Below are 461,373 nucleotides of genomic sequence, written 5' to 3' on the forward strand. Positions count from 1 at the left end.
CGCGTATCGGTGCAGCAGGAATTATACCAACTAGACTTCCCCTCCAGAATGCCCATAGCCGCCACTTTGCCATCGGTAATTTCGGCAGCGTTGAATCTCCAACCCCAAGAAATTTACAAAGCCAGAGACTACGTATTGGTGTACGAAAATGAAGCCCAAATCAGAAGCATCACCATCGACAGGCAGTTCTTTGACCAAATCAACCTCGACCCAGGTGGCGTCATCGTCACTGCCGTAGGCGATACTTACGACTTTGTTTCCCGTTTTTTTACCCCCCAAGCCTCCATTTTAGAAGACCCCGTGACGGGTTCTGCGCACTGTTCACTGATTCCTTTTTGGGCAAAACGGCTATCAAAAACGTCGCTCTACGCCCAACAAGTGTCAGAGCGTTTGGGAAAATTATACTGCGAAGACCAAGGAGAACGCGTACTCATTAGCGGCCAAGCCAAAACCTATTCGGTCGGAAGTTTCTGGGTGGAATAGTGAATGTAACGACCCTAATTTACACAAGCCGCTCAAAATCAATATGCCTGTAAAAAACACTTTCTTGTGCCACCTTACAATCACTTTTATCAAAAGACTTAGTAGCTAGTCCATCTTTTATAATTTCTTCAATTGCAACTTTAAGTCGTGGTATTTGCTGATTTACAATTTCGAATACCATTTCGTAATCAATACCAGTATAATCGTGAGCAATGCGATTTCTCAAACCACGCACTTGTTTCCATGGAAAAGCGGGGTATGTAGAACGAGTTATTTCTGAAATTTTGCCTGAATTTTCTCCAATATTCGACAATAATAATAAACTGGCATTAAACCTTAACTGGTCATCGGCCCAAAGAAAATCTTTAGCCGTTTGGAAACCTTTAGCATACAATAAAATCTTTTCAACAGATTCTAACATAACCAGTAAAGGCAATAAGTCACGACTCCTATTTATAGACATACTTAAGTTCTTTTTGGGCTCGGTACAAAATGATTGGATCAGCAAACTTAGCAGGCACAATATCAATTTTAGATTTTAAAAGTCTAGCTAAACGCGTTTTTAAACGTTTACGGGTCTCATAATCGAGTTCTTCCTCCAATAAAAAATCTATATCACCATATTCCTCTCCTCTGGCAAACGACCCAAATACCCCTAACTGAGTGATTCCAAAGGTTTCAAATATCCTGTGATGCCGCAGGATGTTCTCCAGTTCCAATAATGTCAGTTGGTATTTCGCGACCTTTTTCATTTCTCCAATTTTATTTTGATGGATTATTGCAGTTAACAAAGCTACACAAAATCCCACGACCTAAAAATAATAGTCATGTTAGCGTAGCTCCAAAAAGTTGTGCCCAAAGCTTTAATAACCTACAATCCCCTAACAAAGTGGGGCCAAAATCCGTTGTCTGTCGAAGAAAATTGCTGTTCGTCTATTGAGGCTTGAAAGGGAAAAGAGCGTGTCGTTGTTTTGAACAAAAAACAACAAAACTCCCATGAACACGCCCCTCAAATCCATCGCTTTTGGCATTCTATTCATTGCTTCCTTGATTTCGTGCACCAAAGAACCCAGTTTACCACCCAAAGAGCGTTTTTTGAGTGACAAACCGTGGTACGTCACAGGTTACACCGTCCAACTAGGTAGTCGCTATGAAGATAGGCTTTCGGCCATGCCCAATTGCCTCAAAGACGACATTTACGTTTTTACGGCTAAAAAACAGTACGAGTACAACGCAGGTACGACCAAGTGCGACCCCAACGACCCACAAGTCATTCATACGGGTATCTGGTCGCTGAGCGAGGACGGTAACACCCTCAAAATCAACATCAAAACGGGCGATACTGGCCTAGGTTTATACGAATACAAAGTCACCGAGTTGTCCGAACACATGCTTCAACTCCAATTCAGCGACGGCGGTTTTGTTTATCGGCTGTTGTTTGAGCATCCGTAAATCGTTCCTTTTCTTCATCAATTGCCTTCCACAGCCCTGTTTGCGATTAGAAAAGTATTAGAAGTACTATGGTAGTTCAAACATTCTAATGAGTTGAGCTGTTTTAGATTAAATTCTTTCAAGCAGAATCCTAATTCGGAAAACTACCAAACGCTGCTTATGTCACAAGAGTCTATCGAAACATTTTACCCAAGGAACCGTCAAGAATGGCGCGAATGGTTACAAGAAAACCATGACAAAAAGCAGTCTATTTGGGTTGTGTATTATAAAAGAAAAACGAATATACCTACCGTAATTTACAGTGAAGCCGTCGATGAAGCGCTTTGCTTTGGCTGGATTGACAGTAAAATAAAACCACTGGACGAAGAAAAGTTTGTGCAGTTCTTTTGCAAACGAAAAGTAAATAGTGTTTGGTCAAAAGTGAATAAAGAAAAAATTGAACGGCTCATACACGAAGGTCTTATGACCAAAGCAGGTTTTGAGATCATTGAAAAAGCAAAACAAAACGGTGCTTGGACTCTTTTGGACGAAGCAGAGGCATTAATAATACCAAAAGACTTGGAGGATGAATTCAAAAAAAGACCAAAGGCAAAAGATTATTTTGTGGGTTTAAATAAATCAGACAAACGAAATATTTTACAATGGTTAACTCTTGCCAAACGCCAAGAAACACGAGAAAAAAGAATCATCGAAATTGTTGAGCTTGCTGAACAATCTCTAAAACCTAAACAATTTCGTGGAAGAAAAAACGACTAATAAGGCAAGTTTAAAATATTCTTTGTTTGACGATTTGAACAAAATAAAACTCGATAGCCATGAAAAATATCCTTCTCATGACTTTAATAGTTTTAACCATCGGGATTAAGGCTTTCAGCCAAAACCCATTCCCAAATCTCGACAAAACCTCTTTGATATCAAGCAATTACGAAATAGAAAAATTAAATAAGCCTTACACCCTCATTATCTACGGAGGTGTTGGTTGCGGGTACTCAGAGTACCTTATTAAAAACTTAGATGTTTTGTCTGACTGTAAAAACAACTGTGATATTGTTCTGATAATGGATAAAGACAGAGAAACTATTTACAAATACATGGGAGAGGTGGTTGAGAAGTATCCTACGTTTACCAACACACTCCTTCAGTATAAACTCAAAAAGAAATCTGACATATTCCCTCAAGCACTATTATTTAAGAATAAAGTACAAATCAGCCATATTGTTGGCGTTAAAAATGGAATGTTAACCAAAACAAAAAAAATTATCATGGAGGACAATTAAGATTCATATTTTAGTAAACAGCCAAATCGTGTAAATTGGCAAACAGCCTAAATACATTTCCACCCATCAATCAACATAGCCCATGAAAAAAAAGAATCTAACCACAACACTCTGTGCACTACTCTTTCTGGCTAATTCCTATGCACAGACGTTAAGTTCCAACGGCAAAACTGTTAAAGTACAAGAGCTTGCTGTACGTCTTAAAGTTAAGTATTTATAGCGGCAAGAAGTTAAGTACTTTTGTTTTTTGATATACGCTCATACAAGCAACAACCGATGGGACAAGCGACCAATACAGCGATACGGCAGTCATTACTGGAGTTAAAAGCCTCAGGTAAAACACTAAAATATATTAGTGAACACTTAGGTGTTCCCTATGCTACCCTGCGAAACTTATGGCATAAACACCAAAAAACTCCCCAATCAAATTTACGAACAGCATATGAGAACTGTGGCAAAAAGCCGCCCAGTAGATCCGATGTGATTTATCGAGGAGCTCTTTGGCTAAAACGTTTACATCCAAATTGGGGAAGCCCCTTGATTCATATGCACCTGGTCAATCGCTATGGTTGCTCTCAGGTGGTTCATGTACGCACGATTCAACGTTGGTTTTTGTCAGCTCATATGAGCAAACCACGTTCCCAAAAATTAGAACCCAAAATTGGGCAATCAACACAGGTTCATAACATCTGGCAGGTAGATGCCAAAGAACGATTAAGCTTAGAAAATGGTCAATCAGCTTGTTATTTGACCATTGTGGATGAAAAAAGTGGAGCTTGTCTGGAAGCACCCGTTTTCCCCCTATGCCCGAATCAATCAAGTGCCCATTGACCAAATACGGCAAAAACTTATTGAGGTTTTCAACAAATGGGGAAAAGCAGGTTGTTTTAGAGTAGATAATGGCGAGCCATTCGGAAGTCCTGCTGGGGCACCTACTCCGCCTTTAGCGCTGTGGCTTATCGCTCACGATATTGATTTGACTTGGAATAAACCTTATTGTCCACAGATGAATAATCGCGTTGAGAAAATGCAAGATACCACTCAACGCTGGGCAGAAGTGCAAGCTTGCCGTTGTTTACAAGAATTACAAGCCAAGCTAGATGCCCAAATTCATATTCAACGACAGCTGTATCCAGTAACTCGGCTGGAGGGAAAAACCAGGGCGATGGCTTTCCCTGAGTTAATTACTAAACAACGCGTATTTTCAAGTAAAGACTTTGATTCAAAGAGAGTTCATGAATTTATTGCAAAAAAAATCTACACTCGAAAAGTATCATCAGTAGGACAAATTACGCATTTCGGACAAACGATTAGGGTAGGAAAAGAATTTGCTCACCAATTTGTCCAACTTAAATTCAAGCCAGATACCTTGAAGTGGCAAATCTCGAACTCCACTCAAATTATCAAAAATATTGCCGATAACTGTCTTACTGATGATAGAATCAAAAATATGACCGTATTTTCAAAACAAAAAAACCAATCAAACTAAATGTCTGTTTGAGCGTACCTAACTTTAAAGCGTACAACAAGCTTCCAGAATATATTATCGTCAATTGCGACAATGTCACTTCCATTTTAAATAGCAGCATCCGAATCGCCATTCAGGCGAAAAACTCAAAGTTTGGGACATCTCTGCAAACATTAGAAGACCTGTTAGAGAGCAAAAATCACTTAAAAATCAGCAACCAAACCGATTTGTTGAATACAATGGCTAGCCTTGGCTTTGAGTACGTCAATGCGTTCCCACAAAATACCGTCCCAGAGAGCACCTTTAGCCGAGCGGGATTTGTGTTTCGCAAAAAAGAGAAATACAGAAACTAACTTTCTGCACGCAAGTAGTACTGTTGTTTGAGTATCCGTAATGCGTTCACTTTGCCAACCAATCCCACTTTTCACCCCAAAAACGAGTAAAGGAAGCCCTTTTTTGACTTAGTACACTGTTTTCCACCAAAGGGCTTTCCTCCTAATGACCCGCCAACCTGACCAATTACTCCAAGTACGCAACCTCTCTAAGTCGTTTGTGGGCGTGAAAGCCCTCGACCAAGTCCAGCTCGACCTCAAAAAAGGGGAAGTCCATGCCGTCATGGGCGAAAATGGAGCGGGGAAGTCCACCTTCATGAAACTATTGATGGGATTGCTTTCTCCCGATTCGGGCGAAATTTGGTTGGAAGGTGAAATGCTCAAAAACGCCGACGTCAACGAAACGCTCAAACGCGGTATTTCGATGATTCACCAAGAAATGCTCGTCGTTCCCGAATTGACCGTTGCCCAAAACATTTTTTTGGGACGTGAAAAAACCAATTGGCTTCCCTTTTGGCTCGACGACACCCACACCAACGCCCAAGCCGAAGCCATTTTACAACAAATGGGCGTGGATATTGCCCCCACTACTCTGCTCAAGCACCTGAGCGTGGCCGAAATGCAAATGGTCGAAATTGCCAAGGCCATTTCCAACAACGCCAAGGTCATCATCATGGACGAGCCGACTTCGGCCATTTCGGACAAAGAAGTGGCAACCCTGTTCAAAATCATCAAAGACTTAAAACAGCAAGGCGTCGGAATCCTGTACATCTCACACAAAATGGACGAGATTTTTCAGATTTCGGACACCATTACTGTCTTGCGCGATGGGCAATACATCGGAACAAAACCCGCTTCCGAACTCGACCAACCTACCTTGATTTCAATGATGGTGGGGCGCGAAATCACCAACCTTTTTCCCGAAATCGTTCCTTCCAAGGGCGAAGTAGTGCTGTCGGTCAAACAACTCACACGTCAAGGGGTATTTGCTGACATCACGTTTGAGGTACGCAAAGGCGAAGTTTTGGGCTTGGCAGGCTTGATGGGTGCGGGGCGGACGGAGGTGGCACGGGCCATTTTTGGATTAGACCGTTACGATAGTGGTGAAATTTACCTCAACGGACGCGCCGTTCATATCCACTCACCCGCCAAGGCCATTGCCTTGGGCATTGGCTACGTCAGCGAAGACCGCAAAGGATTAGGCTTTATTCCTGCCATGACCATCCAAGACAATATTACGCTTTCGAGTCTCCCGCAACATGCCAAAGCAGGCTGGGTGATGACCGACAGCGAAGCAACAGTTGCTTCGCGCATGATGCAAAACTTGCGTATCAAAGCCACGGGTGCTGCCCAAAAAGTAAGCCACCTCAGCGGCGGAAACCAACAAAAAGTCGTCATCGCCAAGGTACTTCAGGCTGCTCCCAACGTAGTCATTCTTGACGAACCAACGCGCGGCATCGACATTGGGGCGAAGTTTGAAATTTATAAACTCATCAACGACCTAACGGCGCAAGGTATTGCCGTCGTGATGATTTCGTCGGAATTACCCGAAATTCTTGGACTTAGCCACCGAATACTGGTGCTCTCGAAAGGTAAACAAACCGCCCTGCTCTCCAATACCGAAGCCACACAGGACATGATTATGAAATTTGCAATGCAATAGGCGAAGGGGAAAAGGCAAGGGGCAAGAAGCAAGGGGCAAGGGGCATTGATACCTTCTACGTCGGCATAAAAAACATAAAACCCCAAACCCCAAACAGGAAACAGAAAACCCGAAACAAAAAAATGAATACAATTTTAACTCGTTCAAAAAACTTAGGCCAATACGGCATATTTGGGGCTTTTGTGGTGATTTGCTTGGGATTAGCAGTCATCAATCCGCAGTTTATGACTGTCTCCAACTGGACTATCATCATAACCCAAGTATCCATCAACGCGCTTTTGGCCTTTGGGGTCACCTTTGTTATCATTACGGGTGGTATCGACCTTTCGTTGGGTTCGATCGTCGCCGTAACGGGCGTCGTGGCAGCTTCACTGGCGCATCCTGATACCTACCCCGTCATTGTACCGATTGGCGTTGGGGTGCTTTCGGGCGTAGCCATGGGCGCACTCAATGGGTTAGTGATTACCAAAAGCAAAGTTCCCCCCTTCATCGTGACGCTAGGAATGATGACCATTGGGCGCGGTTTGGCCTTGATTTTGAGCAAAGGCCGTCCTATTTCTAACCTTTCCGATTCGTTCAATTTCATTGGGGGTGGTAGCGTTTTAGGTATTCCCTTTCCCATTCTCATTTTGGTCGTCTTTTTTATCCTTTGTACACTTCTTCTCAAAAAAACGGTGTTGGGACGATACATTTATGCTGTTGGAGGAAACGAACAAGCCGCAACGGCCTCAGGAATTCGGGTCAACAAAGTCAAAATGGCGGTTTATACTTTGTGTGGCGGCTTGGCAGGTTTGGCAGGGATTCTTCTTACGGCCCGAATCACCACAGGACAGCCCAACGCAGGGGCAGGTTTTGAACTCGATGCCATCGCAGCGGCAATCATCGGCGGCACTAGTACCTCGGGCGGAACGGGTACAATGACTGGCACGCTCATCGGCGCACTCTTGATTGGTGTCATCAGCAACGGCCTCGATCTCCTCAACGTCACGTCGTATTACCAACAAGTGGTCATGGGAGCAATCATTATTGGCGCAGTAGTGCTTGATAGTTGGAATCAGAAAAAATAGTTTTGGGTTTATGGTTTAGTGTTTCGAGTTTGGGAACCTCCGATAGCGCGAACGTCCCGTTCGTGATATTTATTATTAGGCTTCTAGCCCACAATGCACACGAAGAACCTTTGTGAACTTTGTGCCATTCTTTGAGTACTTTGTGGTTATTATTATTCACTGACATTATTTATAAACATTACAGAACACAATGAAACGTACATTAATCGGTTCGGCGCTCTGCGCTTTATTATTGGCAGGTTGCGGACAAGGTAGCAGCGACAACAAAGAAGCCAGCGGTGGCAAAAAAATGAAGATTGGGGTGACGATGCTCAGTATGCAAAATGAGTTTATCGTGAAAGTAAGCGATGAAATTGAGAAAAAAGCCCAAGAAATGGGCGTTGAACTCATCGTCGTTGATGCTGAGCGCTCGGCTTTAAAGCAAGTCGAACAAGTCGAAAGCTTCATTGCGCAGAAAGTCGATGCCATCATCATGAATCCCTGCGAAGTAGAAGCCAGTTCGCCCGCAGTGACCAAGGCATTGGCCGCTAAAATCCCCATTGTTAATGTCAATTCGGAAACCAGTGCCGCCCCTACTGCTTTTGTGGGTTCAGATGATGTGGAATCGGCGCGGATTGCGATGAATTATATTGCGGAAAAACTCGGCGGAAAAGGCAACATTTTGATGATGCACGGCTACATGGGACAAGCCGCCCAAATTAAACGGGAACAAGGCGCGCGAGAAATCCTTCAAAAGAACCCTAATCTAAAACTACTTGCCCACCAAACCGCCGAGTGGGACCGCGCCAAGGCCATGTCGCTCATGGAAAACTGGATTCAATCTTACGGCGCAAATGTCAATGCCGTTTTTGCCCAAAACGACGAAATGGGCATGGGTGCTGTGAATGCCCTGACGGCAGCTGGCATGAAAGACAAAGTCATTGTGGTCAGTATTGATGCCATTCCAGACGCGCTACAAGCCGTCAAAAAAGGGACACTTAACGCAACTGTATTCCAAAACGCCCAGCAGCAAGGTGCCAATGCCCTCGAAACGGCCGTTAAAATTGTAAAAGGGGAAAAATTTGAAAAACAAACCTTAATTCCCTTTCAGCTCGTGACCAAGGAAAACGTAGAAACGTTCCTAAAATAGTACAGAAAAAGAAATATTTTTTAAAAACAAAATCACATTTTTTCAATCAACACCAATGGCCAAAATTCAGTAACTAGCTGAAAAATACAGATTTAATAAAATTAAAAAAGGGGGAAACCATGCAAAAACGGTTTATCCCCTTTTTTTATACCAATGATACAGGATTGCATAGGATAGTTCTCTCAGCCACATAAACCATATTTGTATAATGTCAGGGATTTATAGAATTATTTAAAGCCTTGGTACCATTCTATTTATTTATAAACACTTAATTTTTTACACCATGCAAAAAAAGTTTATCCTACTTCAGGGTAGAGGCAACTTGTGTGTAGGCATCATTGCCTTACTCTTACTTGTAGCTACCAGCTCATTTGCCCAAAACGCCATTAAGGGAAAAATCTCTGCCAAAGACGGAGAAAGTCTTGTTGGAGTAAACGTCGCCATCAAGGGCACCACCCGTGGTACCAATTCAGATGCCGACGGAAACTACAAACTTGACGTACCCAACGGCTCAACCCTTGTATTTAGCTACATCGGGTATCTTACCAAAGAAGTTTCAGTAGGTTCACAAACAACCATTAACGTGACACTCGAAACGAATGACAAAATTTTGAATGAAGTTGTGGTCGTAGGTTATGGTAGCCAAACAAAGAAAGAAGTAACAGGTGCGGTGCAAACCATTTCTTCAAAAGAAATCAAAGATTTGCCTGTATCACAAATTGGGCAAAAGCTCCAAGGACAAGTTGCGGGGGTTCAAATCAACCAAACAACGGGTAAGCCTGGTGTTGGGATGAACATTCGTATTCGTGGGCAGCTTTCGGTTTCTGGTGGAAGTGACCCACTTTATGTCGTTGATGGCTTTCCTATCACGGGTAATATTGGCGCACTTAACCCTGACGAAATTGAAGACATTTCGATTTTGAAAGATGCGGCTTCTACTTCATTGTACGGTTCTCGTGCAGCCAACGGGGTAGTGCTTATCACCACAAAAAGAGGCAAAAACGGACAAACAAACGTAAGTTTTAACGTGTTTACAGGAACGCAGGTAGTGCCTAAAAAAGGACGTTTTGCAATGATGGATGCCGTTGAGTTTGCTCAGTTTAAGAAAGAACATTACGAAGACTCTAAACTTCCAGTGCCAGTTGAATTCCAAAACCCTTCTCAATACGAAGGCAAAAACAATGACTGGTATGATGCCCTCCTCCGCCGTGCGCCGGTTCAAAGCTATAACCTGACTGTTACTTCAAATAAAGATAAAGTAAATACATCGCTTGTAGCTGGGGTATTTAACCAAGAAGGGGTGGTATTAAACACTAAATATCAGCGTTACTCTCTCCGTTTGAACAGCGAGTACAAGGTTTCGGATAAAGTAACGATTGGAATGAACGTTGCGCCTCAGTACGTTTTTGACAACACGCCTCGTACGGATGGTGACCGTGGTACTGGTATTTTGTTCAATGCCATTCACACGTGGCCAATCATGCCTATTTATGACGAAAAAGGTGACTTGACCCTTTTCAACCGTTTCCCATCTAGCACAGGTAACATCTTTGCGTATCCAAACTGGGTGCGTGCTGCGTATGAATTGAAGAACGAAACAAGACAAACCAACTTGCTTTCTAACGCTTACATTTCGTATAGCCCCATCAAAGGCTTGACGTTTAAGTCGTCGATGAACGTAGAATTGCTTAACCAGAAGTTCTTCTTCTTTAATCCATCTACTGCAACGAGTGCCATCAACACTGCCGTGCCTGTAACGGCCGTTTCGATTCGTCAATCCACGGATAACTTTGGTTGGCTGAACGAAAACTTGGCTACTTATTCTAAGTCATTCAACGACCACAACTTTGAACTTTTGGCAGGTTATACCAACCAAAGCTTCCGCAGTGAGTCGAGCCGTATTCAAGCAGATACTTACTCGGACGACCGCCTTCCAACGATTCAAGGAGCCATCAACATCGCTCGTGGTGGTACCAACAGCAACGTACAAGAATGGAGATTGACTTCATTACTTTCACGTTTGACCTATAACTACAAAGGAAAATACCTCTTCACGGCCTCTATTCGTCGCGATGGTTCTTCTCGTTTTGGTTCAAACAACCGCTGGGGTACTTTCCCATCGTTATCAGCAGGATGGGTTGTTTCGGACGAAGATTTCATGAAAACTTTCGACAAAATCTCGTTTGCTAAAGTAAGAGCAAGTATCGGTGTTACAGGTAACAACAACATTGGTAACTATACACAGTACGCCCTTATCAACAACACCGTAAACGCAGTTTTTGGAAGCAACGTAGCCCCAGGTGCAGCAGTAACATCACTTGCTAACGCCAATCTTGGATGGGAAACAACTCGCCAAATCGACTTAGGATTTGACATTGGTTTCCTCAATGACCGTTTCCAATTAACTTACGACTACTATACCAAAAATACAACCAACTTGTTGTATGCCGTTCAGATTCCACAGGAATCAGGCTTTGGTAACTTCAATGACAACATTGGTGAGATTAAGTTTTGGGGACATGAAATCTCGCTTAACACGCGTATTCTTAGCACAAGCAAGCTCAAGTGGAACGTAAATGGTAACATTTCTTTCAACCGTAACAAAGTACTTGCCTTGGCTGATGGTATTGACCGTGTGTATGGTTTGCACCACATCACTCGCGTTGGTTATCCTTTTGGACAATTCTACGGACACCAAGCAAATGGGGTATATCAGAATGCAGAAGACCTCAAAAACTCACCTATTGTTCCTGGACGTTCTTTTGTAGGAACAATCAAACTTGTTGACATCAACGGTGACGGTGTAATTACCAACGGTGGCGACAAAGACGACCGTACCATTTTGGGTAATCCATTCCCAACATTTACTTACGGCCTTACCACTAATTTAACGTATGGCAACTTTGATTTCAGTGTGGTGGGTTCAGGTTCACAAGGCAACCAACTATGGGTTCGTCACTTGTACAGTACTGCTAACCTTGACGGGGTATTCAACCTACACGAAGAAGTAAAATATCGTTGGCGTTCAGAAGCAAATCCTGGGAAAGGATTCTACGGAACTACCGTAGGTGGTGGTACTGTAACAGGTATTGAGCGTGACTGGCAAAATAGCCGTTTTGTAGCTGATGCGTCTTTCTTTACCATCAAAAACATCACGGTTGGTTATACCATCAACAAGCCAAACAAAGTGTTCCGTTCGGCACGTATCTATGCTTCTATCCAACAAGCAGTAGTGTTTACGAAGTACTGGGGTGGATCTAACCCTGAAACCAGTGCTCAGCAAGATGGTGGCGGCGACGGTGGTAACCTAAGCCCAGGTGTTGACTTGTTCAACTACCCTGTTCCACGTACATCAACCATTGGTATCAACTTTAACTTCTAAACCAACGGTTTAACCAAAATCACTGAATGACATGAAAAAATCCATCATATTTTCTATTGCGTTAAGCTTGGGTGCTTTTAGTTGCAACACCGACGAATTTCTTACCGTAACGCCCGAAACAGCCCTTAGTTCGGCCACTTTTTTCAAGACAGAGTCTGACTTTATTCAGGCTGTCAATGCCGCTTATGTTCCTTTGCGTACGATACACAATATCACATCTCACCTGCTATCAGAACAACATTCTGACAATGCGCGGTATGTGCGTAACGTACTCTTCGGAGCTACCGAAAACCAGTCGAACTTGGCAGACTTTAACGTACCGACGGCCAATGGTATTACTACCAATGGTAACGTGTTAACAGTCTATCGTCAAAACTTCTTGATGATTGCGCGGGCGAATCAGGTATTGGCCTTGATTGATGCCTCTACCATCCCAGATGCCACCAAAAAGAACGTAAAAGGACAGGCCCTGTTTCTAAGAGCATTGGGGTATTTGGATTTGGCGCGTTATTTCAACCGTGCACCTTTACAACTTACTCCAGTAGGCAACCGTTCGGAAGCAGCTGCCGCACTTGCTACTGGTGATCAGTTGTATGCTCAAATCATCAAAGATGCCACAGACGCCATTGGTTTACTTCCCGCTAAATCGGCCCAGGAAGCAGGCCGCGCTACATCGGGTTCGGCTCGTGCGTTGTTAGCAAACGTCTATATGATTCAGAAAAAGTGGACAGATGCTGAAACCCAACTTCGTGCCATTGTTTCGAGCAATGAATACAGTTTGATGCCTAACTATGGTGATGCTTTCTCAACCAGTACGGGTAACAAAAACACCAAAGAATCAGTTTTTGAAGTACAGTATTTGGAAGGTTCGGCTGGGCTTAATGGTAACTTTTTGTACAACATGGTTCCTTACCCAATCGCCGCCAACGAACTCGTTACCATTACAGGTACAAGTAATGCGCAACCATTATCAGGAGAAGGCAATAATATTCCAACCCCCGATTTGATTGAAGCTTACGAAGCGGGTGATAAGCGTAAAGAGGCTACCATCGGGATGATTACGTTGAGTGGAGCATTACATGCGGATAAGACTTTCCCGTACATTAAAAAATACGCGAAACCTCACGCATTGCACAACAATCACGGCATGAACTGGCCAATTTACCGCTATTCTGAAGTGTTATTGTTCTTGGCGGAAGCGTTGATTGAGCAAAATAAACTTGCCGATGCAACTCCTTTCCTCAATCAAGTTCGTACACGTGCAGGTTTGGCCAATACCACAGCTACTACCCAAGCAGCCCTCCGCGATGCCGTTTATCAAGAGCGCCGTGTGGAGTTGGCATTTGAGTCGAAGCGTTTGCACGATTTGGTTCGCACAGGTCGTTTGGAAACTGTCATTAAAGCATACGGCGACCGAGTGAAGGCAAATAAAGCACGTTACTATTTCCCTGCGGAAGGTTTCGTACCAGCCGATGCTTTCACCAACATAACCCCTTACTATGGGCTTCCTGCTGCGGAAGCTGACTTGAGTCCTAATTTCTAGTTATTTTCCTTCGAGCCGATTGCCGCAGTCGGCTCGAAGTTTTTTTGATTCATGGAGGGCTACGTAGCCTATTTTTCAAAGATTAAGGTAAAATAAGGTATTAAAGTATCTTTTACAGTACAGTTACGATTCCACCCATTAGAACGTTGAACTTAAATTTGTATCCATATTTCTATTCCTATGTTCACTAAACACCGCTCTATCCGCGCATTTCTAGTGGCTTCCGCCCTGTTTACACTAGCGGCGTCTTTTACAATCCTCAACAAAACGGAGCCCGCTGTCAACGGCCGCGACAACCCGAAGGTAGAGAAGCTTCGTCTTCAGCCTGGTTTTAAAGCAGAGCATTTGTACAGCCCTTCGGACAATAAAGAGGGTTCTTGGGTATCCATGACTTTTGATGACAAAGGTCGAATGATTGTTTCTGACCAGTATGGCGGCTTATTTCGCTTGAAAATCCCTGCCATTGGCTCAGGAAGCACCGCCCCAACGGTGGAGAAACTCACTATCCCTAAAGCGATGACGACTGATACCGTCGGGATGGGATATGCTCAAGGACTGTTGTATGCTTTCAATAGCTTGTACGTCATGATTAACAACCGTAGCAATGCCAAATTCTCCAGAGGTAGTGGCTTGTATCGTTTGTTTGACACCGATGGTGATGAGCAGTTTGATAAGGTAACGACGATAAAAGAATTTAAAGGTGAAGGTGAACACGGGCCTCACAGTATCATTTTATCACCCGACAAACAATCTATTTATATCGTTGCAGGTAACTTTACCCAACCTCCTGCCATGGATAAATACCGTTTACCCGCCGTATGGCAGGATGACAACTTGTTGCCGATGATTAAAGATCCCCGTGGCCACGATGCCGAACCTAAAGTGCCCGCAGGATGGATAGCCAACATTGACCCAGATGGAAAAAAATGGGAAATGATTGCATCAGGCTTCCGTAACCCCTATGATATTGCCTTTAATGAAGTGGGTGATTTGTTTACATACGATTCGGATATGGAATGGGATTTTGGGCTCCCTTGGTACCGCCCTACACGTATTGCACACGTTACAAGTGGATTGGAATTTGGATGGAGAACTGGAACCGCAAAATGGTCAGCGACTTGGCCCGACAACCTTCCCGCCATTGTAAACATCGGTCAAGGTTCTCCAACCAACCTTATTCACTTGAAAGATGCTAAGTTTCCTGCCAAATACAAAAAAACATTGTTGGCTTTTGACTGGAGCTTTGGGATTATGCACGCTATTCACCTTAAGCCATCAGGCTCAACGTATGCAGGTGAACGCGAAGAGTTTTTGTCGGGGATTCCGCTTCCTTTGACCGACGGTGCGATTGGTCCAGATGGTGCCTTGTACTTCCTTACTGGTGGTCGCCGTCTTGAGTCAGATTTATACCGTGTATATTATGAGGGCAGCGAAAGTACAGCCCCTGTAGCCGCTACACCGATTAATAAAGACAATGAATTGAGAAGAAGTTTGGAACGCTTCCATGCAACTGTCAACCCTAGCGCTGTTGCAACTGCTTGGCCTTACTTGAAACACCCTGATCGTCATATTCGCTATGCGGCCCGCGTTGCGATTGAAAATCAGCCCGTAGCCGAGTGGCAAGACCGCGCTCTTAGCGAGAAAGATCCGATTTCGCTTATCAATGCTTCTATTGCCTTGGCAAGACTTGGTAAAGCCGACCAAAAAAATGCAATTCTCAAAGGTCTTACGGGAATCAACTTCAAAGGCTTGACCGAGTCTCAACAAGTTGATATTTTACGGGCTGTAGAACTTGTTTTACTTCGTATGGGCAATCCTGATGCCGCTACCACAGCATTGGTTAACAAGTATTTTAATCCGTTCTACCCTTCAACCAACGCTGATATTAACCGTGGACTTAGCAAAGTGCTCGTCACGCTAGATGCGCCTGGTGTAGTGGCAAAAACACTCGCATTACTTGAAGCAAAAGAACAACCAACCAACCTTACCGCTGGTGGTGAAACGGCGACAGCATCGGCTGAGTTGATCATGCGTAACCCCCAATACGGCTTAGACATTGCCGACATGTTGAAGAGCATGCCCCCTGCACAACAGACTTTCTATGCAACGATGTTGAGCGTAGCTAAAAACGGTTGGACGCCTGAGCTTCACGAGAAGTATTTCAAGTGGTTCAACAAGGCGTTTAGCTATAAAGGTGGTCGTAGCTACGTTGGTTTTATTGACCGTGCGCGTAAACTAGCCTTGAAAAACGTACCAGAAGGTAAAACGGCCTACTACGACAAGCTTTCGGGTGCTGAGTTATTGAGTAAAAATGGAAATGATATTGCAAAAGTAACTTATCCGAAAGGCCCAGGTCGCCAGTGGAAACTTGATAATGCCACAGCCGCCGTAGATGGTAAATTGACAGGCCGTAACTTTGAAAACGGTAAAAACATGTACGAAGCCATCACTTGTAACCGTTGCCACAGTATGCGTGGAGAAGGTGGAAGTATCGGACCAGACTTGACACAATTGGGTACGCGTTTCTCTACCAAAGACATGTTAGAGGCAATTATTGAACCTAATAAGAGCGTGTCAGACCAATACGCAGCAACGCACTTTACGCTCAAAAATGGCGAGTCTATCGTGGGTCGTTTGACCAACGAAGATGCTAATGCGTTCTACGTGTCACAAAACCCGTATGAGCCCGAAAAAACGGTAAAGTTGCTCAAGAAAAACGTTGCTTCACACAAGTACTCTCCTGTTTCTATCATGTATGGCAATTTGATTAATAGCCTAAATGAAGAAGAATTGAAGGACTTGATGGCCTACTTGATGGCAGGTGGAAACGAGAAAAATGCCGTTTTTGCGACTAAATCTGGTGACGCTCAGAAAGGCGACAAGTAACACTGACAACTGTCCATATCAAAAAGGGAGGCCGCATGGCCTCCCTTTTCTTTTAAGTGTTAGCGAAGTTTGTTTAAAGTTTTACCCGCAGATTGGCGCAGATTTAAAGTCGCAGATTTCCGCAGATGAAATTATTTACTGAAAATTTCAGCGAGTTTTTTATTCAAGTTCTCACCTTGTAAGTTTTTTGCAATGATTTTGCCCTCAGGATTAATCAAGAAATTTTGAGGAACAACCTGAATATTGTATTGTTTGACTATGTCTGATTGCCATACTTTTAACTCCGAAACATGCGTCCATTCAAGACGATCTTTGTGTATTGCATTCAACCAAGCTTCTCTCCCATTGGGTCTATCCAACGATACTCCTAAAATGGTAAAGTTTTTGTCTTTGTATTGATGATAATTTTTAACAAGGTTTGGATTTTCCGCTCGACAAGGGCCACACCAACTTGCCCAAAAATCAACCAATACATATTTTCCTCGAAAACTGCTTAAAGTCACCGATTTCCCTGAAGTATCTGGCTGAGTAAAATCAGGAGCAACTGCTCCTACCGAAACCGTTTTAATGAGGGTTAATAATTTTGCGTAATCCTTTCCTAGTTTACTGCTTTTTATTTCCTCTGACAAGGCGGTGTACATCGGCTCTAATTCAGAAATATCGCTATAGGTGAAATTTGAATATTCTTCCAAAAGACTCAGGCTAAGCATCGAAGTGGTATTTTCCTTTATAAACTTGGCTTTAATTTGCCAAATTTTGTCGTTGAGCAAATCCTGCTGTTTCACAAACGCATTAGTAAACGCTTGCTGAGCTTTTTGTTCGGAGGAAGCTGATTGATATTCTTTTACTATTTGTTTCCACTGGTCTTCGGTGGATTTAAGTGCTATTTTAAGTCTTTGATGGTCAATGTTCATGGGTGAAATCACAACTGCGTTTTCAATGGAGTCAGCACTAACCACCGTAGTAGTGCCTGGTTCAATGTAAAGCCTAATAGAAGCTTTCCCAGTCGAAATCCATCCATAGTAGGGTCGATTTATGGTTCCAGTAACAACAAATTTCCCATTATGAATCTGCGCGGAATCCGTATGCCCAACAGCCCCGACTCCGTAAACTACATAAATTTTGGCTTTGGCATCCACATTCTTTAATTCTCCTTCGATTCGATAATTACTTTGAGCCCAAAGGAAAATGGGAACTAAGAGAAGTACGGCAAATAGAAAAGATTTCATCGTAGTAAGTATTTTTAATAATCATTAAAGCCCTGATTATCAACAAAGATAAATATATTATATATACAATTTTAATATATATAATTAATAAAAAAGCCCTTCCAAGTTTCAAAAACTTGGAAGGGCTAGCTATAAACCAAACCCTATTTCCCCAACTCCTGTTCCCAATGGGTGGGAAGGCCGTCGAGGCTAATCAGGTTCTTTTCTCCAACGTAGTCACGTAATCCTTCTTCGCCTTTTTTCTCAGCCCAATCAAAGTGAATCGAACGCTCGCCCACGTAGTCAAACAACGGGATACCAAACCCGCAAGAGGTCTGAACAAGGTTGATTTCGGCAATGATGAGCTGGCGCGTACTTGGATAGGTCGTAAACTGAGGGGCGTACTTTTCCCACTCTGGCGTATTGGGTAAAACGACTTTTCCGCGACCGTAGAAGCGCAAAATATTGGGAGTTTTATCAAACGAACAAAACATGAACGTAATTCGCCCATTTTCAAGGGTATGCGCCGAGGTTTCGTTTCCACTTCCTATCAAGTCCATGTATCCCACTTCCGTATCGGAGAGGATTCGAAAACTGTCCACTCCCTTTGGTGAAAGGTTGACATGACCTTCTGTACTACTCGGCGCCGTAGCGACAAAAAATAGGTGCTGCTTATCGACAAACGCCCGATGCGCTTCTTCGATTTTTGGATAAAACTTTCCCACGTTGTTATTTTTTTACGATTGGCAAACGGATTTGTGACGGGTAAAGCGTAGAATGGTGAATTTGGTTATGTGCCACCACGCCTTGTTTCTCATCATAGTTATTACCACCTGTGTTCAAATTTCGTTCAAAACGAGGAAAATTACTGCTCGAAACCTCAATCCGAATGCTGTGGCCTGGGGCGAAATAGTTGGAAGTGGACATCGGGCTGAGGGTAAGTTTGTAAACTTTACCTTTTTCCATCATCACTTCTTTGTCAAAACCTTCACGGTAACGAGCGCGCAAAATGGTTTCGTCCAAATTATACGCCTTGCCATCAGGATATACATCCAAGATTTTCACCGTAAAATCGGTATCCTTGGCATCCGAAGATACGTACAACGTCGTTTCGATGGAACCTGTCACCTCTACCCCATCTTTGAACGGTTCGGTGGTATAAACCAAAATATCATTGCGTGATTCCATTTGGTGTTGGTCAAACGAACCACCCTGAACGGCATTGCCCGTACAACACACATTGCCCCCGTACGAAGGCACTGGATACGCTGGGTCGTAGGTGAATGAGTCCATTTTATCGTCTTTCGTCAAAGGCTGCGTTGTCAATTTTCCGTCTCCGTGCAAGCTATTGGCGCGGCCACCGCTGTTCAAATAATAGGTCGTCATTTCGGCACTAGCAGGCGGCCAAGTATCCGACGATTGCCATTTATTTGAACCCATGGTGTAGTACTTAACGCGGGGCGTTTTTTCGGCAAAACCATTGGCTTCTCCTTTCAAATGAAGGTCAAACCAACCGTAGGTCATGCTGTCGTAGTCCAAGCGGGCATCGCCTACGCTGCGTTCGCCCACGATGGTGTTTTCAGATGCTCGTTTGTAGGCACAGTGGAGCGTAGGCGCAATGACTAAAAACTGATTATCCGCAATTTCTTTGGTTTTGGCATTTTTACGAACGTGGTTAAACAACGCCAGATTTGGACTCGACGACACATCGTACCACGAAACAAACCAGTAACTTGGCTTAGTGAACGGCATATTATCGTGATACAACCCACCCTTAAACCACTCAGGGTCATTCGGTTTACGGCGAATCATGTTTTCATATACCCCTTGTTGTCCATTCACGTTTTTGATAATGTCCGAAACGGGCAAGTGACGCAGGGCTTTCGACCAATCGACGGGAGGCATTTCGGTCGCTAAATCAAAATAGCGTGATACGCGCACCAACTGCTCTTGGGTGGCATTCTTAGGAAACTCGGGGCGAATAGCGTCGTTTTGAGTGCCGTACAACCAAGCTGTAAACAACATTTGTTGTGCTCCCCCACGGTACCAGTTGCCTTGCTCCCAAAATTCTCCTACTTTGCCCACTCCCGCGCCAAATCCTTGGGGAATCATGGCAGCATGAGCAGGGTGGTTGAGCGAGGCCACCGCCATTTGCCATTCTGCCGTAGACGAACAACCCAACGTCCCGATTTTACCATTACTCCACGGTTGTTTCGACATCCATTCAAAGGCATCGTAGCCATCCGTTAGCGGTGTGCCTAAAATGTCCCACGTACCTTCTGAGAAGAAACGACCGCGCTCATTTTGAACCACATACGCATATCCTCTCCGAACGGCTTCGTAGGCCGCTTGGTAGGTTCCTGTACGCATTTCACCGTTCCCCCACGAGTTAAAATTGTACGGTGTTCGTGAAAAAATAATGGGAACGGGCTTATCGCCTTTAGGTCGATAAATGTCGGTTGCCAAGCGCACGCCATCGCGCATGGGCATCATCACTTTTTGGTCGATGACCGCAATGGCTTCGAGTTTTTTTAGGATTTCATCCTGCGCTCTGGTGCCAAGCGAAACAAGAAGTGTGACAAGGAGAAGATAATTGAGTTTTCTCATGTGATTAGTTTGGTGATAAAACAAAAATGGTACTTCACTCATTTAAAGATGAAGTACCAGCGATTTTAATGTGTATTTACTATCAGAATATGAAGACCGTAGAAGAATACTGTCAAGTTGAGAAGGAGTCCAATTACTTATCGGCTGAGAGTTTTTTTTCTCACTCTCGTTACAAACTCAATTGATGTGCTAGACAAATCTGCTATCTTTTCATCATCAAAATCAGTTTGTTCAATTAAACTTACAACGAATGACTCTTTAACTGCATCAATTTTCTTATTCTCATTTTTCACCGCCAACGCATTAGCTGAAAGTGTCATTTCATAAGCTAATTTTTGCTCTGGAGTCATATTTCGTAAATCAACCTCTAAAATAGCTCTTTTTAGCCATTCCTCGTTCCAAAACTTAGGAAACTGTGATGCTTCGGTAATTGTATGTAAGTTTTTCATCGTGTAAATCAGTTTATCTAAATCACTTTCAACTTCCTTCACTCGTTTCAAAAATTTATCCAATTCTACCGTAACAAACGTTAACTGGTCGTCAATAGTTTCATTTTGGGCGTTGCGAAGTATTGCAATATTATGGTAATCAGCTATTTCCAAAAATATGGTCTTTGCTAAAATTCCGATACAATAAATTTTAGGCAAATTTTCAAAGCGATATTCTCCTTTTTTTACCAAGGTGTTGAAACGATGCAAAGCATAAAATTTCATGCGTTGAATAAATTCAGGATATTCACTCAGCTGCATTTCAACAATGAAATGATTATCATTTTCATCAATACAAGCGATGTCATAAATACCACTTCGGCTATCAACTGTAATAGCAGTAAGTTCATTTTTGATAAAAGTAACTTCTCTTATTGGAAAAGGGGAGTCAATCAAGGCTTGAAGCGCTTTCTTAAGAAAAGTAGTATCACTTTCATTGCCAAAAGTAGCCTTAAAACCGTAATCTGAGAGTATTGAGATGAATCTGCCGTTGTCATTTGCTATTTCCATACAGCAAAGCTATACAAAATCAATAATATGCCTGCACTATACAAAGATTTAACTGTTCTTCCCTAATTATAAGATTATCCGTATTGAGCAAATTGAACAATTCGTTTATGTTCAGGCTGATAAAAAAGATGAATATTAGCACCAAATATATCAGCACTAACTATATGTACAATTTTTGAATCATTATTGGTGAAATAAGTAGCATCATGTTGTTTTCTGTACCAGTCATCATATTTCCCTCCGATTCTTAAAGTTAATGATATATTAGATTCCCAAAAATGTTTATAATCATGTTTTAGAAATTCAAGATCGGTATCAGCTTCGTCTCTTACCAAATACTCATTTCCCTGCTCAATTATGTATTTACAACTCTCTTCAAGTAAACAAATAAAATCATAATGACTATCCCAACCTTCAAACTTCTTGGCTACAGTTTCATCATAATTGATTGACCAGTAGCTTGAAGGAATCACCAAATGTGCCCACTCTTTCCATTGAGGGTTTATTTTACTAAGATGGACAGAAAGTATAGGAAAACAAAACTTATCATGTATATCATTGGGCATGGAAAAAATCTCATTAAGAGAAGGGAACAATTTAATAAACGAAGGCAATTTTTCACCTCTATTAACTTCGTAGATTTGAGCATTTTTTTCTAACAACTCTTGTATTTCCGAAATATCAGTAACTTTTATAGATTTTTTAGTTATATCGAATAAAACAGTATCTGAATTAAAGAAAATAATTAATTCGTCCTCGTATAATTTTCCTTCATATTTAAACGGAATAGTTAAAAATGCCAGGTTGTCTAAATAATCGTCATAACCAGATATGGCCTTCATTATTTCATCAATGCTATAAGGCCCTGCCAAATTATCAGTAAATTCTCCACCAGGTATACTAAAGTAATATAATTCCATTTTTATCAAATCTTATTTAAACTTACTTGACAGTGCTTTCCCTTTGCCGCTGGCAATCCGAAAATATAACCTCAATGTATATTATCTGGAGATGCAATCCTGATAGTGCTCGTTTGCAACGAGCACTATCAGGAAAGGCGTTAGTAACGCCCCCTATTTCAACTTCTCCTGAAACAACTTCAAGATACGTTTGTACTCGTCCATCCAGCTGGTGGGTTCTACAAAACCGTGGTCTTCCATCGGGTACGAGGCCATTTCCCAGTTTTCTTTTTTCAACTCAATGAGGCGCTGCGCCAAACGGTACGAATCCTGAATGTGCACGTTGACATCGACCATTCCGTGGCAAATCAACAAATGCCCTTGCAAGCCTGCGGCATGGTAAATAGGCGAACTACGACGGTACGCCAACGAATCGGTTTGGGGTTCATTTAGGATGTTGGCCGTATAACCATGATTATAGGCTGCCCAATCGGTCACGGGACGGAGCGCTGCACCTGCCGCAAAAACACCTGGCTTAGTAAACATCGCCATCAACGTGATAAAACCGCCGTACGACCCACCATAAATACCAATGCGTTTGGCATTGATACCGTGTTTTTCAACCAAATACTTGGCGCCGTCCACGTTATCGTCGAGGTCTTTTCCGCCCATAAAACGGTAAATGCCCGTGCGCACGTCGCGGCCATAACCTGCCGAAGCGCGGTAGTCCATGTCAAGCACCGTATAGCCCATGTCCACCAATAAGTTATGGAACATGTACTCTCTGAAATATTGACTCCACCATTTGTGGGCGTTTTGCAAATAACCCGCACCGTGGACAAAAATCACCGCCGCACCGTTTTTCTTTTTTGGAACGTACAAACGTGCATATACGTCAGTCCCGTCGGTGGCTTTTACCGTCACAATCTGAGGCTCGCGCCAAGCATAACTACGAAACTCTTCCGAAGTGGAGTTAGTAATTTTGGCAGCGGTCGCATTGGGCTGATTATCTTGCAAATACAACTCCCAAGGCTGTGTACTCGACGAATAACGAATCAAAAGTTTAGACTCATCGGGTGAAAGCGTTGCGTCATTGTTTCCTGTCATTTTAGTCAATGCCGTGCGTTCACCTCCTGCTACTGACATTTTGTAGAAATGCTGTTCACCAGGGTGAACTTCGTTGGAAGTAAAATAAATTGACTTTTTATCGCGCGAGAGTTGCGCTTGCTGCACTTCAAATTTCCCCGACGTCAACGTTTTACGCGTACCGTTGGCTACGTTGACGCTGTACAAATGCGAGTAACCCGTTGCTTCCGAGTGAAACACAATCGTCTCATTATCAATCCAATTTAACCAAAAGCTTCCTGGGCCACCTACCCACGCTTCGTCGCGAACGCGGTCAAGGGTTTTTAATTTAGCCGTTGCAGGGTCTAACAGCGCAATCCAGCGGTCTTTGTTGTCTTGCGAACGCACCATCACGACCGCATACTTGCCATCTTCCGACCACGACAAGCTCATAAAATTCACTTTGCGCGCCGCTGGCTTTTTCGCTTTGGTGGTGTCTTGTTTGTAATCCTTCAAATAGTCGGGTTTATCGTTGATACCTGTCAAATCTTTGGTCGAAACCTCCAGAACCGTATCGCGCGCGATGTTATAGACAAACAATTGCGACGTTGGTTGGGCCACCCCTACTTTCGTCCGTGCAGGGATATCTTCGGTAAAACCTGATTCAGTAACGTAGTTAGGCACAATCGTCGGCTTCGTTCCTGCCGCTGCTTTTACGGTACGATACGTAATAAAGTTACTCTTAGGGGCAAGCGTTACATTATCAACTTGAGCATCTCCCGTGTAAATTTCTTTCGGGCGTTTTGGCAGGTCGGCTTTAGCAATTTTATCGCCTTCTTTCTTCTTGTCTGAACGTTCTTTTAAAATCTCAAACATCGCCAATTGGTCAGCTTTTAGCCATTTTTCTTGCTCACCAGTTACGGCTTCTGGACGTTTGTTGCCTGCTTGAAAATTAGTCAATTGTACCAACTCTCCTGTAGCCAACGTCAGCGCAAACAAGTTTAATCCACGGCGAAAAACGGCTTTCGTTTCGTCACCGCTAAAAGTTACCCCCGACTCATTTTCGACGGTATTGGTCAACTGACGGGTTTGATTTGTTTTAATATCCAACCAAAACAAATCGCCATTTTTGGCATATAATTTTTGGGTAAACGCCCGATTGTACGCTCCTCCAAATTGGCCTGGCAAGGCACGACGCTCTTGGGGCGTTACTTTGCGGGTTTGTTTTGAAGCGACATCATAGACGTACAACGAATCGCTAGTCGTCTTGTCGGGATTCCAACTAAAATAAACTTTGCTACCGTCTTCGCTCCAAAAAGGATTGGAAGGCGCTACACCCATCCATTTGGGGTCACGCATGATTTTTTCAACGGAAAGGGGGGCGAGTTTTTGGGCAAACAACGAAGATGAACTCACCACAACAGCGCAACAAAGTGACAATGCGCGGAAAATTTGGCTCATAAAGTTATAAGATGAAGAGTTAGTGTTTGAATAGGGACGTTAAATTACCAAAACAAACAAAAATTACCCATTCTTTTACAAAATGATGACCTACTTGGTCTTTGCGTAGATAAAAAGTAGAAAAACGGCTTTGGAAAGAGTAGTTCTGACCAACATCATTTTTTTACCAACGATAGGTAATTAGCATTGTTCCAAGAACCAACTCACTCACACCTTGCGACCTAAAATCAGTTACGTCTCGCCCCAAGAAGCCCTTTCTTGCATTCAGTCTGGCAACCGTGTATTTGTGCACGGAAGTGCCCAAACGCCAACGTTTTTACTCCGTCATCTTGCCCAAGAAGCACATCGTCTGCACGACGTAGAAATTGTGTCGATTACCGTTTATGGTGATGTTTACGTGGATAAACCCGAATTTGAAGGGCATTTTCACATCAATTCGTTGTTTGTTTCGGAAAGTATTCGCAAAGCCGTCAACGAAGGCCGTGCCGACTATGTACCCGTTTTTTTGAGCGAAATTCCTGAGTTATTCAACCAAAAAATTCTGCCCGTCGATGTGGCTATCGTTCACGTTTCGGTACCCGACCAGCACGGGTATTGCTCGTTGGGTGTATCGGTTGACATCGCCCGTTCGGCCGTCAACAACGCCCGCTACGTCATTGCACAAGTCAACCCCAACGTGCCCCGCACCCACGGCGACGGCATGATTCACGCTAGTCGTTTTCACGCCATGGTATATTGCGAAGACGCACTGCACGAAGGGAAATTTGGAGGAGCAGTGACGGAAGTGGACCAAAAAATTGGCCAATACGTCGCCGAATTGATTGACGACGGCAGCACCTTGCAAATGGGCATTGGATCCATTCCCAATGCCGTCTTGCAATGCCTCTACCACCACAAAAACTTAGGCGTTCATACTGAAATGTTCAGCGATGGGTTGATTGATTTGTTCGATAAAGACATCATCAACAACAAATTCAAGGTCATCAATCCCAACAAAACCGTCACGGGTTTTGCCTTGGGTACCAAGCGGTTGTACGATTACGTCAACGACAATCCTGCCTTTTCTTTTTTAGACATTGACTTTGTCAACGACCCGCACATCATCAAACAAAACCCCAAAGTAGTAGCCATCAACAGCGCCGTAGAAGTGGATGTAACGGGGCAAATTTGCTCCGATTCCATCGGAACTTATCAGTATTCGGGCGTGGGTGGACAAATGGATTTTATGCGGGGAGCGGCGTTGAGTCAGGGTGGAAAACCCATTATTGCCCTGCCATCGCGGACTCAAAAAGGCGTATCGCGCATTGTTCCTTTCCTCAAACAAGGAGCAGGGGTGGTCACGACCCGCGCCCATGCACACTACATCATTACGGAATACGGTTCGGCCTATTTGTTTGGCAAAAACCTTCGTCAACGTGCCAAAGCGCTCATCGACATTGCCCATCCTGACGACCGCGAAGGACTTGAGAAAGCCTGTTTTGAACGGTTTAAAGCATTGTAAATAAGTGAGTCGGGTTGCTAGTAACAAGTGAATCGGGTTGCTCACAACCCGACTCTTCCTCACTACAAAATCACCAACTAATCGAAAGAACCTTGGCTGATTTTTTATAACTTTGTCAAAAACGTCCAATGGTATGGTCTTAATCACGGGAATTTTACGAAAGCCACGCTCCAACAAACTCTACACGCACGACGAATACTTGCGCATTGAAGAAAAAGCGAAGAGCAAAAATGAGTTTTACTTAGGCTTAATAATCCCTAAGGCTGGTTCAAAAGCAATCCACAATGAAATAAGTGCCAATATTACTACAGCCTTAAAAATAGCTATTCGTGGATTAAAGCAGAAATATCTTGTTTTGAATAGTGACCAAAAAATTCGCATCGATTCAGAAGACACGACAGTTTACCCTGATGCTTTGGTGATTTGTGAAAAGCCTGAGTTTTGGAAGGGTCGCGAGGACATCATTGTTAACCCGTACGTGATTGTAGAGATGTTGTCAAAAAGTACCCAAAACTACGACCGAGGCGAAAAATTTATGTTATACCAACGACTCCCTTCGCTGAAGGAATACATTGTCGTAGAACAACACACTCCCCTCGTTGAGTCTTGGTATCAATTGGAAGAAAACACGTGGCAAAAAACAGCCGCGCAGGGAACAGATGGGCTCTTGTCGATTCGTTCGTTAGGCATCACGTTGTGTTTGGATGAGGTTTACGAACATATTGATTTTTAATAAATCAATACAGCACCCAAAGGCGACCCGCTTGTTTCACCCCCTTTTCCAAGTTTTGAATGACATAACTATAGATGCCTGCTTGAACACGTTTCTCACGGTAGGTACCATCCCACGAATTTTGGTAGGCATCTTTTTCATGAAACAATAACTCTCCCCATCGATTGTAAATAAACAGTTCAAGGCTGGGAAAATCGCCATTCTTTTTAATCTCCAAGCGGTCATTTACCCCGTCGCCATTGGGAGAAAACGCATCGGGGATTAGGATTAGGTTGGAGGAAACAAGCCTAATCCCTGCCTGATTGACACATCCGTTTTTATCAGTCACTCGAAGGGTATAAGTTGTATTTTGTTGAACCGAAACAGTAGGAGTTGGAGAGAATGGATTGTCAAGCCCTTCCGCAGGAGACCACTGAAATTGTTCATTCATCGGGTCTTTCGTTTGGGGTTTTAGCGTAACTGTTTCGCCCTGAGCAACGCTTTGAGCGGTCGCAAGGCTGATTTCGGGAAGGGGCAGCACAACCAACGAACGGGTTTGCTTACCAATACAACCCGTAGCTGGGTCTTTGAGCTCGTAGCTTACCGTATGTGTCCCTACTCCAACTTCTTTGACCTTCACACTGTTGGCTTCTACTCCTTTTCCAACAAAAACGCCTCCCGCAGGAGATACCCGCAACGGCACCACTCCCGAATCGCTAAAACACACTGTACCCAAGGAATCAAAAGTAACGACGGCCCCTATGACCACTTGCACAGTATCCCAAGCAGAAACAGGGCAATTGGGTCGAAGTTGGGTAGTAACCTGAACACTGTACGTCCCTGCTGATTGGACATTCAAGGTTGACTTTTCTTGTCCTACAATCACTTCTCCATTCCTGTACCATTTGTATTGATAATTAGCAGACTCCGTTACGCGCAATTCACCATTTTCAGCCGCACAAAGACGCAGCGTATCCGTCGGGTTGAGTTGAATGGTGGGAGAAGGCGCTTTTTTTACCTTTACAATCAGTGAATTGGTATCTCCTGCACAAACAAGCGCCGAGCTGACAATAACGCGATAATCTCCAGGCTGGGTGACAAGCAACGAAGTCGAATTGGCTCCCATCAAATTGGCATTGTCTCTCTGCCATTGGTACGCATAATCGCTTTTTTCCGCAGTAGCTAACGTGACCGAAGCCCCTTCGCACAACTCCAACTCTTGAACCGCTTGATTGGGGGAAGTAGATGTATAAATAGGAGGCTCAGGAAGGGTACTACGCTGACAGTCAACCACTGGCAGTTGAAAATCGCGCCGAACAAAACCGATACGTTTTCCAGCTCGGTATTCCTCTACCAATATAGTAAAAACATACAGACCTGGCCGATTGGCCGTCAGGGACATCAGACCCGTTCGAGGATTAACTACGGGAGGCCGTGGCCCAGGAATCACGTTGGATAAACCCAATCCCGCCGCCCACCGTACCTCTTGAAAACTATTGTTTATGTCTAATTTTCCGTAGGGTGTGACCATCGAATACCGCAACTCGTCGCCATCGGCATCGGTCGCCATCGAATTAAAATCAAAAGGCTTATTGATACAAATATAATCACCGTTTGGAAGGCCAAAATCGGGAGAAGAGTTACGAAATTCCGCCCCATTTTGCGTAATGGCAGGAAATTGCAACGTGATTACGCCTTCAGAAATAACGGGATTTTGAATATTAGAAATCGCTTGATTACGACAGCAATTGGTAAAAACAAGCAAATACCCCTGTGGCTGGTTGTAAATGGCAGGGTCTAAAAAAAGTTCTTGGGAGAAATAGCCCGTAGCGGTTCGTAATTTACCTTGTTGCACGCAGATAGCATTTTTATACGCTAGGGGTTCAAACCGTTGACGGGTCATGGTAAAACTTCGGACAATACGCCCATCGGCAATCGAACGAATACTGCAACTGGCGGTTGTCTCAGCATTTGAAATCGCTGCACTGCCTTCCACATCAAAAAAAAGCGTCAAATTGATTTGGTAAGAACCTCTTTGAGGCAACGATTTCATTCCAAAATTTCCCCCAACGATATGGATAGCAAAAGCCCAATAAGGTGTAGAAAACAGTAGGCTACACAACAACAACTCACGTAATTGTTTTTTCATATTCAACGTTTCAAAAGAAGTGATACCTTCATTTTAAAACGTTTGAGAGAAAGTTTTAGTGTAACGAATTAGTTTTTTTGAATACAGGTGTGAGTCGGGTTGTGAGCAACCCGACTCACACCTATCACAACCCGACTTACAGCTATCCACTAAATATCCGAATAATCGGTTGGGTACAAAAGGCGTTGGTCGTTTTTAGACACATTCTTTTGATACTCAGGCATGGCCGAAAGTTTTTTCCAGTATTCGTCCGCACTAAACGACTTCCAATGTGCATCGCGATCGGGGCGATTTTCGAACGTGGTGAGGTACATCAGGTTCGGCATTCTGCTTCCTGCTACTACTTCACCGTAAAAGACCGCGTTGAAATTCAAGCGTTTAAAAAGTCCCACTTCGTCGCCGTCGTTGAACATCTTAATCTTATTTTTTGAAATCTTTTCTGTATGCCCTTCGTAGCTACGTAATTCGTACACACGCTCTTTCATTGGCGATTTAAACTGAGGCACATTGTAGCGCGGATTCTTTTCAAACGCCGTTAACAAAATGGTCTCGATGCGGTCGTAGGGCGGTTCGGTATAAACCGCATCCAAATACACTTTTCCGTCGGCCCAGTAAGCCTTATCAGCCGCCAACTTTTGTTCTAATTTGAAAAAATCATCTTGCGACTTAAACGGAATAAACACATAAATCAGCTTTTCGTCGGCAGGTTTTTCGGGATTGGGAATCGGTTTAAAAACACCCACGTGCGCAATCCCAAGGCGGTGAAGCGCAGGCAAATAGGCTTGTTTCAGAAAGTCATCTACTTTTCTTTCCTGCTCTTCGGTTTTTAAATGATACACTTTAATTTGGTAAAAATCGCGCTTGGCATTGGCCGTAAATCCAATGAGTAACAGCGCCAAAAATGCAATAACTGATTTAAACATCTTACATGAACGATTAGGTGATTTTGAAAGCTCAAAATAACGTCTCTTCTCCCCCTCAATCAATAGCGCTTTCACTTTTTGGGTACTCACAATTTTCTAAGCAAACGCACATTAATTCGAAAAATCCATCTCATTTTCGGCGAAATTGCACAGCACATCCAACCATTCACTGAGCGTTGTTCCTTTCGATGTCAAGGTATATTCTACCCGCACGGGCACTTCTTTTTCGTTCTCCATTCGGATAATCAGTTTGTATTTTTCCAAAAGCTTTAAACGGTCGGCCAACACATTGTCGCTGATGTATTTAAGGTCTTCTTTGATGCTCGAAAAACGAACATTTCCCTCTTCGATACTGAACATTACTTCCGTCAACCAGCGTTTGCTTAACAAGTGAATCAGTTCGTTGAGCGCACATTTTTCCTCCAGAAAAACTTGGTTTTGGTAATTGGTCGAATTTAGTTTACGTTCTGCCATTACTCACTTTTTTATTAGCAAAAGTCATCAGTTATTGGATTCCTACCTTATATTTTTCGTAAAAAAGACTTCAATTGCGCCATTTCTTCGTCCTCAATGGCAGGAAAATTAGCGATTCGGAAGGTATTATTTTTCCATTCGCCGTAGCCATTGCCCAAGGTAATTCCCGCCAAAGTCGCTTCTTTTTTAAGCGCAGCAATCGCTTCTGACTCCCCTTTGATCGCAATAACTGTATCCGAACGGGTCGCTTTGTTTGTTACCAAAGGTTCCCAAACAGTTTCATTTTCAATAAATTGATACAAAATTTCAGCACGTTTAACCGTTTGTTGGTCAATTGCGGCAATCGGTTCAATTTTCTCCATGACCCGCATCAACAAATACACCCCAAGCGTGTTGGGCGTGTAATGGGTTTGGTACTTTTCAAAGTTTTCGTGCACAAACAATAAACTGTTGTAGCGCAAAATATCGTTTACTTGACGTGCTTTTTCAAGGGCTTTGGGCGAACATACCATCACCCCCATGCCTGCGGGCAAACCAAAGCACTTTTGCACGGACGCAAACCACACATCGCCGAGCGTCCAATCAAAGGCAACTCCTCCCATCGACGAAGTAGCGTCCACTGCAATCAGCGCATCGGTCAACGAACGGATTTCGGCCAGTTCTTGCATCCGAATTTGGGTGCCGTTGGAGGTTTCGCTGTGGGTCAAACAAAGGACTTCATAATCGCTCAGACGCTGACGGTTAAAAGCCGCACGCTCCTCCCCTTCCTGAAACAAATGATACGGCAAGGTTTGATTGATGGGGAACAAAGAGCCTGACGTTTGGGGAACGATGTGGGTGGCGTAGCTAAACCATTTCTTCCCAAAAGCGCCATTGTAGTGATGGGCGCTGTGTTGCTGTGTCAACGACTGCGCCACTATCTCCCACGCCTCCGTGGCCGACGATACCAAATAAATGGAATAATCGGCAGGAATCGCCAATTTGTCGTGCATCAACCGCAAAGTTTCTTTCAGCACGTCCATGAAGCCTTGGCTGCGGTGGTTCATGCTCAGAATTCCCGAACGGTAGGCATCCTGCAAGTACTGTTCGACTTGAGGGTAAATTTTGGAGGGACCAGGATAAAAGGTTATCATATAAAGTACCGAATCGCTAATTCGTATCCTTTGAGTCCTAATCCTACAATGACACCTTTTACGCGGCTGCTGAGGTAGCTGTGGTGACGGAAAGCTTCGCGAGCGTGAACGTTGGAAATATGGACTTCAACCGCAGGTGTTGTGACGGCCGAAAGGGCATCGGCAATGGCAACCGACGTGTGCGTATAGGCACCAGCGTTAAGAACGATTCCGTCGAACGCAAAACCAATTTCGTGGATTTTATCGATGAGGGCGCCTTCGTGGTTTGATTGAAAGTAATGCAACTCTACTTCAGGAAAAAGTTGCTGAAGGGTTTGGAAGTAATCTTCAAAGGTTTGGCTTCCGTAAATGGTGGGTTCGCGCTTGCCCAATAGGTTCAAATTGGGGCCATTGATGATAAGTATTTTTTTCACTGGATGGTCGTTTTGATTTAACTGCAATATTACGACCTTCCAGTGTTACATTCAAAACTTGTTTTGGTCTCTCAAATTTTTCGCCGCCTCGCTACGGCCACGCCAAAACCATCCATCATTTCGAGCCAATCTTTAGCTAAAAATTTAATGTACAAACGATTCACCAAAACGCTCTTATTGGCTCGAAAAAACACATTGGACAATTCCTTTTCGAAAGAACCAAGCGTGCGTGCCATCAACAACGTTCGACCGTCGGTCAGCACAAAACGGGTATAGTTTCGGTCAGCTTCGAGTCGAACGATGTCGGCTATACGCAATCGTAAACGCCCACGTAGAAGTACCAAATAATTTCCTGAGTTTGGTAAATGAGATAAAGCGTTCATGATTGGGAAGGGGTTAAAATCTAGGTTTACTTCTCTTTATTCCAAAAATACAAAGCTCCAACGGCCATAATAGCCCAAATACCCATGTCCATCACAAGCGTTTTATGAGGCGTCATGTGTCTCACGTTCAGGTTGTAGAAATAAACTACTTCCGCAAAAACAGTCAGAAAAACGATGGCCAACAACCAACCTCTACGGGTTGCTTTTTCGGTTGAGCGATACGCTACGTAGCCTAAATAGCCCATGGCTAGTTGATAGCCTCCTAAAAAATTGAACAAAGAAAGCTCGTTGACATTAGGTGAAACTTTGCCAAAGTATTCGGAAGCCATTATTGGAGCAATAATCGCAGGCAAGCCCAATAAAAGGCTATAAACCGCTACAATCAGGATAAAGGTGTTCGTTTTCATAAAATAAAGGTCTGAAAGGTTTAAACAATAGGGTTTTACTTCGGCACAAACTTCCCTTTATTTTACCACACTCTTTCTCATGGTTTCCCATGATATTGACTCATGGGAAACCATGATTTTGGGGGTAAATTCCGCTCAAAATGGTAATTTCTTCTAATATACAAACGGCAAAAACCGCTTAGAAACTTTCTGATAATCAGCATACTCATCCCCAAACTCACGCACTAAGGCGGTTTCTTCCACGGTAATGCGGTAATAGTAGGCAACACCCAGCAAAAAGGCGGTTGTAACTGCTGAGAAATAAGCATGTACCAACAAGGTGCTTCCAACAATCGCCAAATAAGCCCCCAAATAGCTTGGATGACGAACGTGTTTGTAGGGTCCTTCGGTGATGATTCGCTGACCTTGCTGCACTTGTACCTCCGTTGTGAAAAAACGCCCAAGGGTTTTAATACACCAAACACGAAACACCAAGCCACCAGCCATCAGTACAACTCCAACCCAAAAAAAGACGTCAAACACCACATGTCCTCCCCGAAAAAACACCCACTCCAGCATTGCGGCTATCTGTCCCCCAATATATACAACCACTATTCCCAAAGTAGAAAAACGATCATGGTCAGCTTGCGCATTAGCCCCTTCAATGGTAATAGGTGGCTGTGTAGTGACAAGGGTAATTGTTTTTAAAATCATAAAAACAATTGGGAGTGTTTTTAATAATTCCCACCGCCCCCAAAGTGGTAGGAAATAGCTTATTAGTACAAAAAGGAGAATATTTCCAATTTTTGATTTCATAGCGTCATAACAATTTGTTGAGTTTGGCGATATTGATTATTCAGTTCAAGCAAATACTCACGGTAAGGTTCGGAAATAGCGGCTGGAGACATACTAATCGCCAGCGTAATTTTTTCGACTCCATTGGTGGTATAGCTTCTATTATCATCAATATTTTTAATACCGTAGCGGGTATAAAATCGCTCATGTGTTGGGCAACAATTTATGACTACATACGAACAATCTTCGTGCTGAATATGCGTACTTAACGAACTCTCTATCAACAATCTAGCAGCTCCGCTACTTTGGTAACGTGGATGAATGATGAAACGACTTGCTTCGCAAATAACATCTCCATTATCTTCCAAGGTTCTTTTAAATTCAAAATGACTAGCAGGAACATTTTCATAACTCAAAAAGGGATAATCTTCCTTCATAGTTTGTGGTATCAGGGTTCCGTACTCTGCCTTCATTGCCTCAGCAAGCGGATTCGTATAAATTTTAGCAGGAAAAATGGCCCTAACGTAGCCTACCATTTCATGTTCTCGAAAAAATCCAAAATGCTTGGAATGTAAATCGAAACCATCAATGTCTATTTGTTGCTCATTTTCACGGATAAAAGCCTTGTTTTCAGAATGTTGGCAAGCCTGATACCGCATCCGAAAAGCATGTTTCAACTCTGCTTTTTCTGTAATTTCTCGAAAAACGAAAGTAAAGGGCGTTTTCATTGCATAATGAATAAATTATTGAACAAAGGTCGAAAAGACACTACGATGGTGCCCTCATGGTTTTCCATGAAATCGACTCATGGAAAACCATGAATTTGATCTAAGCTGAAATGCGACGGCTACTGTTCTACCGCTAAATTGTAGGGAATTTTAATAATGACTTCCATTCCTTGCCCCACTGCCGAATGTATCTCCATCGTACCATGGAGCAGTTGGGTTCGTGCCTGCAAATTAGAAAGGCCATTCCCATTTTTGCGTTTGGCTTGGGCTACATCAAAGCCTACGCCATTGTCATTGTAACTCAAAGTTAAACACTTAACACTGAAATCAAGGTAAAAGGCCGCCTCGGTAGCGCTTGCGTGCTTGAGGGTATTTTGAAGCAATTCCTGAGCAATTCGGTACAAATTCACTTCATACTCCTCAGCCAAGTGTTTCGGAAATCTACGACTCACGTTGACAATGACATATACCTTCTGCGTTTGATTGATAAGCATAGCCCGCTCGCGCAAAACCCCTACTAATCCTTTGATTTTCAAACCTCTAGGACTCATGTCATTGATAAGTCCTCGCAAATCATCGAAGGTAGTTTCCAGTACATTTTCCAATTTCGATTTGAGGGTTGTGATTTCTATGTTTCCAAGTAAACCCACCATGATTCGGAGTGCGGTAAGGTTGGCGCCAATGCCGTCGTGCACCTCCTTGGCAAAGCGATTTCGTTCGATTTCTTGGGTCTGTACCATTAGCTTTATTTCCTTGCGTTGCTGTGCCAAAAGTCGCCGAACACGGTATTTATCAAAGAAATACAAGCCAATTATCATCCCCAAAAATAGTAAGGCTTTGAACCACTTCGTTTGCCAAAAATAGGGCCGAATCTCTATGTTGAGTTGGGTAGGAATCGGATTCCAAACACCATCACTATTGGCCGCTTTCACCTCAAATACATATTTACCAGCTGGTACTTGGATAAAGCGTGCGATGGTTTGTTTGTTGGCGTTAACCCACGTACTATCCGACCCCAAAAGCCGAAATTGGTAACTATTAACCCCTTCCGACACGTAATCAATAACGCTGTACTGAATAGCAAACGAATTGCTATCGGGCGGCAGCGTAATGGACGTTGCTTCACTGATAACCACGGGCAATTTATAGGGTGCTTCCTTGACCGTCAATTGCGTCAAATAGGGTTGACTCAAATACGTATTCTTTTTAATATCTTCTGGGTAAAAGCGGTTAAAACCCTGACTTCCACCAAAAAACATTTCTCCATCGGGTGCAAGGGAGGCCGTTCGCGAATTAAAATCATTGCTTTGCAGTCCATCGGTAAGCTTAAAGTTTTCGACTTTTGACTTCACGGGATCTATCCTCGACATACCCCGTGAAGTACTTACCCAAAAATGCCCCTTTTTATCGACAAGCGCATCATACACATACTCACTGGCAAGCCCTTGCTTGGGCGTCCATTTGGTGACTTTCCAAGTAGTTTTAGAAATAACCAACAAACCCGTGGCACTTGCCCCTAACACCTGATTATGAGCTACATCGTTGTAGCCATTGCGAAAAATAGCGCCTGTAATCGGGGCAGTAGTGGCCCTCCAGACTGTGTCTTGGAGGTAGCCTATGTGTAGTTTTCCATTAAAACCCACGTAAAACCGCCCTTCTTTGTCCATTAAACACACACGCCCATTGGTTCCAAAAAAAGGAATTCGTTGGAAAGTAAAACGTTTTCGATGAAATACAAACATCCCCGATTCGGTATTCAGAACCAGCGTCATAGGAGTTGCTTCAAAGACATCTCGAACGGTATTGGCAAATTTAGACTCGTTTTGAAGCGTATCGGGGTTCACAAATGTTCGTATTTTTTGACTCGACGGGTCATACACACAAAGCCTATTTTTTGCCATAATCCAAACGTTTCCATCCTTACTTCGGAAGGTGCGTCCGCCTGTGTTATTGAGCTTATCATTAAGACTAGGCGAAAACAACTCATTCGTTTTTTTATTGTACAACAGCACTTGATAGTCGTCCAAATTTACCCTCAGCAAGTTATCATTGAGCGCCAAAAAACCTCGATTTGAAAGCTTTATGGGTACTTCATGCGTACTGGCGGTGATTTTTTGAAATTTGGGAATCAACGGGTTAAGTTTATAGCCATAGTTAAAATTCCAAAGCCACTGCACCCCATCGCCAAAGGTTTTGTAATGAGGATAGACCGCTTTCGGTAAAGTCACCACCGAATGATGGGGTGCAAAAAACTCCTGCGTTTTCGTAGTCGGTTTGACGGTTCGTAAATCATTACTTATGAGCATACCTGAAAAATCTTTTGTTGCCGCATAAATCCCTTTATCGGTCAGTTTAAAGTGGCTAAAAAAGGTGGGTTGCCCCAGTTTGTTCAGTGGATGATTACTAAATACATAACGACACTCAAATGTCTGTGTATCAAACCTCAAAAGTCCTTCCAAAAGATGAATCCAGAGATAACGTTTCCCATCAAACATAGATTGATGATCGTAGAAGTTATTATCCTCAAAAAAAGGCACTTGGGTTAACACAACAGTTTTCCGTCGAGTCACTAAATCAAAATAAAACAACTGCTGGTTTGAAGGCGATATACACCAGAGTCTCGCTCCTATCAGTCCCAGCGGTTGTCCTTTCATCGGTCTCCACCCGTCCTTTGTTTTCTCTTTAAGGTGAACAAAGCGTTCGGTTTTTCGTAAAAAATACGCAACGGTCGAGTACCGCTCAAAAAAACTTGGAATTCTATTCACCCCCAACCAAAAATTGCTATTGGGGTCTTCCACAATGGTCCTGACCAAATCCACTGCACGAATGGCCGAATCGCGCACGAAGCGCATTTGAGTACCGTCGTAGCGACAAAGCCCCCCAGGTGTTCCCATCCAAACAAAGCCTTTTTTATCTTTATGAAGGCAAAAAATGGAGCCAGAAATATACTCTTTGTCCGCGTCAAGAATAGAAACGAGGTACTTTTTTTGCGCCCAACCAAAACTTATCCCTAAGCCGATGAGTACAAAAAAGCTTCTCCAAAGATGTACAAACAGTGACCTCAATTGATGTAAGGAAGTGATAGCGAATGAATTCCAAAATTAGGGTTTCTTTGGAATCTTGCAAACTACGCACGATAGCATTTCCTTGTAGTAGTGGCCATAACCGCAATTGGTGCAAAGGCACGACTCAAATTCTGCAACAACTCTTTGATATCAATCATCCGACTTTAATCACTAATTTACCACGTACGTGCCCTGCTTCTACGTTGGTAGTGGCTTCATAGATACTTTCTAGGCCACCATATATTTTATCCAAATGCAGTCGAAGTTTTCCCTCTTTTACTTGGTTAGTAACCCAAGCTAAATCGCTGGTAGTGAGCTTTAGCATCAGCAATGCCATTTTTTTAGAACGAAACGGATTTAAGGCTACCTGCAAAAACTTGGCTGGTCCAGGTACCGTATTGATAAAAATCCCGCCCTTTTTTAGTGCTTGTTGTGCCTGTTTGAACGTGTATTTATCAACAATATCAATGATTAGATCGTATGCTTCTTCTCTTTCAAAAGGGTCTTGAACGGTGTAGTCTATGACTTCGTCGGCACCTAGTCCTTTCACAAACTCAAAGTTAGAAGCTCGACAAACGCCCGTTACGCTCGCACCCATCTGTTTGGCTATTTGTACAGCCAAATGCCCCAAAGCGCCCGCTGCGCCTAAAATCATCACTCGTTGTCCCGATTTGAGTTTTCCTAAGTCGCGCAAGCAACTCAGCGCCGACGCGCCCGCAATGGGTAAAGCTGCTGCAATTTCAAAACTCAGCTCGGCAGGTTTGGGTATCAGTTGGTCTGTTTTGGCAACGACGTATTCTGCATACGGCCCCGATTGCTTAAAAGGGTCAATGGCTCCCATCACTTCGTCACCCACGTTAAATGCCTGTACGGCACTGCCCACTGCCACTATCTCTCCCGAAAAATCGACGCCCATGAGCATGGGGAGTTTGCGTCTAACAAACATTTTTGCTTCTCCTTTTCTGATTTTGAGCTCCAAAGGCGAAATCGTAAAGGCTTTTACTTTGACGAGCACTTCTTCTACGGAAAGGACGGGCGTAGGTACTTCATCAATTTTTAGGGCGGAAAGGTCACCGTAGTGTTGTAGTAAAATTGCTTTCATAAGAGGTTTATTTCATAAAAATTTTGCCCCAAATATCACGGAAACTGAGAACTTTTCTTCTCATGGTTTTCCATGATATTTGGGGCAAATAAGTACGTTATAGAATCCCAATCACTCCCCTCGCTCTTTTTTCGAGTGCTTCACGCTCCGCCTTATCATCGTCTTCATTACGCGACTTGGGTTCATCTGTACTGCCGAAAACATATACTTTGAGTGCCATTTAAGTGAAAGGGGTTGAATGAATGTTTTTGATTTCTAATGCTTTCCGTCTGAGTCCCTGTAGGTTTTAGACAATTCAACCACCAAGAACAAGATCTTCAATATGCAGCAAGTTGTCTTTCAAGAGAAAAATAATTCCATCATTATCATTCAAGGTATTGTTTACGGCAAAGGCTGTCCAACCACTTGTCCAATTATATGTCTTTATTCTTTTACCAAGAGAAGTTCATCTTTTGGATAATGTCGTTTTACTTCAATTGCCACTTCTTTACCCGATTTTCCTGGCAAGTCAATGTCCAAAAGCAAGACATCAATGGGCTGTTTTTTAAGAAAAGGCATCACTTCATGGCCATTATGCACTACACCCGCGAGTTTGTAGTCTGTCGCATAATCAATGATGAAACGGAGCCCATCCACAAACAATCGGTGATCATCAGCAATAAAAAGCATATACATCAATGGTTAGAGAAACCTTATAGGTTTGAGTATAATCGAGTGGACAAAATTAAAACCGCATCTTCTAACATCAACCCCCAATACGGGTGGGGGCTAACAACGAATCCTATTTCTCTTTGTTTCATAAATACAAGGCACTCAAACCCATAATGGTCCAAATGCTGCAATCTATGTAGAGTGTTTTGTGCGGCGGCATCTCCCGTACATTGAGATTGTAGGCATATACAATAAGGGCAAAAAAGGTCAAAAACGCGACGGACAACAACCAAGATCGTCGGATAGCCTTGTCAGTAGAACAGAAAGCAACATAACCCAAATAACCGATGGCAAGTTGGTAGCCACCAATAAAGTTCATGGATGACCGTACCACATTGGCGTTCTTCTATGCTAAAAACTTTTCTTGCTTTAACCAATCATAGCCATCTTTGACACAAACATTCAATGGTACTAATCTCAAACCTAACTCTTGTTGGGCTTTTTCGCTTGAAAACTGGTAATCTTTTCTGCTTAGCAAGTCTGCCAATTCGGGAGAAATAAGCGGTGGTTTATTGGTAAAAATAGCTACAAAATCTAAGACTTTCCCCAGAAGCTTGTATAAAAAAACGCTGGCAACGGGTGGTGTTTTCTTTCCCAATAATCGGCAAATTTCATCCATAAATACTTTGAAAGATGCATTTTCACCGCCTAAGATGTATTTTTCGCCACTTCGGCCTTTATCTACAGCTGCAATATGCGCCTTTATTACTTCGTCAACATGCACAAAGCAACTTGTGCCCGGGGGGATAAAAGGGGCTTTATCATTTTGAAGCGCAACAAACGCACTTCCCCAAGTGGTAATATCATAAGGGCCTAACACAATGGAAGGGTTCATTACTACTACTTTCATTCCCAAATTTACCCCTTTGAGTGCTTCTTGCTCACCTGCCCATTTGTTTTTTTCATAGTTACCCCATGCAACATCCCCGCGTTGGGGTGTATCTTCGGTGGTAAGCCCCCGCACATCTCCCCAAGCAGAGATACTCGACGTATGAACAAAGCATTTGGCCTTTTTTGCCACTGCTACTTCCACCATATTACGTGTACCTGTCACGTTGGTTTCAGTTTGAGCCGCGTACTGTTTTTTCCAAGAATTAACGTCGCCCGCTACATGAAAAACGGCATCTAAACCACTAGGCATTCCTTTTTCGAGCGAGAATCGGTCTTCCAGCGAGCCTACTACCCAGTTTATGTCTAGGCCTTTAAGATATGTAAGGTCGGATGTGGAACGACGTAGGGCGGTCACTTCCCAACCTTCAGCCACTAATTTATGAAGAAGATTGATACCGATAAAGCCAGTACCACCCGTTACAAATGCTTTTTTTTTCATGTCATAGAAAGGTTATACAGATGATGATTTAGTATTTTAACGCGAACTTTTCAAGATAAGTACTTGGTTTTGTGCCTCATAGAGGCTTAACATTTGTAGAACAATGAGGGTTTGTCCGATTTGGTGTGCCATAGGTACACCACTTATAAGCGATGTTGTGTACCTACGGCACACTAAAATAAGAAAATAGGCCCCTATAACTACAAAGAGGTAGTGCCTAAAGGCACATTTCTTGAAAAGTTCGCGTTATTTTTTAAGTTTATTAAAAAACGATTGCTATGGTATGAAGAAACTCCTAAAAGCCCGTTAGACTCAACATTACAATCTTCCATTGGCCGTTGATTTTCTCCAGAATGCGCAACGAACGTTGTTTTTGTCCCACACTTCCATCGGCTTTTTTATCTTCTTGGGTATAAGTAGCCCAAGCCAAATTACCTGAAATGTGCGATTCATAATCACTGATGGTAGAGGTAAGTCCCGTAGGTTTGTGAGTTTTGCCAAACTCTTGATGGCCTTTTTGGAGGGCTTGACCTTTCAAATAGGGCGTATTAGCCAGTTTTCTGAGTTTTTCGTCTTGCCGTTCTATGTAAGGTGTGGTCGCCCAGTTTGATCCCCACACGGCCAGATTGGCTTCGTGGTAGGCTTTGGTTTCGGCATCAATCACTTGCCTAACGGCAGCCTCTTCATCGGCTGTTGGCGAGGCTATATCGGTTTGTTGTGAGCTTACAAACATCCACTTGTTATTGCGCCGCTGAAAAACATAGGTAGCCGCTACTTGCTTACTGCGCTCGATACCGTCTTTGTCTAAACGCACGGTTTTGTGGATACCAGTAGAAACGGCCAAGTCACCCGATTGAAAAATCATAGGTTGGAGCATCTCGGTCGAAACAATGTTTTGTTTTTCGCCTTTCAAAGCCATTTCTTTGGTCACATAGCTGCCCTGCACGGTTGAATATCTGAAATCATCAGAAAGGCGATTGGTATAAAAAGCTTTGGAATCAGTCTTGTATTCGTTCTCTATTTTTTGCTGCATTTGGGTCGTGAACGTGTTGTCTTCGCCGCCCGTTTGATAATCTATTTTGGTGTGGTGTAAGTCGGTCAGCGTCCAGTTGTTGTTTTTCCATTCAAAGGTATAGGTGAAGGCATCTTTCCATGTCATTTTTTGGCCATTGGGAAGTACCAAAGCATGGTTTCTAATGCCCGATACCACGCCCAAACTGCCTGATTGTTTTACGCGCAGGTCGCTCATTTGGGTCTCGCTTTTGGCAGTGGGGCGAGATTTGAGCAAAGCAAGCGTTGCGGCCTTGTCATAAAACTGCCCACTATGCCCCGCCACAAAGCGCAGCTTATCGTCCATTTGTTGAATGGCCTCCATCGAATTTTTGTCATAATCAGCTAACCCTTTTTCAAAGGCAGCTTTTAGGTCGGTTTGGGCGTAGATGCTTCCTGTCGTCAGCATGACAAAAGTAAAAATTAGCTTTTTCATTGTAGGGATCATTGGTTTATGGTTTAAAAATTCAATTATCTCTTAGGGATTCTCAATCAAACCTTGGCGAATCGCTTCTTTTATCAAACCAACTACCGATTTTACTCTCAACTTTTGAAACAGGTTTCGGCGGTGGGTTTCAATAGTGGGGACGCTCACTTGCAATTGGCTAGCAATCTGCTCAGTGGTCAGTTCTTGGCTGATGAGTTCCAATACTTCTATTTCGCGTTTGGTGAGCATACGTTTTTGATTGATGCTACAAAGTTGGTCGCTTATTATTTCTCAATTTATCAGGGCATACCACGATTTTATATCATGGTAAACCATGATTTTGAAGCCATTACGTAGCTAATAATTTGAAAAATGATGGATTAAATAGATATTGACCTCATTAACCTCTTCTCTATGAAAAGAATACTCCCTCTTGTTGTACTTGTGATTTTTAGCACAATTGCTTGGGCTCAGTCGGTTCAGGATGATTTGCGGAAAATCGCTGAATTTCGCCGAATGTCGCCTTCTTTTCAAAAGGATACACTATTGATAGGTACCCAAATTAACCTTGCCACCACCTATAATCGTCTCCAGAAATTAGACTCTGTCCGCTATTGGCTCTGGGAAAGTGAAAAAATGCTATCTAAAACCAAATGGCAGCGAGGATGGGGCTTTTTTTATCGGGCACGTGGTCAATATTATGTGTTTAACCTCAAAAAAGACTCATCGGTAGCCGATTTCATCAAGTCCATAGCGATTTGGGAAAAAGAAAAGAACTGGCGACAAGCAGGGATTGCCAGTGCACGACTTGGCAACGCACTATTGATGGATTTACAATTTGACAAAAGTCTTTTTTACCTCAACCAAGCCCTCAAAACGTTTGAAGAACACAACGACTATTTTAGCCAAGCCAATACACTCAACTACATGAGTAATGTGTATCGAAGTATGAACAATTATACCAAAGCATTGGAAATACATCGTAGGGTTATGTATCTGGTTGGAAAGTACAAACTAAGTCCTGATCTTATTCAGTACAAGCACGTAGCCACGTCTTATTTATTCAACAATATGCTGGATAGCGGACGTTATTATTTTGCCAAAGAAGGCATTGATATTGACAAAAATCCTGAAAAAATCAATGATAATTTCACCTATAATCGTCTCACTGAATTTTTCGATGGGGCTGGTATGCCCGAAAAAGTCGTTAAAATGGCCAACTTATCACTACAACTTGCCGAAAAAAATAAGTCGGTGGCTTATGCTCGTACTGCCCATGAAATGCTCCACAAAAGCTATCAAAATCTCAAAAACTATGAACAAGCATTGTACCATTACACCAAAGCGCAGCAAATCAATGACTCTCTCGAAAAGGCTGAAGTGAGTCTCAAGCTCAGTCAGTTGGAAATGCAATACCAAACTCAGAAGAAAGAAACTCAAATAGAACGTCAACGAGCTGAATTGGCCATCAGTAAACAAACCCTTTTGCTCAATGAATCTAAAATGAGTTTTCTAAACAAAGACCTTTTACTTCAACAAGCACTCGTAGCCCAGCAAAACGCAGACAAAAAACGAAAAGAAGCCGAGTTTAAAATCGCCAATCAACAACAAAAAGTAGCGATGGAACAATTGACTCAGCAAAATGAGCTGACTTCCCAGCGGCAAACTCGTAATTTGCTATTGGCCAGTATTGCATTTTTGATGACTCTCGCAGGCGTACTTTTTTATCATAATCAGAGCCTTAAAAGAAAAAACAAAGAAATATCAGCCTCAGTTTTAAAGGGCCAAACCATTGAACGAAAACGCGTAGCGGCTGACCTCCACGATAGCCTCGGCAGCACCATGTCTTCGCTGATTTATACCGTCAATGCCATTGATATTCAAAAGCTTGATGACGACGAGAAAAACGTCTATCAAAACCTCAAACAAATGCTTGATACGGCTTACAACGAAATCAGGCTCCTCTCCCACAACCTCTTGCCAGAAGAGTTTGAAAAGCAAGGTTTGGCCGAAGCACTCAAGCACTTTGTACGTAAAATAAACCAAACCAAAGCCATTCAATTCGACCTCTCAATCGACCCAAAATTAGAACGGCTACCACCTAAAATTGAATTTGAACTCTACAGCATCTGCCTCGAACTCATCAATAACATCTTAAAACACTCAAAAGCCACTCAAGCTCAAATTAATTTATCAGCCCGCGCGGCGGACCGTTCCAATGGGGAGGTAAAATTGATTGTTTCCGACAACGGTATCGGCTTTTTTGAAAATGATTCTGACGGAAAAGGCATAAAAAACGTAAAAGCCCGCGTAGAAAGCCTCAATGGAACTTGGAAAATTGATTCAAAACAGGATGAAGGAACATCCTCCATCATCTCTATCCCTTTATAAATCAATGAAAAAGCTGCTAACTTTTATTCTCCTCACGAGCATTTCTTTGTGCAGTTGGGCGCAAAAGGAGGTTTTTCGTATTGATAGTATTCCTTCAAAAGGTATATTGCTTGACAAAGGGTGGAAATGGCACGCGGGAGACAATCCTGATTTTGCCAAACCTGATTTTGATGATTCAAAATGGGAGAACATTGACCCAAACACCGACATTTATAATATTCCCCAAAAAGTATATAATCAATCAGTAAGTTGGCTTAGAATCCATTTAGAATTTGATAGTTCCTTAGTTAATAAGCTTATTGTATTTCAAATAAATCAAAACATTGCATCTGAAATTTATTACAATGGAAATTTGATTAAAACCTATGGAAAAATTAGCAATAATTTTGATAAAATTATTGCTTTTAGAGCATTTTGTGAGGCTATTGAATATCAATGCAATACTAATAAATTGGTCATATCTATACGTTTTTCTATTGAAAAAAAACTTCCCTACGTAAATAATCCGCCGATTTTAAAATGTTTTTCGCTTGTGGTAAACACACCTATTCATGCTCCTAAATTTGCTGTGTTTAGTAAAAGATATGAGAAGATTACAGCCTTAGAAGCAGGCATTTTTTTTATATTGGCTTTATTACATTTTAGGTTTTATATGATTTATAAAAAACAAAAAGCAAATATTTATATTTCAGTTGCAGTTGTAGCTATTTGTTTGGGTCAAATTATTTCTACAAATTTTTTATATGAAAGTGGCTTCTTAAAACCAATTGCTTATTTGACGTTTATGACTTTTATTTTACGAAACTCAATTTACATAACTTTTGCTTATGTAGCTGTTTACACAATCCATACAAATAAATTTAAGCCATCTTTTTGGTTTATTACTATTTATACTTCATTGAGTAGTATTTTTATATTGTTTTTTCACAAAATCGGGGTTATTTTTACCTTAATTTTTCCTCTTTTATTTATAACTGTTGAGATATTAAAACTTACAAATCGAATTAAAGGCAAAATCATATTGTCTGTGGGGTTAATTACATCTTCCATACTTTATCTTATTTACCTTATAATGGTTTTTAATCAGTTTAAAGGGATTCAAATAACCGAAAATTTCTACTTATTGGATTTATTGTTTCATTTAAGTGTACTTATTTTTCCGATAGCTATTTCAATATATCTTTCAAATGAATATGCAGGAACAAGTCTTAAGTTAGAAAATAGACTGGTAGAATTAAGAAAACTCTCCCAAGAAAAACAGGAAGCCTTACAAAAACAAAACGCCGAACTCCAAGCCGCCCTGCTCCAAGGCCAAACCATTGAACGAAAACGCGTAGCCGCCGACCTACACGATAGCCTCGGCAGTACCATGTCCTCGCTGATTTATACCGTCAATGCCATTGATATTCAAAAACTTGATGACGACGAGAAAAACGTCTATCAAAACCTCAAACAAATGCTCGATACGGCTTACAACGAAATCAGGCTCCTCTCCCACAACCTCTTGCCAGAAGAGTTTGAAAAACAAGGTTTGGCCGAAGCACTCAAGCACTTTGTACGTAAAATAAACCAAAGCCATTCAATTCGACCTCTCAATCGACCCAAAATTGGAACGGCTACCACCCAAAATTGAGTTTGAACTCTACAGCATCTGCCTCGAACTCGTCAATAACATCTTAAAACACTCAAAAGCCACTCAAGCGCAAATCAACTTATCAGCCCCCGCCCTGCGAGGGTCCGACCGCGCGGCGGATCGTCCCAATAGGGAGTTAAAATTGATGGTTTCCGACAACGGTATCGGCTTTTTTGAAAATGATTCTGACGGAAAAGGCATAAAAAACGTACGTGCACGCGTCGAAAGCCTTAATGGAACTTGGAAAATCAAAAACTCTGAAAATCAAGGAATTACAAACACCATTTCGATTCCTTTGTAAATCAATGAAAACTCTACTGGCAACGTTCCCTCAAAAAAGTTTGTAGTTCAACATGGAGAATAAAACAATCTACTCCACTAACCCGTGCCTCAGGGCGTATTTAGTGAGGCCAATCGCACTTTTGACGTTGAGTTTATGAAACAAATTTCGACGATGGGTTTCGACGGTCGAAAGGCTGATATACAGTTTTTCGGCGATTTCAGGGCTTGAAAACTCCAAGGCAATCAGCTTTAACACTTCTATTTCGCGCTCAGTAAGATTTTGAATAGTAGCAGGTTGGGCATTGTTCAAATCTTCGCCAGGATGTGCCGAAAGTTCATCAACAATCGCAGGGCTAAAGTACCTTTTTCCTCCCATCACCTGTTGAACAGCCCGCTCTAATTCTTCTTTGTCCGCTTTTTTAAGAATATATCCATGTACCCCCGCCTTGATGGCCTCGCGAATGTGAATGGCCTCTTCCACCATCGTCAGCATCAAAATCCGAATCGTTGGATGGTGCTGCCTGATTTGGAGGGTCAAATCAACGCCACTCAAGTGAGGCATATTAAAGTCCAAGACCACCAAATCTACGGGGTCATTGGCCAAAAAAGTCAATACATTTTTACTGTTATCAATCGTCGCCACAATCTTCACCTCTGGGATTCGTCTGAAAAGTAGTTTTAGACTTTCCAAAATCATTTGGTGGTCGTCCACAAGGAGTACTCTGATCATGTTTTTACGGTAGGGTTAAGGAAGCGCACAATATAGTATTTTCCTTCGATAAATATTTCGTTAAAAAATCAAGGACAAAATATACCTCATGGTTTTCCATGATTTTGTACCAAAAATTCACCTTTCCCTAGGAATATCACCAACTTTTTTAGTATCTATGGACTTGATAGCTTTATCTGCCTTTGGTACACGACTTTGCCCTATGAAACCTTTCATTTTCCTAGTCTTTTTGGTGAGCCTCTGGGGAGCATTTGTTACTGTTGCATTGAGCCAGTCGTCCGAAAACCTCTCCCCCCAAGAATCAGCTACGGTGAAAGACCATTTTCAAAAAGTGGATGATTTTATGAACGATGACAACTACGATTCGGCTCAATACTGGCTCAATCGCGTCGATTTGTTGCTCACCATCAAAAAACCAACCTACTTTACGTACCTTTTTCACAGTCGGCAGTGCGAAATTTATTACTTCAATAACTTGGTCGAAATTGGCATCAAAGAAGCAAACAAAGGCTTGGCCGTGGCAAAATTATTAAACGACCGCAGTCTATTGGCCGACTCTTTCAATTTTTTGGGTCTATTTTATATCAATTCCGAACAACTCAAAAATGCCGAAGCTAGCCTATTAAAAGCCCTGAGCTATACCTTAGAAGATAACGACCAAGGCAAAGCCGATTACTACAACCTAACGCAGAAATACCACATTTACGGCAACTTAGCGGAGGTTTATATCAACCAACGGCAGTACGGAAAAGCCATTACGGCCATCGACAGTTCCATGAAATTAGCCCTTCAAAAAGGGAAAGTACGGCCGTATGCTCTAGGCCAATTTACCAAAGCGGAGTTGTTGCTCAAACAAGGAAACGCCAAAGAAGCCATGCAGTATTACGAACAAGCCCAACGCACCTGCAAACAGGCCAAAGATTTTACCAACTTGCGGGATGTGTATTTGGTTACGTTTTCGGGAATTGCTAAATGTCAGCTTCGGCTCAATCAGTTGCAGAAAGAGCTTATTTCGCAAGGGTTGGAATTTTACCACAATCAAAAAGACATCAATCGCTATTATTCTCTGTTGTTTATCAACGATGCGATTCAGATTTTCAAACAAACCAAAGACTACAAACTTTTGGCCGAATGCCTAGAAATCAAATCAGACATTGAAAATCAAAACGTAAAAGGAAGCCTTAAAAAGCTGGAAACGACCGTCAATGTAAGCCTTCGTAACGAAAAGAAAGTGCTTGAAATGGAGCTTCAAAAAGTAAAAGCTTACCAAGAAAACGAGCGTAATCGAGAGCAAAATCTTACCATCATCTTGGGGCTTGTTGCCGTTATTGTTGGGATTTTGATATGGACCAACCAAAAATTGGTGGCTAAAAACCGTGAGTTGGTGCAGAAGAACCAAGCGATTTCGGCAGCCCTCCTCCAAGGCCAAACCACCGAACGCAAACGCATCGCCGCCGATTTGCACGATAATCTGGGTGGGACTATGTCGGCACTCAACTGGAGCCTTGAAGCTATCGACATCAAAAAACTTAGTCCACAAGAGCAAGATGTATATGAGCACGTCAAAAGAACAATTGCCAATGCGCACGAACAAGTACGACTCCTTTCGCACAATCTTCTCCCCGATGAATTTGAAAAGCAAGGACTTATCGAAGCACTCCGCTATTTAATCCGTAAAATTAACCAAAACAAAACGACTCATTTCAACCTTGACATTGACCCACAAATCGGGCGGCTTGACAAGCGTGTCGAATTTGAGTTGTACAGCATTTGTTTGGAATTGGTCAACAATATCCTTAAACATAGTCAAGCCACCGAAGCGCACCTCCAGCTAAGGCTTGAAAATGAGCGTCTTTTGTTGACCGTCACCGACAACGGCAAAGGGATTTTTGACAACGCCTCCGATGGTAAAGGAATGAAAAATATCAAAGCACGCGTGGAGAGCCTCGGAGGAAAATGGAATTTTGAAAACCTTACCGAAGGGGGAGTATTGTCTCAAATTACCCTGCCTAGTTGAAACCTCATTTCACTAATCCGTGGCGCATGGCGTACTTGACTACGCCCGCTACACTCTTTACACCAAGCTTTTGCATCAAATTTCGGCGGTGCGTTTCTACCGTTGGCACGCTTATACACAGAATGTCCGAAATTTCGTTGGTTGAAAACTCGCTGGCAATCAGTTTGATAATTTCAATTTCGCGGCTTGTCAGGTGTAAAATCGTGTCGGGACGGGCATCGTTTAGGTCTTCGGGCGCTGAGGAAGATAGTTCTTCAATCACGGCTTCGCTGTAGTATTTTCGACCCGACATTAGGGTATAAATCGCCTTTTCTAACTCCTCACGTCCTGATTTTTTTAAAATATAGCCATTTACTCCTGCTTTTATCGCTTCTCGGATGTGCGTGGCATCTTCGGCCATGGTCAAGAGAAGAACCTTCACCGTCGGAAACCGCTCTCGCAAGACAAGCGTCAAATCAATCCCACTCAAATGGGGCATGTGTAAGTCCGACACAACGATATCGACTTCGTGTTCTTCGAGAAAACTCATCACATTTCGGCTATCGGTAAACGTAACCGCAACCGTAATATTTTCAATCGTTCCGAAGAGCATTTTTAGGCTGTCTAACACGATTTGGTGGTCATCAACAATAACAAGCCGAATGGATGATTGCATTTGTTCTCAATTTTCTACAAAATAGTGGCCTTCTAACTTTAAAACTACTCATGGTTTTCCATGATTTTTCACCAAAAAACCATTAAAAAAGCCCCTGCTGATAAAGGCAGAGGCTAAAATTAAGAAAGGGTATGGAAAACTTAAATTCTTATGCAGTGGGTTCGGTCTCGGCAGTTGGCGCCTGAGCTTTCTTTTCCACAGGTTTGATGTTGCTCGATAAATACGAATAAATAGCGGGAATAATGTAGAGCGTCAGAATGGTAGAAAACAACAATCCTCCCACCACTGAAATCCCCATCGAGACGCGACTTTCAGAACCTGCCCCTAGGGCCAACGCAATTGGCAAAATACCTAGAATGGCACACAAACTCGTCATCACAATCGGACGGAAACGGGCTACTGCGGCTTCTCTTACCGCTTGCAATTTGTTTATGCCTGACTCTTTCCGCTGGTTGGCAAATTCCACAATCAAAATCCCGTTTTTGGTCACAAGTCCCACCAGCGTAATGATTCCGATTTGGCTAAAAATATTGAGGGTTTGGCCAAAATCCCAGAGCGACAACAACGCGCCACAAACCGCCAAAGGTACCGTCAAAAGGATGATAATTGGGTCAACAAAACTTTCAAACTGCGCGGCCAAAATGAGGTAAATCAACACCAAGGCCAAGCCAAAGGCAAACAAAAGGCTGGAAGAACTATCCTTAAACTCCCGCGACTGCCCGTCGAGGGCTGTGGTATATGATTCGTCAAATACCCCTTTCGCAATTCGATCCATTTCGTCCAAAGCTTTTCCTAACGTTACTCCCTTGGCCAAACCTGCGGTAATGGTAGCTGCCGAAGAGCGGTTGAAACGGAACAACTGAGGTGGCGAACTTTGCTCGGTAAGTTTTACAAAATTATCAAGCTGAATCAACTCTCCTCGGTTACTTTTTACAAACAATGATTTCAAATCCATCAAATCATCACGGTCTGTACGGTCAATTTGTCCAATGACTTGGTATTGCTTTCCGTTCATCAAGAAATAACCAAATCGGCGACCAGAAAGACCCAATTGCAAGGTTTGGGCAATGTCTTGGATAGATACTCCCAGGTTTTGGGCTTTATCACGGTCAATTTCGAGGCGAATTTCAGGCTTGGTAAACTTCAAATTGATGTCGGTTCCTACAAACATCGGACTTTCGTTCACGCGCTTCATCAATTCAGGAATCACCGCCCGCAATTTCTCATAACTCGTCGCTTGTACAACGTACGACACGGGAAAACTACTACCTCCTCGTTGTCCCGTTTGAATGGTTGGGTCTTGCAAAACAAACGATTTCGCCCCCGACAGTTTCGCCACTTTTGATTGTACGGCATCGGCGATTTCCATTTGCGAGCGTTGGCGCATCATAGGCTCACTTAATACCACCCGAACGAAGCCCGTATTGGTCGCATTGGTTGAGAACCCTGGCGCCGTAATCGTGATTAAGGCATCCCGCTCGTTGGCTTTTACTTCATCTTCCACTACTTTCCCAAACATTTTAAGGTAGCGATCCGTAAAGTCAAAGGTTGCGCCTTCTTGCATGGTCAGTGAAACCCGAAAACCACGACGGTCCTCCATGGGAGCCAATTCGGAAGGAATGGCTTCATATTTGAACAAGGCATAAATGACGCCCACAAACGCTATCATCAGCACCCATGCCATCCAACGGATTGTCATAAAAGACGCCAATGACGACTCGTATGCGTTGTTCAACCACAAAAAGAATGGTTCCGTAACACGGTACAACCAAGGTTGTGAGTGGCTCGATTTTAGCAATTTGGAGCTCAACATCGGCGTCAATGTCAGCGACACAAAAGCCGAAATAATGACGGAGCCAGCTACCACAATCCCAAATTCGCGGAACAATCGCCCCGTTACCCCTTGTAAGAAAATGATGGGTAAGAACACCGCCGCCAAGGTGACAGTTGTTGAAATAATGGCAAAATAAATTTCTTTAGAACCCTCAATCGCTGCCTCTCGTGGCGACAGTCCTTCTTCGATTTTGGTATAAATGTTTTCCAGTACCACGATGGCATCGTCCACCACCAGACCAATCGAAAGTACGATTCCGAGCAGGGTCAACACATTGATAGAAAAGCCCATGATGTACATCAAAAAGAACGTTCCGACCAAGGATACGGGAATCGCCGTCAGCGGAATAATCGTACTCCGCCAATCGCGCAAGAAGATAAAGATAATCAAGGCCACCAGAATGAAGGCGGTGATGATGGTTTCTTCTACTTCCAAAATCGAAAGTCGCACCGAACGGGTATAGTCAAACCCAATCGCCGCCACAATATCTGGTGGAAGGTCTTTTTTGATTTGGTCAATACGCTTGTAAACCTCATCTACAATCGCAATTTGGTTCGCCCCAGGCTGAGGCACAACGGCCACACCCACCATCGGAACACCATCGCGACGCATCAGGGTACGTTCGTTTTCGGGAGCTAGTTCTGCCCTACCTACGTCCATAAACTTCACCACCCGATCAGATTCCTCTTTGACGATGAGGTTATTAAATTCGTCAACGGTGGTCAAACGTCCAAGCGTACGCACCGTAAGCTCAGTAGTTGCCCCTTCAATCGACCCCGATGGAAGTTCAATATTTTGGCGCGTCAAGGCGTTCAACACGTCGATGGCCGTAAGGCGATACGAAGCCAATTTGAGCGGATCAATCCACAAACGCATGGCGTAGCGTTTTTCTCCCCAAATTTGAATCGAACTGACCCCCGAAATGGTTTGTAAACGTTCCTTTACTTGGCGTTCAACAATGTCGTTCAAATCCAGCATCGAGCGCTTATCGCTCTTCACGTTCATGAAGAAAATGGGGTTTGAATCGGCATCGGCTTTGGACACAATCGGTGGGTCAATATCGCGCGGCAATAAGCCCAACGAACGAGATACGCGGTCGCGCACGTCGTTGGCTGCCGTTTCCAAATCCACGCCCAAATCAAACTCCACAGTAATGTTACTTCGTCCATCTCGGCTGGCCGACGTCAAGGTCTTAATCCCCGAAATCCCGTTGATAGATTCCTCCAAGGGTTCGGTGATTTGAGATTCAATAATCTCGGCATTGGCCCCCGTATAATTGGTCATTACGTTGATCACGGGCGGATCCACGCTCGGGTACTCCCGTACCCCAAGGTACGAAAAGCCAATCAACCCGAAAATAATGATGATGAGCGACATCACCACTGCCAATACGGGTCGTTGAATGCTGGTTGTTGATAATGATGCCATGATAGTTTTGTTTTACTTCTTAATATCCACTTCTCCGCCTGCTTTCACTTGCAAGATACCCGAAGTAATGAGGGTATCACCTGGCATCAAGCCCTTGATAATTTCGATTGTTTTATCGTTCCGAATCCCAATTTCTACCGCAATTGTTTCGGCTTTGTTATTCTTCACGATAAAGACACGGTGCCCACGAAGGTCAGGAATAACGGCTTCGGTAGGAACGATGATGGCGTTGGGTTTGGCATTTAGGATGATTTCTACACGCGCAAACGCGCCAGGCACTAACTTACGCCCTGGATTCGGGCTGGTGGCGCGCAGGGTAAGGGTACGGGTACTTGGGTCAATCTTTGGCTCAACGGCATATACTGTCCCACGGAATTTCTCATCTCCACCTTCGGTCGAGAACGTAATACTTGTTCCTTTGCGAACACTTGTGGCGTATTTGGCGGGCACCGAGAAGTCGAGTTTGGCAGGGTTTACGTTGGTGAGGGTAGCAATGCGGGTGGCATTGTTTACGTAACTTCCCGAACTGATGTAGCGCAATCCGACAGTTCCATCAAAAGGCGCTTTAATGACCGTTTTCGCAATTTGAGCTTTTAGGTTTTCAATGTCGGCATTCATACTGTTCAAGTTGGTCAAACTGATGTCATAATCACGCTGGCTAATGGCCTCTTTTTCCAACAATCGTTTCTGCCGCTCTTCGTTTACTTCGGCCAATTTTTTCTGGTATTCTAATTTTTGAAGTTGAGCCTGTAAATCGGCATCATTGATACGAATCAGGACTGTCCCTTTTTGGATATAGTCTCCTTCTTTAAAATTGATAGAAGTGATTCGCCCTGCAATTTCACTTCGAATTTCCACTTCTTCGTTGGCGATGATGGTACCTGTCGAGAGAATTTTCTCCTCAATTCGTTGATTTTGTACCACCAAAATCTCAATGGGAGCTGGCCCACCTGCTTTACCTGGGGCTCCACCTTTGGCACCCGCGCCCGCATTTTTTCCTGCTCCCGCTCCTTTTTCCTCTTTTTTGGAGGCGTATTCTTTTAAACGAGGGTAAAAGGCTAAACCGGTAATAAGTAGAATAACTAAAATTGTGACAACGGTTTTTACGGGCTTGCTCATTGGTTAGTAAATAGTAATATATATCTGCTTAGTAGAGGTTCAGATAAGGTAACACCATAATTAGGCAAAAAAGGTCGCTTTCGCGGCTGGCATCGACGAATTTGTTTTTTGTGTCGCTTAAAAGAAACAAAAAAGCGACGCTCTTGGAGCGCCGCTTTTACGTATATAGTACACAAAATCTAACTTATCGACGAATATTCAACGTAAACGTCTTGTAGTTTTCGCTTGGTTTGATGTCGAATGAACATTACGTTTATCCTTAACTAAATATCCTAACGCCGCGAATTACTACAAGATACCCCAATAAAACCGTCAGTGGTACTAGGATTAGGAGTAGCAACAAACTCGCTTTCTTAGCAACTGGAGGGGAGATTTCCCATTGTTTATACTCAAGAAAAAGCCCTATCAACAAATTAGAAACACCAGTCGATAGTATCAAATACCTTAGCAACAGATTTTCAGTTAATAGTGCAGGATAAACTATTGCCCCTCCTAAGACTACTAAAACTGTCGGGTAAGTTTTACAAAATTTATGTTCAAAAAAAAGACCTAGACCTAATACAGAGATACCCGCCAATACTATTATATACTTTAGCACCAAGTATTCAGAAAACACAGCAAAATAAACTGTCGCAGTTCCCAAGCAAATCAGGGTTAACTTGTATATTTTTTTCATCTTATGTTGTTTTTGGGAAAGTTAATAACTGAAAAATAAACTTTAAAACAAACTAATTAAAATTTCATTCCTTAATAAAACCATTTGAAACAAAAAAGCGACGCCTTGAGGGCGCCGCTTTTACGTATATAGTACACAATATCTAACTTATCGACGAATATTCAACGTAAACGTCTTGTAGTTTTCGCTTGGTTTGATTTGGTCGTTACCCGTCAATGTCAACACCAATGGAAAGTTTTGAGTGGCGGCAACTGTCGTTGGAATACCTTCCAAAATTTCAAACTTGATGTAAGCAGAGCTACTGTTGGCAGGAATCGTCACCGAACCTTTGCTTTCCAAAATACGATAGTTGATATTTTCAACTGCTGTGCTTTTTGCCGCATCAATGACGTAGCCAAATGTGGTAGCTTCTGTACGTTGTGCACCTACCAATTGTACCAAAATACTATCTCTTTTGATTGCCTGACGCACAGTACGCTGCGCCGCACCATTTGATACGTTGTTGGTGGGCTGCGTTGCAAAACCCGTACGTGGGTTTTTAAACTCTACCACTGGAGCCATATCGTACGTCCAAGAAGGATTTTCAAAGCATGACGTAAGCGACAACGCCATTGCTCCTACTACTAAAAATTGAATGAATTTATTTTTCATGTTTTGTTCAATGTTTAAGTAACTGACTTGAGCCATCTTCTGCTTTAGCTCTTAGTAACCACGGTTCTGCTTCAAGTTTGAATTAAGTTGAACTTGAGCTGTAGGAAGTGGTGCTAAAATGCGGAAGTCATCGTAAGGAACCACAGCCGAAAGGCTCGCCTTAGTGATGGTTTGTCCACGGCGTTTCAAATCAAAGAAACGGTGTCCTTCCAAGTACAATTCCAAACGACGCTCTACCATAATGGCTTCAATTAAATCAGCTCCTTTCACTGTAGCGGCGACTGGCGTAGCGCCCGAGCGTGTACGAATACGGTTCAAATCTGCCAAGGCCAAATCATCTTTTCCAGTAGCGGCATACGCTTCAGCACGGATAAGCAATACTTCTGAAAAACGAATTACAGGAATATTATCCGTAAATGGCCCTCTTGAACCTGGATATTTGCGGCTAAACACCACCGATTCTCCACCTTTTACCCCAGCAAACATCGCTTGTGTACGACGAACATCTGTTGCTTCGTACAAGGCAAGTAGCTCGCTGGTAGGAACAACGTCCGCCCAGTTACCTGTTGTTAGGTTGGTCGTCAATGAGTGCATTGATTCGTTAGCTCCCAAACCTTCGGTTGCCTGAACATAATTAATTTCAAAAAGTGACTCTGGGTTTGGAGCTGCCGTAAATGCTGATGTGTAATTGGCACCACTTACAAGTACAGCACCGTTAGGCGCATCAAGTGCCGCGGTAGCATAAGTAATAGCATCTGCATATTTTTCCCAATAGAGGTAAACGCGGGCCAAGAGGGCATTTGCGGCCGCTTTATTGGCACGAAGACGGTTACCAGTGGCAGGGAACAACGCAATCGCTTCTTTCAAATCTTTTTCGATCAATTGATACGTTTCCTCAATCGTTGAACGAGATTTAAAATCCGCTTTGGTCACGTCATCTGTAGGTTCGGTGCGCAAAATCATACCCAAGTTTGCTCCACCCACAACTTTGGTAGGCTCGTAGCAAAATACCCGCGCCATATCAAAGTACAACAAAGCACGCAAAAACAAGGCTTCTGCTTTGATTTGCGCTTTCTCAGCTTCAGTAGTGTTAGCGCCACTAATTCCTTTAATGATGAAGTTCGCTTCGTTAATACCCGCATAATTGTCCCAAAATTGCTGCATGTGAGCACTCGGTGCATTTACACGCTCGTTGAAATAACGGTTTGAGTTAGTATTGGTCAAACGAACGTTATCAGCCATGATTTCGGGAGCAATCATCATACGAGCTCCATAGTAAGTGTTTGGTTGTAAACGGTCATACACTGAAATCAAAAGGGCACGCACCCCCGTAATATCAGTCAAAGCTACTTCTGTACTTATCGACTGTTTTGGCTCTGTATTGAGCAAGTCGCTACACGATGTAGCCACCATTGCCAATACCACCAACGATATATTTTTAAGTTGTTTTGTCAACATGTCTTTTACGATGGTTTGAAATTAAAACTCGATTTGGATCCCCCCTGTCACTTGCTTACTTTGCGGATAACGTCCGATTTCAGTAAGCAAAATTTCTGGGTCTAAACCTGTGTACGCAGTCCAAGTCAACAAGTTGATGGCTTGAGCAAAGAAACGTACTTGGGTCAGTTTAAGCCGTTTTGTAATACTCGATGGCAAATCATACCCAACGGTTACTTGTTTCAAACGAACGTAACCCGCATTTTCGAGTTGCTTGGTAGAGAACGTCTGAACAGTACTGCTTCCTGGCTCAGTACCACCTTCGTAGGCACGTGGTACGCGTGTGATTTGCCCTGGCGTTGTCCAGCGCGCAAGTTGAGTCTGCATGTTGTTCCAACCTGCAGACGCTGAGCTTTCCATAAAGAAGCCGTTGTTGTTCAACACTTGGTTACCCCACTGACCTTGGAAGAAGAATTCCAACGAAATGCCTTTGTATGAAAGACGGTTAGTTACGCCACCAAACCCTTTTGGAAGCGGTGTTCCTTGGATTCTTGAATCACGAGCTTGAACTGTATAAGTGATGTTCCCGAGTGAATCTAACCACATCGAACGACCATCGGCTGGGTTAACTCCTGCATAAGTTGGATACCAGTTGATAAACACTGGTTGTCCTACCCACAGACCCGTACCGATATTGTTTTGACCAGGCAACAATTGAAGGATTTTGTTACGCTGGAAAGAAACGTTCCAGTTTGTTTCCCAACGGAAACCACCTTTGTTAATGTTTACGTGATTAAATTCAACTTCTAAACCTTTGTTTTCAACTTTTCCAAGGTTTTCGTTGATAGAACCAAAACCGCTATCGTTAGGCAAAGGACGAGACAACAACAACTTATCGTTGATTTTACGATACACTTGTACCTCCCCAAAAATACGTCCGCTGAAGAGTGAATAGTTTACCCCTGCGTTGAGCGTAGATGCTACTTCCCACGATAAGTTAGCATTTCCTAATTGCGAAGGACGGATACCTGGTAGGTCGATGTACTGACCACCCAAACCGAACAATGCGCGTGAAGCGAAGTCACTGATGTTGTTGTTACCTGCTTTACCATAACCAGCAAATACTTTCAACTCAGACAACCATGAGTATTTTTTCAAGAAGCTTTCTTCTGACAAACGGTAACCTACTGAAAGCGCAGGGAACAAACCGTAACGGCTGTTTGAACCAAAACGTGAAGACCCATCGTAACGCAACGTTGCAGTACCAATCAATCTGTCTTTGTATCCATAATTAAATGAACCAAATACACTGGCAATACGCCATGTTGTATAAGTACCAGTCGTTGTGATTGGACGAGCAGCTGCTGCCAACGTACGGAACAAACCGTTAGGGAAGCCTTGTCCTGTAGCAGATACTACTTCGGAGATTTGTTCACGGTACTCTCCACCTACCAAGGCGCCAATTTCGTGGTCACCGATGGTTTTGTTGTAATTCAACGTTTGAGCAGTGTTCCAGTTTAGACTGTAACGGTTAGAGACGGTTGCACTACCACCTGTTGACGCAAATTGCGGAACGATTGGGTCACGATACGCATCATCACGGTTGTTGGCATAGTCAAGACCGTAGAAAGAACGGAACTTCAACCCTGGAATGATTTCGTAGTTCACTGCCAAGTTACTAACCGTTTGAATCGTGGTATTTAAACGGGTTTCGTACTCTACACTTTGTACTGGATTGTAGCTAAATGCCCCTGTAAGTGGTGCATTATATGAACCATCCGCTTTGTAAACGGGCTGGTTTGGCAAAATCAACGCTGCGGCAAAGAATGGGCTATTGATAAAAGCTCCGTCCGCGATGGCACCGTTTTGAGTAGTAGCAGCAAGACCAATTGAAGTCTCAATTTTTAGTTTTTTATTGGCTTGGTGATCCACGTTTAAGCGAACTGTTCCACGACCAAAGTCAGACTTAATTACTTGTCCTTCTTGGAAGTTGTACGAGGTTGCCAAGTAAAAGTTTGTTTTTCCATCACCACCCGTAGCAGAGGCATCAATCATACGAAGGCGACCACGCTGATACACATAGTCTTGCCAATCGGTGTTTTGAACCGTAGCAGGATCACCATATTGTGCAATGGCATTGGCACGCGCAGTTTCTACCGAAGCGTTTGTTGCTCTAGCGCGGTTTTCAAAACCTTCAATTTTAAGGGTCGCAAACTCTGCCGCAGTTAGCACATCCAATTTCTTCAACACATCCGTAAAACCATCTTGGATAGATACTTTGAATTTGGTTTTACCAGCTTTACCACGCTTTGTAGTAATCAATACCACCCCGTTTGACCCTTGCGCACCATAGATAGCTGACGCCGCCGCATCTTTCAACACTTGGATGGACTCGATGTCGTTAGGGTTCAATGATGCAAGTACGTTTGAGCTTGCAACACCTGACAAACCACCGCTCGCTACTTGTACCCCATCAATGATGTAAAGTGGGTCGTTACCAGCGTTGATTGAACCAACCCCGCGAACGCGAACGTTGATACCACCCCCAGGCTGACCACTCGTAGCGGTTACCTGTACCCCTGCCGCGCGACCTTGGAGGGCACGGTCAACAGTTTGCATCGGCAAACCTTCAATGGTTTTTCCACTTACTTGAGATACCGCCGCAGTGATATTCTTTTTCGCAGAAGAACCACCATAAGCCGTTACCACTACCTCATTGAGGTTGTTGGCTTCTGGAGTAAGCGTTACGTTAATGATTGTTTTGGAACCTACTTCAGCGGTTGTTTTTTCAAAACCTACGAAGCTAAATACAAGTTGGCCACCGTTTGAAACCGCGATTTTGTACTTTCCATCAGCATCGGTATTCACACCGCGCGTTGTCCCTTTGACAACGACCGTCACCCCTGGTAGGGCTGTTCCATCTTCACTGCTTGTTACCGTTCCTGAAACGGTTCGCTCTTGTGCTCGAAGCTGCACACAAAAACTCATCAACAAGCAAAAGCTTGCGAGTAAAATTTTACGCATACGATTTAGTTGGTTTTTAGGTTGATTCTAATGTGTTTTGCAACACACAATTGTAAACCTGTTACGGTTTATAATTGTTCCGTAAAATTAAGCAAGAACGCAATAAGTTGCAAGCACATCATTTAGTTTACCAACTATTTATTATCCCAAATGGATTATTTTGTGGTTATTTTAAACGCAAAAAGGAAAGCAAATGCTTTCCTTTTTGAAATAAGTACCAATAAAATATACCTAAGCGATTAGTAGCCTGGGTTTTGTTCAATGATTGGGTTCTGCGTCTTTTCAGTATCTGGGATTGGCCAGATAAAACGAAAATCCGCATAAGGAATCGCTGCTTGAGTTGGATTGATTGCTCCCCCCACACGGTACAAAGCAGCACCTTGTGAAGCGTTTGCATACTTAGCAGGGATACCACCTGTGGTAAAATCAGGGTCAACGGCATTGCGGTGAATATCCGCCCAACGCTTTCCTTCTGCTAAAAACTCAATTCTTCTTTCCAACAAAATAGCCGCAATAAGCGCTTTTTTATCAGCAAAGCTGGCAGCAGTATAAGCTTCTGTTGCAGGCGCGGCAAGTGCACGGTTACGTACTGCGTTCAATAGAGCAATAGCTCTGTCAGAAACGCCTGTAGCTTGACGAGCTTCGGCTTCAGCTGAGTTCAACAGTACTTCTGCGTAGCGAATCTGCGGTGCAAAGTCAGCTCTTTCGGTGTAAGACGTATATTTTCTAGTGAACACGTTTACCGTTGAAGCTCCGTTGGCATTGGCACCAGTAAGGTACAATTGCGTACGACGCTTATCAGTTTCCAACCATTTCGCATTGTTCCAAATGATTGGCGAAATAGCCAACAAACCACGCGCACCTAAGTTAGCAGCACCGTACATACTTGGCAAGGCACCGTTGGTACCAGTGTTATCCAAAGCATCGTTACGAATTGAGAAGATGCTCTCCGTAGAACTATTATTTGTAAATGGCCCATTAGGCTCGTCTGTCAATTTCCAAGCACCAATTGGGCTTACAAATGGCGCTGCTGCAGGTACCAATTTAGCCCCTTCAGCAATCACACCTGCCCAGTCACCTTTGTGCAATTTCACGCGTTGTTTCAAGGCAATGGCCGCCGCTTTTGTCGCACGAACAGTTCCTGGTGAAAGTGTCGCTGGCAAGTTTGTTTCAGCAAAATCCAAATCTGCTAAGATTTTTTCGTAGTTCTCAGCCACCGTTGGGCGAGGAATAGCTCTTACTTGATCTACTGCCGAACCTGAGTTTATGGCAAAATCGCGGTAAGGAACCCCTAATTTATTTCCATTTCCATCCAAGTATGGTCTTGCATAAAGCGTCACGGCTTCGTGGTGCGCCAATGCTCTCAAGAAACGACACTCAGCTTCGTATTGAGACGCAAGTGCAGCAGAAATGATGTTGGTTTGAGCCGCATTTTTAAAGCCATCAATCGAAATGTTTGCCTTATTAATAAGTGCGTACAACGCTCCCCAGTGCCCTACGTTATTGGCCGTGGTGGTGTTGTAAGTAGCTTGGTAAGTAATTTGGAAGAAAGCTGCCACGTTGATAACGTCTTCGCCGCGTGCATCACCTTGTTCGATGTTGGCCGCTCCAAAAGGATACCCACGTACAGAACCATCGGTGTATGGGCTACTTTGTGCTGCATCATATACACCATACAACGACAAGAGGCAACGGTCGGCCGTACTGAATGCACTTGCATCGGTAATGGCGTTAAAAGGGCTTTTGTCCAGGGCGGTTTCGCAACTGCTCATCATCGCCAGTGGAATCGCACCTATTAATATTCTTTTTACTAATGTTTTCATAAATCAATCGTTTGTCGTAGTGTGAATTAAAAACCAACATTTAAACCAAAAGAAACGGTTCTAATTTGTGGACTAACAGCGTTGTCTAAGCCCAACGTACTGATGTTGTCAGGGTCAGCTCCGCTGTATTTTGTCCATACAGCCAAGTTTTGTCCTTGCGCAAACAAACGCAAACTCTGCACAAAACCCTTCGTTGCTTTTGTCAACGCTTTGCTTGGTACACTGTAAGTCAATACGATGTTTTGTAAACGGAGGTAATCGCCGCTCTCTAGGAAACGAGAGTTTGCCAATTGAGATTGGTTGATGTTGTTACCTTGACCATAGTACAATCTAGGTACGTTGGTGATATCACCAGGCTTCTGCCATCTTTGAAGAATCTCACGACCATTGTTTTGGAAACTTTGGTTCATCAACGCATCTTGACGAGTGATGTTGAAGATTTTGTTTCCACCTGAATAACGCAACATTATTTCTAAGCCCAACCCTTTGTAGTTAAAGTTGTTGGTAAATGCACCAAACCATACGGGTGTAGGATTTCCTAAACGCGCACGGTCATTGAAAGTCAGCGACGTTTGAGCGCCCAATGTGCCTTCGTTTTGACCAGAAGCAACGTAGTAACCACCAATTGAGAAAGGAGCACCGTTTGAAATATTCAACTGTGCAAGTGTACCATCCGCTTTCACATAAACTGGGTTACCATTTGCTGAGTTTACACCTGAGAACCGGTATCCGTGAATCACGTTGATGGGTTGACCTACTTCAATCAAGTTATAGCCACCGTTTTGGATGTATGGAACCGCCGTACCACCAATCGAGTAAAGGGCAGTGATTTCGTTTTTGATATTTGAGTAATTGAAGTTGGCATTCCAAGTGAAATCTTTGCTTCTAATGATGTCACCACCAATCGCCAACTCGATACCCTTGTTGCGAAGCGAACCAATGTTTTGAGAAATTGAGTTGCCAGGAACCCCTGCGCTCAAAGGTGTTGGAACACCAAGTACCAAGTTATCAACGTCGTTGATGAAGTAATCCGCTGTTACGTTAAAACGGTTGTTAAGAATACCAATATCAATCCCTACGTCGTACTTGTTACTTGTTTCCCACTGCAAGTCTGAGTTACCAATGGCTGATACTGCAATACCACTGATGTTTCCGTACGGACGAGCACCATACGTACTCAAGTAAGGGAAGCCGCTCAAAGTATTACCAACTCTTGCGTACGAAGCTTTCACTTTCACTTCGTTGATGTATTGGCTCAAGCCGCTGTTTGTCCAGAAGCCTTCTTGCGATACGCGCCAGCCTGCTGAGAAACCTGGGAATACCCCGTAACGTTTTTCAGGTGCCAAAGAGCTTTGTCCATCGCGACGAATCGACGCTTGTACGAAGTATTTGTTGTTGAAATCGTAGTTAAAACGACCAAACAATGACTCAAAACCAGACTGCGTCATCGACCCACCCGTTGTCTGAATGGCTGCACTACCCGTGATAAAGTTTTCTTTGATGAAGAACATATCCGAGATGTTTGAGCCTGACGTAGAGTGCCACTTGTAGTTATCGCGTTGCACTTCGTGACCTGCTGTTAGGTAAATGTTGTGGTTTTTACCCAACGTCAAGTTGTAGTTTAAGTAGTTTTGCCACGTATAACGCAAACGATTTTGGTTTTCGTTGTACACATAACCGTTTGTTCCACCCGTTGATGTTCCGTAACCGTCACCGTGAAGATTTGTCCAGCTTTGGAAGCTGTAATCGCTAAACATATCTGCCGAGAATACCGAGCGCAATTTCAAGCCTTGAATCGGAGAAATTTCGATAAAGCTGTTGTTGATGATACGGTATTTGTCCGAACGGTACTGGTTGTTACGCAACGTAAAGGCCGCATTCGTGAAGTTGTCATCCACCGAAGTCGTGTTAGCGCCTGGGTTCATTGAGTTACCGTTTGGCCAGTTGATGTTAAAACCAGTTGGGTGGTTGGCATTGTAAGGCGACACGTTTGGCAACAAACGAAGCGTTGACGAAATCGCACCACTCAAAGCGTTGGTACCGTTGTTTTGGTCTCCGTCGTCTTGGCGGCTAATGGTGATGTTGTTACCCACTTTGATATACTTGTTTGCTTCGTGTTCTACGTTCAAACGAGCACGGTATGCTTTGTTAAAGTTGGTAATGATAATCCCTTGTTGCTGCGAGTAGTTGAGCGACATATAATAGCTAGTCTTTTCAGTACCACCTTGCGCACTTAGGGTGTGGTTATGCACCGCCGCATTGTTTACCATCACTTGGTCTTGCCAGTTGGTGTTAGTTTGAGCTGCGTCCATGTTGGCACGCAAAGCTTGACCTGCATTGGCCAATTTTTCGTTGGCAATCATCACAAATTCTTGGGCATTCAAGACGTCAAAACGCTTGAGGGCGTTGTTGAAACCGATAGAAGCATCGTAGCTAACTTTACCTCTTCCTTTTGTACCTTTTTTGGTAGTAATCAAAATAACCCCCGCAGCCGCTCTCGAACCATAAATCGCCGTAGCCGATCCATCTTTCAACACTTCCATGTTTTCGATGTCGGCAGGGTTAATATCTCCCAAAGCGTTTGAGTTGGTTGTACTTGCCAAGTTTCCAGAAAGGATAGGCACACCGTCCACCACGATCAATGGATCATTGGCTTGGTTTACTGAGTTTGTACCACGAATACGGATACGTGCTGGCGTGTTAACACCACCACCCACGTTTGTTACCTGTACCCCTGTTGCACGACCAGCCAACTGCTTGTCAATCGAAGGAGTCATCAAGTTGGCGAATTGTTTTGCATCTACCTTTGAAGCAGACCCCGTAAAAGCTTTGCGCTGCTGCACACCGTATCCAACTACTACGACCTCGCTCAGCTCGCTGGCCTGGGATTTAAGCGAAGGATTAATTACTGATTGGCTACCTACCAACACTTCTTGTTCTTCCATTCCTACGAATGAAAACACCAAGGTACTATTGCCATTCGGAACTCGGATAGAGTACTTGCCGTTACCATCCGTAACAGTTCCTGTTAACGTACCTTTCACAACTACACTTACCCCAGGTAATGGAGAACTGTCATCACTACTGGTGACTGCACCAGTAACGGTACGCTCTTGCGCTCTGAGTTGAGTGCAAAAGCCCAATAACAAGCAAAAGCTTGCCAGTAAAAAATTACGCATACGATTTAGTTTGGTTTTTAGTTTAACAAAATGGTGTTAACTCTTTTACTTCGCACAAAAGTTAGGCGCTTTAGTGCTAATGTAAGCGCGAAATTAAAACATGATTAAAAGAATATCTCTAAAAATCAGTAAGTATTCTTAGTAACATCGGCCAACACCCCGAAATTTAGCGACGAAAAATACTTATTTTACTGACAAAACCTTAAACCTTCAACCGAAACAATAAATACAAATTTTGTCCATGATTGAATCCTTTTTAGAAAAAACAGCTCGGTATATTTTTTCAAAACATCCTGACATTCGGCAACTTGAGCAATTATCTATCATTGTTCCTACCCGACGGTCTGGGTATTTTTTAAAACGTGCTTTGGCGCAGTGTTCTGCTCAGCCATTTTTGGCACCTGAAGTCGTCGCAATCGACGATTTTGTAGCTGACCGTTGCAAGATAGAAATTGCCGATAATGTGAGCCTACTCTTTGAATTATACGATATTTTCAAGCAAGTTGATAAAAACATCACCTTCGACCGCTACTTGCAATGGGGTAGTATGCTACTGCGTGACTTTGACCAAATTGACCAGTATCTGATTGATGCCGATTACCTTTTTGACTATATCACCGAGGCCAAAGCCCTCGAACGGTGGCAAGTTGATTGGCCAAACAGCAACGTTTCTACGCAATCAGACCGCCTAAAAGCGTATTTTGAATTGTTCTCAAACCTTAAAAAGGTATATTTTTCATTCAAAAAAGACCTAAAAGAGAGAAACAGGGCGTTTCGTGGAATGGCCTACCGAGATTTAGCTGAAAATGCAGTTGATGTCCTACTCACCGCCGACCATTCCATCAAACCGCATTACTATTTTGTTGGCTTCAACGCCCTAACTGCGGCCGAAGAGAAAATCATCAAAACCCTCGTTAATGCCAAACAAGCCGAAACGATTTGGGATTGTGATTACTACTATATGCGCGATAATCCGCTCGCCGAAGGGGGGAAATTTTTGCGTAAATACCGCGACGCGGCCTGGTCAGGTGAATGGAAATGGAGTGAAAGCCATTTATTGGGCACCCAAAAAGACATACACGTCTATGCCGTTCCCAATGCTTCGATGCAGGCCAAAGTGGCGGGCGAGCTCTACCAACAATGGTGCGCAGAAGGACAAGGTGGTTCGGAACAACGCCCTGTAGGGATTGTTTTAGCCGACGAAAACCTGCTCGTTCCGATGCTCAATGGGCTTGATGAATCCATTACCGACTTGAACGTAACGATGGGTCTTACGCTTCGTAACTCGCTGCTATTTACGCTCATAGACTCCCTTTTTGAGTTACAATTTACCATTGCTGAATTTAGGTCCAAAGACGGACGGGCCGTAAAAATCCCCAAATTCAACCATCGAACGGTTCAAAAAGTACTGAACCACCCCTTCATTCGTCGGTATGAATTTCTGGCTCTACAACAACGTGATGTCTCGACCGAAACCATCATTCAAGTGACTATTAGGGAAATTCAGCAGCGCAATTTGGTCTATCTCGACCCTGCCCTACTCCTCGAATGGGGACAACAACACCCGCTTTTTAAAACACTTTTTAGCCGCTGGGACGACAACCCACACACTGTCATCAAGGTATTTTATGACCTGATTGATATTTTGCGTGAGGTGTATAAAGACACCCAAAATGCGATTGAAACGGAATACCTATACTTGTTTTATACACTCCTAAAACAACTCGAAACGACGCTCAGTACCGAGCACGTTGAAAAGCTCAATTTGCGCACGTTTAAAGCCTTTTTGTACGAACTTATCCGCCAAACACGCATACCGTTTAGTGGCGAACCCGTCAGTCCGCTTCAAATTATAGGGATGCTCGAAACCAGGGCGTTAGACTTTGAACGAATCGTTATTTTGTCGATGAACGAAGGGGTTTTCCCCATGACCAAACGCCAAAATTCGCTCATCCCGTTTGACATTGCCAAAGAAGCAGGCTTACCCGTTTTTAGCGACCAAGATGCAGTGATGTCGTACCATTTTTATCGGCTTTTACAACGTGCCAACGATGTTCATCTCGTCTATGTAACCGATTCAAACACCTACAATGGCGGCGAAAAAAGTCGGTTTATTCTCCAAATTGAGCATGAACTTGTGCCCAAAGCCAACGGAAATATCAAGTTTACGGAACACGTGGTTAGGTTTCAAGAGATGGATACCTCCGATATTGGTATGACAGACTCCGACGTCGATACAACCCCAAACAGTAAACCCCAAACAGTAAACTCCAAACATACCATCAACAACGATTGGACTGTACCCAAAACCCCCGAAACACTAGCATTTTTACGCCAAAACTTAGCTAACGGTGGTCTATACGCAACCCACCTCAACCAGTACTTAAAATGCTCACTTCAATATTATTTTAGTCGCGTGGCGGGGGTTTCGGAAGACGAGGAAGTGGAAGAAAGAATGGGAGCTGCCGATTTTGGTTCGTGGATACACGCCGTGTTGGAACGCATTGACATCGAATTTTTGATGGACGGAAAGCCCATTAGCGATGCCGAAATCAAGGCCGTACTGCGCGAAGAATTTGCCAAATTGTTCCGAGGTTACGACCCAGAATCGGGCATCAATCGTCTTTTGTACCAAGTAGCCGAACAAACCGTGTTGGATTTTCTGAAAGAACAACGCCAACGCGATGAAAACCTTGTTGTGCTCGCTACCGAGCAAAAATTGACTGCAACCTTTAACGTACCCCTATCAGACGGCCCGCTCGCTTTGAAAATTGCGGGAAAAATTGACCGCGTAGAACTCCTCAACAACGTCATTCGCGTGGCCGATTACAAAACGGGCAAAATCGAACAGCTCCCCAAAGTTACCCCCGATAAACTTGATCACATTATGAACTCGGGCGACAATTCAAACCATGAAAAAATCAGGCAGTTATGGATTTATCAATACCTGATTTATAAACAAATGCTGCGTGAAAAAGGCTTGCGTTTGCGCGGACGCGAGTTTCACTTAGATGCCTACGAAGTGACTTCGGGCTTTTACTCCCTGCGCAATATCAAACGTGGTTTTATCTTTAATCCTTTAAAATTTGGCGATACCCAAGATGCCGAATCGTACGTAGAACAGTCGGAAAACTACCTCCGCACCTTTGTCATTGATAAACTTCTTAATCCTGACGAGCCTTTCCGAAAAACCGACTACCTAACGGCTTGTCAGTTTTGTGATTTTAGGGAAATTTGTGGTCGATAAATCGCCTCTCAAGCAGCCTGTATGAGCAATGCAGGTTGCTTGGCCCTTCGTCGGGCGACGGGTGCGGCAAAACCATCTTTTTGACGCACCAACCCATCGTGCCCCACGGAAGTATGAAGTAGGTTGATAATACACCCCCGCCGAATGCGCACAAATGAGTTAGATAATTCTGTTTCAAAAAGCCCCAAAGTTTTGGCTACCAGCATCGGTGGATGGGCATTTATTACGATAAGCGTATAATTTCGACGCCCCTCTAAACGAACAATTTCATTCAAAGGCACAAATACTTTTCCTCCAATACATGGAAGACGCAAGCCAGCAACGCCTTTTTTGGTAAATGCAAGTTCATATACTTTCATGAGTAGCAGGGAGTTAGTGAATAGTTGTACAAAGGTGCATGATTTGCCTTTGGCCATTCAAGGGGAAAACTACCCTTCACTTCCCGCAATTTTCCCGTATTTTTACAGCTTAGTTTATAGCCATATATATGTTTGCCATTGTTGACATTGAAACCACGGGCGGCGCCTATGCCACAAGCCGCATCACTGAAATTGCAATTATTCGCCACGATGGCACCCAAATCATAGATTCTTACCAAAGTTTGGTCAATCCTCAATGTTGGATTCCTGGTTTTATTACCCAACTGACGGGCATCGACAACGAGATGGTCAAAGATGCCCCTACTTTTGAAGAAATCGCCGATGAAGTACGTCGAATGACCCTCAATGCCGCCTTTGTAGCGCACAATGCTTCATTTGATTATGGGTTTGTGCAAAGGGAATTCAACCGTTTGGATGAGTATTTCAAACGCGATACGTTGTGCACGGTGAAACTAAGTCGGAAAATTTTTCCTGGCTATAAGTCGTACAGTTTGGGCAACATTTGCCGCGACCTCCAAATCCGCCACGTCAACCATCACCGCGCCATGGGCGATGCCTCCGCCACTACCCTATTGTTTGAGCAGCTTCTTCAAAATGACCACGCTGGCATCCTAAAAGACTGGCGCCCGTAAGCTAGTCCCGAACTCCGATTTGGGACATCTTCGGCCTAGCGTCTCCGACGCAACCAAGAAAAAATGCGCCCACTTGAACCATTTTACGCATCGGTCAGTTTTGTAAGTGATTACTCACTTTTATTAAACAATGACTGAAAAACAAGAACTTATTTTGGCAACTGCCCTTCGGCTTTTTGCCGAAAAAGGCTTTGATACGACCCCCACGAGCCTCATTGCCAAAGAAGCAGGCGTGTCGGAAGGACTGATTTTTCGCCATTTTACCAACAAAGACGGCCTCATGGACGCCATCGTCGCCATGAGCGAAGAGCGGCTTAGCGCCAATGCCGAGCGTATTTTACAATTATCCAACCCCGTTGACCAAATCCACGCGACGCTCGAACTACCCGTTCAGCTTTTTCAGGAAGAACGTGAGTTTTGGATGCTTCAGTTTTCGCTCAAATGGCAGAAAAAATACAAGAACCAAAACTACACCCCAAGCCCTGCACACCTAAAAGTAATACAAGCACTTACCGATGGTTTTCGGGCACTCGGATACGCACAACCTGAACAAGAAGTAAAAATTTTGATGATGCTTTTAGACGGTTTTAGTCACCAACTTGCCCTTTCTCCGTCTCCAGAGTACATCGAAACTACCCTCGCTTTTCTTAAAAGTAAATACCCCAACTAACACCGACAAATGTCTCGCAAATTCAAAAAAACCATGATGACAACCCTTATCATTTTAGCTGCCCTCGCTTTGGGTGGTTATTTTTACCTGCAACAGCCGCAATTTGGGCAAAACCCTGAGGGAGCGCACCTTGAAAAAATCAAAAAATCATCTCATTACAAAGAAAAAGGTTTCCAAAATCAACACCTTACCCCCGACCTAGCCGAAGGCACTACTTACTGGGATATTCTCAAAGCCTATTTTGTCAAAGTCGAAAATAAAGAACCTAGCCAACCTCTCCCGTCAGTTAAGACCGATTTAAAAAACCTGCCCAACGATGCCCCTTCGGTGGTTTGGTTTGGGCATTCATCGTATTTTTTGAAGGTTGGAGGAAAAACTATTTTGGTGGACCCCGTTTTTAGCGGCCATGCTTCTCCTGTTTCATTTTTTGGGGGCAATTACGGCGGAAGCAACGTCTATTCCTTGGATGATTTCCCCCCCATCGACCTTCTCATTATTTCACATGACCACTACGACCACCTCGACTACCCGACTGTTAAGGCCCTTCAGCCCAAAGTAAAACAAGTGGTGACCTCGCTGGGTGTAGGTTCACATTTGCAACATTGGGGTTATTCTCCTTCCCAAATCAATGAGTTAGACTGGTGGGAAAACACAACCATTGCCGATTCGTTAGAAATCACCGCCGCGCCCGCCCGTCATTTTTCGGGCAGAGGTATTAAGCGCGCCCAAACGTTTTGGTCGTCCTTTATTTTAAAAACACCCCAACACAACCTGTACCTTGGGGGAGATTCGGGCTATGACACTCATTTTAAAGAAATTGGCGAGAAATACGGGCCGTTTGACTTAGCGATTTTGGAATGTGGCCAGTACAATCAGATGTGGAAATACATTCACATGATGCCCGAAGAAGTAGCCCAAGCGGCCGTTGAACTAAAAGCAAAAACGCTTTTACCCGTTCACTGGGCCAAGTTTACTTTAGGTCTCCATCCGTGGATGGAACCCATCGAACGTGTCACCAAAAAAGCGCAAGAGCTAAACGTTCCAGTCACAACCCCCATGATTGGCGAAGTGGTAGAAATCAATCGCCATTATCCTAACAAGGCTTGGTGGAAATAACCAACGGCGATCATATTTCAACAAAAAAGTGCTTCTAAGTTTAAACCTAGAAGCACTTTTTATTTTTGCAAAGGGTTTTCAACTATCAAAACGAAGTCTTTTTCCTTAAAACGCAGGTGTTAAATTGAGGGCTTCTACTTTTTTGATTTCGGGTACCGATTTCAAAATAGCTTCTTCCAAACCTGCCTTAAATGTCATTGAAGACATAGGACAAGCACTACAAGCACCCGTGAGCTCCAACATTACGGTCATGTCATCCGTAATTTCTTTCACTTTGACGTTGCCCCCATCCGCCTCCAAATACGGACGAATGCTATTGAGGGCATTTTCCACGCGTGATTTTAATTCTTCCATGAATGTTTGTATTAACCTGTGATTAAAACGCTAATATGTACATTTTTTCATTGCCAATCAAGGTTCGGAGCTTTCTACACCCGAATCTCCACCTGTTTGGTTTTGGCCTGGGTCGCATTCCGAATCGCCACCTGCTGCGCCAAGTTTTCGGCGGCTTCTTGGAATGCTGCTTTCGTAATTTCATCTTCACTCAAAAACGCTGGACGGCCTTCATCTCCTCCTTCGCGAATCCCTTGTACCAACGGAATTTGTCCAATGACTGGAACATCAAACTTTGACGCAAGTTCTTTTCCTCCATCTTTTCCAAACAAGAAATATTTGTTGTTTGGAAGTTCGGCAGGGGTAAAATAGGCCATATTTTCGACGACCCCAAGCACAGGAACATTGATTTGCGGCTGACGGAACATTGCCAAACCTTTGATGGCATCGGCCAAGGCAACTTTCTGAGGCGTTGTGACAATCACCGCTCCCGTGACGGGCAATGCTTGCACCAACGTCAAGTGAATGTCACTTGTACCAGGTGGCAGGTCAATCAACAGATAATCTAATTCACCCCATTCTACATCACCAATCAACTGTCGCAACGCCGTACTTGCCATTGGGCCGCGCCAAACAGTGGCACTTTCGGCTGGCACTAGGAAGCCCATCGAAATGATTTTGATTCCCCATTGCTGAATCGGCATCATCAGGTTGCGCCCATCGCGCGTCACAATACGAGGCTGCATGTCTTCGGCGCCAAACATCACAGGCATCGAAGGCCCGTAAATATCCGCATCCAAAATACCCACTTTTGCCCCTGCACGTGACAACGCCATGGCCAAGTTGGCCGTCACCGTCGATTTTCCGACACCTCCTTTGCCTGATGCAATGGCAATGATATTTTTTACTTGTGGCATCACAGGCCCGCCCGAACGAGTGGTTGTAATATCGGCGGTCATGTTTATATTAACCCGAATATGATTGCCAAAAAACTTATGAATGGCATCCGTACAATCCTTGCGGATGAGTTCTTTCAACGGGCAAGCGGGGGTCGTTAGCACCACCGTAAAACTTACCAAGTCAATCCCTGTTTCTACGTCTCGAATCATGCCGAGCGTTACAAGGTCTTTTTTAAGATCTGGCTCTTGTACAGTACTGAGCGCTTGAAGTATTTTCTCTTTATTGATCGTTAGGTCACCCATTTATAATGACAATTTTTTAACTAACCCCAAAAGTACAAGGAAAGTTTGCTAAACCCCTAACACGGTCCCTGAAAAGTAGATTTGGCTCAGGTAACGAATAACCTGAGCCACGATTATTTTTTCACGGGTACTAAACGAAATACAAAACCTGGGTCTTCCACTCCTACGTATATATAACCGTCGCGACCCATTTGGACATTGCGCAAACGACCGAGGTTTTCGAGCAATATTTCTTCTTTTACCACTTTTCCGTTTTCCATTTTACAACGGTTGAGGTATTTAAAACGCAGCGAACCTACCAACAAATCGCCTTTCCAAGCAGGGTATTTATCGCCCGTCACAAACACCATCCCACTCGGCCCAATCGACGGAATCCAGTATAAATTAGGCTGTTCCATGCCTTCTTTGGCCGTTAGTGGAGTCAACACCGTTCCGTCGTAATTGATACCGTACGAAATCGCAGGCCAGCCGTAATTGACGTTTTTACGAATAAGGTTCAACTCATCGCCGCCGCGAGGGCCGTGTTCGTGTTCCCACATTTCGCCCGTCGTAGGGTGCATGGCCAAACCTTGCGGATTGCGGTGTCCAAATGAGTAAATCGACGCAATCGCTTTGTCTTGTTTGACGTACGGATTATCGGCAGGGATGCTTCCATCGTCGTTGATTCGGTGAATTTTTCCACAGGCATTTTCAACCGACTGCGGAAAGAGCGGCTGGTGCTGCCCACGATCACCCACGGATACAAACAAAAAACCATTGCGGTCAAACTCCAACCGTGAACCATAATGATGGCGCGTTTTTAAGTAAGGCAATGCCTCAAAAATGACTTTTTGGTCAGTCAGCAAGTTTCCCATAAGTCGGGCACGCATGACGGCCGTGGTAGAAAGCTTAGTTCCATCGACCGTTTTAAACGCTGAATAAGAGAAATAAATCAGTTGGTTTTGGGCAAATTTAGGGTGAAGTTCCACGTCAAGTAGCCCCCCCTGCCCTTCGGCTAACACCTCAGGCCCGCCCGTTACTTTTTCCTTCTGTTTGTTTCTATCCACCCGATAAATACTGCCGTTACGGTCGGTAATGAGCATATCACCATCGGGCAAAAACGTCATTCCCCACGCACTACTCAACCCACTGGCAATGGTGTCGAGTTTCACAGTCATATCTTCCGATGTAAAAATGTTTGATTTAGGTTTTGACGCAAAGCTGTATTTACTTGCTTTATCGAGTCCTTCCAAAATATAGTCGGACAAGGCGTCGATATCCTCTTTTTTGAGTGATTTACCCCACGCAGGCATCCCGTTATCTGGGTAGCCATTGGTGATACTTTTGATTAAATCGTCCTTCGTTTTGCCATGTTTCCACTGGCGATCCACAAACATTTCTACTTTTTCGCCGTGGCAACCTGAGCAAAAGTTTTTGTAGTTGTTGGCAGCCGTTTCAAAAGCGGCAGGTGTAGCCACATACTCGGTGGTGGGCTGGGGTTGGTGCGTCAGTTGGCTGGCCAAAATCACGGTTGCCGCCACTGAGCTAATCGCTGCGTATTTAAACATGTTTGAAATAAATAGGGGTTGGTTTTTTGATGTAAATTAAGTAGAAATAACGCAAAAGCAATATAGTGTTAGAAAAGGTAAACAAAGTCGTAGCGTCAATTGCGAAAGAGGCATTACTTTTGTAGCTTCAAAACAATCCAGCGGAGCTTTTTCTTGAAAAGCTTCCTTTTACGAAATGACAGACATTGCAGTAATCTTTGACATGGACGGCGTTATTGCCGATACCAACCCCACTCACAACATCGCTTGGCGTAAATTTTTAGACCAATACGCCATCGTTCCCACCGAAGAAGAGCTCCAAAACCACATGTATGGCAAGCACAACAGCTACATTTTGAGCTATTTTTTCAAAAAAAACGTGGAAGGAGCCGAACTCACCCAACTTCAATTTGAAAAAGAAGCCCTTTTCAGAGAATTATATGCTTCTATCGCCGAGCCGATTTCGGGGCTTTTGCCTTTTTTGAAAGACCTCAAGCAAAACAACGTCAAAACGGGAATCGCTACCTCAGCGCCTTTTGAAAACTTAGACATGATGGTCGAGCGCATACCTTTGTTGGGCGAAGTGATGGAATCAATGCTTTCAGAACGCGACGTTACCCAACACAAACCCAACCCTGAAGTCTATCTCAAAAGCGCCGAACGTTTGGGAATTTCTCCTGACCGCTGCGTGGTTTTTGAAGACTCCGTCTCAGGGGTAAAAGCAGGACTCGCCGCAGGCATGAAAGTGGTGGGTGTTACTACCTCACATGGCCCGAATGAGCTTCCGCCCTGTAGTGCTTATATTGCCAATTACGATTCGTTGAACTTCGATTTCGTAAAACAATTGCTTTCTTAATTTGGTATGACAACTCACTTAAAAACGTATTTTACCAACCACCGCAGCCTAGCTATTGGAGCTATCTTTGCTTCGGTAGGGTTTCTGTTTGGAAATTGGGTGACGTGGATTCCATTTGTCAAACAAAAATATGGTTTGGACGATGCACAGCTTGGCCTGCTCTTGTTGAGTTTGCCATTGGCTTCGACGCTCACCAACCCTCTTTCTACGCTCGTTATCAATCGTTTTGGCATGAGAACCACTACCCTTGGTGGACTCACGGGTATGGCCTTGGTTTATCTACTGCCAGTCAACGTTCCTGCGCTTTGGATGACTTCCATTGCACTCGGGCTTTTAGGTATAGGTATTGCCTTTACCAACGTTGCGATGAATACCTGCGTTACGGCGATTGAAAAACAAGACGGGACGTTTATTATGTCCACGTCACACGGCATGTTCAGTGGCGGCGGAATGATTGGGTCGGCTTTGGCCAGTGTTTTGATGGGCTTCAAAGTACCTCCTGCGGTACACGTTTCCATCATCACTCTCACGATTTTAACCATCATCGTTTTGGCTCGGCCCATCATCATGGGCATTCACGAAGAAAAGCTCAAAAGTGAAGGAGGCGCCAAGTTTGCCTGGCCCAACCGCGTCTTGGTGGGGATGATTGCCATTTCACTTTGTACCAACATCACCGAGGGTACCATGTCGGATTGGACAGCCGTTTACATGCGTGAAGTGGTAGAAGCCAACGACTTTTTCATTGGTTGGGGATTTGCTTGTTATGCTTTTTTTATGGCTTCTGGGCGGTTTATTGGTGATGCCTTAATTCCGCAATACGGTAGCCGAAAAGTACTTGTTACGGGGGGAATCATCGCCGCATCAGGCATTCTAATTGCCGTATTTTTCCCCTATACCCTCACGGCTATTTTAGGCTTTGGGTTAGTGGGGGCAGGTGTATCGTGTGGGGCGCCCATTCTATACGGAAGTGCAGCCCGCGTTCCAGGCATGGCCAAAGGCGCAGGACTAGCCACCATGAATACGTTTAGCTTGGCAGGATTTCTAGCGGGCCCTGCCCTCATCGGCCTTATTTCCAATGCGGTTAGTCTTTCGTTTGCCATCGGCATTGTGGCCGTTTTAGCCCTCGTCTGGTCATTACTTTCCAACAAAGCACAGTTATATTAAGGCATACCCAATGCTATCCACCCACACATTTACCCTTTCGCTACCCGTTTGGCGACTAATTTATGACACAATTCCTGCGGAGACAACGGCCTCTTTGTTGGCAGTTGAGCTTCGGAGCAAGTCGGGGGTGGAATGGGCGGTGATTGATGTAGAAAATGATACTGTTCGTTGGCAAAAACCAATCGCTGATACCGATTGGTGGACCAGCTTGATTGGGTTTTATTCGGGGGTTTTGTTGTTTCATACGTATGCAGGTAGCGAACAACCCGCTCCCAAATCGCTACTAGCCATCGACGCCGAAACGGGTGCATTTCTTTGGAAGCTAGACGGATATTCCTTCGTGGCTACCGATGGGCAGCTGCTTCAAACTGCACAAACCCAAAGTGATTTGCAGCTAAACATCACGCACAGGTATTTACGAGACGGAAGCCTTTCGGCAGCTTCTGTCCTAGAGCAACCAGCTACGAATGTTTCTTGGCGCTTTCCTACCGAACACCCAGAAAGCAGCCCGTACTATTCGGTTATCGGTCAGTTTGTCCAAAAAATAATTGGCAAAACACCCCAAAAAGCCCTAAATTATGGGGAAATTGGTGGACATATTTTGTTTTTTCAGTATCTTTACCACGCTAACGCAACTGCTCTATCCCGCTCAATCTTGGTCGTAAATACATCAAAAACGGTGCTTCACCACGAAACCCTTGAAACCGACGTGACGAGTACTGCTTTTGGTGAGTCTTTTTACAATGAGCACCATTTAGTGTATTTGAAAAATTTACAAGAATTAGTAGTTATAAAATTGCCGAAACCATGATTACGCGAGTTGGATGTTGCCTTGTAGTTGTAGCGCTGTTGATGGGAGCAAAGGCCATGGCTTCTCCCTTTACCTTCGACTCTACGGGCATCGAGAATAAAAACGGGAAAACATACGTCATTCACAAAGTAGAACCTGGCCAAACCCTCTACGCAGTGATGCGTAAGTACCAAACTACCATTAAGGCATTGAAAGATGCAAACCCAGGAATGAAGGACAACCTTTCCGTTGGGCAAGTAGTGCGTGTCCCTGCCCGCTCGGGTGGTTCATCTGCAAAAACTGCGGCCAAAGAACCCGAAAAGACGGATAAAAAACCCGAAGGAAATAAGCTCGTTCTTGACTACGAAATTCAATCGAAAACCTCTCCCGTTGTTAAAGTAGAAGATGACAAAGGCAAAGAGGCTGATACAAAACCTACCGCTACCCCTACGGAAGAGCCCGAAAAGGAAGACGTAAAACCTGCCCCCATTTCGGCCCCCAAAACAGGCTTGCACAAAGTAGAAGGTGGTCAATCTCTCTATGGAATTGCAATTAAGTACGGCGTATTGATGGCTGATATTCGCCGTTGGAACGGACTTACCTCTGACCAGCTTCGTTCGGGGCAAGAGTTGATTGTTTCGGAAAATACGTACCAAGATTATCTCAAGAAGAATAAATTGGATTCGGTGAAACTAACTGAAGCCAAAAAGCCAAGCGAAGAAAAATTGCCGCCTCCGCCCGTTCGTCCCGAAGACCCTACAAATGCCAATTTGCCCGAACCTAAAATTGCCAACACAGGCAAACGTATCATGGAAACGGGAGTAGCAGAGGTATTGGACGGTACCGACAACAACAGCAAATATTTAGCCCTCCACCGTACCGCACCCGTGGGGTCGTTGATTCAGGTCAAAAATATGAACAATAGCCAAAGTGTTTGGGTCAAAGTGATTGGCAAACTTCCTGATATTAGTGCCAACAACCGCATTATCATCAAATTGTCGGCCCGTGCACAAGAAAAACTTTCGCCTGGTGGCAAGCAATTTATCGCCGAAATCAGCTACTTAGCGCAGTAACAACACGGCTACTTTTTAGCCTCACAAATGCGTTGATTGATGAAAAGCTTACTTTATCCGTTGTTAGTTTTCGCCAGTTTTGTGATTGCTACGTTTTTGATGTTCCAAAACCTCGAAACCGTATTTGCGGATAAATTAAATACGCTCGTGCTTTATGCTTACGCTTGGATGTTCTGTTTTGTTAGGAATTTGTTTTTGGGTTTTTGGCAAAAAACTCTCAAACGCCTACCCCACTCGACACTCTGCACTCCCCCACTCGACATTCACTTACAATTGTCTTAAATAGCTAATCTTCGCGATAAGATGGTCTTCCTGACTGCGCGTATCTAAGCGAGTGGTTGATTGAAATTCTCGTTTGTTGAATACAATGTAAATAAACGACAACGGCTGATATTCCCACGAAAGGCGGATGTTGTAATTATTTGCCTGAGTATCGGTGTTTCGTTGGTAAAACCCAATTAATTGCAAACGCGGATTTGCTGCAAAACGGCCTTCTATCGACCACAAATCAATGTTTTTAGAAGTATTATTGACACCGACATTCTTGAAAGTATTCCGATTGTACCTTCCCGTGATTGAAACGTGCGGAATCGGCGCCACTAGCATACTAAAGTTGGTCGTGTTTAGTTTACCGTTGTAATACGTTCCGTATTCACCGTTCCAATTGAAGCTTACTTTTTTGGAACCATCGCTTCCCCAATAGACAGCGTGGCGCGTATAATTATAACTTCCTGCGTTGATTTTTACCCCCAACGGACTAAACGGCTCGGTCAAATACTGGTAGGTTGGTGTCATGATATGCCCCATAAAACCACCCGATTGCAGCATGAGCCAAAAAGGGCTCAACCCGTACGAACGTTCAATCAAACGGCCTGTACTCGCTTGATGGTAAAACTCAACCAACAAACTCGGTTCTACCGAACGGATGATTTTTTTGAAAGGGACGTGCTTGCCTCGATAAAACCAAAATATACCTGGGGTAGTCCCGATGACGTCAGAACGCGAAGTAAATCCAACGGCAGGGTTATATGACTTTGAAATGAGCGATTGCGTCCACCATATTTTCCATTGGTTGGTGGCATAAAAATACTGCGCCGCACCCGCAGCCCCCGTCACATTGCCCTTGGTATCATGGCTGACGTTGAGCATCCAATTGAGAGAATGCGCCTCATCAAAGCGGATAAAACCGTCCACGTTGCCCACAATATTGGTATTTCCCGAATCATTCTTGACCGTCACCAACGCCCCCAAACGACTTTGTTTACCCAAGTTTTCGGAATAACGTCCGACAAAATAATTGGTCAGCGGCGAAGATGCCGACCCTCGTTGACGGATATACATAGCCCCGTAATTTGTTTTGGCCGAACGGCTCACAAAGCGCGCCCCCGCATCAATCGGGATGGGGTTTCCTGCTCCATCTAAGCCAATTTGACGGCTAAAAAACGGTTGAATCCGCATTGTTCCTCCCGACATATCCGACGCAGGTCCGATTCCAATCCCAAACAATGAGGCATTTTCTAAGAAAAACTGACGACGCTCGGGAAACAACACCGAAAAACGTGTAACGTTGTTGACTTGACGGTCAGCGTCGGCTTGCGCAAAATCAGTATTAAACGTCAAATCCAAGACCGCCCGCGAATTCACCGCCCATTTTATCTCCCCCCCTACTTTTACCGCTGCATCTTCGGGTTTACGGCCGTCGATTTGTCGATAACGGTCGTAGGAAGTCAAAAAGTAAGGTTGTATGCGGACGTTGGCCGTGGGCGGAGGTGGTTGAAGCCCTTTGATGATACCCGCATAGTCCATACGCAAGACATTAAACGAACGTGGAAAAGGAGAAAATGCGTAGTTTTCATTGGTCATACGACGCCCACGATTGACATTGAAACCCCAACTTTGGGTTGCTTCATCTGATTTTGCGTAACGTAATGTTTTCCAAGGAATGGCAAATTCAGCCACCCAACCTGAGTCCGAGCGCGTGGTCCGAACCCGCCAAAGTCCGTCCCAATCCAAATCAATATACGTAGCATCAAACGACAGAAAATCGCGCTGCACACCGTGGGGATTGGTGGTAAAGACCATTGCATTTCGGCGGTCGTTGAAACCGTCGATGCTCATTCCCACAAAATCAGAGGTTCGGGTGTTAAAATCGCGCTTAAAATCAATAACGCGTACAGATTTTTTGCCCAACGTATCTCGGTTAAAAACGCCCAAATACAGATAGTTTTGGTTGAATAAAGCCCGAATTTCGGTGTAGTGACGGGGTTTTTCTCCTTGGCGAGGGTCAACTTCAATAAAATCGCTTTTGGGCTTGGCCAACTGCCATTCTTTGTCGTTCAAGTGGCCATCTACTTTGAGGTTATTTAAAATCTTAACCGCCTCAAATTCTTTGCGAACCGAATCAGGTTTAAACAGTTGAACGTCTTGCGAAAAACAACAGAACGACAGCAGGCACAGTACCAGCGTAAAAGAATAATTCATGGATGAAGCGGAATTGGACACGAAAGAAGTCGCAAGTTAGCACTTCTATTTCAAAAACCTTTCACCCAAACGAGGGGGTATACGTCAGCGTGCTGTTGGATGCTCACATCCGACGCCTAACAGACATTTCGGTTCTGAGGAACCGAAAACACGAAACAAAAAAGCCCTCGCACATGGAAGTGGGAGGGCTTTTTGCAAAGAAGTTCTTAGAATTACTCTTCGTCGCCTTCGTCGTTACGAAACGAATAAAGCGTTGGGTCGAGCTTGAGGGTACCTTTATTGAAGTTATTTACAAAATCAGTAATGACTTCTTCCGTTACTGCTTCTACGTTCAGGCAAGCATCTAGTCCTACACCGTACTCAAATTCTGTGTCGATTTCCAAATGTTCTTTTACCTTCACTTCTTCTTCTTCCTCAATCGCCTCAATCAGCTCAGTGATAAGCTCTTCCGCTTCTTCTTCCTCTTCGGGCTTGATTTTGTAGCCTGGGCCACGTTCATCCAACGGCAAGTATTTTGGGAATACCTTTTGAGCTTGCGCTACGGCTTTCTCGTACACCAAACTGCTGTGGTGGAGGCGTAACGTATAAATAATGGCATCATAAATGACCTCTTGGCCTTTGTATTCGCCAACAAACTGAACGTGAGCCAGTTCGTCATTTTCTGCCATGCTTTCGTCTTCGTCGTCGCAATGAACAAAGTTCATGCCTTCTTCTTCGCATTCCTCCCGTAGTAATTTTATTTCTTCGGGATTGTAACCTTCGTTTGTCATTGATAAGTAATTTTAGCCGCGGCAAAATTAGCCGTTTTTAGGCAGCTATTTGTGTATGACCTCATCATTTTTTACTAACCAGCTAAAAATCGTAGAGTTAGCCAGTGTTTTGGCAGGGCCTGCGGTGGGTATGTTTTTCGCCGAACTAGGCGCAAACGTCATCAAAATCGAAAATAAAAAAACGGGTGGCGACATGACTCGCTCGTGGAAACTCCCTTCCGAAAACCCCACTTTGGCCACTTCGGCCTACTATGCCAGCGTCAATTGGAACAAGCAGGTACATTTTCTGGATTTGGAAGATACTACTGACCGCCAGCAAGCGTACGAACTCATCAAAGATGCCGACATTGTCATTAGCAATTACCGTACTCCTGTTGCCCAAAAACTTGGTGTCGATTACGAAACACTTGTTCAACTTGTACCTAACTTAATTTTTGCCCAACTCAACGCCTTCGACGACACCAGCGAGCGACCAGCCTTCGACGTAGTGCTGCAAGCGGAAGCGGGTTTTATGTTTATGAATGGTGAAAAAGAAGGCCCTCCCGTCAAAATGCCCGTAGCTTTGATTGACGTTTTGGCCGCTCACCAGTTGAAAGAAGGAATCTTGTTAGCCCTCTTGCGGCGTTATCAAACTGGGCAAGGCTCGTACGTTTCTACGTCGTTGTTTGAATCGGCGGTGGCTTCCTTGGTCAACCAAGCGACCAACTGGCTCATGGCTGGGCACATTCCGCAACGCATGGGCACCCAACATCCCAACATCGCCCCCTACGGCGACTCCTACGTTTGCCAAGATGGGAAAATTATCTTGTTGGCAGTGGGTACTGAAAAGCAGTTTAAGAACCTATGTCAAGTGATACAGCACGACGAGTTAGTGGCGCTTTATCCGACAAATGCTTCTCGGGTTCAAAACCGCACCGCCCTGAACGAGGTGTTGGCACAAGCCATCGGTCAACTACATTCACAAGAACTTTTAACTCAATTGGAAAAAACAGGCGTTCCTGCGGCCTCAATCAGAAACATGCAAGAAGTGTTTGAACTCCCAGCGGCGCAAGCGATGATTTTGGAGGAAGAACAGGCCGATGGAAGCGTCAGCAAATGCGTCAAAACCGTCGCTTTTGAGCTAAAATAGTAGATTTTACCATAGGGCATCCTTATACACCAAATCAACTAACCAAATGAAAAATACCATCGCAATTTTAGCCCTTGCCTTTTTACCGTTGGTAAGTCGTGCGCAAGAGGAAGTGAATCAACTGATAGCACCAGGCGCAACCCTTCAGCAAATTTCTAAGCAATTTAAGTTTACCGAAGGCCCTGCCGTTGATAAAAAAGGAAATATTTTCTTTACCGATCAGCCCAACGACAAAATTTGGAAGTACGATACCGAAGGGAATTTGGGGGTATATATGGAAAAAACGGGGCGTTCTAATGGCTTGTTTTTTGACAAAAAAGGAAACATCATTTCTTGCGCCGACGAAAAAAACGAGATGTGGCAAATCTCTCCCAAAGGCGAAGTAACGGTTCTTTTTTCGGGTTATCAGGGCAAAAAACTCAACGGCCCCAACGACCTCTGGATTACGCCCAAAGGAGGAATTTACTTCACCGACCCCTTTTATCCACGTGACTACTGGGAACATAAAAAGCCTGAACAAGAGAAACAAAGTGTGTATTTTTTGCCTAAAGGCGCAAAAACGCCCGTTTTGGTGGACGATAACCTGAAACAACCCAACGGAATTGTGGGCACACCCGACGGAAAACACCTTTTTGTGGCCGACATCCGCGACCAAAAAACTTACAAATACGACATCAATAAAGACGGAACGCTCACCAATCGCCAACTTTTTGTAGCACAAGGCTCGGACGGAATTACGCTCGACAACCTGGGAAATTTGTACATCACAGGGCGCGGCGTAACCGTTTATGATCCTACGGGCAAAAAACTAGGCAATATTCCGATTCCGTCGGGCTGGGTGGGCAACGTTTGTTTTGGGGGCAAAAACCGTAATGTGTTGTTTGTCACTGCATCGGAATCTATTTATACGCTCAAAATGCAAGTAAAAGGAGTTGAATAAGATGAAAAAGCTCATTTTGTCGGTCTTATTGCTAGGAATGGGTATCGTTTGGGGACAAAAAACACCCTCACGGCCCAACTTTGTCATCATTATGGCCGACGACCTTGGTTTTAGTGACATTGGCTGCTACGGGGCCGAAATCAAGACCCCTAACCTCGACAAACTTGCTTCAAAAGGCGTAAAATTCACCCAGTTTTACAACGCCGCCCGCTGCTGCCCAAGCCGTGCGTCGTTGCTGACGGGTATGTATCCGCACCAAGCAGGCATGGGAACGATGGTTGTGACCAAAGTCAAAGATCGCTCCAAAGAAACTTCAACCCAAGGTTGGTTGAGCAAACAAACCGTAACGATAGCCGAAGTACTCAAATCGGCAGGTTATCAGACCTACATGTCGGGCAAATGGCACGTGGGCGAAGAACGTCCCGATTGGCCTTTGCAGCGCGGTTTTGACCGCTATTTTGGACTTATTAGTGGAGCAACCAGTTACTACGAACTACTCCCAGGGCGAATTTTGCTCGAAGACAACGAACCATACAAAATCCCCGAAAAATTTTATTTGACCGACGCCATTTCAGACAAAGCCATTGGCTACATCGACCAAAACCACGGCTCCAACCAACCTTTTTTTCTGTACGTTGCCTACACTGCTCCCCACTGGCCCCTTCATGCACCAGAGGAAGATATTACGCAATACCGTGGCAGTTACCTCAAAGGCTGGGATTATCTCCGTGCCGAACGTCTAAAAAAGCAAAATCGATTGGGCTTGTTTCCTAAACAATACGCCCTTTCGCCCAAAGAAACAAGTCTTCCCGATTGGTCTTCGGTGACTAACAAAAATGAATGGGACTTAAAAATGGCGGCTTATGCTGCCATGGTCAGTCGCATGGATGCGGGTATTGGCAAAATCATGGACAAACTCAAAGCCACGGGGCAATGGGAAAATACGGTCATTGTTTTTCTGTCCGACAACGGCGCATGTGCTGAAATACTCAACGACCGCGCCCAGCGCGACCTTGGCGAAAAAGCTTACGCCGAGTCGTTGACAAAAAAAGCGGGTGAAAAAGGTTCTTACACTACGTACAGCAAAGAATGGGCAGCTTTAGGCAACACGCCGTTTCGAATGTACAAACAATTTACGCACGAGGGCGGCATTGCGACTCCCATGATTGTACATTATCCTGCACTCGTCAAAAAACCATTTCAGACGCAGCAAGTTGGTCATATTATGGACATTATGCCCACCTGTTTGGAATTAGCAAAAGCAACCTACCCAAGCCAATACCAGCAAAATTCGGTCAAGCCTTTGGAAGGGAAAAGTTTAGTGCCTATTTTAGAAGGAAAAACCCGCACTCCTCACCCCTATTTGGCGTGGGAGCACTTTGACTGTCGAGCCGTTCGGCAGGGAAAATGGAAGTTGGTTTGGTCCAAAGGCGCAAAAAAATGGGAACTATACGATATGGAAAATGACCGTTCGGAGCTGTATGACCTTGCCACCTCTCACCCCGCCAAAGTACACGAATTAAAAACATTGTACAACGACTGGACGGCTAAAGTAGGTGCCACCAAAGGAGAATAATCTCCCGTTAGCCTTCCGACCTTTATGCAACAATTAGAACAATTTTTACGCGAAATAGGCCCCGTTTATGCCGCATTGATTGCCACAACCTTCACCTGGGGCGTTACTGCGTTAGGAGCATCCTTGGTTTTTTTCTTCAAAACAGTCCCTCGTAGTATCCTTGACGCCATGTTGGGATTTACAGGTGGCGTCATGGTGGCTGCTAGTTTTTGGTCCTTACTCGCTCCCAGTATCGAGCAATCGGAAAAACTTTTTCCCAATTTTCCATGGATGCCTGCCGCCGTAGGTTTTTTATTAGGCTCGCTGTTTATCTATTTTTTAGACAAATTTACCCCTCACTTACACATCAATTTTGGAGAAAACGAGAGTGAAGGAATGAAAACACAATGGCACAAAACCACGCTGTTGTTGTTGGCCATTACCCTTCATAACATTCCCGAAGGACTAGCGGTTGGGGTGTTGTTTGGCGCAGCCACCATTAGCGGCGGCGACCATTTGCTATCGGCAGCCATCACACTTGCCATCGGTATCGGCATTCAGAATTTCCCTGAGGGCTTTGCGGTGGCCATGCCACTTCGGCGGCACGGCGTAAGTCGCTGGAAAAGCTTCTGGTATGGTCAGCTATCTGCCATTGTTGAGCCCGTAGCGGGCGTTTTTGGGGCTGTAGCCGTCATTTACCTCCAACCTGTCCTCCCGTTTGCTCTTGCATTTGCGGCTGGTGCAATGATGTACGTTGTTGTAGAAGAAGTAATTCCCGAAACCCAACGAGACAAATATACCGATATATCTGTCTTAGGATTTATCGTAGGATTTGTTGTGATGATGATTCTGGATGTTGCACTAGGCTAACCTCTGCAAAAATAAATGCCAAAAGAAGGCCGTCACTTTGGATAGTGACGGCCTTCTTACTCAATGATTTATATGATTAAAATTAGATAACTTTTACGTTAACCGCATTCAAACCTTTTTTACCATTTTCCACATCAAAAGACACATTGTCGTTTTCACGAATATCATCAGCAAGGCCTGATACGTGTACAAAAATGTCTGCGCCACCATTGGATGGAGTAATAAAACCAAATCCTTTGGTGTCATTAAAAAACTTAACTGTTCCTTCTTGCATTGTATTATCTTTAAAGTATTGATTCTCAAAGGTAAATATATATATTGAATATACCTAATTTATTCCTTTTAGTTTTGAAAAGTATTTTCGAGCAAAGCAAAAAACTATTTTATTTATCTTTAAAAAAATTAAAACCACCCGTTATAAATGAAAGCTTTTTTTTACTTTTTTATTATTCCTTTCTGCTTTACTTTTCTTAACACCCTACAAGCACAAACCACCTACTCATTCACCGAAGGCTTGGTCGTTGGTCCCTGCCACCAGTACGGTCGCGAAGCCCTTTACACCGATCAGCTTACTTATCAGCTCATTCAAAAAACCTTTGTAAAACCTACCGAAGGAAGCGTATTGTTGACCAACGAAAAAGGGCAGGAACTGAAATGGCAAAAAATAACGGCTGATACGGCCAAGCGTTTTCGCCATGCTGCGTTGTCTAATGGTTACGTGTATTTAACGTATCAATCGCCCAAAGAAACGGTAGCGCTTCTCAACGTGGCTGGTCATGCAGGACTGTATTTCAACGGCATTCCGCGCGGAGGTGATGCCAACCGCTATGAATATATGTATAGCCCCGTAAAGATTAAAAAAGGGCTAAACGAGTTGATAGTGCGCGTTGGTATGGGCGGACGTTTTCAGGGAGTTTCCGCCCGACTGGTTTTTCCCGAAAAACTAATCTCCCTAAGCCTTCCCGATATCACTCTTCCGCATGTTGTTTTGGGAGAAAATAGCGAGCCGATTTGGGGAGGAATTCTTCTTTTTAATGCTACCGAAAAACCACTTACAGGGCTAAAAATCAAGGCATTGGTACAAGGGAAAGAAATAATTACTGACCTTCCAACCATTACTTCCCTCAATTCTCGCAAAGTTGGTTTTAAAATCGACGCCAGCGCCGTTACGCAACGCGGTGACGTAACTTGTGAGGTTTCTGTACTCCAAAATGGCAAAGTAGTTGACACTAAAACCCTTACTTTACAAGCAGTTAATAACAAAGAGCATTACAGTCAGACGTTTATTAGTGGCATTGATGGGAGTGTTCAATACTACGGAGTTGCGCCGCAAAAAGGCGAAAAAACGGATACGTCGGCCTTGTTTCTTTCGGTACACGGGGCGGGCGTAGAAGCCATTGGGCAAGCACGTGCTTACAAGCCAAAAGATTGGGGAACGCTCGTAGCGCCCACCAACCGCCGTCCGCGCGGGTTCAACTGGGAAGACTGGGGACGCTTAGATGCGTTGGAGGTATTGGCCATTGCGGAGAAAAAATTCCAGCCTCACCCCCAGAAAATTTACCTGACGGGCCACTCAATGGGCGGCCACGGCACGTGGTATTTGGGAGCGACTTTCCCAGGAAAATGGGCGGGCATTGCCCCTTGTGCAGGCTACCCGACTTTGATGGGCTACGGTTCAGCCGACGGAAAAATTCCCGAAAACAGCACCAATCCCGTGGAGCAATTGCTGCTTCGTGCCAGTAATCCAAGCAACGTTATGGCCTTGGCCCAAAACTACAAAGCCAGCGGTATTTATATCCTCCACGGCGACGCCGACCGTACCGTTTCAGTAGAATACGCCCGCACGATGCGGAACACCTTGGGCGCTTTTCACAACGATTTTTCATATTATGAATACCCCAACGGTTCTCACTGGTACGGCGATCATAGCGTCGATTGGGCACCACTTTTTGATTATTTCAAATGGCACCGTTCTAAAAAAGCCGAAGACGTTGATGTCCTAGATTTTACCACGGCAAACCCTGCCATTTCTTCGCATTACCATTGGATTGGGGTTGAACAACAAATTCAGCCGTTAGCGTACAGCCAAATTCAAGCTAAACGGAATTCAAACGATAAGACCATCAGCCTGACCACCAAAAATATCCAAACGTTGATGATTCTTCCCGCTGCTTTCCCAGCTGGCCAATCGTTTAAGATTAAAATTGATAACCAAGATATTTCGGGGAATTTTCAGCTCAACAATCAGCCCTTGTATTTTGCGAAGAAAGACAAATGGGAAGCCACTGAAAAACCGTCGATTCAGCAAAAAGGAGCGCACCGCAACGGAACTTTCAAAACGGCTTTCAACCATCGGATGGTTTTCGTCTATGGAACAACGGGCACCAAAGAAGAAAACGAATGGGCATACAACAAAGCACGTTACGACGCCGAAACTTGGTATTACCGTGGCAATGGCGCTGTTGATGTGATTTCGGACAAAGAATTTTCGTTGGCTGCTTATGCCGACCGTGGAGTAGTTGTTTTTGGGAACGCAGTTACCAACAGCGCGTGGAATTTAGTACTGGGCCAATGTCCGATTCAGGTTCAAAAAGGCAGCATGAAAATTGGTAACGAAACCCTTTCGGGCGACGATTTAGGTGGATACTTTATTCACCCTCGCCCCGACAGCCCCCTAGCCTCGGTGGCAGCCGTTACAGGCACAGGTTTGGCAGGGATGATGGCAACCGAGTCAAATCAGTATTTTACGGGAGGTAGCGGCTTCCCCGACTACTTTATTTTCAGCGCTGCCATGCTCAAAGAAGGCACCAAGGGCGTCAAAATGGCGGGATTTTTTGACAACCAATGGCAATTTTCGCCAACCGATGTGGTAAAAGTGCCGTAAAGAAATCATAAAAAATGGCCACAAACAGGCGATTACTGGACAGTATCTCTTGTTTGTGGCCATTTATATTTACGTCAGTTATTTTCCTAACGCAATCTTGATATGCGCTAAATGGTGCTTGGCGTGCCACGCGCCCATGTCTAAGGCATCAATCAATTTGATATTTATTTGGCGCAGCGGATGGTAGTATCCCTTTTGAAAATCTTCCGCCGACATTTGTTCCATCAAATTCGTCCAGCGGGCGTGGGTGCCTTCAATCATTTGCAAAGAGAAAACGATAGGAGCCGTTTTGGCTTCTTCCATCGTTGCCCACGCGTCAATTTTTGCTACTACGCCGTTGGGGTTATCTTCGGTCAAAGCTTGCTTGAAACGGATATAATGCAGCAAGTGCATGTCTGCCACGTGGTGAATCAATTGCTGAATGGTCCAGCTTCCTTCGCGGTATTGTTTTTGTAACTCTTCGTGCGAAAGTTGTTCAGTCAACGCCCGATACTCCGCAGGGATGGTCTTCAGGGTTGTCAAGCGTTCTTGTATTTCATCAGCGGTGTAGTCTCCTTTTGGCGACCATTTTCCAATCGGGAATTGGAGTGATTGAATGTCCATGAGTGTGTATTATTTTAAATTTTCTTCAAACGGTAGTGCGTCGGGTTGTGAGCAACCCTCATCACAGGCAATATTTTTATTGCAAAACACTTCTGCATTTTTTTTATTGCAAGCCATGAACGTCGGGTTGTGAGCAACCCTCATCACAGGCAACAAAAAAAGGGAGCAAAAATGCTCCCTTTTTTTGTTGCTTCCTGAAATTAATGATGCCCATGGGCTTCGTTTCCCTTTTGGCAGCACTCTGGTAGTTTGTCGTGAGCCGTTTTATTACACACTTGGCTATCGGCATCGTAGCCCGTATCGGTAATCACTTTACGAAGCGCCGCTTCGTCCGTTTTTTTAGGGTTATACTTGATTGTCACCACTTTGTCATCCAGATTTAAGACTGCTTCGCTTACTCCTTTGCTCAACGTCAAGTTTTTCTCGATGCGTTCTTTGCACATGTCACACACGGCCGACGTTTTGATTTTCACTTCTTTTTCTTTGCCAGGCTTACTAGCTACTGTGCTGAATACTACTCCCAGTACGAGCACAAAAAGGAATGTTAGTTGTTTCATTGGTTTAAAAGCCCCCAACCCCAACGGGGAGTTTTTTGGATGATTTACGTACAGTGGGGTTCAATCATGTACGCTCACTTATGATTAATCTTTAACTTTAATTCGGATTCCTGCATAGACCATTCGACCTACAATTGGCCCCCATACTTGGCCCGCATCAAAATACTTCCCAAATGGGTCTTGGGCGTTGATGATAGGATTGGGTTGTTTAAAATTCAACAAATTTTCGCCTCCCAAATACACTTCAAACTTCCGAAACGCCCGCGATACTTGGGCGTTGACGTTGGTGTAAGGTTGTGAATAAAGAATCGGCATTGATTGGTTATCCAAAGTTGCTTCCAACGATTGTAACGGGTCATTAATGCGAGCTTTTCCGTTCCACTGCACCGTCAAATCGGCCTTCCATTTATCGTAAGGCAGGGTATAACCGATGTTAAACAATACCCTATCACGCGGAATCATCATCCGAGCCATGAGACGAACATCGTTGACGGGCTGTCCCATCGTTTGCCAAACGTCAAACAAACGATATGCCAATTTTATCTCAGTACGTTTTGATAATAAACCGTTTAGCTCTGCTTGAAAGCTATTCGAGAACGATTTTCCTTGCAAATTATAGAAATATAAATGGGCGGCTGTACTGCTTGCATGATCTGTATCAACAATCAATTGGCTTTCGAAGTCTGTTCGGTAATAGTCCACAACCACATCCCAGTGTTTTTCAAAAAGATGGAACGTTTGGGTCAAACTTGCCCCGTAATTCCACGAAACTTCTGGACGTAAATCGTCCACAAAACGAACTGCCCTTTGGCTAACCAAGAAGCCATAATTTTCGGCCAGTGCGTTTGGCGTACGCTGCCCCCTTCCTGCCGATAAACGAAGCGTTGTTTGTTCAAACGGCTGCCAGCGAAGGTGCAAACGCGGGGTAACAAAGGCGCCAAAGAGGTTATGGGCATCTGCCCGTATGCCTGCCACAAGCGTAAGTTTGTCGAGGTAATTATAGGTATATTCAAAAAACGCCCCTGGTACCGACTCCGTACGCATTCGGTGAAGGTCTTTGTAGGTTTCGTTGTAATCGTCCAACAAATAACTCAAGCCCGTCGTAAATTTATGATTGGTGTTATCAATAATCGACTGGTATATCAAGTTGGCATACAGGGTTTGCTGACGCGCGTCGTAGTTAGCAAACCCAAAGTACGAGTCACTTGAATGCGTCAACCCGTTTACGATAAAGCCTAACCCTTTGTAGGGCTTGTCTTGGTACATTTTGGCCGTTTTGGAGAAAAACTCCACGCGGCGAGTTGTATTGCCAAAACCGTAGGCCTGCGACGTTCCGCGCATGTTTTCTTTGAATCCAATTTGGCCTCCCAAACGGTTTTCATAAAGTGCTTTTACCCCAAACTGCGCCATCATTTTGTCGCTTTTGTACTGCCAACGATTAATGGCATTGAGTTGGGTGTAAAGGGGCATGTCCAAAAAATCATCTCCGTTGTTATCCACCCGCGTTTGTAGTGTACTTGCGTGCGAAAGAATGCCCGTTGACCAGCGTTCATTGAGTTTTTTATTGACGTTGAAATTTATTTCTCCGCGACCAAAATTGTTGACGTACGCATTAAAATACAATTTCTCGCGAGCATCGGGCTTCACCAATTCGACATTAATCGCTCCCGTCAAGCTTTCATAGCCATTGACGACGGAGCCTGCTCCCTTGCCAATGTCGATACTTTGTATCCACGTTCCTGGAATATAGTTTAGCCCAAAAGTTGTACCCAAACCACGGATATTGGGAATATTTTCGACGTTGGTTTGAACGTATTGCCCACCCAATCCCAAAAACTGAATTTGTTTGGCCCCCGTCACGCCGTCGCTCAAACTCACCGACACCGAGGCATTGGTTTCGAAACTTTCCGACAAATTACAACAAGCGGCTTTAGCAAGGGCTTTGGTCGTTATAATTTCTGTCTGAATGGGGTTTAGGCGGTCGATTTGCGAGGAAGTTCCTCGTACAACTACTTCTCCCAACTGGCCATCGGGCTTCATCACAATCTCAAAATTGCTTTCAGAAGTCACCTTTACTGAATCCGTTTTGAATCCAATATAGCTGAATACCAACAAATTAGATTTAGCAGCACGGGCAATGTTAAATTTCCCGACAGAATCTGTAGCTGTAGCTATTGATGTACCTGCCCAAAACACATTTACGCCTACCAATGGTAGTTTTTTACCTGTTTCATTGCGTTCAAATACGGTGCCCATTACGCGTTGGGCGTTTAAAGAATACCAATGAAGGATGAGTAGGAAAGGAATTAATATTTTTGTTTTCATTTCAAAAGTTGTCAAAATTCAAAAATTGGTTAGTAGTTGAGCGTAAAACCTACTCCAAAGCCCATGTCACTGTCATAATGAGTGGAGAAACCTGCGTTTTTATTTATAATATACCGAAATCCTGCCATGTACTCTTTATCGGTGTTCCACATTAAGTTCATTCGCAGACGTTTGCTGATGGGGATGTCTTTTCGTTCTAATTGAAATCGGATATTTCCATCGGTAAATACTTCGGCTTGCGCCATAACGAGCATGGGTAATGTATAATTCACCCCAAGACTAAGCACCGCTCGTTTATCTTTGGTATTGCTTTGTCCAAAAAGGTTCGTTTCTTTTTCATCTATTCCCATTCTCCTATATCTCCAATCAAAACCAATAAACGGCATTAGCCACTGCATTTTACCGATGTATCGCCCAATGTGGGTTTCGGTTTCGTAGCCATGTTTATCATGGTATCCCAAGCGCCACTCTGTGCCAATGCTCCAACGGGTATTTGAGACCATCACCTCTCCATCGTTTCCGTTGGTTTCAAAGGCATTTTCAGCCATTAGATGAAACTTCCTGTCGTCTGCAAACAGTTTTCGTTGTGCCAGCTTAGGGTTGGGTATTTCGGGGTTCTTTGGACTATTTTCGTAGCTAAAAACTCTCCCCATTCCAGCCATCATGTGGTAAAGAATGTGGCAATGAAAAAACCAGTCTCCGCTTTCGGTGGCAGCAAACTCCAGGGTGTCGGTTTCCATGGGCATAATATCAATCACATTTTTTAGGGGAGCATAATTACCTTGGCCATTGATTACCCTAAAATCGTGCCCATGTAGGTGCATTGGGTGGCGCATCATCGAACCATTGTAAAGTACTATCCGAACGATTTCGCCTTTTTTTATTAAAATCTTGTCGCTTTCCGAAACCACTTTATTATTTAAACTCCACACATAACGATTCATGTTACCCGACAACTCAAAACGTAGCTCCCTAACCCCCAATGGGGGAACTGGAAGCGCTGTTTTGAATGGTGATTTAAGCATAGCATAGTTCAATGTAATAATTCCCTCATTGGGGGGTAGGAGGCTGGGACTCGTAATTTCGGGGTACATGACGGTATTCATATCCATCTGATTGAGACTCATGCTCATTCCCATATCGTCCAAATCCCCGTTCATTTTCATCATCCCGTTCATCATTTTCATGCCTTCAAAGTAGGCAAGTTTGGGCAGGGAGGAGGCTTTTATTTTGTTTCCCGAACCCAAAAACAAGGATGCGGATTTGGTACGGTCCTCTGAAGTTACCAAAAACTCGTAAGAAGCAGTAGCGTCAGGAATGGTAACAATGACATCGTAGGTTTCGGAAACAGCAATAATTAACCTATCTACTTCAACAGGTTCTACATCATTGCCATCGTTGGCCACAACGGTTATTTTGCCACCCGCATAAGTAAGCCAAAAATAAGTGGATGCCCCCCCGTTTGAAATCCTTAATCGAACTTTATCTCCCGCCTTAAATTGGGTAAGTTGCCTTTCGTTTTCTCCATTGATGAGAAACTTGTTGTAGTAGACATCGCTCACGTCCATGGCGTTCATTCGCTTCCACTCGTTGGTTACTTTTGTTTTAAAATAGCCTTGTTTTATGGCTTCTGTGTAACTTTGAGTTGTCCCTTTTTGAATCGCAAACCAATCCGTAGCATTATGCAACATTCGGTGGATGTTATTAGGCTTCCTATCAGTCCATTCGCTCAGAATAATTGGAATGGTCGGCAAATCGTCAATGGTGTTCCGAAATGTGGAATCATTGTCGCGCTTTTCTAAAATTATTGACCCATACATACCAATTTGTTCCTGTAGTCCTGTATGGCTATGGTACCAATGCGTCCCATTCTGAATAATGGCAAACTTGTACAAATGCGTAGTATGCGGTTTGATGGGCATCTGGGTTAAGTTAGGTACGCCATCGTATTGATTGGGCAAAAACAAACCGTGCCAATGCAGGGAGGTCTCTTCATTTAGTTCATTGTGCACGTAAATTTCAGCCGTATCGCCTTCGGTAAAAGTGAGCGTAGGCATAGGGATTTGCCCGTTTACAGCAATCGCTCTTTTGGGTTTATGACCAAACGTTACAATGGTATCTCTAACAAACAAATCGTAACGAACTGCCTTGGGTTTACTGCTGATACGTTGGTTTGTTCGTTTTTTTAGTGTGTTATCCTGACGAAGTACACGCTGTCTTTGGGGCAGAGTGTGTTCTTCGTGCTGAGCAAAAACAGCAGTTGAGATAATAAAAAAAACAACAATTTTTATAGACTTCATAGCCAACTATTTATCTATTTTCAAACCCAAATGAAACACTTAAGTGTGCCCAACTCATTTTGATTTCTCCTTTAGTAGGTTGGGTTGAAAGCACTTGGTAGGTTAGTGCTTCCACAAATTCTTTGTTTGTTTCTGGCTTTACAGCCAGTCGAATTATATCTTCTTCCTGTTTATAGTCATCAGCTAAGTGCATATCCCAAGTTTTACTCAAAATCAATGTCCATTCTTTTTCATTTGGAATTGTAAAAAAGCCATATTTACCCTTTGGTACATGTTTCCCTTGAATCATTACATCTTTTGAAAATTCAATCCAAGTGGCTTTATGTGCACCTGTTGCCCACACTTGATTGTAGGCCACTAAGCCATTCCAAATGGTTCGCCCTCGGACACTTGGAGAGCCGTAGTCGATATGTACATGATTATCGCCTATCATCGCCATTGCAGACAAACGTGGACTTTTAGGCTTCGTTGCATTTTTAGTAGTATCAGCTTTGGAATGTTCGTGTTGAGCAAATAAGACATTTACGAACAAGAGAAAAATGCCGAAAATGAGGAGCTGTTTCATGAATAAAGAATGTTTTATGTTAAAATTTCAATACAATCCCGTTGGGTTTTGACCCTACTTTGATGTCTTTAATTTTTTTGTGTTGTACTAAATCAATGACTGATACAGAGGCTGCTTCTTGATTGGTTACATAGGCTGCTGTACCCTTAAATGCAATCGCATGGGCACCCGCAGCAGTTACAAGTGCGTTTTCGTGTTCAAACTTTCCATTGGTATTTTGCTTCCACCAATGTATTTTTCCTGCATTTGGGTCAGTTACCCAAAGTTCTTTTGTCTCAGCGTGGAAAGCCGCATACGCTGGCATAAAACCCAATTCGACGGTTTCGACAACTTTCAACGTTTTTACGTCAATAACCGAAACACTTTGCCCGTCTTCATTGTCCACGTACATCCGATTGTCGCCTCCCGTCCATGCCCCTACTGGGTTTTTTCCCACGGCAATCGTTGCTGTCACCATTTTGGTAGCAGGATGAATCACCGAAATGGTATTGTCCTTGCCGTTGGCCACAAAAGCCATTGAACCATCCGCTGAAAATGTTACTTCGGCGGGTTCTTTGCCTACTTTTATGGTATTTTTGAGGTTGTAGGTAGTGGCATCATACACCAAAACTTTACCATCATCGTCCATTTGTGAAGTCCAAATTTCTTTACCATCAGGGGTATAAATGGCGTTGTGATTCATCATCGGAAGTTCAATTAGCTTGATATTTTGACCCTTTGTTGCATCCAAAATAAGCACTTTTGCGGTGCTTGTATGAGCAGCGCCATGTCCACCAGATAGATTGATACCTGGGTCGGCAATCGCGATTTGGTTTTGAGTAGGATTTAGGTAAATGTGATGAGGGTAGGCCAAAAACATGCCTGAGCCATTCGCCTTGTTATCGGTGAGTTGTACTAAGCCTGTTGCTTCGTTGGTATTGAGATTGATGATTGACATCGTACTGCTTTCGCCATTTACTACATAAGCTGCTGGATAATTGATATTCAGTGTGGGTTGGGCTGAACTCATCTCCATGCAAGCCGACGCGACCCAGCTACTAAAACCAAGTACCAAAATTTGAATGAAACGTTTCATTGGATGATTAGTTTAAAGTTTCTGTTACTTTTCCACACGTCAGCATCATTTTTCCATAATAGGGGTTTTTGATGGCTGAATTATTACTCAACCAGTACGCTTTTTTCATAGGGCAATACTGTTGATACACAGGGCTATCATTGACTTTGAAAGTCTTTAAAACCGTATAAAGATGGTTGGATAAATCATTGAAATGGGTACGCTGCTGTTCTGCATCTTGAGTGTTGGCGATAGCTTTCGTTTCAGATTTAATCTTGGATACCAATTGCATGTACAAATCATGTTGTTCTTGAGTCATTTGTGCCATGTCCACTTTAGCTAAAGTCAGTAAAAAGTCGTTGGCTTTTTGTTGTACAGTTTTACCATCTGTCGCCACCAAAGCGTCTTTCATTCCATAATAATCGGTTAACAAGGCGTTGAGCTGAGTTTTTATGTCAGCTTTTGCCTCATTGTAGTTAGCTAAAACGTTCATCCGAGCGTAACTGGTAATGAATAGAGAATGAAAAATAAGGAGGATAAAAACGGATGTCTTTTTCATTTTTTTATTTGTTTAGTTTGGAATCAATAGGAAAGTTTTAAGCAGGTTATTTATTGCTGAAGGCGGAAATTGTCTTTCTGGGTAAGACAAAGGTACAGGGCTCTGTGTAAGCAGTTGCTACACAATTTTCGCAACGTTTTACATCATTTTAGCGTCTCAAACCTGATCTAACGGCAGGCGGTTTTTGGCTGCCAATTGTTTAAATTGACTTGGTGTCACCCCCGTAATCTTTTTAAATTGATTAGACAAATGCGCTACGCTGCTGTAGTGAAGTTCGTCGGCGATTTGGCTAAGACTTAGTTCATCATATGCTAAGAGTTCTTTGGCACGTTCAATTTTCTGACGAATGGTGTATTGCTCAATCGTCATACCTTCGAGCGAAGAAAAGAGCGTACTCAAGCCATTATAGTCACGGTTGAGTTGTTCGGCTAAATAGTCAGAATAATTCACCTTCAATCCCAATGACGAAGAACGAATCAACGCTAAAACAAGCGTTTTGATTTTTTCAACCGTACGAACTCGTTTATCTTCCAGCAATTCAAAACCGTATTCTTGAAGTCGAGCAGTCACTTCCGCTATCTGAGTAGCAGTAACAGGCGCTGCCACCTCCACTTCCCCGAGTTGAATCTGTTGAACTTGAAAATGAGCGTTAGAAAATACTTGGCCAACCACCAATTTACAGCGGTCGCATACCATGTTTTTGACGTAAAATACCATTATTGTTTGATTTAAAATTCCCCAAAAAGTGTGCTACATTGAGAAAATCTCATGCACAGGAAATTCTAAATCAAAAAAGACTGCACAAACGAAAGCAGGTTTCGCCCGTGAAAAAAAGAAGTGAAAGAATAAACAGAAGAAGAACCCGCCGAAGTGGGCAAGAAAAACTCAAATACAACTTTGAAGACCGCTACAAACGTCTCGACAGCCCAGTCAGCCGTTGTTTTTAATAACTTAGCTACCCATTGTGTCACCGACGACGCTACCTCTACGTTTTCGTAGCGCTGTTGGTCTTCGCAGCAAGTTCTTTTTTTGATAGTAGTTTGTCCAGCAGGGGTTGCTGATTCTTTTGTAGTAGCGCAACTGCCACATTTTTCCTTGTTAAGGGCAGCCAAATGCAGCGATTTTCCTCTCAGAATACAATGATGTTCGACTACGCCAAAGCCAGTACTTGCCGTCAGAACGACAAGTGCCATAAAAAAGGCAAGAAAACGGCGGAACATCAATTTCATAAAAGCAAATAGAAATACAGTTAGAAGCGAAACACTTCTTTAGGCTAAAAAGTTCGGTGTTATGGACAAAATAAAAGGTGACGAAATAATTTCCGTCACCTTTCATAAAAAAACAGGGCACTTGGCTCCGTTTTTCCCAATTATTTTACTTTTTCTACTACCGCCTTGAACGCCTCTGGGTGGTTCATTGCAAGGTCAGCAAGTACTTTACGGTTCAGCTCAACACCTGCCGCGTGAACTTTACCCATCAATGCAGAATAAGACAATCCTTCTTGACGAGCCGCAGCGTTGATACGCTGAATCCACAAGGCACGGAAATTTCTTTTCTTTTGTTTACGACCGACATAAGCGTAGTTAAGACCGCGCTCAACGGCGTTTTTGGCTACTGTCCATACGTTTTTACGACGACCGTAGTAACCTTTGGCTAATTTTAATACTTTCTTGCGACGAGCCCGCGACGCAACATGGTTTACCGAACGTGGCATAATTTTGTTAGTTTTTTGACGGTTGGTGGCTTACTCAGAAGCACTTTTTGAACCAACAATCGGGTGAAACAATGAACCTGTGCTTGAAGCACTGTTATTAGCTATCTGTTGTTAGTTATCTGTGATAAAATCTTGGATAATGGTTAACAATTAACTGATAACGTTTTAACTAGAACTTGAGCATCAAACGGATGCGATCCATATTTGTGTCATCAACAACCGTGAACCCAACAAGGCCACGCTTACGTTTTGTTGATTTCTTAGTCAAAATATGGCTGTGGAAAGCGTGTTTACGCTTAACTTTACCAGTGCCAGTCATTTTAAAACGCTTCTTGGCACCTGAATTGGTTTTAACTTTTGGCATGATACCGACCTTTTAAAGTATTTGAAAAAGTAAAAAATTTGGGGTGCAAAGGTACGAACCTTTGTCGAATATTACAATCCAAGGGGCAGAACTTTATCCTCATTTTTAAAGATATACGACTTCTTCTGGCCTTGGTAGTTGAAGTTAACGAGATTCACTTGGTCGTCAAAGAAATCAAGCATGATGCTATTTTGCAATGAAAAACCTGTAATAGCCTCCGAACAAGGGATTTCTACATAGATCCAAGTAGCGTCGGCCTCTTGTTCTTTTCCAATGTACGAATACGGCTTTTTTTGCTTGGCAGTAGTGACTAGCGCAAAATGTTTTCGGACATATTTTTCGACGTACGGGTCATTTTTATCTTCATTGACTACTGTAAATTTTTGTCCTCCGTTGTCTTTAGAAAGCACTTTTTCCAAGTCGTCCGTAAACACCCGAATACTCACCTCAAACGACTTTTCTTTTGCATTATAGTCCATTCGAGTAATGCTGGTATGGAAATCGTGCTTTGAAAAACTGAAAGCACTCAGGCACAAGAGGAGAATTACATAAAGACGCAAAGGTGCAAAAACGAAAGCGTTCTTTGCACCTTTGCGTGAGTTAGTTACTAAACTCATACTAACGGAAGAGTTTAAAAATATCGTTTCCAAAGGCGAACACCATCAATCCAAGTAGAATCACCATTCCCACTTTTTGGGCGGCTTCCAAAAACTTATCTGACGGCTTGTGACCCGTTACCATTTCATAAATCAACAAAACAGAGTGTCCACCATCAAGGGCTGGAATCGGCAGGATGTTCATAAATGCCAATACCATTGATAACAAGCCCGTGAGGAACCAAAAACGGCTCCAATCCCAAATTCCACCAAACATTTGAGCAATACCGATTGGCCCACTCAACGCTTTAGAAGCTGACACCTCACCACGGAATATTTTACCAAACCCGCGAATATTGTCAGTCACTACGCTGAAGGCTTTTTGAGTACCAATCGCAATTGATTCACCAAAAGAGTAATCAATATGCGTGGTTGTGAGACCTAATTCTGGATAAAAACCTATTTTACCGTCTTCGGGTACATCTACGTTCAGTGTTACGATTTTTCCTTTACGGTCGATTTCCAACACTGCTTTTTTATTTTTCAGATTGGAAAGTGCATCTCTGATTTCGTGGTAAAACTGAATTGGCTGGTTATTTACCTTTACAATTTTATCCCCTGCCAATAATCCCGATTTAGACGCAGGCATTCCAGGTGTCACTTCTCTAATCGAAAAAGGATAAATGGGGTCAATAAACTCACCTGCATTTTTCTTATCCGAAATCTTCTCGATGAAATTATTTGGTACATAAATATCCACTTTTTCACCGTTACGCTCTACCGTATAATAGCTGTTTGACTCCAAAAATACTTTACGAACTTCGGCAAAGTCATCAAATGGTTTACCGTTGATTGCCACAATTTTATCGCCCGTGCGAAGTCCAATTTCTTGACCAAGTTTGTGAGCCACAATTCCGTATTTCACATCTTTTGTAGCGATGTAGTCGTATCCTTCCGAATACGTAATGGCCACAAAAATGATAATACCTGTAATGACGTTCACAATAATTCCGCCCAACATCACAATCAAACGCTGCCAAGCAGGTTTGGCACGAAATTCCCACGGTTCAGGTTCTGCCGTTAAGTTTTTGGTATCCAACGACTCATCCACCATTCCCGAAATTTTCACAAAACCGCCTAGTGGCACGGCTCCAAAACCATATTCTGTTTCACCACGTTGAATCGACCATATTTTGGGAGGAAACCCAATGAAATACTTTTCTACTCGCATTCCGAACATCTTGGCTGTGATAAGATGCCCCCATTCGTGTAATCCTACTAAAATCGACAGTCCCAGAATCAACTGTCCCACCATTACTAAAATTTCCATTCTTTGAGTTTATGTGTGCTTACACACGTTTAGTTAGTCATTAATCAATATCTTCAAAAACCGTTGTTAGGTCAATTTCTAATCCTTTTAAGACCTCTCCCCCGCTGATAACACCAAACGGCTGTTTTTCAGGATTGGTATTTTGAGGACTAAAAATCATGTATGTTTTTTCGTTGGGATCAATCAACCAACCCAATTCGCAACCGTTGGCTACCCATTCTTTCATTTTGTCAACATGCTCCGACCAAGTGTCTGATTCTGAAATTACTTCTACCACAAAATCAGGGCATATAGGGGCAAATTTTTTCCGTAAAGCCGAAGGAACTTGCTCCCATCGCTCGCGATGTATCCAAGCTACATCAGGCGACTTGATGGATTTATCAGGCAGGGTAAAACCTGTTGATGAAGGAAATACAAAACCTTGGTTAGTACCTCTATTCCAAAGTTTTACTTCAACAAAAATTTCGCCATCGTTGTGGCCTCCAACACTTCCAGTAGGTGATATAAAAATGATTCTTCCGTATTTGTCCCGCTCAAAGTGCATTCCATTGCGACGATTTGCCTCGCAAAAAGCAAAGAACTCATCGTCGTTCATGGTATCCATGGAAGGTATGTTCAGTACTTGGGACATTGGATTCAATTTGAAAATTGATTAATTCATTCATTTGAAAATCAAAGAAGCGAGCAATGCCCGTTTTCAAATTTTCAAATTTTCAAATTTACTCATTAAACTTTCAGCTACACGGCGTGTTTCGGTGTCGGTTTCGATATAATCGTCGAGGGTTGGTTGTTGAATAAACGCTACGGTGTTCATACAAGTTTCGATAAGGTCCGACATTTGCAGAAAACCTACTTTATCTTGTAAAAACGCCGCTACCGCCACTTCATTGGCTGCATTCACAATGCAGGCCATGTTTCCGCCCCGTTCGAGTGCATCGAAAGCGAATTGCAAATTACGAAAAGTTTTTAAGTCGGGTTGCTCAAATGTGAGAGATGGATACTGAGCAAAGTTGAAGCGAGGGAAATCGGCCTTTAAGCGGTGTGGATAGGTCAGCGCAAACTGAATCGGGAGGCGCATATCAGGTAATCCCATCTGGGCTTTGATACTTCCATCTTCAAATTGTACCATCGAGTGAATAATGCTTTGGGGATGCACCACTACTTCAATTTGCGATGCTTCTAGTCCAAACAACCATTTTGCTTCAATGACTTCCAAGCCTTTGTTCATCAACGAAGCTGAATCTATGGTAATCTTAGCCCCCATGCTCCAGTTGGGATGTTTTAGGGCTTGGGCTTTGGTCACCTGCAAAAGTTCATCGCGGGTTTTTCCCCGAAAAGGTCCACCCGAAGCAGTCAGCAATATTTTTTCGATGGGGTTATGAAATTCTCCCACGATACACTGAAATATGGCCGAATGTTCGGAGTCAACAGGGTAAATATTCACCCCTTTTTCGCGTGCTAAAGCCGTCACCAATTCTCCCGCCACCACCAAAGTTTCTTTATTGGCCAAGGCGATTTGCTTACCTGCTTCAATGGCTTTTACGGTTGGAATCAGCCCCGAATAGCCTACCATTGAGGTCAATACAGTATCAATGGAGTCCATTTGTACCACGTCTGCAATGGCCTTTGCCCCTGCATAGACCTGAATCCCGAGGGGGTCGAGGGCGTCAAATACTTTGTCGTACAACGACTCATTGGCTATGACCACCACATTGGGACGAAACGCTGCGGCTTGCTCAATCAGCAGTTCAGCGTTGTTTTGAGCGGTAAGGATTTCGACCGTAAACGACTCTGGATGAGCCGCTACTACGTCGAGTGCTTGGGTTCCAATCGAACCCGTAGAGCCAAGAATGGCTATGTGTTTTTGGGGAAACTTCATGCAATGGACAACTATTCACGGGCAAAATTACACATTCTTTTGGCTTTTAGGGCAAGAGACGAATATCGAATTTATTTACTGCCTTTATCCTATGAGTAGAATCGAAACGACAAATTGTTTAATACAGAAATACCAGTGATTCAACCTGTTATCCTACCACGTCCTTTACCTACATGAAACGCAGACACTTTCTTCACCACAGCGCCATGATGGCCTTGAGTGCTCCGCTTATTTCTAACGCCACAGCAGGTGGGTATTTTGATCCTCAAATTGCGGATTTGTCATCGCACAAAATTGCGGAGATTGCCTTTACCCAAGTACAACTCAAATGGCCGCGTTTTGTGGGAAAAAATGCGCGTCGTGACATTCATGGTTACGGCCCCAAAGTGAACGTTTGTGTGCTGACTACCGACCAAGGTGCGAAGGGCTGGGGAATGCACGGCCGCCGAAACGACGAAGTGATTGCATATTTGAAGGGGAAACGAGTATCCGACCTGTTTCAACCCGCACTTGGCGTTACTGACCCTCAAGCGTTGCCTTTTGATGTGCCGCTGCACGATTTGGCTGGCGTAATCCTCAACAAACCTGTGTATGAGTTGATGGGGCGCAAAAAGCCCATTACGACGAAGTGCTACAGCGGCATGATTTATTTTGATGAACTTGAACCCAAAGAAGGCCATGTTACCACCTTACCCAACGGCCTCGATAACATTATTGCCAACTGTAGCGCAGATTATAAATTGGGTTATCGGCAGTTCAAACTTAAAATTGGGAGGGGTAATATTTGGATGCCCAAACAGGAAGGTTTGCAACGCGACATTGAAGTGACGAAGCTTGTTCATAAGACATTTCCCGATTGTGATATTTTGGTCGATGCCAACGATGGCTACACTGCCGACATGGCCATCGCTTATCTAAAAGGCATTGATGGCATTCCACTGTTTTGGTTTGAAGAACCCTTTGCCGAAACCGTGGCAGATTACCGAAAGCTAAAAGACTGGTTGAAAGCCAACAACGTCAAAACGTTGCTGGCCGATGGTGAAGCCAATCCAAATCAACAACTGTTGCGCGAACTTGAGGAACAAAAACTGATTGATGTTCACATCACCGACATCATGGGTTACGGCTTTACGCCTTGGCGCAAAATCATGCCTGAACTTCAAAAAATGGGTATTTTGGCTTCACCGCACGCGTTTGGAGAACAGCTAAAATCGTTCTACACCGCCCATTTGACAGGGGCTTTGGGGAATACCGTCACCATCGAAGGAGTACCCTGTACTTGTGAGGACGTTGATTTTAGCCTTTATAAAATTGTCAACAGCGAATTTATCCCTCCCAAAGCACCAGGTTTTGGCATGAAACTACTCAAGGCATAGCCCCCATTATGGACATACAATCAGTTTGTGTGTCCTTTTTACTTTAAATTTCAAACCAACTCCTCTTCTCCTCTTATCACTTTTTCTCGGTGCATCTCGCCCCATAAAACCAAAGCCGAAAGCACATCTTGCAGGGTATCGGCATAAGACAGTAGTTCGTATTCCACTACCACTGGTATGCCAGTGTCCACTTTTCTTTTGACAAAACCATTTTGTTCCAAGTCTTTTAATACCCCCGAAAGTACTTTGGCTGAGATGCCATCAATAGTTCTTTGTAGGTCATTGAAGCGTGTATGCCCATCTTTCAGGGCAATTATTACGCGTAATGTCCATTTTCCACCAATGACATACATGGCGTCTTCCAAAGCTTTGATGGAGTTTCTACACTTTTCGGCACTGACTGTTTTTTCCATACTATTTCGATTTACTAACTTAAAGGTTACTACTTACCTTATGTATAGTAGTAACTTTTGAAAAGCAAATGTACATAGCTTTGCGACATCATTAAAATAAATCATTTAGAAATGTCAACAAAGAACGTCCTTCACATTAAAACAAGCATCAACGGCGATGCTTCTAAAAGCAATCAGCTCTCGAACTCAATCATTGATAAGCTAAAAAACACTTATTCGGAGTGCGCAGTTGAAACACTGGATTTATCGAAAAACCCGCTTCCATTTCTTACTGCCGAAATGTACCAAGCTTTTTCTACCCCAAAAGATGCACGTAGTCTAACACAGTTGGAGGTGATTCAACCCTCTGATATGGCCATTAAACAGCTCAAAAATGCCGATATTCTTGTTTTGGCAGTGCCGTTGTATAACTTTAGCATTCCAGCCAATCTAAAAGCATGGCTTGACCAAATTGCCCGTGCCAATGAAACCTTTAGCTATGCGACGGGTTCGCCCCAAGGTTTATTAACGGGCAAAAAAGTCTATTTGGCCATAGCGTCGGGCGGTGTCTATTCAGAAGGCATGATGAAAGCGTATGATTTTACGGAGAATTATTTACGAACTGTTCTTGGGTTTATGGGCCTAACAGATGTTAGCACTTTTCGTTTAGAGGGTATTTTTGTACCAAACATAGGCGAACAAGCCGTTTCGAAAGCCTTAGAAACGGTGGAAGAATTTAGTTTTTAAATCTTTCTGTGTCAGTTTTTTTATGTCTTTATCGCTTACTTGGTAAGATTTTTACCAAAAATACGGAAACCTCTCCGACCTCATTTCGTAAACAATTCTGATTTTTTAAAGCAATTATTTGATAAGCATGGCCTAAAAACCATGCTTTTTTTATTGCTACACTTTCATTTTTAACGATTAGGGAAAAAAGTGCAATTCAAAGCGAAAAGCGTCCATTGAAGCCCCCGACCAATTGCCCCAATTTTGCATCATCAATTTAATCTTAAACAATTCAAAAACATGAACAAGTTAACAGTTAAAGACGGAACAGAAATTTACTACAAAGATTTAGGCCAAGGTCAACCCATTTTCTTCCACCACGGATGGCCGCTATCATCTGACGATTGGGATGCCCAAATGATGTTTTTCCTCGAAAAAGGATTTAGAGTAATTGCACACGACCGCCGTGGACATGGTCGCTCTACCCAAACTTACCAAGGAAACGACATGGATACGTATGCAGCCGACGTAGCCGAACTTACCGCCCACCTCGACCTCAAAAATGCCATACACGTTGGACACTCAACAGGCGGTGGTGAAGCCATCAGATACGCCGCAAAATATGGCAAAGACAGGGTAGCCAAAGTGGTTTTGATCAGTGCCATCACGCCATATATGATTGCTGATGAAAGAAATCCGGATGGAGTGCCATTGGCAGTATTTGACGACATTCGTCACAATACGCAACACAACAGAGCTCAGTTTTACCAAGACATTACTATTCCGTTTTTTGGATATAACCGAGAAGGTGCCGATGTAAAAAAAGGAATCCAAGATAATTGGTGGAGACAAGGCATGATGGGAGGTATTAAGGCTCAGTATGATTGTGTAAAAGTATTTTCTGAAACCGATTTTACCGAAGATTTAAAAAGCGTAAGCATTCCAGTATTGGTATTGCACGGTGAAGACGACCAGATTGTGCCTTATGCGACCACGGCGGTAAAAGCACATGAATTGCTACAAAACGGTACGCTTATTTTATACCCAGGTTTCTCTCACGGTATGCCAACAACCGAAGCCGCAACCATCAACAACGATATTTTAACATTCATCAACCAATAATTTTTAACATCTTCATCATAAAATGAAAAAGTCAGTTGCATTAATCGCCATTTTAGTTTCTCTATTTACTCACGTCGTTTCGGCACAAAACAATAGAAAACCCGCTTCGGCAGGCAGATTAGAATACATTGAAGTAGAAAAAAACGTAAGACTTCATGTAACCGACCTTGGCGAAGGTCAACCAATTGTGTTAATTCATGGATGGCCACTGAGCGATGAAATGTATGAGTACCAATACCAATATTTGAGTCGTAAAGGCTTCCGAGTCATTGGTATTACACTTCGTGGTTTCGGAAAGTCAGACAAACCGTATGGACGTTATGATTTCGATGTTTTTTCGGACGATATTAAGGTAGTTTTAGAAAAGCTAAAAATAGAAAATGCGGTTTTGGGCGGTTTTTCGATGGGTGGTGCGGTCGTTATTCACTATGTAACCAAGTATAATGCGGCTCATATTAGCAAATTGGCGCTATTTGGTGCAGCTGCTCCTTCTTGGAGAAAAAGAGACGGTGCCCCGTTTGGAATCTCGGAAGCTGATGGCAACGGGTTGGTTTTACAAACGATGACCGCCAGACAAGATTTAATTGCAGGCTTTGGAGCTGCATTTCCTGCCAAAGAAGGGAATATTTCTAAAAATGTAGAAAAATGGTTAGAAAACATCAATTTAGAAGCTTCACCTTATGCCATTACGGAGTCTATAAAAGCCCTTTTAAACCTTGATTTACGTCCACAACTATCTAAAATCAACATTCCAGTGGCGATTTTTCATGGCACACAAGACAAATTATGTTCATTTGAACTTGCCAATGAGTTGAATAAAGGCATTAAAAACTCCCGTATCATTCGCTTCGAAAACAGTGGCCACGCCTTATTCGTAGAAGAGTCAGAAAAATTCAATACCGAACTTGAAAAGTTTGCCAAACAGTAAATAGTTCAACTCAAAGCAAAAGCGATGTAAGCGAAGGTTTACATCGCTTTTTGGTTTCTATTTAATTATCGTCTCAAAGATTTTACAAAATCATTCCCAGCTCGTCAAATAGCTTAAAAACTGACTAATTGCCGAAATTTCAAAAGTTGTCAAGAATTATTTTCCAAAAAAACAGACAAGTCTGTATGATTTTTAAAAAATACTATTACCTTTGTTGTGTTAATGAACGATAGCAATGGACACCAAAAAAAATATTGAAAATACCGCCGCACGATTGTTTTACGAACAAGGCTACAATTCGACGGGAATCAACCAAATTATTGCCGAAGCAGGTGTTGCCAAAGCCAGTCTATACGCTCATTTTCCGTCGAAAATAGACATTCTGAAAAAGTATTTACAAAACACCTCAGAAACCTCAATGGAGGTTTTCCGTAGTATAGTTGAGCAAAAACAGACGCCAAAAGACAAAGTGCTTAGTGTTTTTGATTCTTTGCTCACCTTTTCTAATGAAACGAGCTTCAACGGTTGCCAATTTTTAAACATTGCCGCCGAAATTCCCCAATCCAACGAAGACGTACTTGCCTTGATTCAAGGTCATAAAAACAAGGTTCGTCAGTTATTCGTCGAAATTCTTGAACCAATTAATAAAGAAAATGTAGCAGATCAATTATACATTCTTTTTGAAGGAGCTTTGGCAAGTAGCAAGGTTTTCAAAGACAAATGGACGCTTGAGACAACCCGCAAAATCGTCGAGCAATTAATTTGATTTTTTTTACCATCAATAGACAGACTGGTCTGTAATTAAAAACAAAACCTTTAAAAACTAAAACAATGGAAACGAAAGAAACAACCTTCAAAAAATTGGACTTAGCAACTTTATTAGCCACTCAGCCCAAACAAGTCCAGCTTAATGACGAAAACGAAGTAGTGATGCAGGATGAATGTGGCGATACGCTATGGGATCGGGTTTTGTCCCAATACGAAACCGAACAAACCGATAAATAATAGAAATCATGGCAAAGAATTTCGCAGAAATTGGTTTTAGCTCGGCAGCCAAAAAGCTACAAGAAAAAGTGGGTAGCCGTACCGCTTATGCCAGTATGGAAGCCCAAACTACTTACAACGGCATGAGCAAATTTGAGCAAAGTTTCATTGCTCAGCGTGACAGTTTCTACATGGCTACTTCTGGCGGAAATGGGTTTCCCTATATCCAACACCGAGGAGGACCAAAAGGCTTTTTAAAAGTATTGGATGCCAATCGGCTAGGTTTCATTGACTTCAAAGGCAATATGCAATACATTACGGTGGGGAATCTGGCTACCAACAACAAAGTATCGCTTTTTCTGGTCGATTATCCCAACAAAAAACGTTTGAAAATCTATGCAACGGCCGAAGTGGTGGAGTTGAAAGATAACCCCGAATTACACCATTTGCTTGATTTGGAGGGGTATAAATTTCGTCCCGAGCGTATGATGGTTTTCCATGTGGAAGCCTACGATTGGAATTGTCCACAGCATATTACGCCACGATTTACGGTTGAAGAAATAGAGGAAGTGTTAAAACCTCAATACGAACACATTAAAAATTTAGAAACCGAAATTGCTGAGCTAAAAGAGAAGCTGGCTAAACGTATTGCAAACTAATTGGGGACAAGCCAATGCCCCCAATTAATTGTTTTACTCCACCGTCACCGATTTAGCCAAGTTACGGGGTTGATCCACGTTGCGGCCGCGCATGACAGCGATGTAATACGACAGCAACTGCAACGGAATCGAAGACAAAAGTGGCATCAAGATTTCGTGCGTTTTGGGGATTTCAATCACAAAATCCACCATGCTATGAATCAACGAGTCACCTTCGGTCACAATCGCAATGACGCGCCCTTTCCGTGCTTTTACTTCCTGAATATTCGATACCACTTTTTCGTACGAACTGTCTTTGGTCGCAATAAATACCACAGGCATGTCTTCGTCGATGAGCGCAATCGGGCCGTGTTTCATTTCAGCCGCTGGGTAGCCCTCTGCGTGGATGTAGGAGATTTCTTTGAGTTTCAACGCTCCTTCCAGCGCCACAGGAAAGTTTAGGCCGCGTCCTAAATAAATAAAATTGCGGGCATAGGTAAAGATAAAAGCAATCTCCTTGATTTTGTCGGCGGCCTTCAGCACTTGCTCTACCTTACGCGGAATGTTTTCTAATTCAATCAACAATTGGCGGTACAAGCCCTCCGAAATCGTTCCCCGTTTTTTGGCCACGGCAATCGCCATCTGTGTCAATACCGTTACTTGGGCTGTAAATGCTTTCGTACTTGCCACCCCAATTTCAGGTCCTGCGTGGGTATAGGCGCCTGCGTGGGTTTCGCGCGCAATCGATGAACCGACGACGTTACAAACGCCAAAAATGGTGGCTCCTTTGGATTTGGCCAATTGAATCGCCGCCAACGTATCAGCCGTTTCGCCCGACTGTGAAATTGCAATCACAAAGTCTTTCTCACGAATAATCGGGTTTCGGTACCGAAACTCTGAGGCGTATTCAACTTCTACGGGAATGCGGGCGAGTTCTTCAAAAATATATTCGGCCACCAGCCCCGCGTGCCATGATGTACCACATCCTACGATAATGATGCGCTTGGCGTCGGCTAATTTTCCCATGTACTCGCTCAAGCCTCCCAACTGTAAGCTACCCTCTTCACTGTTGACGCGTCCGCGCATACTGTCTGCAATTGAGCGCGGTTGTTCGAAGATTTCCTTCAACATAAAATGGTCATATCCGCCCTTTTCGATGGCTTCTAGTTCCATCTCAAGTTTCTGGACGTAAGGCAGTTGTCGTTCGTTTTCGAGATTGACAATTTTTAGCTCATTATTGCGCACCAACGCAATTTGGTTATCGTCCAAATACACCACGTCTTTGGTATATTCAATAATGGGCGTCGCGTCTGAGGCAAAGAAAAACTCGTCCTCTCCTACCCCAATCACCAAGGGGCTACTTTTGCGCGCCGCAATCAGCTGCGTAGGTTCATCTTCCGTCATCACCACAATGGCATAAGCCCCTACCACTTCTTGCAGGGCCAAGCGTACGGCTTCTACGAGCGTACAATTCAACTCTGACTGAATATCTTCAATAAAGTGAATCAGCACCTCCGAATCGGTTTCTGAGCGAAATTCATGCCCTTTTTGGAGCAACTTTTGTTTAATGGTGGCGTAGTTTTCAATAATTCCGTTGTGAATAATCGCCAATTTTTTGTGGTTCGAATAATGCGGGTGCGCATTTCGGTCGTTGGGTTCGCCGTGCGTGGCCCAGCGCGTGTGACCAATGCCAATGCAAGCCGAAGTATTTTTTGTTTTTAACTCTTCTTCTAGCGCAACAACTTTGCCTTTCTTTTTGAAAATGTTCAAACCGTCTTCATTCAAAAGCGCGATTCCTGCACTGTCGTACCCACGGTATTCCAGTCGTTTTAAGCCTTTAATAATGATGGGACAGGCTTCTTGATGTCCGACGTATGCTACGATTCCACACATACAGATAGATGTTTAAGGTGAGTTGAACTTTGGGAAAGTTTTTAAAAAAAATTATCAAACGTTTTATGGCTAAAAACTTTTTTAAAAAACTTGGTTTTATCCTATCAAAGTTAACAAAAAACCTTAAAAGTCAAGAAATATTACAAAAACAAAACGCGCAAAAGAGAATTTCCTTTGCGCGTTTTGGGTATGCGGTATTTCGCTTTATTCTTACTGAGCCGTTGTGTAAAACAACATCAATTTGATATTTTCTTTATTTGGCGTAATCGTCAAGCGATCCAGTTTATTGTTCATCAACGGATAGTAGCTGCTCAAAGGCTGTAAGCTGTTTGCATACGACTGCACTTCTTGTGCACCACTTATTGGCATCAATAATAACCCTGGATTTTTCTTAAAGCCCACCGCCAATGCTTGCAAATAGGTCGTCAAGATAAAGTTATAATTACGCGTTTTGGTAGAATAAAATACCACTTGTGGCAAAATATAACTTTGAAAAGTAGTAGCATCAACAGGCACTAAAAGCTCCGTATCACCTTTGGTTCTGAGTAAGCGGTTAGAAGCATCCGTCTCTGCCAATGCCAACCCAATTGGCAAGGTGTAAATGGAGTTCGTTCCCTCGGGCCAAGTGGGGGTGATCAATAGTTCGGCGCGGTTAATGGCAACTCCTTTTTGTTTGAACAATTCTTGCAAATAAGGAATCTCAAGCTTTGTCACAATCCCAAGGGCGTCTTGAATGTAGTTCAACCCACCTGTTTCGCTGGCAGCAAGAGGTTTGAGCGGTTGAATTTTGCTCAATGCAGTACCTTGACGATCAGCTTCTACGTGATTAAAGCGCTTATTGATAAAAAACGTTTTCACCAACGCGATGGTATCGGCACTATTGTGATAAAACAAGTTCAGCGTAATTCCAGTCGATTGGGGGGAAATTCCAATCACAGAAGCATTGGTAGCGGCAGGAACAAACGTCAACCCTTTGATTGTCTGGGTAAACTTTGCGATGGTACTAGCCTCTGGCTTACCGTTCAAAGCAAAGATTTCTTGTCCAAACGCATCTGGTAGTCGCATTGTTACCAACGACGACGTTCTGGGGGTTGGATAAAACGTATGATTTACCAACGGTGTTGACGAATAGGGCATTGTACTGTTGTTGTAGTACATCTTACCCGTCAGGAGCGTGTCTGTTAAACGGTGAACTGCCATCTGAAACGGCTTGAGCGTATCCCCGTAATAATAATTGTAAGACAAGCTAATAGACACCGAGTCAAAGGCATACACGTTGGTATTGGTAGTTCCATCCGCGTTCAAGTTCAAATTAAGTGTACTTGTAAACTCCACAAATGATTGTGCTTTTACCTTGCCAAAGATGGGGTCATTGTAAGCACCCACCAATATTCGTTGGGCATTTGAGGTGCGCACCGAGTCTAGTAGCACAGTACTGCTACGTACTGTCAGGGTATCGACAAACTTAACATCGGCAATTACTTCGGGCGGAAGTCCAATTTCTTTAGGAGCTTCGCACGACATCAAGGCCAAAACCAATAAGGTGAGGGTGCTTAGGCTAAGTTTAGCCAGCCAATTCGTTGTAAAGGTTGTAATACGTCTCGGTAAAGTTTTCGTCTTCTTCGACCAGTTCCAACTTGCGTTCGGGCAATTCATCAAAAATTTGGTTTAAACTTTCACTAAAATCATCGTCAGCTTTTACTACGGCATCTGCATACGCACATCCAATTTTGACAAATCCCTCAAAATCAGCCGAACGTAGATGCGCCAGTGCCTCGTCGCTAACGTCCATGGCTTTGGCTTTTTCTAAAATGGCGTCTTCAAACTTATAGTTGAAGGCATTGTTATACACCGTAAAAACGCACTTGGTATCCTTAAACATCGGATCATTTTTATAGGTCGTCTTTAGGTACAATGGGATGAGAGAAGTCATCCAATCGTTGCAGTGTACAACGTCAGGCGCCCAGCCTAACTTTTTGACGGTTTCGAGTACGCCTTTACAGAAAAAGATAGCACGCTCATCGTTGTCGTCAAAAAAATTGTTGTCTTTATCTAAGAAAACGGACTTACGATGAAAATAGTCTTCGTTGTCTATAAAATAAACTTGTAGTTTAGCGCTCGGTATCGATGCGACCTTGATTACTAGGGGTTTCTCATCGTCACCGACCGAAATATTAATACCAGAAAGACGAACTACTTCGTGAAGACGGTTTTTACGTTCGTTGATAAGTCCAAAGCGGGGCACTAAAATGCGAATTTCCATGCCGCGCTCCTGCATTGCTTGGGGCAGTTTTCGTACGTATTCTGCTACCTCGGTAATTTGGAGAAAAGGATTTATCTCACTGGCTACATACAAAATCCGTAGTTTACTCATAGGCTTTGGTGAAGCTTGATTGGATTGGTTTTGAAGAAAAATTTTGCAAAATTATACAAAATTTTCGCGAATTTCAACCACCATGGGCGATATTTATTTCACTCCGTATGCCTCACAAGTCTCTTCTTCCATCGGTTTTGAGTATGTTTTGCCAATGATATACTTTTAGGATAAATTATACTTTCAACTGCCCAAATCGCTAATACACTCTCATCCAATGAGTTCAAACAAAATCGCCTACTTTTTGCGCGCCGCAGTAGTCATTTTTGGGCTAGGGACGGTAGAGTTTAGTTGTTCAACCTCCCCTCAAGACACCATGTCCTCACGTTTCCACACTTTTGGTACTGATTTAGCTTTTTTAAAGAAACACCAATCACCTCTCGTTCTCTCTTCTCCTGACGATGACTCGGCGCAGGTTGCCGTTGTGGCAGCGCTACAAGGTCGGGTGATGACATCGACAGCAGGTGGCTTTACGGGCAACAGCTACGGTTGGATCAATTATAAATTACTCGAATCGGGCAAATTTACGCCCCACATGAGTGCATTTGGTGGCGAAGAACGCTTCTGGCTGGGGCCTGAAGGCGGGCAATTTTCCGTTTATTTTGAAAAAGACAAAGAGTTTGTTTTCGATAATTGGCAAGTGCCTGCCTTGATAGACTCTGAGCCGTTCGATTTGGTTTCTTCCGAAAAAGCCAAAGCATCGTTCCGTAAAAAAGCCCAACTTACCAACTACTCAGGAACGCCCTTCGACATTGAGATTCTGCGCAGTGTGGAAGTAATGAGCAAGCTTTCGGTCGAAACCATCTTACAACTTCCCCTCAAAGACATCAAAGTAGTCGCCTACGAGACCATGAACCAGGTGATTAACCAAGGTGCCGATTGGAAAAAAGAAACAGGGCTGCTTTCTATTTGGATTTTGGGCATGTTTAATCCAACGCCAAAGACCACGGTCATTGTTCCGTTTAAAAACACGCCTAATGCCAAAAGCTTAATCAACGATAGTTATTTTGGCAAAGTCCCTGCCGAACGACTCATCATCAAGGACAGCGTCTTGTTTTTTACTGCCGACGGCAAACACCGCAGCAAAATCGGACTCCCTCCGAGCATTGCCGAACCCGTCATGGGTAGTTACGATTCCGAAAAAGGCGTGCTCACCATCGTTACTTACGACCTTGACCCCAGCGGCGATTATGTAAACTCGCTTTGGGAACTTCAAAAAGAACCTTACAAAGGTGATGCGGCCAATTCGTACAACGATGGCCCCGTGGCCGATGGCACCCAAATGGGGCCTTTTTATGAACTGGAATCGTCGTCACCCGCTCGTGAGCTCAAAAAAGGTCAAATTCTCGGTCACCGCAGTCGTACCTTCCATTTTGAGGGATTAGAATCACAACTCGCCCCCATCGCCAAACGCTTTTTGGGCGTGTCGTTGAAAGAAGTAGCGGCGTTGGAGAAGTAGGGCAAAGGGCAAAGGGTAAAGGGTAAAATTTATTGTGCAATGTTGATAACGGTTAAAGAAAGTATTTGGAATCAATTGGGCGCGAGCATCGACATGCTCGAAAATGCCATTCGTTCTTGCCCCGATGAAGTGTGGGATACAGAGCGCAAGTTTTGGTACCATGCTTTTCATACGCTCTTTTTTCTTGATTATTACTTGAGCACTTCACCCAAAACGTTTGCGCCACCTCCTCCCTTTACCTTCTCCGAATTTGAAGATACCCTCCCCGAACGGGTTTACTCTCCCGACGAATTGCTTGGATATCTCCAGTATTGTAGGGAAAAAGGCCAAACGTTTATCAGCCAATTAACCTCCGAAACCGTAGAAGCCCGTTGGGTTAATCAATCAGAAACCATGAATTATTCGATGGTAGAAATACTGTTGTACAACATGAGGCACGTCCAGCACCATGCAGCACAACTTAACCAACTCCTACGCCAAGAGATTGACCAAGCCCCTGATTGGGTATTTCAGGCTAGTTAGGAAAACCAACGTATCCATGCTTTCCATTCTAGATAAGCCAACGACCCGACAATAGCAGCATCAAAAAGTAAATATAAAACTCCCAGAGCTGTTGCTTCTCCACAAAAGTACCCCGCCAACCCAAGACAAAATAACGCATAAATGCTATTGCCAACTACCAATAGTGCAACCCATTGTCGAGACTGTGCTTTGCGGATGACCAAATGAAACGAATAGCAAGCAAATAATAAAGCTATCAAGGCCATCGCAGTCAGCAAATTAGGGGGGAGCAACAAATACGGCTGCGCAAATTTTTTGAAAAGCACCACGCCTAAACAGGCTGCTACAGCTGCGCAGGCATCTAACCAAAGTAGTTTTTTGAGTTGTTGAAATGACTTCATTGTGATTATTCACGGCTTGTGTCTTCAAAAATAGTATATGTCTTTTACATTCTAGGTATCCACAATCCCCACCAACATTGTTCCTGTCAGCAAAAAGCATGACCTATTGACGATGTTTTACAAAGTCGTACTGACGGGTATAATGTAATTTAGGTCGATTTCTGTGGGTGCAAATGCCTCCTTTTTCCTAAAAATTAGGTTTCTTTGTAGAACACCCTTCGTGGGGAGTAGTCTAACCAATCAACAACCTAATTTACCCAATTATTTATGAAAAAACTCCTATTACTGGCGTTGTTTTCGACCTCCCTCTACGCCCAAAATCCCATTGAAACCTTCACCAAAGACATGGAGAAGAAAGACGGTTTTTTGCCGTACTACTGGGATGCAAAAAAAGGCAAAGTCTATCTTGAAATTAAGCAGTTCGACACCGAACTCCTCTACTACCCTACCCTTTCGCAAGGCATCGGCTCCAACGACATTGGCCTCGACCGTGGTCGCTTGGGGCAAGAGCACGTGGTTAAATTTCAGCGTACGGGCAACAAGATTTTAATGTTGGAACCCAACTACGCCTACCGTGCCGTTAGCAAAGACCCACTTGAACGCCGCGCCGTCGAAGAATCATTTGCACAATCGGTGCATTGGGGATTTGAGGTTTTGGCTGAAAACGCAGGTACTGCCCTCGTGGATCTGACGCCTTTTTTGATGCAAGACGCCGTGGGAGCCATTCAGGGCATTTCGCGTACGCGTCAAGGTTCGTTTCGATTGGATGCTTCGCGCTCGGCCATGTATTTGCCCAACACCAAAAACTTTCCCCAAAACACGGAGTTTGAAGTAACCATTACCCTCACGGGCGATTCGCCTGGTGCTTACTTGCGTCAAGTAGTTCCTACCGCCTCTGTCGTAACAATGCGCCAACATCATTCGTTTGTACAACTTCCTGACAATGACTACCAACCGCGCGCTTTCGACCCGCGTATTGGGTACATTTCTACATCCTATTACGATTATGCCACGCCCATCAGTGAGCCTATTGAAAAGCGCTACATCGTTCGTCATCGTTTAAAGAAAAAAGACCCTAGCGCAGCCCTGAGCGAGCCCGTGAAACCAATCGTGTATTACATAGACCCGGGTGCTCCCGAGCCCATCCGTTCGGCCTTGGTAGAAGGTGCCAAATGGTGGAATCAGGCATTTGAAGCGGCGGGTTACAAAGATGCTTTTCAGGTAAAATTGCTCCCCGCCGATGCCGACCCGATGGACGTTCGCTACAACCTTGTGCAGTGGGTGCACCGTTCTACGCGCGGATGGTCGTACGGGGCGAGTATTGTAGATCCTCGCACGGGCGAGATTTTGAAAGGAAAAGTGACACTAGGTTCGCTACGGGTACGTCAAGACTATTTAATAGCGCAGGGTTTGGTGGGTAATTTCCAAACTGATACCAGCAACGTTGAAGATATGTTAGGAATGTCGATTGACCGCTTAAAACAGCTTTCGGCGCACGAAATTGGGCATACCCTGGGGCTTCCGCACAACTACGTAGCAAGCATTCACAACCGCGCATCGGTGATGGACTATCCACACATGTTGGTCGAATTGAAAAACGGAAAAGTGGATTTGTCCAATGCGTACGATAAGAAAATTGGTGACTACGATAAGTGGTCAATCATCTGGGGCTACCAAGATTTCCCGAAAGGAACAGATGAGAAAAAAGCACTTAATAGCATTGTGGACCAGATGTACGGCAAAGGCTTGTATTTCTTGACCGACCAAGACGCCCGCCCCGAAGGAAGTGCCCATCCTCAAACGCACTTGTGGGACAACGGCGTAAGTGCCACGGCCGAATTGAAGCGTATTTCTGAAGTTCGGAAAGTAACATTGAGCAATTTTGACGAACGCAAATTGCGCACGGGTACACCAATGAGTTCGTTGGAAGAGGTGTTTGTCCCAATGTATATGTTCCACCGTTTTCAGGTGGAAGCTACGGCCAAAGTAGTGGGTGGCGTCAATTATAAATTTACCGTCAAAGGTGACAAAGACCTCACCACCACGCCTGTCAACGGACTCGAACAACGCGAAGCCTTGGAAGCCCTCCTCCAAACGCTTCAACCTGATTTCTTAAAAGTACCCGAAACGGTATTGAAACTTACTCCTCCGCGTGCTTTCGGCTACGACGCCAATCCCCGCGAAACTTTTAAACGCCGTACGGGGCTGGTTTTTGACCCACTCGGTCCACCTGAAGCCTCCGCTGGATTGACCTTGCGAATGTTGCTTAATCCAGAGCGTTTAAGCCGTTTGGTGATTCAGTCGTCGTTCCATCCATCGTTGTTGAGTTTGGAAGAAACCCTTGATAAACTCATCGGCGCCACTTGGAAATCAAACGCATCGCGGGCAGGTTACGAAGGAGAAATTGCGCGTTTGGTGGACAAAATGATGTTGGAGAAACTAATAGAATTATCGAACAACAAAGAAGTTACGCCACAAGTACGGGCCGTTATTATGCTCAAATTGAGAGACTTGAACTTCTGGCTACAAAATCGTGGTATTTCGGACGCCAAGCAGAAAGCCCACAATTTGTTTGCGATGCACCAAATCGAAATGGCAAAAAATCGTCCTTCTGATGTCACTACCACCCCGACAATGACCCCTCCCGATGGCCAGCCGATCGAATCAGGCTACGACTGGTTAGCTCCTGCGTGCGACTGGGAATTGCCTACATTTTCAAAAGGACATTAACCGTGCTACGGGGTGCTCACACCCCGCCCGATAAAACACCTTCCAAGTTTCGACTATTAACCAAACAAACTCGGAAGATTGCAAAAAAAGACTTTCCACAGGATGCAACGTGGAAAGTCTTTTTTGTTTCTATGGATAAAGTAACAAACAATTCAACTTTCCAAGACCATGCAATTTTTCCTCAAAAGTACTCTATTGGTCTGTGTGTGGCTTTCATCGCTTCTACCAAGTTTTTCTCAGAATCCTAGTGTTTCCGAGCGATTTGTGGCAAGTACCCCATGTGGAAGTATCTTTCAGTCCCTGCTTTCGATGCCTCATTCTGCTGCTTGTGATTTTATCAAATGGGAAATTACCTTCCAACGGGATGCTCAAACGCAAGCTCCCACCGATTTTCAGTTGCACGCTACGTACGGGGTATATCAGCCCAACACAAATCTTTTTGCAGGTGGCGGCACTTCCGTAACGATTTCTGGAAAATGGGAGATAACCAAAGGCATCAAAACCAACCCCAACGCCCTTGTTTATCGCCTGCTCGCCGACGAGTCCGACAAAATACTTTCGTTTGTAAAAATGGACGAGAACCTCTTACACCTCCTTTACGGAGATAAAAGTTTGATGATTGGAACACCTAGCCACAGTTATACTTTTAACAAAACAGCGCGATGAAAAAGCTGCTTAATTTTACCTTTATCTTTCTATTTTCGGCTGCACTTTTGGCCCAAAATACACCTCCCCTCGTCCCCACCTCACGTCCTATACCTTCTGGCCCAGAGGTACTTGGCATTTTTGCAGGACGCTGCCCTTGCCAAGAATTAGCCACTTTACTGAAAGTGACAGTATCCAGTGAATGTTTTAAAAGTAAGTGGGAAATAACACTTTTCCATGACCCAAAGACGCATCAACCAACCACCTTTCAGTTAATTGGCACAGCATTTCGCAAAAATGACCAAAACGGATCATGGAAAATTAGTAAGGGGATAAAAAACGACCCTGAGGCCACTGTGTATGAATTGCAAATGGAGAACGCCACCTTGAAACTTCTCAAAGCGGACGACAACCTCCTTTTTATGTTAGACCATGACCGAAACCTTTTGGTGGGCAATGAGCTATTCAGTTACACCCTGAACCGTATCGAAAAAAAGCCAATGAGTGCTTCAAAATAAATACATCCTTATCACACGTTTAGCCAAAACTTCCCCAGAAAGATTCAAAAGGCACACCCCTAACCCCATGTTCGAGAAAAAAAGAGAATATTGATTACCTTGTTTGAAAAGTAGTATGATATTTTTATCCCGCAGATAAACGCAGATTAAAATTCAACGCGGATTGGCGCAGATAAGCTCATTAGCCGAATTAATCACCCAAAATCTGCGGTTATCTGCGGTTTTAGAATCAGCGTAAATCTGCGGGTAAATTATAAAGAAACTTAATAAACAACGTATTGATGCAGCTATTTGAAAAAACTCTAGTCTTTGCTGTAACCATTTTAAAATAGACCAGTATCCACACTAAAATCCATTCACCAACTACCACACAAACAATACAATACAGCCAACACCCATTTAACAGCCACCTCTGGTAAATTTTATGAAACAGTTATTCTTAGTAGCCCTCTTGTTAGGGGGGATCGGGACTTCGTTTGCCCAAAAATCAAAAATTTCAGGCTTTTTGCTTGATTCTACTTCCAAACAAGCCGTTGAGTTTGCCACCGTTGCGTTGTTGAAAGACAGCAAAATTTTGGAAGGAACTACCACCGAAGTCACTGGTAAATTTACCTTTAGCAAGGTGAGCGGTGGCACCTACCAACTCAAAATCACCTTTGTGGGCTACCGCGACAAATTCATCAATAACGTAGTAGTAACCGAAGGAAACGACCTCGACCTAGGGGTTATTTCGTTTGCACAAGCTGCCCAGCAGCTCCAAGAAGTACAGGTTGTTGAGCAAAAAGCCTTGTTTGAAGACAAACCCGACCGTTTGGTTTATAATGCCGAAAAAGACATTACCATCAAAGGAGGAAACGCAGGCGATGTACTTCGCAAAATTCCAGCAGTGGCGGTGGATTTGGATGGCAACGTAGAGCTGCGCGGTAGCTCCAACATCAAAGTGTTGATTAATAACAGACCTTCCAACTTAATGGCCAAAAGTATTGCGGAGGTTTTAAAATTAATTCCTGCCGATGACATCAAACAAATTGAAGTCATAACCTCTCCTTCGGCCAAATACGATGCTGAAGGTACGGCAGGAATTATCAACATTATCACCAAACGGAACACGCTTCAAGGCGTCAATGGCAAAGCCAATACTTCAATTGGGCGTTGGAATGACAACTACAATGGCAACCTCAATTACCGCAAAAAAAGTGTTGGCTTGTCGGCCCGTGGAGGTTTTAACAAATGGCGCAATTTGGGCGAAAACTCCGTGAACCGAATCACGACCCTCGAAAATTACCAGACCCAACTGCTCCAAACAACCTCATTTAGAGGTGGAGGTGAAAATATGTACGGCAACCTGTCGGCTGAATGGGACATTGATTCGCTCAATCGCCTAAGTGCGGGACTGAATTTTTATGATGGTAAAAACGCCATGAATTTTGATTACGTCAATGACTTTACCACTCCTAGCGCCCCTCGTTCGTTGTTCACTAGAAAGCTGTATCGAATTTACGACTGGGACGGCGGCACCCTAAACATCGACTACAACAAGTCGTTCAAGAAGCCCAAAAAAGAATTCAACGTCTTGACCATGTTTTCGAAAGAAGCAGAAGATAGTTATTACAACCTCGACCAATTGAATGCCGAAAACGCCATTTATTACCGAGAAAAAAGCCCTAACACAAGTCGCAATTACGAAGGAACGATTCAAATTGATTTTACCAATCCGTTGGATAGCGTAAGCACCCTAGAAATCGGAGCAAAAACCATCTTGAGAAATGTAAAAAGCGATTACCGCGTCGCTACTGCCTTAGACGGTTCTAGCGATTTTCAAGATGTTCCAGCTTTGGCCAACATCTTTGATTATAACCAACAAGTGGCCTCGGGCTACGTCGCTTACTCGCGTGTTTCTAAAAGCAAATGGGGTATCAACGCAGGTGCTCGTTACGAACACACGTTTATCCAAGCGGCATTTTTGGCAGGAACGGTTCCTTTCTCGAATAACTATGGTAATATCATCCCTAACCTTAGTTTGTCGCGTAATCTTCCTAAAAATCAGAAACTTAAATTGAGTTATTCGCAACGGATTCAGCGGCCAATGCTTTGGTTCTTAAACCCGTACGTCAACGCCAGCGAGCCCAAAGCTACCTACTCGGGCAATCCCTATTTGAAACCTGAATTGACCCACAGCGCCGAAGCGAGCTACAATGTCTATATCAAAGAATCATCGGTCAATGCGGTATTATTTATGCGCCAAACCAATAATGCCATCGAGCGCATTCGGACGGTCAACGAAGACGGTTCAACCCATTTGACGTTCCAGAATATCTCTCAAAACATTTCATACGGCCTGACCTTGAGCGGAAGTACAAAAATTAAGAAATTTTCGGCCAACACTTCCCTCAATCTGTATTATAACATCCTGAATAGCCCTGCATTGCAAGCCAAAAATGAAAACTGGATGTACCGCATCAATTTAAACGGTACTTACGATTTTGGCAAAGGTTTGAAAGCGCAGTTTTTTGGCTTCTTCAACTCACCACGGGTTATGTTGCAAGGCAAAGTCAGTGGCTATGCGTACTATAACTTAGCCCTTCAAAAAGAGGTTTTGAAGAAAAAAGGGACAATTGGGCTGGGTGTTGACAACATTTTTGCGCCGTACCTAGAACAGAGAATCACGTTTGCTTCGCCCACTTTCACCCAAGAAGGAAGCAGCAAGTACTTCAATCGTGGTTGGCGTGTGAGTTTCTCGTATGAATTTGGGAAAATGAGTAGCCAGCCTCAACGCAAAAAGAAAAGTATCAGTAACGACGATAAAAAAGGCGGAGAAAATTAAGCACTCCCGTGCTGAGGGTTTCTCAAAACCCGACTCTACGTGAAAAGGGTTTCTCAAAACCCGTCGAGTTCGGGTTTTGAGAAACCCTCAGCACAAACTAGAAACCCGCAGCGCAAACTAGAAACCCGCAGAACAAACGAGCAACCCTCAACACAGCCCCCCTCTTTTAATCAAAAAATAAATTTGAAATAATAACCAACAGGAAGAAGACCACAATCACGATGAGGTAGTAAAACAAGTCGATAAAAGGATAGTCGTGGCGATTTAATTTATCCAACCATTTATTTAGCATAGCATTAATGAGTTAATTTTGGGGCGAGCAACCAGCAGGTTGTCGAGAAAGAGGATACTTAGCTCACAAATCTAATGCAAATTTTTGTAAATACGCCCTTCAACGAAGCGCTCCGCCACACCTTACGCCAAGCGCTTCCTGCGGGACACCAGTTGCTATTTAAAGTAGAACTTCCTGAGGATGAACACCGTGGCGCGTTTCGTCGGGCCGATGCGATTTTGGGAAACCCACCTGCGGCATGGTTTACGGAAGCCCCTGCTCAATTAAAATTTTGGCAACTCGAATCGGCGGGATTTGATGGGTACAAGCACCTACACCTTCCCAACGTGACAGTCTGTAACCTAGCCGACTACTTCTCGGTGCCTTGTGCCGAAACCATCGTCGCGGGTATTCTTGCTTTTTATCGAGGGTTGGAAGAACTTACTTTGTTAAAAGCCGAAAAACACTGGATTGGCTCGCCCATTCGCTACCGTTTGGGGCTTCTTACAGGCAAACGAGTAGTAATTTTAGGCGCAGGAAGCATTGGCCAAACCGTCAAAAAAATGCTCTCAGGATTTGATTGTTCTCTTCAAATGGTTGCTCGTTCGCACCCCGATGCCACAATTCACACCCCCGAAGCGCTCTTGGCCATTCTACCCCAAATCGACCTCGTAATCAATTGCTTGCCTGGGGCCGCCAAAGGCTTTTTTACGGCAGATATGATTAATGCCATGCCTCCCAATGCTGTGTTTGCCAACATTGGCCGTGGTTCTACCGTCGATGAACCAGCCCTGATAAAAGCCTTACAAGAACAGCGTCTTGCGGGAGCGGTACTCGACGTGACAGAAGTGGAGCCTTTGCCAAGCAATCACCCGTTTTGGAGCATGTCAAACGTGATTTTAACCCAACACACGGGCGGCGGACAGGCCAACGAACAGGAGGGAAAAGTGGCTATTTTTGCCGATAATTTCCGACGCTTTACCGAAGGACAACCTCCGCACAATCAAATAAATTTACAAAAAGGATACTAGGGAGTGTCGAATGCAAAGTGCAGAGTGGCAATATTCGACACTTTGCACTCTCCCCTCGACATTCTGCCATCGATATTTTATAACAACGACAAGACATGGTTCTTTCCCCCGAACAAGCGCTTAAAGAGATACGCCAGAAGAAAATTCAACCGCTCTATTTTATTCACGGCGACGAACCTTATTACATTGATTTACTGGCCGATGCCCTCGAAAAAGCCGTTGTTCCTGAATCCGAAAAAGGATTTAATCAGTTTGTACTTTTTGGAAAAGATGCCGATGTTGGTACGATTCTCAACTACGCGCGTCGCTTTCCGTTTATGTCGGAGCGGCAACTGGTATTGGTCAAAGAAGCCCAACAATCCAACGGTCTTGATACCAAAGACAAATCGGCCCTTTTGGACGACTACGCCACTCGTCCGTTGTCATCCACGGTATTGGCTTTGTGTTTTCAGGGGAATTTTGACATGCGAAAAGCTTTGCCCAAGACCTTTGAAAAACACGGGGTTTTAGTCCAGTGCAAAAAAATGTACGACAACAAACTTCCCGATTGGGTAGGCGAGCACGTGCGAAGCTTGGGCGCAAAAATCAGCATCAAAGCGATTCAGATGTTGGTGGAAAACATCGGGAATGACCTCAAACGCATCACCAGCGAAATCGACAAAATCTTGCTCAACCTCACCGCCAGTGAAGAAATTACGGCCGCAGTGGTAGAGAAATACGTAGGAATTAGCAAAGAATACAACGTATTTGAATTGCAAAAGGCGCTTATCCAACGAGATGTGGTGAAGTCCAATAAAATCGCTAATTACCTCGCTGCCAACACGAAAGAAAATCCTTTGCCGCAGGTGCTTATCATTTTGTACAACTTTTTCAGCAAAGTGCTCGTCGTTCACGGAACGCAAGACAAATCGGAAGGACACCTTGCTTCGGTGTTGGGTGTGAGTCCGTTTTTTGTCAAAGATTATTTATCGGCGGCGCGGCAGTATTCGTTGGGGCACGTGGCCAAAGCCATCAAAGCCTTGCGCCAAGCCGACAATGCTTCTAAAGGAATCGAATCAGGTTCAAAAGACGAACAAGCCATTATGCAAGAGCTTGTTTTTACGATTTTGCACTAAATCAATTGTGTGGTGTGTTCGCGATGGCGTGCTCGCGGTGTAGTGGTTGCTCGCGATAGCGTGCTTGAGGGAGTGCTCGCGGTTGCTCACAACCGCGAAAAGGGTTGCTCACAACCCAATGAATGACAGTGGGTTGTAAGCACGATTACGGCGGGTTTTGAGAAACCCGCTGCACAAAAAAAGCAGGTTGTGAGCAACCCGCTACACGAACAAGCAGGTTTTTAGAAACCTGCGGCACGTCAATCTTCGTCTTTTGGCAAAAGCTTGGGTTCGGCGTTTACTTCGTCATAATTGCTAAACTCCTCTAGCCGTTTTTGATTGGCTTCGGGGAGTTGCATATTTATCTTCCAATTCATCGAAGCGGCTAATTGGTACATCATAAACTGAATTTGATTGTTGGCAATGCGGGGCAAATCTCCCTCCAATGCCTTTTCGTTCATGGCTTGTTTGGCATCCACCAGCAAGTTGGTATAATCTTCGTGGCTAAAGCGGTTCCAGATGCCATTTTCGATGTCATAAAACTTATAATCGGTATCAATCGAAAGCACTTCAGGTTCAGGGAAATACTCAATGACCATTTGATTGGTGGTTTCATCCAGGCGAAAACGCATTTTGGCAAAATCGAAACCAACCAGCACCTTTGCTTTGGCAATCACCAAGGCTTTTTTGGAGTTTTTGAACAAATACAAAAACTTTTTATCGTCCTTATAATCAAATATTTCCGTAAAGTATCCTTCGGCCATGACGACTTTAAATACCTTTTCAATCCGCTCCAGCAAAATGGTGGACGATTGGGTGGACTGACCCAATTGGGCATTTTTTCGATTGGCCACGTAAAACAAGCCATATCCCACCGCCCCGCCTAAAAGTAGGGTAATCACAAAAAACAAAAGTGTAGAAAGTCCCATAAAAAGTTAAATTTTGCGAACATTTTTAAACCATACTCTCAACAAAATTACACTGATTTAGGACTTTTGGTACTCCGCATTTTTGTATTTATTATGCTCATTCCCCAAGGGTACGACAAACTACTTAGTTTCCTCGACGGCGACTTTTAACTTCCTCACTTTCTAGCTTAAAATCAGCTTTAACAAGTCCGAAACGGTAATTGAAATTTATAGCAATATAACGCCCCTCCCAAGCCCCTTTGTTGAAGGTAACAAAATTCCCAACTTTAGAATTTGAATTCCAAGAAGAACCTTTGAGTAAATCATTAAAGGTAAATTTTAGAGAACCTTTATCTTTGAGAATCTTTTTAGAAATACCTGCATCAAAAACTCCCATTGGATTTGAAATAGATACGCCCCAAGTTGAATTTAAAGCATACCAACCAGAAATATCAAAGTCCCATCCCTTACCAAGGCTTATTTGTTGTTGAATCCAAAGCCCTCCACCCAATACCTTGCGGTCGATGACTTTGTTAGATTCAAAATTTGCTTTAAACATCGTATAATTTGCGTAAATATTAGCAAATCCATGCCACCAGTTTGTTATCGTAATCGGAAAACTTAGATCAACTCCATACTGCTGCATTTTGTCTAAATTTCGAGTAATGTCGTAAAAAACCTCCTGTTGAGTAGTAGCACTAATAGCACGGTCAGTTACGAATGCAGCAAAGTTTTTGGTGTGTGAATAGTTCAACGTAACGTTCATTGACTGTAAAAATGTGTAGCCTAATTCGATGGTATTGGTAAACTGTGGTTTTAAAAAAGGATTCCCTCTCGAACTATTATATTCGTCTATTTTTCTATCAAAAGGGTTTAAATCAGTGTAAATTGGTCGGTCGATTGAATAGCGATACGCCAACGAAAATTCGTTGTTTTCATTAAGATGATACGTTAAGGCAAGTGATGGAAAAACATTCACATAGTTGGTATCGACCCTTCGGTTTTGATTCTGACGAAGGGATGTAAGCGTACTTGTAGTATGGGTTCTTTCCACTCGTAAGCCTAGACTGTATTCCCATTTTCCCTTTTGGCCTGTTAGGCTTCCATAACCTGCAACAATGCGTTCGAGATAGTTAAAGTGATTTGACTGACTCGAATCAATAAATTTTTCAGAATTATTTACATTATAAAAATCAAAGCCATTATTACTCCCAACATCTGAGTATTTAGCGCCAAAGCTAAATTTTCCAATCGCTTTTAAAGGAATTTCAAAATCTGTTTTTACCATTTTAATTACAATACCAACAGGGGCTTCCATCGCATAATTTCTACTGAATAAAGCGGTATCACTGACAGGATTGAGGTAAATATTAGGTTGTAAGGTATTCGATATAGTTTTATTACTATTCCAATCTGCATCAATTCCCCACTTCATTTTATTATTATTCTCAAATCTGTAATTAACGCCCCAATTTAATACCTCTACATCTCTTTTTCTTTGATTAAAAGCGTTTAACTTAGTTTGAGGCAAGTTATCAGAGCTATTTCCGAAAATCTGTGTATTACTAACCCCTTCTCGATCTTCGTCATTGTTGCTACTCATAAAACTAACCCCTAATGTGCTTTTTCTAGAAATCTTATAATCGCTTCTTAATCTGAGGTTTAATCCATTTCTGTTTTCATCATAATAGGAGTTAAGGCGGACAATTTTATTATCAGAAGTCATATTTACAATTTCTTCTGTATCACGCCAAATACCCCTTGTTGTACTGACAGAAGTGGTAATATTCCATTTTGCATCGTTGAAACTAACGGCTAAATTAGCTTCTCCTTTGGGCGTTTTTCCTTGCATTGCAGTTGTAGAAACGATACCATTTAGTCCTGCTTTTAGGTTGCTTTTCAATTGAATATTAATTACACCACCACCACCAGCCGCATCGTATGAGGCTCCAGGAGTAGTTGACATTTCAATGGATGCAATATCGCTTGCTCTCAAACTTTTTAGGAAAGATGCCAATTCACTGCCTTGAATCATGGACGGCTTACCATTTATATAAACCTGTACGTTCGGACGCCCTTTTAACATGAGATTATTTTGTTGGTCAACGGTTATGCCTGGAGATTTTCGAAGAACCTCCAGGCCATTCAAACCCACAGTATTACTTGCAGCTTCAACATTAAAAACCAACTTTTCGCCTCGGGTTTCGATAACTGGTTTTTTCCCAGTAACCACAACTTCAGTTAATTGAGTAGCATTGGCCTGTAGAATAATATCAATGGTTTGATTTTGAGTAATAGTAAAGGTGGAATAATAGGGCAAGAACCCAATTGAGGAAACTTTAAGTAAATATTGCCCTGATTTGAGGTTAGAAAATTTAAACCCTCCAACTTCGTCAGATACTGCACCTGTTACCAAAGTAGAGTCGGGAATAGTCAGTAAAATAAGGTTGACAAATGGCTGTATAGTTCCTTTTTCATCTTTTACGGTACCTTGAATATCTTGGGACTTTGCGGCGCTAACTCCTACGATGAAAAGAATTGAAATCATGAAATACTTCATAAAATGTGATTTTAAATTAAATATCTTGCGTTTTTACGCAGCAAATCACCTACTTTTTGAAAGTAATACTGAGGTTTTCATACCAAGCCCATGATTTATTATAGTAAACTGGCGCTATTGCATGGCTAACTTGAATGCTTGATTTCTACTATTGGCAGTCTCAATTGAGTAAATCGGGTGAGACCATCCTCAAAAAGCGTATTTTTGGCATAGAACTGACTATTTGTGGTTACTTTGAAGGGTAGAAGGTCAAAAGCAAAGCACCAGAATCTATCAAAACTGCTTTTCACAAAACCTCTATTTTACCCAATTTGGTATAATAGTTAGACTACTTGGTAGAAAGTGCCAAAAGCACTTTTAGGAAAGAATTAAATTTGAGGTAATGAATAAATCAATCAACCATATTTTCGAGCTCGTCATCAATCCTCGGCTTAGAGTCTGGCAGTATATCCTATTTTGTACGGTGATATTTTCGATGGGGTTGTTTTATTCACTTGATTCAATGAGTTATCGAAATCTCAGTGAATCAGAATTTTTCTTTGTTCTATTGGTGGAGGCTTCGGTACACTTATTTACCATAGTGACCTTAGTGTTTCACCTGCTTTATTGGTCGCATTTCTTATTAATAAAAGGTCAAATACAGCTTTATGCCGTCGGTTTTTTTGTGTTGGTTTGGCTTGAGGTGGTTTTAGAGTCATGGATTAATTCTTACTTTGGATGTGATAACCACGATTCCAGATATTATACTTTATATCTCATTGGTAACTTTATTAACTATGGTGTCTTTCACATTGCGGCAATTGGATTAAAAGCGTTTAAAATGTGGATTTTGGAAACAAAAAAACGTTTAAGTGCGGAATCAGATGCGCACATTGCTCAGTTAGAAATGTTAAAAAGTCAGTTAAATCCGCACTTTTTGTTTAATACACTGAATAATTTATATGTATTGAATAAGACTCGCCCAGAAGAAGCTGGTGAAGTAATTCTTAGACTTTCGGATTTGTTGAGATACCAACTTTATGAAGGTAGTGGCGAGAATGTTTTGATGTCGAAAGAGTTAGAATTTATCAAAACATGGCTAATTTTGGAAGAAATTAGAAGAACAAAATCTCATTTTAACTTAACAATAATTGGTGATTATAACCATCTTCGTTTGCCCCCTTTTTTATTTATGACATTTATTGAAAATGCCTTAAAACATGGAAAAATAGACAGTGAAACATTGATAAAATTCACTTTTAAAAATGATGATTTTAAGCACATCATTGAATTTGAGGTTACTAATCAAAAACAAGTTAAAATTATAAATAGTAAAACAAAAGTTGGAGGATTAGGCTTAAAAAATGTAAAACAACGGCTGGAGTTGTTGTTTAAGAACAATTATCATTTAAAAATTGAAGATTCTCAAAATACATTTTCTGTATTTTTAACCTTAGAAATTGCCAAGTAGATGAGATGTATTATTGTTGACGACGAACCTCTTGCTGTCGAAGGAATGCTATTGAATATAAATCAAATAGATTCTTTGGAACTGGTTGGTTCATTTTCTAATGCGTTAGATGCTCATAAGTTTTTGAAAGACAATGAAATTGATTTAATGTTTTTGGATATAAATATGCCTAATTTGACAGGGTTAGAATTAGTTAAAATTATTTCTAACCCTCCTATGATTATTTTTACGACGGCCTACTCGGAGTACGCCGTGGAAAGCTATGAAGTTGCCGCGATTGATTATTTAACCAAACCTATTCGTTTTCAACGTTTTTTCCAAGCAGTAAATAAAGCAGAAGAGCAATATAGACTTCGCAAAAAAACAGAAACATCGACTTCAAACCAAAATTTATCGGAGTATATTCTCATCAAAGCAGACCGACGAACACATCGAGTCTATGTCAATGATATTTATTATATTGAAGGTTTAAAAGATTATGTTTTAGTACATACGCAAGCCGAGAAATTAGCAGTAGCAATGAATATCAAGACGATTGGCAAACAATTACCTGAAAGCTATTTTGTTCGTATTAATAAATCTTTTATTGTTAATTTAAACCACATCAATAGTTTCGATAATGATTTTCTTAAAATTGACTCCAAAGAACTACCAATTGGTCTAGTTTTTAGAGAAAACTTCTTAAAAAAAATCGCACAAGATAGGGTATTAAAAAGATAAGAACCGTATCATTTATACCGCGCACCTAGTTTTAAATAATTTAACTCACTACCAATATTTTTCACTCACCCAAAGTCAATCTAGTTAATTTTATGTTTTCATTTTTTAAGCCTTCTTCCTCTCAATCATTTACAGATTTAGGACTGCTTGTACTCCGTATTTTTGTATTTATTATGCTCATTCCCCACGGGTACGACAAACTACTTAGCTTCCTCGACGGCGCTAACGACTTCCCTGACCCGTTACACGTGGGAGTTCGGTTTTCTCATTTTATGACGGTTTTGGGCGAAATATTCATTCCGTTGCTGCTCATTTTTGGGTTGTTTACGCGAATAGCAGCCGTGGTAGAAGTCGGGCTTTTCTTGGTCATTGCTTTTGTCATTCATGGCAGCGACCCATTTGGCGACAAAGAACACGCCCTTTTGTACTTAGTGCCTTCATTGGCGTTGTTACTCACAGGTGCTGGAAAGTATTCATTGGACGCAGCTTTGTTTCAAAAGAAATAAGATGCTTGGTCGGGCTACTCATAGCCCGACTAAGTATGCCAACGTTGTTTTAGTGTTCTATCAATCATTAACGACCTTCAAATCCCTAAAATACCCTTCAGTACCTACATCCACAAACAAGCCGATACCACCTGTATTGTTCTCTCCGAGCTTTAAATCATTCACAATCAGAGACGGGTGCCTGTTATCATTCAAAAACAGTTTTGCCTGTTTCCCTTTTACCTCAATTTTGATTTTTATCCATTCATTCAGGCCCATATCTGCGTACGATTCATACTTTTCAGGTGACTCCTTTCGTAGGCGGTCAAATTTAAAATCAGGATAAGCGAAATATTGGATAGAGTGATTTCTACGAACTTGGTCGTCGGCTCGGCCATTGGTTGGACGGATGTACATACACTCAAATTGCGAATTATCCTTTTTGATTCGATACGCTACCCCAATAAAACCACGAGCTGTTGGCGATGCTTTTTTTTCTAATCGACTCAACACCATTACCTCGATGATTCCATCTTTGAAATCAACGTCTTTGAGACGGACAAAGGTAGGTTCGTCCACCTCTTTTACCGTAGAGTCTTTGTTTACTTTCAAAACCGTCTTGCCGTCCAACTTTTCCAACGATACATACACTTTATTTGGCAAAAGGCTCTTAGTTTCTAACGGAATGGTTTGAGCCAAAACTCCTTCAAAAACAGCCAACAGGCCAATTAACAACTGTAACTTTTTCATCTGATAGCTAGGTTAAATTTCGCTCACTTTTTCGCTTTCTTTCCTCCCCTTCAACGCTCTTTTGGTCACTTTCAAATCCTTGAAATAGCCAATTGTACCAATATCTACATACAACCCCACAAAGCCTTTCTTGGTTTTACCCAACATTTTATTGACTATAAATGAGGAGTATTTCATGTTATTGATAAACATTTCGGCCGTTTCTCCATTAATTTCCAATCGCATTGTAATCCACTCATTCAAAGCCACAGGAGCTGAACCCTCATACGAACCTGCTGAAAATTTATCTCTCAAGGTTTGAAACTTGAAGTCGGGATACGAAAAATACTGTACCGCATGGTTTCTTGCCATTTGGTTATTGATTCTACCTACTTTTGGACGCAAATAAATAGACTCCCAAGCCGAATCATCAGCCGTAACTCTGTAATACAAGCCAATGAAACCCGCTGCTGGTGCATAAGGTGATGGATTTTGAATTTGACTATACATTTTCACTTCGATAGTGCCATTTTCAAAGTCATCTATATCTAAAAGTCGAGCGTAATGACGGTCGTCAACGGTGGTTTCTAAATTCTTTTCATCGAAAGATAATGCTTTTAAATCACGTTCAATTTTCAATACTTTTTTCCCCTGAAAATTTATTACTGACCCCGTAACATTGTGAAGTTCAAACGTTTGCTTTCCGAATTTTACAGTTTGACCAATAGAGGTAACAAGCACACACAAGTGGAGTACCAAAAGAATTATTTTTGACATAAAAGGGGGCGATAAAATTTTGCTTGATATACAATGCAAAAGTAGCGTGGTTGTTACCTCCACACCCTTAATCTATCGTAGGAAATACCCTTAACCTAGATTAAGTCAAAAACGTTGACAAAGTTCTATAACGTTGTCAACGTTTTCGGCTTACATCTTTTCGGATTTTACTCAAAAACTCGGGCGTAATGCCCAAATAAGAAGCAATTTGGGTGTTGGGAAGTCTTGAAGCTAACTTAGGATATTGCTCCAGAAAACTCAAGTACCTTGTTTCGGCAGTAGAACTGAAGGTTTGCAAAACCCGATTTTGCAGTTCTACAAATTTGTTTTCAACAATTACTTTAAAAATACGGTCGAGCTTAGGAACATTGAGGTACAAAAAATACAAATCTTGTTGTTCGATTTGCAGCACGACCGACGGTTCGACGGCTTCAATGAACAATTGGCTTGGCTTTTTGGAGTGAAAACTTCCAATGTCCATAATCCAGTCGTTTTCGGCAGCAAACTGAATGTTGTGTTCATTGCCTCTATCATCTACTCCGTACATTTTAAAACAACCTTCTACCACAAACGAATAGTGTTTGCAAGGAAACCCCTCTTGCAAAATCATCTGACGACGTTTGATAATTCTTTTCTTTGCTTTACCCTTTATAATGGTAATTTCGTCTTCTGTGAGTGGAACAAAAGTGTTGAAATAAGCAATTAAACAATCTTCTTCCATGGTTATTTTTGGCTAAAATCCTCAGGCGACTCCCCTATCCTTGAAGCAATCGAATCAACTTAACTACTTCAATTGCTTCTTTCACGTCATGAACGCGGAGAATATTTGCGCCATTTAATAAGGCTACCATATTGAGCGCGGTAGTTGCATTGAGCGATTGTTCGGGAGTAATTTCTAATTTTCGCCAAATCATTGATTTCCTAGACACACCCACCAACAAAGGCACTTCCAACGCCTCAAACGCCCGCAGTTCCCGCAGCAAGACGTAGTTTTGATCCGCATTTTTGGCAAACCCAAACCCCATATCCGCCACGATGTCTTTCACCCCCAACTGCCGAAGTTGGTAAATTTTAGCTTGCAATTCCCGCAGTACGTCCGTCACCAAATCATCGTATTGGTTGAGTTCTTTCATCGTTTGGGGTGTGCCACGGCTGTGCATAAGAACATACGGTACGTTCAGCTCGGCGACGGTTTCAAACATCAATGGGTCGAGGTTTCCACCCGCAATGTCGTTGATAATATGCGCGCCTGCTTCAATGGACTTTCGCGCCACCGACGCCCGAAAGGTATCTATGGATATAATGGCCTCAGGGAAACGCTTACGTAACATCTCGACCACGGGCAGCACGCGGTTAAGCTCCTCTTCTTCACTAACGGCATCGGCTCCTGGACGGGTCGAATGACCACCAATGTCGAGCATAGAAGCCCCTTCCGAAAGCATTTTATCGGCTTTTTTATAAGCATCTTCTATTTGCAACACCCGACTCCCTGAGAAAAAGGAATCTGGGGTAACGTTGAGAATCCCCATCACCTGCGGAGTTGACAAGTCGAGCAACTTTCCAGCGATATTCAGCGTTTTTTTCATAATTTCGCGGCGCACACTGTGCCTTATTAACTGTTAATTGTTTTATGCAACAAACTGAGCGCGAATATCGGAGTGTTATCACTCGCTGCAAAGACATTTTTACCAAAAAGAACCAAGATTACGGCCCCTCGTGGCGAATTCTGCGTCTTCCTTCTATTACGGATCAAATTTTCATCAAAGCCCAACGCATCCGCACCCTTCAAGAAAACGGTTTTTCTAAAGTAGATGAAGGCGAAGTGCCTGAGTTTATCGGTATCATCAATTACTGTGTGATGGCCTTGATTCAGATACAGTTAGGTGACAACAAAGGGATGGATTTCACGGCCGCGCAGCTCACTGAATTGTACGACACCCAAATGAACGAAGTATATGAATTGTTGTTCAACAAGAACCATGACTACGGCGAAGCATGGCGTGACATGCGAGTGAGCAGCATGACCGATATTATTTTGATGAAGCTATTTCGCATCAAACAAATAGAAGACAACGAAGGAAAAACGATTATTTCGGAAGGCGTAAAGTCTGGTTATCAAGACATTATCAACTATTCAGTTTTTTGTCTTATTAAACTTGGACAAGCACATTAACCTTTCATTAACAGTTACTTTTGGCTTAATTTTTGAAATTTGTAGTCAAGAATGAATAGTACAGTTCCATTTTTTAGTACAAAGCAACCCAAACGAATCTAACGATAACGAATGAAAATTTTAGCCCACATTGTCCGCTTTTTAGTTGGAGGAATCTTTATTTTTTCGGGTCTAGTTAAACTCAACGACCCCGTTGGTACTCAAATCAAGCTGGAAGAATACTTCGAGGTATTTGCCACTGATATGCCATTCATGCACGATTTTTGGATGGCTTTGGTTCCGCTTGCGCTTTATTTGTCGGTGCTAATGTGCGCTGCCGAAGTTGTCCTTGGCGTAGCCCTTCTTGCCTCTTGGCGTTTGAAGCAAGTCAATTGGATACTGCTTGCCCTCATCGTTTTCTTTACTTTCTTAACGTTCTATTCGGCTTATTTCAACAAAGTGACCGACTGCGGTTGCTTCGGTGATTTCTTAAAACTCAAACCCTGGACTTCCTTTACCAAAGACATTGTCTTGTTGGTTTTGATTATATTCCTTATCTGGCAAAGCAAGGTCTTCCGCAGCCTTCCTACGGGTTCGTTGGTGGCGTTTTCGGCTATTTTTTCCATTGCTTTGGCCATTTATGCCATTCGCTACCTCCCTCCTGTTGACTTTTTGCCTTACAAAATTGGCAACAACATTCCCCAATTAATGCAACCTTCGGAGTCACTTCGCTATAAATACATCATGGAGAAAGATGGCAAAACCGAAGAGTTTGAAAAATTCCCGACTGATACCACTTATAAGTACAAAGAAATGGTACTTATCAACGAAAGCGCCAAACCAAAAATTACCGACTACAAGGTTTGGAACAACGAAGGTGATTTTACACAAGAAACGTTTACGGGTAAAAAGCTCATTATCATCATCAAAAACGGCCCTGACTTGAACGTAGCAAGTTTGGCAGAAATCCGTTCGTTGATTAATTCTTTGAAAGGTACGGGGGTTGAGTCCTTGATTTTAACTTCAAATAGCGACGCCGAAATTCAAGAGATTCGGAAAGCTTACGCCCTCGATATTCCTTATTATTCAGCCGATGGTACCGTTTTAAAAACCATTTCGCGTTCAAATCCAGGCATTTGGCTTATGAACAATGGTACAGTAAAAGGTAAATGGCACTACAATACCACGCCTGATAAAGAAGAAGTGTTGGGTAAATTATAATGGTAGTCTCTAACTTCCGCCAACTTCCCGAAAGTTTAAAACGAACTTCCCGAAAGTTCAAAACTTTCGGGAAGTTGGCAGAAGTTCCGAAATTCGATAAATGAAAAATATTTTTTTAATAGGTCTCCCCTCTTCGGGCAAAACGACACTCGGCAAGCAACTTGCCCGCCACGTGCGTTATCGTTTTGTTGATACTGATGCACTCATTGTCAAGGAAGAAGGAATGCCTATTCCCGATATTTTTGCCCAAAAAGGCGAAGCCTATTTTCGAGAAGCCGAAGCCCGTATTTTGCGCGCGATTCGGCCCGATTCCAAATTAGTAATTGCAACAGGCGGTGGAATGCCCTGTTTTCATGACAATATGGAGTACATCAAAGCCAACGGCCTCAGTGTATTTTTGGACGTAAGCCCCGAACAAATCGTCGAACGGATATTACGCCACTCGACTGACGACCGTCCGTTATATCAAAAAAACGATGGTCAATTGCTCAACAACCTACGTGAAAAACACGAATCACGCCTTGGTTTTTATTCACAGGCTGATTTTACCCTCCATGGTGATAACATCCACATTCGACAACTCCTTGACACGATTCAGCAGTATATATGATGTCAACTCTCACGGTATTTTATGTCAAATTAGTACTCGTCGTAGTATCCTCAGTCGCTATTTGGTTAGGAGCTAAAAACGACACTTTTTGGCAAAAAATCCAACAAAAACGCCAAGATAATCGGGCCATTCTGATTGGTCTTTTGGCTTTTCGTCTTCTTCCATTTGTCATCATTTACCTATTTTTTGACCAATCTCCCCGTGGCGATGTCCCTTTTTTTTGGGGAAAAGCCACCCAAGCTTATCAGTGGAAATTGGTTTATCGCGATTTTATTTCGTTTCACGCCCCTGTTTTTGCCTACATCATCACCTTGCCTCTTTTCCTTTGGTATAGTTCCAAAGCCATCGTGCTATTAATGGTACTTATCGAGGCGCTCATCATTTGGCTAACTTACCTCGCTTACCAACGCCGTTCGCAGCCCGATGCCCTGAAGTCCACCTTGCTTTATATATTGCTTTCGGGACCGATGATTATGGTGCTGCTGGGCGGCCAAGAAGATATTTGGATGTGGGGAGTTGCCGCGTGGATGATGTTGTCTTACTTGCGGAGTCGCAACGACGGCTTCGGGCTAGGCGTGCGCTTTTCGACGGGGCTGATTGTCATCAAAGCTACTTTTGTTTTTTGGTTTTTTCCGTTGTGGTTTTTGCTCAAAAAACGCTGGGGTTTTCTACTCGGCATGATTGCCATAGGCGTCCCGTCGCTGGCGGTGCTTTATGCCGTTATGCAGCTTGATTTTTTGATGCCCGTACAAATGGGCACCACCAACTTACTCACACCCAACCTATTCACCATCTCGCGACCGTGGATGACGTATCTATTTGGAAGCCTCCCCACCCTCACCGTTTTTAGCTGGGCGGGCATGGTCATTACGCTATCAGTATCGGTATTGGCGGTATATCGTTTTAGAAACCTTGCCCTCGAATTTACCCTACCACTCGCCTATTTGGCGACTTATTTGGCCATGAGTATTTTTCAACCAACATCGGTGGGATACTACGCTTTTGCGTACCTACTTCCGTTGATGATGGAACTGGTGGACTGGAAGAAACAACGCGATGTTGTCGTTTTGCTATTTTTAAACTTGTTGCTTGTGGTACAACCCTTTATTTTTACCCACATCAATAGTCCAACTTACGACGACTTAACGGTCTTTTCTCAACCACTTTTTGTCCTCGAATACACCCTTCAAGTACTCAATGTTGCTTGTTTTGGTTGGTATTTGTGGCAAGTGTATCGTAAAAACGTATCGTCCCCCCAATTCGCCTAGCATGTTTGTCATTGTCGGAAAAACCATCATTTCATTGTTGTGCGCAGGACTTGCGGGCGGGCTTATTGCGTTTCGTGCAAAAATTGAAAAGTACCTACAAAACTACGACGACCGACTTGTACTACTGCTCGCTTGGGTGTTGACACGTCTGGTTCCTTTTGTTCTTATTTTTGTGGTGTTCAATCAAACCCCCTTCTCTGACCTCGATGGTTTTTTTGGACAAGCCCGCGAAGCCGTTCAGCTAAAGCTCGTTTATCGCGACTTTTATTGCATGTATTCGCCCTTCTTTCCCTACGTCAATGCCCTTGGTTTATGGTTTTGGCTAGACAAAAAAGCCATTATTTTGGTAATGATTCTCATGGAAGGCGGCGCACTTTGGACAACAAATCGTTTTTACGCCAATACAATTTTACCTTCCGAACGGCTTTTCCGAAGCCTTTTGTACCTTTTATTGCCTGGCTCGTTGGTTTTATGCGTTTTGGGAGGACAAGAAGACGTCTGGATGTGGTTAATGTTTATCGGTGCATACCTAGTTTGGCAACGCACCCAGCGCGTCGAATGGTTGGGCGTTGGGCTCGTCGTTGGGTTTTTATTTACCAAAGCTGTTTTTATTTTGGTAGGGCCTGCGTTGTTATTTCTCGTTCCCAAGCCCGTTCGTTGGATTTCGGCAGCGGCAGTTGCAGGCGTAGCTTCGTTAGCCGTCTTGTACCATACTACCGAGTGGCTTTGGCTCGAACAACCCCTGAATGAGGCCGCTACCCTACGCGCCCCCAACTGGCTATCGGTGGTAAATCCCCTGACATTTGATGTATTAGGAGCAGGAGCCAAACGCTGGAATTGGGTAGGACTTTTGCTCACTACGGGGCTTGGCACAATCTTGGCCTATCGACTCCGTCACCAGCCATTTCCCCGTGCTTTCTCGGCAGTTTATATTGTGATTTACGGCACCATGATGATTGCCCAGCAGAGTGCCTACAGCAATTATATCTTTCTGTTCCTTTTACCATACGTTTTTCAGTGGCTCAACTTCGCTGACCGAAAGGAAGTAGGTTTATTCCTACTTTTTAACTGCCTGTGTGTCATTCACCCATCGCTGTGGTGGCGACTAAAAAGCCCTTATTATCACACTATTTCGGAGGTTTTCGCTCAGCCTATCTATATACTCGACTACACCCTCCAACTAGGAATTGTACTACTTACTTTCTATTTTCTTCGCCAAGTTTGGCAGAAAGCAACAGATTTTTAAGTACCTTTGCGGCTGGAAACACAAGCAAGTTCTTTTCCTTGCTGCTTATTTGCACAAACTCTCAGGACTGAATGTTAAGTCGAAGACATCTACGCATTAAGGTTTTGCAAAGCCTCTATGCTCTTCAGGCTGCCCGCGAGGCAGACTACCAATTGGCCATAGATTTCATCACGGAGTCGTTTAAGCCTGATCTCAACTCCATGACCCCTCAAGACCCCGTCAAACTAGAGGGAATGCGAAAAATAACCACGCTCTTACTCGAAGAAAATTACCGCAAAGGCACCATCCCTGACGACGACGACACGCCCGCAACGGCTGTTGTGACGGCGCGGAATGCCCTCAAGTACTACGAGGATTTGTACAAAAAAGACAAACAACGCCTTTCTCGCCAACTTACGCCCGAAGTTGAGGCCATTTATTCGGCCTACTTGCTTCTTTTACAGCTATTTATTGAGTTAAGTTTTCTTTCACAAAGCGAGCGCGAACGTCAGTACGATGACCCAGATAGCAACCCGATTGCAAAATTGTCAGGGTTTGATACCAACCAAGTGGTAATTGCTTTGTCGGAAAGCAAAAAGCTCGAAAGCGAATTTATTCGTCATGGTATTTCGTGGGGAGAAGAGGTAACGGGTCTGATTCGTAAGATGTTCCGTGAAGTTTTTCGTCAAGACGAAACCTACCGTGCTTATTGCGCCCAAAAAACCCATACGCCCGAAGAAGACCAACAATTGGTGCTGTATGCGTTGAAAGAGGTGATTCTCAAAAACGAAGATGTCATCAACTTTTTTGAATTAAGAGACCTTTATTGGGGAGAAAACGGTGATTTGGCTCGTAAAATGACCAATAAAACCCTCAAGTCGGCCACAGAAGGTAGTGTGCAGATTGTCCCACTGACCGACGACTGGGAAGAAGACCGCTCTTTTATGCAAGAATTGTTTGACGAAACCGTTAACCGTAATGATGAGTTTGAAGCGATTATCGCCGAACCACTCAAAAACTGGGACTTAGAACGTCTTTCGGCCATGGATTACTTGATTTTGAAAATGAGCGTTTCCGAAATGATTACCTTCCCTGGCATTCCAGTGAAAGTATCCATCAACGAAGCCATTGAAATTGCAAAAGATTATAGTACGCCAAAAAGTGGTAAATTTGTCAATGGAATTTTAGATACCCTCTCAAAAAACCTAATCAAAGAAGGTAAAATCCGTAAGAGCGGAAGAGGACTTTTAGACAACAAGTAAGTACAACTACCATGAATAATTCAACAAAAACATTAATTGCTTTCTTAGCGGGAGTAGCTACTGGAGCAACCATCGGAATCTTATACGCACCTGCCGAAGGACAAGTAACCCGTGACAAACTTTCGTTCCGTCTTTCAAAATACCGTGAGCAGCTTCAAGGTCTTATTACTGACTTGCTCGAAGGTAAAGACTTACCCGAAAGTTTGGCCAAAGCAGAAGGTCAAAAAGTAGTGGCAGACACGCGCGAAAAAGCAGAACGCCTACTCGAAGATGTCGATCGTTTGATGGCGCAAATCAAAGGACAAGCGTCTTAATTTTTTTCCATTATTCACAAATCCATGAAACGTTCCCTTTTTATTGTTTTAACGCTTTGGGGTTTATGGAGCTGCGGCAGTACCCAAGACAAATCAGCCTCAAGCAGCCTCGACGATAAACTCCCGAAAATTGAATTTGCCGACGATATTAAAAACGTTGATTTTGGTACCATTGCCGAAGGACAACAAGTAGAGCGCAAATTCAAGTTTAAAAACACAGGCGACTTTCCTTTGATTATCAACAACGTGAGCGCTTCTTGTGGTTGTACCATTCCCGAATGGCCCCGCGACCCCATCGGCCCCGACGAAGAAGGAACAATCTTGGTACGTTTTAATAGCAAAGGTAAGCAAGGTCCTCAGTTTAAAACAGTGACTATTTTTGCTAATACCAACCCTGCTACCAACGATATTCAGTTTAAAGCAGACGTAACTCCCGCTCCAACGGCGGACTCAACGGCCGCAAAGTAAGACGAAAAACTTCTTAGACTTAACTTCTAACATATCACCTACGAGAATGAACAGTATTTTTTTACAAGCCGCATCTGGCCAAACTAGCATGATTTATCAGCTTTTGATGTGGGCAGGTATCATTGGAGTGTTTTATTTCTTCATGATTCGTCCGCAACAAAAAAAGCAAAAAGATCAAAAGAAGTTTTTGGAAGAACTTAAAAAAGGCGACGAGGTAATTACCATTGGCGGTTTGCACGCAACGGTCATTTCAGTATATGAAACAACCGTTACCCTTGACGTGGACGGCAAAGGCACTAAAATGAAATTCGAGAAATCTTCTATTTCGCGCAAAGCTGGAACAACTGCTTAATCGTGGCACAATTACCTGTCTCTTCAAAGCCTGCTCGTAGCCGCACCCTGATACTCAGTCTGGTTGCAGCTACGATTATTTGGCTTTTCAACGAACTCAACAAAGACGGCTATACGCTGCGGGTTCCGTATCCTGTTAAAATTTCTTACAACGACTCGTTGTACATTTCCATTCATCCACTTCCCCGAAGCGCCAATGCCATCATTAAAGGCAGCGGCTGGACACTCCTTCGCAAATCAATCGCCTTTACTGTTCCGCCCGTTACTTACGTCATCGAAAACCCCTTGGCCACCAACTCTATCAATACCAGCGCATTAGCGGCTGCTATGAATGAGCAAGTAAAAGATGTGGACATTACGCACGTAGAACTTGACAAAAATCGAGTTGATTTTGAAGAACGCGTCGTTAAAACATCTATTCTAAAAGTGGACAGCTTGGGGCTCAATCTGTTTCCCAAATTTGTCGTGTCGAGCCTCATCAACCTTCGCCCAAATAAGGTGACGTTCGAGGGGCCTGCGTCGTTGGTGAACGATATTGCAGATACGTTGATTGTGAAAGTCCCCGCCAAAAAAATCAGGGGGAATTACGACGAAGAGCTTCCCATTCGCTATCCACAATCGCCCTTGCTAAAAACCAGCGCCGAGCGCGTTTTTGTCAGCTTTGAAGTAGCCGAATTTTTGGGAACGCCTCCTCCCCCACCCCAACCCAAAGAGCAAGAACCCGTCAAAAAGGCCACAACAAAAAAAGCCAGTAAAGGGAAGAAAAAGAAGTAATTGACGTATTCATCATGGCTTTACAAATCGGAATAACAGGAGGAATCGGTTCGGGAAAAAGTGTGGTATGCCGTATTTTTGAAGCACTTGGTGCACCTTTTTATTCGGCCGATGAACGTGCCAAATGGCTCCTCAACAACGACGAAAAACTCAAAAAAACGGTAGAAGCGCTGTTGGGGAAAGACGCCTACCTAGCCGACGGAAGTTACAACCGCAGGTGGGTAGCACAGGAAGTTTTTTCAAAACCTGCCTTGCTTCAGCAACTCAATGCCATCGTACATCCAAGGGTAGGAGAAGATACCGAGGCTTGGGTAAAAAAGCATAAAAAAGCGCCCTATTTGGTCAAAGAAGCAGCTATTATGGCCCGAGCAGGCCAACGCAATTCACTCGACAAAATTATCGTTGTGACAGCCCCCACTGATCTTCGCATCGCTCGGGTTTTACAACGAGACCCTCAGCGTACCGAAGCCGAAATCAGGGATATTATTTCGAGGCAAATATCTGATGATGAGCGACTTCAACTAGCTGATTTTGTAATCAAAAACGACGAAAGTCAACTTCTAATTCCGCAAGTGTGGGAACTCCACCAGTTATTTCGTAAAAAACGATAAAAGGCATATTTTTTTCAACAACTTTTATCACGAATAAGGCTTCTTAAAAACAGGATTTCTTCTTGCATTGCCTGAATCTTCCGTTCGTACAATTCCCGCTCTCGTTCCGAAAGTCCCACCTGAAACAGTACGTTGCTCCCTTCTTTGGTTGTTGTTGATACAATGGCCGACTTGGCAGGAGCAAACGTATTTCCATCAAAAGCCAACAACTGCATTACTTCCACGTTGAGCACGTCGGCAATCTTATTGAGGTTTGAAAACGAAATATCAACCTCTCCGCGCTCAATCTTACTGTAAGACGTCTGCGAACGCCCCAGTTGAGAAGCCATAAATTCTTGGGTAAAATCACGCAATTCGCGGATTTTACGGATTTTCGTACCTACCCATTTCATGTGGGGTACGTTTGGGTGATTATTTAACGATGTCATTTTTGGATTAGGATAGAGTTTTCCTTGGTTATATACGGTTGTGTGAATTAAAAAGATTTACATGTTTAAAAAATTTTTTTTGGTAGGTAAAAAAGCTTCCATTGGTATATAATTCGCCTAATTGAACATTATTTAACATTTTTTATTTTCTTGGTATAATACAACAAATACCTCCAACTATTTCATATATTTTTCTATAAATAACCCAAAAGAATGGTATGTGCTTATTAGATGTATTCGTAAAATAGTCGCCAAACGGTTAAAGTAAAACCTACAAAATTTGAATTGGCTTTAGACGGTAGCCATATTTGCCTTACCAATCTTCCTCTGAATATCGGCCGAATTCGCAAGAGCATTGGTGTTTAAATCAAATAACAACCCATAAATTCAATTCAAAATGAAAACGTTAGACTTAAACTCGTACGGCGTATCTGAAATGAACAATTTCGAAATGGTAAACACCGACGGACAAACTTGCATCCCTGTTCCTACATGTGTAAATCCTGGCGCAACAGTTGGTGTAGCACTTGGCGTAACAGTAGGTGTGACAACCAAAGTAACTGGCATCGTTGGTGGTGTAAAAGGCTCTTTGCTTGGCAAAGTTGGAAACCTCCTCGGTGGTTGCGGCTGCTAATATTTAACTTCTGAGCGAATTCCTCTTTGACTTACCCTTGGTTTGCTGAAGAGGAATTCCTCTTTTATACCCATGGCCCAACTCCTACCCGATAGCTTTATCGACAACACAACGCACTTGTATTTACCAAAAGTAAAAGCAAGGTCGATGGTACTGTATGCCCTTGTACTTGGTGCAGTTATAGTCTTCGGTGTTGCCGCATTTTTTATTAAAATCGACGTTTCATTTACATCAAGCGGCACCATTCGGTCGGTAGCCGAAAAAACGGAAGTGCGCTCGCTCGTCAGTGGTCGCGTATTAACAGCCCATGTTCGCGAAAATCAATTGGTGAAAGTCGGTGATATTCTGCTGACCCTTGCCCCCGACGCCCTTGAAGAAAAACTACGACTCAGCCATTTTCAACAATCTGAGCAACAACAACTTATCAATGACTTAATCTTCCTCACCAGTCCGAAGTACGACCTAACAGATGCCTTGGGCAATCGGATGTTTAAAACATCGCTGTATGCCCAGCAGTACAATCAGCTCCAAGCCCAGTTAAAGGAAAACGAAGTGCGGCGCAACAAAGTAGAAAAAGAACTCAAAGCAGATAAATATTTACACAGCGAAAAAGTGCTTGCCACCCGCGATTTAGATGCCAAGCAGGCTGAATATGACCAACTTTACGAGGAATACCGTCTCTTGATTGAGCGCCAAGTAAGCCAATGGGAAGCCGAGCTGAATACGGCCAAACTACTATCGGCCCAACTTAAATCCGAAGAAGGTCAACTGGCCAAAGAGCGTCAATTATATACCATTAAAGCGGCAGTGGCAGGCACTGTTCAACAATGGGCGGGCAAGTACGAAGGTAGCGTCGTTCAGTCGGGCGAAACGTTGGGCATCATTTCTCCTGACTCAAGTTTGCTGGTCGAATGTTACATCAAAGCATCTGACATGGGTCTTTTAAAACTCAAACAAACTGTACTTTTTCAGTTGGACGCCCTCAACTACCGCGAATGGGGTCTTGCCCGTGGTAGTGTAATTGACATTGCACGTGATTTTACTTTGATCAACAACCAACCCGTTTTCAAAGTAAAATGCCGTCTCGATACTCCCTCCTTAAAATTACAAAATGGCTACGAAGCTCGCCTCCAAAAGGGAATGACGCTCCAAGCCCGCTTTGTGATTGTACAACGTACGCTTGCGCAATTGGTCTTTGATAAAATGGAAGATTGGCTAAATCCGAATGCGAAAAGGGATTGAAATAAAACAGCACGATACCACCGACTGCGGCGCGGCTTGCCTTGCCTCAGCGGCCGCGTATTATAAATTACAGATGCCGATTGCGCGCATCCGTCAGTTTGCCCATACCGATACCCGTGGCACCAACGTAGTAGGTATGATTGAAGCCGCTAACCGCCTTGGTTTTCAGGCCAAAGGGGTTAAAGGTACGCCCGAAAGCCTCTCCAAAATCCCCAAACCATCGATTGCCCACGTGAGCGTTCCGTTGGTTTCTGACAGCGACGCTGGTCGTGAGGAAGCACGGGGATTACACTACGTAGTCATCTACGAAGTGACCGACAAAAAAGTCACCTACATGGACCCTGCGGTGGGGAAAATGGTCAAAAAATCGCTGAACGAATTTGTGTCGATGTGGACGGGCGTATTGGTACTTTTGTTGCCCAACGAACAGTTTCAACAAGGCAACGAATCAGTAACCATCACGACTCGCTTTTGGCAACTGATTCGTCCGCACCAAACCGTGATGATTGAAGCGCTTTTTGGCGCCATTATTTATACCATTTTAGGGTTAGGCACATCGATTTACGTCCAAAAAATCGTGGATAACGTGCTCGTTGAAGGCAATCGCAACTTGCTCAACTTGATGAGCATCGGAATGCTTTTACTCATGGTACTCCAACTTTTTATTGGTTCTACCAAAACAATTTTTGCCCTAAAAACAGGCCAACAGATTGATGCCCAGTTGATTTTGGGCTATTACAAACACCTGCTAAAACTTCCTCAAACGTTTTTTGATACAATGCGGGTGGGCGAAATCATTTCGCGCGTTAATGATGCCGTCAAAATCAGGGCCTTTATCAATGATGTTGCCCTCAATCTGATTGTCGATATTTTCATCGTCTTTTTTTCCTTTGGGTTAATGTTTAGCTACGATGCCAAATTGGCGTTGATGATGGCAGCTATTATTCCACTGTACGCCCTTACATACTGGATTGCCAACCGGATCAACCGAACTACCCAGCGAAAACTCATGGAAAACAGTGCCGATTTGGAAGCGCAGCTTGTCGAATCGCTCAACAACGTGGCTACCATCAAGCGTTTTGGGTTGGAAGAATACGCCAATCTAAAGACCGAAAACCGTTTTGTGACGTTGCTTCGCTCGGTATATCATACTTCTACCCGCACACTCTATTTGGGCAATGCGGCGGCGTTGATTACCAACATTTTCACCATTTTGCTCTTGTGGGTCGGGTCGGGGCTTGTACTCGACCGTCAACTTACGCCTGGAGAATTGCTCTCATTTTATGCCCTTGTTGGCTATTTTACGGGCCCCGCCGCAGGGCTCATCGAAATGAACAAAACGCTCCAAGAAGCCCTCATCGCCGCCGACCGACTGTTTGAAATCATGGATTTGGAACGAGAAACCACTGAAAATAAAGTCCCGTTGACGATTGACATGCTCGGCGACATTCGTTTTAAGGAAGTGACTTTTCGGTATGGTTCGAGAACAACGATTTTTGAGAAATTAAACCTGCTTATTCCCAAAGGAAAAATTACGGCCGTAGTGGGTGAAAGTGGCAGTGGTAAATCGACTTTGTTGTCACTTTTGCAAAACTTGTACCCACTGCAAGCTGGAAATATTTACATTGGAAATTACGACATCAAGCACCTCGACAACAACAGTTTACGCCAAATGGTAAGCGTCGTACCCCAACAGATTGATTTGTTTGCTGGTACTGTTGTCGAAAATATTGCCGTTGGCGAATTTGAGCCAGACATGAAAAAGCTCATTTTTTACTGTAATCTCCTAGGAATCACCGATTTTATTGAGCGGCTTCCCAATGGTTTTCAGACGACATTGGGCGAACGCGGGGCCAATTTGTCGGGTGGACAGCGGCAACGGTTGGCCATCGCCCGTGCGCTATACCGAAACCCACACATCCTGATTTTGGACGAAGCTACCTCTGCCTTAGATTCGGTTTCAGAGCAGTATGTTCAGCGTACTATTCAGCTCTTGCGTCAAGAAGGAATCACGGTTATTTTGATTGCCCACCGCATGAGTACCATCAAAAATGCCGATAAAATTGTGGTATTACACGAAGGAAAATTAGTAGAAGAAGGCACCCATCAAACGCTATTGCAGAGTCCAGTCGGCACTTATCGTCGTTTGTGGGAACAGCAAAACGGTGCTGTAATGGCCACTCACCTCAACGGCGTTGGCCATTACAGCTAACCAAAAAGACCTACCAGAAAATCCAGTAAATCAAGCTAAAAGTTACAATAACGGCAATGGCACCCATGCGGAACGATGGCGTTACGCGGAACCATTCCGAACGTACCTCAAACGCATTTTCTTGGTTTTGACCCTTCGATTGGGCAAGGCTAATCGCTACGTGAACCGCCGAGCAAATCCAGAACACAACTCCCATACGATTGAGGAACGGGAAGGCTGGGTAAAGATTTTCGATAACGGCCGACAACGCAATACTCAACACCGCTGCGGCCAAAGCGCCATTGGCAGTGGCTTTTTTCCAGAAAAATCCGAGCAAGAAAATACTCAAAATACCTGGTGAAATATAGCCCGTATAAACCTGAATGTATTCAAAAGCTTGGCCAAAATTAGCCAACAACGGACTGACTATCAAGGCAATAATAAAGGCAATTACAATTACTACTCGCCCTGTCCACACGGTTTGTTTTTCAGTTAAGTTTTTGTTGAAAAACTTCTGGTGAATGTCTAATACATAAATGGTTGAAATACTGTTTGCTTTCCCTGCCAAACTTGCCACAATCGCCGCCGTTAAGGCTGCAAAAGCGAGCCCTTTCAAGCCTACAGGTAATAAATTGAGCAACACTGGATACGCATTATCGGGTTTGACGATACCGTTTTGCGTAATTCCGTTTACAATCGACGTATCAGCATTTTCTTGGAATAATACATAAGCTGCAAGTCCTGGCAATACCACGATGAAAGGCATCATCATTTTCAAAAAAGCTGCAAACAACACACCGCTACGTGCCGTATTGAGGTCGGCCCCGAGGGCGCGCTGCGTCATGTATTGGTTGCAACCAAAATAATTAAGGTTGTTTACCCATTGACCACCAATGATAAACATCATAATACCTGGAAGCTGGTTGTAGGCATCAATAAACCCGCCACGCCCGTCGTGAACTTGGTATTGGCCTGGGGTAAAAATCATGTGCAAGTGGCTATCTGCTTTTTCACGAATGAGGCCAAGCCCTTCCATAATGCCTGCACCCGTTCCCACCTTGGCAGAAAGCAAATCTAGAGCCAAGTAGGTGGTAGCCAATCCACCAAAAATCAAACAAACGACCTGAATCACGTCGGTGTAACCAATCACTTTCATTCCTCCCAAAGTGATAATCACCGCGAAAGTAGTCAAGAAAATTGCACAAGGCATGAATGAAAAGCCCGTCATTTTTTCCAAACTCAATGCCCCCAAATAAATAATGGACGTCAGGTTCACAAAAATGTAAAGGAACAACCAAAATACCGCCATAATGGTCGCCAAACGCTCATTGTAGCGCTTCGACAAAAACTGCGGCATGGTATAAATTTTGTTGTTGAGATACATGGGCAAGAAATAAACCGCCACAATAATGAGCGCCACTCCTCCCAACAACTCATAGACAGAAATGGCAATCCCAAGCTGGAAAGCCTGTCCGCTCATTCCGATAAACTGCTCCGCCGAAATGTTGGAAGCAATGATTGAAGCCCCAATCGCCCACCACGTAAGTGAACCTTCTGCCAAGAAAAAGTCCTTGGAATCAGCGGTTTGCTTGCCTTTGTGTTTATATACCCAATAGCCGTAGCTGGATACAATAACGAAATAAATGAGGAAAATTACGTAATCAAGGGTTTCTAGTCCTAGCGTCATAAAAAGTCAGATTGTAAGAACGGGTTCTTGATAAATGATAGGTTTATTTTGGGTTTATGTCAAAAAGACACAATTCGCCTTTTCGTACTCATTTTTCTTAAAATCATTTCGCTCACCTTTTATACTATTGTGCTTTCACACAATTCTCGGCAAACTTCGGCAGTATATTTGCACAACAAAAATCTATAAACCGACCTTCGTCTTATTATTCCCAAAAATAAAAACATTAACTTTGACCATTCTTAACTTTTTTGGCTATGAAACTTGTTCGTTTGTGGATATTTTTAGCGATGACCGTGTTCGGTTTAAGTCAATGTAACCTATCCAAAAATGGAGGTGAAGAACCCGCCCCTGACCCTAATGTCTCTAAAACGGAGCTTTTGGCAGGAAAATCCTCAAAAGCGTGGGTACTAACTGCTTCAAAAATCAACGGTAGTGATGTTTTAGGACAAAGCATTCCTTGTGTGCGCGACAACAACATGGTCTTTAAAACCGACAAAAACTACGAGTGGAACGAAGGTGCAACCAAATGCCGTACGCAAGACGACCAAGTCTTTGAAAAAGGAACGTGGGCTTTTAACACCGCTGAAACCGAGCTGGTGCTAAATAACGAGACGAACTATAAAATCCTCAAACTCACCGAAAATACCCTCCAAGTTTCATATACAAACGTATTTGGAGAAACCTTGGAAATGACCTTTAAGCCTAATTAATTCTTGCAAAAACTTCTTATCGTCATTGCTGGCCCCACGGCAGTGGGAAAGACAGACTTATGCGTTCGACTTGCCCAAACGCTCGAAACGGAAGTCATTTCGGCCGATTCTCGGCAATTTTACCGTGAGCTTTCCATCGGCACGGCTAAACCTTCACTGGAAGAATTGAAGGGGAAGGGTGTTCCGCATCATTTTATTGACTCTCATTCCATTGAAACCTTGTACAGCGCGGGTTCGTTTGAACGCGATGCGCTGGCACTTTTGGAACAGCTGTTTCAGACCAAAGACATTGTGATTCTCACAGGCGGCTCGGGTTTGTACATCAAAGCAGTGTGTGAAGGGCTGGATAATTTGCCAGAAACGCCTCCCGAACTACGCACCCAACTCATGTCCCGCCTCGAAACCGAAGGCTTGGCCGTGTTACAAGCGGAACTCCAACAACTTGACCCCGTTTACTGCGCTACCAACGACCTCCAAAATACCCAACGGGTGGTTCGAGCGCTGGAAGTGTGTTTGCTCACGGGCAAACCTTATTCGTCGTTTCGGGAAAAACAGGTCGCTCAACGCCCTTTCCGAATCATCCAGATTGCGCTAGAACGCGACCGCGACGAATTATATCACCGCATCGACGCCCGTATGGACCAAATGCTGGCTGCTGGGCTGGTCGAAGAGGCACGCTCGGTCATCGCCTTTCGCGAACACAATGCGCTGCAAACCGTTGGTTATAAAGAGATTTACGATTATTTTGACGGAGCCTACGACTACGCCGAAATGGTACGATTGCTCAAACGCAATACCCGACGCTACGCCAAACGCCAACTGACGTGGTTTAAGCACCAAGGCGATTTTCGGTGGTTTCATGCCTCTGATTTTGAAGGTATTTTATCGTATATTAGCGAGCAGCGAAATGCAGATAACGGTTAACAGATAACAATTACACGGATAACAAATCAAAGAACAAACCCTGCCATGTCAAACGAAGAAATTGTTGAAGTACTCGAACTTACCGTCAAATTAATGGAGCTTCACAATGCCGATGCGTTCAAAACGCGGGCATTTGGCTCTGCCGCCTTTAACCTCGACCGCTTCAAAGACGCCGAACTTGCCAGTCTTTCGGCCGATGAACTCACAAAAATTCAGGGAGTTAGTAAAAACATGGCGGGGAAACTCGTGCAGCTTGTTGCCACGGGGCACTTGGCCGAACTCGACGAATTGTTGGCACAAACTCCCGTTGGCGTCTTGGAAATGTTTAAAATCAAAGGCATTGGCCCCAAGAAAATTGGCACCATTTGGCGGGACTTGGGCATCGAAACCCTCGAAGGCTTGCAGGCGGCTTGCGAAAGTGGCCAAATTGCCAAATTGAAAGGCTTCGGAGAAGGGACGCAGCAAAAGATTTTGGACTCGATGGCTTTCTTACGAAGTCAGGCGGGGAAACTTCGCATGGACAAAGGAGAAGCCCTTGCTACCCTTATTTTGGAAGAATTGCAGCCTCATTTTGCCCAAATCGCCATCACTGGTGAGGTAGCTCGTAAGTGCGAAATTGTGGAAACGATTCAGTTGGTTGTGGGTACCGAATCGCCCGTAGCGGCGGCCCGAATCATCGGTTCGGTGGGTTGGTTGGTACAAAATCCTAAAGAATCGTCGCCGTTTGTATGGCGTGGCAAAATCCAAGACCGCAGCCAAGCCACTGACCTTCCGCCCCAAGGCGAAGAAATTGAGGTAAAAAAGACGCTAGAAGTAAACGTTGAAATTCAATTTGTTCAGCCCGAACGCTTTGAAAACGAGCGCTTTATTTCGGACAGTGCCCACGCTCACTTGTTTGCTAAAACCCCATCGGGACATACATTATTATCCTTGGCAAACACCGCCCAAGCGTTTGTGTCAGCCGAAGAAATCTACCAAAGTGCAGGGCTTCCGTACATCGTTCCCGAAATGCGCGAAGGATTGGGAGAATTTGACTGGCGCAGCACCCACGCCAACGAAGACTTGGTAGAATGGCAACACCTACGCGGAATTTTGCACAACCACAGTACCTATTCCGACGGAAAGCACAGCCTCGAACAAATGGCGCGTTTTTGTCAAGAACTTGGTTTTGAATACCTTGGCATCGCCGACCACTCCCAAACTGCGACCTATGCCCAAGGACTCAACGAAGAACGCGTAGAACAACAACACGCCGAAATCGACCGCCTCAACCAAACTTTTGCCCAAGAGTTTTCGACTCCTTTTAAAATCTTGAAAGGCATCGAATCCGATATTTTGGGCGATGGCTCGCTCGACTACCCCGAAAGTATTTTAAAAACCTTCGATTTTGTGGTGGCGTCGGTACACAGCAACCTCAACATGAACCTCGAAAAAGCCACAACGCGCTTACTTCGGGCCATCGAAAACCCTTATACAACCATTTTAGGACACCCAACGGGGCGTTTATTGTTGGCACGGGCAGGCTACCCCATTGATTACAAATTAATTATCGATGCCTGCGCCCAAAACGGCGTCGTCATCGAAATCAATGCCAGTCCGTGGCGGTTGGATTTGGATTGGCGCTGGATTCGGTACTGCATGGAAAAAGGCGTGATGCTTTCCATCAACCCCGATGCCCACGAAAAAAATGGGTATTACGACATGCACTACGGCGTAGCCGTGGGACGAAAGGGTGGTTTGACCAAAGACATGACCTTCAATGCCTTGTCATTGACCGACCTTGAAGCCCATTTAGCCAAACGTAAGAGCCGCTAAGTACTTTACTTTGATACTTTTAAAACACATAGAGCACAATTAGAATAAACACATAGTAAACAAAGAAAGCCACAACATCGACCTTTAGATTTGTTTTCTATGTGAAAATTCTATGTGGCCTATGTGTTTTAAAATGGATGCGTAACACCTTCCCAACAACAATTTTATTTTTCTCGCATCATTTTCGCCCGATAACGCGTTACTACTAAAAGAAAACTATCTTTACGTAAATGTAAACTCCTAGCACAATGAAAAAGCTATTCTTCGGGCTTTTGATTTTCGCAACTGCGCTGCAATCTTGCAAAACTGACCCAGATCCCAATGAAAAAAATACGCTTACCTTGTCTTTTGCCAATAAAGTAGGCACGCAAGACGTGGTGTTGGGCAAAGAGTCGTACCAAAATGCCGTGGGCGAAACGTTCGGCGTAACTACCTACAATTATTTCATCAGCAACATTTCCCTCAAAAAATCAGACGGAACGCTTTATACCATTCCGCAAGATTCAAGTTATTTTCTTATCAAAGAGTCCAATCCTGCCTCCAAAAAAATCACCCTGCGGGGCGTTCCAGCAGGCGACTATACCGAACTCCGTTTTATGATTGGGGTCGATAGCCTTCGCAACACCATGGACATCAGCCGCCGCACGGGCGTGCTTGACCCTGGCGACGCTACCCACGACGGCGACGGGATGTATTGGTCGTGGAACTCAGGTTATATTTTCCTTAAAATTGAAGGAACTTCACCTCAAGTGGCTGCCGATGCCGCAGGAAACCGCAAATACCGCTACCACATTGGGGGATTTGGAGGTTATAATGCCAAGACTTTTAACAACCTACGTACCGTAACGCTGCCGTTGGGAAGCGTAGCTGCAACCGTTGGGCCAAACCAACAGCCAGTGATTGAAGTGGTAAGTGATATTTCTAAGATTTTTAACGGTACGCAAAAAGTAAGCCTCGCCCAGTACCCCACGGTGATGTTTGCCGATTATTCCACTACAGTTGCCAACAACTACGTCAACATGTTTAGCATTGGCGGCGTAAAAGATTAACCACGTATGAACAAGTCGTTTCTCGTCATCGGTGCTATGGCTTTGTTTGGATGGGCGGCGTGTCGGCAGTCGTCGTCATCCCCCCCCGAACCCACTACGCCCACGACCGAAACGCTAGAACTGCCTCAGCCTAGCTACTTCCCGCCGCTAGTCTATGACCTGAAGTCTAACCCGCTTACTTATGACGGGTTTCAACTAGGGCGCTCATTATTTTACGATGGACTTTTATCAAGAAATGGCACCATTGCCTGCGGAACCTGTCACCAACAAGCCGTGGCTTTTACACACCATGGGCACGATTTGAGCCACGGGATTGACGACAAAATTGGCATGAGAAACGCCCCGCCCATTCAAAACATGGCGTGGGCTAAAGAGTTTTTCTGGGACGGGGGCGTGCATCAACTGGATTTGTTTCCGATTGCCCCCATTGAAAACCCCGTTGAAATGGACGAAAAACTACCAAACGTTCTTCAAAAACTCCGCGATAGCAAAAACCCCAACTACCCCGAATTATTCAAAAAAGCATTTGGCAGCACCGAAATTACGACCGAGCGGTTTACCAAAGCTTTGTCGCAGTTTATGGTCTTTTTGGTGTCTAACAACTCCCGTTACGACCTTTACCTGCGCGGTACGACCAACGCCCTCACGGCGACCGAAAAAGAAGGATTGGCCTTGTTTAAACAAAAATGCGCGACCTGCCACACGGGCGAGTTATTTACCGACCAATCGTTTCGTAACAATGGCCTCGACAACAGCCGCAGCAGCGACCAAGGGCGTTTTCGCATCACTCAAAACCCCGACGACCTCTACAAATTTAAAGTTCCTAGCCTACGCAACGTCGGTTATACGTCTCCTTACATGCACGACGGGCGGTTTAGTACCCTCGAACAAGTGCTAAACCACTACGCCTCCAACGTCCAAAAAACCAATACCTTAGACCCTGCTTTACAAGCTAACGGCCAACTCGGCATTGCAATGACCGACGACGAAAAGGCCAAAATCATCGCCTTCTTAAAAACCCTCTCCGACGAGCAGTTTGTGAAAGACTACCGCTTTGCCGACCCAGGTTTTGGGAAGGCGTTTTAAAGCGTGTACTGACCTTTCAAGCGAATGGTGACCACGATGTCTTTGGCACTCTTATTTTTAAAATACCAACCATGTCGGCCTTCGTAGGGCGCACAAAAAGTACCAATAATATTGTTGGAATATGCTTCGGTGTAGCTCTCAAAAAACTCGTCCTTGTTCGGGTCGGGGTGTTCCTCTTTTACTTCCCCGTGAAAATCCGAAAACAATACGCCATGGTCGGTCACCCATTCGTATTTTACCTTTCCATATTTTAACACATTCATCTTAAACTCAATGCCTTTTCCTGCCAATACCCGTACGGTCACGCTATCTTCCCGTTCGTCGTATTGCTTTTCGGGGGCAGGGTTGTTGGCTTCTTTCGGCATTGGAATAGATGGGTCAGAGCCCGCATCGGCCATTGTCAATATTGGGTACGTAGGCGCACTTTCTACCGTATGAACGTGGTGATGATGATGCCCCTCAGGTTGATAAAGACTACTGAGTCCTAGCAACTTCCCCGCTCCCAACGGGTCTTTGCCGTATTCGGCGGGCAGTACCGCTCCAGTAAATATAATTACCCCTAACACAAGGGCGGCCACAACTGCTTTGCCAATTTGTGATGCTTCTAAACGAGGTGGATTCATAGCGATGATGTTTGAAAATCGTTTATTGTAAAAAATAACCAGTGAGTTGATAAGCCAGCAACACAAAACCTGCGGCCATTAAAAGGGTGTTTGTTAGCGTAGAAAAACGCTGAAAGCTCTCATAGTTTCGCCAAATACGCAAGAGAAGGAGAACAAAAATGAGCGCCAAAAACTGACCAATTTCTACCCCTAAGTTGAAGCCAATTAAGTTGGTAAATAGCCCTTCTTTGCCCATTTCAAACTCTTGAAGTTTGGTTGCCAACCCAAATCCGTGAAACAGTCCAAAAATCAGCACTGCAACTTTGGTATCGGGCTGAATGCCAAATAGGACTTTAAATCCTCCTAAGTTGTCAAACCCTTTATAGACAATAGAAAAAGCAATGATGGCATCAATCAAATAGGCATTGATTGAAATGTTGGCCAAAACCCCCAGCAAAAGGGTAAGGCTGTGCCCAACGGTAAAAAGGCTGACGTAAATCAAGATGTCTTTGGGACGATAAAGGAAAAAAATGACCCCGAGTAAGAAAAGAATATGATCATAGCCTGTCAGCATGTGTTTGGCTCCGATGTAGAGAAAAGGGACAAAAGCGACCCCTTCGTTGGCCAACAAAAAAGACTTGGTTTTATCGTCCACCCCGTGGGCACAAACGACCAAACTTGTCATGCACAGCAGCAACATCAGCCCTATGTTGGCTCGTATTTTATACTTCATAGAATAGTGGGATTTATTAGGCTACCAAATTACGACTTTGGTTGGGATATTTCTTCTTTTTTCTTGGGGATTTAGCTCGGCATAACAGCTGAATCCCCACCTACTCCTTGACTTGATTATAATAAAACTCAGCTACGATTGAGGTTTTAGTTTAAAAATTGTAATTTACGAACAAGTTAGGAAAAGCTTGTTTGGACTACTCATGGACTTAACCCGTACCTACGCCGAGGGCGACACCCTCAAAGACCTCAACGGCCACGATTTTAAACTCTTTGGCCTCGACTACACAGAGTTGGTGTATGTAGCCGCCCGTGGCAAAACCTTTACCATGGGCGATAATAACTCAGGCAATGAAGACGAAGACGAAACCCAAATCACCTTTGACCACGATTATTTGATCGGGCGGTTTGCCGTTACGCAAGAGCTATACCATTACGTAATGGGTCAAAATCCTTCTGAATTTATTGGTAAGCACCGACCCGTTGATGCAGTATTGTGGGGTGCCATCACCCATGAATTTTTGCCAAATCTCAATAAAAAATTGCGAAAAACTTACCCCAATTTGCAAGGACGTTTTGCCCTCCCCTCTGAGGACCAATGGGAATACGCTGCCGCAGGCGGGCAAGTTTGGAACTCCCCCAAACTCGAATACGCAGGTTCCAATAATTTGCATGACGTAGGCTGGTTTAGAGATAATTCAGATAAAAAATCCACTTTCCCTGTTGGTTTGAAAGAACCCAATGCCTTGGGGTTGTACGACATGAGCGGCAACGTATGGGAATGGTGCCAAGACGATTACAAAGCCAATTTGGCAGAATTGCCCAAAAGTGGCCTGCCCGCCCCCAACCAAAAAGGTAATAGTAAAGTGCTTCGGGGCGGTAGCTATTTCAACGACCGCATCAACTGCCGTGTTCGTTACCGCATCAGCCGCTCCCCCGTCAACCGCATCATTAACTATGGTTTTCGGCTGGCTTTTTCCTCCCTTCAAACCGAAACGAATCTATGAAGCGTGAGGAGAGACGAGGAAATAAATGAGTTTCCAATTGTCATGCCGACGAAGGAGGCATCTAAATATTACAGAATTATAGGCACTTAAATGAGTAAAAAGACAAATTTGCAAGTGAGGTAGCAAAAGCAAAACTACCTGAATGTCAAACTATAATATACAAATAAGTCTCAAGTAGTTTTGCACAATTACTTGTCCTAAAATTAGTCATTTTTTTAGATTAGCATGAACGAATTAACCTCCTTTTTAGACACTCAAGGATTTACAAAAGCAGCGAAAATCGACACGCTGAAAGTAACCCTTTCTCCCGTCAAACATGAAGATGATAATGTTGACATTCCAAGCCCCGATAAACGGTATTATTGGGATGGGAAGGTGTTTGGGTTGCATGTTAGTAATGTAGAGTGGGAGGCTAGCGTATGGGATACTCTGATAGCGTTGCTCACTAAAAATAAAGCCAAGATAGAAGTTTTATACTTGGGTAATACCGATAGAGAGGGACTAAGTGTAGCGTCTTTCCCAGCACTTCACTACTTAAACCTTTTTGCCAACCATAGGATTAAGACATTAACCCTCAAGGATTGCCCCCAATTAGCAAGCCTCAGAACCTATGGTTGTGACGTTTTACAAAAAATAGAATTAAGAGGTACTTTTCTAAAATTAGAAAAGTTGGATGTGTCGTACTGCCCAAGCCTTGATGAACTGATTTTCCCTACTCACTTTCCAAAACTCCGTTTTCTTCATGCTATCGAAACCAAACTGGAAAACGATTACATAACTTTGGGGGGGTATTTCGATGGGGAGTTGCGGGAAAAAATTTCAGTAGTTAGAAGACAAAACAGTATTACAACATTATTAAAACCCTTAGAGCAGGAAATTGACGTATTACTTTCTGAGAATATTAATTACGATGAATTTGGCAATATCATTTTCCTTGATTTAGGGCATTTGGGGTTATCTAAATTACCCGAATCTTTGTTCAAAATTCAAACCTTAGAACACTTATGTTTAGGCTCTTATTATCCACAGGAGTTAAACGAATTCACCAATGTAACCTATGTAGCATCAAAATATTCTAAAGAATATCCAAACAGAAACAATAAATTTATCTCCGAGTCTTTAAAAAACTTAGCTCAATTTGAAAATATAAAAAGTTTATTCTTAAACTCAATTGGGCTAAACAATTTAGATTTTTTAAAAGGAATATCCGCCTTAGTAAGTTTAGATATTTCGGGCAACACTTCACTAATTAATTTTTCCTCTTTATTGAATCTCAAAGAATTAAAGTTATTTCACGCCTCTTCAATTCCATCACTAACTAATGAGAATTTAAAATTACCAAAGCATACTATTAATTTATCATTAAGTAATTGTCATTTAGAATCTATGGTTTTTTTAAATGATTTGGAAAACCCTCAAATAGTTTTTTTAGATGGAAATAAAATAGAAACCAAAGAATTGATTGATTTTATTTGGTCAGAGGGTAAGCTTCTAGAAAAAAATTTTAATTTTATTACGAATACTATCCCTATATATAAAGGCATATATATCCAAAACAATCCTATCGATGAAGGATTTTTGAGGTTATTTGACGAAACAGATAACATTAAGAAGACAGAGTTAATAATAAATTATATCAAAAATTATTTTAAAGAAGACGAGGAAATAAAAGTAAAATTTATCAAGCTCATTCTAATTGGAAACACTCGTGCAGGAAAAACTACACTTTACGATATTATCACTCAAAACACCCCTGCTAAATCGGACGAGCCTTCTACTCATGGTGTAAATATTTTCCAAATAGATGAAGAGAAAGAGGAAGAACGTTTTATAATTAAGGGGTACGACTTTGGTGGGCAAGACTACTATCATAGTACGCATTGGGCTTATTTTAGCACTAATAACACGGTTTACAGCTTAGTTTTTCGCAGTGATTGGGAGGATAAATTTTATATTCATGACAATGAGTTAACCTATCCACTTGATTATTGGTTAGATTCCATTCGAAAAATTTCAAGAATTGAAAATAATGCTTCTACCATCGATGATATTCATGTTCAACTCATTCAAAACAAATACGGAGAAGCAATTCAAGACCTAAATGTAAAATCTACTAAAGAGAGTTTCAAAGAGTTAAATATCGTTTATTACAAAGATAACGAGCATAATCTTAAAGATATTTTGAAAGGTTCCGATTCAGGGTACCGTGAAAAATTTCTTCAAAACCTTAGAGGTAAAGCTCAAATTAGAGGTATTCAGAAAAAACAATTAGAGTTTATAAAGTTTTTGAAGGAGAAAACCGATTTAGGTATTTTACCTCGAAAGATAGTATTTGAATATAATGAAAAACTTGAATGGATTGAGGCAGCCTTAAAAAATGCTCATAATACCTATGATATTATTGATTTGAAAGGTAATAAAAACGCAAGTGAATATCAATTTCTGAAGGATTATATTATCACAGATATTTCTAAATTTAACAACTATATTTTCCTTATTTTAGAACGCGGAGGAGACGCTTATTTCACTGAAGATGATGCAAGAGACAAAATAGAAAACCAACCAACAATTGAATTTCAGAAAAAGGGATTAGTTTCATTTCTTGCAGATGTAAACTACCTTAAATTTGTAATAGAATTTATCCAACTATATAAAATTGCCTTTAAACTGCCAAATGAAAATGGCAAATACTTAGCCCCTGCATTTTTATCAGAAAAACTAAGTAAGCCAGAAGAGTTATTTATCAAAACCTTCCAAAAACCAATTTTCGAGTATAGATTTCGTGCTTTTTACCATGGAAATATCTTTACTGAGATAGTTTTGGAGTTTATTAAAGAGTTGCTCAAAGAAAATAAATGGATGTATTTATTGAAGAAAAACCATGTATTTCTGCATGACAAAAACGAAACAAGATTCCTGTACGTAAACTTCGGTTTAGACAAAAAAGAAAATTTTCCTATTTTGAAAATATATAATCATAGTTTATATGGTGTGAGTGACACCTTTATCGAAAAAACGCATAAAAATTTAGATAAGATAATGAATTTTCCTATTTTCCCCGATAATATAGAATCAGAGTCAGAGGAAGAAAAGAGGAGGATAGAAGAGGAATTTGAAATAAAATTAAAAGATTTTACGATTGAGAAAATCGTATATAACAAGTACAAAGAAGCTTTAGGGTTTAAGGAACTTATATGTCAGAAAAACATGAGTGAAAATAACAAAGACAGTCAATCTATTTATTATCAAAGCAAATTTTTTAGAAAGGGAGATTATAAGCTTTTTTTACCAAAACACAAACAGATAAAATACCCTATGAAAAAGATTTTCATTTCATACTCAAAATTCGATGAAAAATACAAAGAGGAGCTAAAGAGTCACCTGATAACATTAAAAAGAAGGGATTTAATTGAGACATTCGATGATAGAGACATTGAATCAGGCGATAAGTTTGACCATGTTATCAAACAGAAAATCAAAGATTGTGATGTTTTTATCTGTTTGATAAGTGTCAATTTTTTGAATGTAGATTACATCATCGAACAGGAAATACCCCTAGCCATTTCAGAAGGAAAAACTGTTCTCCCCATTGTTATCAAGCCATGTGATTGGTACGAAATGCCTTTATTTAAAGGGATTGAAGATAAAAGCCTAAATTTAGGTGCTTTCAATGCCCATGACAAAGCCACGATTTTAACATTAAGACCCGAATATAAAGGGAAACGAGATGAGCAAGGGAATAAACAAATCAAAGAATTTACCGAAACTGAGCGTGATTTCATGTGGTTTCAAGTAGTTGAGGAAATAAAAAAAATTATAGCAAGAACAACTTAGACTATATTTTAATACCTCTTTGGCTGAATTGAGGTAAGCTATGTATTTCACCACCTATCCCACCCCTCCCTCAAGTCAAATTAAAAATTGTGTGACATTTATCATACAATTTTGGGGGATGTGAGCGTATCTTTGTGGCGATTTCAACATCAATCCATGAACGGCAAGAGGATAATCGCCTACTTTTTATTCGCTCTCCTCAGCATCAAAATGCTGTTGGTGCCGTTTGTGTATCTGGATTTTGAGCTGCGTAAAGAGTTCATTATCAAAAATCTCTGCGAAAATCGTTTCAAGCCTCAGCTTCATTGCGACGGGAAATGTTACCTCGCCAAACAGCTCACCAAAGTAGCCGAAGGCCACGCCCGCGAAGAAGCCCAAAAGCAGCAAGATACCTTCAAAAAAATCACCCAAGAGGTGTTTGATGAGCTTACGTTTGTGTTTTTACCCGTTCAGATGACAAATGCTGAACGAGTGTTTAACATTCACTACCTACCCCCTACCACTTCCGAATTCGTCGCCTTACTGCTGCGCCCCCCTGCATTTGTTTTTTAATGCCTTTGTTTAGTTACTTAAGTAATTAAGCTGGATATAATTGATGTTTTAACCCCAGGCCTTTAGGCTGGAGTTATAATATCGCGAACTTTTCAAGAAATGTGCCTTTAGGCACTACCTATTTGTAGTTATAGGAATCTATTTTCTTGTTTTAGTGTGCCGTAGGCACACAACATCGCTTACAAGTGGTGTACCTACGGAATACAAAATCGGATGAACCCTCATTGTTCTACAAATATTAAGCCTCTATGAGGCACAAAATCAAGCACTTATCTTGAAAAGTTCGCATTAAAATATCTCTTTTGATTGTACGCATATTCACTCAAAGCAAAAAATTTCCAATGAAAAAGTCTTTCTTATTTTCAGCGCTTATAGCGTTGGCAGTGTCATTTACTATCGTTTCATGTACCAAAGAAGAAGAAATCGGGCCTAATGACAAAAACTCCCTCAGCATTGAGTTTGACAACTACGTAGGGGGCGAAAAATTGGTTTTAGGCAGCAAGTCTTATAAAAATTCGCTGGGCGAGGAGTTTACCGTATCAACCCTCAACTATTTTGTGAGCAACTTTTCACTCAAAAAAGCCGACGGAAGTGAAGTTAAATTCCCCAATCAATACTTTTTGATTCGCCAAGCCGATACCAAAACCTTGACAGTGACTTTGCCCGACGTTCCTGCGGGAGACTATACGTCGATGAGCTACATGATTGGGGTTGACAGCTTAAAAAGCATCTCGGACGTATCGCAACGCACGGGCGTGCTTGACCCTGCTTCGTACGGCACCGACAACATGTACTGGTCGTGGAACTCAGGCTATATTTTCTTCAAAATGGAAGGGATTTCTTCGGCAGCTACCACAGCTACAAAATTGTTTCAATTCCACATTGGAGGCTTTGGTGGCCGTACGTCAGTGACTGCTAATAACCTCCGCACCGTGTCGGCTTCATTTGGTAGCAGCGTAGCGCAGGTTCGCAAAAACATTGCCCCCACAATTCACGTGGTGACGGACGTGCTGCAAACGTTCAGCCAAGGAACAAGTATTGCCAAAACAAGCGTGATGATGAACCCTGCGGCGGCTAAACCTTTTGCCGACGGTTACGCTAAAATGTTCAAGGTAGAACACATTCACAACGACAAAATGTAATCGAATGAACAGCAGACGCTGGCGGCTCGTGGCCGTATCATTGAGTTTTATGGGTTGGCTTGCTTCTTGTTCCTTTTTGGGAGGGGAGGCAAGCCCCGAAACCCTTTTTTCGGTGCCCGCCACTTTTCCGCAGCCGACTTACGACCTGAATAAAAATCCCATCACTAACGACGGAGTTGCGCTGGGAAAACAGTTGTTTTTTGACGGTATCCTGTCGCGCGACGGCAGCATTTCTTGCGGTGAATGTCACAACCAAAGTCATGCCTTCACCCACCACGGACACGGGTTTAGCCACGGTATCGACAACCAAGAAGGCACCCGCAACGCCCAGCCGCTGATTAATTTGGCTTGGCAAGATTCGTTCTTTTGGGATGGCGGGGTATTCGATTTGGATTTATTTTCGATTGCCCCCATTGAAAATCCGCTCGAAATGGACGAAAAAATCGGCAACGTTCTCCAAAAATTACGGGCATCAAAAGACTATCCCAAGCTCTTTAAAAAAGCCTACGGCACCGAAGAAATTACGACCGAGCGCTTTTTGAAGGCATTGTCTCAGTTTATGTTGACGTTGGTTTCGGCCAATTCAAAATACGACCAGTTTTTGGCAGGGAAAGCCCAACTTACCGCCGACGAAACGGCTGGTTTGCAACTGTTTAAAGACAAAGGCTGCGCCAAATGCCACAGCGGTGCACTTTTTACCGACCATAGTTTTCGTAGCAATGGCTTGTTGCCCGAGTACACGGGCGATTTGGGTCGTTACCGCATTACCGAAAACGAGGCCGACAAAAACAAATTCAAAGTACCTACCCTCCGCAACATCGAAGTGACCTACCCGTACATGCACGATGCACGCTTTTTGAACCTTGAAGCCGTTCTCAAGTTTTATGCCGAAGGGGTCAAAGAAACTGGTAGCCTCGACCCGCTATTGAAACAAAATGGCCGTTTGGGCATCCCGATGACCGCCGATGAGCAACAAAAAATCATTGCTTTTCTCAAAACACTCACCGACCAAGAGTTTTTGACCAACCCCCGATTTGCTGCACCATGAAAAAATCATTTTATGCATTGATACTTACCTTAATGACCATCTCCGCAAGTCACGCTTGTGATATTTGTGGCTGTGGCAATGGAGGCTCATTTTTTGGAATTTTACCACAATCACATTTACGTTTTGCGGGGGTTCGCTACCGAGTAAAACAATACGAATCACACCTTAGCAGTTCGTTTTTTCGCAGTCGAGAGCAGTTTCAAACGGCCGAACTTTGGGCGCGTTTTTATCCCTTGAAACGCACGCAACTCATGGTATTAGTCCCGTACAACTGGAATACCCAAACGCTTTACCGTACCGAAACTCCTCAGAAAATCAGCGGATTGGGCGACGTATCGGCTCTTTTTCACTACAATATTGTGAACACATTTTGGGATTCTACCACGCACAAAATCGACCAAACCCTCCTCATTGGCGGCGGTATTAAAGCCCCAACGGGCAAGTTTCGGTACGTGGAAGATGGTACCGAAGTAGCTAATGCCAATTTCCAACTCGGCACGGGAAGTGTTGACTTTGTCGTGAACGCGATTTATAACCTACGTTACCAAACATGGGGTTCCAACGTGGACGTTTCCTACAAAATTAACACCACCAACCCCAATCATTATCGGTTTGCCAACCGCCTCAGTGGTTCGGTTTCGGTTTTTCGTACCTTGTCGCTTTCGTCGCTTACTGTTATGCCCAACGCGGGCGTGTATGTAGAGCATTTTGGGTACGATACCAAAAACGGCCAGAAGAACACGTTCACGGGTGGAACGCTAAGTACGGCAAATGCAGGATTAGAAGTTTATTTCAAACGAATTTCGGCAGGAATTACGTACCAATCGCCTCTTTATCAGCAGCTTTCGGGCGGAGATTTAAAGCTAAAAAATACCCTTTCAACGCATTTAACTTTTTTATTTTAACATGAAACTTTACCTATTTTTAGTCCTTTTGTGCGCGTCGGTAGTGGCAAACGCCCAAAACCGCACCGCCGAACTTCGTCAAGAACTTATCGACGCGTTTGACATGTCGGAAAAGTATAGCCTTAAAATTTGCGACCAAATGCCTGCCGAATTTTATCAATTTAAGGCCACGGATTCCGTGATGACCTTTGCCGAACAATGGCGCCACTGTGTCATTTTTTCAATCAACCAAATTGCGGGACGCACGGGTGTGGTAAACCCGCTCAAAGAGCGAAAACTACCCAAAGTCATGAACAAAGACCAGGTGGTCAGCGAAGTAAAAGCCATGTATGCGTTTATCCGAAAAACCGTTCAGGAGTTGCCCGAAGCCAAATTGTACGAAAAAACGGGCTTTACAAACGGCGAAATCCCCATGTGGCGCCTGATTTATGCCGTTGAAAACCACATCATACACCACCGTGGACAAGTAATTGTGTATTTACGCTTAAAAAATATCGTTCCCGAAGGATATGTTGGCTGGTAGTTTGTATTTTTGTTACGGCATTCCCGCAATCTATCATGCTACTTGGTTTGCAAATAGATATTACTCAACTATCCAAACGCCAGATTCTTCGTCTGCGCCGATGGCTTCTTGTTGCCATTGTTGGAGTAATGTTTATGCAGAGTATATTGACTGCCCTACTGCTATTTTCGATTGACCATCCTACGTCTTTTCAGGAATCGTATTCAAAATCGGAGCAGGTAGTAAGCAATAAACAGCAAAAAATTAAGCAGCAGCTATTGTCCTTACTGGATTTTGGGCAAGAACCCACCAAGAAAAAACAGGCTTCGCTAAACCTCTACGTCTTTAATCTTTTTGTAGAAGAAGTTGCCATCGAAGTGCCCGCCTGCCTTCCAACGGCTTTTGCTTCCAACGCTGATTTTGCCTATTTGGCGGGAAAAGGTTTGTTGTTTCACCAGAAAATTCCGCATCCTCCACGTACCGTTTAATGTCCATTTGATACGCTACTCCGTCGTTCGGTGTAGCGCTTCTTGGTTTCTCTCTGCCGTATTTCAGCAGGGCAGAAGCACCGTATCTCTATGGTTTCATTAAACACTTTATTCTCGTGGATTTTCCAATCTTTCACCTCGATTTTATTGGCAATCGGGCTTTGATTGCCATTATCGCCGTCCTGCATGCCGTCATCAATCACGCCTTGGCAGTAGGACTTATGCCCGTAGTCACCATGCTCGAAATCAAAGGGTTCAGACTCCTAAAAATCAACCCCGAGCTGGCCGAAAAGTGGGACTCGCTGGCGTACCGAATTCTGTTTTTCGCCTTTCTTATCACCACCACCATCGGTGCCATGACGGGCGTTGGTATTTGGTTTTCGGCCTCGTTGGTCAACCCTGCTTCTATTGCGAGCCTCATCCGAGTTTTCTTCGGCGCTTGGTTTGTTGAATGGCTCGTTTTTGTGACTGAAGTTGTGCTTATTTTGCTTTATTTTTTAACGTGGAAAAAGCTTAAAGCCAACCTGTTACAAAAATTCAAACACGTAAAGTACGGGCTATTTCTGAGCTTTTTTTCGTGGATTACGATGGCGATTATCGTATCCATTTTATCGTTTATGATGGATACGGGCAACTGGAACAACGACCGAACTTTCTTGTACGGTTTCTTGAATCCCGTGTATTTGCCTCAATTGTTTTTCCGCACCCCCCTCGCCATGACGATGGGCGGCATGATTGCGATGTTTTTAACGCTGATTTACACCCGCAAAGACCTCGAATTTCGTAAAATAGCCCTTCGTTCTATCAGTAAATGGGTCTTGATTTGGGGGCCATTGGCCGCCGCAGGAGCCATGCTGTACTACTACATGATTCCCAAAAGTTTGGTAGGCAACTTACCCGTAGCCATGGGAACGCTTGAATTTCAAAACTGGTACAGTCAAATCGTTATCATTGTCATCGTCGCGATTGGTTTGGTGATTGGCATGGCCAATTGGTCGTATTTTCGCCCACAAACCGCACCTGCTTGGTTGGCGGGAGTGAGTATTTTGCTCATTGTGGGCTTGATGGGTCACTTTGAGCGCCTGCGCGAGTTTATCCGCAAACCTTATGTCATTGGTGAATACATGTATTCCAACGGCTTACGGGTCGAAGACTACCCCCTTCTGCAACGCGACGGTGTGCTGAAACACGCCAATTTTGTAGCAAACAAAGAAGTGACGGATGCCAATATGTTAGAGGCAGGCCGAGATGTATTTATCTTGACTTGTAGCCGCTGCCACACCACCAATGGCGCGGTGAATCCCATCACGGGGAAATTTACGGACATGTTTGGCACCAAACCTTGGGAAACGGCACAATTGAAAGGGTACATCAAAAACATGCACTCTGCGCGGTATTTCATGCCGCCTTTCCCTGGCAACGACCGCGAGTTGGATGCCCTTTGTGCCTACATCAAAGAGCTGCAAACCAACCCTCAGCCCGTTTCGGGGGCGCAAGATGGCCTTGGTTTTAACAAACCTAAGCCTTCGCAACCCGTAGCTGCTGTCCGTTAATCAACCTTCCATTCTAACGATATTCATCATGTTTTTAAACATTCTTTTGCAAACCCAAACCATTGTCCAGAAGGACATTCCGCTTCCCCTACCCGTGCCCGAGTGGGTGTTGGTTGTGGTGTTGGTATCCATGTTTTTGGTACATATTTTATTTATCAACTTCATGGTTGGCGGTTCTATTTTAACGCTGGTGTATCAATTACTCGGTCTTCGCAAGCCCGATTATGACAAACTTGCCTACGAAGTAGCCCAAACCATTACGGTCAATAAATCCATGGCCGTTGTGATGGGAATCGCCCCGTTGCTGGCCATTAATACGCTCTATACCACGTATTTCTATACGGCCAATGCCCTCACGGGTTTGATGTGGATTTTGATTATTCCGTTGGTGACAATTGCGTTTTTGTTGCTCTATGCCCACAAATTTTTATGGCACAAGCTCGACAACAACAAGTTTTTGCACATCAGCATTTTGGCAACGGCCGTGGCGATTTTCTTATTTGTTCCCCTGATTTTTTTGACCAACGTCAATTTGATGATGTTTCCCGACAAGTGGTCGGTGGTAGAAGGGTTTCTGTCGGCGTTGGTATTGCCCAACGTTTTCCCCCGTTACCTCCACTTCCTCAATGCCTGTATGGCTGCGTCGGGGTTGTTATTAGTCTGGTATTTTGGGCGAAAAGACTTCGATTTTGAAGAAAAATTCCCAACGTTGAGCCGTTACAATGTCCGCAAAAACCTTTACACGGTCACGTTTTATGGGTCGGTGGTGCAGTTTTTGGTAGGCCCCATTGTACTCGTCACCCTTCCTAGCCAAGGGTTAGGCTGGAATGTTCTACTGGTCATTTTCACGGGAGCATCCATTGCCATTGTGGCGATGGTATGGTTGTGGAAAGAAATCACGGGGCCAGCGGCTCAGTTTGGGCGTCATTTCACCAAAATAGCCCTGACGATGGGCGTCGTGGTACTATTTATGGGTTCGGGGCGGCAGTTGTACCGTTCCAACGTCATTGACCCACACCGTAAGTTGGTAGCCAAGAAAACCGCCGAATACGAAAAACAGGTCAAAGAAGCCCAAGCGGAGGCACTCAAGCCCAAAACCACCGAAACCGCCGCCGCTACCCACCCTGGAGAAGCCATTTTTCAAATGAACTGCGTGGCTTGTCATCAGGTAAACGACAAGCTCGTTGGGCCAAGCATGGTAGAAGCCGCAGGGATTTACAAAGGCAACCTCAATGGGTTGATGGGGTGGATTCGTCAGCCTGGCAAGAAGCGCGAAGGCCCCGCTATGCCTGCCCAAGCGCATCTGGGCGACGACAAAATCAAGCAAGTGGCCGAGTGGGTGCTGACGCTGAATAAATAGTTAGTAGGCTTATTTTTAACCACATAGAACACAGTAGAATTACACATAGAAGTTGCTATACGTCTATTGTGTTCTATGTGGTTACCTGCAAACCAAAAAAAGATGTGGTTATGGCTAAAAAACAAAGTAAATCGAAGCTAAATCGGAGCCGAGTACTCCATTGGAAACAATGGAGTGCTTTACTGCTTTTACTGTTGCTTTTTCTTAGTATGATTCTTGTACTGAGTTGTTAGAATAGATGAAGAAACAACATCTTCATTCTCTTATTTCAACTTCACCCAACCCAAGCCCAGCAATAACCCTGTTGCCAAAAGTAACTTTAGCAACCCGACGGCCACCGAAAAATGTTGGTTCAAAGGTTGAAATTCCCATTTTGGAAACAAGGCGTAGTCCGACGGGGTTAATCGTTCATTTTTAAACGTTTTTGGCAAAAAGAAGTCGTTCCAACGACCATGAAACGCCTTAATTTGGTGCAGATAGTCGCGGTGAGCTGCCGTAGATGTATTGGCCAGCCCGTTGAATAGTTCTTGTACATTGACCGCAGGTAGCAACCAATTCAAGGTTTCAACGATAGCTTCGCGTTGCTGTACCTACGCTTCGTACGCATGTACCAACGGTTCCAAGGTCAAATCAACCCATTCGTTACGGGCATAATAACCTCGTAATTCAGGATCGCGTTTGGCGGTGTCTTCTGGGAAATAGCGATCAGGATGGCGGGCGTAATAGTCTTTCAATACAACCGAATCAGGTCGCTCCATACTATACTCATCGCGTACCAAGTTCTCAAACACCGAGCGGTCAATTGGTTGGCTGACCGTGAGCCACTGCTGAGTGAAAGCAGGCAGAACTACGATGAGCACAATCCATACCGCCAACAACGTGAGCGCATTAAATGCCGAACTCTTTTGGAACGATACCACTGCCAAAATCACCGCCAACCAAAACAAGCCATAAGCAAGGGCTACCCCAAAAAACCGCAACCAAAGACCGCCGTTTTCACTGAAATTGATACCCAGCACAAAAACCGAAAGTACCGAAATGACCGCTAAAAATCCAACCATTAGTGCTGCCCTAAGACTGAGTTTGGCAAGCACAATTTGGCGTAAACTGACGGGCTGCGCAAGTAAAAGCGAATACGTCCCTTGCTCTTTTTCGGAAGATAACATATTATAAGACAACACGATCAGCAATAATGGCAAAATAAATATCACCACAAATGCCCAATCAAAATGCCCGACCGCCAGTTTTTGGGGATTAGCTATTTCCTGTTGAAAAATCTGCCGATAGATGGCCCTTCCCCATACATCCTGATAATACGGGAACAAATCGCGCATCCCAATCGAGAGCGGAGTAATGTCGGAGGGAGTATAGATGGCATACCGATAGCCTTCGGGTACATTTACTTCGTAGGCACTGGTAGCCGTTTCCCACTTGGCCTTGTTTGCAGCAATGGATGTATCCAACTTTGCCCAAGCCTCCAACGAATCTAAGCGTGTTTTTTCGTCTTTTTGGAGGGTGACGATGGTCTCACGCTGTCGGTCAATGACTGTTTTACCGTAAAAAAGGGAATACAAACCCGCTGCCACTGCCAGCGTTACCACCATTTTGAGGACTTTCCCGCGCCTTAAAATCAGCCAATCGTTTTTGAGAATTAATAAAAACTGCTGCATTGTCAGACGATTTTAAGGGTTTTCAAACTTTTGTTAATGCCCCACAACAACCCCATCGAAAATACCAGTAAAGCCGCCAACGACACCCAATGAGTCGCCAACACCCACCCCACGGACGGCATTTGATATTGAAAATCAGGCGTTTTTGCCCAGAAATCACGGCTTACTTTTTTGTCCCAATCGCCCGTCTTAGAAAAAGTTTTCATCTCATTATTGAGCCTTTCAACCAACTTGAAACGGTAGTTTTCAGCTTTGGCTTTAAAGTCTAAAAAATGGGCATAATCCGAACCCGAAAGCCCCATTGACACATTACGAACGGCTAAATACGGATTGATAAAACTTGTTAAAACGGCCAAACTATTTTGTTTTTGGAACGTATTTTGCAGCTCTCCGAAATGTTTTTGATAGACCTTACTCGTGTAGATTTCGCCTTCCTGCATCACAATTCCGTCAAAATTTACGGGTAGCTGCGAAACCGAATCCACGCCATACTGCGCCAACACCTTCTTTTCCAAGGCTTTGGCGCGTTCGTTGGAGGGATTATGCCCGTCAATGCCTTTCTCTACATCTTCGTGAATTTCGTGTTTGAAAACATAATTGGAAGGCACCTTAAAGAGGCTTTCGCCTACGTTGGCCGTGGCTTTGGGAAGAGCCACACAGGCTACTATCCACATTCCCAACAGCGTCAGCAAGCTCGCCCGAGAGCTATCACTTTGGGCAGATACAAAGACGCTCAACACAATGATGAGCAGAAAATAAAAAAGATAAATTCCAAGGAAAAAGAGCATTCGAAGCGGGGTATCGGCCGCGGGTTGAAAGCCCGTTTGGGCAAACAAAAGCACCGATGCAATCACGAGGGCGGGAAATACCACCAGCGCAATCACGCGGGCATAACCGCTCACTTTTCCCCAAAACAACGACCGAACGGATACGCCCTGACTCAACAGGATTTTGAGCGTATTTTCTTCACGTTCCTGCGTAAATGCGCCAAAACACAGAAATATAATTAACAGTGGAATCAGCATCTGCAACACAAAGGCCACGGTCATTTCGCCAAATCGAATGAGCGACGTAGCATCTTCGGCCTGACTAAACTTGGCGTCGTTTTGGCGGTGTCCTTCCAAATACACACTTGCGCCCGTGTAAGTATCCAACCCAAAATCCATAAAGCTCAAATCTGACTTGGGCCGAAAGGCAAACGTCCCGAAATGCGCCGCCGAATGGGGATTTTTTTCGGGTTGATTCACCCATGTTTGTCGGGCGGCATCGTTGGCCTTCTGCCGCGACCGCGCCAGCGATTCATAATTTTGAAAGCCCGTCCAAGTGGCAACCAAAAGTAGCAGCAGTACCACACTGCCCGCTACCCAAAACCGCCTGTCGCGCAGGGTTTGGGTAAATTCTTTGTTAGCGATGAGATTTTTCACACCGTTTGCAGATAAAGTTGCTCCAATTCATTGGCCGAAATATCCTTGGCATCAATCACCGATACCAGATTGCCTTCTTTCATGATGCCGATGCGATTGGCTACCTCTTTGGCCCGAAAAATATCGTGCGTTGCCATCAAAACGGCCGTACCATTTTTGGCCAATTCACGCAAAATCTCCGAAAATTCGTTAGAGGCTTTGGGGTCAAGGCCAGAAGTAGGCTCATCGAGCAATAAAGCTTTGGCTTTTTTAGCGACGGCAATGGCGATACCCACTTTTTGCCGCATTCCTTTGGAGTAGCCGCCTACGCGTTGGTTATGAGCAGATGTTTGTAAACCTGCTTTGCTTAGGAAGTCACTCAGTTCCACTTCTCCGTAATGAAACCCTGCCAAAGAAGAAAAAAAAGCAAGATTTTCGAGCCCCGTCAGGTTGGCATAAAGCATGACCGTTTCGGGTATATAGGCCAAGTATTTTTTGGTTTCGAGAGCATTTTCTCCGACCGAAATTCCATTGATACGTACTTCGCCGCTCGTAGGAGTAATAAATCCTAAAAAACAATTGATTGTGGTTGTTTTACCCGCACCATTTTGCCCTAAAAGCGCAAATATTTCGCCTTCATGGATGGTCAGAGTCAGGTTGTTGAGAGCGGTTTGCTCGCCGTAGGTTTTACTTAAATTCCTTGCTTGTAACATATATTTTGATGTTTGATTAAGTCATTTTAAAATGTGAATTCATCCCCTTCCTACACTTTATCAGATAAAAAGGGTAGTTTTCTTCTACATCCGTTACCTCGAAGAGTCCTACATCACCAAATTCCTCCTTGATACTTTCATCGTCATAAAAGTATATTTTTACACCACCAAACATTTCAAATCTGTCTTTACTAATTTGAATGCCTTGCCCATAAGTTTTAGCAGCCTTAGTAATTGCTGTGAAGAACATGAAACCGTCGTCTTTTAACTGCTTATAGCAGTCTTGAATTAGTTTTTGGCGTTCATCTTGGTCTAACAAATAAATAAGTCCATAACAAAATATACCGTCATATAATGTGTTATCAAAAGGCATCTCTGTTACGGAGCCATGATGTATCGTCAATTCATCACCAAAATATTTTTTAGCAATCTCAATTGCTGTCTCAGAAATTTCTATCCCCGTTACTTTTATGCCGTTTTCTATGAATGTTTTTGCATTTCGCCCATAGCCAATCCCAGGAATTAATACATCTTTTACGTGATGCTTTTTAAAAAAATCCTTTGCCAATTCGGCAGAGTTTGCGGGTACATGGCCCCACATTTCTTGTTTTTCTTTAAAAGCTTTTTCCCAAAATTTTGTCATATCGAAATTACTTTTTACAAATTTTGTCTTCCAGAATTTCAACATTAATCTTCCAATTCTTCATTAAATTCAGAACTTTTTCTGAGTTTATAGTTTCTGCTTCCAATCTAAAAATTGTATGCCCACAGGGAAAAGTTAAGCCTGTTTCATTAAGGTCATAATTAGCTTTTAATTCACTGTTTTCTGCCTTTAGATACTTCAAAACATAGTCTGCCTGCGCTTTTGTTTGAATATCAGTTATGAATATCTCGGTCATATTTTGTTGTATTTTTTAGCTTAATTTAAAATTCTCTTCATTTCCATTTTTATTAAATTTCAAGCTTGCCCAACCCAAGCACAATCCAGTAATTATCAGCAAAGGAAGTAACATTTTTAGCCATTGAACCTCTACTTTTTCCCTGTAATACTCCAACCCGAAAGCGGCCCATTTTTCGCTAACTACGGGGACTTCGGTGAAGATTTTCGGGTAAAAATAGAGGCGTTTTTGCTCGTGAAAGTCTTCAAGTTTTTCGAGGAAGTGCAGGTAATTGTCCATGTCAGACAAGCTCAGTGCATTGAGGCTAAGTTGGACATGAACGGTCGGAAAAAACAGTCCCACGATACTGCTCAATCTATTGCGTTTTTGAAGTTTCTCTTTGAGTGCCAGAGCGTCGGGAGCGGCTTCGTCGTCGCCCATTTGCTGCATGGCGTAGTACCAAAGCCAACTGTAATCTTTGCCTTCAGGGTGTTGGTATTGGCTGAATTGCGGGTAATGTTGGTGAAACTTCGCTACAGTCGGTTCTTTTGGTTCATCCCACTTATTGTGATAGCCGTCTCGGCTTTCCAAAACTACGCTAAACGCCTCTGGAACAGGGTACAAATGTAGGGTCAAAGCATTGATAGTTGCGGGTGCAACCAACGTAAGCAAGACCCACGAAAGCAACAAAATCAGGGCGTTTTGACTGGAGTTTTTTTGAAAACTTACGACCAACCACGCCAAGGCAAACCAGAAACTCACGTAGAGAATACTCGTCAACGCAAAAGCCAACAAAGCCGCATCCAGCGGAAGGTGTAAATATACCGAAGCAACTACCAGCAGCAACACCAACACACTCAAAACGCTTGCGTAACGAATCAGGATTTTCGCCTTTATCATGGACAACGGGCGCGACGATTGACTTAACACCAAACTCCACGTTCCGCCTTCTTTTTCTTCTGAAATGAGATTGAAACAAAAAGCGATAATGATGAGCGGAAAAAAGCAAATCAAGACAAAACTAAAGTCCAGATTACCCAACAACTGATACATCGGATTCATCAAATCAGTTTCGTATTTTTGTTCTTCTAAATTACGAATGGTAACGCTTTGAAGTGACGGATGCACATCGCGCTGCCCCATCGACAATCCTGCTAAAGGAGACATTTCGTTGACCAGTCCAAAACGAACATAGTACAGTAGCAGTCCTATTTCTTTGGGGTGAAATTTTACGTTTCTAGCAATGCTTTCTTGCTGATAGTGTGCCGTTTTTTCAATTATTTCTTGATTTTTATCGAGAAAAAGTTTGCCAATGTGTAAGCTGACTAACCCCGCTCCGAGCAAAAACAAAAGCCCTATCATTAAGCCTTTAGAACGAAAAAAATTTTTTAACAAAAGTGTATTCATGTCAAAAATCATTCAACTGATTAAAAAAATACCGAATCAAAAAAGACAAACCTACTACCCACAAAACCAAGGAAATAACTGAAAAAATTTCGTGTTTTAAAACCGCCGTACACGTCAAAAAATGGTAGCGAAAGTCGGGCAATTGAGACCAATATTTTTGGCTAATAACCGCTTTTTTATCGGCCGAACTTTTCACTTTATTGCTAATCAATTTGATCTGTAATTCATTCAACGTCTGTGCCAACGAATAGCGAAAGTTTTCCGTTTGGCGCTGAAAATCATCATACGCAGCGTAATCCGTTCCTGCCAAAGCCATAGACAAGTTTTTAATGGCCATGTACGGATTAAAAATAGCCGTAAAACGTACGACATCTTGTTGCTTTTGGTAGATTTCCACCAAAGCAGCTTGGTGTTTTTGGTAAGTTTCAGCACTCAATTTTTCGCCTTCGCGCATGACGTATCCACTATAATTGAAGGGAAGTTTGTGCGTGGAATCCACGCCATAGACCGCCAATAACGAATCTTTCATCGCCTTGAAATGCGGGTCATTGGGGTTATGGCTGTCTCCCTGTTGGATGAGTTCGTGCTCGACAGTTGTGTCAAATTCAATTTTGGATGGCGCAGGAAACAGCGTTTGACCTACCACCTGCGACAACTTGGGTAGCATCAGAGTAAAAAATAACCAGCAGCCAATCAGTTGAGTCAACGCTGATTTGGACGATTTGGCTTTGGCCGACACCCAAACGGCCATAACCGATAGCACAAAAAAGTAGATAAAATACCCAATAATCAGGCCCAAGAATCGCAAAAAAACTTGCGACTCTTGCAAAGACAATGGGTTGATTACCAACAAAATAAAACCTAAAATCAACGACGGAACAACAATACTGAGCGCCAAATAAAACAGCCCGAGGGATTTACCGAGCAACAGTTCTTGCCAGCTTACGCCTTGCGTCAGTATAATCCGCAACGTGCCGTGTTCACGCTCGCGGGCCACCAAGTCAAACCCCCAAAAGAACAGCAACAAAGGCAGTAATAATTGTAAAATCATTCCTGCCGAAATCTCGCCAAAACGCAACAAACCATTTGATAGGCTTGCTTCAGAAAAGTTGACCGTGTTTTGTCGGTGGGCTTCCAGAAAGACAGCGTTTCCGAGGTAGCTATCCATTCCGAAATCAAAGAAACTGAGGGGAAAACGTTGACGAAAAGCCACATAGCCATAATGCGCCATGCGGTGGGGATGTTTGTCGGGACGACTTTCCCAGCGCTCCCGAACTTCGTGGCGGTAGTGTTCGACTGTTTCTTGCTGGAGCCGTAGGTTTTGGTATCCCGCTGTCAACGCAAAAAACAGCATCGCATTAAACACCCCAATCAGCCATTTGGTACTGGCATTCTTGGTTTTGCTGCTCCAAACTTGCTTTGAAAGTAATTTTAGCGTATTGATTCTCATCACTTTAAGTCCACAAGACGTTCCATGTTTTTGACACACAGAACGTCTTTTAGTGGGTCATTTAAAATTTATAAGTCGCTGTTAGCATCACGTTTCTGGGCGCTCCAGGAAACAAACGGGTGTAATTTTGAGCTCCCACCCAGTAAGTTTTATCAAAAATATTGTTGAGATTCAACGCCATTTGTACGCTACTTTTGGTGGGGGTGTAGTAAATGGCAGCATCAAACGTGGCGTAGGCGGGTACTTCAAACGCACGACTAAACCAAGGAATTCGGCTACCTTGGGCATTCATTCCTGCCCCAATGCCCAAATCTTTGAGCGTCGATACGCCGCCAAAATTGTACCGTGTCCATAGGTTCCCACTGTGTTTTGGGGTATTTTCTTTGCGCTGTCCTATCAATGATTCGTTGGCATCCATCACAATTTTTGCATCAATAAAACTGTACGATGCGTTGATTTGCCAGTTGGGCAGTATATATCCCGCCAAATCCATCTCAAAACCACGGCTGCGGTCGGCCCCACGCTGTACCAATAAATCAGGACGCGCTGGGTCATTGGCATTCATTAGGATATTTTTCTGGTTAATTTCATAAACCGCCAGATTAAGCGTAAAGCGTTTACCTGCCAACTCAGCCTTCATCCCGAGTTCTTTCAAGTCGCTTATCAAAGGCTTAAATTGTGCGGCCGAAGTAGCTGTCCAGAAAAACCCTCCTGTGCTTGGCATCAACGAAACGGTGTTGGATTGCGGCTGGTATCCTTCGAGGTACGTACCGTACAGATTGATGTTTTTGTTAAGTTCGTAAGTCAAGCCGATGCGCGGAATCAACGCACTGTTTTTAAAGGAGCCTTCGTTGGGGGCGTTGTAGTTCGTGATATCCTCAAACCATTCGTTACGCAAACTCAACAAAGCCGCAAACTTCCCGATTTTGAATTGTTCCTGAACATAAACCGCCTTAGTAGTGGTCAGGGCCGACGGAATGGCCGTGCGGCTATTCATCACGTAATCATTCAGATTTCTGACGGTATAAGTAGGCGTATTGAGGTCAAAATAGTTCACGTTGGGGCGAGGCAACACCTTTCCACCAATCGTAACGGTTTGGTAGTTAGCAGCGTTGGCTACGGTGAAACTGCTTGCGACGGAACCGTCTTTCAACAAAAATCCACGGGCCGCGTTTTGTCCACCTCCTTTGAGCTTGTGCCAGCCTTGCAAATCATAGCCCACCACCATTTTATGGGTAGTTTTTCCCCAATCGAAGTTAAAATTGAAATAAGCATTGAGGTTATCAGTGTTCCAAAATTGCTTCCGCTGCACCAATTGCATCTGCACCAAACTGGTCACTTGCGCCCCCGTAATGTCACTAGCAAACGCATTGGTCGTACGGTGTTCTTGCAAATCTTCCGTCCACGTTTGCTTCATGTACGAGGCATTGAAGGTGATTTTTTCGGTGAATTTGTGCGACAGATTGGCCATCAACATCAGCTCTTTCGACTTAAAAAAGTCATTTGGAGCACCTAAATTTAGGCTGATTGGGGTGCTATTTAAGTTGGTTTGTCCCGCCACTGCCCCAAAAATCGGCTGCCCACGGTCGAGGTTTCCTGCCATATTGGAAAAAATCAGTTCGGTATTGATAGCGGTTTTGCTACTTGGCAAATATGTAAACGACGGAGAAATTAAGACCGATTTGTTCCCTACCAAATCACGGTACGAACGCGCCTCTTGGTAAGCACCATTAAGGCGATACAGGAGTGTCTTAGACGCATTCAAAGGCCCCGTAAAATCCAGCGCACCCCGCAACGTGCTGAAACTTCCTGCGGCGAGGCTCACTTCGTGGCGTTTTTCGGCCAATGGTTTTTTGGTTACCATGTTGATACTTCCGCCTGGATCAACGCTACTGAAAGTCACCGAGGCAGGCCCTTTGAGCACTTCCACGCGTTCGATGTTGGTCGTGAGTGGTTGCAAAAAATAGTACTGACGCGTCCGCATTCCGTTAATAATCTGCCCTTCTTCGTTTTGGCTAATTCCCCTGATATTGTATTGGTTATAAAAACTCGAAGGCGAAACCCCACTGGCAATTTTCACAGCATCGGCCAGCTGAAACGCGCCACGGTCGGCAATAAGCTCTTTAGTAACTGTACTCATCGCCTGCGGTAACTCTTTGTTTTTAATGGCAATTTTGGTCGCCGAAAAACTATAGTCCGACGTGTAGTCTTTTTGGGCACGCCCCACCACTTCTACCGTCTGTAACTGTGCTACCGAAGGCTGCAATTTTAAGGTCAAAAAACCTTCAACCACCTTTATTTCAAGGGTTTCGTAACCCACAAAAGATACTTGAATCGCGCCCGTCCCTTCCAACGAAAAGTTTCCTTCGACATCCGTGGTGGTACCTTTTCCTGAGTTTAACATTTTGATCGTCGCCCCTACAATCTTTTCGTTGGTTTGGGCGTCGGAGACATTTCCTTTTATGGTTTGTGCTTGTACAAAGCTGGCAGTTATAATGAAAAACAGCGTAAAAAATCGAGTCATACGAAGGTGAGTTTAATAAAAAATGAGAGGTCAACATTGCAACGTTGTTGCAAAAAAAGTCAAAAAATATTATTATTGCAACAATGTTGCATAATTTAGCCTAGCATATCCCAACAACGAGAACGCTCCAGAGAAAAATACCAAATGAGCACTGTAAATAGCCTACTGAAAGAACGAGGTTTGCGAATTACTCCCACCCGTAAGCAAGTATTGGAATATTTTTTGGAAGCCACTTGTGCGCTCTCCTTTCAAGACCTTGAACGAAAGCTCTCGGATAAATACGACCGCGTGACCATTTACCGTACACTCCTTTGTTTTTTAGAAGTGGGTATCATTCAGCGAATTGCCATCGAAAATGGGCAGCGGTTTCTGCTGCGAAAAAACAACATAAACTCTCATTTTACCTGCGAACAGTGCGGGAATATCTCAGGGATTGAAACGCCACTTCCTCCCCTTCCCTTGCCCCAAGGCTTTGTAGAAAACACCTTTATTTTGAGTATCATCGGTACCTGCCCCAACTGTAGTGAGTAGTTTATTATTTCTTAACCTACCATAGTTCCATTAAACTGATTTGACGTATTATCTTTGGTATAATTTACAATAATACACCAACCATGCGAAGAAGAGATTTTTTCAAGAATGGCTCGTTGGCAGCCATCGGAACCCAACTTTTCAATCCTTTTACCCCTGCGGATACCATCAAGAAAAAACGGGGTAAAGTAAAAAACATCATCTTTATGGTGAGCGACGGGATGAGTACGGGCACGCTCAACATGGCCGACCTCATGCTACAACGCCAACAAGGACGACATAGCCTTTGGATTCAGTTGATGCACGAAAACCGCATCAAACGGTCTTTTATGGATACAGCTTCGGCCAGTTCGCTCGTCACTGATTCGGCCGCGGCTAGCTCGTCGTGGGGCGGAGGCGTACGGGTTAAAAATGGCGTTCTCAACATCGGCCCCAACGGCGAAAAGTACAAACCCATTTTGCACAAATTCAAAGACGCCCGCAAAGCTGTCGGGTGCGTCACTACGGTGCCGATTACCCACGCTACTCCTGCTGGCTTTTGTGTCAACTCCGACAGCCGCAGCATGGAGCCCATTGCGGTTCAGTATTTGGACTTAAAGTTTGACGTTTTGATGGGTGGTGGTACCAATACTTTCTCCAAAGAAGGCCGCAGCGACAAACGCGATTTGTTGCAGGATTTCAAAACGGCAGGTTATCAAGTGGCGTTAAACCGCAGTGAAATGGCTACTTTGACCGCCGAAAAGCCTATTTTAGGGGTATTTCACGACGACGGACTTCCCTACGCCGTTGACCGCGCGCAGAGTGAAACGCTCAAAGCAACGGTTCCGACCTTGGCAGAAATGACCCAAAAAGCGATTGAGATTATGCAAAAAAATCCGAACGGTTTTGTTTTGCAAATCGAGTCGGGGAAAGTGGACTGGGCGGCCCACGCCAATGACGTAAGCGCGCTCATTGGCGAGCAAATTCAGTTTGACGACGCCTTAAAAGTCGCCATTGATTTTGCTGAAAAAGACAAAAATACCCTCGTTATCTTCACAACGGACCACGGCAATGCTGCTCCTGCCCTGCTGTCGGGGTCAAAAGCTAATGCTAATTTTGATAAAATAGCGACCTACAAACAGTCTAACGAGTGGATTTTGAACGGTATTACCAAAGATTTTACCCCCGCCCAAATCATCGAGCGCATCGAAGCCGCCCAAGGAATTGTTATCAAACCCGAGGAAGCATTGACGATTTTGAGTAATTATTATTTGTTGGGAGAAGGTGGCATTTACAACGCCAGAAAGTTACCTTTCCAAAAATTAGCCCAAATCCAAACGCCTTTTTCTTCCGTAGGATGGGCAGGCGTGGATCACACGGCAGAGTTTGTGGAGTTGTCGATGTTTGGCCCAGGTAGTGAGTTACTCAATCCGTTTGTAAAAAACACCGACCTCCATAATTTCATGTTGGACGTCACCGAGGTGAAGTCCTAATTAACAAGCACTTACTCACAAAGAGCGGTATCGTCTAAAATAAAATTAAGCTCGTCGATACGATCCGCATTGAGCCGTATGCGTCCCGTAAAACAACGTTTTTCATCGGTACGCATACGGCGCGGTTTTTTCTTAAAGTTGAGCATCACAATCGTTTCAGGGCCAGCTCCCCCGCAAAAAAAGCACTGCGCCATTGGGTATTTTGACACCACATAATATTCCCCTTCGGTATCCATTGGAATCACGTAACCACTGATACTCACGGTCTTTCCTTCCAGTTCTTTTAACGATTTCCCAAAGGTTGGATACAAGAAAAACTGGCCCACTTCTACGTAAAACTTTTTGCGGTATTTTACATCTTTGAGTGTATCCCAAGTGATGATGATAGGATTAGAACCGTACCATGTCACTATCCCAGTCAGCCCAATAAGTATCCATGATTTTATCACAGGCAAGATAGTTTTTTCGTCTTAATGCAACAATGTTGCAAATATAGATTACTTTTGTCAAAAAATTGAAAACATGAATCAAACAATTACGCTGTGGATTTGGACCCTGATGGCGTCTTTAAGTGTTAGTATTGTCGCGCTTGTGGGTTATTTTGCCCTGTTTATCTCCGAACATAAGCTTCAGAAATACCTTCAATTCTTTGTAAGTCTTTCCGTGGGTGTTTTTTTGGGAGATGCCTTCATCCACCTTATCCCCGAAGCCGTCGAAGAAACAGGCGACATCGACACCGTTTTGCAACTCGTTTTAGGAGCTATTTTAGTATTTTTTATCTTGGAAAAACTCATCCGCAACCACGGTGGAAGCGGACACTCCCACGATGTCAAGCCCATTGCCCAAATGAACCTTATTGGCGATGCCATCCATAATTTTATTGACGGTACGCTCATTGCGGGTAGTTTTCTAGTGAGTCCAATGGTTGGCTTGACCACTACCCTCGCTATTATCATTCACGAAATCCCGCAAGAAATCGGTGATACGGGTTCGTTGATTTACGGTGGTTACAAACCCCGCAAAGCCGTTTGGTACAATTTTCTTTTTTCGCTTCCCTGTACCTTAGGTGCTTTTCTTACGCTGTTATTTGGCTCTTGGTTAGCACTGCCAGTGGTGTACCTCATGCCCATTGCCGCAGGTGGATTTATATACATTGCTGCTTCCGACTTAATTCCAGAGTTGCACAAAAGCGACCGCCTTAAACATCAGGTTGGGCAAGGAATTGTCATTCTGTTGGGTATTGTGTTTATGGTATCACTTACTTTTCTGGAAGGAGTACTTGAATGACCCCTATCCTATCGGTGGAACGTGTGCTTTTTTTCCTTACTTTTGCTCCGTCATTTCACTGATTCTATGATTTTTAAACGGCACATAGCGCTGTTTTTGTTGGTTTTGGTCAGCATCAAAACCTTGCTTGTACCATTTGTTTATTTGGATTTTGAGCTACGCAAGGATGAAGTCGTTCAGCAGCTCTGCGAAAATCGCTTCAAACCTCAGCTTCACTGCGACGGCAAATGTTATTTAACCAAACGTCTCCAGCAATTGGCCGAAGATAACGCCTCTAAAGAAGCCCAAAAACACGCTTCTTTTCTCAAAAAAATCGTAGAAGATACCTTCGAGGAACTCACCTTTACGGTTGAGTTTCCTGCTCATTTTATTGTTGTCAATGTCATCCAAAGTGCCCCTTTGCACTTCCTTCTTTCTAAGCACGACCAAGTGCTTATCAAACCCCCTATTGGGTAATTTTCTTCCTTTCACAAATGCACCTAGCTAATCGCTCTTGTTGAGTGATTGTAACGCCTTTTTTCCATTTTACTCCTGACACATTCCCTATGTTGACCAGCAAACAACTTGGCGGATTATGTGTACATTTTTTTACCTGAAATTTAAGATGACAAAATTCAAATTATTACTTTTTAATCTGCTCATTACTAGCAACCTCCTAGCTCAAACCCTCCAAGGAACCATCAAAAACCAAGCAAGCGAAGGTATTGCAGGAGCCAGTGTCACGGTATTAAACAGCAGTCAGAGAACCGTCGCTGATAAAGAGGGACGTTTTTCACTCAACTTAAAAACAGGTACTTATCAGGTACAATTCAATGCGATTGGATTTGCTACTCAAATTCAGCAAGTAGAACTTACGAATAAAACCATAACAGTAAATATAACTTTATTGGACAATACCCAAACATTGGGAGAGGTGGTCGTAACTGCTGACAAGGTTGAGGCAAACCTACAAAAAACACCTTTGGCCGTTACTTCCTTAAATGCCAAGCAACTGGAAGAATACAGGGTCTGGACAATCAATGACCTGACGGCGTTGGCGCCAAGCACTTTCACGGTAGAACATGGCAATAGTACAGGTTCTAGTTTTTTGAATATCAGGGGCTCGATGGGTTTTTCCAATGACCAAGCCGTGGCTACTTATGTAGATGGTGTTTATCAATTTGACTACTTCTCTGCCCCACTTAATTTCAGTAATATCGAACGGGTAGAAATTTTAAGAGGGCCTCAAGGCACACTCTACGGCCGAAATGCCTTTGGAGGGGTACTCAATGTGATTACCAAAAGACCAAACAACAAGACCAGCGGGTTTGCCGAAATAGACTTGGGAAATTATGGGCAACAACGTTACAGCGCGGGTTTCAATACACCTTTGATAAAAGATAAGCTATTTATCAATGCAGGTTTCCAATCAAACGGTCGCGGAGCGATTTATGATAACCCTACTCTGAATACCAAGAATTTTGATAAACACAACGCTTACATCGGCAATGTAAACCTAAAATACATTGTATCAGACAAATGGACTATCGACTTAAACACAAGATACGAAAGCGATAAAGACCAAGGTGCCTATCCGTGGGCAGCCACCGACAGTCTCGCTAGGGCCAATCCTTACACGGTCTTTGGGAATTGGGACAACACCGAACGAAGAACCAATTTTAACACTTCTGCTGCGGTAAAATACTTTGGAAATCGCTTCAATTTTACCTCCATTACCTCTTTTGTCGATTACCACATTTGGCTTCCAGGACGATTTGACTTCGATTTTAGCCCTGCGGAGCTTATTAGCTTTACGACTTGGTCGAAACAAAACCAATGGACGCAAGAATTACGCTTTTCTTCTCCCGCCAATACCAGTGCATTCAAATGGACGGTAGGTTCTTTCTTATTTGGTGAAAAAAGCAAGAATAGTAGTACCACTTACTTCGACAAAGATTATGCCTTGTTTGATCCTAACGCACCCTATTCTTCCATTGGTAACGGAAAGCGAAATGCTTTTGGTGTGGCAATTTTTGGCCAAGCTACGTATGCCATTACGCCAAAATTTGACATTACAGTCGGAGCAAGATATGACATCGAACACCGTGAACTCACCCAAAACTCAGCGTTTGAAACAGGCGGAGTTGTGATGCCCTTGACCGCCGATAGCACTGCCAAAAGGACGTTCAATGCCTTTACTCCTAAGGTGATTTTGAGCCAAAAATTGACAGAAAATTCGATGATTTATGGTTCGTACGCGAAAGGATTCCGAGTGGGTGGTTTCAATTTTGGAAACGCCGCCAACCCTACTTACAACCCTGAAAAATCGGATAACTATGAGGTGGGGGTTAAAAATACGCTCCTGAACAACCGACTTAAAATCAACCTTACCGCATTTTACTTTCAACAAAAAGACCAGCAGGTATCCACCTCGCAAGACGGCATAAACTATGCTACACTCAATGTAGGAGACATGGATAATTATGGTTTGGAATTGGAAGCTTCGGCACTTCCTATCAAAAACTTACAAATTGATTGGACAGCCAGCACTTCGCACAGTGAGTATAAAAAATTAGAACTTTTTGATGCCATATCCAATAAGGTCATCAACTACAAAGGAAACAAAGCAATTAATAACCCTGCTTTACAATCCATGTTGGCAGTTCAATATGGCTTGCCTTTATCAAAATCTGCCCAAAACCTCAAGGCTTTCGTCAGAGGTGAATTCAGATACATCGGAGAGTATCAATTAGATTTTGTGAATGCTTATCATCAGGATGCTTACAGTATGATCAACGCCAGAGCAGGTGTGAGCAGCAATCATTTTGAGGTAGCAGCGTGGGCGCGCAACCTCAATGACGTACGCTACATGGCATTTGGGTACGGCTCCTACATGATGGGGATGCCTAGAATGATGGGTATCACCCTAACAGGTAAATTCTAGATTACAGGTCAGACGATAGTCAGACCTCAGACGACACAGGCTCATGAATAGCATACCCTCTGCGCGACTCGGTCTGACTATCGTCTGACCTTGTATGCGATTCTATCATACTTTAACAAATACCTCAAAATGAAATACATACTAATTATTCTTGCACTGATGTACGATGCCTGCACCAGTGCAATTGCTCAAACCGCCAAGGCCGATTCAATCGCCAAACGTCACGATGAACTCATGCAAATCATCATGACTAAACCTAAAGTCCCCATCAAAACCATTGGGGTCTATGTGTATGACGGCTACAATACCCTCGATGCCATAGGGCCGTATCAGGTGCTGTCAGAACTGATGAGCGTCAACATTTTTTTTGTTGCCAAAAACAAAGGCTTCGTCAAAAACCAGCGTGGGCTCGAAGTGAAAGTAGATAAATCCATTGCCGAAGTGGAGCAATTGGACATTCTAATCATTCCAGGGGGGGCTAAAGAGACATTTTTCCAAACCCAAGACCAAGAGGTACTGGATTGGATTCGGAAGATAGACCAGAAGTCTGTTTATACGGCTAGCGTCTGTACTGGGGCGTGGATTTTGGGGGCAACGGGGCTGCTCGAAGGTAAAAACGTTTCAGCCAATTGGTATCGTGCCGACGAAATCATGAAAATGTACGGTGCTACCTACCGCCCTGAGCGCTACGTGCGTGACGGTAAGTATTGGACTTCGGCGGGCGTAACGGCAGGAATGGACATGGCGCTGGGGATGATTAATGAGCTCATGGGCGACAAATACACCAAAGCAGCGCTACTTGACCTCGAATACGACCCCAAGCCTATCTATCCTGATGGCAACGCCACCAAAACCGAACCCATCGTTAAAGAGATGATGATGCAGATGTACGACATGGGCCTGAAACCGTTGATTGATGCCGAGAAAAGCAAAAAAGAAGAATCGGCCCAAGAGAAGAAAAAACAGGAAAGTTGGCCAGAGCTCGACGACTATCATGCCGTCATGGCCAAAACCTTCCACCCTGCCGAAGAAGGTAATTTGAAACCACTTTACGCCAACGCCGAAGAATTGGCCACCAAAGCGAGCATCTTGAAAAAATCGGTCGTTCCTACCAAATACCAAAAGCCTGGCGTCAAAGAAAGTGTAGAAGCACTTGAAAAAGAATCGGTTGCGTTGGCAAAAATGGTTAAGAAAAAGAAATCGGAAGATGAGCTTAAAAAGGCGATATTTGCCTTGCACGACCGTTTCCACGAGGTCATGGAAAAATGCCATCACTAACAAACTATACCAAAATGAAAAAACTATTTTCGTTGCTCTTGCTTTGTATCACTTCCAGTTTGTTTGCCCATGAGTTTTGGTTGATGCCAAGCAAATTCAAGCTTAAAATGGGAGAATTGTTTGACTTACAACTCTTTGTTGGCGAGGATTTTATGGGAGATATTTGGGCAAATCGCAAGAAAAGACTTTTGAAGTTGAGTCATTATTCTGACACAGACAAAAAGGATTTAACTTCTATTGCCCTCAAAAGCGATTCGTTGCCCATTCCATTGAAGTTCGTTACCGAAGGAACTCATTTACTCACGATGGAATCTAAAAATTCATTTATCGCCCTCGAAGCCGACAAATTCAACGATTATTTGAAGGAAGATGGCATCGACAATATCTATGAATTGCGCAAAAAACAGGGGCAGCTTACCCAGCCTTCTAAGGAACTGTACCGCCGTTGTGCCAAAACATTGATTCAAGTGGGGAACAAATACAGTGATACCTTCAAGAAAAACACGCAGATGCCACTGGAAATTATTCCCCTCAACAATCCTTATCAAATGAAAGCTGGGGAAGCAATAACTGTCAAGGTTTTATTTAAAAATCAACCACTTGGCAATAAAATGGTGGTAGCTTGGCACAAAACGGCCACCCAAAAAACAACGCACCGTAAGCTTTCAACCGACGCCGATGGTTCGCTGAAAATTACTCTTGACAAAGCAGGCTATTGGATGATTAGTACCGTCCACATGGAAGAAGTCAAAAATAGTCCCGAAGCCAATTACCAAAGTTACTGGGGCAATCTAACGTTTGAATTGCAATGACAAGAAACCTGAGTCGCGTTCTTTTTCGCCTCCACAGTTGGTTTGGCCTTGTCACGGGGGTATTTTTACTCTTGCTCGGGTTAAGTGGTTCTATTTTGGTATTCATGGAGGAACTCGACCCGATTATTTACCGCCACTCCCTGACCGTTAAACCCACGGGTGCGCCATTGCCAATCGATAGTTTGTACCGAATCATCACGGCCGAATACCCCAACCTCGACGGAATCGCTTGGGTAAACCCCGAAGCAACCCCTGAACAGTCGTATCATTTTCGGCTGTACATGAACGATACACGCCTGATTTCCTACGATTTAGGCGCCATCAACATCAACCAATACACAGGTCAAATTCTTCGCAAAGGCCGCAGCGACGACCTCGAAGTGGGCTGGATTGAGTGGATTTTTCAATTCCATTTTTCATTCCACCTCGGGATGCCAGGAGCGGCGCTTACTGCTATTTTTGGTCTGACCATGCTGGTTTCTATTCTTACGGGGTGGGTCGTGTATCGTAAGTTTATTTGGAAGGTGCTGACTTTCAAGGTAAAAATCAACCGTAAAAACTGGCGTACCATTTCGTCCGATGTACACCGTATCGTGGGGGTTTGGTCGCTCGCGCTCAATGTTATTGTCTTTTTCACGGGCTTTTGGATGAATCTTTTTGCCTTTGAAAAGAAAACGTGGGACAACGAAGTCGTACCGACTCCCACCAATACGTTGGCCAAGGTTTCGCTCCAAAACTTGTACCAACAAGCGCTCCAAAAAGCGCCAAACTTTACACCCAACTACGTTTATTTGCCCACCCAACCTCATCGTAAGTTCAACGTGAGAGGGTATTACAACGATGAAAACAGGCTTTTTTCGAGCCGAAATGCCATTGTTTTTGATGCCTACACAGGGCAATTTGTAGGAATAACCCGTTATGCCGACTTATCGACTTGGGAAAAAATTGAAGCCACCTTTCACCCCCTCCACGTCGGGAATTTCGGAGGAATTTTTGTCAAAATCTTGTACGTCATCCTTGGGCTTACCCCTGGCGTTTTGTCAGTAACGGGCTTTCTGCTGTGGTGGCGGCGTAATCGTAAAAAAACTAACGTTCATAAACAGACCAATCAAAATACTTTTGCACAATGAAAAATATTCTTTTCGTGGTAGGGCTTTTCATTTGTTCTCCACTTTTTGCCCAAAAAACAGGTTCGCTTACCCTCCAATTTCACAATAAAGTGGGTACGGAAGAGGTCGTTCTTAATGACAAAAAATATACCAATGCCTTGGGTGAGTCGTTCAACATCACTTTTTTGCAATACTATGTTAGCAACCTTCGCTTGCTTCGCAAAGACGGCAGCGCGTATGTTGTTCCCCAAGACGAAAGTTACTTTTTGATTCGCCAACAGCACCCAGAATCACAGAAAATCACCCTCAACAATGTCCCCAAAGGTGATTACGTAGGCATGAGCTTTGTGATTGGCGTTGACAGCCTTCGCAGTGCTTCTGAAGTAAGCAAACGCAAAGGTTGCTTAGACGTGGGCGGCGATGGCAAGGACATGTATTGGGCGTGGAATTCGGGCTATATTTTTGTTAAAATGGAAGGAACATCCGCCCAAATTCCGCTCACAGGCAACCGCAAAGAACCCATTTTCTTGTACCACATTGGTCTTTTTGGCGGGATGGGCGACAAGAAAACGTTGAACAATATCAAAGTTGCGTCGTTGAATTTTGGCAAAGAAAAAGTAAAAATCAAAGCCGACAAAAACGTGGCGCTTGGCATTACTACCGATGTTTCTAAACTATTTACGGGCACTACGAACGTAAGTTTTGCCGCCAATCCGACGGTGATGGCGGGGCCTTATTCGGCCAAAATTGCGGATAATTACGCTTCCATGTTTTCATACGAAGGCATTCAAAAATAAGATGAACACCCGAATTACCCTTGTTGTCTCCGCTTTTGGCTTTTTGCTGTTGTCTTTTTGCGGCAACCGCCAAGAGGAACTTTTTACCAAACCAAGCCACTTTCCCGAACCTGCTTACAAGTTTCAAGAAAACCCGTTGACGCCTGCGGGAGTTGCGTTGGGAAAAACGCTTTTTTACGACGCATTGCTCTCCAAAGACAATACCGTCAGTTGCGGGAGTTGCCATCAGCAATCGGCAGGTTTTACCCAACACGGGCATTCATTGAGCCACGGTATCAACGATTTACTGACCAAACGTAATTCGATGCCGTTGTTCAATTTGGCGTGGTCAACCGACTTTGGCTGGGACGGCGGCGTACATCATTTGGATTTATTCGCCATTTCTCCCTTGCAAAACCCCGCCGAAATGGACGAGTCGTTGCCCAATGTGTTGGAAAAACTCAGGTATTCAAAAACCTACCCCGCCCTGTTTGAAAAAGCCTTTGGTACCGACGAAATCAACACCGAACGTTTCCTCAAAGCCTTATCTCAATTTATGTTGACGATGGTATCAGCCAATTCACGCTACGATAAATGGATGCGGAACGAAGGCAGTGCACTAACCGAAACTGAGCAAGAAGGGCTTGCGCTGGTAGAACAAAAGTGTGCCCCTTGTCATTCGGGGGTGCTATTTTCGGACTTTAAGTTTAGGAACAATGGTCTTCCTACGGCCGTCAATACTGATGAAGGTCGCTACGACATTACGTTGCACGATGAAGACCGTTTTAAGTTTAAAGTACCGAGTTTGCGGAATTTAGCTTTTACGGCACCCTACATGCACGACGGTCGGCTGGCTACTCTCGAACAAGTGCTTGAGCATTATACGTCGGGCATCGAAAAGAATGCTACCGTGGACCCTGTTTTGATAAAAAATGGGCAAAAAGGAATTGCGTTGACGTCGGAAGAAAAACAAAAAATCATTGCTTTTCTCCAAACCCTCAACGACGAATCGTTCGTAAAAGACCCCCGATTTTCCGAGTCAGATGCAGCGCCCGCCCCCGAACTCGCCGAATTTGCCAATACCGATTGGGAAAAAGTTGACTTACAGACTGACAATCCTGTCATCAAAACTACCCTTGCTAAAGCCCTCAACTACTACTGGGGAATCAAACAAGGACTTTTGATGGATAATGGTAAAGAATCGTCGCGCTCGGCCAAGTTGTTACTTAATTTGCTCGAAAACATCGACCTTTCCAGCGCGGCACCGATTCAAAAAGCATTTTACTTAAAAGTATATCAAGACCTTGGGTTTGACACCGAACACGTGGCCGAAACTGAGTCTGTAGCGCACCAGCGCGACCACTTTGGTGACCTCAGCAAAAACCTATTTCGACTTATCAAGTCCTTCAAAACCAACGACAAACCATTGTATTATTATTCATGTCCCAAAGCTGCCAACGGTATCGGCGGATTCTGGTTTTCAGAAACCCAAGATGAAAAAGGGAATCCTTTCTTTGGAAAAAATGATAAAAAATGCGGACAAATTGTGATGACAACGTTGGAGTAATTTTCACACTATTAAATTAACTAAATGAAAATCAGCTATGTATTCATGGGTGGGTTCGGCATTTTAGCCGCCTGTAGTAATCCCCAAAAAGACCAAGCCACCAAGCTCGAAAAAGAAGTGATGATGATTCACGATGCCGTGATGCCCAAAATGGGAGAGCTCATTTCGCTGGAGTCAGCTATTAGTAAGCGCATTGCGCAGTTGGATAGCATCACCCAAAGTAATCCCTCAGACACCTCTTCTCAATCATCGCTCAAAAAAGCGTTTCAGCTAAGCGGTCAGCTCAAAAAAGCAGACGACGGAATGATGGACTGGATGCACCAATACAAGGGCGATTCGCTCAAAAAACTCGCTCCCGAAGAAGCCATCAAGGCATTGACGCAAGAAAAAATCAAAATTGAACAAGTGAGCGACGACATGCTCAAAAGTATGGAAGACGCCCAGAAATATTTGAAACAATTTTAAACCAACAAAAAAGCCCTCGTGATGAGCGAGGGCTTTTTAATTTGTCGTTGATTACAACTTAAATATATGTTTCATCAGCACCCATTTTTCGCCTTCTTTGGCCATGGGCAACGCTTGCTGATAGTTCCACATCAATGTTTCCCACTCTTGCACTGCTGGATTTGCCGCGTCGGCAGCACCTTTTGCTTCAAATGAAAAGTCATCGGTGGTTTCCATTATCATAAAAAGACGATTCCCGACCCGATAAATCTCCATGTCCGTAATCCCCGAGGAAACAATGCTCTCGTGAATGGCTGGGCGAATTTTTTCGTGGTACTTTTCGTATTCAGCGATTAGTGCGGGGTCATCCTTTAAATCAAGGGCAAGGCAATAACGTGGCATTGAATCTTTCGTGGTTTATTTTCCAAAAAGACCACCTAACAAACCTCCGAGGCCACCTGCACCACCAGCGTTGCCTGAGTTTCCGCCCAAAAGGCTACCACCAATGCGCATCACGTCGTTCATATCTAATTTACCATCAGCAAGGGCATAACCAATTTGGTTAAAATCAAAACCACCTTGCTGCTGTTGCTGAGGAGCTTGTCCGCCCAATAGAGCACCCATGATACCACCAAAGTCCATGCTGTTATCGTTAGGGTTGCTTGTTTTTGAAATCATTGAGCTAAGCACCCCTGGAAGAACTTGGGCAATGATATTTCCTGCTGCGCTGTTCGATAAGCCAAATTTCTCCATCAAGCTACCAATCGCGTTTTGAGCAATTCCAGCCACAATTGGATTGTTCATTAGGCTTCCACCTTGTCCGCCTTGACCTGACAAAAGGCCCATCAAGCCGCTCAAATTTCCGCCTTGAGCTTCGTTTTGCAAGCCTCCCACGACCGATTGGAACACTGTTTGCATGGCAGCATTGTTGTTCTGATTAGGGATAGCAGGGTTATTAACGATGGCGTCCTGAGAATTGTCTTGAATAAGACTCATTAATTGCTCTAACATTGTCTTGAAAAAGTTTTAAGTTTGGCTCAAATTTAGAGATAATTTTAAAATGGAAAACATCCAAAAAGAGAATCTTGAGAATATCCCTCCTGTTGTTTCCGATGTTGAGACGCAATGGCAGACAGAAGTCACTAATTTATTGCCTAATTTGTTGTATCCTAGCGAATCGGATGAACCTTTGGAATGGATTGATATTGCACAGATACAACCATTCCCGTTGACAATCAACAACTTATTGGTATATCTTTCCATCCCATTAGATACCTTTGTGGAGGAAATAACAGCCGAAAGTTTTTGGACTCCCGTCACCACAATAGAAGAATGGTATGAAGAAGAAGAGCGCCAAACGGTAGCACAATTTTTACAACTTAAAAGCCTTTTGGAAACCCATTTAAAAAATTTCCAAGCTTTTAGAGTAGGACAAACTGAAATTGACCTGTATTTACTAGGACAGACTGCCAACGACCAATGGGCAGGTTTAAAAACCAAAGTAATCGAAACATAAATCAAACCACCATAACATTTATTATTTTTTGAATACCATGTACCAAGACGCCACAATTTCAGAGATTAACGAAGCGATGCAGCGCGCCTACGCGGCTTTTTTGGAATACCGCCACAAAAGCGGCCAAGAAAAAGCTACGTTTATTCGGGCCGTTGCCGACGAAATAGAAGCCCTCGGAGAGGCGGTCATTGAAGTAGCTATGCGCGAAACGCACCTGCCATCGGTTCGTCTTACGGGCGAGCGCGGGCGTACCTGTAACCAACTTCGGAACATTGCCGATGTGGTTGCGGAGGGTTCGTGGGTGGACGCCACCATCGACACGGCCATTCCTGACCGCCAGCCACTGCCCAAACCCGACATTCGCAATATGCTCGTTCCCATCGGGCCAGTTGTTGTATTTGGAGCAAGTAATTTTCCTTTTGCGTACTCAACAGCGGGTGTTGACCCCGCAGCGGCCTGGGGAGCAGGTTGCCCCGTAGTTCTAAAAGCCCACCCTGCTCACCCCGAAACTTCGGAGATGGTTGCAGGTGCAGTTCGTAAAGCAATTGAAAAAACGGGTATGCCACAGGGGCTTTTTGAGCACCTACAAGTAGCAGGTTTTGAAGTAGGCAAAGCGCTTGTATTGCACCCCAAAACGGCAGCAGTAGGTTTCACTGGCTCTTACGTGGGAGGAAAAGCGCTGTTCGACTTGGCGAACCAACGTCCTGTACCCATTCCTGTTTTTGCCGAAATGGGCAGCACCAACCCTGTTTTCCTTTTGCCCGATGCGCTTGAGAAAGAAGCGGCCAAGTACGCTAAAATGTACGCAGGTTCTATCACGGGAGGCATGGGACAGTTTTGTACCAAACCAGGTTTGATTATTGGGGTAGAAAGCGAAGGACTCGATACCTTTAGCAAAACCCTTGCCAACGAAATTCGCCAAATCGCTCCTGTACCTATGTTACACGCGGGAATCGCCAAGGCATTCCGCAGCAAACGCAGTGAAGTCATTGGCCACGAAGCCGTGACAATAGACGCTGAAACCGAAGGTGCTTACCAAGATTTAGACGGTATTCCATCGGTGGCTTCGGTAAATGGGAACGACTTTTTACAAAATACCGCCCTCCACCAAGAGGTCTTTGGCCCTTTTTCATTGATTATCAAGTGCAAAGACACGGCCGAAATGAACGATATTATCGAACATTTGGAAGGGCAGCTTACTTGCACCGTCATTGGAACTGACGCCGACCTTGCCAACGCCGCCGACTTGATTGCGGCCGTGAGCCTTTTGTGCGGCCGTGTTCTTCTTAATGGCGTTCCGACGGGTGTTGAAGTGTGCGCGGCAATGCAGCACGGTGGGCCATTCCCCGCCAGCACCGACGGCCGTTTTGGCTCCGTAGGCGCGCACGCCATCAAGCGTTTTGTGCGTCCATTGGCGTACCAGAATTTTCCACAACACCTTCTCCCCGCTGAGCTCAAAGATGGTAACCCGTTAGGAATCTGGCGAACGGTGAATGGAAATTTGGAAAAGTAATTGAAAATATAAGGCAAGGAGCAAATTGCAAGAGGCAAAATAAAAGGTGCTTAGAAATTTCTAAGCACCTTTTATTTTGCCGTTCCTGTCTGATTTTTCGTCCTTCATCCCGAAAGACTTGAATCCTCCCCCAATGTCGCTTATTTTCGTTTCAACAATTTAACCTTAACTACTGATAGATATGATTGCGTTTGGAATAATCGCTGTACTCGCTTTTTTACTCGTCTGGATGACCATCAAGGTGGTTCCACAGCAAACCGCTTTTGTGGTCGAGCGCTTGGGCAAGTTTTACGGAGTGCTTCAGCCTGGTATCAACTGGGTCGTACCCTTTTTTGACCGCATCGCCTATAAACATAGCCTAAAAGAAAAAGCGATTGATATACCAGAACAAATTTGTATCACCCGCGATAACGTGCAGGTGCGCGTGGACGGCGTTTTGTTTTTACAGGTGGTCGATCCTCAGCGTGCTTCCTACGGAATCAACGATTACGTATTTGCCGTGACCCAGTTGGCCCAAACCACCATGCGTTCGGAGATGGGAAAAATCGACCTTGACAAAACCTTTGAAGAGCGTACGACCGTTAACCATGCCGTAGTGCAAGCCATCGACGAAGCAGCGATTGGCTGGGGTGTAAAAATGCTCCGTTACGAAATTAAAAATATTACCCCTCCTCAAAGCGTTCTTCACGCAATGGAGAAACAAATGCAAGCCGAACGCGAACGCCGTGCGTTGATTTTGCAATCGGATGGGGAGAAAATGGCCGCTATCAATCAGGCCGAAGGTCAAAAACAAAAAGTTGTTTTAGAATCTGAAGCATTAAAATTACGCCAAATCAACGAATCGGAAGGACAAGCGGCCGCGATTAAAGCGGTAGCCGATGCAACTGCCGACAGTATTCGGGTGATTGCAGCGTCCCTTCAAGAAAAAGGCGGTATGGATGCCGTTCAATTGAAAGTAGCCGAACAAATGGTACAACAGTTTGGACACTTAGCTAAAAGTACCAATACGATGATTCTCCCTGCCAACTTTGGAGACATGTCTTCGATGATTGCCACAGCGATGAGCATCGTTAAGCAACAGGAAAAGAAATAACTTTTGCTTGTTATTCCAACATCAGATTCACTGTTTAATTAACCATTAATTTTTACCCGAAATGGAAATCTCATCCACCCAAATCTGGATTATCGTCGGAGTAGTGATGCTCATAGCAGAACTACTTTCAGTATCTTTCGTATTTGCTTTTATTGGTGTGGGGGCATTCGTAACTGCTTTGTTAACGTGGATAGGCGTGTTGCCCATGATTAATGCGCAATTATTTTGTTTTTCGGTCGTGTCCGTTTTGTCACTGTTTGCGTTTAGAAAACCGCTTCAAGCACTCACCAAAAAATCGTCGGACAAGTCGCTTGAGTACTCTGAGTATGTAGGCGATAAAGCAACCGTAGTCATCGACATCCCCGCCGACGGCGAAGGGAAAGTTTTTTACCGAGGTACCGAATGGATTGCCCTATCAAAATCGCACGAACGCATTCACAAAGGCAAATCGGTTGTTATTCAAGAACTCGACGGAATTCGCCTCATTGTTGCAGAATAAAACACAAGTAACCAACTATTTACACAAAAAAAGTCGCTGATAATCAGCGACTTTTTTTGTGGTATTTCCAACCATTTTTACCAAAAGCGAGTCTTCTTAGAAAATACACGGCTATGCGGTTACTATTGATTTTCACTTTTTTATTGGCAATGACAGGTTGTGAAAAAGAGCTACCTCCAGAATGTGTGGAGAAGCCCGTTGACTCCTTTAATTGCTATCTCAGCTATGCGCCCGTTTGTGGTTGCAATGGTAAAACATACAGCAACGCTTGCTTTGCCGAAGCGTATGGCATTCTCAATTATACCACGGGCGCCTGCAAAAAATAATTAGTATTTAAACGGCTTACCTCCCGCCAATACTTCTTGTGATTTTGCATCAAACGTGACACGCTGACCTGTGCGGTAGGCTGCATTGGCCATAATGGTCGCGATTGAGTGCTGGTACCCTGCTTCAATTGGGGCATTTGGCTGCTTACGGCTACGCACACATTCCATCCAGTTTTTGATGTGGTTGAACGTAAGTGGGTCGTTACCTGTATTGGCACTGGTTTCTACTTTCGCACCTTCTAACTTCATCGTTGGCAACAAGTTGGCTTGCAATCCCATCGCTTTCGCTTCACGCTCACGCAAACCACCCGTTGGACTGATTTCGTTGGTGTCGAGGTTAATCATCCCACCGTTTGAGTAGTACAACTCCTTGGTTTCACCCGCAGCGTTCGAGAAACGGCTCGTGAATTGTACTTGAAAACCTGTTTTTGGATCATCCAATGGGCCATAATCAAACACCACCGTCAACGTATCTGGGTTGGTACGACCGTCTTTCCACTGGTAAATCCCGCCGTTGGCTACGGCCGAACGTGGATGTGGCAAGCCGCTGAACCAGTGTACAGTATCAATTTGGTGACTCATCCATTGGCCTGGAATCCCCGATGAATACGGCCAAAACAAACGGTACTCCAAGTATTTACGTGGGTCAAAAGCCGTTTTAGGGCGATTGAGCTGATAACGCATCCAATCGACATCCGACTCTTTCAAATCTTTGGTCAATTCAGGACGGCGCCAACGACCAGGCTGATTAACGTTCCACATCAATTCTACCATCACAATGGGGCCAAACTTACCTGACTTGATAAAATCGGCCGCAGCCCAGTAGTTCTCTCCACTACGGCGCTGCGAACCAATCTGTACAATTTTACCCGATGCTTTTACGGCTTTCAATACTGCACGGTTGTCTTCCATGGTTTCCGAAAGTGGTTTTTCGGCATACACGTCGCAACCTGCCTGCACAGCTTCAATGGTATGAATGGCGTGTTGAAAATCGGCGGTACTCATAAAAACGGCGTCCACCACTTTGGCGTCATACATTTCTTCGTTGTTACGAAACGCCTTTACGTTGCCTCCTAATTGTTTGTCCAAATAGGCTTTCCCTTCATCACGGCGGCGATTCCAAATGTCGGAAATAGCCGTCATTTCAAAGTTCATTTGCTTGGAAAGTTCCTTGAATGGCCCGACGTGCGACGAACGGTGACGGTCTGAAAAACCAACGACTCCGACCCGTACACGGTCATTGGCCCCAATTATTTTGGCATAACTACTCGCCGACATAGCCGTTGCGGCACTGGCTAGAATTGACTTTTGTATAAATTCTCTGCGTTGCATGAGCGGAAACTTTGTTTAGTATGTCATTAAAGAAGACAACCTTTTTTTTTATTTACTTCCTAAAGGGACAAAAATCCTACCTAAAATCCCATAAAATTTACGCAAACGTTCCCGACTGTTGGTCTCTGATTCAGGGGTTTGTGACGCGGGTTACTCGGGATGTGAGCATCCCTCTTCACGGTACGCACTCGTCGGGGTGTGAGCATTCCGACGCACGGTACGTACATACTCGTCGGGGTGTGAGCACCCCGACGCATAAGAGCATCCCGACGCACAAGCGCACCCCTCCCACGCTATTCGACACTCTGCATTCTCCCCTCGACATTCTCCAATGGCCCAGCCTTGATGATTTCTTCTGAGCAACCGTCTTTATAGGTTTCAAAGTTTTTGTTAAAAAGCGATGCTAATTTTTTCGCCGTCGCGACGTAGTCTTCTTGGCTTGCCCAGGTATTTTGTGGAATCAATAATTCACTCGGAACAACAGCGCACGAGGTTGGAATTTCAAGCCCAAATATAGCATCGACCACCGTAGGTGCATTGGCCAATTCGCCGTTGTGAATCGCGTCCAAAATGGCACGGGTGTAGCGCAATTTTATCCGTGAACCCACGCCATAGGCTCCACCCGTCCAGCCTGTATTCACCAACCAAACATGGGTATTATGTTCTTGGATTTTCTGGGCCAATAATTCCGCGTATTTGCTCGGGTGCCACACCATAAATGCCGCCCCAAAACAAGCAGAAAACGTTGCTGTTGGCTCAGTGACCCCCATTTCAGTACCCGCTACTTTGGCCGTGTAGCCACTAATAAAATGGTACATGGCCTGCGCAGGTGTCAGTTTAGAAACGGGAGGAAGCACTCCGTAGGCATCGCAGGTCAAGAAAATAATATTTTTGGGATGACCACCCACGCACGGTATTTTGGCATTTGGAATAAACTCAATGGGGTACGAAGCGCGGGTGTTTTCGGTAATGGAGGTGTCGTCGTAATCAACTTCGTGCGTTGTCGGGTCATAGACGACGTTTTCTAGTACCGTACCAAACTTAATGGCTTGGAAAATTTCGGGTTCTTTTTCAGCACTTAAATTGACGGCTTTGGCATAGCACCCTCCTTCGATATTAAACACCCCATCAGCCGACCAACAATGCTCGTCGTCGCCAATCAATTGGCGATGAGGGTCGGCAGAAAGGGTTGTTTTTCCCGTTCCACTCAGGCCAAAAAACAAAGAAACATCGCCGTCAGCGCCTTCGTTGGCCGAGCAGTGCATGGATAACACGCCGATTTTGGGCATGATATAGTTCATAATCGTAAACACCCCCTTCTTCATCTCCCCCGCATATTCTGTTCCCAAAATCACAAACTGCTTGCGTTCAAAACACAAATCGATGCTCGTTCGCGAATTCATGTGGGTAGTGTATGGATTGGCTGGAAACTCGCCCGCGTTGTAAATCACGTAATCAGGTTCGCCAAAGGTCGCTAGTTCCTCTTGCGTTGGCCGAATCAGCATGTTGTTCATAAACAAGGCATGATACGGGCGCGTACAAATCACCCGTACTTTAATGCGGTACGTAGGATCCCAACCCGCAAATCCGTCCACTACATACATCCGCGTACGGGTGTTGAGATAATCAATGGCGCGCTGAAGGTTGATGTCGAACGTATGCTCATCCATTTTGATGTTTACACTCCCCCACCAAATATCATTGACACTTTCGGGGCGTTCAATGATGCGTTTGTCTTTGGGACTACGGCCCGTTTTTTCGCCCGAATCAAGCATCAAAGCGCCTTTGTCAGAAATGGCCGCTACTTTTTCGTACAAAATGGCCATTTGGTACAACTGAGCGGGCGACGCATTGCGAATCGTCTCTTTGTTTTTAATACCGTACTGGAGAAGGTTGAATGAAGTGCTCATAAGAGAAAGTGAATGGTTGATGACATTTTGGTCAAAAAAGAGGAATAAATAATCCTCCCAAATGTACAAACCAATCCCTAACGAAGCACAGGATAACCGTCACATTTACAGCACTTTTATGCTAAATAAGTAATGATAAATGTCATTTTTGTTTTTTATTCTCCAACACCCAAAGTCCCCTTAACGACTGATTGACAGGGTTATGATAAGGCGGGCGTTCGAGGTAGCCGAGCAAGAGGTCGGTGTCGCCATCGCGGTCGTAATCGGCTTTTTCCATCAGCATCCACTTGTCTTGGCGGGGCTGGGCAAAGGTTTTGGCTTTAAATTTCAGGTTACCTTGGTTTTCCAAAAACACAAATCCTTCTTGGGGTTTGGCGGGGAAATACGAAATCGCGGCAATGTCCACATCCCCGTCTTTGTCGAAATCTTCAGCAATAGCCTTTGCGGCACCGTTTAAGCCAAAAAAGTACGCTTCTTTGAAGTGTAAATGCCCGTCGTTTAAGAAAATACGAATCCCGTGGTAGGGTTTCAAAATCATGGAATAATCGGCATTGTCGCCGTTGGCATAAAGAATATCAATGTTTCCATCACCGTTAAAATCGGCCAATTCGGCGTAGCTAGAGCCATATACGGGCGGAAAACGATGCAGTATTTGTTTTTCAAAACGTCCACCACCACGGTTGTAATAGACCGCCATTTGTTCATCACCTTGCGCCAACAACACAAAATAATCGAGCTTACCGTCGCGGTTAAAATCGTAAGGATGAACCACCCGCGCCCCTGCCAACGCGTCCAATTGAAACGCTTGATAGGTATGATTAGGCAGTTGTTTGTACCACGAAAATTGTCCCAAATGAAACCCAAACTCGCACACCATCATATCTTTGTGGCCATCGCCATCCACGTCCGTAACGTACTGACTCACTGGCCGACGAAGGTTAGAAATCACGGTTTTTGAATCCCATTTTTTTCCATCAGCCGCTTTTTTGTACTGAACCATTGTTCCCGTCATTTTGTCGTTGGGATCCATGATGCCCATCGCCAGCGCATTGAGGCTTCCATCGGTATTGAAGTGCACATCTGATGGCGCCGAACCCACGTTTATGGAGTCAGTTCGCTTAAATTGCGCATCCAAAATATGAATCTTTCCCGTACGCGTACCGACGTATAACTTCTGGGTTTTGTCATCAAATTTTAGCATCGACACCATCGGAAGTTTTTCTACGTCTGGAACATCCGTTTTGGGAGCAAACAAGGCCAAATCACTTGAAATGGGGTAATTTTTCGACGAATCGGGAAGTTTATCGGGAGCGTTGGTAACGTAATATTTCACAATTTTCTCCCACTCTTCTTTGGAAAGAATGGGGGTTTCTGGGTAAATATTCGCTTGCGTAAATGCAATAATTTCGTCGGTTGACAACTCTCCATACACGCTCATTGTTGGGGCAGGTTCTACCCCCAACCGAAGCGCCATTTGGGGTAAAACACCCTTTTCCCACGTTTTTTTGTCCAACAAACTAGGAGAAGGCATCTCGTGACAACCACCACAGTAACTCTGCGCAAGCCGTTCCTCTTCTGACTTTGAATTGAAATTACAGGCGTTTATTAACAGCATTAGTGCCCCAAATGCAATAATTTTTCTCATAGGAAGTGTTTACTTTGTACTCAAAAGCGAAAAACAGCCCTAAAACTACGCAATGAAATCCACAACTTCTTTCTTTTGGCGACTTCACCAAGTATTCTTTATTTATACGCTATTGGTATATGGGCTTGCTTTCTTTACGTTCACAGGGCATTGGATTGCGGGTTTTTTAATGATGAGTTTGCCCGTAGTGCTTCTACTCCACCTACTCATTTTTTGTTACTTTGTGCTGCGCAAATCTTCAAAAATGTCGCTTTCAGGCGCAGCGCTGTTACTGAGTTTTCCCTTTTGGAGCCGTACTTTTCAATTTTCTTGGGGCGCGGCTCCCGCACCCGAGAAACAAGAATTGACGGTTTTGTCGTACAACGTCATGTCGTTCGACGCCTACAATTTTATTCAAAACATCCACCCCGAAAACAACCAAGCCATGCTTGAGTGGGTCAAAGGGCAGGATACCGACATCCAGTGTTATCAGGAATTTTACAACTCCGATACGCGCCCCCATTTGAATACTTTAAAACAACTCAAAAAAGCAGGGTATCCGTATTATACCGTTTTGCACCCCGACATAGCTCCCCGCGAACAGCACTGCATGGGGCTGGCGATTTTGTCAAAATACCCCATCATTGATCGTGGAGAGGTTGAATTTCACGACCAAAATGGCTTGCTTTTTGCCGACATTGTGGTTCGTAAAGACACCATTCGGGTCATTAACTTGCATTTGCGTTCGATGATTGTTCGTTTTGGTGGATTAAAAGAAGCGTACCTCGATAAAGACTACAAACAAGGCAAAAAAGAAGCTAAAAAAGTAACCCAACGCCTCAAAATGGGATTTATCCACCATTCCGAAGAGGCTGATGTGTTGCTTGAATGGATACGAAAAAGTCCCCATCCTGTGTTGGTATGTGGCGATTTCAACGAGATTCCGTACGGCTATGTCTATGGGGAAGTTCGCAATCTTCTTTCCAATGCTTTTGAAGAAAAAGGCCACGGATTTGGGTTTTCGTACCGCAATACACCGCGCTTTATCCGAATCGACAACCAATTTTTTGACAAAAAAAAGCTGGAAATCATCGACTTCCAGACCCGAAGAGACATTCCTTATTCCGACCACTACCCCGTCATTGGTCGTTACAGATTGTTATAATAGGCAAAAATTTTGGCCATATCTGCCCGCGATTTCATGCTTAGGTCGTTGTTTTTGATGAATTTTTCAACGTCGTCGGCGCGGTCGCCCAAGGCTTCCAATAGTTTCTTTTTTGATGTGCCAATCTGAAACAACGTGTTGCCTCGAACGGCGAAATATTGCGGGCTTTTTGAAATTTTGGTATCCCGACTTCCCGTGCCAAGCGCTTCGTTGAAGGTGGGCTTAATGATGTTTAGTTTGGTATATTCTACCAACGAAATTCGTCCCGCCGCAATCAGTTCCATAAATCCTTGCACGGGCTCTTCCGCCCGAAATTGTCGCGCATTCATAAACACGCGGCGTTCGGCACCTTCAATCGTAAAAAAGCGCACCATGCTCCCACTCACCGCCCGAATTTCGTTGGCAGGCGTTTTGATTTCTACTTCATTGGCGTACAAATCAAGGCGAATTGGCACGTTGGCAACACTATCTCCTTCGCGGCCAGGAGGCCCAATTTTTTGGAATAACTTAATACTTCCCTCTTTCCAAGTAGAATCAAGGTACGGATTTCCGACTACTTCCCCGCGCGGCCCTTTGATGCCAAAAAGCCCTACGTTGGCATTAAGTGGCACCTTTAGTCCTTCGGTATTCATCATATCCCGAGCTACGTTACTCATATTTTGGGCTACCGTACTAAACGACAGCCAACTTGCGCAGAAAAAGAAAAAAAAGGGTCGAAACATGGTTATAAAGAAGAGGTTATCGTTTGTGAGTTAACGTAAAACTACAACGATTTTTTGTCTGCTAGGTGGACAAAGCTTCGGTTTATTTTTCTAAAAAGCCTCACCGTGACTTTTCTCAACCAGCTGTATGACTTTTCTCATGGAAAATATCAATAAAAATGGGTGATTTTGAGAAAATTAAAAGACAAAAACTACCATGGCCAAGAATCCTAAATTCGACCTCCAACGATTTCATTTTGAACATCGGCTTTGGGGAAAAGAAATTGATTTTGTCAACGAAGAAGTGACCATTTTTGCGCATTTGCTCGACGAAATGAAGGTCATTTTACCCACTGACTTAGCGACAGATTTTGCCGAGACGCTTCAGCGTGTTGCGCGGGAAATTGAGCATTTTAAACGCGTCAACAATACCCTCAAAAGCGAGATTCACGCCCAAGAAAACGTCATGGCCATCGCCCTGAAAAACGAAACGGTTCAATACAACGACGACATTTGGGCAACGCAGGTGTATCTGCGGGAAAAGATGGATTTTTACCACGACAATTACCGCAAATTCAAAACCGAATTCCGTTTGTTTATTGGCAAAGACCTAGAAAATCATTTTTCGCTGAAGGCGGTTGCATCGCTACAAGAAACCGCCTAAGGCTTGATTTTTATAGGAGGACTGTGTAAGTTGTCGCCAGAATCAGATATTCAAATGCGACAACTTATTTTTTTTGTGCTATTAACCAGCCACATTTCGGTTTGTGCTCAACACCCCACCCTTGAGCAAAACCTCACCGACTACCTTGCGAAGTTGCCCTCTTCGGTAAAGGTCAATTATCGCGTCGAATCACTTGAAGGAAAACCTTACGCAAGCCTTGGAGACGACGAACGGGTGCCGTCTGCCAGTATCATCAAAATCCCTATTTTGGTCGAAGTCATGGAGCAAGTCAAGGCCCAACGCTTTGAACTTACCGACTATTATACCCTTCAAAACACCGACAAAGTAGGCGGAGCAGGGACTATTTTTCAGGAACGTGAAGGCAAAGCTTTTACCTACGAGCAACTTGCCCACCAGATGATGGTGGCAAGCGACAACACTGCAACTAACATCTTGATTCGGAAAGTAGGGCGCGAAGCCGTCAACGAACGAATGAAAACGCTTGGTTTTTCCAATCTCCAACTCAATCGGGTGATGATGGACACCGCCGCCGTGGCCAAAGGCATCGAAAATTACGTGAATGCGACCGAAATCAACCGCTTACTCAGCCTTATTTACCAGCGTAAAGTTGCCACGCCCGCGCTTTGTGATTTGATGGTGGCGTTTTTACTTGACAATCAAGACACTAGTACCCTGCCTTCGCTCATTCCTCGGCAAGTAGGCATTGCCCATAAAACGGGAACGCTCACTTACATTCGGGGCGATGCAGGAATTATTTTTACCAAAAAGCCCTTTGTTATTTCCATATTTGTACGTGGTGCCGACCTTAGCAGGGCCGAAACCATCATCGCAGAAATCGGCAAAATAGGCTACGAAGCATTAAAATAGAATCAAATCATCAACCCTAATAACTCCATATCCATGAATACCATTTTTGATTTTTTGGGACAAATTCCTTGGTGGTGTTGGCCCATTGTTTTTCTCGCAATTGTTGCCATTCGGGACATTAATCAGAAAAAACATACCATCAAACACAACTTTCCCGTGGTGGGTCACTTACGGTATTGGATTGAAACCATTGGGCCTGAATTTCGGCAGTACATTGTAGCCAACAACCGCGAAGAACTTCCCTTCAACCGTCGGCAGCGGTCGTGGATTTATGCTTCGTCCAAACGCGAAAATAATTTCCAGGGTTTCGGAACAGACCAAGACGTGAATGGAGCAGGGTACATTTTTATCAAGCCCGCTTTGCTTACCAAACGCCTCCCCAAAGACCACCCTTACCGCGAAAATCCGTACGTTTTGCCTTCGGCAAAGGTGATTGGCTTACCGCACGGTCGCCGCAAACCCTATCGTCCTAAGCAAGTGATTAATATTTCGGGCATGAGCTTTGGGTCGTTGTCGGCGCGTGCGATTGAGTCGTTGAACAAAGGGGCGGCCAAGTTTGGCTGCTACCACAACACGGGCGAAGGCGGTTTTTCGCCCTACCACAACAACGGCGGCGATGTAGTGCTAAATATAGGAACCGCTTACTTTGGCATCCGCGACGATGATGGGAATTTTGTGATGCAAAAACTGGTGGATTTGACCAAAAGCAACCCGTCCATTCGGATGTTGGAGCTGAAACTGTCACAAGGCGCAAAGCCTGGGAAAGGAGGCGTATTGCCTGCGTCAAAAATCACCCAAGAAATCGCCGACATCCGCCACATTCCGATGGGTAAAGACGTGATTTCGCCCGCGGCGCACAGTGCGTTTTCAAACATTCCCGAAATGATTGACTTCATCGAAAGCATGGCCGACGCCACAGGGCTGCCTGTGGGCATTAAAGCCGCCGTAGGGAAGCTAGAAATGTGGGAAGAGCTGGCCGAATTGATGGTAAAAACGGGCAAAGGCCCCGATTTTATTGCCATCGACGGTGGCGAAGGAGGAACGGGAGCGGCACCACCGTCGTTTGCCGACCACGTTTCGCTGCCTTGGGTCTATGCGTTTTCGAGTGTGTATAAAATTTTCAAAAAGCACAACCTTACCCACCGCGTTACGTTCATTGGTTCGGGCAAACTTGGCTTACCTGCGCAAGCCATTATGGCCTTTTCGATGGGCGTCGATGTCATCAATATTGCCCGCGAAGCCATGATTTCAATCGGTTGTATTCAGGCCCAAGTCTGCCACAACAACCGCTGCCCGACGGGTATTGCCACCCAAAACAAATGGTTGCAAGCAGGGGTTGACCCTACGTTGAAAAGCGAGCGTTTTTACAATTATGCCAAAACCCTCACCAAAGAAGTGCTGGAGATTTCGGTTGCCTGCGGCTACGAGCACCCTTCTCAGTTTACCATGGATGATGTGGACGTAGCAATGGGCGACAATAACCACACTCGCCCGCTCCGAATCGCATACGAATACGAAAAAGTACCCGTAACTTACGATGGAATTCATAAGTTGGTCAATTGTGAACACTTAGGTGGAAAAAATTAAACAGTGCAGTGAGTTGCTCACAATCCAAATAGGGAAGCGGGTTGCTTACAACCCGCTTTTTTATTTAACAAACTAACCAATTCACAAAGAAAAAAGGCCATTTCATAAAACATTTCAGCCATTTCATTAAATATTTCCGTACAAAAACTATCCCAATAAAGCCCCCCTCGTCCAATGAAAAACAGGTATAACTCCTTTCTTTCATGTCAGACGAAAAAATCTACCAACTTGCACTTCATTTGACAAACGGCCTTGGCAGTATTCTCATTCGACAGTTAATTGCCCACTTCGGAAGTGCCAAAAAAATCTTTCAGGCCAACCTCAAAAGCCTAACGAGAGTCAACGGAATTGGAGACGCGACGGCGCGAATAATACTCCAAAAAGAGGGGATTCGAGAAGCAGAAAATGAGTTTAAAAAACTAGCTTCCGTCGATGGAAAATTACTTTTTTATACTGATCCCGAATTTCCAACGCGTTTCAAATCGCTCTACGACGCCCCTGTATTACTGTACGGGAAGGGGAATTTCAATCTCAACGAAGGTCGGTTTGTGGGGGTGGTCGGAACGCGTAAAGCAACGGATTATGGCAAAAATACCTGCGAACAGATTGTGGAAGGATTGGCCAACAAAGGAGTGACGATTGTGAGTGGATTGGCCTACGGCATCGACATTGCTACGCACCGCGCTTGTGTCAAACTCCGCGTGCCCACCCTCGGAGCCATGGCCACGGGGCTTGACCTTATTTACCCTTCGACTCACGCCAAAACTGCCCAAGAAATGCAAGCCAACGGAGGGATTTTAACGGAATATCCGTTGGGAACCAAACCTGATTTTATGCGTTTCCCCGCTCGCAATCGCATTATTGCGGGCTTGTCTGACGCCATTATTGTCGTAGAAGCAGCCGAAAAAGGAGGTGCACTCATTACGGCCGAATATGCCAACAATTATAACCGCGACGTATTTGCCGTTCCAGGGAATCTAACCAATTCGTATTCTACGGGCTGTAATCAGCTCATTCGCACGCACAAGGCGCAGATATTTACGGGCGTTGATGATTTATTAGAATCACTCAGTTGGCTTCCAGATGGTACCGCTTCGACCATACCTCCTGCTCTTCCCGAACATTTTACCCAAGCTGAGAGCACCATCGTTTCGCTTCTGCGCCAAAAGGGAGAAATGCAGATTGACGAACTCGCATGGGAAAGCCAAATTCACTTAGGCAAGTTGTCTCCACTTTTACTAAATTTGGAACTTCAGGGATACCTCCGAAGCTTGCCAGGCAAGAAGTTTGCCTTGGCCTAAGTAACCAAAAAAAATCATACCATCATCAAAACCTAATTTACCTTGATACCTTCAATCACTTTAAACAACGGCATTGAAATGCCCCAATTAGGACTCGGCGTGTATGACCCTCAGCCTGGCCACGATATTCGGCAAGCAGTTTTGTGGGCATTAGAGCTTGGGTATCGGCTCATTGATACGGCCGCAGCCTATCACAATGAAATTGAAGTAGGACAAGCCATGCGCGACAGCGGTCTAGCGCGCGAAGATATTTTCTTGACTACCAAAGTTTGGAACGATGACCAAGGCTATGAATCAACCCTCAAAGCATTTGAAGAAAGCCTGCGTAAACTCAACACCGATTACGTTGATTTGTACCTGATTCACTGGCCTGTACGTGCACATCGAATCCAAACGTGGAAAGCCCTTGAAAAAATTTATGCCGATGGCAAGGCCCGTGCAATTGGCGTTTCCAATTATTATGCACCTCATTTTGAAGAGCTTTGGCCGCACACATCTATCGTTCCAGCCGTTAATCAAATTGAGCTAAGTCCGTATTGTCACTTGCCCGAAGAATTGAACTACTGTCGCCAACGAGGTATTCAAATTGAAGGGTATGCGCCTTTGGTGCGAGGACTTAAATCCGATGACCCGCGGCTCATCAACATCGCTGAAAAATACAACAAAAGTACGTTTCAAGTGCTTATCCGTTGGACACTTCAGCAAGGAGCCATCACGATTCCAAAATCGGTTTCAAAACACCGTATCGCAGCCAATATAGACGTTTTTGACTTTGAATTGTCGGCCGAAGATGTTACAGAAATGAATACCTGGCACGACGATACCCGCATCGCCTGGAACCCTATGGAGTTTTTGTAAGGAATGAAAAACAAATCATCTATTACTTCTCCCCACAACAAACTTGTCAAAGAACTTTTCTCTGACCGTCAGCTTGCGCGTGCTTTTTTGGAAGAAATGCTTCCTAGTGAAGTCGTGTATTTACTGAATTTAGAGTCCCTTCAACACCAAAATAATTCGTATTTATCTCCACCCATGGAGGAAATATTTTCCGATGTGGTCGTTGAAGTCAACCTAAAAAATAGCGACGATTCACTACAAATATCCCTCTTGATTGAACATAAATCATACAAAGATCCTCGCGTGAGTTTTCAACTTATGCGTTATTTAGCAGAAGGATACTGGCAGCAGTTAAAAAACAAACAACCCCTCCGCCCCATAGTCCCCCTCTTGTTCTATCATGGAAGGCAGCGCTGGCGTTTAAAACAAATGGAGGACTTTTTCCCCAATTACCCTCCAATTTTCCAGCGGTATATTCCTTCGTTTGGGATAGAATTTGTCAGCTTAATTCAAATGCAAGACGAACGCTTAGTGCAATTGAGAGACGGAGTACTGAGTGCAACTCTTGGGTTATTACGCTATTCTCATGATTGGCCAACATTGCTTAAACGATTACCGAGAATCATGGAGTCGCTAAGTTCTTCCCACGGAACTGGCTTTGTTATGAGTTTGTTTGTATATTTGTTTAGCGTGACCGAACTGACGGTAGAACAGTTAAAAGAAAATTTACCAGAAGAGATAAAAACGACTTTTATGAGCACCTACGATAGAATCATGGCCGAAGGCATTGAAAAAGGCATCGAGAAAGGCATTGAAAAAGGTATTGAAAAGACGATATTGAATGCTTTTGATAACGGAATTGCCTTGGAGACAATTCGTGTTATTACGGGTGAAAGTGACGAAAAAATCAAACAAGTGCTGCAACGCAATCACCGCCTAGCCTAAGGTACGTTTCAGTACTTTCGTGACTCGTTGAAGATCGTCTTCAGTCAAATTTGACCCCGACGGAAGGCATAGCCCATCGTCAAAAAGTATTTCGGCTATCTGCCCACCGTAGAAAGGTGCACCCTCAAATACAGGCTGGAGGTGCATGGGTTTCCATAACGGACGCGCTTCAATGTTCTCTGCTGCCAAAGCTATTCGTAGGACTTCGCGCGTCACACCGCTCGTTTTTGTTGCATCCACCCGAATACAGCTCAACCAGCGATTCGCATAACTCCCTTCTCTTTCAGGCTGAAAAGTAATACGCTCGTCGCCAGCAAAGGCTTGTTGGTACCATGCAAAACTAGCCCTACGCTGGCTTACACGCTCGTCGATAACCTGCATTTGGCCACGGCCAATTCCCGCACAAATGTTGCTCATTCGGTAATTATAACCAATCTGCGAATGTTGGTAATGAGGGGCATTGTCGCGGGCTTGGGTGGCTAAAAAACGAGACTGTTGTATCAATTTTTCATCATCGGAAAGCAACGCCCCACCACCCGAAGTGGTGATGATTTTATTTCCATTAAAAGACAAAATATTCAGTTTCCCAAAACTTCCCAATTTACGTCCCTTCCAACTCGCCCCCAGCCCTTCGGCAGCATCTTCGATGAGGGGAACTTCGTAACGTGCACACACCTCTACGATTTCGTCAATTTTGGCGGGCATACCGTACAAATGCACCGCAATCACCGCTTTCACTTTTTTCCCTTTGGCTCGTTCGCCTTTAATCGCCTCCTCTAACGCCTCGGGACAAATATTCCACGTTTCCCATTCTGAATCCACAAATACGGGCATAGCTCCTTGATACACAATAGGATTGGCAGACGCAGCAAAGGTAAATGACTGACAAATAACGACATCTCCCTGCCCTACCCCGAGCATCACCAAAGCCAAATGCAATGCCGCCGTCCCCGAAGACAACGCCGCCGCATGGCCTACACCTACATACCGACTCAGGTCTTGCTCAAAACCATCGACATTAGGCCCCAGTGGTGCTACCCAATTGGTTTCAAATGCTTCTTGTACGTACTTTTGTTCGTGGCCGCTCATGTGCGGCGAGGAAAGCCAAATTTTATTCATTATTCAGTAGAAATCTTGCCGAAAGTTCCACATCTTTCGGCAAGTTCGCAAATTAAACCCGATTCCATGTACGCTCTGACCAATTGCACCATTTATACAGGCGAAACCGTCCTTACCCAACACGCCGTGGTCGTTGACGGAGACCGCATCGACCGCATCGTACCTACGGAATTGATTCCGACCGACTTACCTATTTATGACCTGCAAAGTCACGACCTCACTGCAGGCTTTGTTGACATTCAATTGTACGGCGGGCAAACGGGCTTTTTGGTACGGGATTTATCGGCCGAATCGTTGGATGATATGGTCAATACTCACCAGCAAGACGGGACGGCGGCCATCATCCCTACCCTATATTCTACGTCTCGGGAACGGATTTTGAAGGCCATTGAAGTGACCAAAGCCTACATTGCGGCGGGAAAAACGGGGGTACTGGGATTACACATTGAGGGGCCGTTTATCAACCCTGAAAAGAGAGGCGCGCACAGCGCCGCGCAAGTACGTATCCCCACCGAAACCGAACTAGAGGAAATCATCGAGCAAAGCCAAGGGCTACTTACCCTGATGACGATTGCCCCCGAAATATGGCCTTTCCATCTTCTTGCTCGTCTCCAAAACAGCCATATCCAGCTCTCGATGGGGCATACCAATGCGACTTACCAACAAGCCAAGACTTTTTTTGCCTCGGGAATTTCGATGGCAACGCACCTTTACAATGCCATGCGGCCTTTTGAAAGCCGCGAACCTGGGGTAGTTTCGGCCATTTGGGACACGCCAACGGTGCACGCCAGCATCATTGCCGACGGTCACCATTGCGACTCCGCTACCATCCGCATTGCCAAGCAACTCATGGGCAATCGCCTTTTTTTGATTTCGGACGCTACTTTGGCAAAAATTGAGCCTCAACGCTTTGTTTTTGAAGACTTTACCGCTAACTACGACGGTCATCGCCTGCTCAACGACGATGGCAAATTGGCGGGTTCGGCCATCACGCTGCTCGATGCCGTCCGTTTTTGCGTCCAAACAGTGGGGATTCCCAAAGAAGAAGTTTTTAGAATGGCCTCAACTTACCCTGCACAAGTGGTGGGTGTTGGTGAGCGTTTTGGAAAAATCAAAGCAGGTTACACTGCCACGTTTGCCGTCCTCGACAACGACCAACGCCTCGTTTCTTTTTACCCACCTCGCTAATAAAACTTAAAATCTCTCCCAAAAACCACTACAATGAAACCAGAAAAACTAGCCTCCCTGACCGACGAGCAACTGCTCAAGCAGAAAAAAATAATCAAAAACACCCATAATATTATCCTAGCAGTGGGAACTTTAACCCTATTTTTCGCCTGTGTAATGTTTGGCTACCACGTTGGGAAAGACGCCGCCACGGGTGGTCAAAGTACCTTCAATTACAAGCCGCTGCTACCTGTTATTGTCTTCTTTATGCTTGGGTATGTAGTCGTTTCATCGGAGAAAAAATCCATTGACGACGAAATCAAGAAACGGAAGTTGGGGTAAACATTAGGATAGTTCAATAGAATCCCCAGATGAAGAACCTAGTCTTGGGATTCTATTGCCAATTTAGTAGATTTGACATTTACCTAGCGGCCCAAAAACCTAAACCATAGTATCTCAAGCACATGAGCCACCATTGCTTAAATTGTCACCAAACGTTAGAAAGTAATTTTTGCCCAAATTGCGGACAGAATGCAAAAACCCACCGTTTTTCGCTTGAACATTTCGTCCTACACGACCTTGTTCATGGAGTCTTTCACCTTGATAAAGGTTTTTTCTACACCCTCAAAGAGCTCTTTCTTCGCCCTGGGCACAGCATTAGAGCGTATGTGCAAGGCAAAAGGGTAAAGCACTTCAACTATTTTACCTTCATCATTTTAATCATTACGATTGGGCACTTGGTAGGTACTATGTCTAAAATCAATTTAATAGATACAACCAATTACTTCTCAGACGACCAGCGGTTATTAACAAAATTTGGAGAACTAATGCAGGCATATCCCAAGCTATTTACCCTCGCTAGAATCCCTGTTTTGGCCGTATTTAGCCTACTTTTTTTCAGAAAAAGTCAACAAAATTTTACCGAGCATTTGGTTCTTAATATCTACAAAGTCAGCGGCGAATTGTGTATCGCTATCGTTTTTACCCTCCTCGCAGCTCTCTTCAAAAATAGTATCCCTTATGCCTATTTTTTTGACGGGGTGGCTCTTTTTACGTTGATTTACTCAGTGTGGTTTTACTACCAGTATTTTTCCACCTTTGGCTACTCCAAAATGGGTTTATTCCTTCGTAGCCTACTTACCGCCATCATTATTACTGTCGCCATTTCAAGTATTACAGCCTTTGCGATTGGCATAAACGACGGATTCAACGACGCACACTGATGCCCATTCATAATTTTTCATCTACCCCTCCATCCACGCTTTAAAGTGCGGGGCTTTTTCGCGGCTTACCAGGATGTCGTGCGAGGGCTCGGGCTGAAGTTCGAGTTTGAGCTTGCCGTTGAAATAGGTATGAATCTTCTGAACTGCGGCTAACGAAGCAATGTACTGCCGATTGAGTCGAAAAAACAAGGCAGGATTGAGCAAGCGTTCCAGTTCTTCAAGGGTATAATCGACCAAAAACTGTCGGTTGTCGCTTCGGACTAAGCACACCATTTCGTTGGTGGTATAAAAATAAGCGATTTCCTCTTGAGGAATGGGCAACAGTTGGTCGTTGTAAGGCACCAAAAAGCGGGTTTTGTGCTTTCGCCCCACGGCAGGCATCGAGTCTAGCAGCGATTGTATTTTTAAGGTGTAATCATTGGCCGAAAAAACCCGTTGGCTTTCTTTAAACTTCGTAATCGCTGCTTCCAATTCTTGCGGTTTGATGGGCTTCAACAAATAGTCTATACTCTTGACTTTGAAAGCTTTGATGGCGTATTCGTCGTAGGAAGTCGTAAAAATAATGGGGCTAGGAATGGCCATTGATTCAAATATGGCAAAACTGAGTCCGTCGGAAAGCTGGATGTCCGAGAAGATCAAATCAGGTGCAGGATGCGTTGAAAACCAGCGTTTCGAGCTTTCGATACTGTCCAAAACCACCAAAATTTCGATTTCTTCATCAATTTTTTTTATCAACTTCTCAAGGCGTTCAGCGGCGGGGTATTCGTCTTCAATCAGGATGGCTTTCATGAATTTAGGCTTCTAACAACGGCAGTTTTACTTTAAATGTCCACTCATTTCGCAAGATTTCGACTTGCTGTTCGGTGAGTAATCGGTAGCGGTTGATGATGTTTTGGAGACCCACTTTGGTTGATTTTTCAAAAGTCTTTTTTTCTTGTAGGTTATTCTCGACCGTCAAGAACCCATCTTCTTGTACAATCCTGATTTTCAACGGTTTTTCTTTGGAAACTACGTTGTGTTTTATCGCATTTTCAATCAACATCTGAATACTCAACGGCGCTACGTGCAACTGGTTTTTATCGGTTGAAAGTTGGGTTTCGACCTGCAAATTTTCCCGAAAACGAATTTTATTGAGGTAAATATACGCGTCTAAAAACTGCATTTCTTCCTCTAACGTCACGGTATTTTTTTCCCGACTCACCAACACGTACCGATACACGTCTGATAGCTTGTCGAGGTAGTTTTGGGCGGGGCTATTTTCATCGTCGATGAGCGAAGCCAAGGTGTTGAGGCTATTGAACAAAAAATGCGGGTCTAATTGGTTTTTAAGCGCGTCCAATTGCGACTGTACATTTTCGCGAGCCAAGGCTTCGGTCTTTTGCACGTGCGATTTCCAGGATTGAAAGAAGAAGGCACTTTCGTACATCAACGTCACGATAATGGTCGGAATGAGGCTGATTTTAAATCCAATCAGCACCTCATTGATACGGTCGAAATTGGAGATTTGAGAACAAAAAAAGTAATCAATAAAAGCACTCACTACCAAGGTGTATGTCAAACCCAAGATGGTTTGCCTAATCAACCGACGAGCAGTTTGGCGATAATGCGGAAACTTCTTCCGCAGGTAAATAAAAATAGCACGGTTTCCCTCCCAAATCAACAACGTGTTCATAAAACACGAGCTTATCCAATAAAAAATATCTTTGGTGTTTCCACTCGTAAAAACTTCTTTGTGCATCACGATTGGAAGCAAAATACTTAAAAGTGGAATGCCAATTAGCCGTGCTTTGCGGTCGTTGATATAGGGAGGTTCCATGCGAAATTTCCTCATTTTTTATCAAAGATACGGAATATTTATACCTTTTGTTTCTTCAAAAAACACCTCCAATGACGTACTCGGCTCACCAAGTTCTTTCCAAAGTGCTTGGCCGTGAAAATCTTCGGTGGTACCTTCATAAAAGGCGAATAAGTCTGCCAGACTCTTCATAGTAGGCGAGAAAAACCCGATTGTTTTAACCATCCACAAGGGCAAAACTTGCAATTTTAGGGAAGGTTTTTGGGCTTTTAGCCGTTGATAAACGGCTTCATAGTCCATTTTTTCGCGTCCTTGTACTACGTAGTGTTGGTAATAAGCCGTTGGGTTTCCTACCGCTTTGGCAACCCATTGGGCATAATCCGTGGAATTGGTCCAATAAAACTCCACGGGTTTCCCTACCCACTGCAAGGTGTCTTTTTTGATGGCCCATTCGATGCTGTCCAAAAACCACGTTGGGTAAAAAATCGTAAACGGAATACCCGATTCTTCAATGAAACGATGCCCTTCGCGGCGGGTTTGATTTTGGTAAAACTCCTTGGGCTGACGAATCGACGGGTGAGCACCCAACGCACCAATTTTCAGAATTTGCTGCACGCCTACCGCTTGGCAGGCTTCCACGATGTTTTTGACCCCTTCTCGCTCCAAGAAGAACGAACTTTTCGCCTGATTTTCTTCGGCACTTAGATTGATATAAACGTACGTACTGCCTTTCAACGCGCGGGTCAAACTTGGTACATTTTGTACGTCGGCTACGGCAAATGTCACTTCTTTTGGGAGCGATTGTTTGGCTTTTTCAAGATTACGCACGACGGCCCGTACTTGATAGCCGTACGCCAAAAGTACCTTTACCACGGGTATAGCCAAACGCCCCGTAGCGCCTATGACTGAAATAATGGTTGTTGAGTTCATACTTTGAAAATTTGACAAATTAAAAGGTGAGGCGATAAAACGGAATGGGCAAAAATCCTTGCTGGTAAGCCGTCCCAATTTTATTTACGCGTGGGTTGTAAGCTTGTTGGAAAATATTCTGGTGATTAGTAATATTCTGTAAATCAATGGCCAACTCGTGCGTACTACGGCGACGATTGAGTTTATAACCAATCTTAAGGTCGGTGCGAAAGTAACCACTTTGTTGCTGCGTAAACGCCCGTGATTCGTCATAAATAGTGGTGTTAGCCTCGGCCGATGCCTCCAAATTGATGGGACGAATGTACTTCCCACCTGCCGAAGTAAGTTTCCAATTGATGCTCAACACGCCCCGATTGCCCAGCGGAATGTCTTTGCCCGCCAGCACATTGACCACATAACGGTTATTGAAAGGCGTATTGCGTTCGACACCATCGCTGCCTTTGTATTTTGAATCAAACAACGAGCCCGTTATCAAAAAATAGTAATTATTGGAGAAGTACTTTTCGAGGGTCATTTCAAGGCCATAGTTCCGCCCTGTCCCTTTGTTTACGAGGTTACCTACGTTGGTTGGGGCAAAATCAACCCCTTCAATGAGCACCGAATAATAGCCCAAACTCGGCTGAATCGGAAAGTTAAACAACGACTGATAATAGGCTTCCAACTTTAAACGAAGGTTTTCTCCGAGACTACGCTCATATCCCAAGACAAAATGGTGGCTTTTGGTAAACCCTAAGTCTTTGTTTGTCAATGAGTAGCTTCCGTTGGTATTTTGGGTTTGGTAAAAATACAGCAGCAGCGGCTGTAAATTACTGTGCAATCCGTAAGCGAGGTTGAACGTACTGCGGTCGGTGGCTTGGTAAGCCAGCCCGACGCGCGGTTCCAACGCCGCCGAGTTGTTGAGTTCATAATGCAAGCCCGTCAGCCCCGCATTGAGGGTCAAGTTTTGGCTAACACGGTGTTTCCACTGCACATACGCCTGGATGAGCATGGTTTCGCCGTCGGTATTGCGGAGCGTAACGGCGTTGGGATACTGGTTGGAATTCAGCAAATTAAAGCGATTTAAATCCACAATCACCCCCGCCGAAATTTTATCTTTGGCACTGATTTTATGATTGACACTGGCATTCAACGACAGCTTTTCGTTGGTAAACTCCGCCTGTTCTGCCAAAATCTCTTCCGAAATGACCTTTGTTTCAGGTTTATAAATTACGGTATCTCCTTTAAAATTTTGGTAACTTCTCGACGCCGAAAGGGTCACTTTTCCAAAGGTTTTGTCCGTAAAACGGTGCTCGTACGAAAGCGCCGCAATCCCCGTTTCAAAACGGACGCGGGTGTTGGTATTTTCGTCACCGTACGCATCCCCTTTCTCCGTGTCCACGTCTTTTCCCAAAAACGTGATGTTGCTTTTTCCCGCCAGCGTCCAAAACGACAATTGTCCTTTTTTACCTACTGGAACGTCCGTTTTAAAAGTAAAATCCTGATAATAAGGCGTTCCTGCAATGTCAAAACCCAAATTAGACATAATACCAAACAGCGAATAACGGTAGTTGAGCAAATACGACGCCTTCGATTTTTTGCTGTAAGGCCCTTCAGCACCCACCTCAACCCCGTTGAAACCTACTTGGGTCAAGAACTCGTGCTTTTCGTCGTTGCCTTTTCGTAAACGCAAATCAAACACCGACCCGAGGGCATTGGCATATTCGGCAGGAAACGCCCCCGACATAAAATCAGACTTGGCCAACAAGTTGGTATTCAGCATCGAAACAGGCCCACCCGACGTACCCAACGAGCTAAAGTGGTTGGGATTGGGGATGTTGACACCATCCAAACGCCACAGCAAAGAGGCAGGCGAATTCCCTCTGACCACAATGTCGTTTCTAGCATCGTTGGCACCACTGACGCCCGCGAAATTGGCCGCCATCCGCGACGGGTCGCCCAAACTTCCTGCGTATTTGAGGGTTTCAGAAGGAGCAAAAGGCCGTGCACTTACGGTTGACATTTCGTTGTTGGCCACTTTGTTGTCATCGCTTCGTTTGTACTTGACGGTCACTTCGTTGAGGTTTTTGAAGCTTTCAGTCATCGACAAGTCCAATACCACCTCTTTACCTGCATTAACAATCACGTCTTTGGCAAAAATGTCTTCGTAGCCGAGGTACGTCACCCGCAGCGATGCCCTACCGACATTCACTTTTAGCAAACGAAAATTTCCATCCGCGTCGGTGGTGGTTCCGTTGAGCGGATTACTTCCCACTACCACCACTGTTGCCCCCACCACGGGCGCTTTGGAAGCAGCATCGGTAATTTTTCCGCGTACAATTTGGGTAGATTGGGCGAAAGAATAATATCCCAAAAATAGGAGGAAGAAAAACATTGTTTTCATGGCTTTTTTGTTGTTGGTTTTCGGTTCAAAATTCCCCGAAAACCAACACTTACAAAACTCAACAGCAGGTGAAGTGGCAAAATCAATGGGTGAAATTCACACAACCACGGGTGAAACGCGCAGCAATACCGCTTTTTTGTCTATTTTTGTCCTCTGACCCATTCCAACTTTTTGTCTTTACGACTCGATGTATTCTATGAAGCGAAAACGCTCTTCGGCACACAAATCGGTATATCGCCTTTTACTCAAATCATTACTATTTTGTTTTTGGGGGATAGTAGCTGGAGGAATACAAAAGACCCAGGCTCAAAACAAAATCGACACCTACTTGTCTTTGCAGGGACAGGCGCGGATGGATAGTCTTTTGTTACTACAACATTTCGTCTGGTATAACTTAGATAGTACTTCCGCCTTTTCTCAAATTGATATTATAAGAAAGCATGCTCTTCAGTCCAACGATCAGTTGTTGGCTATTTATGCCGATTTTCTAAAGACGTATTACTTATTAGGAGGTAAGCAAAAGAACCTCGAAGCCGCTTATCCTCGTTTTCAGAATGTATCAAAAAATCTTAAAAAACTACCTTCAAGCACACTCAAAACAGCTTTAATGGCCGAGTTGGAACATAACATGGGGGTGACGCTGTACTTGACCCGCGACCCTTCCAGCAAATGTATCAACCATTTGTTGGCCGCTGATTTGGCCTTTCGGAAAATAGGCTACGAGCATTTTACTTTTGCAGGATATCGTTTTACGTATTTGGCCTTGTATTATTTAAAGCGAGCTTCGGACCCAGAAACCGCCTTAAAGTACTTAAAAGAAGGCGAGACTTACATTCAGAACGACCCCGTTGATTTTCACCGCATTCAGTTGTATCGCAATATTGCGTTGTGTTTGGTCGAAAAAAAGCAATACAAAGACGCCATTCGTTACAATCAGTTAGGTATTGCCCAGGTGCGTACTCGCAAAGACAGCCTTAGGATTGGTGCTTTAAATGGCAATATTGGCGAAATCATTTTGGCGCACTTTCCAAACCCCAAAGAAGCCGAGCCTTACTTTAAAAAAGAGCTGTGGTATCGGCTCCGTTTCAAACCTGACGGCTACGAAGACCTTTCCAAATTGTACAGTAATTTGTGCCAAGTGGCTGGCCATAAACGAAGTCCAGAAGAAGTGGCTCACTATTATAGCCAAGCCATAAAAATGGCCGAGCTCAACACCGACAAAGCCGCATGGTACCCCGCACACAGTGATATTTATCGGAGTAGGATGATTGCCGACACCCTGCTTGGCGACTATAAAAGTGCCCTAAAGCACGAATTTTTATTTCAGGATGCACAAAGTAAAATTAATAAAGAAGACCTAAGCAAGTCAGCGATTGAAGCTTCGGTTCGGTTTGACTCTGAGAAACTAAAACTACAAGCTGAACTTGCCAATCAACAAACCCAAAACTCGCGATTTTGGATTGCGTTTGTTTCTTTGTTGCTACTTGTGACGTTGTTGGTAGGGTATTTTATTTATTATCGCTTGCAAACTCGAAGGGAAGAATTAGCCCGTCAATTGCTATTTGAGCAAAAAGAAGCGGAACGTTTGGCGGAATTAGACACCCTAAAAACCCGATTTTTTACCAACATTTCACACGAGTTTCGTACTCCATTGACTTTGCTTTTATCTCCCCTCCAAGATTTACAAAAAGAGTTTCCTGGGCGTACTATTTTCCAAATGATGCAAAGAAATGCCGAGCGGTTGTTGTCATTGATTACGCAGTTATTGGATTTAAGCAAATTAGAAGCGGGAAAAATGGACGTTCAATTGCAAGAAGGCGATTTGTCCCAATTTTTACAGTATATATTTTCTTCGTTTGAATCTCTAGGACAAGACAAAAATATTCTGTTTCAATACCAACAAAGTCGTGAGCATCAATTTGCGTATTTTGATGCGGATAAAATTGAAAAAATCACAACCAATTTACTTTCAAATGCCTTTAAATTTACACCCGAAAATGGACGTATTCAGATACGAGCTGACTATACTGACACTTCATTATTGATAGAAGTCAAAGACTATGGTATTGGAATAGACAAAGAGCGTTTACCCAAAATATTTGAACGATTTTATCAAATTGATGACAGTACCCAACGTCATTATGAAGGAACGGGTGTGGGTTTAGCATTGGTAAAAGAGTTAGTAGAAGTATTAGGGGGAACTATTAGTGTAACAAGTGAATTAGGTCGAGGAACTACCTTTAACATTAACATACCTACTGAATTTTTAGATAAAAAACCAGAAAACGTAACAAACACTTTATATTTCAATAATACTACTAAAGCTCTTGACAATGTTTTAGAGAATAAAACGACAAACGAGGAAGAGCACCCCGTACTACTTATTGTAGAAGATAACGCAGATTTGCGCGCGTATATTCGTAGTCAGTTTGAATCAACGTTCTTTATTATTGAGGCAAAAGATGGAAAAGATGGGTTAGAAAAAGCGTTGGAGACTATCCCAGATTTGGCCATTTGCGACCTTATGATGCCCCATTTGGACGGGTTTGAATTTTGTAAGCAACTCAAAACCGATATGCGAACAAGTCACATTCCCGTCGTGATGCTGACTGCCAAAGCCGCCATTGAAGACCGTCTAGTAGGTCTTGAGTTAGGCGCCGACGATTATCTTTCTAAGCCATTCAATACCGATGAATTGCAAATTCGGGTTCGTAATTTGATAAAAATTCGCGAAAACATTCGCCAAAAATACAATGCGCCAAAATTCTTAACAACTGAGCCACAGCCAGAAATTCAATCTCAAACCCATGACAAGGAATTTTTAGAGAAAATAAATCATGTACTAGAGAAAAACATCAGTAATTCGGCTTTTGAAATGGAAAATTTAGCTAAAAGTTTATCTATTTCAAGCACTCAACTTCGTCGAAAACTAAAGGCGCTTACCAATCAAACCATCATTGAATACGTAAGAAATTATCGGCTTGATAAAGCAGCTCAGATGTTAAAAAATGGCGACGAGTCCGTTTCTGAAATTACTTATAAAGTTGGATTTGAAAGTCTCTCTTATTTTTCAAAAATATTCCAAGAGCGCTTCCAACAAAGCCCCTCTGATTGGAAATAAATTAACGTCCCCAATAATACTACAAAATAGACTTTCCAAGTTCTAGGTATAAGTACCTAAAACTTGGAAAGTTTCAATTAATTTTGCTCATTTAATTTACGAGAATTATTTCTTAATGACTTTCAAAACCTCCTGTTTGCCATTTGTAATGACCCGTAATAAATACAAACCTTCAGAAAGCATTTCGACGTTCATTTCTTCAAAATGAGCATTTGTTTCAGGGCTAAAAGTCCGACGCAATACCTGACGACCAGCAACATCCGTCAACGTAGTTTGCACCACTTGACCCTTGCTGTCTTGCACTTTTAAGCGCAGGATGTTGCTGACAGGGTTGGGGAGAACAGTGGCAAAAGACCCGTTATCGGTTAGCTGTTTTCCGTTATCCAACCCATTGCCCATTGCACCTTGCCATTTGCTTCTTGCCCCCTCACTCTCCGCTGTCCTCGCTGCTCCTACGCCTATTCCATCTTTCGACTGGATTCTGAACCAGTATTCTTGGTAGGCCAAAACGTTGCCTTGAGGCTTACGCGTCGAGGGGTAAATGCTGCCCCAGCCTTTTTGATCCCAATAACGAATGCCTAACTTGTACAAACCTTTGGGTAACCCTGCATCATATATGTTACCGCCCACACCGTTGTCTTGATAAAAGCCGTAAGCAGGGTGGTTTTGTCCGTACAACTCCGTCCAGCCTTCGCGGTTGGCGTACATAAAATACGGCGCGTTGTTCTCGTGCGTGTTGAACGAACGAATTGCCCCCATTTCTGGCGTCGCCAACATATCGAAGGTAAGCGAGCCGTCGGTGCTTAATCCGCAAGCTTCTACATTAATTGTCCAGTAACGGGGTGCCATTTTATTGGTATTTTCTACGTAAAACAAGGTCGGATTCACTTGCGTACTTTGCTCCAATTCGGGACCACCGTCACGGGCGATGAATTGACTCGTCCACAACGACTTATCATTCGCAGGCTTTACCGCTGATTTAGATTGTCCGACGTTGATTAACGTCACCACAAACGCATTCCAATACACATCTTTACGAACACTTTCTGAGCTTTGGCAACCACCTTCAAAAATACATTTCGCCCAGTACGTTTGCTTCGTTACGTTGCTAAACGCTACCTCAAAACTTGGCGCAGTGACACCCGTATTCCAAAACGTCTGACTTCCCGCGGGACAGTTGGCTGAAATCCTTACTGTTGTACCTGTGCAAACTATCTCTTGCGAGGCAGTAATCACGGGAGCTACTTGCGTTGGTGTTAACGTAAACGTTACCACATTACTTTTTTCGCTCACACAACCATTTCCCGTTTGGCAACGCGCATAGTACGACGTCGTCTGGCTGGGAACAGTCGAAGGCAGGCTTGGCAGAGCAACATTCGTTGTGGCATTGTACCAAACTGTCCGCAAGCTTCCGCAGGTTGACTGTCCACTGAAACTTGCTATCGCGTCACAACTGCTTGTCGATGACAATGAAACCGTCGGAGCTGTTGGAATTACCACCAATTTTAAGCGCATTACCCCTGATTCAGATTCCACACACGAAGGCGTTCCGTCTGATTTGCGGCAACGTACGCGGTAGTTGTGGAACTGATTGTCCACCAAGCCAACGGGCACACCTGTACTATATTCTCCACCATCAACTGAATAAAGAAGGATTTCACCAACAGCACAATTGGCATTAAATGTGAGCATAGTAGTCGCTAGGCTACACACTTCTTTCGTCTCGCCTACGGCAACTGTTACGCCATCTACCAACAACGACACATTTTGCGGAACGGATGCGCGGTTATTGATCGTCAATTCTATCACGCCAGAATAGGTCGAAACGCAATTGGCGTCACAAGCCGCTTGATAGCGGTGGGGTTGGTTATTGGACGGTTGGGAAACTGGTGCTGTCGCTGACCAGTCGCTCCATGCCCCACTGCCTACTTGTACGCGCCAAACAGGATTGCCTACAACACACGAACCCGAAACATTAAACTGCAAACCGTTAACTGGATTGGCATCTGTATCGCACAAAACTGGGTTATTGCCTTCGTTTAGGGTTTGTTGTAAAGCTAAAAGTGTAATTGTTGGTTTACCTTGGATGACCACATTCGTCGTCGCCATAACCGCCGAACAACCACCCGACGCGGGAATTGTGTACGTTACCGTGTAAGTCCCTGCCGTACTCAAACTTGGATTAATCGATCCCGTAGTAGCGTCAATACTCAAACCTGACGTTGAACTGAACGTCCCGCCGCTGCCCGTTAAGGTCACCAACGCCGATGTCACACTTTTGCAGTAGGGTGTGCCGCCGTAACTTATTGTTGCACTTGGAGCTTCGGTTATGACAACATTCGCAGTCACCGTAACCGCCGAACAGCCGCCCGACGCGGGAATCGTGTACGTTACCGTGTAAGTCCCTGCCATTGAAGTACTTGGATTAATTGTTCCCGTATTGGCATCAATACTCAAACCTGACGTTGAACTGAATGTTCCACCGCTACCCATTAAGGTCACCAACGCAGATGTCACACTTTTGCAGTAAGGTGTTCCACCGTAGCTGATGGTTGCACTTGGAGCCTCGGTTATGACCACATTCGTCGTCGCCGTAACCGCCGAACAGCCACCCGAAGCAGGAATTGTGTACGTTACCGTATAAGTCCCTGCCGTTGAAGTACTTGGATTAATCGTACCTGTATTTACATCAATACTCAAACCTGTCGTTGAACTAAACGTTCCACCGCTGCCCGTTAAGGTCACCACCGCAGATGTCACACTTTTGCAGTAAGGTGTGCCACCGTAACTAATGGTTGCACTGGGAGCTTCGGTAATGACCACGTTCGCCGTCGCCGTAACCGCCGAGCAGCCGCCCGAGGCGGGAATTGTGTACGTTACCGTGTAAGTCCCTGCCGTTGAAGTGCTTGGGTTAATCGTCCCTGTATTGGCATCAATACTCAAACCTGACGTTGAACTAAACGTTCCACCGCTACCCGTTAAGGTCACCAACGCCGATGTCACACTTTTGCAGTAAGGTGTTCCGCAATAACTTATTGTTGCACTAGGAGCTTCAGTTATGACCACATTCGCAGTCACCGTAACCGCCGAGCAGCCGCCCGACGCGGGAATTGTGTACGTTACCGTGTAAGTTCCTGACGTTGAAGTGCTTGGATTAATCGTCCCTGTATTGGCATCAATACTCAAACCTGACGTTGAACTGAACGTTCCACCGCTACCCGTTAAGGTCACCAACGCAGATGTCACACTTTTGCAGTAGGGCGTTCCGCCGTAGCTAATGGTTGCACTTGGAGCATCGGTTATGACCACGTTCGCCGTCGCCGTAACCACCGAGCAGCCACCCGACGCGGGAATCGTGTACGTTACCGTGTAAGTCCCTGCCGTTGAAGTACTTGGATTAATTGTTCCCGTATTGGCATCAATACTCAAACCTGACGTCGAACTAAACGTTCCACCGCTGCCCGTTAAGGTCACCACCGCCGATGTCACACTTTTGCAGTAAGGTGTGCCGCCGTAGCTAATGGTTGCACTTGGAGCATCGGTTATGACCACGTTCGCCGTCGCCGTAACCACCGAGCAGCCACCCGACGCGGGAATTGTGTACGTTACCGTGTAAGTCCCTGCCGTTGAAGTACTTGGATTAATCGTTCCCGTATTGGCATCAATACTCAAACCTGACGTTGAACTAAACGTTCCACCGCTACCCGTTAAGGTCACCAACGCCGATGTCACACTTTTGCAGTAAGGTGTTCCGCCATAACTGATGGTTGCACTTGGAGCTTCGGTTATGACCACATTCGTCGTCGCCGTAACAACCGAGCAGCCGCCCGACGCGGGAATCGTGTACGTTACCGTGTAAGTCCCTGCCGTTGAAGTACTTGGATTAATTGTTCCCGTATTAGCATCAATACTCAAACCTGACGTTGAACTGAACGTTCCACCGCTGCCCGTTAAGGTCACCAACGCAGATGTCACACTTTTGCAGTAAGGTGTTCCGCCGTAGCTGATGGTTGCACTAAGAACCTCAGTAATCACCACATTCGTCGTCGCCGTAACCGCCGAGCAGCCGCCCGACGCGGGAATTGTGTACGTTACCATGTATGTCCCTGCCGTTGAAGCACTTGGATTAATCGTCCCTGTATTGGCATCAATACTCAAACCTGACGTTGAACTAAACGTCCCGCCGCTACCCGTTAAGGTCACCAACGCCGATGTCACACTTTTGCAGTAGGGTGTTCCACCGTAGCTGATGGTTGCACTAGGAACGTCAGTAATCACCACATTCGTCGTCGCCGTAACCGCCGAGCAACCGCCCGACGCGGGGATTGTGTACGTTACCGTGTAGGTCCCTGCCGTTGAAGCACTTGGATTAATCGTCCCTGTATTTACATCAATTGTCAAACCTGTCGTTGAACTAAACGTTCCGCCGCTACCCGTTAAGGTCACCAACGCAGATGTCACACTTTTGCAGTAAGGTGTGCCGCCGTAGCTAATGGTTGCACTTGGAGCATCGGTTATGACCACGTTCGCCGTCGCCGTCACCGCCGAGCAGCCGCCCGACGCGGGAATTGTGTACGTTACCGTGTAAGTCCCTGCCGTTGAAGTACTTGCATTAATTGTTCCCGTATTGGCATCAATCGTCAAACCTGACGTCGAACTGAACGTTCCACCGCTGCCCGTTAGGGTCACCACCGCCGATGTCATACTTTTGCAGTAGGGTGTTCCGCCGTAGCTGATGGCTGCACTTGGAACCTCAGTAATCACTACATTCGCAGTCGCACTCACCGCCGAACAACCGCCCGACGCGGGAATCGTGTACGTTACCATGTATGTCCCTGCCGTTGAAGTACTTGGATTAATCGTCCCTGTATTTACATCAATACTCAAACCTGACGTTGAACTAAACGTTCCACCGCTGCCCGTTAAGGTCACTGCCGCCGATGTCACACTTTTGCAGTAGGGTGTTCCGCCGTAGCTGATGGTTGCACTTGGAACCTCAGTAATCACCACATTCGTCGTCACCGTAACCGCCGAACAGCCACCCGACGCGGGAATTGTGTACGTTACCGTGTAAGTCCCTGCCGTTGAAGTGCTTGGATTAATCGTGCCTGTATTTACATCAATCGTCAAACCTGTCGTTGAACTAAACGTTCCGCCGCTGCCCGTTAAGGTCACCAACGCCGATGTCACACTTTTGCAGTAAGGTGTTCCGCCATAACTGATGGTTGCAATGGGAACATCAGTAATCACTACATTCGCCGTCGCACTCACTGCCGAACAACCGCCCGACGCGGGAATTGTGTACGTTACCATGTATGTCCCTGCTGTTGAAGTACTTGGATTAATTGTTCCCGTATTGGCATCAATACTCAAACCTGACGTTGAACTAAACGTTCCACCGCTGCCCGTTAAGGTCACTGCCGCGGATGTCACACTTTTGCAGTAGGGTGTTCCGCCATAACTTATTGTTGCACTTGGAACCTCAGTAATCACTACATTCGCAGTCGCACTCACCACCGAGCAGCCGCCCGACGCGGGAATTGTGTACGTCACCGTGTAGGTCCCTGCCGTTGAAGTACTTGGATTAATTGTTCCCGTATTGGCATCAATACTCAAACCTGACGTTGAACTGAACGTTCCACCGCTGCCCGTTAAGGTCACCAACGCTGATGTCACACTTTTACAGTAGGGCGTTCCGCCGTAGCTAATGGTTGCACTGGGAGCATCGGTTATGACCACGTTCGCCGTCGCCGTCACCACCGAGCAGCCACCCGACGCGGGAATCGTGTACGTTACCGTGTAAGTCCCTGCCGTTGAAGTACTTGGATTAATTGTTCCCGTATTGGCATCAATACTCAAACCTGACGTTGAACTAAACGTTCCACCGCTGCCCGTTAAACTCACTGCCGCCGATGTCACACTTTTGCAGTAGGGTGTTCCGCCATAACTTATTGTTGCACTTGGAACCTCAGTAATCACTACATTCGCAGTCGCACTCACCACCGAGCAGCCGCCCGACGCGGGAATTGTGTACGTCACCGTGTAGGTCCCTGCCGTTGAAGTACTTGGATTAATTGTTCCCGTATTGGCATCAATACTCAAACCTGACGTTGAACTAAACGTTCCACCGCTGCCCGTTAAGGTCACTGCCGCCGATGTCACACTTTTGCAGTAGGGTGTTCCGCCATAACTTATTGTTGCACTTGGAACCTCAGTAATCACTACATTCGCAGTCGCACTCACCACCGAGCAGCCGCCCGACGCGGGAATTGTGTACGTCACCGTGTAGGTCCCTGCCGTTGAAGTACTTGGATTAATTGTTCCCGTATTGGCATCAATACTCAAACCTGACGTTGAACTAAACGTTCCACCGCTGCCCGTTAAGGTCACTGCCGCCGATGTCACACTTTTGCAGTAGGGTGTTCCGCCATAACTTATTGTTGCACTTGGAACCTCAGTAATCACTACATTCGCAGTCGCACTCACCACCGAGCAGCCGCCCGACGCGGGAATTGTGTACGTCACCGTGTAGGTCCCTGCCGTTGAAGTACTTGGATTAATTGTTCCCGTATTGGCATCAATACTCAAACCTGACGTCGAACTGAACGTTCCACCGCTGCCCGTTAAGGTCACCAACGCTGATGTCACACTTTTACAGTAGGGCGTTCCGCCGTAGCTAATGGTTGCACTTGGAGCATCGGTTATGACCACGTTCGCCGTCGCCGTCACCACCGAGCAGCCACCCGACGCGGGAATCGTGTACGTTACCGTGTAAGTCCCTGCCGTTGAAGTACTTGGATTAATTGTTCCCGTATTGGCATCAATACTCAAACCTGACGTTGAACTAAACGTTCCACCGCTGCCCGTTAATGTCACCACCGCCGATGTCACACTTTTGCAGTAAGGTGTTCCACCGTAGTTGATGGTCGCACTGGGAGCATCGGTTATGACCACATTCGCCGTCGCACTCACTGCCGAACAACCGCCCGACGCGGGAATTGTGTACGTTACCATGTATGTCCCTGCTGTTGAAGTACTTGGATTAATCGTCCCTGTATTGGCATCAATACTCAAACCTGTCGTTGAACTAAACGTCCCGCCGCTGCCCGTTAAGGTCACCAACGCAGATGTCACACTTTTGCAGTAAGGTGTGCCGCCATAACTGATGGTTGCACTTGGAACCTCAGTAATCACTACATTCGCAGTCGCCGTAACCGCCGAACAGCCGCCCGAAGCAGGAATCGTGTACGTCACCGTGTATGTCCCTGCCGTTGAAGTACTTGGATTAATTGTCCCCGTATTAGCATCAATACTCAAACCTGTCGTAGAACTAAACGTTCCACCGCTACCCGTTAAGGTCACTACCGCAGATGTCACACTTTTGCAGTAGGGTGTTCCGCCGTAGCTAATGGTTGCACTTGGAGCTTCGGTAATGACCACATTCGCCGTCGCACTCACCGCCGAGCAGCCGCCCGATGCGGGAATTGTGTACGTTACCGTGTAAGTCCCTGCCGTTGAAGTACTTGGATTAATTGTTCCCGTATTAGCATCAATCGTCAAACCTGACGTTGAACTAAACGTTCCACCGCTACCCGTTAAGGTCACCACCGCAGATGTCACACTTTTGCAGTAAGGTGTGCCGCCGTAGCTAATGGTTGCACTTGGAGCTTCGGTAATGACCACATTCGTCGTCGCCGTAACCGCCGAGCAGCCGCCCGACGCGGGAATTGTGTACGTTACCGTGTAAGTCCCTGCCGTTGAAGTACTTGGATTAATTGTTCCCGTATTGGCATCAATACTCAAACCTGACGTTGAACTGAATGTTCCACCGCTACCCATTAAGGTCACCAACGCAGATGTCACACTTTTGCAGTAAGGTGCTCCACCGTAGCTGATGGTCGCACTGGGAGCATCGGTTATGACCACATTCGTCGTCGCCGTAACCGCCGAACAACCGCCCGACGCGAGAATTGTGTACGTTACCGTGTAAGTTCCTGCCGTTGAAGTACTTGGATTAATTGTTCCCGTATTAGCATCAATACTCAAACCTGACGTTGAACTAAACGTTCCACCGCTACCCGTTAAACTCACTACCGCCGATGTCACACTTTTGCAGTAGGGTGTTCCACCGTAGTTGATGGTCGCACTTGGGACGTCAGTAATCACCACATTCGTCGTCGCACTCACCGCCGAGCAGCCGCCTGACGCGGGAATCGTGTACGTTACTATGTACATTCCTGCCGTTGAAGTACTTGGATTAATTGTTCCCGTATTGGCATCAATCGTCAAACCCGACGTTGAACTAAACGTTCCACCGCTACCCGTTAAGGTCACCAACGCCGATGTCACACTTTTGCAGTAAGGTGTGCCGCCATAACTGATGGTTGCAATGGGAGCATCGGTTATGACCACATTCGCCGTCGCCGTAACCGCCGAACAGCCACCCGAAGCAGGAATTGTGTACGTTACCGTGTAGGTCCCTGCCGTTGAAGTACTTGGATTAATTGTTCCCGTATTAGCATCAATACTCAAACCTGACGTTGAACTGAACGTTCCGCCGCTGCCCGTTAAGGTCACCAACGCCGATGTCACACTTTTGCAGTAAGGTGTTCCGCCGTAGCTGATGGCTGCACTTGGAACCTCAGTAATCACTACATTCGCAGTCGCACTCACCACCGAGCAGCCGCCCGACGCGGGAATCGTGTACGTTACCGTGTAAGTCCCTGCCGTTGAAGCACTTGGATTAATCGTCCCTGTATTGGCGTCAATACTCAAACCTGACGTCGAACTGAACGTTCCGCCGCTACCCGTTAAGGTCACCACCGCAGATGTCACACTTTTACAGTAAGGTGTGCCGCCGTAGCTAATGGTTGCACTTGGAACCTCAGTAATCACCACATTCGTCGTCGCCGTAACCGCCGAGCAGCCGCCCGACGCGGGAATCGTGTACGTTACCGTGTAAGTCCCTGCCGTTGAAGCACTTGGATTAATTGTTCCCGTATTTACATCAATCGTCAAACCTGTCGTTGAACTAAACGTTCCACCGCTACCTGCCAAGGTCACCACCGCGGATGTCACACTTTTGCAGTAGGGTGTATTGGCATAATTGATACTTGCCGACGGAGGTGGATTTACCGTTACACTGCCCGTTATTATATTTGACGTGCAACCTGAGCTTGAACTGCTTACGGTCAACGTGTAGTTTATTGAACTCCCCGACGCTGGCTCACTCAGATTCACCACAATAGGCGTGGCAGGCAACGGTGCATTGCTGACCGTAGTGATGCCTGCCCCCGAAATCGAATACGTTGTCGGTGTGCCTGAAGGAGCAGAGTAGGGTATTGTGAATGAGGTGGCTCCAGTGCAAATAGCGGGACTTGGACTGGTAGTAATCGTCGGCGGCGCACTCAGCGTATGACTCACTGAAGCTACATATGAACATCCGTTGGCTGCATCATTTACCGAAAAATAATTAACGTACGTCCCTGGAAAACTGCGCGTGCTACTAAAGGTGTTGGACGCTAATTGATACGTCCCCGATGGCGACGTTAAGGATGCTTCTTGATACCAAGTTGTGCCTATACCCAACGCATTGCTACTCCCAATTTGCAGCGCTGGACTACAACCAGAAAAAGGTGCAGCAATTATTCCATTATTGACTACATTGGGTATTGGATTCCCAATGGGATACTCAATGATACCATTGTTAACCAAACCCGAACTTCCATTGGTATGTGACGCTGACGTAGTCACTTTAAAGTAACCCGAATTGGTAAAAGTATTGGAATTGCTAATAGAAGCAGCCACAATTAGCGTAGCGCAAGCCGAGTTAGTCAAATTCCCTTGATTATTAATTTCTGTAAAGGGCGCACCTGCATTGGTATTAATGGTTATTTTAGCATTATTGGTTATGGTGCCATAATTAAAAATACTACTTGAAGTAGCACGGTCGATACTTAGTTCTCCTCCCGCGTTATTGTTGAAGGTTCCGCTGTTAGAAATCCCAATAAAACCGATACTTCCAGTAGCCCCCAGTGTAATTTTGGAGGAATTGATGAACGTGCCAGTAGAGACACTAATGGCGATTTGGGTAGTTCCGTCAATGATAATTTCCCCGCCACTATTATTCGAAAAGGTAAGATTAGTTGATGGAGTGAAATCAATACCCCGTCCCACAGCCCCATTGGCGCCCAAGATGATTTTACCACTGTTGGTAAAATTACCAGAACTACTCAGCGCGGTTGATGTAGTTTGGCTAATGTTGATTTCTCCGCCCGATTGGTTGGTAAATGTACCCGCACTGGCTAATCCTAGCGAACCCGCGAGTGCGCTTGCGTCGATGAGGATTTTGCCCGAATTGTTAACAGAATTTAAAACTAAATTATAAAATCCGACCCGTAAGAAGCGATCGATACGAATTTCCCCTGTATTGGTAAAAGTACCGTAGTTGAGTACCGCATCGTCACCAACGCTGGACGAATTACCAAGAACAAGTAAGCCGTTGTTGACCAATGTGCCACCACGCACTATCAAAGCCGAAGTGAAAGGAGCTGAATCGACTTTTGAGCCATTGATGGTCAGGCTTCCCGACGCGTTTATCGTTAGCCTTGCACTTGAGGCTACCTCCACCGTCTTGGCAACGGCCGCCGTTCCTGCCATAATCACGGGTTTATTGGTCGTATTGGGAATCATCACGTCGTCACTGGTGGTAGGAACTGAGCCATCCTGCCAGTTGCCCGCCGTCGCCCAATCGGTTGAAACGCAGCCCGTCCAAGTATCCGTCGTAGTCGAGGCCGTAAAGGGCGAAGCAAGAGTTACTGGATTACTTCCGTAAGTAGCTTCGCAGCTAGTCAAGGATTGGAAACGAGCTTTTAGGCGATAATTACCCGCTGCTAGGTTGCTAAATGTCGCACTGCTTTGCCACGTATTGCCATTATCAATGCTGTATTCAAGAGAACCACTGGGTGTAGCATTGACCACAATCGTTCCCGTGGGCGTACTACAGCTTGGCTGCGTGACAGTGGGAGCTGTAAAGGTAATGACTGGATTAACAGTCACGCTGACAGGAGTAAAACTACTCGTACAACCATTGTCTTCGCACCTAACGCTGTAATTGGTATTTGCGGTTAGATTTGAGGTGGTAAAGGGCGAACCTGCTCCCAAAAACATTGTACCACTCGCATTATACCAAGCTACCGTCCCAATAGCACAGGTAGCAGTCAAAGACGCAGTGGTATTATTACAAATCGTTGGGTTATTGGTATTTGTTGGCGCTGAACCTAACGGGCAGTTTTCTTGTAAATACCCAATTGAACTAGTAGAACCATTGTAGTAGGCAATGCTAGCTCTACCATTTATCTCAGCAAGTACGTTATGAGTACTAATTACAGAGGAGGTAGTTGCTATGTTGAGAGGGCTTCCCCAAGCATTTCCATTAGTATCTAAAGCCCTTATGTAATAGACTCTTGCATCATCACCACTATACACAATTGCAGGATTCCCGTTGATAGTTGTATGATCAGTGTTATATCCAAAATTACTACTAGGGTCGCTATGAACCATTATTGGAGCTCCCCATGAAGCACCTGAGACATCATTGGCTCGTACGTATCGAATACCATTTTTTAATCCACCACCATCGCCCACAAAAGCAATAGCAGGATTTCCATTCACTTTTTTTAAAATCGGGGAAGTTCCCGTATTTCCTAATGATTCGACTGTGATTGGGCTGTTCCATGCAGTTCCGTTTGCGTCAGCTGCATACATGTACATCAAATCAAAAGAGGAAGTGTTACGATAAGCGATGGCTGGCACTCCATTTATTTCTTGAAGAGACGGTGTGGAGGCATTGAGAGAGGCAAGAAACACGGGAGTATCCCAGGCAGTACCATTGGCATTAGTAGCGATAGTAAACTCCAAATTAACACTTCCAGTTCTATAGGTAATAGCTGGCTTGGAATTAACAACGGCTAAACTTGGGTCTGCAAAACCAGCCCCTGTCGAGCTCCTTACCTCCACTGACGTCCCCCAAGAAATTCCATCGACATCATTTGAACGTATATAACGAACTTTAGAGACTAAACCTTCAGTGGTAGCCACTACAACAGCTGGAAACCCATTAATGATTTCTAAGTTATAGAAACCATTAATGGCAGTTACTCCAGTAATAAGGATTATTGGAGCCCCCCAGCTGGTTCCTGACGCATTATTGGCTCTAATATAACTTATGCTTGTATTGCTACTTTTGTAAACCAATGCTGGCTTCCCATTGACAATCTTGTGGGAGTTGGAGCTTGAGTTGAGGGAAACCCCCGTGACTGCGGTTACCGCAGGATTAAACGTCTGGGAAAGAACAGAATGGCCCAGTAACGATAAAAATAAAAGGTAAAAGAGCTGTTTCATGCTAAAGGAAAGTTGGGTTGAGTGCCTCCACAAAAATGCTTAGTAAGGGCACTTTTGGGGTAACTCATATTCAGCATCTACTACCATTTTTTCAGCATTTGAATAAAAAAAGCCCCAAAATGGGGCTTTTTGATCCTTTACTTCTACTGAATTGGCACATTTTATTCAATGAAGTTATCCTTGATAATCGGAAGGCAACACTCCAAATTCATCTTGAAAAACTTTGGCAAAATACGACATGTTCTCAAAGCCCACCTCCAGCGCGATTTCCGAAACGGGGCGGTTACGCTGGAGAAGCATTTCGGCCGCGCGCTGCAAACGGTGGTGGCGAATAAATTCGACAATGGTAAAGTTGGTAAGCGCCTTCAGCTTTCGGAGCAATTGCGATTGGCTGAGGTTCATGGCACTACTAAACTGCTCGGCGTTAAAGGTACTGCTGCCGAGGTGCTGTTCTACAATTTTTTTAGCTTTTTCTACAAAAGCAACGTCCAATGGATTGATGACAGCCGTTTCGGATTTTGCTACTTTTTGCTTGCCACTAAAATAAGCCCGTAGCTTCTCTTGTTTCTCCAATAAATTTTTGACCCGAACCCTGATTTCGTCGGTATGAAAAGGCTTCACCAAATAATCATCAGCTCCTAGTTGAAAGCCCTCAATTCGACTTTCGACGTTGGCTTTGGCAGTGAGCATAATAACAGGAATGTGGCTGGTCTTTTCGTTGCTCTTCAACTGCCGACAAAACTCAAAACCGTCCATACGGGGCATCATCAAATCGCTAATGATGATATTGGGAATGTGGGCCATGGCCTGCACTAGCCCCTCTTCTCCATCTTGGGCTTCAATAATTCGATAATCGGGCTCGAACAACCCTCGGATATAAGACCTGATGTCGGCATTATCGTCAATCAATAACAATACGTTTTCGTTGGAGGTCTCCTCTACGGGTGTTGGTAACAAAATCGGATGCGGCTCCAGTTGCACCTTCTTCGGCCCGAACACCTTTTCAGGAATTTTTGGGTGCGATTTCCACGTCAATTCGTCGATAGGTAACCGAACAACAAACTGGCTTCCTACTCCTACTTTGCTTTCTACCTGAATGGAACCTTTCATGACTTCAACCAGCTCTTTGACCAACGCTAAACCAATGCCTGTCCCCTCATAGCTCCGTTTTTGGTCGGATTCTACTTGGTAAAAACGGTTGAAAATTTGGGGGAGCTTTTCGGGTTTAATCCCAATACCCGTATCTGAAATGGCAATGATAACCCCCTGTCCTTCAACGGGAGAGGTGTATTGTACATCAACCTTTACAGTTCCTCCTGTTTCGGTAAACTTGAAGGCATTGGAAAGGAGATTAGTAATGATTTTTTCTGTTTTATCCGTGTCTAAATATCCCCACGCTTCATCCTGATTTTGAGTTACTACAAAGTTAATCTGACGGCTTTCGGCCAAGGAAGTAAACGAGCTCGTCAGCGTCCGCAAATACCGAACAACCTCCAGATGCGTAAGTTCAGGGAGCATTTGCCCCGCTTCTAGCTTGCTGATGTCAAGCAATTGATTGATCAGTTCGAGAAGGCGCTGGGCGTGACGGCGAACCAACGGAAGACGACCGTCGCTGGGATGGTCTTTCAAAAGTTGCTCAACAGGTCCCAAAATCAAGGTAAGTGGCGTACGGAACTCGTGGGAGATATTGGCAAAGAAATTGGTTTTCAACGCATCAAGTTCCGACATCCGACCTGCTTCAATTTCTTTGAAACTCAATTGCTCCTGCAAACGAACTCGGTTGAGCTGGTTTTGATTCCAACGATAAGCAACATAAGCAACAATGGTCAAGTAGAGTAAATAAGCCCACCACGTTCGATAAAAAGGAGGATTTATTTGAATTGCTAAGGAGATGGGTTTTGTCCAATTTTCACCGTCGGTCGTACCCATGACTTTCAACGTATAATGACCGCTGGGAAGCTGGGCAAAATTGGCTATGTGTGTTGTTCCTGCTTCCACCCAGTCTTTGTCAATTCCCTCTAGTTGGTAACGGAAACGGTTTTTTACGGGGTTGGTAAAATCCATGACGCCAAATTCGATGGCCAGTTGATTCTGATGGTGTGCCAACTCCAGTGAAGGCAGGTATTCAATGGCTTCGCTGAGAAGCTGCGTTTCGTCCCCAACCTCAATGAGTTGATTGTTGATTTTTAGGCTCAAAAGCCGCACTTCAGCCTTAGAAGCGGCCCTTGCGATGTTGGAAGCCCTGAATACATTGAAACCATTGATACCGCCAAATAACAACTCGCCCGAAGCTCCTTTAAAATAGGAATTGGTATTAAACTCATCGTCTTGCAAACCATCTGACTTATTGAAATTACTAAAAATCAGCGTTTTAGGATTAAGTTGAGCCAAACCCCGATTGGTTCCCATCCATAAATTTTTATCATCGCCTACCAATACACCATAGACCACCTTATTGGGGAGTCCTCGTTTTTCGGTAAAATGCTCAAACTGATTCGTTGCTTTATTGAGGCGCTCAAGCCCGCCGCCTTTGGTGCTTACCCAGAGGTAGTTAGTGGGTTGAATTGGGTCATTGACACAACCCGAAACCACGTCGTTGCTGAGGCTATTTCGGTCATCAGCATTGTTTTTGAAGAGACTAAATCGGGGGTTTTCTAGGATATTTTCGACTTTGATAAGTCCTTTTTGGGTACAAATCCAATACACATCGGGGGTGTCTTCGTACATGTAAAGTACTTCAATAGTCGAGCCTTGTTGTGGCAGTAGCGATTGATAACTGAATTTTTTAAACTGCCCTGCAAGGGGGTCAAACCGCAGTAAAACCCCATCAACTAACCCCAGCCAAAGGCGACCCTTTTTATCTTCCAACATCCTAACGCTCAGGTGTCTGTCGGTATAGGGCATGGGTAAAGGGTAGCGAGCAAGAAGCTTTCGTTCATTGGACAGTTGAAAAAGATAACGGGAAGAATCTTCCCTGGCCATGAGCCAAAATTGTTGTTTTCGGTCCTGATACAAGAAGTCGTGGTTGTAGCGAGCAGCAGCAACATCTGGAGAAAAAGGCTTGAATGAAGTAGGACTTTCGAGTTGGTAATACTGGTAAGCGGGTTTAGCATTTCCGTGAAAATAAATGCGCTTTTGACTGTCTTGCAGCAAATAGGAAGGAGAAAAATCGGGCAAATAAGCTTTGAATTGCTTGATTCTTGGGTTGAATTTATACAGTCCGTACCCCCTAGTTCCTAGCCAGATATTTCCCAAATTATCCATGCGAATGGTATTGACGCGTTTTTGGTCTGGCACGGTCGAGTACTTATTTTTTGCCGTCAAACTATCTTGTTGGAGCAGCTCTTCGGGCTTCATCAACCAAAGGAAATTTTGGTTACAAATAGCAATGGTGCCGTCCTTCAAATGTCCTATTTTTTTATAATCTCCTTCTGCTACGTGGATTGTTTTTTTGATGCCATTTCGCCAACAAATAAGCTCGTGGTCTAGCATCACCCAATAGTTTTTTTGGTGGTCGGGCAGAATGTAAAAATCTCGGTTTCGTGATTTATTGCCAATCCATTTATCCAAAAAACCGCACAAATTTTGCCCCCAAGCCCCGTGTAATCCTGAGTGTTGATGTCGAGAAATAGGCGGAAAATAAGAAGGACCCAACGAACCAATGTTGAGTTGCTTCGTGGCTTGTTCGCTGACCGTAAAACGAGGGGGAATGTTTATTTTAAAATGAACGGTGGGTTGGTCGGTCATTATCCAAATATTACCTTGGGTGTCTTCTTCGAGTTGAACAATGTTATAATTTCCCGTGCTAGGTTGGTTTGGTGAGGCAATACTAATCCGATAAAAGCGCTGATACACAGGGTCGAACAAGTTTAAGCCGTCTTTTTCTGTGCCAATCCAGAGTCTATCGTGGCTATCGTAAAGCAAGGCAGTGCAGGTATTGCTCGAAATACTGTACGGGTTGTAGGGGTCGTGGGTGAAAACCTTAAAATTATAGCCATCGTAGCGATTCAAGCCATCTTTGGTCGCTACCCACATAAACCCACGTTGGTCTTGTGCCAAATCATACACCATTCCTTGCGACAGCCCTTCGGATAACCCTATCGGTTGCCACCCTTGCGCTTGCAAGTGAGTTGGAAGAAGGAGTACAATTACTATACGGATAAAGAATTTCATCGTCCTGAGTTATCCCCCCAAAATAGCAACTTTTTGAAAAAATATAAAATCTAACCTACTCAACAGGGCGTCCATATTCTGAAGGAAGCATTCCAAACTCTTCTTGGAACGATTTGGAGAAGTAGGACAAGCTTTCAAACCCTACTTGGTAGGCGATTTCTGAAACCGTCAAGGTTTCTTTTTGCGCCAATTGGGCAGCCCGTTGCAGTCGTATTTTGCGGATAAATTCCGTCGCGGAGGTACCCGTCAAGGCTTTTAGTTTACGGTGTAAATTAGTACGACTTATTTTCAATTCTTTACAAAGCCCTTCGACGTCGAAGTTACTTTCGCTCAAATGCGCCTCGATGACCGACCGTATCCGCTGAATAAACTGGTTATCCAACTGCTGCGACACTTCGTTACCGACCGTAGGTTCGCTCGGTAATGCCGCCGAACGCAGGCTAAATTTCTCCCTGAGCAGGTTACGCTGCTGAAGTAAGTTTTTGACCCGAATCAACAATTCTTCTTTATTAAATGGCTTTTGCAAATACTCGTCAGCCCCTAAACCTAGCCCCTCTAGGCGGTCGGTCAAGGTGGCTTTGGCGGTGAGTAGTACCACGGGAATGTGGCTCGTCCGTACGTCGGTTTTTAGGCGTTCACATACTCCAAATCCATCGAGGCGCGGCATCATCAAATCCGTTATCACCATGTCAGGGACTATTTGCAAGGCCATTTCCACGCCTTGTTGGCCGTCATTGGCCTCCATGACTTGGTACTGTGTCTCAAAAATTTTGCGCAAATAAAGTCGCAAATCGGGGTTATCTTCCACAATCAGTAACACAGGCTGCTCATCCGTTGGGGCAAGATTTTGGTCGTGCACTCCCTCCTCAGGCAACAACATCGAAATGGCCATTTCGGTATGGGTGGTTTCAAAAATTGGCTCCGTCGAAACATTTTTTTGTTGTGAAGCCGCCAAAGTAAATGCTACCCGAAAAGTAGTGCCTTTGTTTACCTCACTTTCCACCGAAATCTTCCCTTTTAGAATTTCGACCAATTCCTTTACCAAAGCCAACCCGATTCCTGTTCCTTCATAGTTGCGGTGCGACGTATCATCGACTTGGTAAAAGCGGTCAAAAATACGCGGTAGTCGCTGGCTATCAATCCCAATACCGTTATCAGAAACCGTCAATACCACGTCTATCGTAGTATCTTTAGGCGTATATTCTATATTCACCTCTACCCTTCCGTTGGTTGGTGTGAATTTAAAGGCATTGGATAGTAAATTGGTCGTAATTTTTTCCAACTTGTCGGCATCGAATTTCGCGGCTAGACTGCGGTAGTTTTGATAGACATTAAAATGCAGGTTTTTATTCTGCGCTAACGTTTCAAATGAACCAAAAATATACGAAAAAAACCGAGAAATATTCCCTTCTTCAATTTCTACTTTTAATTCCCCCGCATCAAATTTTGACAAATCCAACAACTGATTGATTAGCGCCTGAAGTCGGTTGACGTTCCGTTGCATCACCAGCACGAGGTCTTCGTTGGGGAATTTTTTGCGTAAATCTGCCAAAGGCCCCACCAACAACGTCAAAGGTGTCCGAAATTCATGGGAAACGTTGGTAAAAAAACGCGTTTTGAGCACGTCTAGTTCTTGCAATTTTTCGGCCTCTAGTTTTTCCGTCAACAACGCCTTTTCTGTTATAACTTTTTCTTTTTCAGTAACATCAATAATTTTTCCCAATACCAACGATAAAGCGACGATTTCGATAAAATTGGTAAAATAAATGAGCGGGTACGTCCACGAAAAATTGATAACACCCAGTGCTTGAAGGTTCAGAAATAGAAAAGGCACCAACGTAATAAAGCATGGAATCAGTAGGTATCGGTTGAAAACCACCTGCTTAATAATCGCATACAAGGTCGTTGAAATCAAGAGGGCTTCCGTAAAAAGGAATAAGTAATTGTTGAATTCGAGCAAATGTGTGCGCGGCCACCACAATACAGCCAATACCTGTCCCACACTCAGAAATACTACACTCAGAAACACCCACTTCAGCTTAGGAAAGTGCAAAGGAACTTGGAGCAATGAGTACATAAATAGTGTATAAGTAGCAGGCATAAGCTGGTAAAAACCCGAATTGAGGACTTTGGCCAACCACGGAATGTCACTAAAATAGGCTCCAATCAAACCCATAGAACCCAATACCGACAACGTAACTATGACTGTATGAAAGGCATACCAACGAAAAGAAGTGTTGCGGATGTACAACGCCAAAATGATGTTGTAAAGCACCCTCAGCAACTGAATCCCGATTTCCATCCAAATCGGAGCCAAACTCGTTGATACCTGATCGATATACACTTGGTGGGTCATCAACGTAAGTTGTCCTACGACGCTCTCATCGGCCTGTAAACGAACATAGTACGTAAGTGTCTGATTTTTAGGAAGCAACCCAAGTTTAAAAACGGGCAGTTGCCCTTGGTATTTTTTCTGAGCGTGCGGCGTAAGCATTCCCCCGTATTGGATTTGGGCGCTTCCGTTGGGTTGTGGTACGTACAAATCCACGTGGTCTTTGAGGCCATCACTCCAAACCATGTACCAGTTATTGTGGTTTAGACGGCTCTGATTATCTATTTGAACCTTAAACCAAAACACATCCTTAGAAAAAGCATACTGAAACGCAGACGCATTAACAGGCATAAATTTTTGCTTTTGAACCTCCGCAAAACCCATTTTTTGGGTAGGGTCGCGAAACACGCCTGCAAATTGACTCAGGGGAAGTGACGACACACTGTCGTTAATTGTAATTGCCTTTTGTGCAAACAATTGTTGATAACCTATAAATATAAAGCAGACAACAATTAGTTTAAAGTTCATAACAGTCAAAATAGGGCAAATAGCGCATTCGGGTAAAATAGAGACACAAATAACGACAAAATTTATTTTTAACCTAAAATTGTTTTTTTTGCCTTTTTGTTTTTTTCTTCTAAAAAGGTATATTTTTTACTTTTGTTTTCACAAGAAAGGGTTGCCTGAATGTAACAGCCATTCAAGCAACCCCTTATTTTACTCCGTTAAATATGACTTACTGCTGCACCTTCACTACCTTCAAAGTAGCTTGTTGATCAGCCGTCGTCACCTTCAAGAAATACATTCCCGTCGGCAACTCACTCACGCCAAATTCCTCTTGGTGCGTGTTGGTATCGGGAGTAAATTGACGGCGCAGCACCTCCCGACCCGCAGCATCCATCAACGTACTTTGCACCACTTGCCCCTTGCTGTCTTGCACTTTTAAGCGCAGGATGTTGCTGACGGGGTTGGGTAGAACGGTGGCGAATGCGCCGTTATCGGTTATCGGTTGTCCGTTATCCGCCCCTTTGCCATTTGCCTCTTGCCCTTCGCCTCTTGCTCCTTGCCCACTTGCCACTTGCTCCGCTGTCCTCGCTGCTCCCACACCTACTCCATCTCTCGACTGGATTCTGAACCAATATTCTTGGTAGGCCAACACGTTGCCTTGTGGCTTGCGGGTCGAGGGATAAATACTGCCCCAGCCTTTTTGATCCCAATAACGAATGCCTAACTTGTACAAACCTTTGGGTAACCCTGCATCATATACGTTACCTCCCGCACCGTTGTCTTGATAAAAGCCGTAAGCAGGGTGGTTTTGTCCGTACAGCTCCGTCCAGCCTTCGCGGTTGGCATACATGAAATACGGTGCGTTGTTCTCGTGCGTATTGAACGAACGAATTACTCCCATTTCGGGTGTCGCTAACATATCGAAGGTAAGCGAGCCGTCGGTGCTTAATCCACAGGCTTCTACGTTAATCGTCCAGTAGCGGGGTGCCATTTTGTTCGCGTTTTCAACGTAAAACAAGGTCGGATTCACTTGCGTGCTTTGCTCCAATTCGGGACCACCATCGCGCTTGATGAATTGACTTGTCCACAACGACTTATCGTTGGCTGGTTTCACCGCCGATTTGCTTTCGCCGATATTGATCAACGTTACTACAAAAGCATTCCAGTAAACATCCTTACGAACACTTTCTGAACTTTGACAACCGCCTTCAAAAAGGCACTTGGCCCAGTAGGTCTGCTTGGTCACATTGTTGAACGCTACTTCAAAACTTGGCGCAGTGACCCCCGTGTTCCAAAACGTCTGACTTCCTGCGGGACAATTCGCCGAAATCGTGACCGTTGTGCCCGTACACACAATCTCTTGCGAAACCGTAATCACGGGCGCGACTTGCGTTGGCGTTAGGGTAAACGTCACTACATTACTTTTTTCGCTCACACAACCATTTTCCGTCTGACAACGAGCGTAGTACGACGTCGTTTGACTGGGAACAGTGGCGGGTAAGCTTGGCAAAGCAACATTCGTAGTGGCGTTATACCAAACTGTACGCAAGCTTCCGCAAGTTGACTGTCCACTGAAACTGGCCGATGGGTTACAACTGCTTGTCGATGACAACGAAACCATCGGCGCGGCTGGAATTACCACCAATTTTAACCGCATTACCCCCGACTCTGACTCCACACACGATGGCGTTCCGTCCGATTTGCGGCAGCGTACGCGGTAGTTGTGGAACTGATTGTCCACCAAGCCAACGGGCACTCCTGTACTATATTCTCCACCATCAACTGAGTAAAGAAGGATTTCACCAGCAGCACAATTGGCATTAAAAGTTAGGTTAGTATTGACCAAACTACACACTTCCTTCGTCTCGCCTACGGCAACCGTTACCCCGTCCACCAACAGTGACACATTCTGAGGAACAGAAGAGCGGTAATTTATCGTCAACTCAATCGGCGAAGTGTAAGTACTTGGGCAACTCGCCTCGCAGGCCGCTTGGTAGCGGTGGGGTTGGTTATTGGACGGCTGGGAAACTGGTGCTGTCGCCGACCAGTCGCTCCATGCGCCACTGCCCACTTGTACTCGCCAAACGGGATTGCCCACCACACACAAACCCGAAACCGTAAACTGTAAACCATTAACAGGATTGGCATCAGTATCGCAAAAAGTTTGAGAGTTGCCTTCATTTAAGGTTTGTTGTAAAACTGAAAGTGTAATAGTTGGTTTCACCTGTACGACAACCACCCCGTTTGTTGAAGTTTGGGCTGCACAAACCCCATTTTGTACGACTGCTCTGTAATACGTGTTTTGGGCAATGGAATTCGGCACAAACTCCGAAGTAGTATTCGCAATATCGACGGATGTACTAAAAGACGCATTGGCAGCCGATTGCCACTTTAGAATCGTCCCTACTTGTCCCACCAATCGAAGTTTCGTTGTTTTTGCCTCCACACACAATGTCGTTGAACCTTCGACTATTCCACCTACCGTCGTTGGGGTGACGGACACAGTGCCAGTTACAGCATCAGAAGTACAGCCAACCGCCGATGCGACCGTCAAGCTGTAAGCAATCGTGGTAGCGCCTGGGCTGACCGCCGCCGTCAAGGACGAGGTAAGTATTGGTGCATTTTGCACGGCATTGATACCAACGCCCGACAATGAATACGTAACAGGGGCATGAGCAGTGGTGGTATAAGGAAGCTCTAACGTCGAGTTAGTGGCACAAATGGCAGCGATAGGCACCGTTGAAATCGATGGTTTAGGATAGACGACCAAAACACCCTGGGCATAGGGACGGCAAGTGTTGTCGTTGGGAAGGGTGGACAGAATAGCATATACGTAGTAGGTTCCCGCAGGAAGGGTATTATTTGATAAAACGGCCGTTCGTTTGTCGTCTTGTAAATTAGCAAAATCTACACTCCCTATGCTCGTTCCACCCGTGTAAGGATCGTTGGTAGGAGAAGAAAAATAGACAAATTTGACCCCATAATCCACTCCTGCCACGTCAAATGACTCCATGCTTGACATATTTTTTGCACTCATGCTAAAGGGACTGTTGGCGCATATTAGCGTTTGCGGTAATTCCAACGTTGGTAAGATGGGACAGCAATTGGTGATAAGGGTAAGCCTAGCTGGTAGCGTACCTGATGTAATACAATTCAAGTAATCAAATTCATACTTGATGTAGAATATGTTGGAAAACATATTCCCTTTGGGTATAGCGACAATCGCTGTATCATTCTTCTCCGAAAACGGCACGGGCACCGTTCCTCCCACACCGTAATCGGTCCCTCCGACTGAGTAACTAATTTTTGCTAAGGCCTCATCCTTCAATGTAACTTGTATACTTCCGTCATTGATGCAATCTGGTTCAACTATTCGAATACTTGCTTCTGGCCTACTTTTGAATTTTATTTGATTTATGATGGCTTCGGAAGCGCATCCATTCGCATTTTTAACGGTCAAGACAAAATCAAGTGTTTGTTTTAAACTCGTCAATGTAGAGAACATTACTGTAATAGATGAAGCTGGTAGAGGAGCATCGGTGACAGTGACAATATTGTCTCCCGATATAGAATACGTAACTGGCGTTCCCGTCGTAGATGTGTATGGTATTTCAAACGAAGGGACACCATAGCATACCTCTGGAATCGTCCCTAGGGTGATTGATGGTCTAGGGGAATCTTTTATGGTAACGTTTACCTTGTCCGTCAAACAGCCCATTCTTTCTACCTGAATATCGGTATAAAGTCCTGAATTTAGTGACGATAAAATCACTTGCCCGTTCACATCTGCAGATACAAGGAAAAAACCTGAACTTACGGTATTCTTTCTGTAACTCAAGGTATATTCAGCTCCCGCCACTAAATCGCCCAGTATTATACGTCCATCATTAGAACAGCTACTTGGATCTATGGCCTTTACAGTCGGTGTTCGTGCCCAACTTTCTTGCCTTTCATACGCGCCTATATCTACTGAATCACCTACTTTTCGGGGGTTGTCCAGAATATCAGTCGTTTGATTATTTACGTCAGTACCAGCATTGATCAACGGAGAACAAAGCGAGAGCCGTAAACCATCATCAGCCGTTCGGTAAATATCATCCCCACCGTCGAGATCTTCACTATTAGCGAGAAGGGGATCTATCGCAAATAGATTATTAGCATCTTGGACAACAACTGGCTTACCTGAATAAAAATCACTGGTTAATTGCAAAAGTGAATTTTCGATATACACAAATCCTCCTGTCGGAACTATTTTGACATCTATTCCTTCCGCAAAAGTGCTACCTCTTAGACTGTTACGAAAAAAGATAGTATTTGTAATTTTGGAAGAATTGGTACTTTCATCAAAGAACACTCCACTCCCATCATTTTCTACTAAAACAACCCCTACCATCGTCAATTTAGAAACATACACATAAAGCCCTCCGCCCTCGCGCGCCTTGTTCCCAACAAAAATTGCATTTTGAATCCGCATAGTAGATGCCATATCCATCATCCCTCCACCTTGCGCGGCTATATTGTGTTCAAACACTACATTTGTGATGGTTGCATCTGACGACGCGGTGACAAACAAACCTCCCCCAGCATTACTTGCAGCATTTCCCTTAAAGATAATATTCCGAAGTACTGGAGCCGAGTTATAATTAAGCATTCCCCCACCTCTGCCTTGAAGGGCATTCCCTCCCGAGATTACGAACCCATCAAGGCATGAGTTGTCCGCGGTCAAACCATTGTCCCAGTTGAGTACAACGTTTTGCGAGTTCTCGCTATTGTTAGAAATCACCAACGTTTCTCCCTTTCCAGTCACTACATCATCTCCCTTTAAGTCACCGCTCAAAACGGAGGGGTTAGCGACTATCACTGCCGTGGTACGTTCGGTGAGCGTTGTTTCATTTCCTGAGAAACTTCCATATACTTTCACCCCTGGCTTCATCACAAACGACACCGTACGGTCAGTACCTGACGTAGGCTTGTAGGTACCTTTGGCTACCCAAACTTGGTCGCCGTTACCTGAGGCGTTCATCATTGCTTGTAAATCTGAACTGGCATTGGCCCAAGAAGAACCGTCGCCCGTACCCGAGGCCGTTGGTTTGACAAACCGTTTTGTTTGGGCGTACGTACTGCCAATCAATAGTAGTAAAACGGCAATACTAGAAACAAATGATAGCGTTTTTTTCATACGAATAAGTTGGTTACAAAAAACAGTAGAGTTTTTTCGTGAGTGAGTGATTTTGTGGCACAAGGTTAGATTACTACCAATTTTTCCCCAAATTGGGAGCATCACAAAAACATCACAAAGCATAACCAACTGTATTTCAGCGAAATACAATTTCAAGAAATCATATCTACAATATCTCCCCAAGTAGCATCTTCGGGGAGGTCAATTTTTTTTCTAAGTCGATACCACACATTACGAACTGCATTTACTGAAATTCCGAGCGAAAAAGCCATTTCTTTATTATCCAGTCGCAACTTGGCCAACGCCATGCACCGAACTTCGGCGGGAGAGATTCCAGGAATTTTTTCTCGCAATTGATGTAAAAAGCCTACATGAACTTTATCAAAAAGATTTTTGAAATTTTCCCACTGCTCATCGGTGAGAAGCGTATTATTGCGCAATTGTTGAATACTGAACGAATCATCCGTCTTCGTATTTTCGGCCCGCAAAAGTTCAATCTGCCTGTTTTTGGCTATGATTATATTGGTAAACTCTTCTAGCTTCATTTGAGCTATGATCAAGTCTCGTTTGGCTTTTTCTTGCTCGATTAGGTTTTGCCTTTCCACCTCCTGTCGCTGAATTTCAAGCTCTTTTTCCTTGACTTTTATCAGTAGCTTTTGCCGCAATATGAGCACAAATACGACCAGGCTCAGTAAAAGTACAATGACGATGGCCACAATTCTACTGATTTGTTGCTGTCGAATATTTTCGACCAACCTCAATTCGGTATTTCTCCGACGTTCGGTTTCTAGCTGTAAATCAGCCTGAATTTGCACATTTTTTCCTCTTCTCTCTTCGAGTACATCATCCCAAAAACGCGTCGAGTCCTTGTGTTGAAGCGCCAAGGGGAAATTACCCACAGAGGTATAATACCTACTCAGTAGTTGATGGAGTTGGAATTTATCAAATTCATTCCCTTGTTTTCTAGTGGACTCTTGAGCCAACGTAACCAATGGCGCTAACTCCTTGATTTTTTTCTGTGTGAGGTAAATATCGGCCAGATTGATGGCAAAGCCGCACGTATTATCGAGCAATTGATGCTTACGTGTATCTTCTATCCCAATTTTATAGTAATATATTGCAGAATCCAATTGTCCAATGGCTTTATAAACATGGGCTTTTTTACCCACCAAAATACCTTTCCAGCCCAGCTTCGACGAGTCTTTGGCAAAAAACTTTTGGTACATTTTAAGCCCTTTATTAAAGTAAAGCAGCGCATTTTGATAGCTTTTGGTTTTAAGGTAAGACGTACCTATCACATCCAACGTCAGGAATTGATACGCAACCCCTAAATTGTATTTTTCTACTTCTTTTCCGTAATTGATGGCACTCGCAAAATCATCAAATTGGTAAAAAATCCTTGAAAGCCCCACGAAAAGCATCTCCCGACGGATAGGGCTAATGATGTGTTTTGTGGCCTCACTGTACTCTACTGATTTGTGCAAGTAATACAGCGCTAGCACATCTTTTTGGTAATTCAAGGTCAAGTTAGCAGCGTACAAAAAAGCAAAACTCGCTTTAATCTCTTCAAATCCGAGACGCTCTGCTTCGTTGATGCACATTTTGTACCAATTTTCAAATTCACTGAGTGGTACTTTAGAGGTTCGCTGTAGGTAATCCATTTTTGAAATTTGCGCAATCAACACCCCTTTTTCATCCTTATGATGACGCGCAGCGAGTTCTTCTATTTTGTTTCTAAATAGTAACCCCTCTTTCGTTCCAAGGTGTTTAAATAATACAGGATGGATTAGTTCTATCACATCCCACCGCTTCGGATAAGGATAACGGTACGCAGAATCATACGCCTGAATGTAAGCTTCGGGATGCCTCAAATCTTGTGCGTGACTTTCCAGCAAATGTATCCCACAAAGAACAATAAAATAACAATAACGTACGAATTTACACTTTATCATGCCTTGTCAACTTGTACAACTTCAAAAAAGTAACGCGATAGATACCTAGTTAAGAAAATTTTATTGGGTATTTACTTCCCCAAAAATAGTAACTGTACACGTACTCCAAAAACAAAAAAGCCCTGCTCATCAAAACGATAAGCAGGGCCTTATATCCTAACAACGAAGCAAATTCTAATTAAGCTTCACCACTTTCAAGTTAACTTGCTGGTTACCACTGTTTACTTTCAAGAAATACACTCCGTTAGGTAAGTCGGCTACGCCAAACTCCTCTTGGTGCGTATTGGTTTCGGGTACAAATTGACGGCGCAACACCTCCCGACCCGAAGCATCGGTTAATGCCGTTTGCACCACTTGCCCCTTGCTGTCTTGCACTTTTAAGCGCAGGATGTTGCTGACGGGGTTGGGCAGAACGGTGGCAAAAGACCCGTTATCGGTTATCGGTTGTCCGTTATCCGACCCTTTGCCCCTTGCCTCTTGCCCTTCGCCTCTTGCTCCTTGCCCACTTGCCATTTGCCCACTTGCCACTTGCTCCGCTGTCCTCGCTGCTCCTACGCCTACTCCATCTCTCGACTGGATTCTGAACCAATATTCTTGGTATGCCAACACGTTGCCTTGTGGCTTACGGGTCGAAGGATAGATACTGCCCCAGCCTTTTTGATCCCAATAACGAATGCCTAACTTGTACAAACCTTTAGGTAACCCTGCATCATATACGTTACCACCCACACCGTTGTCTTGATAAAAGCCGTAAGCAGGGTGGTTTTGTCCGTACAGCTCCGTCCAGCCTTCACGGTTGGCGTACATGAAATACGGCGCGTTGTTCTCGTGCGTGTTGAAAGAACGAATTACCCCCATTTCTGGTGTCGCTAACATATCGAAGGTAAGCGAGCCGTCGGTGCTTAATCCGCAAGCCTCTACGTTGATTGTCCAGTAACGAGGGGCCATTTTGTTCGCGTTTTCTACGTAAAACAAGGTCGGATTCACTTGCGTGCTTTGCTCCAATTCGGGGCCACCGTCGCGCGTAATGAATTGGCTACTCCACAACGACTTATCGTTGGCGGGTTTCACTGCCGATTTTGATTCGCCAATGTTAATCAACGTTACCACAAACGCATTCCAGTAAACATCCTTACGAACACTTTCCGTGCTCTGGCAACCACCTTCAAAAAGACACTTGGCCCAATAAGTCTGCTTGGTCACATTGTTGAACGCTACTTCAAAACTTGGCGCAGTGACCCCCGTGTTCCAAAACGTCTGACTTCCTGCGGGACAATTCGCCGAAATCGTGACCGTTGTGCCCGTACACACAATCTCTTGCGAAGCCGTGATTACAGGGGCTACTTGAGTTGGCGTTAGGGTAAACGTTACCACATTACTTTTTTCGCTCACACAACCGTTTTCCGTCTGACAACGAGCGTAGTACGACGTCGTTTCTGTAGGAACAGTGGCGGGTAAGCTTGGCAAAGCAATATTCGTGGTGGCGTTGTACCACACCGTGCGCAAGCTTCCGCAAGTTGACTGTCCACTGAAACTGGCCGATGGGTTACAACTGCTTGTCGATGACAACGAAACCATCGGCGCTGCTGGAATTACCACCAATTTTAACCGCATTACCCCCGACTCTGACTCCACACACGATGGCGTTCCGTCTGATTTGCGGCAACGTACGCGGTAATTGTGGAACTGATTGTCCACCAAGCCAACGGGCACACCTGTACTATATTCACCGCCATCAACTGAGTAAAGAATGATTTCACCAGCAGCACAATTCGCAGTGAAAGTTAGGTTAGTATTGACCAAACTACACACTTCCTTCGTCTCGCCTACGGCTACCGTCACCCCGTCCACCAACAGTGACACATTCTGAGGAACAGAAGCGCGGTAATTTATCGTCAACTCAATCGGCGAAGTGTAGGTACTTGGGCAACTCGCATCACAGGCCGCTTGGTAGCGGTGGGGTTGGTTATTGGAGGGTTGGGAAACTGGTGCTGTCGCCGACCAGTTACTCCATGCCCCACTGCCTACTTGTACGCGCCAAACAGGTGAACCTGTAACACACGAACCCGAAACCGTAAACTGTAAACCATTAACTGGATTCGCATCCGTGTCACAGAAGGTTTGGGAGTTACCTTCGTTTAGCGTTTGTTGGAGGGTCGTTAAAGTGATGGTTGGTTTGCTTATTACCGTCAGGGTCGCAGGGTCGGAGTTGGTATTGACAGTTGCTCCGATGGCGACGCAGCGGAATTGGTAGCCATTTAAACCCGCTACGTTGCTGATTGTGAGGGTAGCGGTTGTGCCGTTGGCATACGGTGCTGAGGCGGGAACATTGTTCCAGCCACCGCCCGAATTGAACTGCCATTGATAAGCTGTTGCATTGGTAGCGGCAGCCGTAAAGCTCGCCGAACTGCCCGAACAACGGGTGATTGCCGTGGGTTGGGTCGTAAATACGGGCGCAAGGGCCGTGTTATTGAACGTAAACGACACCACATAACTGCACGCGCCACCTTGGGGCGTAATTTTAGCGTACAACGTTTGCGAACCTGCTGGCAAACCCGAAGGCTCAAAGGCATTGGGCGCAGTAAATGTCCCCGCTGGAAGCGTCGCTGCTTCATCGGTATAAATGCCATTGACAACACCGTTGTACGTACCGCCGTAGGTAAAAATTGGCGTAGGCGTGTTGTTAACGATGAGCGACGAGTTAGTAGTATTAGACACAGTGCCCATCAGCGAACCGTATTTTAATACGCCGTTGTTGGTGAAAGTGCCGTTATTTTCAAGATTATCAACGACTTGTACGAGGCCCAAATTGGTAAAGGTATATCCAGGACGGTTTACTAACATACCTTTTAATACGATGATTTTACCACAGGCATTGTTTGTCACTAAGTCTCTGTTTATCAAGCCATGTGTATCTACCTCCCCTGAGCTTGTGATGGTGATGAGGGCGTTATTGGTAAATGTTCCCTCGGCATTTACAAAACCACTTTTGGCGTTATTAATGGTTATTTCCCCGCCCAAATTATTGTTAAACAAGGCATTATTCTCAATTCCCTTTCTTGCTTCTGTAGCAGCTAAACTTCCTAGCTTAATTTTGGCAGCGTTGGTAAAAGTCCCCTGCTGATTACGCAGGTAATTACCGCCTGCGCCATCTATCTCAATGACCCCATCGGCATTGTTGTTAAAGATACTATTGTTGAGGAGCCCGTCGGTAGTTCCACCATTATTCAGAACTTTGATATTGAGTTTGGCAAGGTTCGTAATAGAGCCTGATTCATTGAATACCCCACGCGATGCGTTATCAACTTTAATTTCTCCGTTGGCATTATTTTGGAAAGAACTGTTGAAATTATGGATGCCATTGGTTGCACCATCTACCTTGATTTTAGCCACGTTGGTCAACGTACCACCATTTGTGTTAAATAATCCTATTTCAATTGGCGACGTCACTCTACTTATGGATACATCACCGCCCGCAGTATTGGCAAAAGTCCCTCCGTCGTTTACAAGTCCCCGATCTCCCACACTTGCCGTGGCTCCGATGGTGATTTTGGCGGCGTTGTTGAAATTATTATTGTTTAATACTCCGACTTGTGTTGACCTGTCAATCTTTATTTCTCCTCCAGTGTTGTTGTTGAAAGTAGCTTGGTTTAACAGTCCACTGCCCCCCACACTTGCCACAGCGCCAATGGTGATTTTAGCCGCATTTGTAAATGTACCACCAATATCATTCAACAAACCCGTATCGGTTGATCGATCAATCTTGATTTCCCCATCCGTATTATTGTTAAAAATAGCGCGGTTGAAGAGTCCGTATGCCCCTACACTGCCTGTGCTTCCCAATACGAGCTGTCCGTTGTTCTGCACCGTCCCTGCATTGTGAAATCCAGCATCAAACGTCGCTACTGTTCTTGACCCATTGATAGTCAGACTCTTGGTTGCAGCAATGGTTAACATTGCCCCCGTCTGTACCTCCACCGATTGGGCCACGGCGGCGGTGTTGATGATGGGTTTGTTGGTTGTGTTTGGAATAATAACGTCGTTGGTAGCGGTAGGCACACTTACTGGCGACCAGTTGCAGGCTGTGTTCCAGTCGGTATCTACCAAGCCCGTCCACGTGAGAAGCCCCGTGGGGGTTTCCGTCGAAATTACTTCGATGGTTTGATTGGCGAAGTAGGGACAACTTGGGTCGTTGTTGTACGCATAACTAACGACAATCGTACCAACACCCGTAGCCGTCAAGACATTACCAACGACTGAGCCAGGCCCCGTAACGCTAAACGTACCGCCCGAAGGAGTCGCAGTGAGGGTACGCGTATTGGCGCACAGCGACATAGACGCGCTGCTGCTAGTAATGCTGATGGTAGCGCCGCTGTTGCTTCCCGTCACATTGAAGGCGTCGGTGTCTTCGTTGATAATTTTGCCCGAATTATCACTTATCGTACTGACAGCGGCGATGTTATCGTTTCTTTTTTTGATGATTCCTGCGTTGCTAAAACTTCCCGCTGCATTGAGAATGGCAGAAGTTGATTCGATGTAAGCGCAGCTTTGGTTGGTGATTGTTCCTCCTTGGTTGGTAATACCCGAGCCTTCGGCACTTTGCAAGAACACTTGGCTGTTGGACGAATTGCTAAAAATACCTGTATTGTACACCCCATGCTGTTTGATTTTACCTACACCGCCAATGCGCATAAGTTTGGTGTTTTGGAACATGCCTGCATTGTTGATACCTGAAAGGGCAACGGTATCCGTTTGGGCGATTAAAATTTGGCCACGGTTGATAAAATTACCAGCTGTATTTTTGATACCGTTACCAAACACAAAATCCACGTTGATTTGTCCCGTAGCGGTGTTGATAAAAACACTACTGTTGCCTTCCTGCAAAACCGCATCCCGAAACACAGAATCTATTTCGATAACACCCGAGTTTTCGATGATACCTCCGTTATTATAAAGGCTTTTGTCGCTGTTGCCCGTTTCAAAACGCCCTTTGTTGGTAAACGTTCCTGAGTTATTGATACCATATCCTCCAAAGCGGTTAAAATTAGCCGTGCCTTCATTGGTAAGATCACCTGTATTAATGATGGGCGTACCCATGTCTGTCCCAATAAGCGTTGACTGACTGCCCAACACCATTTTACCTGCATTATCGATGAGGGTAGTAGCAGACCTAATCGTAAAATCAGCCTGCGAATGTACATAACCCGTGCTGGTATTGGTGAGTGGTGTGCCGTGTGTTGAATAGGTGTCTGGGCTTGTAGTGACGGTTGTTTGAGGCCCTAAAATCAACGTATCACTATTGACAAAAAACTTTCCCATACTTCCTGTTGAAGTAAAAGGCACATTGATTTCTGCGTAATCTGAATTTTGCAGAACATCCCCCATTTGTCCCACCGTAAAGCTCCCCGCCGTATGCGTATATCGCCCTTGGTTGACGATGGGGTTACGAGAACTTCCGAAAGTAGTAGCGCACTTATTTTCAAATACGGCATTGGGTAGGTTTATAAGTAGGTCATTCATTGACACTGAATTGATTACACAACCTGCAGCACTCAAAAATGTACCGCCGTTTTTAAATGCTATATTACCTATACCTCTCAAAGCTAAAATTCCAGCTGAGCCGTGGGTAAATTTACCCAAGTTGATAATCGCCCCATTTACCCCACCATTACTACCAACTCCGAAAGTAGCCTCATTTTTAACCTCCCCCGTTGGTAAGTTATAGAAACAAGTATCAGGACTACCAGAAAAGGTGACTATATGGTAGTTTTCAAGGAGGCCGCCGTTTCTAAACATTGTCTTGCCAGTCGCATTCACATCCAATGTTCCCCCTGCCTTGTTCCGAATCGTAGCTCCCTCTCGGTTAATAGCAGCTCTGTCTTTTCCATTGCCTAAATTCAAATTTCCCTCATTTTCTACCAATTTTTGGTTATCAAAAGCCAATGAATCGTGGTTCCCTATCCTCAAGGTTGCGCCCGAGCGGTTGGTAACGGTCTCTTGATTGATAAACAACGTCCCCGAAACACCCCCGCTTACCGTAAACTGCCCTGAGTTATCAATGGTACCTTGGTTGAGCATCCCTCCCGTTAACCCACCACTTACGGCAAAAGTGGACGTATTGGTCAGGGTAGCGGCGGGGTGATTGAGAATGGCCGTGGCTATTCCTCCGCCCACGGTAAACGTCCCGCTGTTGTTGATACTGCCGTAGTTTTCGAGGCGGTTGCCCGTTCCCATCCGCACTGTCAAGGAATTCGTATTAATGAGGGACGCGCCCGTTTGGTTCACAAAACCGTCGTTGTACGAAGAGTCAATCAGTACCGTTCCGTTGTTGGTAAATGTCCCTGCGCTGGTTACGCCGTCGGTATCACTGCCCACAATTTGCAAGTTGCCTGTGTTCTTTATGGTCAAACTGGCATTGGCCGCAATGGTTATCTTGCGAGCTCCCTCTGCGGTTGTGACCTCGGGATAACGCCCCGAACCCACGACTGGAATTTGAACGGGGTTACCCTGAGACGACCCAAACTTGGGCAATACCGATGGGATATTTCCATCGACTAGCCAGTTGTTTACGTTATTCCATTGGTTATCAGTTGCCCCCGTCCATACGTAGGTTCTACCTGTGGTTCTAATCGCCACGGTCGTGGTCGTTACAAAATCAGGGCATCCGCCCGAAGAGGCTACTCTGTAAGTGACGGTGTACGAACCAAGAGTGGAAGTCGCTAAATTAATTTCTCCCGATGTTGGGTTGAGTGACAACCCCGATGGCGCTGCACTAAACATACCACCCGTTGTACCCGTAAAAGTAACCGAGGCTGTTCCTACATTCAGATAGGGCGAACCTGTATAGGCGATGGTAGCACTTGAGCCCGCTATTACGGTCAATTGAGCACCGTTGGACGCAATAGCACCTGGGCTGCCCACACATCGGTAATACTTTCCGTTAGCGCTGACATTATGTGCAACGGTCAGGCTGCTTGCATCGGTCGTGGAGCTGACGGTATAAATGCCTCCCGTAGAGATATTGGTGGGTGAAGTAAAAGCCGCATCCGCCGATTCTTGCCATTGATAACTGGTGATTCCCGTACTCGTTACTGAAAAAACGGCATTTTCACCTGGGCAAATTGACTGAACCGAAGGCTGAGTAAGAAACCCAGGCAAATCTATAATAAAGGGAACCACTTGGGGACAAGTACCACTCGGACGTGTGATTTTGGCATAGAGCGTTTGTACCCCTCCTGGCACGCCTACGGGCGTAAAAGTATTCGTTCCTTGGTTGAAACCACCCGCCGAGGCCGAAGCTGCATCATTCTTATATATCCCCTCTACTGTCAAATTATTTCCTGCCGCAAACTCAAAAATACTGGTCGTGGTAGCGTTATTGAAGATTCGGATGGCATTATTGGTGTAGGAAGGGTTAGGATTCACAACATAAATAATCCCATTATTGATAAAATCCGCCGCGGGGCCATTCAAATTGGCGAGCAAATCGGGGGCACCGAGCACACTAAAAAAGCCTTCGTTGAGGATTTGTCCTCCACTGTTAAACACGTCTCCAGAGGTAAGGATTACTACGCCGCACGGGTAGTTGTGGAACGTATCGGAATATTTCTCAATCTGTTTCGTCAAATTCATTCTTCCGTAATTTTTGACCATTTCTACGGGCGTATTGGCACCATAAAGAAACAAGGATCCTGAATTTCCAGTGATAGTAGCCGTAGCTCCCGTTTGGTTGGTAAATACCCCTGAATTGTTGATTTTAACGCCATAGTTACCCGTGGTTGTAACGGAGAGAGTGGCGCCCGTGTTATTGTTAAGCTTTGCATTTCCATTCAAATAAACTGCATCAGAAGTAGCAGTGACAGCAATCGTGCCGTTGTTTTCGATAGTGCCGTATAGATCAATACTATAACCAACACCAGCCCCCGAAATCGTAAGTGTATGGCTGGCATTAATGGTTAACAAAGAACCGCTCTGTACAGCGAGTGACTTGATGGACGTACTACTATTCAACACGGGATAACGTGCTAAACTGCCAGGGACAAAGACATTGTCAGCAGCCGTAGGTGCTACATTCGTGGACCAGTTGGTGCCCGTTGCCCAATCGGTATCGGTAGCACCTGTCCAAGTAATGGTTTGGGAAAACGCTTGCTGACTGAGCAAGATTAACCAAATGAAGTGTACTAGTTGTTTCATGAAAAATTAGAGTTTTTGATAAAAAATGAATTTGGGTGTCTGTTTTTTTAGATGCAGCAAAGCAGTAATAAGACACCTAAAATGACGATGATGGAGAGTTTTGTCATAGTTGAGAAAAGGGTAAAAGTGTGTTGTTTTAAACCGCGTTTGTACGCTCACAAACATACACTCCGCCCCCCGAATGGTATTAACTCTAATGTTCCATCTTTTGCTCTAATGTTCCATTTACCAAATTTTCTTTTGCTCTAATGTTCCATTTCTTTTGCTCTAATGTTCCACTCGCTGATTATCAGATAGTTACAAAAAACCCTTTTTCGACCATTTTTACAAAAAAGAGAGCCCCCAAAATTGGAGACTCTCTAAGCACTACGATATTAAAGCTACTACATTTTAATTCATTTTTAGCACTTTCAAAGTCGCTTGTTGGTCGGTAGTTGTCACCTGCAAAAAGTACATTCCTGCTGGCAACTCACTCACCCCAAACTCTTCTTGATGCGTGTTGGTTTCGGGTACAAATTGACGACGCAACACCTCCCGACCCGAAGCATCCGTCAACGTAGTCTGTACCAATTGCCCCTTGCTCTCTTGCACTTTCAAGCGAAGGATGTTGGTGACAGGGTTGGGCAGAACAGCCAGCCCCCTGCCCCCCAATGGGGGAATAATTGCCGTGCGACGGTCCGACCCTTGCCCTTTGCCATTTGCATCTTGCCCTTCGCCCCTTGCCCCTTGCCCATTTGCCTCTTCGCTCTCCGCTGTCCTTGCCGCTCCCACACCTATTCCATCTTTTGACTGGATGCGGAACCAGTATTCTTGGTAAGCCAACACGTTGCCTTGCGGCTTGCGGGTGGACGGGAAGATACTGCCCCAACCTTTCATGTCCCAATAACGAATACTCAATTTGTATAAACCTTTGGGTAAACCCGCATCGTACGAGTTGCCACCCGCGCCGTTGTCTTGATAAAATCCGTAGGCAGGGTGATTTTGGGCATACAATTCCGTCCAGCCTTCGCGGTTGGCATACATGAAATACGGTGCGTTGTTTTCGTGCGTGTTAAACGAACGAATCACCCCCATTTCGGGTACGGCCTGCATGTCAAAGGTCAATGAACCGTTTGTGCCCAAGCCGCACGCATCTGCGTGAATCGTCCAATAGCGAGGTGCCATTTTGTTGGCGTTTTCTACGTAAAACAACGTCGGATTTACTTGCGTACTTTGATCTAACTCTGGGCCACCGTCGCGCGTGATAAACTGACTCGTCCAAGCCGAACGGTCGTTGGTTTTGATGGCGGATTTGCTTTCGCCAATGTTGATCAACGTCACCACAAACGCATTCCAATAAATATCCTTGCGAACACTTTCGGCACTTTGGCAACCACCTGCAAAAAGACATTTTGCCCAGTACGTTTGCTTCGTCACGTTGCTGAAGGCCACCTCAAAACTTGGCGTGGTCACGCCTGTATTCCAACTCGTAGTGCTACCTGCGGGACAATTAGCCGTAATCGTCACCGTTGTGCCCGTGCAAACAATCTCTTGCGAGGCCGTAATCACGGGAGCTACACTCACAGGTATCACCGTATAGGTAACCACATTGCTCTTTTCACTCACACAGCCTCCTGATGCCTGACAACGAGCGTAATAAGATGTTGTTTCCGTTGGTGTTTGATTTGGCAACGTTGGTAAAGCCGTGTTGGTTAAAGCGTTGTACCATATCGTCGTCATCGTTCCACAATTGGTTGTGCCACTAAACGCCACGGGGCTACCACAACCATTCGTTACGTTCAAGCTCGCCACAGGAGCTGCCAACGAACTCGTAATTCGCAAGCGCATCACGCCCGACTCTGTCTCCACGCATGAAAGCGTTCCGTCTGACTTGCGGCAGCGTACGCGATAGTTATGGTATTGGTTGTCCACCAATTGCGTTGGTACAACACTGCTGTACTCGCCGCCGTCCACCGAATAGAGTAGCATTTCTCCAGCACCACAAGTCGCGTTAAACGTAATGGAATTGCCTTCGATATTACACGCTTCTTTGGCTTCCCCTGCATTTACCGAAACGCCATCGGCCAACAACGACACGTTCTGCGGCATTGAAGCGCGGTAATTAATCGTCAATTCAATCGGTGACGTGTATGTCACGGGGCAAGTCGCATCACAAGCCGCTTGGTAGCGGTGAGGTTGGTTATTGGAAAGTTGCGATACTGGGGCATTGGGTGACCATGCGCTCCATCCTCCATTCCCTATTTGTACTCGCCAAACGGGATTCCCCACCACACATAAACCTGTAACATTAAACTGTAAACCATTCACAGAATTGGCATCCGTATCGCAGAAGGTTTGAGAATTACCTTCGTTTAAGGTTTGTTGTAAAGTACTGAGGGTAATGGTAGGTTTACTTTGAACCGTCACCGTAAACGAACAGGTCGTTGTTTGGCCATTGGCTGCCGTTACTTTGAACGTATTCGTTGTAATACCTACTGGAAACACCGTCCCCGAAGGAAAGCCTGCCGTCTGTGTCGTTACAGCACCAGAACAATTATCCGTGCCGACAGGTGGTACAAACGTCACCGTTGCCCCTTCACAAACTACTATATTCGCAGGGCACGTAATTGTAGGTGGTTCAGCATCTACTACCGTCACCGTAAACGAACAAGTGGCTGTTTGACCATTAGCTGCTGTGACTTGGAACGTATTGGTGGTAACACCTACTGGAAAAGTTGCGCCCGAGGCCAAGCCCGCTGTTTGCGTCGTTACCGCTCCCGAACAATTGTCCAATCCAATAGGTGCCGTATAGGTTACTGCCGCTCCGCAAAGCCCCGAAGTGCTATTCACCGAAATATTCGCAGGGCACGTAATGGTAGGCGGTTCGGCATCTACTACCGTCACCGTAAACGAACAAGTCGCCGTTTGACCGTTGGCAGCTGTTACTTGATATGTATTGGTCGTTGTTCCCACTGGGAAAGTTGCACCCGAGGCCAAGCCCGCTGTTTGCGTCGTTGTAGCTCCTGAGCAATTATCCGTTCCTACTGGGGCTGTGTAAGTTACTGCCGCTCCGCAAAGCCCCGAAGTGCTATTGACTGAAATATTCGCAGGGCACGTAATCGTCGGTGGTTCTACATCCACCACTGTCACCGTAAACGAGCAAGTCGCCGTTTGTCCGTTAGCCGCCGTTACTTGAAACGTATTGGTGGTAACACCTACGGGAAAAGTTGCACCCGAGGCCAAGCCCGCTGTTTGCGTCGTTACCGCTCCTGAACAATTGTCCAATCCAACAGGTGCCGTATAGGTTACTACCGCTCCACAAAGCCCCGAAGTGCTATTGACTGAAATATTCGCAGGGCACGTAATGGTAGGTGGTTCGGCATCTACTACCGTCACCGTAAACGAACAAGTCGCTGTTTGACCATTAGCTGCTGTGACTTGGAACGTATTGGTGGTAACACCCACGGGGAAAGTAGCACCCGAGGCCAAGCCCGCTGTTTGCGTCGTTACCGCTCCTGAACAATTGTCCAATCCAACAGGTGCTGTGTAAGTTACTACCGCTCCGCAAAGCCCCGAAGTGCTATTGACTGAAATATTCGCAGGGCACGTAATCGTCGGCGGTTCTACATCGCCGATCGTCACGGTTGCCGTGGTAGGTGTCCCTGGGCAATTGTTGGCCGTGGGGGTAATCGTAAACGTCACCGTCAGGGGTGCATTGGTCGTATTGGTCAGCGAACCGCTAATAGTGCCCGTTCCACTGGCTGCGATGCCCGTGGCATTTGTGGTGTTGTCGCGGGTCCAGCTATAAGTGGTTCCCGATACGTTGCTAGAGAAATTAATGGCCGTAATGGCGGCGCCCTGACAACTTGTTTGGCTCGAAGGAGTTGCTACGACGTTGGGAATGGGGTTGACAACCACTGTGGCCGTCTTAGGTGCCCCTTGGCAACCGTCGGCTGTGGGGGTAATTGTAAACGTTACCGTAACAGGGGCGGTGGTCGTGTTAGTGAGTGAACCGCTAATGTTACCGCTGCCACTGGCTGCAATACCAGTAGTAGTCGTGGTGTTGTCGCGGGTCCAGCTGTACGAAGTCCCCGTTAATGAGCTCGTTAAATTAATCGCCGTGATGGCTCCCCCCGAGCAAACGTTTTGCGTAGAAGGCGTCGCCGTAGCTACGGGATTAGGTTTAATCGTCACGGTAAAGCTAAGGGACGATTTTCCGTTTTTATCGTCCGTACTTTCAACGGTAATGGTTGCAGAGCCACTCTGATTGGCTTTTTGGGTGAGGGCTATTTGTACGGCAGTAGCACTGCCTGTATTAGTGGCAGCCACTAAATTAGGATTACTACTGGTGACAGTGGTCGTTTGAATCGTACCGTCGGAATCACTTACGCTGAGGCTAATCGGCGTCAAGCTGCCATCTGTACTGCGCTCACAAATCGTGACCGTTCCCAGCGTAGTTGGGTTAAACACAGGCTTGGCGTTGCAGGAAGTGTAGGTGGCTTGCCCTTGAACGATTTTGCAAACAGTAGAATCGCGCACATTGAAATAATACATTTCACCTAAACTATTCTTAGTAAAACCTTGCTTTTGTCCAGTAGTAGTAAATAAGACTGTGGCAGCGCCTCCTCCTGGCGGAATAGAATACAAATCGCCAGTGCCTGAACCCACTAGCAAATTACCTGCATTATCAAACTCAATACCGCGAGAATTCGCCATGGAGGTAGAGGTATAGGCTACAGGCGGTGTTTGTCCATTAGGGTATCGAAACACCGAATTATTGTGGGTTACATAAATATCGTTGTCTTTACGCCTTATGCCAAACACGTTGCCAATACCCGTTCTTACGGTGGTAAAATCTGCACCGTTTGTTCTGAGTTTATAAATCCCACCAGTTCCTCCTATATAAAGGGTATCAGGGGCTTTAAAGGTCATGGTAAAGAATGAGTTGGTAAATGCAGGGGTAAAAGCGTATATTTCTGTAGCGGTAGTGGTACCTGCATTTATCTTGAAAACTTTACCAAATTGCGTACTGACATATAAGTTTTGGTTATTATCAAAAGCCAAACCAGAAGCTGATTGCACATTCACAAAATCAACGGGTGTGGTGGTGCCTGCTGGAATTTTAACCACTTTGCCTGGACCAGTTTGGCCAATGTACAGGTTGTCTTGGTTGTCAAATACCATATCAACTCCGTCTGCTGCTAATTTCCTGAGTTTTAATTCGCTTGAGGTGCCTGGGGTTTTATTCCCCAACTCCAGCAAAAACGTTTTTTCTGAACTACCGCCCGAACCATTGGTGGCTTTAACAGTAATGGTGCTAGCGCCTGCTTGGCCTACGGTGGTGGTGATAGTTAATGTTCTGTTGACTCCGCTGCCACCAAAGGTAAAGGTAGGTGTAATGGCCGTATTGCTACTGGTGGCGCTAAGGGTAAGGCCATCCACATCGCCACTGAGGGTAATGGCAATGTTGCTGATGGTTTGCCCGTCGCAAGTGGCCTGGTTGGGGATGGTGGCAATTACGGGGGCAGGAATTAAACAGGCTGCGCCACTTGGGCTATCGCCATCAATATACCAGTTTTTACCACCACTGGCTACTGCTGTGAAAAGTAAAGTACGGGCTGCCACGGCATTGGTACCGTATGTGCGACCAATGTTATCGCTCAAAAATCTATTGTTTGGTGTATTGGGATTATTAGCCCAGCCTATTAAGGTAGCGCTGTAATTGGCACAGTTTAAACCACTATTTCTAAAAAACCGTGCATTGTTACCGCCTATTTGATTAAAAGTTACGTTGGCATTGAGGTTCCAAGCGCCTAGGTTTTGGTTAAAGGCGGCAGCCCCCTCGAACATGCCTCCCATGGTAGTTACATTGCTCACATTCCACTTGCCAATGGGCTGATTAAAGGCCAAGGCGTTACGAAACATTACGGCCATAGTAGTAGCACTTATGGTGTTCCAGTTGCTAATATCCCCGTTAAAGCTACTTGCACCTTCAAACATACTTTCAAAGTTGGTTACTTTGCTTACATCCCAGCTGCCAATGTTTTGGTTAAATTTGGTAGCGCGAGAAAACATAGTTAACATATTGGTAACATTGCCCACATTCCAGTTGCCAATGGGTTGGTCAAAGTCGTTGGCCGCGCTAAACATGCTGTTCATGTTGGTTACCTTGCTTACATCCCAATTGTTAAGGGGCTGGTTAAAGGTTCGGGCATTGGTAAACATGGCCGCCATGTTGGTAACATTGCCCACATTCCAATTGCTTATGTCTTGGTTAAAAGCGGTGCTTCCCGAAAACATGCCATTCATGTTGGTTACCTTGCTTACATCCCAATTGTTAAGGGGCTGGTTAAAGACAAAGGCGTTTTGAAACAGGGCATTCATGTTGGTAACATTGCTCACATTCCAGCTATTAAGTGGCTGGTTAAATAGTTGCGCTTGAAAAAATAAGCGGCTCATATCGGTTACATTACTTACATTCCAGCTATTAATATTGGCAGGGCCAGTTAGCTTTTGGCAATTGGCAAACATGCCGCTCATATTGGTTACCTGGCTTAGGTTGGGCACATCGGTAGCGTTACAATTTAGGTTCAAGCAAGAGATAAACGCATCGTTCATGCTGCTCCACACCACACTGCCCCACTGGCTAATGTTAATGATCTCGTTACGGGTTATAGGACCCGATATTTGAATGCGTTTGAAGTTTGAAGGTTCTATAATTAAGGTAAGGGTATCGCCCAAAACTACACCGGGTGTGCTTATAATAACATTATCACTGGCAAAAGTGGGCTGGTTAAAGCTGCCACTGCCGCTGAGTCCATTTTTGGTGGTGTAGGTGTAGTTTACATCGCCCACGGTAAGGGCAGCAAAAGTGTAAGAGGTGTTTCCTCTAAATTGGAGTATAAAATAGCCAGGGCTGCTCAGTGTGGCAGCATTGCTCAATACTTCACATCCACCATCACTGAATACCTTGGCGCGGTAGCGGCCAGGCTTTGTTGCACTTGCCGTATAAGCTGCTGAAGTAGCCGATGCAATATCGGTAAAAGTGCTGCTGCCAATTGGTGCATATTGCCATTGGTAAGTAAGATTATCGCCAGTGGCGGCTACGGAAAAGTTGGCCGTGCCGCCTACTGTAGCGGTGGCATTGGCTGGGTGAGTGGTGATGGTGGGTGGAATACAACATGCAGCTAGCTGAGTGTTCGTGTTATCATAGTTTGATGCCTGCAATTTAACGACAGCAAATCCCAGAAGCGGTGATCCTGATGTTGTAGTTGTATTAAATACTACAGCAGATTCATTAGTATTAATATATGTTGATATATCTAATTCATCAATATCCATTTGTGACATGCTTCCTGCCGTACCCGTTAATTGGGGCAAATCGCCTGTTACTGAAACAGCGACACCGTTTTTGCTGTAGGTTTCGTTAAAAAAGTTATCTACTGGATTTAAGTTATCGCTGTAGTTTACACCATTGATACTCAACGATTCTCCTGTTAATGCATTACTACCGATATAGCTACCAATGATAGCTGAAGCTTTACTGCCAGCAGAATACGTGAATCCATCTGTTGTGAAACTAAAAACACTAGAATTTACTACTTCCAATCCATCATAAAACTTAAATAGTTTTTCAGGTTGTGTGCAGTCTTTATATACCACAATAAGGCTCCAACCTGCAAAGAGATTTCCATTATTGAAATTAGTAATAGCTGGCAATGTTGCCCCGCTAAGCGTAAAAAGGGCATTCGGATTGGCGGCTACAATTGAAGTTATATCAGCAACAGCTTGGTACGAGTTTATGGGGGTTGTTTGATTTCTATATCTATTCGCAGTAATTAAAGTTGCAGCTTCAGTGTTTACCGCTAAAGAGCAAGTAGGAGTGGTAGAAGCAGTTGTAGATGCCGCCCATTGTAATTGAGCATAAACCACAGTTGCGCCCGATGGAATGCTTAACACAGCACTCGATCTAGTATTTGCTGCAGTGATGGAGCTATTTGCCTCAGCTTGGCCAGCACTTGGGCTATTAGACCGCCAAAAAACATCAATGCCGCGATCTGATGAATTTGTGCCCAATGGGCCTACTGTACCTACAACAGGCGCAGGTACGCCAGCAGCTCCATTTTGGCCTAAAGTGTTGCCTATTACTAACACATCGCCTTTTGTTATGATGGTTTTGCGCAGCGCAAAATCGGTATTTAGCGTTGCTTGTGCACTTACCGCATTGGGCAAGTGCCATAAGGCTATGAGAAAGGCGAGTAGCCGTAGCCAGTTAGTTGCAGGTATTTGTTTTGTAATTTTTAGCCTATTTGTTTTTGAATTTCTAATTAGTTGTTGGAGTTCAAGAGCTAGATTACTCCCAAAGTAGTTAACCCAGTCCCAGCAACGACAAAAGGCCGAAAAGAAGGAGATTTTAAAATCTTTTAAGAGTGAAATAAGGTAATGTAGCTTCATACACGTAGCACGTTAAAGTTGAAGCCACAAATAAATAGCAAAAAAAATCGAGAAAAAATAAGGGTTAACCCTTATTTTTTGGACACTTTTATTACTTTTTGTAGTATATAATTAAACGTAAATTTTGCTCATAACCCCCTTTATTTTCTATAAAAATTTCGTAAAATATCACACAATCCATTGAATATCAATTGTTTACTTATGTAAAACAATTCACTAAAAACTAATATACCAAAAAAATGTAAAATGTTTTACTAACAAATATTGGGAGGGGTACCAAAACCCCTCCCCTTGCACTTAGTTTACCTTTAGTACTTTGAGTACTTCTTGTTTATTTTCGGTTTGCACCCGTAGGAAATATACGCCGCTTGGCAACTCACCCACCCCAAACTCTTCTTGATGCGTGTTGGTTTCGGGCAAAAATTGACGACGCAACACCTCCCGACCCGAAGCATCCGTCAACGAAGTCTGCACGACTTGCCCCTTGCTGTCTTGCACTTTCAAACGCAGGATGTTGGTGACGGGGTTGGGCATGACTGTGGCAAAGACGCCGTTATCAGTTATCTGTTTTCCGTTATCCGACCCTTGCCCTTCGCCCCTTGCCACTTCACTATCCGCTGTCCTCGCTGCTCCCACGCCTACCCCATCTTTCGACTGGATACGGAACCAGTATTCTTGGTAGGCCAAGACATTACCTTGAGGCCTCCGTGTCGAGGGATAAATGCTGCCCCAGCCCTTTTGGTCCCAATAGCGAATACTCAATTTGTACAAACCTTTGGGCAACCCTGTGTCATATACGTTACCGCCAACACCGTTGTCTTGGTAAAAACCGTAGGCAGGGTGGTTTTGTCCGTACAGCTCCGTCCAGCCTTCGCGGTTGGCGTACATAAAATACGGCGCGTTGTTCTCGTGGGTGTTGAATGAACGAATTACCCCCATTTCTGGTGTCGCTAGCATATCAAACGTCAATGAACCGTCGGTGCTTAATCCGCAAGCTTCCACGTTCACTGTCCAGTAGCGAGGTGCTAGTTTATTCGCATTTTCAACATAATAGAGCGTCGGGTTTACTTGCGTGCTTTGCTCCAATTCAGGGCCACCGTCGCGGGTGATGAATTGGCTTGTCCACAACGACTTATCGTTCGCAGGCTTTACCGCCGATTTTGATTCGCCGATGTTTATCAACGTCACTACAAAAGCGTTCCAATAAATGTCCTTTTTCATACTTTCCGCACTTTGGCAACCACCTTCAAATAGACACTTCGCCCAGTACGTTTGCTTGGTCACGTTGTTGAATGCCACTTCAAAACTTGGCGCGGTGACGCCCGTGTTCCAGAACGTTTGGCTTCCTGCGGGGCAATTGGCCGAAACCGTGACCGTTGTGCCTGTGCAAACGATCTCTTGACTTGCCGTAATCACGGGAGCAACTTGCGTTGGCGTTAACGTAAACGTTACTACATTACTTTTCTCGCTCACACAACCATTTTCCGTCTGACAACGAGCGTAGTACGACGTCGTCTGACTTGGAACGGTCGAAGGCAGGCTTGGAAGTGCCACGTTCGTTGTGGCATTGTACCAAACCGTGCGCAAGCTTCCGCAGGTTGACTGTCCACTGAAACTTGCTGATGGGTTACAACTGCTTGTTGATGATAACGAAACCGTCGGTGCAGAAGGAATTACAACCAATTTTAAACGCATTACCCCCGACTCAGATTCCACACAAGATGGTGTTCCGTCTGATTTGCGACAGCGTACGCGGTAGTTGTGGAACTGATTGTCCACCAAACCAACAGGTACGCCTGCGCTGTATTCGCCACCGTCAACTGAATAAAGTATCACTTCGCCAGCAGCACAGTTCGCATTAAATGTGAGCGTAGTAGTCACTAAGCTACAGACTTCTTTGGTTTCACCTACGGCAACCGTTACACCATCCACTAATAAAGAAACATTTTGCGGAACGGATGCGCGGTTATTAATCGTCAATTCTATCACGCCCGAATAGGTCGAAGCGCAATTGGCGTCGCAGGCCGCTTGGTAGCGGTGGGGTTGGTTATTGGACGGTTGGGAAATTGGGGCTGTCGCCGACCAATCGCTCCATGCACCACTACCAACTTGAACTCGCCAAACGGGATTGCCAACCACACACAAACCCGAAACAGTAAACTGTAAACCGTTAACAGGATTGGCATCCGTATCGCACAAAACTGGATTGTTGCCTTCGTTTAGGGTTTGTTGTAACGTGGATAAAGTAATTGTTGGTTTGTTTTGAACGGCTACACTACCTGTAACATTTGGTGATACGCAGCCGCTAGCATTACTCACAACAAGGCTATAAGTAATCGAACTACCCGTCGCTGGCACGCTCAAATTCACTACAATGGACGTTGATGTAAGTGCACCATTAGTTACAGTTGTAATGCCTGCTCCCGTAATCGAATAGCTTGTTGGGCTGCCCGTCGTAGCCGTGTAGGGTATTGTGAAAGAAGTTGCTCCTGCACAAATAGCCGCACTTGCTGCCGTTGTGATGCTTACATTGCTAGGTGGCGCAATAATATCCACATCCCCACTTACCCCAGAAGTACAGCCTACATCATTGGTTACGGTGAAGGTGTAGGTTCCTGAGGACAATCCTGATACTGTCGTCGTTGCGCCTGTGCCTGTGCTAGTGACAGCACCAGGGTTACGTGTCAGCGTCCATGTCCCACTCGATGGCAAACCACTCAACGCTACGCTTCCCGTGGCCAATGCACACGTCGGTTGCGTTATTGTACCAATTGTTGGGGGAGTTGGGTTTTGCGTGAACGTCACACTCACATCGTCCGTTGAGGCAGTGCATTGTCCATTGCTAATTGTCCAGCGCAACACATAACTATTGCCCGCAACACCCGTAAAAGTTGAGGTAGCACTATTGGCATCGCCAAATGTTCCACCCGTACCACTTACCACAGTCCATAGACCCGTTCCGACCATCGGTGCATTACCTGCCAAAGTCACCTGCGTTGTACCGCAAGCGGGAGTTTGGTCAGGACCTGCATTGGATACCGTTGGGTTTTGGTTGAAACTAATCGTTACATCATCACTCGAAGTACAACTTCCATTCGTAATCGTCCAACGCAATGTGTAAACGCTACCTGCGGTCCCGTTAAAAGTTGACGTCGGGCTCGAAGCATCGCCAAACGTTCCACCCGTACCACTTACCACGCTCCATAGACCAGTCCCAACCATCGGTGCATTACCTGCCAAAGTCACCTGCGTTGTACCACAAGCGGGAGTTTGGTCAGGACCCGCATTGGATACCGTCGGGTTTTGGTTAAATGTAATCGTTACATCATCGGAAGAGGTGCAACTTCCATTCGTAATCGTCCAGCGCAATGTGTAAGTACTTCCTGCTGTCCCACTAAAAGTTGACGTTGGGCTCGAAGCATCGCCAAACGTTCCTCCCGTACCACTTACCACACTCCAGATACCCGTTCCAACCATCGGCGTGTTACCTGCCAAAGTCACCTGCGTTGTACCGCAAGCGGGAGTTTGGTCAGGACCCGCATTGGATACCGTCGGGTTTTGGTTAAATGTAATCGTTACATCATCGGAAGAGGTGCAACTTCCATTCGTAATCGTCCAGCGCAATGTGTAAGTACTTCCTGCTGTCCCACTAAAAGTTGACGTTGGGCTCGAAGCATCGCCAAACGTTCCTCCCGTACCACTTACCACACTCCAGATACCCGTTCCAACCATCGGCGTGTTACCTGCCAAAGTCACCTGCGTTGTACCGCAAGCTGGGGTTTGGTCAGGACCTGCATTGGATACCGTCGGGTTTTGGTTGAAACTAATCGTTACATCATCGGAAGATGTACAACTTCCATTCGTAATCGTCCAGCGCAATGTGTAAGTACTTCCTGCTGTCCCGCTAAAAGTTGACGTTGGGCTCGAAGCATTGCCAAACGTTCCTCCCGTACCACTTACCACACTCCATAAACCCGTTCCGACCGTCGGTGCATTACCTGCTAAAGTCACCTGCGCTGTACCGCAAGCTGGGGTTTGGTCAGGACCCGCATTGGATACCGTCGGGTTTTGGTTAAATGTAATCGTTACATCATCACTCGAAGTACAACTTCCATTCGTAATCGTCCAACGCAATGTGTAAGTACTTCCTGCTGTCCCACTAAAAGTTGACGTTGGGCTCGAAGCATCGCCAAACGTTCCACCCGTACCACTTACCACAGTCCAGATACCCGTTCCGACCGTTGGTGCATTACCTGCCAAAGTCACCTGCGTTGTACCGCAAGCGGGGGTTTGATCAAGACCTGCATTGGATACCGTCGGGTTTTGGTTGAAACTAATAGTTACATCATCGCTGGAAGTACAACTTCCATTCGTGGTCGTCCAGCGCAATGTGTAAGTACTTCCTGCTGTCCCACTAAAAGTTGACGTTGGGCTCGAAGCATTGCCAAACGTTCCTCCCGTACCACTTACCACACTCCATAAACCAGTACCTACCATCGGTGCATTACCTGCCAAAGTCACCTGCGTTGTACCACAAGCTGGAGTTTGGTCAGGACCCGCATTGGATACCGTTGGGTTTTGGTTGAAACTAATCGTTACATCATCGGAAGAGGTGCAACTTCCATTCGTAATCGTCCAGCGCAATGTGTAAATACTTCCTGCTGTCCCACTAAAAGTTGACGTCGGGCTCGAAGCATTGCCAAACGTTCCACCCGTACCACTTACCACACTCCATAAACCAGTACCAACCGTTGGTGCATTAGCTGCCAAAGTCACCTGCGTTGTACCACAAGCTGGAGTTTGGTCAGGACCCGCATTGGATACCGTTGGGTTTTGGTTGAAACTAATCGTTACATCATCACTCGAAGTACAACTTCCATTCGTAATCGTCCAACGCAATGTATAACTACTACCTGCGGTCCCGTTAAAAGTTGACGTCGGGCTCGAAGCATTTCCAAACGTTCCACCCGTACCACTTACCACGCTCCATAGACCAGTCCCAACCATCGGTGCATTACCTGCCAAAGTCACCTGCGTTGTACCGCAAGCGGGAGTTTGGTCAGGACCCGCATTGGATACCGTCGGGTTTTGGTTGAAACTAATCGTTACATCATCGGAAGAGGTGCAACTTCCATTTGTAGTCGTCCAGCGCAATGTGTAAGTACTTCCTGCTGTCCCGCTAAAAGTTGACGTCGGGCTCGAAGCATTTCCAAACGTTCCTCCCGTACCACTTACCACACTCCATAAACCAGTCCCAACCATCGGTGCATTACCTGCCAAAGTCACCTGCGTTGTACCGCAAGCGGGAGTTTGGTCAGAACCCGCATTGGATACCGTTGGGTTTTGGTTGAAACTAATCGTTACATCATCGGAAGAGGTGCAACTTCCATTTGTAGTCGTCCAGCGCAATGTGTAAACGCTACCTGCGGTCCCGCTAAAAGTTGACGTCGGACTCGAAGCATCGCCAAAAGTTCCTCCCATACCACTCACCACGCTCCATAGACCAGTCCCAACCGTTGGTGCATTACCCGCCAAAGTCACCTGCGTTGTACCACAGGCTGGGGTTTGGTCAGGACCTGCATTGGATACCGTCGGGTTTTGGTTGAAACTAATAGTTACATCATCGGAAGAGGTACAACTTCCATTCGTAATCGTCCAACGCAATGTGTAAGTACTACCTGCTGTCCCGCTAAAAGTTGATGTTGGGCTCGAAGCATCGCCAAAAGTTCCACCTGTACCACTTACCACAGTCCAGATACCCGTTCCGACCGTTGGTGCATTACCTGCCAAAGTCACCTGCGTTGTACCACAAGCTGGGGTTTGGTCAGGACCCGCATTGGATACCGTCGGGTTTTGGTTGAATGTAATCGTTACATCATCACTCGAAGTACAACTTCCATTCGTGGTCGTCCAGCGCAATGTGTAAACGCTACCTGCTGTCCCGTTAAAAGTTGATGTCGGGCTCGAAGCATTTCCAAACGTTCCTCCCGTACCACTTACCACACTCCATAAACCATTACCTACCATCGGTGCATTACCTGCCAAAGTCACCTGCGTTGTACCACAAGCTGGGGTTTGGTCAGGACCCGCATTGGATACCGTCGGGTTTTGGTTGAATGTAATCGTTACATCATCACTCGAAGTACAACTTCCATTCGTGGTCGTCCAGCGCAATGTGTAAACGCTACCTGCTGTCCCGCTAAAAGTTGACGTCGGACTCGAAGCATCACCAAACGTTCCTCCCGTACCACTCACCACGCTCCATAGACCCGTTCCGACCATCGGTGCATTACCTGCCAAAGTCACCTGCGTTGTACCACAGGCTGGGGTTTGGTCAGGACCTGCATTGGATACCGTCGGGTTTTGGTTGAAACTAATCGTTACATCATCGGAAGAGGTACAACTTCCATTCGTAATCGTCCAACGCAATGTGTAAGTACTTCCTGCGGTCCCGTTAAAAGTTGATGTCGGGCTCGAAGCATTTCCAAACGTTCCTCCCGTACCACTTACCACACTCCATAAACCATTACCTACCATCGGTGCATTACCTGCCAAAGTCACCTGCGTTGTACCACAAGCTGGGGTTTGGTCAGGACCCGCATTGGATACCGTCGGGTTTTGGTTGAAACTAATCGTTACATCATCACTCGAAGTACAACTTCCATTCGTGGTCGTCCAACGCAATGTATAAACGCTACCTGCTGTCCCGCTAAAAGTTGACGTCGGACTCGAAGCATCACCAAACGTTCCTCCCGTACCACTCACCACGCTCCATAGACCCGTTCCGACCATCGGTGCATTACCTGCCAAAGTCACCTGCGTTGTACCACAGGCTGGGGTTTGGTCAGGACCTGCATTGGATACCGTCGGGTTTTGGTTGAAACTAATAGTTACATCATCGGAAGAGGTACAACTTCCATTCGTAATCGTCCAACGCAATGTGTAAGTACTTCCTGCTGTCCCGCTAAAAGTTGACGTCGGGCTCGAAGCATCACCAAACGTTCCTCCCGTACCACTCACCACGCTCCATAGACCCGTTCCGACCATCGGTGCATTACCTGCCAAAGTCACCTGCGTTGTACCACAAGCGGGAGTTTGGTCAGGACCTGCATTGGATACCGTTGGGTTTTGGTTGAAACTAATCGTTACATCATCACTCGAAGTACAACTTCCATTCGTGGTCGTCCAGCGCAATGTGTAAACGCTACCTGCTGTCCCGCTAAAAGTTGACGTCGGGCTCGAAGCATCACCAAACGTTCCTCCCGTGCCACTTACCACACTCCATAAACCAGTACCAACCGTTGGTGCATTAGCTGCCAAAGTCACCTGCGTTGTACCACAAGCTGGAGTTTGGTCAGGACCCGCATTGGATACCGTTGGGTTTTGGTTGAAACTAATAGTTACATCATCACTCGAAGTACAACTTCCATTCGTAATCGTCCAACGCAATGTGTAAGTACTTCCCGCTGTCCCGCTAAAAGTTGACGTTGAGCTCGAAGCATTGCCAAACGTTCCTCCCGTACCACTTACCACACTCCAGACACCCGTTCCGACCGTTGGTGCATTACCCGCTAAAGTCACCTGCGTTGTACCGCAAGCGGGGGTTTGATCAGGACCCGCATTCGCCGTCGTGGGACATACTTGCTCCACCGTTATCACTACGTCGTTATTATCGCCCCCTCCCGTATAACTAATTGTGGCATTCAATCCTGAATTTAAAAAGTTTGACAAAGTTGCGCCTTGAGCAAAATTACTGAAGGTACCACCGACAGCTTCCGTACCATCGTTGTCCACAATCACAAACGTCTCTCCTCCTACCAGTGCAGGCGTACCGCTCAACACCAAGTTGACACCTGCCAAATTCACCACGCCCACCGCTTTAAGTTGACTATAGGTACTGCCAGTACCGTCTCCCGCCGTAGTACCGTTGATGGCAATGTTTAAATCGCCCCCTAACGACAGCGTACTCGCCGTTACGTCCGTACCGTTGAATGTTGGTTTGATAGCCGCCAATGCGCTGCCTGGGTCAAGCAGCAATGTGCCGCCTCCCGTATTGAAACCACCACCGCTCACATTTATATCACCCCCGCTAATCAGTTGCACGTTGGTACTGGCGGGACGGGTGATTTCTGCAGAAACCGTTAGATTTCCACTGTTGGCATTGCCGATGATGAGCGTGCCCGTAGTAATATTATCAAGTTCGGTATCACTCAAGCCAAGCGGGCTGCCGACGCTGTTCGTAGCTGTGCCGAGGTTGATGGCTATATTGTTGGTATATGGCCGCAAAGCAGTGCTCCCTGCTGCCCGCGTGCTGATGGTACTCGCCAAGTCCATGCTATTGGCAATGAGGGTAATGTTGCCGCCATTGGTGGCCGTAGTTATGGCTGCTGAAGAGGTGTAGCTGATGCCAATACTATTGCTACCACTCCCTTCAATTCCTGTGAGGATTACATTGCCACCACTTGAAGTGATTTGAGTATCCGTATCTTGTATTTTTATGCCCCAATTGCTACTACCGCCAGTGCCTGTACCACCTTGTCCTGTTATCGATACGGTGCCACTACCTCCAGCACTGATCTGGGAACCAAAGCCAGCAAACAATCCTTGATTGTTGCCACCTGGCCCGGCACCGCCGCCCACTGCGTTAATCGTTACGTTTCCTCCCGACGAACTGATTAGGGTTCCCGCACCCTCTACGTTCGCACCATGGTTGGACGAGCCCGTTGTGCCACTGCCTCCGCTGGCTTGTATATTTACATAGCCACTACCCCCTGCTACAACTTGAGTTCCAGAAACGATAGCCAAACCATAGTTGGCGATAGAACTACCTGAGCCTCCGCCTTGTGCCACAATGTTTAGGTTGCCGTTGTTGGTATTTACCGCACTGGAAATGAGATAAACTCCATAGTTACCATTTCCACTTGTAGCTGCTCCGGTACCGTTCACCGTTAAGTCACCTGTGCCTCCGGCTGAAACCAAGCTATTAGAAGTGAGGTAAACGCCTATATTACCCTCCCCCGCGGTGGTACCACCACCTTGCCCAGTGACGCTTACATCCCCTCCAGAGGACGTGATTTGGGCATTGTTATTACTCAGACATACCCCGCGATTGCGGCCTCCACTTGTTTGGCCACCTGTCCCGTTTACATTTACGGTACCCGTACCTCCTGCCGTAATTTTTGCAGCACTTTGAACAAAAACACCAATATTAGACTGCGAACTACTAGCGCCGCCGCCCTGCCCAGTTACACTCACATTACCTCCCCCAGAGGTGATTTGGGTATTGGCACCGTCCACATAAATTCCGTAGTTATTGTTTCCAGTAGTAGCTCCTCCCGTACCTTGCACAGTTACCAAGCCGTTGCCCCCTGCCGTAATGGCGCCTCCTAACTCCTGCCAAATGCCGTAATTGTTGGCGCCCGAACCAGTACCACCACCGTTTCCAGTTACGCTTACATTGCCTCCCGAGGATGTAATCAAAGTATTCGCCGTTCCTGCCACGTAAACCCCCACATTAAAATTACCACTGCCTGCACCACCCGTACCACTTACCGTTACAGTGCCACTGCCACCCGCAGTAATAGTTCCATTTGAGGTTACGGCTACTCCCCGACAGGTAGAACTAGCCCCCGTACTTCCGCCAAAACCAACTACCGATACATTGCCCCCCAAAGACGTGATACGGGCATTCGTCCCCGTCACATTTACCCCAATATTACCGTTGGTGGAAGCAGCACCCACGGCACCTTCTATGGTAGCAGTGCCACTGGTACCACCACTTATCAATCCGCCATTTTGTACAACAACTCCAAATTGATTAATGGCTGAGTCGTCGCCACTTTTGCCTTTTACTGTCAATGTACCCGTGCCATTGACACGTATAATAGCGCCATTGACGGCCACTCCGACAAAGTTGCCCGTACTTGCAGTAGCCTGCTGATTAGCTTCCAAAGTCAAATTTCCATCGGTGGTTTCGAGAGAAGCAGTGCCATTACTAAAGACGATGTTACGACTGACTTTTATGACAGCGGCACCAGTACCAGTGAGTAATAAATTGGCACTGTTGGTAAAAGAAACCTGATCCGTGCCAGGATTGGCATCGTCGTTTTGCAAATCCACATCCAAATTGGCATTCGTCGCAAAGGTTATGTCTCCATTAAAATTAACCTGATCGTCGCCCGTGCCGCCATTGATACTTAACGAGGGTAAGTTCGCCGTAAATGCACCGACGTTGATGATGTCGTTTCCTACTGCGGTATTGACCGTAATGGAGCTTGCTCCGGCGAGGGCTACATCGGCAGGAAAACTGAGCGTAGTTCCCCCATTCAGGGAATAGGTACGTCCAGTCACATCAAAACGAATATTGGTGCTATTTTGAGAGACATTGAGCGTTTCGCCATTGCCTACTGCATCGGTAATGATAATGCCACCACCAGTTGTAGTGATGGTATAATCGGGATTACAGCCATCGTCAGTAAATCCATCACAGTTGTTATCAATACCATCACAGATTTCCGTTGCACCTGGTTTGATGGCCGCGTTGTTATCATTACAATCGCCGCTGGTTGCCTGCAATTCGGTGGCTAATTTATAACCTGCGGGGCGCAAGCATTGCGTAATGGTCGCTGCACCTGTTTCAACATAATTGTCATTGTCGGTATCTTTATACCATACCTGACCAGGTTTCTCCAAAGCATTATTGTCATTACAATCAGTGTTGTTGGTGACGTAGCCGCTAGGTTGGGCACAGGCTTGTTGTGTCACAGCAGGATTACCAAAACCATCGCCATCTATATCGCGATAAAAGGTAGTGATGAACTGACCTGTTGTGATAGGAACGAAAGCCACATAGTCATTGGTTGCACTCCAGGCAGCTCTATTTCTACCCGGCACTGCGAGGGCAATGGTGCCGCTGGCATTTTCAATCCCCATGGTAGCGGGGTCAACCCCATTGATATTGGTAGAATGAATTTCAATTAAATTGGAAGTTTCATAAAGGATGATCTGGCTGGTGACGTTAGGGGAGCTACTCCCAGCAATGGGAATGCCCACATAATTGACGATTAACTTTCGGTTGGGTGCCGAGCCCGTGGTGAAGTAGTTGATGCTACCACTCGCAGAAGGATCTAAATCATCCCAGGCTAAAGCAATCAGATTATTGGGAGAAGACGTATTGGGAATACTCTGTCCGGAGCAGCAGCCAGAGGAAAAAGGTGAAAAGGTTATAAAGCCATTGGAACTAATCGCAAAATCGGTATAGCTGTTCCCAAAGAAGCTAAACGTAAAACCGATGGGTAAAGTACTGCTCACCGCATCATCGCCAAGCGTTACAGAGGTACCCGTTCCTGCCACCGGGCTAAAGGTGCCACTTTGATTGAGTGAATAAGGCAGATCAGCGTTTTGGTTATCGTCGCAATCTAGGGCATTGTCAGCCCAGCCTTCGCCGCAACTCGTACAGAATTGTTTGGTAACACCAGCAATTCCATAGCCGTCACCATCCATATCCTGATAGCAGGTGACAACAGTAGCCGTTGAGGTAGCTGTTTCAAAGGCACCGTAATCGTAACAACCAATCGGCCTGTTGTTGTTGTTGTAATCTTTTTCGGCGGGTGCGCTGGTAAAATACTCGCCGCCAGGTCCATCTATTGCGGGCGAGTTGACTGCTAAGCGCAAATCCCCACCTGCAGCATTTACAAAAAGCGGATCCGTGTTGAGAACGGTTCCGACGCAGGTAAGGCCAAAGGTGCAACCACCTTTAGACAAGCTGTTTTCTAAACGGATAGCCGAAAAACTGGCTGTGCCCAGACAGTCACCAGTGGGGTCTCCCCAAAGAATACATTTAATAAAACTAGCCGTAGAGCCTCCACCTTGAAGCGCATTGGAATACCCCACTTTTTTAGATAGCGATGCGTTGTTGTTGTAAAAAGTGCAGTGTTCAAATACGGGAGTGGAGAATGGAGTACCACTGAAATCGCCATCCGCCATGCTCAACACTGCGCCGCCGTGGCGGGATGCAATATTGTTTTCAAACAAACAATTGGTGAAAATAGGCGTACTGGAGCCACTCACCTTACTGGCTGCGCCTGCTCCCCCCCCTCCAGAGGCCTGGTTGTCGTAAAGCCTGCAGTTGTTTATGGTCGGTGCCGAAGTGATGCCACCTGTGGCATATACGAATACACCACCACCGATGCCGCTTACAGCAGGATTGCTGAAATCATTGGCATCGCCGCCATTGGCGTTTCCTTTGGTAACGGCTACCCCATCCAAACGCATGGCCGCCGAAACGCCCTGTATATACACTACGTGATACGCATTGTCAGCATCATCGCCGACGGTGCCCACATCGCCGCTCAGGATTGCGATATTGGTTCGCCAGTTTCGCTGGGAAAGCGAAGATTCTGTACCGTTAAAGCCCCCGTAAATGGCAATATCTTTGTTGATAAAAAAGGTTTTGAGCTGTCCATTGCCCGGGATGGTGCCTGCATTGTCCTTGGTGGGATAATAAGTGCCTGAAGCCAGCCAGATTTGATCTCCAGCCACAGCCACTTCAATGGCTTTTTGCAGGGTTTGATAAGCTTGTGCCCAGGAAGTACCTGTATTGCTGTCGTTGCCACCAGGCCTGACATAACGGGTAACCGCCAGTGCGGGACTAGCATCAATAATAGCAGAACCTGAATAAATTGAGAGTGGGGCCAATCCTCCAGTATTGGCCCCACTCATGGCTATACTTCGCGTAAAATCGCTGGTTGTAATTTTATCTGAATCCCCTGAATTAGGGATGTCGGTCACAACACTGATACCAACAGAGGGAGCAAGCGTTCTGGATGTTTTTGTAAATGCCTGTTGAACAATAGTCCAACATAACAAAAGAATGGACAATTTTTTCATGGTCGAATTGTAAAGGTTGTGCATGTTTGGAAATCGAATTTCCTATCGCCACAAACATACACTCCACCCCCCGAATGGTATTAACTCTAATGTTCCATCTTTTGCTCTAATGTTCCATTTACCAAATTTTCTTTTGCTCTAATGTTCCATTTCTTTTGCTCTAATGTTCCACTCGCTGATTATCAGATAGTTACAAAAAACCCTTTTTCGACCATTTTTACAAAAAAGAGAGCCTCCAAAAATTGGAGGCCCTCTAAGCACTACGATATTAAAGCTACTACATTTTAATTCATTTTTAGCACTTTCAGCGTCGCTTGTTGGTCAGCCGTTGTCACCTTCAAGAAGTACATTCCTGCTGGCAACTCACTCACCCCAAACTCTTCTTGGTGCGTGTTGGTTTCGGGTACAAATTGACGACGCAACACCTCCCGACCCGAAGCATCCGTCAGCGAAGTCTGCACCACTTGCCCCTTGTTCTCTTGCACTTTCAGGCGAAGGATGTTTGTGACGGGGTTGGGAAGAACAGCCAGCCCCCTGCCCCCCAATGGGGGAATAATTGCCGTGCGACGGTCCGACCCTTGCCCTTTGCCATTTGCCTCTTCGCTCTCCGCTGTCCTCGCTGCGCCTACACCTATTCCATCTTTCGACTGGATTCTGAACCAGTATTCTTGGTAAGCCAACACGTTGCCTTGCGGTTTACGGGTGGATGGGAAGATACTGCCCCAGCCTTTCATGTCCCAGTAGCGGATGCCTAGTTTGTATAAACCTTTGGGTAAACCCGCATCGTATGAGTTGCCACCCGCGCCGTTGTCTTGGTAAAATCCGTAGGCAGGGTGGTTTTGCGCATACAATTCCGTCCAGCCTTCGCGGTTGGCGTACATGAAATACGGTGCGTTGTTCTCGTGCGTGTTGAAAGAACGAATCACCCCCATTTCGGGTACGGCCTGCATGTCAAAGGTCAATGAACCGTTTGTGCCCAAGCCGCACGCATCTGCGTGAATCGTCCAGTAGCGAGGCGCCATTTTGTTGGCGTTTTCTACGTAAAACAACGTCGGGTTTACTTGCGTACTTTGTTCTAACTCTGGGCCACCGTCGCGGGTGATAAACTGGCTCGTCCAAGCCGAGCGGTCGTTGGTTTTGATGGCGGATTTGCTTTCGCCAATGTTTATCAACGTCACCACAAACGCATTCCAATAAATATCCTTGCGGACACTTTCAGCACTTTGGCAACCACCTTCAAATAGACATTTTGCCCAGTACGTTTGCTTGGTCACGTTGCTGAAGGCCACCTCAAAACTTGGCGTGGTCACACCTGTATTCCAGCTCGTGGTGCTACCTGCGGGACAATTGGCCGAAATTGTGACCGTTGTGCCCGTGCAAACAATCTCTTGCGAAGCCGTAATCACGGGCGCTATTTGCGTTGGCGTTAGGGTAAACGTCACTACATTACTCTTCTCGCTCACACAACCGTTTTCTGTTTGGCAACGTGCATAGTACGAGGTCGTTTGGCTTGGTACGGTTGATGGCAAACTTGGCAGAGCCACGTTAGTGCTGGCATTGTACCACACCGTGCGTAAACTTCCGCAAGTTGACTGACCGCTGAAACTGGCCGATGGGTTACAACTGCTTGTTGATGACAACGAAACCGTCGGTGCAGAAGGAATGACCACCAATTTTAAACGCATTACCCCCGACTCCGATTCTACACACGAAGGAGCGCCATCCGATTGGCGACAACGCACGCGGTAGTTGTGGAACTGATTGTCCACCAAAGCCGTTGGAACGCCCGCGCTGTATTCGCCGCCATCAACTGAATAAAGTACTACTTCTCCCCCAGCGCAATTGGCGTTAAATGTGAGGGTTGTATTTGCCAAACTACACACTTCTTTGGTTTCGCCTACGGCTACCGTCACGCCATCCACCAATAACGACACATTTTGCGGTACCGAAGCACGGCCAGTAATGGTCAATTCGATCGGCCCCGTGTAAGTTGCGGGGCAAGCCGCGTCGCAAGCCGCTTGGTAGCGGTGGGGTTGGTTATTGGACGGTTGGGAAACTGGGGCTGTCGCCGACCAGTCGCTCCATACGCCATTCCCTACTTGTACTCGCCAAACAGGATTTCCCACCACACACAAACCCGAAACCGTAAACTGCAAACTGTTAACTGGATTGGCATCCGTATCGCACAAAGTTTGGGAATTACCTTCGACCAAGGTGCGTTGGAGGGTCGTCAGCGTAATCGTCGGTTTGCCTTGTACCTTCACCGTGGCGTTGCCCGTTTGCGCTTGGCTACAATTGGCAGCCGACACGCTCACGAGGTCATACACAAATACGCCTGCGGTAGTGGTGGGTTGCGTCAAAGTAGCGGTGTTGGCGCCACTGGCCGACGAAACGCTTTGCAGCGGCCCACCGTTGATGCGGTAGCCAAACGTATAAATACCCGTTCCGTTTGCGCCCGTAAAGGTAATGGTAGCCGAAGCTGCGTTTTGGCAAACCGTGGTTGAACCCGCAACGCTGGCCGTCGCCAACGAAGGGGCATTCAGCGTGTAAGGCCCCGCCAAGGTCACCTCGCAGCCAGTATAGGTTATTTTAAAATCGCTGTAAGTACCTGCGCCAAGTTCCGTTAGAACAAAGGTGTTGCCTCCCGCCGACACCCGTCCGCGCGACGTACCTACCATAATAGGAGTTGAAAGCGCGTCGCTTCCTTTCTTGTAACTCAACGTATAATTCCCCATTGGCAAGCTGGTTGAGAACGAAAGCGTGCCGTCCGTTGCGCCGCAAGTTGTAGGGTTGCTACTGCTGGTTTGGGTCAGCGTAAACGTCGGTGCGCTCAACGTCGCCGTGGCGGCGTCGCTCACGCAGTTGTTCAACGTCACTTTAATGTTCGTATAAGCACCTGCCCCCAAACTACTAATCTCCAAATTCCCCGAAGCATCGCTGCTCAACGTCGCCGTCACCGATGTGCTGGCGTCTTTTTGGTAGCTGACACTGTAACTGGTACTCGCCGCCAAACCCGTCAACTGAATGCTGCCGTCGGTGGTGTTGCAGCCGCTCGGTGGTGTTTTGGTGCCCACCGCAAAGGTCGGTTTGTTGGGGTTTGATAGGGTAAGAATGTCGGCAATCGTAATATTGGTGCTGTTATACACAATCTTAAAATCTCGGTATGCCCCAGCCCTTAATCCCGACAAGGTAAAGGTATTGTTGCCTCCGCTGCCCGCCGTCACCGACACAGTAGCACTGCCAGGGCTAGCAAGGAAAGTGTATTCTAAGGTATATGCGTTGGTGCCTACGGGTAGATTGGTGGTAAATACCAGCGCTCCGTCCATAGCGCCGCAACCACTCGGTGGCACCGTTGAACTGTAGGCAAACGTATAAGCGGCCGCAGGCGCACCCACCGTGGCCGAAAGCGCACTGCTGCTGCAACCGTTGATGGTTAAAATAATGTTGGTATAACTTCCTCCGCCCAAATTGGCGATGGTAAGATTGCCATTGGCATCGGAACTGACGGTGGTGGTAACGGCCGTACCACCGTCTTTTTGATAGCTAATGCTGTAGCTTTTGCTCACCGCCAAGCCCGACAACTGAATGCTGCCATCGCTGCCCCCCACGGTAGTAACGGCCGTTGTACCGCTTACGGCAGGATTGGGCAAATCGCCAATACGGATAATGGGTGAATAGGTGACGTTACAAGCCCCAGCCGTAAACGCAAAATCGGTGTAAACACCCGCACTTAAATTAGACAGGGTAAACTGACGCCCCCTACTCCCTGCTACAGTCACATCGGTTGTTACTGTATTACCATTCTTTTTATAGCTCAACGAATACGTCCCAACATTGGCTGAAGTAGTGAATAACAGACTTCCGTTAGTTCCCGCGCAGGTAGTTGGAGGAGTGATTGTATTAGGAGAAGCGGCTCCTGCCACATAAATCGTCGCCCCTGCGTACGCTACTTCACAGGTGCCGTATTGCACTTTGATGTCGGTATAATACCCCTCCGATGCGCTGATGGTAGCTGTATTTCCACCACCTAGATTAAAAACTTCCATTTGTCCCGATTGACTAACGCCGTTGCGTTTGTAGGTGGCAGGATACGTACTGAAAGTACCCGTAAAGCCTAGGTTGGTATCAAAGACAAGAAGTCCCGCTGTTGTACAAGTCGCTCCACGGGTACTCCTTCCGTTTGTCAAACTTGCCGCTGATACCTCAACCGTAATGGTGACGGCTTGCAACCAACAGGCTTTTTTGAAGGTAATGGTGTGCGTACCGATTGGTAAATTACCCACACTTAACTGCCCACTGGCATTGGACGTCAGGTTTTGGGGAGTGCCTCCTACGCCTACCGTAACGATGTACTCCGTATTGGGCTCTACGCCTACAAGTAACACACTGCCATTGTTGTTAGTTGGACAGTTGGAGGAAGCAACGCCAAGGGGGGCCAAGACAGGCACCGATGTGGCGGATTGGGTAATGGTAAACGTCCCTCCGTTGAGGTTTTGTACCAACCCAGTGTTGGTCGTTATGGTACTAGTGCCCGTAGCATTTTCGATGATCACCCCTGCGTTGTTGGTCGTGCCTGTTCCTGTTATTATGCTATTTGACTTAATCCACAGCAAAGAACTACAGCCTATATTTGAAAACGTACCCACGTTATTCAATGCGCGTGAGTTTACGCCCGCTGCAATGCCTCCAACAATGATGCTGGCATAGTTTCTGAAAACCCCACTGGCACTATTTTCTATACCGATACCGTTAGGAAAATTATCAACGGTGATTTCCCCTCCCACATTGTTGTCAACATTACCAAGATTAAAAATACCAAATAGAACTATTCCCACATTACCTATATTTATCGTGCCTGCATTAGTGAAAGTAATGCCCGTATCAACAGACAGCGCCGCACTTGTGCATCGGCTTATTTTTATCACGCCCCCTGTTTTATTCTCAAATGTACCCACACATACAATACCACTAGCACCTACCGACTGCGTTTGGCCCACATTCACCGTCCCCGCATTGGAAAACGTAGCATTTGCAGCGTTATTTATTGCAGTGCTGGATGTATTATCCACCGAAATGGTTGCCCCAGCGTTGTTGTTAAAAGTTCCAAAGTTTACTATCCCTGTAGCTCCCAGCGCACTTTCATTTCCCAACACCAACTGACCGTTGTTTTCAAAAATCCCACCAACATTATTGGTAAAAGATCTATCATTTCTAAATCCGTTAATGGTCAGCTTTCCCGAATTAGCGATGGTCAGGGTAGCGCTGGAAAATATAGACACTGATTTGGCTTCGGCATCGGTGGTACTGATGGTTGGGTAAAGCGGTGGTGATAATACGGCGCTGATTTCCACATCGTCGGTGGCGGTGGGGACAGTTAGTTTGCTCCAGTTGGCGGCGTTGTGCCACTCACCGTTGGCGCAGCCCGTCCATACCAACGTAGTTTCGTCAGCAAGGACATTGATTAGACGGCTTCCAGTAGCGCCAATTAACCCAATCGCAAACTGACTGTAAATACCAACGGGAAGGTTACTTAACGTAAAACTGCCATCATTTGCAATGCTCACCGAAGCCGTGCGGGTTTCGGCCGTGGCGCTGCCGTTGGCTTGGTAACGGTAACTCAAGGTTTGGGTAGTACCGCCGTAGCCCGTACTCGTAAACGCAATGCTCCCCGTGCCCGTGCAAGTCGTTGGTTCGGTAGCTGTGCCTAAGGTCAGCGTGGGGTTTTCGACCGAGGCCGACAAGCTAAATTCAAGCGTGCTGCAGGTGGTTCCCTTCACCGTAATGGCATACGTCCCCACGCCCAAAGAGGGAATCGTGATTTCGTTGGTGGTCACTGCCACGCTGTTGGTGGTAGGGCTACCGCCGTCCTTGCTGTAAGTCAGCTCGTAAGTATCGTTGGGCAAGCCTTTGATTTTGATGGAGCCATCGCCGCCGTTGAAAGTCGTGGGAGCAGCCCCAACCGCTACCAAGGCAGGGAGTGGCCCCGCACCCACGTCAAACGTGCCGCCGTTGAGGTTTTGCACCAAGCCCGTGTTAGCGGTGATGTTGCTGTTGCCCGAGGCTTTTTCGATGATGGTCCCTGAATTGCTTGAAGTAGCGCCAGAACCGCTAAAAATTCTACTATTAGACTGAAGCGACAGCAAGGCACTGCAACCGTCATTGATAAAAGTAGCTCCAGTGTTCCTCATCCCAAAAGAACCTCCCGCAGTGGCTCCAATGGTGATGGTCGCATAGTTTCGGAAAGTGCCAGCCGAAAGGTTAATTCCAGTGGTACTAAAATTGTCAATGTTGATTATCCCCCCGAGCATATTGTCAAAGCTCCCAATATCAACTCTAAGACCATTAGTACTGTTGCCGATGTTTATCGTCCCAGCGTTGATAAATGATGCACTGGTTTTGTCTATGATTATTCCATTAGGAAAATTATCCACGGCAATGACTGCACCTGCGTTGTTTTTAATCGTTCCTCCGTTTGAAAGCCCCGTAGCACCCAATCCACTTTCATCTCTCACTCTCACTACCAATTGACCGTTGTTCTCGATGGTTCCAAGGTTATCAATTGATTTTCCACCACTTCCTGTACCATTTAAGGTCAACTTGCCCGTGTTGGCAATGGTTAGGAAAGTGTTGGAGTTTAAAACTACCGATTTGGCGGTAGCATCGGTGGTGATGATGGTTGGGTAAAGCCGTGGTGATGATACCGCAGGGATAATCAAATCGTCGGTAGCCGTAGGAACACCCGTTGGGCTCCAGTTGCTGGCGGTATTCCAGTCGCTGGTTCCTGCAGCTCCCGTCCAGATTTTTTGCGCCCAAAGTGGCTGGCTCAACCCCAGTCCTAGCAGCAACAAAAAGCTGGTGAGGTAGGTGATTTTGGGGTGTTTTAAACGTGTTAAAAGATAATGTAGCTTCATATACGTAGTACGTTAAATTTGAAGCCACAAATAAATAGCAAAAAAAATCGAGAAAAAATAAGGGTTAACCCTTATTTTTTGGATACTTTTATGACTTTTTAAGGGAAATATATGCCAATAAGAACGATTTTGTCACCTCACCCTAAATCCCTCTCCTTTCTGGAGAGGGACTTGCAAAGTCACTCCATAAAAAAAGCACTTTTCTGAAAGAAAGAGACTTGCAAAGTCACCCAAAGCAAAAAAGCCCCTCTCCAGAAAGGAGAGGGGTTGGGGGTGAGGTAGGCTGAAGTTATAACAAAGTAGGGTAATTGTATGTACAGCACAAAGGTCTGTCAAAAAAAAACAAAAAGATATAAGGGTTAACCCTTATTTTTAGGTTATGAAAATCGGCTACTTTTATTTGTTTTGGATGGTCAGTTTGTGTCGCGTTTGGGGGCAAGAAACCCCAAGTCCGCTGCCTAAACCGTCGATAAATAAGCTAGGACTTGAAGTATATGTGCTCAACAACGCCTTCCGCTACGATTCGTCGATTGTCCTGCTCCGCCGCATGATTGATGCCCCAACGACCTCCAACGAAGACCGTTTTTACGCTTTTTTGTACCTTTCGCACACCTACAAACGGCTTTTTGACTACACCACCACTTTGGAGCAGCTAGACTCCGCCTTGTTTTATGGCCGCAAAACCGCCCACCGCGCCTATTTTGAAGCCAACATTTCCTGCCAAAAAGCGTATGTCTTATTTGATACCCACCGCTACGAGGAGGCCGACCAGCGAATGCAGCAGCTTGCCCGCACCAACTACCAGTATTTGGACGAAGAGCAGCGCGCAAAAATCAACATGCAGGAAGCGTATTTGCTGTATTTGAAAAAACGCTACCCCAATGCCGAACGGCGCTACTACGAAGCCCTAACGCACCTCCAACGCAGCAGCACCTGCGACGTGCCGATGATTTATACCAAGCTCATTCAACTCTACGAAAAAATGGGCGACGAAGCAGGGATGCGCAAAGCCGCCGCCCAATCCATCAAAGCCGCCGACTCCTGCAAAATTACCAAATACGGGCTTTATACCTACGAAGAGCTGTACCGATCCTATGAGCGCCTAGGGAATATTTCAGCGGCTTTCAACGCCCTCAAAATCTATGATTCGCTCAATACCGTTTATAAGCAAGAAGAGCATTTGTCGGCCCTCAAAGACCGTGAATTAAAATACCAACAAGAAAAAAATAAAATCAACGAAAAACTCTACCAGTCAAGTTTAAAGAATGAACAACAAAAGAACCTCATACTCATTGGTATTTTAGTGACACTTTCGGGTTTTGTGGCGTATTTCATTTTATGGCAACGAAAAAAACAATTGCAGACCGAGAAAGAAAGAAATTTACATTATACCAAACAACTGTTAGAAAAAACCGAAGAAGACCGAAAGCGAATTGCGGGAGATTTGCACGACAGCATCAACTACGAACTGTTGTCGCTCAAAAAAAATGATAAACAAGACCCCGAGGTGATCAATACGAAGATTGACCAAATCATCAACGACGTTCGGGTCATTAGTCGAAACTTGCACCCCGTGATGTTTGACAAAATTGGGCTAGAGCCCAACATCGAACAATTGATAGAGCGGTTTCAGGCACAACACAACCTGATGGTTAGCACCGAGTTTGACTACCAAGGCACGCTGAGTCCGCAAGCTGAATTACAGCTCTACCGCATCATCCAAGAGGCATTGACCAACATCATCAAATATGCCAAAGCATACGCGGCCAAAATCACCTTGACCGAATCTGCCGAAAAAATACACCTACAAATCCGCGACAACGGCGTAGGTTTTGACGTTGCCAAAACCCTGTCGAGCACCGATGCTTTCGGACTTCACAACATCATAGAACGCAGCCGAATTATTGGAGGATCTACCCACATACAGTCATCATCAGAAGGCTCAGTGATTGACGTAGAAATAGCTAAGTAAATGACAAACAACGTTTTAAAGAAAAACCCAATGAGTGTCTTAATTGCCGACGACCACCCCCTTACCCTTTACGGCACCCAGGCGTTTGTGACGTCGCTGGGGTACAAGGTTGTGCACATCTGTACCGATGGACTAGAAGCGTTTGAGTGGATTGTCAGGCACCAACCAAAAATAGCGATTTTGGACATTAGTATGCCCCAAATGGATGGTTTAGAAGTATTAGAAAAATTACATCAGCGGGGCGTTTCTACGCAAGTCATTTTGTTTACGATGCACAAAGAGGCCACGGTTTACAAACGTGCCAAAAACTTAGGTTTATCAGGTTATTTACTCAAAGAGGGTTCAGAAGATGAATTAAAATTGTGTTTGGAAACCGTTGCGCAAGGTGGAAAATACATGAGTAAATTGATTCTAAAAGAAGTAAACAAACACCAAACGAGCGAAAGTGAAGAGTTGACTTTTGCCGAAAAGAAAGTACTGGAACTCATCGCACAACAAAAAACCTCCAAGCAAATCGGTGATTTACTATTTATCTCGGAAAAAACGGTAGAAAAGCACCGTTCAAACATCATTCAAAAGTTAAATTTACCCAAAGAAAAAAACATACTTCTCCACTGGGCAATGAAGCATTTTACTGACAAGTGAAGTTTTTAAGAGGCAAGTTTTCAAGTTAGCAAGAGGCAAGGGGCAAGTTAGCAAGGGAAAAGTTTGCCAATTTGCCCCTTGCATTATTTTGCATCTTGCCCCTTGCCTCACTTGCCCCTTACTACGGTGCTTTCACCACTTTCAAAGTTGCTTGTTGTGTTTCTGTCGTCACCTTCAAGAAGTAAATTGCCGTCGGTAACTCACTCACCCCAAACTCCTCTTGATGCGTGTTGGTCTCTGGTACAAACTGACGACGCAACACTTCCCGACCCGAAGCATCCGTCAACGACGTTTGCACCACTTGCCCTTTGCTATTTTGCACTTTCAAGCGGAGGATGTTGCTGACGGGGTTGGGCAGAACGGTGGCGAAGGTGCCGTTATCAGTTATCTGTTTTCCGTTATCCGACCCTTGCTCTTTGCCATTTGACTCTTGCCCTTCGCCTCTTGCCATTTGCCCACTTGCCACTTGCTCCGCTGATCTCGCCGCTCCTACGCCTACTCCATTTCGTGACTGGATTCTGAACCAATATTCTTGGTAAGCCAAAACGTTGCCTTGAGGCTTGCGGGTCGAGGGATAAATGCTGCCCCACCCCTTTTGATCCCAATAACGAATGCCTAATTTGTACAAACCTTTGGGTAACCCTGCATCATATACGTTACTACCCACACCGTTGTCTTGATAAAAGCCGTAAGCAGGGTGGTTTTGTCCGTACAGCTCCGTCCATCCGTCGCGGTTGGCATACATGAAATACGGCGCGTTGTTTTCGTGCGTGTTGAATGAACGAATCACGCCAGTCTCAGGCGTCGCCAACATATCGAATGTCAACGAGCCGTCATTGCTTAATCCACACGCCTCTACGTTGACTGTCCAGTAACGAGGTGCTGTTTTGTTGACGTTTTCTGCAAAATACAAGGTCGGATTTACCTGCGTGCTTTGTTCCAATTCAGGGCCGCCGTCACGCGTGATGAATTGGCTTGTCCATGCCGAACGGTCGTTGGTTTTTATCGCTGATTTGCTCTCGCCAATGTTTATCAACGTCACTACGAACGCGTTCCAGTAAACATCTTTGCGAACACTTTCCGCACTTTGGCAACCACCCGAAAAAACACACTTCGCCCAGTAACTCTGCTTCGTCACGTTGCTGAACGACACTTCAAAACTTGAAGTAGTTACACCCGTGTTCCAAAACGTTTGACTGCCTGCGGGGCAATTGGCTGAGATTGTGACGGTTGTGCCTGTGCAAACTATGTCTTGACTCACCGTAATTGCAGGAGCTACCCCAACAGGTATTACGGTGTAAGTCACTACATTGCTCTTTTCACTTAAACAACCACCGCCCGCTTGGCAACGAGCGTAGTACGATGTCGTTTCCGTCGGTGTTTGGTTCGGCAAGCTTGGTAAAGCCACGTTCGTAACGGCATTGTACCAAATCGTTGTCAAAGCTCCGCAATTTGTTATCCCACTAAACGCCACGGGACTGCCGCAACCGCTCGTCACGTTCAAACTCGCCACGGGGGCCACCAACGAACTGCTCACGATTCGCAAACGCATCACCCCCGATTCGGTCTCTACACAGGAAACTGTTCCGTCCGACTTGCGGCAACGTACGCGGTAATTGTGGTACTGACCATCCACCAACTGTACTGGAAGCGTGCTGCTGTACTCGGCTCCATCCACCGAATAAAGCAGGATTTCTCCCGCACCACAGGTCGCATTAAAAGTTATCCCATTGCCTTCAATATTACATACTTCTTTGGTTTCCCCCACATTTACAGTCACCCCGTCAACAACTAGCGACACATTTTGTGGCGTGGATGCGCGGTAGTTAATCGTCAATTCAATCGGATTCGTGTACGTCACGGGACAACTCGCATCACAGGCCGCTTGGTAGCGGTAGGGTTGGTTATTGGACGATTGGGATACTGGGGCATTAGGTGACCAGTCGCTCCATGCGCCACTTCCAACTTGTACCCGCCAAACGGGATTTCCCACCACACACGAACCCGAAACATTAAACTGTAAACCATTAACAGGATTCGCATCCGTGTCGCAGAAAGTTTGGCTGTTGCCTTCGTTTAACGTTTGTTGTAAGGTTGTCAATGTAATTGTGGGTTTGCCTTGTACTCTGACTTCCACGCTACCGCTTTGTTCTTGACTACAACTTGTCGTGGAACTTTCGGAGACACTTATCAAACTGTACACAAACGTCCCCGCCGTCCCCGTCGGCGCTGCTACCGTCACGCTGTTGCCACCCGTAGTTGTCACCGTTTGGGGTGCTCCGTCGTTGATTTTGTAGGTAAACGTGTAGGGTGCCGCTGCATTTGCTCCCGTGAACGTTATCATAGGTGAAGCACTGTTTCTACACACCGTCGTCGTGCCCGAAATTGTAGCCGTAGGCAAAGGGTTTACCTTTACCGTTGCGCTACCGCTTTGTTCTTGACTACAACTTGTCGTGGAACTTTCCGAGACACTTACCAAACTGTAAACAAACGTCCCCGCCGTCACCGTCGGCACTGCCACTGTCACGCTATTGCCACCCGTAGTTGTCACCGTTTGGGGTGCTCCATCGTTGATTTTGTAGGTGAACGTGTAGGGTGCAGTCGCATTCGACCCCGTAAAGGTGATGTTGGGTGATGGACTGTTTCTACACACCGTCGTTGTTCCCGAAATCGTAGCCGTGGGCAGAGGATTCACCGTCACCATTGCGCTGCCCGTTTGCGTTTGGCTACACGCCGTCGTTGAACTTTCTAAGACACTTATTAAACTATACTCAAACGTCCCCGCCGTTCCCGTCGGCGCTGCCACTGTCACACTGTTGCCACTCGTGGTTGTCACCGTTTGGGGTGCTCCGTCGTTGATTTTGTAGGTAAACGTATAGGGTGCCGTTGCGTTCGACCCCGTAAAGGTGATGCTAGGCGATGGACTGTTTCTACACACCGTCGTCGTGCCCGAAATTGTAGCCGTAGGCAAAGGGTTTACCGTTACCGTTGCGCTACCGCTTTGTTCTTGACTACAACTTGTCGTGGAACTTTCCGAGACACTTATCAAACTGTACACAAACGTCCCCGCTGTTCCCGTCGGCGCTGCCACTGTCGCGCTGTTGCCACTAGTGGTTGTCACCGTTTGGGCTGGGCCGTCGTTGATTTTGTAGGTAAACGTATAGGGTGCCGTTGCGTTCGACCCCGTAAAGGTTATGCTAGGCGATGGACTGTTTCTACAAACCGTCGTCGTGCCCGAAATCGTAGCCGTGGGCAGAGGATTCACCGTCACCGTTGCGCTACCCGTTTGCGTTTGGCTACAAGCCGTCGTTGAACTTTCTAAGACACTTATTAAACTATACACAAACGTGCCCGCCGTCCCCGTCGGCGCTGCCACTGTCACACTGTTGCCACTCGTGGTTGTCACCGTTTGCGGCGCTCCATCGTTGATTTTGTAGGTAAACGTGTAGGGTGCTGTTGCATTTGCTCCCGTGAAAGTAATGGTAGGCGATGGAGTGTTTCTACACACCGTCGTTGTCCCCGAAATCGAAGCCGTCGGTAATAAATTCACCGTAATCAATACAGAACTTGAAGTAGCCTCCGAGCACACCCCGCTTTTGACCACGGCCCTGAAATAAGTATCGGCAGTGAGGTTGCCGATAATCGCGCTCGTTAGAGTGACTGATGTAGAGGAAATAGGGGTGGGACTACTGAAAGAATGGTTAACAGATTTTTCCCATCGAACTACATTGCCCACCTGCCCGCTCAAGGTCAAATCGACGGGAGAGGTATTGGTACAAATGGTTTGCGGGGCACTGACCACCCCTCCCACGCTGACGGGGTCAATCGACAGGGACGTAGACGAGGAAACGGCAGTTTCACAGCCGCTAGATGCCGTAATCTTGGAGAGTTGCAAAGTACCGCTGACGGGTGAGGCTATGACGGCTGAGGCACTGCCACTGCTGACGGTGATGGGAGCCGTTTGGGTACTGCCGCCGTTGATGGTATAGATGACTTGGGCATTGCCGCTCAAAGGCGTGCGGTTTTCGTACCAAGCAATCTTGTTATCATTGACTGACGCCGACAAAACGTCCATGTCCCCGTCCCCATCTAAGTCCGCCGCATATACCGATCGGGCACTACTCGCCGAGGTGCTGATGGAGGTCTGAGTCGTAAAAGTGCCGCCGCCGTCGTTTTTATACCACGCAATTTTATCATCATTGGAAGAAGCCGACAGCACGTCTATATCCCCATCCCCGTCCAAGTCCGCCGCATACACCGATTCAGCCACGTCAGCGGAGGTAGTGATAGAGGGCTGAGCCGTGAAAGTACCGCTGCCGTTGTTTTGATACCACGCAATCTTGTCATCATCCAAAGAAGCCGACAGAACGTCCATGTCTCCGTCCCCGTCCAAGTCTGCCGCATACACCGAAACAGCCCTATTGACGGTACTGATTACCTGCTGTGCTCCGAACCCACCACTGCCGTCGTTTTTATACCACGCGATTTTGTCATCAACTACAGAGGCTGACAGCACATCCAAATCTCCGTCCCCGTCCAAGTCTGCCGCATACACCTTAGCAGCCCCATTGACGGTACTGATTACCTGCTGTGCTCCGAACCCACCACTGCTGTCGTTTTTATACCACGCAATCTTGTCATCATCCAAAGAAGCCGACAGAACGTCCATGTCTCCGTCGCCGTCCAAGTCTGCCGCATACACCGAAACAGCTCCATTGGCCGAGGTACTGATTACCTGCTGTGCTCCGAACCCACCACTGCCGTCGTTTTTATACCACGCAATTTTGTCATCATTGGAAGAAGCCGATAACACATCCAAATCTCCGTCCCCGTCCAAGTCTGCCGCATATACCGAAGCAGCTCCATTGGCCGAGGTACTGATTACCTGCTGTGCTCCGAACCCACCACTGCCGTCGTTTTTATACCACGCAATCTTGTCATCACCCAAAGAAGCCGACAGAACGTCCATGTCTCCGTCGCCGTCCAAGTCTGCCGCATACACCGAAATAGCCGCGTTGGCAACAGTGCTGATAGATGGTTTAGATTGAAAACTCTGAGTTTGGACAAAACCGCTGAGGGGCAGGGTCGCATTTGAGCCCGCACACACGGGAGCGATAGTTCCCAACGTCAGGTCTTTCAGATCGGGGCGTGGCAGGTGGCGGAGTTGGGTGGTTTTACCCGTACTCGTGGCGCAAGGGCCGCCGTTACTTATTTTGAGTAAGGTCAGCAGCCCCGCTTTAGGGGCCGTCAAGGTAAGGGAGGCACTGCCCGCACTCACGGGAACGGTCACTGTTTGGGGAATGCCACCACCGATGGTGTAGGTCACCGTGGCATTGTTGCTGCCTAAGGGTGTACGGTTTTCGAACCATACGATTCGGTCGCCATGATAGGCCGCCACTGGCACATCCATGTCGCCGTCGCCATCCAAGTCTGCCGCATACACCGAGTAGGCAAAGCCCGTCGTATTGCTGATCACAGTTTGCGAACCGAATCCGCCGCTGCCGTTGTTTTCATACCACGCAACCTTGTTGTCTAGCCCGGACGCCGAGAGCACGTCCAAATCCCCATCACCGTCCAAATCTGCCGCATGAACCGATGCGGTTCCACCTGCTGAGGTACTGATGATGTTCTGTGCTCCGAATCCGCCGCTGCCGTTATTTTCATACCACGCCACCTTGTTGTCATTTTGAGAGGCTGAGAGCACATCCATATCGCCGTCGCCGTCCAAATCTGCCGCAGTCACAAAGGCAGCCCCGTCGGTTTCGGTACTGATTGTGTTCTGCGGCCCAAACCCACCGCTGCCGTTGTTTTGGTACCACGCGATTTTATCGTCATTAGAAGAAGCCGACAGCACATCCATATCGCCGTCACCATCCAAATCTGCGGCATATACCGACTGAGCTCTTGAACCCGCAGTACTGATTACTGTTTGCGGACCGAATGCTCCGCTGCCGTTATTTTCATACCACGCGATTTTGCTGTCATTGATGGAAGCTGATAACACATCCATGTCCCCGTCGCCATCCAAATCAGCTGCATACACTGAATTGGCATCGTTTGCTGAGTTACTGATCACGTTTTGCGGACCAAATCCGCTGCTGCCGTTGTTTTGGTACCAAGCGATCTTATCGTCATAGATAGAAGCCGACAGTACGTCTAAGTCTCCATCTCCGTCCAAATCTGCCGCATGTATGGAAGTGGGAAAGTCTGCCGAAGTACTGATAATGATTTGCGGCCCGAATCCTCCGCTGCCGTCGTTTTTGTACCACGCGATCTTGTCATCGGTGACAGAAGCCGATAACACGTCCATGTCCCCGTCGCCGTCCAAGTCTGCCGAATACACTGAAAGGGCACCATTGGTCAAGGTGCTGATGGGTGGTTTGGGTTGAAAACTACGGGTTTGCTCAAATCCACTAAGCGATAAACTCGCATTTGAGCCCGCACACACGGGAGCGATAGGGGATAAAGTCAGGCCTTTCAAATCGGGGCGGGGACTAACTGTAACCGTTCCCGTGGCATCGGTAAAACCGCTGCTGCGCGTCCCCCCATCTGCCCCCGTTACTTTCAGCAAGGTATAGGTTTTGGTGGTGGTGGTTTTGCTTATAGCGTTAAAAGGAGTGCCACTCGTCACCCCCGTTTGGGTGCGGATGGCATTGCCGTCGGTATAACGTACCGTAAATGGTCCCGTCCCCGCCGTGGCGGTAAAAGTAAGGGTAGCCTGTGCGCCGGGGCAGATGGCGTTGCCGCTCAGGCTGCCCTGCGGCGTCACTTGGGCCAAAAGCCCAAAAGAACAAATACAAAGAAGCAGGGTAAAGAGAAGTAATTTTGAGTTCATAAAGCGTTGGGTTTGCATCTTGTGTTGGAGGTCGTAGAGTTGTTTTTCAAAGTTTTTCAATTGTTTTTGGTAACCATACCAACACCCCGCCACCAACACTCCAAAAAGAAGTACCAGCAGTAGTAGCACAAACTTGGGTTGGCGATATAGTTTCGGCATTGACATAGTTAAAGCTACCCAATGCGCCCCCTAAACGCCAAATTTTAAGCGTTGCAAAAACGTTGCAATTTACAACTCGCTTATCATCAACTCATTACAAACCAAAAACACTCTTACTTAGGAAAAAAGCAAAAGAAGTCGTCTTCTGAGGAGACATTACGAAGCAATAAAAACGGGTCTATTCACCCATCATTTCCAGCCATTTTTCTAGGCTTTCTTCTTCGGGAAGCTGTACTTTTTTACGTAAACGCGACCAAATAGAGCGCACACTCACGGGGGAGACTCCCAACATGGTAGCCATTTCTTTGGTGGACAATTGCAATTTTGCCAAAGCAATAAAACGAATCTCGGCGGGCGTAAGCGTAGGAAATTTCTCCTTCACCCGACGCAAATACCCCCCGTGGACTTTCTCAAAAAGCGCACGAAAATCCTCCCATTGCTCGTCGGTCAAAATGGTCGCTCCTTGTAGTTGCTCAATGAATTCATTTTTTTCCAAAACGCGCTGCGTAAAATGTTGCAGTTGCTGCTTGGCCATTTCAAGCTCTTTTTCTTTTATTTGCAGTTGCTGCACCGAAATCAATTGATTTTGTAAGTGTTTTTTCCGCTGGTTTTGATAAACGTAAACCGCCAATCCAAAGCCAACCAACAGCAGCAACAATACGCCATTTCGCTCTTTTTCTTTTAAAGCACGTTGGGTTTCAATGCTAGTCATTTCCGCACGATGCTGGCGTAGCTGATTGGCTTGCACGGCTCGCAAAATCTTACGGGCACTAAATTGTCGTTGCAAACTATCCTTCACCCAGTCTGCCGAATCAGAATACATCATGGCCAATTGCGGCTGACCCGTTTGGACGTATAATTTCAGTAACCACGGATAAACTACATTATAAAGCTCAAATTCTCGCTGACTACTGGCATATTTTTTAGCTTCCAACAACAGTCGTTGGGCTTCCTTGTCTTTGCCTTTTAAGAGCGCAATCGCCCCCAGTGCTGTCTGTACCTTTACCACCATTTGCCATTCTTCTTTTAATTTAACCATCGAAAGTGACCGACGAAGAAGCGCCTCGGCTTGTTCATAGTTTTTTCTGGCAAAAGCATTCAAACCGAGTTCACCGTAACTAACTCCCAACCATGACGTATCTCGCTGACTAATAGAAACTTGCAATGACATTTTAAAATAGTAATCCGAAGAATCTAATAAGTTTTGTTTTCTAAAGCAAACCCCCAACAAGTCATAATTTCGGCACAAATGCGCCGTTTCTCCCGCCTCTAACTCACTTTGGATGGAAGCTTTGGCCAACTCAATGGTTTTAGGATAATCGTCAAAATAGTAATAGGCAGAGGCTAACTCTTTGAGGCAGTTGGTTTTATCTGGAAAGGTGCGTTTGCTTACGTTTTTGACCAGTTCGTACATGCGCAAAAAATGTTCAAAAGCCAATTCGTAATTTTTTATCCGATGAAAATACATCACCCCAAAATGTTTTTCGACCGAAGCTTCTTGCAATAAACGTTTTTGTTGGGCAATCTTCAACGTACGGTTTAGAACGCTGAGCGCTAATTGGTCAGAATACTTTGTTCGATACAGAAAAAAACTCAACTCTCCCATGTACGTATCCATTTCTAAGCCTTCGTCTTTGTGGGCTATCGCTGTTTGGCGAATTCCCAAAAGTTCTTTAAAAAATAACGCCGAATCGTATTGGACATTGACGGTTTTTTCGGCCCAAAAATTACCCCACTCTTTAGCTCTTCCTCGGTAGTCTTTGTGTAAAAAGCGCTCATATTGCGCATTTACCGACAAAATACCCAGTAAAAAAAGCAAGCTAACGTTAATTAGGGTTTTGAGTTTCATTTTTATATCCTTGCATAGACCTACAAAGATATACCATATTCTTTTTAGGTGCTTTTTATTTACAAAAAAGGGAATCCAAACTTAATTGGATTCCCTTATCATGGCTTGTTTAGGCAAAAGCTATTCTACCTTCACCACTTTTAGCGTTGCTTGTTGGTCAGCCGTCGTCACCTTCAAGAAATACATGCCAGTAGGCAATTCCCTCACCCCAAACTCCTCCTGGTGGGTGTTCGTCTCTGGCACAAATTGGCGACGTAAAACTTCCCGACCCGAAGCATCAGTTAACGCAGCTTGCACTGTTTGCCCTTTGCTATCTTGCACTTTCAAGCGAAGGATGTTGGTGACAGGGTTAGGGAGAACGGTGGCAAAGACGCCGTTATCAGTTAGCTGTTTTCCGTTATCCGACCCTTGCTCTTTGCCATTTACCACTTCGCTCTCCGCTGTTCTTGCTGCACCCACACCTACCCCATCTCGCGATTGAATGCGGAACCAATATTCTTGGTAAGCCAGCACGTTGCCTTGGGGCTTGCGGGTTGAAGGATAAATACTGCCCCAGCCCTTTTGGTCCCAATAACGAATGCTCAATTTGTACAAACCTTTGGGTAACCCTGTGTCATATACGTTACCGCCCACACCGTTGTCTTGGTAAAAACCGTAGGCAGGGTGGTTTTGGGCATAAAGCTCCGTCCAGCCCTCGCGGTTGGCGTACATGAAGTATGGTGCATTGTTTTCGTGCGTGTTAAATGAACGTATCACGCCCATTTCTGGCGTCGCCAACATATCGAAGGTAAGCGAACCATCGGTGCTTAATCCGCAAGCTTCCACGTTCACTGTCCAGTAGCGAGGTGCTAGTTTATTCGCATTTTCAACATAATAGAGCGTCGGGTTCACTTGCGTACTCTGCTCCAATTCGGGGCCACCGTCACGGGTGATGAACTGGCTTGTCCACAACGACTTATCATTCGCAGGCTTCACTGCCGATTTTGATTCGCCGATGTTTATCAACGTCACCACAAAAGCATTCCAATATACATCCTTCTTCATGCTTTCAGCACTTTGGCAACCACCCTCAAAAACACATTTCGCCCAGTACGTTTGCTTGGTTACGTTGCTAAATGCCACTTCAAAACTTGGCGCAGTGACGCCCGTGTTCCAGAACGTTTGGCTTCCTGCGGGGCAATTGGCCGAAACCGTGACCGTTGTACCTGTGCAAACGATCTCTTGCGAAGCCGTAATCACGGGCGCAACTTGCGTTGGCGTTAACGTAAACGTTACGACATTACTTTTCTCACTCACGCAACCATTTTCCGTCTGGCAACGAGCATAGTATGAAGTCGTTTGGCTGGGAACGGTGGCGGGAAGGCTTGGCAAAGCCACATTCGTGGTGGCATTGTACCAAATCGTCCGCAAGCTTCCGCAGGTTGACTGACCGCTGAAACTGGCTGTCGCATCACAACTCGCTGTTGATGAAAGTGATACCGTCGGAGCTGTTGGAATCGTTACCAATTTTAAGCGCATTACCCCTGATTCAGATTCCACACAAGAAGGCGTTCCGTCTGATTTGCGACAGCGTACGCGGTAGTTGTGGAATTGATTGTCCACCAAACCTACGGGAACTCCTGCACTGTACTCGCCACCGTCAACTGAGTAAAGAATCACTTCGCCAGCAGCACAGTTCGCATTAAATGTGAGCGTAGTAGTCACTAAGCTACAGACTTCTTTGGTTTCACCTACGGCAACCGTTACACCATCCACTAATAAAGAAACATTTTGCGGAACGGATGCGCGGTTATTAATCGTCAATTCTATCACGCCCGAATAGGTCGAAGCGCAATTGGCATCACAAGCCGCTTGATAGCGGTGGGGTTGGTTATTGGACGGCTGGGAAACTGGGGCTGTCGCCGACCAATCGCTCCATGCACCACTACCAACTTGAACTCGCCAAACGGGTGACCCCGAAACACACGAACTCGAAACCCCAAACTGTAAACCGTTAACTGGATTCGCATCCGTGTCGCACAAAACTTGAGAATTGCCTTCGTTTAGCGTTTGTTGAAGCGTAGTCAACGAAATCGTTGGCGGGCCTACCACTGCTACACTTCCTGTAACATTTGGCGATACACAGCCCCCCGCGTTGCTCACCGTCAGGGTGTAAGTAATCGAACTACCCGTTGCTGGGCCACTCAAATTAACCACAATTGGCGTTGATGTGAGCAAACCATTAGCTACTGAAGTTATACCTGTTCCCGTAATCGAATAGCTTGTCGGGTTGCCTGTCGTAGCCGTGTAAGGGATTGTGAAGGAAGTCGCTCCTGCACAAATAGGTGAGCTTGCTGCCGTTGTGATGCTTACATTGCTAGGTGGCGCAATAATATCCACATCCCCACTTACCCCAGAAGTACAGCCTGCGGCATTGGTTACGGTGAAGGTGTAGGTTCCTGAGGACAATCCTGATACTGTCGTCGTTGCGCCTGTGCCTGTGCTAGTGACAGCACCAGGGTTACGTGTCAGCGTCCATGTCCCACTCGATGGTAAACCATTTAACACCACACTACCTGTTGGCAAAGTACAAGTCGGCTGAGTAATTGTGCCAATTGTTGGTGGAGCGAGGTTTTGCGTGAACGTCACATCCACATCGTCCGTTGAGGCAGTGCATTGTCCATTGCTAATTGTCCAGCGCAACACATAACTATTGCCCGCAACACCCGTGAAAGTTGAGGTAGCACTATTGGCATTTCCAAACGTTCCGCCCGTACCACTTACCACGCTCCAAACACCCGTCCCGACCGTTGGTGCATTAGCTGCCAAAGTCACCTGCGTTGTACCGCAGGCTGGAGTTTGGTCAGGACCCGCGTTGGATACCGTGGGAGTCTGCGTAAACGTCACATTCACATCGTCCGTTGAGGCACTGCACTGGCCATTGCTAATTGTCCAGCGCAATACATAACTATTGCCCGCAACACCCGTGAAAGTTGAGGTAGCACTATTGGCATTTCCAAACGTTCCGCCCGTGCCACTTACCACGCTCCAAACACCCGTCCCGACCGTCGGTGCATTACCCGCTAACGTCACCTGCGTTGTACCGCAGGCTGGAGTTTGGTCAGGACCGGCGTTGGATACCGTGGGAGTCTGCGTGAACGTCACATCCACATCGTCCGTTGAGGCACTGCATTGGCCATTGCTTATCGTCCAGCGCAATACATAACTATTGCCCGCAACACCCGTGAAAGTTGAGGTAGCACTATTGGCATTTCCAAACGTTCCGCCCGTGCCACTTACCACGCTCCAAACACCCGTCCCGACCGTCGGTGCATTACCCGCTAACGTCACCTGCGTTGTACCGCAGGCTGGAGTTTGGTCAGGACCCGCGTTGGATACCGTGGGAGTCTGCGTAAACGTCACATCCACATCATCCGTTGAGGCACTGCACTGGCCATTGCTAATTGTCCAGCGCAATACATAACTATTGCCCGCAACACCCGTGAAAGTTGAGGTAGCACTATTGGCATTTCCAAACGTTCCGCCCGTGCCACTTACCACGCTCCAAACACCCGTTCCGACCGTCGGTGTATTACCCGCTAACGTCACCTGCGTTGTACCGCAGGCTGGAGTTTGGTCAGGCCCCGCGTTGGATACCGTGGGACATACTTGCCCTACTGTAATCACTACGTCGTTATTTCCCGTCCCTCCCGTGTAACTAATGGTCGCACTGAGATTACTTCCTCGGAAATTAGGCATAGTAGCCCCTTCGGCTAAGCCGTTGAAAGTACCCGTGATGGCATCTGTACCGTCGTTGTTGACAATAGTAAAAATTTCACCACCTATGGGCATATACGTACCTGCCAAAAGTAAATCTACCCCCGTCAAATTGATTGCGCCTTCCACATTGAGTTGAGAGTAGGTACTGCCCGTGCCATTGCCAAGGGTAGTGCCGTTGATGGTGATTTCTAAATCACTGTTAAACGACAGCGTACTCGCAATGACATCCGTACCATTGAAGGTAGGTTTCACGGCTTTGGGTGAAGTACCTGGATCGAGTAAGAGCGTACCGCCGTTGGTATTCATACTTCCTCCACTGATGATGACATCGCCGCCACTGATGAGTTGGACGTTGGTACTGGCTGGTCTGGTGATGGGTTGCGAAACAGTGATATTACCACTCATGACATCGCCGATGATGAGCGTACCCGTAGTCATGTAGTCTAACTCAAAATCATTAAGATTCAGACTGCTTCCTGCGGTAGTTGGGTCTGTAATTTCACCCAAATTGATGGCAGTGTTGCTGGTACGAGGTTGGATGGTAATAGTACCGCTGGCAGTAGTGGAAATTGTTTTATTGCTAACTTCATCTTCACCTGCATAGAAACTATTGGTGTTGAATCGGATATTTCCACCATTGCTGGCAGTGCTGATGGTTGCACCTGGTTGCAGGTTTATACCGTAATTAAATGTACCATTACCCTCAATACCTGTAATGGTAATATTTCCTCCCTGGGTATTTATAACTCCGTTGTTACCTACATTCACTCCCACATTGCTTTCACCATTTGAAGCCCCCCCCGAACCGTTTAAAATTACATTACCCGAACCGCCTGCATTAACTTTACCACTATTATGTACATATATTCCAATATTAACGCCTTGTTCATCTGAACCACCTCCTAATCCCGTAATGGTAATATTACCGTTGTTAGTAGCAACAGTCGAATTAGTTCCACTTATCTCCACACCCATATTTCCAGAATTAATAGCGGTCAAAGAACCCTGACCTTCTATTAATAAGTTTCCTTGTCCGCCTGCTGTAATAGTACCAGAAATAATATCTAATCCTTTATTATTTCCTTCCGTACCTTTTCCGTTTGCGATAAGGTGGATATTTCCATTTGATGTGGAAACCGCACCTCCTGTCATGTATATACCCCAATTATTTGAGCCAGCAGATGACCCACCATTCCCAGTAAGGGATATTGTTCCTGTACCACCTGCATTTACTAAACCACCCGTAGCAATAGTCATACCTGTGTGAGTTCCGCCTGTACTTCCAGGTGTGGCATTACCATTGGCTAAGATGGTAATATTTCCACCAGTGGTACTCAATTCACCCGACAATACCACGCCATCGTTGCCACCTCCCGATGTGGAGCCTCCTGTTCCTGTTATAGATAAATTGCCACTGCCACCTGCCATAATTTTAGTAGTGGTTGCTAAGACAATACCATCATTTGAAGTACTTGAGCCACTTGTTTGTCCCCCACCGTTTCCAGTAACTGATACATGACCATTATTGGAAAAAATTTGAGCATTTGTACCTCTAACAGAAACACCAAAGTTACTATCACCTGTGCTATTCTGCCCGCCAGTACCAATAACCGTAACTGTTCCTGTGCCTCCTGCTGAGATTTGACTTCCATCAAATACAAGAATTCCGTCATTCTCTGCTGCAGTAGCTCTACCACCACCCTGACCCGTAACACTCACATTACCTCCTGATGATGTAATTTTACTGTTAGCTCTTGTGACAACTACTCCACGGTTGAAAGAACCACTTGAAGCACCACCTGTACCAATAATGGTGGTTGTTCCTGTTGCTCCTCCCTGAATTAAGCCCCCTGTGGAAACCACAACTCCGCTTTGGCTCGAATTAGTGAGATTACCTCCTTTCCCCTTTAGCAAAAGATTTCCTGTACCGTTTACAAGTATGGTTCCTGTTACATTCACTCCTGAAAAACTAGCTGCGGTGGGTGTAGTCTGTTGGTTTGATTCGATAGTTAAATTACCATCAGATGTTTGTACGGATGCACCTGCGACAACAAAAACATCTCTACTTACTTTCAGAGTAGCAGTTCCTGTCCCTGAAAGAATAACATTTCCTGAATTAAAAGAAACTCGGTCAATACCTGGGTTGGCATCATCATTTTGCATATCCAAATCAAGACTGGCATTGCTGGCGAAGTTTATACTACCCTCAAAAGCCACTTCGTCATCGCCCGTGCCGCCGTTGATAGTCAATGAAGGTAATTGGGTTGTAAATGCCCCGACGTAGATGATGTCGTTGCCATTGGCGGTGTTGACCGTGATGCTTGCTAAATTACTCAAAGGTACATCCGCAGGGAAGTTGGTGGCAAGACCGTTATTCAAACTAAACGTCTTTCCTGTTACATCGAAACGGATATTGCTACTATTTTGGCTGATTTCCAGTGTTTCACCTGTGCCTGTTACGTCGGTGATGACAAGGTTATTGCCCGTCGTACTGATGGTGTAATCCGCCGTAATCCCTGTCCCTTGTACATCAAAACGATATTGGCTTTCACCTAAATCATTGTTAGCAATGCGGATGGTGGCGGTTCTTGTCCCTATTGCAGCTGGGTTAAAATTAACCACAAAGGTCACTGATTGTCCTGGGCTTACGGTAGCAGGTAAGGTGATGCCACTGATAGAAAAATCGTTGGCATGGGTTCCAAATATCGTAATGGCGCCAGTATTAATATACAAATCGCCTCCCGTGCCACCCGTGTTTTGGATGGTGAAAGTATGACTCACAACTCCCGAATTTACATCGACCGAACCAAAATCGGTATCATCTAGCGTAGAAGGAGTTGTATCCCCTGAAAGAATGTCTTGTCCAAGTCCAGTTACATTAATTTCTGGCGAAACCCCCACGGCCGTCACGTCAAAGGTATAAGGAGATGCGTCAGGATCATTGCTCTGAATACTGATTGTCGCAGTTCTCCGTCCATTGCCACTGGCATCTATAATTACGGGAAAAGTAGCAGAACTGCCAGGAGCGATGGTAAGGGGTAAAAGTACCGTTCCGATACCAAAATCACCCGCGCCCGATTTCGTAATGCCATTTGCTGGAATGACCAAATCAACAGTTCCCGTATTCTCAATTGTAAACGTACGTACGACTGGATCTGTTGAATAAATGTCAACGTTACCAAAATCAGTACCATCTTCGGTTCTAGGTGAGGTATCGCCATTATCAATAGTTAATCCATTGCCTTTAATATTGATATTAGGCGCAGCAGGCGCTTCCACCGTAATCACTACGTCATTATTGTCAGTTCCTCCCGTGTAACTAATCGTCGCATTGAGGCTGCTTCCTCGGAAATTAGGAATCATTGCTCCCTGTGCTAGACCACTGAACGTACCTACGATAGCATCGGTACCGTCGTTGTTGACAATGGTAAAAGTATTTCCAGCAACGGGAACGTAACTACCCGAAAGTACTAAGTTCAACCCTCTTAAATCAATCGCTCCCTGTATATTCAACTGGTCATATTCTGTATTGACCGTTGTGCCGCCGATGGCGATATTAAGGTTATTGCCAGAAGTAAACGAAATGGTATTACCGCTCAAGTCCACGGTTGTGGACTTAGGATTAATCCCCCCAGCTGCATTAATAGCAATATTACCTGTACCTGCTCCAAATGACTGATTCAGGTTTAGAGCTTGACTAGTAGTGAAATAAACATTACCAGCAGCGTGGGTAATAGCTTCATTCACATTGATAGTGCCCGTGTTGGCATCGCCAAAATGAATAGCCCCTCCTATGATATTGTCAAATTCAAAATCAGAGATGGTTATTGGCCCTCCAACCACGTCATTGGTAGCAACAAAATTAACTCCTACTCCATTGGTTAACGGCAAAAAAGTAACTTTGTTAGACGGATGACACCTTATTAACGCTTGATCATCCGTCGTTGAAGCAACGCTATTAGCAATCACCGTTATATCCCCACCGTTTGTGACTGTATTGATTTCACCATTTAATCCGCTTAAGTCTGTATTTCCAACTAAAACCCCAAAAGAGGTGCTACTCCCCCCTTCTTTTCCTGTAATACTTATGTTACCTCCATTGCTCGTAATTAAATGAGCTACGTAAACTCCAAAGTTAGATGTCCCCGTGCCAATACCACCTTCGCCATAAATCGTTAACGTACCCATCCCCCCAGGTGCAACTGAATTAACTACTATAACTCCAATACAAGCACGAGAGTTACCCGACCCTCCTCCGTATCCGTTAAAAGTTATATTTCCTCCAGCAGTAGTTACCAAAGCTCTCATATCAATCCCAACTGACCCTTCCTCCGTATAATTTAAGCTTCCTCGCCCTGTTATTGTAATATTGCCTTGACCGCCTGCTGAAATTGTACCGCCAGCATATACCCCGTTATACCCTAAACCACGCCCAAAACTGTTGACTCCAGTACCGTCGCCAGTGCCATTTATAACAATGTTTCCACCAGTCGAACTCATTTCACTTGATGTACCTGAAAGTACCCCGTAACTTCCGAACCCACTGGTAGGACCTCCAATACCTTCTAAAGTTACGGTGTTGGTTCCACCTAAAATTTTCCCACCGCTCATCAAATAAATGCCTTCGGTATCATTCCCTGTATTGCCCCCTTTCCCTTTTACTGTGAGTAAACCGCTGCCAGTCACCCGAAACATCGCATTTAGGCCATTCAGTCGTACTCCTGCAAAATTTCCGCTGGTAGGTGTACCTTGCTGGTTGGCTTCTACAAGGAGATTACCGTTGGCAGTCGTTAGCCCTCCACCTGCGTTTACAAAAACATTCTGGCTTACTTTTATGGTAGCATTACCCGTTCCAGTTAAGGTCACATTAGCATTTGCGGCAATGTTCACCACATCCCTACCAGGGGAACCGTCATCATTTTGTAGATCTAAATCCAGGTTTGCATTTGCCGCAAAAGTGATGTTACCATTCATATTAACAATGTCATCGCCAACACCCGCATTAATCGTCAGACTGGGCAATGGTGTTGTAAAAGCACCGACATTGATGATGTCATTGCCCGCAGCGGTATTTACGACAATACCCGTTTTATTAGAAAGGGATATATTAGCAGGCGTTGTAAATGGCGTAACGGGGCCACCGTCAATGCTGTATGTTCGCCCTGAGACAAAAAACCTCACATTTGAACTGCTCTCGCTTACCTCCATGGTTTCTCCATTGCCATTGACATCGGCAATAGTAATGGTATTATTAGCGGTAGAAATCGTATAGTCAGCCGATGGAGATGGGGCCGTGCCTACTCCTTCAATCGCAAACGTATAAGGATTTTCGTCTTCATCATCATTGGCAATGGTCAGGAGTGCAGTTCGTACCCCGTTTCCCGAAGGATTAAATGTTATTTGAAACGTTGTGGATTCAAAACGTGCTATGGGTGACGACGGCGCCGCAGTCAACGTAAAATCGGACGCATGGGTACCTGTAATCGCTACTTTTGTTGGCGTACCTGTAAGATTAAGGGGCGCAAGGTCATTGTTGTCAATGGTAAAAATCCGAACTATCGAGCCTCCAGTTACAAATTCTGCCCCAAAATGGGTATGATTATTGGTAATAGGCGTTGAGCTACCATTAGCAATTGAATACCCGTTTCCTACAACATCAATCTCGGGCTCTATTCCAGTCCCAAAAAGATTAATCCTAAATGGGCTTTCGTCCGGGTCATTGCTGGTGATCGTAACTGTTGCATTTCTTCTATCAGCAACGGAAGGATTAAAAGTAATTCGCAGGGTAGTGGTAGCATTAGGGGCAAGCGTTGTACTTGGTGAATTGGTCACTGTAAAATCACTCGCCGCTGTTCCAGTGATGTTAATCGATGAAATGGTAAGTGTACCAGTCCCCCTGTTTTCGATCGTCAACTCGGTAGTGGACGTAACATTATTCAAAGGAATTAAGCCAAAAGACGTTCCATAAGTAGTACTTGCACTAGCATTATTGGGAACATTAGTAGAAAAGTATTTGACATTAATATCGGGGTTTTGGGCTAATGAACTCAAACTGGCTATGATACTAACCCAAAATGTAAGTGTAAATAAGTTTTTCATGGGTAGAAAATTTTTAAATGAGTTTAACATGAATCGGTAGTAGAAAAAGGAGGTAGAAACATTTCGTCAAATGCTCCCAGAAACCTCCTTCCCTTTCTACCATGAAAGATTATGAGTAGGGTATTGAAAAAACGATTGGTTATTGCATCATCATTAGGTCGTCGAGGCTCACCACGATGTCGTCGCCCACTTGCTTGATGCTGTATTTCATCGGATAGTAGCCCGCCTTTGCAAACTTGGTCGGTAGTGGCATTGATTTGGTCAAGTTCGGCTTGCTGCTCAAAAACTCGTGACTTACCATGGGTTCCATAAACGTCATCTTGCCGTCGTACGAACCATAAATAAGCGTTTCGGTAAACTTACCCTTTCCTGATAATTCTGGAGACGCAGGGTCGGCCCAATGAACCCCCATTTCAGGAACACCCGCAGGGAGGCGGATATAGTTGGTAGGAATATAGCCTGCCGCAGGGAGGTTGTCAAATTTAGCAGGAGCCACTGGATAGGCTGGTATCGCCTTCCGCTCCGCCAACGGCTGAATGTAAAAGTGCATGTCAAAGTGGGCTACGTCGTAGGTGCCTGGCGGCTCGTGTCCCGTGTGTAGGTAGTCGAGCATGATGTGGTCAAAAGGCACTTGCCCCACCGCTTCATTGGGCAAGCTCAACACCAGTGCGATTCCTCCGTGCGGTAGGTTATCAAGCGCACCTTTGGTCATGGTGAAGCCCAAAGAAGATGGCTTGTTGTCGGTCGTGAATTTAATCCAAGAATACGCCTTACCGTTTCCGATATTTTGCGACGCCCCCGTGTAGGTGGGTGCTACGTTTTCTTCTTTGGTGCATCCGAGCATCATCGCTGTAGCGCATAATAATGCGAGTAGTTTTTTCATGATTGAAATGAGTTAAAGTGATACCCAAAATTCAGGATTTGGGAGACACAAGTGTTATCTCAAAATGAACTTTCTTTAACTCATTTTGAACAAAAAAAAAATCCCCTCAGAGGGGATTTCAATTTTTATTAACTCATTTTTGACTTTCTTTAACTCATTTTGAACAAAATGCCGTTTATAGCCACTCGGAAGGACTTTTTCCATATTTTTCAAAAAATACTTTTGAGAAATACGACAGGCTTTCAAAGCCCACTTTGTAGGCAACTTCCGACACGGTTGCGGTCTGATTGGCGAGCATTTCGGCGGCTCTTTCAAGTCTAAAATTCCGCAAATATTCAATCACTCCCTGCCCCGTACTGGCTTTCAACTTGCGGCGAAGCTGCACCGACGAAACGTTCATTATCTCCGCAAAACGCTCCACGTCAAAGCCACTTTCTCCCAAATGTTGCATGAGTACTTCGTGGCAGCGTTGCATAAATTGCTCATCACTGATGCGATTTTTAAGCGCTATTTCTTCCTCCATTTGGCTTTGCTGCGCCAATTCAGATGCCCTGTCTTTCGTATATTTTTGAAGTAAAACCTGGCGTTGTTTTATCAAATTCCGAACCCTCACCTGCAACTCTTCCCGATCAAAAGGCTTCGACAAATAATCGTCAGCACCAAGTTCCAAGCCTTCCAAACGGTCGGCCAGGGTAGCTTTGGCCGTCAGCATCACAATCGGAATATGATTCGTGAGTTCATTTTGTTTTATGGCTTTGCACAACCCAAAACCGTCGAGCCGAGGCATCATCAAATCACAAATAACAACGTCGGGCAATTCTTCAATGGCTTTTTCCAACCCTTCTTGTCCGTCACTTGCTTCTAATAAATAGTAATGGGGGGCAAAAATCTCCCGTATGTAGGCCCGCAGTTCGGGGTTATCTTCCACAATCAACAGCACCTCTTTGCCATCATTGGTGGGCGTTTCCATAAGTAACTCTTCTTCCAAAAGTGTTTGTTCCTTTGGCATATTTATGGGTACAATCACCTGATTGTTGGCTGCCGCACTCTCTTCCAACATCGGCAACATCACCGTAAAAACAGAGCCTTCACCTACTTTACTTTCTACATGGATGCTCCCTTTCATCACTTGCACCAACTCCTTCACCAAAGCCAGCCCAATGCCCGTTCCTTCATACGTACGGTTATTGCCGCTATCGGCTTGGTAAAAACGGTCAAATATGCGTGGCAAACGCTGTGAGTCAATCCCAATACCAAAGTCTTGTACTTTCAGTACAAGCTGCGTTTTTTGGTAATCGACCCGTACCTGTACTCGTCCACTTGGGGGCGTAAACTTAAACGCGTTCGAGAGGAGGTTCGTCACAACTTTTTCAACCTTATCTTGATCAAAATCAGCTATATAACTCAACTGACTTTGCTCGTACTGAAAAAGAATTTTCTTGTTTTGGGCGAGCGATTCAAAGGAAGCAAACAAATAGTTTAGAAACTGAGCTAAGTCGGCTCTTTGCAACTGCATGTCCATTTTTCCCGCCTCCAGTTTGCTCAAATCCAATAATTGATTGATAAGCGTCAACAATCGTTCGGCGTTTTGCTGCATTAGTCGAAAAATATCCCGTTCTGGAAACTCTCGCCGCAGGTCTTTTAGAGGCGACAAAATCAGCGTCAGGGGCGTCCGAAATTCGTGGGAAATATTGGCGAAGAAGCTGGTTTTGAGGTTATCTAGTTCTTTCAAACGGCTGTTTTGCTCAATGCTGAAATGAAGTTTTTGCTCCGCAGAACGAAAAATCCCCCCGAGGAAAATGACAAAAACGAAAATTTCCCCCAAAAACAACAAATACGCAATCGAATACACGGGTTCGTATTCAATCCAGCCCAACAGTCGAATGTACAGCAGGGCGTAGCTGATCATCCCCAAAATAAAAGGAATGGCGTAGTATTTTTCAATAGATATTTTTTTGACGATGGAATAGAGGTACAAACAAGAAAAATAGGTCGCCGAAATGATGATGCTATACACCCCCAACTTGAGCCAATACCACTGATAATCAACAAAAACAATGATACTCTCGAAGATGGTCAGTCCAATAATGCTCATGGCGATGAAGGTGTGAATTTTCGAGAATTTCCCCTTGATTTGGGTAAAATACACAAAGATTCCACCGCCTAGAGTCACGGAGTTGTAGAACAAAAAATCAATTTTTTTAGCAACGTCGGGGTCGTCCGTAAACCACGGGCCAGCGATATTGAGATACCCCCAAAAAGCAAACGTCTTGATGACGGTATGCAGCGAATATAGCCTAAATGCAAAATTGCTGATGATGAACAAACTAAGCGTAAGTACCAAAAACAAACGAAAAATAACCAAACCGTTGAAGAAACTTTGGCCAGCATATCCCTCTAGTTTTGATTTATAGTATGTTTTTTCTGAATGCAGCCGCAAAGTCATATAGTGGCCGCGTTTGCTGGTTACTTTGACGTAAATGTTTTTGCGTTGGTTGGGGCTAAGGTCAACGACAAAGGTCGGGTCTTGATCGATGAGTTTTTTCTCTTTCTCAACCGTCAAAATCTTCTGTTGTTTGTGCGAAAATTTTTGTCCCGTCGTATCCGAAATGTAAATATCCAACTGCTCCACCAAAGGGTTTGTCCATACCAAAATCCAGTCTTTATTGGTAGCATTGGTATTTTTTAGGGAAAATCGCACCCAGAATATATCATCAGAATAGGGAAAAATAATGTGGTCTTTGGGCGACTTTTTGAAGTTCATCGCTGCCACTTGTTCCAACGTCAGTTTGCCCGTCGAATCCTTTAAAATTTCAATGGAAGAAGTAATGTTTTTCGGAATCTTTTGGTCTTCCGACAAAACAATTTCTTGAGAAATACCCTGCTTAGGAAAGCCATAAAACGCAATTACAAAGAAGAAAAATAGCTTTATGTAGTTTTTCATTTTCATCCCACCTCATTTGAGAAAAGAATCAAATATACCTAAATCTACCCAAAAGCAATCTTATTGCAAATAAAAACAACCCTAAATATGTCTTATTACAATAGATGGTTTAGGATTTAGATACGCATCCGAAACCACCTATTGTAAAACTTTTACCTACTTTTTCAACGCTACAACCGAGTAAAACGCTGGTTTTGGCTGGTTATTACGGTCAAAAAGCAACGGGTAGTTGGTACGACCACGCACGGGCCAGCCGTTGAGCCAACTGTTCGCGTCGTTAACACCCCACAATGTCACGCGGGTAACTTTGTCTTTATGCTTCAAAAACAATTTGAATAAGGCTTCATAATCCGCCGCCAACTGCTTCTGTACCTCGTCGGGCAAGCCTGCCGTGTAAGGATTTAGGCTGGGATTGCTGGCCATGCGCTGGTTGACATCGGCTCCCTGAAAGTTGCGGGGAAGCACTTCAATGTCTAGCTCAGTGAACATCACCTTCAAGCCCAGCGCGGCGTATTGCAAAATACTTTCTTCAATGTCCTTGAACGGTACTTTACCCACGTGCCAGTGACCCTGAATCCCCACGCCGTCGATGCGCGCGCCCGACGCTTGTACTTTTTTGATAAGCTCGATGCAGCCCGCGCGTTTGGCAGGTTGCTCGTTGTTGTAATCGTTGTAGTACAGTTCCACATTCGGCGCGGCCTGCTGCGTGAGGCGGAAAGCTTCGGCGATGTAGCCTTCACCCAGATAATCTAGGAAAACAGTTTTGCGCAAAGTTCCGTCTTCGTTCAAGGCTTCGTTCACCACGTCCCACGAAAAGATATTGTCTTTGTAGCGACCTGCCACGGTTTTGATGTGGTCGTTGAAAAACGTCTGAATGGAGTCTTTGCTGTGAATACCACGAATATACGATGGCAACTGACTGTGCCAAATCAGGGTGTGACCATTGATTTTGATGTTGTGTTTTTTACCAAAAGCAACCAGTTTATCAGGCACGACAAAATCGTAGGTATCCCATTTTGGATGGATTAACGCCGATTTCATCACATTTTCGGGCGTTGCCATGTTAAACTGGCTCACAATCAATTGGGTCATCGCAGGGTCACGCTCCTCAATCTGGCCATTGTTCAAGGCCGTCCCGATGCCAAAATCGTTTTTAAAGGTATCTTTCAACGACGGAATGGATTGGGTAAAACCAGTGGTCGCTCCCGCCATCAGAATGGCCGTACTTACAGCCTTCACACTTTTTTTTGAAAACATTTGATTATTGGGTTAATGAATAAATAACTACTGCTTGGCGAGCTTCATCTCACCGCGCTCACTTTTTACAACCAGCTCTTTTTCCGAAACCAACTCGCCTGTGTAGCTCATTTTACGGTCGTTGAAAGAGATGGAATAAGAGATTTTTTTGCCTTCTACTTTGCCTTCTTCGATTGTGGCTTCGCCAAATTGCGTTTTCCACGTGCCAGTCAATTTGTCGCCTTCTACTTTGAAAGTATAATTGACCTCAAACGTACCGTTAGGCGTTTCGCGGCTGCCTTTCCAGTTGCCGTCAATAGGATTTTGCGCCATGGCTACAAGGCTGGCGATTGATAAAATCAGGGAAAAGAATAAGGTTTTCATTGGATTAATTGGGGGTTTTTGAGTGAAACATTTATTGAAAAAACGGTTATACATTTGCTTATCAGCTCTACAGAGCACAATTAATGCACCCTGAAATTCCATTTAGAATTATCACTTTCAAAGTCAAATTCGGCAAGCATCGGTGTGCTATCTCCTGATGATACCAATGCCAGTTTTTTGCCCGAATTTGGCACGACCTTGGGCATGATTCGATAGGTACCATCCGTTAGCTGGTCTATTCGCCATAATTGTTCTGGACTACCTGTAAAAACGGGGACAGTTATTACCTGAGCATCTGCGGTTGCGGATAATGCTCGTTCAGTACCTGCTAATACAATTTTGTAATAAGGACCGCCTAAATAACCAGTAGAGTCAGGCGCATCGGTAATGGTCCATTTTTGGTGAGGGCGATGCATGTAATCACCTATGCGTACATTAATGTTACCTGTTGGCCAATTTTTAATCACATCAGCTAATTCCTGAGCAGGCACTGGTTTAATAGGCTCGGTATTGGCTTGGCTGAAGCCTCGCGGGGCAACAGCCATCCTGCTAAAATCTACGGCGAGTTCTAAACCATATCCTCTTCTGACCGATTCTATTTCATAAGTTCCCTCTTTAAATTTTTCACCCGCTATCGGCCAGCCATCTTTCCAGACAATGGGAAGGATACCCAATACACTGCGACCACCCTGATCTAAATCTGCCTCATAATGAATTGACATTTTTTCAACACCTTTTTCAAGAATTATTCGTCCAAAATGCCCGGGGCCTATGAGTCGCCCACGCGTAGCCACCACCATTTTACCACCACCTTCCATCATGCTTCTACCTACATTATCAACGTAAGGCCCAGTTACTTTTTTAGAACGACCCACTACTACATTATACGTTGAGTTTGCACCATCGCAACAGCTCCCGTGGGTAGCAAGCAAATAATACCAACCATCGCGATATATCAAATCAGCAGCCTCACAAACTATGGCTACATCTACAGGTTTATTTCCATCTTTGAGTTTTCCTGTTTTTGGATCCAGCTCAATAATGCGAGTGAATCCATAGTAGGTACCGTAAGCTAACCAGAGGCGACCTGTGGTAGGGTCTAACATGATACCAGGGTCTATGGCATCGTTTTCTTCGTAACCATCAGAGGTAGCCACTATTACGGGTTCAGAATACTTAAAGTCGGGCGATTTTGGATCAAGTGTCTTATTCCACATTGTATAGATAATACCTTTGTGCGAAGGACTACCACCAGTTGCCCCATAAACCACCAGATAACGATTACCAATTTTGATAGCATCGGGAGCAGCGCCCCCACCTGGCCTGACACCACCTCCAAACCACGTCCAGCCATCTTCTGATATTAACCCTCCGCCACCTGTTCCAAAGGTGTAGAATTTTCCGTCACATTCTACAATCGTTGAAGGGTCATGGATGAAAGGTTTGCCTACCTGAGCTAATACAGTAGTTGAAAGTAGTACTGATAAAAAAACAATTAGTTTACATTTCATTTCTGTGTTAATATTTTGATTGGAATTTAATCTTTGCTGATACTGATATTTTTGACAGGTTTGTCGCTTTTGTCAATAAAACGAAGGCAAAAATTAGCCATCCCTGGGCCATTAATTACGGCTCCCCGAATAATATTTCTCCCCTTTTTTAAGGTTAATAATGGTGAAGCCACATTGTCAACTATCATATCTCTGTCACCTGAGAGCATCAGTACTTCTTGACCATTGAGCCAAAACATCCCTCCCGAATTACATCCAGCAGTCATCCTTACATTCTGTATTTCCTCTGAACAGTCAATGACGGTAACCAACCAAAAAAGTAAGCCATACTTTGGTTTGTTGATGTCATAGGAAAAATTGAACAAATTAAAATTAAAGGTTTTACTATCCAGAGCATACCACTTGAGAGACTCATTACCAACCTTTACCATTTCACCAGCCTTGGGTATCATTAAATAATCTTCCGAAAAATTATTGTTTTTGAACTCACTGCGTAAGTAATTGTCGGTGAAGATATTATTTCTTGCTATGTCTTTCTTGATTGGTTCTAACACCAACCACCTATGAATAAAACCATTGGCATAGGGAGCTATTTTAGTGTTGGTAGCCAATTTGAAGTGCCTTGTTAATGTATGTGTAGTGTCACCTTTTATAGGTATTGGTGGCAGCGGTGCTCTTTGCTGACCAGGGGGCTGCGCAATGGCTTGATGTATAAAAGTTTGTCCACCAAGCAGAATGCTCAATGCCAAAAGTGGAGAGAATAATTTTTGTAAGCTTTTCATCATTTGGGTTCTTTAAAAACAAGCCAACTTTCACTTATAAGTATATTTTCAAAATTCGCTCACTATTCATGATTTTGGACCAACTACTTTACTTATCTGGCTTCGGCTTCACACAGATACTAATAATCAGAAATTGTATTCTGCGCGAAGCCGAAGGGAACTCCTACTCTACATCCCAGACCATCGTTTATTTAAACAACAGCTGAGAAAATCCGAATAAATCATGCCGCCAAACGGGCCAGGTATGCCCGCCTGCGTATTCGCTGTACTGGTACTTGATGCCCATGTCGTCGAACTTCTTCATCATAATCTGGCAATTGGCGTGGGCGATGTCTTCTTTACCTCCCTGCGAAATCCAGAATTGTTTGATGTTGGCGTTGATTTTGTCCTTATTGGCCTGCATAAATTCGTACTGAGGATCAGATAGTTTGGTGTTGTTTGACCACCAACCCGAACTGAATACCCCGAGGTAGCCAAACATATCGGAGTTACGAACGCCAGCGTGTAATGTTTGCAAACCACCCATCGACAAACCAGCTAACGCACGGTTTTTGGCGTTGGTCAGGGTGCGGAAATTGGCTTCCACAAACGGGATGACGGCGTTTTTGAGTTCGTTTTCAAACTGGTTTAACTGCTGCATCCCAAAGCCTGCCACACCGCCGCCGTTGCCGTAGAAATTCCCGTCCACCATCACAATCAACATCGGTTTGGCTTTATTTTCGGCAATCAGGTTGTCCAGAATCACGTCCGTACGCCCCTGCGTTGCCCAGCCGCGTTGGTCTTCGCCACCGCCGTGGAGCAGGTACATCACGGGGTATTTTTCAGAAGATTTGTCATAACCCGGAGGTGCATACACGTACATTTCGCGCCACGCGTTAGAGGCTTTCGAGAAATATTTCTTAATCCGAATGTCGCCGTGCGGGACGTCTTTAAGGGTATAAAATCCGCTGCCTTCGTACGGGATTTCGATGCCGCTGGCCATGCGCCCCATGCCGTAGAACGATTCGCTGGCAGGGTCGGCAAGGGCTACCCCGTCGATGATGAGCGAGTAGTAATGGAAACCACGGCTGATGACATCGGTTGTCACGTTCCAGAAGCCTGCGGTGTCTTTTACCATGTCGTATTTTTTACCCAAGTCTATCTGAACCTTCTGTGCCTGAGGTGCTTTAACTTTAAAAACTACGCGGTTATCAGGCAGAATCTGCGGGTATTTGCCGTTGCGGATGTTGGTTGCCGCAGGGGTTCCCAGCACCGAATACGAAGGAAACGATGCTGTATCGACGGGTTTAAACAAAAACTGAGAAAACATAAACAACCCGTTTTTCCACACCTTAAAGTCGTGGCCACCCGCTTCGAGGTAATAAATGTGCGGTACGCTGTTTTGGTATAAATAATCGTGGGTGCGTTTGCTGAACGTGATGAGCCCGTCGGCATCGCCGCACGAAATCCAGAGCAGTTTCAGTTTTTGCTTAGCGTCTTCGGGATTGGGCACTAATTCCTGCGGAACTTTGGTGTTGGGCGCCGAAGAAAATCCGCCCACCCAAGCGAATTTGTCCAGATTGCCCAACCCAAAGTTCAGCGATTGCCCGCCGCCCATCGACAAGCCCGCAATGGCGCGGTGTTCGCGGTCGGTGAGCGTCGGGTATTTTTTCTCCACAAACGGAATCAGGTCGTTCAACAGGTCTTTTTCAAAGGTTGCGAAGGCTTCGACTTTGTCTTTGTCAAAGATGTTTCCCACCGCGCGGTCGTCTTTCATGGCGCGGCCGTTGGGCATCACCACAATCATCGGCGCGAGTTTGCCGTCGGCGTACAAATTGTCCAGAATCACCTGTGGATTGCCTCCTTTGAGCCATTCTTTTTCGTCGCCACCAATACCGTGAAGTAGGTACAGCACTGGGTATTTGGTCTTTTTATTAAAATTGGGCGGCGTGTAAATGAGCGCTTTACGGGTACTTCCAACCGTCTTAGATTCGTACTTCACCGTGTCTAGTTTACCCATGGCAATGCCCGCTCGGACCTGATCAAAACTTTTGGGCATTTCTTTGTCGGTAGGTTGAGCGTGCAAACCGCCCACAAGGCCGAAAAGTGCAAAACTAAAATACAATAAATGCTTCATACTGAACGTCTTATTAGATAAACAATTTCATTTCTTTCTTTCTCCCGCAGAAGAACGCTGAAAAATACAAACGCAGATTTTCGCTGAAAAAAGCTTATTAAAACGATGAATCTGCGCTTGTCTGCGGCTCTCAATCTGCACCAATCTGCGGGTAAAACTCTATTCCATTCTACTTCATTCAAAATATTTACAGTCGCCCCAATAGCGACAGGCCCACGCAATCCACGTGCTCCAGTTGGGGCCTGTACTATGTCCGCCTGCGTGTTGCCGAAACGCTATTTCTCCGTCAATCAGCGGAGTGCCGAGGCGGGGAAATTCGGAGGTTCCTAAATCTTTTTTGCCAAATAGTTTGTACACAGGTCCCGCATGGACACCCGCCAGAAACATCCCTTTGGCATCCACCCACTGGCCTTCCACCTGTGGTGAGCCTGAGCTGATAAAAACGGGACGGGGAGCCGACAACGCCACCAGCGAGTGACCATCGACGGGCATATCCTGCGGCGTGAGCGGCCCTGCGTACTTCAAAAAATTGCCGCAAAACCAATGGTATTCGCCCGAACCTGCCAGATTTTCGACCTGCTCGCCGAAGATTCGACGTAAAATCTTAGCGCCACCTGCCCCTGATGACCCAATGAAAGCCAGCGAGAAACGAGGCTCAAAGGCCATGGCGACGGCGGTGGCTTTTCCGTAGCGCGAAAGCCCTTCGATGGCAATGCGCTTGGTATCAACGTCCTTGTCCGTTTCAAAATAATCAACGGCGCGGCTGGCACCCCACGCCCATGCCCGCAATGCACCCCAATCGTCAGGCTTTCGGAATTGCCCCTTGTTGCACAGGCCGATGATGCCTTCGGTCAGCCCTGCGCCATTGTCGGCCTGAATGCTGGAGGGCACAAGGATGGCGTATCCCCAACCTCGGGAAATCAGTTGCTCTTTCCACGTAGGTTCGCCCGCCGACCCTAACCCAATGGGCTGAATGGGAGCATTATTTCCAAACGGTGAACGGATAAAGCCAAATTCCATGACCACGGGGACGGGGCCCGACGCAGTTTTAGGAGTTGCCAACACCAGTTCAATGTTGACACTGATGGATGGGTACGCCGAATTCTCCACCACACCCCGCAGCGTTTTTTCTTTAATGGATTGATTCCCAACGGTAGTATCTTTGACCGACACTACCTGCCAGTTTACGTTCGGAATGACGGCGGGCAATCGACCATAAACTTCCCGTTCAAAATCTTCCACCAATTCAGGCCGCTTGCTAGCAACCCAATCTTTGGCCGACTTTACTTTCTTTCCGTTTTTGAGTACCAACGGATCGGGTAATGTATAAGGCAGCACCTTCGCTTCGTCCCGATTGGCGGCATTGGGTGCCGAAGGGTTGCCCGATGGCCCCGAACGAAGCGATTGGATGCCTAGCTGGTTCAGCATTTGCCGATGGTCGGCCGCTGTTTTTCGCTGCATCCGTGCCATCAGGCTATCCTGTTCGGGCGTGCGGCGTGGTTGCTGCGCAAAGGCAGCTGTCAGGGCAAGGAAACCATGCAGACACAGCAGAACCGTTTTTCTCATCTGATTTTTGGTGTTATTTTTTGAACAACATCGGGGCCAATTGGTACAAACTCCGACGCCACGTCTGGAATTCATGCGCAGTGCCTTCTGAAACGTACGACACCGCGTTGAAGCCCGCCGCTTTCAGTTCTTCCGCTGCTTTTTTGACGCCGTCGGGGCGTTCTTTGCTGCCACAACTCAGGAAAATCAGCTTTACTTTCGATTTGTCGGTGATGTCGGTCGGGGCATATACGCCACCGCTTAACAAACCGTAGTACGCAAACACATCAGGATTATTGAGCGTAATCATTTTGGTTTCCATGCCGCCCATCGACAAGCCCGCCATGGCGCGGTTGTCTTTGTTGGCCAACGTACGGAAATTGGCGTCGATGTACGGAATCAACTCGTTGATTAACACCGTCTGGAAGGGCTCAATCTTGAATTCACGGATTTTCCCAAACTTCACCTCATTGGTCATACCGTAAGTGTTGACGATGATAAACGGCTTGATTTTCCCTTCTGCAATCAGGTTGTCCATGATTAAATTGGCGCGTCCCTGATTCATCCATGCCGTCTCGTCTTCGCCCCAGCCGTGCTGCAAATACAACACAGGGTATTTATCTTTCCCTTTTTCATAACCCGCAGGCGTATAGACAAACGCCCGACGCGAAGTGCCCGTGCTTGGCGACGGAAAAAGCACTTGCTGTACGTGCCCGTGCGGTACGTTTTTGAGGGCATAAAAATCTTGATCTTTGGCAGGAATCTCAATACCGCTTTCCCAGCGCACCGAGCCGTAAAAATTGAGCGTGCCCGGGTCGTTGAATTTTCCTCCGTCAATTTTGACGTTGTAATAATGAAAGCCCTCGTCCATCGGCCCATCGGTGGTCCCCATCCACGTGCCGTCTTCGGCTTTGGCGAGTTTTGTTCCTCCTTTACCGCCAAGTCCCAGACTTACCCGCACGCTGTCGGCGGCAGGCGCTACGATTTTGAAACGGGCGTAACCTTGAGAATTAACCATCGGGTATTCCTGACCCGGTTGGTTGAGGCTGGACGGTTTGAAGTCCTCGGCGACTTGGGCCTGACAAAGTCCGATGGACAGTGCCGAAGCCATAAAAGTTGATAATATGCGGTTTTTCATCATCATAAGGGTTTGTTTTTATTTAAAAATTTGCTGTAATGAATTGGCTAAAAACAACTTACAGTTCATCCACGTGTGCCCGCCCGACACAATGAGCGGTTCGACCTTGATTTTCTTTTCCTGAAACATGGCGATGTTTTGCTTCACACTTTCGTAGAGAAAATCCTCCGTTCCTACGCTGATGGTGAACAGTTTAAGCTGCTTGTTGACTTTATCGGCGTCGGGTGTCCAGTCGGTGAAGTTCTTTTTGAACTCGTCGGTAGCGGTGTACGGCGCGTACGAACAGATGTAGGCAAACGTGTCAGTATTGGTAAAACCAATGTTCAGCGTTTGCCCGCCCCCTACGGAAAACCCTGCTACGGCGCGGCCTTTGCTATCGGTTTGGGTGGGGTAATTAGCCTGCACAAACGGAATGATGTCGTTCACCACGTCTTTGGTAAAATCGGCCATCGGAGCGGGGCGAACGTTGCCGTAGGGCATCACAATAATCATCGGTTTGGCCTTGCCCTGCGCGATGAGGTTATCGGCAATGAAGTTGGCCCTCCCTACTTTGGTCCACGTTTCTTCGGTATCCGACCCGCCATGAATCAGGTACAACACGGGGTATTTTGTCTTGCCGCTGGCGTCAAAATTGGGTGGGGTATAAACCAATAATTGACGGGTTGTATTCAGCGTTTTTGAAGAATACGTGTGGTACGTCACTTTACCATGCGGGACGTTTTGAAGGCTGTGAACCAGCGGCTTATCGCCTTTTACTTCTACGATGCTCCGCTTAAATCGTTCATTGGCAAAAATCTGCGTATTGTTGGGGTCAGCGACGCCTACCCCATCCACGGTAAAATTATACGGGTAAATATCGGGCGTAACGGGAGGCACCGTCACCCGCCAGATACCCGAGGTGTCTTTAGTCAGTAAAACGGGTTCTTTCAAAAATTCACCCGACAGTTTTACCTCACGCGCCGTTCGGGAAAAATAGGTAAACGTGATGCTGTTGTCGGCATGGACGTTGGGCGAACTGATGGCAGGTGGACGCTGCTGGGCCAGTGCGCTCACGTAAACGAACCCGAGAAAAAGGGAGAAAAATGCGGCTTTGCTCATGGGTTTGGGTGATTTATTTGAACAAAACAGGCAACGTCTCATTGAGGTACTTCTTCACGTTCATCCACGTGTGGCCGCCGTCGATGACGTAGCTCTTGTAATTTATCTTCTTGGCTTTCAGGTAGTCTTCAAACTCGACCGTGCCTTTGTATAGAAAATCATCGGTGCCGATGCCCGACCAAAGCAGTTTAAAATCCTTGTTGGTTTTCGCAGGATTGGAAATGATGTTGGTAAAGCTTTTGTCCATCTCAGCGGGCGAAATGTAAGAAGCATAGCTGCACACGTAGGCAAACTTATCGACGTTGTTGAACGCCGTGCGCAGCGTCTGTCCACCCCCGCGCGAAAAGCCGCCAATGGCGCGGTTATCGCGGTTGTTGATTGTCCGATAGTTCTTTTCGATGTACGGAATGACGTGGGACACAAGGTCGGTTTCAAATAGTTTCATGCGGCGCAGGGCATCCTCGCCGTCGCGGCTCATCACATCGGCAGGTTTGTCTTTGCCCGTTTGTTCGGCAATTTTCGCCAGCGGATTCCCGTACGGCATCACCACAATCATGGGCTTGGCCGTGCCCGCCGCAATCATGTTGTCGAGCATCAGGTTTACCTTGCCCACTTTCCAGAAGGTTTCTTCGGTATCAGTCGTACCGCTGATGAGGTAATAGACGGGGTATTTTTTGGCGGTTTCTTTGGTATAACCCGCTGGTGTATAGACAACAACCGTGCCCGTTGAGCCTTCAACCGACGGATAATATTCGTAGGTAATGGAGCCGTGCGGGACGTTTTTCAACGCGTAAATGGCAGGTTCATCCGACGGGATTTCGACCAGACTGGCCTTGAATCGCTCGTTAGGAAAGAAAGCGACATTGGCAGGATCCATCACCGTAACACCATCCACTTTAAAACTGTACGGGTAAATATCAGGCTTAACTGGGCCAACGGTGACCGACCAAACACCTTCCGCGTTTTTGGTCAACGGCACATCGGCTTGCCCAAACTGACTCCCACCCAACAGCACCGTTTTGGCATTTGGCGCTAAGTACGAAAAGGTAACGGTTTTGTCAGAATTGACTTTGGGCGAAATCACAAACGGGCCGCGCGGTGGCTGGGCCAATCCTGCAAAGGGAACGAGAATCAGCAAAAGCAGGCTGAGCTGTTTAAAGAGTGTAACGATTTTCATTGGTTTACTGATTGGTTAAGGGTGTATTGGTTTACTATTTAAAAAGCTTAGGCGCAATGACACTCAAATAGTGTTTTACATTCATCCACGTATGTCCGCCGTCGGTGATGAGACGTTCGTACTTAATCTTCTTCTGGTCAAGTACCTGCATATATTCCTGATTGACAGCATATAATCCATCTTCTTTGCCCACGCCAATCCAGAATAATTTCAGGTTCTTATTGGCCTGTGCGGCATTCTTAAAAAACACCTCATTGTTGCGGTCAAACTCATTTTTGAGCATACCCGGGGCAAACCCACAGACATAGGCAAATTGGTCGGTGTTGTTCAGGCCAAAGTACAGCGTGGTGCCTCCCCCGCCCGAAAATCCTGCGATAGCGCGGTTGTTTTTGTCGTTGAGGGTGCGGTAATTTTTCTCAATGAACGGCATCAAATTGCCGAAAAAGTCCTTCTTGAATTCCTGTAAATTATCCCAGTTTCGCAAACTACCCGACGACTTGCTGATGACAGGATAAGCCCGTCCGTAGGGCATTACAATAATCATGGATTTGGCCTTGCCCTGCGCAATCAGGTTGTCAAGAATCACATTGGCACGGCCTACTTTTGTCCACGTTTCTTCGGTATCGGTGGTACCGTGCAACAAATAAAGCACTGGATAAGAAGCCTTTGGGTTTGCTTCGTAGCCAGCAGGGGTGTAAACCACCACGGGCCGCGTTCCTAACTCTGCCGACTGGTAATATCGGTACGACACCGTGCCGTGAGGGACGTTTTGCAGGGTATGTACCAAAGGAGTGTTTCCCGTAATTTCGACCACACTATTTTGAAAACCTTCATTGGGAAAAAGCGCTGAATTGGTGGGGTCGGCCACCGAAATACCATCGACATTGAAGGCGTAGGGATACATATCAGGCTTCACGGGCGCAGTGGTAACGCTCCAAACCCCTTTGTCATCCTTGGTCATGGCCAAAGGCGATTTTTCAAACTGCGCACTGAGTTTCACTTCTTTGGCCGCAGGCGCATAAAACCGAAACGTCACCGAATTGTCAGCATGTACTTCGGGCGAAACAATGACGGGTCTTGAGGTGGGCTGGGCAGTACAAAACTGCCATATACCAAGTAAAACAAGGGTTAAGAAGGTGGTTTTGGGATACATAGTAATGTTTGGTATTAAGTTAATTAGCCGTAATTACGTCCAGTTCGGCATACCCTGAGGCTGTTTTTTCCTGTGTGTTTTTCAGCGCCCGAAACCTGATGTACCGCGCCGAAACGGGGGCAAAGGGTTTGATTTGCCAAAACGGGCTGTTTTTAATGTTGGAAAATTCACCCTCACTGACGGTTTTCCAGTCCGTATTGTCCTGCGAAACATCAAATTGATAATTGGTAATGATGCTTCCTTCTTCCCACCAGTTTTGGGCAGGTAAATAGCGGAAACCTTCAAGACGTTCTACCTTCCCCAAATTAATGACCAATTCTGCTGGCATCGGTTGGTTTCTTTTTTGATGCCACGACGTACTCGGATTGCCATCAAGCAGCTTGTTGGCATTTGCGTCTTCGGTACTCAGGATTTTCCAGTTTTTGCGGGAAATATCAAATTTCTCTTCACTCGCTATGCTGGCCTGATTGGTAAACGGATTAAACGTAATGGCCTTGATGTCTGCTTTGCCCTCATCCGTTTTGACGGGGGACGTATATTTGGCCGATGAAGAGGTAGGTGTGCTGCCATCGGTTGTATAATAAATGACCGACTCTTTGTCTCCCGACACAAACTGAACCAGCCCTTCTTTATCGCGCATAATGGTTGGCGGCGTCAGAACGATGGGGGCTTTATAAATTTCAATGTTTGAAATAAGCGGACAGCCTTTGGCATCCAATACATTGAACCGCAGTTTAGTAGCTTCAATGGTCGGGAATCTCAGAATACGCTTATAGCCAATGGTGGTTTCTTTCGCGATGGGCACCCATTTCCCGTCCACAAATGCTTCCACACTAAACGATTTTACCCGTTGCCCCAACTGAATAGGTTCCTGTACCAGAAAACGATTGAAGGTTGTAGGTTTTCTAAAATCCAGCGTAATCGAGCCCGTGATTGAGTTGTCATCAGTGGCCCAATAGGAATTCTCGTCACCATCAATCACCTTATTGGCCCCATAACGGGCGTTTTTGCCCCGTACCTGTTCCGAAGAAGCTACCGCATTTTTAGCCAGATTATGGGCAAATGTTTCTTTGATTGTTTTTGTCAATTCCTGAATTGCTTTTTCGTCTTTTTCGTGAATCAGGCCGTTGGGCATGATCGGAAAATTGAGCAGAAGTGTACCGTTTCGCCCGATTGAATGGTAATAAATATCCAGCAACTGAGGCAAGGTTTTTACTTTTCTGTCTTCGCGTTCGTGGTAAAACCACTCTGGCCGAATCGAGGTATTCACTTCTCCAGGTACCCACGCATTGCCATTTTCAACGCCGTGGCGTAACATTTGCTCGGGTACATCGCCTGTGGCATTCAACAAACTCCAGTTGGTTTCGCCCACGTAGCCCGATTCGGTACCCACCCAGCGCAAGTCGGCACGGTCGCCGCCGTCGTTCCAAATCACCATTTTAGGCTGCAACTTGCGGACAAGCTGGTAAGTAGTTGGCCAGTCGTAGTAGGTTTTTGCGTCAATTTTACGGGTTTCATTCGCGCCGCCGTAGTAGCCCGAACCACCGTTGGCGCCATCGAACCATACTTCGAAAACCTCGCCGTAATTGGTAAGCAGTTCTGTAAGTTGATTTCTGAAATAAGTGATGTATTCAGGCTTACCGTATTGGGGATGATTTCGGTCCCAGGGCGACAAATACACCCCGAATTTCAGTCCATATTCTTTACAGGCATCGGCCATTTCGCGCACGATGTCCCCTTTGCCGTTTTTCCACGGCGAATTTTTGACAGAATACTCGGTGTATTTTGACGGCCACAGGCAAAAACCGCTATGATGTTTGGCAGTAATAATGATTCCCTTCATGCCTGCTTCCTTGCAGATTCTGGCCCATTGTCGGCAATCCAGTTTTTCGGGATTAAATATCTTCGGGTCTTCGTTTCCAAAACCCCAAGCCATATCCGTATAGGTATTGACCGAAAAATGCACAAAGGCATAATATTCCATTTTTTGCCACCGCAACTGATTCTCGGTAGGTAATGGCCCCACTGGTTTTGGTTCATTCTGCGCAAAACCAGTGTAGAATGAAAGCCCTAAAAAGAATAATATAAAAAGTCTTTTTTTCATCGTTTACGCCGTAATTTGATTCGCTATTTAGCCCATTCTTTTCCTTCGGGCGTTCTTCTCCATTCAAAATATTTATCGAGTACTTTCATGGCATCTTCGCTCGGAACAGACCCCATAAACGCCTTTTGCTGGAAATACATGACCGCAGGTTTTTTGGTAGAAAAGGCCTCCCATTGCGGCACATTCCCGCCATTAGGGTTGCCGTTTTTAGCAAAGTTTGTCCAGTAGGTCATGATGGTTTCCGACATATCTCCGTCGGTTGGCGTACGGTTCTGGTCGGCGGGGTTGAGGTTCCCAAACACAAAAGCAACGTCCTGCGCGTGGGGTGAGCCGTAGCCAAACTTTGCCGAGCCTGCGGGGTGCTCAGGGTGCTGGTCAAAATAATAGTAATAAACCTTGTCTTTGGATTTTTGGGACTGGAGGTTTGCCCACGCCCACGTTTGCCAGCCAAAAGCCGCATCACGCGCCAAATCCCGCGCCGTTTTGGGAACGCTGTTTTCGTCCACGGGATAGGCTTTTATTAGTTTTTCGGCAAAAGGCCCGTAGCGTTTGGTGGTGCTTTCGATGTAGTCTTTCGGCGTTTTTGGCGGCATAAAACTCGCCCCTTCGTCGGAGTTGTAGCCGATCAACACAGGCGTATGGTTAAACTTGCCCTTTTGGTATAAAACATGCTGGTCGTCGGGAATGACGTAGCCATCGACGATGGGCCAGCCTCCGGGGTTGCCAAAACCCGATGGGAGCTTGTCGGCGGGCAAGGCGCGAAGTTCGGCCAATGACGTAGCCCCTGCTTTCTGCATAAATTCAACGCCCTGTTTTTCGGCCAACGCCAACCGCTTCATGTTTTCTCCGGGGTAGGTAGTGAGTCGGTCAGGGCCAAACGAGCCGCCGCTTTGCGAAATCGCGCCGTGAAAAAGTCCTTTTGCCAATGGCGAAGCACACAACATGCTCACCGCAATGCCTCCCGCTGATTCGCCGAAAATGGTCACTTTGTCAGGATTACCCCCAAAGGCTTTGATGTTTTTTTGCACCCATTGCAAACCCGCAATCATGTCCAGCAAGCCGTAGTTTCCTGACGTTTTTTGGGGTGTTTCGGCACTCAGTTCGGGATGCGCCAGAAAGCCCATTTGATTGACCCGATAGGCGATACTGACGAGTATTACGCCTTTTTTTGCCAGTTTTTCACCGTTCGTTACGGGCTCGGAGGTAGCACCAAAGCTAAATCCGCCGCCGTAAATCCAGACCATGACGGGCAGGTTTTCATTGGCGGTTTTGGCAGGCGACCAGATGTTTAAGTACAAACAATCTTCGCTTTTGCCCGAAGGCGGATTCCCGCCCTGATAAGGGGCTGGGGCAAATTGGGTCGCTTGTTTAACTCCTTCCCACTTGGCAGCAGGTTGCGGTGCTTTCCAGCGAAGCGCATCCACGGGCGGGGCGGCAAAAGGAATACCTTTATAAACTGATAAACCGTTTTCGGTGCTGCCTTGTAGTAAGCCCTGCTCTACTTTTACGGGAGCAGGCGGTGCAATGCTGCTTTCGTCGATGTCGATTTTCTTGCCTTGCGACGCTAACAAAGCAGCCGCGTAGCGCTTGCCAAAAATGCGGATGCCTTCGCTGCTGAAATGCAGTTTGTCAGGAACGGCGGGCAAGCCTTTGGAAGAAACCACAATGGCTTGGGGAATCACCTGCGGTAAGGTAGCGATGATGGGGTTCATGCTCGCACATTTGCCGCCCTGATCGGCATTGACCAGCTCGCCCGCCAGCAACGGCAATGAGTTGGCGGGTAAGTTCAAGTCGGTCAGCAAATCGTCGTAGATTTTTTTGACCTTCATCGGCCAACCTTTATCACCTGTGTTGGATTCACCCTGATGTAGCAAAATGCCTTTGATAACCCCCGCTTTTTGCGCCAAACGCGCCATTTCAACCAATCGTTCGTACGGATTTCCGCCGTATTGATTGGCCATATTAATCATCCACGGCCTTTCTTTGGCCGAGGTGTCGAGGTACATTTTATAGTCTTTTTTGTCAAAAATCTCAATCTTACTCCCCGCCACGGCCACGTGCACAAAGCCTACTTTGACGTTTTGCGGCAGATTGGCTACCAACGTCCGACCGAAATAATCGGCGGGTGAAAGACGGGTATTGCAGCGACAAAGCGGTGGTTTGGCCGTGTACCAGTTGCCTTTTGTCCGCCCCAGTTCAGGACAATCCACGGCGGCCAGCAACCGAAGTCGGTTGTCAACGGTCGTATCCTGCGGCTCAATGCGGGCAGGCCCTTCCATGTTCGACTGCCCGATGCAGAGGTAAATGTGGAAGTTGGGATCCTGAGCGTGGGCGCTATATCCCAAAAGCAAAAGCGTCAGCGCTAAAAACAGGGTTGATTGAAATTTTTTCATGATTTTGGTTAAGGGTTTTTCCTTGTTATTGCTGCACAATCAGTACGCCGCCATTCGTCGGAATCGTCAGGTTAACTTCCTGATTCTTCAGTAGTTTTGAAGTACTAACTTTGCCGTTCAGTTGTTCGTCGTCGGTGTACTGTCTGAGTTCCGCCCCTGCCGCAATCATGGGCAGTTTGACGGTTAGTTTCAGGGTTTCTTTTTGGGCGTTTATACCTGTTACATACCAGTTGTTTCCATGACGACGCGCCAGTACCACATACTTCCCAGGGTAACCGTCAATATAGCGAACCTCGTCCCACGTGGTTGGGACTGTTTTCATAAAATTAATGGCCCAATCTGGTGCGTCTGTTAAATTGTTGGGGGCCAACGCAAAGTGCTGCACGGCACTCTGAAACAATACCGCCGTTGCCAGCGCATACACATCCGACGTTACCCGCTTTGAGCCACGGTTTGGCGTATTGTTGGCGTTGTAAAATTTGTTCAGGGCACTCCCGCCAAAATCCATGCTGCCGACGGTGTTGCGGATGAATGGATGCAACGTGGCGTTAAATGCCTCATAATCACAGCTCCGCTGCGAAAAGGCGAGGTTTTCGCTGGCCAGAACGGCCTCACTTGCTGCGTAGTTTGGATACATCCGTTCCCAGCCTCGCGGCAGGGTACAGCCATGAAAAATGCACAGGATACCGTAGTCGTTGGCGTCGTAGAGAATGTCTTCATAGACCTTCATCATTTCCTGTTTATCGCCGCCGAAAAAGTCCACTTTAATGCCTTTCACGCCAATACTTTTCATCCACGCCATCTCTTTCCGACGGGCAATGGTGTTGTCCATAATCCCTCTCGGGCCTTGCGGAGCATCGTTCCAGTAGCCGTTGGAGTTGTACCATAAATACAAACTAACCCCTTTACCCGCGCCGTATTTCGCTAATTCTGCTATTTTCTCCCGTCCAATCTGCGTATCCCAGAGGGCATCCACGAGAATGGTTTCGTAGCCCATCGCTGCGCTGAAATCAATGTAGCGTTTCTGTTCGTCATAGACTGTTTTGCCGTCCATGCCGATGATCCAGCTCCATGAGCCTTTGGTATATTTATAGGACTGCGAAGCCGCATAACGGGGTTCTACTACGTCGAACGGTACGGTTGTTTCGATAATCGGCGCCAATGTTTCGCCAACGGTAATGGTGCGCCACGGCGTTTCGCCAGGTAGCGGGATCCCCGGCGCGGAAGTTCCGTTGCCGTTGTTTTCGTCGGGCATAGGAAACCCGATGGTATATAACCCATCTGAATGACCAATCAGTCGGCTGCCACAGTATCGGCTGTCCACGCCCGTTTCAGAAATCAACACCCAACCGTTGGTATTGACCTTGAATAAACACGGAAAGGTGTATCCGTTGCCTCTGCCATTTTTTCCCAACGTATCATCGACCGTATAAGGAATCTCGTAGCTTGGCATAGTTCGGGCAAAACCCACCATGGCCTTACTTTGAGCCGACAAAAACGTGGTGGTTCCTTTCGGAAAGGCAAAGCCCGATGCTTCTTCGTTGACCACACAGCTACGGGATTGTTTTTGGGGATACACCTTGTAGCGGAACGCCACATCGTTGTTACTCACCCTGAACGTCACCTGAAAAGCATCTACGTTGTTTTTTGAGAACACAAATCCCCCTTCATTGGCCACATAATGTACCTTTCGTTGCTTTATGTTGGGCAGTTCATAGGTATTGTCAATTTTCTGAACACTCGTTTTAGCATCTACCAGTACTAAATTCTCCGAAAAATCACCCACGTTGGTTTTCAGTCCGAGCGGCGATTTAGTCAGGAACATCTTGCCATTTAAAGAAATACTATACGAGGGCTTTCCGTTGTCTAAGGTAAGATTAACCACCAGTTTGCCATCAGGACTGCTGATGGTTTGGGCGTTAATACCCAGAGAACTCAATATCAGCCAATAAAAAAGGTACTTCATTTCGCTAATGTTTTTTTAAATTCTTTCACCCTAAAAAGCTTATTTGGGTTTCTCGCCAGAACAAAAGTTTTTTACCACATAGGCACATAGAAAACATAGATTTTTTTCCCTTTTGTGCCCTATGTAACTATGTGGTTTATATGAGTCCGCTGAATACTCTGTTTCTCAGGCAGACTGTCAGTATCTATTCCTTCGCCGTAATCTTGTCTTCTATTCGGAAATAATCAAAGTCGGCAAAGCCGCCCGTGGATTGGGTAGCGTAGTTGAACAACCCGAAACGGTAGCCCATAAAATGCGGGATGGTATAAGGCATTTTCAGAGGCTCACCGATTTTCGCCCAAACCTTGCCGTCGAGGCTGTAAAAGAAATGAGCGATGTCGGCGCGGTTCTTGAAATTACATTCCGCCTTGACGTACAGCGTGTTTTGCGAAAGCGGGATGTTGTCAATCTCAACGGGTTTTCCCGTATTGGCACTCACCATAACGATTGATTTTTTCCCTTTACCCACCTTTATCCCCACCAAACCAAAATTCTTTTGTAACAATCCCAACCCCGCGAAATCACCTTCTTTCATGTTAGAGGCATCCAGCAAGGTCGAGCCCGTCGATTCGGGGCCGATGGTACGCTGGGTGAGGGTGTTGCGGGCGAGAACAAACGACGTATCAATCCGTCCCGTTTTTAAACGCAAAAAGCCTTTTCGTTCAGCTACCGTCCAGAGTGCATTGTCAGGGTTGTGATTCCATTGCCACACTAACGGCAAGGCGGCTTCGCCTTTTTTGCGGGCAAATTCGTCCGAGGCTACAATACTGGGAATGAGCGATTTATTGGCTGGCAAATCCAGCGTTTCGGGGACTTTTCCGTTAACGCCCAACACAGGCCAGCCGTTTTCCCACGTTACAGGCACCAAATACGGAATGCGGCCAACCCCGCCGTAATCGCGGAACAGGTACGAGAACCAGCGACCGTCGGGCGTATCAATCAATCCACCCTGTGCCACGCCCAAATCCTGCAACGCCACGCGACCTTCCCACGGCCCCGTGATTTTGTCGGCGCGGTGGATAATCACCGTCCGCATACCGCCCCGTGGCCAGCAGATATTGAAGAGGTAGTATTTACCGTTGTGTTTAAAAAGCTGAGAGCCTTCAGCGCCCAGCATGATATTATTCCCTGCTGGCAAACTGGCATTCTCAATCACCACCGTTTCGGTTGTCCCTTCGCGGACGCCCGTGAGGTCATCGTTGAGTTCCACCAATTTGAGTTTCCCTGCGCCATAAATTAAATAAGCCTTGTCGTTTTCATCAAAAAACAGGGTGTGGTCATGGTAAGAGGGCTTAAACGTGGCAACTTTCCAAGGCCCTTTTTCGATGTTTTTAGACGACCAGATGTAGGTTTTTCCCGTGGTTTGGGCAAACGTCGTCACGTAGTAAGTACCCTTGTGAAAGCGCAGGCTGCTCGCCCACGAACCTCGTCCATACGTTCCTTTCCCGTCGGTGAGGTTTAGCGAAGGCACATTGGCCAGCGTGTCATAGAGATACCCGACCATCTGCCAGTTGACCAGATCGTTTGATTTCATGATGGGCAGCCCAGGGCTCATGTGCATGGTGGTGCTGCTCATGTAGTACGTTTTCCCGACGCGAATCATGGCTAAATCGGGCACGTCGGCATAAATGATGGGATTGCGGGCGGTTTGTGCCGTGGCCGTACTTGAAATTAATAATCCCAGAAGGGTAATATAAAGAGTAAAAAAGAAACGTTTTGTCATATTCCTGATTTGATTTTTGCATTATTCAAGCGGCCCGATAAGCTCAACAAAGTTGCCGTCGGGGTCCTGAACAAGTACAAAATGAGCGTTCTTATTTAGTGGCGTGGGCGTAGTCCCCAAAAAGGCAACATTTTGTTTAGTTAATCGCTCAATGATTGGTTTTAAGGACTTTACATTGATTGTAATGTACTGCATACCCGTATCATCCTGAATGACTTTGGGCATGGGATGAGCCGCTTTTTTGCCGAAACTCATGAGTTTCCATTCGTTGGCTTCGGGACTATTTTCTAGTTTAAGGACGGTTACGTTTGTCGCAACACCGTTTGTAAGTCCAGAACGTTTGCCAAATTCTTCATTGATAGTAAAGCTTCCAGTTTTTACCATGCCAATGCCGTTGACGTAAAAATCGAGCGCTCGGTCAATATCGGCGACCACAACACCTACACCAATAAGTTTGCTGGAAAAATTGGATTGAGCACCTGCTGAAAGGCTGAAGAGCCAGCCTGCTACAAGCAAGAGGATAGACCGTGTTACTTTGACACAATTTCGTTTGTACGTCATTTTTGTTATCGTTAATTGCTAAAAGAATAGATATTTATTTTACCAATCTTATCTGAAAAAACCGTGGCGTCGGCCTGCCATTTTCGGAGGAAATTTTTAGCTTAACAAGTTCTTTATCATCGGTTTTTACTGTAATCACTTTGTCTTTTACGGCGAGTAATTCCGCAGCCCGATCATTGATAAAAATACCCACATCCTCCGTTTTCAGATTTCCCGAAAAATGAATCTCAAGCGTTTTGCCCGCCAACTCTTTGTTTTGCAACTGATACGAAATGTACGAGCGAGTATTTCGCCAGAAACGGCCGTCGTCGTCGTAGCCCGAGTCGCTTTTTTCGCCCTTATACGCATGATCTACCTCGGGTTGTTGTTCGCCGCAATTCACCTTATCAACCGTTCGGGCTTCCAGTGCCAATGCCTCGGCTTCCTGCTGACGTCGGGTTGCTTTTTGGGCATCAAAATCCGCCTGCGTAAAAGTCTGGAAATACATCTGGTAACGGGCATCGTGGATTTCGTAGAACGGTTGCAGCGTCAGCGAATCGAGGGTAAAGGTCAGATTACCAGCTGGTTTCACTTTTGAAAGATAGGAGTCGGCATTGCCAATCAACGCGTACGCTTTGTCGATGGGGTACAGTTTCCCTTTGGTTTCGTGCCCCATGCGGCTGTCGTCGGCAAACAGCCCGACCAAATCGGTTTTAGCGGTTTGCGCCGCCAACACAATCGGCCCGTGCACAAACGCCGCCCAGTTGGAGTTGTCGGGCAGGTATTCCAGTTTGGTTGAGGTCGAAAAACGCACCGTCACTTTATCGCCCGATTTCCATTTTTTCTCAATACTCATGTAGTGTGCGGGCTGGGCGCTGACAGGATACTTTTTCCCATTGACCAAAACCTCAACATTTTCCGCCCATTTCGGGGAACGGATTTGCAAGGCAAACGTCTGTGATTTAGTCAGTTTCAGCACCAGTTCTGTCTGGTTTTTGTACGGAAACTCCGTGCTTTGGGTGAGTTGAATATTTTTCTCCTTCCAGTCTAAGGTGGAAGGGATAAACAGGTTGACAAACAGGTCATTGGCCGAATGACTGTAAATCAGTTCACCGTATTTGGTATGGTTTTCGATGCCCGAACCAACGCAGCACCACATGCTGGTTTCGGGTTGCGAATAGACCCGATAATGGTTGGGGCGAATGGGCGTAAAATACACAAAGCCACCCTTTTGCGGATGCTGACTCGACAGGATGTGGTTGTACAAAACCCGTTCGTAAAAGTCGAGATAAGACGGGTCGTTTTTGTCCAGAAACAGCGCTTTGCTCAACCGCAGCATGTTAAACGAATTGCAGGTTTCAGGCCCCTGATTCGATTTAAGCATCGAACTGAAATCAGTTGTCGGGTTAAAATGCTCCCGCACGCTGTTTCCGCCGAAGGCCACACTGCGGGTTTGGGCTACATTTTGCCAGAAAAAACGCGCCGCTTCCGACCAGTCGTTATTGCCAGTCAGTTGCGCAATCTTTTCAAACCCAATCACCTTCGGAATCTGAGTATTGGCATGTAAACCAGTCAGTTTGTCCTGTTTTTGCAGTAACGGATTCAGAATAGCGCGGTGAGAAATACGCTGGGCGGTGGTCAAATACTTTTGGTTTTTGGTCAACAGGTACAGGTCGGCAAAAACCTCGTTCATGCCCCCGTGCTCGGTACGAAGGATTTGCTGGATTTGGTCGTCCGAAAGCGGCTGTATGAGTTCGACAAACCAATCCCCCAAACCGACCAATACCTGTTTGGCTTGCTGATTACCCGCAAATTCGTAGGCATCCCGCAAGCCTGCAAACAACTTATGAATGTTGTAGAGCGGCACCCACGTGTTGTTCAGCCCGAAACTGCTGCCGTCGATGTCGCCTTTGTGAATCCGTTCCCAAAACACCTTTCCCTGAGGAATACCGCCTACGTAGCCGTTGCAGTTTTTGGCCTGACACTGAGCCAGTTGCTCCACCATGTAATCGAGCCGCTTTTTCAGTTCGGCATTGCCCGTCGAGGCATACATCATGGCCAGCGCCGACAGGTAATGCCCACCGATGTGGCCGTCCAGTCCCGAGCTTTCCCAGTTGCCGTAGCGTTCGGCTTTCAGGGGTAATCCTGCGTCGATGAGGTATGGCGCCAGCAGCTTATCTGGGTTCAGCGACAGGATGTACCGCATATCCACATCCTGCGCGTTTTTAAAAGCACCGCTTGTCACCTTCACCTCCTGAAGGGTGAACGGTTGCATCTGCCCGAATGCCGAAAAGCTGAGCAGGAAAGCGGTTATGGTATGTGTTAGTAAGGTTCGCAAGGCATTGTTTTTTAATCCTTGGAAAGGTTTTGAACCTTTCCAAGATTAGATATTTTTTATTTCAATACAGGATCATTGCCACTGTATTTCATTTCATCCTTGGAAAGGTTTTGAACCTTTCCAAGGGTACATTATTTCAATACAGGATCATTACCGCTGTATTTCAGGAATTTAAATGAAGCTGAGTTGTCTGATTTTTCTCCCGACGAAGTCGCATACATAGCATACACATTGCCAATAAATCCACCTGATACTTTGGTAGATAAGTGCTTACCATCTAAGTTTTCGGCAACGATTTTGTACGTTTTACCGTTTTCAGAAATCTCAAAATCAACTTTATCGGCTTTTGACGTTATTTTTAAATTCAATTTGCCATTTCCCACGGGTAGCGCATTTATCAATTCTACTTCTTTTTTGCGATGCACACTTTTGTATAATTCCACTTGTGTTTTACCATCTTTGATAGATTTTGCCAAAAAGTAAAAATGGCTTTCGTCTTGATAAATCACCAAACCCGCCTTTTCTTTTTCAGTTTTTGGCGTAAAATTCAACTCTGTTTCAGCTACTGAATACATGTGTTGCTGGCGTTTGGCCACAAAAGATGGATTGCCCAACTCTGAGATCGTTTCAGGCTTGAGTGTAAGCGTTAAACCATTTTTAGAAGTTTTAAATGAACTACTATCAACTGTTCGCAAGTGCATGAGCGAAAGGTCGAGTCCTTTGTCGAAGGTCATGGTATATGCAAAATTGCCGTTTTGTGGCAAAGCGCCTTTCTGTTTTACTTCTTTGATGTTAGTCGCATACTTGTACTCAATGGCTTTTTCTCCGTGTTCAATCATCGGCCAATCGTTTACCCATGTGAGCGGAGCAATGAACATTTCGCGACCTGTGTTGTAGAAATCACCTTCGTAAGGGCGAACAGCCAAGAAAATAGAATACCAATTGCCGTCAGGGCCTTCAATGAACTGGGCGTGTCCTGCCGAAGTAATCGGGTTGGGGCGGTCGGCGGGTAAGCCTCTTTGGGTCAATACAGGATTGCCTTCAAACGGCACGTACGGCCCCCAAATATCTTTGCTGCGTAAAGCCACCTGCGAGTGATTCACGGACGTTCCGCCTTCTGCACAATAAAGAATATACCAGTCATTACGTTTCAAAATGTGTGGGCCTTCAATCCAAACTGGTTTTTTGGTAATATCCACCCCACCGTTTATCAATTGCTTTTTTTCTCCGATAGTTTTTAAGTTTTTGTAATCAAACTCATACATCTGAACAGTGCGATGACCCGGGTAAAGTGGTTTATTATCAGGAGCATCGCTATTGTAAACGATGTATGCTTTATCGGTAGCTTCGTCAAAATAAATGGATGGGTCGATGCCCCTGACTTGTGGAAGTTTTACGGGGTTGCTGTACGGTCCCGCTGGGTTGGTGGCAGTCACCACAAAGTTCCCATCATGGTCAATATCAGTGCAGGTTACGTAGTATATGCCTTTGTAATACGTAATGGCAGGAGCAAAAAGCCCACGACTCATCCGCTCGCCCATAAAATCCATTTGCGACGGACGGCTAATGACGTTGCCGATTTGTTTCCAGTTTTTCAGGTCGCGGCTGTGCATGATGGGCAGCCCCGGAAAGTACGAAAACGTGGAATGCACACTGTAATAATCAGTCCCGACTTTGACAATACTCGGGTCAGGATAAAAACCCGTTAGAATCGGGTTGTTTAAAGTAACTTTCTGGGCTTGAGCAAGTGGACTCAATGCCATTACACAAGCAAGGCAAAAGGTGGTGAATGCAGTTTTCAACATGGTTATGATTTAAGTATTCTGTTCGTTAATTTATTGGGCAACAAAGACATACGATTTTCCTGCCTGCGTTGACACATCGTATAGCACCGTTTCTTTCAACGAAAGAGGCGCGACATTGGCTTTAGCCGAAATGACCGCAGGGGCGGTTTTCTGAGTGACATAAAACACATTCGGATTCTCGCCCGTTGCAGGCTTCAAACTACCGCCACTGGTAAGTTTGAGGGCATTCGGCGTGCGTACCCTTAGGTTGCCTCCTAAGGTGGACTTTACGGTCAGTTTGGTCAGTTTGCCGTCTTTCCACTGCATGTCCGTTACCTCAAAACCGCCGATGGCGCGAAGGCCACCCACGTTGCCAGCAGGCCACACATCGGGCAGTGCGGGCAGCAGGTGTATGGCTCCGTCGGCACTTTGCATCAGCATTTCGGTAATGCCCGACGTACAGCCAAAATTGCCGTCAATCTGGAACGGTGGGTGTGCGTCAAACAGGTTGTTGTACGTTCCGCCGCCTTCCTTGATGACACCAAGGGGTGTTAACTGATTCTGAATCAACGCATAGGCATGGTTGCCGTCCTGCAACTTGGCCCACCAGTTTACTTTCCAGCCCATGCTCCAGCCCGTCGAAACGTCGCCACGGTGAATGAGGGTAGTCCGCGACGCATTGAATAATTCGGGGGTGCGGTAAGGGGAAATCTGGTTGGAAGGGAACAAACCGTAGAGGTGCGACACGTGGCGGTGGTGGTCGTTGGGGTCGTCCACGTCGTCGAGCCATTCCTGCAACTGACCGTATTGGCCCACGTGCATTGGTGCCAGTTTATTTCGTAACTGCTTGAGCGTATCGGCAAATGCAGCGTCTTTTTTCAGAATTTCCGTTGCCCGAATCACCGTACTGAAGGCATCGAACACAATCTGGTTGTCCATCGTCGTACCCGCGTCCAGCGACGAACCGTCGTGGGCTTGCGGGGCGTTTTCGGGGGAGCTTCCAGGGTTGATTACCAGCCATTTGTATTTGGGATGTTCAATCAGAAAATCGGCGTAGAAAAGGGCAGCGCCTTTCAGAATGGGATAAATTTTTGTCAGATACGCTTTGTCGCCGCTATACAGATAATGCTCCCACAAGTGTTGGGCCGTCCAGCCTCCGCCACCGAGCCACATGCCCCAGAAAGCGCCGTCGATGGCCCCCGTTGCCCGCCAGATGTCGGTATTGTGGTGCGCCATCCAGCCACGGGTGTGGTACATTTCGCGCGCCGTTTGCTGGCCTGTTTCCGACAACTCCGTTACCATTTTCAAAAACGGTTCGTGCAGCTCCGACAGGTTGGTTTTTTCGGCAGGCCAGTAATTCATCTGGGCATTGATGTTGATGGTGTATTTGCTGTCCCACGGTGGTTTCATACGGTGGTTCCAGATGCCCTGTAAGTTGGCAGGCTGCCCCGATTCCAGTTTATTGCTCGGCTGCGAAGACGAAATCAATAAGTAACGACCATACTGGTAATAAATCGTAACCAACTGAGGGTCATTGACCGAGCGGAAGTTTTTAAGCCGTTCATCGGTCGGGAGTTTGGCAGCGTCGGTAGTACCAAGATCCAGTTTGACCCGATTAAAATAGCGTTGGTAAGCGGCAACGTGTTGCGCCAGCAGGGCCGCGTATGGTTTAGGAAATGCCTTATTCAGGTAGTCGTAAGCGCGGGCTTTTTCATCACCCGAAACATCTTTATAGTTGACGAAATTGGTGGCAATCGAAATATAAATAGTAGCCGAAGTCGCTCCTTGTACGGTAAGGCTGGTATCGTTGGCGGCGACCGTACCACCGTTGGTTTTGATTTTCGCAATACCCATGTACTTCACCATGCTTTTCACACCCTCGTGGTCGGAGGTAGTGCCTGAGATTGTAAGTTCGTTGGCATTGGCGCTGATGACAGGTTTTGCCTGAGGAGTCGTATAGGAAGCGCGGAACGAAAGCGCATTAGGTTTGCTTGCCGTAAGCTGGACTACCAACACGCGTTCGGGCAACGACGCAAACAGTTCGCGGGTGTAGGTAACCCCGTTGACGGTATAGCTCGTTTTTGCCACGGCCCGCTCAATGTCGAGGTCACGGTAATAATCGGTGTAATTATCGTGGCCGTCAAACGTCAGCTGCAAACTCCCGACGGGCTGAAACATTTGCCCGTGTGATTTTTTGGTAATAATGGTTTTATTAGCCAGTTTCTCGGCCTCTTTTTGTTTTCCGTCAAAAATCAGCTGGCGAATTTGGGGTAACGACGCCCACGCGTCGAGGTTATCGTTGCGGTTGGGACTACCCGACCAAACGGTGTGTTCATTCAGCTGAATCGTTTCTTTGCCAACATTGCCATAGACCATGCCGCCCAACCGCCCGTTTCCAATCGGCAGGGCATTTTCCCAGACGGCCCCCGCAGGTTTGTTGTACCAGAGTTTGAGGTTTTGGGATGGTTGGGCAAAACCCAATGATGATACAACCAATAAGAAAAATAACAGTAACTGTTTCATTAATAATACGTTTACAAGACAAAAGGAATGTGTAAATATGACACATTTATGGTTACAAAAAAGATAGTGCTGTTCCCACTACCGATTTTATTTATTCAGAAAGAGATAACTGATTTAGCAAAGATAAAAAGTTATATTTATTTCATAAAATATACAAATACAATAATTGAAAGATTAAAAAAAGATGTAAGTGGCAAATGCCACTTACATCTCTAACGCTCTCTTTATCTATCTTTTAATTTGCTAACTACTACTCTAATAGCCAGGATTTTGCGGAAACGCTGGCCCTTCCACAGTACGATCTATTTGCGATTGAGGTATTGGCCGTAACACATGAAAATCTTTCACATACGGCCCTGTCTCCTTGTTCCAAGCTTGTAAGCGGCGTACCAAAGACTTGGTACGAACCAAATCCTGAAATCTCATCCATTCGCCAAACAACTCTCGGCTTCTTTCGTCCAAGATAAAGTCAACCGTTACATCATCGGCCGTAATCGTCATGGCAGTTGCTGCCGCAGCATTTTGCGCCGCAGTGTTTGTCTTACGATATGCAGCTCTCTGGCGAACCACATTGAGAAGTTCCGCGGCTTTGGCTTTGTTACCCGACATCAAATACGCCTCAGCGCCAATCAGATACACTTCAGAAAAACGAGTAATCACTACTGGCCGCGTCGAAGGGTCGTTGAAGTTACTGCCACGGCTTGGATCCATGTGTTTTTTAATGGCAGGATATAAATCAGCTTTCCATAAGCTTGGTGGCGCAATAATTCCTTTGAAAGGGCGCGTTCCGTTAAACTGAGGAGCACCTACCACCTCGTAATCAGTAATCCAAACGGCCGTATCTACCCCCATTTGCATTGTATAACCAATACCGCGTCTGTTGTTTGCGGCCGTTGGCGTGTTAGTCACAGTCGTGTTGGAAATATATACGGTGTAAAACGTATTGGCAAAACGTGAGTCAATGTCTCTTTTAACAAACGCTTGGTCAAGGAAATAATTTTTTCCTGCATTTTCTCCCGACGTCTGCTTAACGCTGTTGGGACGAAGACGCTGGTAAGGACGGCCATAGTAAGAATCGCGAATCATGGTTGAAGTACCAGAATTGACCAGCACACCAGACGCGTTCACAAAAGAGTTGATACCGCTGTTGTTTGGATAATTCCAGTTGGTAAACCAAGGAGTCAAATTATTGGCAAACCCACCACTTTCACCCGCACCCAATCGATAATAACCAAACTTGGCATCATTTGAGTGATCGCTTACAAAAAGTGTTTCTTTGCCATAATCGTTGGCAGGAACAAACGCATCCCCAAAATCTTGCCACAATTCTAAGCCATATGTGGCTTTATTGACAATCAAATCATTCGAGATTTTAGCAGCTTCTGCATAATCGGCTTGCGAGTTTGTCAACCAACCACGTGTCAAATATGCCTTTGCCAAGAAAAACAAGGCCGCAGGTTTAGTCGCCGCCTTTCCTAAAAACGGAGCGGTTGGTTTGTCAGGCAAATTGGCCGCAGCCTCCGTAAAGTCCTGAATAATCAATTTATAAACCTCAGACGCTGGGTCTCTTTTGGCACTTTGCGAAGGCAATGTAATAAATTCGGTATGCAACGGCACATCTCCCCACGTTTGTACCAAATAGAAATACCAAAACGCTCTCAAAAACTTAGCTTGAGCTAAATATTGTTTTTTGGTGGCTTCTGGCAAATCAATACTCTGGCCATATTTCAATACTCCATTTATTGTATTGATAGACGTAAAAGCAGCCGCCCATGCAGAACCAAAATTGGTACTGTTAAGCCCATTTAAAGTGTGTACTGCACCACCACCGCTACTAGCTCCTTGGATAAATTCGTCGGTACCTGCTTGCATTTCAGAAGAAAAGCCTTCAGTTCCCCACTGACCACGGATTTCATTATAGACCCCCGCAATTCCTCCCAATACCCCCGAAGGACTATTGAAGAAAGAAGGAACAATCTGCGACTGAGGATGCTCTTCCAGTATCTTTCCGCAACTTAGACAGAAAAGTAACGTGAAGGCAATGAGTAAACTATGTATCTTTTTCATCTTGAATTAAAATTTAAGATTCAAACCTAAGGTGTATTGACGCACTGGAGGGTTGTTGAGGTTGACCGTCACAAAACGGTTAAAGTTACCTCCTTGAATGGTATTACCGTAGCCGTTTCCTTCTGGGTCAACCGCCAATTTGGCTTTCACCAATGGCGAATAAATGATGAAAGGGTTCGTAGCGTTTAGATAAATGCGGGCAGAAGACACCCCCAATCTGGTGAGGGTTTTTCCACTAACCGTATAACCTAAGTTGATACTTCTCATTTTAATGAATGAACCGTCTTGGTACGAAGTCGTAGAAGTAAAGTTACGCACACCACCGCCTGCATCTGGACGTGGGAAGGCATTGGTTGGATTTTCTGGTGTCCAGTAATCCATCACCAATTGGTTGGAACGTCCTTGATTTAGGAAGCCAAAACCAGAACCTCCACCCGACGTACCCGACAAGTAAGGCACAACTACTTTCATACCCATCCGTGCGAAAGTAACAATAGATAAGTCAAAGCCTTTGTAGTTGAATCTGTTGGTCAGACCTCCCTCCCATTTGGGCTGGAAATTACCGATAATTTTACGGTCGTTGGCATCAATTATTCCGTTGTTATCGACGTCTTCAACTCGGATTTCACCAGGCAACTGGACGGGCGATGTTTGTTTTCTCAACGTTCCATTGTCCAAATCCGCTTGTTGCCAAATACCGATTTTGTTGTTATCATAAATAACCGTGAGCGGGTGCCCTACAAACCAGAAGTTACCTTTATTATCTAGCTCGGTAGGAGTAGTAAGCTGGGTGATTTTTTCACGGTTTAAGAAATAGGTAACATCCGCACTCCAATTGAAACCACCTTTGTTTCGGAATATATCAAACGTCAATGATGCCTCAAGCCCTTTACCTTCGGTTCTTCCCAGGTTTTTCAGGGTCGAACCTGCACCGTTACTTTGAGGTAAATTTACCGAAAGCAAAATGTCTTTTGTCTTTTGATAATACACATCAAACGAACCCGTGATGCGGTTGTTAAATAATCCAATTTCTAACCCAATATCAGATTGAGAGGTGGACTGCCAACCCAAATCACTTGCGGGAAGACTCGTAACAGTATAAGCAAGTGCCTGACCCGCAGTCGTTGTTCCGAAGTTGTAATAACCCGTTGAAAGTGCCCCTAAGGTAGCATAAGCACCTACGTTGCGGTTACCCGAAATACCCCAACCACCTCTCAATTTCAAATTAGAGAAAACAGCAAGGTCTTTCATAAATGGCTCATCAATGATATTCCAACTCAAACCAATGGCGGGGTAGTTAAAATACTGATTGCCTGGCGATAGTGTAGAAGAACCATCGCGGCGGAAAGTCGCCGTCAGCGTATATCTGTCATTGAAGGTATAGTTTAACCGAGCCATGTACGACAATAACCCCGTTTCGGCATAACTTCCACTACCCGTTGGCTGTCCAGAAGCCAATGAGAAGTTGGCCGTTTTGATATAATCAGCAGGAACACCTCTTACGTTGAAACTACTTCCAATGTTGTGATTTTTGGTAATTTCATAAAGGGCAGTCAATCCAATTTTGTGCTTTTGGGCAAACGTTTTGTCATAATACAGCAAGTGCTGCATGTTGATGTCCCAATACTCCGTATTTCTAATATCCGCGTTTGATACACTTTGATCAACCCCTGTATTTACAAAAGTATTTGGGGGGCCATAGCCATTAAAATGCACTTGGCTAAAATTCAAACCTGCATTGAAACGGTACTTGAGACCATCTAAAATATTTACTTCGGCATATAAGCTATTGAAAGTACGGATAGAGCGTTCGTTTGACAGGATGTCATTCCCGCGCGAAATCAACGTCAACGGACTCACGGCTTGGGCTTCAATGGTTCCTTTTTTAGGATTCAAATTGACCGTTCCGTCTTCATTATAAGGTCTAACCAACGGCGAAAGGCGCACCAGTTCCGTCGGAACGCCACCACCCGCAGGGTCGTTTCGGTACGTGAGAGTATTGATGGTATTTAACCCAATTTTTACGCGTTTGCCAATTTTTTGGTCAATGGTAGCGCGGATATTCATCCGTTGAAAATCTTGGTTGGGCATGATACCCGTTTCGTTGAAATACCCGATTCCCAAACCATATTGCGTGTTTTCGACCCCACCTTGCAGGCCAAGTTGGTGGCTGGTGTTAAAACCAGATTTGTACAACAAATCCTGCCAATCAGTCGAAACGCCTGCGGCGAGGTTCGCTCTTTCCTCCTCTGTGAGTGGATAAGCGGTTGTTCCTGCGCCTTGGGTGTTCAAAGCCGCCGATTGCTCTTTGAATCTAGCATACTGCTCGCCGTTCATGACGTTGTATTTTCCCATGATGCTGGTCACGCCATGATACCCGTCGTAAGTCAGTACAGGCTTGCCCGTTTTTCCTCTTTTAGTCGTAATCAAAATAACCCCTCCCGCTCCTCTCGAACCAAAAATGGCTGTAGCGGAGGCATCTTTTAAGATTTCTAGGTTGGCAATATCATCGGGGTTAATGTCATTGAGTCCACCAAATGGAATACCATCCACCACCACAAGTGGGCCATCAAGACCATCGCCATTACCCGTCGTAATTGAGCGATTTCCACGAATACGAATCGTGGCTTGGCTACCTGGTGTCGAACCATTGCTTACAATAGAAACCCCTGCAGCACGGCCTTTGAGTTGATTCAAAAGGTTGGGAGCAGGTACCTCTTTCAAAGTTGCTTCGTTTACTGACACCACCGAACCTGTAATATCTCTTTTGCGTTGCGTACCGTAGCCTACTACCACCACTTCATTGAGGGTCTTATTATCTGCTTCTAACCGAATATTGACAATTTTTTGTGCCCCAAGTGTTACTTCTTTGCTAACGTACCCAACGTACGAAAAAACCAACACAACGCCGTTGGCATCAGAAAGTGACAGTTTATAATCACCGTTGGCATCGGTACTGGTTCCTTTCACTGTCCCTTTTACCTGAATACTTACGCCTGGTAATCCTTGACCATCGTCTCCTGTGACACGTCCCGCAATGTCAATGAGTTTTATGTCGGAAACGTTTGCTGCTTCAGAAGGTTTTTCTTGCGAGGGGGTGGACGGTGCAGGCAGCCGTTTGATTACAATTTGTTGTCCTACTACTTCGTAAGTAAGGTTGAGCGGGGTCAAAATGTGCTCTAATACGCCAAAAAGTTCTTCATTATTGGCTTGATAAGTGATTTTACGCTTCGATTGTACCACTTCGCGACTAAACAGAAATTGCACTTTTGCTAGTTTCTCAATGCGTTTGATAATCACTTCAGCATCTTGATTCTGGGCCGAAAAACTAATGCGGCGGTTCAAAAACTCTTGCGCTTTGCTATCGTGGGCAAAACTTATTTTGAAAAATAAGAGCACAAGCAAGAACTGAAGACCTGAAATTTTCATAATCTTAATCCAAACGTTGTGTTTAAATAAATGGGAATCCATACATTTGTTCGTTTTGTTGTTTTTTGGTAGAAATGACAAAAACAATTGCTCGCCTTAACGGCTAAATGTGTCTGGTAAACACATTTCAGAGTAGTACTAGCGATAGTGTTGGGAGCACTATCGCTTTTCTTTTTTGGGGAAAGGAAAGAGATAGAATCTAACTCATATTTTTTAATAGATAGGTTAAAGAATGAATGAACAATAACTAACGACAGCCTTGGCTGTAAATAATCACTTTATTATCAACGACTTCATAGGTTGCTTCAATGGTAAGACAGATCAATCGGATTTTTTCAAGAAATGGCACATCATTAAGTTGACCCGTAAACGTGCATGATTGTAGTTTTTCGTGGTCGTACTGAATCGGGAGGTGGTATGCTTCTTGCAATTGGCCAAAAATTTCTGAAACGGGCGCAAACTCATACGTAAACTGTTGATTGACGATGGCAGCGGGGTTATCGGCTAAAATGTCACTCGTTTTTTGAATTACTTCGTTTGTTTTGGTGACAATACTCAGCTGCTGATGTTCGGTCAGAAAAGTTGGTTTGTTGGGGGCTGCCACCGACGTGACCGCCACTTTCCCCGATTTTACTTTTACCAATGACACCGTTTCTCCTTCAAAAGAACGTACTTGAAAACTTGTCCCCAACACTTTGGTAGTGAGACGATTGGTATAAACAAAAAATGGTTTTTGGGCATCTTTCGCTACTTCAAAAAAGCCTTCGCCTTGCAAAAACACTTCTCGTTTGGTTTTACTTATTTCTTTCCGAAAACGCACACTACTCCCCTGCGACAATACGACCGAAGAATTGTCGGGCAACAATACAACCATTGACTGCTGAGTCGTATTATTTACTAATGTCCACTTTCCTTCCTCCAATGCCTTTTCTTCATTTCTAGACGTTAAGGTGGCATCTTGGGGCTTAGGCAAGAATTGATACCAAGTGGCAAGGCCAATCACAATCGCCGCTGCTACCCAGCGCACCCATGTCCAACCCAATAGCGGTTTGATATTATTGAAAGATTCATCGGGAATTGAGGCCAAAATTTGGTCCGTTTTTAGGGCTACTTCGTCGTCCGTGAGATTATCCTCTTTACCTTCAATCAACAGGAAAGCCGCAACGGCTTGTTCGTACAAATCTCTTTTTTCGGGATATACTTGAAGCCATTCTTCCCAAAACCAACGGTCTTCCCGACGTCTCTCCTTCATCCATCGCTGGAAAGCTTCATCTTCGAGCAGTTCGGTAACAGAATAGGGATTGGGAAATGATTTCATTTGGTACTTTTCTACTATTTTTAATGATAGTATGAAGATACCCAAACGAGATACCCTAACGAAGGTTAAATTTTTTTAGAAAAAAATACAAATGAGCCAATAAAGGGGAGCAACCAACCAACGGCTACGCAATTTGGCCAGTGCTTTTTGAAGAAAATTAGAAACCGACTGACGGTTGACATTCATCGTTTCAGCAATTTCTGCCACCGACAGGTTTTCGTAGTACTTTAAATATAGCGCTTCGCGTTCGCGGGCAGGCAGCGTGTCTAGTTGTCGTTTGAGTTCATTGATTTGAAACAAAGCCACTTCTTCCTGAATAAGAAGCGTTTCAACGTCAATTTCTTTCGGCAAAGCTGTGTCCCAGTCGGGTTCTTGGTGGGTAAAATGGTTTTCAATCCGTAAAAACTGAATAATATGACTCCGCAACGATTTCAGCAGATAATGTTTGACCGAACAGGTGTCATTAATTTGAAGCCGATTTTGCCACAATTGCAAAAATAAATCCTGAATACAATCCTCCACCGCCGCTTCATCAATCATAAACTTTAGACCATAGCGCCGCAACGTACGATAATAACGCTCGACAATCATGCCAAGCGCCTGCTTATCGCCTTCTCGATATGATTTCCATAGAACATGGTCTTGAACTGAAGAAGCCATAATGAAATCGAGCTAATATAACCAAACAAAGATTTTTTGTAAATAGTCCAACAAAAGTAATAAAGTTTCTTTATCTTATGGTAATTTCTACAATAAGATATAATTTATTTTTTTGAGGCTAAAAAAATTACCAATATATTATAGTAAAAAATACCATAACCCTACTTATGCTTCCAATCAACCTTTAACGGACACTACCAATGAATTCCAGTAATCAGCAACTTTCGGTCATTGAAAAAATCGGTTACAGTCTAGGAGATTTGGCTGCCAACCTCATTTTTCAGACTTTAATGACCTTTTTGGCGTATTTCTACACCGACGTTTACAAAATCCCTGCGGGTACGGCCAGTATCATCATTTTTGTGGGAGGTTTGTTGGGTGCATTCTTTAATGTCTTGATGGGCCTCATTGCTGACCGCACCAATACGCGCTGGGGAAAATTTCGTCCGTGGATTATCTGGACTTCCTTACCTTTTGGGATTATTTCTTTGTTGGCTTTCTCTACGCCTAATTTTGGTGACACGGGCAAAGTTATCTACGCCCTCACCACCTATCTTTTACTTGTGATTGTGTATTCGGCCAACAACTTGCCGTATTCGGCGCTAAGTGGCGTCATTACGGGCGACATGAAAGAGCGAAATAGTCTTTCCTCCTATCGTTTTGTGGCCGTGATGGTTGCCCAATTTATCATCCAATCGTTGCTTCTTCCTTTGGCGTTGTCGTTGGGACACGGAAACAAAGCCGTTGGGTTTGAAAAAGTGATGCTCTTTTTTGCCATTGTAGGCGTGATTTGTTTTTGGATTACTTTTTTAACCACCAAAGAGCGTATCGTACCGCCCGTTGAAGAAAAAAATTCTATTAAGCAAGATTTAACTGACCTCATTAAGAACAAGCCTTGGGTTATTATGCTGTTGGTGACTATTCTCATTTTTGTCACTTTAGCCCTCAAAGGCGGTATGTACATTTATTATTTTAACTACTACCTCGACCACGCTGCCCAAGCGGCTTACCTCGATTCCATTGGTTTTAACGACTTTATTCGGGGCTTAAACGCCACCATTACGGGTTTAGGCTTAGGAAAGTTTGAGTGGCCCGAAGATGCCCCCACTTCGGCCAACAGCGTTTTTAATGCGGGTGGAATTATTTTTATGATTGTCGGAATCATGTTCTCTAAACCGCTGGCCGACCGTTTTGGCAAACGAAACATCTTCGGCATCTTCTTGGCGCTGTCGGCGCTGTGTTTATTGATGTTTAATTTTTATTCCAAAGACAGTATCGGCCTCGTTTTTTTCACCCAAATTCTCCACGGTTTTACTTATGGCGTGACGATTCCGCTGCTTTGGGCCATGATTGCCGACGTAGCTGATTATTCGGAGTGGAAAAACAACCGCCGCGCTACCGCCATTATCTTTTCTGCCATGATTTTTGGTCTGAAAGCGGGGCTCAGTATTGGCGGGTCGCTGGGTGCAGGAATTTTATCAAATTATGGGTATGTAGCCGAGCAAACCGAACAAACGGTAGGGGCTGTCAACGGTATAAAAATGGCCGTGAGTATTTATCCAGGATTAATTTTTCTCGTAAGCGTCGCTTTGTTGTTTTGGTACGAAATCAACAAAACGATGGAAGTACAAATTGAAGCAGATTTAAAGGAAAAACGTCAGCGGTAGGTGTTAGGCTTCTCCTTCTTCGAAGTGACAAAAGTTGATTACAGCAATTAATAAAAAATAAAACAATGCCAGAAGATAGCATCGAACACATTGATTTTGAAAAACTTAACGAACGAGCAATTTCTCAACCGTTGGTTTCGCATTTGTTTACAGCCGACCCATCGGCGCACGTTTTTGACGGGAAAATTTATATTTATCCTTCCCACGACATTGACGCAGGGATTCCGTTTAACGACAACGGCGATCATTTTGGCATGGAAGATTACCACGTTTTTTCGATGGAATCAGTAAATAGTGAAGTGGTTGACCACGGGATAGCACTGCACGTAAAGGATGTTCCGTGGGCCGAACGGCAGTTGTGGGCGCCCGATGCCGCGCACAAAGGCGGCAAGTACTACCTTTATTTTCCTGCCAAAAACCACGAAGGAATTTTTCAAATCGGGGTGGCCGTTTCAACATCACCAACAGGGCCTTTCGTGGCCGAAAAATCACCAATAAAAGGCAGTTACAGCATCGACCCTGCGGTATTTGAAGACGCCGATGGAAGTTATTATTTGTACTTTGGGGGAATTTGGGGCGGACAATTACAAAAGTATCGCGAGAACGTCTATGACGCTGAAAATCAAGAGCCATTAGCGCACGAAGTGGCACTTTGTCCAAAAATAGCCAAGTTAACCGACGATTTATTGGAGTTTGCTGAAAGTCCAAAAGACGTACAAATTTTGGATGGAGCAGGAAATTTGTTGTTGGCTGGCGACAATGAGCGTCGTTTTTTTGAAGCGCCTTGGCTGCACCGCTACAATGGCAAGTATTATTTCTCGTATTCGACGGGCGATTCGCACTACATTTGCTATGCCACGGGTGATTCGCCTTACGGGCCTTTTACGTACCAAGGCCAAATTCTTCAACCCGTCGTAGGCTGGACAACGCATCACTCAATTTGTGAAGTAGCGGGAAAATGGTATCTTTTTTACCATGATTCGAGCCTGTCAGAAGGGGTTACGCACCTCCGAAGTATCAAAATGACGGAGATTTTTTACGATGCAGAAGGTAAGATTCAACCCATTGAGCCATACACTCGGTCAGACGATAGTCAGACCGAAAGACAATAGTAACAGTACCCTCGGTCTGACTATCGTCTGACCTGTAGCCGTTTTCGGTCTGACTACCGTCTGACCTGTAGCCCTTGTGGGTCTGACTGTCGTCTGACCGAAACCCTTGGTCAGACGACAGTCAGACCAAGGGTTATACTTCAAACGTAAATCCTTTTTCTAGGAGCTTGTTATACACATTTTCGTCGAACCGATACAAGGTCGCGGCACGGTGCGATACGTCTTGTTGGCGTTCTTGGGTGTCAACCAATAGGTTCATTTTCAAAAACTTCTTCCTAAAATTCGATTTATCGAGTTTTTGTCCAAGAATCGCTTCGTAGAGTTCGAGCAATTGTAAAAGCGTGAATTTTGCAGGAAGTAAATTGAATCCGATGGGTTCGTGCTGTATTTTGTGTTTCAAAAATCTAAGACAGTCCTCGAAAATTTTATTGTGGTCAAAAGGCATGGTCGGCACCTCTTGGATGTTAAACCACGATACATCGGCTTCGGTAGGGCCAGGATGTAGCTCAAATTTTTCGATATTTACTAAGGCGTAATAAGCAATCGTAATTACCCTTCGAGGAGAAAATCGACGGACTTCCCCGAAAGTTTTAAACTGCTCTAAATAGATATTCTCCACGGAAGTTTGTGATGACAAAATGCGCCCTGCGGCCTCGTCGATACTTTCATTGTATTTTATCCAACTTCCTGGCAAAGCCCACTGGCCTAAGGTCGGACCGATTCCGTGTTTGACCAAAAGAATGGAAAGCTGCGCATCCTTAAATCCAAAAATAAGGCAATCAATAGACAGGGCGTCTATAATCTCGTCGGTGAAATTCAAGAGGAATGACGGTTTGATGAAACAACTTCATTAATGAGAGTAAAGATAGTACGGCTAATTGATAACATTCCCTTAATTTCCCTTGTTTTATTTTTGGCACAAATATAAAGCGTTTACAAATAGGACACTTTTACTTTTAAAACGTATTAAATCCACATCCGTAATTTCTTGTCTAACTTAACCATTTATATGAAAAACAGATTTATTTCACTCTCTGCCGTTCTTTTATTTATCATCTCTGCCGTTCAGGCCCAAGAATTAAAATTCCGTTCCGATAGTACTTTCCGCATTGTTCAGTTTACCGATTTGCACTACAAGGCGGGGGCAGAACCTTCCAAAAAATCCATTTCGATGATGCGCACCACGCTCGACGAACAAAAGCCTGATTTGGTGGTTTTTACGGGTGATGTGGTGGTCAGCGCTCCTACCAAACAAGGTTGGGACGAAGTGCTGGAAGTGGTGATTTCGCGTAAAATTCCGTATATCGTTACGTTAGGAAATCACGATGACGAAAGCGAAATGAAGCGGGCTGAAGTAGCTGCTTACGTAGCAACTAAGCCTTATCTACTGAATAAAATTCCGTCGATTCCAGGGGTAGATGGTTACTTAAATGCAGCGATTACCGTGAAGGGAAAATCGGGCGCCAACGCGGCGATTCTCTACGCGATGGATTCGCACGCATACTCAAAAATAAAACATCGGGTAGATGGCTACGGCTGGTTTAATCATAATCAAGTAGATTGGTTTCGGAAAACCAGTGCCAAGTTCAAAGAAACCCAGAAAGATACTTTACCCGCCTTGGCCTTTTTTCATATTCCGTTGCCTGAATACCGAATGGCGTTTGATAACATAAAAAATCGCCGCCGTGGCGTTCGTTACGAAAATGAGTGTCCGCCAAGTATCAATTCAGGGATGTTTACTGCGATGGTAGAATCGGGAGACGTGCTAGGGACGTTTGTAGGGCACGACCACGTCAATGATTATTTGGTAGAATATTACGGAATCGCCTTGACGTACGGATGTTTCTCGGGAAGCGAAAATACCTATTTGCGTACCAAAAATGGCGCTCGTATCATTGAATTAAAAGAAGGGAAAAAACAGTTTTCGACTTTTATTCGGGAGTTTGACGGCGCTATTTTGTACCCCGTTACGTTTCCATTTGCGACCAAAAAATAGAGGAAAGCAACTAACGAAATACGCGTAAACGAATATCGAATGGGATGTTGGAGCCAAAACTGCTCACAACATCCCATTCTTCTTATTTAGCCTTGCGTGAAAAGCCTACTACTTGATAAAGTTTTCCGTCGGCTTTAGTAAAAACGTACATTTCGTTGTCTAACCCAACGCCAATGTGTGGATCGGGTTTGGCGGGAGAAAGTAATTGAAAAAAGTCGGCAGGCTGGTTGTCAATCAACAGCTCAATCTCTTCAATATGAGCATATTTCCCTTGAACAAACTGCGCATTTTCTCCCAAAAACACCCGTCCGTTATTAATATCCGTAAACACGTACTTACCCTGTAAATCAGGATTAGCTTTGCCCTGATACACAAAACCTCCCCCAATGGCTTTCCCTTCGTCGTGGTCGTACTGCATGATGGGATAGGTATATTTTTGAGAAGGTTCGTTGGCGGGCAACGGAAACACTTTGTCCATGCGTCCGCGCGGATTAATCACAAAAGTTCCTTCGCGGTCGGGCCAGCCGTAATCTGCCCCTGCTTTTCCAAGGTTCAACTCTTCGATGTTGGTTTGTCCAATGTCAGTGATGAGCATTTTTCCATCAGGGCTCCACGTGATACGGTTGGGATTACGAAACCCTCGACAAAACACTTCTTTGACGGTAGTTGGTGAAGTGGCATTGGCATAAGGGTTACTTTCAGGAATACCATAACGACCGTTTCGGCTATTTTTCCCGAGCGGGTCGATACGCAACACCGAACTCCAAGCTCCGTTGGTGCTATTACAAATATTAGGAAAACCGTTTTCGGAAGCGCCACCGTCACCAATGCCGATGTACATCAACCCGTATTCTTTATCCCCTGCTTTGGCAAGTGGGTTAAAAGTAATTTCCTGCATTCCGTGAATGGGCGAAACCATGTTGATACGAAACAACTCACGACCCTTTACCGAAAAAGGAATCGTGCCCGAATTGGCGATTTTCCACTCCGTAACCACCCATTGCAAAGTAACTTTGATGGAATCTGCATATCGAAAATCGGCCAAAGCACTTTTTGCTTTTTCGGTGTGCGTGGTGTATAACAAGCCATTTTGGGAAAAATCGGGGTGAAAAGCATAACTCCCTAAGCCCGTTGCCAAGCCTGGAGACGAAATAAACTGGGGCCGTTCTTTACGAATATCTAAGGCAATATTCCACTGATTATTAATGAGTTCATATATTATTCCTTGCAAATCAGAGACAAAAACGCGGTCTTTTTCACCTTTCAAAACAAGCATTTTGTTGATGCGTGCCAAGGGAGCTTTGGGGCCTGTGGCAGGTGCGGTCGAGAGGTAGCGAAGTTGCATTTGCCAACCTTCCTTTTTAATCTTTTCGGGCAAAGGGTCTAACACCGCACCTACCGCTTCTTTGTCGCGGGCTAATTCCTTTTGATTTTTGTGAATAAAAGCCAAAATAGCCTCAACTTCAGCACCTTTGAGCTGCGTAAAGGGAGGCATCACTTGTTTATAGTCTTCAAAAAGTTTGGTTAGTCGGGCATCCCCGCTGGCAAGCACCTCAGGGGCATTGTGGATGACTTTTTTCAGCCAATCGGCGGGTAATTCGGTCGTAGCTCGTTCTAAGCTTGGCCCTATTCCTTTTTGAAGGAAATTATGACAAGTGGAGCAATTGGCCTGAAAAAGTTGCTGCCCTTTAGCCAAGATTTTGGCGTCAGTAGTGTAGGATGTTTGGGCAAAAACATTCCATGAACTCAAGGAAATGGCAAAAAATAGCCAATAAAAACTCTTTTTAAAAAAAGGTGTGAGGGGTTTTTGAAGCATGTTGTGAACAGATTTCCTTAAAAAGGAAGCAGAAGCAGGTGCATACTCAACTAGATTGAAAACGCTCACTCCGCTTATTTCTTTCCATGAAAAACCCAAACTCATTTTTTTGGTTTTCAGAGATATTACTAGCAATAGCGAAGCGTTTTTGGTACTTTTCTAGCCAAATCCATCCAACCATTTAATTCTTCCATAAGACATGAAATCCAATTCTTTTGTCAGCTACTGCTGCCTTTTGTTAGCCTTCGTATGTTCAGGTTGTTACCGTTCATTTACAATTTCGGGGAAATTAGACAATAAACGTTGGTACGGTATGGGACAAGGGAACGTTGTCAACGAAGAAAAAATAAAGAATTGTTCACTTCCAAGGTTTGGATTTGGCGCCACCACCGACATTCCGTTTGACTTGACTCGCACATCTAAACCTACGGGATGCCCTCAAAATTGTCACGCAAAGCAACACCTAGATTTTTTCATTATTCCTTTGGCAGAAGGCAAATACGATCTGGGTAATCCAGATCCGTGCTTGCCTTCTCTCGACACCAAAGCAAGGCTGGCTCATTTCCAAACCAACCCCGACGGAGCCCATATTCTCAAGGGAGAAAGTGTCAGTGTGGTAGATGATTTTAGGGCTGTGGGCAAAAGTTGGATACACATTACAAAATACGACTCGGAAACAGGGGCGTTAAAAGGGAAGTTTGAACTTCATCTTGTCAATAAGCAAGGTAAACAACTCCATTTTAAGAAAGGACGTTTCAAGTTTAAGTTGTAACGTTTTTCTTTTCGTCTTCAAAAAGACGCATGGCGAGTAGCCCCGTTCCCACGGCTCCTCCTGCCCGAAGTGCGGCTGCGATAAATACCGTTTCGGCAATTTCTTCCCGTGTAGCTCCTGCTTCAACGGCATTTTTTATGTGCGACTCTATGCAATAAGCGCATTGCGTAGTGAGGGCTACGGCCACCGACATTAGTTCACGGTACTTGATTGGAATCACACCGTCTTTGCGTTCGGCAGTATATTTTAGGTTTAAAAAAGCGGCGGCTTCTTTTGATGCAGCATTAATGAGCGTTTCTACGTAGGCACGGTCTTTCGGCGATTGGTATTCTGTCGTCATCGAATTGAATAGAAAAGGTGAAATTGATGTACTTAAAAATCGTTTTTTTACTAAAATTACTCTACTAAAAAAAGATTTGAGTTAGCTTTTCAAATTCGGCTGAGGATTACATTGACGGTAAAAACGTACTCCTTTCTACTTATAGAGTTATGAAACCTATTCTGTATGCACTTGCTTTGTTTTGCTGGCTAACGAGTTATGGCCAAAAAGAAAAACCCTTGGGTTCGGCTGTTCAAATCGTCATAAATCCTAGTGTCACGTACCAAACCATCGAGCATTTTGGCGCCTCCGATGCGTGGTCTTGTCAGTTTGTGGGACAGTGGCCCGATGCCAAACGCAATGCCATCGCCGATTTGTTGTTTAGCCGTGAATTATCGACCAACGGACAACCCAAAGGCATTGGACTTTCACTTTGGCGCTTCAACCTTGGGGCTGGAACGGCCGAACAAGGCACCAATAGCGGAATCAAAGACGAATGGCGGCGGGCGGAGTCTTTTTTACGCCCCGACGGTACTTATGATTGGGACAAACAGGCGGGGCAACGCTGGTTTTTAGAAGCAGCCAAACAACGGGGAGTGCCCTATTTTTTAGCTTTCCCCAACAGTCCTCCCGTTTCATTTACAACCAATGGCAAAGGCTTCGCTACCAATAAAACCACCAACCTTAACCCCGAACGATACGGCGATTTTGCCGATTTTATGGCCCAAAGTCTAAAAGGAATTCAAGCAAAAACGGGGGTAAATTTCAACTACATCAGCCCTGTCAACGAACCACAGTGGGATTGGAGCGACGGAGGCCAAGAAGGAACGCCCTTTTATAACCAGCAAATAGCGGGCATTTGCCGTGCCTTGAACAAAGCTCTGGTAAATGCTAAGTTATCGACCCAAATCAACGTAGCGGAAGCAGGTCAACTGGAGTTTTTGTATTCTGAGCATGGTCGCGCGGGCAAAGGCACTCAAATTCAGGCATTTTTTGACAAAAACTCTCCCGATTATCTTGGCGATTTATCCCAACTGACGCGGGCTATTTCGGGGCATAGTTACTTTACGTCTTCGCCTTATGACAAGGCGGTCAACGTTCGTAAACAAGTACTTACCGAACTCAACAAGCAGCAAGAGTTACGCTACTGGATGTCGGAATATTGCATTTTGGGGGACAATGGCGGCGAAATCAATGGCTCAGGCAAAGACCTTGGCATGAGTCCTGCGTTGTACGTGGCAAAATTGATTCACAACGACCTGACCAATGCCAACGCGACGGCTTGGCATTGGTGGCTGGCTATTTCGCCTTACAATTACAAAGACGGCCTGATTTATATCGACAAAAATAAAACTGACGGTAATTTTCAGTCGTCCAAAATGCTTTGGGCGTTGGGAAACTACAGCCGTTTTATTCGTCCAGGAGCTGTGCGGGTAGATGCAACGTTAAGCCAAACCAATCAAGCGTTGTACGCATCGTCTTACAAAAATACCGATGGGCGATTGGTAACGGTACTTGTCAATACGAGTGATATTCCAGTCGCTATACAACCTAACGTAACTTCCAAAAAACGAAGCCGTTGGGAAGCATTTACGACTTCCGAAAATGAAGACTTACGCCCAACATCTCTTTCTTCAAAATCATTGATTATCAAAGGAAAAAGTGTTGTTACGTTGGTAGAAAAGTAGTCAATTTGCTGATTATTGGTGCGCTACGGTTGTTTTTAGCTGACTGTAAGGAGTCAAATAAACTCCCGTTTGGGCACAAAGTGGAGTCTTGGTTTGCCAAGGAACGTTGAAGAAAACATAATTCAAGCCATGAACCAAATGAAGGGTAAATTGGGCGCTTTTTCCGTCTTTAGACCACGATAGCCCTTGTTTTTTAGACACTTCTACTTGTCGCTCTTTGGACACTTTTCCTTCTTTTTCGGTCGCGATAATGACGTCGAATGAATCTGCTTTTATCATGGGTTCGGAAAAATACACCACAAATTTCGCTACTGTATCTGAAAGATTTTTGTCGGATAAATTAGAGCTTTGGATGACTGGTTTTTGGACACGATTTTGAAGTTTACCAAGGCGTTTGATTAAACGAGGGTACAAATCTTCGAGGGTTTGTCCTGTTTTTCGTTTTTGATACATTGCTTCTAATTCTTTGTTAAACAGATTACTAGCATAAAACCCGCGCGTCTCGTTTTGCATGGCCCATTCGAGGCTGACTTTCTTAGCAACGCTCGGAAAATAGTGCTGAACGTACAAATTATATACTGCCCACGTCATGTATTCATTAAAAGTAGCAAGGCTATCTTTTTCATATCCGCTGCCTGTATCCCAACGTTGGTTTGAAAAGTGGGTTTTGACCAACAATTGATACAATTCGGTCATTGGATTGACAAACGCGTGGTCTAGCTCAGTAAACAACATGTGAGTACCCGAAGCAATTTCTTCTTCGCTGGTAGTTTGGAGGGTTTTACCCATGAGAATAAACGACGGAAGGGTAATAAAATCGGTGCCAACACCTTCGACGACTCGGTGGCAGTTCATCCGTCCGACCAAGGGTGACATGACAATCGCGTAAGAACTGAGGGTAGGTTGTTTTCCCAATTCGTTTTCTAAAAATTGAAGCATTTCGGGATACCGCTGCGAAACCAAATAGGCCGAAGCAAGCCCCTTGTAGTAAGGAATATGGTTGGTATAAAATTGACGAAAACGAGTGGTTTGCACAAAATCTTCAATCAGCGCCAAATTTTCTTCAAAAGGATTAAAACCCGAATTGGCCGAAAAAGCGATTTTGCGAATAAGATGGTTAGAGCCATCAAAAATAAAGGCGTACGAATCGGTGCGAAAACTGAGGTAGTTTTGCCATTGTTGGCGCGAATAATTGACTTTGGTCAACAATGGATGATGACGATAGGCATCAAAATAAGTGCGCACTTCTTGGTAATAAGCCGATTGCTGCGATACCTCCCAAGGATCTGTTTTTCCATAATCGGTCAGGGCCAAAATAATGTTTGCCAACTCGTACGTTTCCGACAAGCGAACGGGAGATGCAGTTTGTCCCAAAAGCGTTAAATAGCCCCAAAAGAGCATAACAAGGGTAGCTGATACGTTTTTCATCAGTGTAAATAGAGTTTTTGATAGAAAAGGGAAACTGTTTTTTTGAATGCTCAGAGGTTCAACGCCCTCTTGATGGCATCTTTTTTGCCACGCGACACGGGTACTTGCGAACCATCGGCGAGTTGTAAAAAATCGCCGTATTCTTTTTTCCAGCTTTTAATGAAGGATTTATTCACCAAATGCGACTGATGACAGCGCAAAAAACCGTGACTACTCAGAAGGTCGTCGTATTCGTAAATAGGTTTGCTTACGACCAACGTGGTGCCTTCCTTCAAAAAAAACGTGGTGTAATTGTTGGACGATTCGCAGCGAATGATTTCACTGGTTTTGACAAAACGAGTTTCTTGCAAGGTCGAAAGCGCAATTTGTAGCTCTTCTTTTTGAGCTTGAGAAGTAAGCCATTTCATCAAATGCCCGATTTGTTGGTTCTGAATTTTTAATTCTCGCTGTTTAAGTGCTCGTTTTACAGCGGCTTGTAACTCACTAATAGACACGGGCTTGAGCAAGTAATCTACCGCCGAAAACCGCATTGCTTTGATGGCGTATTGGTCGTAAGCAGTCACAAAAATTACTTCAAAGTCGTATTCAGTTAGGCTCCTAAGTAGCTCAAAACCATCTTGCTGTGGCATTTGAATATCCAAAAAAAGGAGGTCAGGCTGGTGTTTGTAAAGCGCTTTTTTACCTTCTTCGGCATTTTTGGCTACTGCACATACCTCAATTTGTGGACAGTACGTCGTCAAAAGCGACTGTAAATTACTCAAGTTGTGAGGCTCGTCGTCGATAAGGATTGCTTTCATACAAACCAGTGGTTAAAAGTGAGGGTCACTTGCATGCCTAAATCGGCTGGAGTTTCGATTGTAAGCGAAATGGGTTGTTCGGGATTGAGTTGATTCAGCAGGGCGATTCGCTCTTTGGTGAGTTTTAAACCAAAACCCGTTGTTGGTATTTGTGTGTCAAAACCCCGTCCGTTATCCCTAATTGTTAAGCACAACGCCTCTCCTTTTTGTTGGAACAGCACACTTATGACTCCTTTCTCCTGCAAAACCGAAATTCCATGCTTGATGGAATTTTCGACCAAGGGTTGCCAAAGTAAGGGTGGTAAGCTGGTTGCATATACATCCAGTTGTGTATCGACTTCCATAGAATAGCGAAACCCAAACCGTAGTTGTTCCAATTTTAGGTAGGTTTCCATGGTTTGTAATTCTTGAAAAAGCGAGGTTTCTTGTTGACTACTTTGGGTCAGTGTTTCACGCAGGAGTTGGGCAAAATCTGCCAAATAATCATTAGCCCCCTTTAAATTTTGGTGGTTGATAAGTCCTTGAATGGAGCTAAGGGCATTGAAAATAAAATGAGGATTGAGTTGTGCGTATAACGCCTTGAGTTCCAACTGGAGTTTTTGTTTGTGCTCCATTTCTTGCTGAGTCCGTCGTCGCTGACGAATCAACAAATAGATAAAAACGCCCAGACTAATAACCACCATTCCGATTCCTGCAATGACGGTTTTAAACCACCATGTTTGGTACCAATAAGGAGCTACTTCAAAAGCGTATTCAGTAACGTGCTGAGGTTGAACGGCGTAACAGATTTGAATTTTATACCGCCCTGGTGAAAAATCTTTGAGCCAGATAAAACTATTGTCGTACTCGTTGTCACTCCACGGGCGAACGATTTTATCGTTGTGAATGAGCTGATATTGAACCTGATTTTTGGTATAAATCTCCGCATTTAGGGTAAATATCAAATGAGTATTGTTGGCAGGTAGTTGAAGATTATCTAACGAGTAATTCACTACATGCTTTGAAGTAGGACGAGCCCAAGGATATTGGAGTTTTTGCAAAAAAACATCCAGATTCTCGGACGTAAAAACACCCGTTGCCGCAGGCCGTATCGTCTCCCACGCCACGATGCTAGTGGCTACTATTTTCTTTGCCCCCTTCTTGCGAACGTCCACGATAAGTCCCTTACCCAACGATGTTTTATAGCCACCCAAATAGGCCATTTGGGGAAGAGCAGAGCTTTTTATCACTGCCTCGTCCGTAAACTGACCAATGTCTTTCCACGGAACAAGCTCCTGTTGACTGGGGTATTCCATGACGCGAAACTCGTAGTCTTGGGCATTGTTTTTATCGACGCCATGTAAGAAAAAATGAGCATTTGAATTATCAAACGTAGTGCGAGCGACGATATTAGAAGTGCGAATGCTGGTAAACGACGCATCTTTTTCTATGGCTAGAAAATGCGGACTATATTCTTGAGTTACCCAAAAAGAATTGTTGGTTTTAGGAATTGTGAGTATCAATGCCACCGTTTCGGGTTTATCCAACGCTCCCTGCGGAAAACTTTGGGAATACTCTCCCCAGTTGATTTGGGCAAAAAGATTTGAAGAAATCAGAAGAAAAGTAAACCAAAATAAGCGCATTGTTTTCATAGCAAGACCTTTGATAGGTCAAATATCTGTCGATTTTTCAACAAACAATGGCTAAATGTGAATTTGGTAAGGTTGGCTGTGAATAAGGGGCTAGGAGTAAATCCACAAAGCAATAACAAAGCCCTCGACAAGTTAGTCGAGGGCTTTATTGCAATTGAAATGCTACAATTTCACTACTTTCAACAACACACTTTTTTCAGACGTTGTTACCTTCATGAAATACATGCCCGTTGGCAATTCGCTGACGCCAAACTCCTCTTGGTGTGTGTTGGTTTCGGGTTCAAACCTCCGACCCAAAACCTGACGGCCCGCAGCATCCAACAACATAGTTTGCACTACTTGTCCCTTGCTGTTTTGGATTTGAAGGCGGAGCATTTGCGTGACGGGGTTGGGCATGACCGAAGCAAAAGCCCCGTTATCGGTTAACTGTTTTTCGTTATCTGACCCTTGCCCTTTGCCGTTTGCCTCTTGCCCACTGCTCTCCGCCATCCTCGCTGCTCCTACTCCTACCCCATCTTTCGATTGGATTCTGAACCAGTATTCTTGGTAGGCAAGGACATTTCCTTGAGGTTTACGAGTAGATGGATAAATACTACCCCAACCTTTTTGATCCCAATAGCGAACACCCAATTTATATAAACCTTTGGGCAAACCTGCATCATATACATTACCTCCTGCGCCATTGTTTTCGTAGAAACCGTAGGCTGGGTGGTTTTGCGCGTATAATTCTGTCCAACCCTCGCGATTGGCATACATAAAGTACGGAGCATTGTTCTCGTGCGTGTTGAATGAGCGTGGAAGGCCCGTCTCAGGGGTAGCCAGCATATCAAACGTTAACGAACCATCTGTTCCCAACGCACAAGCATCTACGTTAATTGTCCAATAACGTGGGGCTATCTTGTTAACATTTTCTGTAAAAAATAGCGTCGGATTTTGTTGGGTACTTTGTTCCAACTCTGGGCCACCATCTCGCGTGATAAACTGGTTAACCCAAGCAGCACGGTCGTTGGTTTTCACCGATGATTTTGACTCCCCGATATTGATTAATGTCACAACATAAGCTTTCCAATAAACATCTTTGGTCGCACTCGCACCACTTTGGCAGCCATTCGATGACACACATCGAACTGAATAGCTTTGCTTGGTTATATTTGCAAACGCTACTTTAAAGCTCGCCTCTGTGATACCAGTATTCCAAAGTGCACTGGTTCCTGCAGGGCAGTTAGTTGATATCGTCACTTCCGTTCCTGTACATGCTACATCCGAGCTTACTATGACTACTGGCGGAGTATTGACAGGCGATACCGTATAAGTTACTACATTACTTTTCCCGCTCAAGCAACCACCTTCAGCTTGACAGCGAACATAGTAGGATGTTGTTTCACTTGGCGTTTGTGATGGAAGGCTAGGTAATGCAGTATTCGTCGTTGCATTGTACCAGATAGACGTCATTACTCCGCAGTTTGTAGTACCTGTAAATGCTACTGAGTTCCCACAACCACTCGTCACATTCAAACTAACTACAGGGGTCATTGAATTCATAATTAATCGTAATCGCATTACTCCTGACTCCGTTTCTACGCACGAACTTGTTCCATCTGATTTGCGACAACGTACACGGTAATTGTGGTATTGGCCATCCACCAATTGGGTTGGTACTGTTGTGCCATATTCACTCCCATCGACTGAGTAAATTAAAACCTCCCCAGCGGCACATGTGGCATTAAATGTCAGTTCATTTCCTTCTACATTACAGACATCTTTTGTCTCACCAGCAGCAACGGTCACACCATCGGCCACCATAGATACGGCTTGTGGTACCGACGAACGGTAATTAATCTGCAACTCAATTGCACCAGTATAAGTCGTTGGGCAATTGGCATCACATGCTGCTTGGTAGCGGTGGGGTTGGTTATTGGATGATTGGGAAACTGGTACTGTCGCCGACCATGCACTCCATGCACCACTACCTACTTGAACACGCCAAACAGGCGAGCCAGAACCACAAGTACCCGAAACGTTAAACTGCAAACTATTCACAGGATTCGCATCTATGTCACAGATTACTTGGCTATTACCTTCGTTTAGGGTTTGTTGAAGTACTGAGAGTGTTAATACTGGTTTAGTTTGAACTGTAATGGTGCCCGATTCACTAGCCGTTGCGCAAGCATTCCCCGTGGTAATGATAGAATAGCTAAATGGGTTACCTGAAATTGTCGTAGGCGCACCTGAAATTGTAAGAACCCCTCCGTTGATTGCACTCGTAACACCTGTTGGCAGCCCTGTCACTGTAGCGCCTGTTGCACCTCCACTCAAGACATACGTTATCGGAACAATGGCAGAATTAATACAAGCAATCTGCGTTTCTGTCGTTGGAGAAGATGTTAAGACGATTCCATGGGCTGCATTTACTGTCAATGTACCCGTTTTGGTCGTAGGTGTACAAACACTACCAGTAGTAGTAATAGTGTAGCCAAATGGGCTACCAGTAGCCGTAGTAGGCGAACCACTAATTGTAAGTACCCCCGCACTCACTGAATAGGTAACTCCATTAGGTAAACCTGTAACGGTAGCGTTTGTAGCTCCCCCCCCGAGTGTATATACGATTGAGGTAATGGCCGTATTTACACATAACGTCTGAGCCTCCGTCGCGCTAGGAGAGGTAAGGGTAATTGTTTGAGCGTTTCCGATCGTAATCGTCCCCGACTCAGTAGCTACCGTACACGTATTACCTGTGGTAGTAATATTATAATTAAATGGACTGCCTACTGCCGTATTAGGTGGCCCACTTATCGTCAATACACCCGCATTTACCGAATAGGTGACACCGCTAGGTAAACCAGTGACCGTAGCATTTGTCGCACCGCCTCCCAACGAATATGTAATGGGAGTGATAGCTGTATTAATACAAACTGCTTGGGTTTTTGTTGAAGCGACTGATGTTAACGTTATGCTATGCGCTAAGTTAACTGTGATAGTTCCCGACTCTGTGGCTGCTGTACAGGAACTGCCTGAAGTGGTGATGTTATAATTAAATGGGCTACCTGCTGCTGTTGTAGGAGAGCCACTTATCGTCAATACACCCGCATTCACCGAATAGGTGACGCCGCTAGGTAAACCAGTGACCGTGGCATTTGTCGCGCCCCCTCCCAACGAATATGTAATGGAAGTAATAGCCGTATTGGTACAGACTGTTTGGGTTTCCGTTGAAGCTACCGACGTGAGTGTTATGCTATGCGTTGTGTTCACTGCAATAGTACCAGACTCAGTAGCTACCGTACACGTATTGCCCGTGGTAGTAATATTATAATTAAACGGACTGCCTACTACCGTAGTAGGTGACCCACTTATCGTCAATACACCCGCATTTACCGAATAGGTGACGCCGTCAGGTAAACCAGTGACCGTGGCGTTTGTAGCACCACCTCCCAACGAATACGTAATGGGAGTAATAGCTGTATTAGTACATACCGTTTGGGTTTCTGTTGAAGCTACCGACGTTAACGTTATGCTATGCGTTGGAGTAATCGTAAATGTTACTGGTGTTCGACATTCTGACAACAATGGACTCGCCGCATAAAAAGTTGTGACACCCGCGCTCGCTGTGTTGGCAATTCCAGAACCCGACACACCTACTGGATTAAAAACATTTCCTGTAGCCAATGGCGCTCCCCCTGAGGCATTTAAATACCACTGCGTAGGCCCTGTTGAAAATACAGCAGGCGTTGACTGTAATATGAACGGTCCTGGATCTAAATTGTAATATGAAGCAACCACTAATATATAAGTGGTTCCAGCTACTAGATTATGCGTAAATTGTGACCGATAATTTCCTCCATTATAGTCGATGTCATCATCTCCACGTAAAAAATTGGTAGCGGGTGCTGCTGGATTAAATGAACTTTCGTATAATGAAAGATACGTATCACTATCATAAACCCCAGCATAAGTAACCTCAAAAGTAACAGCCTCAGTGTTGGGTGCTACAAAAGTGATTGTTTTATAGTGAGACTGCGACCCAGGCGTAGCAACATATACGGTGGAATTGTCATTCATTGCTCTTACATAGGTATCGGTTATAGAAAGAAGCCCACTAACAGAATTAACCAATACAGCAGGAGAAACCAGTCCTTCCCCTGATGGAACAGCGGTATTTTGACAAACACTGTAAGCTGGTACCGTTGCTGCCACAGTAGGAGTCACAATCACATTTACATCTTGGGTAATAACATTGCCTGGGCAGGTAGCTGGGTTTAATGTAAAACGGTATTTGACGGTTACAGGCAAAGGAGAGGTATTGACCAAAGTTTCACTCACAGCTGCAGAGTTCCCCGACCCTGCGGTATTACTAATACCAGATACGGCATCACGCGTCCAGCTAAAAGTTGTTCCACTTGTAGGTGTAGTTGCTGTATAATTAAAAGGTTGATTAGAACAAACAGTATGTGCAACGGGGGAGTTTAGTGATGCTCCAGAGATTGGAGTAAAATCTTCAGTTACAATTCGGTCGTTGGTAGATACCCCCGTAGAAGCCAAAGCACCTAAGCCACGACGAGCAAACGCTCTCCCAATCGCACAGCGATAACGCCCGCCAAACAATAGCCCATCAGCAGCCAAAATAGCATCACGCGCTTGTACAAAACTAGGACTACAAGGCTGTAAACGCAACCCTTCATTTACCAATTTAAGCGCAGCAATATTCCCTTTCATATCCATTACATTGGATGGCGTCGAGTAAATATTGTTCACTATTTGAGCATCTTGGAGGATAATCTCCCACGTCATATCCCAAAGCATGGTGGCCCAAATCGAGCCAATACCGTGAGGCAAAGAAAATGTAGCGGTATTACCCACGCCTGCGTAGGTCACAGCACTGTTGACTGTATTGGTATTTTGGTTAAAGTAAGCATATCGATAAGGGCGAATACCTGCTCCGTTTGTAGCTTGTTTAAGAGCGTAGGTACCAATACCGCGAGGAATGTTTCCGCTTGCTTCGGTCGCTGTCAGTGATGACCAGTCAGTCGTCAGCATCAACGTTAAATAATCGCTCCAACCTTCTCCTCCTTGCTCTGCATTTTGAAGACAGGCCGAATTATTGGGTCCTCCTGTAAGACGAGTTGACCAACCGTGCCCATACTCGTGAGTAATGATTCCGTTATCAAAATCGCCATCTGGCTGATAACTTCCCGAATTAGTCCACAGGTACATCTGCATTCGGCCATTAAGTCCATCGATTGGCGTAAAGAAATTGGCATTATTGGTTCCACCTCCATCTTGCGCATCGGCAAAAACATAATCATTTCCGTTCCCACCTCGCCCTTGGTTGGTATTTTGGAAGTTACCACTAGGTTCGTCAAAACCATATTTCCACAGAACATCGTGAATAAGGTTATTCCAATAAAATAAATTGGTGATAGCGGCATCTCTGTTAGCGGCTGCTGTACTTAGTCCTTGTGTATAAGGATAGTTAAAATCTAATGTAGATGATGTGGGGCTATATCCAGTACCGTTATTATTGTTAGCATCCTCTTGCGCCCAAACGTTATTCCCTCTGGTTGTTGTATAATTTGTCGTTCCATCAAAATGCCAACCATTGGTTGCGCCAGGGCCAGTTCCTAAGGGCACAAACTTGTCGTATGGAGAAGCTACAAGGCTACGGCTTCCAAAAGTAGGAGCCTCTAATGGGTAATCAAAAACATTATAGGTATTATCAGGTGCCAGTGTTGCTTTGGGAGTAAGAACAGCATTAGTTCCTACAGAGGATCCGTGTTCTAAAGAACAATCGTGAGGAGCACCCGACCGATGTACCATCCCAAAACTACAGTGAATCACTTCATCTACTTTGCGTATGGTTTCGCCCGTATGAGCATCAATGTGCATGCTCCAACCATTTTGCTGGTCTTTGGTCAAAAACTGCACATTCCACGTTAAAGCTACCTTTACATGTGGCTTTCCATCTTCAAGTACTTCGTAAGGAAACCAATATTTTTTTACAACAATATTTTCATCCGAAATACTTGCAGATTGATAGACTATTTTCCCTGGCGTACCATCAGCAAGTGGCGTGTTACTAATTTCCCTGATTTGGATTGGGGTATTTATTGGTAAATTGGCCTCTAGGGCTGCCTTTTGCAATGCTTGTATCGGAGATACTGAAATTGGCGCTTGGTTAACCAATGCTTCTATGTTAGGAACAAAACTACCCGTCGTGTGTTGGACTTGTCCATCCTTAACAACCAAACTCAACAAACTATTATAAACCTCAACCGATTCAAAGGTTTGGTTAAAATAGATGTGATACCAACCAGTCGTAGGCGATAAATAAGCACTCGATACGGTCATTCTGTCAATATCTTGCTTTAATAGCTTGTGCTTTGTAGCATTTTCAGTGAGATACTGAGTAGCCGTTTGTATTTCATTTTGTGCTTGTGTAGCCCAAGACAAACAAGTAAAAAGGGCGAAAAAAAACAGTTTAGGCAAGGAAACTTGCATTTTTTGGAAGGAAATATGCTTCATACAAGACTGGTTAAGTTGTTTATGGATAGTTTTTCATGAAAACAAGAACAATAACAACATTTTAGTCTAAGAAAACAAAATCAAATACCGTTACTACAAAATTATTTATCATTTTGGTATTTCATTCTACTTTTTTGAATAAAAGCATACCTCAATTAATCGATTAGATACCAATCCACAAAGCAATAACAAAGCCCTCAACAAGTTAGTCGAGGGCTTTATTGCAATTGAAATGCTACAATTTCACTACTTTCAACAACACACTTTTTTCAGACGTTGTTACCTTCATGAAATACATGCCCGTTGGCAATTCGCTGACGCCAAACTCCTCTTGGTGTGTGTTGGTTTCGGGTTCAAACCTCCGCCCTAACACCTGACGGCCAGCAGCATCCAACAACGTAGTTTGCACTACTTGTCCCTTGCTGTTTTGGATTTGAAGGCGGAGCATTTGCGTGACGGGGTTGGGCATGACCGAAGCAAAAGACCCGTTATCGGTTAACTGTTTTTCGTTATCTGACCCTTGCCCTTTGCTTTTTGCCTCTTGCCATTTACCTATTGCCCCTTGCCCACTGCTCTCCGCTGTCCTCGCTGCTCCTACTCCTACTCCATCTTTCGACTGGATTCTAAACCAATATTCGTGATAGGCAAGTACGTTGCCTTGCGGTTTGCGCGTTGCGGGGTAAAGGCCAAGCCCTTTTTGATCCCAATAGCGAACACCCAATTTATACAGTCCTTTGGGCAACCCTGCATCATATACGTTACCTCCTGCCCCATTATCTAGGTAAAAACCGAAAGCTGGGTGGTTGGGTGAATACAATTCCGTCCAACCTTCACGGTTGGCATACATAAAATACGGCGCGGTATTTTCGTGGGTGTTATACGACTGAATCACGCCCGTTTCGGGTGTCGCTGACAGGTCAAAAGTCAAAGAACCCTCAGTACCTAATGCACAAGCATCGGCGTTGACCGTCCAATAACGTGGCGCCGTTTTATTGGGGTTTTCAACAAAATATAAAGTTGGATTTTGCTGCGTACTCGCTACCAAGTCGGGACCACCGTCGCGGGTTAAAAACTGCAATTCCCACTCACTGCGGTTGTTGGTTGGCTTTGTTGCCGACTTGCTTTGACCTACGTTGATTAAGGTTACCACAAAAGCATCCCAATATACATTTTTGTGAATACTCTCTAAACTTTGGCAACCGCCCTCAAAAAGGCACTTCGCCCAATAGGTTTGTTTGGTAATGTTGTTGAACGACACCTCAAAGCTTGGCGTGGTTACGCCTGTGTTCCAAAATGTGGTGCTTCCTGCGGGACAGTTGGCCGAAACTTTCACCGTCATTCCTGTACATACAATCTCTTGACTCGCAGTAATTACTGGCGCAATGTGCGTTGGAATGAGCGTAAACGTCACGACGTTGCTCTTTTCGCTCACGCAACCATTATCCGTCTGACAACGGGCGTAGTAGGACGTCGTCGCAGTAGGAACAGTGCTTGGTAAACTTGGCAATGCCACATCGGTAGTGGCATTGTACCAAATCGTTCGTAAACTTCCACAAGTCGATTGACCGCTAAAATTTGCAGCGGGGTTACAGCTCCGTTCTGGCGACAAGCTAGCCGTTGGGGTCGAAGGAATAGCTATTAATTTTAGACGCATAACACCCGATTCGCTCTCTATACAGGAAGGAGTTCCGTCGGATTTTCGGCAACGCACGCGGTAATTGTGAAACTGATTGTCCACCAAGGCTACGGGAATAACTACACTATATTCCCCCCCATCCACCGAATGAAGCACTATTTCTCCTACGGCACAAGTTGCATTAAATGTCAACGGAGTTCCACTCGACAGGCTACAGACTTCTTTGGTTTCACCCACCGCAACAGTTACCCCATCTACTGACAAGGAGACATTTTGCGGCACAGCAGCACGGTAATTGACCGTCAGTTTTGCACTACCACTTTGCGCTTGGCTACACCCGTTTCCATCCGATACCGATTCTAATGTGTATATAAACACTCCTGCTACCTGCGTCGAAGGAGCGAGCGTAGCCACGGCATTTGCGCTTTCAAGATACAAAACACTTCCACCATTGATACGATAACCAAAACGATAAGGTGCGCTACCATTGGTGGCGGTAAAGGTCAGCAATGGCGCCGAACTTTGTTGACATGCCTCTCCTCCGCCCGCTAACGTAGCCGTAGGAGGGGTTTTGGCCGTAATGACTTTAGATGACATAGCCGAAGCTGTACATCCCAATGAGGTAATCGAAAAGTTGCTGTACGTACCAGCCAATAATCCTCCTAACGAAAAAGCACCACCCGCCACTTTTACAGGTTGGGGACTTGTGGTTGCGCCCGCGCTCGACGTAAAGTTTAACGTATAATCACCATCAGGCAGATTGGTTGTGAAGGCAATACTTCCCACTGGACTTGTGCAAGTTGTTGGATTGGTTACCGCCCCTGCCGTTAGGGTGGACGTACAGCCTTCGACCGTCAAAGTAAAACTTGTTTCAGTATATTCTTCGCAGTTGTCGTATATTTTCACCGTAATGGTGTGTACGCCTAGTGGAGCTGCATTGCTCACTGAAAGCACCGCAGTAGTAGGGTCAATCGAGATGTCTCCCGTAAAAGTCCCTTTGTCTTCAATCGTTAGTCCTCCGTAGGTGCCATTGTCGGCGGGGCCAGTAGCGGGGTTAATCGTTGTTGAACCTGCTACACTGACTGTGCTGTTAGCGTAACTCAGGATTGGAAGTGAATTTGCAGTCACATTCACTATCAAATTGGCCGTTGCAGTACCTCCGTCCTCATCCATCACGGTCAAAACCACCGTATTTTCTCCAATATTGGTATAACACCCCGCCGACACCATTGCACTGATAACCCCATTGGTATTGGTAATATTCGACACCGAAATACCCATTGGAACGGTAGTAGCCGTTACAGTCAAACTTCCCTTTGCAGTCTCCGTATCATCAACGTTGGCAATCGTCGATACCGTTTCGGCACTACCCTGTTGGCGACTGATTACTGTCCCTTGAATAGTGGGACTGGCATTGGTAACGGTCAAGGTAAATGTCGTTGTATTGGTTACTTCACAGTTATCCATAATTCTTACAGTAATGGTATGCGTTCCCAAAGGAGCGGCATTGCTGATAGAGATTTCTCCTGTATTTGAATCAACGTCGATATCGCCCGTATATCCATCTGGATCCGTGATTTTAATAGCTCCAAACTCCCCATTGTCCGAAGGGCCTGACGCAGGATTCACCGTAAGTCCCCCCATCATATTTACCGTTTGATTACCATAAGTGATGGTGGGAAGCAAATTTTCAGTCACATTCACAATCAGATTAGCCGTGGCTGTACCACCGTTGCCATCTGTTACCCTTAATCCAACCGTGTTTTCCCCAATTGCTGCAAAACAACTTGCTCGCACGTTGGCATTTATCGTCCCATTCACATTAGTAATCCCTGAAATACTTATCCCAGAAGGAAGTGGAGTTATTACGGTTACGCTGAGGCTTCCTACCGCTGTTTCAACATCATTAACAGTTGCAATCGTCGCATTGAGTCCTGTCAAAGTCCCTTGTTGGCGACCAATTGTCGTCCCTAAAATAGTGGGATTGTTATTATTAACAGTTAATTCAAACGTAGCGGTTTCTTCAAATTCGCAAGTTTCCGAAATTTTCATCGTGATTTGGTGCGTACCTACGGGAGCAGCATTCGTAATCGTAATCACTCCCGTAACAGGGTCCACAGCAATATCGCCCGTAAACGTCCCTGGGTCACCAACGCCTACCGTAAAATCATTTGAGTTGTCGGACGGACCAGCGGTTGGATTAATGGTGATACTTCCTCCACCATTGACTGATGCGGTGGCGGCATAGGCTAATACGGGCATGGTGTTGGCGGTAACATTGATGGTCAACTCATCAGTAGCCGATGCTCCTTCGGGGTCTTTGACGGTAAGCGTTACGCTATACGCCCCCGCAGACACATAACAGCCCACACTCACGAGTGCCGTGACTGTTCCGTCCGAATTCTCAATGTTGGTCAGGGTTATGTTAGCAGGTAGGTTAGATGCCGTTATTTCCAAATTGTCCGATTCGCCATCGAGTGCCGTGGCAATCTCTTTTTCAATTCCCCCACTTCCACCAGGTACAGAAATGGTATTGGCCGTAATGGTAGGCGGCGTATTGACTTTTGATGCTTTTATAGGAGAGGCAACCACGCTTCCTATTCCCAAAATGAAGGGCACTATCCATCCAAAAATGGTGCTTTTGTATATAAAGTTTTTCATGTGTTTTAATTTGCGAGTAAAGATAAATAGTTACTTCAAAACAGGCTTAACACATATTCGGCATTTATTAACACATATTCGGCATTTGGCTTTAAATGGGCTAAAAATGGCTTTTTTTACTTCATAAAGCCCCTAAAATGGCCCTCTCATTTACTCTTCCTGAGTAAAAAACTCACTGGGAAGTTTTCCGTATTTTTCTTTAAACATTTTGGTAAAATAAGACAGATTCGTAAACCCTACTTCATATACTATTTCCGAAACTGTTGTCTCGTTTTGGGATAACAAATCTGCCGCCCGCTGCAAACGAAAATCTCGAATGTATTCATTGATGGTCTGGTTGGTCAGCGCTTTTAGTTTTCTTAGCAACTGACTTTGGCTCATTCCCATTTCTTTGGCACAAAGCTCAGCCGTAAACTCGGAGTCACTCATTCGTTGTTCTACGAGCGCATAGAGTTTAAGTAAAAAACCTCGTTCTTTTGAGGCTTCCTCGGTGTCCGTTGCAGGTTTTTCTGTGCCAACCGCCGCGCTAAAATACGTTCTCAGGCGGGCTTGTTTTTCCAATAAAGTTTGCACCCGCACCCGCACTTCTTCCGATTGAAAGGGCTTTAATAAATAATCATCAGCGCCTAACTCCCAGCTTTCAATTCTACTTTCGGAATTGGCTTTGGCCGATAGCATAATGATGGGGATATGGCTCGTTTTTTCGTCCGATTTAAGCCGTTTACAAAACTCAAAGCCATCCATTTCGGGCATCATCAAATCGCTGATAATGATGTCTGGGGTCATTTCTAGGGCTTTTTCGACGCCTATTTTTCCGTTTTCAGCCTCCACAACCCAATAATCTTTCGCAAAAATCGACCGAACGTACTGGCGTATATCGGCGTTGTCATCCACTACCAGCAGCCGCAAATCTACGTCATGCTTGGGGTTGGTTTCTTCCGTTTTAATCTCTACACTAGCCCAATTCATTGGTGCTTGTGGGTACTCCCCGCCGATTGAAACATCATCCTTATACGTAACGGGAAGTTCAACCCTAAACACAGAACCCTTGCCTTCTTTACTTTGCACTTGTATGGTTCCGTTCAGGGCGTTGACCAACTCTTTTACCAACGCTAGCCCAACCCCCGTCCCTTCGTATTTGGCGTAATTTGGGCGCTCCACTTGGTAAAAACGATTGAAAATTTGCGCTAATTTATCATTGGGAATACCCACTCCTTCGTCCTTCACACTAATAATCAAGCGATTATTCAACAGGGCATACTCCACACCTACCTCTACTCTTTTTCCAGCGTCGGTAAATTTAAAGGCATTGGAAAGAAGGTTTGTAATAATTTTCTCCAGTTTGTCCTGGTCCACTTCTCCCACAACTTTCTCCTGACTTTGGTAAAATGTAAATCTAATTTTCTTGCTTTCGGCCAAAGACTGGTAAGCACTGAACAGCGTTTTTAGGTACGTATCTAACCGAAGTGGCGTAAGTGTAACCTGTAACTGTCCCGCTTCAAGTTTGCTCAAATCAAGTAGTTGATTGATAAGCACAAGAAGGCGCTGAGCATTACGACTCACAATTTCATACACCTGATTTTGAGGATTTTGTCGCCGCAAATCTTCCATGTATCCCCCAATGAGGGTCAATGGAGTACGAAGTTCATGCGAGATATTGACAAAAAAATTGGTTTTAAGCTCATCAAGTTCTTGGAGCTGATTGGTTTGGATTTTTTTGAAGTACAACTCTTTTTTAATAGTAAGCTGTTCCTCCTCGTAAGTCCGAATAATTCGCCCCAAATAAAGCCCAAAAAACAACAATTCTAATACAAAAAATAACAGCGCTAGCTCAAAGAGCCCTGCCCATTGTAATCCCCCCAACAAGCGCGTAAGAACGAGCGAGTAGCTCGCCACGCCGAGTAAAAGTGGGACTCCATACGACCAATTGATACGGAAACGACGATAAGATGCTACGGCAATGATGCCCAACAATACATACTGACTACCCAGGTTTAAAAACACCGCCCCTTTTAGCCAATACCACTGATAATCAAACAAAATCAACAAAGCAAACACCACCGTTAAGCCCAAAACAACGCGAAGAAGATAGACCACGTACGACGGGAACGAACGAATATCGACCACCGAGCGAATAGCAAACGTGTAGCCAATGGGAGACATAAATATGGCAACGTTGTTGGCAATAGTCGCCCAATAGGGGTAGGTTGTCAACCACCCGCCAAGCACCCCTATCATGCCCCAGAAAGAAAACGTACGGATAAAAATGAAGGCCGAATACCGCTTAAACGACAGGTCTTTAATGACAAATAAGGCCAAAATGGAGGTGTAAATAAGGCGAATTAACAGGCTTCCATCGAGTATGCTCCACCGCTGAATGGAACTGTATTTGGTGCGTTCGAGGGCATCGGTGGGCAAAAGCACAAGGCGTGAAAAAATACCCCGTTTATTAACTACTTTGAGGTAAAGGGTCTGGGTTTGATGCGGTGCAAAAGAAAGCGTGAGAGAAGGCGTATTTTCAAAAATATAACTGTGATGTTTTTCTCGAAAACTCCCTTTTTCAAAACGGACAAACCTGCCATTGGGGGTTGCTTGAACGTAAAAATCAATGCGTTCGGTCAGGGGGTTTTCCCATCTTACAACCCACTTTTGTGGTTCGGCCGTCGCATTTTTTAACTTACATTTTATCCAAAAAGTATGATTAGAAAAAGGGATTAAAATATGCTTACTCTTATTTTGGGTAAATAAACGTTCTTGGATTTGTTCAAACGACCAGCTCGACAACTTATCTTCTACAATCCCGACACGAGAACTGGCATCTATTTCGTCTTTTTTGGGGTCAAGAAGCACATCTTGGGCATTTGCCCACACCCCAATCAAGAATAAGTAACAAAAAAACAAGCCTTTCATTCCGTAATTTTAACCTCTGACCCCAGTCGTATTTGTTCAAAAATCCACTAAAAATACAACAAAAAAGGGCAAGAACGATGCCGTCTTGCCCTTTTCAAAAATACAGAAATTGTACTTACTTTATTTTCACTACTTTAAGTACCTGTTGCTTTGATGCTGAGCGCACGTGGAGGAAATAAGCACCATTGGGCAAATCGCTTATTTCGTATTCTTCCAAATGGCTTGAGGTTTCCGCAACAAACGTCTGACGCAACACCTCCCGACCCAAAGCGTCGGTTAACGCTGCTTGCACTACTTGTCCCTTGCTCGCTTGCACTTTCAAACGCAGGATATTTGTGACAGGATTGGGCAAAACGGTGACGAAGGTGCCGTTATCAGTTATCTGTTTTCCGTTATCCGACCCTTGCCCTTCGCTTTTTGCATCTTCGCTATCCGCTGCGCGTGCTGCTCCCACGCCTACCCCATCTCGTGACTGGATACGGAACCAGTATTCTTGGTAGGCCAAGACATTACCTTGAGGCTTCCGTGTCGAGGGATAAATGCTGCCCCAGCCCTTTTGGTCCCAATAGCGAATGCCTAGTTTATATAAGCCTTTGGGTAAACCTGCATCGTAAACGTTACCTCCTGCTCCGTTGTCTTGGTAAAATCCGTAAGCGGGATGATTTTGTCCGTACAACTCCGTCCAGCCTTCGCGGTTGGCGTACATGAAATACGGCGCGTTGTTTTCGTGCGTGTTGAACGAACGAATCACACCCATTTCTGGCGTCGCCAACATGTCGAAGGTAAGCGAGCCGTCGGTGCTTAATCCGCAAGCTTCTACGTTAATTGTCCAGTAACGCGGAGCTTGTTTGTTAGCATTTTCTACAAAATACAAGGTCGGATTCACCTGCGTACTCTGCTCCAATTCGGGACCACCGTCGCGGGTGATGAACTGGCTCGACCACGCCGCGCGGTCGTTTACCTTCACCGCTGATTTGCTTTGGCCGATGTTTATCAATGTCACCACAAAAGCATTCCAATAAATATCCTTGCGAACACTTTCCGAACTTTCACAACCACCTTCAAAAAGACACTTCGCCCAATAAGTCTGTTTCGTTACGTTGTTGAAAGCGACTTCAAAACTTGGTGCGGTTACACCCGTGTTCCAGAATGTTTGGCTTCCTGCGGGGCAATTGGCTGAAATCGTGACCGTTGTGCCCGTGCAAACAATCTCTTGACTTGCCGTAATCACGGGCGCTACTTGGGTTGGTGTTAAAGTGAATGTCACTACATTGCTCTTTTCGCTCAAACAACCATTTTCAGTTTGGCAACGAGCGTAGTACGACGTCGTCTGGCTTGGAACGGTGGCGGGAAGGCTTGGCAAAGCCACGTTCGTGGTGGCATTGTACCAAACCGTGCGCAAACTGCCGCAAGTTGATTGTCCACTGAAACTGGCTGTCGCGTCGCAACTGCTCGTCGATGACAAAGACACTCTCGGTGCTGATGGAATATTCACCAATTTTAACCGCATCACGCCAGACTCCGATTCCACACAAGAAGGAGTCCCGTCTGATTTGCGACAGCGCACGCGGTAGTTGTGGAACTGATTATCCACCAAACCTACGGGAATTCCTGTACTATATTCTCCACCATCAACTGAATAAAGAATCACTTCGCCAGTGGCACAATTGGCAGTAAAGGTAAGAGGCACGTTCACCAAACTACACACTTCCTTCGTCTCACCTACGGCAACCGTCACGCCATCCACCAGCAATGACACGTTTTGTGGAACGGAAGCGCGGTTGTTAATTGTCAATTCAATTGGTGAAGTGTAAGTTACTGGATGATTAGCACTGCAAGCCGCCTGGTAGCGGTGGGGTTGGTTATTGGACGGCTGGGTGACTGGTGGATTGGGAGACCAATCGCTCCATGCATTGTTGCCAACTTGTACACGCCAAACGGGCGAACCTACCACACACAAACCCGAAACTGTAAACTGCAAACCATTAACTGGATTGGCATCCGTATCGCACAAAACTTGAGAATTACCTTCGGAAAGCGTTTGTTGGAGCGTTGTTAAAATAATTGTTGGTTTGCTTATCACTGTCACTGTAAACGAGCACTCCGTCGTCTGGCCATTCGCTGCTGTCACTTTGAAAGTATTTGTCGTAACTCCTACAGGATACAGCACTCCTGTTCCCAAACCTGACGTCTGGATCGTTACTGCATCTGCACAATTGTCGGTACCAACGGGGGCTACGTATGTCACGAGCATACCTTCATAGACTACAATATTCGCGGGACAAGTTATCTTTGGTGCTTCCGCATCAGTAACAGTCACGGTGAATGAACAACTTGTCTTTTGTCCGTTCGACGCCGTTACTTCAAACGTATTTGTCGTTGTGCCTACGGGGAAAGCTGCGCCAGAAGCCAAGCCTGCCGTTTGCGCCGTCGTTGCTCCTGAGCAATTATCACTGCCCACGGGTGCTGTGTATGTCACCACCGCTGAACATTGACCCGCATCATTGCTGACGCTGATATTCGCAGGACAAGTTATCTTTGGCACTTCCGTATCGGTGACCGTTACGGTGAATGAGCAGCTTGTCTTTTGTCCGTTCGCTGCCGTTACTTCAAACGTGTTTGTCGTGATTCCTACGGGGAATGCTGCGCCAGAAGCCAAGCCTGCCGTTTGTGTCGTCGTTACTCCTGAACAATTGTCACTGCCTACGGGTGCAGTATATGTTACCACCGCTGAGCATTGACCCGCATCATTGCTAACGCTGATATTTTCAGGACAAGTTATCTTTGGTGCTTCCGTATCAACCACTGTCACTGTGAATGAACAGCTTGTCTTTTGTCCATTTGCTGCCGTTACTTCAAACGTATTTGTCGTTGTGCCTACGGGGAAAGCTGCGCCAGAAGCCAAGCCTGCCGTTTGCGCCGTCGTTGCTCCTGAGCAGTTATCGCTGCCTACGGGTGCTGTGTATGTCACCACCGCTGAACATTGACCCGCGTCATTGCTAACGCTGATATTCGCAGGACAAGTTATCTTTGGCGCTTCCGCGTCTGTAACAGTCACGGTAAATGAACAGCTTGTCTTTTGTCCATTCGACGCCGTTACTTCAAAAGTATTTGTCGTTGTGCCTACGGGGAATGCTGCGCCAGAAGCCAGACCTGCCGTTTGTGTCGTCGTTGCGCCTGAGCAATTATCGCTGCCCACGGGTGCTGTGTATGTTACCACCGCCGAGCATTGACCCGCGTCATTGTTAACGCTGATATTTTCAAGACAAGTTATCTTAGGCGCTTCCGCGTCGGTAACAGTCACGGTGAATGAACAGCTTGTCTTTTGTCCGTTTGCTGCCGTTACTTCAAACATATTTGTCGTGATTCCTACGGGGAAAGCTGCGCCAGAAGCCAGACCTGCCGTTTGCGCCGTCGTTGCGCCTGAGCAATTGTCACTGCCTACGGGTGCTGTGTATGTCACCACCGCTGAACATTGACCCGCGTCGTTACTGACGCTGATATTCGCAGGACAAGTTATCTTTGGCGCTTCCGCGTCTGTAACAGTCACGGTGAATGAACAGCTTGTCTTTTGTCCGTTTGCTGCCGTTACTTCAAACGTGTTTGTCGTTGTGCCTACGGGGAAAGCCGCACCAGAAGCCAAACCTGCCGTTTGGGTCGTTGTTGCGCCTGAGCAATTGTCGCTGCCCACGGGTGCTGTGTATGTCACCAGCGCCGAGCATTGACCCGCGTCGTTGTTAACGCTGATATTCGCAGGACAAGTTATCTTTGGTGCTTCCGTGTCGGCAACCGTCACGGTGAATGAACAGCTTGTCTTTTGTCCGTTTGCTGCCGTTACTTCAAACGTATTTGCCGTGATTCCTACGGGGAAAGCTGCGCCAGAAGCCAAGCCTGCCGTTTGTGTCGTCGTTGCTCCTGAACAATTGTCACTGCCTACGGGTGCAGTATATGTTACCACCGCTGAACATTGACCTACATCATTGCTAACGCTGATACTTTCAGGGCAAGTTATCTTTGGCGCTTCCGTATCGGTGACCGTTACGGTGAATGAACAGCTTGTCTTTTGTCCGTTTGCTGCCGTTACTTCAAACGTATTTGTCGTTGTGCCTACGGGGAAAGCCGCGCCAGAAGCCAAGCCTGCCGTTTGCGCCGTCGTTGCTCCTGAGCAGTTATCGCTGCCCACGGGTGCTGTGTATGTTACAACCGCCGAGCATTGACCCGCATCATTGCTAACGCTGATATTCGCAGGACAAGTTATCTTTGGCGCTTCCGCGTCTGTAACAGTCACGGTGAATGAACAGCTAGTCTTTTGTCCGTTTGCTGCCGTTACTTCAAACGTATTTGTCGTTGTGCCTACGGGGAAAGCTGCACCAGAAGCCAAGCCTGCCGTTTGTGTCGTCGTTGCGCCTGAGCAGTTATCACTGCCCAAGGGTGCCGTGTATGTTACCACCGCCGAGCATTGACCCGCGTCGTTGCTGACGCTGATGTTGGCGGGGCAAGTAATCTTTGGGGCTTCCGCGTCGGTGACCGTTACGGTGAATGAACAGCTTGTCTTTTGTCCATTCGATGCCGTTACTTCAAACGTATTTGCCGTGATTCCTACGGGGAATGCCGCGCCAGAAGCCAAGCCTGCCGTTTGTGTCGTCGTTGCGCCTGAGCAATTGTCACTGCCTACGGGTGCTGTGTATGTCACCACCGCCGAGCATTGACCTGCGTCGTTGCTGACGCTGATGTTGGCGGGACAAGTAATTGTTGGTGCTTGGTTATCGCCTACGGTCACTGTTGCACAGTTACTAATGGCTTCACAAGAGACCCCATTTAACGTAGAAATAGTCACACGTCGATAGTACGTCGTTTGGCCTAATGGTGCAGGTGGATCGTACGTTGAAGCTGTTGCATCCGCGATGGTCGAAAAACCACTACTGCAATTTGTGGTACTCTTCTCCCAGCGGTAGGAAATCGTACCGGCCCCTGACCCATTGGTCGTTGAGGCAAAATTACCGGGATCACCCGCTGCGCAAATAGTCTGATCACCAGAAATACTGCCTGCGCTTACCGAGGCTACCGTGACGGTTACACAATTACTCACCGCTTCGCAGGAACCACTGGCTACACCATTGAAGGTGGCAATCGTTACTCGCCGAAAATAAGTCGTTTGGATTATACCGGCAGGTGGATTATACGTCTCTTCTGTTGCACCCATAATTGAGCTAAAGCCGCTATTACAATTCGTCGTACTGCTTTCCCAACGGTAGGTAATGGTACCCCCATTGCTCGAACCGGCAACACTGCTGGTGAAAGCGGCTGGGTCACCACCTGAACAAAGCGTCTCATCGCCGGCAATCGTTCCTCCCTGCGGATTGAGCACCACAATGACTATACAATTTGGGGCAATCGCTTCACAAGCAACCCCATTTAAAGTAGAAATGGTAGTCCGACGAAAATAAGTGTTTTGAGTAATACCAACGGGTGGGTCATAGTCTGCACTCGTTGCGCCCATGATAGGGGTCAATCCAGAAACGCAATCCGCTGTGCCACTTAACCAGCGATAAGTAATCGTACCACTGCCCGAACCGAGACTCGTAGAAGTAAGTGTTATTGGGTCACCGCCATGACAAGCTACCTGAGAGCCAGCAACATCACCTCCACTTACATTATTAATGATCACTGTTGCACAGTTACTAATGGCTTCACAAGCGACCCCATTTAGCGTAGAAATAGTCACACGTCGATAGTAAGTCGTTTGGCTTAATGGTGCAGGCGGATCGTACGTTGAAGCTGTTGCATCCGCGATGGTCGAAAAACCACTACTGCAATTTGTGGTACTCTTCTCCCAGCTGTAGGAAATCGTACCAGCCCCTGACCCATTGGTCGTTGAGCTAAAATTACTAGGATCACCCGCTGCGCAAATAGTCTGATCACCAGAAATACTGCCTGCGCTTACCGAGGTTACCGTGACGGTTACACAATTACTCACCGCTTCGCAGGAACCACTGGCTACACCATTGAAGGTGGCAATCGTTACTCGCCGAAAATAAGTCGTTTGGATTATACCGGCAGGTGGATTATACGTCTCTTCTGTTGCACCCATAATTGGGCTAAAGCCGCTATTACAATTCGTCGTACTGCTTTCCCAACGGTAGGTAATGGTACCCGCATGACTCGAACCAGCAACACTGCTGGTGAAAGCCGCTGGGTCACCCCCTGAGCAAATCGTCTCATCGCCAGCAATCGTTCCTCCCTGTGGGCTAAGCACGACAATGACTATACAATCTGGTGCAATCGCTTCACAAGCAACCCCATTTAAAGTAGAAATGGTAGTCCGACGAAAATAAGTGTTTTGAGTAATACCAACGGGTGGGTCATAGTCTGCACTCGTTGCGCCCATGATAGGGGTCAATCCAGAAACGCAATCCACAGTGCTACTTACCCAGCGGTAAGTAATCGTACCACTGCCCGAACCGAGATTAGTAGAAGTAAGTGTTATTGGGTCACCGCCATAACAAGCTACCTGATTACCAGCAACATCACCTCCACTTACATTATTAATGATCACTGTTGCACAGTTGCTAATGGCTTCACAAGCGACCCCATTTAGCGTAGAAATAGTCACACGTCGATAGTAAGTCGTTTGGCTTAATGGTGCAGGCGGATCATACGTTGAAGCTGTTGCATCCGCGATGGTCGAAAAACCACTACTGCAATTTGTGGTACTCTTCTCCCAACGGTAGGAAATCGTACCAGCCCCTGACCCATTGGTCGTTGAGCTAAAATTACTAGGATCACCCGCTGCGCAAATAGTCTGATCACCAGAAATACTGCCTGCGCTTACATTATTGACATCAACCGTGGTAGTTTGCGCCAAGCCACTGATGACACAATTATTGGCATCCGTGATTTGAGTGAGGTTAAAATGGGTAGTACCCGTAAAATGAGTGCCTTCAGTTCGCGTAAGAAACACGGAGCCACTTGGTACATCATTGTACGTTATACCATTGACTACAATATCAAAAGGCCCCGTGCCCGAAGGGGAAGTGAAACTAAGTTGAACACTGCCTCCTGCACAAATAGTCGTTGCGTTGCTACTGATATAACCAGTAGGGCTGAGACTGGAAGTATTACTGGCATAAATGTTGTCATTATTGGTATAAGTGCTGTTATCGTCATCGGCAGTATTGCCGCTAAACGCCACATTACACATCGTCACCGCTGGGTAGTTAGTAGTCCCTGGTGCTGGATTTCCACCATTATGGGTCAAGTTGAATACAAAAAATGCCCCGCCATAACCTTTGGCACCATTATTTCCTCTGGTTGCATTATTATTGGTAAAATTGACACCAGTTAAACTCAATCTGCCGCTCGCGACAAAAATAGCCCCACCAGCGCCCATACCACCACCTCCATTATTACCCCCACCAAAACCTCCGTCCGCTCCTACTAAACCCCTGCCACCGCCGCCACCAAAACCACCTCTCGCCGCTGTATTACCCCTACCACCACCGCCACCAAAACCACCAGGGCCGCCTGTAGTGCCACTACCACCGCCGCCGCCAAAACCACCAGGGCCACCGACTGTGCCACCACCACCGCCGCCGCCAAAACCACCGGTACCACCACTTGTACCACGATTTCCACCGTTGCCAAATATAGAGATTCCATCATTGGTACCACCAATATTGTCTCCGCCATTGGTCACACTACCTCCAGCAGCATACCCATTTCCCAACACACCGCCTGCTCCACCGTAATAGAACGTAAATTCGCTTGAGACAACAGGAAAAGCACCGCCATTGCCACCCATACCACCACCACCATCTACCGAACCTGTACCATTGCCTCCTACTGCTCGGTTGTTGCTAAGGTTAACATTGATTAAACTTAAATGAATACTACCAGTCCCCCCTTCTTTACCTTCGTGCATAAAGATAGCTCCACCCGCACCCATACCTCCTCCATTACCATCACCCCCTTTGGCGTAGCCATTGGCCAGGGTAAGGTTTTGAATGGTAATGGTACCATTTTGTATCCAAAAAATACGTGAGGTACCACCTCCGCTAATTGTCAGATTTGCTACCCCTAATCCATTGATGCTAACATGATTCGTAATCACCAAAAAGGGACTGATGACCGTAATGGTTGACCCATTGGATACCGTAAAATTAATCTGATGCGGGGTAGCCGCCGTTGCACTTGCATCTGCATTGGCACTAAGAATGGCTTGGCGAAGAGAACCTGCGCCACTGTCATTGGTGTTGCTCACCGTAAAGGTGGCCGCATGGGCAATTCCAAGCAGACTAGCCCACAGAGCAAAAATTAAGACACTTCTTTTCATAATTAATTGATTTTAAGCAAATTATTTTTGGTATGCCGTAATCGCATACGTCGATCAAACCTTCATTAAGTGTGTTTAGGAAATGGCTTCTGGGTATAGGTGAGCTTTCGCCAAAGCCCTTCTAAAGGCCCTTGTCGGTAATACTTCAGCCAGAGGTTGCTGTAGCCAACTTGACAAACATAGATACTGACCGCAACAACCAGCGATTCGAGCAGGGTCAGTCGCCCCGACAAGCCTAGACCATAGCCGTAAAAAAGTCCCATGCACAACAGGGTTTGCATCAGATAATTGGTCAGCCCCAACCGACCCGCATTGGCAATCCAACCGAAAACACGATTGGGATATTGGTTGAAAAGCATAGCGAGTTCAATCAGATAGACTACCGTCAACAAAGGAGTTCCTAGAAAGTCGGCCAGTGAAAAAATCAAGGATTCGTAGGGTAAAGAGTTGGCTGTAGGCAGGTGAACGCCAAAAACGGGCAAGCTGGCAACCGCTTTTAACATCAGTCCCATTGGGAATAGCCAAAAAGCCGTTCGTAAAAATTGATTTTTAACTTCAGACAGTCGGTTAAACAGTTGTAGTTTTCCCACCATCAAACCCAATAAAAACATCATCTCGTAGTGCAAGTAACTGGCAAAACCGTGCTTGAAAGCCATGACATGCAGCATCACCACCCCCAAACTTTGCAGATTCATCACCTCCCAAACCGAACCTTGTTGCCAAGTAGCGACCACCTGCATGACGACCGCATCGAACTGTTGCTGACTGGCCGCTTGCTCAGATGGCGTAGATGGAAACGCCAAGGTCTGTACAGTCTGAAGCACGGCACCCAAAACAGCCAGTCCAATGACCCATTTACCCAACACAGTAACCGACTTTTTACTAAAATAAAGCAATGTAAACCCTAACAACGCATACTTGTGCAGGACGTCGCCAAACCAAAATATAAAGGCATGAAGCAACCCCAAAGCCAACAATATCCATAAACGTCGTTTGAAAAACCGATTTGTATCCAGCCCCGCGTGGGTATTCTTTTCACTCATCAAATAAAAACCTAGCCCAAAAAGAAAACTGTAAATCGTATAAAACTGCCCTTTTATCAAAAGATGAACAAAAAATTGGGCGGGTGCGTAGGTATCTGGCTGGTCTAATCCTAGCTTATATACCTGTTCAGGACGGAGCAAGGTAAACAACGCATAGGTCTGTACGTTGATCAACAGAATGCCCAACAGAGCTAGTCCCCGAATAAAATCAATCGTGGCTACACGATGTGAGAGGCTTGGTTTCAACATGGAATTTACCAACAATTAATTTAGAGTTTCTCATTGAGACAGGACGCTTCATCACTGCCATCCACGTTGATATAAAACCAGTTGTAGAGAAGTAAATAAAAGACCCGTTTTTCGGACACAAAGGTCTGACCAAGCCCCAAAAAGGATGGTAAATCAGGTTGCAAATGTGGTAACTGAGGTTGCAGCGTGCCCCAAAACACGCTTTTTTGGGGCATTTAGCCCAATCGGGCAAATTCGCTGGGGGTCATTTGATACTGTTCCCGAAAACACTTAGCAAAATACTGAGGGCTGTCAAAGCCGACGCAGTAGGCTGTTTCGGAACTATTATACCCCTGTTGTAGAAATTGAGTAGCGCGTTTGAGTCGATAGATACGAATGATGTCACCCGTAGCCAGACCTGTCAGTGCTTTTACTTTACGGTGCAACGAACTGCGGCTCAAATTGAGTTGTTCGGCCAATTGCTCCACACTCAACGACGAATCGTCCAATTTTTCTTCGACGATGGCGTATAGTTTTTCCAGAAATGAATCAAGCTCCACTGGCTCTGTAGCCTGCGTTTCGTTGGGTTGGTCGGGCTTGGCGGCCACAGGCCGTGCCAACTCTTGCCGCATCCGCTCACGAAACCGACGCTGGCGTTCGAGCAGATTGTGAACACGCAACGTCAACTCCTGCACGTGAAATGGCTTGGTCAAGTAATCGTCAGCTCCCCGCGTGAGACCTTCCAGACGATTTTCAAAAGTGACTTTAGCCGTTAGCATAATGACTGGGATGTGGTTGGTCTGCTCTTCTTCCTTGATTTTTTGACAGAACGTATAGCCATCCATCACGGGCATCATCACGTCGCTGATAATTAAATCGGGCAAGTCCGCCAATGCTTTTTCAAACCCGTCGGCTCCATTAACCGCCCGACTGATGCGGTAAAAGGCGGGTAAACTATCCACAATAAAATCTGCCAGTTCCGCATTATCTTCTACCAACAGCAGATGCGGGGGTTCGCTATGATTTTCGTATAACATCGATAAATCTGCCAATGATGACTCCTCCGCAATGGGCTCTTCCACCACCTCTGCAACCAAACGTTGGTCAGCCCGTCGGTAAGGGAGCCTCACCCGAAAGGTTGCCCCTTGGCCAAGGGTACTTTCCACGGCAATGTGCCCTTGCTGCAATTGTACCAATTCTTTCACCAACGCCAGCCCAATCCCAGTACCCATCCGAGTTCTAGGACTAACTCCCTCTCCTTGATTGTCCAGCGCTACATCAGCCGACTGCTGAAAAAAACGGTCAAAAACCAGCGGCAATTTATCGGCTGCAATGCCCACACCCGTATCCGACACCACCAGTTCCAAGTCGGTAGAAGCACCCAACGAAACCGTAACTTGTCCCCCCTTTGGCGTAAACTTCAACGCATTCCCCACTAGATTGGTAATAATCCGCCCAAGCTTTTCTTCATCAAACCAATAAGTACCACCAACCGCCGACGAAACCGACAAGACGATGCCTTTTTGGGTGGCTTCTTCCTGAAACAATCCGACGGTCTGCGCTACAAACTGGTCGATATCCCCTTGTACTTCCTGAACCGTCAGCACGTTGGCGTCGAGTTTGGCAAAATCTAGCAATTGGTTAATCAGGGATAACAACTGCTTGGCATTGCGGCTAATCGACTCCAAGCGCTTGACGTAGGGCGTACCCGCCAATTCTTGAATCAAGCCAGCCATTGGCGAAAGAATCAGGGTCAGCGGAGTACGAAAATCATGCGTTACGTTGGTGAAAAAACGAGACCTTATTTCGTCGAGTTCACGCAATTGCCGCGCTTCCTGCTGACGAAGCGCTACCGACTGCCGCAACTGCAATTGGTTTAGTCGTAACCGAATACCGTACCAGAGACTACCCGCCACCACCAGTACATACAGCACATAAGCCCACCAAGTAGTCCAGAAAGGAGGGGTGATGATAACGGTCAATCGGCGCACGTAGGGGCTCCAAATACCCGACGTATTGGAGGCATTGACCAACAGCGTGTAGCGCCCAGGTGCCAGCGTGGTGTAAATGGCCTGCGGCTGACTCGTTTCCACCCAATCATCTTCCACGCCTTCCAGCTTATAACGATAGTGATTTTTGCCTGGCAAGTTGAATTGCAAAGCGGCAAAATATACCGTCAAAAAATTCTGATTATAGGGTAATATAATTTCATGAGTGGCATGAATAGGCGACCTAAGAAAAGACTGAGGGTTGGGCTCAACCAACCGATTATTGACGTACAACTCGGTTAGTTCCACTCTGGGCTGAAATGAATCATCCCGTAATTGAGCTGGCCAAAACGACGTTATGCCTTCTATGCCTCCCATGATGATTTTTCCATTGGGTAGGTGAAGGTAATGAAAGCGGTTAAATTCGTTGGCCAGCAACCCGTCTTCAGTTGTAAAATTTCGGACCTGAAAGGTTATACGGTTCATTCGGCATAGTCCTTTGTTGGTGCCAATCCACAGATTTCCGTATTGATCAGGAAGGGCAGAATAAATTACATTGTTGGGCAAACCATCCTGCTCTGTAACCCGCCGACACTGCCCCGACCGCTTATCGAACGCACACAATCCTTTGCCAAACGTACCAATCCACAGCCGATTTGAATCCGCGGGGTCTGCGCTTAAACAGTAAAGTGTATTGCTACTGAGCGAAGTAGGCTGGTCGGGCTGGTGAACATACTTCCTTAATTGCCCCGTTTTTCGGTCAAACCGATACACCCCCTGATTGTTCGTGGCAAGCCAAAATGCTTGTCTGTCGGCCACCATCTGTATCATTTCAGTAGGAGAATCCACCTTAAAATGATGCTCTGAACGAATCCACTGACGTTTTTCAGGTTCATAATACCATAAGTAATGGGCATCTTTTTGCCATTGTAGCAGCCAAACACGCCCCTGCTCATCGGTCGCCATCGGCGTAATCGTTTGGACAAAGGGAATGGGAAAGTCAACCCGCTGCTCCTTGTGCGTGGCTGTATTGATATGATAGATAGTCGATGTACCACTATTAGCCCAAAGACCTCCCTGATGATCTAGCGTATAGCGAAACTTATACGGGTCTGTGTTTTGGCCCAAGCGAGTCTGATTGGCTGGCAGACGCAACCCTTGAACAAACACATCTTCCTGAAAACCATGTTGATAACGAGCCGTTTGGAAGCTATTTGCCCGTAAATCGTATTTGCGGACTCCCGAACCGTTGGTTCCGACCCAGAGGACATCTGAGTGATCAATGAGCAGACTGGTACAAAAACCAGTTTTTAACGTAAAATTGGTCACCAACTGAATAGTTGCCAAGTCAGTAAAGCGAAACAGGCTATTCCGTTGATCAAAATAAACTTCTCCCCGACTATCGGTTACAAAATGAATACCCCATAAGTGATGATCTTCTGGCGACGCTTTATCTTCGTTAGGCAATCGTTGGGATTGAAAATGCCCTGTTTTGGGGTTGAACTGGCAGACATAATGATGGGTACCCAATAGCAACTCCCCCGAGGGTCGTTGGGCCATTCCATATATGGCCAGCTCGGGCAGTGCAAGGGGTGTCTGAGAGTTGGGGCGATAATGATGAAAGTAGCCCATCTTCTCGTCGAACCGTTCCAAACCTGCATCCGATGTACCAACCCAAATCGTTCCCTGCTGATCCTGTAATACCGAACGTATGTGATTTGAACCTATGGAATGCGGTTGATCATCGCGGTGCTGAAACCAGCGGGCACGCCGAGTCGTCATGTCATAGCATACCAAACCATTGTTCTCAAAGGCCATCCAAAGCCTGTTTTGTCGGTCGGGGTAGTAATGTCTGGCACCTATATAAGGTACCTTCAGGTGGGTTAGTTGTTTCAAGATGTCGGTAAAAACTTCGGTGAGAGGATCAAACATAACCAGCTCCCCCTGTTCCGACGTAATCCATATACGTCCCTGATGATCAAGCAATAAAGAGTAAAGACTAGAAAAGGGTATGGATGATTTTCCAGTAGTATCTCCCTGTTCTCGGAAAACTTTTAAACGGTTACCGTCGTATCGACAGAGGCCATCGTGGGTAGCCATCCAGATAAATCCTTGTTTATCTTGTACAATACCCGAAACAAATCCCTGTGGTAAGCCCTGTTGATTAGTAAAAAGTTCAGGTTGTGGAAAGTCCAGCAATTGCGCCCTTACAAACGAACCCAAAAAGGCTAGAAACAAAAACAACAACAATATCTGAATTCTATTCCGTGGCATAGTAAAAGCGAAAAACATCAGGCCAAAGTTAGTAAACATGGTGGAGATAACTGACTTATGGCACGTTGAAATCATCCATCTACTTTCAAGGTAGTTTAAAATTTGATTTTTGTCTATTTTATTTATACTTTGCGTATATATTTTAAACAGCAATACATGAAATCAATTACTTATTTTGCCCAAAATTTGGTTTGGTTACGTAATCAATTGGCACCTAAACTTTCTCAACAGCGTTTGGCCGACGAAATTGGCATCAAAAAATCCACCCTTGCCGCTTACGAAGTAGGGCGTTCTGAGCCCAATTTCGGTGATTTGGTAAAATTAGCCGCCTATTTTAATGTTTCCATTGATGATTTTCTCCAAATAGATTGTAGTCAGAAAATAAAGCCTGTTGCTCGGCACAAAACAACTGACCGAGTTTTGGTCACCACCGTAGATAGCACTGCCCGTGAAAACATTGAATTTGTGCCCGTCAGGGCATTGGGTGGTTATACCCAAGGTTACGGCGATGTTGATTATGTGCAAAAACTTCCCGTTTTCCAGATGCCCTTTTTATCACGCGACCGTAAATACAGGGCTTTTCCCTACGTGGGTGATTCAATGCCACCTCTCAGAAGCGGCTCCGTTGTTTTTGGAGAGTACATGGATAACTGGGGCAGTATAAAAAATGGCACCCTTTGCTTGATTGTCACTTCCGACGAAGGTGTTGTACTAAAAAAGGCATTTAACTACTTAGATGACAAGGGCGTACTTGTCCTAAAATCTCTCAACGAAAGATATGCCCCGTACCCTGTTGGTATCAATGAAATACTCGAAATTTGGCAGTTTGTAGGCTATTTTGATGAACGATTTCCTGAATAAAACCCATTAATTTCATCTGTCACGTTATTACATTCGTTGCCCAAAATGAAACTCATATTTCATTTTGGGCAACGAATGTATGCTAATCCAATCTTACTGCCCCACTTTCACTACCTTCAGCGTTGCGTGGTTTTTTGAAGTATTTACCTTCAAGAAATACATCCCCGCTGGCAACTCATTCACCCCAAACTCTTCTTGATGCGTGTTGGTTTCGGGTAAAAATTGACGACTCAGCACCTCCCGACCCGAAGCATCCATCAACGCCGCTTGCACCACTTGCCCCTTGCTATTTTGCACTTTTAAGCGCAGGATGTTGGTGACGGGGTTGGGGAAAACAGCCAGCCCCCTGCCCCCCAATGGGGGAATAATTGCCGTGCGACGGTCCGACCCTTGCTCTTCGCCCCTTGCCTCTTGCACACTTACCCCTTGCCTTGCTGCTCCCACGCCTACCCCATCTCGTGACTGGATACGGAACCAGTATTCTTGGTAGGCCAAGACGTTGCCTTGTGGTTGACGTGTCGAGGGGTAAATGCTACCCCAACCCTTCATATCCCAATAACGGATGCCTAACTTGTACAAACCCTTGGGTAACCCTGTGTCATATACGTTACCACCCACACCGTTGTCTTGGTAAAAGCCGTAAGCAGGGTGGTTTTGAGCGTACAACTCCGTCCAGCCCTCGCGGTTGGCATACATGAAATATGGTGCGTTGTTCTCGTGCGTGTTGAACGAACGAATTACCCCCATTTCTGGCGTCGCTAGCATATCAAAGGTCAATGAGCCGTCGGTGCTTAATCCGCAAGCTTCTACGTTGATTGTCCAGTAACGAGGAGCCATTTTGTTCGCGTTTTCTACGTAAAATAACGTCGGATTCACTTGCGTGCTTTGCTCTAGCTCGGGGCCACCGTCGCGGGTGATGAATTGGCTTGTCCACAACGACTTATCGTTCGCTGGCTTTACCGCCGATTTTGATTCGCCGATGTTTATCAACGTCACTACAAAAGCGTTCCAGTAAATGTCCTTTTTCATACTTTCAGCACTCTGACAACCACCTTCAAATAGACACTTCGCCCAGTACGTTTGCTTGGTCACGTTGTTGAAAGCCACCTCAAAACTTGGCGCAGTGACGCCCGTATTCCAGAATGTTTGGCTTCCTGCGGGGCAATTGGCTGAAATCGTGACCGTTGTGCCTGTGCAAACTATCTCTTGACTTGCCGTAATCACGGGAGCAACTTGCGTTGGCGTTAACGTAAACGTTACTACATTACTTTTCTCGCTCACACAACCATTTTCCGTCTGACAACGAGCATAGTACGAGGTCGTTTGGCTGGGAACAGTCGAAGGCAGGCTTGGCAGAGCAACATTCGTTGTGGCATTGTACCAAACTGTCCGCAAACTTCCGCAAGACGATTGTCCACTGAAACTTGCTGATGGGTTACAACTGCTTGTTGATGACAAAGATACCGTCGGAGCTGTTGGAATTACCACCAATTTTAAGCGCATTACCCCTGATTCAGATTCCACACACGAAGGCGTTCCGTCTGATTTGCGACAGCGTACGCGGTAGTTGTGGAACTGGTTATCTACCAAACCAACAGGGACTCCTGCGCTGTATTCGCCGCCATCGACTGAATAAAGAATGATTTCACCAGCGGCACAATTAGCTGTGAAACTAAGAGGCATATTTACCAAACTACACACCTCCTTCGTCTCCCCTACGGCAACCGTTACCCCGTCCACCAACAGCGACACATTTTGCGGAACGGAAGCACGGTAATTTATCGTCAATTCTATCACGCCCGAATAGGTCGAAGCACAATTGGCGTCGCAAGCCGCTTGGTAGCGGTGGGGTTGGTTATTGGACGGTTGGGAAACTGGGGCTGTCGCTGACCAGTTGCTCCATGCACCACTACCAACTTGAACTCGCCAAATGGGATTGCCCACTACACACGAACCCGAAACATTAAACTGCAAGCCGTTAACTGGATTGGCATCAGTATCGCAAAAAGTTTGAGAGTTGCCTTCATTTAGCGTTTGTTGAAGCGTATTCAACGAAATCGTTGGCGGGCCTACGACTGCCACACTTCCCGTCACATTTGGCGAAACACAGCCGCTAGCATTACTCACTGCCAGTGTGTATGTAATCGAATTACCCGTCGCTGGACCACTCAAATTCACTACAATTGGCGTTGATGCGAGCAGACCATTAGTTACTAAAGTGATGCCTGATCCAGTAATCGAATAGCTTGTTGGGTTGCCCGTCGTAGCCGTGTAGGGTATTGTGAAAGAAGTTGCTCCTGCACAAATAGGAAGGCTTGCTGCCGTTGTGATGCTTACATTGCTAGGTGACACAGTAATCTCCACATTCCCACTCGCCAACGATACGCAGCCCGCATCATTGGTCACCGTGAAGGTGTACGTACCCGAGGACAAGCCTGAAACCGTCGTCGTTGCGCCCGTACCTGTACTAGTGACAGACCCAGGGTTACGCGTCAACGTCCATTGACCACTCGATGGCAAACCGCTCAACGCTACGCTTCCCGTGGCCAATGCACACGTCGGTTGCGTTATTGTACCTACCACGGGCGCACTTGGCGTTGATGGCTGAGAATTAATCTCCACGTTCCCACTTGCTACCGATGTACAACCTGCATCATTCGTCACCGTGAAGGTGTACGTGCCTGAGGACAAGCCCGACACCGTTGTCGCCGAGCCACTGCCTGTGCTAGTGACCGACCCAGGGTTACGCGTCAATGTCCACTGACCACTCGATGGCAAACCGCTCAACGCTACGCTCCCCGTGGCCAATGCACACGTCGGTTGCGTTATTGTACCTGCCACGGGCGCACTTGGCGTTGATGGCTGAGAATTAATCTCCACATTCCCACTCACCAACGATACACAGCCTGCATCATTGGTCACCGTAAAGGTATATATTCCTGAAACTAAGCCTGAAACCGTCGTCGTTGCGCCCGTACCTGTGCTAGTCGCCGATCCAGGGTTACGCGTCAACGTCCATGTCCCACTTGATGGCAAACCGCTCAAGACCACACTTCCCGTCGGTGTCGAACACGTCGGTTGCGTTATTGTACCTGCCACGGGCGCACTTGGCGTTGATGGCTGAGAATTAATCTCCACATTCCCACTCACCAACGATACACAACCTGCATCATTGGTCACCGTAAAGGTGTATATTCCTGAAGCTAAGCCTGAAACCGTCGTCGCCGAGCCACTGCCTGTGCTAGTTATCGACCCAGGGGTACGCGTCAATGTCCATGTCCCACTCGATGGCAAACCGCTCAACGCTACGCTCCCCGTCGGTGTCGTACACGTAGGTTGCGTTATTGTACCTGCCACGGGCGCACTTGGCGTTGATGGCTGAGAATTAATCTCCACATTCCCACTTGCTACCGATGTACAGCCTGCATCATTGGTCACCGTAAAGGTGTACGTACCTAAGACCAAGCCCGACACCGTCGTCGCCGAGCCACTGCCAGTGCTAGTCACCGACCCAGGGTTACGCGTCAACGTCCATGTCCCACTCGATGGTAAACCACTCAGCGCTACGCTCCCCGTGGCCAATGCACAGGTCGGTTGCGTTATTGTACCTACCACGGGCGCATTTGGCGTTGATGGCTGAGAATTAATCTCCACGTTCCCACTTGCTACCGATGTACAGCCTGCATCATTGGTCACCGTGAAGGTGTACGTGCCTGAGGACAAGCCCGACACCGTCGTCGCCGAGCCACTGCCTGTGCTAGTCACCGACCCAGGGTTGCGCGTTAGCGTCCATGTCCCACTCGATGGTAAACCACTCAACGCTACGCTCCCCGTCGGTGTCGTACACGTAGGTTGCGTTATTGTACCTAACACGGGCGCACTTGGCGTTGATGGCTGAGAATTAATCTCCACGTTCCCACTTGCTACCGATGTACAGCCTGCATCATTGGTCACCGTGAAGGTGTACGTGCCTGAGGACAAGCCCGACACCGTCATCGCCGAGCCACTGCCTGTACTAGTTACCGACCCAGGGTTACGCGTCAACGTCCATGTCCCACTCGATGGTAAACCGCTCAAGACCACACTTCCCATCAGCGTCGTACACGTTGGTTGCGTTATTGTACCTACCACGGGCGCACTTGGCGTTGATGGCTGAGAATTAATCTCCACATTCCCACTCGCCAACGATACGCAGCCCGCATCATTGGTCACCGTGAAGGTGTACGTGCCTGAGACCAAACCCGACACCGTCGTCGCCGAGCCACTGCCTGTGCTAGTTATCGACCCAAGGTTACGCGTCAATGTCCACTGACCACTCGATGGCAAACCACTCAACGCTACGCTTCCCGTGGCCAATGCACAGGTCGGTTGTGTTATTGTACCTACCACGGGCGCACTTGGCGTTGATGGCTGAGAATTAATCTCCACGTTCCCACTTGCTACCGATGTACAACCTGCATCATTGGTCACCGTAAAGGTGTATATTCCTGAAGCTAAGCCTGAAACCGTCGTCGCCGAGCCACTGCCTGTGCTAGTGACCGACCCAGGATTGCGCGTCAATGTCCACTGACCACTCGATGGCAAACCGCTCAACGCTACGCTCCCCGTCGGTGTCGAACACGTCGGTTGCGTTATTGTACCTACCACGGGCGCACTTGGCGTTGATGGCTGAGAATTAATCTCCACGTTCCCACTTGCTACCGATGTACAGCCTGCATCATTGGTCACCGTAAACGTGTACGTACCTAAGACCAAGCCCGACACCGTCGTCGCCGAGCCACTGCCAGTGCTAGTCACCGACCCAGGGTTACGCGTCAACGTCCATGTCCCACTCGATGGCAAACCGCTCAACGCTACGCTCCCCGTGGCCAATGCACACGTCGGTTGCGTTATTGTACCTACCACGGGCGCACTTGGCGTTGATGGCTGAGAATTAATCTCCACGTTCCCACTTGCTACCGATGTACAACCTGCATCATTGGTCACCGTAAAGGTATATATTCCTGAAGCTAAGCCTGAAACCGTCGTCGTTGCGCCCGTACCTGTGCTAGTCGCCGACCCAGGGTTACGCGTCAACGTCCACTGCCCACTCGATGGTAAACCACTCAACGCTACGCTCCCCGTGGCCAATGCACAGGTCGGTTGCATTATTGTACCTAACACGGGCGCACTTGGCGTTGATGGCTGAGAATTAATCTCCACGTTCCCACTTGCTACCGATTTACAACCTGCATCATTGGTCACCGTAAAGGTGTATATTCCTGAAGCTAAGCCTGAAACCGTCGTCGTTGCGCCCGCACCTGTACTAGTGACCGACCCAGGGTTACGCGTCAATGTCCATTGCCCACTCGATGGTAAACCACTCAAAATCACACTACCCGTCGATGTCGTACACGTCGGTTGCGTTATTGTACCTACCACGGGCGCACTTGGCGTTGATGGCTGAGAATTAATCTCCACGTTCCCACTCGCTACCGATGTACAACCTGCATCATTGGTCACCGTAAAGGTGTATATTCCTGAAGCTAAGCCTGAAACCGTCGTCGTTGCGCCCGTACCTGTGCTAGTCGCCGACCCAGGGTTACGCGTTAGCGTCCACTGACCACTCGATGGTAAACCGCTCAAGACCACACTTCCCGTGGCCAGTGCACAGGTCGGTTGTGTTATTGTACCTACCACGGGCGCACTTGGCGTTGATGGCTGAGAATTAATCTCCACATTCCCACTCGCCAACGATACGCAGCCCGCATCATTTATCACCGTGAAGGTGTACGTGCCTGAGGACAAGCCCGACACCGTTGTCGCCGAGCCACTGCCTGTGCTAGTCACCGACCCAGGGTTACGCGTCAACGTCCATGTCCCACTCGATGGTAAACCGCTCAAGACCACACTTCCCATCAGCGTCGTACACGTAGGTTGCGTTATTGTACCTGCCACGGGCGCACTTGGCGTTGATGGCTGAGAATTAATCTCCACGTTCCCACTTGCTACCGATGTACAGCCTGCATCATTGGTCACCGTGAAGGTGTACGTGCCTGAGGCCAGGCCCGACACCGTCATCGCCGAGCCACTACCTGTACTAGTCACCGACCCAGGGTTGCGCGTTAGCGTCCACTGACCACTCGAAGGCAAACTACTCAAGACCACACTTCCCGTCGGTGTCGAACACGTCGGTTGCGTTATTGTACCTACCACGGGCGCACTTGGCGTTGATGGCAGAGAATTAATCTCCACGTTCCCACTTGCTACCGATGCACAACCTGCATCATTGGTCACCGTAAAGGTATATATTCCTGAAGCTAAGCCTGAAACCGTCGTCGCCGAGCCACTGCCTGTACTAGTGACCGACCCAGGGTTACGCGTCAATGTCCACTGACCACTCGATGGCAAACCGCTCAACGCTACGCTCCCCGTCGGTGTCGTACACGTAGGTTGCGTTATTGTACCTACCACGGGCACAGATACAATCGGACATTGTACTGTAATCACCACATCGTTTCCATCTCCACCTGAATACGATAGGATTGCATTCAATCCACTTCCTAAGAAATTGGTAAGAATCGCGCCTTGGGTCAACCCATTGAACGTACCAATGACTGCATCTGTACCATCATTATTGACAATAGTAAAGACCTGATTGCCAGTTGGAATAAACATCGGAGAATTATTCAAAACTAGATTTAATCCAGTCAAATTAATGATTCCATTGACATAGAGTGGGTAGTAATCTATTTTAGCAGTGGGGCCATCAATATCAATTTTCAAATTGTTCCCCGTGTTAAAACTTATTGTATTACCGCTCACATCAGTAGCCTCAGAAAGCGAACGGAAATTGGTACTAGTAAAATGGACATTTCCAGTTCCAGCATTCAAATGATCATTTAATGTTATATCTCCTGCAGAAGTAATGTTTAAATTACCTGAGGTATGGCTAATTGGTACTAAGTAACCCAAGGTCACCGCCCCCGTATTGGCATCACCAATGTTGATGGTTCCAGCTGTAATTCTGTCGAGTTCGGCGTCTGACAACCCTAGCGCGATACCGATGGTTTCGCCGTTCCCTAAGTTGATATTATTTCCGTTGGTTTTTGGTACCAATGTAACACTCCCAAGGGCATTTGTACTGATAGAAGTCCCCGATAGGATATTCATATTATTAGCAGTCACTGAAATAGTACCGCCATTGGTTGCAGTCGTAACAGCCCCTGCTTGCAAATCAAAGGCAATACTAAAGTTATTATTTACAGCAGCCGAAATACTTACATTTCCCCCAGTAGAGGTTATTTGAGCATTTGCATGGTTAATCAATACCCCAGAGCAACCTGCTACTGCGGCACTGCCACCCGTACCTACAATAGTCACATTGCCGCTTGTTCCTGCCGTAATCATTCCTCTAACGGTAATTCCTGTACTCGCTCCGTTTCCTACCCCAGTTACATTAACCGCACCAGTTGAGGATGTGATTAGACCTAGAGCATCCACAAGGACTCCCGTATTACCGCCACCACTTCCTATACCACCCATACCCTGAACAGTTACTGTACCACTGCCTCCAGCCGTAATTTTTCCATCTCCGACAATACCAACGCCAGAATTACCACTAGAATTCGAACTTCCTCCACCTTGACCCGTGACAAACACATTGGCCCCTGCTGAAGTAATTTGGCTGTTTGTACCAGAAATAAAAACTCCAGTATTATTGGCAAATGTACTTCCTCCACCTATGCCTTCCACCGTAACAACAGCGCTCGTTCCACCACTAATAGCCCCTCCTGCTTGTACAAATACACCCATTTGGCTGGAGCCAGAATCATCCCCTCCCTTGCCTTTCACCAATACTCCCCCTGTTGAATTGGCTCTTATCGTTCCTGCGTTAACATCAACACCGTAAAAATCTCCAGTGGTTGGTACCGCTTGTTGATTGGCTTCAATGGTTAAATTACCTTCATTTGTTTCAAGCGAGCTACCGCTATTGAACCTTACATTTTTGCTCACTTTTATTACCGCCGTACCCGTTCCCGAAAGTACAACATTGGCATTAGAGGCAAATGTAACCGCATCTACCCCAGGGGCAGCATTGTCATTTTGTAAATCCACATCGAGATTGGCATTGGAGGCAAAACTGATGTCTCCATTAAAATTGACTTGATCATCACCAACTCCACCGTTGACGGTCAAGTTGGGAAGAGTGGCACTCAATGAGGCTACATTAATTACATCATTTCCGTTGGCAGTATTTACCACTATGCTGGCGATTCCCGCAAGCGCCACATCCGCAGGAGTAGTAAATGGGGTAATTGCTCCGCCGTTTATTGAATACGTACGGCCTGATACGTTAAAACGAATATTGCTACCACTTTCGGAAATATTCAGCGTTTCGCCATTGCCTGATATATCGGTGATGGTGAGCACGTTGCTTGCCGTAGAAATGGTGTAGTCGGCCGACTGAACGGTCAACGTAAAAGTAGCATCGGTAAAGCTATTACAATTGTCTGTGGCACGAACGGTGACCGTATAAACGCCTGCGGGTACATTGTTTGGTACTGTCACTACCCCCGTTACGTTGTCCACCGTCAGGGTTGCAGGTGAAGTAGCAGGCGAAACACTTTGTAGCGCAATGGTTGAAATACTTCCATTATCAGATGGACCCGTTGCAGGACTGACCGTAGTGGCTGTACCCGTATTGGCAGAAGCATTGCCATACGTCAATGTTGGGGCGGAATTGGCAGTGACGTTAATTGTCACCGTAGCCAAAACACTCTGACTTTGATTATTTGTAATTCTAAAGGTGAAGTTAGCATTTGTAGCCGTACATGAAGCATTCACATTCGCCGTTACATTTCCATCGGCTGCCACAACGACATTATTGAGCGTTACTCCATTTAACGTAGCCGACGAGCCAAAATTTGTTCCATCGCTACTGACAGCCGTCGTAAGGGTATTAGGCGCTTGTGTAGTACCTGATGTAGCACTGCCAATTGAAGTACCTGTGGCAGTTACTCCTTGAATAATACTTACGGTCGTCGTATTTAAGGTAGGTTGGTTATTTTCGGGGTACAATTTAATCTCCCCAATTTGTGTGCTTATTGTGGCTCCAGGGTTCTTAATGGTTGGAAAGACCAACATAAACGAAGTGTAAGGCGTGGTGTTTGTAAAGCTCACCAACTGCGAATTGGCGTTGTCTAACGTGCTTGTATTTCTGCCAGAAGGCAATGAAAGAGCGCCCGAAGCAATAAGAGTAAACTGAGTAGCATCAAAGGGGCCATTTCCTGAAATCGCCGAGTTAGTGCCATACAGTGCGTAACTTGCGGGGTCGCGGTCAGGTGTGTCGTTGGCAGTGTAAATTCTAAAAGAATTGATAACTCGCCCTGATTGACTGCAACTTGCGGGGGTAAAAATATACCCTGCATTGGTTGTTACTCGAATGAGCGATTTGGCAAATGTCCCGTCAAAAACATTGCCAGGTGGCTCCGTTGATGGCCACGTATTTGAACCACTACTATTGACAGTACCCACTTGAAACTGATTTCCGTTCAACTGCCCTCCCCAATACGGCATGGCATTGGTCATTGTTGTAGTACCAGCAAGGGTCAAAGTGGCGGCATTTGAAGGAATCATGGCACAAGCAGCCGTACTTACAACCACGTCATAACTACCCTCATTGGCCACCGAAAAAGAAGAGATAGCAAGCGTACTATTCGTTTCTCCGTCGATATTTACTCCACCTTTTCGCCATTGATAGCTTACCCCTGCTGAGTTATCAACTGCCACTGACAAGGTCGCCGTTGACCCGCCACAAATCACCTGACTGACAGGATGGGTGGTAATGGTTGGACAAAATACAACCACCGTATAAGCTTGGTCGGTGACACAACCAAGGTTGTCAGAAACTTGAATCGTAAAATTGTAAGTACCATTAACGGTCGGAGTACCCGATAAACTTCCTGTGGGCGACAGGATGAGTCCCGTAGGTAAACTACCCGAGGTTAAGTTAAAAAAGTAAGGGGCAGTTCCGCCACTTCCGCTCAATGTTAAACTATATGGAGCACCAGAACCAATGGTGGATATGGTACTTGGAGAAACTGCTACTGCACCTGAACAGATTTGTGCTTCCAGTGCTCCAATGTCACTTCCATCGCCTCCAGGGGCAGAGCTGACCCCAGGCTGATCGACGGGACGGGTAAGGTTTCGTTGGTCAACACTGACCGCCGCGCTTCCTTTATCGATTGCTGGACTACCTGACAAGAGTCTATGTGACGGTATCGTTCCTCCCCCAAAATACCCCAAAGCACTTACTGCCGTCGTAAATACGCTGCTTGAAGCAATGCTTTGGTCTTGCGAACCACCCGTAGGCGCACCCGAACTACTCCCAAAAAGGTTGTAGCCATTGGTCGTAAAAGCAGCACTATTGTTATCAAAATCGGCATAATTGCTTTGTTGCGCGTTATTGGCCGCCACAATTGAGTTTTTTAACGTTACAGTACCTGATTCGTTGTAAATACCTCCCCCACGGCTACTTCCTGCACCTCCATTGCTTGAGCCGTTGGAGGAAGTGCCTCCAGCCCCTCCCGTTGCCGTGTTATTGACAATGGTAACGTTTAAAAGGGTTGTTGTACCGCCATTTTGAAAAATAGCTCCCCCAGCACCACCGCCACCGCCACCCGCACCGTTGCGAGAAACCGAAGAGCTTCCTGCCCCACCACTACCTCCTAAGAAACCTGCGGCACCGCCGCTTGTCCCGCCTCCTGCTGCTTGGCCACCACCGCCGCCACCACCGAAGCGTCCACCAGCAGCACCACTGTACCCGTTTCCACCACCGCCGCCACCGCCACCGAAGTTGCCCGCTGTGGGGAGTGTAGCATTGAGGGCCGAACCTCCTACACCACCATTACCACCACCAGAACCACCGTTTCCAATACAACATCCGCTGGTACCTCCACCCCCTGTTCCACCAACTGCTTGGTTTCCAGAAAAAGTTGTATTGGTAATATTAACCGTTCCTCCGTTGTTTAAAACTCCTCCTCCAAGGCCGCCGCCACCACCGCCACTACCTGCGCCACCGTTGCCCGCTTGTCCCGTGGCAATGTTATTAACTACAGCACAGCGGTTTAAGGTTAACACACCCGTACTCGCGTTGAAAATACCCGCTCCTCCGCCTGTCAGTGGCCGAGCTCCAGTGGTCGTATTACCACTGAGCACACATTCCGTGAGCGTAAGGGTAGCGGCGTTATAGATGCCCCCTCCTTCCACACCGCTACCGTTGCTAATCGTCAATTTGTTAAAGGATACGACCCCGCTATTAACCGTAAAAATACGAAAAGCAGTCCCACTGTTCCGATTAATGGTTACTCCACTTGCTCCTCCATTGATGGTCAAAGGTAATGTAATGTCTGGCAAGGCCGTCGCGAGATTAATCGTACCCGTTACGCCAAAATTGATTGTATTAGAACAACCTCCAGAGGCCATAATTTCTTGCATTGCTGCGCGAAGGGTACAAGTCCCTCCTGCCGTAACGCAAGTATTATCCCCAGGATTGGCATCGGCACCATCTCCTGTATCATTTACGGTAAAGGTACGGGCACTTGAGCATCCATTAATAGTTAACGTATATGCTTGGCTACCTGAACAGCCAAGGCCATAAATAGCGGTAACAGTGAAGTTGAAAGTACCTCCTCCCGTTGGCGAACCGCTCCATGTTCCATCACTTTGCAAAGTAAGCCCCGCTGGCACGCTACCCGATGTGACGGAGTAAGTATAGGGAGCTGTCCCGCCCGTTGCAGTAATACTTTGGGAATAATTGACACCAACCGTTCCACTAGGCAACGAAGATGGGCTAAGGGTAACGGTATTACACGATGGAATTGCTTCGTATGCTCCAATGTCGCTATTATCTCCCCCACTTGACGCTGCAATGGTAGAAATATCATAGGCACGAACTTGACCGCGCTGGTCGGTGGTAAGCCCTGCTACCACCGCACCTTTGTCAAGTGCTGGGCTATTGGCTAACAAAGCGTGGGTTTGGGTCGGTCCACCGTTGTCGGCCAATACATCAAGATAGACATTCGCAATCCCCACTTGATTATTATTTGTTCCGTTGGTCAACCCTCCTACACCTCCTACACCAATTAGATTGTAGGAGCTAGAAGCGCTTACCGAACCCACAATATTCTCGTTACTTGTATTAGTGGCAGTATTTCCCGCAATGATTGAGTTTTTGAGCACATGGGTTGAACCCGATAAATTCATTGCCCCACCATCAGTAGCAGTATTGTTCGTTACGGTGCAATTGGTCAAATTTAATGTACCCGAACCAACCAAAAAGCCACCCCCTGTACCACTTGCAGTATTCCCACTTACAGTACAATTAACAAGGGTAGTTGTGGTTCCATACATGGCAAAAGCTGCCCCCGCACCCGTTGAAGTATTACTGTTGACGGTACAACCCGTCATGGTCAATACCCCGTCGTTCTGAACTCCTCCTCCTTGTGGTGCCCTACTGCTTTTTACGGTACAATTAGCCATTGTCAAAGTACCAGAATTTTGGACAGCCCCTGCTTGGCTTGCATCGTAACCGTTGGTGAGGGTCAAGGCCGAAATAGCAACTACTTTTCCTGTATTGATGGTAAAAGGACGGTATAAGTTTGCGCCACTGACCGACAATACATTTGCTCCCGCCCCCGTAATGTTCAGGTCATGGTCGATAGCTGGTAAGGCACTTGTCAACGTAATAGTACCCGTGGGCGTGATGGTTATTGCGACAGTGCCGCAAGTAGTAAGCGCATTGGCTTCCTGAATAGCAGCACGCAACGTACAAACCCCGCCCGAGGTAGCACATACGCCATCGCCAGGAGTGGCATCACCTGCATCACCCAAGTCGTTGACCGTCAATGTCCCTATACAACCTGATTCAAAGGCACCAATATCAACGTTACTTCCAAATTGTCGCACAAATCCCGACCCACGCTGGTCAGTAGTCAAGGTTGTATTCCCGTTAGTTACATCTACCGCGAGGGCGTTACTCCCTGCATTAATAGCTGGGCTGCTTGCTTGCAAGGCGTGCGTCAGGGTGGGGCCACCGTTGTTGGCCAAAGCCGCTAACCCTGGCGATGCGTTAACAATATCTGTTCCTGCCAAACCAGCACTGATACCACTGCTACTACTGAAAAGATTATACCCTTGCGAATTAATCCCCCCCGAATAATCAGGGGCAGAAGTGGTCGCTGTATTTCCTGCAATGATTGAATTTCCAACATCTGCAAGGCCCTGCGCCGTCGTCATGGCCATTCCACCGCCTACAGCAGCCGTGTTATTGGTAACAGTACAGTTTCGCAAGATAGTCGGACTCCCCAATTCGGTATCCTGTATGCCTCCACCGTTCGCACCAGCCGTATTTCCCGAAACAGTGCTGTTAATAAGCGTAAGAATTCCACTGCTGACGTTAGCAATTCCCCCACCACTATTGGTTGCTACATTACCTGAAAGGGTCGAGCGGAGCATTCCAATATCCCCTTGATTTAGGAAAATACCTCCACCATACAAATTAGCACTGTTGCTGCTCAAACCACATTCGCTGAGCGTTAGCAAGCCTATTCCCGCTTTATAAATTGCTCCTCCGTTGTTTTCAGACGAACCGCCTAGGGACTGATTACTCGTAAAATTTGTGGTACTGATAGTTCCTGTAGCCCCTGCATTGGCACTGAAATAAAGGCCACCACCTCGTGCAGCTGAAGAGGTAGATTGAGCTAAATTAGAGGTAAAAGTACTACTGCTAATACTCATCGAACCACCCGTGTTTGTTGAATAATAGACCGCTCCTCCTTGCGCATTGCCTGCTGTCCCTGCACGGTTATTACTGAATGTTGAACCGCTCACAGTAAGCGTAGAGGTGGTTCCTGCCTGCGAGATAGCTCCCCCATTGAAGCCAGATGAATTATTTTGCAGGGTTGAGTTGGTAATGGTGATGGAATGAACATTGCCGAAGCTTCCTATAGCACCACCACTAATGGTAGTTGTACAGTTTTGCAGAACGCCGTTTTCGAAAGTTAACGAACCACCACTAGACCCTCCCAGTTGAATGCATCCTCCCGCTGTTGTTGTACTCCCATTTTCCACTGTCACCCCATTAAGCGTCAAATTTCCATTAGTAGTAGAAATGTTAAAAACGCGTGAGGCGTTGTTACCGCTAATAGTTGCCGACACCCCCGACCCTTCTTGGATGGTAATAGCACTGGTGATGGAAAGCTCTGTTCCTCCCAAGGTATAGGTTCCTGTTGCATTCAATACAATCACATCCGCTCCCGAGCCTGCTGCGCAGTCGGGATTGGTGGCGGCGTCGTTGTTGGCATTGGCGATTGCCTCCCGAAGTGAACATTGGCCATTGACGCTTACTTGGTCTGTCAATGTCGTTACAGTAATTGTACTGAGAGGTTTAAGTGCCCTGGCATTCGGGGGAGTCATGGTTGCTGCGTGCGCGCGCGGCCCCGCTTCAAATGGGTTGGCGGCCAACAAAACTGGCTGACTCATTCTTGCTTTTTTGGTATATTGAAACGCTGACGGAGATTGTTGAAAAACCGTACTTGAAGCATCCGATTTCAGGTTACCAAAGAAAGAATTTTGTCCCCAAACGGGCTGTACACACCAAAGGGAAACTAGGAGGTAAAAGAGCTTTTTCATGAGTAGAGTGAATTGGATAAGACAGAAACAAATGTGTGGTTTTCAGCCTAGCAAGTGTTAGCACAAACGACGCATTCTTTAACACATTCGGCGCAGGACACAAAAAAAGCCTCAAAACGAGGCTTTTTAAGGGCTTTTTTTATTAAACGCTTACAGGATTGGGATGTTAACTTACCGAAGCAACGATGCAGTCGATATTCGCTTTGGCGATGTACGGAAAGTCTGAACGCCCCGTTCCTAGGCCGTGGGTTTGGTTATTAATAGCGTCATAAATGCCTTGTGAAATATCGCCTGAGGCAATTGGCCCTGTATTGATATTGGGCGCAGTACCGTCGGTAAATTCTACCAAGGCTTGGGCAAAACAAATTTTAGGTACATTATTATCCAACATAAAACCTACCAAAATAATAATGTGGTCATCTTGTTCTGATCGCACACAGTCTAGTTTGCACGACACCATTAATCCCAAATTTAGGGAAGTAATCGGAACGTTTGTTTGAGAAGACTCTTGGTTCCAAGTTCGGTAAGACTGCGTATTGTACGTATATTGTAGTACCTCATTGTTGCGACCTGTGTAACCTTGCCAAGGGATCCAAGGCCCCTGTAGAACCAAATCGGTTGAATTATAGGTATCTAAGGCGTTTTCGAAAGTGATATTATTGAATTGCATTGTGTTAAAATTAAGGGGATGAGAGATGAATTGGGCACATTAATCTACCGTTCCTGCATCCACGGAGCAGGTTAGGCGGTTGATGGTGTGGATAATGACAGGAAGGAAGTAGAACACCCCACCGTTGTCGGTGTACTTGTAAATTTGCCCACAAGCAAAATTGAAAATCTTACAACTGACACTAAACACGTCATTAAACACATCGGCTACTTCTGTCGAAACACCATCGGTAACCACGTCCAAAAGATCACCCGTCAGCGACACAATGTCTTCGATGGCATCAACGGCATTGCTGGTTATGTTAAAAGCCCCTCCTTCCGACCAATTGAAATTTTGAATGTCGGTTAGGTTTCCATTGTTGTCAAAAACCGCATAAAATTCGGCGTGGTCGTCGGTAGCGGCGGTGTTTTCGTGGTCTAAATGAACATAATAGCAGGTAGAGTTAATATCTCTCCACGAAAACGTAGGCATATAAATCCGATACACCGAGTCTTCAATGTTATAGGCAATGGCCGCCCCCGCTAGTTTGTCGTCTTCGTACGAATCAGGAAATAATTGACTAAAAGTGGCTTCGTTGATTTGCGGCATAGGCGGGTTAAAATTCCAAAAGCCAGGCTGGGCATCGTACATAAGAAAGCTTTGGATTTGCTTTTTCCAATCCCCACCGTCTCCACGAGGATATGCTTCCAAATCTGTAATAGTTGAATTGTGAGGTATGAGTAGGAAATTCCCTTGGTAGTTTTGCTGATCAAATACAATAACCCACCCATTTGCATCGGTCTGTACCGACTGAATGTCGTTTTTGAGGTCGTCCTTATTATCTGGTTTGTAATATTGCGTTCCCAAATCGGCTTGGCCTTGCTGGCCATTGTAGGCTTTACCATTACCTGAGTAACTGGTACCTGAAAAAAATGATACGCTACACATGATGTTTTTTGTTTAAAGAGTTTTTGATTTAACGTGAGAAATAAAAGAAGCCGTTACAAAAGTGCGTAACTGAAACGCACCAGTGTTAGCACAAACGGCGCATTCTTTAACACATTCGGCGCAGGGCACAAAAAAAGCCCTCAATTCGCATTGAAGGCTCGTTTTTGGTTAAAGTATAATTTAAGAATACTCCGACGGCAGCGTACCAAATCTTTCCTGAAAGCTTTTGGAAAAATACGAAAGGTGCTCAAATCCAACTTGATAGGCGATATCCGAAACCGTACCTGCTTTGGCGCGGAGCAAATCGGCGGCGCGTTGCAATCGAAACTCCCGAATAAGCTCATTGCTGGAGCAATCACACAGCGCATTCAACTTTCGATTCAGCTGCGATTTGCTCATGTTCATGGCCGTCGAAAATTCGACCACGCCAAACGCACTGTTTGAAAGGTTTGCCTCCAGCACCGCCTTTACTTTTTGCAAAAATAACTCGTCCACCGTACTTGTTTTTACTTCGGTGGGTTTTAGCTTGGTCGGTTTTGATTCGAGGGTTTTACTGCTAAAATAGTGGCGTAGTTTTTCCTGCTTTTGGAGCAAGTTTCTCACCCGACTCTGGAGTTCGGTTTTGTGAAAGGGTTTGGTCAAATACTCATCAGCCCCCAATTCAAAACCTTCGATGCGGTCTTCGAGCGTGGCCTTGGCCGTCAGCATCACCACGGGAATGTGGCTGCTACGTTCGTCGGACTTGAGGTGGCGACAAAACTCAAACCCATCCATGCGAGGCATCATCAAGTCACAAATAACGATATTGGGCGAGGTCTGAATCGCTAAATCAAGCCCTTCTCGCCCGTCGGCTGCTTCTACTATTTGATACTCTTTTTCAAAAATACTGCGTACATACGCCCGAATATCGGCATTATCATCAATAATGAGTAACACTTCTCCCTCTTCCTCGACAGCCAACTGATTGCGTTTTTTATTGACCGACGGCTCTTCCACCAAAGGCAACAAACTGCTGTAATCCAGCGCATTTGCTTGTAATTTTTGCTGACTTTCGCTCGTTTGTTCAGTTAAATAGTCCTTCCAAGTTGTTTCATCAATGGGCAATCGTACCCGAAACGTTGTTCCTACATTTTCTGTACTTTCAACCACGATGGTTCCTTTCAATACATCAACCAACTCCTTGACCAAGGCCAGCCCAATGCCCGTTCCCTCGTAACCTCGTTTTCGGTCGGCTTCGACTTGGTAAAAACGGTTAAAAATCTTGTCGAGCTGCGCGGGTTTTATCCCTATTCCCGTATCCGAGACAGTAAGCATAACCTCCCTACTCCCAGTGCGGGAAATATACTGTATATCGACCGTCACTTTCCCGCCAGCTTCCGTAAATTTCAACGCATTAGAAAGCAAATTGGTGACGATTTTTTCGACTTTATCTTCGTCAATAAACCCACGTACTTCATCCTGATTTTGAGACACGTCCAAACGTACCCGACGACTTTCGGCCAAAGAAACAAACGCCCCCATCAACGTTCGGAAATAACGCACCAATTCGGTCGAAGTAATTTCTGGCTTCATTTGTCCCGCTTCCAACTTACTGATGTCCAACAACTGATTAATCAAAGTCAGCAAGCGACTGGCGTTCCGTTGAATGATGGGAAAGCGAACATCGGCCTCGTATTCCTGGATAATTTGCTCCATTGGCCCCAAAATCAAGGTCAACGGCGTACGAAACTCGTGCGAAATATTGGCAAAAAAGTTGGTTTTAATCGCGTCTAATTCCGCCAAACGTTCGGCTTCTTTGTTTTTATAGAGCAGTTGTTCTTGCAAACGAACTCGGTTCAATTGCGCCAAATACAAGCGATAGACAATCAAAGAAACGAGACTCAAATAACAAAAATAGGCCCACCAAGTACGATAAAGAGGAGGATTTACGGTAATTTTCAATTCCACAGGCGTACTCCATTGACTGCCATCGGCAGAGCCAGTCAGCTGAAACGTATAGCTTCCAGAAGGTAATTGCGAATACGTCACCGAATGGGTTGTCCCTGCTTCTATCCGTTTTTTGTCAATACCCAACAGTTGGTAACGAAAACGATTTTTGGGAGCATTTTCTAAATCAATCAACGAAAAACTGAGCGTCACTTGGTTTTGGTCATGCGCCAATTGAATAGACGACGTTTGCTCTATGCTTTGGGCTAAAATCTCGGTTTCGTCGCCTGACATCACTTCTTGGTTGTTGATTTTCAACTGATTGATTTTCGGCAGTTGGCTCGCTTTCGTCCGTTGTAAAGCCGTTGGCGAAAACACCGTCAAGCCGTTCACTCCCCCAAAAGCCAATTCACCACGGTTTGTTTTAAAACAAGAAGCTACTGCAAACTCATCGGCTTGAAGCCCATCTTTGGAGGTAAAGTTGGCGCTCACAAACGTTCTTGGATTAAACTGTACCAAGCCATGATAGGTACTCAACCACAGGTTTTTATTGTCATCGGGCAACATTCCAACGATGTAATCATCGGGCAAACCATCATTGACGGTAAAGTGCTCAAAAGTGCCTTTTGTTTTGTTCATTCGGTTGAGGCCGCCACCGAGCGTTCCCACCCACAAGTAGGTAGTAGGCTTATAAGGGTCGTCCACCATCATTGATACTTGATTTTCAGAAAGGGTAGTAGCGTATTTTGGGTGGTGCTTAAAAAGACGAAATTGGTAGCCACCCTTGGAATGAGACATGGCTTGAAGCAGTCCGTTTTGCGTACCCAACCACCACGTTCCTTGTCCATCACAGTAAGCAGACACTACCTTTACGTTGGCAGGAACAATTTTTTCGTAGGAATAATATCCCAATCGTTTTTGAAGCGTATCAAACCTGATAATGAAAGAACCTATGCCCGTGATAACCAGATTTCCTTTTTTATCTTTATACAATCTTCCCAAATTTTCTCCTACTCCTTGCACTTCTAATGGATACTCTTCAACCACTTTCAGTTCTTTTTCGAGGCGTTTGAGAGCCATTTTTGAAAAATTTGCCGCGTCATTTTGCAACAGCCAATAACCTCCTTTACCATCCTCAATCATGGCGTGCGTATCTCTAAAGGTCGGGTCTGGGGGTAAGTTTTGAGAATTTGTGGATGTGACAAGATAAAACGCTTTAAAATTATTAATTACCCAACGGTCATACGTATCCTGAAACCCAACCCAAATGCTTCGCCCCTTAAAATAATGTTTAAATCGTTGAGAATCATTGGCCTCCTTTAAAAGCCCATACCCGCCTGTGTTAACCCAAGCACTACCACTATGATCAGTTTTTAATCCCGAAAATAGCACAAAATTATCTGATTGATAGGTAGGGATTGTCGCGGTAATATCAGGAGTAAGTTGGGTATAATGGGCTTTAAATAGTCGTGTATTTTCCAAAATAAAGACGTTTCCCAAATCGTCAATGCGTATTTGTAAAGGCAATCCATTTTGGTTATCCTTAGAATAAAGTACGGTTGTTCTGTTGTCTTTATACGCCAATACCTGCGTGGGCTGCGTAAGGATAAGCGTACCATCGGGTGCTTCGTACATATTTAAGAAACGCCCAGTACCAGCAGGTTCTATTTTGATGGGAATGTATTGATGATTGAGGTAGTCGATACGACCAAAGCCTGCTTGGGTACCCACTAACAGCTGTTTGTTTTTGAGAAGTTTGATAAAATTCACCCGCATGGTCGAGGCGAGGTTCGTCTTCAAAAAAGCGACCTCAACACGATCTGTAAAATCTTCTTTATCGGGATAATCGCCTTTTTTTAAATCATCAGGGAGCGTGATTTTATAAATTCCGCCCGTCAAAGTTCCTACCCAAATATCACCTCGACTGTCTTCAGAAATACAATAAATATGTTGCCTGACGGCAGGAAGTTTATTTTTTTTATCGGTCAAAAAACAGTGGAAAAATCGTTGCGTTTTGACATCAAACAAATTCAATTCACCGCTTTCGGTACCAATCCATAGGCGGTGGTGGTGGTCTTCGTAGAGAGCCGTCGTTTGGTTAGAAGTAATGGCATAAGAAGGGCTAGTATGGGTAGTGAAAACTTTAAAATTATAGCCATCGTAGCGGTTGAGGCCCGCTTTTGTCGCCATCCAAACATATCCTTCTTGGTCTTGAAGTAAGTCAAAAACAGTACCATGAGAAAGTCCATCGGCCGTTGTAATGGAACGCCATTGACTTTGTTGAGCAAAAAGTAGGGTCGAGTAAAAATAAAAAATCCAAAAAAAACGCATTTCCAAAGGATATTTATCCTCAAATTAAGCGTTTTTTTTGGACAAAACAGTCCCGCAGTTACTAAAGGTATATAATTCCTGCGGGACTATTTATTAAATTACAACTTTATCACTTTCAAAATATCCCGTTTTGCGGATGTCGTTACCTTCAAGAAATACATTCCCGTCGGCAACTCACTCACCCCAAACTCTTCTTGGTGCGTATTCGTTTCGGGCACAAATTGACGGTGTAAAATTTCCCGTCCCGAAGCATCCATGAGCGTAGTCTGCACCTCTTGCCCCTTGCTCTCTTGAACCTTCAGGCGCAAAACATTTGTAACAGGATTCGGCATGACAATTGCGAATCCCCCTTGCCCCTCGCCCTTTGCCTCTTGCACACTTGCCTCTTGCCTCGCTGCGCCCACACCAATGCCATCTTTCGACTGGATTCTAAACCAGTATTCTTGATACGCCAACACGTTGCCTTGTGGTTTACGCGTCGAGGGATAAATACTCCCCCAGCCTTTCATATCCCAATATCGAATGCCTAATTTGTACAAACCCTTCGGTAACCCTCCATCATAAAGGTTGCCTCCGCTTCCGTTGTCTTGGTAAAAACCGTAGGCTGGATGGTTTTGTGCGTACAATTCCGTCCAGCCTTCACGGTTGGCATACATAAAGTAGGGAGCATTGTTTTCGTGCGTATTGAATGAGCGAATCACGCCCGTCTCGGGCGTCGCTAACATGTCAAAAGTTAATGACCCATCCGTTCCCAAGGCGCAAGCATCCACATTAACGGTCCAGTAACGAGGAGCTAGTTTATTTGCATTTTCAACATAATAGAGCGTTGGGTTCACTTGCGTACTTTGATCTAGCTCAGGACCACCATCACGGGTGATAAATTGGCTCCCCCACGCCGAACGGTCGTTTACCTTCACTGCCGATTTTGACTCACCAATGTTTATCAAACTCACTACAAAAGCATTCCAATACACATCTTTGCGTGCACTTTCCGCACTTTGGCAACCACCCTCAAAAACACATTTCGCCCAATACGTTTGCTTGGTCACACTGCTGAAAGCTACCTCAAAACTTGGGGTAGTCACCCCTGTGCTCCACCTCGTGGTACTGCCTGCGGGGCAATTGGCCGAAATCGTGACTGTCGTTCCCGTGCAAACAATCTCTTGTGATACCGTAACTATGGGAGCTACTTGCGTTGGCGTTAAAGTGAACGTCACCACATTACTCTTCTCACTTACACAACCAGTTTCCGTCTGACAACGCGCGTAGTACGAGGTCGTTTGATTTGAAACGGTGGCGGGAAGACTTGGCAAAGCCACATTTGTGGTCGCATTGTACCAAATCGTCCGCAAACTTCCACACGTTGACTGCCCACTGAAACTTGCGGTCGCGTCGCAACTCGCTGTCGATGACAATGATACCGTCGGTGCCGCTGGAATCGTCACCAACTTTAACCGCATTACACCCGACTCTGATTCCACGCACGAAGGTGTTCCATCTGATTTACGGCAGCGCACACGGTAGTTGTGATACTGATTATCCACCAAACCAACGGGCGCACCTGCGCTGTACTCACCGCCATCAACCGAATAAAGCGTCACTTCATTTGACCCGCAATTGGCAGTAAATACTAGAGGTATATTCACCAAACTACACACTTCCTTCGTCTCGCCCACGGAAACTGTTACGCCATCCACTCGCATAGTCACATTCTGCGGAACGGTTGAACGATAATTAATCGTCAATTCAATCGGATTCGTGTACGTCACGGAGCAACTCGCATCGCAAGCCGCTTGGTAGCGGTGGGGTTGGTTATTGGACGGCTGGGAAACTGGTGCATTGGCTGACCATGCGCTCCAAGCTCCACTTCCCACTTGCACTCGCCAAACGGGATTGCCCACCACACACAAACCAGAAACCGTAAACTGTAAACCGTTCACTGGATTCGCATCACTATCGCACAAAACTTGAGAATTACCTTCGTTTAGGCTTTGTTGCAACGTCGTTAGGGCAACGGTCGGTTTGTCTTGGACTATCACCGTCGTGTTGCCACTTTGGGATTGGCTACACATCGTCGAAGACCCATCTTTGACGCGCACCAAAATATATTCAAACGTGCCAACTTCGCCCGTCGGTGCATCTAGGCTTATGCTGTTGCCGTTCGTGGTCGTTATCTCTTGTTCTGAACCATTATTAATCTTGTAAGTGAAGGTGTACGGCGCTGTCCCCACCGCTCCCGTAAATGTGACTTTGGGCGAAGTAACGTTTTTACAAACCGTCGTTCCACCCGTGACCGTCGCCGTCGGCAAAGGATTCACCGTCACCGTCGCACTTCTACTTTGGTCTTGGCTACACGCCGTTGATGAAGCATCTTTGACCCGCACCAAAATATATTCAAACGTGCCAACTTCGCCCGTCGGTGCATCTAGGCTTACGCTGTTACCATTCGTGGTCGTTATCTCTTGTTCTGAACCATTATTAATCTTGTAAGTGAAGGTGTACGGCGCTGTCCCCACCGCTCCCGTAAAGGTGACTTTGGGCGAAGTAACGTTTTTACAAACCGTCGTCCCACCCATGACTGTCGCCGTCGGCAAAGGATTCACTGTCACCGTCGTACTTCCACTTTGGTCTTGACTACAAGTCGTTGATGAAGCATCTTTGACCCGCACCAAAATATATTCAAACGTGCCTGCTTCGCCCGTCGGCGCCTCTAGGCTTACACTATTGCCGTTCGTGGTCGTTATTTCTTGTTCTGAACCATTATTAATCTTGTACGTAAATGTGTATGGCGCTGTTCCCGCCGCTCCCGTAAAGGTAATTTTGGGCGAAGCAACGTTTTTACATACCGCCGTTCCACCCATGACCGTCGCCGTCGGCAAAGGATTCACTGTCACCGTTGTGCTACCACTTTGCGTTTGACTACACGCCGTTGATGAAGCATCTTTTACGCGCACCAAAATATATTCAAACGTGCCTGCTTCGCTCGTCGGCGCATCTACGCTTACGCTGTTACCATTCGTGGTCGTTATTTCTTGTTCTGAACCATTATTAATCTTGTAAGTGAAGGTGTACGGCGCTGTCCCCACCGCTCCCGTAAAGGTAATTTTGGGTGGAACAGCATTTTTACATACCGTCGTCCCACCCGTAATCGTCGCCGTCGGCAAAGAATTCACCCTCACCATGGCGCTACCACTTTGGTCTTGGCTACAAGTCGTTGATGAAGCATCTTTGACCCGCACCAAAATATATTCAAACGTGCCTGCTTCGCCCGTCGGTGCATCTACGCTTACGCTGTTACCATTCGTGGTCGTTATCTCTTGTTCTGAACCATTATTAATCTTGTAAGTGAAGGTGTACGGCGCTGTCCCCACCGCTCCCGTAAAGGTAATTTTGGGTGGAACAGCATTTTTACAGACCACCGTCCCACCTGCAATCGTCGCCGTCGGCAAAGGATTAACTGTCACCGTTGTGCTACCACTTTGCGTTTGACTACACGCCGTTGATGAAGCATCTTTTACCCGCACCAAAATATATTCAAACGTGCCTGCTTCGCCCGTCGGTGCATCTACGCTTACGCTGTTACCATTCGTGGTCGTTATCTCTTGTTCTGAACCATTATTAATCTTGTAAGTGAAGGTGTACGGCGCTGTCCCCGCCGCTCCCGTAAAGGTAATTTTGGGCGAAGCAACGTTTTTACATACCGCCGTTCCACCCGTGACCGTCACCGTCGGCAAAGGATTCACCGTCACCGTCGTGCTACCACTTTGCGTTTGACTACACGCCGTTGATGAACCATCTTTGACGCGTACCAAAATATACTCAAACGTGCCTGCTTCGCTCGTCGGCGCATCTACGCTTACGCTGTTACCATTCGTGGTCGTTATCTCTTGTTCTGAACCATTATTAATCTTGTAAGTGAAGGTGTACGGCGCTGTCCCCACCGCTCCCGTAAAGGTAATTTTGGGTGATTCCCCATTTTGGCACACCGTCGTCGTACCCGAAATCGTCGCAGTCGGCAAAGGATTCACCGTCACCATCGCACTTCCCATTTGCGTTTGACTACACGCCGTTGATGAAGCATCTTTTACGCGTACCAAAACATATTCAAACGTACCAACATCACTCGTCGGCGCATCTAGGTTTACGCTGTTGCCATTCGTGGTCGTTATCTCTTGTTCTGAACCATTATTAATCTTGTACGTAAATGTATATGGCGCTGTCCCCGCTGCCCCTGTTAACGTGATTTTGGGCGAAGTAACGTTTTTACATACCGTCGTTCCACCTGCAATCGTCGCCGTCGGCAACGGATTCACCGTCACCGTACTGGTAGCTGTCAAGCCCACAAGGCAATTGCTTTTGGCCACACTTACCAACGTAAGGGTTACATCTGCTGAGGGGTTATTGAGCGTGATGGCTTGATTGGCTCCCGTCAAAACCAACGTTTGGTCACCTGTCAGTCCAGTTAGCGTATATGTCAGGGTAGCACCGCTGGTTCCAATGACAGTAAAAGTAGCATTTACGCCTGCACAAACGGGACTGTTGTTATTAACAATTGTTGCGGTTGGCAACGGAGGATCTGCCAATACCTTTGAGGAAGCAAGAGGAATGCTACAACCCAGTGCCGAAAGCACAAAATTACTGTAGGTACCAGCCGTAAGTCCACTCAGGGTAAAACTATTTCCCCCAACATTCACACTTTTGGGGCTCGTAGTCGTCGAGGTGGTTGAAAAACTCAGTAAATAATTACTCCCATCGGGCAAATTAGTCGTCGTGAAGGCAATACTTCCTTGATTTCCGCCGCATGAGGTAGGATCCGTGGTACTTCCCGCTATCAGTGTACTGTTACAAACTAAGTAGCTAAAGGGCACGATAAAGTTACATCCTCCGTTGGTAATTTTGGCATAGAGCGTTCGTATCCCCGTCGAAAACGACGCCAAAGGATTAAAATTATTGGGTAAACTAAAAGTTCCCGCCGATTGGGTGGCCGCTTCATCCGTGTAAATATTGATGGAGCCGTTGTAAGACCCTCCGTAACTAAACATAGGGGTCGTGGGATGACTGTTAACAATAACGGACGAAGCAGAAGTATTAGTCACTACCCCTGAAAGTGTTCCGTAACGAAGTACGCCATCGTTGGTAAATGTTCCTTGATTATCCAACTCATTTACCACATACACCAATCCAGTATTGGTCAATGTTTTACTAACTAAATTTCTTAATTTACCCCTCATTACCCTCAATTCCCCGCACAGTTTATTAGCGAAAGTTGCGTCATTTTGTACACCATCTGTTCCCACATTACCATTGGCTCCAATCACTATTTTGCCTTCATTAGTGAAATTACCTGAAGATACATTGGACAAGCCAGACCTGTTACTCCCATCAAGAAAAATCTCGCCTCCCGCGTTGGCATTAAACGTCGCACTGTTTATGATAGCATAGAATCCAACTAATCCATTGGCTCCAATTGTTATGCTCCCCTCGTTAGTAAACGTACCATTGCCGTTTGATAATCCACTATTCGAAGTTCGGTCAATAGCAATTGTCCCCCCTGAATGATTGAGGAAACTACTTTGATTACTTATGCCAGTTGCGCCCGATGTGCTACTATTGGACCCGACTACAACCTTCCCAGCATTGGTAAAACTTCCAAAATTTTCCAATCCAATGCCCCCACTAGTAAATCGATCAACATAAATTTCTCCCCTTGCATTATTATTTACAACGGCATTAGCACTATTTGAGAAAGCACGGATACCACTTAGGTCATTGGCACCTATAACGACCTTTCCATCATTGGTAAAAGTACCTTTCCTGTGAGAAAAAGCAAACCTTGCGATTCCATCAATATAAATTTCTCCACCTGACTGGTTTGTCATACTACCGTCATTATCAACCCCAGTTGAGTTAGTTACATTATCAGCATCAATAACTATTTTCCCTGCATTGGTAAAAGTAGCAGTACTATTCGAAGTGTTATCTATGTTAAGCCCGGTACTTGAAAACTTATAAAGATAAATTTCTCCCCCATTTTTATTCTCAACAGCATTTGTAATTAATAGGCCGTTTGTTCCCACCGCTTTATTGCTTCCTACAAATACCTTACCTTCATTAACAAACAGCGCATCGAACGCATAAAGACCTGCACTGGTAGTTCCATCAATATAAATTTCCCCCCCTGACTTATTGGTAAACTTTCCAGGAGAGACGTCAGCGTCTTGTGTGTAGATACCATAAGAAACACTACTGCTCGATGGGTCTATGCGAATAACGCCACTGTTTTCAACTGTACCTAAATTTAAGAACGAAGCGGAAGGTGACGGAGATGGCCTACCTCCATCAATGGTAAGGCTTGCTCCACTTTCAATTGTCAATCGACCCCCAAGTTCTACTTGCACACTATTGGCTAACGCCACTGTTCCCGCCTTTATGATGGGAGAATTTACATCTGACGTATAACCAATAACCACCTCTTTGTTCGCAGTTGGAACACCACTTGGTGTCCAGTTTTCAGCTACATTCCAATCACGGCTGACACTGCCATTCCAATTCACTATCACCACTTGACTACGCAATAGCATGGGCATGAAGCATAAGAAGGGCACCAAAAAACGGTAAGTAAAAGTTTTCATAAAATTCGATGGGCATATTATATTTAAGTACTTATTACAAAATAGACATACTGCCCTCAAAATAGCTATTTTAGGGGGTGGACAACGGGGTGGACAATTTCCAATTACCTAATTATCAATGTATTAAAAAAATATCCTTCCCATATTAGACTCTTTGAGCAGCATCCTCAAAAAACTAAGCAGGGTCATTAAAGCTACGAGTCTAACTATACGTCTTTTCATAATGGTACGTTTAGACAGCCGAAGTAGTAGAGACTGATAATCAAAGCCACAAATAATAAAACAGGGGATAATGGAGACTTTAACGCTCCCCTACCCCCTGTTTAAATTTAGCGATAACGCAGATTACGCTTAGTGTACCTTTACTACTTTTAAAGTCGCTTGGTTTTCAGCCGTCGTCACCTTCAAGAAATACATCCCCGTCGGTAACGCACTCACGCCAAACTCCTCTTGGTGGGTGTTCGTTTCAGGAACAAAGTTACGGCACACTACCTCTCGACCCGTTGCATCAGTCAACGAAGTTTGCACCAACTGCCCCTTGCTATCTTGCACTTTCAAGCGAAGCATATGCGTGACTGGATTAGGCATAACGGTGGCGAAAGACACGCTATCAGTTATCTGTTTTCCGTTATCCGCCCCTTGCCCCTTGCCCTTTGCCACTTGCCCACTGCCAGTTGCCACTTGCCTCGCTGCGCCCACACCAATACCATCTTTCGACTGGATTCTAAACCAATATTCTTGATAGGCCAACACGTTCCCCTGCGGTTTTCTTGTAGAAGGATAGATGCTGCCCCACCCCTTTTGATCCCAGTAACGAATGCCTAATTTGTACAAACCCTTGGGTAACCCTGCATCATATACGTTACCTCCTGCACCGTTGTCTTGGTAAAATCCGTACGCGGGATGATTTTGGGCGTAAAGCTCCGTCCAACCCTCGCGGTTAGCGTACATAAAATATGGCGCGTTGTTCTCGTGCGTGTTAAAGGAACGAATCACCCCCATTTCGGGCGTCGCCAACATGTCGAAGGTCAACGAGCCATCCGTGCCCAAGGCGCAAGCATCCACGTTGATTGTCCAGTAACGAGGCGCTACCTTGTTGGCGTTTTCTACGTAGTACAACGTCGGATTTTGTTGCGTACTTTGTTCCAATTCAGGACCGCCATCGCGCGTGATAAACTGACTACTCCACGCCGCGCGGTCGTTTACTTTTACCGCCGACTTTGGCTGACCTACGTTGACCAACGTCACCACAAAAGCATTCCAGTACACATCCTTGCGAACACTTTCCACGCTTTGGCAACCACCCTCAAAAAGACACTTCGCCCAGTAGGTCTGCTTGGTTACGTTGCTAAACGAAACCTCAAAACTTGAAGCCGTTACCCCCGTATTCCAAAACGCCTGACTTCCTGCAGGACAGTTCGCCGAGATTTTTACCGTTGTTCCCATACAAACGATGTCTTGACTTGCCGTAATTGCAGGGGCTACCCCAACAGGTATCACTGTGTAAGTCACTACATTGCTCTTTTCACTTAAACAACCACCGCCCGCTTGGCAACGAGCGTAGTAAGACGTCGTTTCCGTCGGCGTTTGATTCGGCAAACTTGGTAAAGCCAAGTTTGTAACGGCATTGTACCAAATCGTCGTCAACGCACCGCAATTTGTTATCCCGCTAAACACCACGGGACTGCCACAACCAGTCGTTACGTTCAAACTCGCCACGGGGGCCGTCAACGAACTGCTCACGATTCGCAAACGCATCACTCCCGATTCTGTCTCCACACACGAAACTGTTCCGTCGGATTTGCGGCAACGTACGCGGTAATTGTGGGACTGGCCATCCACCAATTGCGTCGGAACCACACTGCTGTAATCGCCCCCGTCCACTGAATAAAGCAGCATTTCTCCCGAAGCACAAGTCGCATTGAACGTTAGCGTATTGCCTTCGATATTGCATACTTCTTTCGTCTCCCCTTCATTCACCGTCATGCCGTCGGCAATCATTGATACGTTCTGAGGAATCGATGCGCGGTAACTAATCGTCAATACAATCGGACTCGTGTACGTCACGGGACAGTTGACATCACAAGCTGCTTGGTAGCGGTGGGGTTGGTTATTGGACGGCTGGGAAATTGGTGCATTGGTTGACCAATCACTCCATGTACTGTTGCCAACTTGGCTACGCCAAACAGGTGACCCCGAAACGCATAAACCCGTAACATTAAACTGTAAACTGTTAACAGGATTGGCATCGGTGTCGCAAAGAACTGGGTTGTTACCTTCATTAAGCGTCTGTTGGAGCATCGACAGCGTAATTGTAGGTTTTCGGTGAATTTGAATCAACGCCGAAGAAGAATAAGCCTCACTGCATACGCCACTTTTCACCACTGCTCTGAAATAGGTGTCTGCCGCTAAGCTACCAATTGTTGCACTCGGCAATGTCGTTGCAGTCCAAGCTATATCAATTGGAGTGCTGAAATTAGCATCAGACGACTTTTGCCATTTCACCACACTTCCCGTTTGACCCGATAAACTCAAATCTGCTGGAGCTGTTCCCGAACATATCGTTTGAGCCGAACTCACCACGCCGCCCACACTTACTGGGTTGACTGTAATCTTTACTGTACTTGAAATCACTTCACTGCATACGCCACTTTTCACCACCGCCCTGAAATAGGTGTCTGTCGCTAAGCTGCCAATTGTTGCACTCGGCAATGTCGTTGCAGTCCAAGCTATATCAATTGGAGTGCTGAAATTAGCATCAGACGACTTTTGCCATTTTACCACACTTCCCGTTTGACCCGATAAACTCAAATCTGCTGGAGCTGTTCCCGAACATATCGTTTGGGCCGAACTCACCACGCCGCCCACACTTACTGGGTTGACTGTAATCTTTACTGTACTTGAAATCGCTTCACTACATACGCCACTATTCACCACCGCTCTGAAATAGGTGTCTGCCGCTAAGCTGCCAATTGTTGCACTCGGCAATGTCGTTGCAGTCCAAGCTATATCAATTGGAGTGCTGAAATTAGCATCAGACGACTTTTGCCATTTCACCACACTTCCCGTTTGGCCTGATAAACTCAAATCTGCTGGAGCTGTTCCCGAACATATCGTTTGGGCCGAACTCACCACGCCGCCCACACTCACAGGGTTAACCGTTACCGACCCTGTAATAGTGCTGGATTCACAGCTGGTAGTCGCATTTTTTACCGTGAGGACAAAAGAAATCGAACTCTCCGAAGTTGGACTGCTCAGCGTGACCGTAATGGGATTCGACAAATTGCCATCACTAACCGCGACAATACCCGTTCCAGAAATCGAATACTTGTTTGGCGACCCCGTTTCATTACCATAAGGTATCGTAAAACTCGTAGCCCCCGCACAAACGACTGGAATTGCACTCAACGCAAGCGCTGGCTTAGCAGGGTCTTGAAGGCTAGCCGTGGCAGCCTGGCTAACACATGAGCCATACGTAGCTACAATATCTGTATAATTACCTGTCCCCAAAGACGTTAATGTAATCACTCCGTTACTATTTGAGGTAAAGTTAGTCGCCGAAACCGCCGTATTATCCTTTTTGTAAGCAACCGAATAAAGGGTATTGCTCATAAATCCACCCAATGTAATACTACCGTTTGAGCCACCACAAGTAGTGGGATTGGAGGTTCCCACCGTGGGTAAAATTGCCGTAGGAACTGATTGATACTCGTACGCACCTAAATCTATTACACCTACTTTGCGCGGATTACCATCTAAATCAATCGTAACAGTGTTATCAGTATTGCTTCCTGCATTAATGGCAGGTGAGCAGGCTTGCAGGCGCAAATCTCCCGATGTACCAAGCCCTACCGCAGGCTGACCGACAAACAGCGGGTCTTCCGTACCTTGGAAGCCTCCGACCACCAAGCCTTTGACCAAGGTATTTGTGTAAATAGCAGTACTACTCTCATCCTTATATATTTCACTGCTATTACCCCATAAAATACAGTTCTTAAAACTCGGATAAGAGTTCATTATACAACTTACCGCTCCCCCTCCATTATTGTTTGCTCTATTACCCGAGAAACTACAATTTACAACGCTTGGAGAAGCCTCAATGTTATTCATTGCCCCACCAAATCTAGCCTGATTTCCTATAAAAACACAATTGATTAAATTAGTAGAGGATTTTAAGTTATATATTCCACCTCCAAAATTTGCTTCGTTTTCAAAGAAAGTACAGTTAATGATGGTCGGTGAGCCCGCCTCATAGTTACATATTCCGCCACCATAAGCATTTATTATAATAAATTGGCCATTGGCATTACCTCCAGTGATGGTAAAGCCATCAAGCACTGACGTACTGCTCAATCCATTACCAAAATTTAAAACAACATTATAACTGTTATTTTCAATATCATCATCCCCTTGATGCTCACCACTCAATACAGTGGCATTTGTTCTCCAATTACGGTCATTTAGAGTTGTTTCTCCCCCTGCAAAACCTCCGTAAATGGCTACCCCGCTTTTCATTTTAAAAGAAGTAGCCCGTATATTACTAGGGTTTAAAGTACCATCAGCTGCTCTTATTGGTTTGTAGGTACCAGCTGCTACCCATACTTGCTGTACCCCATCAGCATTAATCATCGCTTGCAAATCCGACGAAGCAGTAGCCCACGACAGGCCGTCGCCCATACCATCTACCTTTACATAGCGGACGGTTTGAGCATGACTTCCAAAAGTCAGCATTAGTCCTAAAACAAAAAAAAAGAGTGCAAGGGTCTTGCAGTAGAATCGGTTCATGGTACAGAATAGAAAAGCGTTAATGGTGAGAATGAGTTAAGGTCATCATCATAAAATAGTACTCCCTTTCTCACAAGTGCTATTTTAGCTGGTGGACAATTTGGTGGACAATTCACAACAACCTATTTTTCAGTATGTTAAAAACACAAACTCGGCTACTAAGAGGTGCTCTAATAAGCAAAGTGGGCGCAAAGCCAATCCCTTTACGTCCTCCAGTGTCTTACTTTCCCCTCTTAATCATTGCCTCAAACAGCTACTTCTTACATCAATGAAGGGTATTTTTTACGTAGCCAATAACGCGTTTTTTTACCGAATCGGCCGAAATCCCCAGCATGGTTCCTTTTACTTTATCGGCCAAATTAAGCTTATCTAAGGCCGCTAAACGTACTTCCGCTGCCGTCAAATCAGGATATTTTTTGTTTAGTTCTAGAAAGAAATGCGGAAATACCTGTTCAAAAACGACACATTATGAATATTTCTTGTATTTATCAATTGCCAAAAAGGCAGCAAACCATTTTTTTGGCATTTTTCCATTTAATTATCAAACAAATAACCAAAAACTAATTTTTTAAAATCTTAGTCAATCATTTCATTTATTACCAAAACGCTAATTTTCGAAACCGTTATTAATGGTTTCAATAATAGAATAGGGATAAAAGAGAACCCTTTTCTCCCTTATCCCTATCATTATTTGAGCCGAAACTAGCTCGATTTTAATGTACCTTTACAACTCTCAATGTTTCCTGCTTATTCTCGAATCGTACTTGCATAAAATAGACTCCCGTTGGTAATTCACTCACGTCAAACTCCTCTTGGTGGGTGTTCGTTTCAGGAACAAAGTTACGGCACACTACCTCTCGACCCGTTGCATCCATCAACGTAGTTTGCACCACTTGCCCTTTGCTATCTTGCACTTTCAAGCGAAGCGTATGCGTGACTGGATTAGGCATAACGGTCGCGAAGGCTCCGTTATCCGTTAGCTGTTTTCCGTTATCTGACCCTTGCCATTTGCCATTTGCCTCTTCGCTCTCCGCTGACCTCGCTGCTCCAACGCCTACCCCATCTTTCGATTGGATACGGAACCAGTATTCTTGGTAGGCCAGCACGTTACCTTGCGGTTGACGCGTTGCAGGATAGATGCTGCCCCAACCTTTTTGGTCCCAATATCGAATGCCTAATTTGTACAAACCTTTGGGTAACCCTAAATCATATACGTTACCTCCTGCACCGTTGTCTTGGTAAAATCCGTACGCGGGATGATTTTGGGCGTAAAGCTCCGTCCAACCCTCGCGGTTAGCGTACATAAAATATGGCGCGTTGTTCTCGTGCGTATTGAACGAACGAATCACCCCCATTTCGGGCGTGGCCAACATGTCGAAAGTCAATGAGCCATCCGTGCTTAATCCACACGCTTCTACGTTGATTGTCCAGTAACGAGGGGCTACTTTGTTGGTGTTTTCTACGTAATACAACGTAGGATTTTGTTGCGTGCTTTGTTCCAATTCAGGCCCACCGTCCCGCGTGATGAATTGACTCGCCCACGCCGCGCGGTCGTTGGTTTTTATCGCTGACTTCGTCTGACCTACGTTGACCAACGTCACCACAAAAGCATTCCAGTACACATCCTTGCGAACACTTTCTGCACTTTGACAACCACCTTCAAAAAGACACTTCGCCCAGTAACTCTGCTTGGTCACGTTGCTGAACGACACCTCAAAACTTGAAGCCGTTACCCCCGTGTTCCAAAACGTTTGACTTCCTACAGGACAGTTCGCCGAGATTTTTACCGTTGTTCCCGTACAAACGATGTCTTGACTTGCCGTAATTGCAGGGGCTACCCCAACAGGTATTACAGTGTAAGTCACCATGTTGCTCTTTTCACTTAAACAACCGCCTCCCGCTTGGCAACGAGCGTAGTAAGACGTTGTTTCCGTCGGCGTTTGATTCGGCAAATTTGGTAAAGCTACGTTTGTAATGGCATTGTACCAAACAGTCGTCAACGCACCACAATTTGTTCTCCCGCTAAACGCCACGGGATTGCCACAGCCGCTCGTCACGTTCAAACTCGCCACAGGGGCCGTCAACGAACTGCTCACGATTCGCAAACGCATCACTCCCGATTCTGTCTCCACACACGACACTGTTCCGTCTGACTTGCGGCAACGTACGCGATAATTGTGGTACTGACCATCCACCAACTGCGTTGGGACAGCACTGCCATACTCACCCCCATCCACTGAATAAAGAAGGATTTCTCCAATACCACAAGTCGCATTGAACGTTAGCGCGTTTCCTTCGATATTGCATACTTCTTTCGTCTCCCCTTCATTCACCGTCATGCCGTCGGCAATCATTGATACGTTCTGAGGAATCGATGCGCGGTAACTAATCGTCAATACAATCGGACTCGTGTACGTCACGGGACAGTTGACATCGCAAGCCGCTTGGTAGCGGTGGGGTTGGTTATTGGACGGCTGGGAAACTGGTGCACTGGGTGACCAATCACTCCACGCGCCACTGCCCACTTGTAACCGCCAAACGGGACTTCCAACTATACATGCACCCGAAACCGTAAACTGTAAACCGTTCACAGGATTCGCATCAATGTCACACAAAACTTGTGAATTGCCTTCATTCAAGGTTTGTTGTAACGTAGTCAGCGTAATCGTAGGCTTACCCTGCACTTTAACTTCCACACTGCCCATTTGTTCTTGGCTACAAGCCGTCGAGGAACTTTCTGAGACACTTACCAAACTATACACAAACGTCCCCGCTGTTTCCGTTGGAGCTGTTACCGTCACGCTGTTACCACTCGTGGTTGTCACCGTTTGTGGCGCTCCATCGTTAATTTTGTAAGTAAAGGTATAAGGCGCCGTCGCATTTGCCCCCGTGAACGTAATCATAGGTGAAGCACTGTTTTGACATACCGTCGTTGTGCCACTCACTGAGGCCGTTGGAAGTGAATTGACTACCACATTCATTGTGGTAGATACTGCACATTGGCCATGTGTAGGGGTAAATGTATATGTTGTCGAACCTGCATTTACTGTATTAATCGCTGCATCCCACGTCCCTGCGATGCTGTTGGTTGAAACAGTAGGTAAAATTGCTGGTGTTTCACCTTGGCAATAAGGCCCTAACTGCGTGAATGTCGGAGTTGCCGATGAGCTAACTTGCACCATCATGGTGGCCGTCGTCGCACATTGCCCTGGTGTTGGGCTAAACGTATAGGTAGTTGTACCAACCGCTGCTGTACTAATTGGTGCATTCCAAGTTCCCGTTATACTGTTTAATGAGGTCAATGGAAGTATCCCAGGTGAAGCCATTGGGCAGTAAGGCCCTAGCTGTGAAAACGTTGGAGTCACTGGTAAATTCACCGTCACGCTGCTCGTCGTCGCACTGCATCCTGATGCTGTTTCCGTAAATGTAAACGTCACACTCCCTGCTGCTACACCCGTTACAACTCCTGCATTTATCACCGTTGCTTTGCCATCGTCACTGCTTGTCCATGTCCCTCCACTGGTTGGACTTAAGGTAATTGTTGAACCAATACAAACGCTCGTCGATGGCGCACTCACCGTAGGCAACGCTTTCACCGTCACGCTGCTCGTCGTCGCGCTGCATCCTGATGCTGTTTCCATAAAAGTAAACGTCACACTCCCTGCCGCTACACCCGTTACAACTCCTGCATTCGTTACCGTCGCTTTTGTATCATCACTGCTTGTCCATGTCCCTCCACTGGTTGGACTTAAAGTAATTGTTGAACCAATACACACACTCGTCGATGGTGTACTCACCGTGGGTAATGCCTTCACCGTCACGCTACTCGTCGTCGCGCTGCATCCTGATGCTGTTTCCGTAAAGGTAAACGTCACACTCCCTGCTGCTACGCCCGTCACTACACCTGCGTTGGTTACCGTGGCTTTTGTATCGTCGCTGCTTGTCCAAGTACCGTCGCTGACTGGACTTAAAGTAATTGTTGAACCAATACACACACTCGTCGATGGTGTACTCACCGTAGGTAATGCCTTAACCGTTACGCTGCTCGTCGTAGCGCTGCACCCTGATGCTGTTTCCGTAAAAGTAAACGTCACACTGCCTGCCGCTACACCCGTTACAACTCCTGCATTTGTCACCGTTGCTTTGCCATCGTCGCTACTTGTCCACGTTCCTCCGCTGGTTGGGCTTAAAGTTAGGGTTGAACCCACACACACACTCGTTGATGGTGCACTCACTGTGGGCAACGCTTTCACCGTCACGCTACTCGTCGTCGCGCTGCATCCTGATGCTGTTTCCGTAAATGTAAACGTCACACTCCCTGCTGCTACGCCCGTCACTACACCTGCGTTGGTTACCGTGGCTTTCGTATCGTCGCTGCTTGTCCACGATCCTCCGCTGACTGGACTTAAAGTAATTGTCGAACCAATGCACACGCTCGTCGATGGTGCACTCACCGTGGGCAACGCTTTCACCGTCACGCTGCTCGTCGTGGCGCTGCACCCTGATGCTGTTTCTGTAAAGGTAAACGTCACACTGCCTGCTGCTACACCCGTTATAACTCCTTCGTTTGTCACCGTTGCTTTGCCATCGTCGCTGCTTGTCCATGTGCCGCCGCTGACTGGACTTAAAGTAATTGTTGAACCAATACACACACTCGTCGATGGCACACTCACCGTAGGTTTCGCTTTCACCGTCACGCTACTCGTCGTGGCGCTGCATCCCGATGCTATTTCCGTAAAAGTAAACGTCACACTCCCAGCTGCTACACCCGTTACAACTCCTGCGTTGGTTACTGTCGCTTTCGTATCGTCGCTACTTGTCCACGTGCCGCCGCTGGTTGGACTTAAAGTAATTGTTGAACCAACACACACACTCGTCGATGGTGTACTCACCGTAGGTTGAGCATTGATTGAAACATTGACCGTTGTTGATGTACTTTGGCAAAAGTCACAGTTATATCTTACCGTCAGAGTGTAAGTTCCCGCTTTGGCAGCAGTTACATTTGTCAATTGAGGGTTTTGAGCCGTTGAAGTAAAACCATCTGGACCAGACCAGCTATAAGAAACATCCGTCAACGTACTATTACTTTCAACTCCTCCCGTCAAGTTTAAAGTCCCACCTACACAAACTCCCGTATTGGCACTTGCAGTAGGTTTGGGAGTGATAGGTGTATCCGAACCTTGTACCCAAACGGAATAACTTCGGGCAGGCAATTCGATATAAATTTGCCCACTAGCATTGACTTGAGCATACGGGAACGACGACCTTCTGAGCATATCCGTAAATCGAGTGCCTGTAGCAATAGCCCCGCCTCGGGTATTGATAGGGTGATCTACTTTTAAAGGAGAATCGCTAAAGTTAATCGCTACGATAATGTCTTTATTAGTACTACTAGGCCCCTGCAATTGATAAATCAACGCTTTATCCGTTGAACCCGATGAATAATTTCCTGAATAACCGCTGCCGCTTGCATTCAAGCGGGTCAAACTTGGAGAACCAAAAATATACTTTTTGTGCACATCCATCAACGCATCGATTTCGCATTTCATGGGGGTTAATGTAGTTGGCATGTAACTGCGATAGTGCGCAGAAGAGGCAGCAGGATACCCGTAGTAATCATCGTAATAAACGGTAGGAATTCCAATCTGATTATTTGTCAAAAGATAGGTATATGCCAACATAGGGTCGTACCAAACCAACGCCCCGCCATCGTTGGCTCCGTAGTTATTTCTAAAATCGTGGTTATTCAAAAACGTAACAACGTTATTGGAACTCAAATAACCTCCCCCCACTAAACCCGATGTATAAATTTGACGAACATCGCCTGCGCTCAAGCGGTTGTTGGTAAAATTGCGGAGAGTTTCGCGGAGGGTAAAATCAAAGACGCGGGGCTGAGTAGAAGCTGGCAAACTCGAATTAAAACCATTGTTATAGACATCCCTTATCCATCCTTGTAACACCGACGGGTTGGCATCGTAATATTCGCCAATTACCATACTAGGGACGTTTCCAGAGGCATTGAGTTGGTTGAGCATATTCCCAAAAAACGACGGATCAAAGTGTTTAACAGCATCCATACGAATGGATTTAATGCCTAAATTGGTAAAATTCCATTTGGTCCAATCAATGAGTGCATTCGTCGTTTTGGTCTGCAAATGGTCATAATCGTAGAAATAATCCATGCTGTTTTGGCTCCAATCGGGGCATAAACAATCAACGTTCCAGTTGCCCGTAGTTCCCGTCATTACTGGGTTATAATTGGGGCGGAAGTAATCCCAGTTCATGCTTCCCAGCCCACTCGGCATGTTTGAAAAGTCGGTATAAGTATGGTATTCAACCACGTCGTTATAGACATTAGCTACATTTTCCGCAGCCGTTCCGCCACTTTTTCCTACCAAGTCGGTGGTACCATTCCATACTTTCCAAATCCTCTGGTCGGCATATCCATTGGTATTGACCATATAGATAATCAACTGATCCCCAGCGGCATTAAAATCGGCAGTGGTTATCGTCACTTTAAATTCATCAGAATCGCCATTATTGTCAATGGTTGTTTCGTAATTTCTTCCCAAATCAACAGTAAATGCTCCCGTTTGTTCAGTTGCTACACCATCGGGCGAAAGCAACGGACTCCATCGGCTTCCCCCTTTGGAAGCCGTAGTTGCGTAAAACATGTACTTTGAGCCACTGTACGTTCCTGAACGGGAATTGATATTGATGTAATAATCTCCTGCTCCATTCCCAGAAGTTCCTCCTAACGGAATCACTACATGATAACGGTCAGACGGATATGGCTTTTTCGCCCCTCCCGCCTTATATTGAATGTACTCCTCAACTGCGGGATTTTTCTCCGCCGACCCTCCATCTCGGTGGTTGTAGATAAAATCTCCCATGGGGTCGATGCCTTGGTTATTTAACTCCGTAATCATGGCTCTAATTTGAGCAGGAGTTCCCATTCCAGTAGTTTCGCCCATGTACAAATCACGAGGGTCATAGCCCGAACTGTACGCTCCTTTGCCATAGTGACCAGGGAACCAAAGGTGCGTAAAGCCTGCTTTTTTGAGGCAAGCGGCTTTCAAACGGAGCGTATCTGCCCACGTAAAACCTGCCCCTGCTTTGGGGAAATCGTAATTGAAACCTTGCATCAAAAAGGTGGCTGTCGCAGGTGCCGAAAATGCCACAGGGTTGTTTGAATACGTTGCTTCACAACCGCTTGCATTGCGTACTTTGACAGCATATGCCCCACAGCCTAAACCCGAAAACGTATTGCTTACTTGGTAGCTTGTCCCTCCATTGATGGAGTATTCGGTAGCCCCCGAAGCAGTAATCGTAATAGTTCCTCCGCTGCAATTGACGGGTAATGTCGTCGATACGTTGGAGACAGAGGGAGAGCTTGGTTGAGGATTGACATTTACCGTAGTCGCTGTCGATACACACCCCGCCCCCGAACTCTTTACTTTTAATAAATAGGAATTGGGTGAAAGACCCGTAAGTACATTGGTAGCACCAAAGGTTGTACCGTTGTCAAAACTATACAAAACACCACTTGAAGGTGCCGTAATCGTGATACTTCCCGTCGAAGTAGTACAAGTAGGCTGCGTCACTGATGCTGTTGGGTTGGCAGGTGTCTCTTCTACTGTTATGGTAATTTCATTGCTGGTTGCCGTGGTAGGACTCGCACAAGCATCGTTGCTGGTCATCACCACTTTTATTTTATCACCATTTACCAAATTGTTGGGGGCAAACGAACTCCCCGTAGAGACATCAGCATCGTTTTTTTTCCATTGGTAACTGGGCGAACCTCCGCCATTGGTCGGTGTGGGTGTAAATGTAACTACTGTCCCCGAACAAATCGTTGTAGTAGAAGCACTTATCGAAACAGAAGGAGTTACACTACTTGTGATGGTTACAGTCACCAAGGTACGGTTGCTTTCACAGCCATTGATTGTTTGTGAAGCATAATAATTGGTAGAAGATAAGGCGGTCGTAGTGGCCAATAAATTTCCGTTGGTAGCAGCATCATACCATTTTATCGATGTACCTGTTGCAGCAAGGTTTGCGACGGTTGGGTTGCTCGCCGAGCAAAAAGACTGTGGTGTCGTCGCCGTTGGAGCAGGCGAAACGCAGGTAGTGTAGGAATAATTTGAGCCCGAATTATCATTGTAGCGCAATGCCGAAAGAGTTTTATTTCCCTCAGAATCGGATGATAATTGACTTAACGTACGAGTTGAAGTAAAAGCATAGTACCAAACTGTTGTATTATTGGGCTGTGCTGGAATAGTGGCTGAATAACTTGTCCCAGAACCAGTTGCCTCAACGATTGACGTACTCCCCGAGAAGTCATTTACCCCTGTCTTATAACGAACAAAAACCTTTTCTTCGGGTGAAATTGCACTCGAAGTTGTGATTTGAACTGTCCCTGACCCATCATTAACAGGGGTAGTAGCTACTGAATTAATGGAAATGGGTGCAGCCGAGGTAAGTCCGACGTAAAATTTGGCGTTGGTGGCGGTATATCCTGCATCATTGAAAACAAAAGTATAATACCCTGCTGTACTCATATTCAGCCCCATATCTTGTCCAGAATTATAAGCCGAAAAATTATTAATAGCATTTAATGCCCCTTGCCCCACACCCGAAAAAGTCCATTTGTTTTGAAAACGATTCCCCGATGGGCCCGAAATAAAGAGGAAGCCCTCCCCTCCACCGCCCGTCATATTTAAGGGGGTGATATTTCCTCCCGTTGGCTGGACGTTGATTGTCGTGGCCCATTGCCCACGGCCGTCGGTAGGAGTGCCTGTTGAGGTCGAAACTCGACGGAACGACATGGTTCGATAATCAGAATTGTAGGGCGTAGTAGCGTATCCATTAAATTTCCCTACTACTTGCACTGGCTCGCCAGAAGAGATATTTTGAGCAAAAAGAACTTGCGAAATACCAATCAATGCGATTACTGACAACAACAAAAACTTACGCCACTGCTGCTTAAAGCGTAGTAATATACTCATGATAGGATAGGTTTGAAGTGGTGATGAAAAGAAAAAAATTTGACACAAAATTCTATCTTAATTTTTTTTCAAAAAAATAGTATTTTTTCAATAATTTATCCTGTATTACCCTTTTACTAGAGCAATTTCAACACTTATTGTTAACACACTATTTATATACTAAAAACCCTAATAAGCTTACTAACAAACATACTATTAGAAACAAAAACCATTTCAACCTCCTAAGTAGTCATATCACAGAAAAACCCCCTCCGTATTAGTCGGAGAGGGCTTTTTGTTATACTATGTCTCAAAATTATAACTTCACCACTTTCAGCGTTGCTTGCTTTGTTTCGGTTACTACCTTCAAGAAAAACATACCCGTCGGCAAGTCACTTACCCCAAACTCTTCTTGGTGGGTATTGGTTTCGGGTACAAATTGGCGATGGAGCACCTCACGACCCACAGCATCCGTCAGCGAAGCTTGCACCTCTTGCCCCTTGCTATCTTGAATTTTTAAGCGCAAAACGTTTGTGACTGGATTGGGCAGAACTATGGCGAAAGACCCGTTAGCGGACTCAACAGTTGCCCCTTGCTTTTTGCCTCTTCGCTATCCGCTACCCTCGCGGCGCCTACGCCTACCCCATCACGCGACTGGATTCTAAACCAATATTCTTGATACGCCAACACGTTCCCCTGCGGTTTTCTTGTAGAAGGATAGATGCTTCCCCAGCCTTTTTGGTCCCAATATCGAACACCTAACTTATACAAGCCTTTGGGTAAACCTGTGTTATATCCATTTAGCATAGATACATTCTACGAGCGGACAAGGCATCAAAAACCATAAAACAGTGACTTTCAACTATATAAATCGCCAACTCACACTACAAATCTGTATTCCCTTCTAGTATTGAAGGGAATTTTTTTCGAAGTCGATAACGCGTTTTTTTGACAGAATCAGCCGAGATGCCCAACATGGTTCCCTTTACTTTATCAGTAAGATTGAGCTTATCTAAGGCACACAGCCGAACTTCTGCCGCCGTTAAATCAGGATATTTTTTATTTAAATCAAAAAAGAAATAGGGAAACACTTGTTCATAAAGCGCCTTAAAGCTTTGCCAGTCTTCTTCGGTAAGTAGTACACTTTGTTGCAGGTTTTCAAGGGTTTTCCCCACCTCAAAATTCATTTCTGGGCGTTGATTATTTCTTTCAAACTGCGTCGAAAATTTTTCAATGAGCTCATTTTTTTCCTTAATGTTGACCAAATATTGCTCCAGTTGCTGATTGGCATGATCAAGCATTTCTTCTGCTCGCTGGCGTTTTTCCATTTGAAGGCGCTTTTCTTGTTTTTGACGCTCGTTAAGCCAATACACCACGCCCAAAAACACCACAATAAGCCCAAAAATAATCACGTTGCGAAGCATACGTTCATTGGTTACTTCTACTTGTAAAGTCCTCCGTTCATTGATGTATTTTTCGGCTTGCAAACTACTTTCCAACACCACCACTTTTTTATAATCCAGCTTCACCTTCAGCGTGTCTTTTAGGGCCAACAATGAATCTTTGAAGGTACTTGCCAAGCTAAAGTTTTTCATCTTGGCATGGTACAAAGCCAGCGTTTCAAATCGAATCAAATCATAGGTTGGGTACGTCCAGTACGGCATAACTAACGCAGGCGGAGCAATGTATGCCTTGGCCTTATCCACCGAATCAAGCATAAGGAGGGCATTGGCAATGTATAATCGGCTGATGGCCGCATTTTCTGGTATGGCTTTTTCATTTACTTTGGCTTCTTCGTACAGGTAGGGAAGCGCCTCTTTGTACTTACCCATCAGCCTCAGTAAATTACCCAAATTCCCCCGAATCAGTACTTCGTAATTGACGTTTTTTTTCGCTTTTGCCGCTACAACGCCCTCTCTAAATGCCTTTTCAGCTTTCTCGTATTGCTTCATTTTGAGGTAACAGAGCCCCAAGTTATTATAAATACCCATGGGCGAAAACACCGCACTGGGAGGTTCTTTGAGCGCAATCTGGCAGTGCAAAGCCGCCATTTTATAGTCTTCAAAGAAGTAGTAAATGGCAAAAAAACCAATATAATAGTAAATGCTGTGCGGAAATTTACCAAAATACGTCTCTTCGAGCAGCTTTCGAGCTTTAAACAACAGCGGAAGCCCCGTGCTATAATCTTTGTTGTTAAACGCCACCCATCCGCGCCAAAAGAACGAATAAGCTTTCAAATCATCGTAAGGCGTAGTTTGGGTAATTTTTTCTAGTTTCTTGGTATAGCTATTTTTTTCTTCCTTCGTTGGGGCGATTTCTTCACTTAAACGCAATTTAAGAAAATCAAGATAAGCCAACGACCGTTCGTCTCGTTCTTCTTTTGCCACTTTTTGAATACTATCCAATTCTGACTTATAGCGGCTTACCTGAGTATCAGCGCCAAATTGAAACGAAAAGTCAATCAAATAGTGTACACGCTTCTCGCTTGCAGAAAAAACTTCTTGGCCATGCAATTTCATCGCACCTCCTCCAGCAATCCAATAAACTGCAATTACAAGCAAGATTCTATATAACATACTATTTTGGGTTATGGAATTCCAAAAATAGCATACATACGATAAGTGAACACTAATTATCCATAAAAATCTAGTCCATTTTTTGAATCATCCTAAAAAAACACTTTTAGGACTATTTTTCTCTTCTAAAATGCAAAAACGGGGATAAAAGCGAACCTTTGTTCTCTCTTACCCCCGTTTCTATTTTGGGCTAAAATTAGCGTTGGTCTAGTGCACTTTTACTACTTTCAACGTCGCTTGTTTGTCAGGCGTTAGTATCTGCAAGAAATACATACCCGTCGGCAATTCACTTACCCCAAACTCTTCTTGATGCGTGTTCGTTTCGGGCACAAATTGACGACGCAACACCTCACGGCCTGTAGCATCAGTCAACGAAGTTTGCACTACTTGACCTTTACTTTCTTGCACTCTCAAGCGAAGCACTTTGGTGACGGGGTTGGGTAGAACTGTGGCAAACTCTAAAGCAGAATGCTGCCCACCCTCAACAGTAAACGGTAAACCCGAAACTCTCGCAGCGCCCACACCAATGCCATCTTTCGACTGGATTCTGAACCAGTATTCTTGATAAGCCAACACGTTGCCTTGCGGTTTACGCGTCGAGGGGTAAATACTGCCCCAGCCTTTCATATCCCAATAGCGAATGCCTAATTTATACAAGCCCTTGGGAAAGCCTTCGTCATAGACGTTGCCACCTGCCCCGTTCGATTCATAAAAACCATAAAGCGGATGATTCTGAGCGTATAACTCCGTATATCCTGAACGGTTGGCAAACATAAAATACGGAGCACTGTTTTCGTGGGTATTGTAAGAACGTACCACGCCTGTTTCGGGAACGGCTAACAAATCATACGTCAATGAGCCACTCTCGCCCAACGAACACGCATCCACGTGAATTGTCCAGTAACGGGGAGCAGTCTTGTTCAAGTTCTCTGAAAAATACAAGGTCGGATTCTCTTGCGTACTTTGATCTAAACTTGGACCACCATCTGGCGTCACAAATTGATTGGCCCAAGCGCTACGACTATTCGTCTTTATACCCGACTTTGACTCTCCAATGTTGATAATCGTCAACTCAAACGCCTTCCACATTACTTCCTTTGTTGCGCTTACACTACTCTGACAACCATTCGCATACACACATCGTACCGAATAGCTCTGCTTGGTCACATTCGCAAAAGATACCACAAAGCTAGGCTCTGTCACACCTGTGTTCCACAAGGCACTCGACCCTGCTGGGCAGCTTGTGGATACTGTTACATCCACACCCGTACATACTACGTCGGCGCTTACCACTACCACTGGCACTTCACTCACCGAAGCCACCGTGTAAGTCACCACATTACTCTTTGCACTCATGCAACCACCAGTAGCCTGACAACGAACATAATAGGATGTCGTTTCACTCGGTGTTTGGCTTGGTAAACCTGCTAATGCTTCGTTTGTTGCGGCATTGTACCAAATTGTACTCATCGACCCGCAATTTGAGGTACCAATAAAACTTGTTGCCAAACCACAACCACTCGTCACATTTAAACTCGCCAATGGCACCATCGACATATTCGTTAAGCGAATACGCATCACCCCAGATTCCGTCTCCACGCACGAAGCTGTTCCGTCCGATTTGCGACAACGTACGCGGTAATTGTGGTACTGGCCATCCACCAACTGCGTTGGAGTCACACTGCCGTAATCACCACCATCCACCGAATAAAGCAATACCTCTCCCACACCGCAGGTCGCATTGAACGTTAGCACGTTGCCCTCGATATTACATATATCTTTCGTCTCACCTGCATTCACACTCACTCCATCCGCTACCAACAACACATTTTGGGGTGTTGATGCGCGGTAATTAATCGTCAATTCAATCGGACTCGTGTACGTGCTTGGACAACTTGCATCGCACGCCGCTTGGTAGCGGTGGGGTTGGTTATTGGATGGCTGGGCAACTGGGGCTGTCGTTGACCAGTCGCTCCATGTACCACTACCTACTTGCACTCGCCAGACGGGATTTCCCACCACGCACAAACCCGAAACCGTAAACTGTAAACCGTTAACGGGATTTGCATCCGTATCGCAGAACGTCTGGCTGTTGCCTTCATTCAAGGTTTGTTGGAGCGTTGACAAAGTAATCACTGGTTTGGTCTGAACCTGCACCACCGCGCTGCCACTCTGAGATTGTGAGCAGTTCACATCGCTCACACTTACCAACGTATAATTATATACGCCTTCTGCGCTACTCGATTGACTCACCGTCGCAGTCGAACTACCGCCTGTCGTCGTCACGGTCTGTACTGTTCCTCCGTTCAACTGATAGCTGAACGTGTAGGGGGCTGTTCCGTTGCTCCCTGTAAACGTTAGTGTTGACCCTGCCCCACCTTTACAAGCGGTAGTCGTGCCACTTATCGTCGCCAAGGGCAACGGGTAAGACGCCACTTGTGCAGTGCCCGTCATACCTAAGGTACAGTTCGTCGTTGCGTTCGTTGCTATCACCCTGTACGTGCCAGCTACCATTTGTAAACCAAATGACAAGGCTGAACCTGTACCTGACAATGAACTACCTACCACAGTGCTTCCCTGCATGAGTTGGTAATTAATGCCTGTCGAGGAACTACTTAAACCAACCAATACCCCTGTTCCGCCTTGACAGTAGCTACCTCCTCCTGTCACTGTAAAGGCAGTAGGTAATACGTCGATACTTACCGTCACCGAACCTGTCATGCTCGACACACAACTGCCCATCGCCGTGGTAGCTTCTACAGTGTAAGTGCCTGCTCCCGTCTGATTGCCAAACGAAAAAGCACTGCCCGTACCTACCATCACACTACCTACGTTGCTACCATCTTTTTTCAATTGGTAATTTACCCCCGTTTGGGAATTGGATAAACCCACCGCTACTCCTACACCATCTGCGCAATAAGAGCCGCCACCTGTCACGTTGTACGCCGTCGGTAAACTAATCACTGTTACCACTGCATTACCACTCATCGTGGCCGCACAACCGCCCGTGGCCGTCGTGGCTTCTACTGTGTAGGTGCCCGCTCCCGTTTGATTCCCAAACGGTAACGCACTACCCGTGCCCGCTACCGTACTGCCGACGTTACTGCCATCTTTCTTCAATTGATAATTAACTCCCGTTTGCGAATTTGATAAACCAACCGCTACACCTGTGCCACTAGAACAATAGCTGCCTCCTCCTGTGACTGCAAATGTTGTTGGTAAAGCTATGACACTTACAACTGCATTGCCTCCCATGGTCGAAGTACAACCTCCTGTTGCTGTGGTTGCTACTACAGTATAAGTACCTGCTTCTGTTTGGTTACCAAAAGAAATAACATTACCCGTTCCTGCTACCGAACTTCCCACATTATTACCACCTTTCTTCAATTGGTAATTCACCCCCGTTTGGGAACTCGCTAAACCAACTTCAGAACCTGCACTGCCTGCACAATATGGACCGCCGCCTGTGACGTTAAACGAACTTGGTAAACTAATCACCGTTACCACTGCATTACCACTCATCGTGGCCGCACAACCGCCTGCCGTAGTCGTGGCTTCTACTGTGTAGGTGCCCGCTCCCGTTTGATTCCCAAACGGTAACGCACTACCCGTGCCCGCTACCAAACTGCCGACATTGCTGCCGTCTTTCTTCAATTGATAATTAACGCCCGTTTCTGAATTTGATAACCCAACCGCTGCACCTGTGCCACCTGCACAATATGAGCCTCCGCCTGTCACGTTGTACGCCGTCGGTAAACTAATCACCGTTACCGTCACACTCCCCGTCATGGTCGCCGTGCAACCACCTGTCGTAGTCATGGCTTCTACTGTGTAGGTGCCTGCTCCCGTTTGATTCCCAAACGGTAACGCACTACCCGTGCCTGCTACCGCACTGCCGACGTTGCTGCCGTCTTTCTTCAATTGATAATTAACGCCCGTTTCTGAATTTGATAACCCAACCGCTGCACCTGTGCCACCTGCACAATATGAGCCTCCGCCTGTCACGTTGTACGCCATCGGTAAGCTAATCACCGTTACCGTCACACTGCCCGTCATGGTCGCCGCACAACCGCCTGCCGTAGTCGTGGCTTCTACTGTGTAGGTGCCCGCTCCCGTTTGATTCCCAAACGGTAACGCACTACCCGTGCCTGCTACCACACTGCCGACATTGTTACCGTCTTTCTTCAATTGATAATTAACGCCCGTTTGCGAATTTGATAAACCAACCGCTACACCTGTGCCGCCTGCACAATATGAGCCTCCGCCTGTCACGTTGTACGCCGTCGGGGTTACACATGGACAAGCTGCAACCGCTAATGAAAAGGTAGCATCTGGACAGTTCCCGTCTTCATTGGCGCCCCAACCTGTCGTGGGGGGAAGTGCCGAGGTCGAAACCGACTCAAATTCAATCGCACTTGGAGTATTACTTGCTGAACCTGTCACCAAATACCAACTTGAATTCCCTTGAAATACCGTATGAGTCCCATCTGAATAGGTCGGGCGACGGTTAAAATCACTCCCTTTCGTATAGTTACCGTTAAACCCTGCACAATCCGTCGTGATACATATCGCCGATGGATAGATAACCGTCATCGTCGTACCACTGCTAGTTACCGTTGTAGGAGAGGCACAAGCCGCATTTGAGCTCATTTGTACCGTAATCACGTCTCCGTTCAACAGATTCGCATCCACGTAGGTACTACTATTGCTCCCCACATTTACATTATTCTTCTTCCATTGGTAAATTGGAGTCGTTCCACCGTTGACAGGCGTAGCCGTAAACGTAACACTTGTCCCTACATCTATGCTATTATCTGCATCACTTGACCCAATGCTCACCGAGGGGGGCACCGTTGCATTCTCGGTAACCACTGCACTCCCCGTCATCGTAGCCGTACAGCTCCCACTTGTCCTAGTCGCTTCAACAGTATATGTACCAGCTGTTTGAGTACCAAAGGTAATGGCCGAACCTGTAGTTCCATTGACTGCGGAGCCGACATTAACATTGCTCGCATTTTTCAATTGATACGTCACCCCCGTTTCTGAATTCGACAATCCAACCGCTACCCCAGCACCGCCTGCACAATATGAGCCTGTACCCGTGACATTATAAGCCGTTGGAGTCGTACACGCCACTACGGGACCAACAACAACGTCGGTCGAGCCACCGCAACCCGCTACTTTTATCCACGCTGTTTGCGAAGAATAGGGAGGTACATTTGCTGATGACGTAACGTAGGCAATTGCTTGTCCAGACGCATTTACATCCACAATCCAATCTCCATTTGAAAAGTAAACATCTAGGAAAACATTGGAGTACACATCCCCGCTCACGGTTGCGCTAGTATAATTACTTTTTCGGTACCAAACTTTGCCATTCATCAGTGTCTCCTGAAGCGTTAAAACAGCAGGCTGTGACAAACACCCTCCAGATACTTGAATTTCGTTGGGAGCATTGTCGTTATCGGTAATACTTATATTTTGGGTAGTGGTGCTACCCAACGTAATACCCGAAGAAGGGCTGCTGAGGGTCAATGTGGCCGTTTCGATACCTTCTACCAAGGCATCATCTACTACTTTGAAGGTGGCTATACCCGTTGTACCACCATCGGGGATGGTAATGGTGACGTTATTGGTCGTAGTATTGTTGAGGGTATAATCACCAGTGGTGATATTAGTGCCCGATACAGCAAGGTTTACAGTTTGAGCCCCCGACACTGCGGCAGAGGCCGTAGCCGTGACGGTGATGGAGGTCGCCGCTGCTTCCGTACCTGTGTTGGTACTTACGGAGAGGTTGACGGTTGGGGTAGAATTGGCATTGAAAACTTCAACAGTAACTTTTACATCATTGAAACCAACAATGCGCACTTTATTGCTCTCTGCAAAAGCCCCACGTAGGCGACTTGTTGTTCCCGCATCATAGGCCGTCCACGATGTACCGCCACTATTGGAAACCAAAACGTAGGCATTAAACGGAGTGGCTTGCTGATTTACTGCCGCCACAAAATTTCCATTAGTATAAGCAAGTGCTCCCAAGCCCACATTTCCTAATGCAACTCCTCCTGTGCTGGTTGTCGGGACGGTCACATTAGAAGTAAAGAGGGAACTACTGGTAATATCAGTTGTGGTAGTAGAAAAGAAAACGCGGTTGGCAGCTGTTGCACTATGGATACGTCCAATAAGTAAATAGTTTGTACCGTCGTAAGCAATGTCCTGAAATGTTGCCGTTGGGGCATAGCTATTCGTAGTCCAATTCTGTCCATCCATAGAATAGCTAATTCGTCCTATTCCAGTAGAAACATTGGGGCCTCCTCCTACGGCGATAAACCGCCCATTTAGGTAACGAACAGAGTTATAGTTGCTGCCCGCGCTAGGATCTTTGGAGATTTGCGACCAACTTGTGCCGTTGGTAGACCGTAAGATACTTCCCTGATTACCAACCGCTACATAGACTCCGTTGCCATAGGCAATACTGTTCAGGTTATCCGTACCATCGGTGTAGCCTGTATTCCCCACCGTCCATGTGGTACCGTTTACAGAGGTAGCAGCCGTACCGCCTTGTCCAACTGCTACATATTTGCTACCGTCATGAATAACCGCAGTAAGTAAGGTTCTAAATGTATTTTGCAGCGCTGCCGCTTGAGAAAAAGACGAGAAGTTAGTGGAGTTAAAGACGACCCCTTCGCTGTTACTCCCCTGCCCCACCAAGGCATATCCAGTACCGTTACTAGCTATACCAATAAAACTACCACTAGGATAAGTATAATTTATTCCATCAGTGGAATAAAGGGGACCTGAACTAGTACTCATAAAAAATTTACCACTTAGGTAAGCAGCCTCAGTAACCGTTGCACTAACACTTTTAGGTTGCAAAGTAAACGTAATCGCATCGGTTGAGGTAATCACGCAATTGGGTGAAGGTGCTGGTGCGGTGCCGTTACTAGCATAATATTGATGTGTTCCGTAAAGGTAATACGTAGTGCCATCACTCACGGCTTGCGAGAACTGGGTACCTGCCCCTACGAAGTTAGAGGTAGTACTGTTGGGAAGGTTAATGATGTTGGAAGATATATTGGTCCACGTTGAGCCGTTTGTGGAGGTATATACCTTGCCTCCTACCCCAAAAATAAAGAAACGATCTTTGGCGAAATCCACACCGTTGGTACCTGACTCGAGAGCATCGATAGACTGAGAAGTCCACGACCCCGAAGCTCCCGTGGTAGAGCGGTAGATGGACATACCACCCGAAGCAGCGATTGAGTATGCCATCACATAGGCTCCGCCCCCATAGGCAATGCTGTTGAAATCTTGGTTACTGTTGAGCACTTCCAAAACTTTTGTCCAGGTAATGCCGTCGGTGGAATAAAGAAGTACGTTATTCTGGAAATTAACCGTACCAGTACTTTCAGACCCCACAGCATAAAATGCCCCATTTAAAAACTGAATATCTTTCAAATTTTGCGTTGTGCCGCTAGTTCGCGAAGTCCAAGTAGCGCCATTATCTGAGGATGTGATGATTTTACCAGCATTACCCGCAAATACAAACACACCATTGCCATAAGCTCCTCCCCCAGAAAAGTACATATCAGTCGGAATGGTTGCACTCTCAATTTTACTCCAAGTAGTCCCATTAGTAGAAGTGTACAGACTACCCAATAGTGCCGTAGAACTGTTCAACCCTACGATATACGTACCATTACCATAGGCAATATCACTTAGTGATTGCCCATTCGGGTAGCCCTGCTGAGTTGTAATGATGGGCGCTTGGGCCTGTGTTTTGGGAAGCCCAATAACCAATACGCATACTAGGAACGGAACGGAAATAGCGTGTTTCCATAGCAACAGGGGAAGTCGCCTAAAAAAGGCACTCAGTGCATGAAAAGGTTGGCTGAAAGAAAAATACATCATAAAAAGTTGAGAATAAGTGGTTAAAAATAAGTGGAATGGTGAAATAAAAAATTAGAATACTTAAATTAATATTATAATTAAAGACTAAGACATAATACCGAAAAAATCAAAAAAGGGCTATTTTTCATTTGAAACGACTAATAGTTATTCACACCAAAGGCTATCCCTAAAATTAGAGATAGCCTTTACTTTTTTTAGCACATCACTTACTTCACCTTCACTACTTTCAACGTAGCTTGTTTGTCAGGCGTTAGTATCTGCAAGAAGTACATACCCGTCGGCAACTCACTTACCCCAAACTCTTCTTGATGCGTGTTCGTTTCGGGCACAAATTGACGACGCAACACCTCACGGCCTGTAGCATCAGTCAACGAAGTTTGCACTACTTGACCTTTACTTTCTTGCACTCTCAAGCGAAGCACGTTGGTGACGGGGTTGGGTAGAACTGTGGCAAACTCTAAAGCAGAATGCTGCCCACCCTCAACAGTAAACGGTAAACCCGAAACTCTCGCTGCGCCCACACCAATGCCATCTTTCGACTGGATTCTAAACCAGTATTCTTGGTAGGCTAACACGTTGCCTTGTGGTTTACGCGTCGAGGGGTAAATACTGCCCCAGCCTTTCATATCCCAATAACGAATGCCTAATTTGTACAAGCCTTTGGGAAAGCCTTCATCATAGACGTTGCTACCTGCCCCGTTCGATTCATAAAAACCATAAAGCGGATGATTCTGAGCGTATAACTCCGTATATCCTGAACGGTTGGCAAACATAAAATACGGAGCACTATTTTCGTGGGTATTGTAAGAACGTACCACGCCTGTTTCGGGAACGGCTAACAAATCATACGTCAATGAGCCACTCTCGCCCAACGAACACGCATCCACGTGAATTGTCCAGTAACGGGGAGCAGTCTTGTTCAAGTTCTCTGAAAAATACAAGGTCGGATTCTCTTGCGTACTTTGATCTAAACTTGGACCACCATCTGGCGTCACAAATTGATTGGCCCAAGCGCTACGACTATTCGTCTTTATACCCGACTTTGACTCTCCAATGTTGATAATCGTCAACTCAAACGCCTTCCACATTACTTCCTTTGTTGCGCTTACACTACTCTGACAACCATTCGCATACACACATCGTACCGAATAGCTCTGCTTGGTCACATTCGCAAAAGATACCACAAAGCTAGGCTCTGTCACACCTGTGTTCCACAAGGCACTCGACCCTGCTGGGCAGCTTGTGGATACTGTTACATCCACACCCGTACATACTACGTCGGCGCTTACCACTACCACTGGCACTTCACTCACCGAAGCCACCGTGTAAGTCACCACATTACTCTTTGCACTCATGCAACCACCAGTAGCCTGACAACGAACATAATAGGATGTCGTTTCACTCGGTGTTTGGCTTGGTAAACCTGCTAATGCTTCGTTTGTTACCGCATTGTACCAAATTGTACTCATCGACCCGCAATTTGAGGTACCAATAAAACTTGTTGCCAAACCACAACCACTCGTCACATTTAAACTCGCCAATGGCACCATCGACATACTCGTTAAGCGAATACGCATCACCCCAGATTCCGTCTCCACGCACGAAGCTGTCCCGTCCGACTTGCGACAACGTACGCGGTAATTGTGGTACTGGCCATCCACCATCTGCGTTGGAGTCACACTGCCGTAATCACCACCATCCACCGAATAAAGCAATACCTCTCCCACACCGCAGGTCGCATTGAACGTTAGCACGTTGCCCTCGATATTACATATATCTTTCGTCTCACCTGCATTCACACTCACTCCATCCGCTACCAACAACACATTTTGGGGTGTTGATGCGCGGTAATTAATCGTCAATTCAATCGGACTCGTGTACGTGCTTGGACAACTTGCATCGCACGCCGCTTGGTAGCGGTGGGGTTGGTTATTGGATGGCTGGGCAACTGGGGCTGTCGTTGACCAGTCGCTCCATGTACCACTACCTACTTGCACTCGCCAGACGGGATTTCCCACCACGCACAAACCCGAAACCGTAAACTGTAAACCGTTAACGGGATTTGCATCCGTATCGCAGAACGTCTGGCTGTTGCCTTCATTCAAGGTTTGTTGGAGCGTTGACAAAGTAATCACTGGTTTGGTCTGAACCTGCACCACCGCACTGCCACTCTGAGATTGTGAGCAGTTCACATCGCTCACACTTACCAACGTATAATTATATACGCCTTCTGCGCTACTCGATTGACTCACCGTCGCAGTCGAACTACCGCCTGTCGTCGTCACGGTCTGTACTGTTCCTCCGTTCAACTGATAGCTGAACGTGTAGGGGGCTGTTCCGTTGCTCCCTGTAAACGTTAGTATTGACCCTGCCCCGCCTTTACAAGCGGTAGTCGTGCCACTTATCGTCGCCAAGGGCAACGAAAAGTAGGCTACCACAGCGCTACTCGTCATATTGCTCGTACAAGCGGTGGCCATTTTTGTTGCCAATACGGTATAAGTACCCGTACTTGCTTGACTACCGAACGAAATTGTACTTCCTGTTCCTGTTGCAGCACTTCCAATGGCTTCATTGTCTTTCTTTAATTGATAGGTGACCCCCGATTCTGAACCACTTAACCCTACCAATACTCCTGCTCCACCTTGGCAGAAATTACCTCCTCCAGTAACACTAAAAGCTGTGGGGGCTGATTTCACAATAACCATCTGATTACTAATCATCATAGCTTCGCAACCTCCCGTTGCAGTAGCGGCTCCGACCGTATAGACTCCCGCGACAGTCTGCAAGCCAAACGAAATCGCACTGCCCGTCCCTGCTACTATACTGCCTACGTTGCTACCATCTTTCTTCAATTGGTAATTCACCCCCGTTTGGGAACTCGCTAAACCGATAGGCACCCCTGCTTCGCCTGGGCAAAAAGGGCCGCCGCCTGTCACATTGTAAGCCGTTGGCAAACTAATCACCGTTACATCAACACTCCCTGTCATGGCTTGCGTACATGTGGTAGCTGTTGGTGGGGCTCCTGCTCCTACGCCAATGCGCGCTGGACTTGCCCCTGCTTTCGAGGCTTCCACTGTGTAAGTGCCTCCACCCGTCTGCAAACCAAACGAAAGCGCACTGCCTGTACCTGCTACGGCACTTCCTACATTGGCACCGCCTTTCTTCAATTGGTAACTTACACCAGATTCAGAACCACTCAAGCCAACTGATACCCCTGTTCCACCAGAACAATAGCTACCTCCTCCTGTGACTGCAAATGTTGTTGGCAAAGCTATGACACTCACAACTGCATTGCCTCCCATGGTCGAAGTACAACCTCCTGTTGCTGTGGTTGCTACTACAGTATAAGTACCTGCTTCTGTTTGGTTACCAAAAGAAATAACATTACCCGTTCCTGCTACCGAACTTCCCACATTATTACCACCTTTCTTCAATTGGTAATTCACCCCCGTTTGGGAACTCGCCAAACCTACTTCAGAACCTGCACTGCCTGCACAATATGGCCCACCACCTGTGACGTTAAACGAACTTGGAAGGCTAATCACCGTTACATCAACACTCCCTGTCATGGCTTGCGTACACGTGGTAGCTGTTGGTGGGGCTCCTGCTCCTACGCCAATGCGCGCTGGACTTACCCCCGCTTTCGAGGCTTCCACTGTGTAAGTGCCTCCACCCGTCTGCAAACCAAACGAAAGCGCGCTGCCTGTACCTGCTACGGCACTTCCTACATTGGCACCGCCTTTCTTCAATTGGTAACTTACACCAGATTCAGAACCACTCAAGCCAACTGATAGCCCTGTTCCACCAGAACAATAGCTGCCTCCTCCTGTGACTGCAAATGTTGTTGGCAAAGCTATGACACTCACAACTGCATTGCCTCCCATGGTCGAAGTACAACCTCCTGTTGCTGTGGTTGCTACTACAGTATAAGTACCAGCTTCTGTTTGGTTACCAAAAGAAATAACATTACCTGTTCCTGCTACCGAACTTCCCACATTATTACCACCTTTCTTCAATTGGTAATTCACCCCCGTTTGGGAACTCGCCAAACCTACTTCAGAACCTGCACTGCCTGCACAGTAAGGACCACCGCCTGTGACGTTAAACGAACTTGGAAGGCTAATAACTGATACTATCGCACTACCCGTCATGGTAACAGAACAACCGCCCGCTACTCGGGTAGCCACTACTGTGTAAGTTCCTGCATCAGAGATATTTTCAAACGTAAGTCCAGCACCCGTTCCTGCGTTGGGAGAACCAACGTTATTGCTACCATTTTTCAATTGATAATTAATTCCCGTTTCTGAATTGCTCAAAGAAATCGTAAAGTTACCCGTTCCACCAGCGCAATAACTTCCACCGCCTGATACGGTAAACGTGTTTGGATTCACGCAAGGGCAAGCAGCCAAGTCGATTGTAATGTCAATCTCTTCGCAAATATTACTTCCCCAGCCCACAGTAGGGGGTACTTGAGCTGTAGAAAGTGCTTCATATATAATTTCAGTACGGTCGCCCACTTCTCCAGAAACCAAAAACCAGCTTTGGTCTGCTTGAAAAATAGAGTACCCGCCTCTAGTATAGGTTGGGCGACCATTATAATCACTTCCTTTGGTATAATTTCCACTTACACCCGTACACTCCGTTGTAATACACAAAGCCGCGGGAGCCGCATTTACCGTCATCGTGAGCTCATTACTTGTAGCTGTCGAAGGTGAGGCGCAGGCATCGCTACTGGTCATCACCACCTTGATTTTATCTCCGTTTGCTAAGGTAGCGTCCGAGTAGGTCGCACTATTGGTTCCAACATTAGTATCATTCTTCTTCCACTGATAGGAAGGAGTTGTACCGCCATTGGTAGGGGTAGCTGTAAAAGTGACGCTTGTTCCTGCATAGATGCTATTATCCGCGTCACTAGATGCAATAGACACCGATGGACTGACCGCTGCATTCTCAGTAACCACTGCACTCCCCGTCATCGTAGCCGTACAGCTGCCGCTTGTCCTAGTGGCTACTACCGTATATGTCCCTGCGGTTTGATTGCCAAAAGTAATGGGAGAACCCGTTGTACCACTCACTGGAGAACCAACATTAGCATTACTGGCATTTTTTAATTGGTACGTGACTCCTGTTTCTGAGTTCGACAATCCAACCGTTACACCAGCACCACCTGCACAATATGAGCCTGTACCCGTGACATTGTAAGCCGTAGGATTCGTACATGAGGCTTGCGTTGTTATCGTAAATGGACCGTTTATAATCTGACAGTTATTGTTTGGATCAGTATTCACCCATCCTGTGGTTGGTGGTTGAGCCGAATTAGTAGTATTGTAATATAGAATGTCAGTTCCTGAATTGTTTAAATCTATTACCCAACGCGACGTACTACTCATCCAATAAATATCTAATCGTGCAGGGTCATATACACCTGCTACATAAAATACATCTGAATGAGCCATCTTAGTATAACGCGGCTTATCATTAGTCGTACCGTTTAGAGTTAAAATGGCTGTATTTGATATACAAGCCCCTGAAATCGTATAGGAAGAAGGTACAGTTGTCACCGACATCGTAAGCTCATTACTTGTAGCTGTCGAAGGTGAGGCACAGGCATCGCTACTGGTCATCACCACCTTAATTTTATCTCCGTTTGCTAAGGTAGCGTCCGAGTAGGTCGCACTATTAGTTCCTACATTAGTATCATTCTTCTTCCACTGATAGGAAGGAGTTGTACCGCCATTGGTAGGGGTAGCTGTAAAAGTGACTGAGGTGCCTATGGGGATAGCCCCACTGGGACTTCCATTAACTGATACACTAGGCGTGACGGTTGTTGCAGTAAGAGAACCACACCCGCCCCCAAGTACAATTGCACTACCGTATTCTTCATCTACTATCCAATTAGTGCTTGCACAAGGAAGAGTATTGATATTCCCGCTTGAATTATAAGCTGCTACGTAATTTGCACCTACATGAAGAATTTCCCAACGATTATTAGGAGCGCCAGACCATCGAAGGACATAAGTTTGTCCTAAACTTGTAACAGACCATTTGGGGGCACCATTAAGCGAACCATCAGGAGTGTACGTTACTGCAGCATAAGAAGGCCCACTAAATCCATAAGTTCCCCCTACGTTTGGAGGAAACGATACTGTGATATTACTGGGAGTAAACGTACAAGTCGCAGCTGCTCTTGTCGAGGAAGTGGGAGATTGTTGAGTTGTAGTCTGAGCTTGTGCCATGCCTAATAAGCAGCAAAATACCAGATACCAAAATACACGCAAGTAAAATTTAGACATAGTTAAAAAATGAGAATAAAACAATTTTTTAAGAAAAAATATATACTATTTGTACAAAATATATCCAACAAATATATGTCTATTAAGAGCAGATATACAAGAAGAAAAAGCCGCAATCCATGAACTACCTTTTTTCGTACACTAAACCCTTCTAATCGTACACTAAATATCTAGCCAGTATTGAAATGAACGAACGTCTCAGCCTTCCAAACCCAATAACACAAAAAGGCACCGAAGTCTATCGGTGCCTTTTTGTGAATAAATAACTCTAAAATTGTCTGAAGCTAATCTTATTTAAAGCTTAATAATTTTTAGAGTGCTTTGGGTAAGTTCTGATTTTACCTGCAAGAAGTACATACCCGTCGGCAACTCACTTACCCCAAACTCTTCTTGATGCGTGTTCGTTTCGGGCACAAATTGACGACGCAACACCTCACGGCCTGTAGCATCAGTCAACGAAGTTTGCACTACTTGACCTTTACTTTCTTGCACTCTCAAGCGAAGCACGTTGGTGACGGGGTTGGGTAGAACTGTGGCAAACTCTAAAGCAGAATGCTGCCCACCCTCAACAGTAAACGGTAAACCCGAAACTCTCGCAGCGCCCACACCAATGCCATCTTTCGACTGGATTCTGAACCAGTATTCTTGATAAGCCAACACGTTGCCTTGCGGTTTACGCGTCGAGGGATAAATGCTGCCCCAGCCTTTCATATCCCAATAACGAATACCCAATTTGTACAAACCTTTCGGTAACCCTGCATCATATACGTTAGCACCTGCACCATTGTCTTGGTAAAAACCATACGCAGGGTGATTCTGACCGTACAATTCCGTCCAGCCTTCGCGGTTGGCGTACATGAAGTAAGGCGCATTGTTCTCGTGCGTGTTAAATGAGCGGACTAAGCCTGTCTCTGGTGTCGCCAACATGTCAAACGTCATCGATCCGTTAGACCCTAATCCACAAGTTTCTACGTTGATCGTCCAATAACGAGGTGCCATTTTATTCGCATTTTCGACGTAATACAAAGTCGGATTTTGCTGCGTGCTTTGCTCCAACTCAGGGCCGCCGTCTCTGGTAATGAACTGACTCGCCCACGCCGCGCGGTCGTTGGCTTTTACCGCTGATTTACTCTCACCGATATTTATCAACGTCAGCTCAAATGACTTCCAACTCACCTCTTTTACCGAACTCACCGCACTTTGGCAACCATTTGGCGACACACAACGTACCGAATAACCTTGTTTAGTCACATTTATAAATGACACTTTAAAGCTACTCTCGGTTACGCCCGTATTCCACAATGCGGTTGTACCCACTGGACAGGTCGTCGAAACTGTCACCTCTGTTCCCGTACATACAAGTTCCGAGCTTACGTTGACCACAGGCGCTACATTGACAGGTACAATCGTAAACGTCACCACGTTACTTTTTTCACTCAAACAGCCACCTGCAGCTTGGCAACGCGCATAATACGACGTCGTTTCACTTGGTGTTTGACTTGGTAAAGTTGATATCACTGCATCGGTCGCAGCATTGTACCAAACTGTCGTCAAATTGCCACAGTTTGTTGTTCCACTGAAAGCTACTGCCGTGCCACAACCATTGGTTACGTTCAAACTTGCCACAGGAACTTGTGATAAATTCGTAATTCGCAAGCGTATGACACCCGACTCGCTCTCTACACACGACGCGGTTCCGTCTGATTTGCGGCAACGTACGCGGTAATTGTGGTACTGACCATCTACTTGTTGTACGGGAAGAATACTGCTGTAGTCTCCGCCGTCCACCGAATAAAGAAGCATTTCTCCTGCGGCACAAGTCGCGTTGAACACAAGGGCATTGCCTTCGATGTTACAAACTTCTTTGGTTTCTCCAACGTTCACCGTTGTCCCATCAGCCACCAACGACACATTCTGTGGAATGGAAGCGCGGTAGTTGATTTTCACTTCGATTGGACTGGTGTACGTCATTAGACAACTAGCGTCGCAAGCAGCTTGGTAACGGTGGGGTTGGTTATTGGACAATTGGGAAACTGGGGCATTGGGTGACCATTCGCTCCATGCACCATTTCCAACTTGACTGCGCCAAACAGGCAAACCAGTAACACACGCACCCGTAACACTAAACTGTAAACTATTAACAGGATTTGCGTCTGTATCACAAAGTTCACGGTTATTCCCTTCATTTAAGGTTTGTTGAAGGGTTGATAAAGTGACTGTTGGTTTGACATGAATCAGGACTACTGCCGTGGCCGAATTTGCCTGCGAACATACACCGCTTTTGATTACTGCACGGTAATAGGTCGTTTGGGTTAAATTATTTGCAGTCAACTGATTAGTTGTATTCACAATATCAATCACACCGTTGAAGTCGGCGTTTGAAGACGATTGCCATTTTTGAATTGTTCCCACTTGGCCTGACAATGTCAATACCGTGCTGTTGCTACCCGTACAAACGGCCGTAGAACCTGCAATGCTACCTCCTACCGAAACGGGATCCACCGTTACCGTTGCCACCGAAGAAAACACCGCTTCGCATACGCCACTTTTGACCATTGCCCGATAATAGGTCGTTTGGTTTAGATTCGTAGCCGTGAAACTGGTTGTCGTGTTGGCAATATCAACAGGACTCGCAAAGTCAGCAGTCAATGACGACTGCCATTTTTGAACATCGCCTACTTTACCTGACAAGGTCAATGCCGTTGAGTTCGTCACTGCACAAACTGTAGTTGAACCTGCAATGCTCCCGCCCACGTTGACAGGGTCAACCGTCACAGTGGCCGTCGAAGAAAACGCGGCTTCACATACGCCACTTTTCACGATTGCTCGGTAATAGGTCGTTTGCGTTAAGTTGCTCGCGGTTAAGCTGGTCGTTGTATTGGTAATGTCAGTAGGATTAGCGAAATCAGCGGTCAGTGACGACTGCCATTTTTGAACATCACCTACTTTACCTGACAACGTTAGGGTTGTTGAGTTCGTACCTGTACAAACGGTAGCCGAACCACCAATGCTACCACCTACCGTAACAGGATTCACCGTTACAGTTGCCGTTGCCGAGTTAACGGCATCACATACGCCACTTTTTACCACTGCTCGGTAATAAGTCGTTTGCGTTAGGTTTGTCGCGACGAAGCTTGTTGTTGTATTCACAATATCAGTAGGATTAGCAAAATCAGCCGTCAATGAAGATTGCCATTTCTGAACGTCCCCTACTTTGTCTGACAAGGTCAATGTCGTTGTGTTCGTTCCTGAACAAACCGTAGCCGAACCTGCAATACTTCCACCTACCGAAACAGGATTCACCGTTACGGTTGCAGTTGAAGAAAACGCGGCTTCACATACGCCACTTTTCACTACTGCACGATAATAAGTCGTTTGCGTTAAGTTGCTCGCCGTTAGACTCGTCGTCGTGTTGGCAATGTCAACGACACTCGCAAAATCAGCCGTTAATGACGACTGCCATTTTTGAACATCCCCTACTTTCCCTGACAACGTTAATGTAGTCGAGTTTGTCCCTGAACATACCGTGGCCGAACCTGCAAGGCTACCACCTACCGTCACGGGGCTTACCGCTACGGTAGCCGTAGCCGAATTAACGGCATCACATACCCCACTTTTTACCACCGCCCGATAGTAAGTCGTTTGCGTTAAGTTAGTTACGGTTAAGCTCGTCGTTGTATTGGCAATGTCAATAGGCGTGGCAAAATCAGAAGTCAACGACGACTGCCATTTTTGAACGTCACCCACTTTGTCCGTCAAACTCAATGTCGTCGAGTTTGTTCCTGAACAAACGGCTGCACCCGCAATAGTGCCACCCACCGAAACAGGATTCACCGTCACGGTCGCGGTAGCAGAATTAGTGGCGTCACATACACCACTTTTTACCACTACCCGATAATAAGTCGTTTGCGTTAAGTTAGTCGCGGTAAAGCTGGTTGTTGTGTTGGTAATATCAACAGGACTCGCAAAATCAGAGGTCAGCGACGACTGCCATTTTTGAATAGTTCCTACCTGGTTTGATAGCGTTAATGCCGTCGAATTTGTCCCCGAACAAACCGTGGCCGAGCCCGCAAGGCTACCACCTACGTTGGCAGGGTCAACAGTCACGGTTGCCGTCGAAGAAAACGCGGCTTCACATGCCCCACTTTTTACCACTGCCCGATAATAGGTCGTTTGCGTTAAGTTGCTTGCGGTTAAGCTAGTCGTTGTATTGCTAATGTCCGTAGGATTCGCAAAATCAGCGGTCAACGACGACTGCCATTTTTGAACATCACCCACTTTATCTGCCAAGGTCAATGTGGTCGAATTCGTACCCGTACATACCGTAGCCGAGCCTGAAACAGTACCTCCTACCGTGACTGGGTTGACCGTTACGGTAGCAGTGGCAGAAAATGCGGCTGCACACATACCGCTTTGTACTACCGCCCGATAATAGGTCGTTTGGGTTAAATTGGTTGCGGTTAGGCTAGTCGTTGTATTGGTAATGTCTGTTGGACTAGCAAAATCAGAAGTCAACGAAGACTGCCATTTTTGAACCGTCCCTACCTGATTTGACAACGTTAGCGTTGTTGAATTTGTACCTGTACAAACTGACTGTGCGCCCGTGATTGTACCGCCCACCGAAGCAGGGGTAACGGTAATCGTGGCTGACGCTTCAGCCGAACAACCCTGATCATTTGACACTGTCACGGTATATGTACCCCCTACGGCAACATTGATAACTGCTGAATTTTGGCCTGTACTCCACGAATACGCCGTTCCTCCAGAGGCGGTTAAGATAGCGCTAGTACCTTCACAAATCGTACCGTCGTTGGCAGTACCCGAATTTTCGGTTATTGTCACCATGGCTGGAGTGGCACATTTTTCACCACCTCCACTTCCTCCCAATAAGGAGGTAGCTTGGTACTCTGCGTAATAATCACCACGTAAGGTATTTCCAAGCACCCAACTGCTGGTTGAAGCTGGCGAACCATTTTGCAAAATACTAGCTGTTGGAATGTCCGCTACCCGCGCATGAGCCGCCCCGCTTGTTGCGTGGTAAAAAAACAATCGGTTAAGTCCCGTCAACGCAGGCAGGTTTTTCAAAATAGTTAAATGCGTATTTATGTTATCATAATCGCGTTGTCGGAAGTAATACCGCACGCCTACGTTACCACTGGGCTGTGTAGTTGGGTTTACATTCCAGCTACGTGACATAATGACGGCACCGTTCGGATTCGTAATAAACCCTTGCCCTTTGTTGACAAAATAGTTGCTTGACGATTCTTTCAACGACACGGCGTTGTCTGGAACGCTGGCACCCGTACCACCTAATTTCAACGATAACAAACGTTTTCCATTACAACTACAGTAGTGGGTCCATCCGTCGCTATCGGTGTGGGAGTTGCTAGACGTATGGGTTTCCTCTGCGGTTGGAAGCTGCGACTCGTCAGAACAATGAAACTTAATGTTATTGTTGCCCACAAAATCATCCATGTTGACGGGCGACTGATCCGAGTTATTAAAGGTTTTGTGGCGCGTACCATGGTAATGTTTAAATTCCAAATCAGCGTCTGGTTCTGCAAGAGGATCTATACCCGCTTGAGCACTAGGCGAATCGGTACAACCATACAATTCTAAGGCTTTCAACCACGCTAATTGGTCGCTGTTGCGAAAAACATTGTACCAATGCGTATGATTACGGAACAAAGACTGGTCATAAAAAGCCGAATTGAGCATATCTGCGGTATGCAACCAAGGGCGTGGAATTCCTGCGGCATCATAGAGCCCCGACCATTTTTCTTCTTTATTGACCATTGAGCTGTGGCGATAACCGAGCCAGTAACGTTGTACCCCATTGCTTGGCTCAACGTGCAAGTAGTTGGGAGATGGGTCAAAAGTTTGACCTGGCAAAAGACTACCTATCCCCAATAATTCATCCGCTTCCAACATTCGACCACCATTGGCATAAAGTTCGGAAAAATTGATATTAGAAAAACGTCCCTTTAACCACTGATAAATTTCTCTGGCTCTCCAAGTATCACCCATGTGGTAATTATTTCGCAAACCAGGGGTATCGGCTCCTGCTACTGGGTCCAAGGCAACTACGTTGATGGTAGCCGCGCTGCCTAACACCGTGTTGAGTACGCCATTAAATTCCGCAAATTGGGAATCATTTTCTAGCGCTTTTTTTATTCCGTATAAAAAGGAAGAAATACCTACGGCAGACCCACGGCTATGGCCTGAAATCACAATACGATCGTAACCTTTCAGGTTGTAGCGCCGAAGCACGCGCATCACGTTGGCAGCCGCCGTGTAGGAATCTTCATCTTCGTAACCAGCCGTTACGCTACCATCGTAGTCCATGTCAACCCCAAAGAAATAACGATACATACCGCCCCCGAAATTGTCATTTTTAAACACTTTCGCACGGGAGTAAAAGGTAGTAGGAAACGGATTGAAAGCATCAAAGCCCTCATACCGATTTACCTCTTCTCCCTCTTGGTACCTCAGGTTGTCTTGGTTGTAGGAAGTATTATCCGTATTATCTCCTCCTACTCCCTTAATGAAAACCATCTGGTCGGCATTCACTTTTGTAGCAAAGCGTTGCAACTGAAACTCTAGGGATTTCCCCGAGCCGTTGTAGTAGATAAGCAAGGTTTTATTATTTCCTGGCAAATTATCGTCAGGTACAATTCGGATTGAAGAAGCACGGTCGTTGGGGCCTCCTACAAAGTTCACAGTACCTCTAAAGTCAATCGGGTAGCCTCCAAAATCGCTATTGTTATAGAGGAGTGCCTTATAACCTGGAGCAATTTCCATAGAGCTAACGTTGTCGTTACCAACTCCAGTAGCCAATGAGGCGAAGTTATAATCGCCCTCGCCAATGTGTTGCGTCCGTCCCGAAAGGTTAGCATCCGAATAAAGTGTCACAATTTTGGGTGCTGCCAACAGTTCCCATTCTAAACTCAAACCGTAACGTGCACCGCTGCCTGACCATTCAATATCCAAATAATTATACCCCAAATTCATTTTAGAGGGGTCAATCGTCACCGTAGTGGAAGTAGAAGCTGGGTGATCATCATCGTTGGTGAGGCAATCGTCGTTGTAGTCATTGTCACCACCACAGGCATCTTCTTCCCAAGCATCTATGTTCATGTCAAACTTAAAAGGGGAAGCGGCCGAGGTCGTTGAAAAGTTGCCTGATTGCATATATCTGCCATCACCAACCATCCGTTGCCATCCGCAGGGTTTGTCATCACCGACATTAACAGTCTGCGAAAACGATAAACCATTGCTAGTTCTTACCTTGTAGCGAGGGTCAGGGTTTTCACCCGAAAAGTTACAGCCCCCACCGTCGTCATTGATCCGATACCAGCCTATGCGTAGATTATAAATGTAAAACGTGGTATTTGCTGCTCTGGCCGCTTTCAGCTGCTTTGCGGCGGCAGGCATATCCCTGTTTAAAACCTGCGTGGCAGGAACGTGTGCTACCTTGATTACCTGATTGGGATCTATGTCATCAGAACCTTCTCTTGGAGCGTACGTTACAACTGCCTTGCGGGCACTTTTTTCGGCAAGGAGGGCGGCTTCGTAAGCCACATTCTGAGGGCTTGCCGCAAAATGTACCTGCGTCGAATGGCCTTCATTGTCCACCCAACCTGTGCTCGGCGGGCCTTGCTCATTGCCTGGAGCACGGTAGTATTTCGGCCCTCCCGACAAATTTTTATCGGTATTTAACCACCACGTTCCTTTGCCGTCGTAGTTCACCTCATAATCGCCTGAGGTATGCGTATAGCGAGGCTGGCCAAGTCTATTTACCCCATTCAATTCATACACACCATTTACAATAGTGTGTACTGAACCTGAAAAAGTAAATGATTTAGTAAGTTTTTGTTGCCCCTCACTTTGGGCTTTAAGGTCAATAACGTAGCAGCACGCTGCTAGGAATAGCGCGTAAATAAAATTTTTCATACGTAGGAAATAGTAAGATTAAATTTTCTCCTGAATAGGCGTTATTAGTGAGTTATCCAGTTCTGTATAAGACCAGGGAGGCGTATAGACCACGCCCAAGGCAGGTCTAAAGACTTGATGAGTTAGGAAGATTTGGTAAACGAGCTTCATAATTGTTTTGCATTAAATTTGAAGCTACAAATAAATAGCAAAAAAAAACCAAAAGATATAAGGGTTAACCCTTATTTTTCTTATTTCATTATTCTACTTAGCGTAGCGATTTATGCTATTGATCTGTATTTATTTATGGAAAAAAATTGCGTACAAATAAATACATAAATACCTGTTTATCAAACCAATAAAAACAAAAAAACGACCCCAAGTCCCCTACTATCTTTTACCCTTTCAATGAAATACCGAATGTCTTTTAAAGAAGTGGTGGCCTTGTATTATATTTGTTGGTTACTATCCACCAAAGCGTTCATGAAAAAAACTGGACTTTTATTTATCCTCTTTCTCTGTGTCAGATTCGACATTTTATCCCAAACCTCACCGAGCTTTGATGAACTCGCAGCCGCCTTCAAACAAGCAAACTCAGACACCGCGAAACTGCGGATTTTGTTTTCCGAAAAGCCGACAAAATATACCGATAGAGCCGATGAGTTGCTACCACTTTACAAGGAGGGTTACCAATTGGCAAAAAAGCACAACGACAAAGCAAACCGCTTTAAAGCTGTTCATTACACCGCACTTACCTATCTGTACGGCAAAGTCGATGAGTCAACGGCCTTTCAGTGGTTGCAAAAAGCGTTGGTAGAAGCCGAAAATGCCCAAAATAACCTGTTTATTGGCTGGGTTTATTACGCCATGGGAATCATTCATCACCACCAAAACAATCGCCCCGAAATGTATAAAGTTATGTACACGGCGATTGAATACCTCGAAAAAGCCCCTGATCCCGTAGATGGCCCTTTCATTTCTCTTTCACAAAACCTCGAAAACGACAAAAGGTGGAATGAACAAGTCGCTGTGAATCGACGACTTGTTAAACTAATGGAACGAACCAACGCCGACCCTTTTACCAAGATTACTGCCTATAACAGTTTGGTAGATGCCCTGAGAAATCACCCCGATAAAAAAAAAGAACAAGCGCTGTATCACGCCAAAACAATGGCTTTAGTGGACAAAATCTCAGCAACGAACCTTGATTTAGACGAAAAACTAATTGTCGCCTCCATCTATTTCAAAAACGACCGCCCCAACTTAGCCATCAAGTATGCCAATGAAGTAGCATCGCTTCGCGATACAGTTGGGTTTAATCTACCCGCAAAAGGCATGGCTTTTGAACTTTTATCAGAAATATACGAAAAACAAAAACAGTACGCACTTGCCCTCGAATGCCATAAAAAATTTCATGCCATCGAAAATGAGCAAGTAATCCAACGACTTACGGACGATACAGGTAAAAAAGTTATTCAAGCTGAAGCTGAACGTGATGTGGCGATCAAACAAAAAGAAGTAGAAAAACAACAGCTTTTTACCTATTTAGCAGTCGCCGTCGCTTTGTTAATATTGGTGCTAAGTGGCTCTATTTACCACTTTTACCGCAAAGAACAATCCAGAAAGAAAGAACTTCAAGGAATCAATTCTACCAAAGACAAACTTTTTGCTATTCTTTCCCACGACTTACGCTCACCTATCATTGGACTAAAAAATTACTTGATGTTGGTCAATTGGGGTGAATTGAGCCAAGAAGAATTTAAAGAATCAGCGCAAAGCCTTACTTCTCAGCTTGGTATGGTGTATGATATGCTGGAAAATGTTTTGCACTGGTCGGTCTCGCAACTTGGCGGTTTTTTTCCCAAGAAAGAACTAATTTCCATTCACTCTATCATTGAAGATGAGGCAAGAATTTTAGCTCAATCATTTAAAAACAAAAATATTAATATAAAAAATTTAACAACTTTAGAAAACCAACTTTCTGTTGACAAGAACCATTTTATTATCATCATTAGGAATCTACTTCATAATTCTCTAAAGTTTAGCTTTCCTGGAAATGATGTACTACTAAATTATACTTTAACAAAAAATGCTATCTTTATTGAAGTAAAAGACTCAGGCATCGGAATGTCGCCAGAGAAGGTAAAGAGTTTATTCCAATTGAGTAAACAAACTTCTCAGGTTGGAACAAATCGTGAAAAAGGAACAGGACTCGGTTTGGTACTGGTGAAGGAATTGGTGGAAGCCAATGGCGGCAACATTGTGGTCACGAGCAAACTCAACGAGGGGACAACGTTTAGACTTGAATTCAAAAAATAGCCCCCTCCAAGGCCTTTGGAGGGGGCTACTACCAATGCCTAATCCAAATCGACGCTACCATCGCGGCTTACCATTGGAATCGGTTTGCGTTTCGCCGCTCGAAGCATCCCTTGCTTGGCCGCAGGTGGTGGTAAAAGGGCCATAAAATTACGGATACCATTGACCAACTGAAACGAATAATCGCCCGTTGTAAAGGTTGTTTCATTGCCTTTTGAATCTTTCTGAGTAATCGTCGTCACCCCACATGGAATGGTACTAAAGTAGGTCTGAAAATCTTGGTACGTGTATTTTTTAGCCCCAAAATTGGCAATGCTCGCAGGTACACCTTCATCGCTGATGGCTGCCCGCGCGTGGCACGAAATACACGAAGAAATCGGGTTGTCCACGGGGCCGTTCATGCGCCCGCCCATCCCGAGGTGCGTCACGTACGCCTTATTAGAACCCGCAGGTGGCACAGTTAGCAAGCTCTGGTTGATAACCGTTTGCTTGAGCGATGGATTATATTTATTGGAAATATTCAACATTGTCGAATCGCCCGAATCATCACCCCACATGAGTCCCACGGGTACCATTCGGTCCACCCACGAAGAGCCCGACTGTGACGCATCGTAAATGAATGTCCCATAGACCCAGCCCGAAGTTTCGGTAGCGCGTTCGTCTTTGATGGCGATGTCGAGCTGCAACAAACGTACATCTTTGTTGACACGCTCGGCGTAGGCATTGTACGGATAAAAGATATTGGCCTTCCACTTTTTAGAATTAGCCAAATAAGGCACTTGCGTGGTATCTGCTTCGGTAAAAAGTAACTTAAAAGCCACTGTTCCTTCAGGAAATGTACTTTGTTTAACCGCTGGTTTGTCTGGATTTTTCCACACCTTTCCAATGGTATATCCTCCAGGTTGATTATAAAAAGCAATGGCGTAAGTCTGATAAGGCACGGTTTGAGCCGCCGCCAAAGTGCCGACAGGAATGGTGATTTCGCGCGTGAGTCCGTGCAAACACTCCCGACCTGAGTTTTGGCCTTTTTCGGCAGGCCGCTTGCCGTCGTCGTGCATCCAAGGCGCGCTGTACCACTGGCGAACGGCATTTTTTTGTACGTTAAAGTCCACCTCCAAATTGCCTTCCATCGCATACGATAGAACGGTTTTCATGTACTTTTGGTAATCGGTTCGAAAATCCACCTCCATCCAAGGTTCCGCTGCGTTCACATCAAACGTGTCAGGATACGCCTGACTGAGCGAAAAGGTGTCTTTGGTGCCAGCTGGAACGGGAAAAATGGGGCAATAGCTCGGGAAATTTCCCGCGGCTGAACTCGTGATAACGAGTGCTTCGGAAGCCGAAGAAGTAGTTTTCTCTGAGCCAGTCTTACAGGCGAGCATCATTAATCCACCCACGGCTGCTATGGCCAAGGTGTTCGTAAATCGTTGAGAATTCATACGGTTGAGACGGGTTTTTGGTTATAAATTACTTTTGAGAAATTGTTCTTCTTGTTCCTTCAAATGGGCTTCCCATTCGCTTTTCATCTGGGCTTTGAACCAAACAAAATCAGCGTCCGAATCGGGCTCGTAATGTTCGGTATTCCCCTTTGTTCCAAGGTAGTCGAAATAATCGTAGTGCGTTTGATCCTCCGCATCGTACATGTAGCACTGAATCGTAATGCAGGTTTCGACGTTGCCATCAAGGTTTTTGAGCTGGTGGATTTGGTTCATTTCGGGACTAATCCACGTAATATCATCTTTGGAAAACGTAGCCACCGCAAAACCTGCGACGCTTTCTTCATCGTCAGTCCCTAAAAATGGAAAAAGTTTGACCGAAATCGCCCCGTGCAACACCCGAATGATGGCATTGGCTCCCGCGTGGTTGTGAATGGGAGAATAATGCCCTGGGGGCCAAATTTCCATCACGTAAGGTACACCAGGCGACTCGCCACTGTTGACTCCCAAGGTAATGCGCAAATAGGTTTTATTAAGGTTCTTTTCACCAAACTCGCCGCTTTTTTTGATAAGTGTGGCATTGCACCAACCGTTTGGATTGGCAATACTGTACTCAATGGCTTGCGAAAACTGCGGAAACGACTCATCATCAAGCACAAAGCGCTTACCAGCTACGTTATCGTACAGTTTTTGGGCAATGGGCGAAAGGTTTGATTTAGGCAAAAACGAATTGTTGGCAATGTCTCCCATGGTCAATTCTTCCGTATTTTTTACCCTCAAAGGTGACGACTGCACAATGGGGTCGCGCAGCAATTTGAGAGGTTTAAAAGAATCAACTGAAGGTACTTTCACTGTGGTGAGTTTTTCCAAAAAGCGCACTAATTCATGGTTTTCGTCGGTCGTTTTTCCTTCTAAAACGTATTGAAACGACATTGTTTCTAACCGCGCTTCACCCACCCCAAACTTAATGGCGCGTTGGTGTGCATCAAGACTTATCCAGTAAAACGCATTTTTGTTCTGAACAAAGCCCGTATTGACGGCTGCTAAAGGGGTCTCTTCCGAAATACGCGACAACTCTAGCGTACCAACGCCAAAGGTAAAGCGAAGGCCATCTTTGTAAAAAGTATCCCAGAATGAAATGGATACAGTTTCTCCTTCCACGTTAGACGGTTCAATGACTGAAAACAGGAATACCCCTTGCCCGTGAATTGGCAAAACGTAGGTTTTTGCCCCACTTTCTTCATTATCGAGCCCTTGGGTAGCAAATTCAACGGGAGGAAGTAAACTAATTGCCCGTGGCAAATTCTTTTGCGAGTTACTGTAAGACATAAAGCGTTGAGTATTAATTGTTAAATAAACAGATACGACCAAACAATACGTTCTAGAAACGTACTAAATGGACAGAAAAAAGGAGAAAAAACCGCTTTAAAGTGCTATTGGCAGCGGTGAAGTAAGAAGATGGATTTTCTTTTTTTCATAATCGTTAACGTTGAGGTTTAAGCATTTAAGACTTGCGAGCAAGATAGAAAAAAAAGTACATTCGCCAACGCTTCTACCGTTGAAAAATTTTTACTTTTTGGATATTTCCTGTGATTTTTTCACAAAAAACGCCAAGCTACCGAAGTAACTTGGCGTTTTGAACGAAGCTAGCTAAACGTTAGTTGGTCGTATAAAGTTGGTTAAACAGCAACTTAAACGTTCCTTGTGATTGCGCACGGAAGGTAATTTCTGGACCAAAAACGGTGAGTTTTCCAGCGCCAATGGGTGCTTCAAAAGCGGCTACCCCATCGCGTAGGTAGCTTTGTCCCCACGCCCATCCTGAGCGGAGTGGCTTGTCGGCACTAAACCAAATCAACGGTTTTACTTCGCCTTTGGCAACCGCCGCAGGGGCTAGTTTAAACACAGGGCTTGAGTCAAAATACACGTCGGCTTGGTTGGCCATTCCCCACGTAGCGGCCTGCGTCGAATCAAGCGTTACGCGCAACAAACTTCCTGGAATGTAATATTTTTCGGCAGGTAACGGGCGCTCTACCCCCGCATTCGTCATTTCGGTAAGGGCATTACGCACTGGTACTCCTAAGTGATACGCCAAGTTGGCACTGGTACCGATGGTTACAATTTTTCCACCTTCTTCCATAAATTTCTTCAATTGTGGAATCGACTTATCGACCGTAATACGTCCCAACGACGCACGATATTCGGCTGGAATATCATCCGCTTTAGGCTCACCTCCCGCAAAAGCGGCGTAAGGGTCATTTTCACGACCTGCACTTGGTGGCGCAGGAATAGCGCGCGTAACAAACACAATGACGTCGAATTTCTTACGCAATTCGCCCGCGTCTATTTCTTGAGAATAAATTACTTGCATTGGGAAACGGTATTGTTCCATCAACAAACGTACCCAACCTGAAGGCATCGAACCACCGTAAGTATCCCACAAAGCAATCCGCGAAGGAGCTACTTTCACCAACGTCCCTGTAGGTTTTTTGGCTACTCCCACGGCATCAACACCCAATTCTTTGGCTGCTTTTTCCAACAATGGTTTTACTTTTGACGAAGCTGGAACATAAAAAGCACCTGCTTCCGCGCTTCCTGCCCCTTGCGGCAAACGAAATACTGGAATACCAGCACTCAATAAATCATTCACGGCAATGTAAACGTTGTTGGCTTGGCTGCTCAACGTATAACCAGCTGGGGCAGCTGCATCCACTTTGCCCGTTACTGACTGAAGCTCTCCGTATGGAATGGCTTGGAAAGGCCCATCAAAACCGTTTAAGATACGGTCAAATTTCACCCCCATTTGGTAAGCCAACGTCCAACCTGCGGCATCGTAAGGACGCGTTGGAGGACCACCTGGATAAGGGAAGTCGTTCGGGTGATCTTGCGGTTCAAACATATCCAACACGTGCGGACGGAATGATTGCGCTGTTTTTACTACGAACGAACCTGCTGGGTAAGTTTTGCCTTCTACCGTAAAATCGGCCGTAGCTTTGTGTACTTGAATACCCGTACGAATCAACGCATTCACAAACTTCGTCGCTGTTGCGAAGTCTGACTGAGTCACAGGAATGATATAGCCACGTGCATCGCGTGTTTTAGGGTCTTTCAACACTTGATCGTAGTACTTGGCAGGGATTCCACCACGCATTCCGAATGGATCGGGTGCTTCAGGAGCCGCTGGTTTTTCGGTTTTATCATTTTTCTGGGCTTCTACAATGGCTTCCGATTTTTTGGGTGAAAGCGTCCAATAATCTTTGCTACCACGCTCAATGGAGTTTTTACCCATTACATATATATTATACAACAATTCGTCGTGGTGACGAGCGGCGTAGTCCAACACAGCATAATTACACGATACCGAGTAGTCAATTGACTGCTTGAAGTACCATTTTTGAGGTGTTACGGGGAAAGGTGTATTTCCGTTCGGAATCAAACGGTTAGGCACCAACGGCACTGTTTCGGGTGTAGGCCCACCGATGATTTCGGTCAACAAACCAATTTGGTTGTGGAAGTGCGTCGTTGTACGCAAGCCTCCGTTGTACCAAGTTGAGAAAACCGACCCGCCCAAACGCGTAAAACCAGGTTTTTCTTCCGCAATCAAGCGATTAATCATCGCCGCGCCTAAGGCATCAATTCCTGTCACCATCAAGGGGTGAAATACGTAGTTGAACGGATCGCGGTACGGAGGCCCCGCCAATACCGACCCCGCAGGCCCACGTTGGTGGTGGTTGTACATAATTTGCGGAATCCAGTCAACAAACAATTGGCGACCTACGTTTTGTGTCTCTTTCAACTGCAACATGAAGAAATCGCGGTTGTTGTCGTGACCCGCGTATTTTTGATACAAGCGCGGCAATTGTCCCAACGAACGTTTCTCAGGCGTTGCGTTACGCATATACCAATTGGCAACCAATTCCTGACCGTCGGGGTTGATGTGGGTCATCAAAATTACCACATTATCAAGAATACGACTAACTTCTGCATCTTTACGCGAAACCAACTGATAAGCCGTTTCGATGAGCTGCATCCAAGCCACCGTTTCGTTGGAGTGAATCCCTCCGTCAATCCACACAATGGCCTTACCTTCATTGGCAAGCTCACGCGCCTGGGCATCCGTAAGTCCCTCAGCGCGCGCCATTTTGGTCGAAATTTCTTGAAAACGCGCCAATTTTTTATGGTTTTCGGGCGACGTCACAATCAACATAGGTTGGTCACGGCCTTCCTCTGTTTTACCAATGTTTACTAATTTAACACGGTCAGAAGTGGCCAATTTTTTAAAATAAGCCTCGGTTTGGGTGTAGTTGGCAAGCATGTAATCGTCGCCAATGTTGAAGCCAAAATGCTCTTTGGGAGACGGGATTTGCGCCCACCCAAGATGACATACAAGCGCCAGGATTAGGAGCGGTAACAGTTTTCTCATTAGGATATTTAGTTTGTTTGTGGTCAATACGGGCAGAACACCCAATTCACTCCACAAAGTAATAAGAAAATGAGAAAACTGGACGATTGGAGGGGCGTTTCAGGGAGTTTTGTTGATAAATCCCCGTTATTTAGCGATTTGTGGGTTTTCGGTTTGAGGCTCTATCGCTGCATTTATTTTAAACACATAGAAAACATAGGATTTACACATAGGCAACATTAGCTATGTTTTCTATTGTGAAAAATTCTATGTTTTCTATGTGGTGACCCAAAACCAACCTACACCAACCCCGTATCAATGACTTGTTTTTGGTTGCTGGTCTTCATTTGTTCAGGAATGTGGGCCAAGATTTCGGTTTTGAGGGCTTCAATCAACTTTTCTTTGACAAAATACCGAAAACTCGCAATGCCTATCTCCCGCACTGGCGCGGGCAATTGAAAATGGCGAATGTTATTTTTTTCTTGTTCGCTCAAATCATTGACCGCCAATGCAGGTAAAACCGTGATGCCCTCGTTGATTTCAACAATCTTTTTAATCGTCTCGATACTCGCCGAAGACAAATCAACCTGACGAAAATGGCGCTCTTGCACTTTCAATTCACACAAATTAATCACTTGATTACGCAAACAATGCCCTTCGTCCAAAAGCCAAAGACGTTTGAGGTCAATGTCTTTGGGCAACAAATACTTTTTGGTCAGCAACTGATCTGTTTTGGCCGTATATACCACAAACTCCTCGTAAAACAAGTGCTGAACCGTAATGTCCGTATCTTGTAAAGGAATGGCCAACAATCCCGCATCCAACTGATTTTGTTTCAATTGTCGAATAATCTCATTGGTTGTTAACTCGTGAATTTGTAATTTTATCTCAGGATATTTCTGCAAGAAAGAAGGCAAAAAAAGCGGAATCAAGTACGGAGAAAGCGTCGGGATAATCCCGATTTTTAGCGTTCCTTGCATGTGTTGCGTATCCGATTCGACGAGTTCGCGAATACGAGCCGTTTCTTTCAAGATGACTTTGGCTTGTTCAATCAGTTTTTTCCCAATTTCGGTCGGAACAACGGGTTGTCGGCTTCGGTCAAAAACTTTGACGCCAAGCTCGTCTTCCAATTTTTTAATCATCATACTCAAGGTCGCCTGCGTAACAAAACATTTTTCGGCCGCCGTTACAAAATGGCGATAGGTATCAACGGCGATGATGTATTCTAATTGTTGTAAGTTCATTATAGACAGTATTTATACAAATATAGAAAATATCAATTTGATAGATAGCACAATTAGCTCTACTTTTGGTAAAAAATCAGAAACAACAAACCACTTCAAACCACAACCTCAAGCAGATGGATTCAGTACATCACAATGGTAATGGCGAAAGCAAATGCCCATTTTCTGGGGCAGTACTAACAACAAAAGGCGTAGGCGGCAAGGGTATGACCAACCGCGACTGGTGGCCTAACATGTTGAAATTGAACATTCTTCGTCAGCACTCTACGTTGTCGAACCCAATGGACAAAGGCTTTAACTACGCCGAAGAGTTCAAATCACTCGATTTACAAGCGGTTAAAAACGACCTTTTCGAATTGATGACCACCTCACAAGATTGGTGGCCAGCCGACTATGGTCACTACGGGCCATTCTTTATCCGTATGGCGTGGCACAGCGCAGGTACGTACCGCACAGCTGATGGCCGTGGTGGAGCAGGTACAGGAACGCAACGTTTTGCACCACTCAACAGCTGGCCTGACAACGGCAACCTCGACAAAGCGCGTTTGTTGCTTTGGCCAATCAAAAAGAAATACGGTAAAAAACTCTCTTGGGCCGATTTGATGATTTTGGCAGGTAACTGCGCCCTCGAATCAATGGGCTTCAAAACGTTCGGTTTTGGTGGTGGTCGCGAGGATATTTGGGAACCCGAAGAGGACGTATATTGGGGAGCAGAAAAAGAGTGGTTGGCGTTAAGCAACAACCCTCATAGCCGCTACTCAGGTGAGCGCAACTTGGAAAATCCGTTGGCAGCCGTACAAATGGGGTTGATTTACGTTAACCCAGAAGGCCCTGATGGTAATCCAGACCCGCTTGCTGCGGCGCACGATATTCGCGTAACGTTTGGACGGATGGCCATGAACGACGAAGAAACCGTTGCGTTGATTGCGGGTGGTCACACCTTCGGAAAAGCGCACGGTGCCGCTGACCCAGGCCAATACGTAGGAGCTGAACCAGCAGGTGCTGACATTACCGCACAAAGCATGGGATGGCTTAACTCATACGAAACAGGTAACGCTCAATATACCATTACAAGTGGTTTGGAAGGCGCATGGACTTCAACGCCAACCAAGTGGAGCAACAATTATTTCTGGAATCTTTTTGGATACGAGTGGGAATTGACAAAAAGCCCCGCGGGCGCTCACCAGTGGAAGCCTAAGCACGGCATGGGTGCCGATAGCGTACCAGACGCCCACGACCCATCGAAACGCCACGCGCCTATCATGTTTACGACCGATTTAGCATTGCGTTTTGACCCTGCATACGAAAAAATCTCTCGTCGTTTCTACGAAAATCCTGATGAATTTGCTGACGCGTTTGCGCGTGCTTGGTTCAAATTGACGCACCGCGACATGGGGCCACGTGCTCGCTACCTTGGCCCAGAAGTGCCAGCAGAAGTATTAATTTGGCAAGACCCTATCCCTGCTGTTACGCACGAACTAATTGACGACCAAGACATTGCTTCACTCAAAGCTGCAATTTTAGCATCAGGCTTGTCAGTTTCTGAACTTGTTTCTACGGCTTGGGCTTCGGCTTCGACCTTCCGTGGCTCCGATAAACGTGGTGGTGCCAACGGTGCCCGCGTTCGTTTGGCTCCTCAAAAGGATTGGGCTGCCAACGATCCTGCACAATTGGCGAAAGTATTGGAAGTGTTAGAAGGTATCCAAGCGTCTTTCAACAGCACGCAATCGAGCAAGCAAGTCTCGATCGCCGACCTTATCGTGTTGGGTGGAAGTGCGGGTATTGAGCAAGCAGCTAAAAACGCAGGGCTTGA

276 protein-coding genes and 1 pseudogene (2 of these 277 only partly in view) are annotated in these 461,373 nt (G+C 45.4%); 118 read left to right on the top strand and 159 right to left on the bottom strand.

The window, feature by feature from the left end:
- Positions 1–483: the 3' portion of a PhzF family phenazine biosynthesis protein gene (locus DTQ70_RS13030; RefSeq protein ID WP_229600125.1), read on the top strand. It extends 354 nt beyond the left edge of the window; 483 of the gene's 837 nt are visible here — the last part of the coding sequence; its start codon lies off the left edge, out of view; it ends in the stop codon at positions 481–483.
- A 19-nt stretch (positions 484–502) separates the two neighbouring features.
- On the opposite strand, the gene DTQ70_RS13035 is transcribed toward DTQ70_RS13030, so the two are convergent.
- Positions 503–904, bottom strand: coding sequence for a DUF86 domain-containing protein (locus tag DTQ70_RS13035; RefSeq protein ID WP_164490001.1), 402 nt, complete (start codon positions 902–904; stop codon positions 503–505).
- A 28-nt stretch (positions 905–932) separates the two neighbouring features.
- Positions 933–1,235, bottom strand: coding sequence for a nucleotidyltransferase family protein (locus DTQ70_RS13040; protein WP_122934392.1), 303 nt, complete (start codon positions 1,233–1,235; stop codon positions 933–935).
- Positions 1,236–1,479: 244 nt separating this feature from the next.
- Between DTQ70_RS13040 and DTQ70_RS13045 the strand changes: the two genes are divergently transcribed.
- The 12 genes from DTQ70_RS13045 (at position 1,480) to DTQ70_RS13095 (ending at position 16,682) form a co-directional block, all read left to right on the top strand.
- Positions 1,480–1,935, top strand: coding sequence for a lipocalin family protein (locus DTQ70_RS13045; protein ID WP_122931208.1), 456 nt, complete (start codon positions 1,480–1,482; stop codon positions 1,933–1,935).
- Positions 1,936–2,094: 159 nt separating this feature from the next.
- The gene (locus tag DTQ70_RS13050) at positions 2,095–2,691 is read left to right on the top strand and encodes a YdeI family protein (RefSeq protein ID WP_122931209.1); all 597 of its coding nucleotides are present in this window, start codon (positions 2,095–2,097) and stop codon (positions 2,689–2,691) included.
- Between the two features lie 59 nt (positions 2,692–2,750).
- The gene (locus DTQ70_RS13055) at positions 2,751–3,212 is read left to right on the top strand and encodes a hypothetical protein (protein WP_122931210.1); all 462 of its coding nucleotides are present in this window, start codon (positions 2,751–2,753) and stop codon (positions 3,210–3,212) included.
- Positions 3,213–3,488: 276 nt separating this feature from the next.
- Positions 3,489–4,043, top strand: a complete 555-nt coding sequence (locus DTQ70_RS30695; protein ID WP_164489881.1) for a hypothetical protein — start codon at positions 3,489–3,491, stop codon at positions 4,041–4,043.
- Positions 3,973–4,701 (top strand): hypothetical protein, encoded by a 729-nt coding sequence (locus tag DTQ70_RS13060; RefSeq protein ID WP_122929371.1) that lies wholly within the window; start codon positions 3,973–3,975, stop codon positions 4,699–4,701. The genes DTQ70_RS30695 and DTQ70_RS13060 overlap by 71 nt, the downstream gene beginning before the upstream one ends.
- A gap of 8 nt (positions 4,702–4,709) precedes the next feature.
- Positions 4,710–5,033 carry a hypothetical protein gene (locus DTQ70_RS13065; RefSeq protein ID WP_122931211.1) on the top strand — a complete coding sequence of 108 codons (324 nt, stop codon included), beginning with the start codon at positions 4,710–4,712 and terminating at the stop codon, positions 5,031–5,033.
- A 145-nt stretch (positions 5,034–5,178) separates the two neighbouring features.
- Positions 5,179–6,675: a sugar ABC transporter ATP-binding protein gene (locus tag DTQ70_RS13070; protein ID WP_122931212.1), complete on the top strand. Its 1,497-nt coding sequence runs from the start codon at positions 5,179–5,181 to the stop codon at positions 6,673–6,675.
- A 122-nt stretch (positions 6,676–6,797) separates the two neighbouring features.
- Complete coding sequence (locus DTQ70_RS13075) at positions 6,798–7,742, top strand: ABC transporter permease (RefSeq protein ID WP_122931213.1); 945 nt, start codon at positions 6,798–6,800, stop codon at positions 7,740–7,742.
- Between the two features lie 190 nt (positions 7,743–7,932).
- On the top strand, positions 7,933–8,871 hold the full coding sequence (locus tag DTQ70_RS13080; RefSeq protein ID WP_122931214.1) for a sugar ABC transporter substrate-binding protein: 939 nt from the start codon (positions 7,933–7,935) through the stop codon (positions 8,869–8,871).
- A 283-nt stretch (positions 8,872–9,154) separates the two neighbouring features.
- Positions 9,155–12,253 carry a TonB-dependent receptor gene (locus tag DTQ70_RS13085; protein ID WP_122931215.1) on the top strand — a complete coding sequence of 1,033 codons (3,099 nt, stop codon included), beginning with the start codon at positions 9,155–9,157 and terminating at the stop codon, positions 12,251–12,253.
- A gap of 31 nt (positions 12,254–12,284) precedes the next feature.
- Positions 12,285–13,796 (top strand): RagB/SusD family nutrient uptake outer membrane protein, encoded by a 1,512-nt coding sequence (locus tag DTQ70_RS13090; protein WP_122931216.1) that lies wholly within the window; start codon positions 12,285–12,287, stop codon positions 13,794–13,796.
- Positions 13,797–13,976: 180 nt separating this feature from the next.
- Positions 13,977–16,682, top strand: a complete 2,706-nt coding sequence (locus tag DTQ70_RS13095) for a c-type cytochrome (RefSeq protein ID WP_122931217.1) — start codon at positions 13,977–13,979, stop codon at positions 16,680–16,682.
- Between the two features lie 131 nt (positions 16,683–16,813).
- Here the strand turns inward: DTQ70_RS13095 and DTQ70_RS13100 are convergent, their stop codons facing one another.
- The 6 genes from DTQ70_RS13100 to DTQ70_RS13125 form a co-directional block, all read right to left on the bottom strand.
- Positions 16,814–17,911, bottom strand: a complete 1,098-nt coding sequence (locus DTQ70_RS13100) for a TlpA disulfide reductase family protein (protein WP_122931218.1) — start codon at positions 17,909–17,911, stop codon at positions 16,814–16,816.
- Between the two features lie 143 nt (positions 17,912–18,054).
- On the bottom strand, positions 18,055–18,615 hold the full coding sequence (locus tag DTQ70_RS13105) for a pyridoxamine 5'-phosphate oxidase family protein (protein WP_122931219.1): 561 nt from the start codon (positions 18,613–18,615) through the stop codon (positions 18,055–18,057).
- A 4-nt stretch (positions 18,616–18,619) separates the two neighbouring features.
- The gene (locus tag DTQ70_RS13110; RefSeq protein ID WP_122931220.1) at positions 18,620–20,497 is read right to left on the bottom strand and encodes a CocE/NonD family hydrolase; all 1,878 of its coding nucleotides are present in this window, start codon (positions 20,495–20,497) and stop codon (positions 18,620–18,622) included.
- Between the two features lie 137 nt (positions 20,498–20,634).
- Positions 20,635–21,495: an Rpn family recombination-promoting nuclease/putative transposase gene (locus tag DTQ70_RS13115; RefSeq protein WP_122931221.1), complete on the bottom strand. Its 861-nt coding sequence runs from the start codon at positions 21,493–21,495 to the stop codon at positions 20,635–20,637.
- A gap of 74 nt (positions 21,496–21,569) precedes the next feature.
- A complete protein-coding gene (locus tag DTQ70_RS13120; protein ID WP_122931222.1) occupies positions 21,570–22,415 on the bottom strand; it encodes a hypothetical protein in 846 nt (281 codons plus the stop codon).
- Between the two features lie 153 nt (positions 22,416–22,568).
- Positions 22,569–24,920, bottom strand: coding sequence for a prolyl oligopeptidase family serine peptidase (locus DTQ70_RS13125; protein ID WP_122931223.1), 2,352 nt, complete (start codon positions 24,918–24,920; stop codon positions 22,569–22,571).
- Between the two features lie 214 nt (positions 24,921–25,134).
- Here DTQ70_RS13125 and DTQ70_RS13130 point away from each other — a divergent pair, with 214 nt between their 5' ends.
- Positions 25,135–26,421, top strand: coding sequence for an acetyl-CoA hydrolase/transferase family protein (locus tag DTQ70_RS13130; RefSeq protein ID WP_206019720.1), 1,287 nt, complete (start codon positions 25,135–25,137; stop codon positions 26,419–26,421).
- A 133-nt stretch (positions 26,422–26,554) separates the two neighbouring features.
- The gene (locus DTQ70_RS13135; protein WP_122931224.1) at positions 26,555–27,154 is read left to right on the top strand and encodes a Uma2 family endonuclease; all 600 of its coding nucleotides are present in this window, start codon (positions 26,555–26,557) and stop codon (positions 27,152–27,154) included.
- A gap of 4 nt (positions 27,155–27,158) precedes the next feature.
- Here the strand turns inward: DTQ70_RS13135 and DTQ70_RS13140 are convergent, their stop codons facing one another.
- The 16 genes from DTQ70_RS13140 to DTQ70_RS13215 form a co-directional block, all read right to left on the bottom strand.
- Entirely contained in the window at positions 27,159–29,282 is a 2,124-nt protein-coding gene (locus tag DTQ70_RS13140; RefSeq protein WP_122931225.1) for a gliding motility-associated C-terminal domain-containing protein, read from the bottom strand.
- A 149-nt stretch (positions 29,283–29,431) separates the two neighbouring features.
- Positions 29,432–30,205, bottom strand: a complete 774-nt coding sequence (locus tag DTQ70_RS13145) for an NIPSNAP family protein (protein ID WP_122931226.1) — start codon at positions 30,203–30,205, stop codon at positions 29,432–29,434.
- Between the two features lie 111 nt (positions 30,206–30,316).
- Positions 30,317–30,679, bottom strand: coding sequence for a helix-turn-helix domain-containing protein (locus DTQ70_RS13150; protein ID WP_122931227.1), 363 nt, complete (start codon positions 30,677–30,679; stop codon positions 30,317–30,319).
- A gap of 47 nt (positions 30,680–30,726) precedes the next feature.
- The gene (locus DTQ70_RS13155) at positions 30,727–31,812 is read right to left on the bottom strand and encodes an aminotransferase class V-fold PLP-dependent enzyme (protein WP_122931228.1); all 1,086 of its coding nucleotides are present in this window, start codon (positions 31,810–31,812) and stop codon (positions 30,727–30,729) included.
- Positions 31,809–32,225: a type II 3-dehydroquinate dehydratase gene (gene aroQ / locus DTQ70_RS13160; protein WP_122934394.1), complete on the bottom strand. Its 417-nt coding sequence runs from the start codon at positions 32,223–32,225 to the stop codon at positions 31,809–31,811. Before aroQ ends, DTQ70_RS13155 begins: the two co-directional genes overlap by 4 nt.
- Before the next feature lie 71 nt (positions 32,226–32,296).
- On the bottom strand, positions 32,297–32,608 hold the full coding sequence (locus tag DTQ70_RS13165) for a LytTR family DNA-binding domain-containing protein (RefSeq protein WP_122931229.1): 312 nt from the start codon (positions 32,606–32,608) through the stop codon (positions 32,297–32,299).
- A gap of 26 nt (positions 32,609–32,634) precedes the next feature.
- On the bottom strand, positions 32,635–33,015 hold the full coding sequence (locus tag DTQ70_RS13170) for a hypothetical protein (RefSeq protein ID WP_122931230.1): 381 nt from the start codon (positions 33,013–33,015) through the stop codon (positions 32,635–32,637).
- A gap of 153 nt (positions 33,016–33,168) precedes the next feature.
- Positions 33,169–33,810 (bottom strand): isoprenylcysteine carboxylmethyltransferase family protein, encoded by a 642-nt coding sequence (locus DTQ70_RS13175; protein ID WP_122931231.1) that lies wholly within the window; start codon positions 33,808–33,810, stop codon positions 33,169–33,171.
- Positions 33,807–34,517, bottom strand: a complete 711-nt coding sequence (locus tag DTQ70_RS13180) for a GNAT family N-acetyltransferase (protein WP_122931232.1) — start codon at positions 34,515–34,517, stop codon at positions 33,807–33,809. The genes DTQ70_RS13175 and DTQ70_RS13180 overlap by 4 nt, the downstream gene beginning before the upstream one ends.
- A gap of 119 nt (positions 34,518–34,636) precedes the next feature.
- Positions 34,637–37,411 (bottom strand): triple tyrosine motif-containing protein, encoded by a 2,775-nt coding sequence (locus DTQ70_RS13185; RefSeq protein ID WP_164490002.1) that lies wholly within the window; start codon positions 37,409–37,411, stop codon positions 34,637–34,639.
- Between the two features lie 325 nt (positions 37,412–37,736).
- Positions 37,737–38,684 carry an NAD(P)-dependent alcohol dehydrogenase gene (locus DTQ70_RS13190; RefSeq protein WP_122931234.1) on the bottom strand — a complete coding sequence of 316 codons (948 nt, stop codon included), beginning with the start codon at positions 38,682–38,684 and terminating at the stop codon, positions 37,737–37,739.
- Positions 38,685–39,107: 423 nt separating this feature from the next.
- Entirely contained in the window at positions 39,108–39,353 is a 246-nt protein-coding gene (locus DTQ70_RS13195; protein ID WP_164490003.1) for a response regulator transcription factor, read from the bottom strand.
- Positions 39,354–39,480: 127 nt separating this feature from the next.
- Entirely contained in the window at positions 39,481–39,714 is a 234-nt protein-coding gene (locus tag DTQ70_RS13200; protein WP_122931236.1) for a hypothetical protein, read from the bottom strand.
- A 27-nt stretch (positions 39,715–39,741) separates the two neighbouring features.
- Positions 39,742–40,725 carry an SDR family oxidoreductase gene (locus tag DTQ70_RS13205; RefSeq protein WP_122931237.1) on the bottom strand — a complete coding sequence of 328 codons (984 nt, stop codon included), beginning with the start codon at positions 40,723–40,725 and terminating at the stop codon, positions 39,742–39,744.
- A gap of 295 nt (positions 40,726–41,020) precedes the next feature.
- The gene (locus DTQ70_RS13210; RefSeq protein ID WP_164490004.1) at positions 41,021–42,211 is read right to left on the bottom strand and encodes a nuclear transport factor 2 family protein; all 1,191 of its coding nucleotides are present in this window, start codon (positions 42,209–42,211) and stop codon (positions 41,021–41,023) included.
- A gap of 42 nt (positions 42,212–42,253) precedes the next feature.
- Positions 42,254–42,451, bottom strand: a complete 198-nt coding sequence (locus tag DTQ70_RS13215) for a response regulator transcription factor (protein ID WP_122931239.1) — start codon at positions 42,449–42,451, stop codon at positions 42,254–42,256.
- A 165-nt stretch (positions 42,452–42,616) separates the two neighbouring features.
- On the opposite strand from DTQ70_RS13215, the gene DTQ70_RS13220 reads away from it, so the two are divergent.
- Genes DTQ70_RS13220 through DTQ70_RS13230 form a run of 3 tightly spaced genes read left to right on the top strand, consistent with a single transcriptional unit; the run spans position 42,617 to position 46,527 of the window.
- Entirely contained in the window at positions 42,617–44,593 is a 1,977-nt protein-coding gene (locus tag DTQ70_RS13220) for a sensor histidine kinase (RefSeq protein WP_122931240.1), read from the top strand.
- Positions 44,594–44,597: 4 nt separating this feature from the next.
- The gene (locus DTQ70_RS13225) at positions 44,598–46,226 is read left to right on the top strand and encodes a sensor histidine kinase (RefSeq protein ID WP_164490005.1); all 1,629 of its coding nucleotides are present in this window, start codon (positions 44,598–44,600) and stop codon (positions 46,224–46,226) included.
- The gene (locus DTQ70_RS13230; RefSeq protein WP_164490006.1) at positions 46,201–46,527 is read left to right on the top strand and encodes a sensor histidine kinase; all 327 of its coding nucleotides are present in this window, start codon (positions 46,201–46,203) and stop codon (positions 46,525–46,527) included. The genes DTQ70_RS13225 and DTQ70_RS13230 overlap by 26 nt, the downstream gene beginning before the upstream one ends.
- Positions 46,528–46,596: 69 nt before the next feature.
- On the opposite strand, the gene DTQ70_RS13235 is transcribed toward DTQ70_RS13230, so the two are convergent.
- Positions 46,597–47,238, bottom strand: coding sequence for a response regulator transcription factor (locus DTQ70_RS13235; RefSeq protein ID WP_122931243.1), 642 nt, complete (start codon positions 47,236–47,238; stop codon positions 46,597–46,599).
- 202 nt (positions 47,239–47,440) lie between these two features.
- Here DTQ70_RS13235 and DTQ70_RS13240 point away from each other — a divergent pair, with 202 nt between their 5' ends.
- Entirely contained in the window at positions 47,441–49,255 is a 1,815-nt protein-coding gene (locus DTQ70_RS13240) for a tetratricopeptide repeat-containing sensor histidine kinase (protein ID WP_164490007.1), read from the top strand.
- 4 nt (positions 49,256–49,259) lie between these two features.
- On the opposite strand, the gene DTQ70_RS13245 is transcribed toward DTQ70_RS13240, so the two are convergent.
- The 9 genes from DTQ70_RS13245 to DTQ70_RS13285 form a co-directional block, all read right to left on the bottom strand.
- Positions 49,260–49,910: a response regulator transcription factor gene (locus tag DTQ70_RS13245; RefSeq protein WP_122931245.1), complete on the bottom strand. Its 651-nt coding sequence runs from the start codon at positions 49,908–49,910 to the stop codon at positions 49,260–49,262.
- 148 nt (positions 49,911–50,058) lie between these two features.
- On the bottom strand, positions 50,059–53,172 hold the full coding sequence (locus DTQ70_RS13250; protein WP_122931246.1) for an efflux RND transporter permease subunit: 3,114 nt from the start codon (positions 53,170–53,172) through the stop codon (positions 50,059–50,061).
- Positions 53,173–53,184: 12 nt separating this feature from the next.
- A complete protein-coding gene (locus DTQ70_RS13255) occupies positions 53,185–54,291 on the bottom strand; it encodes an efflux RND transporter periplasmic adaptor subunit (protein ID WP_122931247.1) in 1,107 nt (368 codons plus the stop codon).
- A gap of 259 nt (positions 54,292–54,550) precedes the next feature.
- The gene (locus DTQ70_RS13260; protein ID WP_122931248.1) at positions 54,551–54,967 is read right to left on the bottom strand and encodes a hypothetical protein; all 417 of its coding nucleotides are present in this window, start codon (positions 54,965–54,967) and stop codon (positions 54,551–54,553) included.
- 147 nt (positions 54,968–55,114) lie between these two features.
- Complete coding sequence (locus DTQ70_RS13265) at positions 55,115–55,618, bottom strand: hypothetical protein (RefSeq protein WP_164490008.1); 504 nt, start codon at positions 55,616–55,618, stop codon at positions 55,115–55,117.
- Positions 55,619–55,669: 51 nt separating this feature from the next.
- Positions 55,670–57,076, bottom strand: coding sequence for a RagB/SusD family nutrient uptake outer membrane protein (locus DTQ70_RS13270; protein ID WP_122931250.1), 1,407 nt, complete (start codon positions 57,074–57,076; stop codon positions 55,670–55,672).
- A 21-nt stretch (positions 57,077–57,097) separates the two neighbouring features.
- Positions 57,098–60,079 (bottom strand): TonB-dependent receptor, encoded by a 2,982-nt coding sequence (locus DTQ70_RS13275; RefSeq protein WP_122931251.1) that lies wholly within the window; start codon positions 60,077–60,079, stop codon positions 57,098–57,100.
- A gap of 239 nt (positions 60,080–60,318) precedes the next feature.
- Entirely contained in the window at positions 60,319–61,902 is a 1,584-nt protein-coding gene (locus tag DTQ70_RS13280) for a RagB/SusD family nutrient uptake outer membrane protein (RefSeq protein ID WP_229600126.1), read from the bottom strand.
- 26 nt (positions 61,903–61,928) lie between these two features.
- Positions 61,929–65,081, bottom strand: a complete 3,153-nt coding sequence (locus tag DTQ70_RS13285) for a TonB-dependent receptor (protein ID WP_122931252.1) — start codon at positions 65,079–65,081, stop codon at positions 61,929–61,931.
- Positions 65,082–65,322: 241 nt separating this feature from the next.
- On the opposite strand from DTQ70_RS13285, the gene DTQ70_RS13290 reads away from it, so the two are divergent.
- Positions 65,323–68,328, top strand: coding sequence for a PD-(D/E)XK nuclease family protein (locus DTQ70_RS13290; RefSeq protein WP_122931253.1), 3,006 nt, complete (start codon positions 65,323–65,325; stop codon positions 68,326–68,328).
- A gap of 8 nt (positions 68,329–68,336) precedes the next feature.
- Here DTQ70_RS13290 and DTQ70_RS13295 read toward each other — a convergent pair whose 3' ends face one another.
- On the bottom strand, positions 68,337–68,687 hold the full coding sequence (locus DTQ70_RS13295; RefSeq protein WP_164490009.1) for a LytTR family DNA-binding domain-containing protein: 351 nt from the start codon (positions 68,685–68,687) through the stop codon (positions 68,337–68,339).
- A 128-nt stretch (positions 68,688–68,815) separates the two neighbouring features.
- Between DTQ70_RS13295 and DTQ70_RS13300 the strand changes: the two genes are divergently transcribed.
- The 3 genes from DTQ70_RS13300 to DTQ70_RS13310 all read left to right on the top strand — a co-directional run bounded on the left by DTQ70_RS13300 (position 68,816) and on the right by DTQ70_RS13310 (position 71,126).
- Positions 68,816–69,340, top strand: a complete 525-nt coding sequence (locus tag DTQ70_RS13300) for a PolC-type DNA polymerase III (RefSeq protein ID WP_122931255.1) — start codon at positions 68,816–68,818, stop codon at positions 69,338–69,340.
- A gap of 130 nt (positions 69,341–69,470) precedes the next feature.
- Positions 69,471–70,010: a TetR/AcrR family transcriptional regulator gene (locus tag DTQ70_RS13305; RefSeq protein WP_122931256.1), complete on the top strand. Its 540-nt coding sequence runs from the start codon at positions 69,471–69,473 to the stop codon at positions 70,008–70,010.
- A gap of 33 nt (positions 70,011–70,043) precedes the next feature.
- Positions 70,044–71,126 carry an MBL fold metallo-hydrolase gene (locus DTQ70_RS13310; RefSeq protein WP_229600127.1) on the top strand — a complete coding sequence of 361 codons (1,083 nt, stop codon included), beginning with the start codon at positions 70,044–70,046 and terminating at the stop codon, positions 71,124–71,126.
- A 105-nt stretch (positions 71,127–71,231) separates the two neighbouring features.
- On the opposite strand, the gene DTQ70_RS13315 is transcribed toward DTQ70_RS13310, so the two are convergent.
- The 3 genes from DTQ70_RS13315 to DTQ70_RS13325 all read right to left on the bottom strand — a co-directional run bounded on the left by DTQ70_RS13315 (position 71,232) and on the right by DTQ70_RS13325 (position 74,208).
- Positions 71,232–71,480 carry a NifU family protein gene (locus DTQ70_RS13315; RefSeq protein ID WP_206019723.1) on the bottom strand — a complete coding sequence of 83 codons (249 nt, stop codon included), beginning with the start codon at positions 71,478–71,480 and terminating at the stop codon, positions 71,232–71,234.
- A 74-nt stretch (positions 71,481–71,554) separates the two neighbouring features.
- Complete coding sequence (locus DTQ70_RS13320; protein WP_122931258.1) at positions 71,555–72,661, bottom strand: Mrp/NBP35 family ATP-binding protein; 1,107 nt, start codon at positions 72,659–72,661, stop codon at positions 71,555–71,557.
- Between the two features lie 113 nt (positions 72,662–72,774).
- Entirely contained in the window at positions 72,775–74,208 is a 1,434-nt protein-coding gene (locus DTQ70_RS13325) for a PQQ-dependent sugar dehydrogenase (RefSeq protein WP_122931259.1), read from the bottom strand.
- Between the two features lie 175 nt (positions 74,209–74,383).
- On the opposite strand from DTQ70_RS13325, the gene DTQ70_RS13330 reads away from it, so the two are divergent.
- From DTQ70_RS13330 to DTQ70_RS13350, 5 genes are read left to right on the top strand one after another with little or no spacing between them, the layout of a single operon-like run.
- Positions 74,384–75,043, top strand: coding sequence for an HAD family phosphatase (locus DTQ70_RS13330; protein ID WP_122931260.1), 660 nt, complete (start codon positions 74,384–74,386; stop codon positions 75,041–75,043).
- 6 nt (positions 75,044–75,049) lie between these two features.
- The gene (locus tag DTQ70_RS13335) at positions 75,050–76,207 is read left to right on the top strand and encodes an MFS transporter (protein ID WP_122931261.1); all 1,158 of its coding nucleotides are present in this window, start codon (positions 75,050–75,052) and stop codon (positions 76,205–76,207) included.
- 10 nt (positions 76,208–76,217) lie between these two features.
- The gene (locus DTQ70_RS13340; RefSeq protein ID WP_122931262.1) at positions 76,218–77,018 is read left to right on the top strand and encodes a DUF4905 domain-containing protein; all 801 of its coding nucleotides are present in this window, start codon (positions 76,218–76,220) and stop codon (positions 77,016–77,018) included.
- Positions 77,015–78,070: a LysM peptidoglycan-binding domain-containing protein gene (locus DTQ70_RS13345; RefSeq protein ID WP_122931263.1), complete on the top strand. Its 1,056-nt coding sequence runs from the start codon at positions 77,015–77,017 to the stop codon at positions 78,068–78,070. The genes DTQ70_RS13340 and DTQ70_RS13345 overlap by 4 nt, the downstream gene beginning before the upstream one ends.
- Positions 78,071–78,109: 39 nt before the next feature.
- Positions 78,110–78,352: a hypothetical protein gene (locus DTQ70_RS13350; protein WP_122931264.1), complete on the top strand. Its 243-nt coding sequence runs from the start codon at positions 78,110–78,112 to the stop codon at positions 78,350–78,352.
- On the opposite strand, the gene DTQ70_RS13355 is transcribed toward DTQ70_RS13350, so the two are convergent.
- Positions 78,338–80,551, bottom strand: a complete 2,214-nt coding sequence (locus DTQ70_RS13355) for a carbohydrate binding family 9 domain-containing protein (RefSeq protein WP_122931265.1) — start codon at positions 80,549–80,551, stop codon at positions 78,338–78,340. The genes DTQ70_RS13350 and DTQ70_RS13355 overlap by 15 nt on opposite strands.
- A gap of 212 nt (positions 80,552–80,763) precedes the next feature.
- On the bottom strand, positions 80,764–81,321 hold the full coding sequence (locus tag DTQ70_RS13360) for a hypothetical protein (protein WP_122931266.1): 558 nt from the start codon (positions 81,319–81,321) through the stop codon (positions 80,764–80,766).
- Positions 81,322–81,376: 55 nt separating this feature from the next.
- On the opposite strand from DTQ70_RS13360, the gene DTQ70_RS13365 reads away from it, so the two are divergent.
- The 4 genes from DTQ70_RS13365 to DTQ70_RS13380 are packed head-to-tail and all read left to right on the top strand — an operon-like array spanning position 81,377 to position 85,815.
- Positions 81,377–82,450 carry a CaiB/BaiF CoA-transferase family protein gene (locus DTQ70_RS13365; RefSeq protein ID WP_122931267.1) on the top strand — a complete coding sequence of 358 codons (1,074 nt, stop codon included), beginning with the start codon at positions 81,377–81,379 and terminating at the stop codon, positions 82,448–82,450.
- A 46-nt stretch (positions 82,451–82,496) separates the two neighbouring features.
- Positions 82,497–83,390, top strand: coding sequence for an SMP-30/gluconolactonase/LRE family protein (locus DTQ70_RS13370; protein WP_122931268.1), 894 nt, complete (start codon positions 82,497–82,499; stop codon positions 83,388–83,390).
- A 1-nt stretch (position 83,391) separates the two neighbouring features.
- Positions 83,392–84,966 (top strand): arylsulfatase, encoded by a 1,575-nt coding sequence (locus DTQ70_RS13375; protein ID WP_229600128.1) that lies wholly within the window; start codon positions 83,392–83,394, stop codon positions 84,964–84,966.
- Positions 84,967–84,990: 24 nt separating this feature from the next.
- Positions 84,991–85,815, top strand: a complete 825-nt coding sequence (locus DTQ70_RS13380; RefSeq protein WP_122931269.1) for a ZIP family metal transporter — start codon at positions 84,991–84,993, stop codon at positions 85,813–85,815.
- 82 nt (positions 85,816–85,897) lie between these two features.
- On the opposite strand, the gene DTQ70_RS13385 is transcribed toward DTQ70_RS13380, so the two are convergent.
- Positions 85,898–86,089: a cold-shock protein gene (locus tag DTQ70_RS13385; RefSeq protein WP_028526727.1), complete on the bottom strand. Its 192-nt coding sequence runs from the start codon at positions 86,087–86,089 to the stop codon at positions 85,898–85,900.
- 147 nt (positions 86,090–86,236) lie between these two features.
- Between DTQ70_RS13385 and DTQ70_RS13390 the strand changes: the two genes are divergently transcribed.
- The gene (locus DTQ70_RS13390) at positions 86,237–88,699 is read left to right on the top strand and encodes an alpha/beta hydrolase-fold protein (protein ID WP_122931270.1); all 2,463 of its coding nucleotides are present in this window, start codon (positions 86,237–86,239) and stop codon (positions 88,697–88,699) included.
- A 78-nt stretch (positions 88,700–88,777) separates the two neighbouring features.
- On the opposite strand, the gene DTQ70_RS13395 is transcribed toward DTQ70_RS13390, so the two are convergent.
- The 15 genes from DTQ70_RS13395 to DTQ70_RS13465 form a co-directional block, all read right to left on the bottom strand.
- Positions 88,778–89,302: a YfiT family bacillithiol transferase gene (locus DTQ70_RS13395; protein ID WP_122931271.1), complete on the bottom strand. Its 525-nt coding sequence runs from the start codon at positions 89,300–89,302 to the stop codon at positions 88,778–88,780.
- 200 nt (positions 89,303–89,502) lie between these two features.
- Positions 89,503–89,859: a heavy-metal-associated domain-containing protein gene (locus DTQ70_RS13400; protein WP_122931272.1), complete on the bottom strand. Its 357-nt coding sequence runs from the start codon at positions 89,857–89,859 to the stop codon at positions 89,503–89,505.
- Positions 89,860–89,943: 84 nt separating this feature from the next.
- Positions 89,944–92,184, bottom strand: a complete 2,241-nt coding sequence (locus DTQ70_RS13405; RefSeq protein WP_122931273.1) for a TonB-dependent siderophore receptor — start codon at positions 92,182–92,184, stop codon at positions 89,944–89,946.
- A 29-nt stretch (positions 92,185–92,213) separates the two neighbouring features.
- Complete coding sequence (locus tag DTQ70_RS13410; protein WP_122931274.1) at positions 92,214–94,484, bottom strand: multicopper oxidase family protein; 2,271 nt, start codon at positions 94,482–94,484, stop codon at positions 92,214–92,216.
- Positions 94,485–94,494: 10 nt separating this feature from the next.
- Positions 94,495–95,049: a DUF2911 domain-containing protein gene (locus tag DTQ70_RS13415; protein ID WP_122931275.1), complete on the bottom strand. Its 555-nt coding sequence runs from the start codon at positions 95,047–95,049 to the stop codon at positions 94,495–94,497.
- A 19-nt stretch (positions 95,050–95,068) separates the two neighbouring features.
- Complete coding sequence (locus tag DTQ70_RS13420; RefSeq protein WP_122931276.1) at positions 95,069–96,124, bottom strand: YncE family protein; 1,056 nt, start codon at positions 96,122–96,124, stop codon at positions 95,069–95,071.
- A 7-nt stretch (positions 96,125–96,131) separates the two neighbouring features.
- Positions 96,132–96,662, bottom strand: a complete 531-nt coding sequence (locus tag DTQ70_RS13425) for a DUF3347 domain-containing protein (protein ID WP_122931277.1) — start codon at positions 96,660–96,662, stop codon at positions 96,132–96,134.
- 156 nt (positions 96,663–96,818) lie between these two features.
- Entirely contained in the window at positions 96,819–97,379 is a 561-nt protein-coding gene (locus DTQ70_RS13430) for an AraC family transcriptional regulator (protein ID WP_122931278.1), read from the bottom strand.
- 65 nt (positions 97,380–97,444) lie between these two features.
- Complete coding sequence (locus tag DTQ70_RS13435; protein ID WP_122931279.1) at positions 97,445–97,891, bottom strand: HYC_CC_PP family protein; 447 nt, start codon at positions 97,889–97,891, stop codon at positions 97,445–97,447.
- Between the two features lie 140 nt (positions 97,892–98,031).
- A complete protein-coding gene (rplT, locus tag DTQ70_RS13440; protein ID WP_028526735.1) occupies positions 98,032–98,376 on the bottom strand; it encodes a 50S ribosomal protein L20 in 345 nt (114 codons plus the stop codon).
- 169 nt (positions 98,377–98,545) lie between these two features.
- On the bottom strand, positions 98,546–98,740 hold the full coding sequence (rpmI, locus tag DTQ70_RS13445; protein WP_122931280.1) for a 50S ribosomal protein L35: 195 nt from the start codon (positions 98,738–98,740) through the stop codon (positions 98,546–98,548).
- Positions 98,741–98,811: 71 nt separating this feature from the next.
- On the bottom strand, positions 98,812–99,219 hold the full coding sequence (locus tag DTQ70_RS13450; RefSeq protein WP_229600129.1) for a DUF6702 family protein: 408 nt from the start codon (positions 99,217–99,219) through the stop codon (positions 98,812–98,814).
- Positions 99,220–99,358: 139 nt separating this feature from the next.
- Positions 99,359–100,666, bottom strand: a complete 1,308-nt coding sequence (gene rseP, locus DTQ70_RS13455; protein ID WP_122931281.1) for an RIP metalloprotease RseP — start codon at positions 100,664–100,666, stop codon at positions 99,359–99,361.
- Between the two features lie 40 nt (positions 100,667–100,706).
- Complete coding sequence (locus DTQ70_RS13460; protein ID WP_122931282.1) at positions 100,707–101,297, bottom strand: Uma2 family endonuclease; 591 nt, start codon at positions 101,295–101,297, stop codon at positions 100,707–100,709.
- A 66-nt stretch (positions 101,298–101,363) separates the two neighbouring features.
- Entirely contained in the window at positions 101,364–102,545 is a 1,182-nt protein-coding gene (locus DTQ70_RS13465; RefSeq protein ID WP_122931283.1) for a 1-deoxy-D-xylulose-5-phosphate reductoisomerase, read from the bottom strand.
- Between the two features lie 173 nt (positions 102,546–102,718).
- On the opposite strand from DTQ70_RS13465, the gene DTQ70_RS13470 reads away from it, so the two are divergent.
- The gene (locus DTQ70_RS13470; RefSeq protein ID WP_122931284.1) at positions 102,719–103,921 is read left to right on the top strand and encodes an enolase C-terminal domain-like protein; all 1,203 of its coding nucleotides are present in this window, start codon (positions 102,719–102,721) and stop codon (positions 103,919–103,921) included.
- 50 nt (positions 103,922–103,971) lie between these two features.
- On the opposite strand, the gene DTQ70_RS13475 is transcribed toward DTQ70_RS13470, so the two are convergent.
- Positions 103,972–104,334, bottom strand: a complete 363-nt coding sequence (locus tag DTQ70_RS13475; RefSeq protein ID WP_122931285.1) for a helix-turn-helix domain-containing protein — start codon at positions 104,332–104,334, stop codon at positions 103,972–103,974.
- 111 nt (positions 104,335–104,445) lie between these two features.
- Here DTQ70_RS13475 and DTQ70_RS13480 point away from each other — a divergent pair, with 111 nt between their 5' ends.
- From DTQ70_RS13480 to DTQ70_RS13500, 6 genes are all read left to right on the top strand, one after another.
- Entirely contained in the window at positions 104,446–105,060 is a 615-nt protein-coding gene (locus DTQ70_RS13480; protein ID WP_122931286.1) for an FMN-dependent NADH-azoreductase, read from the top strand.
- Between the two features lie 279 nt (positions 105,061–105,339).
- Positions 105,340–106,161: an alpha/beta fold hydrolase gene (locus DTQ70_RS13485; RefSeq protein ID WP_122931287.1), complete on the top strand. Its 822-nt coding sequence runs from the start codon at positions 105,340–105,342 to the stop codon at positions 106,159–106,161.
- Between the two features lie 22 nt (positions 106,162–106,183).
- Entirely contained in the window at positions 106,184–107,089 is a 906-nt protein-coding gene (locus DTQ70_RS13490) for an alpha/beta fold hydrolase (RefSeq protein ID WP_122931288.1), read from the top strand.
- Positions 107,090–107,324: 235 nt separating this feature from the next.
- Positions 107,325–107,855 carry a TetR/AcrR family transcriptional regulator gene (locus tag DTQ70_RS13495; RefSeq protein ID WP_122931289.1) on the top strand — a complete coding sequence of 177 codons (531 nt, stop codon included), beginning with the start codon at positions 107,325–107,327 and terminating at the stop codon, positions 107,853–107,855.
- 65 nt (positions 107,856–107,920) lie between these two features.
- The gene (locus DTQ70_RS30700; protein WP_164490010.1) at positions 107,921–108,094 is read left to right on the top strand and encodes a hypothetical protein; all 174 of its coding nucleotides are present in this window, start codon (positions 107,921–107,923) and stop codon (positions 108,092–108,094) included.
- Positions 108,095–108,102: 8 nt separating this feature from the next.
- Entirely contained in the window at positions 108,103–108,732 is a 630-nt protein-coding gene (locus tag DTQ70_RS13500; protein ID WP_122931290.1) for a pyridoxamine 5'-phosphate oxidase family protein, read from the top strand.
- A gap of 33 nt (positions 108,733–108,765) precedes the next feature.
- Here DTQ70_RS13500 and glmS read toward each other — a convergent pair whose 3' ends face one another.
- From glmS to DTQ70_RS13520, 3 genes are all read right to left on the bottom strand, one after another.
- On the bottom strand, positions 108,766–110,604 hold the full coding sequence (gene glmS, locus DTQ70_RS13505) for a glutamine--fructose-6-phosphate transaminase (isomerizing) (RefSeq protein WP_122931291.1): 1,839 nt from the start codon (positions 110,602–110,604) through the stop codon (positions 108,766–108,768).
- Positions 110,605–110,814: 210 nt separating this feature from the next.
- The gene (locus tag DTQ70_RS13515; RefSeq protein WP_122931293.1) at positions 110,815–112,260 is read right to left on the bottom strand and encodes a DUF4270 family protein; all 1,446 of its coding nucleotides are present in this window, start codon (positions 112,258–112,260) and stop codon (positions 110,815–110,817) included.
- Positions 112,169–112,978, bottom strand: a complete 810-nt coding sequence (locus DTQ70_RS13520; protein WP_028526746.1) for a glycogen/starch synthase — start codon at positions 112,976–112,978, stop codon at positions 112,169–112,171. Before DTQ70_RS13520 ends, DTQ70_RS13515 begins: the two co-directional genes overlap by 92 nt.
- Before the next feature lie 217 nt (positions 112,979–113,195).
- Between DTQ70_RS13520 and DTQ70_RS13525 the strand changes: the two genes are divergently transcribed.
- On the top strand, positions 113,196–114,437 hold the full coding sequence (locus DTQ70_RS13525; protein ID WP_206019725.1) for a DUF6786 family protein: 1,242 nt from the start codon (positions 113,196–113,198) through the stop codon (positions 114,435–114,437).
- 39 nt (positions 114,438–114,476) lie between these two features.
- A complete protein-coding gene (locus tag DTQ70_RS13530) occupies positions 114,477–114,959 on the top strand; it encodes a DinB family protein (RefSeq protein ID WP_122931294.1) in 483 nt (160 codons plus the stop codon).
- Here the strand turns inward: DTQ70_RS13530 and DTQ70_RS13535 are convergent.
- Positions 114,956–115,339, bottom strand: coding sequence for a hypothetical protein (locus DTQ70_RS13535; protein WP_122931295.1), 384 nt, complete (start codon positions 115,337–115,339; stop codon positions 114,956–114,958). The two genes, DTQ70_RS13530 and DTQ70_RS13535, sit on opposite strands and share 4 nt — an antisense overlap.
- A gap of 267 nt (positions 115,340–115,606) precedes the next feature.
- Between DTQ70_RS13535 and DTQ70_RS13540 the strand changes: the two genes are divergently transcribed.
- The 6 genes from DTQ70_RS13540 to holA all read left to right on the top strand — a co-directional run bounded on the left by DTQ70_RS13540 (position 115,607) and on the right by holA (position 124,473).
- A complete protein-coding gene (locus DTQ70_RS13540) occupies positions 115,607–118,069 on the top strand; it encodes a zinc-dependent metalloprotease (RefSeq protein ID WP_122931296.1) in 2,463 nt (820 codons plus the stop codon).
- 168 nt (positions 118,070–118,237) lie between these two features.
- A complete protein-coding gene (locus DTQ70_RS13550; RefSeq protein WP_164490011.1) occupies positions 118,238–118,735 on the top strand; it encodes a hypothetical protein in 498 nt (165 codons plus the stop codon).
- On the top strand, positions 118,732–119,232 hold the full coding sequence (locus DTQ70_RS13555; RefSeq protein ID WP_122931299.1) for a hypothetical protein: 501 nt from the start codon (positions 118,732–118,734) through the stop codon (positions 119,230–119,232). The genes DTQ70_RS13550 and DTQ70_RS13555 overlap by 4 nt, the downstream gene beginning before the upstream one ends.
- A gap of 424 nt (positions 119,233–119,656) precedes the next feature.
- The gene (locus DTQ70_RS13560; protein ID WP_122931300.1) at positions 119,657–122,056 is read left to right on the top strand and encodes a TonB-dependent receptor domain-containing protein; all 2,400 of its coding nucleotides are present in this window, start codon (positions 119,657–119,659) and stop codon (positions 122,054–122,056) included.
- A gap of 366 nt (positions 122,057–122,422) precedes the next feature.
- Complete coding sequence (locus tag DTQ70_RS13565) at positions 122,423–123,358, top strand: D-2-hydroxyacid dehydrogenase (RefSeq protein ID WP_122931301.1); 936 nt, start codon at positions 122,423–122,425, stop codon at positions 123,356–123,358.
- A 95-nt stretch (positions 123,359–123,453) separates the two neighbouring features.
- Positions 123,454–124,473: a DNA polymerase III subunit delta gene (gene holA, locus DTQ70_RS13570; protein ID WP_122931302.1), complete on the top strand. Its 1,020-nt coding sequence runs from the start codon at positions 123,454–123,456 to the stop codon at positions 124,471–124,473.
- A gap of 239 nt (positions 124,474–124,712) precedes the next feature.
- On the opposite strand, the gene DTQ70_RS13575 is transcribed toward holA, so the two are convergent.
- Together DTQ70_RS13575 and DTQ70_RS13580 are read right to left on the bottom strand one after the other, a co-directional pair.
- Positions 124,713–125,381 (bottom strand): DUF4230 domain-containing protein, encoded by a 669-nt coding sequence (locus tag DTQ70_RS13575; RefSeq protein ID WP_122931303.1) that lies wholly within the window; start codon positions 125,379–125,381, stop codon positions 124,713–124,715.
- A 124-nt stretch (positions 125,382–125,505) separates the two neighbouring features.
- Positions 125,506–127,920, bottom strand: coding sequence for a TonB-dependent receptor domain-containing protein (locus tag DTQ70_RS13580; protein ID WP_122931304.1), 2,415 nt, complete (start codon positions 127,918–127,920; stop codon positions 125,506–125,508).
- A gap of 502 nt (positions 127,921–128,422) precedes the next feature.
- Between DTQ70_RS13580 and DTQ70_RS13585 the strand changes: the two genes are divergently transcribed.
- The 3 genes from DTQ70_RS13585 (at position 128,423) to DTQ70_RS13595 (ending at position 130,596) form a co-directional block, all read left to right on the top strand.
- A complete protein-coding gene (locus tag DTQ70_RS13585; RefSeq protein ID WP_164490012.1) occupies positions 128,423–129,370 on the top strand; it encodes a sensor histidine kinase in 948 nt (315 codons plus the stop codon).
- Complete coding sequence (locus tag DTQ70_RS13590; RefSeq protein WP_122931306.1) at positions 129,371–130,090, top strand: LytTR family DNA-binding domain-containing protein; 720 nt, start codon at positions 129,371–129,373, stop codon at positions 130,088–130,090.
- Between the two features lie 92 nt (positions 130,091–130,182).
- A complete protein-coding gene (locus DTQ70_RS13595) occupies positions 130,183–130,596 on the top strand; it encodes a DoxX family protein (protein ID WP_122931307.1) in 414 nt (137 codons plus the stop codon).
- A 60-nt stretch (positions 130,597–130,656) separates the two neighbouring features.
- Here DTQ70_RS13595 and DTQ70_RS13600 read toward each other — a convergent pair whose 3' ends face one another.
- The 4 genes from DTQ70_RS13600 to folP form a co-directional block, all read right to left on the bottom strand.
- Positions 130,657–131,325, bottom strand: coding sequence for a family 16 glycoside hydrolase (locus DTQ70_RS13600; protein WP_206019726.1), 669 nt, complete (start codon positions 131,323–131,325; stop codon positions 130,657–130,659).
- 12 nt (positions 131,326–131,337) lie between these two features.
- Entirely contained in the window at positions 131,338–132,081 is a 744-nt protein-coding gene (locus DTQ70_RS13605) for a hypothetical protein (RefSeq protein ID WP_122931308.1), read from the bottom strand.
- A gap of 136 nt (positions 132,082–132,217) precedes the next feature.
- Positions 132,218–132,802, bottom strand: coding sequence for a Crp/Fnr family transcriptional regulator (locus DTQ70_RS13610; RefSeq protein WP_122931309.1), 585 nt, complete (start codon positions 132,800–132,802; stop codon positions 132,218–132,220).
- Positions 132,803–132,836: 34 nt separating this feature from the next.
- Positions 132,837–133,667, bottom strand: coding sequence for a dihydropteroate synthase (folP, locus tag DTQ70_RS13615; RefSeq protein WP_122934400.1), 831 nt, complete (start codon positions 133,665–133,667; stop codon positions 132,837–132,839).
- Between the two features lie 44 nt (positions 133,668–133,711).
- Between folP and DTQ70_RS13620 the strand changes: the two genes are divergently transcribed.
- From DTQ70_RS13620 to coaE, 11 genes are all read left to right on the top strand, one after another.
- Complete coding sequence (locus DTQ70_RS13620; protein WP_122931310.1) at positions 133,712–134,254, top strand: DUF1599 domain-containing protein; 543 nt, start codon at positions 133,712–133,714, stop codon at positions 134,252–134,254.
- Positions 134,255–134,365: 111 nt separating this feature from the next.
- A complete protein-coding gene (locus DTQ70_RS13625; protein ID WP_122931311.1) occupies positions 134,366–135,454 on the top strand; it encodes a BT_3928 family protein in 1,089 nt (362 codons plus the stop codon).
- Positions 135,455–135,554: 100 nt separating this feature from the next.
- The gene (locus DTQ70_RS13630) at positions 135,555–136,064 is read left to right on the top strand and encodes a shikimate kinase (RefSeq protein WP_122931312.1); all 510 of its coding nucleotides are present in this window, start codon (positions 135,555–135,557) and stop codon (positions 136,062–136,064) included.
- Entirely contained in the window at positions 136,061–137,332 is a 1,272-nt protein-coding gene (locus tag DTQ70_RS13635) for a DUF2029 domain-containing protein (RefSeq protein ID WP_164490013.1), read from the top strand. Before DTQ70_RS13630 ends, DTQ70_RS13635 begins: the two co-directional genes overlap by 4 nt.
- 1 nt (position 137,333) lies before the next feature.
- A complete protein-coding gene (locus tag DTQ70_RS13640; protein ID WP_164490014.1) occupies positions 137,334–138,578 on the top strand; it encodes a hypothetical protein in 1,245 nt (414 codons plus the stop codon).
- A 71-nt stretch (positions 138,579–138,649) separates the two neighbouring features.
- Entirely contained in the window at positions 138,650–139,819 is a 1,170-nt protein-coding gene (nusB, locus tag DTQ70_RS13645) for a transcription antitermination factor NusB (protein ID WP_122931315.1), read from the top strand.
- 11 nt (positions 139,820–139,830) lie between these two features.
- On the top strand, positions 139,831–140,133 hold the full coding sequence (locus DTQ70_RS13650; protein ID WP_028526765.1) for a YtxH domain-containing protein: 303 nt from the start codon (positions 139,831–139,833) through the stop codon (positions 140,131–140,133).
- Between the two features lie 24 nt (positions 140,134–140,157).
- Positions 140,158–140,601 (top strand): DUF1573 domain-containing protein, encoded by a 444-nt coding sequence (locus tag DTQ70_RS13655; RefSeq protein ID WP_122931316.1) that lies wholly within the window; start codon positions 140,158–140,160, stop codon positions 140,599–140,601.
- A gap of 46 nt (positions 140,602–140,647) precedes the next feature.
- Positions 140,648–140,953, top strand: coding sequence for a preprotein translocase subunit YajC (yajC, locus tag DTQ70_RS13660; protein ID WP_122931317.1), 306 nt, complete (start codon positions 140,648–140,650; stop codon positions 140,951–140,953).
- Between the two features lie 2 nt (positions 140,954–140,955).
- The gene (locus DTQ70_RS13665; protein ID WP_122931318.1) at positions 140,956–141,726 is read left to right on the top strand and encodes a hypothetical protein; all 771 of its coding nucleotides are present in this window, start codon (positions 140,956–140,958) and stop codon (positions 141,724–141,726) included.
- 14 nt (positions 141,727–141,740) lie between these two features.
- Positions 141,741–142,337 carry a dephospho-CoA kinase gene (gene coaE / locus DTQ70_RS13670; protein ID WP_122931319.1) on the top strand — a complete coding sequence of 199 codons (597 nt, stop codon included), beginning with the start codon at positions 141,741–141,743 and terminating at the stop codon, positions 142,335–142,337.
- Between the two features lie 14 nt (positions 142,338–142,351).
- Here coaE and DTQ70_RS13675 read toward each other — a convergent pair whose 3' ends face one another.
- Positions 142,352–142,765, bottom strand: coding sequence for a helix-turn-helix domain-containing protein (locus DTQ70_RS13675; RefSeq protein ID WP_122931320.1), 414 nt, complete (start codon positions 142,763–142,765; stop codon positions 142,352–142,354).
- Positions 142,766–143,162: 397 nt separating this feature from the next.
- Between DTQ70_RS13675 and DTQ70_RS13680 the strand changes: the two genes are divergently transcribed.
- The 3 genes from DTQ70_RS13680 (at position 143,163) to DTQ70_RS13690 (ending at position 146,853) form a co-directional block, all read left to right on the top strand.
- A complete protein-coding gene (locus DTQ70_RS13680; RefSeq protein WP_122931321.1) occupies positions 143,163–143,399 on the top strand; it encodes a hypothetical protein in 237 nt (78 codons plus the stop codon).
- Positions 143,400–143,471: 72 nt separating this feature from the next.
- A complete protein-coding gene (locus DTQ70_RS13685; RefSeq protein ID WP_122931322.1) occupies positions 143,472–144,641 on the top strand; it encodes an HlyD family secretion protein in 1,170 nt (389 codons plus the stop codon).
- On the top strand, positions 144,625–146,853 hold the full coding sequence (locus tag DTQ70_RS13690; protein ID WP_122931323.1) for a peptidase domain-containing ABC transporter: 2,229 nt from the start codon (positions 144,625–144,627) through the stop codon (positions 146,851–146,853). Before DTQ70_RS13685 ends, DTQ70_RS13690 begins: the two co-directional genes overlap by 17 nt.
- A gap of 10 nt (positions 146,854–146,863) precedes the next feature.
- Here the strand turns inward: DTQ70_RS13690 and DTQ70_RS13695 are convergent, their stop codons facing one another.
- Complete coding sequence (locus tag DTQ70_RS13695) at positions 146,864–148,519, bottom strand: sodium/sugar symporter (protein WP_122931324.1); 1,656 nt, start codon at positions 148,517–148,519, stop codon at positions 146,864–146,866.
- A 257-nt stretch (positions 148,520–148,776) separates the two neighbouring features.
- Between DTQ70_RS13695 and DTQ70_RS13700 the strand changes: the two genes are divergently transcribed.
- From DTQ70_RS13700 to DTQ70_RS13720, 5 genes are all read left to right on the top strand, one after another.
- The gene (locus DTQ70_RS13700) at positions 148,777–149,232 is read left to right on the top strand and encodes a lipocalin family protein (protein WP_122931325.1); all 456 of its coding nucleotides are present in this window, start codon (positions 148,777–148,779) and stop codon (positions 149,230–149,232) included.
- 3 nt (positions 149,233–149,235) lie between these two features.
- The gene (gene miaA / locus DTQ70_RS13705; RefSeq protein WP_122931326.1) at positions 149,236–150,156 is read left to right on the top strand and encodes a tRNA (adenosine(37)-N6)-dimethylallyltransferase MiaA; all 921 of its coding nucleotides are present in this window, start codon (positions 149,236–149,238) and stop codon (positions 150,154–150,156) included.
- A 45-nt stretch (positions 150,157–150,201) separates the two neighbouring features.
- On the top strand, positions 150,202–151,971 hold the full coding sequence (locus tag DTQ70_RS13710) for a DNA polymerase/3'-5' exonuclease PolX (RefSeq protein WP_122931327.1): 1,770 nt from the start codon (positions 150,202–150,204) through the stop codon (positions 151,969–151,971).
- 248 nt (positions 151,972–152,219) lie between these two features.
- Complete coding sequence (locus tag DTQ70_RS13715) at positions 152,220–153,020, top strand: MbnP family protein (RefSeq protein ID WP_122931328.1); 801 nt, start codon at positions 152,220–152,222, stop codon at positions 153,018–153,020.
- A 6-nt stretch (positions 153,021–153,026) separates the two neighbouring features.
- On the top strand, positions 153,027–154,106 hold the full coding sequence (locus tag DTQ70_RS13720) for a cytochrome-c peroxidase (protein ID WP_122931329.1): 1,080 nt from the start codon (positions 153,027–153,029) through the stop codon (positions 154,104–154,106).
- On the opposite strand, the gene DTQ70_RS13725 is transcribed toward DTQ70_RS13720, so the two are convergent.
- Both DTQ70_RS13725 and DTQ70_RS13730 read right to left on the bottom strand, forming a co-directional pair.
- Positions 154,103–154,729, bottom strand: coding sequence for a hypothetical protein (locus DTQ70_RS13725; RefSeq protein WP_122931330.1), 627 nt, complete (start codon positions 154,727–154,729; stop codon positions 154,103–154,105). The genes DTQ70_RS13720 and DTQ70_RS13725 overlap by 4 nt on opposite strands.
- Before the next feature lie 22 nt (positions 154,730–154,751).
- Complete coding sequence (locus DTQ70_RS13730) at positions 154,752–155,441, bottom strand: HupE/UreJ family protein (RefSeq protein WP_122931331.1); 690 nt, start codon at positions 155,439–155,441, stop codon at positions 154,752–154,754.
- Between the two features lie 202 nt (positions 155,442–155,643).
- On the opposite strand from DTQ70_RS13730, the gene DTQ70_RS13735 reads away from it, so the two are divergent.
- From DTQ70_RS13735 to DTQ70_RS13780, 10 genes are all read left to right on the top strand, one after another.
- The gene (locus DTQ70_RS13735) at positions 155,644–156,447 is read left to right on the top strand and encodes an SUMF1/EgtB/PvdO family nonheme iron enzyme (RefSeq protein WP_122931332.1); all 804 of its coding nucleotides are present in this window, start codon (positions 155,644–155,646) and stop codon (positions 156,445–156,447) included.
- A 225-nt stretch (positions 156,448–156,672) separates the two neighbouring features.
- Complete coding sequence (locus tag DTQ70_RS13740; protein WP_122931333.1) at positions 156,673–160,281, top strand: TIR domain-containing protein; 3,609 nt, start codon at positions 156,673–156,675, stop codon at positions 160,279–160,281.
- Positions 160,282–160,437: 156 nt separating this feature from the next.
- Positions 160,438–160,833, top strand: a complete 396-nt coding sequence (locus tag DTQ70_RS13745) for a hypothetical protein (RefSeq protein WP_164490015.1) — start codon at positions 160,438–160,440, stop codon at positions 160,831–160,833.
- A gap of 341 nt (positions 160,834–161,174) precedes the next feature.
- Positions 161,175–161,975, top strand: a complete 801-nt coding sequence (locus tag DTQ70_RS13750) for an MbnP family protein (RefSeq protein WP_122931335.1) — start codon at positions 161,175–161,177, stop codon at positions 161,973–161,975.
- 4 nt (positions 161,976–161,979) lie between these two features.
- Complete coding sequence (locus DTQ70_RS13755; protein ID WP_122931336.1) at positions 161,980–163,023, top strand: cytochrome-c peroxidase; 1,044 nt, start codon at positions 161,980–161,982, stop codon at positions 163,021–163,023.
- Positions 163,020–163,928 carry a hypothetical protein gene (locus DTQ70_RS13760; RefSeq protein ID WP_122931337.1) on the top strand — a complete coding sequence of 303 codons (909 nt, stop codon included), beginning with the start codon at positions 163,020–163,022 and terminating at the stop codon, positions 163,926–163,928. Before DTQ70_RS13755 ends, DTQ70_RS13760 begins: the two co-directional genes overlap by 4 nt.
- A 1-nt stretch (position 163,929) precedes the next feature.
- Entirely contained in the window at positions 163,930–164,451 is a 522-nt protein-coding gene (locus DTQ70_RS13765) for a DinB family protein (protein ID WP_122931338.1), read from the top strand.
- A 35-nt stretch (positions 164,452–164,486) separates the two neighbouring features.
- The gene (locus tag DTQ70_RS13770) at positions 164,487–164,918 is read left to right on the top strand and encodes a hypothetical protein (protein ID WP_122931339.1); all 432 of its coding nucleotides are present in this window, start codon (positions 164,487–164,489) and stop codon (positions 164,916–164,918) included.
- A gap of 116 nt (positions 164,919–165,034) precedes the next feature.
- Entirely contained in the window at positions 165,035–166,471 is a 1,437-nt protein-coding gene (locus DTQ70_RS13775) for a cytochrome c (protein ID WP_122931340.1), read from the top strand.
- 28 nt (positions 166,472–166,499) lie between these two features.
- A complete protein-coding gene (locus DTQ70_RS13780) occupies positions 166,500–167,831 on the top strand; it encodes a c-type cytochrome (protein ID WP_122931341.1) in 1,332 nt (443 codons plus the stop codon).
- A 263-nt stretch (positions 167,832–168,094) separates the two neighbouring features.
- Here the strand turns inward: DTQ70_RS13780 and DTQ70_RS13785 are convergent, their stop codons facing one another.
- From DTQ70_RS13785 to DTQ70_RS13825, 9 genes are all read right to left on the bottom strand, one after another.
- Positions 168,095–168,391, bottom strand: a complete 297-nt coding sequence (locus DTQ70_RS13785; RefSeq protein WP_164490016.1) for a DUF3526 domain-containing protein — start codon at positions 168,389–168,391, stop codon at positions 168,095–168,097.
- Between the two features lie 30 nt (positions 168,392–168,421).
- On the bottom strand, positions 168,422–169,501 hold the full coding sequence (locus DTQ70_RS13790) for an ABC transporter permease (protein ID WP_122931343.1): 1,080 nt from the start codon (positions 169,499–169,501) through the stop codon (positions 168,422–168,424).
- 2 nt (positions 169,502–169,503) lie between these two features.
- On the bottom strand, positions 169,504–170,925 hold the full coding sequence (locus DTQ70_RS13795) for a DUF3526 domain-containing protein (RefSeq protein WP_122931344.1): 1,422 nt from the start codon (positions 170,923–170,925) through the stop codon (positions 169,504–169,506).
- Positions 170,922–171,617: an ABC transporter ATP-binding protein gene (locus DTQ70_RS13800; protein WP_122931345.1), complete on the bottom strand. Its 696-nt coding sequence runs from the start codon at positions 171,615–171,617 to the stop codon at positions 170,922–170,924. The genes DTQ70_RS13795 and DTQ70_RS13800 overlap by 4 nt, the downstream gene beginning before the upstream one ends.
- Positions 171,618–171,633: 16 nt before the next feature.
- Positions 171,634–172,260 carry a bifunctional 2-polyprenyl-6-hydroxyphenol methylase/3-demethylubiquinol 3-O-methyltransferase UbiG gene (locus DTQ70_RS13805; RefSeq protein ID WP_122931346.1) on the bottom strand — a complete coding sequence of 209 codons (627 nt, stop codon included), beginning with the start codon at positions 172,258–172,260 and terminating at the stop codon, positions 171,634–171,636.
- 7 nt (positions 172,261–172,267) lie between these two features.
- Positions 172,268–172,516 carry a hypothetical protein gene (locus tag DTQ70_RS13810; protein ID WP_122931347.1) on the bottom strand — a complete coding sequence of 83 codons (249 nt, stop codon included), beginning with the start codon at positions 172,514–172,516 and terminating at the stop codon, positions 172,268–172,270.
- Positions 172,517–172,531: 15 nt separating this feature from the next.
- A complete protein-coding gene (locus tag DTQ70_RS13815; protein WP_122934401.1) occupies positions 172,532–173,902 on the bottom strand; it encodes a DUF3526 domain-containing protein in 1,371 nt (456 codons plus the stop codon).
- Between the two features lies 1 nt (position 173,903).
- The gene (locus DTQ70_RS13820) at positions 173,904–175,352 is read right to left on the bottom strand and encodes a DUF3526 domain-containing protein (RefSeq protein ID WP_122931348.1); all 1,449 of its coding nucleotides are present in this window, start codon (positions 175,350–175,352) and stop codon (positions 173,904–173,906) included.
- Between the two features lie 61 nt (positions 175,353–175,413).
- Positions 175,414–177,876: a TonB-dependent receptor gene (locus DTQ70_RS13825; RefSeq protein WP_122931349.1), complete on the bottom strand. Its 2,463-nt coding sequence runs from the start codon at positions 177,874–177,876 to the stop codon at positions 175,414–175,416.
- A 144-nt stretch (positions 177,877–178,020) separates the two neighbouring features.
- On the opposite strand from DTQ70_RS13825, the gene DTQ70_RS13830 reads away from it, so the two are divergent.
- Positions 178,021–178,407, top strand: a complete 387-nt coding sequence (locus DTQ70_RS13830) for a Fur family transcriptional regulator (protein WP_122931350.1) — start codon at positions 178,021–178,023, stop codon at positions 178,405–178,407.
- 83 nt (positions 178,408–178,490) lie between these two features.
- A complete protein-coding gene (locus DTQ70_RS13835; RefSeq protein WP_122931351.1) occupies positions 178,491–179,879 on the top strand; it encodes an alkaline phosphatase in 1,389 nt (462 codons plus the stop codon).
- An 11-nt stretch (positions 179,880–179,890) separates the two neighbouring features.
- On the opposite strand, the gene DTQ70_RS13840 is transcribed toward DTQ70_RS13835, so the two are convergent.
- Positions 179,891–180,328, bottom strand: coding sequence for a DUF3299 domain-containing protein (locus DTQ70_RS13840; RefSeq protein WP_164490017.1), 438 nt, complete (start codon positions 180,326–180,328; stop codon positions 179,891–179,893).
- 73 nt (positions 180,329–180,401) lie between these two features.
- Here DTQ70_RS13840 and DTQ70_RS13845 point away from each other — a divergent pair, with 73 nt between their 5' ends.
- From DTQ70_RS13845 to DTQ70_RS13885, 9 genes are all read left to right on the top strand, one after another.
- A complete protein-coding gene (locus DTQ70_RS13845) occupies positions 180,402–181,166 on the top strand; it encodes a ZIP family metal transporter (protein WP_122931353.1) in 765 nt (254 codons plus the stop codon).
- Between the two features lie 123 nt (positions 181,167–181,289).
- Positions 181,290–181,622: a hypothetical protein gene (locus DTQ70_RS13850; protein ID WP_164490018.1), complete on the top strand. Its 333-nt coding sequence runs from the start codon at positions 181,290–181,292 to the stop codon at positions 181,620–181,622.
- 148 nt (positions 181,623–181,770) lie between these two features.
- On the top strand, positions 181,771–184,089 hold the full coding sequence (locus DTQ70_RS13855) for a TonB-dependent receptor (protein WP_164490019.1): 2,319 nt from the start codon (positions 181,771–181,773) through the stop codon (positions 184,087–184,089).
- 129 nt (positions 184,090–184,218) lie between these two features.
- Positions 184,219–185,367, top strand: coding sequence for a DJ-1/PfpI family protein (locus tag DTQ70_RS13860; RefSeq protein ID WP_122931356.1), 1,149 nt, complete (start codon positions 184,219–184,221; stop codon positions 185,365–185,367).
- Positions 185,368–185,381: 14 nt separating this feature from the next.
- Positions 185,382–186,179, top strand: a complete 798-nt coding sequence (locus DTQ70_RS13865) for a DUF4198 domain-containing protein (protein ID WP_164490020.1) — start codon at positions 185,382–185,384, stop codon at positions 186,177–186,179.
- Positions 186,176–187,309, top strand: a complete 1,134-nt coding sequence (locus tag DTQ70_RS13870) for a PepSY domain-containing protein (RefSeq protein ID WP_206019727.1) — start codon at positions 186,176–186,178, stop codon at positions 187,307–187,309. The genes DTQ70_RS13865 and DTQ70_RS13870 overlap by 4 nt, the downstream gene beginning before the upstream one ends.
- Positions 187,306–188,085, top strand: coding sequence for an MbnP family protein (locus DTQ70_RS13875; RefSeq protein ID WP_122931359.1), 780 nt, complete (start codon positions 187,306–187,308; stop codon positions 188,083–188,085). Before DTQ70_RS13870 ends, DTQ70_RS13875 begins: the two co-directional genes overlap by 4 nt.
- 1 nt (position 188,086) lies before the next feature.
- Positions 188,087–189,631 carry a cytochrome c peroxidase gene (locus DTQ70_RS30705; protein ID WP_164490021.1) on the top strand — a complete coding sequence of 515 codons (1,545 nt, stop codon included), beginning with the start codon at positions 188,087–188,089 and terminating at the stop codon, positions 189,629–189,631.
- A gap of 24 nt (positions 189,632–189,655) precedes the next feature.
- Positions 189,656–190,096, top strand: a complete 441-nt coding sequence (locus DTQ70_RS13885) for a hypothetical protein (RefSeq protein ID WP_122931360.1) — start codon at positions 189,656–189,658, stop codon at positions 190,094–190,096.
- A 51-nt stretch (positions 190,097–190,147) separates the two neighbouring features.
- Here the strand turns inward: DTQ70_RS13885 and DTQ70_RS13890 are convergent, their stop codons facing one another.
- Both DTQ70_RS13890 and DTQ70_RS13895 read right to left on the bottom strand, forming a co-directional pair.
- On the bottom strand, positions 190,148–190,477 hold the full coding sequence (locus DTQ70_RS13890) for an L-rhamnose mutarotase (RefSeq protein WP_122931361.1): 330 nt from the start codon (positions 190,475–190,477) through the stop codon (positions 190,148–190,150).
- 15 nt (positions 190,478–190,492) lie between these two features.
- Positions 190,493–191,086 carry a hypothetical protein gene (locus DTQ70_RS13895; protein WP_122931362.1) on the bottom strand — a complete coding sequence of 198 codons (594 nt, stop codon included), beginning with the start codon at positions 191,084–191,086 and terminating at the stop codon, positions 190,493–190,495.
- A 49-nt stretch (positions 191,087–191,135) separates the two neighbouring features.
- Between DTQ70_RS13895 and DTQ70_RS13900 the strand changes: the two genes are divergently transcribed.
- From DTQ70_RS13900 to DTQ70_RS13920, 5 genes are all read left to right on the top strand, one after another.
- A complete protein-coding gene (locus tag DTQ70_RS13900; RefSeq protein ID WP_122931363.1) occupies positions 191,136–191,591 on the top strand; it encodes a nuclease A inhibitor family protein in 456 nt (151 codons plus the stop codon).
- Positions 191,592–191,628: 37 nt separating this feature from the next.
- On the top strand, positions 191,629–193,104 hold the full coding sequence (locus DTQ70_RS13905; RefSeq protein WP_122931364.1) for an aldehyde dehydrogenase (NADP(+)): 1,476 nt from the start codon (positions 191,629–191,631) through the stop codon (positions 193,102–193,104).
- Positions 193,105–193,285: 181 nt separating this feature from the next.
- Positions 193,286–194,197, top strand: a complete 912-nt coding sequence (locus DTQ70_RS13910; RefSeq protein WP_122931365.1) for an SPFH domain-containing protein — start codon at positions 193,286–193,288, stop codon at positions 194,195–194,197.
- Positions 194,198–194,258: 61 nt separating this feature from the next.
- On the top strand, positions 194,259–194,696 hold the full coding sequence (locus tag DTQ70_RS13915; RefSeq protein WP_229600130.1) for an NfeD family protein: 438 nt from the start codon (positions 194,259–194,261) through the stop codon (positions 194,694–194,696).
- 113 nt (positions 194,697–194,809) lie between these two features.
- Positions 194,810–195,022 carry a Kazal-type serine protease inhibitor domain-containing protein gene (locus tag DTQ70_RS13920; protein WP_122931366.1) on the top strand — a complete coding sequence of 71 codons (213 nt, stop codon included), beginning with the start codon at positions 194,810–194,812 and terminating at the stop codon, positions 195,020–195,022.
- On the opposite strand, the gene DTQ70_RS13925 is transcribed toward DTQ70_RS13920, so the two are convergent.
- The 3 genes from DTQ70_RS13925 to DTQ70_RS13935 form a co-directional block, all read right to left on the bottom strand.
- Positions 195,023–196,354, bottom strand: coding sequence for a Gfo/Idh/MocA family protein (locus tag DTQ70_RS13925; protein ID WP_122931367.1), 1,332 nt, complete (start codon positions 196,352–196,354; stop codon positions 195,023–195,025). It abuts the gene before it with no gap.
- Between the two features lie 293 nt (positions 196,355–196,647).
- Positions 196,648–198,264, bottom strand: coding sequence for a phosphoenolpyruvate carboxykinase (ATP) (gene pckA, locus DTQ70_RS13930; protein ID WP_122931368.1), 1,617 nt, complete (start codon positions 198,262–198,264; stop codon positions 196,648–196,650).
- A 142-nt stretch (positions 198,265–198,406) separates the two neighbouring features.
- Positions 198,407–199,909: a VCBS repeat-containing protein gene (locus DTQ70_RS13935; protein WP_122931369.1), complete on the bottom strand. Its 1,503-nt coding sequence runs from the start codon at positions 199,907–199,909 to the stop codon at positions 198,407–198,409.
- Positions 199,910–199,961: 52 nt separating this feature from the next.
- On the opposite strand from DTQ70_RS13935, the gene DTQ70_RS13940 reads away from it, so the two are divergent.
- Positions 199,962–201,053, top strand: coding sequence for an endonuclease/exonuclease/phosphatase family protein (locus DTQ70_RS13940; RefSeq protein WP_122931370.1), 1,092 nt, complete (start codon positions 199,962–199,964; stop codon positions 201,051–201,053).
- On the opposite strand, the gene DTQ70_RS13945 is transcribed toward DTQ70_RS13940, so the two are convergent.
- Positions 201,038–201,775, bottom strand: a complete 738-nt coding sequence (locus DTQ70_RS13945; RefSeq protein ID WP_122931371.1) for a hypothetical protein — start codon at positions 201,773–201,775, stop codon at positions 201,038–201,040. The genes DTQ70_RS13940 and DTQ70_RS13945 overlap by 16 nt on opposite strands.
- Before the next feature lie 196 nt (positions 201,776–201,971).
- Between DTQ70_RS13945 and DTQ70_RS13950 the strand changes: the two genes are divergently transcribed.
- From DTQ70_RS13950 to DTQ70_RS13975, 6 genes are all read left to right on the top strand, one after another.
- A complete protein-coding gene (locus DTQ70_RS13950; RefSeq protein ID WP_122931372.1) occupies positions 201,972–202,418 on the top strand; it encodes a hypothetical protein in 447 nt (148 codons plus the stop codon).
- Between the two features lie 54 nt (positions 202,419–202,472).
- Positions 202,473–203,306 carry a serine hydrolase gene (locus DTQ70_RS13955; RefSeq protein ID WP_164490022.1) on the top strand — a complete coding sequence of 278 codons (834 nt, stop codon included), beginning with the start codon at positions 202,473–202,475 and terminating at the stop codon, positions 203,304–203,306.
- Positions 203,307–203,339: 33 nt separating this feature from the next.
- Complete coding sequence (locus DTQ70_RS13960; protein ID WP_122931374.1) at positions 203,340–204,893, top strand: FMN-binding glutamate synthase family protein; 1,554 nt, start codon at positions 203,340–203,342, stop codon at positions 204,891–204,893.
- 203 nt (positions 204,894–205,096) lie between these two features.
- On the top strand, positions 205,097–206,194 hold the full coding sequence (gene dprA / locus DTQ70_RS13965; RefSeq protein WP_122931375.1) for a DNA-processing protein DprA: 1,098 nt from the start codon (positions 205,097–205,099) through the stop codon (positions 206,192–206,194).
- A gap of 42 nt (positions 206,195–206,236) precedes the next feature.
- Complete coding sequence (locus DTQ70_RS13970; RefSeq protein WP_122931376.1) at positions 206,237–207,052, top strand: aldo/keto reductase; 816 nt, start codon at positions 206,237–206,239, stop codon at positions 207,050–207,052.
- 3 nt (positions 207,053–207,055) lie between these two features.
- Entirely contained in the window at positions 207,056–207,976 is a 921-nt protein-coding gene (locus tag DTQ70_RS13975; protein ID WP_122931377.1) for an Rpn family recombination-promoting nuclease/putative transposase, read from the top strand.
- Here the strand turns inward: DTQ70_RS13975 and DTQ70_RS13980 are convergent.
- Positions 207,968–209,095 (bottom strand): DegT/DnrJ/EryC1/StrS aminotransferase family protein, encoded by a 1,128-nt coding sequence (locus DTQ70_RS13980; protein WP_122931378.1) that lies wholly within the window; start codon positions 209,093–209,095, stop codon positions 207,968–207,970. The two genes, DTQ70_RS13975 and DTQ70_RS13980, sit on opposite strands and share 9 nt — an antisense overlap.
- A gap of 66 nt (positions 209,096–209,161) precedes the next feature.
- Here DTQ70_RS13980 and nagA point away from each other — a divergent pair, with 66 nt between their 5' ends.
- From nagA to DTQ70_RS13995, 3 genes are all read left to right on the top strand, one after another.
- Entirely contained in the window at positions 209,162–210,283 is a 1,122-nt protein-coding gene (gene nagA / locus DTQ70_RS13985; RefSeq protein ID WP_122931379.1) for an N-acetylglucosamine-6-phosphate deacetylase, read from the top strand.
- 33 nt (positions 210,284–210,316) lie between these two features.
- Positions 210,317–210,604: a hypothetical protein gene (locus DTQ70_RS13990; RefSeq protein WP_122931380.1), complete on the top strand. Its 288-nt coding sequence runs from the start codon at positions 210,317–210,319 to the stop codon at positions 210,602–210,604.
- A 122-nt stretch (positions 210,605–210,726) separates the two neighbouring features.
- Positions 210,727–211,485, top strand: coding sequence for a DUF3667 domain-containing protein (locus DTQ70_RS13995; protein WP_122931381.1), 759 nt, complete (start codon positions 210,727–210,729; stop codon positions 211,483–211,485).
- Between the two features lie 21 nt (positions 211,486–211,506).
- Here DTQ70_RS13995 and DTQ70_RS14000 read toward each other — a convergent pair whose 3' ends face one another.
- The 4 genes from DTQ70_RS14000 to DTQ70_RS14015 are packed head-to-tail and all read right to left on the bottom strand — an operon-like array spanning position 211,507 to position 216,590.
- The gene (locus tag DTQ70_RS14000; RefSeq protein ID WP_122931382.1) at positions 211,507–212,274 is read right to left on the bottom strand and encodes a LytTR family DNA-binding domain-containing protein; all 768 of its coding nucleotides are present in this window, start codon (positions 212,272–212,274) and stop codon (positions 211,507–211,509) included.
- Between the two features lie 4 nt (positions 212,275–212,278).
- A complete protein-coding gene (locus DTQ70_RS14005; RefSeq protein WP_122931383.1) occupies positions 212,279–213,301 on the bottom strand; it encodes a sensor histidine kinase in 1,023 nt (340 codons plus the stop codon).
- Positions 213,302–213,322: 21 nt separating this feature from the next.
- The gene (locus DTQ70_RS14010; RefSeq protein ID WP_122931384.1) at positions 213,323–214,210 is read right to left on the bottom strand and encodes an SDR family oxidoreductase; all 888 of its coding nucleotides are present in this window, start codon (positions 214,208–214,210) and stop codon (positions 213,323–213,325) included.
- 19 nt (positions 214,211–214,229) lie between these two features.
- Positions 214,230–216,590, bottom strand: coding sequence for a TonB-dependent receptor (locus DTQ70_RS14015; protein WP_122931385.1), 2,361 nt, complete (start codon positions 216,588–216,590; stop codon positions 214,230–214,232).
- Here DTQ70_RS14015 and DTQ70_RS30710 point away from each other — a divergent pair.
- Positions 216,589–216,747, top strand: coding sequence for a hypothetical protein (locus DTQ70_RS30710; protein WP_164490023.1), 159 nt, complete (start codon positions 216,589–216,591; stop codon positions 216,745–216,747). The genes DTQ70_RS14015 and DTQ70_RS30710 overlap by 2 nt on opposite strands.
- A gap of 39 nt (positions 216,748–216,786) precedes the next feature.
- The gene (locus DTQ70_RS14020) at positions 216,787–219,711 is read left to right on the top strand and encodes an ATP-binding protein (RefSeq protein WP_164490024.1); all 2,925 of its coding nucleotides are present in this window, start codon (positions 216,787–216,789) and stop codon (positions 219,709–219,711) included.
- A gap of 105 nt (positions 219,712–219,816) precedes the next feature.
- Here the strand turns inward: DTQ70_RS14020 and DTQ70_RS14025 are convergent, their stop codons facing one another.
- The 9 genes from DTQ70_RS14025 to DTQ70_RS14065 all read right to left on the bottom strand — a co-directional run bounded on the left by DTQ70_RS14025 (position 219,817) and on the right by DTQ70_RS14065 (position 282,681).
- Entirely contained in the window at positions 219,817–232,113 is a 12,297-nt protein-coding gene (locus DTQ70_RS14025) for a T9SS type A sorting domain-containing protein (RefSeq protein WP_122931387.1), read from the bottom strand.
- Between the two features lie 174 nt (positions 232,114–232,287).
- Positions 232,288–236,286, bottom strand: coding sequence for an ATP-binding protein (locus DTQ70_RS14030; RefSeq protein ID WP_122931388.1), 3,999 nt, complete (start codon positions 236,284–236,286; stop codon positions 232,288–232,290).
- 55 nt (positions 236,287–236,341) lie between these two features.
- Positions 236,342–239,059, bottom strand: a complete 2,718-nt coding sequence (locus DTQ70_RS14035) for an ATP-binding protein (RefSeq protein WP_164490025.1) — start codon at positions 239,057–239,059, stop codon at positions 236,342–236,344.
- Between the two features lie 295 nt (positions 239,060–239,354).
- Complete coding sequence (locus DTQ70_RS14040) at positions 239,355–244,304, bottom strand: T9SS type A sorting domain-containing protein (protein ID WP_164490026.1); 4,950 nt, start codon at positions 244,302–244,304, stop codon at positions 239,355–239,357.
- A gap of 152 nt (positions 244,305–244,456) precedes the next feature.
- Entirely contained in the window at positions 244,457–246,256 is a 1,800-nt protein-coding gene (locus tag DTQ70_RS14045) for a hypothetical protein (protein ID WP_164490027.1), read from the bottom strand.
- A gap of 174 nt (positions 246,257–246,430) precedes the next feature.
- A complete protein-coding gene (locus DTQ70_RS14050) occupies positions 246,431–254,449 on the bottom strand; it encodes a T9SS type A sorting domain-containing protein (protein WP_122931392.1) in 8,019 nt (2,672 codons plus the stop codon).
- A 390-nt stretch (positions 254,450–254,839) separates the two neighbouring features.
- The gene (locus DTQ70_RS14055) at positions 254,840–262,882 is read right to left on the bottom strand and encodes a BspA family leucine-rich repeat surface protein (RefSeq protein WP_122931393.1); all 8,043 of its coding nucleotides are present in this window, start codon (positions 262,880–262,882) and stop codon (positions 254,840–254,842) included.
- Positions 262,883–263,179: 297 nt separating this feature from the next.
- Positions 263,180–275,770 (bottom strand): MopE-related protein, encoded by a 12,591-nt coding sequence (locus DTQ70_RS14060; protein WP_164490028.1) that lies wholly within the window; start codon positions 275,768–275,770, stop codon positions 263,180–263,182.
- 284 nt (positions 275,771–276,054) lie between these two features.
- The gene (locus DTQ70_RS14065) at positions 276,055–282,681 is read right to left on the bottom strand and encodes a T9SS type A sorting domain-containing protein (protein ID WP_122931395.1); all 6,627 of its coding nucleotides are present in this window, start codon (positions 282,679–282,681) and stop codon (positions 276,055–276,057) included.
- Between the two features lie 379 nt (positions 282,682–283,060).
- Here DTQ70_RS14065 and DTQ70_RS14070 point away from each other — a divergent pair, with 379 nt between their 5' ends.
- Together DTQ70_RS14070 and DTQ70_RS14075 are read left to right on the top strand one after the other, a co-directional pair.
- Positions 283,061–284,653, top strand: coding sequence for an ATP-binding protein (locus DTQ70_RS14070; protein WP_122931396.1), 1,593 nt, complete (start codon positions 283,061–283,063; stop codon positions 284,651–284,653).
- Positions 284,654–284,683: 30 nt separating this feature from the next.
- Complete coding sequence (locus DTQ70_RS14075) at positions 284,684–285,298, top strand: response regulator transcription factor (RefSeq protein ID WP_122934403.1); 615 nt, start codon at positions 284,684–284,686, stop codon at positions 285,296–285,298.
- A 121-nt stretch (positions 285,299–285,419) separates the two neighbouring features.
- Here the strand turns inward: DTQ70_RS14075 and DTQ70_RS14080 are convergent, their stop codons facing one another.
- The 27 genes from DTQ70_RS14080 to DTQ70_RS14210 all read right to left on the bottom strand — a co-directional run bounded on the left by DTQ70_RS14080 (position 285,420) and on the right by DTQ70_RS14210 (position 342,850).
- On the bottom strand, positions 285,420–292,292 hold the full coding sequence (locus DTQ70_RS14080) for a T9SS type A sorting domain-containing protein (RefSeq protein ID WP_164490029.1): 6,873 nt from the start codon (positions 292,290–292,292) through the stop codon (positions 285,420–285,422).
- Between the two features lie 178 nt (positions 292,293–292,470).
- Positions 292,471–294,141: a hypothetical protein gene (locus tag DTQ70_RS14085; RefSeq protein WP_122931398.1), complete on the bottom strand. Its 1,671-nt coding sequence runs from the start codon at positions 294,139–294,141 to the stop codon at positions 292,471–292,473.
- A 120-nt stretch (positions 294,142–294,261) separates the two neighbouring features.
- Positions 294,262–303,999 (bottom strand): choice-of-anchor D domain-containing protein, encoded by a 9,738-nt coding sequence (locus tag DTQ70_RS14090; protein ID WP_164490030.1) that lies wholly within the window; start codon positions 303,997–303,999, stop codon positions 294,262–294,264.
- A gap of 139 nt (positions 304,000–304,138) precedes the next feature.
- A complete protein-coding gene (locus tag DTQ70_RS14095; protein ID WP_122931400.1) occupies positions 304,139–304,882 on the bottom strand; it encodes a DUF5602 domain-containing protein in 744 nt (247 codons plus the stop codon).
- Positions 304,883–305,057: 175 nt separating this feature from the next.
- Entirely contained in the window at positions 305,058–307,826 is a 2,769-nt protein-coding gene (locus DTQ70_RS14100) for an ATP-binding protein (RefSeq protein ID WP_164490031.1), read from the bottom strand.
- A gap of 156 nt (positions 307,827–307,982) precedes the next feature.
- Complete coding sequence (locus tag DTQ70_RS14105) at positions 307,983–309,083, bottom strand: endo-1,4-beta-xylanase (RefSeq protein ID WP_122931402.1); 1,101 nt, start codon at positions 309,081–309,083, stop codon at positions 307,983–307,985.
- 27 nt (positions 309,084–309,110) lie between these two features.
- Complete coding sequence (locus tag DTQ70_RS14110; RefSeq protein ID WP_122934404.1) at positions 309,111–309,446, bottom strand: hypothetical protein; 336 nt, start codon at positions 309,444–309,446, stop codon at positions 309,111–309,113.
- Between the two features lie 80 nt (positions 309,447–309,526).
- Positions 309,527–310,957 (bottom strand): family 43 glycosylhydrolase, encoded by a 1,431-nt coding sequence (locus DTQ70_RS14115; RefSeq protein WP_122931403.1) that lies wholly within the window; start codon positions 310,955–310,957, stop codon positions 309,527–309,529.
- A 26-nt stretch (positions 310,958–310,983) separates the two neighbouring features.
- Positions 310,984–311,742, bottom strand: a complete 759-nt coding sequence (locus DTQ70_RS14120; protein WP_122931404.1) for an acetylxylan esterase — start codon at positions 311,740–311,742, stop codon at positions 310,984–310,986.
- 184 nt (positions 311,743–311,926) lie between these two features.
- Positions 311,927–313,855 carry an alpha/beta hydrolase-fold protein gene (locus tag DTQ70_RS14125; protein ID WP_122931405.1) on the bottom strand — a complete coding sequence of 643 codons (1,929 nt, stop codon included), beginning with the start codon at positions 313,853–313,855 and terminating at the stop codon, positions 311,927–311,929.
- Positions 313,856–314,029: 174 nt separating this feature from the next.
- Positions 314,030–315,421: an acetylxylan esterase gene (locus DTQ70_RS14130; RefSeq protein WP_206019728.1), complete on the bottom strand. Its 1,392-nt coding sequence runs from the start codon at positions 315,419–315,421 to the stop codon at positions 314,030–314,032.
- Between the two features lie 13 nt (positions 315,422–315,434).
- Positions 315,435–316,538 carry an alpha/beta hydrolase-fold protein gene (locus tag DTQ70_RS14135; protein WP_122931406.1) on the bottom strand — a complete coding sequence of 368 codons (1,104 nt, stop codon included), beginning with the start codon at positions 316,536–316,538 and terminating at the stop codon, positions 315,435–315,437.
- 18 nt (positions 316,539–316,556) lie between these two features.
- On the bottom strand, positions 316,557–317,636 hold the full coding sequence (locus DTQ70_RS14140; RefSeq protein WP_122931407.1) for an esterase: 1,080 nt from the start codon (positions 317,634–317,636) through the stop codon (positions 316,557–316,559).
- Positions 317,637–317,649: 13 nt separating this feature from the next.
- Complete coding sequence (locus tag DTQ70_RS14145; protein ID WP_122931408.1) at positions 317,650–318,813, bottom strand: esterase; 1,164 nt, start codon at positions 318,811–318,813, stop codon at positions 317,650–317,652.
- 34 nt (positions 318,814–318,847) lie between these two features.
- Positions 318,848–319,966 carry an esterase gene (locus DTQ70_RS14150; RefSeq protein WP_122931409.1) on the bottom strand — a complete coding sequence of 373 codons (1,119 nt, stop codon included), beginning with the start codon at positions 319,964–319,966 and terminating at the stop codon, positions 318,848–318,850.
- 19 nt (positions 319,967–319,985) lie between these two features.
- Complete coding sequence (locus DTQ70_RS14155) at positions 319,986–322,070, bottom strand: alpha-L-fucosidase (protein ID WP_122931410.1); 2,085 nt, start codon at positions 322,068–322,070, stop codon at positions 319,986–319,988.
- Between the two features lie 23 nt (positions 322,071–322,093).
- Positions 322,094–324,463 (bottom strand): carboxylesterase family protein, encoded by a 2,370-nt coding sequence (locus DTQ70_RS14160; RefSeq protein WP_122931411.1) that lies wholly within the window; start codon positions 324,461–324,463, stop codon positions 322,094–322,096.
- A gap of 25 nt (positions 324,464–324,488) precedes the next feature.
- Positions 324,489–326,429 (bottom strand): glycoside hydrolase family 97 protein, encoded by a 1,941-nt coding sequence (locus DTQ70_RS14165; RefSeq protein ID WP_122931412.1) that lies wholly within the window; start codon positions 326,427–326,429, stop codon positions 324,489–324,491.
- A 184-nt stretch (positions 326,430–326,613) separates the two neighbouring features.
- Complete coding sequence (locus DTQ70_RS14170; RefSeq protein ID WP_122931413.1) at positions 326,614–328,191, bottom strand: glycoside hydrolase 43 family protein; 1,578 nt, start codon at positions 328,189–328,191, stop codon at positions 326,614–326,616.
- Positions 328,192–328,212: 21 nt separating this feature from the next.
- Positions 328,213–328,752, bottom strand: coding sequence for a VOC family protein (locus tag DTQ70_RS14175; protein WP_122931414.1), 540 nt, complete (start codon positions 328,750–328,752; stop codon positions 328,213–328,215).
- Between the two features lie 34 nt (positions 328,753–328,786).
- Positions 328,787–331,006: a glycoside hydrolase family 127 protein gene (locus DTQ70_RS14180; protein WP_122931415.1), complete on the bottom strand. Its 2,220-nt coding sequence runs from the start codon at positions 331,004–331,006 to the stop codon at positions 328,787–328,789.
- A gap of 194 nt (positions 331,007–331,200) precedes the next feature.
- Positions 331,201–332,874, bottom strand: a complete 1,674-nt coding sequence (locus DTQ70_RS14185; RefSeq protein WP_409050427.1) for a glycoside hydrolase family 43 protein — start codon at positions 332,872–332,874, stop codon at positions 331,201–331,203.
- 30 nt (positions 332,875–332,904) lie between these two features.
- Complete coding sequence (locus tag DTQ70_RS14190) at positions 332,905–335,376, bottom strand: glycosyl hydrolase family 95 catalytic domain-containing protein (RefSeq protein WP_122931417.1); 2,472 nt, start codon at positions 335,374–335,376, stop codon at positions 332,905–332,907.
- A 255-nt stretch (positions 335,377–335,631) separates the two neighbouring features.
- Positions 335,632–337,443, bottom strand: a complete 1,812-nt coding sequence (locus DTQ70_RS14195; RefSeq protein ID WP_122931418.1) for a RagB/SusD family nutrient uptake outer membrane protein — start codon at positions 337,441–337,443, stop codon at positions 335,632–335,634.
- Between the two features lie 6 nt (positions 337,444–337,449).
- On the bottom strand, positions 337,450–340,914 hold the full coding sequence (locus tag DTQ70_RS14200) for a TonB-dependent receptor (protein ID WP_122931419.1): 3,465 nt from the start codon (positions 340,912–340,914) through the stop codon (positions 337,450–337,452).
- A 205-nt stretch (positions 340,915–341,119) separates the two neighbouring features.
- Positions 341,120–342,190: a FecR family protein gene (locus DTQ70_RS14205; protein ID WP_122931420.1), complete on the bottom strand. Its 1,071-nt coding sequence runs from the start codon at positions 342,188–342,190 to the stop codon at positions 341,120–341,122.
- Between the two features lie 75 nt (positions 342,191–342,265).
- Positions 342,266–342,850: an RNA polymerase sigma factor gene (locus tag DTQ70_RS14210; RefSeq protein ID WP_122931421.1), complete on the bottom strand. Its 585-nt coding sequence runs from the start codon at positions 342,848–342,850 to the stop codon at positions 342,266–342,268.
- A gap of 200 nt (positions 342,851–343,050) precedes the next feature.
- Here DTQ70_RS14210 and DTQ70_RS14215 point away from each other — a divergent pair, with 200 nt between their 5' ends.
- Together DTQ70_RS14215 and DTQ70_RS14220 are read left to right on the top strand one after the other, a co-directional pair.
- Positions 343,051–344,517: an MFS transporter gene (locus DTQ70_RS14215; RefSeq protein ID WP_122931422.1), complete on the top strand. Its 1,467-nt coding sequence runs from the start codon at positions 343,051–343,053 to the stop codon at positions 344,515–344,517.
- 65 nt (positions 344,518–344,582) lie between these two features.
- Positions 344,583–345,629, top strand: coding sequence for a glycoside hydrolase family 43 protein (locus tag DTQ70_RS14220; protein ID WP_122931423.1), 1,047 nt, complete (start codon positions 344,583–344,585; stop codon positions 345,627–345,629).
- Between the two features lie 133 nt (positions 345,630–345,762).
- On the opposite strand, the gene DTQ70_RS14225 is transcribed toward DTQ70_RS14220, so the two are convergent.
- Positions 345,763–346,449 (bottom strand): NrtR DNA-binding winged helix domain-containing protein, encoded by a 687-nt coding sequence (locus tag DTQ70_RS14225; protein WP_229600131.1) that lies wholly within the window; start codon positions 346,447–346,449, stop codon positions 345,763–345,765.
- Positions 346,450–346,638: 189 nt separating this feature from the next.
- Here DTQ70_RS14225 and DTQ70_RS14230 point away from each other — a divergent pair, with 189 nt between their 5' ends.
- Positions 346,639–347,625 (top strand): metallophosphoesterase family protein, encoded by a 987-nt coding sequence (locus DTQ70_RS14230; RefSeq protein WP_122931425.1) that lies wholly within the window; start codon positions 346,639–346,641, stop codon positions 347,623–347,625.
- An 82-nt stretch (positions 347,626–347,707) separates the two neighbouring features.
- On the opposite strand, the gene DTQ70_RS14235 is transcribed toward DTQ70_RS14230, so the two are convergent.
- Entirely contained in the window at positions 347,708–349,441 is a 1,734-nt protein-coding gene (locus DTQ70_RS14235) for a PQQ-dependent sugar dehydrogenase (protein WP_122931426.1), read from the bottom strand.
- Between the two features lie 199 nt (positions 349,442–349,640).
- On the opposite strand from DTQ70_RS14235, the gene DTQ70_RS14240 reads away from it, so the two are divergent.
- The gene (locus tag DTQ70_RS14240; protein WP_122931427.1) at positions 349,641–350,213 is read left to right on the top strand and encodes a hypothetical protein; all 573 of its coding nucleotides are present in this window, start codon (positions 349,641–349,643) and stop codon (positions 350,211–350,213) included.
- On the opposite strand, the gene DTQ70_RS14245 is transcribed toward DTQ70_RS14240, so the two are convergent.
- Positions 350,203–350,553 (bottom strand): carboxymuconolactone decarboxylase family protein, encoded by a 351-nt coding sequence (locus tag DTQ70_RS14245; protein WP_122931428.1) that lies wholly within the window; start codon positions 350,551–350,553, stop codon positions 350,203–350,205. The two genes, DTQ70_RS14240 and DTQ70_RS14245, sit on opposite strands and share 11 nt — an antisense overlap.
- A gap of 149 nt (positions 350,554–350,702) precedes the next feature.
- On the opposite strand from DTQ70_RS14245, the gene DTQ70_RS14250 reads away from it, so the two are divergent.
- Complete coding sequence (locus tag DTQ70_RS14250) at positions 350,703–352,220, top strand: glycoside hydrolase family 30 protein (RefSeq protein ID WP_122931429.1); 1,518 nt, start codon at positions 350,703–350,705, stop codon at positions 352,218–352,220.
- Between the two features lie 12 nt (positions 352,221–352,232).
- Here the strand turns inward: DTQ70_RS14250 and DTQ70_RS14255 are convergent, their stop codons facing one another.
- The 10 genes from DTQ70_RS14255 to DTQ70_RS14300 form a co-directional block, all read right to left on the bottom strand.
- Positions 352,233–353,648 (bottom strand): DUF4932 domain-containing protein, encoded by a 1,416-nt coding sequence (locus DTQ70_RS14255; RefSeq protein ID WP_122931430.1) that lies wholly within the window; start codon positions 353,646–353,648, stop codon positions 352,233–352,235.
- A gap of 50 nt (positions 353,649–353,698) precedes the next feature.
- Positions 353,699–354,445 (bottom strand): LytTR family DNA-binding domain-containing protein, encoded by a 747-nt coding sequence (locus DTQ70_RS14260; RefSeq protein WP_122931431.1) that lies wholly within the window; start codon positions 354,443–354,445, stop codon positions 353,699–353,701.
- A complete protein-coding gene (locus DTQ70_RS14265) occupies positions 354,442–356,067 on the bottom strand; it encodes a sensor histidine kinase (RefSeq protein ID WP_122934406.1) in 1,626 nt (541 codons plus the stop codon). Before DTQ70_RS14265 ends, DTQ70_RS14260 begins: the two co-directional genes overlap by 4 nt.
- A gap of 171 nt (positions 356,068–356,238) precedes the next feature.
- Positions 356,239–362,418 (bottom strand): M36 family metallopeptidase, encoded by a 6,180-nt coding sequence (locus DTQ70_RS14270; RefSeq protein ID WP_229600132.1) that lies wholly within the window; start codon positions 362,416–362,418, stop codon positions 356,239–356,241.
- Positions 362,419–362,827: 409 nt separating this feature from the next.
- Positions 362,828–366,889, bottom strand: a complete 4,062-nt coding sequence (locus DTQ70_RS14275; protein ID WP_122931433.1) for a T9SS type A sorting domain-containing protein — start codon at positions 366,887–366,889, stop codon at positions 362,828–362,830.
- Between the two features lie 150 nt (positions 366,890–367,039).
- Complete coding sequence (locus DTQ70_RS14280; protein WP_122931434.1) at positions 367,040–369,799, bottom strand: ATP-binding protein; 2,760 nt, start codon at positions 369,797–369,799, stop codon at positions 367,040–367,042.
- 115 nt (positions 369,800–369,914) lie between these two features.
- Entirely contained in the window at positions 369,915–378,131 is an 8,217-nt protein-coding gene (locus DTQ70_RS31230; protein ID WP_122931435.1) for an HYR domain-containing protein, read from the bottom strand.
- 65 nt (positions 378,132–378,196) lie between these two features.
- Positions 378,197–379,423, bottom strand: a complete 1,227-nt coding sequence (locus tag DTQ70_RS14290) for a DUF418 domain-containing protein (protein ID WP_122931436.1) — start codon at positions 379,421–379,423, stop codon at positions 378,197–378,199.
- 20 nt (positions 379,424–379,443) lie between these two features.
- A complete protein-coding gene (locus tag DTQ70_RS14295; protein ID WP_122931437.1) occupies positions 379,444–379,638 on the bottom strand; it encodes a hypothetical protein in 195 nt (64 codons plus the stop codon).
- Positions 379,639–383,664, bottom strand: coding sequence for a two-component regulator propeller domain-containing protein (locus tag DTQ70_RS14300; protein ID WP_164490033.1), 4,026 nt, complete (start codon positions 383,662–383,664; stop codon positions 379,639–379,641).
- A 156-nt stretch (positions 383,665–383,820) separates the two neighbouring features.
- On the opposite strand from DTQ70_RS14300, the gene DTQ70_RS14305 reads away from it, so the two are divergent.
- The gene (locus DTQ70_RS14305; protein ID WP_122931439.1) at positions 383,821–384,525 is read left to right on the top strand and encodes a LexA family transcriptional regulator; all 705 of its coding nucleotides are present in this window, start codon (positions 383,821–383,823) and stop codon (positions 384,523–384,525) included.
- A 93-nt stretch (positions 384,526–384,618) separates the two neighbouring features.
- Here DTQ70_RS14305 and DTQ70_RS14310 read toward each other — a convergent pair whose 3' ends face one another.
- The 14 genes and pseudogenes from DTQ70_RS14310 to DTQ70_RS14370 form a co-directional block, all read right to left on the bottom strand.
- Positions 384,619–399,198 (bottom strand): choice-of-anchor Q domain-containing protein, encoded by a 14,580-nt coding sequence (locus DTQ70_RS14310; protein ID WP_122931440.1) that lies wholly within the window; start codon positions 399,196–399,198, stop codon positions 384,619–384,621.
- 166 nt (positions 399,199–399,364) lie between these two features.
- The gene (locus tag DTQ70_RS14315) at positions 399,365–399,868 is read right to left on the bottom strand and encodes a hypothetical protein (RefSeq protein ID WP_122931441.1); all 504 of its coding nucleotides are present in this window, start codon (positions 399,866–399,868) and stop codon (positions 399,365–399,367) included.
- Positions 399,869–399,907: 39 nt separating this feature from the next.
- Positions 399,908–400,795: a hypothetical protein gene (locus tag DTQ70_RS14320; protein WP_122931442.1), complete on the bottom strand. Its 888-nt coding sequence runs from the start codon at positions 400,793–400,795 to the stop codon at positions 399,908–399,910.
- A gap of 180 nt (positions 400,796–400,975) precedes the next feature.
- On the bottom strand, positions 400,976–405,052 hold the full coding sequence (locus DTQ70_RS14325) for an ATP-binding protein (protein ID WP_122931443.1): 4,077 nt from the start codon (positions 405,050–405,052) through the stop codon (positions 400,976–400,978).
- 98 nt (positions 405,053–405,150) lie between these two features.
- Positions 405,151–411,684, bottom strand: coding sequence for a T9SS type A sorting domain-containing protein (locus DTQ70_RS14330; RefSeq protein ID WP_122931444.1), 6,534 nt, complete (start codon positions 411,682–411,684; stop codon positions 405,151–405,153).
- 351 nt (positions 411,685–412,035) lie between these two features.
- Positions 412,036–416,469 carry a T9SS type A sorting domain-containing protein gene (locus DTQ70_RS14335; protein ID WP_122931445.1) on the bottom strand — a complete coding sequence of 1,478 codons (4,434 nt, stop codon included), beginning with the start codon at positions 416,467–416,469 and terminating at the stop codon, positions 412,036–412,038.
- A 265-nt stretch (positions 416,470–416,734) separates the two neighbouring features.
- The gene (locus DTQ70_RS30715) at positions 416,735–416,872 is read right to left on the bottom strand and encodes a hypothetical protein (protein ID WP_164490035.1); all 138 of its coding nucleotides are present in this window, start codon (positions 416,870–416,872) and stop codon (positions 416,735–416,737) included.
- Between the two features lie 310 nt (positions 416,873–417,182).
- The gene (locus DTQ70_RS14340; protein WP_122931446.1) at positions 417,183–425,477 is read right to left on the bottom strand and encodes an Ig-like domain-containing protein; all 8,295 of its coding nucleotides are present in this window, start codon (positions 425,475–425,477) and stop codon (positions 417,183–417,185) included.
- Between the two features lie 295 nt (positions 425,478–425,772).
- Positions 425,773–425,982, bottom strand: coding sequence for a T9SS type A sorting domain-containing protein (locus DTQ70_RS14345; RefSeq protein WP_164490036.1), 210 nt, complete (start codon positions 425,980–425,982; stop codon positions 425,773–425,775).
- Positions 425,983–426,008: 26 nt separating this feature from the next.
- Entirely contained in the window at positions 426,009–426,263 is a 255-nt protein-coding gene (locus DTQ70_RS14350) for a hypothetical protein (protein WP_122931448.1), read from the bottom strand.
- A gap of 1,049 nt (positions 426,264–427,312) precedes the next feature.
- Positions 427,313–428,032, bottom strand: a pseudogene (locus tag DTQ70_RS31305) (tetratricopeptide repeat protein); the annotation flags it as partial.
- A 207-nt stretch (positions 428,033–428,239) separates the two neighbouring features.
- On the bottom strand, positions 428,240–435,940 hold the full coding sequence (locus tag DTQ70_RS14360) for a T9SS type A sorting domain-containing protein (RefSeq protein WP_122931450.1): 7,701 nt from the start codon (positions 435,938–435,940) through the stop codon (positions 428,240–428,242).
- A 206-nt stretch (positions 435,941–436,146) separates the two neighbouring features.
- A complete protein-coding gene (locus DTQ70_RS14365) occupies positions 436,147–442,176 on the bottom strand; it encodes a T9SS type A sorting domain-containing protein (RefSeq protein ID WP_206019729.1) in 6,030 nt (2,009 codons plus the stop codon).
- A gap of 351 nt (positions 442,177–442,527) precedes the next feature.
- Positions 442,528–450,186 (bottom strand): T9SS type A sorting domain-containing protein, encoded by a 7,659-nt coding sequence (locus DTQ70_RS14370; protein WP_122931452.1) that lies wholly within the window; start codon positions 450,184–450,186, stop codon positions 442,528–442,530.
- 462 nt (positions 450,187–450,648) lie between these two features.
- Here DTQ70_RS14370 and DTQ70_RS14375 point away from each other — a divergent pair, with 462 nt between their 5' ends.
- On the top strand, positions 450,649–452,484 hold the full coding sequence (locus DTQ70_RS14375; RefSeq protein WP_164490037.1) for a sensor histidine kinase KdpD: 1,836 nt from the start codon (positions 450,649–450,651) through the stop codon (positions 452,482–452,484).
- Positions 452,485–452,522: 38 nt separating this feature from the next.
- Here DTQ70_RS14375 and DTQ70_RS14380 read toward each other — a convergent pair whose 3' ends face one another.
- From DTQ70_RS14380 to DTQ70_RS14395, 4 genes are all read right to left on the bottom strand, one after another.
- Entirely contained in the window at positions 452,523–453,920 is a 1,398-nt protein-coding gene (locus DTQ70_RS14380) for a hypothetical protein (RefSeq protein WP_122931454.1), read from the bottom strand.
- 21 nt (positions 453,921–453,941) lie between these two features.
- On the bottom strand, positions 453,942–455,246 hold the full coding sequence (locus DTQ70_RS14385) for a cysteine dioxygenase family protein (RefSeq protein ID WP_122931455.1): 1,305 nt from the start codon (positions 455,244–455,246) through the stop codon (positions 453,942–453,944).
- Between the two features lie 328 nt (positions 455,247–455,574).
- Positions 455,575–458,337 carry a M14 metallopeptidase family protein gene (locus DTQ70_RS14390; RefSeq protein ID WP_122931456.1) on the bottom strand — a complete coding sequence of 921 codons (2,763 nt, stop codon included), beginning with the start codon at positions 458,335–458,337 and terminating at the stop codon, positions 455,575–455,577.
- Between the two features lie 278 nt (positions 458,338–458,615).
- Entirely contained in the window at positions 458,616–459,560 is a 945-nt protein-coding gene (locus tag DTQ70_RS14395) for a hydrogen peroxide-inducible genes activator (RefSeq protein ID WP_122931457.1), read from the bottom strand.
- A 116-nt stretch (positions 459,561–459,676) separates the two neighbouring features.
- Between DTQ70_RS14395 and katG the strand changes: the two genes are divergently transcribed.
- Positions 459,677–461,373: the 5' portion of a catalase/peroxidase HPI gene (gene katG / locus DTQ70_RS14400; RefSeq protein WP_122934407.1), read on the top strand. The gene runs 541 nt beyond the window's last position; 1,697 of the gene's 2,238 nt are visible here — the first part of the coding sequence; it begins with the start codon at positions 459,677–459,679; the stop codon falls past the right edge of the window.

This window comes from Runella sp. SP2 (assembly GCF_003711225.1).
Lineage (GTDB): Bacteria > Bacteroidota > Bacteroidia > Cytophagales > Spirosomataceae > Runella.

Coding starts and splice junctions, on each gene's coding strand:
- DTQ70_RS13035 (WP_164490001.1), bottom strand. CDS start 904: ATGTTAGAATCTGTTGAAAAGATTTTATTGTATGCTAAAGGTTTCCAA.
- DTQ70_RS13040 (WP_122934392.1), bottom strand. CDS start 1,235: ATGAAAAAGGTCGCGAAATACCAACTGACATTATTGGAACTGGAGAAC.
- DTQ70_RS13045 (WP_122931208.1), top strand. CDS start 1,480: ATGAACACGCCCCTCAAATCCATCGCTTTTGGCATTCTATTCATTGCT.
- DTQ70_RS13050 (WP_122931209.1), top strand. CDS start 2,095: ATGTCACAAGAGTCTATCGAAACATTTTACCCAAGGAACCGTCAAGAA.
- DTQ70_RS13055 (WP_122931210.1), top strand. CDS start 2,751: ATGAAAAATATCCTTCTCATGACTTTAATAGTTTTAACCATCGGGATT.
- DTQ70_RS30695 (WP_164489881.1), top strand. CDS start 3,489: ATGGGACAAGCGACCAATACAGCGATACGGCAGTCATTACTGGAGTTA.
- DTQ70_RS13060 (WP_122929371.1), top strand. CDS start 3,973: ATGAAAAAAGTGGAGCTTGTCTGGAAGCACCCGTTTTCCCCCTATGCC.
- DTQ70_RS13070 (WP_122931212.1), top strand. CDS start 5,179: ATGACCCGCCAACCTGACCAATTACTCCAAGTACGCAACCTCTCTAAG.
- DTQ70_RS13075 (WP_122931213.1), top strand. CDS start 6,798: ATGAATACAATTTTAACTCGTTCAAAAAACTTAGGCCAATACGGCATA.
- DTQ70_RS13080 (WP_122931214.1), top strand. CDS start 7,933: ATGAAACGTACATTAATCGGTTCGGCGCTCTGCGCTTTATTATTGGCA.
- DTQ70_RS13085 (WP_122931215.1), top strand. CDS start 9,155: ATGCAAAAAAAGTTTATCCTACTTCAGGGTAGAGGCAACTTGTGTGTA.
- DTQ70_RS13090 (WP_122931216.1), top strand. CDS start 12,285: ATGAAAAAATCCATCATATTTTCTATTGCGTTAAGCTTGGGTGCTTTT.
- DTQ70_RS13095 (WP_122931217.1), top strand. CDS start 13,977: ATGTTCACTAAACACCGCTCTATCCGCGCATTTCTAGTGGCTTCCGCC.
- DTQ70_RS13100 (WP_122931218.1), bottom strand. CDS start 17,911: ATGAAATCTTTTCTATTTGCCGTACTTCTCTTAGTTCCCATTTTCCTT.
- DTQ70_RS13110 (WP_122931220.1), bottom strand. CDS start 20,497: ATGAGAAAACTCAATTATCTTCTCCTTGTCACACTTCTTGTTTCGCTT.
- DTQ70_RS13115 (WP_122931221.1), bottom strand. CDS start 21,495: ATGGAAATAGCAAATGACAACGGCAGATTCATCTCAATACTCTCAGAT.
- DTQ70_RS13120 (WP_122931222.1), bottom strand. CDS start 22,415: ATGGAATTATATTACTTTAGTATACCTGGTGGAGAATTTACTGATAAT.
- DTQ70_RS13125 (WP_122931223.1), bottom strand. CDS start 24,920: ATGAGCCAAATTTTCCGCGCATTGTCACTTTGTTGCGCTGTTGTGGTG.
- DTQ70_RS13135 (WP_122931224.1), top strand. CDS start 26,555: ATGGTCTTAATCACGGGAATTTTACGAAAGCCACGCTCCAACAAACTC.
- DTQ70_RS13140 (WP_122931225.1), bottom strand. CDS start 29,282: ATGAAAAAACAATTACGTGAGTTGTTGTTGTGTAGCCTACTGTTTTCT.
- DTQ70_RS13145 (WP_122931226.1), bottom strand. CDS start 30,205: ATGTTTAAATCAGTTATTGCATTTTTGGCGCTGTTACTCATTGGATTT.
- DTQ70_RS13150 (WP_122931227.1), bottom strand. CDS start 30,679: ATGGCAGAACGTAAACTAAATTCGACCAATTACCAAAACCAAGTTTTT.
- DTQ70_RS13155 (WP_122931228.1), bottom strand. CDS start 31,812: ATGATAACCTTTTATCCTGGTCCCTCCAAAATTTACCCTCAAGTCGAA.
- DTQ70_RS13165 (WP_122931229.1), bottom strand. CDS start 32,608: ATGAACGCTTTATCTCATTTACCAAACTCAGGAAATTATTTGGTACTT.
- DTQ70_RS13170 (WP_122931230.1), bottom strand. CDS start 33,015: ATGAAAACGAACACCTTTATCCTGATTGTAGCGGTTTATAGCCTTTTA.
- DTQ70_RS13175 (WP_122931231.1), bottom strand. CDS start 33,810: ATGAAATCAAAAATTGGAAATATTCTCCTTTTTGTACTAATAAGCTAT.
- DTQ70_RS13180 (WP_122931232.1), bottom strand. CDS start 34,517: ATGAAAACGCCCTTTACTTTCGTTTTTCGAGAAATTACAGAAAAAGCA.
- DTQ70_RS13185 (WP_164490002.1), bottom strand. CDS start 37,411: ATGGGAACACCTGGGGGGCTTTGTCGCTACGACGGTACTCAAATGCGC.
- DTQ70_RS13190 (WP_122931234.1), bottom strand. CDS start 38,684: ATGAAAGCAATTTTACTACAACACTACGGTGACCTTTCCGCCCTAAAA.
- DTQ70_RS13195 (WP_164490003.1), bottom strand. CDS start 39,353: ATGCTTTTTATTGCTGATGATCACCGATTGTTTGTGGATGGGCTCCGT.
- DTQ70_RS13200 (WP_122931236.1), bottom strand. CDS start 39,714: ATGAACTTTATTGGTGGCTACCAACTTGCCATCGGTTATTTGGGTTAT.
- DTQ70_RS13205 (WP_122931237.1), bottom strand. CDS start 40,725: ATGAAAAAAAAAGCATTTGTAACGGGTGGTACTGGCTTTATCGGTATC.
- DTQ70_RS13210 (WP_164490004.1), bottom strand. CDS start 42,211: ATGAAAAAGCTAATTTTTACTTTTGTCATGCTGACGACAGGAAGCATC.
- DTQ70_RS13215 (WP_122931239.1), bottom strand. CDS start 42,451: ATGCTCACCAAACGCGAAATAGAAGTATTGGAACTCATCAGCCAAGAA.
- DTQ70_RS13220 (WP_122931240.1), top strand. CDS start 42,617: ATGAAAAGAATACTCCCTCTTGTTGTACTTGTGATTTTTAGCACAATT.
- DTQ70_RS13225 (WP_164490005.1), top strand. CDS start 44,598: ATGAAAAAGCTGCTAACTTTTATTCTCCTCACGAGCATTTCTTTGTGC.
- DTQ70_RS13235 (WP_122931243.1), bottom strand. CDS start 47,238: ATGATCAGAGTACTCCTTGTGGACGACCACCAAATGATTTTGGAAAGT.
- DTQ70_RS13240 (WP_164490007.1), top strand. CDS start 47,441: ATGAAACCTTTCATTTTCCTAGTCTTTTTGGTGAGCCTCTGGGGAGCA.
- DTQ70_RS13245 (WP_122931245.1), bottom strand. CDS start 49,910: ATGCAATCATCCATTCGGCTTGTTATTGTTGATGACCACCAAATCGTG.
- DTQ70_RS13250 (WP_122931246.1), bottom strand. CDS start 53,172: ATGGCATCATTATCAACAACCAGCATTCAACGACCCGTATTGGCAGTG.
- DTQ70_RS13255 (WP_122931247.1), bottom strand. CDS start 54,291: ATGAGCAAGCCCGTAAAAACCGTTGTCACAATTTTAGTTATTCTACTT.
- DTQ70_RS13260 (WP_122931248.1), bottom strand. CDS start 54,967: ATGAAAAAAATATACAAGTTAACCCTGATTTGCTTGGGAACTGCGACA.
- DTQ70_RS13265 (WP_164490008.1), bottom strand. CDS start 55,618: ATGAAAAATAAATTCATTCAATTTTTAGTAGTAGGAGCAATGGCGTTG.
- DTQ70_RS13270 (WP_122931250.1), bottom strand. CDS start 57,076: ATGTTGACAAAACAACTTAAAAATATATCGTTGGTGGTATTGGCAATG.
- DTQ70_RS13275 (WP_122931251.1), bottom strand. CDS start 60,079: ATGCGTAAAATTTTACTCGCAAGCTTTTGCTTGTTGATGAGTTTTTGT.
- DTQ70_RS13280 (WP_229600126.1), bottom strand. CDS start 61,902: ATGAAAACATTAGTAAAAAGAATATTAATAGGTGCGATTCCACTGGCG.
- DTQ70_RS13285 (WP_122931252.1), bottom strand. CDS start 65,081: ATGCGTAATTTTTTACTGGCAAGCTTTTGCTTGTTATTGGGCTTTTGC.
- DTQ70_RS13290 (WP_122931253.1), top strand. CDS start 65,323: ATGATTGAATCCTTTTTAGAAAAAACAGCTCGGTATATTTTTTCAAAA.
- DTQ70_RS13295 (WP_164490009.1), bottom strand. CDS start 68,687: ATGAAAGTATATGAACTTGCATTTACCAAAAAAGGCGTTGCTGGCTTG.
- DTQ70_RS13300 (WP_122931255.1), top strand. CDS start 68,816: ATGTTTGCCATTGTTGACATTGAAACCACGGGCGGCGCCTATGCCACA.
- DTQ70_RS13305 (WP_122931256.1), top strand. CDS start 69,471: ATGACTGAAAAACAAGAACTTATTTTGGCAACTGCCCTTCGGCTTTTT.
- DTQ70_RS13310 (WP_229600127.1), top strand. CDS start 70,044: ATGATGACAACCCTTATCATTTTAGCTGCCCTCGCTTTGGGTGGTTAT.
- DTQ70_RS13315 (WP_206019723.1), bottom strand. CDS start 71,480: ATGGAAGAATTAAAATCACGCGTGGAAAATGCCCTCAATAGCATTCGT.
- DTQ70_RS13320 (WP_122931258.1), bottom strand. CDS start 72,661: ATGGGTGACCTAACGATCAATAAAGAGAAAATACTTCAAGCGCTCAGT.
- DTQ70_RS13325 (WP_122931259.1), bottom strand. CDS start 74,208: ATGTTTAAATACGCAGCGATTAGCTCAGTGGCGGCAACCGTGATTTTG.
- DTQ70_RS13330 (WP_122931260.1), top strand. CDS start 74,384: ATGACAGACATTGCAGTAATCTTTGACATGGACGGCGTTATTGCCGAT.
- DTQ70_RS13335 (WP_122931261.1), top strand. CDS start 75,050: ATGACAACTCACTTAAAAACGTATTTTACCAACCACCGCAGCCTAGCT.
- DTQ70_RS13340 (WP_122931262.1), top strand. CDS start 76,218: ATGCTATCCACCCACACATTTACCCTTTCGCTACCCGTTTGGCGACTA.
- DTQ70_RS13345 (WP_122931263.1), top strand. CDS start 77,015: ATGATTACGCGAGTTGGATGTTGCCTTGTAGTTGTAGCGCTGTTGATG.
- DTQ70_RS13350 (WP_122931264.1), top strand. CDS start 78,110: ATGAAAAGCTTACTTTATCCGTTGTTAGTTTTCGCCAGTTTTGTGATT.
- DTQ70_RS13355 (WP_122931265.1), bottom strand. CDS start 80,551: ATGAATTATTCTTTTACGCTGGTACTGTGCCTGCTGTCGTTCTGTTGT.
- DTQ70_RS13360 (WP_122931266.1), bottom strand. CDS start 81,321: ATGACAAACGAAGGTTACAATCCCGAAGAAATAAAATTACTACGGGAG.
- DTQ70_RS13365 (WP_122931267.1), top strand. CDS start 81,377: ATGACCTCATCATTTTTTACTAACCAGCTAAAAATCGTAGAGTTAGCC.
- DTQ70_RS13370 (WP_122931268.1), top strand. CDS start 82,497: ATGAAAAATACCATCGCAATTTTAGCCCTTGCCTTTTTACCGTTGGTA.
- DTQ70_RS13375 (WP_229600128.1), top strand. CDS start 83,392: ATGAAAAAGCTCATTTTGTCGGTCTTATTGCTAGGAATGGGTATCGTT.
- DTQ70_RS13380 (WP_122931269.1), top strand. CDS start 84,991: ATGCAACAATTAGAACAATTTTTACGCGAAATAGGCCCCGTTTATGCC.
- DTQ70_RS13385 (WP_028526727.1), bottom strand. CDS start 86,089: ATGCAAGAAGGAACAGTTAAGTTTTTTAATGACACCAAAGGATTTGGT.
- DTQ70_RS13390 (WP_122931270.1), top strand. CDS start 86,237: ATGAAAGCTTTTTTTTACTTTTTTATTATTCCTTTCTGCTTTACTTTT.
- DTQ70_RS13395 (WP_122931271.1), bottom strand. CDS start 89,302: ATGGACATTCAATCACTCCAATTCCCGATTGGAAAATGGTCGCCAAAA.
- DTQ70_RS13400 (WP_122931272.1), bottom strand. CDS start 89,859: ATGAAACAACTAACATTCCTTTTTGTGCTCGTACTGGGAGTAGTATTC.
- DTQ70_RS13405 (WP_122931273.1), bottom strand. CDS start 92,184: ATGAAAACAAAAATATTAATTCCTTTCCTACTCATCCTTCATTGGTAT.
- DTQ70_RS13410 (WP_122931274.1), bottom strand. CDS start 94,484: ATGAAGTCTATAAAAATTGTTGTTTTTTTTATTATCTCAACTGCTGTT.
- DTQ70_RS13415 (WP_122931275.1), bottom strand. CDS start 95,049: ATGAAACAGCTCCTCATTTTCGGCATTTTTCTCTTGTTCGTAAATGTC.
- DTQ70_RS13420 (WP_122931276.1), bottom strand. CDS start 96,124: ATGAAACGTTTCATTCAAATTTTGGTACTTGGTTTTAGTAGCTGGGTC.
- DTQ70_RS13425 (WP_122931277.1), bottom strand. CDS start 96,662: ATGAAAAAGACATCCGTTTTTATCCTCCTTATTTTTCATTCTCTATTC.
- DTQ70_RS13430 (WP_122931278.1), bottom strand. CDS start 97,379: ATGGTATTTTACGTCAAAAACATGGTATGCGACCGCTGTAAATTGGTG.
- DTQ70_RS13435 (WP_122931279.1), bottom strand. CDS start 97,891: ATGAAATTGATGTTCCGCCGTTTTCTTGCCTTTTTTATGGCACTTGTC.
- rplT (WP_028526735.1), bottom strand. CDS start 98,376: ATGCCACGTTCGGTAAACCATGTTGCGTCGCGGGCTCGTCGCAAGAAA.
- rpmI (WP_122931280.1), bottom strand. CDS start 98,740: ATGCCAAAAGTTAAAACCAATTCAGGTGCCAAGAAGCGTTTTAAAATG.
- DTQ70_RS13450 (WP_229600129.1), bottom strand. CDS start 99,219: ATGGACTATAATGCAAAAGAAAAGTCGTTTGAGGTGAGTATTCGGGTG.
- rseP (WP_122931281.1), bottom strand. CDS start 100,666: ATGGAAATTTTAGTAATGGTGGGACAGTTGATTCTGGGACTGTCGATT.
- DTQ70_RS13460 (WP_122931282.1), bottom strand. CDS start 101,297: ATGTCCCAAGTACTGAACATACCTTCCATGGATACCATGAACGACGAT.
- DTQ70_RS13465 (WP_122931283.1), bottom strand. CDS start 102,545: ATGAAGTTTCCCCAAAAACACATAGCCATTCTTGGCTCTACGGGTTCG.
- DTQ70_RS13470 (WP_122931284.1), top strand. CDS start 102,719: ATGAAACGCAGACACTTTCTTCACCACAGCGCCATGATGGCCTTGAGT.
- DTQ70_RS13475 (WP_122931285.1), bottom strand. CDS start 104,334: ATGGAAAAAACAGTCAGTGCCGAAAAGTGTAGAAACTCCATCAAAGCT.
- DTQ70_RS13480 (WP_122931286.1), top strand. CDS start 104,446: ATGTCAACAAAGAACGTCCTTCACATTAAAACAAGCATCAACGGCGAT.
- DTQ70_RS13485 (WP_122931287.1), top strand. CDS start 105,340: ATGAACAAGTTAACAGTTAAAGACGGAACAGAAATTTACTACAAAGAT.
- DTQ70_RS13490 (WP_122931288.1), top strand. CDS start 106,184: ATGAAAAAGTCAGTTGCATTAATCGCCATTTTAGTTTCTCTATTTACT.
- DTQ70_RS13495 (WP_122931289.1), top strand. CDS start 107,325: ATGGACACCAAAAAAAATATTGAAAATACCGCCGCACGATTGTTTTAC.
- DTQ70_RS30700 (WP_164490010.1), top strand. CDS start 107,921: ATGGAAACGAAAGAAACAACCTTCAAAAAATTGGACTTAGCAACTTTA.
- DTQ70_RS13500 (WP_122931290.1), top strand. CDS start 108,103: ATGGCAAAGAATTTCGCAGAAATTGGTTTTAGCTCGGCAGCCAAAAAG.
- glmS (WP_122931291.1), bottom strand. CDS start 110,604: ATGTGTGGAATCGTAGCATACGTCGGACATCAAGAAGCCTGTCCCATC.
- DTQ70_RS13515 (WP_122931293.1), bottom strand. CDS start 112,260: ATGAATTGCCCGAACGCAAGTTGGAACTGGTCGAAGAAGACGAAAACT.
- DTQ70_RS13520 (WP_028526746.1), bottom strand. CDS start 112,978: ATGAGTAAACTACGGATTTTGTATGTAGCCAGTGAGATAAATCCTTTT.
- DTQ70_RS13525 (WP_206019725.1), top strand. CDS start 113,196: ATGAGTTCAAACAAAATCGCCTACTTTTTGCGCGCCGCAGTAGTCATT.
- DTQ70_RS13530 (WP_122931294.1), top strand. CDS start 114,477: ATGTTGATAACGGTTAAAGAAAGTATTTGGAATCAATTGGGCGCGAGC.
- DTQ70_RS13535 (WP_122931295.1), bottom strand. CDS start 115,339: ATGAAGTCATTTCAACAACTCAAAAAACTACTTTGGTTAGATGCCTGC.
- DTQ70_RS13540 (WP_122931296.1), top strand. CDS start 115,607: ATGAAAAAACTCCTATTACTGGCGTTGTTTTCGACCTCCCTCTACGCC.
- DTQ70_RS13550 (WP_164490011.1), top strand. CDS start 118,238: ATGCAATTTTTCCTCAAAAGTACTCTATTGGTCTGTGTGTGGCTTTCA.
- DTQ70_RS13555 (WP_122931299.1), top strand. CDS start 118,732: ATGAAAAAGCTGCTTAATTTTACCTTTATCTTTCTATTTTCGGCTGCA.
- DTQ70_RS13560 (WP_122931300.1), top strand. CDS start 119,657: ATGAAACAGTTATTCTTAGTAGCCCTCTTGTTAGGGGGGATCGGGACT.
- DTQ70_RS13565 (WP_122931301.1), top strand. CDS start 122,423: ATGCAAATTTTTGTAAATACGCCCTTCAACGAAGCGCTCCGCCACACC.
- holA (WP_122931302.1), top strand. CDS start 123,454: ATGGTTCTTTCCCCCGAACAAGCGCTTAAAGAGATACGCCAGAAGAAA.
- DTQ70_RS13575 (WP_122931303.1), bottom strand. CDS start 125,381: ATGGGACTTTCTACACTTTTGTTTTTTGTGATTACCCTACTTTTAGGC.
- DTQ70_RS13580 (WP_122931304.1), bottom strand. CDS start 127,920: ATGAAGTATTTCATGATTTCAATTCTTTTCATCGTAGGAGTTAGCGCC.
- DTQ70_RS13585 (WP_164490012.1), top strand. CDS start 128,423: ATGAGTTATCGAAATCTCAGTGAATCAGAATTTTTCTTTGTTCTATTG.
- DTQ70_RS13590 (WP_122931306.1), top strand. CDS start 129,371: ATGAGATGTATTATTGTTGACGACGAACCTCTTGCTGTCGAAGGAATG.
- DTQ70_RS13595 (WP_122931307.1), top strand. CDS start 130,183: ATGTTTTCATTTTTTAAGCCTTCTTCCTCTCAATCATTTACAGATTTA.
- DTQ70_RS13600 (WP_206019726.1), bottom strand. CDS start 131,325: ATGAAAAAGTTACAGTTGTTAATTGGCCTGTTGGCTGTTTTTGAAGGA.
- DTQ70_RS13605 (WP_122931308.1), bottom strand. CDS start 132,081: ATGTCAAAAATAATTCTTTTGGTACTCCACTTGTGTGTGCTTGTTACC.
- DTQ70_RS13610 (WP_122931309.1), bottom strand. CDS start 132,802: ATGGAAGAAGATTGTTTAATTGCTTATTTCAACACTTTTGTTCCACTC.
- folP (WP_122934400.1), bottom strand. CDS start 133,667: ATGAAAAAAACGCTGAATATCGCTGGAAAGTTGCTCGACTTGTCAACT.
- DTQ70_RS13620 (WP_122931310.1), top strand. CDS start 133,712: ATGCAACAAACTGAGCGCGAATATCGGAGTGTTATCACTCGCTGCAAA.
- DTQ70_RS13625 (WP_122931311.1), top strand. CDS start 134,366: ATGAAAATTTTAGCCCACATTGTCCGCTTTTTAGTTGGAGGAATCTTT.
- DTQ70_RS13630 (WP_122931312.1), top strand. CDS start 135,555: ATGAAAAATATTTTTTTAATAGGTCTCCCCTCTTCGGGCAAAACGACA.
- DTQ70_RS13635 (WP_164490013.1), top strand. CDS start 136,061: ATGATGTCAACTCTCACGGTATTTTATGTCAAATTAGTACTCGTCGTA.
- DTQ70_RS13640 (WP_164490014.1), top strand. CDS start 137,334: ATGTTTGTCATTGTCGGAAAAACCATCATTTCATTGTTGTGCGCAGGA.
- nusB (WP_122931315.1), top strand. CDS start 138,650: ATGTTAAGTCGAAGACATCTACGCATTAAGGTTTTGCAAAGCCTCTAT.
- DTQ70_RS13650 (WP_028526765.1), top strand. CDS start 139,831: ATGAATAATTCAACAAAAACATTAATTGCTTTCTTAGCGGGAGTAGCT.
- DTQ70_RS13655 (WP_122931316.1), top strand. CDS start 140,158: ATGAAACGTTCCCTTTTTATTGTTTTAACGCTTTGGGGTTTATGGAGC.
- yajC (WP_122931317.1), top strand. CDS start 140,648: ATGAACAGTATTTTTTTACAAGCCGCATCTGGCCAAACTAGCATGATT.
- coaE (WP_122931319.1), top strand. CDS start 141,741: ATGGCTTTACAAATCGGAATAACAGGAGGAATCGGTTCGGGAAAAAGT.
- DTQ70_RS13675 (WP_122931320.1), bottom strand. CDS start 142,765: ATGACATCGTTAAATAATCACCCAAACGTACCCCACATGAAATGGGTA.
- DTQ70_RS13680 (WP_122931321.1), top strand. CDS start 143,163: ATGAAAACGTTAGACTTAAACTCGTACGGCGTATCTGAAATGAACAAT.
- DTQ70_RS13685 (WP_122931322.1), top strand. CDS start 143,472: ATGGCCCAACTCCTACCCGATAGCTTTATCGACAACACAACGCACTTG.
- DTQ70_RS13690 (WP_122931323.1), top strand. CDS start 144,625: ATGCGAAAAGGGATTGAAATAAAACAGCACGATACCACCGACTGCGGC.
- DTQ70_RS13695 (WP_122931324.1), bottom strand. CDS start 148,519: ATGACGCTAGGACTAGAAACCCTTGATTACGTAATTTTCCTCATTTAT.
- DTQ70_RS13700 (WP_122931325.1), top strand. CDS start 148,777: ATGAAACTTGTTCGTTTGTGGATATTTTTAGCGATGACCGTGTTCGGT.
- DTQ70_RS13710 (WP_122931327.1), top strand. CDS start 150,202: ATGTCAAACGAAGAAATTGTTGAAGTACTCGAACTTACCGTCAAATTA.
- DTQ70_RS13715 (WP_122931328.1), top strand. CDS start 152,220: ATGAAAAAGCTATTCTTCGGGCTTTTGATTTTCGCAACTGCGCTGCAA.
- DTQ70_RS13720 (WP_122931329.1), top strand. CDS start 153,027: ATGAACAAGTCGTTTCTCGTCATCGGTGCTATGGCTTTGTTTGGATGG.
- DTQ70_RS13725 (WP_122931330.1), bottom strand. CDS start 154,729: ATGAATCCACCTCGTTTAGAAGCATCACAAATTGGCAAAGCAGTTGTG.
- DTQ70_RS13730 (WP_122931331.1), bottom strand. CDS start 155,441: ATGAAGTATAAAATACGAGCCAACATAGGGCTGATGTTGCTGCTGTGC.
- DTQ70_RS13735 (WP_122931332.1), top strand. CDS start 155,644: ATGGACTTAACCCGTACCTACGCCGAGGGCGACACCCTCAAAGACCTC.
- DTQ70_RS13740 (WP_122931333.1), top strand. CDS start 156,673: ATGAACGAATTAACCTCCTTTTTAGACACTCAAGGATTTACAAAAGCA.
- DTQ70_RS13745 (WP_164490015.1), top strand. CDS start 160,438: ATGAACGGCAAGAGGATAATCGCCTACTTTTTATTCGCTCTCCTCAGC.
- DTQ70_RS13750 (WP_122931335.1), top strand. CDS start 161,175: ATGAAAAAGTCTTTCTTATTTTCAGCGCTTATAGCGTTGGCAGTGTCA.
- DTQ70_RS13755 (WP_122931336.1), top strand. CDS start 161,980: ATGAACAGCAGACGCTGGCGGCTCGTGGCCGTATCATTGAGTTTTATG.
- DTQ70_RS13760 (WP_122931337.1), top strand. CDS start 163,020: ATGAAAAAATCATTTTATGCATTGATACTTACCTTAATGACCATCTCC.
- DTQ70_RS13765 (WP_122931338.1), top strand. CDS start 163,930: ATGAAACTTTACCTATTTTTAGTCCTTTTGTGCGCGTCGGTAGTGGCA.
- DTQ70_RS13770 (WP_122931339.1), top strand. CDS start 164,487: ATGCTACTTGGTTTGCAAATAGATATTACTCAACTATCCAAACGCCAG.
- DTQ70_RS13780 (WP_122931341.1), top strand. CDS start 166,500: ATGTTTTTAAACATTCTTTTGCAAACCCAAACCATTGTCCAGAAGGAC.
- DTQ70_RS13790 (WP_122931343.1), bottom strand. CDS start 169,501: ATGCAGCAGTTTTTATTAATTCTCAAAAACGATTGGCTGATTTTAAGG.
- DTQ70_RS13800 (WP_122931345.1), bottom strand. CDS start 171,617: ATGTTACAAGCAAGGAATTTAAGTAAAACCTACGGCGAGCAAACCGCT.
- DTQ70_RS13805 (WP_122931346.1), bottom strand. CDS start 172,260: ATGACAAAATTTTGGGAAAAAGCTTTTAAAGAAAAACAAGAAATGTGG.
- DTQ70_RS13810 (WP_122931347.1), bottom strand. CDS start 172,516: ATGACCGAGATATTCATAACTGATATTCAAACAAAAGCGCAGGCAGAC.
- DTQ70_RS13815 (WP_122934401.1), bottom strand. CDS start 173,902: ATGAATACACTTTTGTTAAAAAATTTTTTTCGTTCTAAAGGCTTAATG.
- DTQ70_RS13820 (WP_122931348.1), bottom strand. CDS start 175,352: ATGAGAATCAATACGCTAAAATTACTTTCAAAGCAAGTTTGGAGCAGC.
- DTQ70_RS13825 (WP_122931349.1), bottom strand. CDS start 177,876: ATGACTCGATTTTTTACGCTGTTTTTCATTATAACTGCCAGCTTTGTA.
- DTQ70_RS13830 (WP_122931350.1), top strand. CDS start 178,021: ATGAGCACTGTAAATAGCCTACTGAAAGAACGAGGTTTGCGAATTACT.
- DTQ70_RS13835 (WP_122931351.1), top strand. CDS start 178,491: ATGCGAAGAAGAGATTTTTTCAAGAATGGCTCGTTGGCAGCCATCGGA.
- DTQ70_RS13845 (WP_122931353.1), top strand. CDS start 180,402: ATGAATCAAACAATTACGCTGTGGATTTGGACCCTGATGGCGTCTTTA.
- DTQ70_RS13855 (WP_164490019.1), top strand. CDS start 181,771: ATGACAAAATTCAAATTATTACTTTTTAATCTGCTCATTACTAGCAAC.
- DTQ70_RS13860 (WP_122931356.1), top strand. CDS start 184,219: ATGAAATACATACTAATTATTCTTGCACTGATGTACGATGCCTGCACC.
- DTQ70_RS13865 (WP_164490020.1), top strand. CDS start 185,382: ATGAAAAAACTATTTTCGTTGCTCTTGCTTTGTATCACTTCCAGTTTG.
- DTQ70_RS13870 (WP_206019727.1), top strand. CDS start 186,176: ATGACAAGAAACCTGAGTCGCGTTCTTTTTCGCCTCCACAGTTGGTTT.
- DTQ70_RS13875 (WP_122931359.1), top strand. CDS start 187,306: ATGAAAAATATTCTTTTCGTGGTAGGGCTTTTCATTTGTTCTCCACTT.
- DTQ70_RS30705 (WP_164490021.1), top strand. CDS start 188,087: ATGAACACCCGAATTACCCTTGTTGTCTCCGCTTTTGGCTTTTTGCTG.
- DTQ70_RS13885 (WP_122931360.1), top strand. CDS start 189,656: ATGAAAATCAGCTATGTATTCATGGGTGGGTTCGGCATTTTAGCCGCC.
- DTQ70_RS13890 (WP_122931361.1), bottom strand. CDS start 190,477: ATGCCACGTTATTGCCTTGCCCTTGATTTAAAGGATGACCCCGCACTA.
- DTQ70_RS13895 (WP_122931362.1), bottom strand. CDS start 191,086: ATGTTAGAGCAATTAATGAGTCTTATTCAAGACAATTCTCAGGACGCC.
- DTQ70_RS13900 (WP_122931363.1), top strand. CDS start 191,136: ATGGAAAACATCCAAAAAGAGAATCTTGAGAATATCCCTCCTGTTGTT.
- DTQ70_RS13905 (WP_122931364.1), top strand. CDS start 191,629: ATGTACCAAGACGCCACAATTTCAGAGATTAACGAAGCGATGCAGCGC.
- DTQ70_RS13910 (WP_122931365.1), top strand. CDS start 193,286: ATGATTGCGTTTGGAATAATCGCTGTACTCGCTTTTTTACTCGTCTGG.
- DTQ70_RS13915 (WP_229600130.1), top strand. CDS start 194,259: ATGGAAATCTCATCCACCCAAATCTGGATTATCGTCGGAGTAGTGATG.
- DTQ70_RS13920 (WP_122931366.1), top strand. CDS start 194,810: ATGCGGTTACTATTGATTTTCACTTTTTTATTGGCAATGACAGGTTGT.
- DTQ70_RS13925 (WP_122931367.1), bottom strand. CDS start 196,354: ATGCAACGCAGAGAATTTATACAAAAGTCAATTCTAGCCAGTGCCGCA.
- pckA (WP_122931368.1), bottom strand. CDS start 198,264: ATGAGCACTTCATTCAACCTTCTCCAGTACGGTATTAAAAACAAAGAG.
- DTQ70_RS13935 (WP_122931369.1), bottom strand. CDS start 199,909: ATGAGAAAAATTATTGCATTTGGGGCACTAATGCTGTTAATAAACGCC.
- DTQ70_RS13940 (WP_122931370.1), top strand. CDS start 199,962: ATGAAATCCACAACTTCTTTCTTTTGGCGACTTCACCAAGTATTCTTT.
- DTQ70_RS13945 (WP_122931371.1), bottom strand. CDS start 201,775: ATGTTTCGACCCTTTTTTTTCTTTTTCTGCGCAAGTTGGCTGTCGTTT.
- DTQ70_RS13950 (WP_122931372.1), top strand. CDS start 201,972: ATGGCCAAGAATCCTAAATTCGACCTCCAACGATTTCATTTTGAACAT.
- DTQ70_RS13955 (WP_164490022.1), top strand. CDS start 202,473: ATGCGACAACTTATTTTTTTTGTGCTATTAACCAGCCACATTTCGGTT.
- DTQ70_RS13960 (WP_122931374.1), top strand. CDS start 203,340: ATGAATACCATTTTTGATTTTTTGGGACAAATTCCTTGGTGGTGTTGG.
- dprA (WP_122931375.1), top strand. CDS start 205,097: ATGTCAGACGAAAAAATCTACCAACTTGCACTTCATTTGACAAACGGC.
- DTQ70_RS13975 (WP_122931377.1), top strand. CDS start 207,056: ATGAAAAACAAATCATCTATTACTTCTCCCCACAACAAACTTGTCAAA.
- DTQ70_RS13980 (WP_122931378.1), bottom strand. CDS start 209,095: ATGAATAAAATTTGGCTTTCCTCGCCGCACATGAGCGGCCACGAACAA.
- nagA (WP_122931379.1), top strand. CDS start 209,162: ATGTACGCTCTGACCAATTGCACCATTTATACAGGCGAAACCGTCCTT.
- DTQ70_RS13990 (WP_122931380.1), top strand. CDS start 210,317: ATGAAACCAGAAAAACTAGCCTCCCTGACCGACGAGCAACTGCTCAAG.
- DTQ70_RS13995 (WP_122931381.1), top strand. CDS start 210,727: ATGAGCCACCATTGCTTAAATTGTCACCAAACGTTAGAAAGTAATTTT.
- DTQ70_RS14000 (WP_122931382.1), bottom strand. CDS start 212,274: ATGAAAGCCATCCTGATTGAAGACGAATACCCCGCCGCTGAACGCCTT.
- DTQ70_RS14005 (WP_122931383.1), bottom strand. CDS start 213,301: ATGGAACCTCCCTATATCAACGACCGCAAAGCACGGCTAATTGGCATT.
- DTQ70_RS14010 (WP_122931384.1), bottom strand. CDS start 214,210: ATGAACTCAACAACCATTATTTCAGTCATAGGCGCTACGGGGCGTTTG.
- DTQ70_RS30710 (WP_164490023.1), top strand. CDS start 216,589: ATGGCTTTTTTGTTGTTGGTTTTCGGTTCAAAATTCCCCGAAAACCAA.
- DTQ70_RS14015 (WP_122931385.1), bottom strand. CDS start 216,590: ATGAAAACAATGTTTTTCTTCCTCCTATTTTTGGGATATTATTCTTTC.
- DTQ70_RS14020 (WP_164490024.1), top strand. CDS start 216,787: ATGAAGCGAAAACGCTCTTCGGCACACAAATCGGTATATCGCCTTTTA.
- DTQ70_RS14025 (WP_122931387.1), bottom strand. CDS start 232,113: ATGAAACAGCTCTTTTACCTTTTATTTTTATCGTTACTGGGCCATTCT.
- DTQ70_RS14030 (WP_122931388.1), bottom strand. CDS start 236,286: ATGAAATTCTTTATCCGTATAGTAATTGTACTCCTTCTTCCAACTCAC.
- DTQ70_RS14040 (WP_164490026.1), bottom strand. CDS start 244,304: ATGAAAAAAACGCTATCATTTGTTTCTAGTATTGCCGTTTTACTACTA.
- DTQ70_RS14045 (WP_164490027.1), bottom strand. CDS start 246,256: ATGATAAAGTGTAAATTCGTACGTTATTGTTATTTTATTGTTCTTTGT.
- DTQ70_RS14050 (WP_122931392.1), bottom strand. CDS start 254,449: ATGAAACAACTAGTACACTTCATTTGGTTAATCTTGCTCAGTCAGCAA.
- DTQ70_RS14055 (WP_122931393.1), bottom strand. CDS start 262,882: ATGAAGCTACATTACCTTATTTCACTCTTAAAAGATTTTAAAATCTCC.
- DTQ70_RS14060 (WP_164490028.1), bottom strand. CDS start 275,770: ATGAAAAAATTGTCCATTCTTTTGTTATGTTGGACTATTGTTCAACAG.
- DTQ70_RS14065 (WP_122931395.1), bottom strand. CDS start 282,681: ATGAAGCTACATTATCTTTTAACACGTTTAAAACACCCCAAAATCACC.
- DTQ70_RS14070 (WP_122931396.1), top strand. CDS start 283,061: ATGAAAATCGGCTACTTTTATTTGTTTTGGATGGTCAGTTTGTGTCGC.
- DTQ70_RS14075 (WP_122934403.1), top strand. CDS start 284,684: ATGAGTGTCTTAATTGCCGACGACCACCCCCTTACCCTTTACGGCACC.
- DTQ70_RS14080 (WP_164490029.1), bottom strand. CDS start 292,292: ATGCCGAAACTATATCGCCAACCCAAGTTTGTGCTACTACTGCTGGTA.
- DTQ70_RS14085 (WP_122931398.1), bottom strand. CDS start 294,141: ATGAAACTCAAAACCCTAATTAACGTTAGCTTGCTTTTTTTACTGGGT.
- DTQ70_RS14090 (WP_164490030.1), bottom strand. CDS start 303,999: ATGAAAAACTTATTTACACTTACATTTTGGGTTAGTATCATAGCCAGT.
- DTQ70_RS14095 (WP_122931400.1), bottom strand. CDS start 304,882: ATGAAAAAACTACTCGCATTATTATGCGCTACAGCGATGATGCTCGGA.
- DTQ70_RS14100 (WP_164490031.1), bottom strand. CDS start 307,826: ATGAAAAACTACATAAAGCTATTTTTCTTCTTTGTAATTGCGTTTTAT.
- DTQ70_RS14105 (WP_122931402.1), bottom strand. CDS start 309,083: ATGTTTTCAAAAAAAAGTGTGAAGGCTGTAAGTACGGCCATTCTGATG.
- DTQ70_RS14110 (WP_122934404.1), bottom strand. CDS start 309,446: ATGAAAACCTTATTCTTTTCCCTGATTTTATCAATCGCCAGCCTTGTA.
- DTQ70_RS14115 (WP_122931403.1), bottom strand. CDS start 310,957: ATGAAATGTAAACTAATTGTTTTTTTATCAGTACTACTTTCAACTACT.
- DTQ70_RS14120 (WP_122931404.1), bottom strand. CDS start 311,742: ATGATGAAAAGCTTACAAAAATTATTCTCTCCACTTTTGGCATTGAGC.
- DTQ70_RS14125 (WP_122931405.1), bottom strand. CDS start 313,855: ATGAAGCATTTATTGTATTTTAGTTTTGCACTTTTCGGCCTTGTGGGC.
- DTQ70_RS14130 (WP_206019728.1), bottom strand. CDS start 315,421: ATGAGAAAAACGGTTCTGCTGTGTCTGCATGGTTTCCTTGCCCTGACA.
- DTQ70_RS14135 (WP_122931406.1), bottom strand. CDS start 316,538: ATGAAAAACCGCATATTATCAACTTTTATGGCTTCGGCACTGTCCATC.
- DTQ70_RS14140 (WP_122931407.1), bottom strand. CDS start 317,636: ATGAGCAAAGCCGCATTTTTCTCCCTTTTTCTCGGGTTCGTTTACGTG.
- DTQ70_RS14145 (WP_122931408.1), bottom strand. CDS start 318,813: ATGAAAATCGTTACACTCTTTAAACAGCTCAGCCTGCTTTTGCTGATT.
- DTQ70_RS14150 (WP_122931409.1), bottom strand. CDS start 319,966: ATGTATCCCAAAACCACCTTCTTAACCCTTGTTTTACTTGGTATATGG.
- DTQ70_RS14155 (WP_122931410.1), bottom strand. CDS start 322,070: ATGAAAAAAAGACTTTTTATATTATTCTTTTTAGGGCTTTCATTCTAC.
- DTQ70_RS14160 (WP_122931411.1), bottom strand. CDS start 324,463: ATGAAAAAATTTCAATCAACCCTGTTTTTAGCGCTGACGCTTTTGCTT.
- DTQ70_RS14165 (WP_122931412.1), bottom strand. CDS start 326,429: ATGAAGTACCTTTTTTATTGGCTGATATTGAGTTCTCTGGGTATTAAC.
- DTQ70_RS14170 (WP_122931413.1), bottom strand. CDS start 328,191: ATGACAAAACGTTTCTTTTTTACTCTTTATATTACCCTTCTGGGATTA.
- DTQ70_RS14175 (WP_122931414.1), bottom strand. CDS start 328,752: ATGACGTACAAACGAAATTGTGTCAAAGTAACACGGTCTATCCTCTTG.
- DTQ70_RS14180 (WP_122931415.1), bottom strand. CDS start 331,006: ATGCAACCGTTCACCCTTCAGGAGGTGAAGGTGACAAGCGGTGCTTTT.
- DTQ70_RS14185 (WP_409050427.1), bottom strand. CDS start 332,874: ATGTTGAAAACTGCATTCACCACCTTTTGCCTTGCTTGTGTAATGGCA.
- DTQ70_RS14190 (WP_122931417.1), bottom strand. CDS start 335,376: ATGAAACAGTTACTGTTATTTTTCTTATTGGTTGTATCATCATTGGGT.
- DTQ70_RS14195 (WP_122931418.1), bottom strand. CDS start 337,443: ATGAAAAAGATACATAGTTTACTCATTGCCTTCACGTTACTTTTCTGT.
- DTQ70_RS14200 (WP_122931419.1), bottom strand. CDS start 340,914: ATGGATTCCCATTTATTTAAACACAACGTTTGGATTAAGATTATGAAA.
- DTQ70_RS14205 (WP_122931420.1), bottom strand. CDS start 342,190: ATGAAATCATTTCCCAATCCCTATTCTGTTACCGAACTGCTCGAAGAT.
- DTQ70_RS14210 (WP_122931421.1), bottom strand. CDS start 342,850: ATGGCTTCTTCAGTTCAAGACCATGTTCTATGGAAATCATATCGAGAA.
- DTQ70_RS14215 (WP_122931422.1), top strand. CDS start 343,051: ATGAATTCCAGTAATCAGCAACTTTCGGTCATTGAAAAAATCGGTTAC.
- DTQ70_RS14220 (WP_122931423.1), top strand. CDS start 344,583: ATGCCAGAAGATAGCATCGAACACATTGATTTTGAAAAACTTAACGAA.
- DTQ70_RS14230 (WP_122931425.1), top strand. CDS start 346,639: ATGAAAAACAGATTTATTTCACTCTCTGCCGTTCTTTTATTTATCATC.
- DTQ70_RS14235 (WP_122931426.1), bottom strand. CDS start 349,441: ATGCTTCAAAAACCCCTCACACCTTTTTTTAAAAAGAGTTTTTATTGG.
- DTQ70_RS14240 (WP_122931427.1), top strand. CDS start 349,641: ATGAAATCCAATTCTTTTGTCAGCTACTGCTGCCTTTTGTTAGCCTTC.
- DTQ70_RS14245 (WP_122931428.1), bottom strand. CDS start 350,553: ATGACGACAGAATACCAATCGCCGAAAGACCGTGCCTACGTAGAAACG.
- DTQ70_RS14250 (WP_122931429.1), top strand. CDS start 350,703: ATGAAACCTATTCTGTATGCACTTGCTTTGTTTTGCTGGCTAACGAGT.
- DTQ70_RS14255 (WP_122931430.1), bottom strand. CDS start 353,648: ATGAAAAACGTATCAGCTACCCTTGTTATGCTCTTTTGGGGCTATTTA.
- DTQ70_RS14260 (WP_122931431.1), bottom strand. CDS start 354,445: ATGAAAGCAATCCTTATCGACGACGAGCCTCACAACTTGAGTAATTTA.
- DTQ70_RS14265 (WP_122934406.1), bottom strand. CDS start 356,067: ATGCGCTTATTTTGGTTTACTTTTCTTCTGATTTCTTCAAATCTTTTT.
- DTQ70_RS14270 (WP_229600132.1), bottom strand. CDS start 362,418: ATGACCGTATCGAGTGCTTATTTATCGCCTACGACTGGTTGGTATCAC.
- DTQ70_RS14275 (WP_122931433.1), bottom strand. CDS start 366,889: ATGAAAAACTTTATATACAAAAGCACCATTTTTGGATGGATAGTGCCC.
- DTQ70_RS14280 (WP_122931434.1), bottom strand. CDS start 369,799: ATGAAAGGCTTGTTTTTTTGTTACTTATTCTTGATTGGGGTGTGGGCA.
- DTQ70_RS31230 (WP_122931435.1), bottom strand. CDS start 378,131: ATGAAAAGAAGTGTCTTAATTTTTGCTCTGTGGGCTAGTCTGCTTGGA.
- DTQ70_RS14290 (WP_122931436.1), bottom strand. CDS start 379,423: ATGTTGAAACCAAGCCTCTCACATCGTGTAGCCACGATTGATTTTATT.
- DTQ70_RS14295 (WP_122931437.1), bottom strand. CDS start 379,638: ATGCCCCAAAAAAGCGTGTTTTGGGGCACGCTGCAACCTCAGTTACCA.
- DTQ70_RS14300 (WP_164490033.1), bottom strand. CDS start 383,664: ATGCCACGGAATAGAATTCAGATATTGTTGTTGTTTTTGTTTCTAGCC.
- DTQ70_RS14305 (WP_122931439.1), top strand. CDS start 383,821: ATGAAATCAATTACTTATTTTGCCCAAAATTTGGTTTGGTTACGTAAT.
- DTQ70_RS14310 (WP_122931440.1), bottom strand. CDS start 399,198: ATGAAAAAGCTCTTTTACCTCCTAGTTTCCCTTTGGTGTGTACAGCCC.
- DTQ70_RS14315 (WP_122931441.1), bottom strand. CDS start 399,868: ATGCAATTCAATAATATCACTTTCGAAAACGCCTTAGATACCTATAAT.
- DTQ70_RS14320 (WP_122931442.1), bottom strand. CDS start 400,795: ATGTGTAGCGTATCATTTTTTTCAGGTACCAGTTACTCAGGTAATGGT.
- DTQ70_RS14325 (WP_122931443.1), bottom strand. CDS start 405,052: ATGCGTTTTTTTTGGATTTTTTATTTTTACTCGACCCTACTTTTTGCT.
- DTQ70_RS14330 (WP_122931444.1), bottom strand. CDS start 411,684: ATGAAAACTTTTACTTACCGTTTTTTGGTGCCCTTCTTATGCTTCATG.
- DTQ70_RS14335 (WP_122931445.1), bottom strand. CDS start 416,469: ATGAACCGATTCTACTGCAAGACCCTTGCACTCTTTTTTTTTGTTTTA.
- DTQ70_RS14340 (WP_122931446.1), bottom strand. CDS start 425,477: ATGAGTATATTACTACGCTTTAAGCAGCAGTGGCGTAAGTTTTTGTTG.
- DTQ70_RS14350 (WP_122931448.1), bottom strand. CDS start 426,263: ATGCTAAATGGATATAACACAGGTTTACCCAAAGGCTTGTATAAGTTA.
- DTQ70_RS14360 (WP_122931450.1), bottom strand. CDS start 435,940: ATGATGTATTTTTCTTTCAGCCAACCTTTTCATGCACTGAGTGCCTTT.
- DTQ70_RS14365 (WP_206019729.1), bottom strand. CDS start 442,176: ATGGCACAAGCTCAGACTACAACTCAACAATCTCCCACTTCCTCGACA.
- DTQ70_RS14370 (WP_122931452.1), bottom strand. CDS start 450,186: ATGAAAAATTTTATTTACGCGCTATTCCTAGCAGCGTGCTGCTACGTT.
- DTQ70_RS14375 (WP_164490037.1), top strand. CDS start 450,649: ATGAAAAAAACTGGACTTTTATTTATCCTCTTTCTCTGTGTCAGATTC.
- DTQ70_RS14380 (WP_122931454.1), bottom strand. CDS start 453,920: ATGAATTCTCAACGATTTACGAACACCTTGGCCATAGCAGCCGTGGGT.
- DTQ70_RS14385 (WP_122931455.1), bottom strand. CDS start 455,246: ATGTCTTACAGTAACTCGCAAAAGAATTTGCCACGGGCAATTAGTTTA.
- DTQ70_RS14390 (WP_122931456.1), bottom strand. CDS start 458,337: ATGAGAAAACTGTTACCGCTCCTAATCCTGGCGCTTGTATGTCATCTT.
- DTQ70_RS14395 (WP_122931457.1), bottom strand. CDS start 459,560: ATGAACTTACAACAATTAGAATACATCATCGCCGTTGATACCTATCGC.